Annotated in this window: 425 protein-coding genes, 6 tRNA genes and 2 pseudogenes (2 of these 433 only partly in view); 252 read left to right on the top strand and 181 right to left on the bottom strand. The window is 61.3% G+C overall.

Annotated elements, in window-relative coordinates:
• On the top strand, positions 1-1,587 hold the 3' portion of the coding sequence (locus AC1DVV_RS08675) for a 7TM diverse intracellular signaling domain-containing protein (protein WP_477702163.1). 1,173 nt of this gene lie to the left of the window's left edge; 1,587 of the gene's 2,760 nt are visible here — the last part of the coding sequence; its start codon lies off the left edge, out of view; it ends in the stop codon at positions 1,585-1,587.
• Between the two features lie 9 nt (positions 1,588-1,596).
• Positions 1,597-3,183, top strand: coding sequence for an alkaline phosphatase D family protein (locus AC1DVV_RS08670; RefSeq protein WP_477665836.1), 1,587 nt, complete (start codon positions 1,597-1,599; stop codon positions 3,181-3,183).
• Between the two features lie 171 nt (positions 3,184-3,354).
• On the opposite strand, the gene AC1DVV_RS08665 is transcribed toward AC1DVV_RS08670, so the two are convergent.
• The 3 genes from AC1DVV_RS08665 to mfd all read right to left on the bottom strand — a co-directional run bounded on the left by AC1DVV_RS08665 (position 3,355) and on the right by mfd (position 9,534).
• Positions 3,355-5,211 carry an ABC transporter ATP-binding protein gene (locus AC1DVV_RS08665; protein ID WP_477665837.1) on the bottom strand — a complete coding sequence of 619 codons (1,857 nt, stop codon included), beginning with the start codon at positions 5,209-5,211 and terminating at the stop codon, positions 3,355-3,357.
• 115 nt (positions 5,212-5,326) lie between these two features.
• Entirely contained in the window at positions 5,327-6,037 is a 711-nt protein-coding gene (serB, locus tag AC1DVV_RS08660) for a phosphoserine phosphatase SerB (RefSeq protein ID WP_457280535.1), read from the bottom strand.
• Complete coding sequence (mfd, locus tag AC1DVV_RS08655; RefSeq protein WP_477702162.1) at positions 6,034-9,534, bottom strand: transcription-repair coupling factor; 3,501 nt, start codon at positions 9,532-9,534, stop codon at positions 6,034-6,036. The genes serB and mfd overlap by 4 nt, the downstream gene beginning before the upstream one ends.
• Before the next feature lie 157 nt (positions 9,535-9,691).
• Here mfd and ispD point away from each other — a divergent pair, with 157 nt between their 5' ends.
• Together ispD and ispF are read left to right on the top strand one after the other, a co-directional pair.
• Complete coding sequence (gene ispD, locus AC1DVV_RS08650; protein ID WP_477665839.1) at positions 9,692-10,426, top strand: 2-C-methyl-D-erythritol 4-phosphate cytidylyltransferase; 735 nt, start codon at positions 9,692-9,694, stop codon at positions 10,424-10,426.
• A 49-nt stretch (positions 10,427-10,475) separates the two neighbouring features.
• Entirely contained in the window at positions 10,476-10,958 is a 483-nt protein-coding gene (gene ispF, locus AC1DVV_RS08645) for a 2-C-methyl-D-erythritol 2,4-cyclodiphosphate synthase (protein WP_477665840.1), read from the top strand.
• Positions 10,959-11,059: 101 nt separating this feature from the next.
• On the opposite strand, the gene AC1DVV_RS08640 is transcribed toward ispF, so the two are convergent.
• Positions 11,060-12,436: a sensor histidine kinase gene (locus tag AC1DVV_RS08640; protein WP_457280539.1), complete on the bottom strand. Its 1,377-nt coding sequence runs from the start codon at positions 12,434-12,436 to the stop codon at positions 11,060-11,062.
• 345 nt (positions 12,437-12,781) lie between these two features.
• Entirely contained in the window at positions 12,782-13,519 is a 738-nt protein-coding gene (ompR, locus tag AC1DVV_RS08635; RefSeq protein WP_007866319.1) for an osmolarity response regulator transcription factor OmpR, read from the bottom strand.
• 362 nt (positions 13,520-13,881) lie between these two features.
• On the opposite strand from ompR (AC1DVV_RS08635), the gene AC1DVV_RS08630 reads away from it, so the two are divergent.
• A complete protein-coding gene (locus AC1DVV_RS08630; protein WP_457280540.1) occupies positions 13,882-14,598 on the top strand; it encodes an SIMPL domain-containing protein in 717 nt (238 codons plus the stop codon).
• Here AC1DVV_RS08630 and AC1DVV_RS08625 read toward each other — a convergent pair.
• Positions 14,567-15,109: a multidrug/biocide efflux PACE transporter gene (locus AC1DVV_RS08625; protein ID WP_457280541.1), complete on the bottom strand. Its 543-nt coding sequence runs from the start codon at positions 15,107-15,109 to the stop codon at positions 14,567-14,569. The genes AC1DVV_RS08630 and AC1DVV_RS08625 overlap by 32 nt on opposite strands.
• 125 nt (positions 15,110-15,234) lie before the next feature.
• Here AC1DVV_RS08625 and AC1DVV_RS08620 point away from each other — a divergent pair, with 125 nt between their 5' ends.
• Positions 15,235-16,143 (top strand): LysR family transcriptional regulator, encoded by a 909-nt coding sequence (locus AC1DVV_RS08620; RefSeq protein WP_477702630.1) that lies wholly within the window; start codon positions 15,235-15,237, stop codon positions 16,141-16,143.
• Between the two features lie 143 nt (positions 16,144-16,286).
• Here AC1DVV_RS08620 and AC1DVV_RS08615 read toward each other — a convergent pair whose 3' ends face one another.
• Positions 16,287-16,910 carry an outer membrane beta-barrel protein gene (locus tag AC1DVV_RS08615; protein ID WP_457280543.1) on the bottom strand — a complete coding sequence of 208 codons (624 nt, stop codon included), beginning with the start codon at positions 16,908-16,910 and terminating at the stop codon, positions 16,287-16,289.
• 215 nt (positions 16,911-17,125) lie between these two features.
• Between AC1DVV_RS08615 and AC1DVV_RS08610 the strand changes: the two genes are divergently transcribed.
• The 3 genes from AC1DVV_RS08610 to AC1DVV_RS08600 all read left to right on the top strand — a co-directional run bounded on the left by AC1DVV_RS08610 (position 17,126) and on the right by AC1DVV_RS08600 (position 20,186).
• A complete protein-coding gene (locus tag AC1DVV_RS08610; protein ID WP_457280544.1) occupies positions 17,126-17,971 on the top strand; it encodes an N-formylglutamate amidohydrolase in 846 nt (281 codons plus the stop codon).
• Between the two features lie 72 nt (positions 17,972-18,043).
• Positions 18,044-19,090, top strand: coding sequence for a histone deacetylase family protein (locus AC1DVV_RS08605; RefSeq protein ID WP_477665845.1), 1,047 nt, complete (start codon positions 18,044-18,046; stop codon positions 19,088-19,090).
• A 1-nt stretch (position 19,091) separates the two neighbouring features.
• Positions 19,092-20,186 (top strand): NAD(P)/FAD-dependent oxidoreductase, encoded by a 1,095-nt coding sequence (locus tag AC1DVV_RS08600; protein WP_477702624.1) that lies wholly within the window; start codon positions 19,092-19,094, stop codon positions 20,184-20,186.
• Positions 20,187-20,192: 6 nt separating this feature from the next.
• Here AC1DVV_RS08600 and AC1DVV_RS08595 read toward each other — a convergent pair whose 3' ends face one another.
• Positions 20,193-20,975, bottom strand: a complete 783-nt coding sequence (locus AC1DVV_RS08595) for a 3-hydroxybutyrate dehydrogenase (RefSeq protein WP_477702625.1) — start codon at positions 20,973-20,975, stop codon at positions 20,193-20,195.
• Between the two features lie 118 nt (positions 20,976-21,093).
• On the opposite strand from AC1DVV_RS08595, the gene AC1DVV_RS08590 reads away from it, so the two are divergent.
• From AC1DVV_RS08590 to rimO, 5 genes are all read left to right on the top strand, one after another.
• Positions 21,094-22,005 (top strand): alpha/beta fold hydrolase, encoded by a 912-nt coding sequence (locus AC1DVV_RS08590; RefSeq protein WP_477665848.1) that lies wholly within the window; start codon positions 21,094-21,096, stop codon positions 22,003-22,005.
• Between the two features lie 82 nt (positions 22,006-22,087).
• The gene (locus AC1DVV_RS08585) at positions 22,088-24,349 is read left to right on the top strand and encodes a RelA/SpoT family protein (protein WP_457280549.1); all 2,262 of its coding nucleotides are present in this window, start codon (positions 22,088-22,090) and stop codon (positions 24,347-24,349) included.
• A gap of 90 nt (positions 24,350-24,439) precedes the next feature.
• Positions 24,440-24,516, top strand: a tRNA-Val gene (locus AC1DVV_RS08580).
• Positions 24,517-24,701: 185 nt separating this feature from the next.
• The gene (gene phaR / locus AC1DVV_RS08575) at positions 24,702-25,280 is read left to right on the top strand and encodes a polyhydroxyalkanoate synthesis repressor PhaR (protein ID WP_457280980.1); all 579 of its coding nucleotides are present in this window, start codon (positions 24,702-24,704) and stop codon (positions 25,278-25,280) included.
• Between the two features lie 65 nt (positions 25,281-25,345).
• On the top strand, positions 25,346-26,755 hold the full coding sequence (gene rimO, locus AC1DVV_RS08570) for a 30S ribosomal protein S12 methylthiotransferase RimO (protein WP_477702626.1): 1,410 nt from the start codon (positions 25,346-25,348) through the stop codon (positions 26,753-26,755).
• Positions 26,756-26,890: 135 nt separating this feature from the next.
• Here the strand turns inward: rimO and AC1DVV_RS08565 are convergent.
• A tRNA-Leu gene (locus AC1DVV_RS08565) sits at positions 26,891-26,975 on the bottom strand.
• Positions 26,976-27,142: 167 nt separating this feature from the next.
• On the opposite strand from AC1DVV_RS08565, the gene rnr reads away from it, so the two are divergent.
• Entirely contained in the window at positions 27,143-29,464 is a 2,322-nt protein-coding gene (rnr, locus tag AC1DVV_RS08560; protein WP_477665849.1) for a ribonuclease R, read from the top strand.
• A 75-nt stretch (positions 29,465-29,539) separates the two neighbouring features.
• Entirely contained in the window at positions 29,540-30,109 is a 570-nt protein-coding gene (locus tag AC1DVV_RS08555; RefSeq protein ID WP_457280552.1) for a YggT family protein, read from the top strand.
• 36 nt (positions 30,110-30,145) lie between these two features.
• On the opposite strand, the gene AC1DVV_RS08550 is transcribed toward AC1DVV_RS08555, so the two are convergent.
• The 3 genes from AC1DVV_RS08550 to AC1DVV_RS08540 all read right to left on the bottom strand — a co-directional run bounded on the left by AC1DVV_RS08550 (position 30,146) and on the right by AC1DVV_RS08540 (position 34,483).
• On the bottom strand, positions 30,146-31,687 hold the full coding sequence (locus AC1DVV_RS08550; RefSeq protein WP_477702627.1) for an NAD(P)H-hydrate dehydratase: 1,542 nt from the start codon (positions 31,685-31,687) through the stop codon (positions 30,146-30,148).
• 71 nt (positions 31,688-31,758) lie between these two features.
• A complete protein-coding gene (locus AC1DVV_RS08545; protein WP_457280554.1) occupies positions 31,759-33,018 on the bottom strand; it encodes a D-amino acid dehydrogenase in 1,260 nt (419 codons plus the stop codon).
• A gap of 121 nt (positions 33,019-33,139) precedes the next feature.
• On the bottom strand, positions 33,140-34,483 hold the full coding sequence (locus tag AC1DVV_RS08540; protein ID WP_457280555.1) for an amidase: 1,344 nt from the start codon (positions 34,481-34,483) through the stop codon (positions 33,140-33,142).
• 162 nt (positions 34,484-34,645) lie between these two features.
• Between AC1DVV_RS08540 and rpsB the strand changes: the two genes are divergently transcribed.
• The 20 genes from rpsB (at position 34,646) to AC1DVV_RS08440 (ending at position 55,901) form a co-directional block, all read left to right on the top strand.
• On the top strand, positions 34,646-35,398 hold the full coding sequence (gene rpsB, locus AC1DVV_RS08535) for a 30S ribosomal protein S2 (protein ID WP_457280556.1): 753 nt from the start codon (positions 34,646-34,648) through the stop codon (positions 35,396-35,398).
• A 126-nt stretch (positions 35,399-35,524) separates the two neighbouring features.
• Complete coding sequence (gene tsf / locus AC1DVV_RS08530) at positions 35,525-36,439, top strand: translation elongation factor Ts (RefSeq protein WP_457280557.1); 915 nt, start codon at positions 35,525-35,527, stop codon at positions 36,437-36,439.
• A 61-nt stretch (positions 36,440-36,500) separates the two neighbouring features.
• On the top strand, positions 36,501-37,211 hold the full coding sequence (gene pyrH, locus AC1DVV_RS08525) for a UMP kinase (RefSeq protein ID WP_036838012.1): 711 nt from the start codon (positions 36,501-36,503) through the stop codon (positions 37,209-37,211).
• Between the two features lie 52 nt (positions 37,212-37,263).
• Positions 37,264-37,824, top strand: coding sequence for a ribosome recycling factor (gene frr, locus AC1DVV_RS08520; RefSeq protein WP_457280558.1), 561 nt, complete (start codon positions 37,264-37,266; stop codon positions 37,822-37,824).
• Positions 37,825-37,850: 26 nt separating this feature from the next.
• The gene (gene uppS, locus AC1DVV_RS08515) at positions 37,851-38,591 is read left to right on the top strand and encodes a polyprenyl diphosphate synthase (RefSeq protein WP_457280559.1); all 741 of its coding nucleotides are present in this window, start codon (positions 37,851-37,853) and stop codon (positions 38,589-38,591) included.
• On the top strand, positions 38,591-39,451 hold the full coding sequence (locus AC1DVV_RS08510) for a phosphatidate cytidylyltransferase (RefSeq protein ID WP_457280560.1): 861 nt from the start codon (positions 38,591-38,593) through the stop codon (positions 39,449-39,451). Before uppS ends, AC1DVV_RS08510 begins: the two co-directional genes overlap by 1 nt.
• 13 nt (positions 39,452-39,464) lie before the next feature.
• The gene (ispC, locus tag AC1DVV_RS08505; RefSeq protein ID WP_457280561.1) at positions 39,465-40,652 is read left to right on the top strand and encodes a 1-deoxy-D-xylulose-5-phosphate reductoisomerase; all 1,188 of its coding nucleotides are present in this window, start codon (positions 39,465-39,467) and stop codon (positions 40,650-40,652) included.
• A 1-nt stretch (position 40,653) separates the two neighbouring features.
• Entirely contained in the window at positions 40,654-42,027 is a 1,374-nt protein-coding gene (gene rseP / locus AC1DVV_RS08500) for an RIP metalloprotease RseP (protein ID WP_457280562.1), read from the top strand.
• Positions 42,028-42,040: 13 nt separating this feature from the next.
• Positions 42,041-44,338, top strand: a complete 2,298-nt coding sequence (bamA, locus tag AC1DVV_RS08495; protein ID WP_457280563.1) for an outer membrane protein assembly factor BamA — start codon at positions 42,041-42,043, stop codon at positions 44,336-44,338.
• Positions 44,338-44,844, top strand: coding sequence for an OmpH/Skp family outer membrane protein (locus AC1DVV_RS08490; protein ID WP_457280564.1), 507 nt, complete (start codon positions 44,338-44,340; stop codon positions 44,842-44,844). Before bamA ends, AC1DVV_RS08490 begins: the two co-directional genes overlap by 1 nt.
• A 48-nt stretch (positions 44,845-44,892) precedes the next feature.
• Positions 44,893-45,957, top strand: a complete 1,065-nt coding sequence (gene lpxD / locus AC1DVV_RS08485; protein WP_457280565.1) for a UDP-3-O-(3-hydroxymyristoyl)glucosamine N-acyltransferase — start codon at positions 44,893-44,895, stop codon at positions 45,955-45,957.
• Entirely contained in the window at positions 45,954-46,394 is a 441-nt protein-coding gene (gene fabZ / locus AC1DVV_RS08480; protein WP_457280566.1) for a 3-hydroxyacyl-ACP dehydratase FabZ, read from the top strand. Before lpxD ends, fabZ begins: the two co-directional genes overlap by 4 nt.
• Positions 46,395-46,549: 155 nt before the next feature.
• Positions 46,550-47,344 carry an acyl-ACP--UDP-N-acetylglucosamine O-acyltransferase gene (lpxA, locus tag AC1DVV_RS08475; RefSeq protein WP_457280567.1) on the top strand — a complete coding sequence of 265 codons (795 nt, stop codon included), beginning with the start codon at positions 46,550-46,552 and terminating at the stop codon, positions 47,342-47,344.
• A gap of 14 nt (positions 47,345-47,358) precedes the next feature.
• The gene (lpxB, locus tag AC1DVV_RS08470) at positions 47,359-48,573 is read left to right on the top strand and encodes a lipid-A-disaccharide synthase (RefSeq protein WP_477707182.1); all 1,215 of its coding nucleotides are present in this window, start codon (positions 47,359-47,361) and stop codon (positions 48,571-48,573) included.
• Positions 48,545-49,162, top strand: a complete 618-nt coding sequence (gene rnhB / locus AC1DVV_RS08465) for a ribonuclease HII (protein ID WP_457280569.1) — start codon at positions 48,545-48,547, stop codon at positions 49,160-49,162. Before lpxB ends, rnhB begins: the two co-directional genes overlap by 29 nt.
• Positions 49,159-49,950 carry a TrmH family RNA methyltransferase gene (locus AC1DVV_RS08460; protein ID WP_457280570.1) on the top strand — a complete coding sequence of 264 codons (792 nt, stop codon included), beginning with the start codon at positions 49,159-49,161 and terminating at the stop codon, positions 49,948-49,950. The genes rnhB and AC1DVV_RS08460 overlap by 4 nt, the downstream gene beginning before the upstream one ends.
• Before the next feature lie 470 nt (positions 49,951-50,420).
• Positions 50,421-51,605, top strand: coding sequence for a glutamine-hydrolyzing carbamoyl-phosphate synthase small subunit (gene carA / locus AC1DVV_RS08455; protein WP_457280571.1), 1,185 nt, complete (start codon positions 50,421-50,423; stop codon positions 51,603-51,605).
• Positions 51,605-54,835 carry a carbamoyl-phosphate synthase large subunit gene (gene carB / locus AC1DVV_RS08450; protein ID WP_457280572.1) on the top strand — a complete coding sequence of 1,077 codons (3,231 nt, stop codon included), beginning with the start codon at positions 51,605-51,607 and terminating at the stop codon, positions 54,833-54,835. Before carA ends, carB begins: the two co-directional genes overlap by 1 nt.
• Before the next feature lie 134 nt (positions 54,836-54,969).
• Positions 54,970-55,446, top strand: a complete 477-nt coding sequence (gene greA / locus AC1DVV_RS08445; protein WP_457280573.1) for a transcription elongation factor GreA — start codon at positions 54,970-54,972, stop codon at positions 55,444-55,446.
• 17 nt (positions 55,447-55,463) lie between these two features.
• The gene (locus AC1DVV_RS08440; RefSeq protein WP_477702204.1) at positions 55,464-55,901 is read left to right on the top strand and encodes a DUF4149 domain-containing protein; all 438 of its coding nucleotides are present in this window, start codon (positions 55,464-55,466) and stop codon (positions 55,899-55,901) included.
• Positions 55,902-55,997: 96 nt separating this feature from the next.
• On the opposite strand, the gene folD is transcribed toward AC1DVV_RS08440, so the two are convergent.
• The 3 genes from folD to AC1DVV_RS08425 all read right to left on the bottom strand — a co-directional run bounded on the left by folD (position 55,998) and on the right by AC1DVV_RS08425 (position 60,192).
• Positions 55,998-56,864: a bifunctional methylenetetrahydrofolate dehydrogenase/methenyltetrahydrofolate cyclohydrolase FolD gene (gene folD / locus AC1DVV_RS08435; protein WP_477665858.1), complete on the bottom strand. Its 867-nt coding sequence runs from the start codon at positions 56,862-56,864 to the stop codon at positions 55,998-56,000.
• Positions 56,865-56,947: 83 nt separating this feature from the next.
• Positions 56,948-57,574: a response regulator transcription factor gene (locus AC1DVV_RS08430; protein ID WP_348047552.1), complete on the bottom strand. Its 627-nt coding sequence runs from the start codon at positions 57,572-57,574 to the stop codon at positions 56,948-56,950.
• 50 nt (positions 57,575-57,624) lie between these two features.
• On the bottom strand, positions 57,625-60,192 hold the full coding sequence (locus tag AC1DVV_RS08425; protein ID WP_457280576.1) for a PAS domain S-box protein: 2,568 nt from the start codon (positions 60,190-60,192) through the stop codon (positions 57,625-57,627).
• Positions 60,193-60,543: 351 nt separating this feature from the next.
• Here AC1DVV_RS08425 and aceE point away from each other — a divergent pair, with 351 nt between their 5' ends.
• The 5 genes from aceE (at position 60,544) to AC1DVV_RS08400 (ending at position 69,446) form a co-directional block, all read left to right on the top strand.
• Complete coding sequence (gene aceE / locus AC1DVV_RS08420; protein ID WP_457280577.1) at positions 60,544-63,279, top strand: pyruvate dehydrogenase (acetyl-transferring), homodimeric type; 2,736 nt, start codon at positions 60,544-60,546, stop codon at positions 63,277-63,279.
• 44 nt (positions 63,280-63,323) lie between these two features.
• Positions 63,324-64,991, top strand: a complete 1,668-nt coding sequence (gene aceF, locus AC1DVV_RS08415; RefSeq protein ID WP_477702203.1) for a dihydrolipoyllysine-residue acetyltransferase — start codon at positions 63,324-63,326, stop codon at positions 64,989-64,991.
• A gap of 13 nt (positions 64,992-65,004) precedes the next feature.
• Positions 65,005-65,595 (top strand): Ntn hydrolase family protein, encoded by a 591-nt coding sequence (locus AC1DVV_RS08410; protein WP_457280579.1) that lies wholly within the window; start codon positions 65,005-65,007, stop codon positions 65,593-65,595.
• The gene (gene lpdA / locus AC1DVV_RS08405; RefSeq protein ID WP_457280580.1) at positions 65,592-67,460 is read left to right on the top strand and encodes a dihydrolipoyl dehydrogenase; all 1,869 of its coding nucleotides are present in this window, start codon (positions 65,592-65,594) and stop codon (positions 67,458-67,460) included. Before AC1DVV_RS08410 ends, lpdA (AC1DVV_RS08405) begins: the two co-directional genes overlap by 4 nt.
• Before the next feature lie 582 nt (positions 67,461-68,042).
• Positions 68,043-69,446 (top strand): reverse transcriptase family protein, encoded by a 1,404-nt coding sequence (locus tag AC1DVV_RS08400; RefSeq protein WP_477707181.1) that lies wholly within the window; start codon positions 68,043-68,045, stop codon positions 69,444-69,446.
• 63 nt (positions 69,447-69,509) lie between these two features.
• On the opposite strand, the gene AC1DVV_RS08395 is transcribed toward AC1DVV_RS08400, so the two are convergent.
• From AC1DVV_RS08395 to AC1DVV_RS08340, 12 genes are all read right to left on the bottom strand, one after another.
• Entirely contained in the window at positions 69,510-70,304 is a 795-nt protein-coding gene (locus AC1DVV_RS08395; RefSeq protein WP_457280582.1) for a bestrophin-like domain, read from the bottom strand.
• A 358-nt stretch (positions 70,305-70,662) separates the two neighbouring features.
• Positions 70,663-71,574 carry a polysaccharide deacetylase family protein gene (locus AC1DVV_RS08390; RefSeq protein ID WP_457280583.1) on the bottom strand — a complete coding sequence of 304 codons (912 nt, stop codon included), beginning with the start codon at positions 71,572-71,574 and terminating at the stop codon, positions 70,663-70,665.
• Between the two features lie 7 nt (positions 71,575-71,581).
• Entirely contained in the window at positions 71,582-71,947 is a 366-nt protein-coding gene (locus tag AC1DVV_RS08385; protein WP_457280981.1) for a nuclear transport factor 2 family protein, read from the bottom strand.
• A gap of 110 nt (positions 71,948-72,057) precedes the next feature.
• Positions 72,058-73,038, bottom strand: coding sequence for a Bug family tripartite tricarboxylate transporter substrate binding protein (locus tag AC1DVV_RS08380; RefSeq protein ID WP_457280584.1), 981 nt, complete (start codon positions 73,036-73,038; stop codon positions 72,058-72,060).
• Between the two features lie 362 nt (positions 73,039-73,400).
• Entirely contained in the window at positions 73,401-74,174 is a 774-nt protein-coding gene (gene soxA, locus AC1DVV_RS08375; RefSeq protein ID WP_457280585.1) for a sulfur oxidation c-type cytochrome SoxA, read from the bottom strand.
• Positions 74,171-74,494, bottom strand: a complete 324-nt coding sequence (gene soxZ / locus AC1DVV_RS08370) for a thiosulfate oxidation carrier complex protein SoxZ (RefSeq protein WP_457280586.1) — start codon at positions 74,492-74,494, stop codon at positions 74,171-74,173. Before soxZ (AC1DVV_RS08370) ends, soxA (AC1DVV_RS08375) begins: the two co-directional genes overlap by 4 nt.
• Entirely contained in the window at positions 74,494-74,967 is a 474-nt protein-coding gene (locus tag AC1DVV_RS08365; protein WP_457280587.1) for a SoxY-related AACIE arm protein, read from the bottom strand. Before AC1DVV_RS08365 ends, soxZ (AC1DVV_RS08370) begins: the two co-directional genes overlap by 1 nt.
• A gap of 4 nt (positions 74,968-74,971) precedes the next feature.
• Positions 74,972-75,418: a sulfur oxidation c-type cytochrome SoxX gene (gene soxX, locus AC1DVV_RS08360; protein ID WP_457280588.1), complete on the bottom strand. Its 447-nt coding sequence runs from the start codon at positions 75,416-75,418 to the stop codon at positions 74,972-74,974.
• Positions 75,415-77,622, bottom strand: a complete 2,208-nt coding sequence (locus AC1DVV_RS08355) for a xanthine dehydrogenase family protein molybdopterin-binding subunit (RefSeq protein ID WP_457280589.1) — start codon at positions 77,620-77,622, stop codon at positions 75,415-75,417. Before AC1DVV_RS08355 ends, soxX (AC1DVV_RS08360) begins: the two co-directional genes overlap by 4 nt.
• Entirely contained in the window at positions 77,619-78,122 is a 504-nt protein-coding gene (locus AC1DVV_RS08350) for a (2Fe-2S)-binding protein (protein WP_457280590.1), read from the bottom strand. The genes AC1DVV_RS08355 and AC1DVV_RS08350 overlap by 4 nt, the downstream gene beginning before the upstream one ends.
• A gap of 166 nt (positions 78,123-78,288) precedes the next feature.
• Entirely contained in the window at positions 78,289-79,413 is a 1,125-nt protein-coding gene (locus tag AC1DVV_RS08345) for a winged helix DNA-binding domain-containing protein (protein ID WP_457280591.1), read from the bottom strand.
• A 2-nt stretch (positions 79,414-79,415) separates the two neighbouring features.
• Positions 79,416-80,327: a glycosyltransferase family protein gene (locus AC1DVV_RS08340; protein WP_457280592.1), complete on the bottom strand. Its 912-nt coding sequence runs from the start codon at positions 80,325-80,327 to the stop codon at positions 79,416-79,418.
• A 532-nt stretch (positions 80,328-80,859) separates the two neighbouring features.
• On the opposite strand from AC1DVV_RS08340, the gene AC1DVV_RS08335 reads away from it, so the two are divergent.
• Together AC1DVV_RS08335 and AC1DVV_RS08330 are read left to right on the top strand one after the other, a co-directional pair.
• Positions 80,860-82,563 (top strand): ShlB/FhaC/HecB family hemolysin secretion/activation protein, encoded by a 1,704-nt coding sequence (locus AC1DVV_RS08335; protein WP_457280593.1) that lies wholly within the window; start codon positions 80,860-80,862, stop codon positions 82,561-82,563.
• Between the two features lie 41 nt (positions 82,564-82,604).
• A complete protein-coding gene (locus AC1DVV_RS08330; protein ID WP_477665867.1) occupies positions 82,605-87,527 on the top strand; it encodes a beta strand repeat-containing protein in 4,923 nt (1,640 codons plus the stop codon).
• 91 nt (positions 87,528-87,618) lie between these two features.
• On the opposite strand, the gene AC1DVV_RS08325 is transcribed toward AC1DVV_RS08330, so the two are convergent.
• Positions 87,619-88,320 carry a C40 family peptidase gene (locus tag AC1DVV_RS08325; protein WP_457280982.1) on the bottom strand — a complete coding sequence of 234 codons (702 nt, stop codon included), beginning with the start codon at positions 88,318-88,320 and terminating at the stop codon, positions 87,619-87,621.
• 244 nt (positions 88,321-88,564) lie between these two features.
• On the opposite strand from AC1DVV_RS08325, the gene AC1DVV_RS08320 reads away from it, so the two are divergent.
• A complete protein-coding gene (locus AC1DVV_RS08320; RefSeq protein ID WP_457280595.1) occupies positions 88,565-89,725 on the top strand; it encodes a PQQ-dependent sugar dehydrogenase in 1,161 nt (386 codons plus the stop codon).
• A gap of 12 nt (positions 89,726-89,737) precedes the next feature.
• On the opposite strand, the gene AC1DVV_RS08315 is transcribed toward AC1DVV_RS08320, so the two are convergent.
• Genes AC1DVV_RS08315 through AC1DVV_RS08305 form a run of 3 tightly spaced genes read right to left on the bottom strand, consistent with a single transcriptional unit; the run spans position 89,738 to position 91,303 of the window.
• Entirely contained in the window at positions 89,738-90,214 is a 477-nt protein-coding gene (locus tag AC1DVV_RS08315) for a RidA family protein (RefSeq protein WP_477665869.1), read from the bottom strand.
• 49 nt (positions 90,215-90,263) lie between these two features.
• The gene (locus tag AC1DVV_RS08310) at positions 90,264-90,899 is read right to left on the bottom strand and encodes a LysE family translocator (RefSeq protein ID WP_457280597.1); all 636 of its coding nucleotides are present in this window, start codon (positions 90,897-90,899) and stop codon (positions 90,264-90,266) included.
• Positions 90,900-90,946: 47 nt separating this feature from the next.
• A complete protein-coding gene (locus AC1DVV_RS08305) occupies positions 90,947-91,303 on the bottom strand; it encodes a hypothetical protein (RefSeq protein ID WP_477665870.1) in 357 nt (118 codons plus the stop codon).
• 198 nt (positions 91,304-91,501) lie between these two features.
• Between AC1DVV_RS08305 and AC1DVV_RS08300 the strand changes: the two genes are divergently transcribed.
• A complete protein-coding gene (locus AC1DVV_RS08300) occupies positions 91,502-92,974 on the top strand; it encodes an aminotransferase-like domain-containing protein (RefSeq protein ID WP_477665871.1) in 1,473 nt (490 codons plus the stop codon).
• An 87-nt stretch (positions 92,975-93,061) separates the two neighbouring features.
• Here the strand turns inward: AC1DVV_RS08300 and AC1DVV_RS08295 are convergent, their stop codons facing one another.
• Positions 93,062-93,712, bottom strand: a complete 651-nt coding sequence (locus tag AC1DVV_RS08295) for a LysE family transporter (RefSeq protein WP_477665872.1) — start codon at positions 93,710-93,712, stop codon at positions 93,062-93,064.
• A 102-nt stretch (positions 93,713-93,814) separates the two neighbouring features.
• On the opposite strand from AC1DVV_RS08295, the gene AC1DVV_RS08290 reads away from it, so the two are divergent.
• The 4 genes from AC1DVV_RS08290 to AC1DVV_RS08275 are packed head-to-tail and all read left to right on the top strand — an operon-like array spanning position 93,815 to position 96,702.
• Positions 93,815-94,621: an MlaE family ABC transporter permease gene (locus AC1DVV_RS08290; protein WP_457280601.1), complete on the top strand. Its 807-nt coding sequence runs from the start codon at positions 93,815-93,817 to the stop codon at positions 94,619-94,621.
• 40 nt (positions 94,622-94,661) lie between these two features.
• The gene (locus tag AC1DVV_RS08285; RefSeq protein ID WP_457280602.1) at positions 94,662-95,687 is read left to right on the top strand and encodes an MlaD family protein; all 1,026 of its coding nucleotides are present in this window, start codon (positions 94,662-94,664) and stop codon (positions 95,685-95,687) included.
• A complete protein-coding gene (locus AC1DVV_RS08280; protein WP_477702201.1) occupies positions 95,684-96,364 on the top strand; it encodes a hypothetical protein in 681 nt (226 codons plus the stop codon). Before AC1DVV_RS08285 ends, AC1DVV_RS08280 begins: the two co-directional genes overlap by 4 nt.
• A gap of 32 nt (positions 96,365-96,396) precedes the next feature.
• On the top strand, positions 96,397-96,702 hold the full coding sequence (locus AC1DVV_RS08275) for a hypothetical protein (RefSeq protein WP_477665874.1): 306 nt from the start codon (positions 96,397-96,399) through the stop codon (positions 96,700-96,702).
• 21 nt (positions 96,703-96,723) lie between these two features.
• Here the strand turns inward: AC1DVV_RS08275 and AC1DVV_RS08270 are convergent, their stop codons facing one another.
• Both AC1DVV_RS08270 and AC1DVV_RS08265 read right to left on the bottom strand, forming a co-directional pair.
• Positions 96,724-96,963 carry a hypothetical protein gene (locus AC1DVV_RS08270; protein ID WP_477658292.1) on the bottom strand — a complete coding sequence of 80 codons (240 nt, stop codon included), beginning with the start codon at positions 96,961-96,963 and terminating at the stop codon, positions 96,724-96,726.
• 20 nt (positions 96,964-96,983) lie between these two features.
• Positions 96,984-97,178 carry a hypothetical protein gene (locus AC1DVV_RS08265; RefSeq protein WP_477665875.1) on the bottom strand — a complete coding sequence of 65 codons (195 nt, stop codon included), beginning with the start codon at positions 97,176-97,178 and terminating at the stop codon, positions 96,984-96,986.
• Between AC1DVV_RS08265 and AC1DVV_RS08260 the strand changes: the two genes are divergently transcribed.
• Positions 97,177-97,611, top strand: a complete 435-nt coding sequence (locus AC1DVV_RS08260) for a nuclear transport factor 2 family protein (protein ID WP_477665876.1) — start codon at positions 97,177-97,179, stop codon at positions 97,609-97,611. The genes AC1DVV_RS08265 and AC1DVV_RS08260 overlap by 2 nt on opposite strands.
• Positions 97,612-97,629: 18 nt before the next feature.
• Complete coding sequence (locus AC1DVV_RS08255; protein WP_477665877.1) at positions 97,630-98,088, top strand: MerR family transcriptional regulator; 459 nt, start codon at positions 97,630-97,632, stop codon at positions 98,086-98,088.
• Here AC1DVV_RS08255 and AC1DVV_RS08250 read toward each other — a convergent pair.
• Positions 98,085-98,663 (bottom strand): TetR/AcrR family transcriptional regulator, encoded by a 579-nt coding sequence (locus AC1DVV_RS08250; RefSeq protein ID WP_477665878.1) that lies wholly within the window; start codon positions 98,661-98,663, stop codon positions 98,085-98,087. The genes AC1DVV_RS08255 and AC1DVV_RS08250 overlap by 4 nt on opposite strands.
• A 118-nt stretch (positions 98,664-98,781) precedes the next feature.
• Between AC1DVV_RS08250 and AC1DVV_RS08245 the strand changes: the two genes are divergently transcribed.
• From AC1DVV_RS08245 to AC1DVV_RS08235, 3 genes are all read left to right on the top strand, one after another.
• A complete protein-coding gene (locus AC1DVV_RS08245) occupies positions 98,782-99,249 on the top strand; it encodes a nuclear transport factor 2 family protein (protein WP_477665879.1) in 468 nt (155 codons plus the stop codon).
• A 129-nt stretch (positions 99,250-99,378) separates the two neighbouring features.
• Positions 99,379-99,900, top strand: a complete 522-nt coding sequence (locus AC1DVV_RS08240; protein ID WP_477665880.1) for a hypothetical protein — start codon at positions 99,379-99,381, stop codon at positions 99,898-99,900.
• Positions 99,897-101,153: an Hsp70 family protein gene (locus tag AC1DVV_RS08235; RefSeq protein WP_477665881.1), complete on the top strand. Its 1,257-nt coding sequence runs from the start codon at positions 99,897-99,899 to the stop codon at positions 101,151-101,153. Before AC1DVV_RS08240 ends, AC1DVV_RS08235 begins: the two co-directional genes overlap by 4 nt.
• Before the next feature lie 18 nt (positions 101,154-101,171).
• Here the strand turns inward: AC1DVV_RS08235 and AC1DVV_RS08230 are convergent, their stop codons facing one another.
• On the bottom strand, positions 101,172-102,032 hold the full coding sequence (locus AC1DVV_RS08230) for a LysR substrate-binding domain-containing protein (protein ID WP_477665882.1): 861 nt from the start codon (positions 102,030-102,032) through the stop codon (positions 101,172-101,174).
• Between the two features lie 120 nt (positions 102,033-102,152).
• Here AC1DVV_RS08230 and AC1DVV_RS08225 point away from each other — a divergent pair, with 120 nt between their 5' ends.
• The 4 genes from AC1DVV_RS08225 to AC1DVV_RS08210 all read left to right on the top strand — a co-directional run bounded on the left by AC1DVV_RS08225 (position 102,153) and on the right by AC1DVV_RS08210 (position 106,337).
• The gene (locus tag AC1DVV_RS08225) at positions 102,153-103,502 is read left to right on the top strand and encodes a class-II fumarase/aspartase family protein (RefSeq protein WP_477665883.1); all 1,350 of its coding nucleotides are present in this window, start codon (positions 102,153-102,155) and stop codon (positions 103,500-103,502) included.
• 17 nt (positions 103,503-103,519) lie between these two features.
• A complete protein-coding gene (locus AC1DVV_RS08220) occupies positions 103,520-104,494 on the top strand; it encodes a tripartite tricarboxylate transporter substrate-binding protein (RefSeq protein WP_477665884.1) in 975 nt (324 codons plus the stop codon).
• A gap of 175 nt (positions 104,495-104,669) precedes the next feature.
• Positions 104,670-104,996 carry a helix-turn-helix domain-containing protein gene (locus tag AC1DVV_RS08215; RefSeq protein WP_477665885.1) on the top strand — a complete coding sequence of 109 codons (327 nt, stop codon included), beginning with the start codon at positions 104,670-104,672 and terminating at the stop codon, positions 104,994-104,996.
• A gap of 3 nt (positions 104,997-104,999) precedes the next feature.
• Positions 105,000-106,337 carry a type II toxin-antitoxin system HipA family toxin gene (locus AC1DVV_RS08210; RefSeq protein WP_477665886.1) on the top strand — a complete coding sequence of 446 codons (1,338 nt, stop codon included), beginning with the start codon at positions 105,000-105,002 and terminating at the stop codon, positions 106,335-106,337.
• Here the strand turns inward: AC1DVV_RS08210 and AC1DVV_RS08205 are convergent.
• Positions 106,334-107,101, bottom strand: a complete 768-nt coding sequence (locus AC1DVV_RS08205; RefSeq protein WP_477665887.1) for a glutathione peroxidase — start codon at positions 107,099-107,101, stop codon at positions 106,334-106,336. The genes AC1DVV_RS08210 and AC1DVV_RS08205 overlap by 4 nt on opposite strands.
• A gap of 244 nt (positions 107,102-107,345) precedes the next feature.
• Here AC1DVV_RS08205 and AC1DVV_RS08200 point away from each other — a divergent pair, with 244 nt between their 5' ends.
• Together AC1DVV_RS08200 and AC1DVV_RS08195 are read left to right on the top strand one after the other, a co-directional pair.
• Positions 107,346-107,798 (top strand): DUF2721 domain-containing protein, encoded by a 453-nt coding sequence (locus AC1DVV_RS08200; protein ID WP_457280618.1) that lies wholly within the window; start codon positions 107,346-107,348, stop codon positions 107,796-107,798.
• Between the two features lie 384 nt (positions 107,799-108,182).
• Positions 108,183-108,737 carry a hypothetical protein gene (locus tag AC1DVV_RS08195; RefSeq protein WP_457280619.1) on the top strand — a complete coding sequence of 185 codons (555 nt, stop codon included), beginning with the start codon at positions 108,183-108,185 and terminating at the stop codon, positions 108,735-108,737.
• Positions 108,738-108,758: 21 nt separating this feature from the next.
• Here the strand turns inward: AC1DVV_RS08195 and AC1DVV_RS08190 are convergent, their stop codons facing one another.
• Complete coding sequence (locus AC1DVV_RS08190) at positions 108,759-109,745, bottom strand: LysR family transcriptional regulator (RefSeq protein WP_457280620.1); 987 nt, start codon at positions 109,743-109,745, stop codon at positions 108,759-108,761.
• 91 nt (positions 109,746-109,836) lie between these two features.
• Here AC1DVV_RS08190 and AC1DVV_RS08185 point away from each other — a divergent pair, with 91 nt between their 5' ends.
• The 8 genes from AC1DVV_RS08185 (at position 109,837) to AC1DVV_RS08150 (ending at position 115,648) form a co-directional block, all read left to right on the top strand.
• Complete coding sequence (locus tag AC1DVV_RS08185) at positions 109,837-111,255, top strand: acyclic terpene utilization AtuA family protein (protein WP_457280621.1); 1,419 nt, start codon at positions 109,837-109,839, stop codon at positions 111,253-111,255.
• A complete protein-coding gene (locus tag AC1DVV_RS08180; protein ID WP_457280622.1) occupies positions 111,252-111,623 on the top strand; it encodes an AtuA-related protein in 372 nt (123 codons plus the stop codon). The genes AC1DVV_RS08185 and AC1DVV_RS08180 overlap by 4 nt, the downstream gene beginning before the upstream one ends.
• An 83-nt stretch (positions 111,624-111,706) precedes the next feature.
• A complete protein-coding gene (locus AC1DVV_RS08175; protein WP_457280623.1) occupies positions 111,707-112,714 on the top strand; it encodes a Bug family tripartite tricarboxylate transporter substrate binding protein in 1,008 nt (335 codons plus the stop codon).
• Between the two features lie 278 nt (positions 112,715-112,992).
• Positions 112,993-113,616 (top strand): TetR/AcrR family transcriptional regulator, encoded by a 624-nt coding sequence (locus AC1DVV_RS08170; protein ID WP_477702200.1) that lies wholly within the window; start codon positions 112,993-112,995, stop codon positions 113,614-113,616.
• A gap of 39 nt (positions 113,617-113,655) precedes the next feature.
• Positions 113,656-114,279 carry an isochorismatase family protein gene (locus AC1DVV_RS08165; RefSeq protein WP_457280625.1) on the top strand — a complete coding sequence of 208 codons (624 nt, stop codon included), beginning with the start codon at positions 113,656-113,658 and terminating at the stop codon, positions 114,277-114,279.
• Positions 114,280-114,382: 103 nt separating this feature from the next.
• Complete coding sequence (locus AC1DVV_RS08160; RefSeq protein WP_457280626.1) at positions 114,383-114,799, top strand: hypothetical protein; 417 nt, start codon at positions 114,383-114,385, stop codon at positions 114,797-114,799.
• Between the two features lie 63 nt (positions 114,800-114,862).
• Complete coding sequence (locus AC1DVV_RS08155) at positions 114,863-115,225, top strand: energy transducer TonB (protein WP_477690080.1); 363 nt, start codon at positions 114,863-114,865, stop codon at positions 115,223-115,225.
• Between the two features lie 48 nt (positions 115,226-115,273).
• Positions 115,274-115,648, top strand: a complete 375-nt coding sequence (locus tag AC1DVV_RS08150) for a lysozyme inhibitor LprI family protein (RefSeq protein WP_477665889.1) — start codon at positions 115,274-115,276, stop codon at positions 115,646-115,648.
• A gap of 70 nt (positions 115,649-115,718) precedes the next feature.
• On the opposite strand, the gene AC1DVV_RS08145 is transcribed toward AC1DVV_RS08150, so the two are convergent.
• Entirely contained in the window at positions 115,719-116,081 is a 363-nt protein-coding gene (locus AC1DVV_RS08145; protein ID WP_457280629.1) for a hypothetical protein, read from the bottom strand.
• 92 nt (positions 116,082-116,173) lie between these two features.
• Between AC1DVV_RS08145 and AC1DVV_RS08140 the strand changes: the two genes are divergently transcribed.
• The 7 genes from AC1DVV_RS08140 to AC1DVV_RS08110 all read left to right on the top strand — a co-directional run bounded on the left by AC1DVV_RS08140 (position 116,174) and on the right by AC1DVV_RS08110 (position 122,359).
• Positions 116,174-116,686 carry a DinB family protein gene (locus AC1DVV_RS08140; RefSeq protein WP_477665890.1) on the top strand — a complete coding sequence of 171 codons (513 nt, stop codon included), beginning with the start codon at positions 116,174-116,176 and terminating at the stop codon, positions 116,684-116,686.
• 92 nt (positions 116,687-116,778) lie between these two features.
• Positions 116,779-117,174 (top strand): NAD(+)--rifampin ADP-ribosyltransferase, encoded by a 396-nt coding sequence (arr, locus tag AC1DVV_RS08135; RefSeq protein ID WP_477665891.1) that lies wholly within the window; start codon positions 116,779-116,781, stop codon positions 117,172-117,174.
• A gap of 148 nt (positions 117,175-117,322) precedes the next feature.
• Complete coding sequence (locus AC1DVV_RS08130) at positions 117,323-117,556, top strand: Cif family virulence factor (RefSeq protein WP_457280632.1); 234 nt, start codon at positions 117,323-117,325, stop codon at positions 117,554-117,556.
• A gap of 368 nt (positions 117,557-117,924) precedes the next feature.
• Positions 117,925-118,443 carry a DUF2199 domain-containing protein gene (locus AC1DVV_RS08125; RefSeq protein WP_477702460.1) on the top strand — a complete coding sequence of 173 codons (519 nt, stop codon included), beginning with the start codon at positions 117,925-117,927 and terminating at the stop codon, positions 118,441-118,443.
• A gap of 87 nt (positions 118,444-118,530) precedes the next feature.
• Complete coding sequence (locus tag AC1DVV_RS08120) at positions 118,531-118,992, top strand: hypothetical protein (RefSeq protein WP_477702461.1); 462 nt, start codon at positions 118,531-118,533, stop codon at positions 118,990-118,992.
• A 444-nt stretch (positions 118,993-119,436) separates the two neighbouring features.
• Positions 119,437-120,414, top strand: a complete 978-nt coding sequence (gene acuI / locus AC1DVV_RS08115; RefSeq protein ID WP_457280635.1) for an acrylyl-CoA reductase (NADPH) — start codon at positions 119,437-119,439, stop codon at positions 120,412-120,414.
• 34 nt (positions 120,415-120,448) lie between these two features.
• A complete protein-coding gene (locus tag AC1DVV_RS08110; protein WP_477702462.1) occupies positions 120,449-122,359 on the top strand; it encodes a propionate--CoA ligase in 1,911 nt (636 codons plus the stop codon).
• A gap of 58 nt (positions 122,360-122,417) precedes the next feature.
• Here the strand turns inward: AC1DVV_RS08110 and AC1DVV_RS08105 are convergent, their stop codons facing one another.
• The 4 genes from AC1DVV_RS08105 to AC1DVV_RS08090 form a co-directional block, all read right to left on the bottom strand.
• Positions 122,418-122,894 (bottom strand): hypothetical protein, encoded by a 477-nt coding sequence (locus tag AC1DVV_RS08105; protein ID WP_477665894.1) that lies wholly within the window; start codon positions 122,892-122,894, stop codon positions 122,418-122,420.
• On the bottom strand, positions 122,878-123,291 hold the full coding sequence (locus AC1DVV_RS08100) for a hypothetical protein (RefSeq protein WP_457306619.1): 414 nt from the start codon (positions 123,289-123,291) through the stop codon (positions 122,878-122,880). The genes AC1DVV_RS08105 and AC1DVV_RS08100 overlap by 17 nt, the downstream gene beginning before the upstream one ends.
• A 289-nt stretch (positions 123,292-123,580) precedes the next feature.
• Entirely contained in the window at positions 123,581-124,267 is a 687-nt protein-coding gene (locus AC1DVV_RS08095) for a hypothetical protein (protein ID WP_457280638.1), read from the bottom strand.
• 34 nt (positions 124,268-124,301) lie between these two features.
• Entirely contained in the window at positions 124,302-125,177 is an 876-nt protein-coding gene (locus tag AC1DVV_RS08090) for a lysostaphin resistance A-like protein (protein WP_477665895.1), read from the bottom strand.
• Between the two features lie 220 nt (positions 125,178-125,397).
• Between AC1DVV_RS08090 and AC1DVV_RS08085 the strand changes: the two genes are divergently transcribed.
• The 3 genes from AC1DVV_RS08085 to AC1DVV_RS08075 all read left to right on the top strand — a co-directional run bounded on the left by AC1DVV_RS08085 (position 125,398) and on the right by AC1DVV_RS08075 (position 129,115).
• A complete protein-coding gene (locus AC1DVV_RS08085; RefSeq protein WP_457280640.1) occupies positions 125,398-125,862 on the top strand; it encodes a (2Fe-2S)-binding protein in 465 nt (154 codons plus the stop codon).
• 11 nt (positions 125,863-125,873) lie between these two features.
• Positions 125,874-128,024, top strand: coding sequence for a xanthine dehydrogenase family protein molybdopterin-binding subunit (locus tag AC1DVV_RS08080; protein WP_477665896.1), 2,151 nt, complete (start codon positions 125,874-125,876; stop codon positions 128,022-128,024).
• Positions 128,025-128,086: 62 nt separating this feature from the next.
• Positions 128,087-129,115 carry an XdhC family protein gene (locus AC1DVV_RS08075; protein ID WP_457280642.1) on the top strand — a complete coding sequence of 343 codons (1,029 nt, stop codon included), beginning with the start codon at positions 128,087-128,089 and terminating at the stop codon, positions 129,113-129,115.
• 117 nt (positions 129,116-129,232) lie between these two features.
• Here the strand turns inward: AC1DVV_RS08075 and AC1DVV_RS08070 are convergent, their stop codons facing one another.
• Positions 129,233-131,395, bottom strand: a complete 2,163-nt coding sequence (locus AC1DVV_RS08070; RefSeq protein WP_477707180.1) for an O-linked N-acetylglucosamine transferase family protein — start codon at positions 131,393-131,395, stop codon at positions 129,233-129,235.
• 86 nt (positions 131,396-131,481) lie between these two features.
• On the opposite strand from AC1DVV_RS08070, the gene AC1DVV_RS08065 reads away from it, so the two are divergent.
• Complete coding sequence (locus AC1DVV_RS08065) at positions 131,482-132,498, top strand: glycosyltransferase (RefSeq protein WP_477702467.1); 1,017 nt, start codon at positions 131,482-131,484, stop codon at positions 132,496-132,498.
• 19 nt (positions 132,499-132,517) lie between these two features.
• Here the strand turns inward: AC1DVV_RS08065 and AC1DVV_RS08060 are convergent, their stop codons facing one another.
• From AC1DVV_RS08060 to AC1DVV_RS08050, 3 genes are all read right to left on the bottom strand, one after another.
• Positions 132,518-133,837 carry a FecR family protein gene (locus AC1DVV_RS08060; RefSeq protein ID WP_457280645.1) on the bottom strand — a complete coding sequence of 440 codons (1,320 nt, stop codon included), beginning with the start codon at positions 133,835-133,837 and terminating at the stop codon, positions 132,518-132,520.
• A gap of 67 nt (positions 133,838-133,904) precedes the next feature.
• Positions 133,905-135,320 (bottom strand): FecR family protein, encoded by a 1,416-nt coding sequence (locus AC1DVV_RS08055; protein WP_477665899.1) that lies wholly within the window; start codon positions 135,318-135,320, stop codon positions 133,905-133,907.
• Positions 135,321-135,359: 39 nt separating this feature from the next.
• Positions 135,360-136,691: a surface lipoprotein assembly modifier gene (locus tag AC1DVV_RS08050; protein ID WP_457280647.1), complete on the bottom strand. Its 1,332-nt coding sequence runs from the start codon at positions 136,689-136,691 to the stop codon at positions 135,360-135,362.
• A gap of 254 nt (positions 136,692-136,945) precedes the next feature.
• On the opposite strand from AC1DVV_RS08050, the gene AC1DVV_RS08045 reads away from it, so the two are divergent.
• The 14 genes from AC1DVV_RS08045 (at position 136,946) to AC1DVV_RS07980 (ending at position 152,499) form a co-directional block, all read left to right on the top strand.
• Positions 136,946-137,329, top strand: a complete 384-nt coding sequence (locus tag AC1DVV_RS08045; protein ID WP_457280648.1) for an ArsR/SmtB family transcription factor — start codon at positions 136,946-136,948, stop codon at positions 137,327-137,329.
• A gap of 18 nt (positions 137,330-137,347) precedes the next feature.
• Entirely contained in the window at positions 137,348-138,682 is a 1,335-nt protein-coding gene (soxC, locus tag AC1DVV_RS08040) for a sulfite dehydrogenase (protein WP_477702469.1), read from the top strand.
• Complete coding sequence (locus tag AC1DVV_RS08035) at positions 138,669-139,856, top strand: c-type cytochrome (protein ID WP_477690092.1); 1,188 nt, start codon at positions 138,669-138,671, stop codon at positions 139,854-139,856. The genes soxC and AC1DVV_RS08035 overlap by 14 nt, the downstream gene beginning before the upstream one ends.
• 149 nt (positions 139,857-140,005) lie before the next feature.
• Positions 140,006-140,473, top strand: coding sequence for a thiosulfate oxidation carrier protein SoxY (soxY, locus tag AC1DVV_RS08030; protein WP_457280651.1), 468 nt, complete (start codon positions 140,006-140,008; stop codon positions 140,471-140,473).
• Positions 140,474-140,632: 159 nt separating this feature from the next.
• On the top strand, positions 140,633-140,944 hold the full coding sequence (gene soxZ / locus AC1DVV_RS08025; RefSeq protein WP_457280652.1) for a thiosulfate oxidation carrier complex protein SoxZ: 312 nt from the start codon (positions 140,633-140,635) through the stop codon (positions 140,942-140,944).
• Positions 140,945-141,007: 63 nt separating this feature from the next.
• Positions 141,008-141,814 carry a sulfur oxidation c-type cytochrome SoxA gene (gene soxA, locus AC1DVV_RS08020; RefSeq protein ID WP_477665902.1) on the top strand — a complete coding sequence of 269 codons (807 nt, stop codon included), beginning with the start codon at positions 141,008-141,010 and terminating at the stop codon, positions 141,812-141,814.
• A gap of 18 nt (positions 141,815-141,832) precedes the next feature.
• Entirely contained in the window at positions 141,833-142,492 is a 660-nt protein-coding gene (soxX, locus tag AC1DVV_RS08015; RefSeq protein WP_477702471.1) for a sulfur oxidation c-type cytochrome SoxX, read from the top strand.
• 106 nt (positions 142,493-142,598) lie between these two features.
• A complete protein-coding gene (gene soxB / locus AC1DVV_RS08010; protein ID WP_477702472.1) occupies positions 142,599-144,314 on the top strand; it encodes a thiosulfohydrolase SoxB in 1,716 nt (571 codons plus the stop codon).
• Between the two features lie 275 nt (positions 144,315-144,589).
• Positions 144,590-147,478 (top strand): 2-oxoglutarate dehydrogenase E1 component, encoded by a 2,889-nt coding sequence (locus AC1DVV_RS08005; RefSeq protein ID WP_477702473.1) that lies wholly within the window; start codon positions 144,590-144,592, stop codon positions 147,476-147,478.
• A gap of 57 nt (positions 147,479-147,535) precedes the next feature.
• On the top strand, positions 147,536-148,804 hold the full coding sequence (gene odhB / locus AC1DVV_RS08000; RefSeq protein ID WP_457280657.1) for a 2-oxoglutarate dehydrogenase complex dihydrolipoyllysine-residue succinyltransferase: 1,269 nt from the start codon (positions 147,536-147,538) through the stop codon (positions 148,802-148,804).
• An 8-nt stretch (positions 148,805-148,812) separates the two neighbouring features.
• Positions 148,813-149,286, top strand: a complete 474-nt coding sequence (locus AC1DVV_RS07995; RefSeq protein WP_457280658.1) for a hypothetical protein — start codon at positions 148,813-148,815, stop codon at positions 149,284-149,286.
• 6 nt (positions 149,287-149,292) lie between these two features.
• Positions 149,293-150,720: a dihydrolipoyl dehydrogenase gene (gene lpdA / locus AC1DVV_RS07990; RefSeq protein WP_457280659.1), complete on the top strand. Its 1,428-nt coding sequence runs from the start codon at positions 149,293-149,295 to the stop codon at positions 150,718-150,720.
• 19 nt (positions 150,721-150,739) lie between these two features.
• A complete protein-coding gene (gene zapE, locus AC1DVV_RS07985; RefSeq protein WP_457280660.1) occupies positions 150,740-151,843 on the top strand; it encodes a cell division protein ZapE in 1,104 nt (367 codons plus the stop codon).
• Positions 151,840-152,499, top strand: coding sequence for a hypothetical protein (locus AC1DVV_RS07980; RefSeq protein WP_457280661.1), 660 nt, complete (start codon positions 151,840-151,842; stop codon positions 152,497-152,499). The genes zapE and AC1DVV_RS07980 overlap by 4 nt, the downstream gene beginning before the upstream one ends.
• On the opposite strand, the gene AC1DVV_RS07975 is transcribed toward AC1DVV_RS07980, so the two are convergent.
• On the bottom strand, positions 152,488-153,273 hold the full coding sequence (locus AC1DVV_RS07975) for a PP2C family protein-serine/threonine phosphatase (protein WP_457280983.1): 786 nt from the start codon (positions 153,271-153,273) through the stop codon (positions 152,488-152,490). The genes AC1DVV_RS07980 and AC1DVV_RS07975 overlap by 12 nt on opposite strands.
• A gap of 82 nt (positions 153,274-153,355) precedes the next feature.
• On the opposite strand from AC1DVV_RS07975, the gene AC1DVV_RS07970 reads away from it, so the two are divergent.
• The gene (locus tag AC1DVV_RS07970) at positions 153,356-153,559 is read left to right on the top strand and encodes a DUF465 domain-containing protein (RefSeq protein WP_457280662.1); all 204 of its coding nucleotides are present in this window, start codon (positions 153,356-153,358) and stop codon (positions 153,557-153,559) included.
• Positions 153,559-155,565 carry an ATP-dependent DNA helicase gene (locus AC1DVV_RS07965; protein WP_477702474.1) on the top strand — a complete coding sequence of 669 codons (2,007 nt, stop codon included), beginning with the start codon at positions 153,559-153,561 and terminating at the stop codon, positions 155,563-155,565. Before AC1DVV_RS07970 ends, AC1DVV_RS07965 begins: the two co-directional genes overlap by 1 nt.
• Here the strand turns inward: AC1DVV_RS07965 and AC1DVV_RS07960 are convergent.
• A complete protein-coding gene (locus tag AC1DVV_RS07960) occupies positions 155,528-156,352 on the bottom strand; it encodes an outer membrane protein assembly factor BamD (protein WP_457280664.1) in 825 nt (274 codons plus the stop codon). The genes AC1DVV_RS07965 and AC1DVV_RS07960 overlap by 38 nt on opposite strands.
• Positions 156,353-156,369: 17 nt before the next feature.
• On the opposite strand from AC1DVV_RS07960, the gene AC1DVV_RS07955 reads away from it, so the two are divergent.
• From AC1DVV_RS07955 to AC1DVV_RS07845, 23 genes are all read left to right on the top strand, one after another.
• Positions 156,370-157,404: an RluA family pseudouridine synthase gene (locus AC1DVV_RS07955; RefSeq protein WP_457280665.1), complete on the top strand. Its 1,035-nt coding sequence runs from the start codon at positions 156,370-156,372 to the stop codon at positions 157,402-157,404.
• A gap of 124 nt (positions 157,405-157,528) precedes the next feature.
• A complete protein-coding gene (gene scpB, locus AC1DVV_RS07950) occupies positions 157,529-158,317 on the top strand; it encodes an SMC-Scp complex subunit ScpB (protein WP_477702475.1) in 789 nt (262 codons plus the stop codon).
• A 3-nt stretch (positions 158,318-158,320) separates the two neighbouring features.
• Complete coding sequence (locus AC1DVV_RS07945; RefSeq protein WP_477702476.1) at positions 158,321-159,931, top strand: pseudouridine synthase; 1,611 nt, start codon at positions 158,321-158,323, stop codon at positions 159,929-159,931.
• 125 nt (positions 159,932-160,056) lie between these two features.
• Positions 160,057-160,482 carry a nucleoside-diphosphate kinase gene (gene ndk, locus AC1DVV_RS07940; RefSeq protein WP_457280668.1) on the top strand — a complete coding sequence of 142 codons (426 nt, stop codon included), beginning with the start codon at positions 160,057-160,059 and terminating at the stop codon, positions 160,480-160,482.
• Positions 160,483-160,561: 79 nt separating this feature from the next.
• The gene (rlmN, locus tag AC1DVV_RS07935; protein WP_457280669.1) at positions 160,562-161,710 is read left to right on the top strand and encodes a dual-specificity RNA methyltransferase RlmN; all 1,149 of its coding nucleotides are present in this window, start codon (positions 160,562-160,564) and stop codon (positions 161,708-161,710) included.
• A complete protein-coding gene (gene pilW, locus AC1DVV_RS07930) occupies positions 161,707-162,516 on the top strand; it encodes a type IV pilus biogenesis/stability protein PilW (protein WP_457280670.1) in 810 nt (269 codons plus the stop codon). Before rlmN ends, pilW begins: the two co-directional genes overlap by 4 nt.
• Positions 162,509-163,519 (top strand): RodZ domain-containing protein, encoded by a 1,011-nt coding sequence (locus tag AC1DVV_RS07925; protein WP_477665911.1) that lies wholly within the window; start codon positions 162,509-162,511, stop codon positions 163,517-163,519. The genes pilW and AC1DVV_RS07925 overlap by 8 nt, the downstream gene beginning before the upstream one ends.
• A complete protein-coding gene (gene ispG / locus AC1DVV_RS07920; RefSeq protein ID WP_477690097.1) occupies positions 163,519-164,796 on the top strand; it encodes a flavodoxin-dependent (E)-4-hydroxy-3-methylbut-2-enyl-diphosphate synthase in 1,278 nt (425 codons plus the stop codon). Before AC1DVV_RS07925 ends, ispG begins: the two co-directional genes overlap by 1 nt.
• 5 nt (positions 164,797-164,801) lie before the next feature.
• Positions 164,802-166,151, top strand: a complete 1,350-nt coding sequence (gene hisS / locus AC1DVV_RS07915) for a histidine--tRNA ligase (RefSeq protein ID WP_477690098.1) — start codon at positions 164,802-164,804, stop codon at positions 166,149-166,151.
• Between the two features lie 92 nt (positions 166,152-166,243).
• Positions 166,244-166,936 (top strand): YfgM family protein, encoded by a 693-nt coding sequence (locus AC1DVV_RS07910; protein ID WP_457280984.1) that lies wholly within the window; start codon positions 166,244-166,246, stop codon positions 166,934-166,936.
• Positions 166,933-168,087 (top strand): outer membrane protein assembly factor BamB, encoded by a 1,155-nt coding sequence (bamB, locus tag AC1DVV_RS07905; protein ID WP_457280674.1) that lies wholly within the window; start codon positions 166,933-166,935, stop codon positions 168,085-168,087. The genes AC1DVV_RS07910 and bamB overlap by 4 nt, the downstream gene beginning before the upstream one ends.
• A gap of 29 nt (positions 168,088-168,116) precedes the next feature.
• Positions 168,117-169,460: a ribosome biogenesis GTPase Der gene (gene der, locus AC1DVV_RS07900; RefSeq protein ID WP_477690099.1), complete on the top strand. Its 1,344-nt coding sequence runs from the start codon at positions 168,117-168,119 to the stop codon at positions 169,458-169,460.
• Positions 169,461-169,511: 51 nt separating this feature from the next.
• Entirely contained in the window at positions 169,512-169,781 is a 270-nt protein-coding gene (gene hfq, locus AC1DVV_RS07895) for an RNA chaperone Hfq (protein WP_411883131.1), read from the top strand.
• Positions 169,782-169,798: 17 nt separating this feature from the next.
• A complete protein-coding gene (gene hflX / locus AC1DVV_RS07890) occupies positions 169,799-170,959 on the top strand; it encodes a GTPase HflX (RefSeq protein ID WP_457306705.1) in 1,161 nt (386 codons plus the stop codon).
• 57 nt (positions 170,960-171,016) lie between these two features.
• Positions 171,017-172,441: an FtsH protease activity modulator HflK gene (gene hflK, locus AC1DVV_RS07885; RefSeq protein WP_477690100.1), complete on the top strand. Its 1,425-nt coding sequence runs from the start codon at positions 171,017-171,019 to the stop codon at positions 172,439-172,441.
• Between the two features lie 11 nt (positions 172,442-172,452).
• Positions 172,453-173,355 carry a protease modulator HflC gene (gene hflC, locus AC1DVV_RS07880; RefSeq protein WP_457280677.1) on the top strand — a complete coding sequence of 301 codons (903 nt, stop codon included), beginning with the start codon at positions 172,453-172,455 and terminating at the stop codon, positions 173,353-173,355.
• Positions 173,356-173,361: 6 nt separating this feature from the next.
• On the top strand, positions 173,362-173,550 hold the full coding sequence (locus tag AC1DVV_RS07875; protein WP_457280678.1) for a DUF2065 domain-containing protein: 189 nt from the start codon (positions 173,362-173,364) through the stop codon (positions 173,548-173,550).
• 129 nt (positions 173,551-173,679) lie between these two features.
• Complete coding sequence (locus AC1DVV_RS07870; RefSeq protein WP_457280679.1) at positions 173,680-174,870, top strand: ATP phosphoribosyltransferase regulatory subunit; 1,191 nt, start codon at positions 173,680-173,682, stop codon at positions 174,868-174,870.
• A gap of 45 nt (positions 174,871-174,915) precedes the next feature.
• Positions 174,916-176,256, top strand: coding sequence for an adenylosuccinate synthase (locus AC1DVV_RS07865; RefSeq protein ID WP_457280680.1), 1,341 nt, complete (start codon positions 174,916-174,918; stop codon positions 176,254-176,256).
• A 73-nt stretch (positions 176,257-176,329) separates the two neighbouring features.
• A complete protein-coding gene (locus AC1DVV_RS07860) occupies positions 176,330-176,854 on the top strand; it encodes a phosphoribosyltransferase (protein WP_411877599.1) in 525 nt (174 codons plus the stop codon).
• A 53-nt stretch (positions 176,855-176,907) separates the two neighbouring features.
• Positions 176,908-177,693: a hypothetical protein gene (locus AC1DVV_RS07855; RefSeq protein ID WP_477690101.1), complete on the top strand. Its 786-nt coding sequence runs from the start codon at positions 176,908-176,910 to the stop codon at positions 177,691-177,693.
• 68 nt (positions 177,694-177,761) lie between these two features.
• Complete coding sequence (locus AC1DVV_RS07850) at positions 177,762-178,943, top strand: PLP-dependent transferase (RefSeq protein ID WP_477690102.1); 1,182 nt, start codon at positions 177,762-177,764, stop codon at positions 178,941-178,943.
• A gap of 67 nt (positions 178,944-179,010) precedes the next feature.
• Positions 179,011-179,196 (top strand): hypothetical protein, encoded by a 186-nt coding sequence (locus AC1DVV_RS07845; protein ID WP_457280683.1) that lies wholly within the window; start codon positions 179,011-179,013, stop codon positions 179,194-179,196.
• 154 nt (positions 179,197-179,350) lie between these two features.
• Here the strand turns inward: AC1DVV_RS07845 and mnmH are convergent, their stop codons facing one another.
• On the bottom strand, positions 179,351-180,418 hold the full coding sequence (mnmH, locus tag AC1DVV_RS07840) for a tRNA 2-selenouridine(34) synthase MnmH (RefSeq protein WP_457280684.1): 1,068 nt from the start codon (positions 180,416-180,418) through the stop codon (positions 179,351-179,353).
• Positions 180,415-181,020, bottom strand: coding sequence for an arylesterase (locus AC1DVV_RS07835; protein WP_477702614.1), 606 nt, complete (start codon positions 181,018-181,020; stop codon positions 180,415-180,417). Before AC1DVV_RS07835 ends, mnmH begins: the two co-directional genes overlap by 4 nt.
• Before the next feature lie 103 nt (positions 181,021-181,123).
• Between AC1DVV_RS07835 and AC1DVV_RS07830 the strand changes: the two genes are divergently transcribed.
• On the top strand, positions 181,124-181,870 hold the full coding sequence (locus AC1DVV_RS07830) for an ABC transporter ATP-binding protein (RefSeq protein ID WP_477665915.1): 747 nt from the start codon (positions 181,124-181,126) through the stop codon (positions 181,868-181,870).
• Between the two features lie 112 nt (positions 181,871-181,982).
• Here the strand turns inward: AC1DVV_RS07830 and AC1DVV_RS07825 are convergent, their stop codons facing one another.
• Both AC1DVV_RS07825 and AC1DVV_RS07820 read right to left on the bottom strand, forming a co-directional pair.
• Complete coding sequence (locus AC1DVV_RS07825) at positions 181,983-184,262, bottom strand: protein kinase domain-containing protein (protein WP_477702611.1); 2,280 nt, start codon at positions 184,260-184,262, stop codon at positions 181,983-181,985.
• A gap of 59 nt (positions 184,263-184,321) precedes the next feature.
• Entirely contained in the window at positions 184,322-185,200 is an 879-nt protein-coding gene (locus tag AC1DVV_RS07820) for a c-type heme family protein (protein WP_457280687.1), read from the bottom strand.
• A gap of 159 nt (positions 185,201-185,359) precedes the next feature.
• Between AC1DVV_RS07820 and rlmB the strand changes: the two genes are divergently transcribed.
• Both rlmB and AC1DVV_RS07810 read left to right on the top strand, forming a co-directional pair.
• A complete protein-coding gene (gene rlmB, locus AC1DVV_RS07815) occupies positions 185,360-186,112 on the top strand; it encodes a 23S rRNA (guanosine(2251)-2'-O)-methyltransferase RlmB (protein WP_477649216.1) in 753 nt (250 codons plus the stop codon).
• A complete protein-coding gene (locus AC1DVV_RS07810) occupies positions 186,109-187,260 on the top strand; it encodes an NAD(P)/FAD-dependent oxidoreductase (protein WP_457280689.1) in 1,152 nt (383 codons plus the stop codon). Before rlmB ends, AC1DVV_RS07810 begins: the two co-directional genes overlap by 4 nt.
• Before the next feature lie 18 nt (positions 187,261-187,278).
• On the opposite strand, the gene AC1DVV_RS07805 is transcribed toward AC1DVV_RS07810, so the two are convergent.
• From AC1DVV_RS07805 to AC1DVV_RS07790, 4 genes are all read right to left on the bottom strand, one after another.
• On the bottom strand, positions 187,279-187,863 hold the full coding sequence (locus tag AC1DVV_RS07805; protein ID WP_477649214.1) for a chromate transporter: 585 nt from the start codon (positions 187,861-187,863) through the stop codon (positions 187,279-187,281).
• Positions 187,860-188,435 carry a chromate transporter gene (locus AC1DVV_RS07800; RefSeq protein WP_457280691.1) on the bottom strand — a complete coding sequence of 192 codons (576 nt, stop codon included), beginning with the start codon at positions 188,433-188,435 and terminating at the stop codon, positions 187,860-187,862. The genes AC1DVV_RS07805 and AC1DVV_RS07800 overlap by 4 nt, the downstream gene beginning before the upstream one ends.
• 164 nt (positions 188,436-188,599) lie before the next feature.
• Positions 188,600-189,589 (bottom strand): bifunctional helix-turn-helix transcriptional regulator/GNAT family N-acetyltransferase, encoded by a 990-nt coding sequence (locus AC1DVV_RS07795; RefSeq protein ID WP_477707179.1) that lies wholly within the window; start codon positions 189,587-189,589, stop codon positions 188,600-188,602.
• Between the two features lie 67 nt (positions 189,590-189,656).
• Positions 189,657-190,013 carry a cupin domain-containing protein gene (locus tag AC1DVV_RS07790; RefSeq protein ID WP_457280693.1) on the bottom strand — a complete coding sequence of 119 codons (357 nt, stop codon included), beginning with the start codon at positions 190,011-190,013 and terminating at the stop codon, positions 189,657-189,659.
• A 98-nt stretch (positions 190,014-190,111) separates the two neighbouring features.
• Between AC1DVV_RS07790 and AC1DVV_RS07785 the strand changes: the two genes are divergently transcribed.
• A complete protein-coding gene (locus AC1DVV_RS07785; RefSeq protein WP_477665917.1) occupies positions 190,112-190,969 on the top strand; it encodes an AraC family transcriptional regulator in 858 nt (285 codons plus the stop codon).
• 2 nt (positions 190,970-190,971) lie between these two features.
• Here the strand turns inward: AC1DVV_RS07785 and AC1DVV_RS07780 are convergent, their stop codons facing one another.
• Entirely contained in the window at positions 190,972-191,322 is a 351-nt protein-coding gene (locus AC1DVV_RS07780; protein ID WP_477658772.1) for a hypothetical protein, read from the bottom strand.
• A 272-nt stretch (positions 191,323-191,594) separates the two neighbouring features.
• Between AC1DVV_RS07780 and AC1DVV_RS07775 the strand changes: the two genes are divergently transcribed.
• Positions 191,595-192,200, top strand: coding sequence for a hypothetical protein (locus AC1DVV_RS07775; RefSeq protein WP_477707178.1), 606 nt, complete (start codon positions 191,595-191,597; stop codon positions 192,198-192,200).
• A gap of 64 nt (positions 192,201-192,264) precedes the next feature.
• Here the strand turns inward: AC1DVV_RS07775 and fabG are convergent, their stop codons facing one another.
• The 4 genes from fabG to AC1DVV_RS07755 form a co-directional block, all read right to left on the bottom strand.
• Complete coding sequence (fabG, locus tag AC1DVV_RS07770) at positions 192,265-193,008, bottom strand: 3-oxoacyl-ACP reductase FabG (protein WP_457280697.1); 744 nt, start codon at positions 193,006-193,008, stop codon at positions 192,265-192,267.
• A gap of 65 nt (positions 193,009-193,073) precedes the next feature.
• The gene (locus AC1DVV_RS07765) at positions 193,074-195,221 is read right to left on the bottom strand and encodes a 3-hydroxyacyl-CoA dehydrogenase NAD-binding domain-containing protein (protein WP_477702288.1); all 2,148 of its coding nucleotides are present in this window, start codon (positions 195,219-195,221) and stop codon (positions 193,074-193,076) included.
• Between the two features lie 5 nt (positions 195,222-195,226).
• A complete protein-coding gene (locus AC1DVV_RS07760) occupies positions 195,227-196,435 on the bottom strand; it encodes an acetyl-CoA C-acetyltransferase (protein ID WP_477665920.1) in 1,209 nt (402 codons plus the stop codon).
• 196 nt (positions 196,436-196,631) lie between these two features.
• Complete coding sequence (locus tag AC1DVV_RS07755; RefSeq protein WP_457280700.1) at positions 196,632-197,036, bottom strand: GFA family protein; 405 nt, start codon at positions 197,034-197,036, stop codon at positions 196,632-196,634.
• A 62-nt stretch (positions 197,037-197,098) separates the two neighbouring features.
• On the opposite strand from AC1DVV_RS07755, the gene AC1DVV_RS07750 reads away from it, so the two are divergent.
• On the top strand, positions 197,099-197,614 hold the full coding sequence (locus AC1DVV_RS07750; protein ID WP_477702287.1) for a MarR family winged helix-turn-helix transcriptional regulator: 516 nt from the start codon (positions 197,099-197,101) through the stop codon (positions 197,612-197,614).
• A 35-nt stretch (positions 197,615-197,649) separates the two neighbouring features.
• Here AC1DVV_RS07750 and AC1DVV_RS07745 read toward each other — a convergent pair whose 3' ends face one another.
• The 7 genes from AC1DVV_RS07745 to AC1DVV_RS07715 all read right to left on the bottom strand — a co-directional run bounded on the left by AC1DVV_RS07745 (position 197,650) and on the right by AC1DVV_RS07715 (position 206,112).
• Positions 197,650-197,820, bottom strand: a complete 171-nt coding sequence (locus AC1DVV_RS07745) for a hypothetical protein (RefSeq protein ID WP_457280702.1) — start codon at positions 197,818-197,820, stop codon at positions 197,650-197,652.
• Between the two features lie 103 nt (positions 197,821-197,923).
• A complete protein-coding gene (locus AC1DVV_RS07740) occupies positions 197,924-199,102 on the bottom strand; it encodes an ROK family protein (protein WP_477702286.1) in 1,179 nt (392 codons plus the stop codon).
• 15 nt (positions 199,103-199,117) lie between these two features.
• Positions 199,118-199,897: an ATP-binding cassette domain-containing protein gene (locus AC1DVV_RS07735; protein ID WP_477690110.1), complete on the bottom strand. Its 780-nt coding sequence runs from the start codon at positions 199,895-199,897 to the stop codon at positions 199,118-199,120.
• Positions 199,898-200,202: 305 nt separating this feature from the next.
• Positions 200,203-201,333 (bottom strand): sugar ABC transporter permease, encoded by a 1,131-nt coding sequence (locus AC1DVV_RS07730; protein ID WP_457280987.1) that lies wholly within the window; start codon positions 201,331-201,333, stop codon positions 200,203-200,205.
• A 162-nt stretch (positions 201,334-201,495) separates the two neighbouring features.
• A complete protein-coding gene (gene xylF, locus AC1DVV_RS07725) occupies positions 201,496-202,512 on the bottom strand; it encodes a D-xylose ABC transporter substrate-binding protein (protein ID WP_457280705.1) in 1,017 nt (338 codons plus the stop codon).
• A 289-nt stretch (positions 202,513-202,801) separates the two neighbouring features.
• Positions 202,802-203,851: an Ldh family oxidoreductase gene (locus tag AC1DVV_RS07720; RefSeq protein WP_477665923.1), complete on the bottom strand. Its 1,050-nt coding sequence runs from the start codon at positions 203,849-203,851 to the stop codon at positions 202,802-202,804.
• A 305-nt stretch (positions 203,852-204,156) separates the two neighbouring features.
• On the bottom strand, positions 204,157-206,112 hold the full coding sequence (locus tag AC1DVV_RS07715; RefSeq protein ID WP_457280707.1) for a PhoX family protein: 1,956 nt from the start codon (positions 206,110-206,112) through the stop codon (positions 204,157-204,159).
• A gap of 269 nt (positions 206,113-206,381) precedes the next feature.
• Between AC1DVV_RS07715 and AC1DVV_RS07710 the strand changes: the two genes are divergently transcribed.
• Positions 206,382-207,050 (top strand): DsbA family oxidoreductase, encoded by a 669-nt coding sequence (locus tag AC1DVV_RS07710; RefSeq protein ID WP_457280708.1) that lies wholly within the window; start codon positions 206,382-206,384, stop codon positions 207,048-207,050.
• Here the strand turns inward: AC1DVV_RS07710 and AC1DVV_RS07705 are convergent.
• Positions 207,047-207,388, bottom strand: coding sequence for a MoaF N-terminal domain-containing protein (locus tag AC1DVV_RS07705; protein WP_457280709.1), 342 nt, complete (start codon positions 207,386-207,388; stop codon positions 207,047-207,049). The genes AC1DVV_RS07710 and AC1DVV_RS07705 overlap by 4 nt on opposite strands.
• Before the next feature lie 491 nt (positions 207,389-207,879).
• Here AC1DVV_RS07705 and AC1DVV_RS07700 point away from each other — a divergent pair, with 491 nt between their 5' ends.
• Complete coding sequence (locus AC1DVV_RS07700; RefSeq protein WP_477690112.1) at positions 207,880-208,440, top strand: ferritin-like domain-containing protein; 561 nt, start codon at positions 207,880-207,882, stop codon at positions 208,438-208,440.
• 121 nt (positions 208,441-208,561) lie between these two features.
• Here AC1DVV_RS07700 and AC1DVV_RS07695 read toward each other — a convergent pair whose 3' ends face one another.
• From AC1DVV_RS07695 to ku, 5 genes are all read right to left on the bottom strand, one after another.
• Entirely contained in the window at positions 208,562-208,882 is a 321-nt protein-coding gene (locus tag AC1DVV_RS07695) for a hypothetical protein (protein ID WP_477690113.1), read from the bottom strand.
• Complete coding sequence (locus AC1DVV_RS07690) at positions 208,879-209,052, bottom strand: hypothetical protein (protein ID WP_457280712.1); 174 nt, start codon at positions 209,050-209,052, stop codon at positions 208,879-208,881. The genes AC1DVV_RS07695 and AC1DVV_RS07690 overlap by 4 nt, the downstream gene beginning before the upstream one ends.
• A 93-nt stretch (positions 209,053-209,145) precedes the next feature.
• On the bottom strand, positions 209,146-209,406 hold the full coding sequence (locus tag AC1DVV_RS07685) for a hypothetical protein (RefSeq protein WP_457280713.1): 261 nt from the start codon (positions 209,404-209,406) through the stop codon (positions 209,146-209,148).
• Positions 209,407-209,560: 154 nt separating this feature from the next.
• Positions 209,561-212,236: a DNA ligase D gene (gene ligD / locus AC1DVV_RS07680; protein WP_477702284.1), complete on the bottom strand. Its 2,676-nt coding sequence runs from the start codon at positions 212,234-212,236 to the stop codon at positions 209,561-209,563.
• 27 nt (positions 212,237-212,263) lie between these two features.
• On the bottom strand, positions 212,264-213,205 hold the full coding sequence (gene ku, locus AC1DVV_RS07675) for a non-homologous end joining protein Ku (RefSeq protein WP_477690115.1): 942 nt from the start codon (positions 213,203-213,205) through the stop codon (positions 212,264-212,266).
• A gap of 221 nt (positions 213,206-213,426) precedes the next feature.
• Here ku and AC1DVV_RS07670 point away from each other — a divergent pair, with 221 nt between their 5' ends.
• The 6 genes from AC1DVV_RS07670 (at position 213,427) to AC1DVV_RS07645 (ending at position 218,877) form a co-directional block, all read left to right on the top strand.
• Positions 213,427-213,888, top strand: coding sequence for a CHRD domain-containing protein (locus AC1DVV_RS07670; RefSeq protein ID WP_477702283.1), 462 nt, complete (start codon positions 213,427-213,429; stop codon positions 213,886-213,888).
• 104 nt (positions 213,889-213,992) lie between these two features.
• Positions 213,993-214,451, top strand: coding sequence for a MarR family winged helix-turn-helix transcriptional regulator (locus AC1DVV_RS07665; RefSeq protein ID WP_457280717.1), 459 nt, complete (start codon positions 213,993-213,995; stop codon positions 214,449-214,451).
• Positions 214,452-214,501: 50 nt separating this feature from the next.
• A complete protein-coding gene (gene hmgA / locus AC1DVV_RS07660; protein ID WP_477702282.1) occupies positions 214,502-215,806 on the top strand; it encodes a homogentisate 1,2-dioxygenase in 1,305 nt (434 codons plus the stop codon).
• Positions 215,807-215,811: 5 nt separating this feature from the next.
• Complete coding sequence (gene fahA, locus AC1DVV_RS07655; protein ID WP_477702281.1) at positions 215,812-217,089, top strand: fumarylacetoacetase; 1,278 nt, start codon at positions 215,812-215,814, stop codon at positions 217,087-217,089.
• A gap of 259 nt (positions 217,090-217,348) precedes the next feature.
• Entirely contained in the window at positions 217,349-218,536 is a 1,188-nt protein-coding gene (locus AC1DVV_RS07650) for a cytochrome P450 (protein ID WP_477702280.1), read from the top strand.
• Positions 218,533-218,877, top strand: coding sequence for an antibiotic biosynthesis monooxygenase family protein (locus AC1DVV_RS07645; RefSeq protein WP_477665931.1), 345 nt, complete (start codon positions 218,533-218,535; stop codon positions 218,875-218,877). Before AC1DVV_RS07650 ends, AC1DVV_RS07645 begins: the two co-directional genes overlap by 4 nt.
• Here AC1DVV_RS07645 and AC1DVV_RS07640 read toward each other — a convergent pair.
• On the bottom strand, positions 218,874-219,290 hold the full coding sequence (locus tag AC1DVV_RS07640) for a DUF2784 domain-containing protein (protein ID WP_457280722.1): 417 nt from the start codon (positions 219,288-219,290) through the stop codon (positions 218,874-218,876). The two genes, AC1DVV_RS07645 and AC1DVV_RS07640, sit on opposite strands and share 4 nt — an antisense overlap.
• A 168-nt stretch (positions 219,291-219,458) precedes the next feature.
• Between AC1DVV_RS07640 and AC1DVV_RS07635 the strand changes: the two genes are divergently transcribed.
• The 4 genes from AC1DVV_RS07635 to AC1DVV_RS07620 all read left to right on the top strand — a co-directional run bounded on the left by AC1DVV_RS07635 (position 219,459) and on the right by AC1DVV_RS07620 (position 223,892).
• Complete coding sequence (locus AC1DVV_RS07635) at positions 219,459-221,858, top strand: YgiQ family radical SAM protein (protein WP_477665932.1); 2,400 nt, start codon at positions 219,459-219,461, stop codon at positions 221,856-221,858.
• Between the two features lie 277 nt (positions 221,859-222,135).
• Complete coding sequence (locus tag AC1DVV_RS07630; protein ID WP_477702279.1) at positions 222,136-222,351, top strand: YgaP family membrane protein; 216 nt, start codon at positions 222,136-222,138, stop codon at positions 222,349-222,351.
• Complete coding sequence (locus tag AC1DVV_RS07625; protein WP_477690119.1) at positions 222,351-222,896, top strand: RNA polymerase sigma factor; 546 nt, start codon at positions 222,351-222,353, stop codon at positions 222,894-222,896. The genes AC1DVV_RS07630 and AC1DVV_RS07625 overlap by 1 nt, the downstream gene beginning before the upstream one ends.
• A gap of 153 nt (positions 222,897-223,049) precedes the next feature.
• On the top strand, positions 223,050-223,892 hold the full coding sequence (locus tag AC1DVV_RS07620; RefSeq protein ID WP_457306986.1) for a hypothetical protein: 843 nt from the start codon (positions 223,050-223,052) through the stop codon (positions 223,890-223,892).
• Positions 223,893-224,004: 112 nt separating this feature from the next.
• On the opposite strand, the gene AC1DVV_RS07615 is transcribed toward AC1DVV_RS07620, so the two are convergent.
• The 3 genes and pseudogenes from AC1DVV_RS07615 to AC1DVV_RS07605 form a co-directional block, all read right to left on the bottom strand.
• Positions 224,005-224,364 (bottom strand): DUF1294 domain-containing protein, encoded by a 360-nt coding sequence (locus AC1DVV_RS07615; RefSeq protein ID WP_457280988.1) that lies wholly within the window; start codon positions 224,362-224,364, stop codon positions 224,005-224,007.
• Between the two features lie 138 nt (positions 224,365-224,502).
• A pseudogene (locus AC1DVV_RS07610) lies at positions 224,503-224,685 on the bottom strand (cold shock domain-containing protein); the annotation flags it as partial.
• Between the two features lie 25 nt (positions 224,686-224,710).
• Positions 224,711-225,664, bottom strand: a complete 954-nt coding sequence (locus AC1DVV_RS07605; RefSeq protein ID WP_477690120.1) for a CoA transferase — start codon at positions 225,662-225,664, stop codon at positions 224,711-224,713.
• Positions 225,665-225,878: 214 nt separating this feature from the next.
• Between AC1DVV_RS07605 and AC1DVV_RS07600 the strand changes: the two genes are divergently transcribed.
• From AC1DVV_RS07600 to AC1DVV_RS07585, 4 genes are read left to right on the top strand one after another with little or no spacing between them, the layout of a single operon-like run.
• Positions 225,879-226,448: a DUF2975 domain-containing protein gene (locus AC1DVV_RS07600; RefSeq protein WP_477665937.1), complete on the top strand. Its 570-nt coding sequence runs from the start codon at positions 225,879-225,881 to the stop codon at positions 226,446-226,448.
• 40 nt (positions 226,449-226,488) lie between these two features.
• Positions 226,489-226,704, top strand: a complete 216-nt coding sequence (locus AC1DVV_RS07595) for a helix-turn-helix domain-containing protein (RefSeq protein ID WP_092127875.1) — start codon at positions 226,489-226,491, stop codon at positions 226,702-226,704.
• Positions 226,705-226,726: 22 nt separating this feature from the next.
• On the top strand, positions 226,727-226,927 hold the full coding sequence (locus tag AC1DVV_RS07590) for a hypothetical protein (RefSeq protein WP_477665938.1): 201 nt from the start codon (positions 226,727-226,729) through the stop codon (positions 226,925-226,927).
• Between the two features lie 49 nt (positions 226,928-226,976).
• Positions 226,977-227,303: a TfoX/Sxy family protein gene (locus AC1DVV_RS07585; RefSeq protein ID WP_477690121.1), complete on the top strand. Its 327-nt coding sequence runs from the start codon at positions 226,977-226,979 to the stop codon at positions 227,301-227,303.
• 27 nt (positions 227,304-227,330) lie between these two features.
• Here AC1DVV_RS07585 and pobA read toward each other — a convergent pair whose 3' ends face one another.
• Positions 227,331-228,500 carry a 4-hydroxybenzoate 3-monooxygenase gene (pobA, locus tag AC1DVV_RS07580; RefSeq protein WP_457280731.1) on the bottom strand — a complete coding sequence of 390 codons (1,170 nt, stop codon included), beginning with the start codon at positions 228,498-228,500 and terminating at the stop codon, positions 227,331-227,333.
• 126 nt (positions 228,501-228,626) lie between these two features.
• Here pobA and AC1DVV_RS07575 point away from each other — a divergent pair, with 126 nt between their 5' ends.
• Positions 228,627-229,472, top strand: coding sequence for an IclR family transcriptional regulator domain-containing protein (locus AC1DVV_RS07575; RefSeq protein ID WP_457280732.1), 846 nt, complete (start codon positions 228,627-228,629; stop codon positions 229,470-229,472).
• 105 nt (positions 229,473-229,577) lie between these two features.
• Here AC1DVV_RS07575 and AC1DVV_RS07570 read toward each other — a convergent pair whose 3' ends face one another.
• The 8 genes from AC1DVV_RS07570 to AC1DVV_RS07535 all read right to left on the bottom strand — a co-directional run bounded on the left by AC1DVV_RS07570 (position 229,578) and on the right by AC1DVV_RS07535 (position 237,324).
• Positions 229,578-230,333: an ABC transporter ATP-binding protein gene (locus AC1DVV_RS07570; protein ID WP_477665940.1), complete on the bottom strand. Its 756-nt coding sequence runs from the start codon at positions 230,331-230,333 to the stop codon at positions 229,578-229,580.
• Positions 230,330-231,082, bottom strand: coding sequence for an ABC transporter ATP-binding protein (locus tag AC1DVV_RS07565; protein ID WP_457280734.1), 753 nt, complete (start codon positions 231,080-231,082; stop codon positions 230,330-230,332). Before AC1DVV_RS07565 ends, AC1DVV_RS07570 begins: the two co-directional genes overlap by 4 nt.
• Complete coding sequence (locus tag AC1DVV_RS07560; protein ID WP_477665941.1) at positions 231,075-232,097, bottom strand: branched-chain amino acid ABC transporter permease; 1,023 nt, start codon at positions 232,095-232,097, stop codon at positions 231,075-231,077. The genes AC1DVV_RS07565 and AC1DVV_RS07560 overlap by 8 nt, the downstream gene beginning before the upstream one ends.
• Positions 232,094-232,957, bottom strand: a complete 864-nt coding sequence (locus tag AC1DVV_RS07555) for a branched-chain amino acid ABC transporter permease (protein WP_457280736.1) — start codon at positions 232,955-232,957, stop codon at positions 232,094-232,096. The genes AC1DVV_RS07560 and AC1DVV_RS07555 overlap by 4 nt, the downstream gene beginning before the upstream one ends.
• A 9-nt stretch (positions 232,958-232,966) precedes the next feature.
• Positions 232,967-233,593, bottom strand: a complete 627-nt coding sequence (locus AC1DVV_RS07550; RefSeq protein ID WP_457280737.1) for a LysE family translocator — start codon at positions 233,591-233,593, stop codon at positions 232,967-232,969.
• A 182-nt stretch (positions 233,594-233,775) separates the two neighbouring features.
• The gene (locus AC1DVV_RS07545) at positions 233,776-234,963 is read right to left on the bottom strand and encodes an ABC transporter substrate-binding protein (RefSeq protein WP_457280738.1); all 1,188 of its coding nucleotides are present in this window, start codon (positions 234,961-234,963) and stop codon (positions 233,776-233,778) included.
• A gap of 195 nt (positions 234,964-235,158) precedes the next feature.
• A complete protein-coding gene (locus AC1DVV_RS07540; RefSeq protein ID WP_477702275.1) occupies positions 235,159-236,736 on the bottom strand; it encodes a benzoate-CoA ligase family protein in 1,578 nt (525 codons plus the stop codon).
• A 96-nt stretch (positions 236,737-236,832) separates the two neighbouring features.
• Positions 236,833-237,324, bottom strand: coding sequence for a flavodoxin domain-containing protein (locus AC1DVV_RS07535; protein ID WP_457280740.1), 492 nt, complete (start codon positions 237,322-237,324; stop codon positions 236,833-236,835).
• Positions 237,325-237,458: 134 nt separating this feature from the next.
• Here AC1DVV_RS07535 and AC1DVV_RS07530 point away from each other — a divergent pair, with 134 nt between their 5' ends.
• From AC1DVV_RS07530 to boxB, 3 genes are all read left to right on the top strand, one after another.
• Complete coding sequence (locus tag AC1DVV_RS07530) at positions 237,459-238,355, top strand: helix-turn-helix transcriptional regulator (protein WP_457280741.1); 897 nt, start codon at positions 237,459-237,461, stop codon at positions 238,353-238,355.
• Between the two features lie 22 nt (positions 238,356-238,377).
• Complete coding sequence (boxC, locus tag AC1DVV_RS07525; RefSeq protein WP_477707218.1) at positions 238,378-240,072, top strand: 2,3-epoxybenzoyl-CoA dihydrolase; 1,695 nt, start codon at positions 238,378-238,380, stop codon at positions 240,070-240,072.
• Between the two features lie 128 nt (positions 240,073-240,200).
• Positions 240,201-241,625: a benzoyl-CoA 2,3-epoxidase subunit BoxB gene (boxB, locus tag AC1DVV_RS07520; protein ID WP_457280743.1), complete on the top strand. Its 1,425-nt coding sequence runs from the start codon at positions 240,201-240,203 to the stop codon at positions 241,623-241,625.
• Positions 241,626-241,733: 108 nt separating this feature from the next.
• Here the strand turns inward: boxB and AC1DVV_RS07515 are convergent, their stop codons facing one another.
• Positions 241,734-242,120, bottom strand: a complete 387-nt coding sequence (locus tag AC1DVV_RS07515) for a DUF488 domain-containing protein (RefSeq protein ID WP_457280744.1) — start codon at positions 242,118-242,120, stop codon at positions 241,734-241,736.
• A 155-nt stretch (positions 242,121-242,275) separates the two neighbouring features.
• Between AC1DVV_RS07515 and AC1DVV_RS07510 the strand changes: the two genes are divergently transcribed.
• Positions 242,276-242,352: transfer RNA gene (locus tag AC1DVV_RS07510), tRNA-Pro, on the top strand.
• A gap of 114 nt (positions 242,353-242,466) precedes the next feature.
• Here the strand turns inward: AC1DVV_RS07510 and AC1DVV_RS07505 are convergent.
• On the bottom strand, positions 242,467-242,910 hold the full coding sequence (locus AC1DVV_RS07505; protein WP_477648732.1) for a response regulator: 444 nt from the start codon (positions 242,908-242,910) through the stop codon (positions 242,467-242,469).
• A gap of 239 nt (positions 242,911-243,149) precedes the next feature.
• Between AC1DVV_RS07505 and AC1DVV_RS07500 the strand changes: the two genes are divergently transcribed.
• Positions 243,150-243,226: transfer RNA gene (locus tag AC1DVV_RS07500), tRNA-Arg, on the top strand.
• Between the two features lie 358 nt (positions 243,227-243,584).
• Here the strand turns inward: AC1DVV_RS07500 and AC1DVV_RS07495 are convergent.
• Positions 243,585-244,289 carry a glutathione binding-like protein gene (locus AC1DVV_RS07495; RefSeq protein WP_477702274.1) on the bottom strand — a complete coding sequence of 235 codons (705 nt, stop codon included), beginning with the start codon at positions 244,287-244,289 and terminating at the stop codon, positions 243,585-243,587.
• 56 nt (positions 244,290-244,345) lie between these two features.
• Here AC1DVV_RS07495 and AC1DVV_RS07490 point away from each other — a divergent pair, with 56 nt between their 5' ends.
• Positions 244,346-245,032, top strand: a complete 687-nt coding sequence (locus tag AC1DVV_RS07490) for a hypothetical protein (protein WP_457280747.1) — start codon at positions 244,346-244,348, stop codon at positions 245,030-245,032.
• A 90-nt stretch (positions 245,033-245,122) separates the two neighbouring features.
• On the opposite strand, the gene AC1DVV_RS07485 is transcribed toward AC1DVV_RS07490, so the two are convergent.
• The 5 genes from AC1DVV_RS07485 to AC1DVV_RS07465 all read right to left on the bottom strand — a co-directional run bounded on the left by AC1DVV_RS07485 (position 245,123) and on the right by AC1DVV_RS07465 (position 250,869).
• Positions 245,123-246,382, bottom strand: a complete 1,260-nt coding sequence (locus tag AC1DVV_RS07485; protein ID WP_457280748.1) for an acyl-CoA dehydrogenase family protein — start codon at positions 246,380-246,382, stop codon at positions 245,123-245,125.
• A 49-nt stretch (positions 246,383-246,431) separates the two neighbouring features.
• The gene (locus AC1DVV_RS07480; protein WP_477702273.1) at positions 246,432-247,523 is read right to left on the bottom strand and encodes a phosphotransferase; all 1,092 of its coding nucleotides are present in this window, start codon (positions 247,521-247,523) and stop codon (positions 246,432-246,434) included.
• Between the two features lie 21 nt (positions 247,524-247,544).
• The gene (locus tag AC1DVV_RS07475) at positions 247,545-248,270 is read right to left on the bottom strand and encodes a Crp/Fnr family transcriptional regulator (protein WP_457280750.1); all 726 of its coding nucleotides are present in this window, start codon (positions 248,268-248,270) and stop codon (positions 247,545-247,547) included.
• Positions 248,271-248,409: 139 nt separating this feature from the next.
• On the bottom strand, positions 248,410-249,189 hold the full coding sequence (locus AC1DVV_RS07470) for an oxepin-CoA hydrolase, alternative type (protein WP_477702272.1): 780 nt from the start codon (positions 249,187-249,189) through the stop codon (positions 248,410-248,412).
• A gap of 159 nt (positions 249,190-249,348) precedes the next feature.
• Positions 249,349-250,869 (bottom strand): 3-hydroxyacyl-CoA dehydrogenase, encoded by a 1,521-nt coding sequence (locus tag AC1DVV_RS07465; RefSeq protein WP_457280752.1) that lies wholly within the window; start codon positions 250,867-250,869, stop codon positions 249,349-249,351.
• A 56-nt stretch (positions 250,870-250,925) separates the two neighbouring features.
• Here AC1DVV_RS07465 and AC1DVV_RS07460 point away from each other — a divergent pair, with 56 nt between their 5' ends.
• A complete protein-coding gene (locus AC1DVV_RS07460) occupies positions 250,926-253,061 on the top strand; it encodes a type IV pilus assembly protein FimV (protein ID WP_477702271.1) in 2,136 nt (711 codons plus the stop codon).
• Positions 253,062-253,130: 69 nt separating this feature from the next.
• Here the strand turns inward: AC1DVV_RS07460 and AC1DVV_RS07455 are convergent, their stop codons facing one another.
• From AC1DVV_RS07455 to lexA, 3 genes are all read right to left on the bottom strand, one after another.
• Positions 253,131-254,138: a D-2-hydroxyacid dehydrogenase family protein gene (locus AC1DVV_RS07455; RefSeq protein ID WP_457280754.1), complete on the bottom strand. Its 1,008-nt coding sequence runs from the start codon at positions 254,136-254,138 to the stop codon at positions 253,131-253,133.
• Between the two features lie 146 nt (positions 254,139-254,284).
• Positions 254,285-254,677 (bottom strand): hypothetical protein, encoded by a 393-nt coding sequence (locus tag AC1DVV_RS07450; protein ID WP_477702270.1) that lies wholly within the window; start codon positions 254,675-254,677, stop codon positions 254,285-254,287.
• A gap of 136 nt (positions 254,678-254,813) precedes the next feature.
• Positions 254,814-255,518, bottom strand: a complete 705-nt coding sequence (gene lexA / locus AC1DVV_RS07445) for a transcriptional repressor LexA (protein WP_457280989.1) — start codon at positions 255,516-255,518, stop codon at positions 254,814-254,816.
• Positions 255,519-255,671: 153 nt separating this feature from the next.
• On the opposite strand from lexA, the gene AC1DVV_RS07440 reads away from it, so the two are divergent.
• Positions 255,672-256,628 (top strand): asparaginase, encoded by a 957-nt coding sequence (locus AC1DVV_RS07440; protein WP_477702269.1) that lies wholly within the window; start codon positions 255,672-255,674, stop codon positions 256,626-256,628.
• A gap of 96 nt (positions 256,629-256,724) precedes the next feature.
• Here the strand turns inward: AC1DVV_RS07440 and adk are convergent, their stop codons facing one another.
• The 6 genes from adk to AC1DVV_RS07410 all read right to left on the bottom strand — a co-directional run bounded on the left by adk (position 256,725) and on the right by AC1DVV_RS07410 (position 260,683).
• Complete coding sequence (adk, locus tag AC1DVV_RS07435; RefSeq protein WP_477648743.1) at positions 256,725-257,381, bottom strand: adenylate kinase; 657 nt, start codon at positions 257,379-257,381, stop codon at positions 256,725-256,727.
• A gap of 186 nt (positions 257,382-257,567) precedes the next feature.
• Positions 257,568-258,326: a 3-deoxy-manno-octulosonate cytidylyltransferase gene (gene kdsB / locus AC1DVV_RS07430; protein WP_477665948.1), complete on the bottom strand. Its 759-nt coding sequence runs from the start codon at positions 258,324-258,326 to the stop codon at positions 257,568-257,570.
• Positions 258,327-258,363: 37 nt separating this feature from the next.
• On the bottom strand, positions 258,364-258,546 hold the full coding sequence (locus AC1DVV_RS07425; RefSeq protein WP_122956562.1) for a Trm112 family protein: 183 nt from the start codon (positions 258,544-258,546) through the stop codon (positions 258,364-258,366).
• On the bottom strand, positions 258,527-259,597 hold the full coding sequence (lpxK, locus tag AC1DVV_RS07420; RefSeq protein ID WP_477665949.1) for a tetraacyldisaccharide 4'-kinase: 1,071 nt from the start codon (positions 259,595-259,597) through the stop codon (positions 258,527-258,529). Before lpxK ends, AC1DVV_RS07425 begins: the two co-directional genes overlap by 20 nt.
• A 22-nt stretch (positions 259,598-259,619) precedes the next feature.
• On the bottom strand, positions 259,620-260,048 hold the full coding sequence (locus AC1DVV_RS07415) for an ExbD/TolR family protein (RefSeq protein WP_457280760.1): 429 nt from the start codon (positions 260,046-260,048) through the stop codon (positions 259,620-259,622).
• Positions 260,045-260,683, bottom strand: coding sequence for a MotA/TolQ/ExbB proton channel family protein (locus AC1DVV_RS07410; protein ID WP_457280990.1), 639 nt, complete (start codon positions 260,681-260,683; stop codon positions 260,045-260,047). The genes AC1DVV_RS07415 and AC1DVV_RS07410 overlap by 4 nt, the downstream gene beginning before the upstream one ends.
• Before the next feature lie 340 nt (positions 260,684-261,023).
• On the opposite strand from AC1DVV_RS07410, the gene xseA reads away from it, so the two are divergent.
• Together xseA and AC1DVV_RS07400 are read left to right on the top strand one after the other, a co-directional pair.
• Complete coding sequence (xseA, locus tag AC1DVV_RS07405) at positions 261,024-262,343, top strand: exodeoxyribonuclease VII large subunit (RefSeq protein WP_477702790.1); 1,320 nt, start codon at positions 261,024-261,026, stop codon at positions 262,341-262,343.
• A 54-nt stretch (positions 262,344-262,397) separates the two neighbouring features.
• A complete protein-coding gene (locus AC1DVV_RS07400) occupies positions 262,398-262,979 on the top strand; it encodes a Fe-Mn family superoxide dismutase (RefSeq protein WP_431096247.1) in 582 nt (193 codons plus the stop codon).
• 66 nt (positions 262,980-263,045) lie between these two features.
• Here the strand turns inward: AC1DVV_RS07400 and AC1DVV_RS07395 are convergent, their stop codons facing one another.
• Both AC1DVV_RS07395 and AC1DVV_RS07390 read right to left on the bottom strand, forming a co-directional pair.
• Entirely contained in the window at positions 263,046-263,483 is a 438-nt protein-coding gene (locus AC1DVV_RS07395) for a DUF192 domain-containing protein (protein WP_477666040.1), read from the bottom strand.
• 151 nt (positions 263,484-263,634) lie between these two features.
• Complete coding sequence (locus AC1DVV_RS07390; protein WP_457280763.1) at positions 263,635-263,940, bottom strand: hypothetical protein; 306 nt, start codon at positions 263,938-263,940, stop codon at positions 263,635-263,637.
• 199 nt (positions 263,941-264,139) lie between these two features.
• On the opposite strand from AC1DVV_RS07390, the gene icd reads away from it, so the two are divergent.
• The 5 genes from icd (at position 264,140) to sbcB (ending at position 271,414) form a co-directional block, all read left to right on the top strand.
• On the top strand, positions 264,140-265,399 hold the full coding sequence (gene icd, locus AC1DVV_RS07385) for an NADP-dependent isocitrate dehydrogenase (RefSeq protein ID WP_457280764.1): 1,260 nt from the start codon (positions 264,140-264,142) through the stop codon (positions 265,397-265,399).
• Between the two features lie 162 nt (positions 265,400-265,561).
• The gene (gene clpS / locus AC1DVV_RS07380; RefSeq protein WP_477702792.1) at positions 265,562-265,939 is read left to right on the top strand and encodes an ATP-dependent Clp protease adapter ClpS; all 378 of its coding nucleotides are present in this window, start codon (positions 265,562-265,564) and stop codon (positions 265,937-265,939) included.
• A gap of 69 nt (positions 265,940-266,008) precedes the next feature.
• A complete protein-coding gene (clpA, locus tag AC1DVV_RS07375) occupies positions 266,009-268,345 on the top strand; it encodes an ATP-dependent Clp protease ATP-binding subunit ClpA (RefSeq protein WP_457280766.1) in 2,337 nt (778 codons plus the stop codon).
• Between the two features lie 124 nt (positions 268,346-268,469).
• Positions 268,470-269,927, top strand: a complete 1,458-nt coding sequence (gene cls / locus AC1DVV_RS07370) for a cardiolipin synthase (RefSeq protein WP_477665951.1) — start codon at positions 268,470-268,472, stop codon at positions 269,925-269,927.
• Positions 269,928-269,947: 20 nt separating this feature from the next.
• The gene (gene sbcB / locus AC1DVV_RS07365; protein ID WP_477665952.1) at positions 269,948-271,414 is read left to right on the top strand and encodes an exodeoxyribonuclease I; all 1,467 of its coding nucleotides are present in this window, start codon (positions 269,948-269,950) and stop codon (positions 271,412-271,414) included.
• Positions 271,415-271,429: 15 nt separating this feature from the next.
• On the opposite strand, the gene AC1DVV_RS07360 is transcribed toward sbcB, so the two are convergent.
• Together AC1DVV_RS07360 and AC1DVV_RS07355 are read right to left on the bottom strand one after the other, a co-directional pair.
• Positions 271,430-271,825, bottom strand: a complete 396-nt coding sequence (locus tag AC1DVV_RS07360; protein WP_457280769.1) for a hypothetical protein — start codon at positions 271,823-271,825, stop codon at positions 271,430-271,432.
• 738 nt (positions 271,826-272,563) lie between these two features.
• Complete coding sequence (locus tag AC1DVV_RS07355) at positions 272,564-273,661, bottom strand: saccharopine dehydrogenase family protein (protein WP_477665953.1); 1,098 nt, start codon at positions 273,659-273,661, stop codon at positions 272,564-272,566.
• Between the two features lie 169 nt (positions 273,662-273,830).
• Here AC1DVV_RS07355 and AC1DVV_RS07350 point away from each other — a divergent pair, with 169 nt between their 5' ends.
• Positions 273,831-274,262, top strand: a complete 432-nt coding sequence (locus tag AC1DVV_RS07350) for an Lrp/AsnC family transcriptional regulator (protein WP_477665954.1) — start codon at positions 273,831-273,833, stop codon at positions 274,260-274,262.
• 262 nt (positions 274,263-274,524) lie between these two features.
• On the opposite strand, the gene AC1DVV_RS07345 is transcribed toward AC1DVV_RS07350, so the two are convergent.
• Both AC1DVV_RS07345 and trhO read right to left on the bottom strand, forming a co-directional pair.
• On the bottom strand, positions 274,525-275,178 hold the full coding sequence (locus AC1DVV_RS07345; RefSeq protein WP_477665955.1) for a glutathione S-transferase: 654 nt from the start codon (positions 275,176-275,178) through the stop codon (positions 274,525-274,527).
• A 20-nt stretch (positions 275,179-275,198) separates the two neighbouring features.
• Entirely contained in the window at positions 275,199-276,146 is a 948-nt protein-coding gene (gene trhO / locus AC1DVV_RS07340) for an oxygen-dependent tRNA uridine(34) hydroxylase TrhO (RefSeq protein WP_477665956.1), read from the bottom strand.
• A gap of 369 nt (positions 276,147-276,515) precedes the next feature.
• On the opposite strand from trhO, the gene AC1DVV_RS07335 reads away from it, so the two are divergent.
• A complete protein-coding gene (locus tag AC1DVV_RS07335; RefSeq protein ID WP_477702347.1) occupies positions 276,516-277,763 on the top strand; it encodes an extracellular catalytic domain type 1 short-chain-length polyhydroxyalkanoate depolymerase in 1,248 nt (415 codons plus the stop codon).
• An 80-nt stretch (positions 277,764-277,843) separates the two neighbouring features.
• Here the strand turns inward: AC1DVV_RS07335 and AC1DVV_RS07330 are convergent, their stop codons facing one another.
• From AC1DVV_RS07330 to AC1DVV_RS07320, 3 genes are all read right to left on the bottom strand, one after another.
• Positions 277,844-278,755 carry an alpha/beta hydrolase gene (locus AC1DVV_RS07330; protein WP_477702348.1) on the bottom strand — a complete coding sequence of 304 codons (912 nt, stop codon included), beginning with the start codon at positions 278,753-278,755 and terminating at the stop codon, positions 277,844-277,846.
• Positions 278,756-278,866: 111 nt separating this feature from the next.
• Entirely contained in the window at positions 278,867-279,172 is a 306-nt protein-coding gene (locus tag AC1DVV_RS07325; RefSeq protein ID WP_477702349.1) for an EF-hand domain-containing protein, read from the bottom strand.
• Positions 279,173-279,245: 73 nt separating this feature from the next.
• The gene (locus tag AC1DVV_RS07320) at positions 279,246-279,788 is read right to left on the bottom strand and encodes a hypothetical protein (RefSeq protein WP_477665959.1); all 543 of its coding nucleotides are present in this window, start codon (positions 279,786-279,788) and stop codon (positions 279,246-279,248) included.
• Positions 279,789-280,066: 278 nt separating this feature from the next.
• Between AC1DVV_RS07320 and ompR (AC1DVV_RS07315) the strand changes: the two genes are divergently transcribed.
• Complete coding sequence (gene ompR, locus AC1DVV_RS07315; RefSeq protein WP_477665960.1) at positions 280,067-280,816, top strand: osmolarity response regulator transcription factor OmpR; 750 nt, start codon at positions 280,067-280,069, stop codon at positions 280,814-280,816.
• Between the two features lie 10 nt (positions 280,817-280,826).
• Entirely contained in the window at positions 280,827-282,152 is a 1,326-nt protein-coding gene (locus tag AC1DVV_RS07310) for an ATP-binding protein (RefSeq protein ID WP_477702350.1), read from the top strand.
• 108 nt (positions 282,153-282,260) lie between these two features.
• Here the strand turns inward: AC1DVV_RS07310 and AC1DVV_RS07305 are convergent, their stop codons facing one another.
• Entirely contained in the window at positions 282,261-282,890 is a 630-nt protein-coding gene (locus tag AC1DVV_RS07305; RefSeq protein ID WP_477665962.1) for an NADPH-dependent F420 reductase, read from the bottom strand.
• A gap of 106 nt (positions 282,891-282,996) precedes the next feature.
• Here AC1DVV_RS07305 and AC1DVV_RS07300 point away from each other — a divergent pair, with 106 nt between their 5' ends.
• Positions 282,997-283,926 carry a LysR family transcriptional regulator gene (locus AC1DVV_RS07300; RefSeq protein ID WP_477665963.1) on the top strand — a complete coding sequence of 310 codons (930 nt, stop codon included), beginning with the start codon at positions 282,997-282,999 and terminating at the stop codon, positions 283,924-283,926.
• A 109-nt stretch (positions 283,927-284,035) separates the two neighbouring features.
• The gene (locus tag AC1DVV_RS07295) at positions 284,036-284,950 is read left to right on the top strand and encodes a ketopantoate reductase family protein (protein WP_477690138.1); all 915 of its coding nucleotides are present in this window, start codon (positions 284,036-284,038) and stop codon (positions 284,948-284,950) included.
• 12 nt (positions 284,951-284,962) lie between these two features.
• On the opposite strand, the gene AC1DVV_RS07290 is transcribed toward AC1DVV_RS07295, so the two are convergent.
• Positions 284,963-285,943, bottom strand: a complete 981-nt coding sequence (locus AC1DVV_RS07290; protein ID WP_477702352.1) for a GlxA family transcriptional regulator — start codon at positions 285,941-285,943, stop codon at positions 284,963-284,965.
• Between the two features lie 127 nt (positions 285,944-286,070).
• Between AC1DVV_RS07290 and AC1DVV_RS07285 the strand changes: the two genes are divergently transcribed.
• From AC1DVV_RS07285 to AC1DVV_RS07255, 7 genes are all read left to right on the top strand, one after another.
• Positions 286,071-286,889, top strand: coding sequence for a dienelactone hydrolase family protein (locus AC1DVV_RS07285; RefSeq protein WP_477665966.1), 819 nt, complete (start codon positions 286,071-286,073; stop codon positions 286,887-286,889).
• A gap of 334 nt (positions 286,890-287,223) precedes the next feature.
• Positions 287,224-288,036: a formate/nitrite transporter family protein gene (locus AC1DVV_RS07280; RefSeq protein ID WP_457280785.1), complete on the top strand. Its 813-nt coding sequence runs from the start codon at positions 287,224-287,226 to the stop codon at positions 288,034-288,036.
• 63 nt (positions 288,037-288,099) lie between these two features.
• On the top strand, positions 288,100-289,842 hold the full coding sequence (locus tag AC1DVV_RS07275) for a bifunctional protein-serine/threonine kinase/phosphatase (RefSeq protein ID WP_477702353.1): 1,743 nt from the start codon (positions 288,100-288,102) through the stop codon (positions 289,840-289,842).
• Between the two features lie 133 nt (positions 289,843-289,975).
• A complete protein-coding gene (locus tag AC1DVV_RS07270; RefSeq protein WP_457280787.1) occupies positions 289,976-290,374 on the top strand; it encodes an MAPEG family protein in 399 nt (132 codons plus the stop codon).
• The gene (locus tag AC1DVV_RS07265; RefSeq protein WP_457280788.1) at positions 290,371-291,018 is read left to right on the top strand and encodes an SDR family NAD(P)-dependent oxidoreductase; all 648 of its coding nucleotides are present in this window, start codon (positions 290,371-290,373) and stop codon (positions 291,016-291,018) included. Before AC1DVV_RS07270 ends, AC1DVV_RS07265 begins: the two co-directional genes overlap by 4 nt.
• Positions 290,973-291,722, top strand: a complete 750-nt coding sequence (locus AC1DVV_RS07260; protein ID WP_457306759.1) for a cupin domain-containing protein — start codon at positions 290,973-290,975, stop codon at positions 291,720-291,722. Before AC1DVV_RS07265 ends, AC1DVV_RS07260 begins: the two co-directional genes overlap by 46 nt.
• Positions 291,697-292,431 (top strand): Crp/Fnr family transcriptional regulator, encoded by a 735-nt coding sequence (locus AC1DVV_RS07255; RefSeq protein WP_457280790.1) that lies wholly within the window; start codon positions 291,697-291,699, stop codon positions 292,429-292,431. Before AC1DVV_RS07260 ends, AC1DVV_RS07255 begins: the two co-directional genes overlap by 26 nt.
• Positions 292,432-292,439: 8 nt before the next feature.
• Here AC1DVV_RS07255 and AC1DVV_RS07250 read toward each other — a convergent pair whose 3' ends face one another.
• Positions 292,440-292,898: an EVE domain-containing protein gene (locus tag AC1DVV_RS07250; RefSeq protein ID WP_457280791.1), complete on the bottom strand. Its 459-nt coding sequence runs from the start codon at positions 292,896-292,898 to the stop codon at positions 292,440-292,442.
• A gap of 153 nt (positions 292,899-293,051) precedes the next feature.
• Between AC1DVV_RS07250 and AC1DVV_RS07245 the strand changes: the two genes are divergently transcribed.
• A complete protein-coding gene (locus tag AC1DVV_RS07245) occupies positions 293,052-293,375 on the top strand; it encodes a metalloregulator ArsR/SmtB family transcription factor (protein WP_457280792.1) in 324 nt (107 codons plus the stop codon).
• Between the two features lie 16 nt (positions 293,376-293,391).
• Positions 293,392-294,813, top strand: a complete 1,422-nt coding sequence (locus AC1DVV_RS07240) for a DUF2867 domain-containing protein (RefSeq protein WP_457280793.1) — start codon at positions 293,392-293,394, stop codon at positions 294,811-294,813.
• A gap of 59 nt (positions 294,814-294,872) precedes the next feature.
• On the opposite strand, the gene AC1DVV_RS07235 is transcribed toward AC1DVV_RS07240, so the two are convergent.
• From AC1DVV_RS07235 to AC1DVV_RS07135, 21 genes are all read right to left on the bottom strand, one after another.
• Positions 294,873-296,501: a hypothetical protein gene (locus tag AC1DVV_RS07235; protein ID WP_457280794.1), complete on the bottom strand. Its 1,629-nt coding sequence runs from the start codon at positions 296,499-296,501 to the stop codon at positions 294,873-294,875.
• Positions 296,502-296,714: 213 nt separating this feature from the next.
• Positions 296,715-296,903 carry a hypothetical protein gene (locus AC1DVV_RS07230; protein WP_477665972.1) on the bottom strand — a complete coding sequence of 63 codons (189 nt, stop codon included), beginning with the start codon at positions 296,901-296,903 and terminating at the stop codon, positions 296,715-296,717.
• Between the two features lie 27 nt (positions 296,904-296,930).
• On the bottom strand, positions 296,931-297,653 hold the full coding sequence (locus AC1DVV_RS07225; RefSeq protein ID WP_477707177.1) for a M23 family metallopeptidase: 723 nt from the start codon (positions 297,651-297,653) through the stop codon (positions 296,931-296,933).
• Complete coding sequence (locus AC1DVV_RS07220; RefSeq protein WP_477702355.1) at positions 297,653-298,714, bottom strand: L,D-transpeptidase family protein; 1,062 nt, start codon at positions 298,712-298,714, stop codon at positions 297,653-297,655. Before AC1DVV_RS07220 ends, AC1DVV_RS07225 begins: the two co-directional genes overlap by 1 nt.
• Before the next feature lie 157 nt (positions 298,715-298,871).
• Positions 298,872-299,558, bottom strand: a complete 687-nt coding sequence (locus AC1DVV_RS07215; RefSeq protein WP_477702356.1) for an alpha/beta hydrolase family protein — start codon at positions 299,556-299,558, stop codon at positions 298,872-298,874.
• A 63-nt stretch (positions 299,559-299,621) separates the two neighbouring features.
• Positions 299,622-299,894: a YkvA family protein gene (locus AC1DVV_RS07210; RefSeq protein ID WP_477690145.1), complete on the bottom strand. Its 273-nt coding sequence runs from the start codon at positions 299,892-299,894 to the stop codon at positions 299,622-299,624.
• Between the two features lie 119 nt (positions 299,895-300,013).
• Entirely contained in the window at positions 300,014-300,253 is a 240-nt protein-coding gene (locus AC1DVV_RS07205; RefSeq protein WP_477702357.1) for a hypothetical protein, read from the bottom strand.
• A 41-nt stretch (positions 300,254-300,294) separates the two neighbouring features.
• Positions 300,295-300,504 (bottom strand): hypothetical protein, encoded by a 210-nt coding sequence (locus tag AC1DVV_RS07200; RefSeq protein WP_477702358.1) that lies wholly within the window; start codon positions 300,502-300,504, stop codon positions 300,295-300,297.
• 70 nt (positions 300,505-300,574) lie between these two features.
• The gene (locus tag AC1DVV_RS07195; RefSeq protein WP_477702359.1) at positions 300,575-302,206 is read right to left on the bottom strand and encodes a HEAT repeat domain-containing protein; all 1,632 of its coding nucleotides are present in this window, start codon (positions 302,204-302,206) and stop codon (positions 300,575-300,577) included.
• Positions 302,203-303,519, bottom strand: coding sequence for an amidohydrolase family protein (locus AC1DVV_RS07190; RefSeq protein ID WP_477702360.1), 1,317 nt, complete (start codon positions 303,517-303,519; stop codon positions 302,203-302,205). Before AC1DVV_RS07190 ends, AC1DVV_RS07195 begins: the two co-directional genes overlap by 4 nt.
• Positions 303,506-304,132, bottom strand: coding sequence for a hypothetical protein (locus AC1DVV_RS07185; protein WP_477702361.1), 627 nt, complete (start codon positions 304,130-304,132; stop codon positions 303,506-303,508). Before AC1DVV_RS07185 ends, AC1DVV_RS07190 begins: the two co-directional genes overlap by 14 nt.
• The gene (locus tag AC1DVV_RS07180; protein ID WP_477665980.1) at positions 304,132-305,073 is read right to left on the bottom strand and encodes an ABC transporter permease; all 942 of its coding nucleotides are present in this window, start codon (positions 305,071-305,073) and stop codon (positions 304,132-304,134) included. Before AC1DVV_RS07180 ends, AC1DVV_RS07185 begins: the two co-directional genes overlap by 1 nt.
• A gap of 171 nt (positions 305,074-305,244) precedes the next feature.
• Positions 305,245-306,324, bottom strand: a complete 1,080-nt coding sequence (locus AC1DVV_RS07175; RefSeq protein WP_477702362.1) for an ABC transporter permease — start codon at positions 306,322-306,324, stop codon at positions 305,245-305,247.
• Complete coding sequence (locus AC1DVV_RS07170; RefSeq protein ID WP_477702363.1) at positions 306,321-308,057, bottom strand: ABC transporter ATP-binding protein; 1,737 nt, start codon at positions 308,055-308,057, stop codon at positions 306,321-306,323. The genes AC1DVV_RS07175 and AC1DVV_RS07170 overlap by 4 nt, the downstream gene beginning before the upstream one ends.
• Positions 308,032-308,475 (bottom strand): VOC family protein, encoded by a 444-nt coding sequence (locus AC1DVV_RS07165; RefSeq protein ID WP_457280806.1) that lies wholly within the window; start codon positions 308,473-308,475, stop codon positions 308,032-308,034. The genes AC1DVV_RS07170 and AC1DVV_RS07165 overlap by 26 nt, the downstream gene beginning before the upstream one ends.
• A 1-nt stretch (position 308,476) precedes the next feature.
• Positions 308,477-309,484 carry a 5'-methylthioadenosine/S-adenosylhomocysteine nucleosidase gene (locus AC1DVV_RS07160; RefSeq protein WP_457280807.1) on the bottom strand — a complete coding sequence of 336 codons (1,008 nt, stop codon included), beginning with the start codon at positions 309,482-309,484 and terminating at the stop codon, positions 308,477-308,479.
• A gap of 34 nt (positions 309,485-309,518) precedes the next feature.
• On the bottom strand, positions 309,519-310,520 hold the full coding sequence (locus AC1DVV_RS07155) for a BMP family protein (RefSeq protein WP_457280808.1): 1,002 nt from the start codon (positions 310,518-310,520) through the stop codon (positions 309,519-309,521).
• A gap of 96 nt (positions 310,521-310,616) precedes the next feature.
• Positions 310,617-311,258, bottom strand: a complete 642-nt coding sequence (upp, locus tag AC1DVV_RS07150) for a uracil phosphoribosyltransferase (protein ID WP_457280809.1) — start codon at positions 311,256-311,258, stop codon at positions 310,617-310,619.
• A gap of 109 nt (positions 311,259-311,367) precedes the next feature.
• Complete coding sequence (locus tag AC1DVV_RS07145; protein WP_457280810.1) at positions 311,368-312,687, bottom strand: URC4/urg3 family protein; 1,320 nt, start codon at positions 312,685-312,687, stop codon at positions 311,368-311,370.
• Entirely contained in the window at positions 312,680-314,011 is a 1,332-nt protein-coding gene (locus AC1DVV_RS07140) for a GTP cyclohydrolase II (RefSeq protein WP_477702365.1), read from the bottom strand. Before AC1DVV_RS07140 ends, AC1DVV_RS07145 begins: the two co-directional genes overlap by 8 nt.
• Before the next feature lie 118 nt (positions 314,012-314,129).
• Positions 314,130-315,644, bottom strand: a complete 1,515-nt coding sequence (locus AC1DVV_RS07135) for a helicase HerA-like C-terminal domain-containing protein (protein ID WP_477665981.1) — start codon at positions 315,642-315,644, stop codon at positions 314,130-314,132.
• 75 nt (positions 315,645-315,719) lie between these two features.
• On the opposite strand from AC1DVV_RS07135, the gene AC1DVV_RS07130 reads away from it, so the two are divergent.
• From AC1DVV_RS07130 to AC1DVV_RS07085, 10 genes are all read left to right on the top strand, one after another.
• Positions 315,720-316,445 carry a YebC/PmpR family DNA-binding transcriptional regulator gene (locus AC1DVV_RS07130; protein ID WP_457280813.1) on the top strand — a complete coding sequence of 242 codons (726 nt, stop codon included), beginning with the start codon at positions 315,720-315,722 and terminating at the stop codon, positions 316,443-316,445.
• An 81-nt stretch (positions 316,446-316,526) separates the two neighbouring features.
• Positions 316,527-317,828: a phosphoribosylamine--glycine ligase gene (gene purD / locus AC1DVV_RS07125; protein WP_457280814.1), complete on the top strand. Its 1,302-nt coding sequence runs from the start codon at positions 316,527-316,529 to the stop codon at positions 317,826-317,828.
• A 51-nt stretch (positions 317,829-317,879) separates the two neighbouring features.
• Positions 317,880-318,797, top strand: coding sequence for an oxygen-dependent coproporphyrinogen oxidase (gene hemF / locus AC1DVV_RS07120; RefSeq protein WP_457280815.1), 918 nt, complete (start codon positions 317,880-317,882; stop codon positions 318,795-318,797).
• On the top strand, positions 318,797-319,426 hold the full coding sequence (gene nadD / locus AC1DVV_RS07115) for a nicotinate (nicotinamide) nucleotide adenylyltransferase (RefSeq protein ID WP_457280816.1): 630 nt from the start codon (positions 318,797-318,799) through the stop codon (positions 319,424-319,426). Before hemF ends, nadD begins: the two co-directional genes overlap by 1 nt.
• 29 nt (positions 319,427-319,455) lie before the next feature.
• Positions 319,456-320,268 (top strand): ribosome silencing factor, encoded by an 813-nt coding sequence (gene rsfS / locus AC1DVV_RS07110; RefSeq protein WP_477665982.1) that lies wholly within the window; start codon positions 319,456-319,458, stop codon positions 320,266-320,268.
• Complete coding sequence (gene rlmH, locus AC1DVV_RS07105) at positions 320,265-320,732, top strand: 23S rRNA (pseudouridine(1915)-N(3))-methyltransferase RlmH (protein ID WP_436154540.1); 468 nt, start codon at positions 320,265-320,267, stop codon at positions 320,730-320,732. Before rsfS ends, rlmH begins: the two co-directional genes overlap by 4 nt.
• Before the next feature lie 130 nt (positions 320,733-320,862).
• Positions 320,863-321,465, top strand: coding sequence for a Maf family protein (locus AC1DVV_RS07100; RefSeq protein WP_457280818.1), 603 nt, complete (start codon positions 320,863-320,865; stop codon positions 321,463-321,465).
• A gap of 32 nt (positions 321,466-321,497) precedes the next feature.
• A complete protein-coding gene (gene rng / locus AC1DVV_RS07095) occupies positions 321,498-322,997 on the top strand; it encodes a ribonuclease G (protein ID WP_457280819.1) in 1,500 nt (499 codons plus the stop codon).
• A 17-nt stretch (positions 322,998-323,014) separates the two neighbouring features.
• Positions 323,015-323,755: a polysaccharide deacetylase family protein gene (locus AC1DVV_RS07090; RefSeq protein ID WP_457280820.1), complete on the top strand. Its 741-nt coding sequence runs from the start codon at positions 323,015-323,017 to the stop codon at positions 323,753-323,755.
• Positions 323,752-324,933, top strand: coding sequence for a glycosyltransferase family 4 protein (locus AC1DVV_RS07085; protein ID WP_477665983.1), 1,182 nt, complete (start codon positions 323,752-323,754; stop codon positions 324,931-324,933). The genes AC1DVV_RS07090 and AC1DVV_RS07085 overlap by 4 nt, the downstream gene beginning before the upstream one ends.
• Positions 324,934-324,940: 7 nt before the next feature.
• Here AC1DVV_RS07085 and AC1DVV_RS07080 read toward each other — a convergent pair whose 3' ends face one another.
• Genes AC1DVV_RS07080 through AC1DVV_RS07070 form a run of 3 tightly spaced genes read right to left on the bottom strand, consistent with a single transcriptional unit; the run spans position 324,941 to position 328,811 of the window.
• A complete protein-coding gene (locus AC1DVV_RS07080) occupies positions 324,941-325,813 on the bottom strand; it encodes a glycosyltransferase family protein (protein WP_457280822.1) in 873 nt (290 codons plus the stop codon).
• A gap of 14 nt (positions 325,814-325,827) precedes the next feature.
• Positions 325,828-327,600 (bottom strand): lipid A export permease/ATP-binding protein MsbA, encoded by a 1,773-nt coding sequence (gene msbA / locus AC1DVV_RS07075; RefSeq protein WP_457280823.1) that lies wholly within the window; start codon positions 327,598-327,600, stop codon positions 325,828-325,830.
• On the bottom strand, positions 327,597-328,811 hold the full coding sequence (locus tag AC1DVV_RS07070) for an O-antigen ligase family protein (protein WP_477707176.1): 1,215 nt from the start codon (positions 328,809-328,811) through the stop codon (positions 327,597-327,599). The genes msbA and AC1DVV_RS07070 overlap by 4 nt, the downstream gene beginning before the upstream one ends.
• A gap of 228 nt (positions 328,812-329,039) precedes the next feature.
• Between AC1DVV_RS07070 and AC1DVV_RS07065 the strand changes: the two genes are divergently transcribed.
• The 9 genes from AC1DVV_RS07065 to AC1DVV_RS07025 all read left to right on the top strand — a co-directional run bounded on the left by AC1DVV_RS07065 (position 329,040) and on the right by AC1DVV_RS07025 (position 335,567).
• Positions 329,040-329,795 (top strand): glycosyltransferase family 2 protein, encoded by a 756-nt coding sequence (locus AC1DVV_RS07065; RefSeq protein WP_477665985.1) that lies wholly within the window; start codon positions 329,040-329,042, stop codon positions 329,793-329,795.
• Entirely contained in the window at positions 329,792-330,649 is an 858-nt protein-coding gene (locus tag AC1DVV_RS07060) for a glycosyltransferase family 2 protein (RefSeq protein WP_477665986.1), read from the top strand. The genes AC1DVV_RS07065 and AC1DVV_RS07060 overlap by 4 nt, the downstream gene beginning before the upstream one ends.
• Positions 330,650-330,662: 13 nt before the next feature.
• Positions 330,663-331,952 (top strand): Tol-Pal system beta propeller repeat protein TolB, encoded by a 1,290-nt coding sequence (tolB, locus tag AC1DVV_RS07055; RefSeq protein WP_477665987.1) that lies wholly within the window; start codon positions 330,663-330,665, stop codon positions 331,950-331,952.
• A 61-nt stretch (positions 331,953-332,013) separates the two neighbouring features.
• Entirely contained in the window at positions 332,014-332,547 is a 534-nt protein-coding gene (gene pal, locus AC1DVV_RS07050) for a peptidoglycan-associated lipoprotein Pal (protein ID WP_457280828.1), read from the top strand.
• Positions 332,548-332,567: 20 nt separating this feature from the next.
• Positions 332,568-333,323 carry a tol-pal system protein YbgF gene (gene ybgF / locus AC1DVV_RS07045; RefSeq protein WP_457280991.1) on the top strand — a complete coding sequence of 252 codons (756 nt, stop codon included), beginning with the start codon at positions 332,568-332,570 and terminating at the stop codon, positions 333,321-333,323.
• 66 nt (positions 333,324-333,389) lie between these two features.
• Positions 333,390-334,505 (top strand): YeeE/YedE family protein, encoded by a 1,116-nt coding sequence (locus tag AC1DVV_RS07040; RefSeq protein WP_457280829.1) that lies wholly within the window; start codon positions 333,390-333,392, stop codon positions 334,503-334,505.
• A gap of 29 nt (positions 334,506-334,534) precedes the next feature.
• Complete coding sequence (locus AC1DVV_RS07035) at positions 334,535-335,314, top strand: tRNA threonylcarbamoyladenosine dehydratase (RefSeq protein ID WP_457280830.1); 780 nt, start codon at positions 334,535-334,537, stop codon at positions 335,312-335,314.
• 93 nt (positions 335,315-335,407) lie between these two features.
• A tRNA-Lys gene (locus tag AC1DVV_RS07030) sits at positions 335,408-335,483 on the top strand.
• A gap of 8 nt (positions 335,484-335,491) precedes the next feature.
• Positions 335,492-335,567, top strand: a tRNA-Lys gene (locus AC1DVV_RS07025).
• An 81-nt stretch (positions 335,568-335,648) separates the two neighbouring features.
• Here the strand turns inward: AC1DVV_RS07025 and AC1DVV_RS07020 are convergent.
• From AC1DVV_RS07020 to dapC, 7 genes are all read right to left on the bottom strand, one after another.
• Positions 335,649-336,152 carry a hypothetical protein gene (locus AC1DVV_RS07020; RefSeq protein WP_457280831.1) on the bottom strand — a complete coding sequence of 168 codons (504 nt, stop codon included), beginning with the start codon at positions 336,150-336,152 and terminating at the stop codon, positions 335,649-335,651.
• 66 nt (positions 336,153-336,218) lie between these two features.
• Positions 336,219-338,231, bottom strand: a complete 2,013-nt coding sequence (locus tag AC1DVV_RS07015; RefSeq protein WP_457280832.1) for an ABC-F family ATP-binding cassette domain-containing protein — start codon at positions 338,229-338,231, stop codon at positions 336,219-336,221.
• 108 nt (positions 338,232-338,339) lie between these two features.
• Positions 338,340-339,254 (bottom strand): 50S ribosomal protein L3 N(5)-glutamine methyltransferase, encoded by a 915-nt coding sequence (gene prmB / locus AC1DVV_RS07010; RefSeq protein WP_457280833.1) that lies wholly within the window; start codon positions 339,252-339,254, stop codon positions 338,340-338,342.
• Entirely contained in the window at positions 339,251-340,477 is a 1,227-nt protein-coding gene (gene dapE, locus AC1DVV_RS07005) for a succinyl-diaminopimelate desuccinylase (protein WP_477665989.1), read from the bottom strand. Before dapE ends, prmB begins: the two co-directional genes overlap by 4 nt.
• A 50-nt stretch (positions 340,478-340,527) precedes the next feature.
• Positions 340,528-341,673: a PilT/PilU family type 4a pilus ATPase gene (locus AC1DVV_RS07000; RefSeq protein WP_431096336.1), complete on the bottom strand. Its 1,146-nt coding sequence runs from the start codon at positions 341,671-341,673 to the stop codon at positions 340,528-340,530.
• Between the two features lie 157 nt (positions 341,674-341,830).
• Positions 341,831-342,667 (bottom strand): 2,3,4,5-tetrahydropyridine-2,6-dicarboxylate N-succinyltransferase, encoded by an 837-nt coding sequence (gene dapD / locus AC1DVV_RS06995; protein WP_457280835.1) that lies wholly within the window; start codon positions 342,665-342,667, stop codon positions 341,831-341,833.
• 12 nt (positions 342,668-342,679) lie between these two features.
• Complete coding sequence (gene dapC, locus AC1DVV_RS06990; RefSeq protein WP_477702030.1) at positions 342,680-343,885, bottom strand: succinyldiaminopimelate transaminase; 1,206 nt, start codon at positions 343,883-343,885, stop codon at positions 342,680-342,682.
• Between the two features lie 403 nt (positions 343,886-344,288).
• On the opposite strand from dapC, the gene smc reads away from it, so the two are divergent.
• The 7 genes from smc (at position 344,289) to AC1DVV_RS06955 (ending at position 353,579) form a co-directional block, all read left to right on the top strand.
• Positions 344,289-347,825, top strand: coding sequence for a chromosome segregation protein SMC (smc, locus tag AC1DVV_RS06985; protein WP_477707175.1), 3,537 nt, complete (start codon positions 344,289-344,291; stop codon positions 347,823-347,825).
• A 112-nt stretch (positions 347,826-347,937) separates the two neighbouring features.
• A complete protein-coding gene (locus AC1DVV_RS06980) occupies positions 347,938-349,011 on the top strand; it encodes a cell division protein ZipA C-terminal FtsZ-binding domain-containing protein (RefSeq protein WP_477665991.1) in 1,074 nt (357 codons plus the stop codon).
• A 36-nt stretch (positions 349,012-349,047) separates the two neighbouring features.
• Positions 349,048-351,153 carry an NAD-dependent DNA ligase LigA gene (gene ligA, locus AC1DVV_RS06975; RefSeq protein WP_477702031.1) on the top strand — a complete coding sequence of 702 codons (2,106 nt, stop codon included), beginning with the start codon at positions 349,048-349,050 and terminating at the stop codon, positions 351,151-351,153.
• 28 nt (positions 351,154-351,181) lie between these two features.
• On the top strand, positions 351,182-351,898 hold the full coding sequence (locus tag AC1DVV_RS06970) for an MgtC/SapB family protein (RefSeq protein WP_457280840.1): 717 nt from the start codon (positions 351,182-351,184) through the stop codon (positions 351,896-351,898).
• A gap of 107 nt (positions 351,899-352,005) precedes the next feature.
• Positions 352,006-352,203, top strand: a complete 198-nt coding sequence (locus tag AC1DVV_RS06965; protein WP_477702032.1) for a hypothetical protein — start codon at positions 352,006-352,008, stop codon at positions 352,201-352,203.
• A gap of 39 nt (positions 352,204-352,242) precedes the next feature.
• Positions 352,243-352,782 (top strand): peptide deformylase, encoded by a 540-nt coding sequence (gene def / locus AC1DVV_RS06960; RefSeq protein WP_457280842.1) that lies wholly within the window; start codon positions 352,243-352,245, stop codon positions 352,780-352,782.
• 86 nt (positions 352,783-352,868) lie between these two features.
• Positions 352,869-353,579: a class I SAM-dependent methyltransferase gene (locus AC1DVV_RS06955; protein WP_477665994.1), complete on the top strand. Its 711-nt coding sequence runs from the start codon at positions 352,869-352,871 to the stop codon at positions 353,577-353,579.
• A gap of 4 nt (positions 353,580-353,583) precedes the next feature.
• On the opposite strand, the gene AC1DVV_RS06950 is transcribed toward AC1DVV_RS06955, so the two are convergent.
• Together AC1DVV_RS06950 and map are read right to left on the bottom strand one after the other, a co-directional pair.
• Positions 353,584-356,175: a [protein-PII] uridylyltransferase gene (locus tag AC1DVV_RS06950; RefSeq protein ID WP_477702033.1), complete on the bottom strand. Its 2,592-nt coding sequence runs from the start codon at positions 356,173-356,175 to the stop codon at positions 353,584-353,586.
• 51 nt (positions 356,176-356,226) lie between these two features.
• A complete protein-coding gene (map, locus tag AC1DVV_RS06945; protein ID WP_457280845.1) occupies positions 356,227-357,069 on the bottom strand; it encodes a type I methionyl aminopeptidase in 843 nt (280 codons plus the stop codon).
• A 225-nt stretch (positions 357,070-357,294) separates the two neighbouring features.
• On the opposite strand from map, the gene purL reads away from it, so the two are divergent.
• Together purL and AC1DVV_RS06935 are read left to right on the top strand one after the other, a co-directional pair.
• Positions 357,295-361,344: a phosphoribosylformylglycinamidine synthase gene (gene purL, locus AC1DVV_RS06940; RefSeq protein WP_477707174.1), complete on the top strand. Its 4,050-nt coding sequence runs from the start codon at positions 357,295-357,297 to the stop codon at positions 361,342-361,344.
• A gap of 3 nt (positions 361,345-361,347) precedes the next feature.
• Positions 361,348-361,740 (top strand): hypothetical protein, encoded by a 393-nt coding sequence (locus AC1DVV_RS06935; protein WP_477702035.1) that lies wholly within the window; start codon positions 361,348-361,350, stop codon positions 361,738-361,740.
• Between the two features lies 1 nt (position 361,741).
• Here AC1DVV_RS06935 and AC1DVV_RS06930 read toward each other — a convergent pair whose 3' ends face one another.
• The 7 genes and pseudogenes from AC1DVV_RS06930 to AC1DVV_RS06900 all read right to left on the bottom strand — a co-directional run bounded on the left by AC1DVV_RS06930 (position 361,742) and on the right by AC1DVV_RS06900 (position 367,032).
• Positions 361,742-362,488, bottom strand: a complete 747-nt coding sequence (locus AC1DVV_RS06930; RefSeq protein WP_477702050.1) for an ABC transporter substrate-binding protein — start codon at positions 362,486-362,488, stop codon at positions 361,742-361,744.
• Between the two features lie 120 nt (positions 362,489-362,608).
• A pseudogene (locus AC1DVV_RS06925) lies at positions 362,609-362,920 on the bottom strand (ribosomal protein L7/L12); the annotation flags it as partial.
• 214 nt (positions 362,921-363,134) lie between these two features.
• A complete protein-coding gene (locus tag AC1DVV_RS06920) occupies positions 363,135-363,920 on the bottom strand; it encodes a peptidylprolyl isomerase (RefSeq protein ID WP_457280848.1) in 786 nt (261 codons plus the stop codon).
• Between the two features lie 103 nt (positions 363,921-364,023).
• Entirely contained in the window at positions 364,024-364,317 is a 294-nt protein-coding gene (locus AC1DVV_RS06915; RefSeq protein ID WP_477702036.1) for a BolA family protein, read from the bottom strand.
• On the bottom strand, positions 364,314-364,940 hold the full coding sequence (locus tag AC1DVV_RS06910) for a septation protein A (RefSeq protein WP_457280850.1): 627 nt from the start codon (positions 364,938-364,940) through the stop codon (positions 364,314-364,316). The genes AC1DVV_RS06915 and AC1DVV_RS06910 overlap by 4 nt, the downstream gene beginning before the upstream one ends.
• A gap of 153 nt (positions 364,941-365,093) precedes the next feature.
• The gene (gene msrB / locus AC1DVV_RS06905; protein WP_457280851.1) at positions 365,094-365,507 is read right to left on the bottom strand and encodes a peptide-methionine (R)-S-oxide reductase MsrB; all 414 of its coding nucleotides are present in this window, start codon (positions 365,505-365,507) and stop codon (positions 365,094-365,096) included.
• A 31-nt stretch (positions 365,508-365,538) separates the two neighbouring features.
• Positions 365,539-367,032, bottom strand: coding sequence for a protein adenylyltransferase SelO (locus tag AC1DVV_RS06900; protein ID WP_477702037.1), 1,494 nt, complete (start codon positions 367,030-367,032; stop codon positions 365,539-365,541).
• Positions 367,033-367,155: 123 nt separating this feature from the next.
• Between AC1DVV_RS06900 and AC1DVV_RS06895 the strand changes: the two genes are divergently transcribed.
• The 19 genes from AC1DVV_RS06895 (at position 367,156) to AC1DVV_RS06805 (ending at position 388,419) form a co-directional block, all read left to right on the top strand.
• Positions 367,156-368,784, top strand: coding sequence for a 3-(methylthio)propionyl-CoA ligase (locus AC1DVV_RS06895; RefSeq protein WP_477702038.1), 1,629 nt, complete (start codon positions 367,156-367,158; stop codon positions 368,782-368,784).
• 311 nt (positions 368,785-369,095) lie between these two features.
• Positions 369,096-370,343 carry a branched-chain amino acid ABC transporter substrate-binding protein gene (locus AC1DVV_RS06890; protein ID WP_477666042.1) on the top strand — a complete coding sequence of 416 codons (1,248 nt, stop codon included), beginning with the start codon at positions 369,096-369,098 and terminating at the stop codon, positions 370,341-370,343.
• Positions 370,344-370,425: 82 nt separating this feature from the next.
• Positions 370,426-371,379: a branched-chain amino acid ABC transporter permease gene (locus AC1DVV_RS06885; RefSeq protein ID WP_477666002.1), complete on the top strand. Its 954-nt coding sequence runs from the start codon at positions 370,426-370,428 to the stop codon at positions 371,377-371,379.
• 8 nt (positions 371,380-371,387) lie between these two features.
• Positions 371,388-372,680: a branched-chain amino acid ABC transporter permease gene (locus tag AC1DVV_RS06880; protein WP_457280855.1), complete on the top strand. Its 1,293-nt coding sequence runs from the start codon at positions 371,388-371,390 to the stop codon at positions 372,678-372,680.
• Between the two features lie 117 nt (positions 372,681-372,797).
• Positions 372,798-373,574, top strand: a complete 777-nt coding sequence (locus AC1DVV_RS06875; protein ID WP_457280856.1) for an ABC transporter ATP-binding protein — start codon at positions 372,798-372,800, stop codon at positions 373,572-373,574.
• Positions 373,574-374,269 (top strand): ABC transporter ATP-binding protein, encoded by a 696-nt coding sequence (locus AC1DVV_RS06870; RefSeq protein WP_074574254.1) that lies wholly within the window; start codon positions 373,574-373,576, stop codon positions 374,267-374,269. Before AC1DVV_RS06875 ends, AC1DVV_RS06870 begins: the two co-directional genes overlap by 1 nt.
• Before the next feature lie 476 nt (positions 374,270-374,745).
• On the top strand, positions 374,746-376,854 hold the full coding sequence (locus AC1DVV_RS06865) for a 3-hydroxyacyl-CoA dehydrogenase NAD-binding domain-containing protein (RefSeq protein WP_477666003.1): 2,109 nt from the start codon (positions 374,746-374,748) through the stop codon (positions 376,852-376,854).
• A 46-nt stretch (positions 376,855-376,900) separates the two neighbouring features.
• Complete coding sequence (locus tag AC1DVV_RS06860) at positions 376,901-378,076, top strand: acetyl-CoA C-acyltransferase (RefSeq protein WP_457280858.1); 1,176 nt, start codon at positions 376,901-376,903, stop codon at positions 378,074-378,076.
• Positions 378,077-378,167: 91 nt separating this feature from the next.
• On the top strand, positions 378,168-380,030 hold the full coding sequence (locus AC1DVV_RS06855; protein WP_477666004.1) for an acyl-CoA dehydrogenase: 1,863 nt from the start codon (positions 378,168-378,170) through the stop codon (positions 380,028-380,030).
• The gene (locus AC1DVV_RS06850) at positions 380,030-380,260 is read left to right on the top strand and encodes a hypothetical protein (RefSeq protein ID WP_457280860.1); all 231 of its coding nucleotides are present in this window, start codon (positions 380,030-380,032) and stop codon (positions 380,258-380,260) included. The genes AC1DVV_RS06855 and AC1DVV_RS06850 overlap by 1 nt, the downstream gene beginning before the upstream one ends.
• 186 nt (positions 380,261-380,446) lie before the next feature.
• Positions 380,447-381,238, top strand: a complete 792-nt coding sequence (locus tag AC1DVV_RS06845) for an SDR family oxidoreductase (protein ID WP_477648415.1) — start codon at positions 380,447-380,449, stop codon at positions 381,236-381,238.
• A 25-nt stretch (positions 381,239-381,263) separates the two neighbouring features.
• Complete coding sequence (locus tag AC1DVV_RS06840) at positions 381,264-381,713, top strand: PaaI family thioesterase (RefSeq protein WP_457280862.1); 450 nt, start codon at positions 381,264-381,266, stop codon at positions 381,711-381,713.
• A gap of 108 nt (positions 381,714-381,821) precedes the next feature.
• Positions 381,822-382,838, top strand: a complete 1,017-nt coding sequence (locus AC1DVV_RS06835; RefSeq protein ID WP_457280863.1) for an NADP-dependent oxidoreductase — start codon at positions 381,822-381,824, stop codon at positions 382,836-382,838.
• A 26-nt stretch (positions 382,839-382,864) separates the two neighbouring features.
• The gene (locus AC1DVV_RS06830; protein WP_457280864.1) at positions 382,865-384,505 is read left to right on the top strand and encodes an isovaleryl-CoA dehydrogenase; all 1,641 of its coding nucleotides are present in this window, start codon (positions 382,865-382,867) and stop codon (positions 384,503-384,505) included.
• 33 nt (positions 384,506-384,538) lie between these two features.
• On the top strand, positions 384,539-385,477 hold the full coding sequence (locus AC1DVV_RS06825; protein ID WP_457280865.1) for a glutathione S-transferase family protein: 939 nt from the start codon (positions 384,539-384,541) through the stop codon (positions 385,475-385,477).
• Positions 385,474-385,935: a GNAT family N-acetyltransferase gene (locus AC1DVV_RS06820; protein ID WP_457280866.1), complete on the top strand. Its 462-nt coding sequence runs from the start codon at positions 385,474-385,476 to the stop codon at positions 385,933-385,935. Before AC1DVV_RS06825 ends, AC1DVV_RS06820 begins: the two co-directional genes overlap by 4 nt.
• 87 nt (positions 385,936-386,022) lie before the next feature.
• Positions 386,023-386,928: an SDR family oxidoreductase gene (locus AC1DVV_RS06815; RefSeq protein ID WP_477666007.1), complete on the top strand. Its 906-nt coding sequence runs from the start codon at positions 386,023-386,025 to the stop codon at positions 386,926-386,928.
• Positions 386,928-387,767 (top strand): alpha/beta hydrolase family protein, encoded by an 840-nt coding sequence (locus tag AC1DVV_RS06810; protein WP_477666008.1) that lies wholly within the window; start codon positions 386,928-386,930, stop codon positions 387,765-387,767. Before AC1DVV_RS06815 ends, AC1DVV_RS06810 begins: the two co-directional genes overlap by 1 nt.
• Before the next feature lie 43 nt (positions 387,768-387,810).
• A complete protein-coding gene (locus tag AC1DVV_RS06805) occupies positions 387,811-388,419 on the top strand; it encodes a thioredoxin fold domain-containing protein (protein ID WP_477666009.1) in 609 nt (202 codons plus the stop codon).
• Between the two features lie 99 nt (positions 388,420-388,518).
• Here the strand turns inward: AC1DVV_RS06805 and serA are convergent, their stop codons facing one another.
• The 8 genes from serA to AC1DVV_RS06765 form a co-directional block, all read right to left on the bottom strand.
• Positions 388,519-389,748: a phosphoglycerate dehydrogenase gene (gene serA / locus AC1DVV_RS06800; protein WP_457280870.1), complete on the bottom strand. Its 1,230-nt coding sequence runs from the start codon at positions 389,746-389,748 to the stop codon at positions 388,519-388,521.
• 147 nt (positions 389,749-389,895) lie between these two features.
• Positions 389,896-390,477: an MOSC domain-containing protein gene (locus AC1DVV_RS06795; RefSeq protein ID WP_477666010.1), complete on the bottom strand. Its 582-nt coding sequence runs from the start codon at positions 390,475-390,477 to the stop codon at positions 389,896-389,898.
• Positions 390,474-390,959, bottom strand: coding sequence for a rod shape-determining protein (locus AC1DVV_RS06790; RefSeq protein ID WP_457280872.1), 486 nt, complete (start codon positions 390,957-390,959; stop codon positions 390,474-390,476). Before AC1DVV_RS06790 ends, AC1DVV_RS06795 begins: the two co-directional genes overlap by 4 nt.
• A gap of 37 nt (positions 390,960-390,996) precedes the next feature.
• Entirely contained in the window at positions 390,997-391,509 is a 513-nt protein-coding gene (locus AC1DVV_RS06785; protein WP_477666011.1) for a hypothetical protein, read from the bottom strand.
• 11 nt (positions 391,510-391,520) lie between these two features.
• Positions 391,521-391,871 carry a GlpM family protein gene (locus AC1DVV_RS06780; RefSeq protein WP_457280874.1) on the bottom strand — a complete coding sequence of 117 codons (351 nt, stop codon included), beginning with the start codon at positions 391,869-391,871 and terminating at the stop codon, positions 391,521-391,523.
• 69 nt (positions 391,872-391,940) lie between these two features.
• Complete coding sequence (locus AC1DVV_RS06775) at positions 391,941-392,471, bottom strand: GNAT family N-acetyltransferase (protein WP_477666012.1); 531 nt, start codon at positions 392,469-392,471, stop codon at positions 391,941-391,943.
• A gap of 83 nt (positions 392,472-392,554) precedes the next feature.
• Positions 392,555-393,328 (bottom strand): DUF1223 domain-containing protein, encoded by a 774-nt coding sequence (locus AC1DVV_RS06770; RefSeq protein WP_477666013.1) that lies wholly within the window; start codon positions 393,326-393,328, stop codon positions 392,555-392,557.
• A gap of 107 nt (positions 393,329-393,435) precedes the next feature.
• Complete coding sequence (locus AC1DVV_RS06765) at positions 393,436-393,954, bottom strand: hypothetical protein (protein WP_457280877.1); 519 nt, start codon at positions 393,952-393,954, stop codon at positions 393,436-393,438.
• Between AC1DVV_RS06765 and AC1DVV_RS06760 the strand changes: the two genes are divergently transcribed.
• From AC1DVV_RS06760 to AC1DVV_RS06750, 3 genes are all read left to right on the top strand, one after another.
• Positions 393,920-394,219 carry a hypothetical protein gene (locus AC1DVV_RS06760; protein WP_457280878.1) on the top strand — a complete coding sequence of 100 codons (300 nt, stop codon included), beginning with the start codon at positions 393,920-393,922 and terminating at the stop codon, positions 394,217-394,219. The two genes, AC1DVV_RS06765 and AC1DVV_RS06760, sit on opposite strands and share 35 nt — an antisense overlap.
• Positions 394,182-396,545 (top strand): Tex family protein, encoded by a 2,364-nt coding sequence (locus AC1DVV_RS06755; protein ID WP_477702042.1) that lies wholly within the window; start codon positions 394,182-394,184, stop codon positions 396,543-396,545. The genes AC1DVV_RS06760 and AC1DVV_RS06755 overlap by 38 nt, the downstream gene beginning before the upstream one ends.
• A gap of 124 nt (positions 396,546-396,669) precedes the next feature.
• Complete coding sequence (locus tag AC1DVV_RS06750; protein ID WP_477666015.1) at positions 396,670-397,767, top strand: patatin-like phospholipase family protein; 1,098 nt, start codon at positions 396,670-396,672, stop codon at positions 397,765-397,767.
• 138 nt (positions 397,768-397,905) lie between these two features.
• Here the strand turns inward: AC1DVV_RS06750 and AC1DVV_RS06745 are convergent, their stop codons facing one another.
• The 5 genes from AC1DVV_RS06745 to AC1DVV_RS06725 form a co-directional block, all read right to left on the bottom strand.
• On the bottom strand, positions 397,906-399,012 hold the full coding sequence (locus AC1DVV_RS06745; RefSeq protein WP_457280881.1) for a porin: 1,107 nt from the start codon (positions 399,010-399,012) through the stop codon (positions 397,906-397,908).
• 463 nt (positions 399,013-399,475) lie between these two features.
• Positions 399,476-401,167 carry a hypothetical protein gene (locus tag AC1DVV_RS06740; RefSeq protein WP_477707173.1) on the bottom strand — a complete coding sequence of 564 codons (1,692 nt, stop codon included), beginning with the start codon at positions 401,165-401,167 and terminating at the stop codon, positions 399,476-399,478.
• On the bottom strand, positions 401,142-402,077 hold the full coding sequence (locus AC1DVV_RS06735) for a glycosyltransferase family 2 protein (protein WP_457280883.1): 936 nt from the start codon (positions 402,075-402,077) through the stop codon (positions 401,142-401,144). Before AC1DVV_RS06735 ends, AC1DVV_RS06740 begins: the two co-directional genes overlap by 26 nt.
• Positions 402,074-402,526 (bottom strand): GtrA family protein, encoded by a 453-nt coding sequence (locus tag AC1DVV_RS06730; protein WP_457280884.1) that lies wholly within the window; start codon positions 402,524-402,526, stop codon positions 402,074-402,076. The genes AC1DVV_RS06735 and AC1DVV_RS06730 overlap by 4 nt, the downstream gene beginning before the upstream one ends.
• Positions 402,492-403,628 carry an iron-containing alcohol dehydrogenase gene (locus tag AC1DVV_RS06725; protein WP_457280885.1) on the bottom strand — a complete coding sequence of 379 codons (1,137 nt, stop codon included), beginning with the start codon at positions 403,626-403,628 and terminating at the stop codon, positions 402,492-402,494. Before AC1DVV_RS06725 ends, AC1DVV_RS06730 begins: the two co-directional genes overlap by 35 nt.
• A gap of 113 nt (positions 403,629-403,741) precedes the next feature.
• Here AC1DVV_RS06725 and AC1DVV_RS06720 point away from each other — a divergent pair, with 113 nt between their 5' ends.
• The 4 genes from AC1DVV_RS06720 (at position 403,742) to AC1DVV_RS06705 (ending at position 408,737) form a co-directional block, all read left to right on the top strand.
• Positions 403,742-404,608 carry a 2-keto-4-pentenoate hydratase gene (locus AC1DVV_RS06720; protein WP_477666017.1) on the top strand — a complete coding sequence of 289 codons (867 nt, stop codon included), beginning with the start codon at positions 403,742-403,744 and terminating at the stop codon, positions 404,606-404,608.
• Positions 404,609-405,577: an alpha/beta hydrolase gene (locus tag AC1DVV_RS06715; RefSeq protein ID WP_457280887.1), complete on the top strand. Its 969-nt coding sequence runs from the start codon at positions 404,609-404,611 to the stop codon at positions 405,575-405,577. It begins immediately after the preceding gene.
• Entirely contained in the window at positions 405,574-406,431 is an 858-nt protein-coding gene (locus tag AC1DVV_RS06710) for a YbgC/FadM family acyl-CoA thioesterase (protein ID WP_477666018.1), read from the top strand. The genes AC1DVV_RS06715 and AC1DVV_RS06710 overlap by 4 nt, the downstream gene beginning before the upstream one ends.
• Before the next feature lie 71 nt (positions 406,432-406,502).
• Positions 406,503-408,737 (top strand): O-antigen ligase family protein, encoded by a 2,235-nt coding sequence (locus AC1DVV_RS06705; RefSeq protein WP_477666019.1) that lies wholly within the window; start codon positions 406,503-406,505, stop codon positions 408,735-408,737.
• On the opposite strand, the gene AC1DVV_RS06700 is transcribed toward AC1DVV_RS06705, so the two are convergent.
• Positions 408,719-409,621 (bottom strand): NRDE family protein, encoded by a 903-nt coding sequence (locus tag AC1DVV_RS06700; RefSeq protein WP_457280890.1) that lies wholly within the window; start codon positions 409,619-409,621, stop codon positions 408,719-408,721. The genes AC1DVV_RS06705 and AC1DVV_RS06700 overlap by 19 nt on opposite strands.
• Before the next feature lie 30 nt (positions 409,622-409,651).
• Entirely contained in the window at positions 409,652-410,602 is a 951-nt protein-coding gene (ygfZ, locus tag AC1DVV_RS06695; protein WP_457280891.1) for a CAF17-like 4Fe-4S cluster assembly/insertion protein YgfZ, read from the bottom strand.
• Positions 410,603-410,686: 84 nt separating this feature from the next.
• On the opposite strand from ygfZ, the gene mltG reads away from it, so the two are divergent.
• The 9 genes from mltG (at position 410,687) to AC1DVV_RS06650 (ending at position 418,456) form a co-directional block, all read left to right on the top strand.
• On the top strand, positions 410,687-411,694 hold the full coding sequence (gene mltG, locus AC1DVV_RS06690; protein WP_457280892.1) for an endolytic transglycosylase MltG: 1,008 nt from the start codon (positions 410,687-410,689) through the stop codon (positions 411,692-411,694).
• 147 nt (positions 411,695-411,841) lie between these two features.
• Positions 411,842-412,534, top strand: a complete 693-nt coding sequence (gene tmk, locus AC1DVV_RS06685) for a dTMP kinase (protein ID WP_457280893.1) — start codon at positions 411,842-411,844, stop codon at positions 412,532-412,534.
• Positions 412,531-413,649: a DNA polymerase III subunit delta' gene (locus tag AC1DVV_RS06680; protein ID WP_457280894.1), complete on the top strand. Its 1,119-nt coding sequence runs from the start codon at positions 412,531-412,533 to the stop codon at positions 413,647-413,649. Before tmk ends, AC1DVV_RS06680 begins: the two co-directional genes overlap by 4 nt.
• A 66-nt stretch (positions 413,650-413,715) precedes the next feature.
• Positions 413,716-414,090, top strand: coding sequence for a PilZ domain-containing protein (locus AC1DVV_RS06675; RefSeq protein ID WP_457280895.1), 375 nt, complete (start codon positions 413,716-413,718; stop codon positions 414,088-414,090).
• Between the two features lie 118 nt (positions 414,091-414,208).
• The gene (locus tag AC1DVV_RS06670; protein WP_457280896.1) at positions 414,209-415,006 is read left to right on the top strand and encodes a TatD family hydrolase; all 798 of its coding nucleotides are present in this window, start codon (positions 414,209-414,211) and stop codon (positions 415,004-415,006) included.
• On the top strand, positions 415,003-415,674 hold the full coding sequence (locus tag AC1DVV_RS06665) for an ankyrin repeat domain-containing protein (protein WP_457280897.1): 672 nt from the start codon (positions 415,003-415,005) through the stop codon (positions 415,672-415,674). The genes AC1DVV_RS06670 and AC1DVV_RS06665 overlap by 4 nt, the downstream gene beginning before the upstream one ends.
• A 146-nt stretch (positions 415,675-415,820) precedes the next feature.
• Positions 415,821-416,159, top strand: coding sequence for a hypothetical protein (locus AC1DVV_RS06660; RefSeq protein ID WP_457280898.1), 339 nt, complete (start codon positions 415,821-415,823; stop codon positions 416,157-416,159).
• A gap of 381 nt (positions 416,160-416,540) precedes the next feature.
• Positions 416,541-416,975, top strand: coding sequence for a hypothetical protein (locus tag AC1DVV_RS06655; RefSeq protein WP_457280899.1), 435 nt, complete (start codon positions 416,541-416,543; stop codon positions 416,973-416,975).
• Positions 416,976-417,532: 557 nt separating this feature from the next.
• Positions 417,533-418,456: a hypothetical protein gene (locus AC1DVV_RS06650; protein WP_477702048.1), complete on the top strand. Its 924-nt coding sequence runs from the start codon at positions 417,533-417,535 to the stop codon at positions 418,454-418,456.
• Positions 418,457-419,223: 767 nt separating this feature from the next.
• On the opposite strand, the gene AC1DVV_RS06645 is transcribed toward AC1DVV_RS06650, so the two are convergent.
• Together AC1DVV_RS06645 and AC1DVV_RS06640 are read right to left on the bottom strand one after the other, a co-directional pair.
• Positions 419,224-419,514 (bottom strand): hypothetical protein, encoded by a 291-nt coding sequence (locus AC1DVV_RS06645; RefSeq protein ID WP_477702049.1) that lies wholly within the window; start codon positions 419,512-419,514, stop codon positions 419,224-419,226.
• A gap of 147 nt (positions 419,515-419,661) precedes the next feature.
• Entirely contained in the window at positions 419,662-423,204 is a 3,543-nt protein-coding gene (locus tag AC1DVV_RS06640; RefSeq protein ID WP_477707172.1) for a CHAT domain-containing protein, read from the bottom strand.
• A 200-nt stretch (positions 423,205-423,404) separates the two neighbouring features.
• On the opposite strand from AC1DVV_RS06640, the gene AC1DVV_RS06635 reads away from it, so the two are divergent.
• The 3 genes from AC1DVV_RS06635 to AC1DVV_RS06625 all read left to right on the top strand — a co-directional run bounded on the left by AC1DVV_RS06635 (position 423,405) and on the right by AC1DVV_RS06625 (position 425,889).
• Entirely contained in the window at positions 423,405-424,793 is a 1,389-nt protein-coding gene (locus AC1DVV_RS06635; RefSeq protein ID WP_477702799.1) for a lipase/acyltransferase domain-containing protein, read from the top strand.
• A 168-nt stretch (positions 424,794-424,961) separates the two neighbouring features.
• Complete coding sequence (locus tag AC1DVV_RS06630; protein ID WP_477702798.1) at positions 424,962-425,279, top strand: hypothetical protein; 318 nt, start codon at positions 424,962-424,964, stop codon at positions 425,277-425,279.
• 106 nt (positions 425,280-425,385) lie between these two features.
• The gene (locus AC1DVV_RS06625; RefSeq protein ID WP_477702797.1) at positions 425,386-425,889 is read left to right on the top strand and encodes a helix-turn-helix transcriptional regulator; all 504 of its coding nucleotides are present in this window, start codon (positions 425,386-425,388) and stop codon (positions 425,887-425,889) included.
• Between the two features lie 213 nt (positions 425,890-426,102).
• On the opposite strand, the gene AC1DVV_RS06620 is transcribed toward AC1DVV_RS06625, so the two are convergent.
• Positions 426,103-426,408 (bottom strand): helix-turn-helix domain-containing protein, encoded by a 306-nt coding sequence (locus AC1DVV_RS06620; protein ID WP_477702796.1) that lies wholly within the window; start codon positions 426,406-426,408, stop codon positions 426,103-426,105.
• A 62-nt stretch (positions 426,409-426,470) separates the two neighbouring features.
• Here AC1DVV_RS06620 and AC1DVV_RS06615 point away from each other — a divergent pair, with 62 nt between their 5' ends.
• From AC1DVV_RS06615 to AC1DVV_RS06565, 11 genes are all read left to right on the top strand, one after another.
• Positions 426,471-426,929: a hypothetical protein gene (locus AC1DVV_RS06615; protein WP_477707171.1), complete on the top strand. Its 459-nt coding sequence runs from the start codon at positions 426,471-426,473 to the stop codon at positions 426,927-426,929.
• Between the two features lie 1,042 nt (positions 426,930-427,971).
• Complete coding sequence (locus tag AC1DVV_RS06610) at positions 427,972-428,565, top strand: hypothetical protein (RefSeq protein ID WP_477707170.1); 594 nt, start codon at positions 427,972-427,974, stop codon at positions 428,563-428,565.
• 25 nt (positions 428,566-428,590) lie between these two features.
• Entirely contained in the window at positions 428,591-428,965 is a 375-nt protein-coding gene (locus AC1DVV_RS06605; protein WP_477707169.1) for a DUF2384 domain-containing protein, read from the top strand.
• Positions 428,966-428,984: 19 nt separating this feature from the next.
• The gene (locus AC1DVV_RS06600; RefSeq protein ID WP_477702892.1) at positions 428,985-429,797 is read left to right on the top strand and encodes a hypothetical protein; all 813 of its coding nucleotides are present in this window, start codon (positions 428,985-428,987) and stop codon (positions 429,795-429,797) included.
• Between the two features lie 181 nt (positions 429,798-429,978).
• Positions 429,979-431,025 (top strand): hypothetical protein, encoded by a 1,047-nt coding sequence (locus AC1DVV_RS06595; RefSeq protein ID WP_477707168.1) that lies wholly within the window; start codon positions 429,979-429,981, stop codon positions 431,023-431,025.
• Between the two features lie 23 nt (positions 431,026-431,048).
• A complete protein-coding gene (locus AC1DVV_RS06590; RefSeq protein ID WP_477702771.1) occupies positions 431,049-433,064 on the top strand; it encodes a hypothetical protein in 2,016 nt (671 codons plus the stop codon).
• Positions 433,061-434,794 carry a hypothetical protein gene (locus AC1DVV_RS06585; RefSeq protein WP_477702770.1) on the top strand — a complete coding sequence of 578 codons (1,734 nt, stop codon included), beginning with the start codon at positions 433,061-433,063 and terminating at the stop codon, positions 434,792-434,794. The genes AC1DVV_RS06590 and AC1DVV_RS06585 overlap by 4 nt, the downstream gene beginning before the upstream one ends.
• Before the next feature lie 203 nt (positions 434,795-434,997).
• Positions 434,998-439,740 carry a sacsin N-terminal ATP-binding-like domain-containing protein gene (locus AC1DVV_RS06580; protein WP_477702769.1) on the top strand — a complete coding sequence of 1,581 codons (4,743 nt, stop codon included), beginning with the start codon at positions 434,998-435,000 and terminating at the stop codon, positions 439,738-439,740.
• A gap of 2 nt (positions 439,741-439,742) precedes the next feature.
• Positions 439,743-441,473 (top strand): AAA family ATPase, encoded by a 1,731-nt coding sequence (locus AC1DVV_RS06575; protein WP_477707167.1) that lies wholly within the window; start codon positions 439,743-439,745, stop codon positions 441,471-441,473.
• Between the two features lie 145 nt (positions 441,474-441,618).
• On the top strand, positions 441,619-442,719 hold the full coding sequence (locus tag AC1DVV_RS06570) for a hypothetical protein (RefSeq protein WP_477707166.1): 1,101 nt from the start codon (positions 441,619-441,621) through the stop codon (positions 442,717-442,719).
• 150 nt (positions 442,720-442,869) lie between these two features.
• Positions 442,870-443,595, top strand: a complete 726-nt coding sequence (locus tag AC1DVV_RS06565) for a hypothetical protein (RefSeq protein ID WP_477702766.1) — start codon at positions 442,870-442,872, stop codon at positions 443,593-443,595.
• A 31-nt stretch (positions 443,596-443,626) separates the two neighbouring features.
• Here AC1DVV_RS06565 and AC1DVV_RS06560 read toward each other — a convergent pair whose 3' ends face one another.
• The 3 genes from AC1DVV_RS06560 to AC1DVV_RS06550 all read right to left on the bottom strand — a co-directional run bounded on the left by AC1DVV_RS06560 (position 443,627) and on the right by AC1DVV_RS06550 (position 446,377).
• Positions 443,627-444,700 (bottom strand): helix-turn-helix domain-containing protein, encoded by a 1,074-nt coding sequence (locus tag AC1DVV_RS06560; protein ID WP_477707165.1) that lies wholly within the window; start codon positions 444,698-444,700, stop codon positions 443,627-443,629.
• A gap of 7 nt (positions 444,701-444,707) precedes the next feature.
• Positions 444,708-445,349: a hypothetical protein gene (locus AC1DVV_RS06555; protein ID WP_477707164.1), complete on the bottom strand. Its 642-nt coding sequence runs from the start codon at positions 445,347-445,349 to the stop codon at positions 444,708-444,710.
• 101 nt (positions 445,350-445,450) lie between these two features.
• Positions 445,451-446,377, bottom strand: coding sequence for a DNA-binding protein (locus AC1DVV_RS06550; RefSeq protein WP_477707163.1), 927 nt, complete (start codon positions 446,375-446,377; stop codon positions 445,451-445,453).
• A gap of 124 nt (positions 446,378-446,501) precedes the next feature.
• Between AC1DVV_RS06550 and AC1DVV_RS06545 the strand changes: the two genes are divergently transcribed.
• Positions 446,502-447,581: a site-specific integrase gene (locus AC1DVV_RS06545; protein ID WP_477702852.1), complete on the top strand. Its 1,080-nt coding sequence runs from the start codon at positions 446,502-446,504 to the stop codon at positions 447,579-447,581.
• Between the two features lie 127 nt (positions 447,582-447,708).
• Here AC1DVV_RS06545 and AC1DVV_RS06540 read toward each other — a convergent pair whose 3' ends face one another.
• Positions 447,709-448,476, bottom strand: coding sequence for an SDR family NAD(P)-dependent oxidoreductase (locus tag AC1DVV_RS06540; RefSeq protein ID WP_477707162.1), 768 nt, complete (start codon positions 448,474-448,476; stop codon positions 447,709-447,711).
• A gap of 42 nt (positions 448,477-448,518) precedes the next feature.
• Between AC1DVV_RS06540 and AC1DVV_RS06535 the strand changes: the two genes are divergently transcribed.
• From AC1DVV_RS06535 to AC1DVV_RS06525, 3 genes are all read left to right on the top strand, one after another.
• The gene (locus AC1DVV_RS06535; protein ID WP_477707161.1) at positions 448,519-449,055 is read left to right on the top strand and encodes an AAA family ATPase; all 537 of its coding nucleotides are present in this window, start codon (positions 448,519-448,521) and stop codon (positions 449,053-449,055) included.
• An 82-nt stretch (positions 449,056-449,137) separates the two neighbouring features.
• Positions 449,138-450,145 (top strand): hypothetical protein, encoded by a 1,008-nt coding sequence (locus AC1DVV_RS06530; protein ID WP_477707160.1) that lies wholly within the window; start codon positions 449,138-449,140, stop codon positions 450,143-450,145.
• Positions 450,123-450,866, top strand: a complete 744-nt coding sequence (locus AC1DVV_RS06525) for a 5'/3'-nucleotidase SurE (protein WP_477707159.1) — start codon at positions 450,123-450,125, stop codon at positions 450,864-450,866. Before AC1DVV_RS06530 ends, AC1DVV_RS06525 begins: the two co-directional genes overlap by 23 nt.
• A 43-nt stretch (positions 450,867-450,909) precedes the next feature.
• On the opposite strand, the gene AC1DVV_RS06520 is transcribed toward AC1DVV_RS06525, so the two are convergent.
• Both AC1DVV_RS06520 and AC1DVV_RS06515 read right to left on the bottom strand, forming a co-directional pair.
• Positions 450,910-452,148: a DegT/DnrJ/EryC1/StrS family aminotransferase gene (locus tag AC1DVV_RS06520; protein WP_477707158.1), complete on the bottom strand. Its 1,239-nt coding sequence runs from the start codon at positions 452,146-452,148 to the stop codon at positions 450,910-450,912.
• Positions 452,145-453,060 carry the 3' portion of a methionine adenosyltransferase gene (locus AC1DVV_RS06515; RefSeq protein WP_477707157.1) on the bottom strand. It continues 287 nt past the right edge of the window, so only the last 916 of its 1,203 coding nucleotides appear in the window; the start codon falls outside the window, past its right edge — the gene reads right to left on this strand; it ends in the stop codon at positions 452,145-452,147. Before AC1DVV_RS06515 ends, AC1DVV_RS06520 begins: the two co-directional genes overlap by 4 nt.

The following is a 453,060-nucleotide window of genomic DNA, read 5'->3' as shown; positions in this document are numbered from 1 at the left end:
GTGGTGCTGTCGTTTGCGCTGGCGGACCGCATCAACGTCACCCGGCAGGAAAAAGAGCAGGCCCAGGCCCGCATCATGGCTGAGCAATCCATGGTGGAGGCCTTGAGCGTTTCCCAGGAAAACTTTCGCACCCTGCTGAAAGAGCGCGAAATGATCCTGGAAAACTCCATTGTGGGCATTGCCTTCCTGACACCGGATGGCCGCTTTCGCTGGGCCAACCAGGCCATGCTCAAGGTATTCGGTGCAGGCAGCAATCCATTGACCTCGATGGAGCCGTTTTACCTGTCGCGTGAGCAGTACCTGACGGTGGGCGGTGAAGTGGCCGCCTGCGTGAGCCGCGGTGAAAACTACGAAGGTGAGATCCAGGTCCGGCAGTTTGACGGTACGCTGATCTGGGTGTCGCTGTCGGGCAAGTCCGTAGCCGGACGCGACCTTTCGCAGGGCACGGTCTGGGTGATCATCAACATCACGCAGCGCAAGGAACTGGAGGCCAAGCTGCTGCGCACATCTTCCGAGCGCGAAGCCATTCTTAATAGCGCGCTGGTGGGCATTGTGCTGTCGGTGAACCGGCGCCATGAGTGGGTCAACGAGAAATTCGCCCAGATGATCGGCGGCCCGCGCGAAGAACTGATGGGGCAGTCTTCCAGCTATATTCATCCCGACCTTGCCACCTGGGAGCAGTTCGGCAAGGAGGCGCGTGAGACGCTGATTGCCACCGGCAGTTATATCAATGAACGCCGGCTCAGAAGGCGGGACGGACAGCTCTTCTGGGTGCAGATGGCCGGCAGCTGTGTTCAGCCCCATGACCCTGATTCAGGCGTGATCTGGGCGTTCCTTGACATCACAGAACGCAAGAAATCGGAAGAAGACACACGCGAGGCCCTTGAGCAGCAAAAGGCGCTCAATGAACTGCGCACGCGCTTCGTGGCCATGACCAGCCATGAGTTCCGTACACCGCTGTCTGGCATTCTTTCCGCCGAGGAATTGCTCAGGCATTACGGCAGCCGCTTGCCTGAGTCGGAAAAACTGGAGATTCTGGACAGCATTGCCGCCGGCGTGAAACGCATGACGGGCATGTTGGACCGCGTGCTGCTGCTGGGCAAGGCCGATGCCCAGATGCTGGAGTTTGAACCGCATCCGCTGGACCTGCACAGGCTGTGCCAGCAATTGGTGGAAGAGGCGCGCACCCAGCAACCGGACAGCCTGTGCGAGTTGCAGCTGGATTATTCCGCCGGGGCGGGAGAAGGCCTGTACGACGAGAAGCTCCTGCGCCACATCTTCAGCAACCTGCTCTCCAATGCGGTCAAGTACTCGCCGCTGGGCGGTCTTGTGCGGTTCACCGTGAGCATCGATCAGGACATGACCGTCATGGAGGTGGCGGACGAGGGCATCGGTATTCCGGAGGACGAGTTGCCGCACCTGTTCGAATCTTTTCACCGCGCCAGTAACGTGGGCACCATCCAGGGCACCGGCCTGGGCCTGGCGATTGTGCGCAACGCGGTCGACATCCACGGCGGCACCATCGATGTGCACAGCAGCGCCGGCTCGGGAACCACCTTCATTGTGCGCCTGCCGGCCAGGCACTGAGCGATCCACATGACTCCCGTAATCCACAGGCGCCGGTTGCTTCAGTCGCTGGCGGCGGCGGGTGCTGGTTTTTACCTGCCAACCAGGGCATCGGCCCAGCAACGGCTGACCGGCAATCCTTTCACGCTGGGCGTGGCCAGCGGCTCCCCCACCCATGACTCGGTGGTGCTCTGGACGCGGCTGCTTCTGGACAATGATGCGGCCATGCGCTTGCAGCCGGCGCCGGTGGCCGTGCGATGGGAGATTGCGCACGACGATCATTTTTCGCGCATCGTGCAAGCCGGCCAGACCCATGCCGTACCCGGTCTGGCCCACTCGGTGCATGTGGAAGTGCAGGGCCTGGAAGCCGACCGCTGGTATTTCTACCGCTTTGCGGTGGGCGATGCGTTAAGCGCCACCGGCCGCACCCGCACCTTTCCGGCACCCGATGCCGCTGTGGGGCGGCTGCGGCTGGCCTATGCCTCTTGCCAACGCTGGGAACACGGCTACTACAGCGCCTACCGCCATATGCTTGCTGAAGAGCTTGATCTCGTGCTCTTCCTGGGCGACTACATCTACGAGTACCCCAACGCCGGCCAGCCGGTGCGTGTGCCCACGGGCGGTTGGGTGCTCACGCTGGACGACTACCGCCAGCGCTATGCCATGCACAAGGTTGACGCCGACCTGCAAGCGATGCATGCAGCCTGCCCCTGGCTGGTGACGTGGGATGACCACGAGGTGCAAAACGACTACGCGGGCGCCACACCCGGCAACAGCGGGCCGCCGGCGCCGGACTTTGCCGCCCGCCGCGCTGCCGCTTACCAGGCGTTTTATGAACACATGCCCGTGCGCGCTTCGGCGCTGACGCGGGCCGTGGGCGGCCTGGCAAGCGGCGCAGAAATGCGCATTTACCAGCGCGTTCCCTACGGCCGCCTGGCCTCGCTCTACATGCTGGACGCCCGCCAATACAAAGATGCGCAGGCCTGCACGCGTGACGGCAAAGCTGGCTCCGGCACACTGAACCCCGCCACTTGCGCTGCGTGGAAAGATCCGGCCCGCAGCATGCTGGGGGCGCAGCAAGAAAGCTGGCTGGATGCTGAATGGAGCCGGGCCGCCAGCAAGGAGAGCGGCTGGAATCTGGTCGGCCAGCAATCGCTTTTTGGCCAGCGGGACTTTCGCCGTGGGCCTGAGCAGGTCTTCTGGAACGACGGCTGGGACGGTTATGCCGCGGCGCGTATGCGGTTCACGGACTCCCTGCGCAAGCACGCCGTTGCGAACCCGGTCATCCTGGGCGGCGATGTGCATGAAAACTGGGTTGGCCACATCAAGGCCGACTACGCGGATACTTCCAGCCCGTCCGTGGGCACCGAATTCTGCGGCACCAGTATCACGTCCCGTTCAGCCGGTAACGCGAAAATTCCGGACTACCTCGCCGAAAATCCGCATTTCGTGTTTGCGGACTCAGAACGGAAGGGCTACGGCGTGGTGGAACTGACCCCGCGCAAGCTCACTACCACCTTGCGTGTGGTGAGCGACGTGACGCGCGCCGACAGCGGTGTGCGAACACTGGCGCAGTTTGCGGTGCAGGCGGGGCGCCCGGTGATCGAGAAAGCCTGAATCCGGCATGAGTGCAGCAGGCCCCGGGTTCAGGTATTTTGAGGCTTTTTCGTAAGAAAAATCGGGCTCTAGCCCTTTCAGTGCATGCGCGAGAAGCTATTAAAACAATAGCAAACGAGTGCCCGCCCCAGATGAGTACCTGAGGCGCGGCACCCGGCGCGGCCAGCAGCGTCAAGCCGCCAGCTCTTCTTCTTCCAGGTTGTCGCTGAGGAAGCCACCGCTTTGGTGCGCCCAGAGCCGTGCATACAGGCCGCCGTTGGCCAGCAGGCTGCGGTGGTCGCCTTCTTCGACGATGCGCCCTTGGTCCAGCACGATCAGCCTGTCCATGGCGGCGATGGTTGAGAGGCGGTGGGCGATGGCGATTACCGTCTTGCCCTGCATCAAAGTGTTGAGGCTGCTCTGAATGGCGACTTCCACTTCGGAGTCGAGCGCGCTGGTGGCTTCGTCCAGCAGCAGGATGGGCGCGTCCTTGAGCATCACGCGCGCAATCGCGATGCGCTGGCGCTGCCCGCCTGAAAGCTTCACGCCGCGTTCACCCACGTGGGCGTCGTAGCCGTGGCGGCCGTGCGGGTCGGTCAGGTCGGCGATGAAGGTGTCGGCCTCGGCACGCCGCGCGGCCAGGCGCATGTCGTCGTCCGTGGCGCCGGGGCGGCTGTAGGTGATGTTGTCGCGCACCGAGCGGTGCAGTAGCGAGGTGTCTTGCGTCACCATGCCGATGTGGCTGCGCAGGCTGTCCTGCGTCACGGTGGCGATGTCCTGGCCGTCGATCAGGATGCGCCCGCCGTCGAGGTCATAGAACCGCAGCAGCAGGTTGACCAGCGTCGATTTGCCGGCGCCCGAGCGTCCGATCAGGCCGATTTTTTCACCGGGCCTGACGGTCAGTGTCAGCTGGTCGATCACGGGTTTGTTCTTGCCGTAGCTGAAGTTCACGGCTTCAAAGCGCACCTCGCCGCGCGGCACGTCCAGCGCGGCCGCATCGGGCGCATCGACGATGGTGTGCGGCCGCGAAAGCGTGTTGATACCGTCCTGCACGGTGCCCACGCTTTCAAAGAGGCTGGTGGTCTCCCACATGATCCAGTGCGACATGCCTTGCAGGCGCAGTGCCATGGCAGTGGCCGCGGCCACCGCACCCGCGCCGACCTGGCCCAGGTGCCAGAGCCATAAGGACGTGCCGGCCATGCCGAGGATCAGGCCCATGCTGAGCGTGTGGTTGACGATCTCGAACGCGCTGACAAGGCGCATCTGGGTGTAGCCGGTCTTCATGAACTCGCTCATGGCGTCGCGCGCGAAGCCGGCCTCGCGCCGGGTGTGCGAGAACAGCTTGACGGTGGTGATGTTGGTGTAGGCGTCGGTGATGCGGCCGGTCATCAGCGACCGGGCGTCGGCCTGCTGCTTGCCAATGCGGCCCAGCCGCGGCACGAAGTAATAGAGGCTGGCGATATAGAGCGCCAGCCAGACCAGGAAGGGCGCCACCAGTTTCGTGTCGAACGCGGCGGCCAGCACCGTCATGGTGGCGATATAGACGCCCATGGCCACCAGCACGTCGGCCAGCACGAAGAGCGTGTCGCGCACCGCCAGTGCAGTCTGCATGACCTTGGTGGTCAGCCGGCCGGCGAATTCGTCCTGGTAGAAGGACATGCTTTGCCCCAGCATCAGGCGGTGAAAGTTCCAACGCAGCCGCATCGGGAAGTTGATGGCCAGCGTCTGGTGCTTCACGGTGGTCTGCAGCGCGACGGCGGCGATGCTGGCCACCACGATGAAGGCGAGCCAGCCCAGTGTGTTGCCGTGCTCGACCCACAGGTTGGCGGGCGCCGTCGCGCCCAGCCAGTCGACGATGCGGCCCAGCATGGCGAACAGCAAAGCCTCAAAAACCGCCATCACCGCCGAGAGCAGCGCCAGCTGCAGGATGTAGCCGCGCGCGCCTTCGGTGCAGGCCCACAGAAAAGCCATGAAACCCTTGGGCGGCAAGGAAGGGTCGGCGTCAGGGTAGGCGGGAAGCTGGCTTTCGAATCGTTTGAAAAAAACCATGGATGTCGTTTGTCTTTGGTTCAGGTGTCTGCTTATAAGGTGTTATGGCTGTGGGATCGTTGACTTATTTCGGAGTGATTGATGCGCCGGCTGTGATGCCGGCAACACCAGGGCTTCAGCTGAAGAGCTCCAGCATCCGGTCCAGGCCGCCTTCATTGATGGCCACCATGGCCTGCTCGCGTACGCGCGGCTTGGCGTGATAGGCCACCGAGAGGCCGGCCACGCCCATCATGGGCAGGTCGTTGGCGCCGTCGCCCATGGCGATCGCCTCAAGCGGGTTGATGCCCAGATTGCCGCAGGTCTCGAGCAGCATCTTGCGCTTCTCTTCGCCGTCGCAGATGTCGCCCCAGGGCTGGTCGACCATCTTCCCAGTGAGAAAGCCGTCTTTCACCTCCAGCACGTTGGAGCGCGTGTAGTCGATGCCGAGTTCGTCACGCACGCGGTCGGTAAAAAAGGTGAAGCCGCCGCTGACCAGCAGCACTTTCATGCCGGCTTTCTTGCAGGTCTGCACCAGTTCGGCCGCGCCGGGGTTGAGTTTCAGTCGCTCGCGGTAGACCTCGTCCATGCTGGCCACGCTCACGCCCTTGAGCAGGGCCACGCGCTGGCGCAGGCTCTCCTTGTAGTCGGTGATCTCGCCGCGCATGGCGGCTTCGGTGATGGCTGCCACCTCGGCCTTGCGGCCCGCAGCGTCGGCGATTTCGTCCACACACTCGATATTGATGAGCGTGGAATCCATGTCAAAGGCGATCAGCCTGAAATTGCTGAGCTTGAGGTCTGGCGTAGAGACGTTGACGACGAGGCCGGGGGAGATTTCAGCGGGGGTCATGCGGGCGTTGCTTCTGTGGTGGAGGGGGTTTTGGGTTGACCGAGAGAGCGCAGGATGTCGCGCACCATTTGCGCGCGGTCTTTGGGTTCGGGGAGCTCGCGCTCGATACGCAGCTTGTCGTTGCCGGCCAACTTGATGTGCCGGTTCTTCTGGATGAGGTGCATGATGGCCATCGAATCGATGGGCGGGTCTTTCTTGAAGGTGATGTTGATGCCGCCGGGCGCGGCATCGACCTTGACCACGCCATAAGGCCGGGCGATCACGCGCAGGCGGTGCACGTCGATGAGTGTCTGTGCCTGCGGCGGCAGCTTGCCGAAGCGGTCGACGATTTCCTCCAGCAGCGCGTCGATCTGGTCGGTGTTCTTCGCCGTGGCCAGTTTTTTGTAGAAAGACAGGCGCAGGTGCACGTCGCCGCAATAGTCGTTGGGCAGCAGGGCCGGGGCGTGCAGGTTGATTTCGGTCGTCACGCTGAGCGGCGACAGCAGGTCGGGCTCGCGCCCGGCCTTGAGTGAGGCCACGGCTTCGCTCAGCATCTCGTTGTAGAGCTGAAAGCCCACCTCGAGCATGTTGCCGCTCTGGTTTTCGCCCAGCACTTCGCCGGTGCCGCGGATTTCCAGGTCGTGCATTGCCAGGTAAAAGCCCGATCCGAGTTCCTCCATCTGCTGGATGGCTTCGAGCCGCTGGCCTGCCTGCTTGGTCAGGCCCTCGATGTCGGGAACCATCAAATAGGCATAGGCCTGGTGGTGGCTTCGGCCCACGCGACCGCGCAGCTGGTGCAGCTGTGCCAGGCCGAACTTGTCGGCGCGGCTCATCACGATGGTGTTGGCGGTCGGCACGTCGATGCCGGTTTCGATGATGGTCGAGCACAGCAGCAGGTTGTAGCGCTGGGCGATGAAGTCTTTCATCACGCGCTCCAGCTCGCGCTCGGGCATCTGGCCGTGCGCCACAGCAATGCGCGCTTCGGGCAATATCTCTTCGAGCTTTTCGCGCCGGTTCTGGATGGTCTCGACCTCGTTGTGCAGAAAGTAGACCTGACCGCCGCGTTTCAACTCGCGCAGCACGGCTTCGCGGATCACGCCGTTGTTTTCGCTGCGCACAAAGGTCTTGATGGCCAGGCGGCGCTGCGGCGCGGTGGCGATCACGCTCAGATCGCGCAGGCCTTCAAGCGCCATGCCCAGCGTGCGCGGGATCGGCGTGGCCGTCAGCGTCAGCACGTCAACCTCGGCGCGCATGGCCTTCATGGCTTCTTTGTGGCGCACGCCAAAGCGGTGCTCTTCATCGATGATCAGCAGGCCCAGGCGCTCGAACTTCACGTCCTGGCTCAGCAGCTTGTGCGTGCCGACAACGATGTCGACCGTGCCGTCGGCCAGGCCCTTGATGGCGGCGGTAATCTCTTTGCCCGAGCGGAAGCGGCTCATCTCGGCGATCTTGACCGGCCATTTGGCAAAGCGGTCCACCAGCGTCTGGTAGTGCTGCTCGGCCAGCAAGGTGGTGGGCGCCAGCAGGGCCACCTGCCGCCCGCCGGTCACGGCGATGAAGGCGGCACGCAGCGCGACCTCGGTCTTGCCGAAACCCACGTCGCCGCAGACCAGCCTGTCCATGGGCCGCGGGCTGATCATGTCCTGGATCACGGCGTGGATGGCGGCGCGCTGGTCGGCGGTCTCTTCAAAGCCGAAGTCGTTGGCGAAAGTTTCGTAGTCGCCGGGCGAATAGCGGAAAGCATGGCCTTCGCGCGCGGCGCGGCGGGCGTAGATGTTGAGCAGCTCGGCGGCCGAGTCGCGGATCTGCTCAGCGGCCTTGCGCTTGGCTTTTTCCCACTGGCCGCTGCCCAGCCTGTGCAGCGGGGCTTCTTCGGCGCTGACGCCGGTGTAGCGGCTGATCAGGTGCAGCTGGCTGACGGGCACATACAGTGTGGCGCTGTCGGCATACTCGAGGTGCAAAAACTCCTGCAGCAGCGGCGTGCCGTCGGCATTGGTGCCCTGGCCCAGGTCCATGTTGATGAGGCCGCGGTAGCGGCCAATGCCGTGGGCGCTGTGCACCACCGAATCGCCCACGTTGAGCTCCGACAGGTCCTTGATCAGTGCTTCAACGTCGCTGACCTGTTCCTGCTTTTTGTTGCGGCGGCGCACGGTGGCGCCCGCGGCAAACAGCTCGGTCTCGGTGATGAAGTCGATGCCTTCTTCCAGCCAGCTGAAACCGGTGTTCAGCGCCGCGGTGGCGATGCCGAGCTTTTCGTCGCTGGCCTGGAAGTCTTCGAGGGAATCAAACGCCGGCGGGCTGACGCTGCTCGCGCGCAGGAAGTCCAGCAGGCTTTCGCGCCGGCCCTCGCTTTCGGCCAGCACCAGCACCCGGTGGGCCGTGTTGCGTACGTGGCCCTTGAATTTGGCCAGCGGATCTTCGGCGCCACGCACCACGGCCATTTCGCCCAGCTTTTGAAACTGCGCGTTGTCGGCCACGTCTTCGACCGTGGCGCGTATGGCCAGTTGCGCGTAGTCGTTGGCGCGCGCGTAGAACTGCTCGGTGCCCAGGAAGAGCGACTCGGGCGGCAGCGCCGGGCGGTCGGGTGCATCACGCACCAGCCGGTATCGGTCCTTGGTGTCTTGCCAGAAACGCTGGAAGGCCGGCTCCAGGTCACCGTGCAGCACCACGGTGGCATTGCCGCCCAGGTAGTCAAACACGGTGGCGGTTTCTTCAAAGAAGAGCGGCAGGTAGTACTCGATGCCGGCGGTGGCTACGCCGTTGCCCATGTCTTTGTAGATGCGGCTCTTGGTTGGGTCCCCGTCGAGTAGTTCGCGCCAGCGGCTGCGGAACCGGGCACGCGCCTCGTCGTCCATCGGGAATTCGCGTCCAGGCAAGAGGCGCACCTCGGGCACGGGATAGAGGCTGCGCTGGCTGTCAGGGTCAAAGGTGCGGATGCTGTCGATCTCGTCGTCAAACAGATCGACGCGGTAAGGCACAGGGCTGCCCATGGGGAAGAGGTCAATCAAACCGCCGCGCACCGCGTATTCGCCGGGGCTGACTACTTGCGTCACGTGGCTGTAGCCCGCCAGCGTGAGCTGGGCCTTGAGCCGCGTTTCATCGAGCTTTTGTTTGACCTTGAACTGGAAGGTGTAGCCCGCCAGAAAGCTGGGCGGCGCCAGGCGATATAGCGCCGTAGTAGCGGGCACGATGACGACGTCGGCGCCAGTTTCCTTGTCGCGCTGCTGGATTCGCCACAGCGTGGCCAGGCGCTCGCTGATCAAATCCTGGTGCGGCGAGAAGGTGTCGTAGGGCAGGGTTTCCCAGTCCGGGAACAGCGCGCAGCGCAGGTCAGGTGCAAAAAACGTGATCTCGTCCATCAGGCGCTGGGCCGTGGTGGCGTCCGACGTGATGATGGCGGTGAGCTTGCCGGCGGCTTTTTCGCGGGTGCCCAGACGTGCCAGCAGCAGGGCATCGGCAGAACCGACGGGCTGGGGCAGGGTGTAGCGTTTGCCGGTGACGAGTGAGGGTAGGTGCATTGATCGGTGCGCTGGCGAGTGTGTCGTTTCAAACAATCAGGAAAGAGGAAGGCAGGAAAGGCCAAAATCCAAACGACAAAAGCCAGACACCCCAAACCATCCGGAGTGGGGTGCCTGCATGCGTTCAAGCATCGATTTTAGAATCTATGATGAAGTTATGACGACAAGCCCTGCCAATAACCGTTCCGAACCCCGTTTTTTTGTGCTGATTCCCTGTGCGGGGCAAGGTAGCCGGGCCGGAACCCCTCAAGCCAAGCAATACCAGATGATTGACGGCATCCCTATGGTCCGCCATACCGTAGAGGCTTTTCGGGCGCTTCCAGGCACTTTCACCGGTTTGTGGGTGGTCATTTCCCCGTCGGATGACGATTTTTTGAAGGTGTTTCCCGATTTCGGCAACGCGAACGAAACCCTGTCGGTTGGTGGCGGACTGACCCGTGCGGCCACGGTGCTGAACGGCCTCAAAGCGATGGTGGCGCGGAAACCCGGCGGCGCGGCCCTGACCGACTGGGTGCTGGTGCACGATGCGGCGCGCTGCCTGGTCACAGCCGGGCAGATCAAGGCCCTGATCCATGAATGCCGCAATGATTCCGTGGGCGGCCTGCTGGCTCAAAAGCTGCCGGACACGCTTAAAACCGAACGGGACGGCCGCGTGGCCGCCACTGTGGACCGTAGCGACAAATGGCTGGCGCAAACGCCGCAAATGTTTCGTATCGGCGCGCTGATCGATGCGCTGGAGCGCGCCGGAGACGCTGTCACGGATGAATCCAGTGCCATGGAGGCGGCAGGGCTTTCTCCCCGGCTGGTCAGTGGGAGTGCGCAGAACTTCAAAGTGACCTATCCGGAGGATTTCGCGCTAGCGGAAGCTATTCTCGAGCGGCGCAGAAAATAGCTCATGGCTGCTACTCAATCACGCAATTCCATTCACGCAAGGCCCGACGATGACCACCTTGAACTTTCGAATCGGTGAAGGCTGGGACACCCACGCGTTGGTGCCTGGGCGCAAGCTCATCATCGGTGGTGTGGACATTCCCCATACCGTCGGCTTGCTTGGCCATTCGGACGCCGATGTGCTGTTGCACGCAATCACCGATGCGTTGCTGGGCGCTGCCGGGCTGGGCGACATCGGCTCGCATTTTCCGGACACCGACGCGCGCTTCAAGGGCGCTGATTCGACCGTCTTGCTGGCAGAGGTCGGGCGCTTGCTGGCAGAGCGCGGCCACAAGATCGGCAACATCGACAGCACGGTCATTGCGCAGGCGCCCAAACTTGCGCCTTACATTGCGGCAATGCGGACACGCATCGCAGAAGTGCTGGCGCTGGAAGTGGGACAGGTGAACGTCAAGGCCAAGACCGCCGAAAAGCTCGGCCCGGTAGGACAGGGCCTGAGCATGGAAGCCCGGGCTGTTGTTCTGCTTTTCTAGTGCTATCGTTTTGATAGCTTCTCGCGCACGGCCTGCCTGGTCGGAGAGGTGATTTCCCTTTGAGGCCGGCTGCGGAGCCGGGCAACCGTCCGCAGGGGGAATCAGCTCCTGCGCAGCTTGATATGCGCGGCGAGCCCGCCGGAGCCTGTGTTGGCCAGGCCAAACACGCCGCCCATGCGGTGAATCGTCTTTTCGACAATCGCGAGACCCAGGCCCGCGCCGGTGGCGGCGGTGCGTGCGGCGTCTCCCCGGAAAAACGGGCGGGTGAGCTTGGACAAGGTTTCGGGCGCCACGCCCATGCCGTGATCCCGTACCTTGATCAGCACCCACTGGTCACGGCCTTTGGCCGCAATATCAACCAAGGCAATGCCGGTTTCGGGCGTCTTGCCGTAGCGCCTGGCATTTTCAAGCAGGTTTGAAATCACGCGCGACAGCTCGACCTCGTCGGCCAGCACGGCCATATCGTCCGGGATGGTGACGGTGACCCGCATGTCTTCATAGTCGGCGATGGCGTACACGGCGGCATCGACTACCGCATTGAGTGAAACCCGTTCCAGCCGCGGTGGCTCGGGCCGGGCATAGTCGAGGAATTTGTCGATGATGGCGTCCAGCTGGGTGATGTCTGCGGCCATGTGCTCGCGCGCATCCATGTCGGTGACGCTCATCTCGGTTTCCAGGCGCAGCCGGGCCAGCGGGGTGCGCAGGTCATGGGAAATCCCCGCCAGCATGATGACCCGGTCCTGCTCGATTTTGGACAGCTGCTCGGCCATGCGGTTAAAGCCGATGTTGACCTCACGGATTTCGCTGGTCGCCACTTTTTCATCGAGCAGGCTGGCATCGAAGTCGCCGTCCCGCATTCGGCTGGCCGCGAACGACAGCTGCTTGAGCGGCCGGTTGATCAGGCGTGCGATAAAGGCTGCCCCGGCCAGCGACAGCGCTGCAGCCGTGATGAGCCAGATGATCCAGGTGCTGTTGCGTGAGGGCCCGATCTTGGAGGGGTCAGTGAGCAGCCAGTACGCATCGCCGTCGATAGTAAAGCCCACCCACAGGCCCTTCTGGCCGTTGACGCTGCTGGCCACCACAGTGCCGGCACCCAGCCGTGTCTTCAGCTCTTCGGCCGTGCGTTCACCGAGTTCATCGCTTTCAAAAAGCTCGTACTTGTCCTTGGGCTCGCGCGGCGTGATGCGTACGCGCTCCTCGTCCGCCAGGGTCTTGATCAGCGATACGCGGGCGATGGAGTCGGAATAGCGGAGCGCGGCGCGGCTGAGGTTGACCAGCGAGGCCAGTTGCTGCGCACTCTGGATGGCCCGCGGCTCGGATTCGAGTGCCCGGAAGGTCTGCAGCCAGGCAACGATGGAGCCGAACAGCAGTAGCGCCAGGAAAAAGAAGGTCCGCCAGAACAGGCTGAAACCCCTGCGCGGGCGCATTTCCAGCGGGGCCGGGGCGGTTTCGAGGGGAACTGGGTTGGTAGCGTCCATAGGAGATCAGTGCATACCGCAAAGCGCGGGCCAAAAATGGACGTTAGCACGATACAGCTGGGCAGCGGCAGGCAAGCTGTTGCCGCCTGTTGCTGGCGCGCCATACAGGCCCCCACGCTCGCTCACTTCGTGTGGCTCCCTGCCCCCCGAGGGGGCCGCCCGCCTGCGGCCTGGCAAAGCCAGTTCCGCGGCTCATGCTGGGTTGAAAAATTCCAGCGGGCACAGTGGGAGCACATGTTTTTACCAGCATGAGCCGCAGGGCCGGCTTTGCCGGACTGCAGGCGGGCGGCCCCCTCGGGGGCAGCGCATTACACGAAGCCGAAGGCGCAGTGAAAAGCGTGGGGGCTAGTTCGTGCCGTCCGGCACAAACACGTAGCCAATACCCCAGACCGTCTGAATGTAGCGGGGCACCGCTGCGTCCACTTCGATCAGTTTGCGCAAACGCGATACCTGCACGTCCAGGCTGCGGTCAAAGGGCTCGAATTCGCGCCCGCGTGCCAGTTGTGCCAGTTTTTCGCGGGACAGCGGCTGCCGCGGGTGGCGCACCAGGGTTTTCAGCATGGCGAATTCGCCGGTGGTCAGCGGCAGCTCTTCGCCGTTCTTGTGCAGGGTGCGCAAGCCCATATCGAAGGAAAACGGCCCAAAGGTAATCACTTCCTGGTCGCTGGACGGCGCACCCGGCACTTCGGCCGTCGGCCGGCGGCGCAGCACGGCGTGGATGCGGGCGAGCAATTCACGGGGATTGAACGGTTTTGCCAGGTAATCGTCGGCGCCGACCTCCAGGCCGACAATGCGGTCCACGTCCTCACCTTTGGCGGTCAGCATGATGATGGGCGTACGGTCATTGGCGGCGCGCAGGCGGCGGCAGATGGAAAGGCCGTCTTCGCCGGGCATCATCAAATCCAGGACGATCAGGTCGACGGCGTCGCGCAGCATGATGCGGTTCAGCGCTTTGCTGTCTTCGGCGAGGATGACCTCAAAACCTTCCTGGGCCAGGTAGCGGCGCAGTAGATCGCGAATGCGGGCATCGTCATCAAGGATCAGGATTTTGTCGGCACGGGCGTTGGGTTGAGCTTGGGTCATAGTCATCTGGTAATTTGTAACAGAGCCATTTTGAAGGCTGAAAAGGCGGGATGTCGCATTTTTCAGTCGGTTTGACACACTGTTACAAAAGTTGCGGCCACATGCAAGTGTGCGTGTTGACTATGGCAATGCGCCTACATTCGATTGAAAAAACACATGTAAAAATAATCGGCCGCTCCCCGGGCACCGCGCTGGCGGGCCTTTGCAAGAGCAATACCGGGCGAATGCGCCTGGTTACTTGCGGTGAACAGGCTGCTTGATTTGCAGCGTTCCGGATGTTCACCGCGATTTTCCCCTCCATTTCACGCTTGTCTTTTTTAGCCAGAAGCGGCTGAAATTCACCACCCCGAAAGGTAATTCTGATGCGAGCTCCAAAATCGATCGCTTTGTGTGTCCTGTTGGCAGGCGCAGTGCTGGGTAGCCATGCCATGGCCCAGACCAACTTCCACGAATCCCTGCAGAACGTGGCCCAGTTATCGGTCAGCGGCTCGGTGGAGGTGCAGCAGGACCTGTTGTCGATTTCATTGACCACAACCCGTGACGGTGTTGACGCAGGCGTCGTGCAAAGCCAGCTCAGGCAGGCGCTTGAGACCGCGCTGACCCAGGCCAAGCAGGCGGCAGTGCCCGGACAGATGGACGTGCGCACCGGGAATTTCAGCCTGTATCCGCGCTATGGCAAAGACGGCAAGATCAATGGCTGGCAGGGCTCCACCGAACTGGTGCTGGAAGGCAAGGACTTCCCGCGCATCACCAGCACGGCGGGCAAGATCCAGACCCTGACCATGGGCAACGTCAGTTTTGCATTGAGCCGGGAGCAGCGCGCCAAAGTCGAGGGCGAGGCACAGGCGCTCGCGATTGAGCGTTTCAAGGCCAAAGCCAGCGAGGTGGCGCGCAGTTTTGGTTTTGCCGGCTACTCGCTGCGCGAAGTCTCGGTGAATGCCAACGACCAGGGCTCTCCACCGCGTCCCCGCATGATGGCAATGTCGGCCAAGGCCGAAATGGCCGATGCATCAGTGCCTGTGGAAGCCGGCAAGAGCACGGTATTGGTCATCGTGTCGGGCTCTGTGCAGATGAAGTAAGACACTTGCCGGCGGGCGCTGCACAAAGCAGCGCGGGCGCCGGCTGCTGCCCGCCGGCCGTACGGCTGGCCATCTGGGCTTTGCGCGCGTGGCGCGCCACCACCCGTGAGCGGACATGGTCGTAAGCCCAGTTAAAGCAGAAGGTATAGGGCAGGAAGAACAGCACGATCGCAATGTCCAGTACAAAGGCTTCCCACAGGCCGATGTCCAGCCACCAGGCCGCCAGCGGAACCACCGCGATGATCAGGCCGATTTCAAACAGCACGGCATGCACGGCACGCGCCGCCAGGGTGCGCTGAAAGCCCATGCGGCGCTGCGCCCGGTCAAACAGGACGTTGAACAGCATGTTCCAGCTCATCGCCATCAGCGAAACCATCAGGGTCAGCAGGCCCATGTGCGCCAGCGAATAACCGAGGAGCCAGGTGCCGAGCGGCGCGCAGATGGCAATGGCCAGAATTTCAAAGCCGAGGGCGTGGAAAAAACGTTCTTTCAGGGATTTTTGGAGGCTCATGACGCGCGTTCTAAATGATTTACCGACCGTTGAGGCGAGATGCCTTACTGTCATGACGGTATTTTCATCGTTATTTCGAATACATTAAAATCAATAATCATCGAAAAAATAGATAGAAGACCGCCATGCGCCATTCCCCGGAAGCCTTGACCGCTTTTGCCGAGGCTGCGACCCTAGGTTCGTTCTCGGCCGCGGCCCGCAAGCTGGGAAAAAGCCAGTCAACAGTGAGCAGTGCGATTGCCAATCTGGAAATCGACCTTGGCTTGAACCTGTTTGACCGGAGCAGCCGAAAGCCGGCATTGACGGAACACGGACGGGTCATGCTGGGCAAGGTGCAGGAAATCCTGGCGGCCAGCGACCGGCTTGACCGCACCGCCAGCCAGCTTGGGGGAGGCCTGGAGCCCAGGCTCAGCGTGGTCTGGTCAGATACCTACCAGTCTGACCGGTTTGAAGAAATGCTTTCGGCTTTTGAGAAAAGCTTTCCCGACCTGGAGTTTGAATGCCTGATTGCCGAACACGGCGACCTGGTGTCGTTGGTGCAAACAGGGCGGGCAAACATTGGCGTGGTAGCCGCCCAAGGCGCCTATCCGCCCGACATCGGTTCGGCCACGATTGCCGAGCAGTCTGAAATCACGCTGTTTGTGGCCACCGCCCACCCATTGGCCAGCATGAAAGACATCACGCCCGACGTTCTGGCCAATTTCAGGGAACTGCGGCTGGATACCTATATAGAGATGGAGCAGGGGGCCCAGGGAGGCCGGGGCTCGCATGGGGCGCGCCAGTCGCGCCGCGCGTGGTCTGCTCCCAGCTACCTCATGCTGCTGGAAATGGCGGTGTTGGGTTTTGGATGGGCGGCCATTCCACGCTGGATGGTGACGCGCTTTGCGACCGGCAAACTGGTTGAACTTCATGCACGCGGCTGGCCGCGCAGGGTGCCTGTGGACGCCGTGTGGTCACGCCAGCGCCCCCTGGGCCGTGCCGGAACCTGGCTGTTGCAGGAGATGCTGGCACCACATCTGCCCGCGGTTTTATAAGAAAAAAGTGCTTGAAAGCAAAGAAGAACGGGCGCAAGCAGCTATGAAATTGATAGTGAATGCATGAAGCGAAAATGTGAAAAAGCCCGCATGCCGTGAAAGGCATGCGGGCTTTGGGCTGGTGGCTACGCTGCCACAACGGTCTAGAAGCGGTAACGCAGGCCTATGCTGGTGGTACTGAGGCGTTCCTTGCCGCCACCGGGGTACTTCATGTCATGTTCGTCCCACTGCAGCACCGCCGACAAGGTAGGGGTGAATGCCCATTCGGCACCCAGGCCGTACGACACGCCCCAATTGCTTTCGCTGCCTGTGGCAATGCCGGACGCAGGTGCAGCGGACACGTGGCTGCGTCCATAGGTCGTCCCCAGCTTGCCCAGCAGGTTGAACGAGTTGCTCATTGGCAAACGGCCGACCAGGCTCAGGTTGATGCCTTCTGCATCGGTCTGCCCGCCGCCACGGTTGATCTTGCCGAAATCGGTATAGCCCAGTTCCAGTCCGAAGTTGTTGTTGAAATAGCTGCCGCCGTAGATGTTGTACGACGTGTCCCTGTTGTCGGAAGGAAAACCGCCGGCACCGCTTGGCAGGGAAAAGTCTGAGCTGCCCACGTTCAGGCCGAAATAGCGCGAGCCCGGTGCGTAAAACGAATAATTGCTGCTGGACGTGGTGTTGGACGATGTCGAACCGCTTTGGGCGTTGGCCCCTGCGGCCGCAGCCAGGGCAGCGGCGGCCAGCACGGTTGCGGAGAGTTTGCGGGTCAAGGATGGCATGGTGTTTCCTTCAATGGCTGAAATTTCGGAATGCACTTTTTCGTCTGGAAAAAGCGGCTTGATTGGCTTTCCGCTGTGAAATTTAAGGGTCGTACCCACACGCCGTTGTGAGGCTAAAAGTTAAAACGCTGTAGGACAAACGGAAGTTTGCGAAGGGGCTGAACCGCGGGGACGCTACCGCTGGTTTGCCAATGTGCTGCTGCTAAAGTCAGGGCATGCCCTCCATTACCTGCCTGCCCGGAAGCACTCCGCTGGTTCTTGATTCCCCGCACAGCGGGACGATGTATCCGGCTGATTTCAGGCATGCCTGCGAGCTCGCCGTGCTGCGCAGCGCCGAAGACACTCATGTTGAAAAACTGTATGACTTCGCGCCGGCGTTGGGTGCGCATTGGGTTGAGGCGCATTTCCCCCGAAGCTACCTGGACGCCAACCGCAACACCACCGAAATGGATGTGTCCCTGCTGGATGCGCCCTGGCCCGAACCGGTAGACGACGATCCCCGGGTCATGTCCAAGGTCCGCCTGGGCAAGGGGCTGATCTGGCGCACCACCGACGAAGGCGTGCCGCTGTATGACCGCAAACTGGGAGTGGCGGAAATCCAGGCGCGCATCGAGCAGTGCTGGAAGCCCTACCACGCCGCCGTGGCGCAGGCGATTGACGCCGCCTGGCGGCAGCACGGCTACAGCATCCACATCAACTGCCACTCCATGCCGGCAGTGGCTTCGGGCAGCGCCACCGATTTTCCGGGTGAGGCGCATGCGGACTTTGTGGTCGGCGACCGTGAAGGCACAACTGCCAGCAAGGCGTTGTCGACACTGGTGTGTGAGCACCTGCGCGCGCATGGTTACAGCGTGGCCTATAACCACCCCTATAAAGGCGTGGAACTGGTGCGCCGCTACAGCAACCCGGCCGGGCACCGGCACAGCATCCAGCTGGAGATCAACCGCAAGCTGTACATGGACGAAACCACGCTGGAGATGACACCGGGCGCCGGGCCGCTGAAGGCGACGTTGCGCTCATTGGTCGAGGTGTTGCTGAAGACCGACCCGCGCACACTTTGATGGCGGCGCGCTGCGCTGTTCGGGTGACCACCATCACCTCCTTTTCATGAACGAACCAAACCATTCGCCACCATGCTCACTTTTTTCAGCGACAGCCACCACGACCATGCCCCTGTGTTTGAGTTTTACCGCGGTGAGCGCGTGCCGTGCTTTGAAACCCCGGCGCGCGCCGAATACATCAAGGCCCGCCTGAGCGAGCGCGGCCACGAGCTGCGCACACCCCAGGCCGACAGCCGCGCGCTGTTGGCCAAAGTGCATAGCGCCCGCTACCTGGCGTTTCTCGAGCATGCCTGGCGCGACTGGGTGGCGCTTGAAGAGGGCAACGACCAGCGGCAGCCTTTTCCCTCTGTCTGGCCCGTGCGTACCTTGCGCAGCGATGTGGAGCCCCTCAATTTCACCGCACGGCTGGGGCTTTATTCGATGGACAACGGATCACCGCTTTCCGCGGGGACCTGGACGGCCGCCAAGGCCGGTGCAGATGCCGCCGCTGGGGCTGCCGCCTTGTTGGCGACTGGTCAGTCCGCCGCGCGCGGCGTGTTCTGTTGCAGCCGTCCGCCGGGCCACCATGCAGGGGCCGATTTCATGGGGGGCTACAGCTTCCTGAACAACGCTGCGGTCGCTGCCCAGGCGTTTCGGGACGGCGGCGCCGCGCGCGTGGCGGTGCTGGACGTGGACTACCACCACGGCAACGGGACACAAAGCATTTTTTATGACCGCGCTGACGTGCTTTTCGTGAGCCTGCATGGCGACCCCTTGACTGAATACCCGTTCTACCTGGGCCATGCCGATGAAACCGGAGCGGGCGAGGGCGAGGGCTTTAACCTGAACCTGCCGCTGGCCGCCGGCTGTACGGTGCTGCGCTGGTTTGAGGCGCTGGAAGCGGCATGCCTGCGCATCAAGCAGCACCGCGCCGACGCGCTGGTGGTGTCACTGGGGCTGGACACCTTTGCCGAAGACCCTATCTCCAAATTCGCGCTGCTGCCTGGCGACTTTATTCGCCTGGGCGAGCGCCTGGGCAAGCTGGGGTTGCCCACGGTATTTGTGCTCGAAGGCGGTTACGCTGCCGCGGCGCTGGGCACCAATGCCGTCAACGTCATTGAAGGTTTCGAGGGCGTCTGATATGGACCAGGTCGACTGTGTGGTGATTGGTGCGGGTGTGGTGGGCCTGGCGGTGGCGCGTGCGCTGGCCTTGCAGGGCAGGGAGGTGATTGTGCTGGAAGCCGCCGACGCGATAGGCACAGGCACCAGCTCGCGCAACAGCGAGGTGATTCACGCCGGCATTTACTACCCACAGGGTTCGCTCAAGGCGCAGCTGTGTGTGGAAGGCAAGGGCCTGCTGTACGACTACTGCGCGGAACGCGGCATAGGCCACAAGCGCTGCGGCAAGCTGATCGTAGCGACCAGCGAGGCTCAGGTGGCGCAGCTGCAGGCCATCCGTGAAAAGGCCGCCGCCAACGGCGTGAACGACCTGGTGCTGCTGACCCGCGAAGAAGCCCGGGCGATGGAGCCGCAACTCGAATGCGTGGCGGCGCTGCATTCGCCCAGCACCGGTATTGTCGACAGCCACGGCCTCATGCTGGCGCTGCAGGGCGATCTTGAGAATGCTGGCGGACTTGTGGTGCTCAATTCGCCCTTGACCCATGCGGAGTGTGCGCAAGCAGCTATTAATTTAATAGCAAAAGACGGTACGGAATTGCAGGCCAGGACTGTCGTCAACGCCGCCGGGCTGCAGGCCCAGCGCCTGGCCAGCCGCTTTGCAGGTTTTCCGGCGCAGCATGTGCCGCCCAGCCATTACGCCAAAGGCAACTACTTCACCTTGCCCGGCCGTTCGCCCTTCAGCCGCCTGATCTACCCCGTGCCCGAAGCAGCCGGCCTGGGCGTGCACCTGACCATCGACCTGGGCGGCCAGGCCAAGTTCGGCCCTGATGTGCAGTGGGTCGAGTCACCCGACGACCTGGTGGTGGACCCGAAGCGCGGCGATGCCTTTTACGCCGAAGTGCGCAAGTACTGGCCCGCATTGGCCGACGGTGCGCTCATGCCGGGTTACTCGGGCATGCGTCCCAAGATCCAGGCGCCTCATGAAGCCGCTAAAGATTTTCTGATCCAGGGGCCGCGTGATCACGGTGTCGCCGGCCTTGTGAACCTCTTCGGTATTGAGTCACCGGGGCTCACGAGCTCGCTCGCGATTGGCGACTACGTCAGCCGGCTGCTGTAAACACGTTTACTGCGCCGCCCAGCCGCCATCCATGTTCCAGGCCACGCCGCGCACATTGTTGCCGGCCGGTGAGCAGAAAAACACCGCCAGCGCGCCCAGCTCTTCGGGCGTGGTGAACTGCAGCGAAGGCTCTTTTTCGCCCAGCAGTTGCTGCTTGGCTGCCTCGTTGCTGATGTTGCCCGCCGCGGCTTTGGCATCCACCTGTTTTTGCACAAGGGGCGTCAGCACCCAACCGGGGCAGATGGCGTTGCAGGTGACACCGGTGGTGGCGTTTTCGAGGGCGGTGACTTTGGTCAGGCCCACAATGCCGTGCTTGGCGGCAACGTAGGCCGACTTTTCGGCGGAGCCTACAAGGCCGTGGACCGACGCCACATTGATGATGCGTCCCCAGCCCTTGCCTCCATTGGCGGCCAGCATGGCAGGCAATGCCAGGCGGCTGGCATGAAAGGCGCTGCTCAGGTTGATGGCGATCACGGCGTCCCATTTCTCGATGGGGAAGTTTTCGATGCGGGCCACGTGCTGGATGCCGGCGTTGTTGACGAGGATGTCGACCTGGCCGAATTGCGCGGCAGCAAACCGCATCATGTCCTCGATGTCGGAGACCTTGCTCATGTCGGCCCCATGGTAGGCCACGCGTACACCCAGCGCCTCGATCTCGGCCTTCGGACCGTCCACGTCGCCAAAGCCGTTAATGACGATGTTGGCGCCTTGGGCTGCCAGCGCCTTGGCGATGCCCAGGCCGATCCCGCTGGTCGAGCCGGTGACGAGGGCTGTTTTACCTTTGAGCATGATGTTTCTCCGGATGATTTACGATGGTTGAGCTGGGATTCTGAACAGCGCGCGGTGCAGGCTGCGCATCACCGATTTTTCAAGCAATTATCAAGCCTTTGAATTGAACTGCCGCACCATGACCCAACCTACGCTGAACTACGTAAATTGCCCGGACGCCGCAGGCGGGCATCGCATGGCGTACTGGCAATGGGGCCGGCCGGACAGCGCGCACGTCGTGGTGTGCGTGCACGGCCTGTCGCGGCAGGGGCGCGATTTTGATGTACTGGCGCGCACGCTGTGCGAGCAGGCGCCGGACGGCATTCGCGTGGTCTGCCCCGATGTGGTGGGCCGTGGGGAAAGCGACTGGCTCAAAGACCCCATGGGCTACCAGCTGCGGAGCTATGCCGCCGACATGCTGGCGCTGCTGGGCCAGCTGCACGTGCAGGCGCCCGTGGTTTCGCTGGACTGGGTGGGTACCAGCATGGGCGGCTTGATCGGCGTGGCGGTGTGTGGGACGCCTGGTCTGCCCTTGCCCACGGCAGTGCGCCGGCTGGTGCTCAATGACGTCGGGCCGGCCATCCAGTGGCAGGCAATCGTGCGAATCGGCACCTATCTGGGGCAGGCCGGTCACTTCGGGTCGGTGCAGGAGGCGGCCGATGCGATGTGGGCGATTTCCCAGAGTTTCGGCCCGCACACGCCCGAACAGTGGTTGGCGCTGTCGCGTCCCATGCTCAGGCGCGTCTCGGACGCCGCCGATACCAAGTGGCGCCTGCATTACGACCCGGCCATCGCCGTGCCTTTCAAGCAGGAGACCGAGGACTCCGCGCGCCAGGGTGAAGCCGTGCTCTGGCAGCTCTACGACAATATCAAGGCCGAAACGCTGGTGATTCGCGGCAAGCAGTCGGACTTGCTGAGCCCCCAGACGGCCCAGGCCATGACGGCCCGCGGCCCGCGCGCCCGCGTGGTGGAGTTTGACGGCGTAGGCCATGCACCCACGCTGGTGGCTGCGGACCAGGTGACCGCCGTGGCGGGTTTCCTGCTTGGGTAGCACCCTGGTATTGAATTGGGTAATGCTGGGTAAGTGCCGCAATGCTGCACTGCCAGCCTCGCAACTATTTGACTGAAGTTTCATGAAAAGCAATGTGGTCGGGCCCGGTAGCCCCGCAGCCTCCCAGGGGGTGAATGCCTCCATCGTGACCGCCACGGCCGACAGCCTGCCGGACCAGCCGCATGCGCTGGCCCGTGCCCGGGCGTTTGCCGAGCCCCTGATTGCCAGTGAAACGCACGACACAGGCGAAAACATCCTGGCGCACGCTGATGCGGTGGCGGCCATCCTCAAAACCATAGGCGGCTCGGAAGCCATGCAGGCGGCCACCTACCTGGTGTATGCCTGCCAGCACCTGACCAAGCCGCAGGAAGTGATCACCAAGGCCTTCGGCGCCAACTACGCGGCGCTGGCGATAGAGACCACCAAATTGGTGCAGGTGCAGCGCCAGGCGCGTTCGGCCAATGCCAAGGCGCAACTGCTGGACGACCCGGCTGCGCAAACCGAGAACGTTCGCAAGATGCTGCTGGCGTTTTCGCGCGACCTGCGGGTGGTGATGCTGCGCCTGGCCTCGCGCCTGCAGACGCTGCGCCACTACGCCTCGACCCGGCAGACCGCGCCCCTGTCGCTGGCCTACGAGTCGCTGCATGTGTTTGCACCGTTGGCCAACCGCCTGGGCATCTGGCAGATCAAATGGGAAATGGAAGACCTGGCCTTCCGTTTCCTGGAGCCCGATACCTACAAGCAGACGGCCCGCCTGCTGGATGAAAAACGCGTGGAGCGCGAAGGCTTCATGGAGGCCTTGCGTGCGCAGCTGGAGCGCGAACTGAACCAGAACGGCATTGCCGCGCTGGTGCAGGGCCGGCCCAAGCACATCTACAGCATCGTTAAAAAAATGCGCGGCAAGTCGCTCGACTTCGAGCAGGTGTTTGATATCCGTGCCTTGCGCGTGATTGCCGCCGACGTGAAGGGCTGCTATGCGGCGCTGGGCTTCGTGCATTCGCGCTTTACGCCGGTGGACGGCGAGTTTGACGACTACATCGCCAAACCCAAGACCAATGGCTACCAGTCGCTGCACACCGTGGTGCGCGATGACGCGGGCAGGGCGGTGGAGATCCAGGTGCGCACGCAGGCCATGCATGACCACGCAGAGCACGGCGTGGCCGCGCACTGGGCGTACAAGGAGGCGGGGGCCAAAGGCTACGCGGGCGTGTCGGCCAGCAGCGAGTACGACGCCAAGATTGCTGTTCTGCGGCAGTTGCTGGCCTGGGAGCGCGATCTCTCGGGGCCAGCTGCCCAGCGAGCGCGTGATGACAAGCAGGGGCTCTTTGAAGACCGCATCTATGTGCTGACGCCGGACGCGGCCATCGTGGAGCTGCCGCAGGGCGCGACCACGGTGGACTTCGCCTATAGCGTGCACACCAGCCTGGGGCATCGCTGCCGCGGCGCGCGCCTTGACGGCGTGATGGTACCGCTCAACACCCCGCTGCAAAACGGCCAGACGGTCGAGGTGATCACCGTCAAGGAGGGCGGGCCGTCGCGCGACTGGCTTAACCCGGAACTGGGCTTTTTGTGCAGTCACCGCGCGAAGTCAAAAGTGCGCGCTTGGTTCAACGCGCTGGCGATGGAGCAGACGGTTGCCAGGGGCCGCGAAGCGGTTGAAAAACTGCTGCAGCGAGAAGGCAAGACGTCCATGAAGCTGGACGACCTGGCGGTGCAGCTCGGATTCAAGACGGCGGATGATTTGTTCGAGGTGGTGGGCAAGGACGAGTTGTCCCTGCGCACGATCGAAAACATGCTCAGGCCGCCCGAGCCGGCCATGAGCCAGGACGACTACGTGCTGGCCAAAAAGGCGCGTGCGCCCAACCCGAATGCCAAAAAAGGCAATGGCGGTGTGCTGGTGGTGGGCATGGGTTCCTTGTTGACCCAGCTCGCCAAGTGCTGCAAGCCCGCCCCGCCCGATGAAATCCTCGGCTTCGTCACCAAGGGCAAGGGCGTCAGCATTCACCGCAGCGATTGCAGCAACTTCCGCAACATGGCGAGTGGCAGTCCTGACCGCGTGATTGAGGTTGAATGGAACTCGCCCAAAACCGCAGACGGTGCGGTGTATCCGGTGGATGTGGCGGTGGAAGCCGCCGACCGCCAGGGGCTGCTGCGCGATATCTCCGAAGTATTCGCCAAGGAAAAGATGAACGTCATCGGTGTGCAGACACAGTCGGTGAAAGACAACCGCGGCGGCACGGCCTGGATGACCTTCACGGTGGAAGTGGCGCAGTCAGGCCGACTGAACCAGGTGCTGGGCATCGTGGCCGAAGTGCCCGGCGTGCGGTCCGCGCGGAGACGTTGAACCCGGCTGCAGGACTTTTTTCGGCAAATTTTCGGGGCGAAGCAAGATAGCCGTTTTGCTTTGCTACAATACGAGCTTCGAACAGTCCTTAGGCGCGTAGCTCAGCTGGTTAGAGCACCACCTTGACATGGTGGGGGTCGTTGGTTCGAGTCCAATCGCGCCTACCAATTCCCTCGACGGTTCCTGATCCAGATCTGCATTCTTTGTAATGCGGACTGGCACACAGGGTAAACCAAGGGGATTGAGTACATCAGAATTCCTAGAATGTATTGAGTCCCGGCGTTTCGACGCCGGTCGTCATTCAGAGGAGAAATCAGTGCCAAAAAGCAAATCCACCAGCCCGTCATCCGGCATGCCGCCTTCACAGGGCGACGCCTCTGCCGACGGCACTTCCGGCGCCAAAAGCGGCCGGGCTGCCGGTAAGGCTGCGGCTTCACGTGTGATCAAGAAGTACCCGAATCGCCGGCTGTACGACACCGAGACATCGGCCTACATCACGCTCACGGAAGTCCGCCAGCTGGTGATGGACAGTGCCGATTTTGTGGTGCGCGATGCCAAGACCAATGAAGACTTGACGCGCAGCATCCTGCTGCAGATCATCCTTGAAGAAGAAACCGGCGGTGCGCCGATGTTTACCGAAGCCGTGCTGGCCAACATCATCCGTTTTTACGGCAATGCGATGCAGAGCTTCATGGGCGCTTACCTCGAGAAGAACGTGCAGAGTTTTATGGACCTGCAGGTCAAGATGGCCGAGCAGTCCAAAGGGCTGAGCCCCGAAATGTGGGCGCAGTTCATGAATGCGCAGTCACCCATGATGCAGGGCATGATGGGCAATTACGTGGAGCAATCCAAAACCGTTTTTACGCAAATGCAGGAGCAGATGCAAAAGCAGAGCGAGCAGATGCTGCAGGCTTTCGGCCTGAAACGTTGAGTTAAAAGCCAGGGGTTGAATCTCTGGTGGTCCCTGGAAATCAGGGACCTGAGACAATACACCCCATGAGCGAAGTTATTTCCCCACCTGTTTCCGTAAACACCAAGCCCGCGCCGCGCGTCGGCTTTGTCAGCCTGGGCTGCCCCAAGGCCTTGACCGATTCCGAGCTGATCCTCACGCAATTGAGCGCCGAGGGCTACCAGACCTCCAAGACCTTCGAAGGTGCGGACCTGGTCATCGTCAACACCTGTGGCTTCATCGACGACGCGGTCAAGGAAAGCCTGGACACCATCGGCGAGGCGCTGGCCGAAAACGGCAAGGTCATCGTCACGGGCTGCCTGGGCGCCAAGGCGGGCGAGGGCGGTGGCAACCTGGTGCGCCAGATGCACCCGAGCGTGCTGGCCGTGACGGGCCCGCACGCCACACAGGAGGTGATGGACGCGGTGCACCTGAACCTGCCCAAGCCGCATGATCCTTTCGTGGACCTGGTGCCGAATGCCTTTGGCATTGCCGGCATCAAGCTGACGCCCAAGCATTACGCCTACCTGAAGATCAGCGAAGGCTGCAATCACCGCTGCACCTTCTGCATCATCCCGTCCATGCGCGGCGACCTGGTGTCGCGGCCTATCGGAGACGTGCTCAACGAAGCGCGCGCCCTGTTTGAAGGCGGCGTGAAGGAATTGCTGGTGATCAGCCAGGACACCTCGGCCTACGGCGTCGATGTGAAATACCGCACCGGCTTCTGGGATGGTAAGCCTCTCAAGACGCGCATGCTGGAACTGGTGCAGGCACTGGGCGAGATCGCCGAGCCGTATGGCGCCTGGGTGCGCTTGCATTATGTGTATCCGTACCCAAGTGTGGACGAAGTGCTGCCGCTGATGGCCACCGGCAAGGTGCTGCCTTATCTGGATGTACCGTTGCAACACAGTCATCCGGATGTGCTCAAGCGCATGAAGCGGCCAGCCAGCGGCGAGAAGAACCTTGAGCGCATTGCGCGCTGGCGCGAAATCTGCCCTGAAATTGTGATTCGCAGCACCTTTATCGCCGGTTTTCCCGGCGAGACGGAAGCAGAGTTCGACCATCTGCTGGACTTCATGCGCGAGGCCAAAATCGACCGTGCAGGCTGCTTTGCCTACAGCGCGGTAGAAGGTGCGACGGCTAACGATATTCCCGGTATGCTGCCGCTGGCGTTGCGTGAAGAGCGGCGCGCCCGCTTCATGGCCGTGGCCGAAGCGGTGTCCAGCCAGAAACTGCAGCAGCGCATAGGTGCAACCATGCAGGTGCTGGTGGATTCGGCGCCGGCGCTAGGCCGAAAGGGTGGCACCGGGCGCTCTTATGCCGATGCGCCGGAGATCGACGGCATCGTCAAGCTGTTACCGCCCGAGAAAATCAGCAAGACGCTGAAAGTCGGCGAATTCACCCGGGCCCGCATTGTCGGAACCCAGGGCCATGACCTGGTTGCCGTGCCTGTTTGATTAACGATACTGCGGACGCTAAACCGGGCCTGAAGAAGAGGCCCGGCCACAAAAAAAGCCACTGGGTCACAGTGGCTTTAATCTTGCTTTACTCCAGAGTCAGTTTAAGAGTCTGGAGAAGCTGTTTGGTGTATCTGGTGCCCGGGAGAGAACTCGAATCTCCACATCTTGCGATACACGGACCTGAACCGTGCGCGTCTACCAATTCCGCCACCCGGGCACAGCTAGCAGTGTACCATTACTTCAATGCTTTCTCAGGCTCGGCCCCTCAAATTTTCCTGAAATATTTCGGCTGCATACTTAAACCCGGCAGCCTCCAACGAAAAGAGACTTTCTATCAAAACAACTCACTCCCATCCGGGCGGATCGTCCGCCCATTCATCCGGTTTGCTCGCTGAATTCGAGGGCACCGTTTCCGGCCACCGAGACGGCCATGGTTTCGTATTGCGCGATGACGGCGAAGCAGATATTTACCTGCCGCCCAACGAGATGCGTGCAGTCCTGCACAAGGATCGCGTCAAGGCCCGCATCGTGCGGCACGACCGCAAAAACCGGCCCGAGGGCCGCGTCACGGAAATCGTTGAACGATCCTCGAATCCCATCATCGGCCGCCTGCTGCAGGAAAGCGGCGTCTGGCTGGTTGCACCCGAAGACAAGCGCTACGGCCAGGACGTCCTGATCCCCAAGGGCGCTACCGGCACGGCCAAGGCCGGCCAGGTGGTGGTGGTGCAACTCACCGAGCCGCCGGCGCTGTTCGGCCAGCCTGTGGGCCGCGTCAAGGAAGTACTGGGCGAGATCGACGACCCCGGCATGGAAATCGAGATCGCGGTGCGCAAGTACGGCGTGCCGCATGAATTCAGCGACGAAGCGCTGGCCCTGGCCCGAACCCTGCCGGACGCCGTGCGGCCTGCCGACAAAAAGCACCGCGTTGACCTGACGGACGTGCCGCTGGTCACCATCGACGGCGAAGATGCCCGCGACTTTGACGACGCCGTGTATTGCGAGCCCGCCAAAGTGGGCCGCGGCAAAGGCTGGCGCCTGCTGGTGGCGATTGCCGACGTGAGCCACTATGTGGAAACCGGCAGCGCCATCGACATCGACGCTTACGACCGCGCTACCAGCGTGTATTTTCCGCGCCGCGTGATTCCCATGTTGCCGGAAAAATTGTCGAATGGCCTTTGCTCGCTCAACCCGAATGTCGAGCGCCTGTGCATGGTCTGCGACATGCTGGTCAATGCCAAGGGCGAGGTCCACGCCTACCAGTTCTACCCGGCGGTGATGTTCAGCCAGGCGCGCTTTACCTACACTGAGGTCGCCGCCATCCTGGCCAACACACGCGGCCCTGAAGCTGCGCAGCGCAAGGCGCTGGTGCCGCACCTGCTCGACCTGCACGACGTGTACCAGGCGCTGCTCAAGGAGCGTGGCGAACGCGGCGCGGTGGATTTTGAAACCACCGAGACCCAGATTGTTTGCGACGAAGCAGGCCGGATTGAAAAAATCGTCCCCCGCACCCGCAACGTGGCGCACCGGCTGATTGAAGAAGCCATGCTGGCGGCCAACGTCTGCTCGGCGGACTTCATCTCGCAAAGCAAGCACGTGGGCCTGTACCGTGTGCACGAAGGCCCAACGCCCGAGAAGAAGGAGATGCTGCGCAACTACCTGAAGGCGGCCGGCATCGGCATGACCATCACCGATGACCCGGCGCCCGGCGAATTCCAGAAGATCGCGCTGGCCACCAAGGACCGGCCTGACGCACAGCAAATCCACTCGATGCTGCTGCGCTCCATGCAGCAGGCAATCTATACGCCGATGAACAGCGGCCACTTCGGTTTGGCCTACGAGGCTTACACGCACTTCACCAGCCCGATCCGGCGCTACCCCGATTTGCTGGTGCACCGCGTCATCAAAGCTGTGCTGAACAAGGCCAAGTACCAGCTCCCGACCCTGCCCACGCCGGGCGAGGCTGAGGCCAAGCTGTCCAAACGCCTGGCCGCGCGCGTCAAGGAACCAACGCAAAAACCGAAAAAAGCCAGCGCCGACGAACTCGCCTGGCAGGCGGCCGGCCTGCACTGCAGCGCCAACGAACGCCGCGCCGACGAAGCCAGCCGCGACGTGGAAGCCTGGCTTAAGTGCAAGTACATGCGCGAGCATCTCGGTGAGGAATTCGGTGGCGTCGTCACCGCGGCCACGGGCTTCGGCATTTTTGTCACACTGGATGCGATGTACGTCGAAGGTCTGGTGCACATCACCGAGCTGGGTGGCGAATACTTCCGCTTCGACGAAGCTCGCCAGGAACTGCGCGGCGAGCGCACCGGCATCCGATATGCCATCGGCACGCGGGTGCGGGTGCAGGTCAGCCGGGTGGACCTGGACGGCCGCAAGATCGACTTCCGCCTGGTGAACGAGGGCCAGGACCTGGTCGGACGCGCCATGAAGGACAAGACAGGCGGCCATGCGGCGGAACTGCCTGTACAGGAACGCGGCGCCTCGCGCCATGCGGCGGAGCCCCGAAGCGGCAAGGCGGGCAGCAAAGGCGCTGGAAAACGCTCGGAGTCGCGCTCAGGCGGCCGCGGCGGCGGCACAGCCAGCCGCGGCGCCAGCAGCAGTGAAAGGGCGCCCAAATCGCCCATCCAGGCCCTCAAGGCGGCTGTCAAGAAGGCGGCAGGCAATCCGCCGGGCCGCAAGCAGGGCAAGAAGCCGCGCCGTTAGGCATCGGGACACCATGAGATTTCAGTTCAAACCCTTTTTCCCGACTGTGTTCCCTGCGCATAAGGCACGCCGCCCATGCTGATACGCGTATTGGCCTTCCTGCTTGAAACGCTGTTCTTCCTGTTGATTGCAGCGGCTTTGCTGCGAGCCTGGATGAACTGGGTCCGGGTCAACATGACGGCCCAGCCCGGCCGTTTTGTGATGGCCGTGACCGATTGGCTGGTCAAGCCCTTGCGCCGCGTGCTGCCCAGGCCGGTGATGCAGTCCCGGGTGGACTGGGCCAGCATTCTGGCGGCCGTGTTGCTGGCAGTGGCCTATGCGTTGCTGTGGGGCCTGTTGTTTGGCCTGCTGTTGGGGGGTACCGTGTGGACTGCCGGGGCTGCGCCTGTCGTATTGCTGACGCTGCTGTCCTTTGCGCTGAAGATGCTGATCCGGGTGGCGCTGCAAACCCTGTTCATCCTGGTGCTCGGTTTTGCCATCCTCTCGTGGGTGCAGCCGGGATCATCCGCGTATGGTTTGCTGGGGCGCCTGACCGAGCCCTTGCTGGCACCCCTGCGCCGCGTGGTCCCCACGGTGGGCGGCGTGGATTTGTCCGCGCTGGTGCTCATCGTCCTGATTCAAATCGCGCTGATGATCCTGGTGTAAGGCCTCATCGGCCTCATCTGCCATCTGCCGCGCAGGTCACTTGTGATGGCCTTGTGCACGGGCCAGTTCCGACGCCGTCAGGGCCATACCCGGGGCCTGGGCGGCCCAGTCATCGGCCAGGCGGCCATGTGCAAACACGGCGCTGCAGGCGGCGTCGAAAGCCTCCAGCCCGGCCGCCAGCCGTGCGCCCACCATGCCCGCCAGCACGTCGCCGGTGCCGGCCGTGGCCAGCAGGGCGTTGCCGGTGCTGTTGATGGCGCTGCTGCGGCCCGGCGCCGCGATCAGCGTTCCTGAGCCCTTGAGCACCACCACACACTGAAACCGTTCGGCAAGCTGCCGGGCCGAAGCCAGCCGGTCGGATTGAACCGCGGCCGCTGTGGTTCCGGCCAGCCGGGCGGCTTCCAGCGGGTGCGGTGTCAGCACCGTGCGGTAGCCGCGGCCGTGACGTGCAATGAGCTGCGCCTGGAACTGCGTGTCCCCTGCAATGGCATTGAGCGCATCGGCATCCAGCACCAGCCGCCTGGCTGTCGACAGCACCCTGGCCAGCATGGCCCTGACGGCCTCGCCGCCGCCGCAGCCGCACACCACCACCTGCTGTGCGAGGTCCAGCGCCTCGGGCGCGCGGAACATCAGCTCCGGTTGTTGCGGGTCGACTGCGATGGTTGGCTTGCCGAGCAGCGCCACAAATACCCGGCCGGTGCCGGCATGCAGGGCGGCCCGCGCCGCCAGCAGCGCGGCGCCCGCCATATGGCTGTGGGCGGCGGACTCTCCCCCGAGCACGGCCACGTCACCAAAGCTGCCCTTGTGGCTGGCATGCGCGTTGGCTGACCGGGGCGGCTGGCCGGCCCGGTCGGCGCCCAGCAACCAGGCGTCGGTCTGGCCTGGTGTTGCAGCCTGCGTCTCATGGACGCCGAGATCGTTAAACCAGACCTGGCCCGCCCAATCCCGGCCGCCGGCGGTGAACAGCCCCGGCTTCAAGGTTAAAAGGCTTAAGGTAAAAATGGCCGTAGCGTCCGGTGAATGGGCGCAAGCAGCTATCAAATGTGTAGCAGACCCGGTGTCCGCGTCCAGGCCGGTCGGCACGTCCACCGCCAGCCGCGGCGCACTGCCGGCTTGCATTCGCGCCAGCCACTCCAGGATTAAGGCCGTGCCTGGGCGCTCAGGGTCCAGCGCGCCGCCTATGCCCAACAGGGCGTCGATGCAGAAATCAAAATCATCGGGCGGTTGCGCCGCCATGGGCACGCCCGCGGCGATGGCGCGCTCGCGCGAGGCATGGGCGTCGCGCGGCAGGCTGGTTTTTCCGGCGGGCAGGCCGGTCCAGGTTACGACCACTGTTTTGCCCCATTGGTGCAGATGCATGGCGGCCTCAAAACCGTCGCCGCCGTTATTGCCTGGCCCGCAGGCGATCCAGATGCGCTGCGCATGCGGCGCCAGGGCCAGCGCCAGGCGCGCCACCGAGAGGCCGGCTCGCTGCATCAGCGTGTGGGGCGGCAGCCCGGCGGCGGCATGCCGTTCAAGTTCACGCGAGGCCGCCACACTGTGAAGTGGCTCGCTGCGGGCGCTGGAAATTTTTCGCATGGCCCGATTGTGCGGCCCCGCAAAGTAAAAAGCCCGGCAGGCCGGGCTTTGGGCGTAGCCGCGGGGTGGTTTCAGCCCAGGCGGGCGATGCCCAGGCCTTCCATGTCGATGTCCGCGCTTTTGCCGGCCATCAGGTCGACCAGCGCCCGCGCGCTGCCGCAGCTGAGGGCCCAGCCGCTGGAGCCATGCCCCAGGTTGAGCCAGAGGCCGGGAATGCCGCTGTCGCCGATGATGGGCGGACCGTCGGGGAGCATGGGCCGGGCGCCTTTCCATTCCTGCACGCTGGCGCCGGTGTTGGAGAGCTGGGCCGCACCCGGGAACCAGTCGTGCAGCACCTTGTACAGCGTCTGGATGGACGATGCCCGTTTGCTTTCAAGCGTGCCGCCGATTTCGGCGCTGCCCGCCACGCGCACGCGGTTGCCCAGGCGGGAAATTGCGACCTTGTAGCGCTCGTCCATCAGTGCGCTGCGTGGTGCGTTCAGCGGTTCGCGGATCGGCGCGCTGATGGAGTAACCATAAACCGCTGCCATGGGAATCTTCAGGCCCAGCGGCCTCAGGAGTTCCGCAGACGCCAGGCCGGCGCACATGACCACATGGTCGAAGCCGCGGGGGCTGGCTTCGCCCGATATCAAAATGCTAGCTGGTTGCGCCCGTTCCAATTGGGCTACAGCCGTATTGAATTCAAAATTAACGCCGATGCGCTGGGCTTCGTTCTTCAGCAGCAGGGCAAACTGGCGGCAATTGGCCACCTCGTCGTTCGGCAGGTGCACGGCGCCCAGGAAGTCGGTGTCGGGGCTCAGTGCCGGCTCGATCTTGCGCACCTCGTCGGGGCCGATTTCCTTGAATACCACGCCGGCATCGCGCAGCACGGCCAGGCCCGGCTGCACCAGCTTCGCGTCTTTTTCAGAGCGCAGCAGCACCATGTAGCCGGGGCTGCCGTCGTACTCGAGCTCCAGTTCGGCCGTCAGGTGGTGCAGCCTTTCGCGGCTGTAAAAAGCCAGGCGCTGCATGCGCGCGCGGTTGGCCAGATAGGTTTCGAGCTTGCAGGCGCGAAACCATTTCCACATCCAGGCCAGGTCGCGGGCCGACAGTGGCAGGCCGAGCTTGACCGGCGCGTGGCGGCTGAAAAGATGGCTGATGACCTTGCCCGGCATGCCGGGGGCAGCCCAGGGCGTGACGTAGCCGGGCGCTACCAGGCCGGCGTTGGCAAAGCTGGTTTCCTCGGCCGCCGCGCCGCGCCGTTCGAAGACGGTGACCTCGTGGCCGTCCAGGGCCAGCTCGTAAGCGGTGGTGATGCCGATGATGCCGGCGCCAATGACGGCAACCCTCATGCGATGCTCCCGCGGTCAGGTGGGGCAGGCACGGGGCGCGGGGTTGAGGTAATTTTTTTGTACATTTTTATAAGAAAAAGGCTTTGAGGCCAATGAGGATTAGCGCAAGCAGCTATCGTTTTTATAGCGGATTCGCCAGGGTGGCTTCCACCTGCAGGGCCAGGTCCAGCACCGCGTCGTCATGCAGCGCCGCATGCCAGAGCATCAGGCCCACGGGCAACTGGCCGGGCGTGTGGCAGGGCAGGGAAATGGCGCAACCGTCGAGCATGTTCACCACGGAGGTGTTGCGCAGCAGCAGGCCGTTGACCCGGAAAAATTCGGCATCGTCATCCAGCACACCGGCGATCGGCGGCGCGACGATGGGGACGGTGGGCGAGAGCACGGCGTCAAAGCCTTGCAGGCATGTTTCCATGTGGGCCACCCAGGCCTTGCGGGCGGCCAGCAGGTCGATGTAGTCGGCCGCACTCATGCCGGTGCCGCGCAGAATGCGCAAGGCCACGCGCGGGTCGTATTCGGCCTGGTGTCTGGCGATCAGCGTGCGGTGCCAGGCATAACTTTCCGCCGCCGAGAGGCCGCCGGTGGCATTGATGGCGGCCAGCTCGCCGATCTCTTCCAGGTCGATTTCTTCAATATGCGCGCCCGCCTGGCGAAGGATTCGCAGGCTGCGCCCAAACGCCTCGGCGACGGTGTTGTCCAGGTGGTCCTGCATCACGGTGCGGGCAACGGCCAGGCGACAGGAGGCGAGCGGTTTGCCGGCCAGTTGGACCTTGCGTGCCGCCAGGACTTCATGCACGGTGACTGCGTCGCGCACTGAACGGGTCAGGGCGCACACGGTGTCCAGGCTGGTGGACAAGGGTAGGGCGCCTTGCGTGGGCACCAGGCGCGCGGTGCTTTTGAAGCCGACGATGCCGCAAAGCGCCGCCGGGATACGGATCGATCCGCCGGTGTCGGAGCCGAGCCCGACCAGTGCCGCACCCGTGGCCACCGAGACTGCCGCACCGGAGGACGAGCCCCCGGGAATACGCGCCACCTTCGGGTCGGCCGGGTTGACGGGTGTGCCGTAGTGCGGGTTGATGCCGACGCCGGAGAAGGCGAACTCGACCATGTTGGTACGCCCCATGAACGTGGCGCCGGCAGCGCGCAGACGTGCCACGGCAGGGCAATCTTCTGCGGCAGGCGCGGCGCCTGCCAGTACGGTGGATCCGGCTGCGGTGGTGTGGCCTGCCACGTCGAACAGGTCCTTGACCGATACCGGGATACCGGCAAGCGGAAGGCCTGCAGCGTTCGAAACGGGGTTTTCCGCCGTTCCGGCGAGGTTTGGGCTCCCCGGCATGAAAACGTGGCGGCAGGCGTCACTTTGGGCCGTGGCCAGGGCCTGTTCGAAAACCCGCTGGGGGGAGGTCTGACCGGCGGTCATGGCCTGGCGAGTGGCATCGAGGTCGCCTGAGGGGGGTATCTGGCTCATGGGTCAGGAGGGTGTTATACTCGACAGGCTTTGCAAATGACGATTTTGTTGTTTGCAAGGCAAATCGCAAATCAGCCACTCAAGGTGTTGCCCCGGAAATCTCGAAAGAGGCCAACGGGACGATAAGCGCTGATTTTAGACACAACCTTTTGGAGTATTCCTATGTCGACCACTATGCGCGAAATGCTGGAAGCAGGCGTTCATTTCGGACACCAAACCCGCTTCTGGGACCCCAAGATGGCCCCTTACATCTTCGGCCATCGCAACCGTATTCACATCATCAACCTGGAAAAGTCGCTTCCGATGTACCAGGAAGCGATGAAGTTCGCGAAGCAGCTGTCTGCCAACCGCGGCACCATCCTGATGGTAGGCACCAAGCGCCAGGCTCGCGACATCGTCGCCACCGAAGCCAAGCGCGCCGGTGTTCCCTATGTTGACCAGCGCTGGCTGGGCGGCATGCTGACCAACTTCAAGACGGTCAAGACTTCCATCAAGCGCCTGAAGGAAATGAAGGCCCAGCAGGAAGCCGGCCTTGATTCCATCAGCAAAAAAGAACAGCTCACCTTCAAGCGCGAAATCGAAAAGCTTGAAAAAGACATCGGCGGCATTCAGGACATGAACGCCCTGCCGGACGCCATTTTCGTGATCGACGTGGGCTTCCACAAAATCGCGATCCTGGAAGCCAAGAAACTCGGCATTCCCCTGATCGGCGTGGTTGACTCCAACCACTCGCCTATCGGCATCGACTACGTGATCCCCGGCAATGACGACTCCTCCAAGGCTGTCGCCCTGTACGCCCGCGGTATCGCCGACGCGATCATCGAAGGCCGCGCCAATGCCGTGAACGACGTCGTCAAGGCGGTTTCGGCTGAGAGCTCGGATGAGTTCGTGGAAGTGGAAAACGCAGCCGCCTGATAGTTTTCGGCTCTGCGCCAGACGCGAAAAAGGGGCTCGCGTAGCCCCTTTTTCACAACCTAACGAAAAGCTGGGTGCGAATTGATCGCTTCCAGCGTGTCAAAAACGACAAACGGAGAAACAAAGATGGCAATTACTGCAAGCATGGTCGCTGAACTGCGCGCCAAGACCGACGCCCCCATGATGGAGTGCAAGAAAGCACTGACCGAAGCTGAAGGCAACTTCGAAAAAGCCGAAGAAATCCTGCGCGTCAAGCTCGGCAGCAAGGCCGGCAAGGCCGCTTCCCGCGTCACCGCCGAAGGCGTTGTGGCTGCGCACCGCGAAGGCGATGTGGGCGCGCTGGTGGAAATCAATTGCGAAACCGACTTCGTGACCAAGAACGACAGCTTCCTGGCCTTCACCAAGGCAGTGGTCGAAGGGATTGTCAAGAACAACCCGGCCGACGTGGAAGCTGTTGGCGCCATGCCTTTGTCGCTTGACGGCTTTGGCCCGACGGTCGAAGACGTGCGCAAGGGCCTGATCGGCAAGATCGGCGAAAACATGAGCGTGCGCCGCTTCAAGCGTTTCTCGGGCAGCAAGCTGGCCTCTTACCTGCACGGCACGCGTATCGGCGTAGTCGTGGAGTTTGAAGGCGACGAAGCCGCAGCCAAGGATGTCGCCATGCATGTGGCCGCGATGAAGCCCGTGTCCCTGTCCAGCGCTGAAGTTCCCGCCGAACTGGTCGCCAAGGAGCGCTCGGTTGCTGCAGCCAAGGCCGCTGAAGATGCCGCCAAGGCACAGGCTGAAGGCAAGGCCGTCCAGTCCGCTGAAATTGTTGCAAAGCGTATCGAAGGTGGCGTGCAGAAGTACCTGAAGGAAGTCAGCCTGTACAACCAGACTTTCGTCAAGAACGACAAGCAGACCGTCGAGCAAATGCTCAAGGAAAAAGCGACAACGATCAAGTCTTTCACGCTGTATGTCGTGGGTGAAGGCATTGAGAAAAAGGTGGACGATTTCGCTGCCGAAGTCGCCGCCCAGGTCGCCGCAGCCAAGGCTGCTTGAGCATTTCAGTCCAGCCGGAAGGCCGCTAAACTTCAGACAACCCAACAAAGAAAGCTCTCACATGCCAGCCTACAAGCGAATCTTGTTAAAACTGTCAGGTGAGGCCTTGATGGGGGATGATGCCTTTGGCATCAACCGCGCGACCATCGTGCGCATGGTGGAAGAGATTGCCGAAGTCACCCGCATGGGTGTCGAAGTGGCGGTCGTGATCGGCGGCGGCAACATTTTTCGCGGTGTGGCCGGCGGTTCCGTCGGCATGGACCGCGCCACCGCCGACTACATGGGCATGCTGGCCACCGTGATGAACGCGCTCGCCTTGGGCGACACGATGGACAAGGCCGGGCTGATCGCTCGCGTAATGTCGGCCATCGGCATTGAGCGCGTGGTCGAGCCTTATGTTCGTCCCAAAGCCCTGCAGTACCTCGAAGAAGGCAAGGTCGTCATCTTCGCGGCCGGCACCGGCAACCCGTTTTTCACCACCGATACGGCAGCCGCATTGCGCGGCGCTGAGATCGGCGCTGAGATCGTGCTGAAGGCCACCAAGGTCGACGGTGTGTACACTGCGGACCCCAAGAAAGACCCGAAAGCCACGCGCTACACCAACATCACGTTTGATGAAGCCATGGGCAAAAACCTCGAGGTCATGGATGCCACCGCTTTTGCGCTGTGCCGTGACCAGAAGCTGCCCATCAAGGTGTTCAGTATTTTCAAGCATGGTGCGCTCAAGCGCGTCGTGCAGGGCGAGGACGAGGGAACCCTGGTTCACGTCTGAGCCTCCTGTCCCAGCTTGTTCTTTTTCGCTATAAAAATCCGGAGATTCGACCATGAGCATTGTTGAAGTCAAGCAGCAGGCAGAGCAAAAGATGCAGCAGTCCATTGACTCGTTCAAAAATGGCCTGACCAAGATCCGCACTGGCCGCGCCAACCCCGGTTTGCTCGATACCGTGCATGTTGATTATTACGGCTCCATGGTGCCGATCAGCCAGGTGGCCAATGTGTCGCTGCTCGACGCCCGCACCATCAGCGTCTCGCCCTGGGAAAAAGGCATGGGCGCCAAGATCGAAAAGGCCATCCGTGATTCAGACCTGGGACTCAATCCGGCCGCGCAGGGTGACCTGATCCGCGTGCCCATGCCGGCCATGACCGAAGAGCGCCGTCGCGAACTTACCAAAGTCGTGCGCGCCGAAGGGGAGCACGCCAAAGTGGCTATTCGCAACCTGCGCCGCGATGCCAATGATGGCGTCAAGAAACTCGTCAAGGACAAGCTCGCTTCTGAAGACGACGAACGCCGTTCGCAGGACGATATCCAGAAGTTCACGGATCGTTTCATTGCCGAAGTCGACAAACTGGTCGCCGGCAAGGAACAAGACATCATGGCGGTTTGACGCCTCGTCGTCTGGCCTGATTCACCATGGCCACCGCCCATCCCATAGTCCCGCACCACGTTGCCATCGTTATGGATGGCAATGGTCGCTGGGCGACCAAACGGTTTTTACCCCGCATTGCGGGCCACAAGCAGGGCGTTGATTCGCTCAGCCGCTGCGTTCGCGCATGCCTGGACCGCGGCATCGGCGTCCTCACGGTTTTCGCTTTTTCTTCCGAGAACTGGAACCGGCCGGCTGAAGAGGTGTCCGGGCTGATGGAGTTGCTTGCCTATTCTCTTTCCAAGGAAGTCCCCAGCCTGAATGCCAACGGCGTGCAACTGCGTTTTGTCGGAGACCGCCTGCGGCTTTCCGAGAAAGTCCAGGCAGGGCTGGCGCAAGCTGAGCTCGACACCTCCACCAACCAACGGCTGGTTTTTAATGTGTGCTTCAACTACGGCGGCCGCTGGGATATTGCCCAGGCTGCCAACAGATTGGCCAGCCGCGGTGAAGCCATTACCGAGCTGTCGCTGGACAGGGAGATGGCACTGGCGCACGTGCCGGACCCGGATCTGCTGATTCGCACAGGCGGTGAATTGCGGATCAGTAATTTTTTGCTGTGGCAGGCAGCTTATTCAGAGCTGCATTTCTCCGACAAGTTGTGGCCTGAATTTGACGAGACGGCGCTGGACGAGGCGATAGCCGTCTTTCGGACTCGCGAACGACGCTTCGGCAAGACCTCCGCCCAGGTCAGCGGCCGCAGCACCAATGAAAATACAAAGGCTGCCTGATGCTTAAACAGCGCGTGATCACAGCGATTGTCCTTCTGGCTATTTTGCTGCCAGCCCTTTTCTACAAGACGCCAGAGCCCTTTTGTGCCGTCGCGCTGCTGTTGATTGCTGCGGGTGCCTGGGAGTGGGGCCGGCTGAATGCACTCGGGCAGGGAGCCTCTGTGGGGCTCGCCGCCGTTTGTGTCGGGCTGTGCGCGCTCGCGTGGTACTTTGGCCTGCTCGTAAAGCCGCTGCCGCTTCTTTGGGCTGCTGCAGGTGCTGCCTGGGTGCTTGCCGGTGGCTGGTTGCTGCGCAATGGCGTGGCGGGCTGGCCGCGCATACCCAAAGTAATTCGCCTTCCAGGGGGGCTGGCTGCGTTGTTGGTCGCCTGGCTGGCTGTGGCACAGGCCCGTGTGGCAGGCATTGACTTTTTGCTGTCCGTTCTGCTGCTGGTCTGGGTGGCCGATATCTTTGCCTACTTTGCGGGTCGCGCCCTGGGAGGCCGGTTCAGCAAGGGCAAGCTGGCTCCTTCAATCAGCCCGGGTAAAAGCTGGGAGGGCGTGTGGGGCGGCATGGCCGGTGTGGTGGCGCTGTCGCTGGCCTGGGTGTGGCTGGGCCGCGCGGGCATTGGCGGTGGCTTCTGGGCTGACGCCACGCTTTACAGCCGGCTGGCTGATCATCACGGCATGGTCGTCATGCTGCTGGCGGTTATTTTCCTGGCCGCCATGAGTGTGGTGGGCGATCTGGTCGAGTCCCTTATCAAGCGCAGTGCCGGGGTGAAAGACTCCAGCGGCCTGTTGCCGGGCCACGGCGGCGTGCTCGACCGGGTCGACGCGCTATTGCCCACACTGCCCCTGGCGATGATGCTGGTTACCCTTTAGGCTTTGCTCCCGTATGTCCTTTGAAAAGCAGCGTGTGACCGTTTTGGGCTCCACGGGGTCCATTGGTGTCAACACGCTTGATGTCATCGCCCGCCACCCTGAGCGCTTTGAGGTGTTTGCCCTCAGCGCGGCAACCCAAACGGACTTGATGCTGGCGCAGTGCGCCCAGTTCAAACCCCAATACGCGGTGATGGCCAGTGAGCCGCATGCCCGTTTGCTGGCGGAGAAGATCAAGGTAAATCAGCTTCCGGTGCAGGTTCTATGGGCGCAAGACGCTCTCGAAATGATAGCGTCACACGAGTTGGTGGATACCGTCATGGCCGCTATTGTGGGCGCTGCCGGGTTAGGCCCATGCGTGGCGGCCGCAAAGGCGGGCAAGCGCCTGCTGCTCGCCAACAAGGAGGCCCTTGTCGTCGGCGGCGAAGTGTTTATGCGGGCGGTTCGTGAAGGGGGTGCCCGGTTGCTACCGATTGACAGTGAGCATTCGGCCATTTTCCAGTCATTGCCCGAAGACCCGGCGGTGTGGCCCCGGCGCATCGAAAAAATCATGCTGACCTCGTCGGGCGGTCCTTTTCGCGCCCGTGATCCGGCAACTCTGCGCGACGTAACGCCCGAGCAGGCCTGCACGCACCCGAATTTTTCGATGGGCCGCAAGATTTCTGTGGATTCGGCCACGATGATGAACAAGGCTTTGGAGGTGATTGAAGCCAAGTACCTGTTTGGTGTCGTGCCGGAGCAGATCGAGGTGGTGATCCATCCGCAGCAAATCATCCATTCGATGGTGCAGTTCCATGACGCATCGGTGATGGCCCAGCTGGGTACGCCGGATATGCGGGTGCCGATTGCCTATGGCTTGTCCTGGCCGGAACGGATCGAAAGCGGCACGGCGCGCCTGGATTTTGCCCGTATGGCCGCCATGACATTCGAGGTCCCGGACTTTCAGCGCTTTCCCTGCCTGCCTTTGGCCTGGGAGAGTTTGCGTGCGCCGCCGGGCACTTGCGTGGTACTGAACGCAGCCAATGAGATTGCTGTTGCGGCCTTTTTGGACCGGCGCATCCGCTTCGACCACATTCATCATGTAAACCATGCAACTTTGGAGGCCGCGGCAGTCTCTCAGGTGGACGATATAGCGGGCTTGCTGGCGCTGGATGAGCAGGCCCGCCGCGTTGCCACTCAAATCACCCAAGGTCTGGAGTCCTGAGATGCTGACACTGGTTTCTTTCGTTGTGACTCTCGGTATCCTGATTGCCGTGCACGAATACGGCCATTACCGCGTCGCAGTGGCGTGTGGCATAAAGGTTCTGAAATTTTCCATCGGATTCGGCAAACCGATTTACACCTGGAAGCTCAAAAACAAGTCGACAGAGTTTTCCATCGGCATGCTGCCTCTGGGCGGCTACGTCAAGATGCTGGATGAGCGTGAGGCCCCGGTGGATCCATCCGAGCGCCATCTGGCTTTTAATACCCAGCCGCTGAAATCGCGGGTTGCCGTGGTGGCCGCAGGCCCGGCCGCCAATTTGCTGCTGGCCATAGTGCTGTATGCCGTGGTCAACTGGAGTGGCTTGCAGGAGCCCAAAGCCATTTTGGCCAGCCCGGTGGCAGGATCGCTTGCCGAAAAGGCTGGCCTGGATGGCGGAGAAACGGTTCAGCAGGCGGCTTTTGAAGGTGACGACCTGGAGGTCGTTCATTCTTTTGAAGACTTGCGCTGGAGGCTCACGCAAGGTGCACTGGATGGTCGCGACCTCACCTTGGTGCTTGGCAGCGATGGCGCAGCGTCAGGGCAGACTGTGCGGTTGCCGCTCAGTACGCTGGGTGCACCCGAAGCAGATGCCGACCTGTTCAGGAAAATTGGCATTCTCGGCCCCTGGACCCGTCCCGTAATTGGTAATGTGATGCCCGGGGGCGCCGCCGAAAAATCCGGACTGCGTGCCGACGATCTCGTGCTTCGCATCGGCGAGACGGCCATTGTGGATGGGCAACAGCTGCGCGAGGTGATACGTACCTCTGCCCGCTCGCCCGGCGCCGGGGCTTCCGTCGTCCCGCAGGCATGGCAAATCAGCCGTGCCGGCGCATCCGTAGTGCTGCAAGTGACGCCTGAGCTCAAGGCGGTGAACGGAGTGATGGTCCCTCGGATTGAAGCCTACGTGGGGTCTCCTCCCGAGTTTGTCACGGTGCGCTACGGCCCTGTCGATGGTTTGTGGCAAGGCGCCGTCCGCACCTGGCAGGTTTCGCTGCTCACACTCAAGATGATTGGGAAAATGGTCATCGGCGAGGCGTCGCTTAAAAACCTGAGTGGCCCGCTCACGATTGCGGACTATGCGGGGAAGTCAGCCAGCCTTGGGTGGAGCAGTTATCTGCTGTTTCTGGCCCTTATCAGCGTGAGCCTTGGCGTCCTGAATTTACTGCCGCTGCCGGTTCTGGATGGGGGGCACCTGATGTATTATCTTTGGGAGGGGATCACCGGCCGGGGCGTGTCCGACGCCTGGATGGACCGGTTGCAGCGCGGTGGCGTTGCTATCCTGCTGGGCATGATGTGCGTTGCCCTGTTTAACGATGTCACCCGGCTTTTGGGCTAATTCCTTACATTTCATGCAAAAACAAATAAATCGCTTCAAAGTTCGTGCAGTTTGCGCTATCGCCGCCGGTCTTTTTGCAGCCAGTTCGGCTTGGGCCGTTGACCCTTTCACGGTGCGTGATATCCGGGTTGAAGGCTTGCAGCGCGTTGAGCCCGGAACCATTTTTGCCTCCTTGCCCTTTCGGGTCGGCGAAACCTATAACGACGACAAGGGTTCCACCGCCATTCGTGCGCTGTTTGGGCTGGGTCTGTTCAAGGACGTGCGGCTTGAAGTCAGTGGCGACGTATTGGTGGTGATCGTTGAAGAGCGTCCCACCGTTGCTGACGTGGACTTTGTGGGTGCCAAGGAGTTCGACAAGGACGCGCTCAAGAAGGCACTCCGCGAGGCCGGTGTTGCGGATGGCCAGCCGTTCGACAAGGCGCTCGCCGACAAGGCGGAGCAGGAGCTCAAGCGCCAGTACATCAACAAGAGCCTGTACGGCGTTGAAATTGTCACCACAGTCACGCCGATCGAACGCAATCGGGTCAACCTGACTTTCAGTGTGACCGAAGGCGATGTCGCGAAGATCAAGGAAATCCACATTACAGGCAACAAGGCGTTCAGCGAGTCAACCCTCCTGAGCCTCTTTGACCTTGATACAGGGGGCTGGCTCAGCTGGTACACCAAGTCGGATCGCTACTCGCGCACCAAGCTCAACGCCGACATTGAAACGCTGCGCTCCTACTACCTTTCGCGGGGCTACCTCGAGTTCAAGATCGACTCTACCCAGGTTGCGATTTCCCCGGACAAACAAAGCATTGCCATCACCGTCAACGTGACCGAGGGCGAGCGTTTTGTGGTTTCGGGCGTCAAGCTTGAAGGCAACTACCTGAACAAGGAAGAAGAATTCAAGACTTTAGTGAAAATCACGCCTGGTGAGGCCTACAACGCGGACGAGGTCGCTGAAACGACCAAGGCGTTCAGCGACTATTTCGGTACTTTTGGCTACGCTTTTGCCCGCGTCGAAGCGGTGCCGGAAATTGACCGTGTCAATAACCGCGTGGCATTTGTGCTTCAGGCAGAACCATCCCGCCGTGCTTATGTGCGGCGCATCAACGTGGCCGGAAACAATCGCACGCGCGATGAAGTTGTGCGTCGCGAGTTCCGCCAGTTTGAGTCGTCCTGGTACGACGGCGACAAAATCCGGCTTTCCCGCGACCGTGTCGACCGTCTGGGTTTCTTTACCGATGTGAATGTAGAAACGCAGGAAGTGACCGGTACAAACGACCAGGTCGACATTACGGTGAACGTGGTTGAAAAACCAACCGGTAATTTGCAGCTTGGTGCGGGGTATTCCAGCGCGGACAGCCTCTCACTGGTATTCGGTATCAAGCAGGAAAACGTTTTTGGCTCCGGCAATTACCTGGGCGTTGAAGTCAACACCAGCAAGTCAAACCGCCAGATTGTGCTCAGCACCATTGACCCATATTTCACGGCCGACGGTATTTCGCGCACCATTGATGTCTATGACCGTACGTCGAAGCCGACCTCGGGCCAAGGTGGTGACTACAGCCTGAAAACGCGTGGTGCAAGCATTCGTTTCGGTGTTCCGTTTACCGAGAACGACACGGTTTATTTTGGTACTGGCTACGAGCAATTGACGATTGTGCCGGGTACCAATTTGCCGGTCAGTTATCTGAACTATGCGAACCAGTTTGGCTATAAAAGCAACTCGATTCCGTTGACCGTGGGCTGGTCGCGCGACAGCCGCGACAGCGCGCTGGTGCCTACCTCGGGCCTGTACCAGCGTGTGTACGGTGATTGGGGTGTTGCCGGCGATATTAAATTTGTGCGAGCCAATTACCAGGCTCAAAAATACATTCCACTCAACAAGCAGTTCACGATTGCGCTTAACGGCGAGTTTGGCTGGGGTAAAGGCCTGAGTGGCCAGCCCTATCCGCTCTTCAAGAACTACTATTCAGGCGGCCTGGGTTCCGTGCGCGGATTTGAGCAGGGCTCACTGGGCCCGCGCGATGCGTCTGATCTCGCTATCGGTGGTCCGAAGAAGCTCACGCTCAATGCCGAACTCATTGCGCCGTTTCCTGGTGCGGGCAATGACCGTACCTTGCGCCTTTATGGGTTTGTGGACGCAGGCAACGTTTTTGGTGAGAATGAACGTTTCCGTGTGAATGACCTGCGGGCCTCCACAGGTATTGGTATCAGCTGGATTTCCCCAGTGGGGCCCTTGCGCATCGCTATTGCGACGCCGCTGCGCAAAATGCCAGGCGATAGAATAGAGCGGTTGCAATTCCAAATTGGTACATCTTTCTAATGAAGCATTTTTCAATCAAAATTTTCCTGGGCGTTGCCATTGCACTGGCGGGTTTCTCCGCAAGTGCGCAGGAGTTCAAGGTCGGGATTGTCAACCTTGACCGGATTTTCCGGGAAGCCAATTCCGCGAAAGCCGCCCAAACCAAACTCGAGCAGGAATTCAGCAAGCGTGAAAAAGAGCTGAACGATCTGGCGACCCAGCTGAAAACACTCTCCGACAAGTTTGAGCGTGAAGCCCCAACGCTTGCCGAGAGTCAGCGCGTTTCACGGCAAAAGCAGCTTGTTGACCAGGATCGGGACTTCCAGCGCAAGCGCCGTGAGTTTCAGGAAGACCTGAACACCCGCAAAAATGAAGAGCTCCAGCAAGTCATCGAACGCGCCAACAAAGTTGTGAAGACGCTGGCTGAGACGGAAAAGTACGACCTGATTCTCCAGGAATCGGTCTATGTCAATCCCAAGCATGACATCACCGACAAGGTGATCAAGGCGTTGAACGCTTCCCGTTGATTGCGGGGTGTTCACCACGATCACCATCGTGAAAATGGCAGGCGCAGTGTGACACTCCGTCTTGCCGATATCGTTGAATCCCTGGCCGGTGCAGTACAGCTCGAACTGGTCGGCGACCCCGGCCTGCAGATAGAGCGGCTCTCCACTTTGGAGGCTGCCGGTCCCGCGGACCTGAGTTTTCTCAGCCACCCCAAATACCTGTCCAAGCTCGCGCAGTCCGAGGCTGTCTGCGTCATTGTGGCGCCCGCCGCGCGCGAGGCCGCAGTCAAGCGGGGCGCCTGCATCGTCACAGACGATCCTTACCACGCTTTTGCGTTGGTCACCCAACTCTGGAAGAGGCGGCATTCCCCGCAGGTGGTTCCGCACATTCACCCCAGTGCCTATGTCGATCCTTCTGCCACTGTGGCGTCCGGCGTTTCGATTGGTGCATTTGCCTGCATCGGCCAAGGCGCGGCGATTGGTGAAAATGCGCGGATTGCGGAGCATTGCGTCGTCGGGCCGCATGCGCAAATCGGCGCGAACACCCGATTGTCGGCGCGCGTGACTGTCGCCGACGGCTGCCGCGTCGGGGAGCGCTGCATCGTACATTCCGGCGCGGTGATCGGCGCCGACGGTTTTGGCTTTGCGTCGCACCAGGGGCAGTGGGTGAAGATCGAGCAACTCGGCGGTGTGCAGATCGGCAATGATGTCGAGATCGGTGCCAACACCTGTATTGACCGCGGTGCGCTGCAGGACACGGTGCTGGAAGATGGTGTGAAGCTCGACAATCTGGTTCAGATCGGCCACAACGTCCGGATTGGCAAACATACCGCCATGGCCGGCTGTGCCGGCGTCGCGGGCAGCGCCACGATTGGTGCGCATTGCACGGTGGGGGGCGGCGCCATTGTGCTGGGCCACCTGACGCTCGCCGATGGTGTGCATGTCTCGGCTGCATCGGTGGTAACCCGATCCATTTTGAAGCCCGGGCATTACACCGGGCTCTTTCCCATCGACGACAATGCTGTCTGGGAAAAAAATGCCGCTACGCTCAAGCAGCTTCATACGCTTCGTGAGCGTCTCAGGGAGGTCGAAAAAGCCATCCTGCACTCAGGACACACTCAAGAAAAATCATGATGGATATCCACCAAATTCTCAAACAGCTGCCGCATCGTTATCCCATCCTGCTGGTGGACCGTGTGCTGGAAATTGAAAAAGGCAAACGCATCAAGGCGCTCAAAAACGTCACGATCAACGAGCCCTTTTTCATGGGGCACTTTCCCCATCACCCGGTGATGCCGGGGGTATTGATACTGGAAGCTATGGCGCAGGCGGCCGCGCTGCTGGCTTTCGAGACGCTGGGCGTCACGCCCGACGACAAGACGGTCTATTACTTCGCCGGTATCGATGGCGCACGCTTCAAGCGCCCCGTTGAACCTGGCGACCAGCTGATCATGGACGTCACACTGGACCGCATGAAGGCCGGCATTTTTAAATTCAAAGGGGTCACCAGGGTAGGTGACACCATTGCCTGCGAAGCCGAATTGATGTGCACCATGCGCACGATCGCGTGAATGGCCCCCACGCTTTTCGCTTCGCGTAATTCGCTGCCCCCCGAGGGGGCTGCTGCGCCTGCGGTCTGGCGGAGCCAGTCCCGCGGCCCCGGTGTGAAGGGGGACTTGCCCATGCGGCTTTTGGCCGACCTATTCGCTGAACAGTTGATTTTGTCATGACGGCTATACATTCCACCGCACTTATTAGTCCGCAAGCCCAGCTCCATGAATCGGTGAGCGTCGGTCCTTATACGGTCATTGGTCCGCACGTGAAGATTGGTGCCGGCACCACCGTGGGCGCCCACTGCGTAATCGAAGGACACACCACCATAGGCCGTGACAACCGGATTTTCCAGTTCAATTCACTGGGTGCAATTCCGCAGGATAAAAAATACGCGGGTGAACCTTGTGAACTGGTGATCGGCGACCGCAACACCATTCGCGAGTTCTGCACCTTCAACATCGGCTCGCCGGGCGACACTGGCGTGACCCGTGTGGGGGATGACAACTGGCTCATGGCCTATGTGCATCTGGCGCACGACTGCGTGGTGGGAAACAACACCATTTTTGCCAACAACACCCAACTGGGTGGCCATGTGCATGTCGGCGACTGGGTGATTCTGGGCGGCTTCACCGTCGCGCACCAGTTCGTGAAAATCGGTGCCCACAGCTTCACCGCCATGTGCTCGCTGCTGTTTGCCGATTTACCGCCTTTTGTCATGGCGCAGGGACAACCGGCCGAGGCGCGCTCCATGAATTTTGAAGGGCTGCGGCGACGGGGCTTTTCACCGGAGCGAATTTCCGCTGTCAAGGCCATGCACAAAGCGCTGTACCGTGACGACCTGACCCTGGACGTATCGCGCGAGCGCATTGCCGCTCTGACGGAAAAGTACCCGGATGCTGCGCCTGACGTGCAGATGATGCTTTCATTTCTGGAGCAAACCTCGCCGCAGCGCGGCATTGTCCGGTAAGACCTATGTCGTTGATGGAGCCAAGCCCTCTGCCAGCCCGTAGAGAGGCAGGCCTCCCCGTTGCGGATTCCCTGAGAGCCCGTTCCCCCTGCGTGGCGATGGTCGCGGGCGAAACCTCTGGAGATTTGCTCGCCGGCCTGCTGCTCGATGGTTTCAAGGCCCGCTGGCCGGCACTGACGTCAAACGGTATCGGCGGCTCACAGATGGCGAGTCGCGGTTTTAACGCCTGGTGGCCCAGTGAAAAGCTCGCGGTACGCGGGTATGTCGAGGTATTGCGGCATTACCGCGAGATTGTCGGCATACGCGAACAACTGAAGCAACGCCTGCTGGATCAGCGCCCAGACCTTTTCCTTGGCATTGATGCACCCGACTTCAATCTTGACCTGGAGGCGGCGCTCAAGGTCCAAGGCATCAAGACCGTGCATTTTGTCAGCCCCTCCATCTGGGCCTGGCGTGCCGACCGTGTTGAAAAGATACGGCGCAGTGTGGACCACGTGCTGTGCATCTTTCCTTTTGAGCCTGCGCTGCTGGCCGCTCATGGTATTGCCGCGACCTATGTGGGGCACCCGCTGGCCAATGTCATACCCCTGCAGCCTGACCGCGCAGCGGCCCGGCGCAAACTGGGTTTGCAGGATGAAGACACCGTGGTGGCCATTCTTCCCGGCAGCCGGAAATCCGAAATAGAGTACCTCGCTCAACGATTCTTTAAGGCTGCAGCCCTTATTCAACGTGCGCAACCAGCTATCAAATTTATAGTTCCGGCCATTCCCGCGTTGAAGCACATGATTGAACGCCATGCCGACCTGGCAGGAATGAAACCCCATCTGCAGATCATCGAGGGCCAGTCCCACAGTGCACTGGCGGCATGCGATGTAACGCTGATCGCCAGCGGTACCGCCACGCTGGAGGCGGCGCTTTTCAAGCGGCCCATGGTGATCGCCTACAACATGAACTGGCTGTCATGGCAAATCATGCGGCGCAAAAAATTGCAGCCCTGGGTGGGCCTGCCCAATATCCTCTGCCGGGAGTTTGTCGTTCCGGAGCTGCTGCAGGACGCCGCTACGCCTGAGGCGCTGGCAGTGGGCGTGCTGAAATGGGTTGACGCAAAGTCTTCGGCACCTGACAAAATAGCGGCCGTAGAACAACGATTTACCGCGCTGCATGCGGAACTGCAGCGGGACACTTCAAAACTGGCGACAGATGCGATCCAGCAAATTCTTGAAAGCTGAGCAGACACCCTTGTCATGGGATACGCCTGGCCTTGTGGCTGGCGTGGACGAAGCTGGCCGGGGACCGTTGATGGGCCCGGTGGTCGCGGCCGCCGTCATTCTTGATGAGCTCAATCCCATTCAGGGGCTGGCCGACTCCAAGAAGCTCACGGCCTTGCGCCGCGAAAAACTCTATGACGAAATTCGCGCCAAAGCGTTGTGCTGCTCGATTGCGCTGGCAACCGCCGAGGAAATCGACAGCATCAACATCCTGCAGGCCACCATGCTGGCCATGCGGCGCGCGGTAGAGGGCCTGCGCCTCAAGCCCAACAAGGTGCTGGTCGATGGCAACCGGCTGCCGACACTGGTGATCCTGTCCGAGGCCATCGTGGGTGGTGACGCGCTGGTGCCTTCGATTTCCGCTGCGTCGATCCTGGCCAAGGTCTACCGCGACCGTTGGTGCGCGGAGTTCCATCTTGAGTATCCCCAGTACGGATTTGCCGACCATAAAGGCTACGGCACGGCCGAACATCTGGCTGCGTTGCGCGAACACGGCGCCTGTCCCCAGCATCGCAGGTCCTTTGCGCCGGTGGCTGAGGTCTTGCGGTGAGTTCCAGCTTCTCCGGGTCCTCCGGCTCCGCCACGTACATCACTTCGCGCGACAACCCCCTGATCAAAGAGCTGCGCAAACTGTCGCAAGACAGCACCGCGTACCGCAAGCAGGGCCGCGTCTGGCTGGAGGGGGATCATCTATGCCGTGCTGCACTGGCGCGCGGCCTGAAACCTGCCATCGCAGTTTTTTCTGAATCATTTTGGTCTGCAAGTCAGTCTGAATGGGCGCAAGCAGCTATCAAAAACATAGTGATTCCCGATGCAATGCTGCCGGAAATCAGCGGCCTGGAGTCACCCGCGCGCATGGGTTTTGTGATGGATTTGCCGGCGCCCGCCAGCCCGCAACCCCATGCATCCTCGGTCATTCTGGACCGGGTACAGGATGCCGGCAACGTGGGCTCCATCCTGCGCAGCGCGGCGGCCTTTGGGTTTGGCCAGGTTCTCGCCCTCAAGGGCACGGCGGCCCTCTGGTCGCCCAAGGTGCTGCGCGCCGGTATGGGCGCCCACTTTGCACTGCAGCTGGTGGAAGGCCTGGAGCCCGAGGCTCTGGCAGCATTGACCGTGCCCATCGTTGTCACCAGCTCGCACCAGGGCAGCTTTTTGCATCAGCAGAAGTTGCCTATGCCGTGTGCGTGGGCCATGGGCCACGAAGGGCAGGGCGTTAGCGACGACCTCATGAGCCGGGCGGCGCTCAAGGTCCGCATCGACCAGCCGGGGGGCGAGGAGTCTCTTAATGTGGCAGCCGCGGCCGCAATTTGCCTGTACGCAAGTTCGCTGAAGATATAGACCCACCCCCGTCCAGGCTCACTGCGTGTAGCCCGTTCCCCCTTGCAGGGGGCGGCGCCTGGGGCCGGCAAAGCCGGACCCGCGGCCCCCACTGGTGAAATACTCCCCTGCATTCGCCCTGAATCTTCAAGCCAGCATGAGCCGCGGAACCGGCTCTGCCCGGCCGCAGGCGCAGTCCCCTGCAAGGGGAAATGGGCTACACGTAGTGAGCCCGATAGGGGTGTGCCATTTTCGGCTTTGCCGGGCCGCAGGCGGGCGGCCCCCTCGGGGGCAGCGACTCACACGAAGCGGGGGAGCGTGGAGGCCACATCCCTAGGCTATAATCAAGGGCTTTTCAAAACACAGCTTCGCCCGAGCGCAGACAAAGCAAACACCCTCACAAAAGCAGCCAACTAAGGCAGCCAGCAAGAGTCTCCCAGAGACGTTTCTTGTGCACGCTTGGGCGAACCGTAACCAACCCGGAGAACCCAGTGCTTTTGTCTCTACAGGGATCACGCGAAAAATCCCCACACGCCATACTGGCGCTCGCAGACGGCACGGTCTTTATCGGCAATTCCATTGGAGCCGCAGGCTCCACAGTCGGCGAGGTGGTGTTCAACACCGCCATGACCGGCTACCAGGAAATCCTCACGGATCCGAGCTACTGCCAGCAGATCGTCACCCTCACGTACCCACACATCGGCAACTACGGCATCAATGCCGAAGACGTCGAGGCTGAAAAAGTCCACGCCGCCGGCCTGATCATCAAGGACCTGCCGCTGCTGGCCTCGAACTTCCGCATGACCATGACCTTGTCCGAATACCTGGTCAAGGAAAACACCGTCGCCATCGCCGGCATAGACACCCGCCAGCTCACACGCCACCTGCGTACCAAGGGCGCGCAAAACGGGTGCATCCTGGCTTTGCCCGCCGGCGAAGCGGTGAGCCAGCCAGCGATCGAAAAAGCCGTCGCTGCTGCCCGCGGCGCGCCCAGCATGGCCGGCCTGGACCTGGCCAAGGTCGTCTCGGTCAAGCAAACCTACGAATGGACGCAGACCGAGTGGAAACTCGGCGCGGGTTACGGCGTGCAGATCACGCCCAAATTCCATGTCGTGGCTTTCGACTTCGGCGTGAAGAAAAACATCCTGCGCATGATGGCCGAGCGCGGCGCGCGCATCACAGTGGTGCCGGCGCAAACGCCTGCAGCCGATGTGCTCAAGCTCAAACCCGATGGCATCTTCCTGGCCAACGGCCCGGGCGACCCTGAGCCATGTGACTACGCGATTAAGGCGGTGCGTGAACTGATCGAAACCGGCATTCCGACTTTCGGCATTTGCCTGGGACACCAGATCATGGCGCTGGCCAGTGGTGCCAAGACCTTCAAAATGAAGTTTGGCCACCACGGTGCCAACCACCCGGTGAAAGACCTGGACAACGGCCGCGTCAGCATCACCAGCCAGAACCACGGTTTTGCGGTCGATGAAAAAAGCCTGCCCGCCAACCTGCGGCCCACGCACATCAGCCTGTTTGACGGCACGCTGCAAGGCCTGGCCCGCACCGACAAGCCAGCGTTCTGCTTCCAGGGCCACCCGGAAGCTTCGCCCGGCCCGCACGATATTTCGTATCTGTTTGATCGTTTCACAGCCCTCATGGAACAGCATGGAGGGAACAAATAATGCCAAAACGTACAGACATCAAATCCGTCCTCATCATCGGCGCCGGCCCCATCATCATCGGCCAGGCTTGCGAGTTCGACTACTCCGGCGTGCAGGCCTGCAAGGCGCTGCGCGAAGAGGGCTACAAGGTCATCCTGATCAACAGCAACCCCGCCACGATCATGACCGACCCGGCCACCGCCGACGTCACCTATATCGAGCCCATCACCTGGCAGACAGTCGAAAAAATCATCGCCAAGGAGCGTCCCGACGCCATCCTGCCGACCATGGGTGGTCAGACTGCGCTCAACTGCGCGCTCGACCTCTGGCACAACGGCGTGCTCGACAAGTACAAGGTCGAGCTGATTGGCGCCAAACCTGAAGCCATCGACAAGGCCGAAGACCGCCTGAAATTCAAGGACGCGATGACCAAGATCGGTTTGGGCTCAGCCCGCTCCGGCATCGCGCACAGCATGGACGAAGCCTGGGCCGTACAGAAGACCGTCGGCTTCCCGACAGTGATCCGCCCCAGCTTCACGCTGGGCGGCACCGGCGGCGGCATTGCCTACAACTCCGAAGAATTCGAAGTGATCTGCAAACGCGGCCTCGAAGCCTCGCCCACCAACGAGCTGTTGATTGAAGAATCACTGCTCGGCTGGAAGGAGTACGAGATGGAAGTTGTGCGTGACACCGCCGACAACTGCATCATCGTCTGCTCGATTGAGAATCTGGATCCGATGGGCGTGCATACCGGTGACTCGATCACCGTGGCACCCGCCCAGACGCTGACCGACAAGGAATACCAGATCCTGCGCAATGCCTCGCTGGCCGTGCTGCGCGAGATCGGGGTGGACACCGGCGGCTCCAACGTGCAGTTCTCCATCAACCCGGTCGATGGCCGCATGGTCGTGATCGAGATGAACCCGCGTGTATCGCGCTCCTCGGCCCTGGCCTCCAAGGCCACGGGTTTCCCGATTGCCAAGGTCGCGGCCAAGTTGGCGGTGGGCTACACGCTCGACGAGCTGCGCAACGAAATCACGGGTGGCGCCACCCCGGCGAGTTTTGAGCCCAGCATCGACTACGTCGTGACCAAAATTCCACGTTTCGCGTTCGAGAAATTCCCGGCCGCCGATTCGCGCCTGACCACGCAGATGAAATCCGTGGGTGAGGTCATGGCCATGGGCCGTACCTTCCAGGAGTCCTTCCAGAAAGCGTTGCGCGGCCTGGAAGTCGGCGTCGACGGCATGAACGAGAAGACGCAAGACCGCGAAGTGCTCGAGAAAGAACTCGGCGCGCCAGGTCCTGACCGCATCTGGTACGTGGGCGATGCTTTCGCCCAGGGTATGAGCGTCGATGAAGTCTTTGCGCTGACCAAGATCGACCCCTGGTTCCTGGTGCAGATCGAGCAAATTGTCAAGATCGAGCTCGAGCTGGAAACCACCTCGCTCGACAAGATCGACGCCGTCACGCTGCGCGCGCTGAAGCAGAAAGGCTTTTCCGACCGTCGCCTGGCCAAGCAACTCAAGACCACCGACACGGCCATCCGCGAAAAGCGCCGTGCGCTGGGCGTGCGCCCGGTCTACAAACGTGTGGACACCTGCGCCGCCGAGTTTGCAACCAACACGGCGTATATGTATTCGACCTACGAGGCCGAAGGCAGCGAGTGCGAAGCTGCGCCGACCGACAAGAAGAAAATCATGGTGCTGGGCGGCGGGCCCAACCGCATCGGGCAGGGCATCGAGTTTGACTACTGCTGCGTACACGCGGCGTTGGCCATGCGTGAAGACGGCTACGAGACCATCATGGTCAACTGCAACCCTGAAACCGTCTCTACCGATTACGACACCTCGGACCGCCTCTACTTCGAGCCGCTGACGCTTGAAGATGTGCTCGAAATCGTCGACAAGGAAAAACCGCTGGGCGTGATCGTCCAGTACGGCGGCCAGACGCCTTTGAAGCTGGCGCTGGACCTCGAAGCCAACGGCGTGCCCATCATCGGCACCTCGCCTGACATGATCGACGCGGCAGAAGACCGCGAACGCTTCCAGAAGCTGCTGCACGAATTGAAGTTGCGCCAGCCGCCCAATGCCACGGCGCGCACTGAACCTGAAGCGCTTGAAAAAGCCGCTGCGCTGGGCTACCCCCTGGTCGTGCGCCCCAGCTATGTGCTGGGTGGCCGCGCCATGGAAATCGTTCACGAACAGCGCGACCTCGAGCGTTACATGCGCGAGGCCGTCAAGGTCAGCCACGATTCACCTGTGCTGCTTGATCGCTTCCTGAACGACGCCATCGAATGCGACGTCGACTGCCTGCGAGACCCCGAAGGCCGCACCTTCATCGGGGGCGTGATGGAGCACATCGAGCAGGCCGGCGTGCACAGCGGTGACTCCGCGTGCTCTTTGCCGCCATATTCCCTGAGCGCCGAAACCGTCACCGAAATCAAGCGCCAGACCGCCGCGATGGCCGAGGCACTGACGGTGGTGGGTCTCATGAACGTGCAGTTCGCGATCCAGAACATTGACGGCAAAGACGTCATCTACGTGCTGGAAGTCAACCCGCGTGCCTCGCGCACGGTACCCTTTGTCAGCAAGGCCACCGGAATACAGCTGGCCAAAGTGGCAGCACGTTGCATGGTGGGCCAGTCGCTGGCTTCGCAAGGCATCAAGGACGAAGTCACGCCGCCTTACTTCAGTGTCAAGGAAGCGGTGTTCCCCTTCGTCAAGTTCCCCGGTGTGGACACGATTCTCGGCCCCGAGATGAAATCCACGGGCGAAGTCATGGGCGTGGGCAAAACTTTCGGCGAAGCCTTCGTGAAGTCCCAGCTCGGCGCGGGCACCAAACTACCAACCTCCGGCAAGGTGTTCCTCACCGTCAAGAACAATGACAAACCGCGTGCCGTGGAAGTCGCGCGCAAGCTGGCGGCCCTGAAGTTTGAAATCGTGGCCACCAAAGGCACTGCGGCCGCCATCCAGGCCGCGGGTATCGCCTGCACCGTGGTCAACAAGGTCACCGAAGGCCGGCCGCACGTGGTGGACATGATCAAGAACAACGAAATCGCCCTGGTCATCAACACGGTGGAAGAGCGGCGCAACGCGATTACCGATTCGCGCCAGATCCGCACATCTGCGCTGCTGGCCCGTGTGACGACCTACACCACCATTGCCGGCGCCGAAGCGGCCGTGGAGGGCATGAAGTACCTGGACAACCTGCCGGTTTATTCCGTGCAGGAGTTGCATGCTCAGCTAGGCTGACAGCCTCACGACCCGGGTTTTTTCCGGATTTCCGCAGGTCCGATTTGCATTAAACTTGTTTGATTGAAATTTTGGATTCAAGCGCCGCCGCCAGGTGACTGGTGGCGGTTTCGCTTTTGAGAGGAGCAAAAAACATGGCAACCATTCCCATTACCAAGCGTGGCGCGGAAAGCCTCAAGGCCGAGCTGCACCAGCTGAAAACCGTCGACCGGCCCTGGGTCATCAATTCCATTTCCGAAGCGCGTGCCCAGGGTGACCTGAGCGAAAACGCCGAATACGACGCCGCCAAGGACCGTCAGGGCTTCATCGAGGGCCGTATTCAGGAAATCGAAGGCAAGCTCTCCGCCGCCCAAATCATCGACCCGTCCGAGCTGGACGCGGGCGGCAAGGTCGTGTTCGGTTCCACCATCGAACTGGAAGATGAAGATACCGGCGACAAGGTGACTTATCAGATCGTGGGTGAAGACGAGGCCGACATCAAGGCGGGCCGGGTCAACATCAGCTCGCCGATTGCACGTGCGCTGATCGGCAAGGACGAAGGCGATACGGCTGAAGTTCAGGCACCCGGTGGCCTCAAGCGCTATGAAATCATCTCGGTGATGTACATCTAAACATCCTGATTTCATTCATGAAGCAGCGCTTCAATGTGATGGTGGCAGCTCTCTGGTGGGGCAGCTTGACCAGTTTGGGATTCGTCATGGTCCCGATGCTGTTCGCCAATCTGGGAGCCCCCGCCGTGGCCGGTGCCATGGCCGCCAAACTCTTTACCGCGCAAACATGGCTGAGCACGGGCTGTGCGATGTTCCTGTTGCTGATTCTTAATAAAAAAGACGATCCAGCCCTGGCGTGGCAAGCGCAAGCAGCTATCAAATTCATAGTGGCCGGTTTGCTGCTGGCCCTGCTGGTGGAGTTCGGGGTTGCGCCGCGTATCATCAGCGCACGCGCCGAAGGCGGCAATCTCAAGCTCTGGCATGGCCTGGGCACCGCCTTCTATGTGGTGCAGTGGCTGTGCGCCGGCCTGGCGCTGTGGCGCCTGAGTCGCTCGACGGTAACCGAAATCACCTGAGTTTCGCCGGCAAGCAGGGGCCGCGGGACCGGCTCTGCCGGACCGCAGGCGCAGCGGCCCCCTCTCGTGATGAAAGGGGCAGGGAGATGCCGCAGGCTACACGGAGTGAGCGACCGTGGGGGCCATTTCCGCGGCTTCCAGCGTATTGACCAGCAGCATGGTGATGGTCATGGGGCCGACACCGCCGGGTACCGGTGTGATGTAGCCCGCTACTTCCTTTACGCCCGAAAAATCCACATCACCGCAGAGTTTGCCTTCGTCGTTGCGGTTCATGCCCACGTCGATCACGACGGCGCCCGGTTTGACCATGTCGGCCGTCAATACGTTTCGCTTGCCGACTGCCGCCACGATCACGTCGGCCTGCAGCGTCATGGCCTTGAGGTCTTTGGTTGCGCTGTGGCAGATGGTGACGGTGGCGTTCTTTTGCAGCAGCATCAGCGCCATCGGCTTGCCGACAATGTTGCTGCGGCCGATGACCACGGCATGCTTGCCTTTGAGGTCGTAGCCGATGCTTTCCAGCATCTTCATGCAGCCGTATGGCGTACAGGGCCAGAAGCCAGGCTGGCCGACCATGAGCGCGCCTGCGCTGGCGACGTGAAACCCGTCAACGTCTTTTGCGGGCGAGATCGATTCGATGACTTTTTGCGCATCGATATGCGCCGGTAGCGGCAATTGCACCAGGATGCCGTGGATGGCCGGGTCGTTGTTGAGCGCCTCTACCCGTGCCAGCAGGTCAGCTTCACTCAGGGTGGCAGGGTATTGCTCAAGCACCGAATGCAGGCCGTTGTCTTCGCAGGCCTTGACCTTGTTGCGCACGTAGACCTGGCTGGCCGGGTTTTCACCCACCAGCACCACGGCCAGGCCCGGTGTGATGCCGCGAGCGCGCAGGGCGGCGGCGCGTTGGGCGACTTCAGCGCGCAGTTGTTTGGAGAGGGCGTTTCCGTCGATCAGCTGGGCAGTCATTTTTATCGATTTTTCAAGTAAAAACGCCCGCAAATCCAATCATCACGGGCGCAAGCAGCTATCAAAAAGATAGCGAAAGGAGGTCAACCCTTGGGTGCGTTGGATCCGAGGGCTATTTTGAGCAGGTCGGCCACGGTATTGGCGTTGAGCTTTTCCATGATGTTGGCGCGGTGCGCTTCTACCGTCTTGATGCTGATGCCCAGGTCGTCGGCAATCTGCTTGTTGAGGCGGCCGGCCACGATGCGCTCGAGCACCTGCGCTTCGCGCGAGGTGAGCTTGGCGAGCAGGGCGTCGCGGCTGGCAGATTGCTGGTAGTCGCTGAAGGCTTCCTTGGCCTGCTCAAGCATGCGTTCGACCAGGTTGACCAGGGCTTCTTCCTGGAAAGGCTTCTGGATGAAATCCATGGCGCCTTTTTTCATGGTGTTGACCGCCATGGGTACGTCGCCGTGGCCGGTAATGAACACGATGGGGAGCGGTGACTTGCGTTCGACCAGGCGGTCCTGCAATTCGAGGCCCGTCATGCCGCCCATGCGGATGTCGACTATCAGGCAGGCGACTTCACGCGGGTCGTAGCGGGAGAGAAAGGTTTCGGCCGAGTCGTAGCAGCGGACCCGGTAGTCCTTGCCTTCGAGCAGCCACTGCAGGGAGTCGCGCACGCCCTCGTCATCATCAACGACGTAGACGGTACCTTTTTTGGGAATCAAGCTCATGCCAAACTTTCTTTCGTGAACTTCTCGAAAAGACGGTTCTTGAAGGGGTTTCAATGAACGCCGGTATCCTTGGTTGCTATGGTATCGCTAGCAGGCACCACCGGTGCCAGCAGGGGCGTCACGGGGATCCAGAAGGTAAACCGGCACCCCACCACTTCGTCCCCATTGTAGAGGTTCTGGGCCTCCATTCTTCCCTGGTGGGACTCGACAATACTGCGGCAGAGTTTGAGGCCTATGCCCATGCCTTCGGCCTTGGTCGAATAGAAGGCTTCATACAGCCGGCCCATGACTTCAGGCGACAGGCCGCGCCCCGTATCGAGCACCGAAAACTCCACCACGGCCTGGTCTTCAATCTGCTTGGGCACCACGCGCAATTCGACGCTGCGCCGCGCCGTCGGCAGGTGCGCCTGTTCAATCGACTCAGCCGCGTTTTTCATCAGGTTGATCAGCACCTGCTCGATCAGGATGGGGTCCACCATGATGTCGGGCAGGCGGGCGGCGATGTAGTGGCTGAGCCGCACGTGATGGCGCCGCAGCTCGATGTCGGCCAGCTCCATCGCATTGCTCACGATGGTCGCCACGTCGGCGGAGCTGCGGTTGGGCTCGCTGCGTTTGACGAAGGACCGTATGCGCTGGATGATCTGCCCGGCGCGGTGCGCCTGTTTGGCGGTTTTCTCCAACGCCACCAGCAGGTCTTCGTTGCTGATCTGCTGGCCCTTGATGCGCGACACCATGCCGTTGCAATAATTGTTGATGGCCGTCAGCGGCTGGTTGAGCTCGTGCGCCACGCTGGAGGCCATTTCCCCCATGGTAATCAGGCGGCTCGCAGTCTGGGCCCGCTCGTTCTGCTGGGCCGCCTGCTCTTCGGCATGGCGCCGCGGTGTGATGTCGGTGGCAATCACCATCTGGGCCAGGCGGCCGTCCACCCACGTGAGGTAACGCGAGCGAACCTCCAGCCACTTGCTGAGTTCGGGCACAAAAATTTCGGCGTTTTCCGTCTGCGCCGCTGTCAGCGTGTCGGTCGGCAGGCCCGCCAGGCCATCGACCGCATCCAGCGCATCTTCGGTGGGTACGGCTGAAGGCACGCCGGCTTGCGCGATCAGGTTCAGGTGGCCGGAAACTTCACCGCCAAACCACGAACGGTACAGCTTGTTGGCAAACAGCAGCTCTTCACTGCCCAGCGGCGCCACGGACACGGCCGCGTCCAGCCCCTCAAGTACCGTGGTGAAACGTTCGTAAGAAGCTGTGAGTTCTTCGCGAATGCGCTTGGGCTCGGTGATGTCCGTCATGGACGTCATCCAGCCGGTTTGCTGGCCGCGCGGATCAATCAGCGGCGAGACATACATGCGAGCGTCAAAAATCTGGCCGTTCTTGCGCTTGACGCGCACCTCGAAACCACCGGGCGGCGTGCGGCCGTGCAGTTCATCGTCCAGCCGCTGCATCAGGGTCTCGATCTCGCCTTCCGGCCAATGCGGGAAGGGCGGCGTACGGCCCACCAGGTCGCCTTCAGTGAGGCCCGTCATCTGGCAAAACGCCGGGTTCACATAGGTGATGCGGCCCTGCAGGTCCAGCGCGCGCATGCCGGTCAGCATGGAGTTCTCCATCGCGCGGCGAAAGTTGGTTTCGGAAATCAGCGCCTGCTGGGCCTGCACACGGCGGCGCGTATGGCGCCAGGTGCCCAGCAGCATCCACACCGTCAGTGCGCTCAGGGCGCTGACCAGCCAGAAAAAGCCGCTGCCCACCACGCCCAGTGAGGCCCGATAGCCTTCCGCGCGAATCAAGAGGCCGTTGCCCACCGGTGAAACCGGTATTTCATATTCGGCGGCGGCATCGGTCCAGGGCAAAAGCCGGGCTGCAGGGTTGCGGGGCGGCGGGAGGTTGCCTGCCAGCACCGTGTTTTTGTCGTCGATCAGCGTGACCGCGTATTTGGCCGTCACGTCCGTCGGCACACCAAAGCGCAGCAGCCCGTCGATGGAGTATTCGCCCATGATGACGCCGGCAAATTTCCCCTGGTCATCGAGCGGCACCTGCAACTGCAGGGTAGGGGTGTTGTAGCCGCTGGCTTCCTTGGTCACCAGCGGGCGCGAATACACGGGTTGCCGCAGGTCTCTTGCCAGGTCGTAGGTGCCGTCTGTTTCGCCGACCTTGAGTTGCTCGCCCGCGCCGCGCAGCTGGCTGGCGTTGGCGCTGGGTGACACATAAGCCACCTTGATCCGCCGCCGGCTGTCCACCCAGGTGACTGCCATGAGTTCGGGGTACTGGTTGACCAGGGATTCGGCCTGCGAGATGAATTCTTCCGTATCCACTTCCTTGTTGGAGACATCCCGCCCTATGCGCATGAGCTGTTCCTGGCGCTCCAGCAGGCGCAGGCGCAGGCGTTGCTGGGCGTATTCCACATCGCGCTTGACGGCCTGCTGTTCGCGGTCGATTTCTTCGATGCGCAGGTAACCGAAGGCTGCGATCACGGCTGCCAGAAACAGTACCACGGCCAGCAAAGGCCCCAGGGTGATGAAACGGTCCTGGCGCGACGGCGACTGCTTGCGCCACCAACGCCTCCACAGGGCAAAGGTGGCGGAGTTCGCCATCGTGTCGGGGGGGGCAGGGGCTTGCTGGGTCATAGGGATGGTGCAGTTTAAGTGAGATGCCCCTCTGTGGTCAGGGTTGACCCTGATCTTTTAAGGTGAGGCTACAGGCTGCGCTGTCGCATCGTCGGTTTCAGTAACGCAGCCAATATTTGCCAGAGGCATTTGCCATGGGTATCGATTTGCCCAAGGCGTATGAAATTTCTTAATGTGAAATCAATAAGCACTATTTGAAATTTAACAAATATTGTGAGAAACTAGACGCTTGAATCTAATTTGCGTTTAAAACACGCTTAGGCGCAATTGGACACAGGCTCCGCGCACAGCCCGACAAGAGGCTGTATTGCGGATTAACAAAGCTTTATCAGGCTACTCAGGAGACAAAAAATGGCTGCCATTCCGAACCAAGCGGGCGACAACTTGCGCGCTGCCGCCAACGACGCGCTGGACAAGGACACCCAGGAAACCCGCGAATGGATGGACGCCCTGTCCGCCGTCATCGAAAGTGAAGGTCCCGAGCGCGCCCACTTTCTGCTCGAGCAACTCCTTGAGCACGCCCGCCAGAAAAGCATCGACATGCCTTTTTCGGCCAATACGGGCTATGTCAACACCATTGAAACCGACCACGAAGAGCGTTCCCCCGGCAACCTCGAGATTGAAGAACGCCTTCGCGCCTACATGCGCTGGAACGCCATGGCCATGGTCGTCAAGGCCAACCGCCTGCACCCCGCTGATGGCGGCGACCTGGGTGGCCACATCGGCTCCTTCGCCTCGCTGGCCAGCCTGTTCGGCGCCGGCTTCAACCATTTCTGGCACGCCGAGAGCGCTGAACCGGGTAAAGAGCACGGCGGTGACTGCCTTTACATCCAGGGCCATGTATCGCCAGGTGTCTATGCCCGCGCTTACCTTGAAGGCCGCCTGACCGAAGAGCAGCTGCTCAACTTCCGTCAAGAGGTCGACGGCAAGGGCCTGTCCAGCTACCCGCATCCCAAGCTCATGCCCGAGTTCTGGCAGTTCCCCACCGTCTCCATGGGCCTCGGCCCACTGATGGCGATTTACCAGGCGCGTTTCCTCAAATACCTGCACGCCCGAGGCATTGCCAACACCGAAAACCGCAAGGTCTGGGTCTTCTGCGGCGACGGCGAGATGGATGAGGTCGAATCCATGGGCGCCATCGGCCTGGCTGCGCGCGAAAAGCTCGACAACCTCGTCTTTGTCATCAACTGCAACCTGCAGCGCCTCGACGGCCCTGTGCGCGGCAATGGCAAGATCATCCAGGAGCTCGAAGGTGAGTTCCGCGGTGCCGGCTGGAACGTCATCAAGCTCATCTGGGGCAGCAACTGGGATCCGCTGCTGGCCCGCGACAAGGATGGCGCGCTGCGCAAGGTCATGATGGACACGGTGGACGGCGACTACCAGGCCATGAAGGCCAACGACGGCGCCTTCGTCCGCAAGCATTTCTTCGGCAAGGACCCACGCACGCTCGAGATGGTCGCCAAGATGAGCGACGACGACATCTGGAACCTGCGCCGCGGCGGCCACGACTCGCAAAAGGTCTATGCGGCATTCCACGCGGCCGTCAAGCACGAGGGCCAACCCACCGTCCTGCTGATCAAGACGGTCAAGGGCTTCGGCATGGGCAAGATTGGTGAAGGCAAGAACAACGTCCACCAGACCAAAAAACTGGCCGACGAAGACATCAAGGCTTTCCGCGACCGCTTCAATATCCCGATTCCCGACAGCCAGCTCGCCGACATCCCGTTTTACAAGCCGGCCGACGACACGCCCGAGATGCGTTACCTGCACGAGCGCCGCAAGGCCCTTGGCGGCTACCTGCCGCATCGCCGCGTCAAGGCCGACGAGCAGTTCACCGTGCCGGCCCTGGAGACCTTCAAGTCGGTGATCGAACCCACGGCCGAAGGCCGCGAAATTTCGACCACGCAGGCTTATGTGCGTTTTCTCACGCAACTGCTGCGCGACCAGGCCCTGGGCCCGCGCGTCGTGCCCATCCTGGTAGATGAAGCCCGCACCTTCGGCATGGAAGGCCTGTTCCGCCAGATCGGTATCTACAACCCTGACGGCCAGCAATACACGCCGGTCGACAAAGACCAGGTGATGTACTACAAGGAAGACAAACAGGGCCAGATCCTGCAGGAAGGCATCAACGAAGCCGGTGGCATGAGCAGCTGGATCGCAGCCGCCACCTCGTACAGCACCAACAACCGGATCATGATCCCGTTCTATGTGTACTACTCGATGTTCGGCTTCCAGCGTGTCGGCGACCTGGCCTGGGCGGCCGGCGACATGCAGGCGCGCGGTTTCCTGCTGGGCGGCACCTCGGGCCGCACCACGCTGAATGGCGAAGGCCTGCAGCACGAAGACGGCCACAGCCACATCCTGGCCGGCACCATCCCCAACTGCATCAGCTACGACCCGACCTTTGCGCATGAAGTCGGCGTCATCCTGCACCATGGCCTCAAACGCATGGTGGAAAAGCAGGACAACGTCTATTTCTACCTGACGCTGCTCAATGAAAACTACGCGATGCCCGGCCTCAAGCCCGGCACCGAAGAGCAGATCATCAAGGGCATGTACCTCTGCAAAGAGGGCGCCAAGCTCACGCCGCGCGTGCAACTGCTCGGCTCCGGCACCATCCTGCGCGAGTCCATTGCCGCGCAAGAACTGCTTGAGAAAGAGTGGGGCGTTGCCGCCAACGTGTGGAGCTGCCCGAGCTTCAACGAACTGGCCCGCGACGGCCAGGACTGCGAACGCTGGAACCTGCTGCACCCGACCGACAAACAGCGTGTGCCGTTTGTCAGCCAGCAGCTCGAAAAGCACACCGGTCCGGTGGTTGCATCCACCGACTACATGAAGGCCTATGCCGAGCAGATTCGCTCCTTCGTACCCAAGGGCCGTACCTACAAGGTGCTGGGCACCGACGGGTTTGGCCGCAGCGACTTCCGCAGCAAGCTGCGTGAGCACTTCGAGATCAACCGCCACTACATCGTCGTGGCGGCGCTCAAGGCGCTCAGCGAAGAGGGCACTGTGCCGGCGGCCAAGGTCGCCGAGGCCATCAAAAAGTACGGCATCAACGCCGACAAGATCAATCCGCTTTACGCTTGAGTTAAAACCCTGACGTAGCACCTGTAGCAACCGGAGACAAGAATATGGCAGTGGTAGACATTCAAGTTCCTGATATCGGGGATTTCGACGAAGTGACGGTGATTGAGCTGATGGTCAAGCCCGGCGACACCGTGAAGGCGGAGCAGTCGCTGATCACCGTGGAGTCCGACAAGGCCTCCATGGAAATCCCCTCCAGCCACGCGGGTGTGGTGAAGGAGCTCAAGGTCAAGCTCGACGACAAGGTCAAGCAGGGCTCCGTGGTCCTGACGCTGGAAGTGTCCGGCGCCGAAGCCGCCCCGGCTTCAACAGAAAAACCGGCTGCAGCGCCCGCTGCGCCTGCGCAAGCAGCTAGCAAATCTGTAGCGGCGTCGGCACCTGCACCTGTAGCGGCCCCTGCTGCTTCCGGTCCGGTGGAAGTCCGTGTGCCCGATATCGGCGACTTCAAGGACGTGTCTGTCATTGAAGTCCTGGTCAAACCCGGCGACACCATCAAGGCCGAGCAGTCGCTGATCACGGTGGAATCCGACAAGGCCTCGATGGAAATCCCGTCGTCTGCCGCAGGTGTGCTGAAAGAACTCAAGGTCAAGATGGGCGACGTCGTCAACATCGGCGACCTGCTGGCCATCCTGGAAGGTTCTGCGGCTGTGAGCGCATCGCCTGCGCCCGCGCCAGCCCCCGCTGCAGCGCCTGCCGCAGCATCTGCTGTTGCCCCTGCACCGGCAACGTCATCTGCTCCAGCGAGCCAGCCGGCCCACAACCCCACCACCGCACCGCAGGGCAACCTGCCGCATGCCTCACCCTCGGTGCGCAAATTCGCACGCGAGCTCGGTGTGCCGCTGGCAGAGGTCAAAGGCAGCGGCCCCAAAGGCCGCATCACGCAAGACGACATCCAGGCCTTCACCAAGTCGGTGATGGACGGCAGCGTTCGCACCCAGGTGCAGGCCGCCAAAGCGCCCGCATCTTCGGGTGGCGGCGCAGGGCTCGATTTGCTGCCATGGCCCAAGGTTGACTTCACCAAGTTCGGCCCGGTCGAGCGCAAAGACATGTCGCGCATCAAGAAGATCAGCGGTGCCAACCTGTTGCGCAACTACGTGATGATCCCGCACGTCACCAACCATGACGATGCCGACATCACCGAACTGGAAGCCTTCCGCGTTTCGACCAACAAGGAAAACGAAAAGGCGGGCCTCAAAGTCACCATGCTGGCTTTCCTGATCAAGGCCAGCGTTGCTGCCCTGAAGAAATACCCCGAGTTCAATGCCTCGCTCGACGGCGACCAGATCGTCTACAAGCAGTATTACCACATCGGTTTTGCTGCCGACACGCCCAACGGGCTGGTCGTTCCCGTGCTGAAAGACGCCGACAAAAAAGGCGTGCTGCAGATCAGCCAGGAAATGGGCGAGCTGGCCAAGAAGGCGCGTGACGGTAAATTGACGCCAGCCGAAATGCAGGGCGCCAGCTTCACCATCTCTTCACTGGGCGGCATCGGCGGGCGTTACTTCACCCCCATCATCAACGCGCCGGAAGTCGCCATCCTCGGCGTGTCCAAGAGCCAGATGGAGCCGGTCTGGGACGGCAAGGCCTTCCAGCCGCGCCTGATGCTGCCGATGTCTTTGGCCTGGGATCACCGGGTGATCGACGGCGCAGGCGCTGCGCGCTTTAACGCTTACCTGGGCCAAATCCTCGCCGACTTCCGCCGCGTCCTCCTCTAAACGGGGCGGAACCATGACAACACTTGTAGTCGTCAAAAAGGCGGGGCAGGTTGCCATCGCTGCCGACACGCTGGTGACCTTCGGCGACACCAGCCTGGGCCACCGGTTTGAAGCCAACAGCAAGATCTTCAAGGTCGACACGCCTGCCGGCATGAGTTACGTGGGCATGGCCGGTACGGTGGCGCATTTTCCGGTGCTGCGCAAGGCCATGGCGGCCTTGCCCAAAGAGCAGCTCAAGTTGGGTTCGCGCGACGAGGTGTTCGACACCTTCGTCAAGCTGCATCCCATGCTGAAGGAAACGTTCTTCCTGCAGACCAAGGAAGACGACAACGATCCCTACGAGTCCAGCCAGTTCACCGTGGTCATTGCCAATGCCAGCGGCATTTACGGCCTCTACAGCTACCGTGAAGTCTTTGAGTTCAAGGAATTCTGGGGCATTGGCTCAGGCCGCAGCTTTGCGCTCGGCGCCATGCATGCCGCCTGGGACAAGGCCAAGACCGCGCGCGAAGTGGCCATGGCCGGCCTGAACGCGGGTTGCGAGTTCGACAAGAACTCCGCCGGGCCCGTCGACATATTCACCCTTAAATTGAAAGCCTCCAAATGAGTGCATCCCCTGTGATCGACATCAAGGTACCGGACATCGGCGACTTCGACGAAGTGTCCGTCATTGAAGTGCTGGTCAAGCCCGGCGACACCATCAAGGCCGAACAGAGCCTGATCACCGTTGAAAGCGACAAGGCCTCGATGGAAATCCCGTCTTCGTCGGCCGGCGTGGTCAAGGACATCAAGGTCAAGGTGGGCGACAAGGTCAAGCAAGGCTCCGTCGTGCTGACGCTGGAAAGCACCGGTGCTGCCGCTGCGACCGCCACAGATGCGGCACAAAAACAGGCTGCAGCGCCCGCAGCACCTGCGCAAGCAGCTCCTAAAACTGTAGCGAGCCCTGCCGCAGCACCAGCCCCGGTTGCCGCCAGCTTCACCGGCTCGGCCGACCTGGACTGCGACGTGCTGGTGCTGGGCGCCGGCCCTGGCGGCTACTCCGCCGCCTTCCGTGCCGCCGATCTGGGCCTGAAGGTTGTGCTGGTAGAGCGTTACGCCACGCTGGGTGGCGTCTGCCTGAATGTCGGCTGCATTCCTTCCAAGGCCTTGCTGCATGTGGCCGCCGTGATGGACGAGGTCAAGCATTTCGACAGCCTGGGCGTGAGTTTTGGCGAACCCAAGCTCGACATCAACAAATTACGCACCCACAAGGAAAAGGTCGTCGGCAAGCTCACTGGCGGGCTGACGGCCATGGCCAAGATGCGCAAGGTCACCGTCGTGCGTGGCCTGGGCCAGTTCGTCGGTGCCCATCACCTGCAGGTTGAAGAAACCAGCGGCGCCGAAGGCCAGGAGAAAACCGGCAAGAGCCAGACCATTGCGTTCAAGAACTGCATTATTGCCGCTGGTTCGCAAGCTGTACGCCTGCCTTTCATGCCAAACGATCCCCGCGTGGTGGACAGCACCGGCGCGCTGGCACTCAAAGAGGTGCCCAAGCGCATGCTGATCCTGGGCGGCGGCATCATCGGCCTCGAGATGGGCACGGTGTATTCCACACTGGGCGCACGCCTGGACGTGGTCGAAATGATGGACGGCCTGATGCAGGGTGCCGACCGCGACCTCGTCAAGGTCTGGCAAAAAATGAACGCGCCGCGTTTTGACAACATCATGCTCAAGACCAAAACGGTGGGCGCCAAGGCAACCAAGGCAGGCATCGAAGTCACGTTTGAGTCCGCGGAAGCTGGCGGCAGCGCCCCGGCCCCGCAGACCTATGACCTGGTGTTGCAAGCCGTGGGCCGGACACCCAATGGCAAGAAGCTGGCTGCCGAAAAAGCCGGAATCACAGTCTCCGACCGCGGCTTCATTCCGGTCGACATCCAGATGCGCACCAACGTGCCGCACATCTTCGCCATCGGCGACATCGTGGGCCAGCCCATGCTGGCGCACAAGGCCGTGCACGAAGCGCACGTGGCTGCCGAAGTCATTGCGGGTGAACTGCAAGGCAACAAGGAACTGGCCAGCGCCGCCTTTAACGCCCGCGTGATCCCCAGCGTGGCTTACACCGACCCCGAAGTGGCCTGGGTGGGTCTCACGGAAGACCAGGCCAAGGCCGAAGGTATCAAGGTCAAAAAGGGCCTGTTCCCCTGGACGGCTTCTGGACGCGCCATCGCCAATGGCCGCGACGAAGGCTTCACCAAGCTGCTGTTTGACGACAGCCCCGAAGCGCATGGCCACGGCAGGATCCTGGGCGGCGGCATTGTCGGCACGCATGCCGGCGACATGATCGGCGAGATCGCACTGGCCATCGAGATGGGTGCGGACGCCGTCGACATCGGCAAGACCATACACCCGCACCCAACGCTGGGCGAAAGTATCGGCATGGCGGCGGAAGTGGCGCACGGTAGTTGCACCGATTTGCCGCCAACGCGAAAGTAACGCTGAAAAGTTGCCAGAGGCGCTACTAAAGTCAGTAGCCGGCCGCGCAGACACCGCAAGGGTTGCGCGGTTTTTTTTATAGGTTGAGTTTGAACGCAGTCCTGAGAGAGCCTTGCCCAACCCAAGGCCGACGTGTAGCTGACGCCTTGCATGCGTTGGTGCGGCGTATCACCGATCTTCAAGGGAAAAGTGCCTCTAGCCCTTTCCAGATAAGCGCAAGCAGCTATTGAATTGATAGCGAAGTTCGCCCTCTTGGTGGACATTTTTTTTGACATGCGCGGGCCGTGTAGACGTATACCAAAAGCATTCCCTGTTGTTTTGGCGCCTTCACAGCGCTGGACAACAACTCGTTGTCAAGGGCAAACCATTAGAATTTCGACGACGCCAGCATTCCAAGTGTTGCGAGCGGGACGTGATTCGTTGCTGCCTGTCCGCACCATGGGGTACCCCCATGGTTGTTTTGTGCCTAGAGATTTCGGCGCGTGAGCGGACTGCGCATTCTGCGCACCCAGCTCACGCATGACCTGCTGGTTGGGATGCCGGCGTCAACCCAATTCCATGCGCGAAGCCAGCTTCCGACATTTGATTGCACGCGGCCTGGCTCGCGCACTGCTCGCCGACGCGGACAAGGCGGGCGGCACCACCTTGCGAGCTCTTCAGGCCAGGGCTGCCGCAGCCATCGGGCAACGCCCCGCGTGGCTTCGGGAACTGCTTGAACCGCTGTCTCTGTTGTCGGCCATCACCTGGCAAAAATTTGACGTCACTTCGCTGGCACGGCGGATGGAGGCATCGCATGCCTTTGATCTGGCCTTTCGGGAGGAGGGCGACGACGAAGACGAAGACGGGGAGCCCAATGACTCCAGGGAGCCGCAAGCCTCGCAACCGGATGATGACCGGGATGACCCCGAGCCGGAAAGGCCACCGCGCATTCGCCGGTTGATCCTGCGACCGGCGGTGATGCGCCCCCGGCCGTTGGGGCTGGAAGCTTGCGTCTTGCCCGACATCCCTACGGATGCCGATCTGGCGCGCTGGCTCCAGCTCTCCCGCGAGCAACTGCGCTGGCTGGCCCCGGCGACGCCGGCAGTTGTCGAGCATTACCGTTACGGCCTGCAGCCCAAGCAGACAGGTGGCCTGCGTTTGCTGGAGACGCCCAAGGCAGAACTCAAGCGTGTGCAACGTCACATCCTGCATACGCTGCTCAGTCAGGTGCCGGTGCATGAAGCCGCGCACGGCTTTACCGTCGGCCGCTCAGTCAAAACCCATGCGGCAGCTCACGTCGGGCAAGCCGTGGTCATCCGTTTTGACTTGCAGGATTTCTTTGGCAGCGTAGGGGCAGCCCAGGTCAATGCCGTCTGGCGCACGCTGGGTTACCCCGAAGGTGTGGCGCGAAGTCTCACCGCGCTCTGCACACACCGTACGGCGGGGATGGTGATCGAGCGTCTGCGCGACGATGGCGGGCTTGACTGGATGGGTGCCAAGCGCCTTGGTTCCGCGCATTTGCCGCAAGGCGCGCCCACCTCCCCGGCGCTGGCCAACCTCTGCGCTTTCAATCTCGATTTGCGGCTTGAGGGATTGGCCTGGGTGTTCGGCGCGAGCTATACGCGCTACGCCGATGACCTGGTATTTTCAGGCCCCGAGTCGCTGCGACGGCAGTTTCGCGCCTTGCACGCCTGGGTTGCAGAGATCGTTCGCGATGAAGGCTTTACCCTCCATCCGGACAAGACGCGTTGCCTGCCGCGGCATCAGCGGCAGCGCGTGAGCGGAGTTGTGGTCAACGTTCACCCGAACGTGCCGCGTGATGATTTCGATCGGCTTAAAGCGTGTTTGCATCAAAGCGTGTTGCACGGGCCGGCGTCGCAAAATAAAAACCGGCTTGCCGACTTTCGCTCGCACCTGCTGGGCCGGATCGGTTGGGTCGGGCAATTCAGCCTGGCGCGGCAGGCGAGACTCATGCGCCTGTTTGAGCAGATCAACTGGTCGACCTGACGGCTGCGAGGGCCGCGGAAGCGGCGCACCGCAGTTGTACGAATTTGCCGCCGGCGCGCGGCTCTAGCGCGGGGACGGCATGAGCCGTTCCTGAATCAGCTTCAGGGCGTCCGGCGAAACGCTCTCTTCGCCGCGGAAGGGGTTATCCATCGCGGCGATGAAAAACAGCATCAAGCCGACAAAAGTCGCCAGGATGCCCGACAGCACAAGGTGTAGCGCCAGCCGGTCCATGGAAAACAGCCACAGCAGCGAAAAGTTCAGCGCCGCACCCAGACATACCACCCACCACAGCACACCCGAGAGGGAGGTGCTGACGCTCTGCAGGCGCGCATACCGGGCCTCCAGAAAGCTGTTGAATTGCCGCAGTGTTTCGGCATGCAGGATTTCCTGGGTCCGGTTGGCAGGGGCAAATGACAGCAGCTTTTGATGAAGGTCTGAAACGCGCGTGGTGCCGCCAGCATGCAGCCGTCCTTGCCGCTGCTCGGGCCAGGCTTCGACGATCAGAAAGCGTACGTAGTCCCTCATCTGGCCCTCCAGGGTGGCGCGCGCAGGCTCCGGATAGTTCGACAGATCACGGTACAGCGCCGCAATGGCGGTGGCCTCCTTGCCCACGGCTTTTTCTGCATCCGCGAAGTTCTGGTAGGTGGCAACCGCGATCAGGCCCAGCATCAGCCCATAGAACACCCCATAAGCCGAAAGAAAGTAGCTGACAAATTCATTGGCGTCCGGCTGCGGGCCCACCCACTTGCGCACCAGCGGCCGCAGCAGAAGCAGGCCACCCCACGTGTAGGCCAGGCAGACGGCGCAAAAAAGCAGCGCCAGCATCCAGTTGGGTATGTCGTAAATCCAGTAGAACATGGCGCCTGCCCCTTTTTTTATGTCGAACCCCCACCCCGATGCGGATGATAACCACGGTTGCATGCCGGAAGCTTTCGGTCCGGCGGTCCCGGCAAATGCGGGGCAGTGCTGCGGCAGGGATTGAATACCCGAAATGTTGAAGGGAGAGTTGGGTGAAAGGCCTGTAAATAGTGCGCAAACTGCTATCAATTTAATAGCTAACTCGCTTTGCGTGAACCTCAGGCCGTACACCGGGCGACTCCAGCGCTGTGCCTTTCGCGCGGACATTCAGCTCAAGCTCCACCAGCTCCTGCGCGTAATAAGCAAAAGCCTCTGCCCGCGCTCCGGCATGCACACGAGCGCCTCTTTCAGGGGCCGCTCACGCGGCCATCTGTACGGCGTGCCGGAAGATATCGCCCGGCGTGCTCATCCAGACCTGGCCCCGGTCACGTGCGGAGGCGACATGCTGAAGCGCGCGCCGCAGGTGGCGCAGGCGGTAAGGCTGGCCGACGATGTAGGGGTGCAGTGCAATGCCCATCACCAGTGGTGCTGAACCGCTGGCCTGCGATTGCTCCAGCATCTCATCAAGCTGATCGATGATCAGCTGCGCAAAGTCTTTGCCGTCCATCTGACGCGCAATGATCATCGGGATGTCATTGAGTTCCTGCGGGTAAGGCACAGCCCACAAAGCCTTTCCGCTGCGGGTGCGCATTGGCAGCGGCTGGTCGTCGTGGCACCAGTTCAGGGTGTAGCCATAGCCGCTTTCAGCGAGCAGGTCAGGGGTATGCAGGCTTTCCGAAATCCACGGTGAAAGCCACCCGGCGGGGGACTGGCCGCTCTCCTGTTGCATGCGTGTGCGGCACTGCACCAGCAGGCTGCTTTCGTCCGCTTCACTCATGGCGGCCTGGCGTTCGGCGTTGGTGTGGCCATGGCCGACCAGTTCATCGCCGCGCGCTACGCAGGCAGCCACCAGCTCGGGGCAGTGGTCATACAGTGCGGTGTTGATCAGGGCGGCCGCCGGCAGGCCCAGGCTGTCAAACAGCTCGAGGCAGCGCCAGCTGCCCACGCGGTTTCCGTACTCGCGCCAGCTGTAGTTCAGGACATCCGGCTGCGGGCTGGCCGGGCCGATGGTGGCACCCATGCCCTCGCCGAAGGCAAAGTGCTCGATGTTGAAACCCAGGTAGACAGCCAGACCAGCACCGTTGGGCCAGCGATAAGGTTTGCGCTGGTTGATCGCCTGGTAGTCAAAGCGATTGTGCGTCGGCAGGGCGCCGCTGTAGCTTGCCGCCATCAGCTGATCACAGCACAGCCAGGCCTGCCCGCACCAGCAGCCATTCGGCGCTGTCGTTCCACACGTCCATGTGTGTGATCAGCCCGCTTTTGACGACATAGCGGTCCACATAGCGGTTGCCTTCGAAAGGCGTTCCGTCAGGCCATTCTCCGTACAGGGTTCCCAGGCTGTAGACCACCGCTTCGTCGGGCACGGCACCGTTTGAGCCAGCGGCAACCGTTTCGGTGCGCTCAATCCTTTTTTTCACCCATTTGTAGCGCGATGCATTAAATTTGGTGCACTCAGCGGGGGCGCTCATGGCCCGGCCTCCGGTGAAAAGAATCTTCATGCCGGGTGCGGTGAACCGGCTGGCGGCCACCGGGTCAGGAAGCATGATGAGCCGGAGGAACTCATTGACCACGTCGGCAGCGCTTGCCGTGTCGCTGGAAAAGGTGTGAGTGCTGCTCAATCAGGATGCTCCTGCGGCTGTCGTTGCCGGAAAAATCATGTTATCACCTCGACGTTGGCCAGCTTGGCCACGCTGCGCCAGGTGTCGATCTGCGAATTGATCAACTGAACGAACTCTGCGCCGACCACCGCATTCTTGCGCGGCAGGGTCTGGATTTCTTCCAGTCTGGCTGCGATGTCCGGTTTGGCGAGAATTTCAGGGATCAGTGCCGTCAGCCGCGCAAGAATGGGCCCAGGCAGGCCTTTGGGCGCTGACAGCCCCAGCCACTGGGAACCCGTCAGCCTGGGAAAGCCGAGCTCGGCAAAGGTCGGAATGTTGGGAAGCGCTGGCAGGCGGCTCGGGGTAGAGACAGCCAGCGCGCGCAGGGACCCCGCCTTGAGTTGGGCCACGTTGGTGGTGATGGGATCGAGCAGGCTGTCGATCTGCCCGCCCAGCAGGTCTTGCATGGCCGGCGCGCTGCCTTGGTAGGGGATGTGGTCGTGTTGGGGCGCCTTGCCTTCAATCTTGAGCATTTCGCCAAACAGGTGATTGGCAGAACCGATGCCCGATGAGCCATAACGCACAGGCCGGGTCCTGGCGGCCGTCAGGTATTGCTCCAGGGTCTGGAAGGGCGACTGTGCACGCACCAGCAGCACCATGGGCGCTTCGACCAGCATGCCCATGTGAGAAAAATCATTCACCGGGTCAAAGGGCATGACTTTGCGGGTGGCTGTGGCATAGATGTGCACCGACGCATGGCTGACCAGCAGGGTGTAGCCGTCGGCGGGCTGCTTGGACACGTAGTCGGTGCCGATCAAGCCACCCGCACCCGCGCGGTTTTCCACCAGGACGGTCTGGCCCAGCGCCTGCGACAGGTGTGGCGCCATCATGCGTGACACGGTATCAACCAGACCGCCTGGTGGGAATTGCGCGACCAGTCTGATCGGCCCACGCGAAGGCCAGGCGCTTTGGGCGCTTGTCCATGCTGGAGCGGTCAGGGCAGAGATGCCGGCGGCCAGGGCGTGACGACGTTTCATGGAATGCTCCTGAAGGGCTGAAGGCTGCATTGGCAACCATCAACACGATTGAAAGCGGGGAAGCGGGGAAGCGGGGAAGCGGGGAAGCGGCTGATGACATCTGGCGATCAGCAACTTGTGTGCCAATTCGACTGTTCAGGCATTCGCGCTTTGGAGCCGGGTTTTCTTTGTGCCCCGACGCTGGCACCAGGAGGTGCCTCCCGGCCCAGGTCGTGTGACGGGATAAGCCTCATGTGACGGAAAGCCGGCACTGACCCGAACGGGACGGTCCGGTTTTGAGATGGTAAAAAGCGCAGCAGCCCCTCGCCGGATTTGCTCAATACGCTATGTAATTGATAGCATCCGCAGTACTGCCGCTCAAATCACGGCCGCACGCCCGGCGTCTCCATTGCCATGCCTTTTGCACGGGCATTCAGGTAAAGCTCCAGTTCCACCAGCTCCTGCGCGCCATAGGCAAACGGCTCGGCACGCACCCCGCTCATGCAGCCGCGGATGCGGCGCTGCAGCGAACCCAGCGCCTGCCATTCGAGACGGTACACCGGGTAGCCCGTGGGATGTGCCTCGGGAATCAGGCTGCTGGCCAGACGCCTGCCGGCCAAACCGTCATGGCACTGCGCGCAGGACAGGTTGAGCTGGCCCATGCGCTGCGCGAAAAGCTGCTGCCCACGCTGGCGGAAAGGCTCCAGCCGGGCATCATCGGGCGGTAATATTGGCAGGCCGCGCGACTGCAGCGCCACATAGCTTTCCAGGCTCAGCAGATCCTGGCTCTCCGGACGAAGTGGCGCGGCCTGCTGGTGATGCTGGCGGCACTGGTTGATGCGCTGGCTCAAGGTGATGGGCCGGCCGAGTTGAATGTCAAACGCCGGGTATCGCGCCGACACGCCGCGCATGCTGTCCGGCGTTGTGTGGCAGCTGATGCACGCCTTTCCGTTGGCACCTGTTGGCTGTTTCCACAGCGCTTCGCCGTCCTTGACCCACAACATGCCGGGATTCAGCGCATCGTCTTTCTGCATGGCCTGGGTGGATGCGCTCATGTCCTCAAAGCCTGAACGGCGAAGGTCTTTTGGCGGCGCGGTCTGTGCGCCGGCATGGCATGCCAGCAGGAAAGACAAAAGGCCCGCGGGGATGCGCGTCATCCCGTGACGGCCAGGTTGATGCTTTCAGTCTGCGCAAAACCGTTGTCGCCTTCCCAGCGAAGCACCAGCGTACCGCTCTCGGTGGCCACGGTATGGAAGGCGAGGTAGGGATTGGCCGAGACGGCCGAAAACAGCTCGGCGCTGAAGACCAGTTCGCCGTTGTAGCGGCAGCTGAAGGTCTTGATGATGTTGCGCGGCAGGATCTTGCCGTCCTCGCCGGCGCGAAAGCCGGTTTCCATCGGGTGGCCTATGGTCGCGCGTATCTCGATGACTTCACCGCGTCTGGCGGTAGTTGGGGCATTGATGAGTGTGCGTGCCATCAGGGATCGCCTTCAATACAAGCCGCCAGGGTCACGATGACATTGACGGTGTGCGACCAGTAGCTGCCGTCGCTCATCAGCGCCACTGCCACAAGCTGCTGCGAAGTGGCGAGCCGGATGCGCGTGGTCACGCTGGCCTTGCCGGAGCGAGGCCCTAGCGTGAAGCGGGCCACATCGCGCTGGGGGTTTTTCTCGTTGAAGACGGCAATGCTTTTCACGTGGTCGGCCGCCGTCATGGGGCTGTCCACCGTGACGGTGATGGGCACCACATTGCCGTTGTCGACCAACTCGGCTATGTCAAGCTTGACTTTGCCCGCTCGTACCGGAGCGCTTTGGGCATAGGCCGCCACCGCTGCCGCCAGCTCACCGGCCTGCGCCGCTGCGGGACGCAAAACGACGCCCAGGCCCATGCTGGCCGCGCCCGCCAGAATCTGGCGCCGATTAAAAGAAATAAAACGGCCTGCTGTGGTCATGAGTTCACTTCAGTGTGAGCAGAAAGGCCACCACGTCTTCAATTTGCTGGGCGTTCATGATGGGCTTGCCCTGCCAGGCCGTACCCACGCGCACGAGGCCGTCGTTGCGGTAGTAGGCGGGCATGATGCTGGCCGGGTTCAGGCGTTGCGCGTCGGCAATGCGCAGGCGCAGCTGCCCTTCGTTCCAACGTGCGCCCGCGCCCGCCAGGTCGGGCGCCAGGTTGCCCTGGAAGCGCTCTTCGGGAATGGGCCCGGTGTGGCAGAGCAGGCACAGGCCGTGTTGGCGGCTCGCGACGATGGCGCGGCCGCGTGCCGGGTCGCCGGGCGTGACCGTCAGTGCCTGGGGTATCGCGTCGCCAACAACCTGCAGCGCCGGGACGGATTGTTGCGCGAAGCTGGTCCAGGGCGCCAGCATCATCACCCCGCCGGCGATGGCGCCATGCCAGTTCATGCCTTCTTGAGATCGTGGTTCTTCAGCGGCAGGTCGCGTATGCGTTTACCCGTCGCCGCGAACACGGCGTTGAGCACTGCAGGCGCGGCGACCGCGATCGTCGGTTCACCGACGCCGCCCCAGAAGCCGCCCGAGGCGACAATGATGGTTTCCACCGCCGGCATGTGCTGCATCTGTACGACGGGGTAGGTGCTGAAGTTGTCCTGCTCCATGCGTCCGTCTTTTTGTGTGCATTCGCCGAACAGCGCTGCTGACAGGCCGTAAGCAAAGGAGCCTTCGACCTGCGCCTCGATCTGCTGCGGATTGACCGCATAGCCCGGGTCGGTGGCGGCCACGATGCGGTGGACCTTGAGCACGCCGTCGCTGCTCACCGATACCTCGGCGCAGGCCGCCACGTAGCTGCCGAAACCCATGGTTTGTGCCAGGCCCCGGTAGACCTTCTGGCCGCCGACGTCGGGCGGGGGCACGTTCCACTTGACGCGTTCGGCCACGGCATTGAGCACGGCCAGGTGCTTGGGGTGGTTCGTCATCAGCTTGCGCCGCAAGGCCAGCGGGTCCTGCCTGGTGGCAACCGCGATTTCGTCGATGAACGATTCGAGGTAAATCGTGTTCTGGTTCAGGTTCACGCCGCGCCAGAAGCCGGGCGGCACACTGGGGTTGCGCATTGCATGGTCGATCAGCAGGTTGGGGAAGCTGTAGCCAATGGAGGCTTCAGGCCCCGGTGCGTTGAGGCCCTGAAACTGCACCGGGTCGAGTCCGTTGCGCACGTTTTGCGGCGCCACGCCGGCCAGGATGGACTGGCCTGAAATGCGCATGTGCAACGCGGTGACGTTGCCCTGCGCGTCCAGCCCGGCCTGCAGCTTGCACTGCGTAACCGGGTGGTAGCGCCCATGCAGCATGTCTTCCTCGCGCGACCACAGCAGCTTGACCGGCACACCCGGCATTTGTTTGGCAATGTCCACCGCCTGGCGTACCCAGTCGTGCACCGCGCCGCGCCGCCCGAAGCCGCCGCCCAGGTGAATCTTGTAGACCTCGCATTTGCCGGCCGGCAGGCCTGCCGCTTCGGAGGTGGCCGCCAGAGCCGCTTCACCGTTCTGGGTAGGCGTCCAGACTTCGCAGCGCTCGGGCGTCCAGCGTGCGGTCGCATTCATGGGCTCCATGGTCGCGTGGTTCTGGTGCGGGTAGGAATACACCGCTTCGATGCGTCTGGCCGCTGAGGCCAGCGCTGCTTTGGCGTCGCCGTTCTGGTTGCCGACGGCTGCGTCGGGCGCGTCCAGCCCGGCCTTGAGCATCTGGGCAACGCTGGCGCTGGAGTTGGCGGCATTGGGGCCGTTGTCCCATTCGATGGGCAGCGCGTCGAGTGCGGTCTTGGCGCGCCACCAGGTGTCGGCCACGACGGCCACCGCACTGTCTCCGACTGCCAGCACCTTCTTCACGCCGGGGCGTTTCTCAACTGCGGCGGCATTGAAGCTTTTGACCTTGCCGCCGAACACCGGGCAGTCCTTGATGGCCGCGTTGAGCATGCCGGGCAGTTTCAGGTCTGCGCCGTACACCTGCTTGCCGGTGACTTTGTCCATTGTGTCCAGGCGCGCCAGTCGCTTGCCCACGAGCTTCCAGTCTTTCGGGTCCTTCAGCTTGACCTCGGCGGGCGGCGCCACTTTGGCTGCCGCAATCGCCACTTTGCCGTAGGTGGTTTTGCGGCCCGATGGCGTGTGGGTGATCACGCTGCTGGCCGCGGTGCATTCGGCCGCCGGCACCTTCCATTCATCGGCTGCGGCCTGCACCAGCATCATGCGGGCGGTGGCTCCGCCTTTGCGCACATAGTCGTGCGATTCGCGGATGCCGCGGCTGCCGCCGGTAGAGAAGTTGCCCCAGGCCCGGTTACGCGCCAGGTTCTGGCCGGGTGTCGGGTATTCGGTGGTGACTTTGGCCCAGTTGCATTCCAGCTCTTCGGCTACAAGTTGCGCGAGCCCGGTCAGGCTGCCCTGGCCCATTTCAGAGCGCGCGATGCGGATGACCACCGTGTCGTCGGGGCGCACCACAACCCAGGCGTTGATCTCCGGCGAGGCTGCGCCCTGGGCAGCCGCCGTGCCGGCGAACGGAATGTGGAAACCTACGATGAGGCCGGCCGAGGCACCCGAGGCCAGGAAGCGGCGGCGCGAGAGACGCAGAGAGTTTGCGGAGGGCAGGGGGGTGGCGCTCATGTCGTGCTCCCGTCGGTGTGTTGAATGGCGAGCGCCGCGCTTTTGGTGTTACCGCCCGCGGCAACAACCTTGATGGCGGCGCGGATGCGGTTGTAGGTGCCGCAGCGGCAGATGTTGGTCATCGCCTCGTTGATGTCGGCATCGGTCGGGTTCGGCTTGGCCTTGAGCAGCGCTGCTGCCGTCATCACCATGCCGCACTGGCAATAGCCGCACTGCGGAACGTCCAGCGCAACCCAGGCCTTTTGTATGGGGTGCGAGCCGTCGGGTGAGAGACCTTCGATGGTCACGATTTTTTCGGTCGCACTCACCGTCGAGACGGGCCGCACGCAACTGCGTGTAGGCACGCCATCGATGTGCACGGTGCAGGCGCCGCAGGCCGCGATGCCGCAGCCGTATTTTGTGCCGGTGAGCCCAAGCTGTTCGCGGATGACCCACAGCAGCGGTGTGTCGTCCTCCACTTCAAACTCACGCACGGTACCGTTGACGTTCAGTTTTGCCATGGATGCGCTCCTCAATATTTGAAGGAAGGATGGGCCGGATGACTGGGGGATAGTAGCGCTGGTGCATGTCAAATGCACCCGGCAATGCTATACCTGAGTAATGTGCTGACTTGCGCTTGGCAATAAAGTTCGGCCGGGTAAACCCTTGTGAGACCGGCGCTTTTCGTCAGCGAGCTTCTGCCAGCGGCAGGCCGGTGAAAGCCGCGTAGCGTTGAGCGGCAAGCCGCAGTGCGCCGGCGCTGCCGCGCGGCAGTGGCGCGAAGGGCGCTGTGCTGATGCTGAGCGCGCCTTTTTTTACCTGCGCCTGCCAGGTGCCGGCCACGCGCCCGCCGACCAGCAGCGCCGGGCGGAACAGGCCATTGGGCGTCATGAGCTTGCCGGCGTGTTCGCTGTCGATGATGGCTTTGCGATCCGTATAGCCCAGCACGTATTCGTCGAAGCCGGCGAGTAATTGAAGCGCGGGCTTGCCGGCTGGCGGTAAAGGCGTGCGTTTGGACCACCACACGGTGTTCCCCTCAAACAGTGCCCGTGCCAGGCCGGTTTCGGCCATCTCCAGCGCCGCCCTGGCTTCGCCGGCGGCCAGCCCTGACCACCAGGAAAAATCGGCCAGCGTAGCGGGGCCATGGCTGGCGAAGTAGCGCTGCGCCAGTTGTTTGAGTGCGTCCTCGCGAAGCAGCTCCTTGCTGGCTTCGAGTCCGGGAGGCAGCCATTCATCGAGCAGTGTGTAGGTGGCCTGCTTGCCGCGCGGGTTGCCCAGGCAAATCAGCCCGACCTGGGCCGCGCGGTACAGGATGCGCCCCCCGCGATGGCCTTCAGTGTTGATACGGTGCTGCGCGAGTGCAGCAAAAAGTTCCAGGCGCGTGAGCTGCTGGCCGCCTTCCAGGCACTGCCGGATGGCCGGGAGGATTTTGCGGAAGGCTGCCTCATCCAGCTGGACCTCACGGTAGGCTGCCGCGGTGCGGGTCAGCAAAGCCGGTGCGGTCAGTGCCAGCAGCCAGCGCAGGTCGGCGGCCGCCACCAGGTGCAGCGTGCCGCGCAGGACCCAGCTGCGGACCACCTTGCGTTGAGCCAGTGCCTGTTCAATCGACGCGTCGGTGATGGCCGCAGCGGTTGTGAAGCGCGAGCCAACTGCCCATCGGGCGTGGGCATATTCCTGTGCCTGCACGGCGCCAAACCACTGCACGGCCTGATCGGTTCGTTTGAAATTTGAGGCCCCAGGCGGGGCGGTTGCAACAAGGCGCTGGCTGGCCTGCCGCAGCGCGAGCAGTTCCTGCCGCGAGATCTCCGCCATGCTCAGGCAACGTTTTCAAGCATGGCGAGCATGCGGCTTTGCCAGGCTGCGGAAGAAAACCGTTCACGCAGCAGTTGCTGCGACGCCTGCACCATGGCCTGGCGGCGGGGTACGTCTGCCAGCAGGTCGGCGCATGCCAGGGGCATGTCCTTGAGGTCTGCCATGACCAGATGAACGCCTGGCTCGATGCCGAAATCTTCAGCGCCTTCAAAGATGTCGGAAACGACGGCCGTGCCGGCCGCCCAGCTTTCGAATGTCCGGAACTGGTCGAAGTACGTGTGTTCCGGATCGGCATGGATGTTCAGGTTGATGCGCGCACCGGCGCGGCAGGCGTCGCGCGCGGCGCCCCACAGGCCGCTCCAGACGAATTCGGCCTTCAGGGTGGGCGCCGTGCCGGCGAAGTATTGCTCGGCATCCCGCCGCCGGGGCGTGTCGCCGCCCAGCATGATGATGTCGCGGGTTCTCTGCGCTTCAGGAAGGGGCGTTCGCACATGTTTGCCGGCCACCATATAGGGCAGCTGGCAAGTGGCAAGTGCCGGGAAATGCTGTGCGAGGTAGCGTGCTATGGAGGAATCCATCGCCAGCACAGCGTGCAAGCCGGGTGCGATGGCGTCGAAAAGATCGGTCTTGTACCGATGTACGGTAGCCAGTGCATTCTTTGTCAATGGATCAAACATCCACAGCACGTGCTTGCCGTTGCGCGGCAGGCCCTGCACGGAAAAACGGGGCAGTGCATAAATTCCGGCAATCAGCAGGTTGACGTCGCAGTGGCCGACATCGGGCAACGGCGCGTCGGTGCTGGTGCCCAGGTCAATGAACTCCACGTCATGGCCTGCCTTCACCAAAACGTCCATCCACAAGCGCGAAGCGTTGCCAAACAAGGTGTCGATGTCGGTGTAGATGTGGATTTTCAACGCGTCTTCCTGCGGCTTCTTTGTGTTGCTCTTCAGCTTATAGCGCAAGGCGCCAAGGTGGCCAGGGCCAAGCAGGCGTTGGCGATCCGCAAATAGACCCAGGAGTCATTGCCGCTGTGATCTGTTGTCATCGCCGTTCGACGGTCCGAATGGCGGCGCTTGTCGTTCCGGCAATGCCATCCGTGCGCGGTATCGGGGACCTGCGGCAAAACTTTACACAACGCACCTGGATTTCCTGGGGAATTCTTCACCGGCAAGAAAGATTTTCAGTAAGTCAAAGGTAACTGAATGTATGTCTTTCTGGCTCTAAATGTAACCAATAGGGCCGCGTAATGTGTGCAGAAAAGCCCTTTTTGAAAAAATTGGGGCGAAATCATTACATAAGACTGTTGGTAATTAATCACTTTTTCTCCCTTGTATCAGGTTTCACAATTGGTTACCGTGAATTAGTTCACAAAAAATACAGCCCGCAAGTGTCGAATCACAACACCTGCAGGCACTTCGGAAACCTTGATTTTCAACGGGGCTGGCGATGAAGCGTATCGATCATGTGGGCGTGCACAGGATGTGGACTGGTGCTTTTTCTGTGCTCATGGTCATTGCGACAACTGCGCTGGCGCAGCAGGCGCCATCCACCATTGACCCCGGCCGGGTTCGCGAGCGTTTTGATTTCCAGCCTGAGCCCGGCGCCTCAGCGGCACCTCCGGAAATCAGGACCGAGCCAACAGGGCCTTTGCCTGAATCACTCAGGGCCATTAAGGTCACGCTCAGGCGCATTGATATTGAAAGCAGTACCGTGCTGCCCGGTGGCATTCTTCAGGCGAATGCGGACAGCTATACCGGACGGGAGATTACCGGCAGCGAGATTCTGCAACTCGCGTCTTCGCTCACCGCGATGTACCGTAACGCAGGCTACATCCTGTCATTGGTGGTGGTGCCGCCGCAGTCTCTCGCCGACGGTACGCTCACCCTGCGTGTGGTTGAGGGCTACATCGACAAGGTGAACATTCAGGCAGGGGACGATGTCAGTGCCCATGTGAAGGAGCAGCTCGCAGCCATCGGCGAGAAGATCAGGGCGTCGCGGCCCATTCAGGGCCCCGTGCTTGAGCGCTACCTCCTGATCGCCAATGATTTTCCGGGTGTCGAGTTGCGCAGCGTGCTGGCCCCTGCGCATGCGCCGGGTGCGGCTGACCTCACACTGATCGCCAGCGTGAAGAAAGTCGAGGGCTTCGCTGCCGCCGACAACTATGGGTCGAAATACCTCGGCCCCGCCGAGATCGGCGTGGAAGTGAACATCAACCAGTTGCTGGGCGTCAACGACCAGTGGCGCTTTCGGGGCATGAGCAGCGGCAACTCCGAGCTGGCCTATGCACAAATTTCCTATAGCCAGGTAGTCACGACAGAGGGTCTCAAACTGTCCGCTGCCGTGTCCAGGGCTCGCACACGTCCAGGCGACATCCTGACGCCGTTTGATATGCGTGGCAACGCGGACACGATGACGGTCTCTGCTGCGTATCCGCTGCTTCGAACCCGCAATGAGAGCGTGACTGCACGGGCAACGTATGAGCACACCGACGTGCAAACCGACGTGCTGGGCACCCGGGTGATTGAAGACCATCTCCGTGTGCTGCGCCTGGGGCTTGGGTGGCGGGTGCTTGACCGCCTGGGCGGGCAGAACTCGCTGGATGTGGATTTCAGCCAGGGACTGGGTGGCACCCGGGAATCCGATCCGCTCAAAAGCCGGGCAGGGGCCAAAGGGGTGTTCAACAAACTTACCTTCGATTACGAGCGTACCCAGCCCCTTGCTTCGAACCTTGCACTTACGCTGGGCCTGAGCGGGCAGTGGGCCAACACCCCCCTGCTTTCGTCCGAGCAGTATGCGGTGGGCGGCCGGCGGTTTGGGCGGGCCTACGAGCCTGCTGAACTGGTGGGCGAGCGCGGGCTGGCGTTTCGCGCCGAACCTCGTTATTCCGGTTCCTCGGACTTCGCGGGCTTCAGGTCATGGCAGCTCTTTGCCTTTTATGACATCGGCAAGGTCTGGACGGTGGGCTGTACTTGTGTGGGCATGCCCAACAGCCAGAGCCTGGCATCGGCAGGGCTGGGGACTCGCCTCTTCCTTCCAAGGAACGTGGTGGCTGCGGTCGAGATCGCCTGGCCCCTGACCAAACCCATCGCGAGTTATCAGCCCCACGGAAAAGACCCCCGGCTACTGGGCACGCTGCTGGTGCGCTTTTGATGATTTGTTCAATGACTTTTCTTTGCCTCAAGAGGTGATCCATGAACGCTAAGCTGAACCCCCCGCGTATTTTTCCTGCCGTCCGGCGCCGGCGATCTTTTGCGCTGAAAGCCCTTCCGGCGGCGGTCGCCATGCTGTTCTCGCCGCCAGGCTGGCCGGTTGACATCGCCGGTGGCGCAGGCCTTCCCCAGAACGGCACGGTGTTTTCCGGCACGGCCTCAGGCTCGGTGTCGGGCAACCAGCTCACCATCAACCAGGGAACCGACCGCGCCGTGGTTAACTGGGGCTCGTTCGACATCAACCCCGGAAAGATGGTGCAGATCAACCAGCCCAACGCAAGCTCGGCCATGCTGAACCGCGTGACAGGCGACGCCAGCCCTTCCCAAATACTGGGCAGCCTTTCGGCCAACGGAACAGTGATGCTGATGAACCCCAATGGTGTGATGTTCGGGCAAAACGCCGTGATCAATGTGGGCTCGCTCATTGCCACCACGGGCAACATTGACGTCAACAACTTCATCAACACCGGCGGCGCACAGATCACCGGGGCCGTCGGCAGTATCACCAACCATGGCAGCATCACCGCGCAAAATGCCGGCCTGGTGGCTTTGGTCGCGCCGTCGGTCACCAACCACGGCAGCATCACCGCCACCGGCGGCACGATTGCCCTGGCCGGATCGACCGCCGCCACGGTCACCACGGTGTCGCTCAACAGCGGGCTGTATGAGTTCGCCATACCGGGCGGTGCAACGGGTTTGAGCGTGTCCAATATGAACCATGCCAGCCTGAACGGCGCGACCCTCTTGCTGGGCGTGGGCGATGCCGCCAATCTGCTGTCCGGCGTCATCAACCTGGAGGGCATTCAGCAAGCCAGCAATGCCATCGTTGTCAACGGCCATACGGTGGTGCTGAAGTCGGCACTGGACGCAACCCAGGTCAGCGGCAATGCAGGCCAGGTCGATGTGTACAGCGGGGCACGTATCCAGGACGCCGTCAACATTTCAAAGACCGGCACACCAGGAGCGGGGGGCTCTGTAGATGTTCACGGAGGCGCTTATGCCGAGCAGGTCACCCTGAACAAGGCCAACCTGACACTGACAGGCCTGGATGGCGCAAAAATCGTGGTGCCCGATGCCGGGCAGGTCAACGGCATCAGCATTACCGCCAACAATGTGACGGTGACCGGGATGGAGATCGCCGGGCCGGTTAACCAGCCCTACACAAGTTATGCGTGGGGTTCCAACATCAGCCGCGGCATTGCCGTGGCCAATGGCGTCACCGGTTTCACGATCAGCAACAACAACATCCATGATGTGCGCAACGGCATCCTGATCGACGGGCGCAACACGGGCAGTGTGACAGGCAACCGGATTGAAAATACCAAGAGCGCCATCTCTGTGCAGTACACCGACGGCAGCGGCATTGGCATGGCCGGCAACAGCCAGGGCCCGGTGGGCAACGAGTGGGGCCTGAACCTGCACCTGAACGGGCACATGGTTGGATCGAATCCCAACCCTGTCTCCAACAGCACGCCCATCGCTGCCGCTCCTACCCTGTCACAGCAGCAATCTCTGCTGGACCTGAGCGCGGCCAATGGCGGCTGGTCCGTGCAGGACCAGGCGTACACCTCGTCCAACCGCACGCACGTGACGGTGGCTACCACGGGCTCTTCGGGCGCACAGGGCAGCGTACTCACCCCGCTGGGAAGCATCCAGGGCGGCGTGGATGCCGTGGTCACGGGCGGCACGGTGAACGTGGCGGCCGGTAGCTACAGCGGCAGCGTCAGCATCACCAAGTCGCTGACGCTGGACGGCGCGGGGGTGGGGCAGACGGTGCTGCAGTCCGCCTCGGCTGGCACCGGCGACGCGGTCACTATCAACAATGCTTCCAACGTGACGCTCTCCGACCTGTCGATTGCCGACTACCTGTACGGCTTGCGCATCAACGGTACATCCAACGACGTGACCGTCAATCGCGTGGCTTTCAACAACAACACCTTCGGCATGCGCAACGGCACCACGACCCGGGCCGACAACTTCCGCATGCTCAACAGCACCATCACCGGCGGACAGATCGGTGTGCAGACCTACAACGGTTACCAGATGGTCGGTGGCGCTCCGGTGGCCACGGGCTCTTTTGAGAATGCATTGTTTGAGAACGTCACGGTGGACGGCCCCAGCTTCAAGGGCTTTTATCTTGAAACCGCGAACAACCTGACTCTCAGGAACGTCACCGTCTTGAATGCCGGCAACTATGGGGCGCCTGCATCTTCATCGCTGCATAAACGTTATGGCGCCGGCATCGACATCAACCTGAAATACGACAACTTCAATGCGATCAATTTTGACAACGTGACGGTCAAAAATTCTGGCGCGAGTTCGGGTGATCCGACGGCTGCGGCGGTGGTCATCAAAACACGCGGCATCGCCGGTGACAGCGCCGACTACATGGCCGCACCGGCCAGCTTGCAAAGCGTCAACATCTCCGGCGGCAGCATCGAGGGTTCCAGCCGGACAGGCATACGCTTTGAAACCATGAGCAATGGCCATGGCGGCCAGCCCACGGTCGCCATCGGCGGCGGCACCCAGTTCAAGAACAACGGGCAGGACATCTCGGTGGACGCTGTTGCGGTTGATGCTCGCGGCGCCGTCTTCGACGGTGCGGCCGACGGTTTTGCCATCGAAGACCGCGTGACCCATGCACTCGATACCACCGGGCGAGGCCTGGTGACCTGGACGGACGGCAATGTCTACGTCACGCAGGCCAGCGGCAGCATCCAGAGAGGCGTCAATGCCGTGGTTGCCGGCGGCACGGTCAATGTGGGCGGCGGCACTTATGTGCAGCCCTCCACGCTGGTGGTCGACCGTAGCGTCACGCTGGCCGGTTCGGGCCAGGGATCGACCGTGATTGACGCACACGACGTCAGTGGTTACGGCATCAACGTGACCGCCGACAACGTGTCACTCAAGGACTTCACGCTCTACGGCCCGAGTGCCAACGTAGCCGGGTCCTACGGCATCAAGGTAGCGCCCGTCGGAGACGCATCAGCGCGGCTGCGCAACTTCTCCATCAGCAATGTCACCAGCCGCGGCGCGGGCCGGGCCGAGCTGGACCTCAATGGCGTTGACGGCGCGCTGATAGACCGTGTGACGGCCGACGGTGCGCCGGTGGGCAACAACACCGGCACGACGCAGGGCGCCGGCATACAGCTGACCGACAGCGCCAACGTCACCGTCAGCAATTCGACCACCCGCAACAACGCCTGGGGCGGCCTGGCGCTTTACCAGGCCAACCGTCATTACAACCAGCAGGTGAACAACATCACGGTGGCGAACAGCAACAGTTTTACCGAACGCAATCCGGTGTACATGCAGGATGAATCAGCGAGCCGCAACTTTGGCGCACTCAGCATCGCGGGCTTTGACTTTGCCGTACGCAATGCCGGTACAGCAGACAACAGCTACCAGTACACCTGGCTGCAGGCCTCGCAGCAAAACGCCCTGGACTATGCCGTCAATCTGGGTAACGCGGGCTCCAGCTACGTTCAGGGCTGGAACGGCGCGCAGGCCACACAGGACTTCCAGGTGGGCATCGGCAATCTGCTGGGCGGCGGGACACAGGCGCTATCCATCGGGACGGCCATGGGCAATGCGGCAACCGGTGCCAATATCCGCGTAGGCGCCGGTACCTACGCCGAGGACGTGGTGGTAAACAACCCCTACAACCTGTACTTCGGCGGCTCGACCCTGCACGGCCTGACGCTCAATGCCGGCGCGGGCGGCTCCGGCATCAGTGGCAACGTCACGGTTGACGGTGCGGGTGGCATCCTGTTCAATGCCCCGGTGAACCTGCTGGGCGACACAACGCTGGCAACCCTGGGCGCCAACATTACGCTCAACGGCGATGTGCAAAACGCCGGCAGCGCAGCCCGCGCGCTGCGGCTCGTCGCAGGCTCGGGCAGCACCCGCGGCAATGTGCACATGGTGACGGGCGGCACGGAAACCAACGCGCTCGGCCGGTTTGAGGTTGTGGCCAGTGACTTCAGCCTGGACAGCACCTTGTGGGTGAAAGGCTACGGCATTGACGCACTCGGCAATGTTGCCCTGAGCAACCACACGCTGCGCGGGCAGGACGCTGCACAGTCCAACACCCTGAACGCCGGCGGCGACGTGAGCGGCTCCACCATCAGCCTGGGTGCCGTCCAGGTCACCAGCGGCGGCGACGTTTCGGCCAACGTCACCGCCAGCGAAGTGGCGGTGGCCGCCGTAGGCGACGTAAGCGGCACCACCACCAGCCAGGGCAATGTGCAGATCAGCAGCAGTACCGGCGACATCAGCGGCAACATCACCGGCAACAACGTGGTGGTGCAGGCTCAGGGCGACGTAAGCGGCACCACCACCAGCCAGGGCAATGTGCAGATCAGCAGCAGCACCGGCAACGTCAGCGGCAACATCTCCGGTAACAATGTGGTGGTGCAGGCGCAGGGCGACGTGAATGTCGTGGTCACTGCCAGCAACTCGGCATCGCTGGCTGGCGACACCGTGGTGGCCAACGTGGTCGCGCCCATCATGGCCGTGGAGGCCGTCACCGAGGTGCAAATTTCCGGCACATCCGCCCAGGTGAGCATTGATTCGCCAAAAGGCAGCGTTAGCGGCAGCTTCGGGCAGGTGACCAATTCGGGCAGCGGCCTCGTTAATGTCAACGGCAAGCCGCAGGGCAACCAGCAACTTTCATCCAATGCGGAAAATAACCGCGTGATTCCGGCCGGCAATAACGTGGCTGACAACGCCGGGGCCGGGGCTGACAGTGCAGGGGCAGCTACGCCGACGCTTCAACTGGCGCTGGCCGGTGAAGGTACGACTTCTCTGGTTTCGAGCACCCCTGCCAAAGCAGGCGATGCCATCGACAACGGCCAGGCCGTGGAGCTGGACATGTCACCAGGCAATGGAAAAGAGAAGGAATGAGGATTGGCCGGTGAATTGCCGGGCTGGGTGCAGGGCCTGAGCTTGACCCGAAGATTGGCGCCGATGCGACGCCTGCACCCTTGATTTCGATTTAATTCCGGTATTGGTCCTGCTGCATCAGCAGCTCAGCCTGCCGCGCAGCCGACACCTGCGGGGCTGCCGCCTGAACGGATGGCTTGTCCGGCGCGGTGGCTTGCGGCTGCTGCGGGCGGGCGGGCAATACGGCCGCGCGGGGTGTGGCCTCTTGTGCCACCCCATTGGACGGCTGCACGCGGCGGGCGCCGTCAAAGCGGCGCTGCCAGTAGCTCACGCCCATGCTTTCGACGCGCACTTCAGCGCCGGGCTTGGGCGAGTGGATGAACTTGCCGTCGCCGACATAAATGCCGACATGGCTGAAAGCGCGCTTCATGGTGTTGAAAAACACCAGGTCGCCAGGTTGCAATTCGGTTTTGTCGATGCGCTGGGTGGCGGCGGCTTGTTGCTCGGCGCGGCGGGGCAGCAGCAGCCCGACGCTTTGTTCGTAAATGGCGCGTACAAAACCGCTGCAGTCAAACCCGGTTTCAACGGTGTTGCCGCCGCGCTTGTAGGGCACGCCCAGGAAGCCCATGGCGTTGACGACCAGCTCGGACGCCTTGTTGGTGACACTGTGGCGGACGTTGTCAATCTGGGTCAGCAGGCCCTTGTCGGCGAGCAGTTTGTCCATGTCGTTGTCGCCGCCTGAATTGCCGGGTGCCGCATGTGCGCCGGCTGCCAGCAGGGCGGCAGAGGCTATGACGAGGGCAGGGGCAATCATTCGCATGGCGCCAAGCATACTTGACGGATTAGTCCTACGTCAACTCATGTTGTTTCTTGATAACGTTGACAAGCCATTGATTTGTAACGAATTTGTAGGGGATTACCCGATTTATTACCCCTGTATGCCATGTTTTACACCGCCTTGGCCCCCGCTTGGACATGATCAAAAGGCGGTTTTCCCGGTCAAATGGGCGTGAATGGGCCGATCAATGTGCTTTCGGGGGCTTTTTTTAGGGTGAAATATGGCTTTAAACCAATACCAACGGGCGCAAGCTGCTATATCTTTAATAGCGGCCAGCACGCTGTTTCAACCCGCCCAGGCTCAGAGTGTTCGTCCTGAAACCGTGGCGGCGGGCCTGGAGAACCCCTGGGGCGTGGCTTTTTTGCCGGGCGAGCGTTTTCTGGTCACGGAGCGCCCCGGCCGCCTGCGAGTCGTTGGGCCGGGCGGCAAGCTGGGCGCGCCGGTGGCGGGCCTGCCAGAGATTGCCGCCGGCGGGCAGGGTGGCTTGCTGGACGTGCTGGTCGACAGCGACTTTGCCCGTAATCGAACGCTGTATTTCTGCTTTTCCGAGCCGGCTGCCACCGGTAACGGCAACAGCACGGCGCTGGCACGCGCCAGCTTGAGTGCTGACGACACCCGGCTGGAGAACGTCAAGATCATCTTCAGCCAGAAGCCCAAGGTGGCCAGCACGGCGCATTTCGGCTGCCGCATCGTGGAAAGCCGCGCAGCATCGAACGGCGCGCCCGATGGCAAGCTCTTTCTCACGCTGGGTGAGCGCTTCAGCCGCAAGGACGACGCCCAGAAGCTGGACAACCACCACGGCAAGATTGTCCGCATCAACAAGGACGGCTCGGTTCCCCAAGACAACCCTTTTGTCGGCAAAGCGGGGGCCTTGCCTGAAATCTGGAGCTACGGCCACCGCAACGCCCAGGGCGCGACGCTGGGGCCCGACGGCACCTTCTGGATGCATGAGCATGGGCCGCAGGGCGGCGACGAAATCAACCTTCCCAGGGCCGGGGCCAACTACGGCTGGCCCGTCATTACCTACGGCGAAAACTACGGCGGCGGAAAAATCGGCGAAGGCCTGACCGAAAAGGCCGGCATGCAACAGCCGCTGCATTACTGGGTGCCGTCCATCGCGCCTTCCGGCATGGCGTTCCTGACCAGTGAGCGTTACGGCAAGTCCTGGCGCGGCAACCTGTTTGTGGGTTCGCTCAAGTTCGGCTACCTGGACCGGATCGAACTGGCGTCGCCGTTCTCCGGCAAGGTGGTGCGCGAAAGCAAGCTGCTGTCTGAAGCCGGTGATCGCATTCGCGATGTGCGCCAGGGGCCGGACGGGCTGCTTTACGTGCTGACCGACAGCAACAACGGCAAGCTCATACGCCTGCTGCCCGGTGGCTGAACGCAGGCAGGCCTAGCCGGCCACCGCAATGAGATCGATCTCGACCGACGCACTCTTGGGCAGCTGAACAACGCCCACCGACGTACGGGTGTGGGCCCCGGCAGGGCCCAGCACGGCATACAGCACTTCAGATGCGGCATCGGCGACTTCGCTTTGCTGGGTGAAATCCTGCGCCGACTGCACAAACACCGTGATGCGCAGAATGTGCTTCACGCGGTCCAGGCTGCCGAGGCTTTGCCGCAGCAGCGCCAGCGCGCGCATGGCGCAGATTTTTGCCGCCAGCTGGGCCTGCAGAACAGACGTTTCCGAGCCTACGCGGCCGGTCACGACCACGGTATTGCCAACGCGCGGAATCTGCCCGCTGACAAAGACCTGGTCGCCGTGCTGCACGACAGGCACGTAATTGCCGCCTATCTTGATCTCACCGTCAAAGCTGTAGCCGAGTTCGGCCTGCACTGCGGCGAACCGGGTGTCGCGTGAATCTTCCATGGGCAGGAATTCCTCTTTATGTAGTTGGATGGAGCGTAATGCGGGTGTTTCAGGCAGGGCTCTTGAGCCGTAGCAGGCTCAGACCCAGCAGGCCAAACGCACCGCCACAGAGACGGTTGAAAATGCGGGCCCGGCGGGGCGTGCCAAACCATTGGTGGGTGTGTTTGGCCAACAGCACATAGGTGAAGTGGGAGACCAGCACGCACGCAGCGAAGGCGCTGGTCAGTGCGAAAAATTGCGGCAGCATCGGCGCCTCCGGATGAATGAACTGGGGGAACAGCGCGGTGAAGAACAGGATGCTTTTGGGGTTGGTCACCGCCACCAGCAGGCCTTGCCGGAACAGTGCGGCATTGCTCTTTCCGGAGGATGTCCCGGCCGGCAAGGGCGTGTCGAACATGGAGGTCTTGCTGGTCCACTGCCGCCAGCCCAGGTACATGAGGTAGACGGCGCCCACGGCCTTGAGCACAGCGAACAGCCAGGCCGAGGTGTGCAGCAAGGTGCCCAGGCCCGCCATGGCCGCGGTAGAAACGGCGAACACGCCGAGCACATTGCCGGTTGAACTCCACAGCGTCTTGCGCGGCCCCCAGGCCACGGCGTTGGAAACCGCCAGCAAAATGCCCGGCCCGGGGCTGAGCGCGGTGACAAGTGAGATGGTGATGAAGAGCAGCCAGGCGGAAGTGGTCATGGTGAGATCAATTAAAAAATGATGAGGCGATTTATTTCCGGCGGCGGCTATGCCGCCTCGGCGCCATGCAACCAGCTGCGCACGGCCTTCACGACTCCTGAAAAGTACCTTAAAAGCACGCTTCCCGTCTGGCCCGGGGCTTTTGCCGGGGCTTGGTTCAGCACGCATGCCGCGCCCCCGTGCTGGGCGGTCACCGTGATCCATCCAGTCTGGGTGACGGTATGCGACTGTCCCGCCTCCAGCGGCATGCTGTCGCGAAAGACCTGCTCGGCAAGCCAGCGCGGGGTGGCGGTCACCAGCAGCGTGCCCGAGGTGCTGATCAGGGCACTGCCCGCTTGGGTGTGAAAAAACAGGGACTCACCGGCGTCCAGGTGAAGGTGGCGAGGGGCGAATTGCTCTTTCATGGCGGCTCCATTCATGGGTGGGTGAACTGGAAAAACGGGGGAAGGAGACACCAAGGTTAAAGAGACCGACACTATCCCGACAGAGCCAAACAAGTCCTTTCTGTATCGGTACAGATGGCTATTTATTCATCTGTTATGGTCTGATTTCGCCCCATCTGTGGCTGTGTCCCCGCTTCCCCTTCACGGATCATTCGGTTTATGGACATGCAACCCTCGCCATCCCTGTCGCAACCGCTCTATCTACAGCTCTCCAGCCATTACCGCCAGGCGATCCAGTCCGGCGTTTTGTCGCCCGGGCAGCGTATGCCGTCCGTCAGGGCGTTGACGCGGCTGCACCAGGTCAGCCTGTCGACGGCGGTGGAGGCCTGCCACACGCTGGAAGACGAAGGCCTGCTGGAGGCGCGGCCGCGTTCGGGCTACTTTGTGCTCAAGCGTCGCCGGATGGATATCCAGCCGCCCAGCGAGCCGGAATGCGGCCACAGGCTGGACCCGGCACAGTACGTCGGCATCCACGACCGGGTGTCCGATTTCGTCGCCAAATGCGATGTTTACCCGCTGGTCACCAACCTGGCAGGCACCTATGGTTCGCCCGAGATGTACCCCGCCGAGGCCCTGAAAAACGCCGCCACGCGTGCGTTGCGCAAGCACCCGCAGCTGCTGGTGAACCCGCCCGACTTTCTCAACGATTCACCGCTCAATGCCGTGCTGGCCAAGCGGGCGCTGGAGGCCGGCATGCGGCTGTCAGCGGAAGACATCCTGGTCACGCACGGCTGCATTGAATCGCTGAACGTGGCCCTGCGCGCGGTGGCGCGGCCGGGCGACACCGTCGCCGTCGAGTCGCCCACCTACCACGGCCTGCTGCAGATCCTCGAAAGCCTGGGCCTGCGCGCGCTGGAGATTCCCACCAGCCCGAAGCTGGGGATTTCCGTGGAGGCACTGGATTTGGCCTTCCAGACACACGACCGCATACGCGCCGTGGTGGTGATCCCTAATTTCCACAATCCGCTCGGCAGCGTCATGCCTGACAGCGAAAAGGAAAAGCTGGTCGCGCTGTGCGAGCGCCAGCAGGTGGCATTGATTGAAGACGACACCTACGGCGCATTGGGGCCTGACGACATTCCGCTGAAGGCAGCCAAGGCCTGGGACCGCAGCGGCTCGGTGATTTACTGCGCGTCGCTGCGCAAGACCCTGTCGCCGGGGCTGCGCCTGGGCTGGGTGGCCGGCGGGCGTTGGCAGGCGCGCATCAAGATGCTCAAGTATGCGCAAAGCCGCGCCAACGACATGCTGGGCCAGCTGGCCGTGGCCGAGTTCATGGCCTCCAGCGCCTACGACCGCCACCTGGCCCGGCTGCGCCGCATGCTCAACGTGCAGCGCGAGCAGATGGCCGAAGCGATTGCCGCGCACTTTCCCGCCGGAACCCGGCTGCAAGTGCCCCATGGCAGCATGATGCTGTGGGTGGAGCTGCCGGCAGGCACGTCCGCGCAGGCGGTGTTTGACACCGCCATCCGGCAGGGCATACGGGTGGCGCCCGGTTCCATGTTTTCCAACTCGAACCGCTTTGACCACTTCCTGCGCATCAGTTGCGGTTCACCGTTTTCCAGCGAGACCGACAGCGCCCTGCGCAAGCTGGCAGGTATTGTGTCGGCGCAAGCTGGGCCCCGGCCGACTTGAGGGCATGCGCTGCTATTTTGAGGATTTTAGGGCTCCAGCCCTTTAGGGATATGCGCGAGCAGCTATCTTTTTGATAGCGTCATGCGCTTAATGCACCGCAGCGTGGCTGCGTTTCACGAAAAACAGGCCCGCACCTACTGCCATCAGCATGCCGCCGAACAGCCGGTTTTGCAGCCGCACCGCACGTGCATTCCTGAAGAGCTTTTGCAAGCGGCTCGCGGCAAACGCGTAGCCGTGCATCACCACAGTGTCGACTGCCACAGTCGTGAGCGCCATCACTAGCAGTTGCGGCCACAGTGGCCGGGCGGGGCTGATGAACTGCGGCAGCACAGCCACCATGAAGAGGATGCCTTTGGGGTTGGTGACGTTGGTCAGCAGCCCGGTGAGAAAGCGCCTGCGCGCTGAAATGCCGTTCGCATCAGCTGCCGGGCCGGCATCTTCCGCCGCGATGCCGTTTGATGACCGCCATTGCGACCAGCCGATATAGATGAGGTAGAGCGCGCCCAGCACTTTCACGACGCTGAAGGCCAGCTCGGACGCCACCAGCAACGAGCCCACGCCCGCCCCGGCCACCAGCAAAATCACCACCAGCCCGATCTGCAGGCCCGCGATGGTGGCACGCGTGCGCTGCATGCCGTAGCTCAGGCCATGGCTCATGGCCAGCACCGCGCCCGAGCCGGGTGAGAGCGCGATCAGAATTGAGGCGAGGAAGTAAGCGGTCCAGGTGTCGATGGCCATGATGAAGCGGTGGTGAAAAGGGAGAGAGGAGAGGGCGCCCGCACCGGGCGAAAGCCTGCCATCCTACATGGACAGGCAATAGCCCGCGGGTATCATGGCCCAATGGCTTCAACAGCATCATCCTGGCAAGGCCGCCTCTCGCAAACACGCCGCACCGCCCAGCACTGGCTGATCGAATGGTGGCGTCTGGTGAAATTGGGCGCGATCATCCTGGTGTTGACCCTCTCGCCTTCCAGCTACAGCCCGCAAAGCCGCACGGTGCTGTCCCGCCACATCTACATCAACACGGCGCCCATCCTTCTGGGCTTTACCTTGCTGTGCGCGCTGGTCACCGTGGTGCTCACGCGTATCGTGCTGGTGACTGCGCTGAGCTACGGCTTGTCGCAGTACGCGTTGCAGGTGGTCATCCGTGTGCTGGTGCTTGAACTTATTCCGCTGACGGCGGCGCTTTTTGTGGCGCTGCGCTGCACCATCCCTGATGGCGCCGAACTCACGGCCATGCAGGCCAGCGGTGAGCTTGACGAGATGCGCGAGCGCGGCATCGAGCCGGTGCGGCGCGAGGTGCTGCCGCGCGTGGTGGCGGGCATGTTCTCCGGCATCACGCTGGCTGCGCTCAGCTGTGTGGTCGCGCTGGTGGTGGCCTATATGGCGACCTACGGCTTTGCCTTGTCGGGCCTGGCGGCCTACACCCGGCTCTTCGGCCAGGTCTTCAGCCCTTCCGTCACGCTGATCTTTGTGCTCAAAACCCTGTTCTTCTGCCTGGCCGTGTCGTTGATCCCCATGGCCTCGGCGCTTTACGGCATGGGCGAAGCCAGCGTGCGCACCAGTGCCGAGATGCGCGGCCTCGTGCGCATGTTCGCCGTGATTTTGCTGATTGAAGTGGCTTCGCTGGTCGGCAACTACTATTGACCTGCTTAAAAAAATACCAAAAACAACACCAAAACAAACCATGAGTTCACCCCACGACCCTTCATCCCCGGAGCACGGCCGGCCGGATCCGCTCCAGCCGGCGCGCGAGGCAGAGTCTTCGCCGGCGGAGATCGCCAGCCTGGAGTTCAAGGCCCGGCTGCTGCTGCTCTTCATGCTGCTGTTGGTGGTGGGCTCGGCCCTTTATGTGATGTATGCGCGCGGGGCGTTTGAGTCCACGCAAAGCCTGGTACTCATTGCGGAGGATTCCGAAGGCGTGGTGGTTGGCATGGACCTGACTTTCTCGGGTTTCCCGATAGGCCGCGTCAAGCGCATCGAATTGGCCAGCGACGGCAAGGCCCGCATATTGGTGGATGTCGCCTCCAAGGATGCCCACTGGCTGCGCACCACCAGCGTCTTCACACTGGTGCGCGGCCTGGTAGGCGGCACCAACATCCGTGCCTACACCGGCCTGCTGAACGACCCGCCGCTGCCCGACGGCGCGGAACGTACCGTGCTGCTGGGCGATGCGGCCGGCGAAGTGCCCAAAGTGATCGCTGCCGCCAAGGACCTGATTGAAAACCTCAACACCCTCACGGGAAGCGGCGGTGCGGTGGGCACCAGCCTGGCCAACCTGCAGACGTTGACGGAGCGGTTGAACGGGCCGGGCGGCGCCTTGACGGTATTGCTGGGCAGCGAGGCAGAGGCCAAAAAGTTTGCTGCCACGCTGGAGCGCACCAACTCGCTACTCACCAAACTCGACGGGCTGGCCGCCAAGACCGACACCCAGGTGTTCGGCGACAAGGGACTGATGCCAGAAACCCGGGCCACCGTGGTTCAGCTCAACGCCATGCTGGGCGAGGCCCGCACCAGCCTCAAGAAAGTGGATGCATTGCTGCAGGACGCCCAGGCCGTCACCCGCAACGCCAAAGATGCCACTGACGACCTGGGCGCGCTGCGCGCCGACGTGGAAGCCAGCCTGCGCAAGGTTGAGGGGTTGATCAACGAAATCAGCCGCAAATGGCCCTTCGCCAAAGACGCCCGCGATGCGGAAATGAAGTTGCCATGAAGAACACCTTTACGCATACCGCCACGCTGACTTCGGCCTTGCTGCTGGCCGCCTGTGCCGGCGGCCCGCAACCGCCCGATTGGCAACTTGAGGCCAAAGGTTCGATGGACCGCTCTGTGGCCGCCTACATGGAAGGCAACAGCCGTGTCGAGATGGCCGAACTCGGGCGTGCCCGCACCCAGCTGACACGCTCCGGCCGGGCCGAGCTGTTAGCCACTGCCGAGCTGCTGCACTGCGCCACCCGGGTTGCCAGCCTGGTGCTTGATGAGCCGTGCACCGGCTTTGAGAAGCTGCGTGAAGACGCCACCGATGCCCAGCGCGCCTACGCTGATTACCTCAAGGGTCAGGTACAGCCGCAGGGCATCGCGCTGTTGCCTGAAGCGCAGCGCCGTGCCGCGGCCGGCGACGCCGGCGCTGTGGCGGCCATTGCCGACCCTTTGTCGAAACTGGTGGCTGCCGGCGTGCTGCTGCAGGCCGGTAAAGCCAGTCCTGCGGTGATCACCCAGGCGATTGATACGGCGTCTGTGCAAGGCTGGCGCCGGCCGCTGCTGGCCTGGCTGGGCGTTCAGCTGCGCCGGGCAGAGCAGGGTGGCGACACCCAGGAAGCGGCAAAGCTGCGGCGCCGCATCGAGCTGACGCAGGGCATGCCTGCACCGGTGAAACCGCAAACACCCTGATCCTTGTCCGTTTTGCCTTGAGAGAAACAACCGTGAGCTACCGCCTCAGGCTTTACGCCTATGAAGACGCCTCCGCAGAAGAACTGCAGGCCGCCGAGCAACGCTTCAGGACGGCGCTGGAAACCGAGCTGGGAGACGAAAGCCTGGTCTGGCCGGTGTATGCGGCCTACATGAAACTGGTGGCGACGTATGGCGAAGCGCCGGCCGAAGATGTCCTGTCAGGCGACGAAATGGAAATCTTCAACCAATGGCAGGCAGCCGAGCTGGCCGCCGTGACGGCGGCGCTGGGCCCCAACCGCTACATGGGCGACGCGCAGTTTGAAATTCGTCCGGCCTGAAAGGGAGCGGACCTGAAGCGTTCAGGGAGAGCGGCTCAGCCGCGGTGAGGCCAGCGCCTGGAGCTGGTCGGCAATCGCAATGTCGACAGGCTTGAGCTGTTTGAGCAGCTGCGCTTTTTCCAGCGCGGCGTGCAATTGCTGCAAGTCCTTGCTGCTGGTGGTCGCCTTGATCTGGGCCAGCGCTGCCGGGGTGTTGCCGGTTTTCAGTACAGCCAGCATCTTGCCGACCCATTCACTCGTTGCAGGCTTTTTGGGGTTCATGCGCCATTGTAGGTTTGCTATTAAAAGAATAGCTGTTTGCGCTTTCCCACATTGCGCCGGCGGCCGATTTTATGGTGAATTTTCCGGCACCCGGCCCCGGGGGCTTGACCTTGAGTGCACTCAAGGTATTCCAATCCTTTCAGGGCCCCGGCAATGTTGCCGGCCTCCATCCACTTCGCATTCCGTGCGAAGAAGCCTTCAAGGAGTTTCATCATGAGTGCAGCATCCACCAACAACATCACAGCCGCCAACCGCCAGCGCATGCAGGAGGTCATGGCTGAACTGGACAAAGGCAACGGCCAGGCATTTGTCGACGCCATGGCAGATGATTTTTGCTGGACCCTTGAGGGCAGCACGCCCTGGTCGCGCACCTACCGCGGCAAGCAGGCGGTCGTCACCGAGCTGCTGCGGCCGCTGTTTGCCCAGTTCGCCACGCCCTATGTCAGCACCACAGGGCGCGTGATGGCCGACGGCGACATGGTCGTCATCGAGTTCCGCGGGCAAGTTACCACCCATGCCGGCAAGGCCTACAACAACCGCTATTGCTATGTTTGCCGCATGGAAGGCGGGCAGATGAAAGAATTGACGGAGTACTTCGACACCGCCCTGGTGAGCGCTGTGCTGGAGGCGCCCGCGCTGGCCGCCTGAGCCGTTATACAGTCGGGCATGGCTGAAAGTTTTCTGATCGGGCAGCTTGCCGCACGCACCGGCCGCAGCGTGCACACCATACGCTGGTATGAGGCGCAGGGCCTGATCCCCGGCGTGACGCGCGACGCCGGCGGCCGACGCGTCTATGGCGACCTGCACATCAGCTGGCTGGACCTGATGGACCGGCTGCGGCGCACCGGCATGTCGATTGCCGAAATGCGGGAGTACACCGCGCTGGTCAAGCAGGGCAGCAGCACACTCAGGCAGCGGCAGGCGCTGCTGGCCGCGCACCGCGCGCAGGTCAAGGACATGATTGCCGAATGGCAGCTGGCGCTCAAGCTGCTGGACAGCAAGATCGACTTTTACGGCGAGTGGGTGGCGTCGGGCAAACGCCCGGCCGTGAAGGTGGTTGAGCGTGCGGGCGTCGCGCTCGCATCGCGGCCCAAAGAAAAATCGCGCCGGCCTGGAAAAACCTAGCGGCTACCCGTTTTTCCGGCCGGGCTGTCCAGCCCGCCCAGCAATAGGCGCAGGCCTGCCAGCGCCGCATCGGCGCCGTCCATCTGCGCCCGCACGATGGCGCCGTCCACTGCCAGCGCGGCGGCCCGCGCCGCCTCGGTTTGGCCCGCGCCGTGTGGCAGTAAATCGGCAATGACTTGCTGCATGTCCTGCTTGTGCCGGCGCGCAATGTCTGCCACGCCCGGCAGGGTGCCACCCACTTCCGCCACGGCGTTGATGAAAGCGCAACCGCGAAACGCCGGGTCGGCGAACCACTCGGCCATGGCCTGCACCAGCGGCGCCAGCCCACCGCCGGGTTGCGCGCCATGGCGGCCCAGCGCGTCGACAAACCAGCCCATCCAGCGTTCATGCCGGTAGTCCAGGAAGGTGCGGATCAATTCGTCCTTACTGGGAAAGTGTCGGTAGAAGGTGAGCTTGGCCACGCCCGACTCGGCAATGATGCGGTCGATGCCGGTGGCGCGCAGGCCGTCACGGTAGAAAAGTTCGTGTGCCGTGACGAGGATGCGCTCGCGTGCGGGGAGGGTGGAAACATCCATGGCGCCATTGTAGACGTCATGTAGACAGGTTTGTCTACATGTGCCAGAATTTCGTCATGGTAGACAAAGCTGTCTACATCTGGTTTTTGCCCATTTTGTTCAACCCCAGGAGATCCCCATGGAATCACGGCCGCCGCTTCCCCCTTTTACCTTTGAAACCGCCGTGCAGAAAGTCCGCGCTGCTGAAGACGGCTGGAACACGCGTGAGCCGCAGCGCGTGGCTATGGCCTACACGCCGCAAAGCAAATGGCGCAACCGCGCCGAGTTCGTCACGGGGCGTGAAGAAATCGCAGGGCTGCTGTCACGCAAGTGGGTGCGTGAACTGGACTACCGCCTCATCAAGGAACTCTGGGCCTTTGGCGGCAACCGCATTGCCGTGCGTTTTGCGTACGAATGGCATGACGATGCGGGCAACTGGTTTCGCTCTTACGGCAACGAGAACTGGGAGTTCGACGAAAACGGCCTGATGGCCGTGCGCCACGCCAGCATCAACGACCTGCCCATCAAGGCCGCCGATCGCAAGTTCCATTGGCCGCTCGGGCGCCGGCCCGATGACCATCCGGGCCTCAGCGATCTTGGGTTGTGAGGGGTTTGGGGAGGGCTGTAAAATCCGCTCCCCCTGCGCACCGTGTTGTTTGATGTTGTTTGAAGGCGGTGCGTGACCTGAATTTGCCCCCGGCTCATTGCCGGGGCGCTCCACCCGAGTGACCGCGTTTTGACTGACTCCCACACCCCGCCGGCCGGCTTGGCCGATGAATCCCCCAACGACACCCAGCCCATCCAGGAACCCAGGCTTTGGTGCGGCGACGGCTGGACGGCCAAGGTCATCAAGAATGAAGACGACGACGGCTGGGCTGTCGCCATGATCAAGGACGGCGAGCCCGAGCCCGCGCTGGTGGGGCCGTGGACCATGGGGCGCGACAAGAAGAACCCCAAGCCGCTGGATGGCCCGGCCTTCAGCACGCTGGTCAAAACCGCTTCCGAATTTGTGCGCCGGCATGAGCAGCAGCTGCATGCCACGCTGCACCAGAGCATCACCGTGACGGCCAATGCGGCGCGCATCACTGTTTCGCTCGACATCATTCCGGACGAAGACAACCCGCACGGCCTGCTCAGCGCCGCCGACGAAGCGGGCGAGCAGCTCGCGCAGGTGCGCGTGGCGCCGTCCTTCAAGCTCACCCGCGCCAGCGCCGTGGCGTGGGCCGAAAGCGGCTTCGCCAAGCCGGCCGGGCGGTGAGCACGCCCCGCGCCTGCGGGATCGACTTCGGCACCTCCAACTCGACGGCAGGCTGGAGCCGGCCCGGGCTTCCCGCGCTGCTGGCGCTGGAAGGCGGCAAACCCACGCTTCCCTCGGTGGTGTTCTTTCATGCCGAGGACGCGCATGTGAGCTATGGCCGAGCGGCGCTGGCCGACTACCTGGCCGGCTATGAAGGCCGCCTGATGCGTTCGCTCAAAAGCCTGCTCGGCACGTCGATGATCGACGACCACACCGAAGTCGCCGGCCGCGCGCTGCCGTTTCGTGTGCTGTTGGCGCAGTTCATCGGTGAGCTCAAGCACCGCGCTGAAAAAGCCGCCGACCAGCCTTTCACGCAGGCCGTGCTGGGTCGCCCGGTGTTTTTTGTCGACGACGATGCTGCCGCAGACAAGAAAGCCGAAAACACATTGGCCGAGATCGCCCATGCAGTGGGCCTCAAAGACATCGCCTTCCAGTACGAACCGATTGCGGCGGCGTTTGACTATGAGTCGCAAATCCGGCGCGAAGAGCTTGTGCTGGTGGTCGACATCGGCGGCGGTACGTCGGACTTTGCGCTGGTGCGCCTGTCGCCCGAGCGGGCCCGCAAGGCCGACAGGCGCGACGATATTCTGGCCAGCGGCGGTGTGCACATAGGCGGCACGGACTTCGATAAATACCTGAGCCTGGCCAGCGTCATGCCCACGCTGGGCCTGGGCAGCCTGCTTCACAGCGGGTTGCAGGTGCCGTCGGCCCAGTACTTCAATCTGGCGACCTGGCACACCATCAACCAGGCCTACAGCAAGAAGTCGTGGACGCAGATCAGCGATATCCGGCGTGGCGCAATCGAGAAAGACAAGCTGGACCGCCTGCAGAACCTGGTGCGCGAACGGGCAGGGCACTGGCTGGCCATGCAGGTCGAGGCGGCCAAGATTGCGCTGTCCGATGCACCCGAAACCGTCATGGACCTGGGGCGCATTGCGCCGGGCGAGACGCTCACCTTGCACCGGCCCGATTTCGACGCGGCCATCAATGAGCTGGTCGGCACTGTGGCGCGTACCGTGATGGGACTGGTCAAGGACGCGGTTGTCAACGCCGACGACATTGACACCGTGTTTTTCACCGGTGGCTCCAGCGGGGTGCCTTTGCTGCGCGAGCAAATTTCAGCATTGCTGCCGCAGGCACGCAGTGTGGAGGGTGACCGTTTCGGCAGCATCGGTGCCGGGCTGGCGCTGGATGCAGCGCGCAAGTTCGGCTAGGGCCTGCCAGGCCGCGGCTTACAGCAAGGCCATGAATTGCTGCAAGGCTTGGCCGGGATGCTCGTCGCGCCGGCGGATAAAAAGTGTTTTGACGGCGTATTTCTTGCCCGTCGATGGATGGCAGCGTAAGGCGGACCTGTTGGCAGCGTTTTCGACAATGGACCGTGGAAGCAGCGAGATGCCGACCTCCGCGGCTACACAGCCCAGGATGCCTTCCAGTGTGCCCATTTCAAGCCGGGTGTACCTGGGCCAGCCGCGCTCGCTCAGAAGCTGTTCGAACCGCTGGCGATAAGAGCAGCCGGTCTTGAACATGATCGCCGCCGCGCCGTTTTCCAGGCGCCTGCCGAGCTCACTGGAGCGCACCCAGCTGGCAGACGAGACGAGCACCAGTTCTTCTTCGAACGCGACCAGGCTGAGCAGCGCATGGTTGTTGAGCGGGCCGGCGATGAACGCACCATCCAGGCGCCGCGTGAGCACGGCCTCGATCAGTGTCGCGGTCGGGCCGGTTTCCAGCGTGATGGCCACCTGCGGAAGCACGCGGCGGTATGCGGCGAGCAGCGAGGGCAGCCGGACCGCAGCGGTGGTCTCCATCGAGCCGATTGTCAGGACGGCGGGAGCGTCTTCCTCCCCTTTGGCCGCGGCCTGCGCTTCATCCATCAGCGCCACGATGCGGTTGGCATAGGGCAGCAGCCGCTGGCCCGCACGCGTCAGTTCCATGCCGCGGCTGTGGCGCTTGAAAAGTGCCAGGCCCAGCTCCGATTCCAGCACCCGGATGCGCTGGGTGATATTGGATTGCACGGTGTGCAGCGTTTGCGCGGCAGAGGTAATGCCGCCCTGGCTGGCGACGGCGGCAAACGTTTTCAGGCCCAGAACATTCATGGTCAACCCATCGCTAAAAGAGAACGGAGGGATCACAACAAATCGTTTTTACAGAGACATCATATTAGATACAGTTTGTTTCACCTAGCAACATCTGTGGCAACGCAAAGGGCCTGACGAATGAACCAGCTCTTCAGTGATTTGCATGACGGCGGGGCCATCGCTGGCATCTTTTCGGAGCGGAATTTTGTCGACCGCTGCCTTCGTTTCGAGCGTGAACTCGCTGTCGTGCAGGCTGAACTGGGTGTGATTCCTCAGGATGCGGCGGATGAAATCTGTCGCGTTGCCCACGTCGAAAACATCGATTTTGCGCAACTCAAGCAGAAGACACGCCTTGTCGGCCTGCCCATGGTGGGGCTGGTGAACCAGGTGGTCAACCTGTGCCGCGGCGATCTGGGCCAGTATGTCCACTATGGCGCAACGACCCAGGACGTGATGGATTGCGCACTGGCGCTTCAGATGCAGGAGGCATTCGCACTGATCGGCGATTCGCTGGCGCAATTTTCGGGGGCGCTGGGCTCATTGGCCACGACCCACCAGCGCACCATTCAGGCCGGCCGGACCAATCAGCAGCATGCGTTGCCCGTCACCTTCGGCTTCAAGGCTGCGGTCTGGAATTCCGGCGTGCTGCGGCAGATGGACCGGCTTGCACAGGCTGTGCCGCGCGTGGCCACCGGGCAACTGGGTGGCGCTGTGGGCACGCTTGCTTCATTCTCCGGCGCGGGGCATGAAACACGCCGGCGCCTGATGCAGAAGCTGGGGTTGAACGAACCGGATATTGCGTGGCATTGCATGCGTGACGGCCCGGCCGAGGCGGTGCTTCTTTTGTCGCAGATCGCTGCGACGCTCGGAAAGATCGGCCGGGACCTGCTGATGCTTTCCAGCACGGAAGTCGGTGAAGTGGCTTTTGCCGCCGACAGGGGCGCCAGCAGCACCATGCCGCAGAAAAACAATCCGGTCGCGGCGTCGTCCGTCGTCGCTCTTTCGAGAATGCTGTTCCACACGGCCCCGATGATGCTGGACGCGGCGATCGTGGAGAACGAAAGGTCGCTGGACGCCTGGTATGTCGAGCTGCATGCAGTGCCGCTGTGCTTCTCCCTGATGGGAGCCCTTCTGGTGCAGGCCACGACCATGCTGGACGAGCTGGTGGTGGACTCCGCAAGGATGGCGCGCAACGTCGCCCTCACAGACGGGGCGATCGTCACCGAGACCGTGCAGATGGCGCTGGCCAGACGCATCGGCCTGAACCGCGCGCATGAACTGGTTGCCCGTGCCTGCCAGGAGTCCAGGGTGGAGGGCGTATCGATAGCGGCTGCCCTGGTGGGCTTGCAGTGCGGGCTGGACGAAGCCGCAGTGAATGCGCTGCTTGATGTGAACGAACACCTGTCTTTTGGTGCGCGCGAGGTGGACGCATCGCGCAGGCCGCCGCCTGCCGCCGGGGGCCTGGCAACGCAATCCGTATCCGTTTAACCAACCCGAGGGGATTTATGACCAGAGCCATCTGCATTGCCTTCATGCTCGCCTTCTGCGCTGCGTCTGCGTGCGCTCAGGAGGCCTATCCCACCAAACCGGTCACCCTCATCGTGCCCTTTGCGGCCGGGGGGCCCATGGACAAACTGGCCAGGGAGCTTGCCGTGCCGATGCAGGCCCAGCTGCGCCAGCCTGTGGTTGTTCAGAATCTGTCCGGCGCCGGCGGCAACCTCGGCACGGTCATCGCCATGCGGGCTCCGGCCGATGGCCACACGCTGCTGATGGGGCACATCGGCATGGCGACTTCGCCGGCGCTCTACCGGAACCTGGGCTTCAAGCCGGATGTGGATTTCGCGCCGCTGGGGGTGGTGGTCGATACGCCCCTGGTGCTGGTTGCACGGCCGCAGGTGCCTGCGGACTCCTTGGTGAGCCTGATCCGGTGGATGGCCCGGCAGCCGCAGGTCAGGCTCGCGCACGCCGGTGTGGGCTCGTCATCGCACCTGTGCGGCTTGCTGCTCCAGTCTTCATTGAAAGTCAGCATTACGACCGTGCCCTACCGTGGCAGCGCGCCCGCAGTGGCAGACCTGCTTGGCGGGCATGTGGACATGATCTGTGACCCCACCCCTACGACGGTCGGCCATATCCAGGCCGGCAAGCTCAAGGCAATTGCCGTGACCTCCGCCAAACCCCTGACCGGCACGTCGCTCGCCGCCGTTCCGACCATGGCACGGTTCGGCATTTCGGGTGTCGAACTGAGCATCTGGTTTGCCCTTTATGCGCCGAAGGACACGCCGCCGCACATCCAGCAGCGGCTCAATGATGTGCTGCGGGTGGCCATGAAAACACCTGCCTTCAGGCAGGCGCAAATTGCCTCAGGCATACAGGTTGTGGAAGATGACCGTGCCACACTGGCCGGGCACCGCAGCTTTCTGGGCAACGAAATTGCCCGGTGGGGGCCCATCATCAAGGCGGCCGGTGTTTATGCCGACTAGCTGTGGATGCTGTCCCATGTATGTGGCAGCGCTACAGGAATTAAAAGAAGAAGTCAGTCCTTGATAGACGATATTTAACTATTGTTTTTGTATAAAACGCTAGTTTAGTATTGATTGATCTGACTTAATTAGATAAAATACTATCGTTTTAACAAGAAACGATATTTTTCTATCTATGAAAACATTGTCTGAAGTTGCTGCCAGCCTGGAAAGCCAGCGCCAACGCCTGGGACTGGATTACCAGGCCGTTGCCGAAAGCACAGGGCTGACGCCTTTGTCGGTGCGCAGCGTCCTTCAGGGCAAGACGGCGCCGCGCGTGACCACGCTGATGGCCATTGCCGACCAGCTCGGGCTGGAGGTGCTGCTCCTGCCCAAGCGGGTGGCTGCAGGGCTGCAGCCGCAAGCCGCCGAAGGGCCGGCGCCGGCCTTGTCGCGGGTGGACCGCATCGTGGCCGAAACTTCCCAGCTCGCTGCGGCAAACATCAAGAACGTCAGGCCCTGATCCATGAACGTTCTGGCGCTCGATATTTATATCGGCACCTTGCGTGCCGGCCTGCTGTTCCAGTACGGCACGGGCAGCAGCGCGCTCACACGTTTCATTCCAGACGAGGTTTTTTGGTCCAACCCCGATTCGCCGGTGTTCTCCTGGGCCGCTACCGACGACGACCCGCAGCGCCGGGAGATTTTCTGGCGCAGTTATGTGAACACGCCGTTCTTCAATGCCGAAGGCGGGCGCCTGCCGGCCTTCTTCCAGAACCTGCTGCCCGAAGGGCCGCTGCGCCGCCACCTGGAGCAGTTGCGCGGTTGCGGACCCAACGACCATTTCGACATGCTGGCCGCCTGCGGCACAGACTTGCCGGGCAATGTGTATGCCTACCCTGCGCACCTTGATGCCGACGCGCTGGCAGGGGTGGTGACGCAGCACAACGATGCGCTCGAAATGTCCGTCACGGCCGATCCCTTGCCCGACGCGACATCGCTGTCGGGCGTGCAGCCCAAGCTGGCATTGGTGCAGCAGCCGGGCCGCTACGTGGCGCGCACCCGCGACGCGCAAGGCACCCACATCATCGCCAAGCTGCCCACGGCCGAATTTGCCCTGTTGCCCGAAGTGGAAGAGCTTTCCCTGCGGCTTGCGCGGGCAGCCGGCGTGAACGTCTGTGAGGCCTGGCTGGCGCCCATGGACGAGATCGTCGCCGAGCAACCCTTTGTGCTTGGCGAAAGCCGGCATTTCCTGGCCGTCAAGCGCTTTGACCGCGGGCCTGAAGGGCACATTCATTGCGAAGACTTTGCGCAGATCCTGCGCATCCAGCCGGAAGAAAAATACACGCATCCCGCCGCAACCTACGCCGCCATGGCCCGGACTTTGCGCGAAGGCATGAGCCTGGATGCGCACGTGGGCGAGGGCGCTGCAGAGGAACTGATCCGCCGCGTGATGGTCAATGAAATGCTCGGAAACTATGACGCTCACGTCAAAAACTTCGGTGTGGTGTACCCGGGTGGCCGCACACCCGAGTTGTCTCCGGCCTACGACGTGGTGGCCTACGCGGCCTACCTGGGCGGCAGGGGCCACGCGCTGCGCTTTGTGCCCGGCGGAGAAAAACAGGCCAGGCTGACCGCCAAGACCTTGCGCAGTTTTTGCAACGCCACGGGCATGTTTGAAACGCGCGTGCGCGGCGTGCTCAATGAAGCAGTGGGAAAAGCGTGTGAGTCATGGCCGCAGATGATTGCCGCCAGTTCGCTGCTCGAACGGCAAAAGCAGAACCTGCTCAAGCACTTTGACGCCTGCGAGGCGGTGGTCAGCTGGCGCGCCCGGCGCAGGGCGAAAAGCGCCGCAGCCGGCTAGCTGAGAAACTGGCGCGGTTCCGGCTGTGGCCGGGACTCTTTCAACCAGGCTTGCAGGTCCTCCGACCCGCCGATTTTTTTCCCGCCTGCGAATACTTGTGGCGCCGTTCCCGCGCCTGCAACCGCTTGCAGCGTACTGGTGGTGATGCCCTGGCCCAGGATGATCTCCTCATAGCTAAGACCTGCTTCGTCCAGCATGGCCCGGGCTTTCGCGCAAAACGGGCAGCCCGGCTTGCTGAAGAGGGTGATGGGCTCGGGCGCCACGGCTTGCGGTGCAAGGTACTTGAGCATGGTGTCGGCGTCCGAAACCTCGAAGGGGTCGCCTTCCTTTTCAGGTTCAATGAACATCTTCTCGACCACGCCGTCCCGCACCAGCATGGAATAACGCCAGGAGCGCTTGCCGAAGCCGAGATCACTCTTGTCAACCAGCATGCCCATAGCCCGCGTGAAGTCGCCGTTGCCGTCCGGGATCAGGGTGATATTGCCGGCCTCCTGCGCCTTGCCCCATTCGTTCATCACAAAGGCGTCGTTGACCGAGACGCAGACCACGTCATCAATGCCATGGGCCTTGAAGGTGTTGGCCAGCGCATTAAAGCGCGGCAAGTGGGTGGAAGAGCAGGTGGGCGTGTAGGCGCCGGGCAGCGAAAAAACCACGACGTTTTTGCCGGCAAACAGGTCAGTGCTTTTCACGTCAACCCACTGGTCGTTCTGGCGAGTTTTGAAGGTGACGTCGGGGACGCGCTGTCCCTCGTTGTTGGGGAGCATGGGAAATCCTTTGGCTGGTATGTGTGCGGGGGAGCGGTGTGGCATGGCTCTTGATCTAAAAATCAGGGCGCCGATGTCGGTCGCAACCTTGCCGTCTGATTCATTGTGGAGAGCGTCAACGGCAGGACATGTCGGACAGCGACGACATCTGTGTAGGGCATCGTCAGCAAGGCAGGCGACCGGCAGGCCTGATGGCCTGATGTTTGCATGACAATACCCATTTCATGAACCCCCGGAGCTCCGCATGAACTTTGCGCCCGACCTTGCGACGGTCACCCACGGTATTCAACTGGCAGTGGCGCCGGTGTTTTTGCTCACCGCGGTGTCGGGCATGATCGCCGCCGTCGCCGGGCGGCTGGCACGCATCATCGACCGCGCGCGTTTCCTGGAGAACCGGCTGGAGACCGGCGGCGTGGAAGAGGCCCGCGCGCACCGCATGTATGCCGAACTGCGCGAGTTGCGCCAGCGCGGCTGGCTGGTCAACATCTGCATCGCCTTTCTGACCTTTTGCGCCATGCTGATCGGCACTACCATCATCCTGCTGTTTTTGGGTGAGACGAGTGAGTTGCCGACCCTGCGCATTGCCACTGTCTGTTTTTTGTCGGGCGTGGTGTGCTTTCTTCTCGCGCTGGTCTGTTTCCTGGCTGAAACGCTGCTGGCCACACGCCTGCTCAAGTTTGCCGAGCCGAAAAAATAGCGCGGTGGTTTGAGGTTTGATTGTTTTGCAGGTCTTAAATGCCTGCAGGCCAATTGGAACAAGCGCGAGCAGCTATAAAAAATATAGCAATAAGGTTTTTCTCCTGTCGTAATAGTGGCCGGCAGAAAACGCCAGACCTTCAGATACGTGACAACGTATGACTGTGAAACAGCTTGTTTCCTTACATCCCCATGCTGTGTTTCTCCGCCAGAATTGTGCAGCTCTGCGTGTAGCGGCACGCCCGTGCGGACGTGCCCGCAGCGTGCAGCGCGGCAGGTGAATGCCCTGTCAACGGCAACCGCAGGCCGCCGTTGAAAAAGGGACGCTGTGCACTTGTTGCCTGTGTCCGGCGAGCCCTGTACTGAAAACCACTGGAGAACCACGATGACAACAACACACACACCGACAACAGGTTTGCGCCTGACCAGCCGCAGCCTGGCACTTTTGATGGCAGGCGCGCTGATGTGCTCCGCGAGCTTTGCCGAGAAACCCGAATGGGCCGGCGGCGGCAAGAACAAGGACAAGGGCGGCAAGCACAGCCAGGTGGAGCAGTCAGACCAGGACGATCACGGCGGTAAAAAAGACAAGAAGTCCAAAGGCAAGAAACACGAAGACGTCAGGGTAGGCGGCTATTTTGTTCCCGAGCAACGTGTGGTGCTGCAGGACTACTACGGCAAGCAATTCAAGTCTGGCCATTGCCCTCCGGGCCTTGCCAAGAAAAACAACGGCTGCATGCCCCCCGGCCAGGCCAAAAAGTATGCCATCGGGCAACCGCTGCCTGCCGGCGTGGTGTATTACCCGGTGCCTGCATCGGTGGTGGTGCGTCTGGGCCCTCCGCCCTCGGGCCATAAATATGTGCGTGTCGCGACCGACATTTTGCTGATTGCGCTGGGCACCAGCATGGTGGTGGATGCCGTGCAGGATCTGGGCTCGCTCTAAGCCCTAAAAAGTCCTGAAGCCCTAAGGCTTTCCGGGTTTGCGATGTTTGAGCTGCTGCAGCCCGGGCTGCCACGCTTTCATGCGCTCCATGACCAGGTCGTGCAGCGCCTGTGCCGCCACCGAAAGGCTGCCTTCCTGCCGGCGCACGGCATAAATTTTTCGTGACAGGCCAGGCGTGGCCAGCGGCCGCGTCAGCAGGTTCTTTCGCTCAAAGTGAAAGAGCGTGAGCGCCGGCACCACGCTGATGCCGATGCCAGCCTCGACCATGCCGGTCACCGTCGCCAGCTGGTCTACTTCCAGCACCGTATGGGTCTGCAACGGGTGCAGCGCTGCGTCCAGCGCCTGTCGCACGCTGCTGTTGCGCGACATGTGGATAAACGGGAAGGCCGCCAGTTTCTTCAGCGTCAATACTTTTTCTGCGGCCAGGGGATGGTCCGTGCGGCAGACCAGGTGAAAACGGTCGGTGCAAAGCAGCTGCGTGGTCAGGCCCGCGTGCGTGGCGCCTGTCGAGGCGAGCGCGAAGTCGGCTTTGCCGCTGCGCACCAGCTCAATGCAAGCGTCAGACAGCAGGTCGCTGAGGTTGAGGTCAATACCGGGCCAGGCCAGCCTGAATTCCGCAAAGATGGAGGGCAGCCAGCCTGCCGCGAGGGAGGGCAGGGCCGCAACATGCACGCGTCCCTTGCGGCGCTCGACGTGATCGCTCAGTTCACCCACCGCGGCGCTGAAGTCACCCAGCAATTGCCGCGCCGGCGCTTCAAACAATCTTCCCTCCGCTGTCAGCTGCACGCTGCGCGTGTCGCGGTCAAACAGCCGGGTATTCAGCTCTGCTTCCAGTGTCTGGATCAGGGCGCTGAACGCAGGCTGCGACAGGTGGCAGGCGGCCGCGGCCCGGGTAAAGCTGCTCAGCTCCACCAGCGCCAGGAAAGCCCGCAGCTGGCGCGTCGACAGGTTGGGGCTGCGTGCAGGCGGGCGGGCCGCATTTTTCGGGGTGGTAGTGGACGCAGCCATTAATCTGATTTTCAAGTCAATCAATAGGAATTTTGCATTTTACAAATAAAAGGTTGGGGCTTAAATTCGTGGCATTCAACGCTTGGCCATGATGACCTCTACCACCGCCGCTGCAGCCGCCCGTACCGCCACACCGCCCGCCAGCCTGCTGATCGGTTGCGCGGCCGGCTTTTCGGGTGACCGTGTGGACGCGGCCGGCCCAGTGGTAGACACCCTGATCGCGCGGGGCGGGCCGGCCTTCCTGATTTTCGAGACGCTGGCCGAACGCACGCTGGCCCTGGCGCAACTGCGCCGCCGCGCCGACCCCGGCGCCGGCTTCGAGCCGCTGCTGGACGACATGCTGCGCCCCGTGCTGGCGCGCTGCCTGCAGCACAACATCCGCATCGTCAGCAACTTCGGCGCGGCCAACCCGATGGGCGCGGCGCGGCATATTCAGGCCATGGCCCGGGAGCTGGGTTTGGCTGCACCGCGTATTGCGGTGGTCGAAGGTGACGACCTCTCGGAAGAGCGGCACCGCCAGCTGCTGCGCACCCAGCTGGGCAGCGCGATGGACGGCATCCGCATGGTCAGTGCCAACGCCTACATTGGCGCTGAAGCGATTGCCGCTGCGCTGGACGCCGGCGCGCAAATTGTGGTGGCCGGCCGCGTGGCCGATCCGTCGCTGGCCGTCGGGCCTGCCATGTCGCACTTTGGCTGGCGTGCCGATGATTGGGACCTGCTGGCACGCGCCACCATGGCCGGCCATTTGCTGGAATGCGGGGCGCAGGTTTGCGGCGGCTATTTTGCAGACCCCGGCTACAAGGACGTTCCCGATTTGCACGCCGTCGGCTACCCGATTGCCGAAATCAGCGCCGACGGCAACTGCATCATCGGCAAGGCTGCCAACACAGGCGGGCTGGTGAACCTTGCCAGCGTCAAGGAGCAGTTGTTGTATGAAGTGCATGACCCGGCTGCCTACCTCACGCCCGACGTTGTGGCGGACATCACCACGGCGCAGATTGAACAAGCCGGCCCCAACCGCGTGGCGCTGAGCGGTGTGCGCGGCCATGCCCGGCCTCCCAGCCTGAAGGTCAACCTCTGCCATGAGGGCGGCTGGCTGGCCGAAGGTGAAATCTCTTACGCCGGCCCGCGCGCCGAGGCCCGCGCCCGTCTGGCGGCCGATGTGCTGCGCCGGCGCCTGCCGGCCCTGGCGCTGCGGGTGGACCTGGTCGGCGCACTCAGCGTCATGGGTGACGATGCCGGCAACCTGCTCGCCGCAACGCCGCCCGGTGACGCGCGCGACATACGCCTACGCGTGGCTGCCACACACACTGACCGCCTTGAGGCCGAGCGGCTGACGCGGGAAGTCACCGCCCTGTACTGCTGCGGCCCAGCCGGCGGCGGCGGCGTGCGCACGACACTGACACCAAGGCTCAACACCTTGCCCTGCCTGGTGCCCCGAGACGCTGTGAAGGTGTCGTTCAGGATGCTCGATACCGCAGCGCTGGCTACCGCAGGGGAGGCCGCATGAGCCAGGCCATGATCACGGTCCCGCTGTACCGCGCCGCGCACGGGCGAACCGGCGACAAAGGCAACCGTTCCAACATCAGCGTGATTGCCTGGCACGCTGAGCTTTATCCCGTTCTTTTGCAGCAACTGAGCGAAGCCGCAGTGGCGCGCCACTTTGCCCACCGCAAGCCCAGCTGTGTGCAGCGGTTTGAACTGCCCTTGCTGGGCGCGCTGAATTTTGTGCTTGACGACGTGCTGGATGGTGGCGTGAATGACGCGCTCAACCTCGACACGCACGGCAAGTCGCTTTCATTCTGGCTGCTGGATCTACCCATCGAGGTTCCCGCGGCGCTCGCAGGCCTGTTGGCCGGAGGAGACCACGCTTTTTAACGGAGCCGATTCACCAGGACACCAGGACACCAAGACGAGATCAACAACGTCAGATACGCCTCATCACAACATCAGGAGACAACATGAAAACCGCCACTCAAAAATTCGTCCACAGCCGCATCCGCCCCGCCATGCTCGGCATCGCCGCGCTATGGGCCATCGCGCCTCTCGCCGTGCCCATGGCGGCACAGGCGCAGGGCTTTCCCGAAAAGCCGATCACCTTTGTCGTGCCGTTTGCGGCCGGCAGCGCGACCGACCAGCTGGCACGCGCCATCGGCCAGGCCGTGACCAACGACACCAAGGTCAGCGTGGTGGTCGACAACAAGCCCGGCGCCAACAGCTTCATCGGCGCCCAGGCAGCCGCCAAGGCGAAGCCCGACGGCTACACCGTGTTCATCACCACCAACACCACGCAGTCGGCCAATGAGCACCTGTTCAAAAAGCTGCCTTACGACCCGGTCAAGGACTTCGCACCGCTGACCGCGCTGGGCCGCGGCGGCCAGATCATGGTGGTCAACCCGGCACTGCCGGTCAACAGCGTGGCGGAGTTCATTGCGCTGGCCAAATCGAAACCCGGCAAGCTGTCTTTTGGCAGCGGCAGCTCGTCCAGCCGCGTGGCGGGCGAGCAGTTCAAGCAGATGACGGGCACCTACATCCTGAACATTCCGTACAAGAGCAATCCGCCCGCGGTGACGGACCTGCTGGGCGGCCAGATCGACATGATGATCACCGACATGGCGACCGGCCTGCCGCAGGTCAAGGGCGGCAAGCTCAAGGCGCTGGGTGTTTCCACCCGGCAGCGTTCACCGTTGGCGCCCGAGGTGCCGACCATCGCCGAGGCCGGCGTCAAGGGGTATGAAATGACCTACTGGTTTGCCGCCTACGCGCCCGCCGGCACGCCCGCGGACGTGGTGGCGAAGCTGAGCGACATGCTGGTCAAGGCGGCCCGCAGCCCTTCGGCCGCACCGTTTTACCAGGCCAGCGGCACTGAAATCTTCACCAGCAACCCGGAAGAGCTCCGCAAGTTCCAGGCGGCAGAAACGCTGAAGTGGGGAAAGATCATCAAGGCTGCGGGAATCGAGCCTGAATAACGGTGTGGGGCTGGATCTGAATTAAATGGGCCTCCAGCCCTTTGTGGGCGAGCGCAAGAAGCTATCAAATTAATAGCTAATGGGGCCGGCTGGCCTGGCCTGCCCGGCGGTGGGGCAGGCCAATACCGCGATGACCGGCTGGTCATCCGCCTGCAGGGCATCAGTGCTTCCTGTGCGTCATTCTTTAAATTTAAACAATGTTCAATTTTTAGAACAAGCGTTAATTTTTACCAAAAATGGCGCCATGGGCGGGTGGTCTTTCCGCCTATATTCAATTGATGCAAGCCCGAATAGACCGCCAGCAAGCCCAAAGTGATTTACGCCGAACCCTGATGCTGGACGCCGCCCGGTCCGTCTTCGAACGCCTGGGCATCGACGGCGCCAGCATCCGCGAGATCGCCAAGGAGGCGGGCTACACCGCTGGGGCCATCTATTCCTATTTTGAAAACAAGGAAGCCATTTACGGAGCCTTGCTGGCCGAGTGCCTGGAGCGCCTCAATGGCGTGGTGGCGTCTGCGGGTGAGGCGCGGGGCGGCCCGGCTGAGGTGCTGGAAGCCAAGGCCAGCGCCTGGTTTGGTTTTTTTGCGGCCAACCCGCGCGACCTGGACCTGGGTTTTTACCTCATGCAGGGCATGCGCCCGCGCGGCCTGGGCACCGAGCTGAACCAGCAGCTCAACGACCGCCTTCACGACGCCTTGCGGCCCTGCGAAACGGCCTTGAAGGCCATGGGTTTGAATGCTGAGGACGCATTGCGCGAAAATACAGCCTTGTTCGCGCATGGCATGGGCTTGCTGCTCCTCAAACATACCGGTCGCATCCGCATGTTCGGGCAGGACGCCACGCTGCTGTTCGATGCTTATGTGATCGGCCTGGTGGAGCGCCTGCAGCGCAGTCCGGCCTGATCTTTCCGAGAACTCCTCCAGAATTTCCCAGGACCCCCGATGCTGCTTGACGCCGACGACTCCCAACTTGTGCTGGTCGACTACCAGACCCTTTTGATGCCCGCCATTTTTGAAGGCGGCCTGGTCATGGCCAACGCCGTGAAGCTGGCCCGCATGGCCAAATTGCTGGATGTACCGGTGTGGGGTACGGAAGAAAACCCCGAAAGCCTGGGCGCCACCGTGCCCGAAGTGCAGGCTGCCATTCAAGCCGCTGGCGGCAAGATCATGGACAAGATGTTCTTCAGCGCCGTGGCCGACGGCCTGGGCGACATGCTGCGCCCACCCGTGCGCAAGGCGCCGACAGGCGGCAACGCCCGCAGCCTGCCCAAACACCTGCAAAAGCCGGCGCCCGAACCGGAAGAGGGCAGAAGCACCATCGTCATCGCCGGCTGCGAAGCCCACGTCTGCCTGATGCAGACCGCGCTGGACCTGCTCGAAGAAGAGTTCGAGGTCTGGGTGGTCACCGACGCCTGCAGCTCACGCACCGAGCGCAACCGCGATGCGGCGTTTGACCGCCTCGCCGGCAACGGCGCCGAGCTGGTGACGACCGAGATGGTGGCGTTTGAGTGGCTGCGCACCGCTGAGCATGAGGTGTTCAGGGATGTGCTGGGGTTGGTGAAGTAGGGTGCGGACCAAACACACCTGATACAGATAAGCCCGCCCGGTCTGCCGTTGGTTCGCTCAAAATGTCGAACGTTCAGGTCAAGGGTGGATAACCAGCCACTGAGTGCCGACCACCTTCAGCGCCACCTCCATCCCAACTCAGGCCTCAATGAGAAATTACGCATTACCGGTAGCCATTCGGCTCCTGGCATTTATAGCGCCACTACTCTTTTTGCAACTGTATTCACAAAGAGCGTTCGAGTACGCACGCACACAAGAGCGTCACGGAGATACTGGCCTGGGGATCGCCATTCTTCTTGGTTTCATGACCTTCATCATGCTGGGCGCGTTCCTGATCGATCTCATCATCCAGATCCGAAAGAGACGGCCTTTCGCCTATTTGACTGACGCTTTCATCTTGCTGATGCTGCTCATGCCGTTTGGCTGGTTTGCGTGCAGTTGGTTTGGGTTGCACAACAGTCTTGCTTGCAGGATTCCCATGGTATTTTTCAGCCAGGTCCTAAGCTGGCTTGATCTGTGAGGCTTTTTGGCTGCCTGGCAGGCGTTTGAGTTTTGTCCAGTTGCAACCCGTACCTTGTTCCGAATGAAATACCTATCTCGCGTCTTCCGCGTCTTTTTTATCTCCCTGGTGCCGATGGTGCTGACAGCCTGTGCGTTTGGCACGGGTGAAATTGTGCAGCCTGCTAGCCAGGTCGATTCACCAAGGCTTGCGTATCCGGCGCATGCCAGGCGCCTTGAAGAGCAGGGCGTTGTCAGGTTGCGGGTGCAGGTCCTTGCGAGTGGCAGCGCGGGCGAGGTGCGGCTCCGTCAAAGCTCGGGTTCTGCCACGCTGGATGCGGCCGCAGTCGAGGGCGCGAAAAAGTTCAAGTTCAACCCAGCCAGAACAAAGTGGGGCCGTGCCGTGGACTCCTGGGTGGATCTGCCGATCAAGTACGCTCTTGAGTAGCTGGCCGGGCGGTCCTTGTTGCTCTTTACTTCCAACGTTAGTCCCACAATGAAATACTTTCTTGCATCAGTGGCGATGTTCATTTCGTTTGCGGCCTCTGCCGGCGATTGTCCAGGTGGTTCCCCCTCGACTGACGGCTGTCAGAAGCTTCTCGAGCCGCTCGAGAGGCAACTGGCTGCAGCAGAGAAAGCTGCAGAGTTCAAACTCTCAGCGGCCCTGCGTGAAAATGGCCCGGAGTACGTGACTGAAGCGGTGAAGGCGTTGCGCGAAAGCAGTCAGGCCTGGCGAAAATTGAGAGATTCGGAATGCTGGTATCTGGCGCTCAAGGATGGAATGAGCATGTCGCCGGACTATGCAAGCCCAGTTGCGGCCGCCTGTAGGGTGGACCGCACGCGGGACCGCGTCTCGTGGATGGCCAAATGATGACTACGTGGTTCTTCGACGGGGACGCGCTGTTGCGTCCGTGCGCTTTTGGCTTATGCGCCGGTCAACGTTAGGCGCTTTGATAATGAAACCCAGCCCGAAGCACGCCGCGGTCGCGCTCGTCACGTTCGGGGTGTTGTTTGGTGTTGCTGCGGCACTCTGGCCAAAAGCCGAGGTTCAACAGTCCGTCGAGTGCGTTGAAAAAAGTGCCTGTCTGCCGAGCTACAGGAATACGGCTGTATGCGAGACGCTCCTTGTCGGAGTATCGGAAAGAGAGCTCATCGTTCGTCTCGGGCAACCGGTCCAGGTGAAAGGTTTGTTGCTGTACTTTGAAGCTGGCGCGGACGAGCGAGGTCCGATTGAAGTAGAACTCGGTGAGAATCGGAATGCAATTCGTCTGTCTTGTCGGCCAAGCGTCTAACGCCTCCTGCAAGCGGACGCCTTGCTGCGTCGCTTAGGCCCAACGCTGGGCCCAATCGGCTTCGCAGCGTGCGAATACCAAACTTAAAAGGAACGCCACCTGCCATGAACACCATTCTCGTTTCACTGTTCGAGTACAAGGCATGGGCGAACACCGAGCTCCATGCCGTCCTCGAAAAGTTTGATGCGCAGCAGCATCCCGGTGAGTTTCGCGCCATGCTTCACACGCTTGATCACGCCAACGTTGTGGATCGAATTTTTCAAGGCCATCTGACCGGCGTCGCCACGCAGCTCTTCAAGGCAACGCACTCCGAACCTACTCCGAGCTTGCCGGAGTTGCGGGAGATCGTGAAATCCACAGACGAGTGGTACCTGCAGTTCGTACGCGGTGTCAGCGCCGAGCGTTTGAAACATCGGGTGCGTTTCACATTCACTGACGGTGACAGCGGCGAGATGTCTTGTGAAGAGATGCTGCTCCACGTCATTACGCACAGCGGCTATCACCGCGGGAGCATTGGCCAGATGCTTGAAGACTTGGGAACCGACTCTCCGCCAGACTCCCTGACAAAGTTTTTGCACAGGCATGAACCGGAGCGTCGACTCGGAGCGAAGGGTTAGCGAGACGGGCGCACGGCAACGCATGCAGTGACGGCGTCTAACCCCTCATCCAACTCTCCCTTGGCACCAACCCCGTTTGCATTTAACAACTCATGGCAGCTTTGGACACAGGCCCTTTTTTTCACGGCACGAAAGCCGAATTGCAGACAGGCGATCTGCTGACGTCAGGCTTTAAATCAAATTACGACGACAGCGTTGTGATGAATCACATCTATTTCACAGCCATTCCCAAAGGCGCCGGGCTTGCCGCAGAAATAGCCAAAGGCAGCGGCAGGCCGCGGGTCTATATCGTTGAACCGACGGGAGAATTTGAGAACGATCCCAACGTCACAGACAAGAAGTTCCCGGGCAACCCGACTCGGTCCTATCGAAGCAGGCTGCCTGTAAAAGTTGTTGGCGAACTCGAAAGCTGGGAACCCTATGACTCACAGTTCATTCAACAACTGAGAGACCGCATAGAGAATGGCATGGGCAAAATCATCAATTGATATGAGACTCCCCCTATGAAACGAGTATTCAGTCGCGGCGATAGGGCGCCTAACCCCTCGCTCAAGCGCCGACCCGTTTTGGCCGGCACCGTCGGCTTCGCTCTAACGTCAGGCGCCATAGCAATCTGGGAGACGTAGGACTAAACCCATGACCAAGATGAAAAAGCCTGAAGATGCGCCCGGTGCATTTCAAGCCGCCTGGAATGGCCACGACATGGCTGCTCTCGGTGTGCTGTTCGACCAGGACGCAACGTTCGTGAATCGCTTCGGGCACCATGTCCGGGGCGTTGCAGAGATCGTGGCACTCCACGTTCCGATTCAAAGTTGCCAATCGGTTCTAACATATGCCGAAATTTCCCATCCCCATAGATTCGATGCATAACATGTCGTGGTGGCTCTGGTTCACCGCGGCCTGCTTGGCGGTTCTAAACTTTGGCGTCTGCGTTGCCGTGTCACGGAGCGGTAACTACACTCGAGCGCAGGTACTCCTTCAATCTGCGCTTGTATGGATGTTGCCGGTTCTCGGAGCAATATTTGTCGCGCTTGTTCTTCATGCGGATGCAACGCCGCGCACGAGGGCTGGGCCGTTCATCCCGCCCACCGATGACCCTGGCGGCGCCAGCGGGGACCTTGGCGGAGGTGGTGGCCATGCCCCATAAAATATCAATCGACGCGGACCCACAACAGCAGGGAGAGGCTGTGCCGCAAGTGTTGATGGTCCGGTCGTCTTTACTTTAGGCCTCCAATTCCATGGCAGCGATCTTTGCATTCAAATGTTCATGCTGCGGTGAGCTGCATGAGGGCTCGCCGAGTTTTGCATTTCAGGCGCCAGATCCATACACCTGGCTAACAGATGAACAGAAACAAGACATCGGGCAGCTGTCCGATGACCTTTGCGTTATCCGCCATGTCGAAAGAACCGACCATTTCGTCAGGGCTGTTCTGGAAATTCCAATACATGGCGTAAGTGAGCCCTTTGTTTGGGGTGTGTGGGTTTCTGCAAGTCAACAGAGCTTTGAGCGCTATGTTCAAACCTTTGACACCCCGGTGGAAGGTGACGGCTTCTTTGGCTGGCTCTGCAACCAGATCGACCTGTATCCAACCGAGCAATCCAGGTCCGCAGATGTGTACATACAGCTGGGAGGTCTTCGGCCCAAAGTTGTCTTGCATTCCACAGTCAATGAGACTGATCAACTGGCAGTTGACCAGCTTTCGGGTATTACAGTTGAACGTGCCCAGTACCTGGCAGAGAGGGCTATGCACCAATGAGAAGGCGGCCTATGGTCATGTTCGGTTTGGCCCACATCCATTCCTACTGGACCTCTTCTTCGATAGGAGCAGCGGGCTGCCGTTGTGGTGCAGGTCCAGCAGAAATCCGCGCTGCGGCCGCACAGGATTAACAGCGAAGCCATTTCCAGCGAAGTCCCGGCGCGCCGGTATCATGGCGAGGCCCTAACCCCTGAAAACCGCATGACCATCCTGCTACTCCCCCTCGTCCTCTTTGCTCTCATCACCCTGATGCCTGTGAAATGGGCTGCCGGGTTTGTCGACGCTGGCAACACCAGCTATGGAGCCGCTGCCATTGCGGCGATCACCGCGCCCGTTGTGAGCCTGGTGGTCTTCAAGCTGTCCGGCGGGTTCATGGGCTTCGTGTTTGCCTTTATGGCCGGCATTGCGATTTACGCCGCGATTTTCCGCGTGCCGGGCCGCTCCCTCATCGGCTTTTCCATCATGGTCGTCGCTTTGCAGGCTGCTGTGCTGTTTGCCTTTGTCTCATTTGGATTCAAGACAGGGCAGGGGCTGGTTCTGACCCTCTGATGCGTCTGGCGCATGAACGGCTTCTTGCAGGCCTGGTTTGCGGGTACATGGATTGAGCCGAGGAGTCCCCATGCTGCACCACCTCAGCAGGCGAGGGGAGCTGATCAATTGTTTGTTCGCTATAAAAAGAATAGCTGCTTGGGCAGGCAGCTATTGGGCTGTCGGCCGATTTCATTCCTGAAAATCGCAAAAACAGCGATTCAGCCTGTTCCGGGAGTCTCAAAACGGGCCCGGGGGAGCCAAAATTTCCCAATTTAACAGCGAAAATAGGCTCTAGCCCAATAAGAGCATACCGGCTATGCTATCAAAATAGTAGCAAAATTCGGCATCCCCAGTGTACCGTCAGCCTCCTGAAAGCCCGTTATCCATAATTAAGAATTCAGTTTTGCTGATTTTCCAACGTTTCTGGCCGCTTGAGACAACAACCCCTCTGGAGACAACGCCGTGTTCAAGTCACTTCTGCTCACCAAGTCCGACGCCGGCTTTTCAGCGGCCATCACCGACACCGACGAGGCCCAGCTCCCCGCCGGTGACGTGCTGGCGCAGGTCGAATATTCCACCCTCAATTACAAGGACGGCCTGGCCATTACCAACAAGGGGCCGGTGGTGCGCAGCTGGCCCATGGTGGCGGGCATTGACGGCGCGGGCACGGTGCTCGAGTCGACTCACGCCGGCTGGAAGACCGGCGACCGCTTTGTGCACAACGGCTGGGGCTTGGGTGAAACGCGCTGGGGGCTGATGGCCGAACGCGCGCGCTTGCAGGGCGATTGGTTGGTGAAGCTGCCGGCAGCCTTCACCACCCGCCAGGCCATGGCGATTGGAACGGCGGGCTACACCGCCATGCTGAGCGTGCTGGCGCTGGAGCGGCATGGCGTGAAGCCCGGCGACGGCGAGGTGTTGGTGACCGGCGCAACCGGCGGCGTGGGCAGCGTGGCCGTCGCCTTGCTGGGCAAGCTGGGTTACACCGTGGTGGCGGCCACCGGCAAGGCCAGCGAGGAAGCCTATTTGAAACAGCTGGGTGCCACCAGCGTGATCGACCGGGCCGAACTGTCTGCACCCGGCAAGCCGCTGCAAAAAGAACGCTGGGCGGGCGTGGTGGACGCCGTTGGCTCGCACACGCTGGCCAATGCCTGCGCGCAGACGCGCTATGGCGGCGTGGTCACGGCCTGCGGGCTCGCGCAGGGCGCGGATTTCCCGGCGACGGTGATGCCGTTTATCTTGCGCGGCGTGACCCTGGCGGGCATCGACAGCGTGATGGCGCCGCTGGCCAAACGCCAGCAGGCCTGGGACCGGTTGGTAAAAGACCTGGACACTGCCAGGCTCGAGGCCATGGTGGAGGAGATTCCGATGGTGAAAGCGGCAGAAAAAGCGGCCGACTTGATGTCGGGCAAGGTGCGTGGCCGTATCGTCGTCAAAATCTGAGCATGAATTCAAAAAGCAAAAACGGAGACGAGACATGACGAGCTACGCAGACTTTTACCGCCAGTCCATCGACCAGCCCGACACCTTCTGGACCGAGCAGGCCCAACTGATCGACTGGCACAAGCCCTTCACCCGCGTCTGCAATGACGACAATCCGCCGTTTGCCCAGTGGTTCGAAGGCGGACAAACCAACCTCTGCCACAACGCGGTAGACCGGCACCTGAAAGACCGGCCAGACCAGCCCGCGCTGATCTACGTCTCCAGCGAAACCGGCGTTGAAAAAACCTACACATTCGCCGAGCTGCACGCCGAAGTGCAGCGCATGGCCGCCAGCCTGCTGGCCATGGGTGTCGTAAAGGGTGACCGCGTGCTGATCTACATGCCCATGATTGCCGAGGCCGCCTTTGCCATGCTGGCCTGCGCGCGCATAGGCGCCATCCACTGCGTGGTGTTCGGCGGCTTTGCCAGCGGCTCGCTCGCCTCGCGCATTGACGACGCCACGCCGCGCGTCATCATCAGCGCCGACGCCGGCTCGCGCGGCGGCAAGGTGGTGGCGTACAAGCCGCTGCTCGACGAAGCCATCCGCCTGTCAAAACACCAGCCCGAAGCCGTGCTGCTGGTTGACCGGGGCCTCGCGCCCATGCCTATCGTGGCCGGGCGCGACCTGCACTGGGAGACCCTGCGCGCCAAGTACATGCACGCGCTGGTGCACTGCGTGTGGCTGGACTCCGCCGCCATCAGCTACACCATCTACACCAGCGGCACCACCGGCAAGCCCAAGGGCGTGCAGCGCGACACAGGCGGTTATGCCGTGGCGCTGGCCGCCAGCATGAAGCACATCTTTGACGGCCGCGCAGGGGAAACCTATTTTTCGACCAGCGACATCGGCTGGGTGGTGGGCCACAGCTACATCGTCTACGGCCCGCTGATCGCCGGCATGGCCACCATCATGTATGAAGGCCTGCCCACGCAGGGCATGGACAAGCAGCCCAATGGCGCGATCTGGTGGAGCCTGGTCGAAAAATACAAGGTCACCGGCATGTTCAGCGCGCCCACCGCGGTGCGCGTGCTGAAAAAGCAGGACCCGGCCCTGCTCAAAAAACGCGACCTCTCCAGCCTGCGCGCGTTCTTCCTGGCGGGTGAGCCGCTGGATGAACCCACAGCCCGCTGGATCAGCGAAGGCCTGAACGTGCCCATCATCGACAACTACTGGCAGACCGAATCGGGCTGGCCCATCATCACGATTGCCAACGGCGTCGAAAAGAAGGCCAGCAAGTTCGGCAGCCCCGGCGTGCCCATGTACGGCTACAAGGTGAAAATCCTGCACGAGTCCACCGGCGAAGAGCTGACGGAGCCCAATGAAAAAGGCGTGGTCGTCATTGAAGGCCCGACGCCGCCCGGCTTCATGCAAACCATCTGGAAGGACGACGCGCGCTTCGTCAACACCTACTGGAAGAGCGTGCCCGGCAAGATGGTTTATTCAACCTTCGACTGGGGCATACGCGACGAAGACGGTTACTACTTCATCCTGGGCCGCACCGACGACGTGATCAACGTCGCCGGCCATCGCCTGGGCACGCGCGAGATCGAAGAAAGCATTTCAGGCCATGCCGGTGTCGCCGAGGTGGCGGTGATCGGCGTGGCCGATCAGCTCAAGGGCCAGGTGGCGATGGCTTTTGCTGTGCCCAAAGATTCGAGCGTGCTGGCCGACAAGGCAGCGGCGATGAAGCTTGAAGGCGAGGTCATGAAACGCGTGGATGGTGACTTGGGTGCAGTCGCCCGACCATCGCGTGTGCACTTTGTGTCGGCCCTGCCCAAGACCCGCAGCGGCAAGATGCTGCGCCGCGCGATTCAGGCCGTGTGCGAGGGCAGGGACCCAGGAGATTTGACTACGATGGATGACCCGGCGGCGCTGCAGCAGATTCGGGATCGGGTGGCTGGGTAGGTCGCCCCCACGAAGGACCGTGCGTCACAAAATCATCGGATACGCTTATGCAGGCGCTTCACAATTTCGTATCCCGCAGGGTGAATATCGCTTCGAAGTGAAGGTCTTTGCAGCGCCCGGCCAGTTGCGACAACACGGCTTTACCCAGGGCCGAGCGCGCCCTGGGATGCGTGATCAGTATGCGAATCCCCAGATCAGTCCTTGCGTGAGGAAAAGCTTTGCCTAGCTCTGCGCTATGCACCCATTCCGAATAGGCATTGAGTTTGCGGATGGCGCGTGGTTTGGTCAGGCCGTCTTCCAGTGGCCGGTCAATGACCAGAAGCAGCGTAATGGTGCCTGATTTGTCATCTACCTGAATGCCGTCCAGCTGGTGTATGTCGTTGACTCCCAGGCCAGCCGCAGGCGCGAATTTTGCGCAAAGAAGCAGCAGACTGATGAAAGAAATACGCCAAAGCAGAGATCGCATAAGAGGTTGGTAATTCGCAGTTTTAACTTTGGCGGAGACGTGAAGGGCGTTGCTAGTCCGGTAAGGCAAGCGCCATGCCTTCCATCATGCCTTTCGCTTCTGGTTCCGGGGACTCTGTCCAGACGCGGTTCCCGTTGGTAGCGGTGGGGCGGTTAGCGGCCTCCTGGATAAGAGCACCGACTAAACCAAAAAACTGACCAAAGCCACCACTTGGCTGTGAAAACGTCGCGAGTAGATAGAAAAAACGCCGTTCGTCTGATTGCACGCTGATCTCGGTAACGCGTTCCTGGCCCGCAGGGGTGGCGGCTGTGAGCCGCCGGGCGCCGGGCGCGACGCCGATGGCTGTATAGCTATTCGGTGGCATGGTGGCTACTTTGACGCCATCCACCAGCACGGTCACTGTCTCCATATCTCCGGAAATTCTCACCAGATACAGCAGCGCTTGCCCCGGCATGGGGTCTTGCAACTGTATTTCTTTTGGCTGCGGTGTGGCCGTAGCTGCGGGGGGATTGGCCCAGGCGCAGACGCTCGCAAGCAAAAGTATTCCTGATAGTGCGTGCCGGATCATCTTGGCCTTCAAGTTCGGGTGAATCGAGCCGTAGCGGCTGCTTGGCGTTGCTGATTCTAGAGGGCCGGGCGAACAAAAATGCCTTTGAGGGACCCGGGAGATTTTGACCACGATGGATGACCCGGCGGCGTTGCAGCAGATTCGGGGTCGGGTGGTGAGATAAGGGTTTTTTCAGGGCTACGCATGCTCACTTTGTACCTGCCGCCACGGTGGCCAGCAATAGTTCTGTTGCCTGCTGGATAACCGGGCCTGCCAAGGGTTCGCGTTGCATCACGGACATGGGGCCTTCGCCGAAGTACAAGCCGTCTGACACCAGAAAGCTCAAGCGCACATTGCCCGGCTTGGGCGGACCAAGGCGTGGCTTGTCCCAGGGGCCGATGCGTGAAACGATGCGCTCAGATGCAACGAACAGGCGCTGGACCATGGGAAGGAAGCTATCAATCCCTTCAATGATGACGAGCTTTCCGGATTGATTGACGTAGCGAACTCCACCTTCCGAAAAGGCGGCCAGCACGTCAAGGCCGCCGGCGAGGGGAACTTCGATGATGACGCCGAGAAGGACTTTGGGCGGGACCGCTTTGCCGGCCTGCCTGAGCTTTGAGAAGGCCAGGTATCGTACCCGTCCTTCCTGCGAGGTGTCGCAAGCCAATGTCTGCAGTTGAGGCGCGTCGGCGGGCACCGAGAAGAGTGTGGCCTGCCAAGGTGTTTGCTTCTGCCCCGGGGATGCATTGAAAGCGGCGGCGTCGTCGCAAAACAGCAGGTTGTAGATGGCATTGGCGGCATCGCCGGCATATGGTGTGTACGGAGGATTGGCTGTCGCCGCACTGGCGGGCGCACTGCTCACGCCGACGGAGGCGAGGAATTTTTTAAACATGAATGGGCCTCTATGGTGAAGTTCGATGCTGACACTAAGACAACAAGGTTCTGTCACGAAGCATGAACTGGAGCACGGATGCGCCTACAAAAGCCAGAAAAAAAGCGCCAATCCAGATCGAGAGCGGCAAGTCACTGAAAAAGGCTATGTTGCCGGATTTGTCACTGAAGTTTTGACAGAAGAATGAAATCGTCGAGTTGTACATGCAGTGAAGCGCAATGCATGGCCATAAGGACCTGCTTCGTTCATAAAGCCAGGCAAGGACAGATCCGGCAATCAATCCCACCATGAACTGGTAAATATTCAGATGAGCGGCACCAAATAACGCCGCTGAGGCAAAAATAGCGAACTTCCTGGGATATTGCGCCAGAAAACTGCGCACGATAATGCCGCGAAAAAGCATTTCCTCCAGAACGGGAGCCAGGATGCAAACCGTGATGACAGACATGGGATCGTTCGTCATCATTCTCTGGAACATCATTTCCTGTGATCTTGACAAAGGGAATGCCGAGACCATCACTGCATCCACTGACAACATGGCTAACACCAGTGCAGGAATCAGCATGGCGATAGGAAGCATCAACAGCATGATGGTGACGCTTGCCGAATTTCGGGACGCATGAAACAAGGCCCGGTAGCTCAGCTGCTTGTGATGCAGCACAAGGCTGAACACGCCGGCATAGCCAAGAACTGTTGCGATGCCCCAGACGCCGTTGAGTGCATCTCCGCGCAACCCGAGCATATCGGCTAGCGCCACCCATGCGACGTATTCAAACAGGAATAACGCAAGAACGATCAGCGCAGCCTGGCCCAGGGTTGGGAAGCTTGCGTACTTTTCTGTGGCCCTATTCATGCCGCCAACCTCGGCTGGCTTCCGGTCGCGAAACTGCGGGGCGATGTGGTGCGCCATCCATTTTGTGGTCCTCCCAAACTCTTGTAAGGCATGAGTTATATCAGTTGTCTCATCTTGAGAAAAAGTGTTGAGACTTTGTTTCAGCCAAGGGTTTCTACCCGGATACCTCCCGATGCCCGGTCGTAGCATGAGTCCCGCAAGGCCTTCGGGTAGTAGCTGACTTTTGGGGGCCTGCCCGATCCTGTGATGACAGCGATTCAACAAAAGGGGACCCCACATGACAACAAAACTCAACGTGAACGGCAAGGCCGTTTCCGTCAACGCTGAACCTGACACGCCCCTCTTGTGGGTGATACGCGATGAGCTGGGCATGACCGGCACCAAGTTCGGCTGCGGCGCGGCGCTATGCGGCGCATGCACCGTGCACCTCAACGGCAAGCCGGTGCGGTCGTGTCAGACACCGCTGTCTGCAGCTGCCGGCCAGAAAGTGGCCACGATTGAAAGCCTTTCACGCAACAACACACATCCGCTGCAGGTAGCGTGGATCAAGCATGATGTGCCGCAGTGCGGCTACTGCCAGTCGGGGCAGTTGATGAGCGCGGCGGCCCTGCTCACGAGCAACAAGAACCCGAGCGACGCGGACATTGACGCGGCGATGAGCGGCAACATTTGCCGCTGCGGCACCTACCCGCGCATCAAGGCGGCGATCAAGGATGCTGCTTCCACCCTGCGCAAAGCCTGAGGAGAATGATCATGACTGACAACACACTGGTCTCCCTCGATCGCCCTGATCGTCGTACCTTCCTCAAAGCCTCATCTGCCGTCACGGGCGGGCTGATGATGGGCGTCACGCTGGGCTTGCCGCTGGCAACCCAGGCCGCGGGCACGCTCTACACGCCCAACGCCTGGGTGCACATTGCCGATGACAACACCATCACGCTGTTGTCGGCCCGCTCCGAGATGGGGCAGGGCGTGTACACCTCCATGCCGATGTTGATTGCTGAAGAGCTGAACGTGGATTTGCGCAAGATCAAGGTGGCGATTGCGCCTCCGGGCAAGGTCTACACCAACGCCTTGCTGGGCGCGCAGATTACCGGCGGCTCGACCTCGGTGCGTGACGGCTGGGAAAAGCTGCGCATTGCGGGCGCGCAGGTGCGCATGATGCTGGTGTCGGCGGCGGCTGCCAAATGGAATGTCGATGCCTCGACGCTCAAGGCCGAGAACGGCATGGTGATTGGCCCCAATGGCAAGAAGGCGACCTATGGTTCGCTGGCCGAGGCCGCATCGAAGCTGCCGGTGCCGGAGAAGGTCGCGCTGAAAGACCCGAAAGACTTCACCGTGATCGGCAAACCCACCAAGCGGCTGGACACGCCGATGAAGGTCAACGGCACGGCCGAATTCGGCATTGACGTGAAGCTGCCCGGCATGGTCTACGCCAGCCTGCAGCAATGCCCGGTGATCGGTGGCAAGGTCACCAGCTTTGACGCCGCCAAGGCCAAGGCCATGCCAGGCGTGATCGACGTGGTGCAGATTCCCGATGGCGTGGCCGTGGTGGCCGACAGCTACTGGCATGCCTACAAGGCGCGCCAGGCGCTGACAGTGCAGTGGGACGAAGGCCCGGTCGCGGCCATCAGCAATGCCAGCATGCTGGAGGGCATACGCAAGGCGGCCGACAGCGGCAAGGTGATACCCATCATCGCGCCCAAGGGTGATACGGCGGGCGCCATGAAGGGCGCGGCCAAGACCTTGAAGGCCGAGTACGTTTCGCCGCTGCTGGCACACGCCACGCTGGAGCCGATGAATTTCACGGCCGACTACAAGAACGGCAAGATCCTGCTGATCGGCCCCACGCAATTCCAGCAGGGTGCTGAGGGCAGTGTGGCGGCGGCGCTGGGCATCAAGCCCGAAGACATCACGCTGAAGACGACCTTTCTGGGCGGCGGCTTTGGCCGGCGGCTGGAGCTGGACTTCATCGTGCAGGCGGCGCAAATCTCCAAGGCGGTCGGCAAGCCCGTCAAGCTGCTGTGGAGCCGCGAGGACGACACCACGCACGACTTCTACCGGCCCATGGCGGTGAACCAGCTCTCGGCCGGGCTGGGGGCCGACGGCAAGCCGGTGGCGCTGAATTTCAAGGTGACCTCGCAGTCCATTACGCAGCGCGCCTTTGGCCTGCCCAAGGACACGCTGGACCCTTTCATGGCCGAAGCCGGCGTGATGCCGTATGACATTCCGAACACGCAATACGACCTGGTGATCCACGACAGCGGGCTGCGTGTGGGCTACTGGCGCTCGGTGAGCCACGCGCTCAATGCCTTTGCCAATGAGAGTTTTGTCGACGAAATGGCGCTGGCGGCGGGCAAAGACCCGTATGCCTACCGCATGTCTCTGCTGGAAAAGCAGCCGCGCTTTGCCAATGTGTTGAAGATGGCTGCCGACAAGTCCGGCTGGGGCACACCGCCGCCGGCAGGGCGTAGCCGCGGCATCGCGCTGATGGAGGGGTACGACACCTACATGGCGCAGGTGGCGGAGGTGTCGGTGAAGGACAACCAGATCACGGTGCACAAGGTGACGGTGGTGGCCGACCTGGGCCGCATGGTCAACCCCGACACGGTGCAGGCGCAGATCCAGTCGAGCATCGTGTTTGGCCTGTCAGCCGCGCTGAACAACCAGATCACGTTGGACAAGGGCCGGGTGCAGCAAACCAATTTTGGCGACTACCCGGTGCTGCGCATGCATGAATCGCCGGTGATGGACATCACCCTGGTGCCCAGCACCGAGAAGCCGGGCGGCATTGGCGAGCCGGCCACGGCGCTGGTGGCGCCCGCGGTGGCCAACGCGGTGTTTGCCGCCACCGGCAAGCGGGTGCGCACGCTGCCGCTCAATGACAACCTGGCGAAGGCTTGAGGCCGCAGGGCTTTGAGGCCGGGCCGAGGCAGAAAAAACTGCGGGCTGCTAGCATTTGACGCATGGATAACATTGACCTCGAAGTTCTGAAGACCTCATCGCAGTGGCTGGCCGCAGGCCTGCGCTGCGAACTGGTGACTGTGCTTAAAACCTGGGGCTCCAGCCCGCGGCCTGAAGGCTCCATGCTGGCCATCTGTGAAGACGGCCGGGTGGTGGGTTCGGTGTCGGGCGGCTGTATTGAAGACGACATGATTGACCGGGCCCGCCGCGAGGGCCTCAGCCAGACGCAACCGGCCATCGTCACTTATGGCGTTTCAGCCGACGAGGCGCGCCGCTTTGGCCTGCCTTGCGGCGGCACCATTGAGCTGGCCATAGAACCTTTGTCAAAAGCCAGCCGCATTGACGAGCTGCTGCAGCGCTTGCAGGCCGGTGAGCTGGTGGCGCGCCGCCTTGATTTGCAGACGGGCGCCGTCACGCTGAGCACGGCGCAGCCCAGCCAGGGCATGCAGGTGTCTGAAGCGGCGCTGGTGACCTTGCACGGCCCGCGCTGGCGACTGCTGATCATCGGTGCCGGACAACTCTCCCGCTTTGTGGCGCAAATTGCGCAGGGCATGGACTACGCCGTGACGGTGTGCGACCCACGCGAGGAATACCGTGACAGTTGGCAGGTAGAAGGTGTGGAACTGGCCACCGGCATGCCCGACGACGTGGTGCAGGCCATGAAGCTGGACGCCCGCTGCGCGGTGATTGCGCTGACGCACGACCCCAAGCTGGACGACCTGGCGCTGATGGAGGCGCTGCGCTCCGACGCGTTCTACGTCGGCGCCATCGGCTCCCGGCTGAACAACCAGCGCCGCCGCGAAAGGCTGGCCGAACACTTTGACATGACGGCCGAAGAGCTAGGCAAGCTGCACGGCCCGATCGGCCTTTACATCGGCAGCAAGACGCCGCCCGAGATTGCGATTTCCATCCTGGCGGAGCTGACGGCAGTCAAGAATGGTGTGACGTCGGGACAGATGGCCAATGTCGCCGCTGCCAAGAGCCAGCTTGGTTTGCCGCCGACCGGCGAAGTCTGCGCCATCACGCAGTAGGCACGGCCGCCGCAAGTACGGCCGCAGTTTGGCGGGTCAAGCCGCAAATTCAGAAGAAAAAACGCCTGCAGGCCAATAGGGGTTTGCGCAAGCAGCTATTGTATTGATAGCAACTGATCAGGTGTCGACGGCCTGTGCGGCGCTCACGTCGAATGCCACCGGTGGCAAGCCTGCGCGTGAGCGTTCCGCCATGTGGGCCCAGGCTGCTTCCCGGTCCTTGACGCGCGCAGCCGCATCAAACAGGGGCGGGGGCGGTGTTTTGTTCCGCGCTGCGTGCAGCCTGGCCTTTAGCTGCTGCAACGCTTCTGGGTTGCGGCCTAGCCGCACAGCCTCCGCAACATAAGCCTGCGGGCTTTCCAGAATGCATTCAGGCAGGCCGGCAGCCTGCAGAATGCTTGCGCCCATGCGCGCGGCCATGCTGCTGCCGGGGCAGGTGATCGCAGGAACGCCCTGGCGCAGGGCTTCTTCCAGTCCGGGCGCGGCATTGAGGCGCAACGTGTCCAGGAACAGGTCGGCACAGCCCAGGTGGGCGGGTATCTCGGGCCAGGCGGCAAGGGCTGAAAAGATGAGCCGCTGTGCGCCCACGCCCGCAGCCTGTGCTTCGCGCACGAGGTTGGCTGCGGCCCGGCTGCAAAAAGGCAGCCACAGCACCGCGTCGGGCAGCGACCGCAGGATTTTCATCCAGCCGGCGAAGGTGGCCGCATCCAGCAGGGGCGGCAACAGGCATGAACACAGCACCAGGGTGTCCGCGGGCAACCCGGCTTTTTCGCGGGAAGGGGTCGTGGGCTCGGCATCCATGCCAAAGCTTCCCGGCCAGCAAGTTTGCGGCAGGCGGACGATGGGGCCGGCCTGGTCCTCCACCTGCGGGTGGATGAAGTGATCGGAAAGGGTGTAGTCCCATGCGCCCGGTACATGATGGCTGTAAAGGCCGGGCTCGCGCAGCTGCACGGGCGCGACTCGCATCAAGGCGATTTCCTGCCGCGTCCAGGCCGGGTTCAGGGCCTGTTCAACGTAAATATCAAGCCTGTCCAGCCGGATGCGCCCCACCGCTTCGAGGTCAGTCATGTGCCCCAGTTCATTCACACTGGCCGCATGGCGGCGCAAAACCTCCAGGTGCTCCGGCTGCGGACGTCCTGTGAAGGCGTAGACATGAATGGCAAAACGGTTGCTGTCGTGCAGCGCGAGTTGCTGCTCGAGCGCCCGCATCTGCCGGGTGTCGGCCAGGCTTTGCACGGCGAGGCCGATGTGGATGCGGCTGTCGCTCTGGAGGCGGCGTGTGCGCGAATCCGGCTTGAACGGCGGGCAGGGTTTGAGCCGGCTTTTTACAGCATCCAGGGTTTGCCGGCGCATCTGCTGCAGCGCGTCTTCGTCCATGGCGAGCGCCAAACCGTGGAAAGGCGAATCGCCCCAGTCGCGGGGCTTTTGGGTGGCAAGGGATTCAGCCAGGGCTTTCTGCAGGATATCCGTGAGCTTGTGGTGATGCCGCCAATCGCCGATGGCGATATTGCGGAAGGCTTGCCGGGTGTGGATATGCAGCGCGTCGTCCGCCACGTGGTCGGCGGCCTTGCCCTGGATGGTGCCCTCCAGTGCAGCACCTTCGGCGGTTTCCAGTTTCAGCAGGAACTCACCCAGCAGGTTGCGGGTGTTGCCATCGAGGTCTTTCAGGGCCGCGTCGGCTTTTTCGAGCTCACCGGTGAAAGCCAGAAGCGCGAGGTGCCGAAGTTTCAGTTCGACGTGTTCCGGAAATTGCGCCAGGGCAAGCCGCGTAGCCTCCACGGCCTCTGCGTAGCGCCGCGCGCCTGAGAGGTATTCGGCGAGGTTGGCGTGGTAAGGCGGGTGGCCGGGCTGAAGATCAAGGCACTTGCGGGCCAGGTGAATGGCCAGGTCCCACTGCGATGAGCTCGCCGCCAGGATGGCGACGTTGTTCAGGGAGCGCAGGTGGTCGGGGTTGAGTTCCAGGGCCCGTGCGTAGGCCGCCTGGGCCTTTTCAAGATCGCCGCAACCCTCTGCTGCAATCGCCAGGTTGGCTGCGCCGTCGGCGTCCTGCAGCAGCGATGCTTCAACGCCCAGCAGGGTGCGGTAGGCGGCCTGCGGGCGATCCAGCACGCTGAGCAGGGTGGCACAGGCGGACGCCGAATTGACATTCGTCGGCGAGAGGGCATGCGCCTTTTCAAAAGCCGCGAGCGCCAGTTCGGGCTGGCCGGTGCTGTCCAGCTGGCTGCCTTGCGACATCCAGGCCTCGTGATCCGCCTCACCGATACCGGGGCGGGTTTTATCCATCGCAACTGTGTCGCCGTCGTGCATGCAGGAATTATGTGGCACGGTGGGTTCGGGGATTCAGGCGGGCGCGGAGATAATCGCGGCTAATGACCCAAGGCCTCACTTCCACCGACCCCGGCGCGCTGCACCTGCTAGGCCGGTTCGGCGAGTTGTACACGGGCGCGGAGCGGGAACTGCTGGACCTCGCGCGGCTTCTGGCCGGCAGGCGCGCGGTCAAGCTGTGGTCCGATGTGCCGGTGCACCCGGCGTACGCCCCCGAGGGCATTACCGCCGTGCAGCCCTTTGCGCACCAGTTTCCCAGGGACGGCACGCTGCTGATAGGCGGCGTGCATCTGCAGCCGGGAATATGGCTGAAATACACGCGGTTTCAACGAATCATTCTTTTCCACAACATTTCACACCAGGGGCAGCTGTTTGCCATTGTCGAAGGCGTGCGGGAATACACCGGCCTCGACCCTGAGATTGTTTTTGTGTCCGACTGGCTGCGCCGCACTGCGGCATTGACCGGGCGCGTCATTCCCAGCCTGCTCGACCTCACGCCCTTTTCAGCGGCTGCCGTTGAACGTTTTGCCCGATGGCCGCATGGTGGAGCCCAACCGCGGCCTTTCACGGTCGGGCGTGCCAGCCGTGATCTGCTGGAAAAGCACAACCCGCAGGACCTTTCGCTTTACCGCATGCTGGCCAGCCGCGGCATACGGGTTCGCGTCATGGGCGGAACCTGCCTGGCGCCGGGTTTGGCCGGAACCGAGGGCATTGAGTTGCTGCCTGCGGGTGCGGAGTCCGTGCCGGATTTTTACCGTTCACTGGATGCGATGTTCTACCGCACCGGAAACTTTTTCGAGGCGTATGGACGGGTGGTGCTGGAGGCCATGGGTGCCGGTTTGCCGGTAGTGGCCCACGTGAACGGTGGCTACGCCGAAGTGATCGAGCAGGGCGTCTCGGGGTTTTTGATCCGCTCGCAGGAGCAGGCTCTCGACGCCCTGATGTCGCTCAATGATTCGGTGGATTTAAGGCTTCAGCTGGGCATGGCAGCGCAAGAGCGGGCCAGCCAGGTGCACGGCCCCGACGCAACGGAGCGCGACCTGGCGTTCTATCTCAAGTGAACGGTGACCGGCCGCCCCATCAGGGCGCGGCAAATGCTGCTGCGCCTGAATAGCGAATGTTTCCGTTGGTGCCGGTGTAAACCATGCCGGCGCGGCTTGCATTCACCCCGGTGAAGAAACCGTCCACGGTGAAAACCGGTCCACCGTTGGAGTAGCTGAACTGCCCGCCTGCAACACTGATATTGGATGCCGCAAAACCGCCAAGTGTCGTGACCACACCCATACTCAGCTTGGCCGTGCCGAAGTTGACGCTGAACGTTGCGGATGTCAGGGTTCCGGAGGCCACTGCCGCCTGTACGGACGTGTCGTAACCCGTGACTGGCGTCTGGCCGATCAGGTTGTAGCTGAGGGTGCCCGTTGTGGGCATCACCAGGGTAGGCTGGCCGATGATGTAGTGGAGATCATTGATGTTCGTGGTGCTCGGGTTGCGTGTGCCCGTGGTCCACGAACCCCAACCGATAAAGTCGCCCGCGTCGGTAGAGCCCGCCGAGCCTGCAAAGGCGTTGATGGTGGGGGTGAAATCCTTGCCATTGGCGCTGAGCGCGGTCAGTTTGCCGGTGTCAATGGTTGCGGAAGTGCCCGTGGCAACAGGCGAAATGGTGGAAGGTCCGAAATTGCCCTGCGAGTGGTAGGTTGCGGTTGACTTGAAATTTGTGAACGTGCCTGTGTTGACTGGCTTGACATCGGTCACAACCGCTTTATTGATGATGATGGGCTCTATTGGAGGTTCGGGCGTGGGTATGGGCGGGCGTACATTCGTTCGTTTCGGCGTGTCTGTGTTGTTGACCACCCGGACAGACTCACCTGCCGTCAGCCCGACACATCCCCCCGAATTGCAGACCTCAATCGCATCCAGCTCGGTTGTCACGCTCAGCGAGCCGTCCGGGTTGTACCCTGCATTGAAGCCAGAGCCGCGGATACCGATGGTGGCCGTCGTGGTGGTGACACGATAGTTTTCACGGTTGCGTTTGCCGATCAATCCGGTGATGGCCCGCATGCTGCCGCGCAGCAGGTCTACCAGGAAGCGGTCTTCCTTCGGGTCGGCCTTGTCCACATAGTTGGCGACCTTGAACTCTGTTCCCGGCTGCAGCGAAACGACACCGCCATCGGAGAACTTCACCTGGGCGCGGCCATCGAGGCCGGTGATGATGGCCTGGCCACTTTCGATGTCCTTGCCTTTGACCAGCGCGTCGGTCTTGCCGTCCGTGCGCCGCAAACTGACTTCGCCGGTGGTGAACTGGGCCACGCCCGCGGAAGGCGCTGCCAGGGCCTGCAGTGGGTAAATGGCGGCCAGCGCAATAACCAGGGCGGTGTGTTGGAGCTTGATGTGCGGGGTCATGGTGGTTCTCCGGGTATTCAATTAATGCGGACTGGGCGGCGCGCGGCGTTAAAAGGGGTGGCCTTGGTCACTGGGGTGGTCTCAGGACCAGGGTGGTCTGCTGGAAAACGGCCGCACCGGAAACCTGGCCCGCGTTGGGGCCCGCGCCGGTAACCGACGAGGCGCTATAAACCAATGCGGCGCGGCTGGCCTCGTTGCCGGTGAAGAAGCCAGTGACATTCGCTCCTGAGGAGTTCGTGATCTTGGCGTTGTTGATGTCGATGCTGCTGCTGACGCCATAGTCATTTCCGCCAAAGCGCGTGGTGAGGTCCACGCTGCCATAGCCTTGTCCGACGCCAAAATTGGCGACCAGCGAACCGCTGACAAGCTGACCCGCGCCCAGCAGGCTGGAGAACGCAGTGCCACCGGCGAACTGGTAAGTGCCCTGCATGTTGTCGGCCGGCATCTGGGCCGTCGGCGTGGGCCGGCCCATCACAAAGTGAACGGATTCAATCGCGCTGGGCGAGCCCCCCACGAACTTTTGCCCCGTCACCCAGCTGCCCCAGCCAACGAAGTCGGGATCGGACGGCGCACCCAGCGCGCCTTTTTCCATCGTGGTGAGGCCGGGCGTGCTGCGGAACTGGGTCAGGACGTTGCGGCTGTCGAGGCTGTCGACATCGATGGGTTTGCCGCTGAGGAAGCTGGTCAGCACAGCGGTGCCGGCCTCGGGGTAGTAGCTTTCGACCACCGGGTTGGCCGCGCTGTCGGTGAACGCAATCGCGGCGGCCAGGTCGGTGAACACCTGTTTGACGGGTGTGGTGGGGACAATGGCGGGCTTGCCGTCGGACGTGGTCTGGTTGCCCGCAACGACCACCTCCTGGACGGGCGGCGGCGTCGGCACGTTGGCCCGCGTATTGGTGCGAACTGGCGCCTCGGAGCTGGTAATGACCCGCACCGACTCGCCGGCCGTCAGGCCGACGCAGCCACCGGCGTTGCAGACCTCGATGGCGTCCAGTTCCGTCGTGATGCCCAGTGATCCGTCCGGGTTGTAGCCCACGCTGAAGCCGGAACCGCGTATGCCTATGGTGGCCGTGGTGGTCGTGACCTTGTAGTTCTCGCGGTTGCGCTTGCCGATCAGGCCGGTGATGGCCCGCATGCTGCCGCGCAACAGGTCGACCAGGAAACGGTCCTGCTTTGGGTCAGCCTCGTTGACATAGTTGGCGATTTTGAACTCGGTATTGGGCTGCAGTGACACCAGGCCGCCATCCGAAAACCGGACCTGGGCGCGGCCCGCGGCACTCGTCAGTATGGATTCGCCGCTTTCAAGCGGTTTACCCTTGGCCAGTGCCTCGGTTTTGCCGTTCGCGCGCAGCACGTTGACGTCGCCGGCGATGAACTGGGCCACGCCGGCTGATTCGGCGGCGAACGATTGCACGGGGAAGGCCGCCGCAATCACGACCGACAGCACGGCGTGTTTGAGAGAGCGTTCCCGGATGGTTTTCATGGGGTGTCTGGCGGGGCGTGTTCAGTCGGCACGGCAGGTTTAGAAGTCGCGGCGCACGGTCACGGAGAAAAGGCTGCGGTTGTAGTCGGAAATGGCAATGTTCGACTTGACGGAGGTCAGTGACAACTGCGGCGTCACGCGCCAGAGTTTGGCGGGCACCCAGTTGAGTCCAAGGTTCAGATTGAGCTGCCTGTCGCTGCGGGTGACCAGGAACAGCGGATCGGTGCCGCCGTATTTGCGGTCTTCATAACTGATATTGCCAAAAAAGGCGAGGTCGTCCCTGATGGATTTCTGTGTACCCAACCGGATGCCGAACAGGTGGTGGCCCATGTGCGGAACGCCGCTGGCTTTTTCCTTCTCGGCACCCACATAAATGCCCCCGAAGACCAGCAAACCGTCGCGGAATGCATGGGCGTAGGACGTACCCAGCACGGTTCGGTCCGCATCACGAAGCGATTGACCCGGATAGCTCAACTCGCCCCATTGCAGGTAAGTGCTCCACTGGCGGAAGCCGTCGATGCGGTAGGTCCATTCGCCGACCAGGCCTTGCTGGTCGCGCGCGCGGGATCCGGCGACGGTATAGCTGCCGGCCTGCACGACACCGGTGAATTCGTGCTTTTCGTAGCGGTAGCTGGCACCGGCGTTGACATCAACCTGGCCGGTGTTGAAGTCGTTGTACTTGGCATTGATGCGCGAATTCCCGCTTGCGTTCGCGATCAACGACCAGCGCGGGTCGACGACGTAACGGGCTGACAGCCCGCCGCCCAGGGTCATGAAGGCATCTTTGGTCTCAACACCCGAAGCATTGAGGGTGAAAATTGCGCCGCCAAAAAGCGGAACCGCGACATTGGGATTGCCGGGGCCGCTGTTGACATTGGTGTCGTAGCCAACGCTGGCTTCCAGGTACGGTTTGACAGACGAACGGGCAGCTTCTTCCGTACGGTCGATGGCCTGCAGGAATTGGTCGATGGTGGCGGCGGCCTCCGCCGGGATGTTGTCTTGTTTGGCTTCCATTAACACCTTGCGTGAGCCGGCGTTGTCCCCGACGGCAAAAAGTGCCCGTCCAAGCTCCGCGCGCGCACGGGAGTTGGCCGGCTGCACCGCCAGCACGCGTTCGAGCGCGAATATGGCGCGGGTGAATTGCCCTGTGTCGTTGGCGGCGATGCCCAGCACCGTGTCGAAGTCGGGGTCGCCTGCGCGTGCGGTTTCCTGGGGCTCAAGCAGATCGAAGGCTTTTTGTGCCTGGCTCTGGTCGAGCAGCGTACGCGCCTGACTGACCAGTGCATCGACTTCCGCATGCGCTGCAGCGGCCATCATGACGGCGAGAAGGATGCCGGTACTTTTGAAGATGAAGGTTTTTTTTGAAGACATAAGTATTGGGTTTTACCGGTCCCGGGTAACAACTCGTAAGTAACAAAAGTTTTATATCACGACGAGGGGTCTTTCAACGCTTTTTTACACCCCAGCCACCCCGCTCAAGTGCATGGAGGCAACACCTTTTGAGCGTTTGGCGGGTTGGTTGGTGATATTTACGTGTTCGCCTTGCGTGCCTAGGGTATTTACGGGTTTTTTGAGGCGGCTTCAGGCTTAATATTAGCAATTACTTATATTAAGAATAAATCGCTATGAACGAGATGATCCAAACCAGTGCGCAAGTCGAGAGGGGCCGTGTGTTTGAACTGGCGGCCGAGTTGTTCGCCGTGCTCGCAACGCCGATGCGCCTTCGCGTCTTGAGCGCCCTGTGCGAGCGTGAAAAGTCCGTGAACGAGTTGCTGGCGGAGATCGACACCACCCAGCCCAATCTTTCCCAGCACCTGGCCGTGCTGTACCGCACCGGTGTACTGGCCAAGCGCAAGGAAGGCACCCAGGTGATTTACCGCGTTCAGAGCGAAAAAGCCGTGGCGCTGTGCCGCAGCGTCTGCACCCAGATCGCCATTGAGCTGGATGAGCCGGGCGGATTGTCGCCGGCCGAAAGCTTGTCGCCGCGATCCGCCTCCCACGACGCCTGAACCGAAAGAACGCCTTTTATGCTGAGCCGTTTCATACAGCGCGCACCGGAGAATTTCCTCTCAGGAGCGCAAATAGCGGACGTGCGCGCCGGGCGCCGCGGTTTTCTGGCCGGGGCGTTTGCGGCTGCGTCAGCCGGGGTGGCGGCGGTGGGCCAGGCACGGGCAGCGACTCCGGAAGGCGATACCAATATCCTGAACCTTCCCGCCCACAGCAAGGGACTGGGCCAGCCCGTGGCGGCCCGTGGTTACGGCCTGCCCAGCGAATGGGAAAAAAACCTGCAGCGCCGCGAAAGCCCGGGCCTTACCCGCATCGGCCAGGCCAGCGTGAGCTTTTGCCCTTTGCAGGGTCTCTTCGGCATCATCACGCCCAGCGGCCTGCACTTTGAGCGCCACCACCAGGGCTGGTGGGACATCGACCCTTCGAAACACCGGCTGATGGTGAACGGCTCCGATGACGCCATGCTCAAACGCCCCATGGTCTTCAGCATGGATGAGCTGATGCGCCTGCCGAACGTCAGCCGCATGCACTTCATCGAATGCGGCGCCAACACCGGCATGGAGTGGGGCAATGCGGCGGTGCCAACGGTGCAGTACACCCACGGCATGCTGAGCTGCAGCGAATTCACCGGCGTCCCTTTGCGGACCCTGCTGGAGCTGTGCGGCGCCGACCTCAAGCGCGCGAAGTTTATCCTGGCTGAGGGAGCCGATGGCTCAGGCATGACCCGCACCATTCCCATGAGCCTGGTGATGAGCGGCGAAGTGCTGGTGGCCTATGGGCAAAACGGTGAAATGCTGCGTCCTGAGAACGGCTACCCGCTTCGGCTCGTAGTGCCTGGCGTGCAGGGGGTTAGCTGGATCAAATACCTGCGGCGCATCGAGGTGGGCGACATGCCTTATGGCGCCAAGGATGAGACGATCCATTACGTTGACTTGCAGCCCAGCGGCCTGCACCGGCAATACACCAGCATCCAGGAAGTCAAAAGCGTGGTGACCTCGCCCAGCGGCGGGCAGGTGCTGCTGCAAAAGGGCTTTCACAACGTCACGGGCCTGGCCTGGAGCGGCCGGGGCAAGATCAAACGTGTGGACGTTTCCGTGGACGGTGGGCGCAACTGGGCGCCGGCGCGCCTGGAGGGGCCGGTGCTGGCCAAATGCCTCACGCGTTTTAATGCCGATTTTGTATGGGACGGCAAACCCGCCATTTTCCAGAGCCGCGCTGTTGACGAGACCGGCCAGATCCAGCCGACGTACAACGAACTGCGCAAAGTGCGAGCGTCCCGCAGCATTTATCACAACAACGCCATCCAGTCGTGGTCGCTGGAAGAAAACGGCGAGGTGAAAAATGTCCAGATCTAAGGCTTTGTCCGTTTCTCATGGCGTTCGCGTTGCGATGGGCTCACTGCTGCTGGCGGGTGTCACCCAATGGGCTGCGGCTGCTGACAAACCGGCGGTTCTCTCCGGCATCGGGCGCACGGCGACACCAGCGGAAGTCAAGGCCTGGGACATCGATGTGCGGCCCGACTTCAAGGGCCTGCCCAAAGGGCAGGGCTCCGTGCGGCAAGGTGAAGTGATCTGGGAGGCGCAATGCGCGTCCTGCCACGGCAGTTTTGCCGAGTCGTCCGAAGTGTTCACGCCGATTGCCGGCGGCATCACGGCCGACGACATCAAGAATGGCCGTGTGGACGGCTTGATGCCTGGCTCCAACCAGCCGAACCGCACCACGTTGATGAAAGTCTCCACGCTGTCGACGCTCTGGGACTACATTAACCGCGCCATGCCCTGGAACGCCCCGAAAACATTGACGGCCGACGAGGTTTATGCCGTCACTGCCTACATCCTGAACCTGGGCAATATCCTGCCCGACAACTTCACCTTGTCGGACGCGAACATCCGCGACGTACAGGCCCGTTTGCCGAACCGCAACGGCATGACGACGTCGCACGCGATGTGGCCGGGCAAGGAGCTGGGCGGCACGGCGCGCCCCGATGTCCAGGGCTCGGCCTGCATGAAAAATTGCGCCGGCGAGGTGGTGGTCAAAAGCTTTTTGCCTGACTACGCGCGCAACGCCCATGGCAACCTGGCCGAGCAGTCGCGGATGGTGGGCGCCAGCCGGGGTGTGGACACCACCCGGCCGCCAATGGCCGCAATAGTTGAATCAAATACGGCCCTAAACCAGACAGGACGTGCGCAAGCAGCTCCTGAAAAGATAGCAAACTCCACGCCGGTTGCTGCTGTGCAGCCGCCAGCTGTCGTTAAAACCGCCGCGCCCGGCGTTGCGTCCGTCATGCCGTTGCTGCAAAAAAATACCTGCACCGCCTGCCATGGCATGGACAGCAAGCTGGTGGGGCCATCCTTCAAGGATATAGCCAACAAATATAAAGACCGCGCCGATGCGACGGTTTACCTCTCGGGCAAAATCAAGGCCGGAGGGCAGGGTGTCTGGGGGGCAATCCCCATGCCGCCGCAGGCACTGAGTGCGGCGGAGTCGGCGCAGATTTCCCAATGGCTGGCTCAGGGCGCGTCAAAATGAGGTGCATGGAAATTGACGATGTCGAGACAGCCGGCTTCAATTTTTTTGACAGCATGCTCGGGATAAGTACCGTTCCGCGGCTTGACGTTTTTGTGTCCAATCGTTGTTAGTTTTTCAGACATTCAAGTTATATAAAAAAGGAGTTCACCATGGAACGTCGTGATTTTCTGGCCAGCAGTTCTGGCGCCACTGCGCTGGTGCTGGTAGCGGCCACCGGGCTGAACCCGGCCCACGCGCAAAACGCGCCAGGCTGGAACAAGGCCGCTTTTGACAGCAAGTCCCTGGCCGATGCCGCCAAGGCCATGGGCGCGACCAGCGCTCCGGTTGAAAGCAAGGACCTGCTGCTGCAGGCGCCTGAAATTGCCGAGAACGGCAATGTGGTGCGTGTCGGCGCGCAAAGCAACATTGCCAACACCACCCAAATTGCGCTCGTTGTCGAAAAGAACCCCAGCGCGCTGGCTGCCATGTTTGAGATTCCCGCCGGCACCGACGCCAACGTCTCGACCAACATCAAGATGGGCCAGTCCTCCAATGTTTACGCGCTGGCGAAGGCCGGTGACAAGTACTTTTATGCAGTGAAGGAAGTGAAGGTCACTTTGGGCGGTTGCGGCGGTTAACCGGCTACTGCGCGGCTGTGATCCGTCGTTGCGGGGCCCGTCCGGAAATCCTCACGACCCTCAAGGTCGCTCCGGTTTCCAGCCACCCGCGCCTAGGCTGACAGCCGCTCGCTACGCCGGCAACGTTGCTAAGAGAATTTAAGGATTGAAGGAGAAAAAATGTCAGAACCGATGCGAATCCGGGCGCAGGCCCAAGGCGATAAAACCACCGTGCGCGTGCTGGTGAGCCACGAAATGGAAAGCGGCCAGCGCAAGGACGCGGCCGGCAAGACCGTCCCGGCCTGGTTTATCCAGAACATCAGCGCCACCTGGAACGGCAAGACCGTGATGAGCGCGCAGTGGGGCACGGCCGTGTCCAAGAACCCTTTTGTGCAGTTCAGCTTCAAGGGCGGCAAGGCCGGCGACAAGATCGCGGTCAGCTGGGTCGACAACCACGGCGACAAGCGCACCGACGAAGCCGTCATTGCCTGAATCCCGGCCGTTTTCCCGCAGCGGCACATTGGCTGCCCCACAATGATATTTGAGGAGTCCACGATGAAGTTGAGCCTGTTTGGGCTGGCGGCCCTGGCCGCCATGGCCACCTTGTCATTGCCTGCGGCGGCGCAAAAGAGCACCGCTGAAGGTATTGCCGAATACCGCGCCATGCTGGCTGACGGCAACCCGGCCGAGCTGTACGAAGCCCGTGGCGAGGCACTCTGGAAACAGGCGCGCGGCCCCAAAAATGCCTCGCTTGAAAAATGCGACCTGGGCAAGGGCCCGGGCGTGGTGAAAGGTGCTTTCGTCGAGCTGCCGCGTTTCTTTGCCGATACCCAGCGGGTGCAGGACATGGAGTCGCGCCTGCTGACCTGCATGGAGCAGCTGCAGGGTTTTAATGCCGCCGAGATCGCCAAAACCCCTTTCGGCGTGGGTGAGCAGAAATCCATCGAGTCGCTGGTGGCCTATATCTCGGGTGAATCGCGCGACATGACCTTCAAGGTGCCGCAGTCGCACGCCAAGGAAAAGCTGATGTACGAAGTCGGTAAAAAAGTGTTTTACCTGCGCGGTGGGCCCTACGACTTTTCCTGCGCATCGTGTCATGGCGAGGACAACAAGCGTGTCCGCCTGCAGGATTTGCCCAACCTCACCAAACAGCCCGGCGCCGGCAACGGTTTCGGCGCCTGGCCGGCCTACCGTGTCTCCAGCGGTGACCTGTGGAGCATGCAGCGCCGCCTGAATGACTGCTATCGCCAGCAGCGTTTCCCTTTCCCGGGCTACGCCTCTGATGCCACCATCGCCCTGGGGGTGTACATGGGCGTCAACAGCAAGGGCGGTGCTTCCATTGCGCCGGCCCTCAAACGCTAATCAGGCAGGAGAGAACTGATGAACACGATTTACACCAAAGCCGCACTGTCCACCGCCTGTCTGGCATCGACGGCCTTTTTCCTGTCCAGCTGCGCCATTGCGCCCACGGCGCAGGAGGTAGACGAAGCCACCCAGCAGGTGCTGAAAAGTTCCTTCCGTGAGCAGGGCATCGCGAAGATGGACCGCCTGACGCTGGACGCTTCCAACCAGGCCTGCTCGGAAGCCGCCGGCAAGCCGCTGGAGGAAAAAGCAGCCAAAGCCATTGAAGAAGCCAACCTCAAAACCGTGAAACTGCCTTCCGATGGCAAGTACCTCGGCAGCTGGAGCGAAGGCGAAAAAATTGCGCAGAACGGCCGCGGCCTGACCTGGAGCGACAAGCCCGGCGAAGCCAATGGCGGCAGCTGCTACAACTGCCACCAGATCAGCAAGGCTGAACTGTCTTTCGGCTCCATCGGCCCCAGCCTTTACAACTACGGCAAGCTGCGCGGCGTAAGCAATCCGGCGTCGCCCGAGAGCAAACCCATCGTGGAGTACACCTGGGGCAAGCTGTGGAACGCCAAGGCTTACAACGCGTGTTCCGACATGCCGAGGTTTGGCCATGCTGCCATCCTGAACGAGCAGCAGATCCGTGACGTGATGGCGCTGCTGCTGGATCCGAACTCGCCCATCAACAACTAATCTGAGTTCTTTATGCCGCCAGGCCAATAGTGGCGGGCGCAAGCAGCTCCTGAATTGATAGCAACTTGATACTTTGCCTGGGTAGCCGGGCAGGATGACCAACGCCATGAACCTGTCCCGCCGAGAGTTTGCAAGTGTCATGGCCGCTGCGCTGGCTGCCGGTTTTCCTTTGCGTGAGGCCGGCGCCGTCCAGGCCGCCAGCTTGTACGAACTGCCCCGTACTGGCAATGTGCACTTGCTGCACATGACCGATTGCCATGCCCAGCTGCTGCCGATCTACTTTCGAGAACCTTCCGTCAACCTGGGCGTGGGTGCGATGCGCGGGCAGGCGCCGCACCTGGTGGGCGAACATTTGCTGAAGGCTGCCAGCCTGAAGTCGGGTACGCCCGAGGCGCATGCGTTGACCTTCCTGAACTTCGAGCGGGCCGCGCGCCAGTACGGCAAGGTGGGCGGTTTCGCACACCTTGCGACGCTGGTGAAGCAGCTGAAGGCTGGCCGCCCCGGCGCCTTGCTGCTGGATGGCGGCGATACCTGGCAGGGTAGCGCTACGGCGCTCTGGACGCAGGGCCAGGACATGGTGGATGCAGCCAGGCTGTTGGGCGTGGATGTGATGACGGGCCATTGGGACTTCACCTATGGCGAAGAGCGCATCAAAAAAATCGTCGAGCAGGACTTTGCCGGCAAGGTCGACTTTATTGCGCAAAACGTCAAAACCAGCGACTTTGGCGACCCGGTGTTCAAGCCCTACGTCATCAAGGAAATGAATGGCGTGCCCGTCGCCATCGTCGGCCAGGCTTTTCCCTACACGCCGATTGCCAACCCTGGCTGGCTCACGCCGAACTGGACTTTCGGAATTCGCGAAAGCGAAATGCAGGAAACCGTGAACGAGGCACGCGCCAAGGGTGCGCAGGCCGTGGTGCTGCTCAGCCACAATGGCATGGATGTGGACCTCAAGATGGCCTCGCGCGTCACGGGGATCGACGCAATTCTGGGCGGCCACACCCACGACGGCGTGCCGGTGCCTGTCATCGTCAAAAACCCGGGCGGGCAGACCATCGTGACCAACGCCGGCAGCAATGGCAAGTTCCTGGGCGTGCTGGACCTCGACGTCAAGGACGGCAAGGTCGCCGGCTTTAAATACCGCTTGCTGCCGGTGTTTGCCAACTTTTTGCCCGCGGACGCAGCCATGAATGCGCTGATCGACAAGGTGAGGGCGCCTTACACCGCCAAACTGGGTGAAAAACTGGCGGTGACGGAAGGCACGCTGTACCGCCGGGGTAATTTCAACGGCAGTTTTGACCAGTTGATTCTGGATGCTCTGATGGATGTGCGCGGCGCCGAGATCGCCTTTTCGCCCGGATTCCGCTGGGGAACTTCGTTGCTGCCCGGCCAGGCCATCACGCGCGAGCATGTGATGGACCAGACCGCGATCACGTATCCCTGGACCACGCTGACGGACATGCGCGGCGACATGATCAAGACCATCCTGGAGGACGTGGGCGACAACCTGTTCAACCCCGACCCGTATTACCAGCAGGGCGGCGACATGGTGCGTGTGGGCGGTTTGACCTACACCTGCGAGCCCGGCGCCAAAATGGGTGAACGCATCCAGGACATGCGTCTGGGCGGCAAGCCCATCGAAGCCGGCAAGACCTACAAGGTGGCTGGCTGGGCGCCGGTGGCGGAGGCTAGCAAAAATGCCGGCCCTCCGGTCTGGGAGGTGGTGGAAAGCTACCTGAAGGCCAAAAAGGTCATTCAACCTGTCAAACCCAACACTCCGCGGCTTGTGGGTGTGACCGGAAATCCGGGCCTTGCCGTCTGACTTTCAGCCCCCAAATACAGCAGTAACTTCAACGCATGTGAGAGCATGTAAGAGGTATGTGAGAGCGTTGGGGTGCGCAGAAACCATGGCCTTTTCAGGTATGGTCATGAGCACCGTCTTTCCGCTGTCACAGTTCGGTGGCACAATCTGGGTTGTTTCTGAAGGCCCTTCCTGCCACAGTCGCATCCGCTAATCGGTCCAGCCGTGTTGCGGAAGGTTAATTAACAAGCTTTAACCAGCTAATGTTTCCCAAAGGGAAACGGAGGTCAGCGGATATGAGTTCCAACCCGGCAGCGTCGTCTGTCTATTCTGCCTATCAAGGCAACACTTATCTCTTCGGCGGCAACGCGCCCTATGTCGAAGAGATGTACGAAAACTACCTTGCCAACCCCGGCAGCGTGCCCGACAACTGGCGCGAGTATTTCGACGCACTCCAGCACGTCCCCGCCGTAGACGGCAGCAATGCCAAGGACGTTCCACACCTGCCGGTCGTCAACGCCTTTGCCGAGCGCGCCAAGCAGGGCCAGACCAAAGTTGTGGTCGCCAGCGGCGCCGACTCCGAAATGGGCCGCAAGCGCACGGCCGTCCAGCAGTTGATCGCCGCCTACCGCAACGTCGGCGCACGCTGGGCCGACCTGGACCCGCTCAAGCGTGCCGAACGCGACAAAATTCCCGAACTGGAGCCGTCTTTCTACGGTTTCAGCGACGCCGACCAGGAAACCGTGTTCAACACCAGCAACACGTTCTTCGGCAAAGACACCATGAGCCTGCGCGAGCTCATGAACGCGCTGCGCGAAACCTACTGCGGCACCATCGGCGCCGAATACATGTATGCGACCGACCAGAACCACAAGCGCTGGTGGCAGCAAAAGCTCGAATCGATTCGCAGCAAAGCCAATTTCACCAAGGAAAAGAAACTCCACATCCTGGACCGCTTGACTGCAGCCGAAGGCCTGGAGCGTTTCCTGCACACCAAGTACGTCGGCCAGAAGCGCTTCTCGCTCGAAGGCGGCGAGAGCTTCATCGCCTGTATGGATGAGCTGATCCAGCAGGGCGGTATCAAGGGCGTGCAGGAAATAGTGATCGGCATGGCCCACCGCGGCCGCCTGAATGTGCTGGTCAATTCCCTGGGCAAAGTCCCCGCCGACCTGTTCGCCGAATTCGACCACACCGCACCTGAAGACCTGCCCAGCGGCGACGTCAAGTACCACCAGGGCTTCAGCTCCGACGTGACCACCCCTGGCGGCCCGGTCCACCTGACTTTGGCTTTCAATCCCTCTCACCTGGAAATCGTCAACCCCGTGGTTGAAGGCTCGGTGCGCGCCCGCATGGATCGCCGTGCCGACCCCAAAGGCCTGCAGGTGCTGCCGGTGCTGGTGCACGGTGATGCCGCTTTTGCAGGGCAGGGCGTTGTGATGGAAACGCTGGCGCTGGCCGAAACCCGCGGTTATTTCACCGGCGGCACGGTGCACATCGTGATCAACAACCAGATCGGTTTCACCACCAGCGACCCGCGCGACAGTCGCTCGACGCTGTACTGCTCCGACGTCGTCAAGATGATTGAAGCGCCGGTGCTGCACGTCAATGGCGATGACCCGGAAGCCGTGGTGCTGGCTACCCAGCTGGCCCTCGAGTTCCGCATGGAGTTCCAGAAGGATGTCGTGGTCGACATCATCTGCTTCCGCAAGCTGGGCCACAACGAACAGGACACGCCTGCGCTGACCCAGCCGCTGATGTACAAGAAAATTGCACAGCACCCCGGCACCCGCCGCCTGTACGCCGACAAACTGACGGCGCAGGGCATGGGCGACACCCTGGGCGACGACATGGTCAAGGCCACGCGCGCCGCGCTGGATGCCGGCAAGAGCACGTTTGATCCGGTTCTCACCAACTTCAAGAGCAAGTATGCGGTTGACTGGGTGCCTTACCTGGGCAAGAAGTGGACCGATGCCGGCGACACCGCCATCCCGATGGCCGAGTGGAAGCGCCTTGCCGACAAGATCACGGCCATCCCCGCGACCGTGACGCCGCATCAGCTGGTCAAGAAGGTGTATGACGACCGCGCAGCCATGGGCCGCGGCGACGTCCCTGTGGACTGGGGCATGGGCGAGCACATGGCGTTTGCCTCACTGGTGGCAAGTGGCTACCCGGTGCGCCTGTCGGGCGAAGATTGCGGACGCGGCACGTTCACGCACCGCCATGCCGTCATTCACGACCAGAATCGCGAAAAGTTCGACACCGGTACCTATGTGCCGCTGCAGAACGTGGCCGACAACCAGGCTCCGTTCGTTGTCATCGACTCCATCCTGTCTGAAGAGGCGGTGCTGGCGTTTGAATACGGCTATGCATCGAACGACCCGAACACGCTGGTGATCTGGGAAGCCCAGTTCGGCGACTTCGCCAACGGCGCGCAGGTCGTGATCGACCAGTTCATCGCCTCGGGCGAAGTCAAGTGGGGCCGCGTCAATGGCATCACCCTGATGCTGCCGCACGGCTATGAAGGCCAGGGCCCGGAGCACAGCTCGGCACGCCTGGAGCGTTTCATGCAGCTGTCGGCGGATACCAACATGCAGGTGGTGCAACCGACGACCGCCAGCCAGATCTTCCACGTGCTGCGCCGCCAGATGGTGCGCAACCTGCGCAAGCCGCTGGTCATCATGACGCCCAAGTCGCTGCTGCGTAACAAGGACGCCACCTCGCCGCTGTCCGAATTCACCAAGGGTGGGTTCCAGACCATCATCCCCGAGACCAAGGATGACATCAACAAGAAGGCAGACAAGGTCAAGCGTATCATCGCGTGCTCGGGCAAGGTGTATTACGACCTGGCCAAGAAGCGTGAAGAAAAGGGCATTGACGATACGGCCATTATTCGTGTTGAGCAGCTTTATCCGTTCCCGCACAAGGCTTTTGCGGCCGAGCTGAAAAAGTACCCGAACGCCACCGACATCGTGTGGTGCCAGGACGAGCCACAAAATCAGGGTGCCTGGTTCTTTGTGCAGCACTACATCCACGAGAACATGTTCGAAGGTCAAAAACTGGGCTATTCCGGCCGTGCTGCTTCGGCATCACCGGCTGTGGGTTATTCGCACCTGCACCAGGAGCAGCAAAAGGCGCTGGTGGACGGCGCGTTTGCCAAGCTCAAGGGCTTTGTGCTGACCAAGTAAGGTCGCCCCTTCCCGAACCAAGAACACGAATACAAGAACGAACCCGAAAGAATCAACATGGCTATCGTAGAAGTCAAAGTCCCCCAGTTGTCCGAGTCCGTGGCCGAGGCCACCATGCTGCAGTGGAAGAAAAAAGTCGGTGATGCAATCGCGGTGGATGAAATCCTGATTGAGATCGAAACCGACAAGGTGGTGCTGGAAGTGCCGGCGCCTTCCGCCGGCGTGCTGACCGAGCTGGTCGTCGCGGACGGCGGCACGGTGGTGTCAGATCAGGTGATTGCCCGGATCGACACCGAAGGCAAAGCGGGTGCCGCTGCTCCTGCAGCCGCTCCGGCGGCGGCCGCTGCAGCACCTGCCGCTGCTGTTGTCTCCGCGCCTGCACCCGCAGCCGGTGGCTCCATGGCTGGCGTTCCCATGCCGGCTGCAGCCAAGCTGATGGCCGACAACAACCTTGCCGCTGGTTCGGTGCCTGGAACCGGCAAGGATGGCCGCGTTACCAAGGGCGACGTCCTCGGTGCGGCTGCTGGCGGTGCCAAGCCGGCCGCTGCTGTTGCCATTCCCACAGGCGTGCCTACTGCGGCCTTGCCGCAGGTTGCTGCTTCCGCCAAACCTTCCGATCTGGGTGACCGTCCCGAGCAGCGCGTGCCCATGAGCCGCCTGCGCGCGCGTATCGCCGAGCGCCTGCTGCAATCGCAGGCCACCAACGCCATCCTGACCACGTTCAATGAAGTGAACATGGCGCCGGTGATGGAAATGCGCAAGCGCTTCCAGGAGAAGTTTGAAAAAGAACACGGTGTGAAGATCGGCTTCATGAGCTTCTTCGTCAAGGCCGCTGTGCATGCGTTGAAGAAGTATCCCGTGCTCAACGCATCGGTTGACGGCAATGACATCGTTTACCACGGCTACTTCGACATCGGCATCGCCGTCGGTTCCCCGCGCGGCCTGGTGGTGCCCATTCTGCGCAATGCAGACCAGATGAGCTTTGCCGACATCGAGAAGAAGATTGCCGAATACGGTGCCAAGGCACGCGACGGCAAGCTGGGCATTGAAGAAATGTCCGGCGGTACTTTCTCGATCTCCAATGGCGGTGTTTTCGGCTCCATGTTGTCCACGCCCATCATCAACCCGCCGCAGTCGGCGATCCTGGGCGTGCATGCGACCAAGGACCGTGCCGTGGTCGAAAACGGCCAGATCGTGGTCCGTCCGATGAACTACCTGGCAATGAGCTATGACCACCGCATCGTCGACGGTCGTGAAGCTGTGCTGGGCCTGGTGGCGATGAAAGAAGCGCTGGAAGATCCTGCACGCCTGTTGTTCGACATCTAAGGCTGTCGATGCGCCGCCTCGTCGCCTGCCTGGCCTGCACGTTGAGCGTGGGTCTGGCTGCGGCTGCTGCGCCGGCTGGCGACAACTGGAGCGGTTACTACGGGCTGCAATGGGTCAGTGTTTCGCAGGCGGAGTCCCGGCTGGTATTGGCGAAGGCGCCGGATGCTGACCCGGGGAAGCTGGTTGAAACATACCAGTCGGACCTGGCGCGATGGACCATTGCCGATGTGCGGACCCCTACGGAAACCGTATTCCTGCGCCGCTTTCTCGCGGAGGAGTACGAGGGCTTTGGCTGGGCCGCGCTGCATGCCGCCGGCGGGATTGAATGCCTCGATGCCAGACATTTGTTTGTCTGCAAGACCACGCCCGGAACGACCGTGAAAATTGGCCGCGATGGTCCCCAGCAGGAAAGCCTGCAGGCGCGCACCGGTGTATTTGGAATCGTCCTCCATGCGGGGGCGTTTGAACTCAAGAAGGAATAAAGAAACATGTCTAAACAATTCGACGTCATCGTCATCGGTGGCGGCCCCGGCGGTTACATTGCCGCGATTCGCGCCGCCCAACTGGGTTTCAACGTCGCCTGTATCGACGAATGGAAGAACGCCAAAGGTGGCCCGGCCCTGGGTGGCACCTGCACCAACGTGGGCTGCATTCCGTCCAAGGCGCTGCTGCAATCGTCCGAACATTTCGACCACGCCAGCCACCACTTTGCCGATCATGGCATCGAGGTCAAAGGCCTCGGCCTGGATGTCACGAAGATGCTTGCCCGCAAGGACACGGTCGTCAAGCAGAACAACGACGGCATCGTCTACCTGTTCAAGAAGAACAAGGTCACCTTTTTTCACGGCCGCGGCTCCTTTGTCGCTGCAAAAGACGGCCTCTATGACGTCAAGGTCGCCGGTGCCGCTGAGGAAACCATCTCCGGCAAGCACATCATCGTGGCCACGGGTTCCAACGCCCGCGCTCTCCCGGGGGCACCATTTGACGAGGAAAACATCCTGTCGAATGACGGCGCACTGCGCATCGGCGCCGTGCCCAAGAAGCTGGGCCTGATCGGCTCCGGCGTGATCGGCCTGGAAATGGGCTCGGTCTGGCGCCGCCTGGGTGCAGACGTGACGGTACTGGAAGGCCTGCCGACGTTCCTGGGCGCAGTCGATCAGCAGATCGCCAAGGAAGCAAAGAAAGCATTCGACAAGCAGGGTCTGAAAATCGCGCTCGGCGTGAAGGTCGGCGAGATCAAGAGCGGCAAGAAAGGTGTGAGTGTTGCCTATACCGATGCCAAGGGCGAAGCCCAGACCCTGGAAGTGGACAAGCTCATCATCTCCATTGGCCGGGTAGCCAACACCCAGGGCCTGAACCCTGAAGCCGTTGGCCTGAAGCTCGACGAGCGCGGCGCCGTGGTGGTGGATGAGGAATGCAAAACCAGCCTGCCCAATGTCTGGGCTATCGGCGACGTGGTACGCGGCCCCATGCTGGCGCACAAGGCCGAGGAAGAGGGCGTTGCGGTTGCCGAGCGCATTGCTGGGCAGCATGGTCACGTCAACTTCAACACGATTCCCTGGGTGATCTACACCAACCCTGAAATCGCCTGGGTGGGCCAGACCGAAGAGCAGCTCAAGGCTGCCGGCCGGGCATACAAGGCAGGGACTTTCCCGTTCATGGCCAATGGCCGCGCACGCGCGCTGGGTGACACGACTGGCATGGTGAAGATGCTGGCCGATGCCGCGACGGATGAAATTCTCGGCGTGCACATCGTCGGTCCGATGGCCAGCGAACTGATCGCCGAATGTGTGGTGGCCATGGAATTCCGGGCCAGCAGTGAAGACATTGCCCGCATCTGCCATGCCCATCCGTCCCTGAGCGAAGCGACCAAGGAAGCCGCGCTGGCAGTCGACAAGCGCACCTTGAACTTCTGAGCACGCAGGCAAGAAGTCGGTGAATCAACCGGTGCGCTCGGCGTACGACGCCGAACTTGCGGCGCGGGGCTATCAAAGCGATCCTGCCCAGTTGCGGGCAGTCGAAGCGCTTGAGCGTTGCGCCTCTGAGTGGGCGGCGTTCAAGGAGCAGCGCTCCAATGCCATCAAGAAGCTGATAAACCGGCCTGATATCCCTCGTGGCGTGTACATGCACGGAGGCGTTGGCAGGGGAAAAAGTTTCTTGATGGACTGCTTTTTCGGGGCTGTCCCGCTCAGGCGCAAGGTACGGCTGCACTTTCACGAGTTCATGCGCGAGGTGCACCGGGAGTTGCAGGACCTTCAGGGTACGGCGAATCCGCTGGATGAGCTGGGCCGGCGCATTGCGAAGCGATACCGGCTCATCTGTTTTGACGAGTTTCATGTGGCGGACATCACCGACGCGATGATTCTTCATCGTCTGTTGTCGGCGCTGTTTGACAATGGAGTCGGCTTTGTCACAACTTCCAACTTTCTGCCGGACGAGCTGTATCCGAATGGCATGCATCGCGACCGTGTTCTCCCGGCCATTGAACTCCTGAAGGCCAAGCTGGAGGTCATCAGTGTTGACAACGGGACGGACTACCGCGGGCGCACGTTAGCCCAGGCGAAGCTCTATCACACCCCGCTAGGCCTTCAGGCCGATGCTGAAATGACTGAAACTTTTAATGCGCTGGCAGAGTCTCAGGATGAGAACCCGGTATTGCAGATTGAGTCCAGGCAAATCCAGGCCAGGCGCAAGGCGGGGGGGGTCGTCTGGTTTGACTTCAAGACGCTGTGCGGTGGTCCGCGTTCGCAAAACGATTACCTGGAAATAGCCACGCAGTTTCATACCGTGCTGCTAAGCGATGTACCGCATATGCCGGTGCGTATGGCGTCGGAGGCACGGCGGTTTACCTGGCTGGTGGATGTGCTGTATGACCGCCGGGTCAAGTTGATCATGTCGGCAGAAGTCGCTCCTGAGGCGTTGTACACCGAGGGGCCGCTGGTACACGAATTCCCCCGTACGGTTTCCCGGCTCAACGAAATGCAGTCAAAGGAATTCCTGGCGCTTGAACGCAGAAACGTGGATACAACACTCACATGAAGCATCTGGTTACCGCCTGTTTTCTCATCGCTTTAAGCGTGCTCGCGAATGCGCAGTCCACGGTCGAGACGGCTGCACCCGCTGACCAGATGCGAAGCATTGATGCCGAGCGGACGAGAATCAGCGCCGAACGCAACAGGCTGGAAGCAGGATTTTTGGCTGAGGATGCAGCCTGCTACGACCGGTTTGCCGTCAACAGCTGCCTGGGAAAAGTCAATGACCGGCGGCGCGAAGCCATGGCAGACCTTCGCCGGCAAGAGCTGTCGCTCAATGACGAGGAACGCCGCATCAAGGGTGCGGAGCAGATCCGTAAAACGGAAGAAAAATCGTCACCGGAGAAACAGCAGGAAGCCGCGGATCGTCGGGCGAAGGCTCTGGAAGACTCCCAGTCTCGTCTTGAGCGGGAAAAAAAGAAAACCGAAGACCGTGCGGCGGCCAAGGCAGGTGAGCAAGGTAGTAGTGACGCGAACGCTGCCAGATTAAAAAGCGGTCAGGAAAAATCCCAGTCCAGAAGCGAAAAGCAGGCTGTTGCAGCGGAAGAGGCTAAAAAATTCAACGACCGCCAAAAGGAGGCGCTGGAGCGCAAAGCCCAGCATGAAAGAGATCGTCTGAAGCAGACCAAGCCGCCAGCGAAGTCCTTACCCTTACCCGACTAAGCGGGCCGGTGGCTCAGCGGCCAAAGGCTCGAGTTTGACAATCACCAGCGAGAGATTGTCACCGCCGCCTCGCGCGCGGGAACGTGCTTTCTGAATCAGGAATTCAGTGGCTTCACGGGGTGACAGCATGGACAGGGCTGAGCCCATTTCACTGGTGCTGAAATAGTGCCAGACCCCATCGCTGCAAGCCAGCAGGACGTCTTCAGGCCGGAGTTGCGGGATGAAATGGTGGGTAATAGGTGGCGCATCTTCCGTACCCAGGCAACCCATCAGGATGTTTGACTGCGGATGAACATTGGCTTCTTCCTCAGTAATCTCGCCTTTGTCCACCAGAGTCTGCACATACGAATGGTCCACCGTCCTGTGTACCAGCTTGCTGCCCTGGTAATGGTAGATCCTGGAGTCTCCGGTATGTACCCAGTGACAGTCCCCACCCGGGTTGATCAGAAATGCCGCCAGCGTGCTGTGCGGTTCCTGCTCAGCCGAGATCGCAGTCAATTTGATGACGATATGGGCCTCTTCAATGACCTGCTTGAGCATCGCAGGCGCATCGTCCGTTTCCGGGGCATAACGTTCAAAAAGCTGCTTGGCCGTCAACATGACCTGATCGGAGGCTTTGCGCCCCCCGCTACGGCCTCCCATACCGTCCGCCACGATACCCAGCATGCAGCCGGGAATGCGTGAGTGACTGAACAGGTTGACCTGATCCTGCTGGTAGTCCCGATCGCCTTTATGGATACCGGTGGACGCTGTGATTCGATAACCTTTGGACATTGTGTGGTCGTTCAAGCGCGAGCTCGATTTATGGTCGCAATCGACGTATTATCAAGCGAAGCAGCGTGTACGGATAAAAACCTTGGACTTAAATCTACATTCCCCGGAACGCCAGCTGATCGAACTCAAAATGGAGCACGCCGATCTCAATGCGCTGGTGGACCTGACCGCGCACGCCTTTCCCATTGACGAGTTGTTGCTCAGGCGCCTCAAAAAGCGGCGTTTGCAGCTTCGTGACCAGATTGCACAGCTTGAGCTGTCGCTGGATCCCCCAGAGCCTGCTTGATGACCCTTGCGATTGAAGTCGAAGAGGCCTTCGCGCCGGGAGGCGTCCTGTCGCGTGCCGCTGAGCATTTTGTGCCTCGCAGCGGCCAGACCGAAATGGCCCTGGCCGTGGCGCGTGCCATTGAGGGTGCATACCCCTTGGTGGTCGAGGCCAGCACCGGCGTCGGTAAAACTTTTTCCTACCTGGTCCCCGCTTTGCTGAGCGGCGAGCGTGTGTTGTTGTCGACGGCGACCAAGGCCTTGCAAGACCAGCTTTTCGGTCGTGATTTGCCGCGCCTGGTGGAGGCGCTGGGTCTTCCGGTCAGCACGGCGCTTCTCAAGGGGCGGGCCAGCTACCTGTGTCTGCACCGCATGGAAATGGCGCGTCAGGAGGCTTATTTGCCCGACGGCGTTTCCGTGCGCGCCCTGGCCAAAATTGAAGAATGGTCCAAGCTCACGCGCACCGGCGACCTGGCCGAACTCCCGGGGCTGGACGAACGTTCGCCGATGATTCCTCTGGTGACCTCCACGCGTGAAAACTGCCTGGGCGCCACCTGTCCGCGTTTTCGGGCCTGTCATGTGAACCTGGCCCGCAGGGAGGCCATGGCTGCCGACGTGGTGGTGATCAACCACCACCTGTTCTTTGCCGATCTGGCGGTGCGCGAATCCGGCGTCGCTGAGTTGCTGCCTTCCGTGCGCATCGCCATCTTCGATGAAGCGCACCAGCTCAACGAGACCGGTGTGCAATTTCTGGGAACAAACCTGACCACGGGCCAGCTTCTTGATTTTGCAAGGGACATGCTGGCAACTGGCCTGCAGCTGGCCCGCGGGCTGGTGGACTGGCAGGAGGTGGTGTCGACCGTCGAGCACGCTGCGCGCGAGCTGCGTCTGTGTGCCGGGAAACAGTACCCAGGCACCAAACTGCGATGGGTGGGTGAGTCTCCGGAGGGGTTGAATGCGGCTGAGTGGACCAGTGCGTTGCAAGTCATTCACACGTCTTGCGAGCAGGCTTCTGCCGCCCTGGATACGGTCAGTGAAATCGCGCCTGATTTCGTTCGCCTCCATGAGCGTGCCGAGGAGCTGGCGGAACGCGCCCAGCGCTTCGTTCAGGCATGCGAGGCGGGCTGCGTGCGCTGGGCTGACGTGGGAACCCAGCTCCGGCTGGTCGAATCGCCGCTGGATATTTCGAAGGCGGTGAAAAGCAAAGTGCTGGGCGCTTCCGCCGGCTCGGCAAAGTCATGGATATTCACTTCTGCCACACTGGGAGATGACGACAAGCTCAGCTGGTTTACCAAGCCTTGCGGGCTGGAGGATGCCGAGGTCTTGCGGGTAGGAAGTCCTTTTGATTACGAGAGGCAGGCGGCGTTATATGTGCCTGGGGTGTTCCCCAAACCGGGAGACCCCGCGCACACCATGAAAGTCGCCGAAGCTGCAGCCAGATGGTCGAGACGTCTCGGGGGGCGCACTATGGTTTTGACGACCACACTGCGGGCTTTGCGCACCATTGGTGATGCACTCAGAGAGGTTTTTCTGAATTCGCCGGACATGGAGGTGCTGGTTCAGGGGGCCATGCCCAAGCGTGTGCTGATTGAACGCTTCCGAGAAGGCAATGCCAAAGGCGGCAAAGGCTGCGTGCTGGTGGCTTCGGCGTCATTTTGGGAGGGCATTGACGTGCCTGGCGACGCGCTTCAACTGGTTGTCATTGACAAGCTGCCTTTTCCTCCTCCGAACGACCCGCTGGCAGAGGCGCGCTCAAAGCTCCTCGAATCACAAGGACGCAGTGCTTTTAACGACTATTTTCTGCCCGAGGCGGCGGTGGCTCTCAAGCAGGGTGCCGGGCGTCTGATACGCCGAGAAAGTGACCAGGGGGTGTTGGTGGTGTGCGACAGCCGCCTGGCAACCATGGGTTATGGGCGGCGTTTGCTGAGAGCTCTTCCGCCGATGCGGCGGTTGGCATCCGAGGAGGAGCTGTTCGACCGGCTGGAAGCTCTTACCAGAACTTGTACCAAGGATTGTCTCCCGACTTGAATCCCTTGCTTAAGTATTCGCTTTGCGGGTAGCTCTTTTCGAGGATACGGCGGGTATCGTCACGCAATTCAACCATACCCAGCGCTTCGTAGGACTTATAAAGAATGAAGGTAGCCTCTTCCAATGCGGGTACATCGCGGTAGTCGGCGATTGCACTCTGCGCACGGTTGATTGCCGCCACGTAGGCACCCCTTGAGTAATAGTACCGCGCGACATGCACTTCGGATTGGGCCAGCGAGTTCACGATATAGCTCATCCGCAGACGGGCATCCGGCGAGTATTTTGACTCTGGAAAGCGAGTCACAAGATCCCTGAATGACTCAAAGGATTCCTTGGCTGCTTTTTGGTCCCTTTCGGACAAGTCCTGACGGGAGATAAACCCGAAAATGCCGAGATTGTCATTGAAGTTCACCAGGCCTTTGAGGTACAGCGCATAGTCCAGGGCCGGGCTGGCCGGATGCAGTCTCATAAACCGGTCCAATGTCGCGATGGCCTGGGCTTGTTCTCCTCCCTTGTACTGGGCATAAGCTTTCTCAAGCTGCGCTTGCTGGGCGAGGGGGGTACCTGCAGCACGGCCTTCCAGTTTTTCGTACAACGGGATCGCCTTGTCATAGGCCCCGCCGCTGGCCTCATCCTTTGCTTCGGCGTAAATCTTGTTGGGGCTCCATGTGGCCGTCTTGTCGGGCGCAGGGGTGCTCGAGCATCCGGCAATCACAAAAGATAAAGCGCAAACGGCTGCAAAAAGCGGCATTGCATTGGGAACAACCGATAATTTGGTGGAAAACATTGCAATCGACCTTCTTGATGACTGATTCAGAACAAAGCAAATTGATTATATCGGGCGCTACTGCGCCTGAGGAGGTTCCCGATGAGGCGCTGGAGGAGGGCGATACGGCTGTCGAGGTGGAGTTGCGGCAGGTAGCTGTCCCGGTCGAAAGCCATGGCAGCCGTCTCGACCGCGCGTTGGCCGCCATTGTGCCCGAGTTCTCGCGCACGTATCTTCAGCAGTTGATCGACTCAGGCATGGTGAAACTCGGGGGCTCTACAGTCACCAAGACATCCACGAAGGTCAAGGCTGGTGATGAACTCGCCATTGAGTTGCGTCCAACGCCGCAAAGCCAGGCATTCAGGCCTGAAGCGATGGCACTGGACATCGTGTTCGAGGACGCTTACCTGATGGTGATCAACAAACCTGCCGGGCTGGTTGTGCATCCGGCGCCCGGCAACTGGAGCGGGACCTTGTTGAACGGCTTGCTCGCGCATGATCCGCAGGCCGTCTTCCTGCCACGCGCCGGCATTGTTCACCGCCTTGATAAAGACACCAGCGGTTTGATGGTGGTCGCCCGGCAGCGGACGGTGATGGACCAGTTGGTCGGCCTGATCGCCGCCCGCGACGTGAGCCGGGAATATGTCGCACTGGCCCACGGTGCCTGGCTGGGCGGGAAAACCCGGCAGGTAGAAGCTGCCATTGGGCGGGATCCACGCAACCGTTTGCGGATGGCCGTGGTGGACTTGGAAAAGAATGCCGGGAAGTCGGCATCCACTATGGTGTCGCTGCTTCAAAGTGCCGGTGAGCACTGCCTGGTCAAATGCAAGCTGCACACCGGTCGCACGCACCAAATCCGGGTCCATATGGCCTTCATTGGCCATCCCCTGGTATCCGACGAGTTGTACGGGGGGGCTCCTGCTCCTGGGCTTGGCCGTCAGGCGCTGCATGCGTGCCGGCTGGCATTCGAGCATCCGGTGACTGGCAAAGTGATGGAATTCCGGTCGGACCCTCCGGCCGACCTTCAGGCCGCTATTTCCGGTTTGGGCCTGATATACAATCAAATCCAGTAGTTTTCAGCTACCTGCACCATGGCATCCTGATCAGGAGATTGCGTATTGGGTGCCCTGCGCGCCAAGCGCCGAACCCACGTTTTCCCGGCCTTTTTTTCCGCTTTTTTTCGGAACGACCACAATCATGAATACGACGGATGCAAAACGCGTCCTCGAAACAGCACTTATTTGCGCGCAGCAACCATTGCCCCTGCGCGAAATGGGAGTTCTGTTTAACGGGGTATTGACTGCGGACAGCCTCAAGCTGGTGCTTGAGGAGTTGCAAAGCGATTGGTCTGGTCGTGGCGTGGAACTTGTTCACGTGGCGACGGGATGGCGCTTTCAAAGCAGGCCGCAGATGCGTGAATATCTGGACCGGCTGCACCCCGAAAAACCCCCGCGTTATAGCCGTGCCACACTGGAAACCTTGGCCATCATTGCGTATCGTCAGCCGGTGACGCGCGGTGACATGGAGGACATCCGGGGAGTCACGATCAACAGCATGATCCTCAAGCAGCTCGAAGACCGCGGGTGGGTGGAGGTGATCGGCCATCGGGAAACTGTCGGCCGGCCGGCACTTTATGCCACCACCCGGCAGTTTCTTGACGACCTTGGGGTCGAGTCGCTGGACCAGCTTCCCGTGATGGACGACAGCCCGAATCAGCTTCCGATGCTCGAGCAGATTGAGTTTGGCATCTCTGAACTTGCGGGCAAGCCGGAGGCGGACGCGGATGGTACAGATGTTGAGCGGCTTGAGCCTGCTGTGCTGGAGCCTGCTGTGCTGGAGCCCGTGTCAGGCACGGTTGAAGAGTTTGAGATTGGTGAGATCGCCGAGGCGCCAACTCTGTACACGCAATCAGAGGTCGCTGGCGACAGTGATACCGAGCCTCTTGAGAGCAATGAGACCGGTGGCGATGAGCCCACCCGAATGTAAATCATGACCCAACAAGACCCTCCTGCTTCCGAATCTGCGGACACACCTCGTGAGCCGCAGGACAAGGTGCTCATAGAGGAGCAAGCCTTGCAAGATTTGCCGGAAGCAATAGCACGCTCCGAGTCCGGCCCCGCGCAAGCCATCCGTGCTCCAGCGCCGCGGCCTTCAGCCGGCCGCAACGCCCCAGCCCCGGGTGCCATCCGGTTTGAGGATGTCGTGACGGGGCAATTCGATGCTGATGAGGAAGACGTTGCCTTGGCATTGCCCAAGCGAGTGCTCGCGCCCCAGCCCGAAACCCCCAAGTTGCACAAAGTGCTTGCCCAGGCGGGGCTGGGTTCACGGCTGGAGATGGAGCAACTGATTCTGGAGGGGCGAATCTCGGTCAACGCTGAGCCTGCCCATATAGGACAACGCATCCAGTTTGGCGATACGGTCAAAGTCAATGGCAAGCCAATCCGGGTGCGTATCGACCCGCCGCCGCCGAGGGTGATTGCCTATCACAAGCCCACCGGAGAGGTGGTCTCGCATGATGACCCGCAAAACCGTCCGACCGTTTTTCGCCGTTTACCCAAGCTGTTCCAGGGAAAGTGGCAATCGGTCGGTCGCCTCGACTTGAATACGGAGGGCCTTCTGCTGCTGACCAGTTCGGGTGAATTGGCCAACAAGCTGATGCATCCGCGTTTCGGCCTGGAGCGTGAGTACGCTGTCCGTGTGCTCGGTGCGCTCAGTAACGAAGAGAAAAAACGTCTGCTCGAAGGTGTGAACCTGGATGACGGCATGGCCCAGTTCAGCTCCATTGAAGCCGGAGGGGGGGAAGGCGCTAACTGCTGGTACAAGGTCACCATTTCCGAGGGGCGTAACCGCGAGGTCAGACGGATGTTTGAGGCAGTGGGGCACGCTGTCAGCCGCCTTATTCGCATCCGCTATGGGGCCATGGTTCTCCCGCGCGGCCTTAAGCGTGGCGCGTTTGTCGAGCTTGATGAGCGCGATATTTGGGCCCTGACAAACGCTTTGACCCGTTCTGAATCTCGCGCAGTGCTTGAGGGGGCGCAGGGAGCCGGCATTCATGGGGAGGGGGGTGAGCCACCGAGACGGGGACCGCGCCGAAACGAACGGCAGCGCGGGGACCGCGGACGGCCGTCAGCGCCAAACAGCGAAGCATCTCAAGCGCCGGTACAAGGCGGATCGGGGGACGATCAGGAGATTCATGATCCACATGAGTTGCAACCGCCGCTGAATCTTAACGATTCTGCATCCCGTGGAAACCGGCGCCGCGGTGGCAAGGGGCGCAACCAGGGCGGCAATCCGGGTGGTGGTTTCCGGACCGGCCAGCCGCAAGGCAACGGCAATGGAGTACAGGGACAAAAACGGCGGGATGACCGTGGTGACAAAGCTGCCGGAGGAGCGCAGCCCGATCCGATGAAAACCTCATTTGGTTATATCGGTGCGGACACTTTTACCCGGCAGCGACAGGGGCAAGGCCAGGGTCAGCAGCGTCGCGGGGGCGGTGGTACGGGCGGAAACGGTACCGGTGGACCGCGCCGCGGCGGTGCCGGTGGTGGAAACCGGGGGGGCGGCAATCGCGGCGGTGGGAGCCGTGGCGGAAATCGATGACCCCGCAGAGGCACCTCAAACCGCAAGGTTGATTTGAGCCAATACGCCTACAGGTTAAAATCATGGGCTTTATTCAAATTTTTGAATAATTTACGACTCCAAAAAATTTAAGTTAAGGAAATCTCATGGCAATCGAGCGCACTCTCTCCATCATCAAACCCGACGCCGTGGCGAAAAACGTCATTGGGCAAATCTATGCGCGTTTTGAAGCTGCTGGCTTGAAGATTGTGGCCGCCAGGATGGCTCACTTGTCGCAAGGCGAGGCTGAGGCTTTTTATGCGGTGCACAAAGAGCGCCCATTCTTCAAGGACCTGGTTTCCTTCATGATTTCCGGTCCCGTCATGATCCAGGCGCTGGAAGGTGAGGGCGCCATCCTGAAAAACCGTGATCTGATGGGAGCTACCGATCCGAAGAAGGCTGCCGCCGGCACCATTCGTGCGGATTTCGCAGACAGCATTGATGCCAATGCCGTCCATGGTTCGGATGCCGCTGAAACGGCCAAGGTGGAAATTGCTTTCTTCTTTCCCGGCATGAACGTTTACTCGCGTTAACTATGTCTCGCCCCATGCTTTGCTACACCCAGCCAGGGCCGTCGCTTGCTTGGGGCAGTTCAGTCGGTTCTCTACTGCGATGACTGCCAACCTTCTTGACTACGATCTGGATGGTTTGGCGGCCTTTTGTGGGCAGCTTGGTGAAAAGCGTTTTCGCGCCACACAGCTTTTCCGCTGGATCCACCAAAAAGGGGTTGCGGATTTCGGGCAAATGACGGATTTGGCAAAATCCCTGCGCGACAAGCTGGCAGGATCAGCTCAGGTCGTAAGCCCCACGGTGGTTTCCCGGCACGATTCCGCCGATGGCACTATCAAATGGTTATTTGATGTCGGTGCAGGCGATATCATTGAAACTGTTTTTATTCCCGAAACCGACCGAGGAACATTGTGCATTTCCTCGCAGGCCGGTTGTGCTGTTGGTTGCCGGTTCTGCTCCACGGGTCATCAGGGTTTCAGCCGTAACCTGACCACGGGAGAGATCGTTTCCCAGCTATGGTTTGCCGAGCATTTCCTGCGGCAACATCTAGGCAGGGATGAACGGGTGATTTCCAACGTCGTCATGATGGGCATGGGTGAGCCCCTGCAGAACTACTCGCAGCTCCTGCCAGCCCTGAAGGTCATGCTTGACGACCATGGTTATGGCCTATCACGCCGACGGGTGACGGTATCGACATCGGGCGTTGTGCCCATGATTGATCGGTTGGCCGGGGACTGCCCGGTAGCCTTGGCTGTATCGCTGCATGCACCGGAAGATGGACTGCGCGACAACCTTGTGCCTTTGAATAAAAAATACCCCATAGCCGAACTGCTTGCGGCTTGTACCCGCTATCAGTCATCGGCACCCCGGGACTTCATCACGTTTGAGTATTGCATGCTCGATGGTGTGAACGACCAGCCAGAGCATGCGCGTCAGCTCGTATCGCTGGTTCGGGCCCAGGCAGCGCAAGGGCTCTCCTGCAAATTCAACCTGATTCCCTTTAATCCATTTCCGGCTTCGGGGTTGAAGCGTTCTGACATGCCGCAGGTGATGGCATTTGCGAAAATCCTGATGGATGCGGGTATTGTGACAACCGTCAGAAAAACCCGGGGGGACGATATCGATGCAGCTTGCGGGCAACTGGCTGGCGATGTACAGGACCGCACAGGTGTGGATCAGCGCATGGCGGCGCAGCGGCAAGGTATGCTCGGGGGAATCAAGGTCGTAGTGGCCAAAGGGATGGGTACATGAGATTTCGCGCCAATATGATCTGGGTTCCAGCCTGCTGGCTGGCAGTATTGCTCGCAGGATGCGCCAATCACGCAGGCGCTCCAGGGTCTCCGGGCAACCGCACTGACATTATTACGGAATCAGACGAGCCTGATCAGCGCAGGCGTGCGCGTCTTCGGCTTGAATTGGCTTCGGGCTACTTCGAACAGGGGCAAACCAATGTGGCTCTCGACGAAATCAAGCAGTCGCTGACCACGGATCCAACTTTTGCGGAGGCCTACAACCTGCGCGGACTGGTGTACATGCGTCTTAACGATATTCCTCTGGCTGAGGATAGTTTTCGCAGGGCTCTTGCATTGAATCCCCGCGATGCGGATGTTGCGCATAACTATGGATGGTTGATGTGCCAGCAAGGACGCTATAACGAGTCTTCTCGGTTCTTTGCCCAGGCCGTGGCGAACCCAACATACGCAGGCAAGGCCAAAACGCTGATGGCGCAGGGGGTTTGTCAGGTTCGTGCTGGACAGCATGCAGAAGCCGAGCAAAGCCTCCTGCAGTCTTATGAATTGGATGCAGGAAATCCTGTTACTGGTTACAACCTGGCTAGTCTTTTGAACGATCGTGGCGATCTAACTCGGGCGCAGTTTTACATACGACGACTGAACAACAGTGATCTTGCAAATGCTGAAACCCTGTGGCTAGGCATCAAAATCGAGCGTAAATTAAACAACCGGGATACGGTACGGCAGCTCGGTGATCAGCTAAAAAAGCGTTTTGCGCAGTCCCGGGAGGCTGCTGCTTATGACAAAGGGGCGTTCAATGAGTGACGCTGACGTTGTTGCATCGGCTGGGGAGGCCATATCTGGAATGGCTGCGTCTGGCGTTGACCGGGGTACTGACTTCGAGCCCACGGCAGGCACACTGCTTCGTGAGGCAAGAGAGGCTGCAGGCATACATATCGCGGCCCTCGCAGTATCTTTGAAGGTTCCGGTAAAAAAACTCGAAGCGCTGGAGCTGGATCGCTTTGACTTGCTGCCGGATGCTGTTTTTGTTCGGGCCCTGGCTTCCAGCGTGTGCCGTAGCCTGAAACTGGATGCGGCCCCTGTGCTTGAACGCTTGCCTCAAACCAGCGCCCCCAAGCTGATATACCAAGGTGCTGGCATCAATGCACCGTTTCGCTCGCCAGGGGAAGGCCCCCGGCCTGCTGTGTGGACCCAGGTTTCGAAGCCTGCAGTGCTGGCTGGCCTGGCGTTGTTGCTTGGTGCTCTGGTATTGATTTTCCTGCCAGTCATCAAGCCGGATGCCACGAAGGGTCAGAGTGATAGCGAGATGCAAGCTGGCGGTGCCGAGGCCGCCAAACCGCTGCCCGCAGCTGTGGCGATGACGGGCGGAGGATTGGTAAACGACGCCAAGCCTGTTTTTCCCACAGAGCAGAGTCATGAGACTTTTTCAGGCACCGGTGCTGCCACGGTTGCCGGCTCTTCTGCCGGCCCTGTTGTGACGACAACTACCTCTCTACCTGGTCCGGCCGTTCAGCCTGCTCCGGTGCCAGTGGCAAGTGGTGTTGCTGCACCTGTATCGCCAGCGGCACCGGCGGGTATCGTGACTTTTCGCGCCAGAGGCGAGTCCTGGGTGGAGGTGACGGATGCCAAGGGAACGGTTGTGCTGCGCCGTACTCTGACCGCCGGAGAGGTCGCTGGGGCGTCCGGGGCGTTGCCACTGGCCGCCGTGGTGGGTAAGGCAGATGTGACGCAAGTGCAGGTGCGCGGTCAGGCTTTTGATCTGAGCAGCGTGGCCAGGGACAATGTTGCCCGATTTGAGGTGAAATAATGACGAAGGGTTGCCTCCCGATCGAGTCCGCTTTTCCCAAAGCGCGGCGCTCTCTCCAGTCACAGGTGTCATGGGGCGGCCGTATTTTGACTGTCGGCGGTGATGCGCCGGTGCGCGTCCAGTCCATGACCAATACCGACACGGTGGATGCCATTGGTACCGCGATTCAAGTCAAGGAACTGGCGTTGGCGGGTTCCGAGATGGTTCGCATCACCGTCAACACGCCGGAAGCGGCGCAGGCTGTTCCGCATGTGCGTGAGCAACTCGATCGGATGGGGATCGACGTTCCACTGATAGGGGACTTTCATTACAACGGCCATAGGTTGTTGACGGATTACCCCGCTTGCGCGGAGGCGTTGTCCAAATACCGCATCAATCCTGGAAATGTTGGCAAGGGCGACAAACGTGACCGGCAGTTTGGCCAAATGATAGAGGTTGCCATGCGCTGGAAAAAACCAGTGCGTATCGGTGTGAACTGGGGCAGCCTTGATCAGGAACTGCTGGCCAGCTTGATGGATGAGAACAGTGCACGTGCAGTCCCTTGGGATGCCAGGCAAGTCATGTATGAAGCATTGATTACGTCCGCGATCGATTCCGCCCGGCGCGCTGAAGAAATGGGAATGCCTCGTCACCAGATCATCCTTTCCTGCAAGGTAAGCGGTGTTCAGGACCTGATTTCGGTCTATCGAGAATTGGCCCGGCGCACAGATCACGTGCTTCACCTGGGGCTGACGGAAGCAGGTATGGCCACCAAGGGCACGGTGGCTTCTGCCACGGCGTTATCGATCCTGCTGCAAGAAGGCATTGGCGATACCATTCGCGTTTCCCTAACACCCCAGCCGGGTGAGGCCCGCACCCAGGAGGTGGTTATTGCGTCAGAGATTCTCCAGGCGCTTGGTTTGCGGACCTTTGTGCCCAGTGTGACGGCATGCCCAGGTTGCGGACGTACCACCAGTACGACCTTCCAGGAGCTGGCCAAGCAAATTGACGATTTTCTGCGTGCTCAGATGCCTGTCTGGCGCGAACAATATCCCGGCGTCGAAGGGCTCAAGGTCGCCGTCATGGGCTGTATCGTCAATGGACCGGGTGAAAGCAAACATGCCGATATCGGCATCAGCCTGCCCGGCTCCGGCGAGGCGCCGGCCGCACCGGTGTTTATTGATGGTGAAAAAAGACTGACCTTGCGTGGCGACAACATTGCGCAGGAATTCCAGGTCATTGTTGAAAACTACATTGAAAAACGCTTTGGCACGCACATCGTCGCTGAAGCTGCGTAACACCCATGGTTGAAAAAGCAGCTACCGGCCCGGTAGAAAAATCCGCCGTGGCCAAAGTGGAAAAACTGACAGGCGTCAAGGGGATGAACGACATCCTGCCCCAGGAGTCGGCTCGTTGGGAGTGGTTCGAAGCCAAGGTGCGCGCGTTGATGGCTCGCTATGCCTACGCCAATGTACGCACGCCGATCGTCGAGCCGACCGCGCTGTTTGTGCGTGGTCTTGGCGAGGTGACCGATATCGTCGAAAAGGAGATGTATTCCTTTGTCGATTCGATGAATGGCGACCGGCTCACATTGCGCCCTGAGGCTACTGCCGGTATTGTGCGCGCGATGATCGAACACAACGCGCTGTACAACGGGCCGATACGGGTCTGGTCGGCGGTGCCGCTGTTTCGTCATGAGCGGCCACAGAAGGGGCGTTATCGCCAATTTCACCAAATCGACGTTGAAGCTCTGGGCTTTGCCGGACCCGATGTGGATGCCGAGCAAATTCTCATGTGCCGAGCGCTGCTGCACGACCTGGGCATTCCGATGGAGCACGTGCGGCTCGAACTGAACAGCCTGGGCCAGCCCAGCGAGCGAATGGCGCACCGTGCCGCGCTGATCACGCACTTTGAGGCGCATGCCGGCGTGCTTGACGAAGATGCAAAACGCCGGCTGCACAGCAACCCGTTGCGCATCCTCGATACCAAAAATCCTGCCATGCAATCCGTCGTGGAAGCCGCTCCGCAGCTCATGGACTTCCTTGGCGAGGCCTCGCTGGCGCACCTGAACGCGGTGCGCGCGGTGCTCGACGCGGCAGGGCTGGCCTATCGCATTAATCCGCGCCTGGTGCGTGGCATGGATTACTACAACCTCACGGTGTTCGAATGGGTCACCGACAAGCTTGGCTCACAGGGTACGGTTTGCGGCGGTGGCCGTTACGACGGCCTGTTCGAGCAGCTTGGCGGCAAGCCAACGCCTGCGGTAGGGTGGGGCCTGGGTGTGGAACGAATGCTGCTTCTGCTTGAGGCGGTGGGCGTGTTGCCGCCGGTGAGCGGCCCCGACGTCTACGTGATCGTTCCGTCTGCCGAGATGATGCCAACCGTGATGGCAACCTGCGAAGCCTTGCGCGCTGCTGGCATCAACGTGCAGATGCACGCCGGCACAGGCGATGGCATGGGCAGCATGAAGTCCCAGTTCAAGAAGGCTGACGGTAGCGGTGCGCGCTACGCCCTGATTTTTGGCGAAACCGAGTTCGCTCAAGGCTGTGTTGCCGTCAAACACCTGCGGGGCGAAAAAGACCAAGCCTTGCAGGCCCAGGCACTCCAGCCCTTGGGGGATGTCATGGCCTGGGCTCACAGCCTGCGCGGCTGAGCCGCCACGGCCGGCCATTTGGAGTGCTGGCCGGGCCTCTACAATCACCCCAACTCAATCCGCACCATTTCCGGGGCAGAACAAAGACTTTTATGGCAAAACATCTCGATTTGGAAGAACAGGAACAGCTTGACGAGCTCAAGCACTTCTGGAAGCAGTACGGTGACATGATCACCTGGGCCCTGATTGTGGTGCTTGGCGCCTTTGCCGCATGGAACGGATACCAGTACTGGCAGCGTAACCAGGCAGCCCAGGCTTCGGTCATGTATGACGAAGTCGAGCGCGCTGTGCAGTCCGGTGACGTGGCAAAAATTGACCGCTCATTGGCCGACATGAAGGATCGTTTTGGCCGGACAACGTACGCGCAACAGGCGGGACTGCTTGCCGCCAAGGCTTATTACGACAAAGGCAATGTCGACGCATCGCGTGCTGCCCTGAATTGGGTCGCTGAAAAAGCCTCTGATGAGGGCTATCAGGCCATTGCCCGGTTGCGCCTGGCGGGGCTGCTGATTGAGAAGAAGTCTTACGACGAGGCCCTGCAGCAGGTTTCGGGCCCATTTCCGAAGGACTTCACGGCATTGGTCGCCGACCGGCGTGGCGATATTCTGGCAGCGCAGGGAAAGAAGTCAGAGGCGAAAAGTGAATACGAAAAGGCTTACAAGGGGCTTGACGAGCGCTCCGAGTACCGGCGTCTGGTTGAGGTCAAGCTCAACGCGCTGGGGGTTGATCCCAGCGCAGGGACAACCAAGGCCGATGCGCCATCAAATAAAGAGGTGAAGAAATGATTTATCAATCTTTTAGGCCTCTGGTCCAAGCGGTGCGTGCGCCGGCAGCTATTGTTTTGATAGCGATTCTGAGTGGCTGTTCCTTTTTCGGTGGCGGTCCTGCAAAACCGCAACCCGCGGAACTTCAGCCGGTCACTGGATTGGTGTCTGCGCGCCAGATATGGACCACCCGCGTGGGGCAGGTGAACTTCCCGCTTGAGATGGGGGTTTCGGGCAACACCGTGGCAGTGGCCAGTGGTGACGGCACAGTGGCTTTGCTGGATGCCCAAACTGGCCGCGATTTCTGGCGCCTTGCGCTGAATACACCCTTGGCCGCCGGTGCTGGAAACGACAGCAAGGTCGTTGCCGTGGTAACCAAGGCCAATGAAGTCATCGCGTTGCAGGATGGCAAGGAACTCTGGCGCCAAAAGCTCGGCGCCCAGGCATTTTCCGCTCCCTTCGTGGCTGGCTTGAGGGTATTTGTCCTGGCCGCAGACCGTTCGGTCACGGCCTTTGACGGGCTGACGGGTCGCAAGCTTTGGGCGCAGCAGCGGCCCAACGAGCCCCTGGTGCTTCGTCAGTCCGGCGTCATGCTGGCGGTGGGCGATACGCTGGTCGTCGGTTTGGCCGGACGCCTCGTGGGTCTTAACCCGTCCAACGGTAGCATCCGTTGGGAGGCGCCGATTGCCACGCCTCGCGGCGTCAATGACGTGGAGCGGCTCGTCGACCTGGTGGGACGTGTCAGCCGGCAGGGCGATATCGTTTGCGCGCGGGCGTTCCAGGCGAGCGTTGGATGCGTCAACGCTGTGCGCGGCAACCTGTTGTGGGCCAAGCCGGCCAATGGTGTACAGGGCATTGATGGAGACGATCGCCTGCTGTTCGGCACGGAAGCTGATGGCACTGTGAACGCCTGGCGCCGCACCGATGGTGAGCGTGCGTGGTCCACCGACCGCCTGCGCTACCGCAGCCTCACGGCGCCGGTGGTCGTCGGGCGCTCTATCGCCATGGGCGATTTTTCCGGCTACATCCACCTGCTTTCCCGCGAAGACGGCTCACTGCTCAATCGCCTGCCTACCGATGGCTCAGCCATTGCGGCAACGCCCGTGCTTGCTGGCAATACGCTGATCGCCGTGACGCAAAACGGTGGTGTTTACGGCTTCCAGCCTCAATAAGGGCCTACGGTCCTGCCAGAAACTGATTGATGAAACCTGTCATAGCGCTAGTCGGCCGTCCGAATGTGGGCAAGTCGACGCTTTTCAACCGGCTGACCAAGACGCGGGATGCGATCGTGGCCGACTTTGCCGGCCTGACGCGGGATCGTCATTACGGTAACGGGAAGCTGGGACCCCACGAATACATCGTGATCGACACCGGCGGATTTGAACCCGATGCGGCGTCCGGTATTTACAAGGAAATGGCCAAGCAGACCCGGCAGGCGGTCGCGGAGGCCGATGTGGTCATCTTTGTGGTCGACGCCCGCGCCGGCATCAGTGCGCAGGACCACGATATTGCCAAATACCTGCGAAAGCTGGGCAAACCCACCATCCTGACTGCCAACAAGGCCGAGGGCATGACTGAAGGCGTGCAGCTGTCCGAGTTCTTTGAATTGGGCCTGGGCGAGATGCTGGCGGTTTCCGCCTCACACGGCCAAGGCATGCGCACGCTGATTGACATGGCCTTGGCGCCGCTCAATTTGCCGGATCCGGACGAAGAGGCTGAGCCTCAAGATCCTTCTGTGATTCGTCTGGCCGTGGCAGGACGCCCCAACGTGGGGAAGTCCACATTGATCAACACCTGGCTGGGCGAAGAACGCCTGGTGGCCTTTGATTTGCCCGGGACAACCCGCGACGCCATTTCTGTGCCTTTTGAGCGTGCCGGGCAGAAGTTTGAGCTGATTGACACGGCAGGACTGCGCCGCAAAGGCAAGGTTTTTGAGGCCATCGAGAAGTTTTCCGTGGTCAAGACCCTGCAGGCCATCGAAAACGCCAATGTAGTGCTGCTGCTGCTCGACGCCACCCAAGGTGTGACCGATCAGGACGCCCATATTGCCGGCTACATCCTCGAAAGCGGCCGTTCGGTAGTACTGGCCATCAACAAGTCGGACGCTGTGGACTCCTACCAGCGTGAGCTGCTCGAGCGCTCCATCGAGACCCGGTTGGGTTTCCTCAAATTTGCCGCCATCCATCCAATCTCAGCCATCAAACGGCAGGGCCTGGGGCCGGTCTGGAAGTCGATTGTTCAGGCCCATGCATCGGCCAACCGCAAGATGTCCACACCGGTGCTCACCCGGCTGCTGCTGGAAGCCGTGCAGTTCCAGCAACCCCAGCGCTCGGGTGTTTTCCGCCCCAAGCTGCGTTATGCCCATCAGGGCGGCATGAACCCACCCATCATCATCATCCACGGCAATTCGCTCGAGCATGTCACCGAGTCGTACAAACGCTATCTGGAAGGACGTTTCCGCAAGGAATTTGACCTGGTCGGCACGCCGCTGCGTATCCAGATGAAGAGCTCCCACAACCCCTTTAAAGACAAGGAATCGGCCTAGGACTACATGACCCGGGCCACGCCCTGTGGTAAGGTCAAGTTCTATTAACTTTTGAACACGGAAAATATCGTGAGCAATAACAAAGGCCAGCTCTTGCAGGACCCATTTCTCAACACCTTGCGTCGCGAGCATGTTCCTGTTTCCATTTATCTCGTCAACGGGATCAAATTGCAGGGCCAGATCGAATCCTTCGATCAATATGTGGTTCTGCTTCGCAACACTGTGACCCAAATGGTCTACAAACATGCGATTTCCACCATCGTTCCAGGTCGCGCCGTAAATTTCGCGACCAACGAGTCTGAAGAAAGCCCCGCCAGCTGAGTTCGTACGATGCTCCGGTGAGCCCGAAACCCCTGGTCCTTCTTGTAGGGGTCGATCTGGGGTTGCCAAACTTTGATGCTGATCTGCAGGAACTGGGTTTGCTCGCGCAAACAGCAGGCCTGCAGCCGGTTGCGCGCGTCACCTGCAGGCGCAAGGCGCCCGACGCCGCGCTCTTCATCGGCAGCGGAAAAGCCGACGAAATCAAGCTGATGGCGCTGGATACCGGCGCCACGGAAATTCTGTTCGACCAGTCTCTCAGCCCGGCGCAGCAGCGCAACCTGGAGCGGCACCTGGACATGCCGGTCAACGACCGGACCCTGCTGATTCTTGAAATCTTTGCCCAGCGCGCGCGTAGCCACGAAGGCAAGCTGCAGGTTGAGCTGGCCCGGCTGCAATACATGTCTACGCGACTGGTGCGGCGCTGGTCCCACCTGGAGCGGCAAACCGGCGGCGCCGGCGTGCGCGGCGGCCCGGGTGAGAAGCAGATCGAGCTCGACAAACGCATGATCGGTGACGCGATCAAGCGCACCAAAGAACGCTTGCTCAAGGTCAAGAAGCAGCGGCAAACGCAGCGAAAGCAGCGCGAGCGCCGCAATTCCTTCACGATTTCCCTGGTGGGTTACACCAACGCGGGAAAATCCACGCTCTTCAATGCGCTGGTCAAGGCGCGTGCCTACGCGGCCGACCAGCTGTTCGCCACGCTCGACACCACCACAAGGCAGCTTTATTTGGGTGACGCCGCGCGTTCCGTGTCGCTGTCGGACACGGTGGGGTTCATCCGCGACCTGCCGCACGGCTTGATTGATGCCTTTGCCGCAACGCTGCAGGAAGCAGCGGATGCCGACTTGCTGCTGCACGTGGTGGACGGCGCCAATCCCGACTACCTCGAGCAGATCGAGCAGGTCCAGCGTGTGCTTTCGGAGATTGGCGCGGCCGATGTGCCGCAAATACTGGTGTTCAACAAGCTGGACGCTATTGAAAAGGACAGCTTGCCCCTGCACCTGCAAGACATGTTCGAACTGAGGGACGCGTTTGAAGGCTCAAGCCGCAGCGTTGAACGGGTGTTCGTGAGTGCGCAGACAGGTGAAGGCCTGCCGCTTTTGCGGGCGCTGCTGGCTGGCTATGCGGTCAACCCGCCCGCCGACGAAATCCCCCAAACTGCCGAGGACCTTGCCTGATATGGCGGTTTCATTAGGCACAATGTCGGTGTAACGAAAAAAAGTGAGTTTGATCCCATGAATCTGAACCCCGTGCTGCAGACCTTGACGAGCTTGCCAGGCCGGCTCAAGCAACGCGCCCAAGGCATGTTCAATCTCAATGATCCGCGCTGGGGTCGGGATGACGACAAACCGTCCTCCGACGACACCAAGCCCGAAGCTCCGCGGGAGGACAAGCAACCGACCCGGCCCGCCAACCGCCCACAGGGGCAGGGACCTAACCAGGGCCCACCCGACCTGGACGAACTCTGGCGCGACTTCAACCGCAAGCTGGGCGGCCTTTTTGGCGGCGGCAAGAACAACCCCAACCGTGGTGGATTTGGCCGCGGTAATGGCGGTGGAAACAACGGCGGCAGCGGCGGCGGCTTTCAGCCCGACATGAAAAGTGCCGGCATTGGTGTCGGACTGATTGCCAGCGTCGCGGTGCTGATCTGGCTTGGCACCGGGTTTTTCATCGTCCAGGAAGGTCAGCAGGCCGTCATCACCCAGTTCGGAAAATACCACTCCACCGTGGGCGCGGGCTTCAACTGGCGGCTTCCGTATCCTGTGCAGCGCCACGAAATCGTTGTGGTCACGCAGATCCGTTCAGTGGATGTCGGCCGTGACGTCATCATCAAGGCGACAGGCCTGCGCGACTCGGCCATGCTGACTGAAGACGAAAACATCGTTGAAATCAAGTTTGCCGTGCAGTACCGCCTGAACGATGCGCGCGCCTATCTGTTTGAAAGCAAGGACCCTGCAGCGGCGGTGGTTCAAGCTGCCGAAACAGCCGTCCGTGAAGTGGTCGGGAAAATGAAGATGGACCTGGCCCTGGCGGAAGAGCGTGACCAGATCGGGCCACGCGTGCGCGCCCTGATGCAGACCATCCTCGATCGTTACAAGGTCGGCGTTGAAGTTGTCGGCATCAACCTTCAGCAGAGCGGTGTGCGCCCCCCCGAGCAGGTGCAGGCAGCGTTTGACGATGTGCTCAAGGCCGGCCAGGAGCGCGAACGCGCCAAGAACGAAGCCCAGGCATACGCCAACAATGTGATCCCGCGTGCCGTGGGTTCCGCGTCCCGCCTCAAGGAAGAGTCTGAAGCCTACAAAGCCAAAATCGTGGCCCAGGCACAGGGTGATGCCCAGCGCTTTCGTTCGGTGCTGACCGAATACCAGAAGGCGCCCCAGGTGACCCGTGACCGTATGTACACCGACGCCATGCAGCAGGTTTATTCCAGTGTGACCAAGGTGATGGTCGAGTCCCGTCAGGGCTCCAACCTGCTGTACCTGCCGCTGGACAAAATCATGCAGATGACGACGCAGGGTGATGCCGGCAGTACCGCAGAGCCCGCACTGGTTCCCGGCGCAGCGTCTTCGCCAACGGTGCCTGCCGCGCCTGTTTCCAGCTTGCCCCTTGATGCCCGATCCCGCGATGCTTCCCGCACGCGCGATCGTGAAACACGCTAAGGAAGACGATCGTGAATAGAGTTGGATTTATCATTTCTTCGTTGCTGGTGATCCTGGCATTGCTCAGCTCCACGCTTTTTGTGGTGGACCAGCGGCAGTTCGGCGTGGTTTATGCGTTGGGGCAGATCAAGGATGTGGTCACTGAGCCGGGCCTGCATTTCAAGATGCCGCCGCCGTTCCAGAACGTCTCCTACATCGACAAGCGCCTGCTGGTGCTCGACAGCGTCGACGCCGAACCCATGCTGACGGCAGAAAAGCAGCGTGTCGTGATCGACTGGTACGTGCGCTGGCGCATCATCCAGCCCACCGACTACATCCGCAACGTCGGCCTGGACGAAAAAACCGGCGCCAACCAGCTCAACCGCGTGGTGCGCAATGCCTTTCAGGAAGAGATCAACAAACGCACCGTCAAGGACCTGCTTTCGCTCAAGCGCGAAGCCCTGATGGCCGACGTCAAGCGGGAAGTGCTTCAAGCCGTGCAGGGTGCGCAGCCCTGGGGCGTTGACGTGGTCGACGTGCGTATCACGCGCGTGGACTATGTGGAAGCCATCACCGATTCCGTCTACAAGCGCATGGTTGCGGAGCGCCAACGTGTGGCCAATGAACTGCGTTCTACCGGTTTGGCAGAAGGCGAAAAAATCCGCGCCGACGCCGACCGCCAGCGAGAAGTCACCATCGCCAACGCCTACCGCGATGCGCAAAAGGTCAAAGGCGAGGGCGATGCCGAAGCCGCTCGCACCTACGCAGAATCGTTCGGCCGCGACCCGCAGTTCGCTCAGTTCTACCGCAGCCTCGATGCCTACAAAGCCAGCTTCAACAAGAAGAGCGACGTGATGGTTCTGGACCCTTCATCCGACTTTTTCAAGGCGATGCGCGGCCCAGGCTCCGGCAACGCCGCACCCGCCAAAAAATAAGCCGGCGTGGACGGCAACACCTTCTGGATGGCGCTGGCCCTGATGCTGGTCATCGAGGGCCTGTTGCCTTTCATCTCTCCCGGCGGCTGGCGCCGCATGTTCGAGCAGATTCTCACTCTGGGCAACGGTCAGATCCGCTTCTTCGGCTTGTGCAGCATTGCGGCGGGCCTGATCCTGCTGGCTGTGCTGGCCTGATTTCGCCTCCCTCGGCAAGCCGGCCACTGGCAGGTATTTCCGCCAGAGTGCGTCATTGGGTCCTCAGTGGGCCGAAAACCCGCTTCAAGCCCGGTAAAATGCTGTTTTTAACAGCCCACGAAAATCACAATGCCCGCCTGGTCGTCATCATGGCAATTGCCCGATCAAATTGCCGATGTCCTGCCCTCCGAGGCGCGCCACATCGAAGAGCTGCGCCGTCTGTTCCTCGACACCGCCCGCAGCTATGGCTATGAACTTGTCATGCCGCCGCTGCTCGAGCACCTCGAGTCGCTCCTGACCGGTACCGGCGAGGCCCTAGATCTGCAGACTTTCAAGCTGGTGGACCAACTCTCCGGCCGCACCCTGGGCCTGCGTGCCGACACCACGCCCCAGGTAGCCCGCATTGATGCGCATTTGCTCAACCGCAGCGGTGTTGCCCGCCTGTGCTATTGCGGCCCGGTGCTGCACACCCGTGCCGACCGCCCTCATGCCACCCGTGAACCGCTGCAGTTTGGCGCGGAAATCTACGGCCATGCCGGACTGGAAGCAGACCTGGAAGCCCAGCAGCTGGCGCTGGAAGGCCTCAAGGCGGCCGGTGTCACTGAACTGAGCGTGGACATGGCGGACGTCCGCATCGTCAACAGCCTGCTGGCTGGCGCCACCGTCAACGGCAAAACACTGGCGCTCATCCATGCCGCGCTGGCGGCCAAGGACGCGAGCGAACTCGGCAGCCTGATCGCCAGCCTCAAGGACGGCATTTCGGCTGTGGCGCGAGACGGTCTCAAGGCGTTGCTGCAGCTTTATGGTGACGAGAAAGTGCTGGCCGAAGCGGAAAAAATCCTGCCGCCCTCAACAGGCCTTAAGGCGGCGCTGCAAAACCTGAAATGGCTGGCCGCGCACACCAGGGGTGAAAAAGGCGATGTCAAGGTCAGTTTTGACCTGGCCGACCTGCGCGGCTACGCCTATTACAGCGGCACCCGCTTTGCCATTTACGGCCAGGGCGCCGAACTGGTGCGCGGCGGCCGCTATGACGAAGTCGGTGCCGTGTTCGGCCGCAACCGGCCTGCAGCAGGCTTCAGCCTTGACCTCAAAGAGCTGGTCAGTGTGCTGCCACCCCGGGCCCTCAAGGCCGCCATCCGTGCGCCATGGGGGGAAGATACCGGCTTGCGTGCCGCCATCGCCCGCCTGCGTGCGGGCGGCGAAACCGTGGCCTGCGTGCTGCCCGGCCACGAACATGAAGTCAATGAGTTTGATTGCGACCGCGAACTGGCAAACGCTGCCGGTCAATGGGTGGTCCAGCCCCTTAAAAAAGCCGCTTGAGGGCCTGCGCCCGGCTTTATCCCGAAACCTTAACGAGAATTGAAGATGACAAACAAACAAACCGCAGCCGCGGGCCGTAATGTCGTGGTCGTGGGCACCCAGTGGGGCGACGAAGGCAAGGGCAAGCTGGTCGACTGGCTGACCGAGATGTCGCAAGGCGTGGTGCGCTTTCAGGGCGGCCACAATGCCGGCCACACGCTGGTCATCAATGGCGTGAAAACGGCGCTGCACCTGATTCCCAGCGGCATCATGCGCCCCGGCGTGAAGTGCTATATCGGCAACGGCGTGGTGCTGTCGGCCGCCAAATTGTTCGAAGAAATTGAGGGGCTGGAAAAAGCCGGCGTTGAGGTGCGTTCGCGCCTGCGCGTCAGCGAAGCCTGCCCGTTGATCCTGCCTTTTCACGTCGCGCTGGATGTCGCGCGCGAGGCTTACCGCGAGAAGGGCGGCACGACCAAGATCGGCACCACCGGCCGCGGCATCGGCCCCGCGTATGAAGACAAAATTGCCCGCCGCGCGCTGCGCGTGCAGGATCTCAAGTACCCAGACCGTTTTGCCGCCAAGCTGCGTGAACTGCTGGACCTGCACAATTTCGTGCTGACCGGCTACCTGCATGCGCCGGCAGTCGACTTCGACACCGTCTACGCCGAAGCCATGCGCCACGCCGAGTTGCTCAAGCCCATGATGGCCGACGTTTCGCGCGAACTCAACGATGCCAACGAGGCCGGTGCCAACCTGCTGTTTGAAGGCGCGCAAGGCACCTTGCTCGACGTCGATCACGGCACCTATCCCTATGTCACTTCCAGCAACTGTGTGGCCGGCAATGCCGCCGCGGGCGCGGGCGTGGGCCCGGGCATGCTGCATTACATCCTTGGTATCACCAAGGCTTACTGCACCCGCGTGGGCGGCGGGCCTTTTCCGACCGAACTCGACTGGGAAAAGCCCGGCACGGTGGGCTACCACCTCAGTACCGTGGGCGCCGAAAAAGGCGTGACCACGGGACGTAGCCGCCGCTGTGGCTGGTTTGACGCCGCGCTGCTCAAGCGCTCGGCCCAGGTCAACGGCCTCTCGGGTTTGTGCATCACCAAACTCGACGTGCTGGACGGCATCGACGAGCTCAAGCTGTGCACCGGCTACGAGCTTGACGGCCACATCACCGACATCCTGCCGATGGGTGCTGAAGAGATCGAGCGCTGCAAACCCATTTACGAGACCTTGCCGGGCTGGAGCCAGAGCACCGTGGGCGTCACGCAATACGACAAGCTGCCGGCTGCCGCGCAGAAATACCTGCACCGCATCGAGGAAGTGACTGGCGTGCCGATCCACATGATTTCGACCAGCCCGGACCGTGACCACACCATCCTGCTGCGCAATCCGTACGCCGCCTAATCAGAAAATTGAGAAAAAATGCGTCTAACCCAATAGGGACGGGCGCAAGCAGCTATCAAATCAGGAGCATTTCATGTTGACAGAAGACGGCAAGCATCTCTATGTGAGCTATGACGAGTACCACAACCTGATTGAAAAACTGGCCATCAAGATCCACCAGTCCGGCTGGCAGTTCGATACCATCCTGTGCCTGGCCCGCGGCGGCATGCGTCCCGGCGACATCCTTTCGCGCATTTTCGACAAGCCGCTGGCCATCATGTCCACCAGCTCGTATCGTGCCGACGCCGGCATGACGCAGGGCAACCTCGACATCGCCAGATTCATCACCACGCCCAAGGGCGAGATCGCCGGCAAGGTGCTGCTGGTCGACGACCTGGCCGATTCGGGCCACACGCTCAACGCAGTCATCCACCAGCTGAAGAACAACTACAAACCCATCACCGAGCTGCGCAGCGCCGTGATCTGGACCAAGGGCGTCTCTACTTTCCAGCCTGACTACTCGGTCGAGCTGCTGCCCACCAATCCGTGGATCCACCAGCCGTTTGAAGGTTATGACTCTCTTTCCCCGGCCCAGTTGATGGCCAAATGGAAAATTTGAACTGGCGGATGCCCTTGGCAGGGTGCGCGGTGACGGCCTAGATGTCGCCTAGGTTGATATCTCGCCTGGGCTATGCCGCGTTGTTTGTGGCGGTTGCGGGCACCCTGTTGCTGGCGCTGGCAAATCGCGAGCAATCGCTCCAGACAAATTCGCTCCCCGAGTCCGCCTCAGCGCAACTGCAATGGCGCCACGCAGGAAATTCATCGTGGAAAGAGATTCGCTACGAAGCGAACAAGACATATACAGCGCCCGATGGACGAGCGGTGGACTCCAGGGTCGAGTCGCGATTGGAAAACCTGGGCAATGGGCTAGTCCGCAGGTCTGACAACTGGTATCCCAAGCTTGCTGGTAACGCGCTTGTCTATGAAGAGCGTTATCTCCTGTATGCAAATCTCTTCGGGCTTACTGCCCGATACAGGGAGCCCGCACCGGTTTTCCACGCCATTTTTGAAAATACCGGCTGGTTCGAAAACAAACTGGTAGAACTCGAATTCCGGCCACCCGACTTGAACGTATTTAGCTCACAGTGGCTGCTCGAAGCCAGACTTACACAGCTCCAGGATCGTTTTCCAGCCACCGTGGATGGCAAAACGGCTGAACTGGTTACCAAGGACATCCGGTGTCTTCCGGTTTTGCCTGACGCAAGCGGCAAGCGGACTACCGTGTCTTGCCAGATAAAAAGCCAGGATGGCACAACGCGAAATTCCATCTATACCTTCGTGCATGAAGTTGGAATTTTTATTTTGAGCGAGTACCGGCAAGTCAAAGACGGTGAGTCCGAGTCAGTTCGCGGCGTTATACGCAAGGTTCGGGTTGATGGAATCGAACTGCAGCTCTAAACGGCCGCCAGGGCGGTTCAATTAACCAACAGAATCTGAAATGCGCGACAAGTTGCTACCATTTCCGGATGACAGACAAATCCACCACCCTGATCCATCACCCCTACAAGCCACCCGCCGGGTTTGACGCCATCCCGCCCGGGGTCTACAAGGCTTCCACCATTGCATTCCCGACCGTCGCCGCGCTGCGCACCCGCGACTGGAAGCACAAGACCGGCTACACCTACGGCCTGCACGGAACCCCCACCACCTTCACGCTGGAAGAGCGCATCGCCACCCTGGAAGGAGGCAAGTACTGCACCCTGGTGCCCAGCGGCCTGGCGGCAGTGGTGCTGGTTGGCATGGCGCTGCTCAAGGCCGGCGACGAGCTGCTGATTCCCGACAACGCCTACGGGCCCAACAAGAGCTTCGCGCAGGGCGAACTGGCCGCCTGGGGCATCACCCACCGCTTCTACGACGCGATGAACCCCGCAGACCTCGCCGCCAAGCTGGGCCCCAAAACCCGGCTGGTATGGATCGAAGCGCCGGGCTCCATCACGCTGGAGTTTCCCGACATGCCGGCGCTGGTCGCCGCGGTCAAGGCGCACCAGAATGCGCATCCCGCCGGCATCGTGACCGCACTCGACAACACCTGGGGCGCCGGCCTGGCTTTCAATGCGTTTGACCTGGGGCTCGATATTTCGGTCCAGGCCCTGACCAAATACCCCAGCGGTGGTGCCGATGTACTGATGGGCTCCGTCGTCACGCGCGACGAGGCGCTGCACCACCTGGTCCATTTTTGCCACATGCGCGTGGGTTATGGCGTGGGCGGCAACGATGCCGAACTGGTGTTGCGCGGCCTTAACAGCATGGCCTTGCGTTATGCCGCCCAGGATGCTGCGACGCGGGAGCTGGCCGGCTGGCTGCAAACCCGGCCGCAAATCGCAGCCATGCTGCATCCAGCGTTGCCCGGCTCGCCTGGCCATGAAACCTGGAAACGCGACAGCAGGGGCGCCGCCTGCCTGATGAGTGCCGTTTTCAAGCCGGAGTTCACGCAGGACCGGGTGGACCGCTTTTGTGACAGTCTCAAGCTCTTCAAACTGGGCTACAGCTGGGCGGGCCCCATGAGCCTGTGCGCGCCGTACGACATACCGGCCCTGCGCACCACCACGCCATGGCCATACAAGGGGGGCCTGGTGCGCTTTTCGGTGGGCCTGGAGGCCGTTGCAGACCTGCAGGCGGACATTGCCCAGGCGCTGGAAAAAGCCTGACCAAAGGCTTGGCATACCGTGACGGCAATGCAGTACAGTAAGGGTTACCTATTCACGAAAGCACGCAGTGGCAACTCCCAATTACTCTTACGAAAAGCGCCAGAAAGAGCTTGCGAAAAAACGCAAAAAAGAAGAAAAGCTCAAGCGCAAGGCAGAGGGCAAGCCGGACGATGCCGCTGACGACGGGACCGATACGCCCGATGTCGACGGTGAGGCGCCCGGTGGCCTTCCACCTGTAGACCCGGCCCCCTGAGCCTCCCCGATTCTTGATGAAAAAAGGCTGTAGCCCTTGATGGACAAGCGCAAGCAGCTATTGATCTGATAGCAACAAAACGCAAAAAAGCCAAAAAAACGGCAGGCAATCAAAAACCCGGCAACACCTGTGAAGGTCAGCCGGGTTTGTCGTTTCAGGGGGCGGAATTTTCAGCCTGTAGGGCTTGCGCCAGCGCGGTCATGGCTGCGGTGCTGTGATCCTGCGGCGAGAGCACTCGGGCCGTGGCGTGCCCGGAAAAGTTGCGCTGCATCGACTGCAGGTAACCCGGGTCGTAGTGCTTGACCAGCAGCTCACGCACCACCGAAGCCACGTCGCCGCTGCGGGCGCGGGCCTGCCAGTCCTGCACTGTGGCCTTGCCGCGTGCTTCCGTCAGCGCACCCAGGCGCTCGCAGAAGAAAGCGATGTCTTTCACGAAAAAGTCATAGTCTTCCAGCAGCAGCGCTACGCGTTCATCCTCCGGCAGGTCCAGCTGCAGGCAAGGGCTGGCCCGCATGGCGGTGATCAGGCCTTCCGGCACGGCCACATTGCCGACTTTCTTGCTTTCACTTTCAATATAGACCGGTTGAGCCGGATCAAAACGTTTCAGCGCAGCCCAGATGCTGCTGTCAAACGCCTTCTGGCTGGGCTGCTGCACGCCGGGGATGGCGCCCAGCACCGAGCTGCGGTGGTTGGCCAGCGCTTCCAGGTCCAACACCTGCGCGCCTTCGGCCGCCAGGGCCTGCAGCAGCCGGGTCTTGCCCGAACCTGTGGGGCCGCACACCACCCGGTAGTTAAAGCGGCCGGCCAGCTGCGGCAAATCCGCCACCAGCGCGGCGCGAAATGCCTTGTAACCGCCGTCCACCAGCGTCACCTTGAAGCCGATCTGGTCCAGCACCAGCGCCAGCGAGCCGCTGCGCTTGCCGCCGCGCCAGCAGTACAGCAGCGGTTGCCATTCGCGGGGTTTGTCCAGTACATCACGCTGGATGTGCTCGGCAATGTTTTTGGCCACCAGCGCCGCGCCCAGTTTTTTCGCTTCGAACTGGCTGATCTGCTTGTATTTGGTGCCGACGATTTTGCGTTCCTCGTCGTGCAGGCTGGGCCAGTTCACCGCGCCCGGGAGGTGGTCTTCGGCGTATTCGCCTTCGCTGCGGGCGTCAATCACCCCGGAATAACGTCCGAGCGTTTCGAGCGCTTCTTCGGCGGAAATGCGGTCCAGGCTCACTTGACCAGTTTCTTCAGCTCGGGCCACACATTGGCAAGCATCTTCGCCTGCGACTGCTCGTTCGGGTGGATCCGGTCAGCCTGGAAGTTGGCCACCGGGTCGGCCGCGTCGGCAATGCCCTTGAGAAAGAAGGGCACCAGGGCCACTTTTTCTGCCTTGGCAACCTTGCCGAACAGCCCTGAAAACGTGGCCGCGTAGGCGCTGCCATAGTTGGGCGGTACCTGCATGCCCACCAGCAGCACCCGGGCCCCTGTTTTTTTGGACGCCTGCGTCATCGTGACAAGATTCTTTTCGGTCATGTCCAGCGGCAATCCCCGCAGGGCATCGTTGCCGCCCAGCTCAATGACCACCACGGCAGGCTTGTGCTGTGCCAGCAGCGCCGGCAGGCGGGAACTGCCGCCCGAAGTGGTGTCACCGCTGATGCTGGCGTTGACGACTTTGGCAGTCTTTTTTTCGCTGGCAAGCTGTTTTTCAAGCAGCGGCACCCAGCCGGTTCCGCGTTTCAGGCCGTATTCGGCGCTGAGTGAATCACCGACCACCAGAATGGTTTCCCCTTTGGGCGCCGGCGTTTGCGCCATTGCCGCCGGAGCGCCGCCACCCATCACGGCGGCCACAAGCAGCGCCCCGAAAGGTTTTAGCAAACGCTTTGCCGCCACAAGGGCAAGCTTGGTAAAGTCTGAATTCATATTTCCTGACAAGGCCGACATGTTTGAACCCGTGGTGAGTGGCGTGAATGATGGTTCCAGGGCTGCGGCTTCCGCTGTGCCCGCACCGTCCCCGACGTCTTCAATTATTTCCGTTGAGCATGTTTTCAAGTCGGTCACCGACTCCACCGGCACATTGGCCATTTTGCGCGATATTGACTTCGCCCTGGCTCCCCGGGAAACCGCTGCCATTGTCGGTGCGTCGGGTTCCGGCAAAAGCACCTTGCTGTCCATCATCGCAGGGCTGGACACGCCCACGCAGGGCACGGTCAGGCTGGCGGGGCAGGACATCTTTGCAATCAGCGAAGACGACCGGGCCGCCCTGCGTGCGCAGAAGGTCGGGTTTGTCTTCCAGAGCTTTCAGCTCATGGGCAATTTGACGGCGCTTGAGAACGTCATGCTGCCGCTGGAGCTGTCGGGCGCCAAAAACGCACGCTCGCTGGCCACCGACATGCTCAAGCGTGTCGGCCTGGGGGAGCGGCTGGGCCACTACCCGAAAGTGTTGTCGGGTGGCGAACAGCAGCGTGTGGCGCTGGCCCGTGCTTTTGTGGTGCAGCCGGCGGTGCTGCTGGCCGATGAGCCGACAGGCAGCCTGGACTTTGCCACCGGCGAGACGGTGATGTCGCTGATGTTTGAGCTCAACCGCGAACTCGGCACGACCCTGGTACTGGTGACGCATGACCAGGCCATCGCGTCGCGCTGTGAGCGTCGCATCACCATTGATGCGGGGCGTGTCAGCCCGGCGTGATGCCGAGAGTTCCCCAGCGGAAAAGCGTAAGGGGAAATGGCCTGAAGGCCTTTGTCATCGGGCGCAAGCAGCTATCAAAAGCATAGCGTATTGCGGGGCGTAAAAGCCGCCCTCAGCGCCCGCCGTGCATTTTCTGCGCGATGGCCAGAAATTTCGCGCGATCATCAGGCCGGTCAATCTGCAGCGCCAAAGCGTGGATCAGTGCCAGAAAGGTAAGCTGCCGGGCTGCTTCCTTGCGCACCAGGGTTTTGGCGAGCGGGCCGATATGCTGGCTGAGCGCGCGTTCCAGCTGCGCCTGCAGCTCCGCATTGAAATTCTGCACATTGATTGATGTGGAGGATGCCGAGGTCGTTCCGGATGTCGTTGCCGACGTGGACAGGGGCCGGCTCATGTCGCTGCGCAAGGGGCGGGAAAACGTCGAGGAAATGGGCCGGCTGTAGCTGCTGCTGCCGCCGGTAGACCGCAATGGGCCACTGGCGCCATGCAGCCCCGAATTCACCGTCGCGCTGGCGTGGCGCGGCTTCAGGAAGGCTTCGCGGGCCGTCGCATCGGGAATGGAAATGGCCAGCAGGTCGCGCAGCCCCTGGGCGCTGACCGTGCGCGGAATGGCTTTCTTGACCAGCACCTTGGCCAGCGGCCCGATGGCCTTGGCCAGCTCGTTTTCAATTTCCAGCGCGATTTCCGGGGTGAGCGACGCCAGCGCGGCAAAAGAGGCGGTGTGTTCGAACTCCATGTTGCGGGACATCGGCGCGGCCGGTGCGGCGTTCGGGTCCAGCACCGCATAGATCTCGTGCGAGCGCAGATGCTTGTCCATGTGCGGGCCGAGGTAGTCGAAGAGGCTGGCGGCGCTGTCGGTGATGCGTGAAATCACGTCGTAATAGGCACGCGAGACCACGATCTGGTTGGGCCTGGAAAAGTCCATGATGCGCTGAGCCACATTGATGCCGTCGCCCACCACATTGACGCGGTTGTTGATGTCAAACACCATGCGGATTGGCCCCAGGTGCAGGCCCACCCTCAGGGACAGCTTGCGGCCGTACTTTTGTACCAGCAGGTCGCGCAGCAGCAGGGCCGACTGCAGGGCCTCTTCGGGGTCGCCCAGAAAGCAGATCGCCGCGCCGTCGCCGGTGTCGATCATGATGCGCGACGACTCCTTCACGCCGCCGATGGCCTTGGTGATGAGTTCGTTGAACAGGGTCTTCAGTGCCACCTGTTGGTCAACCGAATAGGTGGAGTAGGACACCAGGTCCAGGAACATGATCGTGCCCAGTACGTTCTTGCGCAGGTTTTCGGCACTGTTGAGCGGAATGGACTGGGAATTGGCCGCGTAGGCGAGCACGGCGCTTTCGGACAGCAGCTTGCTTGTCTTTGTGGTTGACGTATCGGTCTGCGGCGCTACCGTCGCTACCGGGGCAATGGCGGCTGTGTTGGACGACGGGTTGGCGGCGCGGATGGTCTGCGTCTTGAGAAAGTCCGAGCTGATCAGGGCCTGGCGCAGGGCTCCGACGTCCTGCGGGCGCTGTGTTTCGTTGGGCATCATGGCCCAGTCGATGGCGCGCAGCAGGGGCGCACCGAAGACCACCGCGCTGGCCGTGTCGGCCGCCTTGGGCATGGTGTCCTCGCGCACCCGCGAGGCCGACTCCATGGGCTTGTGGCCCGTCGTCATCCAGTACATCACCGCACCCAGCGAATAGACGTCCGTCCAAGGCCCCTGGTGGCCCTTGCTGTGGTACTGCTCAAACGGTGCGAAGCCCGGGCTCACGATGTTGGTCATGTCGTGGTTGCCGGTCACGCGCCGGGCGGCACCGAAGTCGAGCAGCACCGGCGTGCCGTCGGCGCGGATGTAGATGTTGTCCGGCTTGATGTCGCGGTGCAGGAAATTCACCTTGTGCACCGCTTCCAGCCCGTCCATCAACGGGTAGATGATCTTCAGCAGGCCCTGCTGGTCCAGCGCCGGCTGCCTGGCCAGCCAGCGCTTGAGCGGGTCGCCGGACTCGTATTCCATGACGATGTAGGCGGTCCCGTTTTGCTTGAAGTAACGCAGCACCCGCACGATGTTTGGGTGGCGAAAGGACGCCAGCGCCCGCGCTTCGTCGAGGAAACGCTCCAGCCCCCAATTGAACTGGCCGTTGTTCGCGCTTGAGCGCACGTGCACTGACAGGTCTTCCGAACGCACGGCCAGGTCGCCGGGAAAGTACTCCTTGATGGCTACCGGCAGCTGCAGGTTGATGTCCTGCGCCAGATAGGTGATGCCGAAGCCGCCACCGCCCAGCATCTTGTCGATGCGATATTCAAAAACGGTTTGCCCCGGCAGAAGCGCAGCCGCGTCCTTGCCTTCGCCGCCTGTGGGACGCACGGGCAGGGCTTGCGTTGTTTCTTCCGGTTCTTCCATTCGTGGGATCGATTCGTGGGGGCTGAGGGTGCCTGTGAATTATTGAGCCCGGCCGGACATCAGGCGCCGTGGTCGATCATCTGCATGGCTTTTTCGAGGCTGCGCCGCATGCGGTTGAACGCGCCGCCGAGCACGGACACTTCGTCTTTTCCGCCGTCAGCGAATTCCGGTACATCAAAGTCACCGGTGCTCACCTTGTCGGCGGCCTGGGACATGCGGCGGATAGGCCGCACGATGAGCCAGCTCAGCATCAGGTTAAGTACGACAAAAACCACGGCGAAGACAGTTGCCAGCGAGACCATGAAGGTCTTGAAGGTGCGGTCTGCGTTGCGGATGGGAATGTCCATGGGAACGGTGACAACCTGCGCGCCGATGATTTCGTTGTGTTTCCAGCCGAAGCCGTTGGCCTCGCCGTAGATCTTGATCATGCTGGCGGGCGCATTGGCCGGCACGCTGTGGCACTGCAGGCACGCCGCGTTGGTGATCTGAATGGGCTTGGCTATATAAAGCAGGCGGCCGGTGGCGGCGGCACGCTCGGAAATCAGTTCTTTCGATTCGGCGTTCTGGCGGAATTGCTGGACGATGTCCGCTTCCCAGTCGGTGGCGCGGTCGCGCGGGTTGGTCGGGTTCAGCGTGGCTTCCTTGTAGCCGTAGTCACGGTACTTTTTCTGGATGTGGCCCAGCGTTTCGGTGGCGGCGTAGGCCGGAACGGTCTGGGGCAGGAACACTTCCTCGAGTTGTTTGTCCAGGTGCGGCTTGATCTGCTCGACGGTGTAGGCCCGTACGGAAAGCGCGGTGTCCATCATGAGGCGGGCGTTGCGCAGAACCTCTTCGCGCGCATTGTCCTGCAGCAGCTGGCGCGAGATGTAGCCGGCCGCGGCAAAGCCGGCCAAAAAAACCACGACCAGCACCAAATTGAATTTCAGTCTCAAGCCCATAGCGCCTCCAGGTGCCCTGCAGTCAGCAGAGCGGGATTATTCAACAGGTTCAACAAATTGTTACTATTTTAGTCCTGCCCGGAGGTCATTGTGCCCCGCTCGTCGCACCCGATACACCGGTAGTAATGCCAATTACGGCCAACAGTGATAATCGCTGCCATGTCTTCTTCTCCCAAAGTGCTTTTTGGCTTCCATGCCGTCGGCGTTCGTATCAAAACAGCGCCCCAATCCGTCCTGGAAGTGTTTTTCGATGTGTCCCGCCGCGATGCGCGCATGCGCCAGTTCACGGACCGGGCCCGGGAGGCGGGTGTGCGATTGATCGAATCCGACGGTTTGCGCCTGGCAAAGATGTGCGGCAGCCACGGCCACCAGGGCGTTGTGGCCCGGGTCGACGCACTGGCGCAGGTCAAATCGCTCGACGAATTGCTGGAGCAACTCGAAGAAGCCGGTGTGGCCCAGCCGCTGCTGCTGGTGCTCGACGGCGTGACCGACCCGCACAACCTCGGCGCCTGCCTGCGTGTGGCCGATGGCGCCGGCGCCCATGCTGTCATCGCGCCCAAGGACCACGCGGCCGGCATCAACGCGACCGTCGCCAAGGTCGCCAGTGGCGCCGCCGAAACCATGCCTTATTTCATGGTGACCAACCTGGCCCGCACCCTCGGCGAGCTCAAGGAACGCAACATCTGGTGCATAGGCACCAGCGACGATGCGGAAAAAACAATTTACGACGTGGACCTGAAAGGCCCCGTGGCGCTGGTGCTCGGCGCTGAAGGTGAGGGCATGCGCCAGCTCACGCGCAAGACTTGCGATGAACTGGTCAGCATCCCGATGCATGGCGCGGTGGAAAGCCTGAATGTGTCCGTAGCCAGCGGTGTGTGCCTGTACGAAGCCCTGCGCCAGCGCAGGGCATGACGACGCCGCAGCACTTCGACCTGGTCGTCATAGGCGCCAGTTTTGCCGGGCTGGCCTGCGCGCGCGCCGCGGCCAGGGCGGGCCTGCAGGTCGCCATTGTCGAAAAGAAGACTTCTTCCGGCGACAAGCTGCACACCACCGGCATCATCGTGAAAGATGCCATAGACACCATCCCGTGGTTGCGGCAAGTGCCCGCGGCGCTGGTGCGGCAGGTGGACGGTGTGAGGCTTTATTCGCCCAATCTTCGCCATGTCGATCTGCACGCGCCCGGGTATTACTTCTGGGCAACCGACACGCCGGCCCTGCTGGACTGGATGTGTGCGTCCGTCGTGGCGGACGGTGTCACCTTGCTGGCCGGCACGCTGTTCGAGCAGGCTGCGCGAGACAGCGGCGGTTGGGCCGTGTCGGTCAAGTCGGTCACCTCGCAGGAGCCGATGGTGCTGCAGGCCCGCTACCTGGTCGGCGCCGACGGCCCCCATTCACGTGTGGCCAAGGCTTTGGGCCTGTCGCTCAATACCCAGTTTCTCTTTGGCATCGAGCATGAATACGGCCAGGCCCGGCTGGATGCCAACCTGCTGCACTGCTTCATAGACCGTCAGCTCGCGCCCGGCTACATCGGCTGGGCCGTTGCGGGTGCCGGCATTCACCAGATCGGGCTGGCCAGGCGGATGTCGCCTTCAGGCGCGTCCGTGCCTGCCAAACAGGCATGGATGGGTGCTTTCATGGAAAAAATCGCGCCGCATGTGGATGTCGGCAACGCAAGTCCGCTGGCGACGCGCGCCGGCATGATTCCTTGCGGCGGGGTGCTGAAGCGGGTGTCCGATGCACGCGTCATGCTGGTCGGTGACGCTGCCGGCATGGTGTCGCCCGTGACGGCCGGTGGCATCCATACGGCCCTGCAGCATGGCGATGCGGTGGGCAGCGCGGTAGCCGCCTTTTTGCAGGAGGGCGCGGTCGACGGCAGCGACCCGGCCGATCCGGCGCAAGGGCTGGTGCGGCACTATCCGAAGTTCCGCGCCAAGCGCACCTTACGCTGGCTGTTTGACCGCTTTCAGGCAGACTGGATCTTCAATATGGCCCTGGACACCGAACCCATGCGGCAGGCTGCGCGCATGGTGTACTTTCACCGGCGCGGCAAACCAGAGTAGCCGCCCCGGAACGGGCCTCTAGACCAGCCCATACCAGCCCAGCAATGCGCCGGCGCCCAGCAGCCACAGCAGATGGATCTTGCTGCGCCAGACAATCACGGCGGTGGTGGCTGCCAGCAACCACACCGGCCAGTCTTTCAGCGAACTGCCGTTGGCGGTGGCCAATATCCAGCTTGTCGCGATCAGCAAGGCCACCACGATGGGCCCCATGCCCTGCTTGAAAGCCCGCACCGCGCGCAGCTCGCGGTTGCGGTGCCCCCACTGCGCGGCCAGGTAGGTGAGGGTGGTGCTCGGAATCAGGATGCCCAGCATCGCCAGGAAAACGCCCAGCAGCCCGGTCAGCATGCCCCCTGCGTTCAGCCCCACATTCCAGCCCAGCAAAGCGATGAACAGCACATTCGGCCCGGGGGCTGATTGCGCAATGGCAATGGACGCGTTGAACTGCGCGTCGGTCAACCAGTGCTGTTTGTCGACCAGGAAACGGTGCATGTCGGGAGCGGTGGTGATGGCCCCGCCTATCGACAGCAGCGACAGCGAGAGGTAATGCAGGAAGAGGTCAAACCACTCCCGCGCGCCGAAGACGAGGTGCAGCGATTCGGTCATGGTGCCAGCCTGCGGTAAGCGAGCACACAGGCCACGCCGCCCAGCCCCAGCAGCACATAGGCCAGGGGAAAGCGCAGCAGGGCGATGGCCACGAAACATGCCACACCGAACGCGGCGCACAGCTGCAGGCCCAGCACGTTTTTCTTGAGCGCGCCGAACAGTTTCAGGCCGGTCGCGCCGATCAGCCCGGCTGCCACGGCGCCCATGCCGCGCAGCGCGCCAGCCACGCCGGGATGCCCGGCAAACTGGGCATAGACCACCGCCAGCAGCAGCACGAGCACCAGCGGCACGGTCAGCATGCCGGCCAGCGCGGCCAGGGCGCCCTTGAGGCCGAAGTAGCGGCCACCTATCATCAGTGAGATGTTGACTACATTGGGCCCGGGCATGATTTGCGCGACGGCCCAGTCTTCAATGAATTCCTCGCGCGTCATCCAGCGCTTTTTTTCGACCAGCTCGCGTTGCACGACAGCCAGTACACCGCCAAAGCCCTGAAGCGCCAGCAAGGTGAATGAGATGAAAAGATCGGAGAGGGATCGGGGTTTCGGGTGGTCTTCGGCGGGAGGGGTGCTCATGCACCAATTATCGCCGCTTCATTGATGCACCACAGCCCGTACACAGGAGACCAAGGGCCGCCGTTTGCTATTAATAAGATAGCTTCTTGCGCTCGTTGGATATGGGCTGGAGGCCAAAATGGCGTAAATTTTTGAGCCAGCGCCCGACATGCCCTGCATGGCGGCTACAGCCACAGCTCCCAGGTTTCGCCCACCAGGTTTTCTTTCCCAAAGCCATGGTAGGGCTCGCTCCTGGTCAGCTTGAAACCACGCCTGGCGTAAATGGCGCGCGCTGCGTCCAGGCAGCTGTTGGTCCAGAGCACCATTTTTTTGTAGCTCTTGCTGCGCGCAAATGTGATGCACTCGTCGGCCAGGCGCCCGCCCAAGCCAAGTCCGCGCGCCTGCGGCGTGAGGATCAACATGCGCAGCTGGGCCACGGTGGCTGATTTACGCGCCACAAACACCGCGCCCGCCCGCTCACCGTCGACTTCGGCTACCCAGCACTTCTCCCACTCCGGCTGGTGGTTCTTGAGGTACTTGCCGGCAATATCGGCCACCAAGGCCTCGAATTCGCTGTTCCAGCCGTATTCACGCGCGTAAATTTCACCGTGTTGCTGCACCACCCAGCCGATGTCGCCGGGCCCGGGGTCGCGCAACAGCACGGTTCGTGTCGCGGCAGGTTCCGTGCTGCTGGCCAAAAGCCGCTGCACCGTGGTCATGGCCGTCACCACCTTTTGCTGGTGGTCCGGCGCCAGCGCGGCCAGCAGGGCGGCGGCTTCGTCACGGGAGCGCTGCTGCAGCGGCGCAAATGTAGCGTGGCCGGCCTTGGTCAGCTTCAGCAGGCTTTGCCGCGCGTCCGCTGGCGAAGGCGCGCGCGCCAGCCAGCCCTGGCTTTCGAAGCGGCGCAGGATGCGGCTCAGGTAACCCGCGTCCAGCGCCAGGTCGCGCCCCAGCTCAGTGGCCGTGGGCTGGTCGCGGTGGGCCAGTTCATACAACACCCGCACCTCCGTCAGCGAAAACTCGCTGTCCAGATAAGGGTCCAGCACGCCGATGCGCTGGGTGTAGAAGCGGTTAAAGCTTCGCACGGCCTTGACGTGGGCTGTAGAAGCGGAGGGCGCTCCAGTCTGGGGGGGGGCAGGCGTGCTTGAGGCGGTGGTATTAATTGACGAGGCCATGGCTGATATCGTCAATCAATTAGTTGACAAAGTCAAGTATCTGGCATTTGCCCGGTCTCAACCGGCCTCAGATCACCCGGCGCGGCGCCGCTGTGGCCGCATCGCCGCTGTTGGGCGCGCCGGTCGGCTCAATCAGCAGCAGGTGCGCCTCTTGCGGTGCCCGCGGACGATGACGCACCCCGCGAGGCACCACGTACAGCTGGCCGGGCTTGAGCGTAACGGTGGGCTGGCCGTCGATGTCGATGTGCAGCTCGCCCTTGAGCACCAGGAAGAAATCGTCGCTCTCCGGGTGCGAATGCCAGCTGAATTCCCCCTGGACCTTGACGACCATCACGTCGTGCCCGTTGAATTCGCTCACGGTGCGCGGTTGCCAGTGGCCTTCAAAGGTCGCGAGCTTGGTCTGCAGGTCTACGGCTTCTTTCATGTGAACTCCTCTTTCATGGCGGTTGAATGCGGTTGAAGGGGAGTCTCCTTGTCCAGGGCTACCGCGTCTTGTACGATTGTTTCCTTTACGATTGTTTCATGCACGACGCCCAGGCCCCCACGCCCAAAGACTGGGCCCGCTTTCGTCCCGGCGCACTGGCCGGTGTGACGCAGATGAACGCCCACTTCACTGAGCACACCTTCGAGCGCCACAGCCACGAAACCTATTCCATCGGCGTCACCGCCTCCGGCGTGCAGACCTTTCACTGCGGCGGCACGCTGCACGCCAGCCTGCGCGGCGATGTGATTCTTTTTAATCCCGACGAGCCGCATGACGGCCAGCGCGGCACGCAGGAAGGCTTTGGCTACAGCATGCTGTATGTGTCGCAGCAGGTGGTGAACGAATGCCGCGACAAGGAAGCTGGCCTCGACATGGCGGCCTACTTTTGCCAACCTGTGGTGCGCGACGCCGCCATGGGTCGTGCGCTGGCGCGTGCCATAGGCGCCGGCGGACAGGCGCAAGAGTCGCTGCGCGCTGAAGAGCTCACGCGCAATGTGCTGGTGCGCTTGCTGCAGCGCTATGGAGAGCGGCGCTCAGGCGATGATGTGAAGCCGGCTGGCGTTGCACGCATGGCCCGCATTCGCGACTACCTGCGCAGCCACTTCGACCAGGACATCACCGTCGATGCCCTCGCAGGCGAGGCCGGCTTGTCGCGTGTTCACCTGACCCGCGCCTTCGCCCGGCAGTTTGGCGTACCACCGCATATCTACCTCAACGCCGTTCGCATCGAACGCGCCCAGTCAGCCATGCTGGCCGGGCAGGGCCTGGCCGAGGTGGCCGCCGCCTGCGGTTTTGCCGACCAGAGCCATTTCAGCCGGCGCTTCAAGGGCAGTGTGGGTTTGTCGCCTGGCGCTTGGCTGCGGCAGATGAAACCTTCCGCGGCCACAATCGGGTGAATCTATTGCAGGTCGGCAAATAAGGATTCCCCGCGGTCAAGCGGGTCCACAACCACGTTATAGATCTCGTTGATGCGCCAGATCGGGGTTTCATAGGCGGCCTGGCCCTGTACCTTCACCAGGAACGCGCTTTTCCTCTCGTGAGCGGCAAGGGTCAGCTCACAGGAGAACTCGATTTGCCCAGTGTCCGTCGAAATGGCGCTCACGAGTTCATGGCCGGCAAGGGAGAGGCGCTCGGCGCTTTCGTGAGGCAAGAGTTGGTCAACCTCATAGGTCCGCAGCACGATCGCAGTGATGCGATCGATGAGGTCGTCAACTACCGAGTTCGGATTTGTGACCATCTGTGGATGCATTTTGGGGATTCTCCTGCATCTCCCAAAGAACTAAAAAGCTATATCGATATTGCAGATTGTCATGAGTGGCATGTTGAATCGTGGAAGCCGTGAATAGGCAACAGGATTGGCTATTTGCCCGCACCAGCCTGTTTTTGAAGAATACAGCTCGCAAGTTGCACGCATAGAATCACCAGCAAGCATGGGCGCGTCTTGTTTGCTTCAAGGTCGGCCCCCCGAGAGCACGGAACGGGCGTCACCATGTTGAGTCATCAATCATTCCAGAGGATCCCTTGAAAAAAGTATTGCTACTTCTCGCCATTGCTCTTCTTTCAGCTTGCGCGACTACATCTTTTCGCTCGAACGCGCCTGAATTCGCGGGAGAGAATCGTGTATGTTCGGTTTACGTCTACTCATTTCTTGACTTGCGTGAAGGAGCTCTGGGAAGGAAATTCCTGGCAGAAGTAAAGCGTCAGCTAAATGATTCATTGAGCAAGGAAAATATCTCGTCCAAGCAACTTTGGTTTAACGATTCCCCATTTGCCACCCAGTTCTCCCTGGAAGAAAAAGGCCCAAACCCTTCCAACACCAGTACACGTGTTCCAGTTGAAGAGGTAATCAAGGCCACACAGGACGAAGAAAGACTTTTTGGCGCTTCGCATCGTTTGATTGTGTTTCCTGCCTCGGTCATGCAATCTAATACCGGAGCAAGTTTTAGTATCCGATGGTCTTTGGTCGATCTAAAGACCAATCAAACTGTCTGGGCCACTACTTCAGTGAGCAACCACGCGAAATGGTTTCTTGGTGATGAGAACCCGGAAGCACGAGCTACCACTTTTGTTGAAGAGTTGATGAGCGAGCTTAGAAAATCAAAAGCTATCCGTGAGCGCAGGGCCTGATTGTTCGGTCAAGCATGGTTCCCGACAGCAGGAAGTCATTTTCGCGATACCACCCGATACCACCCTAGACCGACATCCCACCAGAAACCTCAATCACTGCCCCATTGATATAACTCGCCTCATCGCTCGCGAGGAAGGCATAGACATTGGCAATCTCCTCGGGCCGTCCGAGGCGCCTGAGCGGCACATGGGCCTCCATCTCCTTCAGTACCTTGTCGGGGATAGTGCTGAGGATGGGCGTTGAAATAAAACCGGGGGCCACGGCATTCACGCGCACGCCCTTGGGGCCTAGCTCGCGGCTCCAGGTTTTGGTGAAACCGATTACACCGAACTTGCTGGCGGCGTAATTCGTCTGGCCGAAGTTGCCGTAGATGCCGACGACTGAACTCGCATTGAGGATCACGCCGCTGCCTTGCGTTGTCATGGTGTCGGCCACGGCTTGTGCGCAGTGAAAGACGCCGCGCAGGTTCACGTCGATTACCTTGTCGAACTGTTCGAGCGTCATTTTCTGCAGGCGTGCGTCCTGGGTGATGCCGGCGTTGTTGACCAGCACGTCGACGCGGCCGAACTGGTCTTTGACCTTGCCGACCACCGCATCCACCATGGCGCGCTGGGTCACATCCATCACATAACCGACGGCCTGCGCGCCCAGGGCCTGGCACTGCTTGACGGCATCATCCACCCCGGCTTGTTTCACGTCGCAGACGATGACGGTGGCGCCTTCCTGGGCAAACTTGAGTGCAGTGGCGAGGCCTATGCCCTGGGCGGCGCCGGTGATGATGCTGATCTTGTTTTGGAGTCTTGGCATGAAGTGGATATTTGGATATGGATCGATGAGATGAATGGGAGGATGGGTGAGTTAAACGAAGCAGCTCAGTAAACCGGCTGATGCTGGCGGATCGCATCTTTGACCGCACCCGTGAGCGTAAAGCCGGGCCCGAATTTTTTGGCCAGTTCGCCGCAGCGAGAGACAAAGGCGTCAATCCCCATGCCGTAGATAAACTGCATCGCGCCGCCGGTCCAGGCCGGAAAGCCTATGCCGAAGATGGAGCCGATGTTGGCGTCGTGCACGGTGGTCAGCACGCCTTCGCTGAGGCAGCGGGCGGTTTCCACCGCCTGGCGGTAAAGCAGCCGGTCTTTGAGTTCGTTGATGTCCCAGGCGGCGCCGGGTTTTTCAAACAGGGGCTTGAGTTCGGGCCACAGGTGCTTTTTCGCGCCGGGCCCGGTGGGGTAGTCGTAAAAGCCGCCGCCGGCCGCGCGGCCGGGGCGCTTCAACTCTTTTACCATGCGTTCGACCAGCAGTTCACCGGGCGTGGCGGTGTAGGTCTTGCCTTCTGCGGTGAGGTCGGTGCGTGTCTGGTCCAGCACATGCACGCTTAATGACAACGCGGTTTCGTCGAGCACGGCCAACGGGCCGACGGGCATGCCTGCCTGAATGCCGGCGTTTTCAATCGCGGCGGCGGGAATGCCTTCGCCCAGCATGGCCGCGCCTTCCATCACAAAGGTGCCGAAGGTGCGGCTGGTGTAAAAACCGCGCGCGTCGTTTACCACGATGGGGATCTTGCCCAGGGCCTGCACATAGTCAAAAGCGCTGGCCACGGTTTCATCGTCGCTCTGCCGGCCGCGAATGATCTCGACCAGCTTCATCTTGTCGACCGGGCTGAAGAAGTGGATACCGATGAATTTTTCGGGCCTGTCGCTTGCCGTGGCCAGGCTGCTGATGGGCAGGGTCGAGGTATTGGATGCGAAGAAACCGCCGGACGCCAGCAAAGGCTCGGCCTCCTGCGTCACTTTGGCCTTGAGGTCGCGCCGCTCGAAGACGGCCTCGATGATGAGGTCGCAGCCGGCCAGTTCCGTCACCTGGTCGGTCGCGGTGATGCGTGAGAGCAGGGCGCTTTGCTCGGCGGCCGTCATACGGCCTTTCTCCACACGCGGCGCGGTGATCTTGCTGCTGTAAGCCTTGCCGGCTTCGGCCTTGTCCTGGCTCACGTCCTTGAGCACGGTGGCAATGCCTTTGCTGGCCTGTGCGTAAGCGATGCCCGCACCCATCATGCCGGCGCCCAGCAGGCCGACCTTGGCAGGCCTGAAACGCCCTACGCCTTTGGGCCGCGACTGCCCGCTCTTGATAGCGTTCATGTCGAAGAAAAAGGTGTTGATCATGGCCTTGGCATTGGTGCCCGTCATGAGTTTGGCGAGGTAGCGGCTTTCGATGCGAAAGGCGGTTTCCAGGTCCACCTGTGTGCCTTCCACCATGCAGGCCAGGATGGCTTCAGGCGCGGGGTAGAGGCCGCGCGTCTGCTTTTTGAGCATGGCGGGCGCGGCGCTGAGCGCCGCGGCGATCTTCGGGTTGGCCGGCGTGCCGCCCGGGATTTTGTAGTCCCGGGCTTCCCAGGGGTGCTGGGCCGTGGGGTTGGTGGCTATCCAGGCAAGTGCTTTGCCGCGCAGCTCATCGGCATCGGCCACCAGCTCGTGCACCAGTCCCAGCTCAAGCGCCTCACGTGGGTTAAAGGTTTTACCTTCGACCAGATAGGGTTGCGCGCCCATCAAGCCAAGGTGGCGCGTCATCTTGCTCACGCCGCTGGCGCCCGGCAGCAGGCCCAGCGTGACCTCGGGCAGGCCAAACTGTGTTTTGCGGTCGTCCACCGCCACGCGGTAATGGCCGACCAATGCGACTTCCCAGCCTCCGCCCAATGCCGTCCCGTTAAGGCAACTAGCCACGGGGATGCCCAGCGTTTCGAGGGTACGGAAGTTTTTCTTGACGCGTTCGATCTCTGCGTAGGCCTTGGGCGCGTCGGCCGGTGTGAGGCGCATCACGGCCTTCAAGTCAGCGCCGGCAAAAAAAGTGCTTTTGGCGGAGGCGAGGATGATGCCTTTGAGGACGTCTTTGTCTTTCACCACCTGCGCGGTGACTTCAGTGAGATCGTCCTGCCACTGCAGGCACATGGTGTTGACGGGGGAGTCTGGTTCGTCAAACGTGATGGTGGCAATGCCGCCCTCGATTTGGTACTGGATGGTCTTCATGGCATTCAGACTCTTTCAACAATCGTTGCGATGCCCATGCCACCGCCCACGCACAGCGTGGCCAGGCCGTAGCGCAACTTGCGCCTGTGCAGCTCGTCGACCAGTGTGCCGAGGATCATCGCGCCGGTGGCGCCCAGCGGGTGGCCCATGGCAATGGCGCCGCCGTTCACGTTGACCTTGTCGTGCGGCACCTTCATCTCTTTCATGAAGCGCATCACCACGGCGGCAAAGGCCTCGTTGACTTCGAACAGGTCGATCTGCTCCACCGTCATGCCGGCCCTGGCAAGTGCCTTGCGCGTGGCGGGCATGGGGCCGGTCAGCATGATGGTCGGGTCGGCGCCGCTCAGTGCGGCGGCCACGATGCGGGCGCGCGGCTTGAGGCCATGGATTTTTCCGGCGGCCTCCGAGCCCACCAGTACGGCGGCCGCGCCGTCCACGATGCCCGACGAATTGCCGGCGTGGTGCACGTGGTGGATGCGCTCGACCTGCGGATAGCGCTGCAGCGCCACCGCATCAAAGCCCATGCTGCCCAGCTGGTCGAAGGCAGGCTTGAGTGAGGCGAGGCCTTCCAGCGTGGTGTGCGGTTTGATGAATTCGTCTTCGGCCAGAATCGTCTGGCCGAGAAAATCCATGACTGGTACAACGGAGTTGGCGAAGTGGCCGGCGGCGCGGGCTTGGGCAGCGCGCTGCTGGCTTTCGAGCGCAAAGGCGTCCACGTCGGCGCGGCTGAAACCTTCCATCGTGGCGATCAGGTCGGCGCCTATACCTTGCGGCACAAACAGGGTGGCGCTGTTGGTTTCCGGGTCTTGCGCCCAGGCGCCGCCGTCGGCGCCAATCGGTACACGGCTCATGCTCTCGACGCCACCGGCCACCACCAGGTCTTCCCAGCCGGAGCGCACTTTTTGCGCGGCCATGTTCACGGCTTCCAGGCCCGAGGCGCAAAAGCGGTTGACTTGCACGCCCGAGGCGCGGAAATCCCAGCCTGCCTTGAGCGCGGCCACCTTGGCAATCACCGCACCCTGTTCACCCACCGGTGAAACCACGCCCATCACTACGTCGTCGATGGCCGCAGTGTCGAAGCCGCTGCGCCGTTGCAGGTCGGTCAGCACGCCGGCCAGCAGGTTGACGGGCTTGACCTCATGCAGGCTGCCGTCTTTTTTGCCTTTGCCGCGCGGCGTGCGGATGGCGTCGTAGATAAAGGCTTCGATGCTCATGATGGCTTTCCTCGGGAAGGCGGGAACGCAGGGCTGGCGGGGAGGGGCCGTTGAAGTATATGCATTTCGCCAAGCAGTCGCTTTGCATAAATAGACGAACGGAAAGCCGCGTTGCGTTGTAGTGGGCTGAGGCCGGACCTGACCTTCCTTAATTCCTGACCGACATCGTTCAGGGGAGGTGGATGCCCGCGATGAATCAGAGGTGCCGTGTCTCGGCAGGGGTGTTCCACCAGGCGTTGTTGCGCCCGTCCGCGTAGTTGACCGGCGCGCTGATCAGTTCAGCCGGTTCGGCGTTGTCCAGCGCGGCGATGTTGATGGATACATAGTCGCCGCCTATCTGCTCCACGTAACCCCGACCGAAAGGCCGCACGCCGCAGTGCCTGCAAAACAAGTGGTGGCCGCTTTTGGTGCCGAACTGGTAGTCGTTCAGTTCGTTCTCGCCGGCCAGCAGCCGAAATGCGTCGGGTTTGATGATGGCGCCCCAGTTGCGGGTTTTGGTGCAGATGGAGCAATTGCAGCGGCCCGTGCCTTTGCTGAGGTCGATGTCGGCTTCAAAGCGGACGGCGCCGCAGTGGCAGCTTCCGGTATAGGTCTTTTGCATGGGGGCGAACTCCTTGATGGTTGCAGGTTGTTGGGAGTATCCGAATATGACAGAATGTTGTCATGTCTGAAAGTATAGTTAAACGACAGTATGCTGTCAAATTGGGAATCGCCAACGAAGAGGTCAAGCGCACGCCGGCCGCCAATTCCCTGAGTTGGTTGGTGGTGCAGGTGATGCAGCTCAACGGCTTGTTGACGGCGGCCGGCGATGCGCTGGCGGCGCCGGCCGGGCAGACTTCGGCGCGCTGGCAGGTGCTGGCTGCTGTGGAAGACGCGCCGCTGTCGGTGGCACAGATCGCACGCGCCATGAACCTGACGCGGCAAAGCGTGCAGCGGGTGGCGGATTTACTGGTGGAAGAGGGGCTCAGCGTCTATGAAAGCAATCCGGCTCATGCACGCGCCAAGCTGCTGCGGCTCACTGCCAAAGGTCGCAAGGCCTTGCAAACCATACAGGCAGGGCAAAAAGTATGGGCCAATGCGTTGGCTGATGGGATGAATGAGGCCCAGCTACGCGCCGCGAGCACCGTGCTGGCGCAGTTGCAGCAGGCCTTGATGGCGCAGGAAGCGCCGCAGGAATAGTGGGAGATTGGTGTGAGATTGCCGGCGCGTGCCGCTTAAGACGGGTCTTTGCTGCGCGTGCGGCTCACGGCGCTGAAGATTCCTATCCCCAGGAAGATCAGCGCACCTATGCCGATGTACAGATGCGGCACGCCGGCCACCACGGCACCCCAGATGACACCGGCCAGGAAAATCACGAAACCGATCATGTAAAGCGCAAAAGACATTTTCTTCTCCACGAAATGTTGTGGCACCACTATGCGTGCCTTGGTGCCGGCGCTTTATCGGGTAGATGCGCTGATGGGTGTCAGCGAGGGCCTACGAATGGTTTCAGGAGGCTGCGGCCAATTCCGTCACCCGGGGCTTGAAGCCCTCCGGGAGGCCATTGCTCACGAGGCGGCCGCGGGGATGCATGGGACGCAGATATTGGTGCAGCACCAGGGCGGCAGCACCTACCGCTGAAGCCAGCAGACCGTAACGCGCCACGCGCACCATGGGAGCTGTTACGCCGGCATGGGTGGCGTAGTTTTGCAGCGTTTCCCTGGCAACCTCCACCAATTCCGGAAAATGCTGACAGGATGCGCCGCCCACCACCAGCACGCTGGGATCGAAGGTGGTCCACAGGTTCTGCAGCAGCACACCCAGGTAGTGTCCTGACCGGCGAGTGTCCGCCAGCTGGCCCAGAGCACCCGAACCGATGAAGGCCTCCGCGCACCCACGCCGTCCGCAGGAGCACGCGGGTCCGTCGAGCTCCAGAATGCTGTGGCCGATCTCGCCGGCCATGCCCCGCATGCCGGTGAACAGCCGGTCGTTGAGCACGATGCCCGCGCCCACGCCGACATCGCAGGTCACAAAAATCAGCGAGTCCTTGCCGTCGTTCTCCGAGAATTCGTATTCGCTCAGCGCGGCCGTGTCGGCTTCGTTTTGCACGTGTACCGGTACCGGGGGCAGGCCTGCATGAATCAGTGCCTGGGTGATCTGCGGCAAGAAGTCCACGTTGCGCCAACCAAGGTTGGGGGCAAATCGGACCACACCGGTGGTTTCGTCAAATGCGCCGGGCAGGCCGATGCCCACACCTGAAAGTTGCGCGCCGCGCAATACCAGCTGCGCCTGGGCCAGCACTGTCAGATCGGCAATCTGGCTGCAGACGTCTTGCGGCCGTGTGCCGCGCAAAGGTTCTTGCGTTGACCACAGCACTTGCCCCAACAGGGACACGCTCACCACACGCAAGGTGTCGACTGCCACTTCCACACCAATCAGGCCGCGCGACCGGCAGTCGATTTGCAGGGGCGTGGAGGGCCGCCCCACACCGTTGGCGGCGGCCATGCTGATTTCACTGAGCCAGCCTTCATCAATGAGTTCTCGCACCAGCAGGCTGACTGTCGACTTGGTCAACCCGCTATGGTTGGCCAGCTGCGCGCGCGAGCGCCCAGGCTGGTTGCGCAGCAAGCGCATCAGCACACTGCGGTTGATGCGTTTGACGAGTTGCTGGTCACCTGTGGTTTTCATGGCCGATGGCATGGTTCAGGCAATGCGGTGCGGCGCCTGTGTTTTCCCTTCCGGCTGCTTGCCGGCGATGATCATGCCGAGAATCTGGTCTTCGTTCAGGTCGGCCGTGCGGTAGGTGCCGATCAGGCGGCCGTTTTTCATCACCGACAGGCGGTCGCTGAGCGAAAAAACATCCTGCATGTCATGCGTGATCAGGAAAATGCCCACGCCTTCGGCCTTGAGCTGCAGAACCAGGTTGGCCACCATGGCGGACTCCTCCGGGCCCAAGGCGGCGCAGGGTTCGTCCATGATCAGGATGCGGGCATTGAAGTAGATGGCGCGCGAGATGGCCACCACCTGGCGCTGCCCGCCCGAGAGGCGCCGCACCGGGGTGTGGATGTTGGTGAAGTTTTTATTCAGGCGCCCAAATACCTTGCGTGCCTGCGCCTCCATGAAGTAGTCGTCCAGCGTATTCCAGGTCGTCATTTTTTCACGGCCCAGAAAAAGGTTGGCCACGGCGTCCAGGTTGTCGGCGAGCGCCAGCGTCTGGTAGATGGTCTCGATGCCCTGGTGCTGTGCATCGGCCGGGGTCCGGAGATTCACTTTCTGCCCCATCACATGGATCTCGCCCGAATCGATAGGGAAAGCGCCGGCCAGCATTTTCATGAGGGTTGATTTGCCCGCGCCGTTGTGGCCCAAGACGGCGACAACTTCGCCTGGGTACAGGTTCAGGTTCACGCCGTCCACGGCATGAACGCCGCCAAAGGCCTTGCGGATGTCCTTGAATTCGACCAGGGGTTCGGTAGTGATTTGCATTTCAGTGATCCATTGCGCTGCGCGCCACCCGCGACACATGAAACCGCACGGCAAAGGCCAGGGACACCGCGGAACCGGCTTCGCCGGGCCGCTGGTGTGCCTTGCAGGCCGCGTGGCTGCCGGAGGCMGCCACCGCTCGACCCGTCCAGACCGACGCAGGTCGGTCTGGAGCCGCGGGTCTCGCCCCCCTTGAGGGGCTGAGAGCCGCGGCTCCAAGCCTGCCTGCGCAGGCTTGGACGGCTTCGAAGGGCCTCCGCCTCTGGCGGAGGTGCCGGGCGCCGAAGGCGCTTCGGGGGTGTTTCATCCTAGTTTTCCTGCGCCCACTTGCGGTAGAGCACGTCAAATACCACCGCCACAATCAGCACCTGCCCGATGATGATCATGCGTTTTCCGATGGAGACGTCCAGCAGCAGCATGCCGCTGTCCAGCGACTGCATGATGAGGGCGCCTAACACCGAGCCGATGATGGTGCCACTGCCTCCGGCCAGTGCAGTACCGCCGATCACCGCGGCGGCAATCACGAACAACTCCATGCCGGTGCCCAGCGAGTTGGTGCCTGCGTTCAGGCGGGCCACCGACACGATCGCCGCGATGGTGATGAGCACGGCGAGCAGGGCAAACAACATGAGCGTCACCCGCTTGACCGGTATGCCGACCAGTACAGCAGCGTCGGGGTTGCCGCCCATGGCGTAAACATAGCGGCCAAAACGGGTGCGCTGGGAGATGAAGGACATCACCACCGCCACGGCCGCCCAGATGAGCACCGGGATCGGGATGCCCTGGGGAGCGTCCTTGTTGGTGACCAGATAGCTGTTCATGGTGGCAGCGAACGCGGCCAGCAGGGCCACCGGTGCCGCCACCAGCAGTACATCCACCCACACGGGCTGGTTGGGCATCTCATGGCGCGTAGAGGCACGGCGGCGCAACAGCATGCGAATCACCAGAACCAGGCTCACACAGACGGTCAGGACCCAGGTGGCGGTCACGCCGATGCCACCGTCATAGCCGCCACCGAGTTGCAGAAAAGTCTCGTCGCTGACGGGCTGGGTCTTGCCGTCGGCCACCAGAAAAGCCGCGCCGCGCAAGGACATCAGCCCTCCCAGCGTGACCACAAAAGACGGGACGCCGAGCATGGCGGTCAGCCATCCCTGGTATACCGACACCACCAGCGCCGCAGCCAGCCCGGCGAGTGAGGCCGCCGGCCAGGACCATCCCAGGGTGTATTGAAGATAGGCGATGAGCACGCCGACAAAACCGATCACCGAACCGACCGACAGGTCAATATGCCGGGCCACAATGATCAGCACCATGACAGTGGACACGATGCCCACCACCGCTGTTTGCTGGGCAATGTTGTAGAGGTTCTCAGGCGACAGGAAAATGCCGCCCGACAGGACCTGGAATACGCCCGCCAGGACGGCGAGCACGCCCCCCATGAACACCAGCCGCCAGTCGACAGCAGCGTTGCGCAGGAATCGAACGGGAAATTGCATGGTTTTGAGGATGCAGCACTCCCCAAGGCAACCTACAGGCCGGTTGCCTTGCCTGCTTGCGCAGAACGGGGAGCAGGTGGTTGAACGCCTGTATTAAAGCCTGTATTACTTGCAGGCCGCGACGTTGCCCGTGACACCCTTGCAGAGTTCGTCTTTCTTGATCCAGCCGGCTTTCACCACCACATCGAGGTTGTCGCGGGTAATAGGCACGGGCTTGAGGAACTGGGCCTGCAGGGCGATCTTTTTCTCGCCACCATTCCAGGAGGTCGCGCCGTCGACTTTTTTGCCGGCACCCAGATTGACAGCTGCGCTGGCCGCCTGTTTACCGAGGTCGCGCGCATCTTTCCACACCGACACGGTCTGGGTGCCCATGGCCACGCGGTTCAGGGCGGCAAAGTCACCGTCCTGGCCGGACACCGGTACGCCCTTGAGGCCTTTGGAACTCAGCGCCGCCACGACACCGCCAGCGGTGCCGTCATTGGAGGCCACCACAGCATCGACCTTGCCGCCGTTCTTGGTCAGGATCTGTTCCATGTTTTTCTGCGCGACTTCAGGCTTCCAGCCCTCGGTGTATTCCTCGCCCACGATCTTGATGTCGCCTTTCTTGACGGCGGCGTCAATGATTTCCTGCTGGCCTTCGCGCAGGAAGTTGGCATTCGGATCGGTGGGAGAGCCCTTGATCATCACGTAGTTGCCCTTGGGCTTGGCCTGGAACACCGCACGGGCCTGCATGCGGCCGACTTCCTTGTTGTCGAAGGTGATGTAGAACACGCCGGGTGCCTCGATCAGGCGGTCGTAGGCAATAACCGGCACTTTTTGTTTGGTGGCCTTGTTCACGGCGGGCAGGATGGCGTCCTTGTCCATGGCCAGCACGATCAGGACCTTGGCGCCCTTGGCCATCAGGCCGTCAATGTCCGCCAGTTGTTTTTCGGGGGAGCCCGCGGCGTCTGCGCTGATGTACTTGGCGCCCAGCTTTTCAAGCTGCGTCTTGATGGCTGCCTCATCGGTTTTCCAGCGTTCCTCCTGGAAGTTGGACCAGCTGACGCCGACAGTGACCTGCGCAAATGCGCCGGCAGCGGCCAGGCTGAGTGCCATTGCGGTGAGGGAATTTTTTAGTTTCATGAATGTCTCCGATAGTTCTGCCCAGTCGGGCGTGTAGTTTTGAAAACCCAGCTGAATCCCGGTAATCGTTCCGCTGCAAACGCAGCACTTCAGAATTAGTTTGAACGACGCACTAATTATGTGGACCTGAAAAATTCCCCGCCTAGGGACAAACCCCGGGTGTGCGGGGGTCGCTTTAAATTTTTGATGGTTTCTGTAATACCAAAGGCTGAGCAGCAGGCGCTGCAAGCAGAAAACCCGTCAGCGGCAACGGCTGGCTGGATCGGTTTTCCCCTGGAAAGGCTGCGCTTCAGTGGGCGGCAGACGGCTCTGTCACCCCAAGCTTGATGGCCCAGCTTGACAGTGCGGGCAGGATGGAGGGGTAGAGCTCCACGCCCGATTCCATTTGCCTGGCTGCCAGCGCAATGCCTTTTTCCCCCGGGGTGCGCACGGCAGACCCTGCTCGCGCGGGTCGTGATGCGCGGCAGGCATCGGCGACATGGCCAGTCTGGCGTATGAAGGCATCCAGGCCGGCAAAAGTGCGCGGGTCAATCACCTGCAGGAACACCGTCGCGCCCCATCCCTCTTTCGGATCGGCGCGGCCGTGGCCTGCGAGGCCTCCGGTTAATGCCTCTACCAGCAAGGTGAGGCCATAACCCTTGTGGCCCGAGTCCATGCCACCCAGCGGCAGGATGGTGCCCTTGGGTTCGTCGAACAGCACCGAAGGGTTGTCGCTGGCCACGCCGTGGCCGTCCATCACCCAGGCAGCAGGCAGCCGCTGGCCTTCCTTGTGCAGCCGGTTGGTCATGCCGTTCGTCGTGGCCGAGGTGGACACATCCATCAGCACCGGAACGCCGTTGGTGGGAATGCCGGCAGAAACCGGGTTGGGTGTGAACACCGGGTCCAGCCCGCCAAAGGGGGCAACGCTGGCCGTGTTCGGGTCCGAGCAGGTCAGCAACATCATCAGGCCCTGATCGGTGGCGCGCTTGAGATAGGCGGCCAGGCAGGCGATGTGGTGGCTGCGGCGAATCACCACGGTGCAGGTGCCCTGGGCTGCGGCACGCTCAGTGGCCAATGCCATCGCTTGCAGAACCAGCCAGGGGCCGGGCAAGCGGCGGCCGTCCCAGGTCACGGCGGCCGGATGGTCGGCCAGCACCGTTGGGGTGCCGAGTTTTTCCATCGCGCCAGATTCCAGCTCAGCCAGGTAGCCCGGCAGCAGGGCGAGCCCGTGGGTGTTGTGGCCCATCAGGTCGCCCTGGACCAGGATGTCGGCCACGGCAGCGGCTTTGTCGTGCTCCAGCCCGGCGGTGGTCAGCAGGGTTTGGGCGTAGTTGATCAGATCGGTCTGGGCGTATCGCATGGATTTGTCTCGGGGTTGTCTCAATGTTGTCGCTGTAGATGCTCTGTTTTTGATAGCTGCTTGCGCTCGTCCTGTATGGGTTAGAGGGCGTTTTGATGCGTATCTTCCAGCGCAGCAGGTCACGTCAGGCCGGCCATCGTTATTTTGAACATTCTAGGGACGAGCGGGTAGGGGCGCACACCGCACAATCCATCGCGGCATTTAATCCGGTGCCATAAAAAAAGCGGAAAGCAGGCCATGAGCCCGCTTTCCGCCTGAGGCACCGAAGGCGGTGCAGGCGAACATGTTTATGGTTACGTCGCCAATCAGCCCAGCTTGATGCTGCTGGGGTCCGCGGTGAGGTAGCCGACAGCCGCGCCGAAGCGGTCCTTGTAGTTCGCGCGCACCAGCGGATCCAGCGTGGCTTGCACCTTGCCATGCAGCGAGTTCCAGTCTCCCGCATGCTGGAAGTTGCTCATGATGTAGGTCCAGCCGTTGAGGTCGTCCACCACATGCAGGCCGGTGGCTTCGGCGCCCGCGGGCATGGACATCAGGCGCGACAGCTGTCGGGTGTCGACGTTGTAGGCCCAGATGAAGTTGTTGATGTGCGAGCCGCTGTCCTCACCAATGAAGAGGGTGCGCATTTTTTCCGAGAACTTCAGGTTGTCGGGGTTGGCGATCTGGTTGGGGTCGGCCTTGTTGCCCAGCGCGTCGGCGGCAATGTCTTCGCCGACCAGCAGGGCCCTGGTGTGCACCGGCATCCATTCGCTGTCGATGGCGTTGCCACCCAGGTCTTTCTGGCCGCCGTCCAGCTTGTGCGCCATCACGCCGCCGGCGATCAGGGCCTTGTCGAGCGCGATGCCGCTGGCCGCGTTCCAGCCCTTGCCGGTCTTGACCATGGAGTCCTGGATATTCTGCAGCGCCGAGTAGGCGACCTTGTCCTTGATGTTGACGGTGGTGCCTTCCATTTTGGAAAATCCCATGCTCCCGCCCATAAGGTAGGCATAGCGGTGGGTTTCCAGGAAGGCTGCGGCTTTTTCCATGCCGGGCTTGATCTTGATCCAGTTGGCGTTGCCGCCATAAAACACCTTGGTGAAGCTCGCATCACCGGGGTCTGTTTTCGATACCGCCATGATGTCGGCGGGCTTGAGCGTGTCGGCCATCTTTTCGATCTCGGCGCTGGTGGCGTGGCCCAGCTTGATCCAGGAGATCTTCGCGCCCTGGTCGGCAGGGTTGACCGAGAAGCCGGTGCCCAGCTTGCCCACATACAGCGTGCCGGAAGACAGGTCTTTTTCACGGTCCGCCACAAAGACGAAGAGGCCGCTGTTGGTGGCGTCGTCGCCCATCAGCACGGTGCGGTTGTCCGGCATGACCTGCACCAGCTCATGCGAGATGCGGCCCATGTTGTAGTGTTTCTTGACCGTGCCGGTGCCGTCGGGATGCACGGTGACTTCCGGCAGGTGGCCGTAGTGATAAGGGTTCGCTTTGGTTTCGTCGCCATAGACGTTCTTGCTGAACTTCTTGAATTGCGCGCTTTCCGCGGCGAAGGGGGCATCGGGCTCGTACTCTTCGCTGGACAAGTGGGTGTTCCAGGGCGAGAGGCTGGCGCCACAGGTGATCCACAGGCCATGCGCTTTGGACATGTCCACGTTGTGGTATTTCACGAGGCTGAGCTTGCCGGTGGCCTGGTCCTGGTCCAGCGTCAGCACGGCGATGGGTGAGGGCAGGTTGCCGTAAGCGTCGGCGCCAGCCAGGTCTCGCGTGGTGTATTCAAACTGAACTACGGCAAAAACTGCTTTGCCTTTGACTCCGGGTACGTTGGCATTGGGCAGGCCGAGCAGCGAGGTGCCGTCAGGTCCGTCCGAGAATATCTGGCGTTCCTTGCCGGGCACCGAGCGGTCAATGATGGGCCGGTTGCTGATGTCCACATAGCCGCCGGCGAGGATGGTGCCGCCCTTGCCGTCCGGCACCATGTCGCCGGTCACGAAGAAGGGCTGGTAGGCGAGCTTGTAGCTCTGCGTGCTGTTGTCTTTGAGGCGCACCTGGAGGCTGGAGCCCACGGTGGTGGTGGCCATGGCGGCCGCGTTGGCAAGCGTTGGGGCGGCCATGGAGGTGAAGCTGGAAGACAAGTAATTGCCCGCAGCGGCGGGGCCGCTGCCGGTGGCGCAGCCCGACAGCAGGGTGCTGGAGGCCAGGGCCCCCAGCGGCAGCATGGGCGCAGTCGCCAGGAATTTCAGGGCCGTGCGGCGGGAGGGAAGGGAAGGGGTGGCCAGGTCGGACATTGTTATGGTTTCCAGTGTTTCAGGTGGGTGATCGCGAAGCCGCAGCCCTGGCCGCGCACTCCGGCGGGGCAAGTCGGGCTGCGCTGCGGGAATCTTAGGAAGCTTGTGTGACAGTTTCTTGAAAAGGGCTGCCACAGACGGCCCCAGGCAGGGGTGGCTCCCGCTGATTAACCTCGCGCCGGGTACTTGAATATCCCCGGGGGAACCGCAAGCTGGTTTGCTGCGGGCCAAAATCGGTCTGCCAGAACAGCAACCCTCAAGGCCCCCCCATGACCACCCAACTCAAAATCGATTTCGTGTCCGACGTTTCCTGCCCCTGGTGCGTGATTGGCCTGAAGTCGCTGGACCAGGCGCTGGAGCGCGTGCACGGCGACATCCAGGCCGAACTGCACTTTCAGCCCTTTGAGCTCAACCCGAAGATGTCGCCCGAAGGCCAGGAAATCACCGAGCACATCACCGAGAAATACGGCATCACGCCCGCGCAGGCCCAGGCCAACCGTGAGAACATCCGCGCGCGCGGCGCGCAGGTCGGCTTCAAGTTCAGCATGGCCGACGAGCCCGGCGGCGGGCGCAGCCGCATCTACAACACTTTTGATGCGCACCGCCTGCTGCACTGGGCCGAACTGGAAGGTGTGGACAAGCAAAAGGCGCTGAAGGAACTGCTCTTCAAGCGCTACTTCACCGACGGCCAGAGCCCGGCTTCACACGAGGTGCTGGCGAAAGCGGCTGCCGAAGTGGGGCTGGATGAAGCCCGGGCGCGGGAGGTGCTGGCGTCAGGCGAATACGCGGCAGAGGTGCGCGAACGCGAACAGTTCTACCTGACCCAGGGCATCCACTCGGTGCCGGCCGTCATCATTAACGACCGCCATCTGATCTCTGGTGGGCAACCCGCTGAAGTGTTTGAGCAGGCCTTGCGGCAGATTGCCGCCGCAGGCTAACGGCTCGCGCCCAGCACTTCAAAAGTGCCCGACTGCTGGACCCAGTCCTTGCCGTTGGATGCAAACCCTGTGGCTGTGCCGGTCTTGAGATTGAGCGCTACCGTGATCGTGTAGCCGCTTTCGGCTGAAAGATAAGACACCACATGCACGTCGTCCGAAATTTTCACGGCGGCGCTGGCGCTTTCGTGGTGGTCTTTTGAACCCGGACCGGTGCTGCGCCAGGTCACCCCTCCGTCGGCCGAAAAAATATGCTCAAAGCTAAGGCCCTTCGTCGGGCCGTCCTTGAAGCTCCAGCGCAGGGTCTTGCCGTGCAGGGATTCGTTGAGGGCGGCTGTCATGGGAGCTCCAAAAGTAAAAAGTAACGTCAGCGCGACTGAATGAAGGCGGATGCGCTTGCCGACAGTTTCAACTTAGCTCCCGCACAGGAACATGTTTGTGGGAGGCGTGTTAATCGGATGTAGGACAAGCGGACGCGCTGGCATTTGCTGTGGATTCAGCCGTGGATTCAGGGCCGGGTTTTCAATGGCAGTGCTGCTGCCATCGTCTGGGTACTCCAAAGCCCAAATTCTCTTTCTTGTCGTTGCTCCTGTTTTGATAGCTGCTTGCGCTGGCCCTGAAAGGCCTGGTGGCCGAAATCGCGTAAATTTTTGACGCGGCAGTTTGCCTGGGCGTGCGCGGCGTTCTCCTACAAAAGTGGCTGTGCTTGCCTGACCGTGCGGTACTCCCCTGGGTTGCACCATCGATTCAGATGTCTGGAAATCACCACGTTGCCCTATAGGCGGCGTCTGGGCAGCTTTTCACAAAGCGACAAGAGACAAAGGAGCACACCATGGCAAAGGAACAACACGACCAGAATCCTGATCCCCGCGCGGCCTGGGCCAGGGGGGAGAACCGGTACCCAGGTGCATTGAAGACCGCCGTCGCAACGGGCGATGACGCAGTGGCCGACGATGACGCCATCATCGAAAGCCTGAATGACCTGCTCGAGTCTTGCCGTGACGGTGAGTATGGTTTCCGCGAATGCGCCGGGCACACCAAGGCGCAGGACATCAAGACACTGCTGCTTCGCCATGCCGATGAATGCCGGGCTGCGGGCCTGGAGCTGCAAACCCTGATTCGCCAGCTCGGCGGGAAGCCCGACGAAGGCGGCTCGGTCAGCGGTGCATTGCATCGCGGATGGGTTTCCGTGCGGGCCACGCTGAGCGCGTTGAGCGACCAGGCGATGCTCAATGAATGCGAGCGCGGCGAAGACGCTGCAGTGGCACGCTACCGCAAAGCCCTGAAGCGTAATTTCCCCGCCGGTATCAGGGCCGTGGTGGAACGCCAGGCCCAGGGCGCACAGCGCAATCATGACCAGGTGAAAGCCCTGCGCGACGCGCTGAAGGCCTGATAAGGGTCGGCCTTCGCACACAAGGAATCGGTAAGATTTTTGTCGGCACTCGAGGCTCGGCAAACCAAGGGGCGGCGTTTGTCGCCCCTTTTTTTATTCCTCCATGTCGGGAGTGCCCCCGTTAGTTCTTCAGGCTGCTTGCGCAATCCACCTGGGCGTCGAGCTGTACGCCGTTGCGTGAATAGTCAGCATCGGTGACCTTGCAGCCGGAGCGCAGTTCAATCGCCTGCAGCAATGCTGCGCGGCCCGAAGGGGTCGATATGACGCTGCCGCCTTTTGACCCTGGAGCAATGGCTGTCCAGGTGCCGGCTGTCAGCTGGCTGATGAGATAGGTCTGCCCGTCGACGCTAACGGGGTGCGGGGGCGGCTCTGCTGTTGTGCCGGCACATCCGGCCAGGCAGATGGCCGCAAACATGCCGGATGGCCATCCACGGTTTTTCATGAAAGGGGGCCGGACAGGCTGCTTTTGATTGCAACCATGAAAGGTATCGGCGTGGCGACAGTTTCGGCTTTGGGCTCGGGCGCCTTGGGTGGCGCTTTGGGAACCTTGTTGTCGGGGCAGCCGGACAGGAAAAACAAGGTCGCCAGTACAAAGGGCAGGTAGGGTTTCATGGGTGTCTCCAGGTGCGTTCTATGGCGCTGTCTGAATAATAGGACGCAGCCGGCAACAGGGCCAGCCCTTGGGCCGCAAGTCGCGGCGAATGCCTACACCCGGCGCGAAGGTGAGCCCGTCACACCCATGCGCTGCAAGGCCTCGCTCAGGCTGCGTGCCGGGGCCGGGGTCGCGCATTGCTGTTGAGCGGGCCCGTGGGCACTGGGGTGCCGAGCCGCGGGCGGACAGGAGTCAGGCGGTGTGGGCGACTGGTTTTCTGCGTCCGGCAGTGTCTTGCCTCGGAGCTCTGCGGCCATTCGCCGACCTTCAGTCTGCAGGTAAAGCGTCAAATCCATTTCATCGAGCTGCTTCATGGTGAGCATTTCTGGTTCATCCCTTGAATAAGGCCGGGCAAACAGAACTCCTTATCCAGGCGAATCTAGGCTCAAGCCCTTCACCCGCGTGTCAGGCCGTAGGCCTTGGGTCTGTAGGAGTGCAACGACAACCCAGGCAGGGCCGCCGTGAGGGCTATTTCGCGGCCGGTGGCGCCTTGAAGCCCACTTGTTTCATGGCGGCGGTGAGCCCGTTGCGTGACGCCTCGTAAGTCTCCCAGGGCTGGTTGCCGATGGCCAGGCGCCCGCCCAGGGTTTGCGCCGTCCAGTGTGCGCCGCCGGTCAGCGAGGCCAGTTCATCCCAATCGACAGGGACGGACACGCCGAGGCCCGGCCGGGCACGCATGGACCACGCCGCGACGGTGGTGGCGCCAAATCCATTGCGCAGGTAGTCCGGAAAAATCTTGCCGATGCGGTTTTTAGGGCCGCTCTTGGCGGCAAAGCGCTGGGGGATCACGGTGGCCAGGTGCATCACGATGGCATGCGAAAAATCCTTCACGGTGTCGAAATCGTATTGCCGCTTGAGCGGCACCACCACGTGCAGGCCTTTGCCGCCGCTGGTTTTCAGGAAATTCACGAGCTTCAGTTCGTCAAGGAAAGCGCGCACCAGTTGCGCAGCTTCCTGAACCTGCGGCCAGGCAACGCCTTCACCCGGGTCCAGGTCGAACGTCATGCGGTCGGGCTTGTGGATGGCGCGCGTGGTGGCGTTCCAGGTATGGAACTCGATCACGTTGATCTGCGCGGCCGCCAGCAGGGCGGCTGTGGAGGGAATCTCCAGCAGCGGACCATGGCCGGGGTCCAGCGCGGGGTCCAGCAATTTGATGCCGGGAATTGACGTAGCTTCGGCATGCTTCTGGAAGAACAGCTCACCACCTATGCCCGAAGGCGCGCGCACCAGCGCGGTGGGCCGGGCCTTGAGGTGCGGCAGCATCAGCGCCGCGACCTGTGCGTAGTGCTCGACCACGTTTTGCTTGGTGAAGCCGGTGCTGCTGTCGATCACCCGGTCAGCATGCGTGACACGCAGGGACTTCAGCGCTGCAGGGGCGGACTTCGCGGTCTTTTTTTCAGGGACGTTCAGGCCACCCTTCGCGGTAGGTTTTTCGGTGGAGGTTTTTTGGGCGGGGTTCACGGTAGTGCCTTTCTTGCCGCGCTCCAGGACGGCGGGTTTTTCACGGAGGATGTTTGTTGCGGGTTTGTCGGTGCGCAGGCCCTGGAATACGGAGTGGCGGATATGGCCGCCATGGGTCCATTCACCAAAGGCCACTTCGGCCAGCAAACGCGGCTTGACCCATTGGCCCTTGACCCCGGCGGGCACCCTGGTAAAAGGACTGCGGTCGGCGTGGATCTTTTGCAGCCTCGCCTTGAGGTCCTTGAGCGTTGCGTCGTTAAAGCCGGTACCGACGTTGCCGGCGTACAGGAGCGCGCCTTCGCCGTCGTGCACGCCCAGCATCAGTGCACCCAGGCCGGCGCGCGAACCCTTGGGTTCGGTGTAACCGCCGATGACGAATTCCTGGCGCAGCTGGGTCTTGAGCTTGATCCAGTCCGGCGAGCGGCGTGACACGTAAGCCGAGTCCACGCGTTTGCCGATCACGCCTTCCAGCCCGACACGCCGGGCCGACTCAAGCAGATCCTGCGGTGCTTCATCAAACGCATCGCTGAAACGGATGGTGTCCTGCGGATTGCGGGTGACCAGCGCGCAGAGGATTTCACGGCGCTGCGCCAGTGGCAGTTGCCGCAGGTCCAGCCCGTCAAAGTAGGGAAGGTCGAACACGTAAAAAATGATGCGGGCCGTGCTGGCATGGTCAAACGCGTTTTGCAGCGCGCCGAAGTCGGGCACGCCGTGTTCGTTCATCACGACGATTTCGCCGTCTACCCAGCCAGACGAAATTTCCAGCGCGCCCACGGCCTTCGCCAGCTTGGGCAGCTTGTTTGTCCAGTCGTTGCCTTTGCGCGTGATGAGGCGAACCGACGACCCGTCGATGCGGGCCAGCAGGCGGTAGCCGTCGTACTTGATCTCGTAGGCCCAGCCTTGCGGGTCGGCTGGAGGACGTGCGACCAGGGTGGCCAGTTGCGGAGCCAGTGTCTGTGGCAGCTTTGCCGCGACGGCGCCTTCGGGGGTGCCAGTAGCGGGTGTGTTTCTGCGTCCCTGTTTGGCAATCTTCCTGGCGGTCTTTCGGGTAGCGGCTGTCTTCCCGATACCAGCGCTGGCCGAAGCGCCCGCCTTGCCGGGGTTTTCCGCGGTGTCGCGTGGCAGTGGCTTGCCCGAGAGCACGCTGTTGGGCAGGGCCTCGCGCACGTCAAACTCCGTTTCCGGGCGGGCGTAGCCGTCGTGTTCCTTGATCAGCAGCCAGGGCTCCTGCTTCTCATTGCCGCGGCCGTGCATGCGCACCAGCGTCCAGCCGCCCTTGAGTTTTTCGCCGTGCAGCTCGAATTTGAGTTTCCCGTCTTTCAGCCCTTTGACCGGGTCTCCATGCGGCGTCCACAGGCCGCGGTCCCAGACAATCACGTCGCCCGCGCCGTATTGCTTTGGTGGAATGCTGCCTTCGAAACCTGCATAGGAAATGGGATGGTCTTCCACATGCATGCCCATGCGCTTGACGGACGGATCCAGGCTGGGCCCTTTGGGAATTGCCCAGCTCTTGAGCGTGCCCTGAAGCTCCAGGCGGAAGTCGTAATGCAGGTTGCGCGCGTCGTGTTTCTGGATCACGAAACTCAGCGCCTTGTGCGTGCGAGTGCCGCCTTGTGCAGGCTCAGGCGTGCGGGAGAAGTCGCGCTTGGCGCGGTAAGGCTTTAGCAGGTCGCGGGCGCCCATAAGGTCTATCGGCGAGCAGGTGGCGGGTTAGGCGGCGCGCCGTTTGGCGGGAGCATGCGCGCGCGCCCTGGCGGCGGGTTTTTTGCGCGCCGGGCTTTTGGCTGCAGCCTTGCTGGTTTTCGCTGTGGTTTTGTCGGCTGCCCTGGTTTTGGAGGCATTGCCGCCGCCTTTGCGCAGGCTGCGCTGCAGCAACTCCGTCAGGTCAATGATCTTGGCGCCGGAGCGGGCTTCGGGTTCGCCGGATTCTTCCGGCTGCACCACGCTTTCCAGTTTGCCTTCCTTCGCCTTGCGTTTGACCAGCGCCATGATGTCGTCCCTGAAGGAGTCGGAGAACTGCTCCGGGTCCCATTTGCCGGTCATGTCGTCCACCAGCTGTCTGGCCATCGCCAGTTCCTTGTCGGACAGGCCCGCGGCCTTGGCGCCGACAGGCGGCAGATCCAGCTCCTCGAGCGAGCGGATGTCGGCGCCCCAGCGCAGCAGGTTCAATATCAGCGCCGGGCCTGAAGGCACCAGCACGGCCAGGTGCTGCTTGGTCTGGATGATGACGCGGGCGATGCCCACGCGCTGCGTCTTCAGCAGGGTGTCGCGCAGCAGTGCGTAGACTTTTTGCCCTTTGTTGATGGGGGCGATGTAGTAGGGCCGCTCCAGGTAAACGAAAGGAATCTCCGTGTTGGGCACAAAGCTTTCGATTTCAATGGTCTGGGTGGTCTTGGGGTAGGCGGACTTGATCTCTTCTTCCGACAGCACGATGTACTGGCCGTCTTCGTATTCGACGCCCTTGACGATGTTTTCCCGGGTGATCTCTTTGCCCGTGCGCTTGTTGACGCGCTTGTAACCCACAGGGTCCATGCTGCGCTTGTCCAGCCAGTCGAAGTCAATGCCGCTTTCCGAGGTGGCCGAATGCAGCGCTACGGGGATGTGAACCAGGCCGAAACTGATGGCCCCTTTCCATAAAACGCGCGATGCCATGGTGTGAGTCTTTCTGCTGATGATTGCGGGCTGGCCTGGGGGAGTGGGGAGTGCAGGCCACAACTATCAGTCCAGTCTCCGGCCCGCGTGCACGCAGGCGTGTCGGTGTGCGATGGGGTACGGGCGTCGTCCGGAACCGACTGTTCGCATGGGGTTTGTCCTACGGGTTTGATCTGCGTGCAGCGCGCACAATCGGCTGCAACTTTTCAAGGAGCTGACCCATGCTTTCACGCCGCGCCGCCACCCGAGTTTCCCTTGCCGCGATGGCCGTAGCCGCTGCCGCCACCACGGGCTGCGGCGTGATGAACAAGCAATCCAGCCTGGTCGCATTCACCACGCAGCTTCGCGGCGCCAATGAGGTGCCCGCCAATGCCAGCACCGGTAGCGGCTCGGTCGATGCCGTTTTCGATACCAGTACCAACCTGCTGCGCTGGAAGGTCAACTACACCCGTCTGACCGGCCCGGCGACTGCGGGACACTTCCATGGTCCGGCCGTCATCGGCGCCAACGCCGGTGTTGCTTTGGGATGGGCCAGCCCCGTCCGCAGCCCCATGGACGGCAGCGCCACGCTGACGGCCGCCCAGGCCGCCGACCTGATGGCGGGCCGCTGGTATGCCAACATCCACACAGCTGCTTATCCCGCAGGGGAAGTGCGCGGCCAGATGACGATGGTGCGTAACTAGGGCCTCCCGAAGAGGCCCCTCGGGCCCGTCTTGATAAATGGTTGCGGGCGCAACCGGATCGGTTTATAGTTGCGGACGCAACCATAAACTTACCCGGTCGCTACATGATCAAGCTCGACAGAACCCTGACCTACCGCCTGCACCTTCTGCACAAGCTGACGGACATTGAAAGCCAGCGTGCTTATGTGGCGGACGCGCGCCTGTCGATGAGTGATGCCCGTTGCCTCACGGCCGTGGGCACCTTCGCGCCGCTGTCGGTGAACGACCTCGCGCAAAAAGCCAATCTGAACAAAGGCCAGGCCAGCCGTGCGGCCCAGTCGCTGGTCGATCAGGGCCTGGTCGTCAAGGCCGCAAGCCCGACGGATGGGCGCGGCGTGGTGCTGACACTCACCCCCAAAGGCAAAAAGGCATGGCAGCGCACCATGGAAGTGGTGGGGCAGCGCAACCAGGACATTTTTGGCGTGCTGAGCGCGGCCGAGCGCACGCAGCTCAGTGATTTTTTCGACAGGCTGATCGAGAAGGCCAAGGCCGGCGGTGGTGAGCCCGGCGATGCTGAAGAATGATGGCGTCGATTCGTTGAACTGAACATTGCAGATTCCCGGGGGAAACATCCATGAGCACCAACACCTTGCATTACCAGTCCGGCTTCGGCAATGAATTTGCCAGCGAGGCCGTTGCCGGCGCGCTGCCGCAAGGGCGCAACAGCCCGCAGCGCGCGCCGCACGATTTGTACACCGAGCTGATTTCCGGCACCGCTTTCACCGCGCCGCGCGCCGAGAACCGCCGCACCTGGATGTACCGCCGCCAGCCTTCTGTGATGACAGGTGGCTACAAGCCGTATGAACAGCCGCAGTGGACGACCGGCGCGGCGGGTGGCTGCGCCGTGCCGCCCGATCCCTTGCGCTGGAATCCATTCGCCATTCCCCCCGAGCCGCTGGATTTTGTGGACGGCATTCGCACTGTGGCCGCCAACGGCGACGCCGAAGCGCAGACGGGCATGGCCGCGCAGGTGTATGTCGCCAATCGTTCCATGTTGCAACGCGCGCTGGTCAATGCCGACGGCGAGATGCTGCTGGTGCCGCAGCAGGGCCGGCTGGTGGTCACGACCGAGCTCGGCATCCTGGATGTCACTCCCGGGGAAATCGCCGTGGTGCCGCGTGGAATGGCCTTCAGCGTGGGCCTGCCCGACGGCGCATCGCGCGGCTACGTCTGCGAAAACTACGGCGCGCACTTTCGCCTGCCGGAACTCGGCCCGATCGGCTCCAACGGCCTGGCCAATGCGCGTGACTTCCTGGCACCTACGGCGGCGTTCGACAGCGCGCCTGCGCCCAAGGGCGGCTTTGAGATCGTCAAGAAATTCGGCGGCCGCCTGTGGTCGGCCAGGCAAGCGGCCAGCCCCTTCAATGTGGTGGCCTGGCACGGCAACCTGGTGCCTTACAAGTACGACACGGCCCATTTCATGACCATCGGCTCCATCAGCTATGACCATCCGGACCCATCCATCTTCACCGTGCTGACCTCGCCCTCGGACACAGTGGGCACGGCCAACTCCGACTTCGTGATCTTTCCGCCACGCTGGCTGGTGGCCGAGAACACCTTCCGCCCGCCCTGGTACCACCGCAACCTCATGAGCGAATTCATGGGCCTGGTCTATGGCCAGTACGACGCCAAGCCCGAAGGCTTCAAGCCCGGCGGCGCGTCGCTGCACAACTGCATGGTGCCGCACGGCCCGGACACCGAAGCCTTCGAGAAAGCCAGCACGGCCGCACTGGCGCCGCACAAGCTGGACAACACGCTGGCCTTCATGTTTGAAAGCCGCTACCGCTTCATCCCGACGGCCTATGCGCTGGAGGGTGGGGCGCTGGATGCCGGCTACAGCAGTTGCTGGGCCGGGCTCAAAGACCAGTTCAAGGGCTGACGCGCATGAACCAGTCACTCAACGCCACCCACGACCTTGGGCTGCGCAGCTGGGTCGCATCTGCGAATGACGCGGGAACAGACTTTCCCATCCAGAATCTGCCGTTTGGCACCTACAGCCAGGGGCCGCAGGGCGCGCGCAAGATCGGCGTGGCCATTGGCGACCAGGTGCTGGATGTTCGGGCGGCCGGGCTGCTCGATACCGGTGATATGAACGGGTTGATGGCACAAAGCCTGGCGACAACGAGCGCGCTGAGAGCGGCGATCTCGCGAGGCCTCGCAGAGGGCAGCTCAAAGCAGGCTGAGTGGAAGAACTTTTTGTCCCCCCAGGATTCGGTGACCCTGCACCTGCCTTGCCGCATCGGCGACTACACCGACTTTTACACCGGCATCCACCACGCCACCACCGTCGGCAAGCTGTTTCGGCCCGATGCGCCGCTGCTGCCCAATTACAAGTGGGTTCCCATCGGCTACCACGGCCGCGCGTCGTCCATCGGCGTGAGCGGCCAGGCCTTTCCCCGCCCGCTGGGCCAGACCAAAGGCCCGGACGACGCGGCGCCCGCGTTGCGTCCCACCCAGCGACTCGACTACGAACTGGAACTCGGCGTACTGGTGGGGCAGGGCAACGCGCTGGGCGAGCCCATCGCCATGGCTCAGGCTGAAGCACATGCCTTTGGCATGGTGCTGCTTAACGACTGGTCGGCGCGTGATGTGCAGGCCTGGGAATACCAGCCGCTCGGCCCGTTCCTGTCCAAAAACTTCGCCAGCACCCTCTCGCCGTGGGTCGTCACGATGGAGGCACTGGCGCCGTTTCGCGCACCGTTCGTACGGCCCGAAGGCGACCCGCAGCCCTTGCCGTACCTGGACTCGGAAGGCAACCGCCGCCTGGGCGGTATGGATGTGGCGCTGGAAGTGTGGATAGAGACCGAGGCCATGCGGGAAGCCGGCCGGGGCCCCGAGCGCCTGTCGCAGTCGAACTTTCGCGACGCCTACTGGACGGTGGCACAGCTGCTCACGCACCATACCGTCAACGGCTGCAACCTGCAGCCCGGTGATTTGCTGGGCTCGGGCACGCTGTCAGGCCCGGCGCCGGAACAGGCCGGCTCGTTGCTGGAGCTGAGCATGGGCGGCAAGAATGCGTTGACCCTGGCCAATGGCGAAAAGCGCATCTTCCTGCAGGACGGCGACGCCGTCATCCTGCGTGCAAGCTGCGTGCGCGAAGGCTTCCGGCGGATTGGTTTTGGCGAATGCCGTGGGCAGGTGCTGCCGGCCAGGGGTCTGTAAAGCATCTTGTGTTGCAGATGTATTTTGCTATCAAGTTGATAGCTGCTCGCGCTTGTTAAATAAGGGCGGGCGACACTTTTCATGCTAAAAAAGCTGGTTTTTAGCATTTCTGGGCCGGTGAGCCCTTGAGCAGCTGTTTCGAAGCTCTTTAACCCTGCCGGCTGGCTGCGTCCATGTCCCCGCAGGAGGACCCGGGGCAACTGCCAACACTTCGCCCCGCGACGAAGCATCCGGTCAGCCCTTGCGCAAGAATGGCAGCATGCATCCCGAACACATCCTCGCGGCACCCAGCCACCCTAACCCCTATCCTTATTACGCCGCGCTGGTGGCCGGCCCACCGCTGGTGTTTGACGCACCACGCAAGCTCTGGGTCGCGACCAGTGCGGCCGCGGTCAATGCCGTGCTGGGCAACCCGGCATGCCGTGTGAGGCCGGCGGCTGAGCCCGTGCCGCAGGCCATCGTCGGGTCGGCGGCGGGTGAGGTGTTCGGCCACCTGGTTCGCATGAACGACGGCCTCCGGCACGACGCACCCAAACTGGCCTTGCAGCGTTTCCTGGCCGCGCTGGATCTGGACCGTGTTGGCGAGCGCACTGGCTTGATTGGGGCGAAAGCCATGGGTGGCGAACCCCTGCGCGGAGCGGCGTTGTCGCAGTGGGTTTTTGATGTGCCGGTGATGGCAGTCGCTGATGCCCTGGGTTTTGCGCAGGCCGAACTGCCGCTTGTTGCAGGCTGGACGCGCGACTTTGTGGCGTGCCTGTCTCCGCTCAGCACGCCGGAGCAGTTAGCTGCGGCGGGTGATGCTGCAGCGGCCTTGCTGGCAAGGTTCTCGGCGCTGGTGCAGGCGGACGCAAGCCCGGAGAGCGCCGTCGCCCGTGTCCGGCTGGAAGCGCAGAAGGTGGGTTGGAATGACGCCGCAGCGTTGCTCGCCAACCTGGTCGGCCTGCTGTCGCAGACCTGCGAGGCGACTGCCGGACTTGTCGGGAACAGCCTGGTGGCACTGGCCACGCAGCCGGGCCTGGCCGAAACCGTGGGGCAGGATCCGGGCAAGCTGCTTCAGATGGTGAACGAGGTCAGCCGCCACGACCCGTCCATCCACAACACGCGCCGTTTTGTGGCAGAGGCAACGGAGGTGGCGGGGGTTTCCCTGAAGGCGGGCGATGCCATCCTGGTGGTTCTGGCGGCCGCCGGCCGTGACCCTTTGTGCAACCCGGAGCCCGACCGGTTTTTGCTGGACCGCGCGAGCCGTGAGGTGCCCGGCTTCGGCAGGGGCGCGCACCAGTGCCCCGGTCAGTCGCTGGCCTGCACCGTCGCAGCCGCAGCCATCCAGTCCTTGCTGGATTCAGGCAAGCTGCAGCTATCGACACTGGGCAGCTGGCACTACCGGCCTTCCATGAACGCCCGCATCCCGTTTTTTCTGATGGATACCGCGACTGAAAGCTCCACATGATCGCCATCATTTTTGAAGTGCAGCCCGCTGAAGGCAACATGCAGACCTATCTCAATATTGCTGCTGCGCTCAAGCCGCAGCTCGAGCAAATAGACGGCTTTATTTCCGTCGAACGTTTTCAAAGCCTGAGCAACCCGGGCAAGCTGCTATCGCTCTCATTCTTCAGGGACGAAGCCGCCGTGATGGAATGGCGCCGTCTGGAATCCCACCGCAAGGCGCAAAGCCGCGGGCGCGGTGGCGTGTTTGAAAACTACCGCCTGCGTGTGGCCCATGTGCTGCGTGACTACGGGCTGAACGAACGGGACGAGGCGCCGGCGGACAGCCGCGAGCAGCACGGCTAGGCGCTGCGGGGCCTGGCGCGCTTCCAGCGGGGCGGCCACCACCACCAGCTCAGCAACACCAGCAGGCCGAATCCGGTATAAGCCACCATGAACACCCACGCCGGCGCGTTGAAGAAGATCAGCCGCGACAGCCAGTGCTCAATGAAGGAGCCGCCATAACTGGCTTGCCCGGCCAGCTGCCTCAGGGCCTGTTCCCAAATGGTGAGCGGGCAGATCTCGCCCAGCCAGCTTTGCGCCACCACAAAGCCGATCAGCGCCAGATGCGTGAGCCTGACCCACGGCGCGCGAACCCAGACCCAACCGCACCAGCCGCCGGCCATGAACAGTAGTTGGCCGAGCACGGCAAAGGCGACGATAGCGACGTGCAACACCAGGATCGAGTCTGCTAGCAGGGCAGCGGTGAAAGGGCTCATGGGTGTGTGAGGAGTCAGTAAAGCGTGTTTATTCGCGGCCGTTCGTGGCCACGCGGCCACTTTAAACGTGCCAATCGTGCATTGAGAGGTGTTTGTAGGGCTTAAATGCCGAATAAAGAGGCAAAACTCAGGGTAAACCTTACAATGGAGGGTTACCCCAAACCCTCCATGAACGCCCCCGTCGACGTCTCCTTCTTTGCGCGCGCCGCCAAGCCGCTCACCAGTTACCGCAAGTACTGGGCGGCCCGCTTTGGCACGGCCAAATTTTTGCCCACCAGCCGGGCCGAAATGGACGCGCTCGGCTGGGACAGCTGCGACATCATCATCGTCACGGGCGACGCCTATGTAGACCACCCGAGCTTCGGTATGGCCGTCATTGGCCGCATGCTGGAGGCGCAAGGCTTTCGCGTCGGCATCATCGCCCAGCCCGACTGGCAAAGCGCCGAACCCTTCCGCGTGCTGGGCAAGCCCAACCTGTTCTTCGGCGTGACCGCCGGCAACATGGACTCGATGATCAATCGTTACACGGCGGACCACAAGATCCGCAGTGATGACGCCTACACCCCCGGCGACATCGGCGGCAAACGCCCCGACCGCGCGGCGCTGGTGTATTCACAGCGCTGCCGCGAAGCCTACAAAGACGTGCCTATCATCCTGGGCGGCATTGAAGGTTCGCTGCGCCGCATCGCGCATTACGACTACTGGTCCGACAAAGTTCGCCGCAGCGTGGTGGTCGATGCGAAATGCGACCTGTTGCTGTACGGCAATGCCGAACGCGCGATAGTCGAGATCGCCCATCGCCTGGCGGCTAAAGAGCCGGTGGGCAGCATCACCGACGTTCGCGGCACCGCCTTTATCCGCCGCACTGGCGACGAAACCGCCAACGGCTGGTTTGAAATCGATTCCACCAGCGTGGATGCACCGGGCCGGGTCGAAGCGCATGTCAACCCATATCTGATGATTTCCGACCAGGCGCGGGAACAGGGCGCGACTTGCGCGCGGGAAGATGAAGCCGCTGAAGTGGCGGTTGAGGCGGAAGCAAAAGGCTCGCCTGTGCTCGCCAAGGCCGTCAAGCCCGCCGCCGCGGCCAACCCGGCCATCAAGCCGCTGACTTTCGTCGCCAACCCGAATCTGCCGTCCACAGTGCACACTGCGCAGGGCAAGATCAAGGTTCCCCCGCGCGACCGATCCGTGATCCGCCTGCCGTCTTACGAGCAGGTCAAGAGCGATGCGGTGCTGTATGCCCACGCCAACCGCGTGCTGCACCTTGAGACGAACCCCGGCAACGCACGCGCCCTGGTTCAGGCCCACGGCGAGGGTGCCACCGCGCGCGACGTGTGGATCACGCCACCGCCCATCCCGCTGACCACGGCCGAGATGGACTACGTCTTCGACCTGCCTTACGCGCGCTCACCGCACCCGCGCTATGCCGACGAAAACGGCAGCCATGACGGCGCCACCAAGATCCCGGCGTGGGAGATGATCCGCTTTAGCGTCAACATCATGCGCGGCTGCTTTGGCGGCTGCACTTTCTGCTCCATCACCGAGCATGAAGGCCGCATCATCCAGAGCCGCTCCGAAGACTCTGTCATCCGCGAGATCGAGGCGATCCGCGACACCGTCAAGGGTTTTACCGGCGCGATCTCCGACCTGGGTGGGCCAACCGCCAACATGTACCGTATCGGCTGCAAGTCGCCCGAGATCGAGGCCGCCTGCCGCAAGCCGAGCTGCGTGTACCCGGGCATCTGCTCGAACCTCAACACCGACCACAACCCGCTGATCAAGATGTACCGCCGCGCGCGGGCCTTGAAGGGCGTGAAGAAGATTCTCATCAGCTCCGGCCTGCGCTACGACCTGGCCGTGCAAAGCCCCGAGTACGTGAAAGAGCTTGTCAGCCATCACGTGGGTGGCTACCTCAAGATCGCGCCCGAGCACACCGAGCAGGGCCCGCTCACCAAGATGATGAAGCCCGGCATCGGCAGCTATGACAAGTTCAAGCAGATGTTCGACAAGTATTCGCTGGAAGCCGGCAAGAAGCAGTTCCTGATTCCGTACTTCATCGCCGCCCACCCGGGCACCAGCGACGAAGACATGATGAACCTGGCGATCTGGCTCAAGAAAAACGGCTTCAGGGCCGACCAGGTGCAGACGTTTTACCCGAGTCCGATGGCCACGGCCACGACGATGTACCACACCAACAAGAACCCGCTGCGCAAGATCACGCGCGACAGCGAGACGGTGGACATCGTGCGCGGCGAGCGCCGCCGCCGGCTGCACAAGGCCTTTTTGCGCTACCACGACCCCAACAACTGGCCGGTGCTGCGCGAAGCGCTCAAGGCCATGGGCCGGGCGGATTTGATCGGCAACGGCAAGCACCACCTGATTCCGACCTTCCAGCCGATGACCGACGGCAGCTACACCAGCGCGCGGCGCAAGAACTCGACCGGCACGGCCACCACAGTCAAGGCTTCGCCGGTGGTAAAGGGCCGATTGCTGACCCGTCACACCGGCCTGCCGCCGCTGGCGCAGGGCGCCGGTGGCAAGCCCGGTGGCCGCAAGGGCCGCTAGGCGCTGCCAGCGCAGGTATTTCGATGTAAAAAGGCTCCGATGGAGCCTTTTTTATGAATGAAATTGGCTTTGAGCCCAATGGGAACGTGCGCAAGCAGCTATTGAATTGATAGCAACTACGTGCACGTACCGGCAGCTTCGGTGTGCCCGGCTAAGCTTGACGGGTGCTCCATCTCAAAAATATCCCAACAATATTTCCCCCAACGTGAATCCTTTTGCCCGCATGACCCCTCCTTGCAGCGATGCCGCATTTTTGACGGCAGCCAAAGGAGATTTCATGTTCTATCGCAAAAATGTGGGGCCCAAAGAGCGTTGGGCGCGTGGTGTGTCCGGCGCCTTGATGGCCGTTTGCGGCCTGCTGGTGCTGGGTGTAACGCCGCCTGGTTTGCTCGCGGCCTGCGCCGGTGTGGTCACAGCGCTGACAGGGCTGTTGGGCTTTTGCCCGGCTTGCGCCATGGTGGGCCGCAAGCTGGAAAAGCCGGGCCCTTGGTGATGGCCATTGAAATAGCCCTTTTTGCCGCAGCGCAGGCCGGTGACCCGGCCGCGCTGGCTTCGCTGCTGCGGCAGCTGCAGCCCGATGCCCGCCGTTACGCCCGCTACCAGTGCCACCGCGGCTCCGCCATCGAAGACGTGGTGCAGGAGGCGCTCATCATCATCTACCGCCGCGTCGGCACCGTGCGTGACGCCGCAGCCCTGGGCGGCTGGATGTTCAAGATCATCGCGCGGCTGTGCATGATGCCGGCGCTTGCGCTGATGCGCGGCACCCAGGCGCTTACCGACTACGACAAGGACCAGTACTTCGCGCAGATGCCGCAGGACGAATTGCGTATCGACCTGGTCCGTGCACTGGAGTCCTTGCCGCTGATGTACCGTGAGGTGGTGCTGTTGCGCGACATGGAGCAGCTCACTATCACCGAAATCGCGCAGCGCCTTCAGCTTACCCGCGAAGCCACCAAAAGCCGCATTCACCGGGCACGCGCCATGGTGCGTGAATACTTGCGGCCTGATGGAGCTACGCGCGAGAAGACCGGCGCATGACGCGGTTTTACGTCATGGACTTCTTGCAGTCAGCAGGAGAGGGTAGTTACGGCCGCATGTGATGGGGTTCTCTGGCAAGATAAGTAGAGGCAAGCGGCCGGGCCTCAGATCTTCTACCGGCCCCGGCCGTCATTCACACCTTCTGGAGACACCATGGACATTGCCCGCAAAGCACTTGCTGCTTTCACCATGGCCGCTGTGCTGGCCTGTGCATGGCTGGCGCCGCTGGATGCGCCCGCCATGCGGCAGGTGGATGCCGGCCTGAAAAGGGCGCTGTTGAGTTTTGCCACGGCCAGGCTGCTCAACGGCGTGATTTCGGTGGCGCAGGGGACCGAAGCGTCTGTGCAGCCTTTTGGCGTGGGTGTCACGTTTGCGCCGGGGCAAATCCTGGATCCCGTCAACGACCTGGTGGAGCAGTTTTCGCATTTGATGCTGGCGGCCAGTGTTGCGTTCGGCGTTCAGAAAGCCTTGATCAGCATTGGCAGCTACTGGCCGGTATCGCTGGCGCTGAGTGCCACGGTGCTGGGCTGGTGGTGGTGTTACCTGCGCAGGCCGCAGGTGCCTTTGTGGCTGTCCAGGTTGCTGGTGATCCTGCTGATGCTGCGCTTTGCAGTTCCGGTGGTCACGCTGGGCACCGACATGCTGTGGCAAAAATTCCTGGCGGCCGACTACGCCGCCAGCCAGCAATTGATCGACAGCGCCACCGGCAAGGCCGGCCAGCTCAATTCGCCGGCCGCCGCAGCCCCCGACAACCGCGGCCTGGTGGACAGCCTGAAAGACTGGCTGGCAAAGAACGGTGACGTGACAAAACACTTCGAGAGCCTCAAGCGGGCGGCCGAGCAGGCCACCGAACACATCGTCCGGCTCATCGTGATCTTTGTGCTGCAGACGCTGGTGATCCCCTTGTTGCTTTTGTGGGCCCTGTACGGCTTCGTCAGGCAGGTGTTGCTGGGGCAGCGCTGGCAAAGGCTGCCGGCAGCCTCCATCCTGTATTGATGCGCGAAGGTGCCGGCGCATCTGGTTCGTGCATAAAATCGGCCGTTTGCCCAATAAAGACGAGCGCAAGCAGCTCCTGATTTGATAGCGAATGCAGTCTGATAGCCTGAAACTACAGCCAGACAGTCAGCGACTTTCTCAGCGGCGGCCAAAACAGCCAGGCCCAAACAAGCAGCGCGTGCAAGAAGACCATCAGCCAGTAGATATCCCGAAACGATTGCTTGCTCGACTTGTGCCGCAAGACCTGCTGTGCCAGCCATGCGCCGGGCCAGCCGCCCGCCAGCGCCAGGAGTTGCAACGTGTTTTCCGGTGTGCGCCACTGACCGGTCTGCGCCGCGCGTTTGTCCGCCCAGTACACCCAGAACGTCAGCAGGTTGAGCACAAACGACGCCGGCAATGTCCACCAGGGCAGCAGCGAGCGCCAGACAGCCCAAAGCATCAACCCGCCATAGGCCATGCTGATGAGCAGCATGAGCCCGAAACCGGGTCCTGCAGCCGAAGCGGCGGCTTGCTTTTGTGGGCGCCGCTGAGGGGTGTCCCTCTTTTCAGTGCGAGAGCGAGCCGGGCTGGAGGTGAGACCCCGTTCGGCACTCATTGCTTCGATCGCCATCGCACGTGGGCCTTTACCGCCGACGTGAATTTCTTCAAAGGTGACAACCGTCCCTTGGCGCGGCTGCATGCCGCCACGTACATCTCGCAGATGGAAAAAGACGTCTGCACCTGAGGTTTCGCCGCGGATGAATCCGAATCCGCGTGCCGCGTCCCAGCGTGCAATCGTTCCTTGCTTCCTCATGAATATATGGTTCGGTGCAAGTGAATTACCGTTCCAGCGTGTGTAGCGGAATATCTTTTTCCACGGCCAGCTTGTCCAGCTCCTTGCGCGTCTTGCCCAGAAGCCAGGCCTCAATGGCCGCGTGCGTGGCAGGCGCAAACATGGCCTTCATGCTGGAGGCCGTCACGCCGGCCGCTGCGCACAGGCTCGCGGCAAAGTGCGGCTCCAGCGCGGCGAGTGCTACGCGTCCGTCCTTGCAGCGGTACACGCGGTAGCCCGCATGCCCGCCGCCCACCGCAGCACCGGGCTGGGTCAGCCCCCAGGCGCGGGGCAGGGCCAGGTAAGCCGCCGCGCCGGAAAGGGCCACTTCAAGAAAGACACCTTTGCCTTTTGCCCGCTGGTGCATCACCGCCTGCAGTACGGCTGCGCTGGCCATCAGTGAGCCGCCCATGTCGGCGTACAGCGTGGCGGGCAGGTCCACACCGGTGATCAGGTCGTTCTGCGCGAGGTAGGTGAGATCATGGCCCGGCTCGTCAGCCCGTTCCCCCGGACTGCCGACGATGGCGACCTGGCTCAGGTGCGGATGCTGTTTGTGCAGCGCTTTCCATGTCAGTCCCAGCTTGGCCAGCGCCGCCGGCCTGAACGACGTGAGCAGCACGTCGGTTTTGGCCAGTTCGCGGTGCAGCAGTGTCTGGCCGCGTTCGGTTTTCAGGTCGGCTGTGGCGATGCGCACATCCGCATGCAGGGTTGCATAGGCGGTGGGGTTGTAGAGCTTCATCGGGTCACCCGATGCGCCGGCTGGCGCGCCTTCGTGCGGCGGTGGTTCCAGCTTCACGCAGCGGGCGCCCATTTCGCGGCAGCGCATCAGGGCGGCCGGGCCCGGCAGGTTGAGCGCCAGGCTCAGCACGCGCACGGCCTTGAGTGACTGCATCGGCTGGACCGCCTTGGCAGTGGAGGCTGTTTTGCGGATGGGGGCGGGTTTGGAGGGTGAGGGCGGCATGGAGGTCACTGTGAACGGGCAGGGGCCGCAAAGCGGCGGGCACCGGGCGGTTGTGGGGTCAATTTACCTCAAACCCCTGAGCGGCGGCTTCACAGGTGTCACTGCCGGATGGTTGGATGAGAAGAAAATTTCTGTTTAATGGCTATTAATTATTGTTTTACAGTAATTATTCTGAGACACTGGAAGCCTTTAAACACCGCAAAGAGGTGCTCCCTTGAAAAATACGGCAACTCCCATGGCCCCCGCCGGGCCGGATGTCCAGGGTATTAGCAGCGTGCTGGCCTGGGCTTGTGCCTTGCTCGCGGTGGCATTGCCGCTGGCGGTGGCTTACCACCTGCTCAGTACGCCCGTTGAAAGCCTGCTGTTGCGCGCCGGGGTTGTGTTGTCGGCATCGCAAGCCGCTGCGCTTGACGTCACGCTGGCCCAGAAAAGCTTTGCCGCCTTGCTGGGCGTGCTGCCGGTGTGCTGCGCGTCGTACGGGCTGGTGTGCGCCATGCGCTGCTTCTCCGGCTTTTCGCAGGCCGAATATTTCAGTGTGCGCACTGTCAAATATCTTCGCGGTTTTGCCGCCGGCATTTTTGCGTCGGTGGTGGCCAGCGTGGTGTCGTCAACGCTGATCACCCTGGTGCTGACATCCGGCGCGCCGGCCGGCCAGCGTGCGCTGTCCCTGGGCATGGGCAGCAATGAATTGCTCACGCTGCTGTTTGCCGGCATGGTCTGGCAAATCGCCGCCGTGATGGCGCGGGCAGTGGCACTGGCCGAAGAGAACGCACAGTTCGTCTGACTCTTTCGCCGCCTACCGCTCACCGCTCACCGCTCACCGCATGCCCATCGTTGTCAAACTCGATGTGATGCTGTCTGAACGCAAGGCCAGATCGAAAGACCTGGCCGCGTATGTCGGCATCACCGAAGCCAACCTGTCCTTGCTCAAACAGGGCAAGGTCAAGGGCGTGCGCTTTGACACGCTGATGCGCATTTGCGAATTTCTCGATTGCCAGCCGGGGGACCTGCTGGTTTCGCGGCCAGACGACACCACCTGATTCACTGTTCCGGAGCTTCCTCATGAAACGTCTAGCCATCGCCGCGGCCCTGGTCGCCCTGCTCAGCGCCTGCGCTGATATCAACTGGGAACAAACCGCCAAGGAGTCCGTTAAATCGGCTTGCCGGGGTGCGGGCAATTGCAGCATTCCCTGTGACCGCGCCAATCCGGCCACCTTCAATGACCCGCAATGCCTGACGGGCGGCAGGCGTCCATCGCCATAATGGCTGTCATGAAATTCAAGCAAAAAATCTCTGCAGCGGGGCAGGCAGCATGAGCGCCAGCGCCGAATTCGTCCGCTATGTGCGTGAACTGCTGGCGCCATTGGGAGACATCCGTGATGGAACGTTCTTTGGCGGCCATGCGATGAAGCACGGCGGAAAGCAGTTCGCCATGGTCATGGGCAACACCCTGTACTTCCGGGTGGACGACACCTCGCGGCTGGCGTATGAGAAGAAGGGCTCCAGGCCCTTCAGCTACTCAACAAAGAACGGTGTGGTGCAGGTGCGCAAGTACTATGCCGCGCCCGCGGAGCTGCTCGATGACCCGGCGCAGTTGCTGGTGTGGGCCCGGCAGGCGATCAGTGCAGCGGGTGCCTGATTTACGCCACTCCGAAAAAGTTCAGGCTTAAAGCGGCAAGCCCACGTAGTTTTCGGCCAGCGCCGTTGACGCTGCCTGCGAATGGATCAAGTAATCCAGCTCGGCCTCCTGGAGCTTCTGCCCGAAGCCACCTGCATCGGGAAACTTGTGCATGAGCGAGGTGAACCACCAGGAGAAACGCACAGCCTTCCAGACGCGGCGAAGGCAGGTGTCTGAATAGCTGTTGATGCCGGCTTCGCTGCCCGCATAAAACTCTGCCAGTGCGCGAGCCAGGTACCGGACATCGCTGGCCGCCAGGTTCAAACCCTTGGCGCCCGTGGGCGGCACGATGTGGGCCGCGTCGCCCGCCAGGAAGAGGCGGCCGAAGCGCATGGGCTCGGCAACAAAACTGCGCAGCGGCGCAATGCTTTTTTCAATCGAGGGGCCGGTGACCAGGCTTTCCGCCAGCTCGGGCGCCAGGCGGCGGCGCAGCTCGTCCCAGAAGGCGTCGTCGCTCCAGTTCTCCACCTTGTCGTCCAGCGGGCATTGCACGTAATAGCGGCTGCGGGTGTGGCTGCGCATGCTGCACAAGGCAAAACCACGCGCATGGTTGCTGTAGACGAGTTCGTGGGAAACCGGCGGTGTCTCCGACAGCACGCCCAGCCAGCCGAAAGGATAGACGCGCTCAAAGGTCTGCAGCGCATTGGCCGGCACGCTGGCGCGGCTCACGCCGTGAAAGCCGTCACAGCCGGCGATGAAGTCGCATTCCACTTCGTGCGCCACGCCGTGCTGCACATAACGCACTTTGGGGTGTGGCCCGTCAAAGTCATGAAGGCTCACGTTTTCGGCTTCATAGGCGGTTGCCAGGCCTGCTGCAGCGCGCGCGTCCATCAGGTCGCGTGTGACTTCCGTCTGGCCGTAGACCATCACCTGTTTGCCGCCGGTCAGTTGCTGCATGTCAATGCGGTGATGGGCGCCGCCAAAGCCCAGGGCAAAGCCGCCGTGCACCAGGCCTTCCTTGTGCATGCGGCCGCCTACGCCGACCTCGTCCAGCAGGTCGGTCGTGCCTTGCTCCAGCACGCCTGCGCGTATGCGTCCCAGCACGTATTCCTTGCTGCGCTGCTCAATCACGATGGCATGGATGCCTGCCTTATAAAGCAGCTGGCCCAGCAAATGCCCGGCGGGGCCGCCGCCCACGATGGCTACCTGTACGCGCATGGTGTCTCCGTTTAATTTGTCGGGCAATGTGCCCCATGCGAGAAGGTTATGCGGCTGCGTGCGCCGTGCCCAGCGCGTGGCTGCGGCTTTGCACGATGTCCGGCTCACTTGTGCGATGATCGCGCAATGGTCACTTCAAAAACCGTTTCGAAAACCGGCACTTTCCCGATCGCCAAGCCCGACATGATTGAAGGCATGGCCAAAGGCATGGCCGTGCTCGAGAGTTTTGACACGCAGCGCCAGCGCCTGAACGCCACGCTGGCAGCGGAACGCGCGGGCATCACGCGGGCGGCCGCGCGCCGCCACCTGCTCACGCTCACGCACCTGGGTTACCTCGAAACCGACGGCAGCTATTTCTGGCTGGCTGCCAAGGTGCTGCGCTTTTCAGGCAGCTACCTGGCCACCGCACGCCTGCCGCGCGCTGTTCAGCCTGCGCTGAACCGGCTGGCCGCGCAAACGCAGGAGTCGTTTTCCGTCGCGGTGCTGGACGGCGACGAGATTGTCATCATCGGCCGCAGCGGTTTTGAGTGGAAGTCACCGGCAGACAGCGGCAGGGCGGCGCCGGCGCGCGTACTGGCTTACGGCTTGCACCTCGGTGCGCGCCTGCCGGCGCATGCGACTTCCACCGGGCGCGTGCTGCTGGCTGCCAAAACAAAAAGCGATTTCAATGCCTGGCTGAAGGCCAGGACCGACACAGGCAACCTGGCCCGGCTGACTCTGCACACGACGACCGACCCGCGCAAACTTCGCGCGCTTGTTGACCAGGTGCGGCTGGACGATTACTGCGTGGCCAGCGAAGAGCATGAGCTGGGCGTGCATGCGCTGGCCGTGCCGCTGCGCGACATGCAGGGGCATACGGTGGCCGCGCTCAATGTGGTGTCGTCGCCGCAGCGGCTGCGTGCAGACCTGCTGCAAAAAGAACTGCTGCCGCTGTTGCTGGATGCAGCGCGCGAGTTGCGGTCACTGCTGTAGGGTGCCCGGTTTTAATAAGAAATCAGGCTCGAAGGCAATAGGGACGGGCGCAGCAAGCTATTAAAATGATAGCCATTGCCGGCATGGCGCAGGCGCGCCGGTAGCCTAAACGCCCAGGTACTGGGCAAGCAATTCCGGCCTGGCATGCAGCTCGGCCGAGCTGCCTTCAAACACGACCTGGCCTTTGACCAGGATCACATTGCGGTCGGTGATCTGGGTGACGTGCTTCCAGTTCTTGTCGACGATCACGCTGCTGATGCCGGTCTCTCGGATCAGGCCGCAGATGCGCCAGATGTCCCGCGCAATCAGCGGCGCCAGGCCTTCGGTGGCTTCGTCGAGGATCAGCACGTCAGGGTTGGTCATCAGCGCGCGGCCGATCGTCAGCATTTGCTGCTCGCCGCCCGAAAGCTGCTGCCCGCCGTGGTTCAGGCGTTCTTTCAGGCGCGGAAAGGTCTCCAGCACACGTTCGTAGGTCCAGTCGTTTCTGCGGCCCACGCCGTCTGCGGCGCTTCCTGGCCTGCCGGCGCGCGCAGCCATCTTGAGGTTCTCGGTCACGCTGAGGTTGCCGAAGATGCCGCGGCCTTCGGGCACATAGGCGATGCCGAGGCGGGCGATTTCGTAGGGTGGGGCGCCCGTCATGGGCCTGCCGTTGATTGCGACCGAGCCCGAGCGCGGTTTGACGAGGCCCATGATGCTTTTGAGCAGCGTGCTCTTGCCCATGCCGTTGCGGCCCATGAGGCCTATGGTCTCGCCGCGTGCGACGTGAAAGTCTATGCCGCGCAGTACGTGGCTGGCGCCGTAGTAGGTGTTGATGTCCTGGGCGGCGATCAGGATGTCAATTTGTTTTTCTGGCGTGTTCATGAATGCTCCTCGCCAAGGTACGCGGCTTGCACACCGGCATCCGCACGGATCTGCGCCGGCGTGCCGCTGGCGATCACCTGGCCGTTGACCATCACGGTGAGCTTGTCGGCCAGCGTGAACACCGCGTCCATGTCGTGCTCGACCAGCAGGATGCCGTGGTTTTTCTTGATGGCCAGCAGCAGGGCGACCATGCGCTCGGCCTCGGCCACGCCCATGCCGGCCAGCGGCTCGTCGAGCAGCAGCACCTGCGGCTCGGTGGCCAGCGTCATGGCGATTTCGAGTTGACGCTGCTCACCGTGGCTGATAGTGCCGGCGATGCTGTGCTTGCGGTGTTGCAGGCCGGCCAGTTCCAGCGCTTCTTCTGCGCGGGTGTTGACTGCCGCGAAGTTCGTGGCGCGCTTGAGCCAGTGCGCGGCATGCGGCGCACGCGACTGCGAGGCCAGCCGCACGTTTTCCCAGACGCTGAAGGGCAGGAAGATATTGGTCTTCTGGTAGCTGCGCCCCAGTCCCTTGCCCGAGATTTTTTCGGGTGTCCAGCCAGTGATGTCGTGCCCACCCAAAGTGACCGTACCCGAGGTCGGCGGCAAGTCGCCCGAGAGCAGGTTGGTCAGCGTGGATTTGCCGGCACCGTTGGGGCCGATCACCGCGTGAATGTGGTTGCGCCAGAGATCGACCGATACGTCGTTGACGGCAGCCAACCCGCCGAAGCGTTTTGTCAGGTTCTTTGCACTGAGGAGGACTTCACTCATGGCCGGCCTCCGCCTTATTCTTGCGCTGGGTGAATTTTTCGACCAAGCCCAGGATGCCGCGCGGCGCAAACGTGACCAGCAGCACGATAAAGAGGCCCATCCACAGCTGCCAGTGCTTGCCCAGGTTGACGCTGCCGATTTGCGGCAGGTCCTTGAAGACGTGCAGCAGATATTCAAACGCGAAGGCGCCGACGATGGCGCCCGCGAAGTTACCCATGCCGCCCAAAATGACCATCATGATCGCGTGCGCGCTCATGTGAAAGCCCATGAGCTCGGGGTTGATGTAGCCCGTTTGCGCACCCCACAGGTAACCGGCCAGGCCCGCCAGCGCGCCAGCCAGCGTGAAGGCCGAGAGCTTGTAGCCGAAGGTACCGAAGCCCATGGCGCGCATGCGGTGCTCGTTGACGCGTATGCCTGCCAGCGTACGGCCGAAGGGGCTCCAGAGCAGGCGCCGCAAGAAGGCGTAGACCAGCAGCACGGCCGCGAGCGTGAAGTAGTAAAGCGTGATTTTCTTGTCGAGGTCGAAAGGCACCCAGCCGAAGATGGCCGCGCTCGGCTTGAAGTTGATGTACAGCCCGTCGGAGCCGCCCAGCACCTTGTTGTCGAAGAAGAGGTAGAACACCATCTGCGCAAACGCCATGGTGACCATGATGAAGTAGATGCCGTGCGTGCGCACCACAAAGAAACCGATGATGAGTGCGGCCAGGCCCGAGGCCGCCACGGCCACAGGCAAAGTCCACCACAGGCTGACAGGTTCGCCGGCAGGTGTCAAAAAGGCCAGCGCATAACCTGCCAGGCCAAAGTAGGCTGCGTGGCCCAGCGAGACCAGACCGGTGACACCTTGCAGCAGGTCCAGGCTCATGGCAAAAATCGCCATGATCATCATGCGCGTGACCATCTGGGTGTAGAAGTCAGTGCCGACGAAAGGGAAGGCGATCAGCGCGATCAGGCCGAGACCCAATGCCACCTGAACGCCGCGCGGCAGGATTTCGAGATTTGCTTTTGCTGAGCTCATTGCTTGAATAGACCTTCGGGCTTCCAGAGCAGCACAGCCGCCATCAACATATACACCAGCATGCCCGCCATCGAAGGCAGCAACACCTTGCCAATGGTGTCGACCAGGCCGACCAGCAGGGCCGAGATCAGCGCACCGCGCACCGAGCCGATACCGCCAATGACCACCACCACAAAACACATGATGAGGACTTGCGAACCCATGTTGGGGTAGACGCTGGCCACGGGTGCGGCGATCATGCCGGCCACTGCGGCCAGGCCCACGCCCAGCGCGAACACCACGGCGTGAATCAGCTTGATGTTGATGCCCAGCGATTCGGCCATGTCGCGGTTAAAGGCGCCGGCGCGTATCTTCATGCCCAGGCGGGTTTTGGAGATCATGAAATAAAGGCCCAGTGCCAGCGCGATGCAAACACCCGACATAAAGAGGCGGTAGACGGGGTAGGAGAGGTTGTCGGTAAGCGGAATCGAGGCGCCCAGCAAGTCGGGAATCGTCACGCCATGGACATCGTCGCCCCAGAGGATGGAGCGCACTTCTTCAAAGATATAGATCAGGCCGAAGGTCAGCAGCACTTGGTCCAGGTGGTCGCGCTGGTAGAAGTGCCTGAACAGCAGCCACTCCAGCGCCAGGCCGAAGGCGACCGACAGCACCGCGCCCAGCACGATGGCCAGCGTGAGGCTGCCCGTCAGCGTACTGAGCGACCAGGCCAGGTAGGCGCCCAGCATGTAGAAACTGCCGTGGGCCAGGTTGACCACACCCATGATGCCGAAGATCAGCGTCAAGCCGGCGGCCAGCATGAACAGCAGCAGGCCGTACTGGACGCTGTTGAGCAGCTGGATAAGGAAGTTGGCTAGATCCATAGATCAGGTTTATGTGTGGCGACGCGTAAACAACAAGAGACTGCCCATCAGGGTGAATAAACCGCCGGAGACGCGGTTAAACCAGCGCACGGCCCGGCTGGATCTCAGCAGCGGTGCGATGCGCGCCACGCCCAAGGCGCAGCCGGTCAGCACGGTGAACTCAAACGCCATGAAGGTGAGGGCGAGGATGGCGAACTGCGGCACAAAGGGCGCGGCCGGATTCAAAAATTGCGGGAAGAACGCGGCAAAGAACAGGACCGCTTTGGGGTTGCTGGCGCCGACCAGGAAGCCGCGCAGGAAAAACGAACGGCGCTGGGCTGGTGCTTCACCTGCGGCAGGATCAAAGACAGCCGCTTCACTGCGGAAGGTCTTGATCCCCAACCAGATCAGATATGCAGCGCCAATCACCTTGGCTACGGTAAAGGCGGTTTCAGACGCCGCCAGCAACGCGCCTAGTCCCATGGCCGACAGCAGCATCACACACAGCACCGCGCTGACGCTTCCAGCCACCGAAGTCATGGCCTTGCGCGGACCATGGTTGAGCGCATTCGTCATGCACATCAGCATGGTCGGGCCGGGTGTGAGGATCAGCAGGGCGACTGCTGCGACGTAGAGGAGGTAGGTAGTGAGCGTCATGGTGAGGATGCTACAAGACAGAAAGCACACCTCATACCAGTTTTACCTAAGAATGAGGCGGGGCGGCCCATGTGACTTCATACCAGCATGAGCCGCGGGACTGGCTTTGCCAGACCGCAGGCGGGCGGCCCCCTCGGGGGGCAGGGAGCTACACGAAGTGAGCGACCGTGGGGGCCACGTCTTCAGGCCATCTTGCAACCGGCGCCTGAGTCGGCCAGCGCCTTGGCTGCCACACCAATCACCTTGTTTTCCTTGTTCTCGACCACGCGCAGGTACATGTCCTGCACCGGGTTGTGCGACGGGCTCATGGTCCATTTGCCGCGCGGGCTGTCGATGACGGCGCCTTCCAGGGCCTTGTAGAGCGCCGGCTTGCTGCTCAGGTCACCCTTCACCGCGTTGGCGCCCTGAATCAGCAGCAGGCCGGTGTCGTAGCCCTGCACGGCGTAAACGTCGGGCTGTAGCCGGAAGGTCTTGGCGTAGCTCAGGCGGAACTGGCCATTGCGCTGCGTTGGCAGCGAGTCGCTGTAGTGCATGGTCGTGATGATGCCGTTGGCAGCGGGGCCGGCGGCCTCGAGCACGCCTTCGGTCAGGAAGCCGGAGCCGTACAGGGGAATCTTTTCCTTCAGGCCCGAGGCGGCGTAATCCTTGATGAATTTGGCTGCGCCGCCGCCGGCGAAGAAGCAGGCCACGGCGTCAGGCTTGAGCGCGGCGATCTCGGTCAGCAAGGCCTGGAATTCGACTTGCGGGAAGGGCAGGCCGAGCTCCTTGACGATGGTGCCGCCCGCGGCGGTATAGCTTTCCTTGAAGCCTTCAAAGGCCTCGTCGCCTGCGGCGTATTTCCAGGTGATCCACACAGCTTTTTTGTGGCCGCGGTCGACCATGGCCTTGCCCAGCGCGCGCGTGGGTTGCGAGTTGGTGAAAGACGTGCGGAACACATTGGGCGCGCACAGGCTGCGCGTGGCGGCATGCACGCCGGCGTTGGGGATCAGGCTCAGCACGCCGGAGTCGCGGGCGACTTTCTGGATGCCCATCTGCACGCCTGAATGCACCGTGCCGACGAGTACGTCGACCTTGTCGCGCTGCACCAGTTTGTTGGCGTTCTCAATGCCTTTGGATGGCTCGGACTCGTCGTCGACCTTGAAGTATTCGATTTCGCGGCCGCCGAGTTTGCCACCCTGTTCGTTGATGGCCATGCGAAAGCCGTTTTCAATGGCGACGCCGAGCTGGGCGAAGGTGCCGGTATAGGGCAGCATGAAACCCACACGCACCTTGGCGGACTGCGCACGCACGATTTCGGGCAGCAAGAGGCCGGTGGAAGCGGCACCGATAACGGCAGCACTGCGGGTCAATACAAGTCGGCGTGAAGTCATGGAATAGCTCCTGGTTGAGACTGAAGACAGTGAGACGAATAGTAAGCGTGCGTTGTGTATGCAGCCCTAGTGTAAAACCCGAGATTGAAGATTAAATTGTTTATGCCTAAAGCAATACCCGTGCCCGATTCGCGCATTTTCTGACCCTCCGGCGCAGGGTATTTTCCGGATGCCTGCTTCCCGGGGTTTTCCATGTCAGTGCGGCTGGCGCAGCTTGAAGCGCTGGATCTTGCCGGTGGCCGTCTTGGGCAGCTCGTTCACAAATTCAATCCAGCGCGGGTATTTGTAAGGTGCAAGCTGCAGCTTCACATGGGCCTTCAGTTCGTCCACGGTGGCGGCCTGCCCGGCCTTGAGCACCACATAGGCCTTGGGCTTGACGAGTTCGTCGGCGTCGGCCACGCCTATCACCGCCACTTCCAGTACGGCGGGGTGCGTCATCAGGCAGGCTTCGACTTCAAACGGCGAGACGTAAATGCCGCCGACCTTGAGCATGTCGTCGCTGCGTCCGCCGTAGGTGTAGTAGCCATCAGCGTCGCGGGTGTACTTGTCTCCGCTCTTGGTCCATTCGCCGGCAAAGGTGGCTTTGGTTTTGGCGCGGTTGTTCCAGTACATGATGGCCGCGCTGGGCCCGCTGATCTGCAGCTCTCCGATTTCCCCGTCGGCGCATTCACGCCCGTCGTCGCCGATGATGCGCAGCCCGTAACCCGGCACGGCCTGGCCGGTTGTGCCGTAGCGCACCTGGCCGGGACGGTTGCTTAAAAAGATGTGCAACATCTCGGTGGAGCCGATGCCATCCAGGATTTCGCAGTCGTATTGCGCAGTCCATTTTTTCCCGATTTCAGCGGGCAGGGCTTCCCCGGCGCTGGTGCACACGCGCAGGCGCAACTCGGACTTCGCCGGCCGGGCCGGATCGGCCAGCAGGGCCGCATACAAAGTGGGCACGCCATAAAAAATCGTGGGCTGGTATTTTTTGAGCAACGCAAACACGTCAGCGGGCGTGGGCCGCGCGGGCAGCAACACCGTGGTGGCACCCACACTCATGGGGAAAGTCAGCGCGTTGCCCAGGCCGTAGGCAAAAAAGAGCTTGGCGGCGGAATACACCACGTCGTCTTCCCGGATGCCCAGCACGCCGCGGCCATACAGCTCGGCCGTCTGGATCAGGTGGCTGTGCAGGTGTACGGTGCCTTTGGGTGCACCCGTCGAGCCGCTGGAATAAAGCCAGAAGCAGACGCCGTCGGCGCAGGTGTCTGCTATGGTTTTGGTAGCTGGTTGCGCACGCAGGACGCCGGCCAGCGTTGGATATGACGGGGACTCTTCAATGCCGGCGACGATCACGGTTTTCAGCGTGTCCATTTTCTCGAGCAGCGGCTCAAAGGCCGGGAGCAGGGCATTGGAGGCGACAAGGCCTTGCGCCCGCGAGTCGCGCAGCATGAACTCGAAGTCGGCAGGGGTGAGCAGGGTGTTGGCCGCCACGGGCACCACGCCCGCAAGAATGCAGCCAAGGAAAGCGACGGGCCATTGCGGCGTGTCCAGCATGGCCAGCAACACGCGGCTTTCAGGGGCAACTCCCTGGGCACGCAAGGCGTTGGCAAAACGGTGGGCCTGGTCGGTGAGTTCGCCGTAAGTCAGCGCCTCGCCGGTGGTGGCATCGATGAAGGCGGCCTTGCCCGCACGGCCGGCATTGCGCTGCAGCAGGTCGTGCGCGGCGTTGTAATTGCGCGGAATGGTTACCCGTGGTGGGCTTGCCGAATGGTCTGCGGTGCTTGCTTGCATGCTTGTCTCCAGATGTCTCTTGCTATTATTTTGGTAGCTGCTTGCGCACGCACATCAAGCGCTACGGGCCGATTTCTTATAAATTCATGATGCAGATCAAGCGGTGGCCGGGCTGGCACCCAGCGTCTGCAGTGCGCCGGTGAGCCACTGGCGGCACCACTCGGTACCTTCTGTCTCGGGCATGGTGCCGCTGCTGGCGTCGTGGCACCAGATATCGCCGATGCGCTGGGCGCCCAGGTCGGTCAGGCGTTCGTCGAACTTCTTGCCGCCGAAGCAGAAGGTCTGCATATAGGTGCGGTCGCCGAGCGCGATAACGCCGTAGCGCACATGCCCCAGGAATTGCGGGTTGGCGCTCAATGATTCGTAGAGGGCACGGGCGTTGTCGGGCACATCGCCGGAGCCGTAGGTGGAACTGCAGATGAGATAAAGTGCATCTTCCGCCTTCGAAGCATCAAAGACGCTGATGTCCAGGTTGTCCATCAGTTCGACCTCAATGTCGCTGACCAGGTCGGCACAATCCATTTGAATGGCCTGTGCAACATAGTCGGCGGTACTGGTCATGGTACCTACAAGGATTTTGAGTTTCATCAAGAAGTCTCCAAATAAAAGATGCAATAAACTGCTTGACATCGATTTAACCTGAAGTATACTGCAATTTAAACGAAATGCAACTGACAAAGCCCTGAAAGGGCGACTTTTTACACAGGTGCTTCTTGGAAATCATGTCCGAACAGGAATCGAAAGCCACGCTCAGTGAACTGGGCGCCCGTGTTCGTGCCTGGCGCGCGCGCCGGGGCATGACGCGCAAACAGCTGGCGTCGGACTCTGGCCTGAGCGAACGCTTTCTGGCCGATGTGGAAACCGGCAAGGGCAACGTTTCGATCAATTCCCTGGAAGCTGCGGCCCGGGCGCTGAACATTTCCATTCTTGAGCTGCTGCAAGACGCGCCGCGGCCGGCTTTGGCCCGTGTGCAAGGCCTGTTGACACGGCTGGACGACTCCCAGCTCGACCAGGCCTACAGTCTGCTTGGCAGCACCTTCGGCCTCAGCGACTCACTGGGCCGCGAGCAGCGGGTAGCGCTGATCGGCCTGCGTGGCGCCGGCAAGTCCACCTTGGGCAGCCAGCTGGCGGCCGAGCGTGGCGTGCCTTTTATCGAGCTGGACCGCGAGATTGAACGCGAAGCCGGCACCAGCATGAACGAAATTTTGCTGCTGCACGGGCAGGCCGGCTACCGGCGCTATGAGCGCCGCGCGCTGTTCCGCATCGCCGAAGACCACCCGAATGGCGTTGTCATGACCACGGGCGGCAGCATCGTGAGCGAGCGCGAAACCTTCGATTTGCTGCAAAGCCGTTTTTACTGCGTCTGGCTCAAAGCCAGCCCCGAAGAACACATGGCCCGCGTGGTGGCCCAGGGCGACATGCGGCCTTTCGACACGACCCGCGGCGCGACCGACGAGGCGATGGAAGACATCCGCCGCATCCTTTCGAGCCGCGAAGCGCTCTATGCCCGCGCCGACGCCGTGGTTGATACCGCTGCGCGCACACTGAAACAAAGCCTCAAAGACCTGGAACGCGCCGTTCCCAAAACAACCGTCCGCGACACCGTCGAACGGGCATAACCGGAGACACCCCATGAACGCCATGACAGAACCGCTTTTATTCAAACAGGTCATCGAAGGCCAGGAGCGCGAGCTCGTGAGTTTCTCCACCCACCCCAGCAAATACCAGCACTGGACGCTGAGCGTGGAGGGTGACGTCGCGCGTCTGAGGCTGGACATCAACGAAGACGGCGGCATCAAGCCCGGCTACAAGCTCAAGCTCAACAGCTACGACCTCGGCGTGGACATCGAACTGCACGACGCGATCAACCGTGTGCGCTTTGAGCACCCGGCCGTCAAGGTGGTGGTGTTCGAGTCGGGCAAGGAAAAGATCTGGTGCTCGGGCGCCAACATCTACATGCTGGGCCTGTCGACGCACGGCTGGAAGGTCAACTTCTGCAAATTCACCAACGAAACCCGCAACGGCCTGGAAGACTCCTCGCGCCATGACGGCCTCAAGGCGATTGCCTCGGTGACCGGCGCCTGTGCCGGCGGCGGCTACGAGCTGGCCCTGGCCTGCGACCGCATCATCATGGTGGACGACCGCTCTTCCACCGTCAGCCTGCCTGAAGTGCCCTTGTTGGGCGTGTTGCCCGGCACTGGCGGCCTGACCCGCGTGACCGACAAGCGCAAGGTGCGCCGCGATCTGGCCGATATCTTCTGCACGACCAGTGAAGGCGTGCGCGCCGACCGCGCCAAGGACTGGAAACTGATCGACGCCCACGCCAAGCCGCAGCAGTTTGGCGATCTGCTTGCTACAGAAATTGAAGCACTTCGCGCACAGTCCACAAGGGCTGCAGCCTCAAAAGGCATTGAGCTCACACCGCTGAAAGCAGTTATTGATGACGCCGGCTATCACTACAGCCTGGTTAACGCGCAGGTCGACCGTGAAAAGCGCATTGCCACCATCACGGTAAAAGCGCCAGCCGCAGCCATTGAGTCCACGCCCGATGCCATCGAAGCCGCAGGCGCCAACTGGTACCCGCTGAAATTGCAGCGCGAACTGGACGACGCCATCCTCAACCTGCGCACCAACGAACTGGAAGTCGGCACCTGGGTCATCAAGACCACCGGCGATGCCGGCCAGGTGATCCGCATGGACGAAACGCTGGCCAAACTGAAGGACCACTGGCTGGTCAAGGAAACCACGGGCGCGCTGCGCCGCACCCTGGCCCGGCTGGACGTCACCAGCCGTTCGCTGATTGCGCTGGTCGATGCGGGTTCGTGCTTTGCCGGCACTTTCTACGAGCTGGCCCTGGCCTGCGACCGCATCTACATGCTGGACTTGCCCGATTCACCAGATGCCGCGCCTGCACTGCAACTGAGCCCGGCCAACTTCGGCTGGTTCCCCGCCGTCAATGGCCTGACACGCCTGCAAACCCGATTCTGCGAAGACGATGCCACCATTGCACAGTTGCAAAAACTCGGCGACAGCCCGCTGCGTGCCGACCAGGCGCTGGCGCTGGGCCTTGTGACTTTGACGCCCGATGACATCGACTGGGAAGACGAGATCCGCATCATGCTGGAAGAGCGCGCCTCGCTCTCACCCGACGCCATGACCGGCATGGAAGCCTCGTTGCGCTTCCCGGGGAAAGAGACGATGGAGACGCGCGTGTTTGGGCGGCTCTCGGCCTGGCAGAACTGGATTTTCATTCGTCCGAATGCGGTGGGTGAGGACGGTGCCTTGAAACTTTTCGGCACGGGCAAGAAAGCCAAGTTCGACTGGAAGAGGGTGTAACCCCCCGAAGCGCCTGCGGCGCCTCCCCCCAAGGGGCGCCACCTGCGGCCCGGCAAAGCCGGTTCCGCGCTGGCACTGGTACTGACATTGCTGCTGCCGCCTCGCAACTTATTTGATGGAAGAACGCCATGAGCTCAATAGATCTGCAAGCCCTCATCCCCAACAACGTCCACCTCGGCGAAAACCGCCAGCTCCAGCGCGCGCTCGAGCACTGGCAGCCCGCCTTTCTCAACTGGTGGGACGAGATGGGCCCCAGTGACTTCAAGGCCAAGGAAGTCTATTTGCGCACCGCCGTCGGCGTGGATGCATCAGGCTGGGCCAGCTACGGCTATACGCCCATGCCCGACTACCGCTGGGGCATCTTTTTGGCTGACAAAGAAGAGGGTCGCAAGATCGGCTTTGGCGACCATATGGGTGAAGAGGTCTGGCAGGACGTGCCCGGCGAATACCGCTCGACCTTCCGCCGCCTGATCGTGACGCAGGGCGACACAGAGCCGGCCTCGGTCGAGCAGCAGCGCCTGCTGGGCCACACTGCGCCTTCGCTGTATGACCTGCGCAACCTGTTTCAGGTCAACGTTGAGGAAGGCCGCCACCTTTGGGCCATGGTGTATCTGCTGCACGCGCACTTTGGCCGCGACGGCCGTGAAGAAGCAGAAGAGCTGTTGATGCGCCACAGCGGAGACGCCGACAAGCCGCGCATCCTGGGCACCTTCAATGAGCCCATGGACAACTGGTTGTCCTTCTTCATGTTCACCTACTTCACCGACCGTGACGGCAAGTTCCAGCTCAAGTCATTCGCTGAATCCGCTTTCGACCCGCTGGCCCGCACCACACGCTTCATGCTGACGGAAGAAGCCCACCACATGTTTGTGGGTGAAACCGGCGTGGGCCGTGTCATCAAGCGCACGCTGGAGGTGATGAAAGAGCTGGATACCGACGATGTCGCCACGCTGCGCAAAGCCGGCGTGATTGACCTGCCCACGGTGCAAAAATTCATGAACTTCTGGTTCACCTCTTCGCTGGACCTGTTCGGCTCGGAAGCGTCGTCCAACGCCGCCAACTACTTCAGCAATGGCATCAAGGGCCGGCCGGACGAAGCCAAGTTCGCCGACCACGTGGAGCTCGAAACCGAGATGAGCATCGTTGTGCCGAACGGGCAGGGCGGTACTAAAAACGAGACGATTTCAACCCGCAACGGCATGAATGAAATCACGCGGCTCGAATACGTCAAGGACTGCAATGTCGGCGTGACGCGCTGGAACATGGGCATCAAGCGCGCGGGTGTAGACTTTGAGCTGACCCTGCCCTCGACGCGTTTCCGTCGCGAAGTCGGCGCTTGGGCCGGCAACTTCACCGATCCGCTGGGCAATCCGATCAGCGCCGCCGATTTCGAGGCGAAAAAAGACCAGTGGCTACCCACGCCGGCCGACACGGCGTTTGTGAAAAGCCTGATGAACCGCGTGACCGAGCCCGGCAAGATGGCGGCCTGGATCGCGCCGCCTGATCGCGGCATTAACGCGAATCCACTTGAGTATGAATACGTCAAACTCTAAGGGTGTGGTTTAAGCCAAGTCGGGGCCGCGGGACTGGCTTTGCCAGACCGCAGGCGCAGCGGCCCCCTCGGGGGGCAGGACGCTACACGCAGTGAGCAACCGTGGGGGCTAACCAATCCTGCCGCCGCGCTCCTTGAGGAGGTCCCGCAGTAGCGAGCGGTGGCAACGCGCCTCGTTCTCGCAGTAGCAACCCATCGCGAAATTCGTCTGGTGCGACAGCGCCGCGAGCAAGTCCAGGTTGCGGCTGGCATCTGGTTCGTTCATTTCAGCCCGGTATTTCTTGCTGAAGGCTGCCCAGTCCTTGTCGGAGTTAACCGACTGGCCCAGTTTCATGGTTTCCACGCTGGGCGCCAAATTGGGGTACCACACGTCATACCAGTTACCGGATGCAAACTCCGTTTTGGGTATACCGCGCGGTGGCCGGCGCACCGTGCCTATGCGCAGTCCCTCGCCAGCGGTGCGTGTCGTACCCAGCCTCACGATCTTGATGGCCATGGCAGTCTCCTTTGGGGTGCGATTTTGGCAGGCTTTGTTTGGAAGCGCCCGCGGGTACTGCCAGCCTTATGGAACGTGCTGGCCCCCGTAGCGTGGAGAAAAGTTGGGGCCGTGCGTGAAAGTGAGTCAAGTTCGGGCTATAATCTTGGACTTGTCGGAGTGTGGCGCAGTCTGGTAGCGCACCTGGTTTGGGACCAGGGGGTCCAAGGTTCGAATCCTTGTACTCCGACCAAAAATTCCCAGCAAAAAGCCCACTTATGTGGGCTTTTTCACGCCTGTCTGTTGGGGCGCCTCGCCAGTTCGGCCCTGGCAGCCTCAGGCCTCAGTCCTGCCAACGGCGGCGTTTTCAGGGCTTGAGCAAGGACCCAAAGTTGGATGTGCGCCAGTATTCGCGCACCTGTTCCAGTTTTTCCTGAAAATCCCGAAAGTGCAGCGGCTTGCGAACGTAGCTGTTGAGCCCGCCCTGGAGCTCTTTCACCACCGGGGAATATTTGGATTCGGACGTCAGGAGGATGACGGGTACAAAGAAGGTGCGGGGGTCGGCCCGCATGCGCTGCATGACTTCCAGCCCGCTGAGGCCGGGCAAATTCAGGTCCAGCATGACGAGTTCGGGCGGATGGTCGTTGGGCCGGTTGCTGTAAGCACCTTCGCAGAAAAGGTATTCCAGGGCTTCCGTGCCGTCGCGGGCAACGATGATTTCATGGTCCGCACCGTTTTCCTGCAATGTCACCGTGGTGAGCTCGACATGGGCAGGGTTGTCTTCCACCAGCAGCAGGATTGGTCGGGTCATGTGCGTGCCTTTGCGTATCGTTCGTGTAGACAATATACCCCTGACAGGGAACTGGCCATAGGTGAGTCATTGCGGTGTGTGAGAACCACAACAAACCACTGAGTCCGAATCACTGCGCGCCGGACACATTCGACCCTGTTGCCTGGGGCGTCCGGCAGGCGTTTGAAGGTATGATTCGCGACGAACTGAATCCTGCAGTTCGCACGTTTGCGGCTCCGCCGCGCTGACACACATACAGACTGCCCGTAGCTCAGTTGGATAGAGCATCAGCCTTCTAAGCTGAGGGTCGGGGGTTCGATCCCCTCCGGGCAGGCCAATCGACCGCTTCAAGCTACTGCGGACCCGTGATCAAAGCCAATACGTTCCTCGCGATCCTCACGTACCCGGAGGTACGTTCCGGTCGCTGCGGTACGGTTTGGCTTTGCTGACGGGCCCTCGCTACGCTTGCTATCGGCCGATTTTCTTGTCTGGGCTTCAGCCCGATGCGCTTTTATCCTCACGTACCTGAAGTACGTTCCGGTTCTTCCGGTGCGGCTCGGACTTGCTGGCGCGTTCTCGCTACGCGATCTGATCCCAAATCGGGAACAACGCTGCGGTTCCCCTCGCCACGCTTGCTATCGGCCGGTCCCAAAGCGGGGCAGTGCACTGGCAAGGCGCCGGCTACGAGCCTGAGCTCAACGCTTTTCGTACTGCGTCTTGCCAAACAGGATTTCCCGCGCCTTGTCGTCGGTGATGGGTCTGCGCAGATCGGCCAGCACTTTGACGCCGCGTTGCACGGCGGGGCGGTCGCTGATCAGGTCAAACCATTTTTTAAGGTGCGGGTAATCGGCCCAGTCGATGCCGTGGTTTTGCCAATTGCGCAGCCAGGGGAAGATGGCGATGTCGGCGATGGTGTATTCATCGCAGGCGATGAACTTGTGGGTGGAAAGCTGCTTGTCCATCACGCCGTAAAGCCGCTTCGTTTCATTCGTGTAGCGGTTGATGGCGTAGTCGATTTTCTCCGGCGCGTACTGCCGGAAATGGTGGGTTTGCCCGATCATGGGACCGACGCCGCCCATCTGGAACATCAGCCACTGCAGCACCTGGAATTTGAGGCGGTCGTTTTTTGGCAAAAACTGGCCGGTTTTTGCGGCAAGGTACAGCAGGATGGCGCCGGATTCAAACACCGGGATCGGCTTGCCGTCGGGGCCGACCGGGTCAACGAGCGCAGGAATCTTGTTATTCGGGCTGATGGCCAGAAATTCGGGCTTGAACTGGTCGCCGGTGCCGATATTGACTGGAATCGCCCGCCAGTCCCGGTCCAGCTGCAGTCCGCATTCTTCCAGCATGATGTGGACCTTGTGGCCGTTCGGTGTGGGCCAGGAGTAAACATTGATCATTGGCGCTTCCTTGGACTAACATGAGGTTGCTGCACTTTAAGAGAAAAGCCAAAACCATGTTTGAGCGGTTGAAGAAAGTCTTTGTCGGGGGTAAGGGGGATGCGGGCGACGCCGGCGCCTCCGACGATGCCGTGTCCGAGTGGGCAGGTACCCGCGGCTTTTCTTATACCGGCCTGGGGGAAGGCAAGGGTTTCGCCCTGAAAGGTTCCGTGAGTGGCAAACCCTGGAAGATGGAGCGTGGCCGGGCCTCGCGCGACTACATCCGCGGCGAAGAACTCCGCGCCCGCGGTGAGATCAAGGTCAACGACGACGTCACGGTGCTGGTCATGAACCGGGCACTGAAGGATTCACTTGAAAAACGTGCTTACCAGGCCTATACCGACACCCTGCAGACCACCGCAGACCTGAGCATGCCGGAAGAGGTGCGCTGGCTGGCCATGTATTCGGAAGTAGGTTGGGAAAGCCTGCCCAAGCCGTTCTGGCAGCGCTACGCAGTCATGGCAGACCAGCGTGTGCATGCGCAGGCCTGGCTGGACACCCACCTGGTCGACTTGCTGATGAACTGGCCGGAGCCATCACCAGATGCGCAAGTGCCTTTTATCCTGATGATTCTGCGCGGCAAGGCTTACCTGCGCATGCAATACACCCCCGCCGACATGCCGACGCTGGAACATGCGGCCCAGATCTTCACGAGCGCCTGCGAATCGGCCATTGCAGGCCTGTCCAACGACATCACGCTCTGATCGCATTGCCATTTTCAGGGTGAAATTGGCACTTTAGCCCTATGGGGTGAGCGCGAGTAGCTATTGATTTAATAGCAAAATTTGGGCGTATCAGCCGCCACGCGTGATGGGCATCTCGACTTCGCCGGGCATCAGCAAGTGCTTGGCCAGCTCAAGCTTGGCCAGAGAAGCTCGATGCACCTCGTCCGGGCCGTCGGCCAGGCGCAGGGTGCGCTGGCTGGCGTAGGCATAGGCCAGCGGGAAGTCGTCCGACACACCGCCGCCGCCGTGGGCCTGGATGGCCCAGTCGATGATCTGGCAGGCCATGTTGGGCGCCACCACCTTGATCATCGCGATCTCGGCCTTTGCAACCTTGTTCCCAACGGTGTCCATCATGTAGGCGGCTTTGAGCGTCAGCAGGCGGGCCTGCTCGATCATGCAGCGGGCCTCGGCGATGCGTTCGTGCCAGACCGACTGGCTGGCGATGGGCTTGCCGAAGGCGACGCGGGTATTGAGGCGTTTGCACATCAACTCCAGCGCACGCTCGGCGATGCCGATGCTGCGCATGCAGTGGTGGATGCGTCCGGGGCCAAGGCGCCCCTGGGCAATTTCGAAACCACGGCCTTCGCCCAGCATCAAATTGGCGGCGGGCACGCGCACATTGGTCAGTCGCACTTCCATGTGGCCGTGCGGGGCGTCGTCATAGCCGAATACCGACAGAGGGCGGATGACCTCGATGCCGGGCGTGTTGGCGGGCACCAGGATCATGGACTGCTGTTCGTGGCGGCCGGCGTCGGGGTTGGTTTTGCCCATGACGATGTAGATGGCACAGCGCGGATCGCCCGCGCCGGATGACCACCACTTGAGGCCGTTGAGGACGTAGTTGTCGCCGTCGCGTTCGATACGGCACTGGATGTTGGTCGCATCAGACGAGGCGACCTCGGGCTCGGTCATCAGGAAGGCAGAACGGATCTCGCCCTTGAGCAGCGGATCCAGCCACTGGTCCTTGTTGGCTTCGGAGCCGTAGCGGGCGATGGTTTCCATGTTGCCGGTGTCGGGCGCCGAGCAATTGAACACCTCGGCCGCGAAAGGCACGCGGCCCATGATTTCGCACAGCGGCGCGTATTCGAGGTTGGACAAACCTTCAGGCGCGCGCGGCGAGTGCGGCAAGAACAGGTTCCACAGGCCGGCGGCACGCGCCTTGGGTTTGAGCTCCTCGACCAGCCTGGTCGGGATCCAGGCATTGCCCTTGGCACGGTTCTCGGCGATTTCGCGGAAAAAGCGGGCCTCATTGGGGTAAACATGCTCGTCCATGAACTTGAGCAGGCGCGCCCGCAGTTCCTGTACTTTTGGGGTGTAGTTGAAGTCCATGAAATCTCCAGAAAGATGTGAGGCGATGTTGTGGTGAGGCAGCGGTCGTTCAGCCCTGGCTTTTCAGGGCAAAGCCCCATGCCATCTTCGCCAGCAGCGGCGCGCCGGCGGCCGAGCTGACGGCCTGGGCGCTGGAGGCCGTGCCGGCCTCGACGCGCTTGGCAATGCCTTGCAGAATGGCCGCGATGCGAAACAGGTTGTAGGCCATGTAGAAGTTCCAGTCGGCCTTGAGCGCCTCGGGCGTGGCCAGCCCGGTGCGCTCGCAGTAAAGGCGTATGTAGTCGGATTCGGTGGGAATGCCCAGGCTGACGACATCGAGCCCACCAATGCCGCGGAAAGCGCCCGGCGGGATGTGCCAGGCCATGCAGTGGTAGCTGAAGTCGGCCAGTGGATGGCCCAGGGTGGAGAGCTCCCAGTCAAGCACCGCCAGCACGCGTGGCTCGGTGGGGTGAAAGAGCAGGTTGTCCAGCCGGAAGTCGCCATGCACGACGGACACCATGCTGTCGTCGCGCGCACTGGCCGGGATGTTGGCCGGCAGCCACTGCATCAGGCTGTCCATCTCGGCGATAGGCTGGGTGATGGATGCGGCGTACTGCTTGCTCCAGCGGCCGATCTGGCGTTCAAAGTAGTTGCCGGGCTTGCCGTAGTCGGCCAGGCCTCGCTCGGCAAACTTCACCTTGTGCAGTGCGGCGACCACGCGGTTCATCTCGTTGTAGATCTCGCCGCGCTGGGCGTTGGTCATGCCGGGAAGTGACTGGTCCCACAGCACGCGGCCCCCGACGAATTCCATCACATAGAAAGCGCGGCCGATCACGGATTCGTCTTCGCAGAGGCAATACATCCTGGGCACCGGCACGTCGGTACCCTGCAGCCCCTGCATGACCTTGAATTCGCGTTCCACCGCATGGGCCGACGGCAGCAATTTGGCCACCGGTCCCGGCTTGGCGCGCATCACATAAGAAGCGGTGGGCGTGATCAGCTTGTAGGTCGGATTGGACTGGCCGCCTTTGAAGATTTCCGCGGTCAGCGGGCCCTGGAAGCCAGGCAGGTGCTTGTCGAGATAAGCGGCAAGGGCTTCGAGATCAAAAGCGTGCCCACCCGAAACAGCCCGTGTACCGACAAAGTGATCGAAATTGCTCATGCTCAAACGTGTTGTCTCTGTTTATTTGTCAATTTCAGCTTCAGAGATGCGCATCAGGGTTGCGCGGTTGCGCACCACCAAGCCTCCCGGCTCGATCCGGATGGCTTCTTCGCGCTCCATGGATTTGAGCTCCTGGTTGACGCGCTGGCGCGAGGCGCCCAGCAGTTGTGCCAATTCCTCCTGCGCCAGCTGCAGGCCGATTCGCACCTCGCCGCTGTCCGCCAGGCTGGGCACACCGTAGCTGCGCACCAGGTGCAGCAGCTGCTTGGCCAGCCTTGCCCGCAAGGGCAGGGTGTTGAGGTCTTCCACCAGGCCGAAGAGCTGCCGTATGCGCCGCGCATGCAGGCGCAGCAGGGCTTCGTACAGCTCGACATGCTGGCTCAGAATCTTGCGCAGGTCGGCGCGCGAGACGCACAGCAGCGTGGTTTCGCCATGGGCATAGGAGTCGTGGGTGCGCCGCTCGCCGTCGAAGATCGCCACATCGCCGACCCAGAGGCCCGGCTCCACATAGGTCAGCGTGACCTGCTTGCCCGAAATCGAGGTCGAACTGACACGGATGGCACCCCGCGCGCAGGAGATCCATTCTTCCGGCACATCGCCGCGGGCGCTGATGAGTTCGCCGTCTTTGTAGCGTTTGACGTAGGCGCATCGAAGTATGTCGTGCCTCAGTGATGGGGACAGGGATGAAAACCAGCGGCCGTTGTTGATGGCCTCTCGTTCCTCTATCGTAAGAATGGGATCGTCCATGGGCTGTCTTTTGAGTGACTAACAAGACGTCCATTGTCGCTTGAGGGACCCGCCCGGCGCCAGCGGGCTGTCGCATGGGTGTCGCCCGGCCGTAGGCCTGGATTGTCGGTTGGGCAGCCCGCGACCGGCTGCCTGCCGCCTAGCGGTAGTGCGGCGTGCGCTTGTTCAGGAAGGCGTCTATGCCTTCACCCGCGTTGGCGTCGTGCAGGTTGCGCACGAAGTGATCACGTTCGCGGGTGAGCTGCTCGGTCAGCGTGCTGCCGGCTGCGTCGTTGATGAGTTCCTTGATGCTGGCCAGCGCGTTGGGTGCGCGTGCATTCAGATTGTCGGCCAGTTCAAGCGCTTGGGCCAAGGCCTCGCCCGGGGCCGTAACGCGGTTCACCAAGCCAAAATCATGGAGCCGGCGCGCGCCTATGCGTTCGCCGGCCATCAGCAATTCGCTGGCCAGCGCACGCGGCAAGGCACGCGCCAGGACCCAGCTGCCGCCGCCGTCGGGCGAGAGTGCCACGGTGCTGTAAGACATCACGAACACAGCGTTGTCCGCTGCAACGACGAAATCGCAGGCCAGCACCAGTGAAAAACCTGCACCGGCGGCAGCACCTTCCACGGCGGCGATCACCGGCTTGGGATAAGTCCGGATCGAGTCGATCCAGTTGTGCAGGCCTTCAATGCTCTGGGCTTGCACCTCCGGCGCCTCGCGGCGGTTGGCCTCCAGGCGCTGCAGGTTGCCCCCGGCGCAAAACATGGCACCTTCGCCGGTGATCACCACGCTGCGGATGTCGGGGTTGTTTTCAGCGGCATTCAGTGCCTCAATGCCCGCGGCGTAAATGTCGGGGCCGAGCGCGTTCTTGAACTCGGGGTTGCTGATCGTCAGGATAAGGGTCTGACCCTCGCTCGTACCTTTGATTGCGCCTGCCATGCTAGTTTTCCAATGCATCGAAATAAGAAATAGGCAGGGACCAAGTCCCCGTACAGATCCCCTTGCCAGTGGGGGCCGCGGAACTGGCTTCGCCAGGCCGCAGGCGCCGCCCCCTCGAGGGGGGAAGGTGCTACACGAAGTGAGCATCCGAAGGGGGTGCTATTCCTCCTGGTGTAACAGGCTAAGGCCGATGGCGCCGCGCCGCCGCAGCCAGGGGGAAGGGCGGTAACGTTGGTCGCCATACACGGTTTGCATATTGAACAGGACTTCCAGCACATTGGTGGGGCCATAGCGATCGCCCATGGCCAGCGGCCCCAACGGATAACCCAGGCCCAGCGTGACGGCGGTTTCCAGGTCCTTCGGGCTGCAAATGCCTTGCTGGCAGATGTCGCTGGCGATGTTGACGATGGTGGCCACGACGCGCTGGGTGACAAAACCGCCACTGTCGCGGATCACGCTGACGGCCTTGCCGTCGCGGGCGAAGAGGGCGTGCGCGGCGTCGCGCATGTCGGTGCGGGTGGCCGGGTTGGTCGCCAGCACGCGCCGCTTGGTGGCTGCGTCGTCGATCAGCATGTCGATACCCACAGTGCGGGCCGGGTCCAGCCGTTCGACAACGGCGACGGTGGTGATGTCAAAGCCCAAAGGGGCCACCAGCATCAGGGCCTGTGGTGATGCGGAGGCGCCGGTTTCGATTTTGGCGCCCAGGTTTTTGAGCAGTTGCAACAGCTCCGAGCGGCGTGCAGCACGCGGCGACACCCACACCGGCGGGAGTTCGGTCACATCAGGGACGGCAGGCTCGGGCGGCACCTGCATGGCGCCGTCGGTGTAGCGATAAAAGCCTTCTCCGGTCTTGCGGCCCAGCACGCCGCCGGCCAGGCGCTGCGCCGTGATCACATTGGGACGGTAGCGGGCTTCTTCGTAGTACTGGTGGTAGATCGACTCCATCACGGGATGGGAGACGTCGAGCCCGGTGAGGTCCATCAGCTCGAAAGGGCCCAGCTTGAAGCCGGCCTGGTCGCGCAGGATGCGGTCTATGGTGGCGAAATCGGCGATGCCTTCGCTGACGATGCGCAGCGCTTCGGTGCCGTAGCCCCGGCCGGCGTGGTTGACGATGAAGCCGGGCGTATCTTGCGCCTGCACGGGTGTGTGGCCCATTTGCCGGGCGTATTGGCTCAAGCCTTCGCATACAGAGGGGATGGTCTTCAGGCCGGCGATGATCTCCACCACTTTCATCAGCGGAACGGGGTTGAAGAAATGGTAACCGGCCAGGCGGTCGGGGTGCTTCAGGTCTGCGGCGATGGCCGTTACAGACAGCGAGGAGGTATTGCTGGCCAGAACGGTGTGCACAGGTACCAGTGTCTCGAGTTCGGCGAACAGGGCTTTCTTGACCTCCAGCCGCTCCACGATGGCTTCGATGATGAGGTCGCAGGCCGCCAGGTCAGTGAGGGTGGAGGCCAGCACAAGCCGGTCTTTGTGCCCGGCTGCCGCGGCTGCGTCGATGCGGCCTTTTTCAACGAGCTTGTCCCATTGGGCGCAGATGGCTTCGCGCGCTTTTTCCGCGGCGCCTGCCTGCGCGTCCATCAGCCTGACGATGCTGCCGGCCTGCACGGCGATCTGCGCAATGCCGCGCCCCATGGCGCCGGTGCCAACTATTCCCACATTCGCGTAATTTACTTCCATGCCTGAATTATGGCTGACCGTATTTGGCAGGGTACCGTGTCAAAATTGCCCACCCCATGAAACTTGCCAAGAAGCCTGTCAAATATCTCCTTGGCGTTCTGCTGATGGGCGTTGCCGTCCACAGCATGGCCTTGTCGCTGGGGCGCATGCGCGGCGCCACCCTTGTCGGACGCCCCCTTGATGTCACTCTGTCGGCGCACCTGGACGGCACGGAAGGGCTGTCTGCAGTCTGTGTGGCGGCAGATGTGTTTTTTGGCGACAGCCAGGTTGCCCAGGACAAGGTACGCGTTGTCACGTCGCAAGGCGCTTCCGGTGAGGCACTGATCCGCATCCGCACAAGCTCAGGCGTCGACGAGCCGGTGGTGACACTCTATGTGCGTGAAGGATGCTTGCAGAAAAACACGCGCAAGTACGTGCTGCTGGCGGAAGTGGCCGGAGAAAACACCAGCCCGATTCCCGTTGTCGGCGGAGAAGCCGTGGCGACTGCCCCTCTGGTGGCGCAGATGCCTGGTGTTGTTGGCGCCGGCGGCAACGCCACAAAGGCACAGGCAGGCTCCGCGCCCTCCAGCCCGGGAAAAGCCCCAAGAGCGAGGTCCGGAAAAGTCCCGCCTGCCGGAGGCAGTGAATTGCGATCGGCTACCTCAGTTGGGTTGCTGCAGGCAACGCCTGCTGTTCGCGGGGCTGGCAAGTCCGCATCCGAGCCGGCGGGCAAGCTCCGTTCTCGCCTGAAACTTGACCCCATTGACCTGGCGGCCGAGCGCGACCCTGTGCTCCGGTCTTCGCCGGAGCTGCTGACGGAGCCCTCAACAGACGCCCAGCAGCGCGCTGCTGCCGCCGCACTGTGGCAGGCGCTTAATGCACAGCCGCAAGACATGGTGCGCGACAGCCAGCGCCTGAAATCCCTGGAAGCCGATGTTGCCGGCATGCTCGCGCGAAGCCAGAAAACCGAAAAAGCCGTGATGGAAATGCGCGGCCAGCTTGAGCAGGCGCGCGGTGAACGCTATAACAACTGGCTCGTATACGCCCTTTACGCCTTGCTGGTCGCCTCCCTTCTTGCGATCCTGGCACTATGGATACGTAGCCGACAGCAAAGCCGTGTCAGCCGGGGATCATGGTGGGGCAAAGGGTTTGCCGAAGACAGCGCGCCTTATGTGACTGAAGGTACGGGTAACACCGGGAAAGCCTTTTTGCGCGGGGCCTCAGAAGCTGAATCGGTGAGCGCCGGGCCTATGCCCGATTCGCTGGTTGATTTCGATCCCAGCGAACCATTTTTCGAGGCGCCGAAAAATACGCCGGCTTCAAGCGCCGTGGCGCGCCCAAGGGTTGCCGAATCCAGATTCCCCTCGGAATTTCTGCCTAGCCTGAGCGGTATCAGCAGCATGCCGCGGATTGTGAATGCCGAAGAGCTGTTTGATGTGCAGCAACAGGCTGATTTTTTCCTGTCGCTCGGCCGGCCCGACAAGGCGGTAGATGTTCTGCGCCACCACATCATGGACAACGTGGAAACAAGCGCGCTCGTCTATCTCGACCTGTTTGACCTCTATCACAGCTTGGGACGCCGGGAGGATTACGACGCGTTGCGCACAGACTTCAACAAGATGTTCAATGCCAAGGTGCCGCCATTCGACGAATACGCGGCGAATACGCACGATCTTGAGTATTACACGGAGGCCCTCTCGCGGATTGAGGCCCTCTGGCCAACGCCCAAGGTACTCGACGTACTTGAAGAGTCCATATTCCGCAAACCGGATTCGCGGGGAGAGGTCTTCAGCCTGGCCGCCTACCGCGAGCTGTTGCTCCTCCACTCGATCGCAAAAAGGATTGTTAGCCGGCCGCCCGGCGACGCCGAAGCACCGGTAAAACCATCGGACGCACCGTCGATTCCGACCATGCCGGATACGCTCCCAAGCGTTGCAGGCTTTGGACCCACCAGCATCCAGCCACTGTCAGCCCGGTTCCAGATCGTGGCGCCTTTGCCGTCTCCTGCCGTGGCAGGTGCAACCGACCCGACGCAGCCTCCCGCTTCCCCCCGGCTTGGCCTTGATATTGATTTGAGTGCAGGTGAGGGCGGGGACCTGGTCCCGTTTCCATCGATCGACGCTGGTGCGCGGCCGCCGCAAGCCGCTGCCAACAATCTCATCGAGTTTGACCTCGACTTTCCGGATTCTTCGGGGCCGACGCAGAAAACTTGAGCGAAGTTTGAGCCTGGCTCGCCGGGAATCCCGGGTTTACGCGCACTTGATCAGGCTGGGCGTGTCACATCAGCGCCGTACTTGCAAGGCCCCCGGGTTGACGATATTGGTGGGCGTGCCCTTGATGAAGTTGACGACGTTGTCAAACGCCGCGCCAAAGTACAGCTCATAGCTGTCCTGTTCAACATAGCCAATATGCGGCGTGCAAATGCAGTTTTCCAGGCGGAGCAGCGCATGGCCTTGCAGGATGGGCTCCGACTCAAAAACATCGATGGCCGCCAGGCCGGGCCGCCCGCGATTGAGGGAGGCGATCAATGCTTCCGGCTCGATCAGCTCCGCCCTTGATGTATTCACCAGCAGGGACGTGGTTTTCATGCGCGACAGGTCTTCCAGCGTGACGATACCGCGTGTCTCTGCGTTGAGTCGCAGGTGAAGGCTCAGTACATCGCTTTGCTCAAAGAATTCGGCTTTGCTGGCCGCGACTTCAAAGCCATCGGCCTGTGCCCGCTCCAGTGATGCGTCGCGGCCCCAAATGACGACACGCATACCGAAGGCCCTGCCGTAGCCAGCCACAATTTGCCCGATCTTCCCGTAGCTCCATACCCCCAATGTCTTGCCCTTGAGGACGGAGCCAATGCCGAAGTTGGGTGGCATCGAAGCTGACTTGAGCCCTGCCTGCTGCCAGGCGCCATGCTTCAAGTGGGCTACATAGTGCGGAATGCGGCGCATGGCGGTCATCACCAGTGCCCAGGTCAGCTCCGCGGGTGCCGTAGGAGACCCAATGCCCTCGGCAACCGCGATGCCGCGTTCTGTGCAAGCCGCGACATCTATATGGCTTCCGACACGGCCTGTCTGGGCAATCAGCTTGAGTTTGGGCAGCTTTTCAATAACTTGCCGGTTGAGCTGGGTTCTCTCCCGGATCAGGACGATGACATCGGCATCCTTGAGGCGGACGGACAGCTGGCCGATGCCTTTAACGGTGTTGGTATAGACCTTGGCGGGGTAGGCCTCCAGCTTGGCTGCGCAGTTCAGTTTCCGCACCGCGTCCTGATAGTCGTCGAGGATCACAATATTCATGCCGATATTGTGCCTGCAAGATTTTTCTTCCTTGCCGCCGGGGTCACTTCCGACTGGGGATTTTGTATCTCAAGGAAACGCACCAGACGGCGCCGCAAAGCGCATAGGCCCGGGCTGAACTTCTGGTGGGAAGCTTGCCGTACCAGTTATCTCAAAGAGGTTTCTCGCTGGCTCATGCGCTCAAGTTCCGCGCAGACGTCGGCCATGCGGCCGGATATCACCATGCGGCCAGCGCACGCTGGGCCGACATTGGAGTCAAACTCACGGACAACTCGCAGCCGGCTGGGTCGGGACGCATTGACAGAGCGTTGGACGGCAAGAGTACCAGTGGCGCGGGCAGACGGGCCGCGCATTGCCGCGAAATCGCCGGAAGCAAAGGGTAGCGCAAGCTGGTGAGATCTGGGCTGCGCGCCGGCTGGCGCGGAAAAACGGCTTGCCCCAGCCATACCCTGCGCCGGCAAAAACAATGACACCAATGCCTGCACGGGTGCCAGCAGGACTGACGACATTGGTGTATGTGAAAAACTGATGATTCCCATGATGAACTCCTGTATGAGAGAGGTTTACACAGGCAGGATTGCAGACTGGCAAATTGCCAGGAAGGCCCCGGCACCAGGGTGTTGGCCATCACAACGGCCAAACGCCCGCCACCTGGTGCGTGGCCAGGTGAACTGCCTACATCAGCATCGTGTTGCGAATGAGGCCGACGGCCAGGCCTTCCAGTTCGAAAGGTTCGCCGGGCTCGACCACAATGGTTTTAAAGTCCGGGTTTTCGGGCAGAAGTTCGATCAGGTGCTTGTTGCGGCGAAAGCGCTTGACGGTCACTTCATCACCCAGCCGGGCCACGACAATTTGACCATTCTTGGCTTCCTTTGATTGCTTGACGGCCAGCAGGTCGCCATCCATGATGCCTGCGTCCCGCATGCTCATGCCGCGAACCTTGAGCAGGTAGTCGGGCTGGCGCTGAAACAGGCTGCTTTCAAAATAATAGGTTTGCTCGACATGTTCCTGCGCGAGAATCGGGCTGCCAGCAGCAACCCGCCCCACCAGAGGTAGGGCGAGTTGGGCCAGGCTTTGCAACGGCAGGGAAAACTGTTTGATTCTGGATTCGTTCAGGCTGCGAAGGGCGTCATTGCGCAAACGTATGCCGCGTGAAGTCCCGCTGACCAGCTCGATGACGCCTTTGCGGGCCAGTGCCTGCAAGTGCTCCTCGGCGGCGTTGGCAGAGCGAAAGCCAAGCTCAGCGGCGATTTCAGCACGGGTGGGCGGGGCGCCCGTGCGCGCGATGGCGCTCTGGATCAATTCCAGAATTTGCTGCTGGCGCGCAGTGAGCTTGGGAGCCTCAGAGGGAAAATGCGGAAAGTTATCGAGTGTGCTCATCACTGTTGCTCCTTGAATCACAACTTCAGCCCGCTTGCGTATTGCCTGTTGCCTGTTGCCTGTTGGCTTTGGGTACGCACGTTGCTGTAGCTGTTTTAATATCCAGTAACTGTATTTTCATCCAGTTTTTAAAAGATTGCAAGTTTACGTTTTATGTATCCTCAAAATATTGTGATTCTGGGCACTGGCGGCACGATTGCCGGGCAGGCTGCGAGTGCGTCGGACAACATCGGCTATACCGCCGCCCAGGTGGGCGTTGAGCAGCTGGTCGTGGCGGTCCCGTCCTTGGCAAGGTACGGCCCCTTGATGACCGAGCAGGTCGCGCAGGTCGACAGTAAGGACATGAGCTTCGAGGTATGGATGCAGCTGGCCAGTCGGGTCAATTACTTTCTGGCCCAGCCGGACGTGCAGGGCATTGTTATCACGCACGGAACGGACACGCTGGAAGAGACGGCATATTTCCTTCATGCGGTGTGCCGCCCCGATAAACCTGTGGTGCTGACCTGCGCCATGCGGCCCGCGACGGCGCTGGTGCCTGACGGCCCCCAGAACATGCTGGATGCCATGGCGGCGGCGCGTCATGCGGGGGCGAGGGGTGTGGTTGCGGTGTGCGCCGGAACCATCCACAGCGCGCTGGACGTGCAGAAAGTGCATACCTACAAGGTTGACGCCTTTGACTCTGGTGATGCGGGGCCGATTGGCTATGTGGAGGAAGGATTCCTCAGGTTAATGCGAAATTGGCCTGAAACCCATGTAGAACGAGCGCAAGCAGCTATTAAAATAATAGCGAACTCCGTGGTTCCGGTCCAGTGGCCGCACGTTGAGATCGTCATGAACCATGCCGGCGCCAGTGGTGCGGTCGTGGACGCGTTGCTGGCGCAGGGTGTTCAGGGGCTTGTAGTTGCCGCCACGGGTAATGGCACCTTGCACCATGCGCTGGAGGCGGCCTTGCTTCGCGCGCGGTCCGCGGGGGTGCGGGTCGTCCGGTCGACAAGGTGCCTCAATGGTCGTATCTTGCCCACACCCGGGGATCTGTTTTCTGATTCGCAGGGGCTGAGCCCCGTGAAGGCGAGAATAGCGATGATGCTCGAGCTGTTGGCGCAAAGCTGAACCCTGCCTTCCGATTTCAGTCTGCCGGGAACTGGAATGAAAAAAGCCGTCAGACTGACGGCTTTGGGGTGCAGATGGACTCGCTGGAGGCTCGATTCAGCCCGCCAGCGCTTTGAACGCGCGGGCGGTGATCTCGTCAACACCGCCCATGCCGCTGATGGCACGGTATTTTGGGGCCAGTTCAGGCTCTGACTTTGCCCAGCTGGAGTAGTACTCAACCAGCGGACGGGTCTGCGCGCTGTAAACCTCCAGGCGCTTGCGGACGGTTTCTTCCTTGTCGTCATCGCGCTGGATCAGCGGCTCGCCGGTCACATCGTCTTTGCCTTCGACCTTGGGCGGATTGAACTTGACGTGATAGGTGCGGCCTGAGGCGGGGTGCGAACGGCGTCCGCTCATGCGCTCGATGATGGCGTCGAATGGTACGTCGATTTCAAGAACGTAATCCAGCTTGACGCCGGCAGACTTCATGGCGTCGGCCTGCGGAATGGTGCGCGGAAAGCCGTCAAACAGAAAGCCCTTGGCGCAGTCGGGCTGGGCAATGCGCTCTTTGACTAAATTGATGATCAGGTCGTCGCTGACCAGTGCACCCGAGTCCATGATTTTTTTGGCTTCAATGCCCAGCTGCGTGCCGGCTTTGACGGCCGCACGAAGCATGTCGCCGGTGGAAATCTGGGGAATGCCGTACTTCTGGCAGATGAAGGTCGCTTGCGTCCCTTTGCCCGCGCCAGGCGCGCCCAACAAAATCAGTCTCATGGATGTCCTCGGATTTTATGAATTCTTGAAGTCAGCCCGAACCGCCGGCCGGTTTCCGCAGGGGCTGCTTGACAGGTATGGAGGGCTGCCGGCACGCCCTGCAGGCCTCACACTTGTGTTTTTCCCAAGGATAGCATGCACCCCTGACAGCAACTTACGAGCCCGCGTCATGCCGGGGAGGGCAGGTCAGGAAAACAGCTTGCGGGCGAGGTCCAGGTCTTCCGGCGTGTCAACGCCCGGCCCAGGCACGTCGCTGGTGATGTGCACGGCGATGCGATGGCCGTGCCACAGCGCCCGGAGTTGCTCAAGGCACTCCAGTTGCTCGAGTGGCGACTGGGGAAGGCGCGGGAACTCCCGCAGAAATCCCACCCGATAGCCGTAAATGCCTACGTGCCGGAGTGGCCGGGGCAGGCTGCTGCCGGCCTCCCACCACGCCTTGCCGGTAAAGTCGCGCGCGGCCGGAATGGGTGAGCGGCTGAAGTAAAGGGCCGTATGGCGCGCATCAAGCACAACCTTGACCACATTGGGGTTGTTCAGGTCGGCCAGCTGCTGGATGGCATGCGCCGCCGTGCTCATGGCGCAGTCCGGGCGCTCGATGAGCAGGCGTGCGACCGCGTCGATCAAGGCCGGGTCAATCAGCGGCTCGTCACCTTGCACGTTCACCACAATGTCGTCGTCCGCGAGTCCCAGCACGCTGCAGGCTTCCGCGAGCCGGTCGCTGCCGCTGGGATGGTCTTCCCGGGTGAGCACGGCGGCGATGCCGAAAGACGCGCATTTTTCGATGATTTCGTTGCTGTCGGTTGCGACGACGGTGCGCAGGGCAGTGCTCTGCATCGCGCGCTGCGCCACACGCACGACCATGGGTGCGCCGCCGATGTCGGCGAGCGGCTTGTTGGGCAGGCGTGTAGAGGCCAGCCTGGCCGGAATGAGGACGGTGAAGCTCATGCTTTCGGGGTCTTGCCTGTGTTTTTCAAGGACCCGTTCACAGGCCGAGCTCTTCGTCGGTCAAGGTCCGCGCTTCGCTTTCCAGCAGCACGGGAAGCCCGTCGCGCACCGGGTACGCGAGGCGGGCGCTGCGGGAAACAAGTTCCTGTTTTTCCCGGTCGTAGTCGAGCGGGCCTTTGGTCACAGGGCAGACCAGCAGTTCAAGCAGTTTGGTGTCCATGGCCTGATGGTAAGGGAGAAATCAAAGGGGCCAGCCGGGCATCGAGTGCGGCAAAGAACGCTGGTTCGGGCGTAAACACCAAAGGCACGGCCAGAACCTCCCTTTGTGACGTGCCCTGCAGGGCAAAAAGCTTGACAGCGTCTTTTTCAGTGCACAGCACCACACGCCCTTTGAGCGCCTCCGCCTCCAGGTCTTGATCGGTGAAGTCATGGTGGTCGGGCAGGGCAGTTGTGGCCTGCAGCGTCAGGCCGGTTTCCCTCAGCATTCCGAAAAATGCTTCAGGGTTGGCTATGCCCGCAAGTGCCGCCAGAGGCCGGCCCCGCAGGCTCGTTAGCGCGACCGGTTCGCCCCGGCCGGAATAAGCTTCGTTGCCCAGTTTGCGACTGGAAACAAACCCTTCAAATGCCGGTTTTTGCCCGGTGTGCAGCACAAAATTCAAGCCAACCCGTTCGCGTGCGGGCCAGGGCTCACGCAACGGGCCTGCCGGTAGCAGCCAACCGTTCCCCACACCTCGGTCGTCGAACACGGCAATCTCGATATCGCGTTGCAGGGCGTAGTGTTGCAGCCCGTCGTCACACACGACTACAGCCGTGCCCGGATATGCGGCAAGCAATGCACGCACGGCGTCTACACGCTTGCCGGCAACAAAAACAGGCGCACCCGTTGCACGCTTGATAAGGGCCGGCTCGTCGCCTGAGAGATGAGGGGATGCGCCGGGGATCACCTCCAGGCAGTCGGTGCCGTGCCTTCCGTAACCGCGGGACACCACCCCTACCAGTACCTGTTGCGCCTGCAGATGTTTCACCAGGGCAATCACCAGCGGTGTTTTTCCGGCGCCGCCGGCGATGACGTTTCCGACCACGACCACCGGAACGCCAAAATGTTCGGACCGGAGAATGTGACGGCGATACAGCACCCACCGCAGCCGCACGACCAGGCCATAGACCTGGGCAAGCGGCCAGAGCAGGCATGCCAGCCAACCCCGTCTGTGCCAGGCATTCTGCAAAATCTGTTTCACGTGATGACTGCCATTTCGCCGCGAAGGCTGCATGGAATGGGCAACCGGCCCCGGCCTATCTGGCCCCGGCCGTTGCGGCGCTTTGCGTTGCAAATGTGATTTGCGTCAGCCCCTGGCGGCGTGCGGCCTCCATGACGGTGATGACGGCTTGATGTGTGGCGTTGGCATCGGCGCTGATGATGATGACGCTTTCCTTGCCGGCTTTCGCTGCTTCGGCAAGCGCGGCTCCCAGCACTTCGATGCCACGGCCTTCCACCAAAGTCTTGTTGACCATGTAGCGACCGTCGCTGCTCACGGCGACGATGACTTCCTTGGGATAGTCGCGCTGTTGTTCGGCGTTGGCGATCGGCAGCTTGACCTGAAGTTCGGTGAACTTGCTATAGGTGGTGGACAGCATCAGGAAGATCAGCACCACGAGCAGCACATCGATGAAGGGGATCAGGTTGATCTCCGGCTCGTCATGAGGATGGGGGCGAAAGTTCATTTTCTGAGGGTATTGAGGTGGCGTACAAAACGCTCGGCCGCCAGCTCCATCGTCAGCAGATATCCGTCCACTCGCGCCCGGAAATAGCGCCAGAAAATCAGCGAGGGAATGGCCACCATCAGGCCGAAAGCCGTGTTGTAGAGCGCAATCGAGATGCCTTGCGCCAACTGGGCAGGGTTGCCGCCGGCGGCATTGCTCACACCTCCGCCACCTGCCTGCGAGCCGAAAATCTCGATCATGCCGATGACGGTACCCAGCAGACCGAGTAAGGGCGCGGCAGAGGCGATGGTTGCCAGGGCTGCCAGGTAGCGCTCCAGCTTGTGGGCCGCCTTGCGTCCCGCGCCTTCCAGCGTGGAACGCAGGTCATCTTCGCTGATCCGTGGATTGGTGTTCAGCGCACGAAAACCGCTGGCAAGCACTTCGCCGAGCAGCGAATTCTGTTCAAGTTGCGCCACCACATCGGGGGAGGGGACGGAGGCGCGGGAGACGGTGATGGCTTCGTCAAGCAGCTTGGCGGGGGCGATTTTTCGGATTTTTAGGCTGGTAAAACGCTCGATAACCAGAGCAAGGGCCAAGACAGAGCAGGCAACCAGGGGCCAAATCGGCCAACCTGCGGCTTGTATGATCGAAAACAATGCACATCTCCAGGCAGTAAGTTGTGGTGGATTATGGCTTACAGAAACTGCCATCTCGTTGCAGCCGAGCCTGATCTGTTAAATGTTCGCAACGTCATCGCGTGTCGGACGTAGCCCACAGAAGCTGTGGATAACTTTGTTAGCAAGTGGAGGCACAGCGGCCTCCAAGCCGCGCCAAATCGTGCATGTGACAGAACGATGAAATTTTGAGCAGAATTAAGTTATTCAAAATCAATGAGTTACACGAATTTATCTCGATATCCGCGGGAAACCAGGGGGTTGAGCCTTGAAGGGCGGCTCTCTGTGGAGTATTACACCCGGATTGCCAAGGGGTTTAGGCGTGTTTGATGCATCGACTCCTTCGGGGAAGCCGCAAGCGGGAGCGCGCGACGCGGGCATTCGGGTATGGCCCGTCGGGTCTTTGCTGAGGGCTATTTCAGACAGCCTTGAAGCCCGGTTTAACCCCGTCGCGGTGCAGGGTGAGATCAGCGGTTTTTCGCGTGCGGCCAGCGGCCACTGCTATTTTTCACTCAAGGATGAACAGGGGCAGGTTCGCTGCGCCATGTTTCGCCGCGCTGCCACGATGCTCGATTTTTCCCCGCGCGACGGCCAATTGGTGGAGTTGCGGGGACGGCTGGGTGTTTATGAGCCGCGCGGTGAGTTGCAACTGGTGGTGGAGTCCATGCGCCAGGCGGGCCAGGGCAACCTTTTTGAACAGTTCCTGCTGCTCAAGGCCAGACTTGAAGCTGAGGGTCTTTTCGACCCAGGCCGTAAAAGGCCTTTGCCTTTGCTGCCCCGCGCCATTGGTGTGGTGACTTCGTTGGGTGCCGCCGCCTTGCACGATGTCATGAGTGCTTTGCAGCGCCGTGTGCCACATATTCCCGTGGTTATCTATCCTGCCAGCGTACAGGGCAGCCAGGCAGCCGGCGAATTGCGCGCCGCTTTGCTCAAAGCCTATCAGCGGCGATCCCAGGACCGCGTGGATGTCTTGCTGTTGGTACGCGGCGGCGGTGCTATGGAAGACCTGTGGGCTTTTAATGATGAGCAACTCGCCCGAACTCTGGTGGAATCGCCCATGCCAGTGATCAGCGGGGTGGGACATGAAACCGACTTCACGATCGCTGATTTTTGCGCTGACGTGCGTGCGCCCACGCCGACCGCCGCGGCAGAACTCTGCGCGCAGCCCCAGGCTGTCTGGCTGGGTGCGCTGGACCTGGCTCTGTCGCGGCTGCAAAACGGTGTAGACCGCCAGCTGGAGTCGCACAACCAGCGCCTGGACTGGGCGGCTTCGCGAATCACCCGGCCGTCGCATCTGGTTACCAGGCAGCATGCCCGTCTGGCCGGGCTCGGCCAGAGCCTGAGCCATGCGGCGCGTTCGGCACTGCAGCACGAACGGCGCAGGCTGCAGGTCTTGGGCAGCGATTTTCCGCACGAAGTGCAAGGCAGCCTGCAACGAGGTCGGCAGCGCGTCGAGCGCGCACAGTTGCGGCTTGAATTACTGGATCCCAAACTGGTCCTGAAGCGCGGTTATGCCTGGCTTGCCGACCTTCATGGGCAGCCCATTACCAGCCAGGAAAATACACACATAGGGCAACCCGTACGCGCTACCCTTGCCGACGGCGAGGTCGATTTGACGGTTTCTGCGCGCAGGCTGATTTAGTTTTTACAATGACATCGTTAAAAGCAGTTTATTCATCACCACGAGGAAAAAATCATGGAACACAAACTCCCCCCGCTACCGTACCCGATCGACGCCCTGGCGCCGCATTACAGCCAGGAAGCCTTTGAATACCACCATGGTAAGCACCACAATGCTTACGTGGTGAACCTCAACAACCTGCAAAAAGGCACTGAGTTTGAAGCCATGACGCTCGAAGAGATCGTCAAGAAATCCAGTGGCGGTGTGTACAACAATGCGGCCCAGATCTGGAACCACACCTTCTTCTGGAGCTGCATGAAACCGGCCGGCGGCGGCGAACCTGGCGGCGCGCTGGCTGCAGCCATCAACGCCAAGTTTGGCTCTTATGCTGCGTTCAAAGAGGCTTTCGTCAAGTCAGCCGTTGGCAATTTCGGTTCCGGCTGGACGTGGCTTGTCAAAAAAGCCGACGGTACGGTTGATATTGTCAACACCGGCCCGGCAGGTACCCCTCTCACCACCGCCGACAAGGCCCTGCTGACGGTGGATGTCTGGGAGCATGCCTACTACATCGACTACCGCAACCTGCGTCCGAAATTTGTCGAAACCTTCCTCTCCAATCTGGTGAACTGGAGTTTTGCCGAGGCCAACTTCGCCTGAGGCGAGAAGCCTTCGCCCACGAAAAAGCCGACATGAGTCGGCTTTTTTTGTTTTAAAAGCGAGAAATCAGCGCTTCGCCTCGAAAATCGGGCCGCCCAGTTTGCTGCCGGCCTTGATGCGTTTTCGCGCAAACCAGCCCTTGTTCATTTCCAGGACAAAGCGCACGGGTTGGGCAGAGCAGTGTGGGTCTGTGGTTTGAGGTTTCATGTCGGCGAGGTTCACGATGGTGCCGTCATCCGCCACAAAGGCGGCGGTCAGTGGCAGCAAGGTGTTTTTCATCCAGAAGCACTGCTGGGCTGGCTGCTCGAAGATAAAAATCATGCCTTCCTGTTGCGGCATTTCCTTGCGGAACATCAGGCCGATTTGCCGCTGTTCCGGCGTGAGGGCCACCTGTGCCTCAATCAGGTGCATGCCGGCCGACAGCTTGACGCGCTGTAAATTCATCTGGGGGCCGTCCTGCGCCGAAGCACCCAGGGGCACGAACAAGGCGGCAACAGCCAGCATCTGGGTGAGGCCCTTGAACGCCCCACGAAAAAAGACAGTACCGGGTTCGAAAAACATAGAGTCACCACGCATGAAGTTGATCGGCCAGCATAAACGACGCGCATAAAAAATGCCCGCACGCGGCGGGCATTTTGACCGAAGTCACCAGGAATTACTTCTTGGCTTCAGCTTTTGCTTTTTTGGCGGCAGCAGCTTCGGCTTTCTTGGCTGCAGCGGCTTCAGCTTTTGCTTTCTTGTCAGCAGCAGCTTTTTCTTTCTTTGCGGCCTTGGCAGCAGCTTTTTCTTCTTTGGTCATTTTGGCTGGCTTTGCTTCAGCTTTGGCTTCTGCTTTTGCAGCAGGAGCGGCTGGCGTTGCGGCAACAGCTGGCTTGGCTGGGGTAGCCGCAGGAGCGGAAGCTTGTGCGAAAGCACCAGCAGCGAAGAGGCCAGCGATCAAAGCAGCGAGGATTTTGTTCATTTGGAATTTCCTTTGATAACGTTATTGGAAAAAATACCCCGAACTTCTCGGAGGCCCTACCGTAACGAGGCCGGTTCCAAAGCCGTTGACACGATGCCCCCAAATTCTTTTGCTGTACGGTTTTACGGCTAGAATTTAGGGGTTTTTACCTAACTGTTGCGTGGCGTGCCCTTGGACGCCTTGCGCTTACCGGAGACTTTTGTTCATGTATCAGCACATCAAGGTGCCTTCCCAAGGCCAAAAAATCACTGTCAATGCCGACAACTCGTTGAACGTACCTGACGAACCCATCATTCCGTTCATTGAAGGCGACGGCACCGGCGCAGACATTACGCCGGTGATGCTGAAAGTGGTTGATGCTGCTGTTGCCAAAGCCTACGGCGGCAAGAAAAAGATCCACTGGATGGAAGTGTTTGCCGGTGAAAAGTCCACCAAGGTCTATGGCCCGGACGTCTGGCTGCCAGAAGAAACCCTGCACGCTGTTCGTGACTACGTCGTGTCGATCAAGGGTCCGCTGACGACCCCTGTGGGCGGCGGCATCCGCAGCCTGAACGTGGCGTTGCGCCAGGAGCTGGATCTTTACGTCTGCCTGCGCCCCATCCAGTATTTCAAGGGCGTTCCTTCGCCCGTCAAAGAGCCTGAAAAGACCCACATGGTCATCTTCCGCGAAAACTCGGAAGACATCTACGCCGGTATCGAGTTCGAGTCCGGCAGCGACAAGGCCAAAAAACTCATCAAGTTCCTGCAGGACGAGATGGGCGTCAAGAAGATTCGCTTCCCGAACACCTCCGGCATCGGCATCAAGCCGGTTTCCAGCGAAGGCACCGAGCGCCTGGTGCGCAAGGCCATCCAGTACGCCATCGACAACGACAAGCCCAGCGTGACCATCGTGCACAAGGGCAACATCATGAAGTTCACCGAAGGCGGCTTCCGTGACTGGGCTTATGCCCTGGCCAAGAAGGAATTCGGCGCCGTGGAAATTGACGGCGGCCCATGGATGAAGTTCAAGAACCCCAAGACCGGCAAGGAAATCACCGTCAAGGACAGCATCGCCGATGCTTTCCTGCAGCAGATCCTGCTGCGTCCCGCTGAATACAGCGTGATCGCCACCCTGAACCTGAACGGCGACTACGTGTCCGACGCGCTGGCTGCCCAGGTCGGCGGCATCGGCATCGCCCCCGGCGCCAACCTGAGCGACACCGTCGCCATGTTTGAAGCCACCCACGGTACTGCGCCCAAGTATGCTGGCAAAGACTACGTGAACCCCGGCTCCGAGATCCTCTCGGCCGAAATGATGCTGCGCCACATGGGTTGGACCAAGGCTGCCGACCTGATCATCAGCTCGATGGAAAAATCCATCGACTCCAAGAAGGTCACTTATGACTTCGCCCGCCTCATGGAAGGCGCAACCCAGGTCAGCTGCTCCGGCTTTGGCCAGGTCATGATCGACCACATGTAAAGCTGGCTCAGCCGGTTTTTCCGAGAACCGCCCGGGAGCAATCCCGCGGCGGTTTTTTTCTTGGCCACGGAAAAGGAAAAAAATCACGCTTGAATGTCGCGTTCCCGCCACCAATTTCCCTATCAGGCGCACTGGACTACATCGGTGGCTAGAATGAATTCCATGGCAACCAAGTCTCCCAAATCCCCCAACTCTCCGGTGCAGCCCCCAGCACCGGCTATCAAGCCTGATAACGGCAATGGGGGAGAGTCGGTCGTATTGGAGCGCCGGCCGCAAAAGACCAAGCCCCCGCAGATGTACCAGGTGGTCCTGCTCAACGACGACTACACCCCCATGGAGTTCGTGGTGGTGGTGATCCAGGAGTTTTTCAACAAGGACCATGACACCGCCACGCAGATCATGCTGAAGATCCATCTGGACGGCAAAGGTGTCTGTGGCGTGTTTTCCAGGGACGTAGCGGCGACCAAGGTGGACCAGGTCACCGAAGCTGCCCGGAAAAACGGCCATCCGCTGCAGTGTGTCAGTGAGCCCATTGAATAATCGTAAATCCGGCCAATATTCCCTTCATAAGTCAGTAGAGTTAACCCAAGCAAGCCGAAAGGAAGATCAATGATTGCCCAGGAACTAGAAGTCAGCTTGCACATGGCGTTTGTCGAGGCGCGTCAGCAGCGCCACGAGTTCATCACCGTTGAGCATCTCTTGCTTGCCTTGCTGGACAACCCCAGTGCAGCCGAGGTATTGCGCGCCTGCTCAGCCAATGTGGACGACTTGCGCAAGTCGTTGGCCAATTTCATCAAGGACAACACCCCGCAGGTCGCCGGCACCGACGATGTCGACACGCAGCCCACGCTGGGCTTCCAGCGCGTGATCCAGCGCGCCATCATGCACGTGCAGTCCACCGGCAATGGCAAGAAGGAAGTCACCGGCGCCAATGTGCTGGTCGCCATTTTTGGTGAAAAAGACTCCCACGCCGTGTATTACCTCCACCAGCAGGGCGTAACCCGCCTGGACGTGGTGAATTTCATCGCGCACGGCATCAAGAAGAGCGATCCACCCGAGCCAGCCAAGGCCGGCGAGAGCGCCGCCGAGAACGAAGAGGGCGGCGAGAAGAACGAAAAAGCCTCACCGCTTGAACAATTCACCGTCAACCTGAACCAGCTCGCCAAGGACGGCAAGATCGATCCGCTGATCGGCCGCCAGTATGAAGTCGAGCGCGTCATTCAGATTCTCTGCCGCCGCCGCAAGAACAACCCGCTGCTGGTCGGTGAGGCCGGTGTGGGTAAAACCGCGATTGCCGAGGGCCTGGCCTGGCGCATCACGCAAAAAGACGTACCCGAGATCCTGGCCGAAGCCAATGTGTACTCGCTCGATATGGGCGCATTGCTGGCCGGCACCAAGTACCGCGGTGACTTCGAACAACGCCTGAAGGGCGTGCTCAAGGCATTGAAGGACAAGCCCAACGGCATCCTGTTCATCGACGAAATCCACACCCTGATCGGTGCCGGTGCGGCCTCGGGCGGGACGCTGGATGCGTCCAACCTGCTCAAGCCGGCGCTGTCCAGCGGCCAGCTCAAGTGCATCGGCGCGACCACCTTCACCGAATACCGCGGTATCTTCGAAAAAGATGCGGCCCTGTCGCGCCGCTTCCAGAAGGTCGATGTGGTCGAGCCGACCGTGCAGGAAACGGTCGACATCCTCAAGGGCCTGAAGTCGCGCTTTGAAGAGCACCACAGCGTCAAGTACGCCGTGGCTGCCCTGCAGGCTGCCGCCGAGCTCAGCGCCAAGTACATCAACGATCGCCATCTGCCCGACAAAGCCATTGACGTGATCGATGAAGCCGGCGCTGCCCAGCGCATCCTGCCCGCGTCCAAACGCAAGAAGATCATCACCAAGGCCGAGGTCGAAGAGATCGTGGCCAAGATCGCCCGCATCCCGCCCGCCAATGTCTCCAACGACGACCGCGGCAAGCTGCAGACGCTCGAGCGGGACCTGAAAAGCGTGGTCTTCGGCCAGGACAAGGCCCTTGAAGTGCTGGCCTCTGCCGTCAAGATGGCGCGCTCCGGCCTGGGCAAGGACGACAAGCCGATCGGCTCCTTCCTGTTCTCCGGCCCCACTGGCGTCGGCAAGACGGAAGCTGCCAAGCAACTGGCCTACATCATGGGCATCGAGTTGATCCGCTTCGACATGTCCGAGTACATGGAACGCCATGCCGTGAGCCGCCTGATTGGCGCGCCTCCGGGTTACGTCGGTTTTGACCAGGGTGGCTTGCTGACTGAGGCCATCACGAAGAAGCCGCACGCCGTGCTGCTGCTTGACGAGATCGAAAAGGCGCACCCGGACATCTTCAACGTGTTGCTGCAGGTCATGGACCACGGCACGCTGACGGACAACAACGGGCGCAAGGCCGATTTCCGCAACGTCATCATCGTCATGACCACCAACGCCGGTGCCGAGACGATGAACAAGGCGACCATTGGCTTTACCAACCCGCGCGAGTCCGGCGACGAGATGGCCGACATCAAGCGCCTGTTTACGCCCGAGTTCCGCAACCGCCTGGACGCGACTGTCAGCTTCAAGGCGCTGGACGAAACCGTCATCCTGCGCGTGGTCGACAAATTCCTGCTGCAGCTCGAAACGCAACTGGCCGAGAAGAAGGTGGAAGTCACCTTCACCGATACGCTGCGCAAGTACCTCGGCAAGAAGGGCTTTGATCCGCTGATGGGCGCCCGCCCGATGCAGCGCCTGATCCAGGACACGATCCGCCGTGCGCTGGCCGACGAGCTGCTATTTGGCCGGCTGACCGACGGTGGCCGCCTGACGGTGGACATGAAGGTCACGACGGACGAGAAGGGAGTTGAGACCGGAGAAGTCCAGCTCGACATCCAGCCGCTGCCGAAGAAGGAAGGTAAAGCCAAGCCGGAAGCCGAAGCGGCAGAAACCAACTGACCATTCGCTGATCGAGCCGATCCAGCGGCGCGGATAGTTTCCGCGCACCCAAAAAAGGCCGCTAGCATCACGCTATCGGCCTTTTTTCATTTCGCCCGCGCCCCAACCCCAGAGACACCCCGCTTTGACCCTTCCCGAACTCAGCTCAGAATGGAAAACCGGCCTCTCCCTGGTCTGGAGTGCCTACATTGCAGTGCTGTCGGTCTGGATCGTGATGCAAAAGCGCGCGCCGGTCTCCACCATGAGCTGGATCCTGTCGCTGGCCCTGCTGCCGTTTGCCGGCTTCGTGATTTACTACTTCCTCGGTCCCCAGCGCCTCAAAAAGCAGCGCCTCAAGCGGCTGCGCAGCCGCGCCGGTGCGCGTGGCGATGCCGATCTGGCCCAGTTGCAGGGCGTGGCCGAAAGAGCACCTCCGGCGCTGCGGCAGATGACCGCCCTGGGAACCGCCGCCTGCGGCCTTCCGGTGTCCAGTGCCACAGGCGTCCAGCTGCTTTCAGGCGGGGCGCATACCTTCGACAGCATCTTCCAGGCGATCCGCGACGCCCGCCATCATGTGCACCTCGAGTACTATATTTTTGAACCCGACCGCATCGGCACTGCCCTGCGCGACTTGCTGGCCGAAAGGGCCGAGCAGGGCGTCAAGGTGCGGCTGCTGGTCGATGCGCTCGGCTCCAAGCGGCTTGGGAGCCGGTTTCTGGCACCGCTGGAGACCGCGGGCGTCGAGGTTGCATTCTTTCACGATACCCGCATAGGCCGCCGCCTGCGCCCGGTGACCAACTACCGCACCCACCGCAAGATTGTCGTCTGCGACGGCCGTGTCGGCTTCACGGGCGGCGTCAACATCACCGATGAAGAAGACCGGCGCACCCGCGCCGATGCCTACCATGATGTGCACCTGCGCATTGAAGGCAGCGCGGTGCGATGGCTGCAGACCACCTTCCTGGAAGACTGGACCTATGCCACCGGCGAATCGATAGCCGACACGGACGGGACCCTTCCGCACCTGCTGCCCCTCCTGGTGCCTGACGAAGAAGCCGGCGACATTCCGGTGCAGTTTGTGACCAGCGGGCCCGACAACATGCTGGAGCCGATTCACCGCATGCACCTGGCCGCCATCAATGCCTCCACCCAGCGCGCCTGGTTGACCACGCCTTACTTTGTGCCGGGAGAACCCGCGCTGATGGCGCTGACCAGCGCTGCGCTGCGCGGCGTCGACGTGCGCCTGCTGGTGCCGCGCCGCAGCGACAGCTTTGTCGTCAGCGCCGCGGCGCGCTCCTACTTCGACGAACTGATCGCCGCTGGCGTCAAGGTCTGGGAGTACAAGGCCCGCATGCTGCACTCCAAAACACTGGTCGTCGACGACAGCTGTGCCATGGTCGGCACCGCCAATTTCGACAACCGCAGCTTTCGCCTCAACTTCGAAGTGATGGCCGTGGTCTACGGCCCCGCGCTGGCAGGGCCGCTCGCTGCGCAGTTTGAAACCGACCTGCTCAGCGCCGCGCCCGTGCGCGCACATCGCCCCCAGAACTTTTTGATGCGCCTGCTCGACGCCACGGCGCGGCTGTTTTCACCCTTGCTCTAATTACCTACTTCGAGTTCTTCATGCCCCACACCTTCCTCTGGCACGACTACGAAACCTTCGGCATCAACCCGCGCCGCGACCGGCCCGCGCAGTTCGCCGGCATTCGCACCGACGCCGAGCTCAACGAAATCGGCGAGCCGCTGATGATTTATTGCAAGCCGGCCAACGACTACCTGCCCAATCCAGAGTCCTGCCTGCTCACCGGCATTACCCCCCAGTTGTGCATGGAGCGTGGCGTGGCCGAGCACGAATTCGCCGCGCAGATCGAAGCCGTTCTGGCCGAGCCGGGCACGATCGGCGTGGGCTACAACACCATCCGCTTCGACGACGAAGTCACGCGCTACATGTTCTGGCGCAACCTCATTGACCCGTATGCGCGCGAATGGCAAAACGACTGCGGCCGCTGGGATCTGCTCGATGTCGTGCGCATGGCCTATGCGCTGCGGCCCGAAGGCATCGCCTGGCCGCTCAAGCCCGACGAACGCAGACCGGACGACGCCAGCGCCGTTCGCCCCAGCTTCAAGCTCGAAGACCTGGCGCGTGCCAACGGCCTGATGCACGAGTCGGCGCACGACGCCCTGTCTGACGTGCGCGCCACCATCGCGCTGGCCCGCCTGATCCGCAAGGCGCAACCCAAGCTTTTCGACTTTTGCCTGGGCCTGCACAAGAAGGACCGCGTGGCCGCGGAGCTCGGCCTGCCCACCAGCCCGCAAACGGCCCAGCCGTTTTTGCATGTCTCGGGCATGTTCCCGCCAGAGCGCGGCTGCCTGGCCGTCATGTGGCCGCTGGCAACGCATCCGACGAACAAGAACGAGCTGCTGGCCTGGGACCTGTCGCAAGACCCAAGTGAGCTGCCTTTGCTCGACGTTGCCACGCTGCGGCAACGCCTCTTCAGTAAATCAGCCGAGCTGCCCGAAGGCGTGCTGCGCCTGCCCATCAAATCGGTTCACCTGAACAAGTCACCCATGGTCGTGCGCAAGCTCGCCACGCTGTCGCCGGAGATGGCGGCCAAATGGAATGTAGATATCCCCGCTGCGCTGGCCAACGCCAAAAAAGCCGCCGGCCTGCCCGACATGAGCGCCCTCTGGCCCGAAGTCTTCCAGCGGCCCAAAGAGCCCACGCCGGATGTCGATGAAGACCTGTACGGTGGTTTCATCAACAACATCGACCGGCGCAGGCTCAACCAGCTGCGCGCCTTGTCCCCTGCCGAGTTGGCCCATGCCCGCATCGGCTTCGACGATGAACGCCTCGGGGAACTGGTGTTTCGCTACCGGGCGCGCAACTTTGCCGAAACCCTGTCGCCCGAAGACGCCGAACGCTGGGAAGCGCATCGCGCTGCGCGCCTGCTGGAGGGTGAGGGCGGGGCACGCAATGTGGATGCGCTGTTTGCCGAGATTGATGTGTTGGCGGAGACGGCAGATGAGAAGGGGCAGGCGGTGCTTGAGGCGCTTTATGAGTATGCGGAGATGATTGCGCCTGAGGACTGAGGCGCACAACCGGGCTCAAGGCGCGTCTTTTCTCCAGCCGGGATAGGGAAAAGGTGGCAATACCTGTTGTGAAGTCTTCTTGCCAGTATCGCGGTACACAAACTCGATTCTGACAACTCGCCATTTTTGCTGGATGAGTTTGAGATAAACCGTATAGGCATTGGGATCTCGCCCGAAATCTCCGACCTCACCGACGACCGCCACAGCATTTTCGGTATCGACCGGGCTTACGCTGGTGACAAAGTGGCCAGCGCCGGTGCCGAGGTAATAGGACTTGGCGAACAGTTCCACATTGGCTTCAAGGTTTTTTTGAGAAACCTCAGACAGCATTGACTGGGCATAGCACCCTGCAGACAAAGCCGTTATTGCTGCCGAAAAGAAAATCCGGCAGACGGTGTGTGAAATATTCATGGCGTGTGGAATTGATGTTCAACCACGGTGGCGTGTTTCACGCAGATCATAGATGCTGAGGGCGGCTGGCCGGGGGTTGCCCGGCGGCAAGTAACTTTCTTTTGCTTCGCCAAAAGAAAGTCACCAAAGAAAAGGCGACCCTGCTGTCTGCGACCCCTTCGCTTCGCTACGGGGCAACCTGCGGTGCTCGGTTCAGGCGGGGTCTCGCTCGAACTCGCTTCGCTCAGACAATCGCGATCCCTGATCCGCCTGAACCTGCGCTCCTCGGCGCAGACAGAAGGGAAGGGGCAATCGGGTGCGGGAACCGAAGACAAATGCCAGCTCCAATACCGACAAGGACTCGCCATGGCGAGTCCTTGTTTCTTCCGGTATTCGGCTGTTAGGTATTCCTTCCCCAACCCCTTGTGGATGCGCCGAGGAGCACAGGGCCAGACGGATCAGGGCAAAAACTTGTTTGAGCGAAGCGAGTTGTTTTTGACCCCGGCTGGACCGAGCACCGCAGGTTGCCCGCAGCGAAGCGAAGGGACGCAGGAACCAGGGTCGCCTTTTCTTTGCTTACTTTCTTTTGGCGATGCAAAAGAAAGTGAGTTGCATGCCGGGCAACCCCCGGCCAACCGCCCTCAGCAAAGACCGCCCCCATCAAACCAACAACAACCCAAAAAGAAGCCGCTATCAATTCAATAGCTGCTACCGCTCGCCCCCATTAACCGCAACGCCTGGTTTTCAAAAAATCAACCCTCAAGCCGCAGCCCGCTCCACCAAAGGCGCATAAGCCCCACCAAACCGGTTCCCCAGAAAATCCCCCAAAGCAATATCCTCCTGCCGCACAAACCCCTGCGCAGGCAAACGCCCGTTAGCCAGCAAATCCAGCACCGTGCAAATACCAGCCGCCGTGGTGATCTGGATCGCACTGCGCAGCACGCCCCCGACCACGTGGCTGTATACCTTGTGGGCGTAGGTCTCCTGCATCAGCCGGCCTTCGCGCTGGCCGCTCACGGTGACGAACACGATGACCACGTCCTGCATCGTTGTGGGCAGGGCGTTTTCCAGTATGTCTTTCAGTACACCGCGGCGGTCGCGCAGGCGCAGGTCGTTGAGCAGTGCCTTCATGATCGCCGCGTGGCCGGGATAGCGGATGGTCTTGTAGTTGAGGTTGGTGACCTTGCCCTGCAGCGTCTCGCACAGGGTGCCCAGGCCGCCTGAGGTATTGAAGGCCTCGTACGTCACGCCGTCGAGCGAAAACTCCTCATGCTCAGCCAGCGGCGGCACCTGGCGCAGCACGCCTTCCACAATGGCTTCGCAGGGTTCGCAGTACTCGTTGATGACGCCGTCGGTGCTCCAGGTCAGGTTGTAGTTCAGCGCGTTCGACGGGAACTGGGGCAGGGCGCCTACGCGCATGCGCACGCTGTGCAGGCTGTCAAAACGCCGGCACAGGTCGGCCGCCACGATAGACACAAAACCCGGCGCCAAGCCGCATTGCGGGATCAGCGCTGAGCGCGCGGTGCCGGCCAGCTCCCGCACGCGCCGCGTGCTGGCCACGTCTTCGGTCAGGTCCAGGTAGTGCACACCGGCTGCCACGGCAGCTTCGGCAATCGATGTGGTGAGGTGGAACGGCGCCGCGCTGAGCACCGCAAACTGCCCTTCAAGCGCTGCGCGCAGGGCGACAGGGTCGGTGACGTCCAGCACCTTCAATTGAACCCCGGCGCCGGCCTTGATACCTGCAAGTGCGGCCTGCGATGCGTCCACCACCGTCACCGCGTAGTCCTGGCTGGAGCCCAGCAGGGCGGCAATGGTTGAGCCGATTTTGCCTGCGCCTACGACCATGATCTTTTTCATATCCGCTCCTTGATGGGCCCCTCCAGGTGAAGGGCGTTGACTGATTGTGGAGCGCAGCACCGGCGGTTGGTAGTATCAATTTATACAAATAGAAGTCATAATTTAGTGAAATAGAAGGCATCTACCATCTATTTGCCTACCCTGCTTTAACCATAGTCACGCCCGGCACATGAATCTCGACGCCATAGACCAGATACTGCTCAGCGAATTGCGTGAAAACGCCCGTTGCCCGGTGGCTTTGCTCGCCCGCAAGGTGGGTTTGTCGCGCACGGCAGTGCAGGCCCGCATCGAGCGGCTGGAGCGCGACAAGGTCATCACCGGCTACGGCGTGCGCACCGGCGACGCGTATGAGCAGTCGCAGGTAGCCGCCCACGTGATGCTCACCGTCGGCCCCAAGCTGTCGGGCCCCGTGGAGGCGGCGCTACGCAAGATTCCCGAGGTCCGCTCACTGCTCTCCGTCAGCGGCACCTTCGACATGATCGCCATCGTGCAGGCCGGCTCGATTGAGCGGCTCGATGCGCTGATCGACGGCATCGGCCTGCTTGATGGGGTCGAGCGCACCAATACCTCGGTGGTGCTGTCTACGCGCATTCAGCGCTGACATCTTGCTGCTGGCGCCCCTTGAACGTGGCGCTCCTGCCGCCAGCCGATTGCTATACATTTAATAGCGGCTCGCGCCCGTTGTAATTGGTGAAAGGCCATTTTTCTTCCAAAAAAATGATGCTTCCGGACTCAAAAATGGCTTCCTGTCGGCCAAAAAGCACGTCCAAAACGGCTTTTCAGACCGATTTCAGGCATCAAATTGGCTTCCAGTCCAATCAGGATCTGCGCGAGCAGCTATTGATTTGATAGCGAATACGGCCTTACACAGCACCCGCCGGCCAAGGCGCATGCTTGCCCATCACGCCTTCATACAGCGCGCTGGTTTCAAAGCGCGCCAGCCAGGCCTGCACCTGCGGCCAGGGTTGCGCGGCAAACCAGGCCGCATCGGTATGTGCAAACTGCCGCACAAACGGCAGCAACGCCATGTCGGCCAGGCTGGCATGCGTGCCGAAGAGCCAGCCGCCAGCCAGCACGGTTTCCAGCTGGCCCAGCCAACTTGCGCATGCAGCCTGGTGTGACAAGGCAAAGCCCGCGTTGTCGCCTGCGGCTTCTTCGGGGTAGCGATTCGGGTATTTGTAGCGGTCCAGGCTGCGCTTGAAGGCACCGTCGTTGCCGGCAACCAGCGCGAGCATGTCATCAAGAGAGCCCTGCGGTGATGTGAGCCAACCCTCGGGATCATTGCGCCGCAGCGCCCACAGCATCACGTCCAGGCTTTCATCAATGACTTCGCCACCGGGCAGCACCAGCACCGGCACGGTGCCTTTGGGCGAAGCGTCCAGCATTTGTGCGGGCTTGTTCTTCAACACGACTTCACGCAGCTCATAGGGCTCGCCGCTCACGGCCAGCGCCAGGCGGGCGCGCATGGCATACGGGCAGCGGCGAAAGGAATAGAGGACGGGCAGGGCGCTGTTCATGGCCTGAAACACCAGGTGCATCAAGTGCCGGATTGCCGCACGCCGATGTGCGCGGCATTGCGCGCTTCGGCCAGCTCAACCTGGCGCTGGCGCTCGCGGTAGCCGGCTTTCTGTTCTTCCGTCGTCTTTGCATGGCAGTGCGCGCAGCTCACGCCCAACTCGTACAGCGGCGACTGGCGGTCTTCCTCGCTCAGCGGATCGCGGCACGAGCGGCACAGCGTGAAGGCGCCGGGCTTGAGGCCGTGGCCGACGGACACACGCTCATCAAACACAAAACATTCGCCTTCCCAGGTGCTTTGCGCCTCGGGCACGGTTTCCAGGTACTTGAGGATGCCGCCCTCGAGGTGGTAGACCTCCTCGAAGCCTTTGGAGCGCAGCAGCGCGGTGGATTTCTCGCAGCGAATGCCCCCGGTGCAGAACATGGCTACCTTCGGCTTTTTGCCGTCATGCGCCGCCAGCTTGCCGCCTTCAGCCATTTCGCGCTCTACCCAGCCGGGCAGCTCTGAAAAGCTGCTGGTGTGCGGGTTGATGGCGCCGTGGAAGGTGCCGATGGACACCTCGTAATCGTTGCGTGTATCGACCAGCACCACGCCCGGTTCGTTGATCAGCTGATTCCATTCCTGCGGCTTGACGTATTCGCCGGCCATCAGCGCGGGGTGGACTTCCGGCACACCCATGGTGACTATCTCGCGCTTGAGGCGCACCTTCATCCGGTAAAACGGCATGGACTCAGCCCACGCTTCCTTGTGCTCCAGCGTCGCCAGGCGCGGGTCACTGCGCAGATAGGCCAGCACGGCGCGCACACCTTCTTCAGGCCCGGCAATCGTGCCGTTGATGCCTTCTGCCGCAAGCAGCAGCGTGCCCTTGACACCATGGGCCTCACACTGCGCCAGCAGCGGCGCCTGCAGCTCGGCGAAATCGGGCAGCTCAACGAACTGGTAAAGGGCGGCGGTCAGGAATTCGGGCATGAGAAAACAGGCGAAAAGCGAAAAGAAATGTGCGGTCGTTCAAAAGAGGGCAAACAGGGCAAAGGCCGGAAAGCACGAAAAGACTCTAAACGGTGCGTGTACGCGCTGAAATGGCGCTGATAACGCGCCGAAATGGCACAAGCGCTCCCAGGCTCCATCGTAGCGGCTCGGGTTTTAGCATTTTGTAACCCCGATTTTGTGACGGAAAGCGCCGAATTCAATGTTTTATGGCCATGCTGGTAGACATTTTGTTGCAATGCAGCAAAATGACCGTGTACTTATTGATCTGGCGCAAATACCTTCCTGGAAATCAAAGTAGACGCAGACCTCGAACCGACCCCAGATGGCCCCACCACTTTTTGTCAAACCATGTCCAGAAGCATAAGCAGTCTTTGGCTTAAAAGCATGCGCCGCATGGGCAAGGCCCAGCAGGCGCAGGGCTTGCGGCTGTTTGAAAGCCTGCTTCCCAAGGTCACGCCGACGTTGCCTGCCACCACAACGCCGCGCCGGCGCAGGCCCGGGGTCAAGCTGTTGAAACCGGTGGTTGTCCGGCCCGCCAAAAAGGCCCGGCGGCCCACGGCCGCGCAGGCCCGCGCTGCCGCCGGTTTGCCCGGCACCTGGCGCAAGGCCTGGTTTACATTGCCCGGGGACGGCTTGCTCACGGATTCCCGGCGCATGCTGTACTGGCTGTATCTACCCGCCGCGGCCGCTACGGCCGCTACGGCCGTTACTGCCGGGGTTCCCGATGCCCCTGCGACACCGCGCCCGCTGGTGGTCATGCTGCACGGCTGCCAGCAGACGGCGGCTGACTTTGCAGCGGGCAGCCGCATGAACGAACTGGCCGAGCGCAAGGGTTTTGCGGTGCTCTACCCCCAGCAATCCAGTGCGGCCGACGCCCACCGCTGCTGGCACTGGTACAAGCGGGCCACACAAAACGGGGAGGGCGATGTGGGCGTGATCGCCGCCATGATTTCCCAGGTGCAGCAAAAACACGGGCTTGACGCTTCACGAACTTACGTGGCGGGCCTGTCGGCCGGCGCCGCGCTGGCGGCCATCGTGGCACTGCGCCACCCGGAGTTGATCGCGGCCGTGGGCATGCATTCCGCACCCGTGTTCGGCACCACCCACTCGCCCTTCAGCGCCTACCGGGCCATGCAACACGGCTCGGGCTCGTCTTACGATGCGGTGGCGCGCTTGTTTGCCAGCGACCAGCCGGCGTTCCCGGGCATGCCGGCCATCCTGATCCATGGCGACAACGATGCCGTGGTGCGGCGGGTGAACGCCGAGCAACTGGCCGAGCAGTTCGAAATCATCAACAACCCGGTCATTACCCAAAATGCGGCCCGCCTCGAGCCGGTGGTTCGCCGTTACCCCGAGCGCCGCAGCGGCAGGCGGCCACGCCATGCCTACCAGACCACGACCTGGTACGCCGGCCGCAAGCCGCAGCTGGTGAAGTGCGACGTAGACGCCCTGGGCCACGCCTGGAGCGGCGGAGACGCCAGCATGGAATACAGCGAGCCTGAAGGCCCCGACGCCACGCTGATGATGTGGACGTTTTTCACCTACCACCGCCGCAATGCCGCTCCGGCCGCGGCAGGGCCTGGTGCGGCGAAGTAGCTGAGCCTGAATCTGCTATTAAATCAATAGCTGCTTGCGCTTATTCCTTGCGGGCTGCAGCCTGTTTTTTCTTAAAACCGTCAGCGCGGCAGCAGCCCCGCCATAAAACTGTCAACCGCATCGGTATACCCGCCGGGCAGGCCCAGCGTGGTGTTGACCTGTTCGTGCGTCAGGTCTTGCGGCAGCACGCTGGCCCGCACGCCTTTGGCCGTCACTTTCGCAGCAAAGTCACGCGACTGTGCGCAGGGGTCATCCGCCCGTTGTGTCGAGCAGACCAGCAGCATCGGCGTGGCGTCAGCCGCCAGCACGCTGGTGGGCGACACAGTGCGCCAGTAGGCCGGGTCAGTGCCAAATACGCGGTCATAAAACCGCATGTGCCGCGCTTTCATGATGCGCTCAAGGTCCAGCGCGGCGCTGTCAAGTGCCACAGTGCCTAGCCACGGCCTGGCGCCTGACGTATAGGCCAATGCCGGCGAGGCACCCAGCAGTGCCACCAGGTGTGCGCCCGCCGAATGCCCCATAAGAATGACCTTGGCCGGATCGCCACCCCACGAGGCGGCCATGGCCTGCGTCTTGGCCAGGGCACTGGCCACATCGCGCGCCTGCACCAGCGGGTCAACCTGCGGCGACAGGCGATAACCCACCGACACCAGGATGTAGCCCTTCTGCTTGACCCACCAAGCCACCTTGTTGTCGGTCACGTTGGCCATCGCCTTGTTGCCCACCATCCAGGCACCGCCGTGCACCATGACGATGACCGGTGCGTTGGCTGCCGGCTGCTGCGGCAGGTAGGCATCCATGCGCTGGCGCGGGTCTGTGCCGTAGGCGATGTCGGGGATTTGGCGCACACCGGCCGGTACGGTGGACCTGGCGGTTTTTCTCGCCAGGCGGCCGCTGTCCTGCTGGGCAGGTGCCGGCCCGGCGTAGAGAACCGCGGTGAGCACCAGCGCAAGCGTCGGCCAGTGCGTGAGGAGGCGAGGGGCAAGGGACATGTCATGGCTCCAGTGGTATTGCGGCGGGCAGGCCGGACAGCATATCCGGCCAGCCTCTGACCTTGTGCGTCAACGATGGGTCAGGCATTCGGGCTGCGCGATGCGTAGTCGTCAGCCGGCCGGTTTGCGCGAGCCTTTTTTCGATGCCACAAAGGTCTCGATGTCGGTCAGCGAGATAGTGCCTGCATGGCTGGCGTCGATGGCGTCGAAGTTTTTGTACACCTTGGGCATTTTTGCCTGCGCCTCCTCGCGGGTCAGCTTGCCGTCCTTGTTGGTGTCGGCCGCCTCAAAGCGCTTTTGCAGTTCGGTGCGGGCTTTTTCCAGGCGGGCGGCATTGGGTGCCTGGGCATGGGCTGCGGTACCTAGTGCCAGCAGACCAATGATTGAAAGTGCGCGGAGATTGAACGAGGGGGTCATGAGAGCGCTCCAAAAAAATGAAAGTGAAGGTTGAAATTTTGAAAACCGGATTTGATGAAAGGCCCAGGCGCGCTCAACGCGACGGGCAGCTCATCGCCGCACCGGCGGCGTCGTAGCAAGTTGTGCTGCGGGTAACGCCGGTGGCCTGGTTGTAGGACGCCGTGCTTTGCACGCTGTTGCCGGTGGCAGCGCTGGTGGCCGTGGTGTTGCGGCTGGCGTTGACGGCGCCGTCAGCGGTTTTGCTGCTGCTGCCGCTGCTTTCCACGCTGCCTTTGGCCCCGGTGGCGGCAAAATTGCCACTGCGCTGTGCCGAACCGTCCGCGCTGCGGCTGGCCTGGCCGGTGCGCACGGCGGTGGCGCCGTTGGGGCCTGTGGTGGAGGCGCTGCCCGCTGTGCTGGCATTGCCCTGCCCGTCGGCGGTGGTGCTGCGGTTGCGCACCCGTGTGCCGCCTTGCGGGCCCTGGCGGGTGACTGCCCTGGTGGCGGTGGCGCTGCCATCGGCATGGGTCCGCACCACGTGGCGGCTGGCCGCTTCGGCGGGGGTGGCAAAACCTGCGGCCAGCAGGGTGCATGTCAGGGCGGTGGTCAGGGCAGTGGCGGAAAGCATGGTTTTCATGGTGAACTCCTTGAAGGTTGACGTTGAACGGTGAAGGGTCTTGAGATTCCGGCCGCATTGCAGCGCCGTGATGTCACTGTGGCCGCCAGATGTGAGCCAGGCATGGCTGCAGGCGGCCTCTTGATGACAAGGCATGAATAAATCCCGGCTTTGTCATCGTTTGTCATGATTTGCCGGGCGGGCGGCCAGACGCGGGCCGCTACCATGGGGCATCTTTCTTGCGACGGGTGTTTTCTTATGGTTGTTTCCAGCGCTCTTTTGCAGACAGGCCTTTCACGATGAGCGAGCCACTGGCCCGGGTCCTGGTGGTCGACGATGAGGCCGACCTGCGCAGCCTGCTGCAGCGTTACCTGAGCGATCAGGGTTACGCCGTGCGCACACTGGAAGACGCCAAAACCCTGGACACCCTGCTGGCGCGTGAGCGCTTCGACGTGCTGGTGCTCGACGTCATGATGCCGGGCGAAGACGGCCTGGCGGTGTGCCGCCGCCTGCGCGCGCAGGGTGAAACCATTCCCATCGTCATGCTGACCGCCCGCGGCGACCCGGTGGACCGCATCGTCGGGCTGGAAATGGGCGCTGACGACTACCTGCCCAAGCCCTTCAATCCCCGCGAGCTGCTGGCCCGCATCCAGGCGCTGGTGCGCCGGCAGCGCATGCTGGGCGCGCACAGCGGCCCGCTGCCCGGCCAGGGCACGGTGCAGTTTGGCGCCTTCACCTTGAAGCTGGAAGCACGCCGGCTGGAAAAAAACGGTGAAGACGTGCCGCTCACCACCGGTGAGTTCAGCCTGCTGCAGGCGTTGGCCCTGCACCCCAACCGGCCGCTGGGCCGCGACAGGCTGATCGAGCTGGCCTACGGCCGCGACCACGAAGCCACCGACCGCAGCATCGACGTGCAGGTCATGCGCCTGCGCAAGCTGATTGAGTCGGACCCTTCCCAGCCGGTGCACATCCAGACCGTGTGGGGCGTGGGGTATGTGTTTGTGCCGGAAGGCGGTGCGGCAAAAAACGGCAAGGCGGGCAAGCCGTGAGGCTATTTCCATGAAGCTGTTTCCACGCAGCCTGTTCGGCCGCAATGTGCTGCTGATCGTGGTGCTCATTGTGGTCGGCCAGCTGGCCAGCGCGCTGCTGGTGCGCCAGCTGATCATCAAGCCGCGGCTGGCGCAGCTTTCGGTGGCGGTGGCGCGCAATGTCAGCTCCATCCGTGCCGGCCTGGCCGCCATGCCGCCCGCGCAGCGCGAGGCCTTTGTGGCGCAGTTCAACCGCCGTGCCATGCAGGGCATTGCCGATGACGACGAGGTTGACGGCCGCGGCGAACGCCGGCTGCTGAGCCGGCTTGAGCGGCGCTTCGTCAATGAGGCCTCGCGCGGCATTGCGCTGGAAGGCGAGGGCTCCGAAATCATCTGGCGGCGCGAAGCCGGTGGCAGCCTGGCGGTGCGGCTTCGCCTGGACGGCGCCGACCATTGGGTCAACTTGCCCGGCGTGCTGCCGGCGCGTGAATTCACCGGCGCCTGGGTCGTGACATCATTCGCCAGTGCCTTGCTGGCCTTGCTGGGCGCGCTGTTGATTCACCGTTACCTGAACCAGCCCTTGCGCCGCGTGATGGCTTCGGCGCACACACTGGCGGGCGGCACCAGCCCGCAGCCGCTGCCCGAAGACGGCCCGACGGAAATCGCCGACCTGAGCCGCAGCTTTAACCAGATGGTGCGCAGCCTGGCCCAGGCCGACGACGAGCGCACGCTGATGCTGGCCGGGGTGTCGCACGACCTGCGCACACCCCTGACCAAACTTCGCCTGGGCATCGAGATCCTGCGCGACAAAAGTGATCAAGGCGACGATGAGCTGATGGCCCGCATGACGCGCGGCGTGGAAGAAATGGACGCCATCATCAGCCAGTTCCTGGACTTTGCCCGCAGCACCGAAAGCGAAGCGCCGGCGCCGGTGGCGCTGGATGTGCTGGCGGCTGAGGTGGCGGCCGCCTCGGCTGGCCACGGCATGCCGGTGGCGCTGCAGGGCGGCAACCCGCCGCCCGTGCCCTTGCGCCCGCGTGCGATGCGCCGCGTGCTCACCAACCTGGTCGAAAACGCCTGGCGCCATGGCCTGCCGCCGGTCACGATGGTCACCGGCGTACAAGGCGACTCGGTCTGGATAGCGGTGACAGACCACGGCGCCGGCATCGACGCGGCGCAGGCCGAGGCTTTGAAACAACCGTTTCGCCGCGCTGAAAGTACGCGTACCGGCCCGCCCGGCGCAGGGCTGGGCCTGGCCATCGTGGACCGCATCGTGCGCACGCATGACGGCAAGTTTGAACTGCTGCCTGCCGACGGTGGGGGCCTCTGCGCCCGGATCACGCTGCCGCGGGCCTGAAAATACCCAAAAAAAGGCCTCAAAAGGCCTTTTCAAGCATCAAAACGGGCTGCAGGCCAATAGAGACGAGCGCAAGCAGCTATTGATTTGATAGCGATTGCTGCGGCTTCAGCCGAACTGCACCAGGTTGAGAATGGGCAGCGGGCCGCCGGGGAACTGCGCCAGGCGTCCACCCACGGCCAAAGCGCCGAGGTCGATTCCCGAGAACCCGAGCTGGCTGATCAGTGCCGCCACGGTCGCCTTTGCCTTGGCGTCGTCGCCTGAGAAAAACAGCACGCGTTTGCCGCCCTGGTCGGCGGGGTCAGTGGCCAGCAGCCGGGCGACCAGGTGGTTAAAGGCCTTTACCACGCGCGCGCCGGGCACCAGCTCGGCAAACACTTCGCTGGAGGCGCGGCCGTTCAGCTCAACGGGCCGGAGAGGAGGGCCTTCGACAGCGTTGTTGGCGTCAATAACGACACGGCCGCCAAAGTTGGGCAAACCGGCCAGCGCCTCAGGCAGGCGCCCCCAGTTGACGGCCACCAGCACGATGTCTTTTGTGGCGGCCTCCTTGACGGTGCCGGCGTGGATGGTGGGGCCCAGTTCGCGCACGATGTCTTTGAGCGAGTCCGGGCCGCGGCTGTTGGACAGCGTGGCATGGATGCCCTGGCGGGCCAGGGTTTTGGCAAATGCCGTGCCGATGGCGCCGGCGCCGATGATCCCGATGCTGGGGGTGCTGGATGGGGTTGAGGGGGTAGACATAAATTCACTCCTTGGTTGTTGATGGGTGAATGATGGGTTTTTGATTGCCTTTTGATAAGCCGGTAATTGATTGAATTATTTTCAATCATTACTTTAAAATGGCGAAGTGGAAACCCTGGCCAACCTCGAATCGTTTATTCGCAGCGCCGAAGGCCGCAGCTTTTCGGAAGCGGCGCGGCGCCTGGCGCTGACGCCAGCTGCCGTCAGCCGCAATGTGGCCATGCTGGAGCGAAACCTGGGCGTGCGGCTGTTTCAGCGCTCAACCCGCAAACTCACGCTGACCGAAGCCGGTGAACGCTTCCTGGGATCGATCGGCGGCAACCTCGACGCGCTGCAGTCCGCCATCGCGGCCGTTTCCAGCGACAGCGGCACTCCCGCGGGCCCGCTCAAGGTCAGCATGTCACCCACCTTCGGCACCGAGTACATCGTGCCTTTGCTGCCGGCCTTCCTGGACCGTTATCCGCTCATACGTCCTGACTGGTACTTTGAAAACCGACCGGTCGACCTGATTGCCGAGGGGTATGACGCGGCCATCGGCGGCGGCTTTGAGCTGTCACCGGGCGTGGTGTCTCGCGCGCTGGCCCCGATTCACCTGGTCGCCGTGGCGTCGCCCGCCTATATGGCAGGCCAGCAGGCTCCAGCCAACCCCACGGGTCTGGCCGGGCTCAAAGGTATCGCTCTGCGTTCCAGCGGAACGGGCCGGGTTCGCCAGTGGGTCATGCGCGACGCGGCCGGTGCTGAGGTTCCGGCAGTTTTTATGGAGTCAATGGTCATGAACGATCCGACGGCCATGCGCGCCGCGGCGCTGCTGGGTCTGGGGGTAGCGCTCGTGGCTTTGCCCGATGTGCTGCCTTTGCTGGAGCGCGGCGAGCTCGTCAGGGTGCTGCCGCAGTGGTATGTCGATGCCGGCGCGATCTCGATTTACTACGCCACGCGCAGCCAGATGCCCGCCAAGACGCGGGTGTTTATCGACTTCGTCGTCGAGGCCTTCGAGCGCGACCAGCTGGCCCGGCGCTTTGCCGGCGGCCCCGTGTAGACCGCGAATAGGTTTCCAAGAGGCCCGGCCGCCTGCAGGGGCGGCAGACTTCACCCACAATTCCTTTTTCCGTTTCCGTATCTGCATCTCACCGAAGGCAAAGACCCCCATGACCCAATCCCTCAAAGTCGCCGTGATGGGCGCAGGCGCCGTTGGTTGTTATTACGGCGGTATGCTGGCCCGTGCCGGGCTTGACGTGGTGCTGATCGCCCGGCCCCGGCATGCTGACGCCATCCAGAGTGACGGCCTGCACATGGAAACCCGCACTTTCGACGAACACGTGCGCCTGGCCGCCAGCAGCGAACCCACCGCCGTGCAGGGCGCCGACCTGGTGCTGTTCTGCGTGAAATCCACCGACACCGAAGCGGCCGGTGCATTGATCCGGCCGCACCTGGCACCGGATGCGCTGGTGCTGTGCCTGCAAAACGGCGTGGACAACGCCGACCGCCTGCGCACCGTGCTGCCGCAGCACGCCGTGGCGGCCGCCGTGGTGTACGTGGCCACCGAAATGGCCGGCCCCGGCCACGTCAGGCACCACGGCCGCGGCGAGCTGGTGATTGAGCCGGCCAGCCGGAGCGAGGCCGTGGCCCAGGCCTTCATCGCAGCCGGTGTGCCGGTTGAAATCTCCAGCAACGTGCGCGGCGCGTTGTGGGCCAAGCTCATCCTCAACTGCGCCTACAACGCCGTCTCGGCCATCGCGCAGCTGCCGTACGGCAAAACCGTGCAAGGCGAGGGCGTGAAAGACGTCATGCGCGACGTGGTGGCCGAATGCCTGGCCGTGGCAGAGGCCGAAGGCGTGCAGGTGCAGGGCGACATGCACCTGGCCGTGGACAAACTGGCCGGCAGCATGCCCAACCAGTTGTCATCCACCGCACAAGACCTGGCGCGCGGCAAACCCACTGAGATCGACTACCTCAACGGGCTGGTCGTCAGGCGCGGTGAAGCGCTGGGTGTGGCCACGCCGGCGAACCGGGTGCTGTGGGCTCTGGTGAAGTTGATGGAGTCCAGGCAGGCCCTCACCTGAATCGCCGGGCTCTCAAGCTCTTAACCCCGCCGCCCGGTATCGGCTCGGGTTGGCGCCCGCCGCCTTGTGCATCATGCGCCGGAGCGCCGTGGCATCTTCGTAGCCCACTTGCTCGGCCACGCGTTCGATGGTCATCCGGCTGGACTCAATCAGCATCCGCGCGCGATTGAGCCGAACGCTTTGCACCAGCGCCATCGTGCTCTTGCCCGTGGCTTCACGCACATGGCGTGACAGCGTTCGCTGCGACATCGCGAATTCGTTTGCCAGTGCCTCCACGCTCGGTGGGCTGGGCAGGGCGGATTCGATGCGCGCCACCAGGCGGGCCACCAGTGCGTTGCCGCTGGAGAGCATGGCCGGCACCACAAAAGGCGCTTGCGCCTGCCGCCCGTCGATCAAGAGGATGCGTCCTACAGCCTCGGCCAGGGCTACCCCGAACTGCTCGCGTAGCAAATGCAGCATCAGGTCGGTTTGCGCAAAGGCGGCACCTGCGGTGCTCACCGGGCCGTCGGCGCACACCATCCGGTCGGCATTGACGGTACAGGCCGGCTCCCGCCTTCGAAGCTCCTGCGCCAGCCACCAGGAGGTGGTGACCCGGCGCCCGGCCAGCACACCGGCCGCCTGAAGCAAAAAAACCGCCGAGCACGACGCCGCAACACGGCCACCGTGCGCAGCATGCGCGGCGACGGCCTGAATCACGCGTTGCGCGTCTGCGGTGGCCAAGCCGGTGTTGAGGGCCTGCGGGTTGTCCAGGCCCAGGCCCGGCGCGATCCAGGTGGCAGCATCGGGCCGGTAGCGCCGGGGCAGGGCCGCGGTGTCTATGTGAAGGCCCGAGCTCAGCGGCACCGGGCCGCCGGTGGCTGACAACACGCGCCAGGTGGGGCGCGCCAGCTTCATGCGCGGCGCGAGGGCAGACGCGGCCTGCAGGATATCGAGCGTGGCCGCCACGCCGGTGGCAAAGGTGCCCGGCAGCAGCAGGAGGGTGAAATCTCGCATTGGCTGAAAAGGCCTTAAACATGTCGAAATAGACACTGGGAGTTTACGCGCGTGCGGTGCCAAATTCATCTGTTCCATGAATTCCACGGACGCCATTGCTCCCACCGTTCGCAAAGCAAGGACACCGATGACAACGCGCAAGCTGACCGAAGACGACTCCCTCGAGGATTTCACCCAGCGCGAGATCACGCTCGACGGCATCACCAGGAAGGTCTACCTCATGGGTACAGGCCCGGCCGTGATCGTCATGACCGAGATGCCCGGCATCAGCCCGCACGTGGCGCGCTTCAGCCGTTGGGTGCGCGACGCAGGTTTTACCGTCTACATGCCGTCGCTCTTTGGCCGCGACGGCGCCGTGCCGCGTGCCGATGAAGGCGCGGCCATCTTTCAGCGCGCCTGTGTCAGCGCCGAGTTCCGCGCGTTCGCGTCCAACCAGGCCAGCCCGGCCACGCAGTGGCTGCGGGCACTGGCAAGGCTGGCGCATGACGAGTGCGGCGGCCCCGGCGTGGGCGCCATCGGCATGTGCTGGACGGGTAATTTCGCCCTCACGATGATGCTGGAGCCTGCCATGCTGGCGCCGGTGCTGTGCCAGCCGTCGCTGCCGCTCAATGATCCGGCCGGCATCGAAATTTCGCCTGCGGACATCAAGGCCGTCCGCCAGCGGCTGGACCGCGAGAACCTCACGGTGCTGGCCTATCGGTTTGAAGGCGACAGCTTTTGCAGGGCCCAGCGCTTTGCGGCCTATGCCGAGGCGCTGGGCGACCGCTTTGTGGGCCGCGTGCTGCCCGACAGCGCCGCCAACCCCGACGTGCCGCCGTTCTTTGCGGCGCACGTGAAGACACCGCACAGCGTGGTCACCGCCCACCTGATCGACGAGGCGGGCCAGCCCACACTGGCGGCGCGTGACGAGATCCTGGCGTTCTTTGCGCAGCGGCTTGCGCCTTAGCGCCTGTATCCGGCAGTGGCCCAGCTGGCACCAAAATATTTAAAGATGGACACCTCGATGCACAAATTTGGGGCAGTCACTCCCTTCGCAGTGCCAAAACGACGGGTAAAAGCGTCGCTAAAGCGTCGGCAAGCCCGGATTCGCGGTGTTTTGTTAGCGGCACGGTATGTGCTTGCATCCATCAGGTCAGGCTAACGAAGGCCTGCGCAGGGTACGGCAAGCTTCGCAGTGCCCATCGATCTGAATGGATAACGTCGTCCACTTCGGTCTTCAAATCTTTTTGAAGATCTCGAAGTGGATTTTTTTTTGGCAAAACAGGACTTAGAGGGATCGTATGGCTTATTTAGTGCCTTCGGAATTTGTGACCAAGATGGTGGATGCGGGTGAATCCAAAATCTTCATGTCCACCCGCGACACCGTTATCCGGGCCTACATGGCCGGCGCCATCCTGGCTCTGGCAGCCTGGTTCGCCGTCACCATCAACGTGCAGACCGGCCAGCCCCTGCTGGGCGCCGTGCTGTTCCCGGTGGGTTTTGTCATGCTGTACCTGTTCGGCTTCGACTTGCTGACCGGCGTGTTTGTGTTGTGCCCGCTGGCGCTGATCGACAAGCGCCCGGGCGTCACGCTCAAGGGTGTGCTGCGTAACTGGGGCCTGGTGTTCGTCGGCAACTTCGCGGGCGCCTTCACGGTGGCGGTGATGATGGCCATCTACGTCACCAACGGCTTCTCGACCGAGCCCAGCGCCGTGGGCAAGGCTATCGGCATCGTGGGCGAGAGCCGCACGCTGGGCTACCAGAAATACGGTGCGAACGGCATGCTCACGCTCTTCGTGCGCGGCATGTTGTGCAACTGGATGGTGTCGGCCGGCGTGGTGGGTGCGATGATCTCCACCCAGGTCAGCGGCAAGGTGATCGCGATGTGGATGCCCATCATGCTGTTCTTCTACATGGTGTTTGAGCACTCCATCGTGAACATGTTCCTGTTCCCATCCGGCCTGCTGCTGGGCGCGCATTTCACCATCATGGACTACCTGATCTGGAACGAAATTCCGACGGTGCTGGGCAACCTGGTGGGCGGCCTGGCCTTCACCGGCTTGACGCTGTATGCCACACACATTAAAACCGGACCGACACGTTCTTTCAAATAATCCGCCTCCAAAACAAAGGCCCTCGCGCATCTTGCATGCGCGGGGGCTTTGCCGGTACCCCACATGTCCAGTGAACTGAAGATATCGGCAGGTCAGTATTCGGACAAGGGCCGCAAGGAAACCAACCAGGATTTCCACGGTATCTATGTACCTAAAGAGCCGCAACTGAGCGCCAAGGGCATCGCCGTTGCGCTGGCCGACGGCATCAGCAGCAGCGCCGTCAGCGACGTGGCCAGCCAGTACGCCGTCACTGGTTTTCTTGAAGACTATTACTGCACCTCGGAGGCCTGGTCGGTCAAGACATCGGCCGAGCGGATCTTGAGCGCCACCAACTCCTGGCTGCATGCCCAGACGCAGAAAAGCCAATACCGCTACGACAAGGATAAAGGTTATGTGTGCACGCTGAGCGCCATGGTCATCAAGTCGACCACCGCGCATATTTTTCATGTCGGTGACTCGCGCATTTACCGCCTGCGCGGCAAGGCACTGGAACAACTGACCAGCGACCACCGTGTATGGATTTCCCAGGGCCAAAGCTATCTGGGCCGCGCGCTGGGCTTCAAGCCGCAGCTTGAGATTGACTACCAGACCCAGCAGGTGGAGCAGGGCGACATCTTTCTTCTGGCCACCGACGGCGTGTACGAACACGTCAGCGAATACGACATGGCCGGCCTCATCCACATCTGTGCCGACGAGCCTGGCGGGCTGGATATGGCCGCCAAATCCATCGTTGAAAAAGCCCTGGAGCGAGGCAGTGGCGACAACCTCACGGCGCAGATTGTCCGCGTCGATGAGCTGCCCAACAGGCAGGCCGGCGAGCTGCTCCAGCAGCTGTCGGGCTTGCCGCTTCCGCCCATCCTGGAGGCCAGGACGCAGTTTGACGGCTACACCATCGTCCGCGAAGTGCACGGCAGCAGCCGCAGCCACATCTACCTGGCCACAGACAATGACACGGGCGCGCTTGTCATCCTGAAAACTCCGTCGATAGATTTGGGTGGCGACCCGGCCTACCTTGAAAGGTTTTTGACGGAAGAGTGGATCGCCAGGCGCATCAACAGCGCGCATGTGCTGAAGCCTTATGTGCCGACCCGAAAGCGCCATTACGTGTACGTGGCCACCGAATACATAGACGGGCAAACACTGAGCCAGTGGATGATTGACAACCCCAGGCCCGGCCTGGAAGCCGTGCGCGGGCTGGTGGAGCAAATCGCCAAGGGCCTGCGCGCGTTTCACCGGCTGGAGATGTTGCATCAAGACCTGCGGCCCGAGAACGTCATGATCGACAAGACCGGCACGGCCAAAATCATTGACTTTGGTTCAACCCGCGTGGCCAGCCTCATGGAAGCAGACGCGCCCGGCGGGCACAACGACATCCTGGGCACGGCCCAGTATTCGGCGCCGGAGTATTTTGTGGGCGAGGGCGGTACCACGCGCTCAGACCTTTTCTCGCTCGGTGTCATTACCTACCAGATGCTGACCGGCAAGCTGCCCTACGGCGCCGAAGTGGCCAAATGCCGGACCCGGGCCGCACAAAGCAAACTGCGCTATGACTCGGTGCTGTACGAAGATCGTGACATACCCGCATGGATGGACGGCGTGCTCCGCAAGGCCGTTCACCCCGATCCCGCCAAACGCTATGGTGAGCTGTCGGAGTTTTTATACGACCTGCGCCACCCCAATCAGTCATTTCTGGACAAGACCCGGCCGGCTTTGCTGGAGCGCAACCCGGTGGCGTTCTGGAAGGGCCTGTCGCTGCTGCTGGCCGCCTGCCTGTTCATTTGCCTGGTGATCATCGGCAGACATTGAGCCAGGGCGCCGGCGCTGCCTTCTCGCCATCTTTGTGACTCTGTAGCAAAAGCTACAGAACGCTTTTCCCGGCGCGGCTATCTTCGCGTTCGTGCCCGCATTGCGGCATGTCACGAAGAAGGAAAAACCCATCATGTCCAAGGAAATCTACTGGCTGGCATTGACCCTGGCCGCTGCGGCGTTGTTCGCCTTGCCTTACGTTCTCAACCGCATTGCCGTGCGTGGCCTGGGCGGCACGCTGGCCAACCCGTCAGCCACAGAAAAACCCCTTGCCGAGTGGGCCCAGCGCGCACAGCGGGCCCAGGCCAATGCCACCGAAAATCTGGTGATTTTTGCGCCAGCTGTGCTGGCGGTGCAGGCTAGCGGCCGAGCCGATTCGGTGACGGCCGCCGCCTGCGCCGTCTACTTTTTTGCGCGGCTCATTCACTACGTGGTTTACACGCTCGGTGTTCCCGGCGCACGCACGCTTGCCTGGGCAGCGGGCTGGGCGGCCACGCTGGTGCTGATCGGGCGCCTGCTGGGGGTGCTGTGAGCCGGCCCTTCGCACTCATCGCGGGTAGCGGTGGTGTGCTCGGCGAATGGCTTGCGCGGCAGTTCAACGAGGCGGGGTACGAAGTGGCGGGCCTGCGGCGTGCAGATTGCGATCTGGTCGACGGTGAGGCAGTGACGCAGGCCATCGCGGCCCTGATCGAGCGCCACGGCCCCGTCGACACGCTGCTGTACAACGCGGGTCATCTGGCAATTGCTCCTTTTCTTGAACTGGAGGCGAGTGCGCTGCGCAAGTGCCTTGAAGCCGGCCCTGTCGGGGCAGCGCACTGCGCCCGGGCCGTGCTGCCGGGCATGCTGGCCGTGGGGCGCGGCAACCTGCTTTTCACCGGCGCCACGGCTTCGCTGCGCGGGTCGGCCCGTTTCGCGGCCATGGCCGCGGGCAAATTTGCCCTTCGCGGGCTTGTGCAGTCACTGGCAAGAGAGTTCCAGCCGCAGGGCATCCACGTGGCCCACGTCGTGCTGGACGGCTTGCTTCGCGGCTCCGCTGCCGCATCTCGCCACGCGGCAGCAGAAGCCTCGGTGATGGCGCCCGACGGCGTGGCTGCCAATTTCCTGTGGCTTGCGCAACAGGCGCGCACCGCATGGACACAGGAGCTGGACCTGCGGACCGCGTCGGAGAAGTTCTGATGGAGCTGATGCACGTGAACGTCGACCGCACGGCGCCGGTCCTGGTACGGGCCGGGTCGCTGCCGTGGCTGCCGTCGCCGCAGCCCGGGGTTGAGCGGCGCATGCTCGAGCGTACCGGTGCAGAGGTGGCCGTGGCAACGTCGCTCGTGCGTTATGCAGCTGGCAGCCGGTTTGACGCGCATTCGCATGCGCTGGGCGAAGAATTCCTTGTGCTCTGCGGCGTGTTTGCCGACGAGCACGGCTCGTACGGCCCGGGTACCTATGTGCGCAATCCGCCGGGCTCCAGCCACAGGCCCTTCAGCGACGAGGGCTGCACCCTCTTCGTCAAACTGCGGCAGATGGACCTGCTCGAACAGCGCCGCGTTGTCATCAGTGCTGCAGACAGGCCCTGGGTGGATGCCGGAATCGCCCGGCATAGGCGCGCATTGCTGTACGAGGGCCCCAGGGAAACCGTATTCCTCGTACGGCTGGAACCGGGGTGTACCATGGCCGCGCAGTACGTGCGTGGCGGCCAGGAAATGCTGGTCGTCGAGGGTTCGGTCCGTGTCGAAGCCGGCGACGACGCGAGCGCGCGCGCTGCGGGTGCGCAAGACCTCGGCCCTCTGTGCTGGCTGCGAAATCCACACACCAGGCAGCCCGCCCTGGCCAGTTCTGAAGGTGCCTTGTTGTGGATCAAGCGTGGCCACGTGGCACCGCTGGTTTGACGGTGCGGCAGGTCGCCGCGAATGGAGCAATATGCAGGTCTTACGTGAACTTGCCCTTTTCGAGCCTTTCAGCCGCCTGAGTGCGGACGGCCGTAACCTGTTGACCCAGGGTGCTGTTCCGATGAGTGCGCTGGCAGGAACCGGCATCATTCACAAGGGCCAGCCTGCCTCTGGCGCCTATGTCGTGCTGTCGGGCCGGCTGCGCGTCTACACCATCACGCCTGCGGGCACCGAGGCCACGCTGTATCTGGTGGAGCCCGGGGAGACCTGCGTACTCTCGCTCAACTGCCTGTTCAACGATCTTCTTTATCCTGCCTGGGTTCAGGCCGACAAGGCGACGCGTGTCGCTGTCATCCCCGGTCCGTTGTACCGGCAGCTCTTCAAGCAGGAAACGTGCATCCAGGACCTGACGCTGCACGCGCTCTCGACACTTGTTTTCAGGTTGATGGCAGAACTCGATGCCGTTCATTCCTTCAACCACCGGCAGCGCCTTGTGCATTTTGTGTTGCTGCACGCCTCGTCCGATGGAGTATTGAAAACGACGCAGCAGCAGCTGGCCGGGCATCTGGGCACGTCGCGTGAAGTGGTGGCGCGGCTGATGCAGGGGCTGGTCGCCGAAGGTTTCCTGAAAAGCCAGCGCGGCCAGATCATCATCAAGGACCTGTTCGGGTTGCGCCGCCTGCAAAGCCTGCCGCAGTCCGGCGCCTGACAGGCCTTTCACTTTTTGCCGGTGATGGCTTTCCAGTGCTGCGGCTCGACGGGCGTGATGGAAAGGCGGTTGCCCTTGCGCAGCACCTGCAGGTCTGCCAGTTCTGGCCGTGCACGCAAGGCGGGCAGGGTGACGTTGGGTATTTTGCGCAACACCTGCACATCCACCAGCATCCATCGCGGTTCTTCAGGTTTTGACTTGGGGTCGTAGTAGGGCGACTTCGGATCAAACTGCGTGGGATCAGGGTAGGCCGTAGACGCCACCCGGCCGATGCCGACAATGCCCGGCTCGGCACAGCTCGAGTGGTAGAACAGCACGCCATCGCCGACTTGCATCCCGTCACGCATGAAGTTGCGCGCCTGGTAGTTGCGTACGCCGACCCAGGGGACTGTCGAATTTTCGGCTGCTAGCGCGTCGTCGACCGAGCATTCTTCGGGTTCGGATTTCATGAGCCAGTAGCTTGTCATGGGAGAGGCCTTGATGCCTGAGGTTGGGACGGAGCAAAGCTTAGCGGATCGACGGGGCAAAGAAAAGCGCCGACCTCAAACCAGAAGCCCAGAAGCCGCTTGACAGTACGGAATATCTTGAATAAAGTTATTAACAAATAAGTTAATACATCAATGCCTGCATCCCTTGACAAAATATTTGAAGCGCTCGCCTCGGGGCCCAGGCGCCAAATTCTGGCCTACCTCACCGAGAAAGAACTCAGCACCACCGAGCTGGCCGAGCGCTTTGCCATGAGCACGCCGGCCATTTCTCGCCACCTGTCGGTGCTTGAAAACGCCGGCCTGGTGACCAGCGAGCGCAGCGGCCAGTTTGTGCTCTACAAGCTCAACGGTGACAGCCTCGTCAACAGCCTCACGGGTTATGCATTCGAACTATGCCCGGTGGCGCGTCCCCTGAAGCGGGAACGTGCCCCGGCCAGAACACAAAAAGCAAGGTAGAAAGAAGGAGGGACTCATGCTGAATCTCACACAAGTGATTGAAACGTTTCCATCGGTTCGTATTCCATCCGAATCGGGCGGCCTAGCCGTCGAGGTTTCCTTGATTGCCCAGATCGGCCATGGCGCCGGCAATCATCTGTTTGCCAGCGTGGCATCCAGGCAGCGGCAGCACGGCGCGTTTGTCGATGAGCTGGACGAGCCATCAGCCAAACTGGGCGGGACCAATTTTGCCAAAGGTGACGCTACCTCGCTGTATTCATTTGTCGTGGGGCCGAAGGGCCATCCGTTTCACCGCCATGCAGGGCACCGCATCTTCACGGCGGTGTCGGGCAGCGGTGGAGCCCAGTTGCGCTTTTCCAGCGCGTCGGAACAACAAATCCAGGAAGACCCGCAGAACTTCATCCGCGCCCTGCGTTTTGTGAACATACCGCCTGACTGCATGTTCACTGTGCGTTTTGGCGGTGAAACCTGGCACCAGTTTTCTCCGCTCTCGCGCAATTCTTTGCACCCTGTATTTTTTGCGTTGTCTTGCCATACCAATGAACTGGGCGGCAATTTGTCGGAGTCCTTGAAACAGGAGGTGCTGACCAATAAGGCGAGCATCCCATCATTGACGGAGTTGCTGCCGGACGAGGTGAAGGCGTTGCTTCAGGCCAAGGACTTCAAGGCTGATACCGTGCCGACCACGACTTTGTCGCTGGATGCTCCGCCCGGAACATTCCACCGGGTGGTATGCAACACTGTGCGTAGCGGCGCAGGTGTGATGCGAGGTTTGTGGGGTTCGTGGAAAGGGGCGTCGGGCTTTCTGTCACATGGCGGATCTGCCCGAAGCGTGAAGGAGCTCAGCAGCCCGCCACTGGATTCGCTGCTGCTTCAGCAACTGACCGAACTGCGCGTCCATCATGAAGACACTTTTCGCTTGCGCGTGACCGGTACCAACTTTGGGCACACCAGCGCCACAAATCTGCTCGCCACGGTCCTGGAGGGCTTTTTGCTTAACGCGCCCAGCGGTGTGTCCAATCTGATGGCGCTGCGCAATGTTCTGGTTAAACCCCTGGGCCTGCGTACATCGCCATTGGGCTGCCCGGTGTCTTCGCTGTTGTCGCCGGACACCAGCAACCTGTTTGCCAACCGTTACCCGGTGCTTGACCAAAGCATTAATGCAACCGATACCAAGGCACAGGTCATTCTGGGCGCCAATGACAAACATCTGCTGTTCAGGTCCTGTGTCAGCGTGGAAATCGTCGACAAGCATCATGTGGATGTGATGCTGGGTACGCGGGTTCATTGCAAGAATGCCTTTGGCCGCTTTTACATGGCGGCCATTGACTATGTGCATCGCCACTACGTCACACCCACGATGCTGCGGCTGGCTGTGGAATATGCGGTGGTTCAGGAAAAAGAGTCGGTTGTACCCGCCAAACTGGTAACGGCCTGAGAGATCAAGTCAGGAACGTTGTTTTGGCCGTCGCAACTTTGTCACCACCTCGCAGCAACTCACGCCAGCATAAGCAACAGCAGGCATATCAGCATCACCCCCATCTCGAGCCATTCCTGACTCGTCATGCTGAGCATGCGGCGGACCGTCAGCGTCACCACGGGAACCAGCAAGACGAGGCCTATCCAGCGGTCTAGCGGCATGAGGCAGACGCGCGCCAGCGCCCAAAGCCAGGCAGCATGCGCCAGGAAACCCCAGAACTCAGCCCGGCTTGTTTTTGCGGTGACATTCAGCGTAAGGCGCCAGCCGGTGGCCACGGCCTGCCACCATTCCATCTCCTCGTCGTCCAGCACCTTGTGCAGGGCATGCAGGGCCACCACGCCCAGCACCACCGGCCCGACGAAGCCCGCCCCCAAGGCAAGGCCGAGATACAGGGGATGGTCGTAACCCGTGCCGCCACCGCCCAGTTTCACAGTGGCCAGCACCCACGCGCCGCCTACCAGCAGCACCGAGACAACGGCAACCACGCCCTCCGGCACGCCCGCGCTACGCGCCGCGCGGCCGCCGGCAAACAGGCCGAGCGCCAACACGGTGGCGCCGAGGAAGGTCGCCAGCAATGTGGCGGTCGCCTTCCATCCGTGATGCGGCGCAGCCGTCAAACTGCCCGACTCGGGTGGCTCCAGTGCGGTTTTGGCAGGAGACCACTGGCGGTACTTCTCATGCCGGGCCTTCATCAGGCGCTGGCTCCAGCTGACAGCTTGCGGCGCCGCATGCGAGAACGCCAATTCCATGTGGTACAGCCGCTGGTTGCTGTCCAGCTCGTGCGGAACGACCACGGTTTGCAGACCCGCCTTGCCGTTGGCGGCTAGCAGCGCGGGCACCTGCTCGCGCCAATACCCGGGCACTGGAGGTGCTTCGCACGCCAGGGGATCTGATTCGGCGCCGGGCTGCAACAGGGTTACCTCATTGGCCTGCATTTCGCTCTGCCTTATCCGCGTCCTGTCCCAGTTACAGGTAAAGCGCAGCGTGCCTTGCAGGACGATGTCGGGGCGGTACAGGGGCAGTGTCACCGAACTGGTGTTGGCCAGACGCAGCGACAGCATCAGGCGCACCTGACCCTCGGCAGAGGGTGCAGCCCAGATGCCGGGCGCGATAGGCTGCATGTCGCGCAGCTCCAGCGTGAAAACCGGCGCGCCTGAGGTGCCGGGTCCCCAACGCGGGGTCATCGCCTGGTTGATTGCCGTCTGCCAGGTGGCGCGGAACGCGGGGCTCATCACGTCGCCGTGCTGCCGGCCGCGCGCGATGACTGCGGCCACATTGTCTGTTGGCGGTTTCGCCCGGCCCGGCAACCGCCGCATGAGTGACTCCCAAAGGCCTGGCGCGGGTTTGGGCGCGGCGGTCGGTGGCGCTGCGCTGGTCATCTGGGCTACATAGCCATGCAGCAGTTCGGCGCGGAAGGCTTCAAGGTCCGCCTTGGGAGCTTCAGCCCGGCGCAATACGTTCACCAGGAAGTAGGCCTGCGCGGGATTGCTGCCCACACTCGTTTCGTAAAGCGCGGTGGTGTAGGCGGTCGGGACGGACGAAGGATTGGCTGCGAAGGCCCAGCTCTGGAACAGCAGCACGCCGCAGAGAATTTGGCGCAGGGTTCGTGCCATGGTTTTATGCTGCCGCGCGGTACGAGTGAACATGGTTCTCGTCGGCAGCAAGGCCAGGGCACAAAAAACCAGAACCCACCCGTCTGGTTTTTAAGGCCACGCTCTCTTTTGCGTGGGTATTTGCTGTTTTCACGTATCGGTCTCCCTCCGATGAAAGGTGGCTTGCGCAGCAAGCTTGTTTTTTGGTGATCACGCCGATCTTATATTCAAGCCAACTATCGGCAGAAATAGGTGGCAATGCAGGATTTATACCCGCGAAATCCTGACGCACTCGGCCTCGATAACAACAAACATCTGTTGCTCAGGTCTTGCGTGGGTGTTGAGATCGTGAAGGAGCTGCCTGCCCTGCGGCGGTTTGCGGTTAGGTGCGCGACTGTTCAGGAAGGCAGGGGTGAAGGCGCTTGCCAGGCTGGCAAGTGCATAGCGCGTCAGCATGAGCCGGCACGTCATCGGCCGGGTTGCTCACGGCCTGGCGTCGCGCCAGACAAGATAAGGATTCAGCGGGGCGCCGCGCCACCACTGGCGCTCCGGCCCCAGCTTGAAGATCGCGAAGTGCAGGTGCGGTGCGTCGGGTGATGCATTGCCGGTGCTGCCGACATAGCCGATGACCTGGCCTTTGCGCAGGCTGGCGCCTTCGGTGAGGCCTTCGGCATAGCGGTCCAGGTGGGCGTAGTAGTACGCGTACTGGCCGGCCGGGTCGAACTGGTAAATCGTGATGCCACCGGGTTTGCTCAGGAACAGCTTGGCCACTTTGCCGTCCTCGACGGCGAGCACTGGCGTGCCGCGTGCGCTCATGATGTCTATGGCTTCATGCGGGGCGCCTGCTGCGCGCGCCTGGGTGTAGGTGTCGCTGAGCTGGGCGGGCATGACGCCTTGCACCGGAAGTGTCAGGACGCGTAGTCGTAACTGCGAAATGTCCGGGTCATCGGCGACAGATGCGGGTGGGGGCGGCAGGGCCGGTGAGGGCGCGGCTGCCTCTATGGTCTGAACCACAAGGGGTGGCTTGTCGGCCTCTCTTGCCGGGACGGCGGGCGCCAGCGCCTGGCTGGCTGGCGGCGTGGTGGGCTGTATGACTTGTGTAACTGCCTCTTCCTTGCGCGTGCCCAGCATCACGCCTGCCGCCACGGCCAGCAGCGCGCAGATTGCAAACGCCGTTCTCTTGAGGCGGGCGGGTGTGGATGCCATCAAGCCTTGACGCTCACTTTGAAGCCGGCTTTCGCCAGGGTCGAGAGGCGCTCTGCGTCCCAGTTGGTCATGTGAATGCAGCCATTGGTTTCGGAATGGCCCACATTGGAAGGGTTGGGTGTGCCGTGAATGCCCCAGTGCGGTTTGGTCAGGCCCAGCCAGATGGTGCCGACGGGGTTGTTGGGACCGGCTGCGATGTCGACCTTTTGCGCATCCTTGGGTGCGTTTTTCAGCAACGCAGGGTTGTAGGTGAAGCCGGGATTTTTGACCTCGTTCTTGATGGCCATCATGCCCAGCGGCAGCGGGTCGTTCTTTTCATTGCCTATGCTGATGGGAAAACCCGCCACCAGGCGCTTGGCGGTGTCCAGCACGTAGAGCACACGCTCGGACTTGTCGATTTCGATGGAAGCCGCGTTGACCGGCGTGGCGCTGACCGCGATATATGGTACGGTGATCTGCTTGCCGGCCTCGATGTTGATGCCGCCGTTGAGCTGCTTGAGGTAGCCGGTGCTGGTGTGGAATTTTTCCGCCAGCGCTTCTTCCACCGATTCATACACCAGCGCTTTCATCTTCGCGCGCTCGTCCATCGCCACAGGCGTCTTTTCAAAAGGGCCGGCGGCGTCCTTCTCTGTCACGGTATAGCTTGTCAGCAGCGGAGCGCCGTCCTTGCGCAGCGAAACCCAGGTTTCCGCAGTGACGGTACCCGTGGGTTTGAGGTCGTGTGCGCTCTGGTAGGCCTTGACCATGCGCTGCATGTTGGTGGCAAAGCGCCCATCGATCTCCCCGCAGGAGAACCAGGCCCGGTCCAGCATGATCTGTGCGCGCGCTACCGCTGCGCCTTTGCTGCCACTGCGCAGCAAGGGACTGTCGGTGGCGGTGTTGAAGGCTTCTGTATCAAGGGGCTGGTTGCCCGCCGCCGTGTTTTTGGGCTTGGCCGCCCATGCGCCGTTGCCGGTCAGACCCAGCCCGGGCAGGCACAAGGCGAGGACGAGGGTGCGACGGGAGAACTGGGAGAGGGGGGGAGTTACAAGGCGAAGAGATGATTGGGCATCGAGCGGCATGACGGGCTTTCGTAGTCAGGCCAGTCTGGGGGGCGTCAGGCGCATCACCTGTCAGCAGCCATGCCTAGCGGTGGTCAGGTTTAAGCGGGTATTTGTCCTGGCTCACACGCCATACAGAGTGCCAAGCGGCTCTCCTGGTACATCAGGGAACTGACGATCACGCTGCACGCTGGTGCTTCGTCATCCACGCGGCCATGGTGTCCAGCAATTCCTCGCGCACCTGCGCATCGGTGCGGCCTGAACGCACCAGCACGTGAAAGGCGTGGTCGGCGCCATCCACGATGTGCAGGCTTGCCTTTTTACCGAGGCCCGCCGTGGTCTGGGTGATCAAGTCCAGATCAGCAAGGCCATCGCGCGTGCCTTGCAGAAAAAGCATGGGCAGCTTGACGTCTGCCAGGTGCGCGGCTCGATCAGTTGAGGGCTTGCCGGCCGGGTGCAGCGGAAAGCCCACCAGCGCAATGCCTTTCAGCCCGGGCAATGGCTCAGCCACCTGCGCTTGCGTGGTCATGCGCCCACCATATGACTTGCCACCGGCAAACAGCGGAACCCCAGGCATTTGCCGCGCCGCTTCAGCAACCGCCGCCCGGATCGCCGCGTGCGCAACGGCTGGGGAGTCTGGTCGTTTCGAGCCTTGTTGCATGAACGGAAAATTGAAGCGCAAGCTGGCAATGTCGCGTTCCGCGAGACCTTGGGCAATCGCCTCCATGAAGGTGTGGTTCATGCCCGCGCCCGCGCCGTGGGCGAACACATAACACGCCTTGGCGCTGGCAGGTTTTTGCAGCAGGCCGGAGATGGTACCGCCCGAAGGGAGCGGAACGGTCAGTGAAACGGGGCGTGTGGGCATCAATAGAAGGGCGAGCTGAAATGGCGAACTGGCTTGGGATGCCCATTACAGCATCGCCGGTGCTCAGGCCGAACGCTTCGGCGCAGGATCGGCGATCCCGGGCGGCAGGCGGTTGAGGAGCCACCGGATCGCCAGCGGAACCAGCACCAGATCGTCAGCAATCCCGATGACGGGCAGGAAGTCGGGGATGAAATCAATGGGGGAGAGCAGGTAGAGGGCAATTGCTGCGGTGCCCCATTTCAGCCAGGCGGGCGCTTCCGGGTGGCGCAGTGCTGTCCACAGCCGCCGGGCATCGCCGCGTATCACAACCCAAAGCAGGGTCAGACGTTTGAACATGAAAGCTCCTTGGGTGAAGGTGCAAGCCCCGGTGGGCCGCTGGCATCCAGATGGTGCTGTTCGCCCGGCCTGCAAGGACACTAACGGGGTTTTACATTCGCGGCGAACCGGTTCTCCGGTCAGTGCCCCAGGTTGGCCACCAGCTTGTCCGCCGCCCGGACAGCCTCATCGCGCGTGGGCCAGGTTCTGTCGTCGTTGTCATGCAAGGGCGGCAGTGATTCAACATGTACGACATCGATGTACCAGGGACCATCGGGGAGGTGGCACAGCCGGACCATGTAGTTGCGGCCATTTGCGACGCCGGGGACATATTCCTCGATCGGTTCGGGTTCTTCGGCTTCTTCGGGTTCCGTGTTCATCGCGTTTCTTTCCAAAACCAGATTATCCGCAAAGGGTGCCGCTAATTCTTGAGATTGATGTTGAGCGCGGCGAGCTTTTTGGCGCACGCATCCCTGCGTTTGGCTGCTTTTTCCGCGGTCTCGACGGCCATCTGGATCGCCTTGGGTCCTTTGGCTGCAACGGTTTTGATCAATCCGAATTTGTAGGCAGCCTCTGCCTCCGCCTTCCGGTAAGTGGCGATGAGCTCGGCATGGGCAATGGATGAATTCACGGGATACTTCTTGGGGTTTAGTAGGAAATCATAAATCCAGTCGCGACCGACAGCACGCAACACGGCTGGATCAGTGGGCCTTTGCCTTGATGGCGTCAAGCGCTTCCTGTGCTGCGGCACGGCAATCGGGATCGTCATCGCTCAACAAAATTTCCAGGGCCGGCATAGCCGTGATGGCAAGAGGCCCGAGCCCGCCGAGTGCGTTTGCTGCCGCGGAGCGGGGATACCTGGGGTCCGCACTTTCGATGATGCGCACCAGATGTGGGACGGTCCGTGGGTCAGCCGCTATTCGCGCCAAGGCGATCGCGCATGCGGTCGACAGCACGTCGCCAACTGGTTCCACACCTTTGAGCAATTGCGGCGCGGCGGAAATGGCCGTAGGCCCCATTTCTCCTAATGAAAAAGCAGCCCACGCCGCACGCGAGTCGCCTTGCGCTTGCACAAGCGCGAGGAGCTGTGGAATCGCAGCTACACCCACACGCGCCAGTGCCCGGCTCGCGGCAGACCGGACAATCGGGCTCTGATGGCCAAGGGTTGTCAGCAAAGCTGCCATGACCGGGGGATCCGCCGAGGCCATAGATCCCAATGCGTCCGTTGCAGCCCATTGGAGGTCCCAGTTGTCTTCTTCCAGCATGGCTTCGATGAGCTTGGGAAGAAGGGGGGCGGCCGCTGGCCCTAGTTCGCAGATGACATCGCAAACAGACTCGTCGTATTCGTCAAAGACCCGTGCAAGCGCGGGCAGCGACTCACTGACACGCTGGTCAATTTTCCACAAGGCCTTCGAAGCGGGCACAACGCATTCGTCAATATTCAGTGCAGCCACAAGGGCGCCGATGGCATCCAGTGGAGCGGGGCGGATCAAACCCAGAATGTCGCAAACCTGTGATGCTGAAGTGCTGTTGTGGCTCAGCCATCGACAGAGGCCTGTCGCGTGGGAAGAAAGGTCTATCTGGGGGGTCAGCAGCTTCAACTGCGCCAGGACTGCGTGCAACACCCTTTCGCCGGGATCTTGTTCCAATATCCCGAGCAGGACTTCTGCATGCTCTGACGCTGGGAGGCCCAGGGATTCGATGAGGTAAAGCGCTGACCAGCGCGTATCCTCATCGGCATCACTCAGTGCAGAGAAGATGAGCGGACGATGGGCGTGCAGGCGCGAGGGCTCATCCATGTATTTCCCTATATTTCCAAGGGCATGGAGTGCGGACCGGCGATCCGAGGTGATGCCGAACTCAGCCAGTTGAAAGAGAGATTCGACGGTTCGGTTATCACAATCGTGGACGAGGCCTAAAGCCCAGGCTGCGCGTGAGCGGACGTTCTCTGAGGGGTCTTGCAGCAGCCGCCGAAGTGAATCGCTTGCCGAGCGAGCTTCGTCGCCGATGTTGCCGATCGCCCATGCGGCGCGTTCCCGCATCAGTGGGTCAATATCAAGAAGGCTGTCAATCAGTGGCTCGATGCTCTGAGGCTTGCAATAACCAAGAGCCCAGAGCGCGCTTTCCGCCGTTTTGGAATCGGCATCACTCAGTCGTTCGATTAATACCGGAACAGCCGCGGCAGCTTTGCGGCCCACCCTGAATGCCAGGTCATAGAGGGCCTCAACCGCTTCCCGCTTGTCATTCACGCTACTGCTCCGCGCCCTGATGACAAGTTTGCCAACCATTGCGGGCAGCTCTTCGTCATCTGGCGGTGGGTCGTTCCAGTTCATAGACCTCCTGCTGGATAAGGTTCGTGGCCTGGACCTGCTTGCCGGAAATCCGTGCTTGAAGGCCGCTGAGGCAATTGCAGTCCGGTTTTTACTTCCATGGTCTCCGCCAGCAGTTTCCCCTTCTTCCAGACCTTCAAGCGGTTCGCCCGCAATCGGATCGCCTCGACCGGGTCCCGGGCCTGCAACAACACAAAGCTTGCATCACACCCCACCTCCAGCCCATAACCTTTGAGGTGCATCACCTTCGCAGCATTGACCGTCACCGCATCAAAGCACTGGTGTATGCCTTTCTGGCTGGTCATCTGCGCCACGTGCAGGCCCATGTGAGCGACTTCCAGCATGTCGCCGCTGCCCATGCCGTACCAGGGGTCCATCACGCAGTCGTGGCCGAAGGCGACAGTCACACCAGCGGCCATCAGTTCGGGCACGCGGGTCATGCCGCGGCGCTTGGGGTAGGTGTCGTGGCGGCCTTGCAGGGTGATGTTGATGAGGGGGTTGGCGATGACGCTGACGCCGCTTTCGGCGATCAGGGGTAGCAGCTTGCTGACATAGTAGTTGTCCATGCTGTGCATGGAGGTGCAGTGGCTGCCGTTGACGCGGCCCTGCAGGCCCAGGCGTTGAGTTTCATCGGCCAGGGTTTCGATGTGGCGTGAGAGTGGGTCGTCGGACTCGTCGCAGTGCATGTCGACCAGCAGGCCGCGTTCGGCGGCGATTTCGCAGAGCAGTTTTACGCTGGCGGCTCCATCGGCCATGGTGCGTTCAAAGTGGGGGATGCCGCCGACCACGTCCACGCCCTTGTCGAGTGCGCGCTCCAGGTTGTTGATGCCGCCCTTGGTTCGCAGCACGCCGTCTTGCGGGAAGGCGACCAGCTGCAGGTCGATGTAGGGGGCGACCTGCTTTTTGACTTCAAGCAATGCGTCTACTGCCAGCAGGCTCGGGTCACTGGTGTCGACATGGCTGCGAATGGCCAGCAGGCCTTTGGCGACGGCCCAGTCGCAATAGGTGAGGGCGCGTTCGATAAGCGCTTCGGCTGTGAGTAGCGGCTTCAGCTCGCCCCAAAGCGCGATGCCTTCGAGCAGCGTGCCGCTTTCATTGACGCGCGGCAGGCCGTAGCTGAGCGTGGCGTCCATGTGGAAGTGCGGGTCGACGAAAGGCGGGCTCAGCAGGTAGCCGTTACAGTCCACCTCCTCGGCGCCGACGCTCTGCAGATTGGAGTCGACAGCGATGATGCGACCGTCTGCTACGGCAATGTCTTGATTGGTTCGGCCGTCGGGAAAATTGGCATGGCGAAGGATGAGGTCAGGACTTGGCATCGCATTGCTCCACTTGGTTTGGTTCGCCATTGCTCAGAATGTTCGCAAACTCTGCTTGCATGGCTGTGCCCATTGCCTCTCTTGCCGCGATCAAGTCGAGAGCCCATTCCCTCAGGGTGGTGTGAGCGATATCCACAGTTTGACGGCATTTCTCCAGATGAGCCAGCGCAGTCTGGCATCCCTCTACGCTGAAAATGTCAAACTGCTCTATGAGGTGATGGACTAGGTCGTTTCTCAGGGTGACCAACTTTTTCATGTCTTCCTCCAGAGTGACGGCGTTGTCATCAGTCAACTCCAGGGCCCAGCGCGAACGAAAAACAATCTTGCTGGGGTGGGAAGGAAGGTCAGCATCGTCTGGAAGAGACCCGGTCCGTAGGAACGTAGCCTTTGCTTCCTTAACCAGGGTGCCCAAGGTCATGGCTCTGTATTTTTCCACGCGGGCTTTCTTTAAAGCGGGCATGGAGTCAAGGGTGCCTGTTATCTCGGACTCCACCAGGAGTGTTTTGAGTAATTTTTCGTACTGCTGGATCTGAATCAGCAGTCGTCCCATTCTTCGCTGAACCTTGGGCTGAATATATTTCACCGCGGGGTTCGGCTCAAGCGGCGCAATCATCAGCGTTCTCCCTTTCGATAAGGTTTCATCAACGCCTGAGGATACGCCGCCTTGCGCGCCACCAGCACCAGCGCGAGGACGGAGAGGGCGTAGGGCAGCATCAAGTACACCTGATAGGGCACATTCACGATGCCCGAGGTTTGCAGGCGCAGCTGCAGTGCGTCGAAAAAGGCAAACAGCAGCGCGCCCAGCAGTGCCTTGCCGGGCCGCCACGAGGCAAACACCACCAGTGCCACGCACACCCAGCCGCGGCCATTGACCATGCTGAAGAAAAAAGCGTTAAACGCCGACAGCGTGAGGAAGGAGCCTGCCACGCCCATGAGTGCCGAGCCGGCCACGATGGCGGCGGTGCGGGTAGCGGCGACGGAGACACCCTGGCCTTCGGCGGCCTGGGGGTTCTCGCCGACCATGCGGATGGCCAGGCCGGCCGGTGTGCGGTAGAGCAGCCAGGCGATCAACGGCACCAGCAGCAGCGCCAGCAGCGTGAGCGAGGTTTGCGCGGCCAGCACGTTCAGCCCGCCGCCGGGAAAGCCGTCTAGCCAATGCATGGGAGCAAAGGGTGTGATGGTGGGTGGCGTGTCGACTTTGGGAAAGCTGACGCGGTAGCCGTAGTAACTGAGCGAGGTGGCCAGCAGGGTGATGCCAAGCCCGGACACGTGCTGCGACAGCGCCAGGCCGACGGTGAGAAAGGCGTGCAGCAAGCCGAACATCGCACCGGTAAGCGCCGCCACACCCACGCCAACCCACAGCGGCGCGCCGCCATACACGGCCAGCCAGCCGCTGAAGGCGCCGGCAACCATGATGCCTTCGATGCCCAGGTTAAGCACGCCGGCACGCTCACACAGCAACACGCCCAGCGTGCCCAGGATGAGCGGCGTGGCGATGCGCAGCACGGCAATCCAGAAAGGAGCCGCGGCAAGGATGTCGAGCATTTCAGCCATACAGGACGCCTTTTCCCGTTGGCTTGCAGGTTGCTGTCGCTATTGATTTGATAGCTGGTTGCGCTCGTCTGTATTGGGTTGTGGCTATTATTTGCTTAAGAACTGTGCGTGCAGCTTCAGCCCGGGTGGCAGTGGCTGCATGGGTTGGCAAGGCGCGGGTGCTGAAGAATTTCATGCGGCCCGGCCTTTTTCTTTAACTACCACCCGGTATTGCGTCATCAACGTCGCGACCAGCACCGAGATCAGCGACGCCGCCACGATGACGTCGGCGATATAGGTCGGCACGCCCACGGCACGGCTCATGGTGTCGGCGCCGACCAGCACGCCCGCCACAAACACGGCTGCCGCCAGAACGCCCATGGGGTTAAGTGCGGCCAGCATGGCGATCACGATGCCGGTGTAGCCGTAGCCGGGCGACATGTCGAGCGTGACGTAGCTGGTGCGGCCGGCGACTTCAATGGCGCCTGCCAGCCCGGCCAGCGCGCCCGAGAGCAGGGCAACCAGCACCACCGTGCGGGTGACGGGCACGCCGGCGAACGCCGCGGCTTTGGCGTTGGCGCCCACAGCGCGTATGTCAAAGCCCAGCACGGTGTACTTCAGCAAGGCCCACAGCGCCACAGCCAGCGCAGCGGCCCACAGCAGGCCGGTGTGGATGCGTGTCTGCGCGACGAGCCTGGAAAGCTCCAGATCGCCCTGCAGCGCCACGCTTTGCGGCCAGCCCATGGCGGTGGGGTCTTTCATGGGGCCGTCGAGCATGGCCGACACAAACAGCAGCATGATGAAGTTGAGCAGCAGGGTGGTGACGACTTCATCGACGCCCAGCCGGGCCTTCAGCAGGGCCGGGCCCAGCAACAGCAGCGCACCGGCAACGGCGGCGGCCAGCATCATCAGCCCGAACAGCAGCCAGGTGGGGAGCTCAAAACCGGTACCCCCATGCATGCCGCCCACAGCCACGGCGGCCAGCGCGCCGGCATAAAGCTGGCCTTCGGCGCCAATGTTGAAAAGCCTCGCCTTGAAGGCCACCGTGGCGGCCAGGCCGGTCAGGATGAGGGGCACTGCACGGGTGAAGGTTTCGCTGAGGGCAAAGACGGAACCAAAGCCGCCCTTGAACAGCAGCACATAGGTTTGGCCCAGCGGCGCGCCGGCCCATAGCACCAGCAGTGCGCTGATCAGCAAGGTGAAGACGATGGCGCCTATGGGCGCGAGCACCAGGGCCAGCTTTGAGGTTTGTGTTCTTTTCTCCAGCCTCATAACTGGTTGGCCCCCACGCTTTTCACTTCGTGTAATGCGCTGCCCCCCGAGGGGCCCCTCGCTCCTTGGGGCGGCCCGGCGGCGCTCGAGTCACCCCCATTGGCTCCAGCCATGGCCAGCCCAATGGCCTCGCGTGTCCAGGCTTCGGCGGGCAGAGCCTCCGTCAGCTGGCCCGCGTGCATCACCGCCACGCGGTCGCCGAGCGCCACCACTTCGTCCAGGTCATCAGAAATGACCAGCACGGCCGCGCCGGCGTCTCGTGCTGCGATCAGTTGCTGCTGCACATAGGCAACGGCGCCGATGTCCAGGCCCCAGGTGGGCTGGTGGGCGATGATCAGTTTGGCCGGCTGGGGTGCGGTTTCGGAAGAGGGGAAACATTTTTCCGACGGGCCGCCCCTAGGAAAAATAGCCCCCTCGGGGGGCAGCGCAGTACGCGAAGCGACAAGCGTGGGGGCCACGAGCGCCCGCCCGAGGATGAGCTTTTGCATATTGCCGCCCGACAGCGAGCGCGCCGCGGTGTCCGGTCCGCCGCCGCGCACGTCAAACTCGCGCATGATGCGGGCTGCATGGGCCTGCGCGGCCTTGCGCTTGACCCACAGCACTTTGGAAAACACCGGGCTGCGCAAGCGCTCTGACACGGCGTTTTCCCAGACGCTGAGGTCGCCAACCACGCCCACGCCATGCCGGTCTTCGGGGATGCGCGCCACGCCCTGGGTGACCAGCCAGGCTGGCGAGGCCTTCATGGGTTGGCCCAGAAATGTCACGGAGCCCTGGCTGGCGGCGCGGGTGCCACACAGCAGGTCGGCCAGGGCGAGCTGGCCGTTGCCTGAGACACCCGCAATGGCGACGATTTCACCGGCCTTGAGCTGAAGCGAAACGCCATCCAGGCGGTCTTGCCCCGCATCGGCCGTGCTGACGCCTTCCAGCGTGCAGACCGGCAGGCCGGTTGACGGCGCGGGGCGGCGTTGTGTGGTGGTGACGGCGTGGCCGACCATCCATTGCGCCAACTGCGCCTGGCTGGTACCGGCGGCAGGTGCTTCGGCCACCAGCTTGCCACCGCGCAGCACAGCCACCCGGTTCGACACGCGCAGCACCTCGCCGAGCTTGTGGCTGATGAAAATGATGGACAGGCCTTGCGCCACCATCTGGCCCAGCGTATCGAAAAGCGCCTCGCTTTCCTGCGGCGTCAGCACGGCGGTGGGTTCGTCCAGGATCAGGATGCGTGCACCGCGGTACAGCGCTTTCAGGATCTCGACACGCTGGCGTTCACCGACCGAGAGGCTGCCCACCCTGGCATCGGGCGCCACGGGCAGGCCAAAGCGCCGGGCCACGTCCAGCAGCCTGGCACGGGCTGCTCTGCGACGTGAAAACAGTTGCCACAGCGGCTCGCTGCCCAGCATCACGTTGTCGAGCACACTGAGGTTGTCGGCCAGCGTGAAATGCTGGTGCACCATGCCGACACCCGCCGCCAGCGCGGCCTTGGGGTTACCCGGTGGCAGCGACTGGCCAAAGATTTCGATGTGGCCTTCGTCGGCGGTGTAGTGGCCAAAGAGGATGGACACCAGCGTGGACTTGCCGGCGCCGTTTTCACCCAACAGCGCGAGGATTTCACCGCTGTGCAGTTGAAGCGAAATCGCGTCGTTGGCAACCAGCGGGCCGAAGCGTTTGGTGATGCCGTTCAGCCGCAGCGCCGGCGGTTGTGCGTTCTCAGCCGAGGGATGCCCAGTGGTCATGCCGGTCGCGCCGCTCCTGGCGGTAGTTGGTGATCTCCAGACGAAGGCCGTCGGGGTCGGTGAAAAAAGTGGCCCAGTAGTCGGGTGCGTATTCGCCGTGGTTGTGCGGCTCGCTGGCGTTGATGCCGGAGGCCTGCAGCAGCCGTGCGCATTCGGCCACGTCTTCGATGGTGTCTACGCGCAGGCAGAAGTGATGAAGGCCGGGCGAGTATGAGTCGTGCGCGGCTTGCGAGCGGGCTGGCCGCAGCACATAACCAAAGTGGCGGTTGTAGTACTGGATGTGCGGGTCGCCGCCGATGGTGAAGGTGTTTTTGCGGCAGCTGAGTGCCTTGAGCATGAGCTTGTCGTAGAACGCTTCCGACTCGGCCATGTTGCTCACGGCAATGTAGATGTGGTCGATGCCGGTGAGCTCGGGCATGTTATTTCCAGGCCGCGAGAAACGCCAATAGAACCTTGGCCGAGTTGTCGGCAGCGATGTTCATGAAAGTGACCATTTCATTGGCGGCTTCACCGCCGCCGGCCAGGTCGCTGAGCGACCGGAAGGCGATGTAAGGCACGCTGTTGCTGTAGGCCACCATGCCCACGGCGGCGGTTTCCATGTCGAGTACGTTGGCCTGGAAGGTCTTGAAGGCGTATTCGCGGAAGGCAGCATTGTCGACAAAGGCCTGGCCCGACACGCCGTTGCCGCCCACCATCAGCTGCGGTTTGTGCGTGAGGCATACCCCCGCGTTGCAGGCGCCGAGTTCGATGTTGCCCATGCCCCTGGCAACCGCGAGCATCCGGGGGTCGACTTCAAACCAAAACTTGCGTACGGGCGCCGGGTTGGCGGCGGTGCGCGTTTCAACCGGGCGCGGGTGCAGCATGCCGAAGGGCGCCAGGGTCTGCGCCTCCATGCGCGGCGGGATAGTGAAGCGGCCCGGCGAAGTTTCGCGTGCCATCAGCACTTCAAGGTATTGGCTCCATTGGGTGGGTACGCTGACGTCGCCGATGTGCAGGGCCGGGTTGACGCCACCGGCGATGCCGCTAAAGACGATGTGGGTGATGTTGAAACGGTCCAGCACCAGCTGCGTGTTCATGGACGCATTGACCATGCTGATGCCGGAAAGGAACAGCACAACCGGCTTGCCCTGCAGGGTGCCGGTGGTGAAATCGACGCCGTTGATGCGGTGCCTGGCGGGGCCTTGCAAGCGGTTGAGCAACAGGGTCAGTTCGGGCTGAAAAGCCGACATCACCGCGATGCGGGGCGTGGCGTCAAGCCGGACAGGAATGCCCGCAGCTGCGCCTGATGGATTGGATGGGACAGACGCCGGACCCGCACATCCCAACAGGCCAAATGACAGAAAGGCCAGGAAGGCCAGCGGCGCCGCGGCCCGCCAGGCAACAGGCTGACTGAAAAGAAAACGCCGCAAGCAAAACAGGGAATGCATACGGCGCTTTCAGGTGGGGCGGTGAAACGCCGGCTTATTTGGCGGTGGACTTGGGCTGGCCGTCGTCGACCTTGACGGTGAACTTGCCGGCCAGGATGTCGGCTTCTTTGGCCTTGACCTTGGCAACGATGTCGGCGGGCACCTTTTTCTCGAAGGTGCCCAGCGGGGCGAGTTCGGAGCCCTTGTACTTCATCATGGAATACGGGCCGTAGTCTTCGGCCTTGAATTTGCCTTCCTTGACGGCCTTGATCGCGCGGTCGATGCTGGGCTCCATGTTCCACAGGGCCGACGCCACCACGGTGTCGGGGTATTTGTCTTGCGTGTTGATGACGTTGCCGATGGCCAGCTTGCCCTTTTCCTTGGCGGCGTCGCTCACACCGAAGCGCTCGGCGTACATCACGTCGGCGCCCTTGTCGATCATGGCGAAGGCGGCTTCCTTGGCTTTGGGCGGGTCAAACCAGCTGTTGATGAAACTCACGCTGAACTCGACCTTGGGGTTGGTTTCTTTGGCGCCTGCCATGAAGGCGTTCATCAGGCGGTTGACTTCGGGAATCGGAAAACCGCCGACCATGCCGATCTTGTTGCTCTTGGTCACGCCGCCGGCGATCATGCCGCTTAGGTAGGCCGGCTCCTGAATGTAGTTGTCGAACACCGAGAAGTTGGGCTCCTGCACCTTGCCGGACGAGCCCATGAGGAAGGACACTTTCGGGAAGTCCTTGGCGACCTTGCGGGCCGCGGCCTCCACCGCAAAAGCTTCGCCGACGATGAGCGCGTTGCCGGCCGTGGCGTATTCGCGCATGACACGTTCGTAGTCGGCATTGGAGACGTTTTCAGTGGCCTTGTATTCGATCTCCCCGCGCGCTTCGGCGGCTTTGAGCGCCTTGTGCAGGCGGCTGACCCATTGCTGCTCAAACGGCACGGTGTAGATGGCCGCAACCTTGGTTTTGGCTGCCTGGGCAAGGGCCAGGCCGGGCAGGGCGGTTGCGAGGGCGGTTGCCAATAGAACGAGCTGGCGGCGCTTGAAAATCTGAGGCATGGGACTCTCCGGTTGGGTTTTCAGGTGGGTTGGCGGTGTCTGGAAACTGCTATCAATTCAGGAGCTGCTTGCGCACGTCCATAAAGGGCGGAGGCCTTATTTGGTTCCGAAGATCCGGTCGCCCGCGTCGCCCAGGCCCGGCAGGATGTAGCCATGGCTGTTGAGTTCGCGGTCAATGGCGGCGGTGTAGATGGGCACGTCCGGGTGGGCGGTCTGCAGGGCCTTGATGCCTTCGGGGCAGGTCAGCAGGCAGACGAACTTGATGGACTTGGGGTTGAGCTCCTTGAGCCGCTCGACCGCCGCGATGGCCGAGTTGCCGGTGGCGAGCATTGGGTCGACCACGACAATGTCGCGCTCTTCCATGTCGTGCGGCATCTTGAAGTAGTACTCGACCGCCGTCAGGGTTTTCGGGTCGCGGTACAGGCCGACGTGGCCGACGCGGGCGCCGGGCACCACGCTGAGCATGCCTTCAAGAATGCCGTTGCCGGCGCGCAGGATAGAGACAAACACCAGCTTCTTGCCGTCGATGACTTTGGAGGTGGTGATTTCGAGCGGGGTCTCGATCTCGATGTCCTGCATCGGCATGTCACGCGTGACCTCGTAGGCCATCAGCATGCTGAGCTCGTTGAGCAGGGTGCGGAAGGTGTTGGTGGAGGCGTCCTTACGGCGCATCAGGGTGAGCTTGTGCTGTACCAGCGGGTGGTCGATCAGGTGGACTTTGTTGCTCTGGATGGTCATTTTCTTGTGTGCCTCTGTGTTCTGTCTTTGTTTTGTTCGGTTGTTATTTTTATTCTGCTTTTACCTGTGCCTGTGCCCGTCGGGTCCGCGCATCTTTCGGGATCGATGTTCAGAATACGGTGCCGTCGCTTTCGATGTTCAGGGGCGGCAAACCTTGATGCAATTGCTGTGCCAGTGCACGCCCTGCGGCCCAGGTGCCGCCTTCGAGCACGCAGGCCAGCGGCATCTGCTCGGCGGTCAATCCCAGCTGCTCACGCACCAGTGGCGCGAGCTCGTCGAGAAGGGCCACGGTAAGCGCGCGCCACTCCACGATGAGTTCGTCGCCGGCGGCATGCAGGCGCCCAGCCTGGGCCGGGTCTTTCAGCACCAGCACACCGGCGTCGAGGAACAGGCCGCCGTTGCGGTATTCGGGCAGGCCGGTCAGCGCGTCTAGCCCTTTGACCTGCACACCGGCCCACTCGAAAGGCTCCAGCAGTGAATAGGTGAGCCACTGCGACAGCTTGTGGAAAGGCATCCAGCCATGGCTGGGCCCAGCTTTTTCGGATTCATCGTCGCCTGCCGCGCTGTGCTGCCAGCAGTCGCCCAGGGGAATGTTGCCCATGACATTTTGGGCTGGCCAAATAGACGAGAGGCTGGTGAGCAGCACCGACAGCAGCTCGTGCGCCTCGATAGCACTTTGCCCGGGTTGCGCCAGCGCTTCAAACAAATGGCCGGGACGGCCGCGCTGGCCAAAGAGCGCAGGCTGGTCCTGAAGTGCCTGGCCGAGGCGCCGCAGCAGCGCGGCGCGGCCTTCGAGGCCGATCAGCGGGTTTTCGGGCGTGACCTGAAAAGCCAGGGCAAGCTGGTCTGCGGTAATGGTTTTGAGCTTGAGGGCATCGGCCTGCAGCGGTTGCTGTGGATCGCTGGAAAAGAGCCCAGCCATGAAGGCGTGAAAACTTGCCACCCCCAGGCCTTCGGAACGGCTGTATTCGCTGCAGGGATGCTCTCCCTGGGCGGCTTCGAGGTAGTGCCACTGGGCGCCGGCACCGGCGTCCAGCAGCACGCTGATGAGCGCGAGGTCAATCTGCGCGCGGGCGCGCCCGGCAGGCGTGGCGGATGCCAGTGCTGCATTGAGTAAACCCAGGCGGTCAATGCCGCCAGCTTCAAAATGTCGCCAGCGGCTGTGGTACGGAATGTCCAGGTCCGGGTAGCGGGCGCGGGTGATTTCAGCAACCAGCGCAGCGGCGGTGGTCATGGCGCCGTCGTTGACGGTAAACCAGGCGGATTCGCCGCGGCGTGCGCGCTCAAGCAGGGCAGAGGCGCGGGCGCGTATGGTTCTGGTGGAACGCAATTCTGCGGCGGCGCTGATCCCGCGCAGGTTTCCGGCGATGGTATAGGTGGCGTTGGCGGGGTTGCTGGGACTGTCAGGAGCGGGTGTGGTTTCAGACATCCAGCCCCCGGCCCTTGGCTTTTTTCAGTTCTTCGGCGTCGGGCACCGCGCCGGGGGTGAAATAGCCTGCGGCCATCTTGGCGTCCATTTCGACCTGGGCGTCGGCCGGGATCATGTGCTCGGGAATATTGATGCGCTGAACTACCTCGATGCCCGAGCGGGTGATGGCGTCGTACTTCATGTTGCTCATGGAAACGAGCCGGTGGATCTTGCGGATGCCCAGCCAGTTGAGCACGTCTGGCATGAGTTCCTGGAAGCGCATGTCCTGTACGCCGGCCACGCATTCCGTGCGGTTGAAGTACTGGTCGGCGGTGTCGCCGCCCACCTGGCGCTTGCGGGCGTTGTAGACCAGGAATTTGGTGACTTCGCCGAGCGCCCGGCCCTCCTTGCGGAAATAGGACACAAGGCCCACGCCGCCGCGCTGGGCACCCTGGATGCACTCTTCAATGGCGTGTGTGAGGTAGGGGCGGCAGGTGCAGATGTCTGAGCCGAAGACGTCGGAGCCGTTGCATTCGTCATGCACGCGGGCTGTGAGCTCGATGTCGGGGTTGGCGAGGTCGCGCGGGCGGCCAAAGATGTAGGCCGTGAGGCCGCCGATGGGCGGCAGGAAGACTTCCAGGTCGCTGCGGGTGACGAGCTCGGGGTACATGCCGCCGGTTTCTTCAAACAGCACGCGGCGCAAATCGGTTTCGCTGCAGCCAAAGCGCCGGGCAATTTCGGGCAGGTACCAGACCGGTTCAACGGCGACCTTGGTCACCATGGCCGCGCCGCCGGCTGTCAAAAACTTGCCGTCGGCCTTGAGCCTGCCGGACTGCAGGGCTTCGATCACCTCGGGCAGGATCACGTGGGCCTGGGTTACGGCGATGGTTGGCCGGATGTCGTAACCCGCTGCCAGCTCACTGGAAAAAACGTCGGCCACCATCGCGCCCCATGGGTCCACGGCGACGATACGGCCAGGCTCGCTCCATTGCGGGTAGGGGCCGATCACGTCGGTCGGCGAGGTGTTGGTGAGGTCGGCCTTGTGGCTGGCCTTGAGCGCGCCGGAAGCAACGGCGAGCGCGCGGTAGACGCTGTACGAGCCGCTATGCGTGCCGATGACGTTGCGGTGGCTGCGTTTGGTGGTGGTGCCCACCACCGGGCCGCGTTCGGTGGCAGTGGCGGCGGCCCAGCGGATGGGCAAGGCGCCATAACCTCCTGCGTGAGAGGTCAATCGGATGTGGGAGACCGCAGGGCTGGCTGGAGCTGTGGAGGAGGCAGGCGCAGAAACAGGCGAGGGGGAGGCCGGCCTTGGATCGGGTGATTTGGCGGCAACTTCAGCAGGCATTGCGGATCCTTAAAAAATCCAATGTAGCGATGCGTGCCGGGATTGACAAGCCCGGCAGTTTTGCCGGGTCGTTAATTTGCGACAGGCCCGGCCGAACGCACCGGGTCTGTGCGCAGGCTCAGCGTTTTTTGCCGCCGAAGATGCTGCCGAGGACGCCGCGGATGATTTCCCGGCCCACGGCCGAGCCCATGGTACGCACGGCGGACTTGGCCATGCTTTGCGCCAGGCCGTCGTGTTTGCCGCCGCGCGGGCCCGTGGTGCCGAACAGGACGTCGTTGAGCCCGCCCATGATGCCGCCCGAATCGGTTTGGCCGGCCGCGCCGCCCTGGGGAGCTTTGGCCGCTTCCGTGGCCGCGACTTCCGCGCGGCCTTTGATGGCTTCGTAGGCCGATTCGCGGTCTACGGTCTTTTCGTAGGCACCGGCCACCAGTGAGTTTTGCAGCAGCAGCTGGCGTTGTGGCGGTGTGATGGGACCGATCTGGCTGCCGGGCGGCAGCACGTAAACGCGTTCCGTCACGCTGGGACGGCCCTTGCTGTCGAGAAAGCTCACCAGGGCCTCGCCAACGGCCAGTTCGGTGATCGCGGTTTCGATGTCGAGGCCGGGCTTTTGCCGCATGGTCTGGGCGGTGGCCTTGACGGCTTTCTGGTCGCGCGGAGTGAAGGCGCGCAGGGCGTGCTGCACCCGGTTACCAAGCTGGGCCAGCACCGAATCGGGAATGTCCAATGGGTTTTGCGTCACAAAATACACGCCGACGCCCTTGGAGCGCACCAGGCGCACCACCAGCTCGATGCGCTCGACCAGCACCTTGGGCGCTTCGTTGAAGAGCAGGTGGGCTTCGTCAAAGAAGAAGACGAGCTTGGGCTGGTCCGGGTCGCCAATTTCAGGCAGTTGTTCGAACAGCTCGGACAGCATCCACAGCAGGAAGGTGGCGTAGAGGCGCGGCGAGTTCATGAGCTTGTCGGCGGCCAGTATGTTGATCACCCCTTTGCCATCAACGGTTTGCATGAAGTCGCTGATGTTGAGCATGGGCTCGCCGAAGAACTTGTCGCCGCCCTGGCTTTCGACCTGCAGCAGCCCGCGCTGGATGGCGCCCACACTGGCGGCGCTGACGTTGCCGTACTTGGTGGTGAACTCGCTGGCGTTGTCGCCGACGTACTGCAGCATGGCGCGCAGGTCTTTGAGGTCGAGCAGCAGCATGCCGTTGTCGTCGGCAATCTTGAACACCAGGTTGAGCACGCCGGCCTGGGTTTCGTTGAGGTTGAGCATGCGGCCCAGCAGCAGCGGGCCCATGTCGGAAATGGTAGCGCGCACGGGGTGACCCTGTTCGCCGAAGACGTCCCACAGCGTGGCGGGGCAGGCCAGCGATTCGGGAAGGTCGATGCCGCGTTCCTTGAGGATGCCGGCCATTTTGTCGCCGATGGTGCCGGCCTGGCTGATGCCGGTCAGGTCCCCTTTGACGTCGGCCATGAAGACCGGGACACCGATTTTCGAGAAGTTTTCGGCCAGTGTTTGCAGCGTGACGGTCTTGCCGGTACCCGTGGCGCCGGTGATCAGCCCATGGCGGTTGGCCAGCGCGGGAAGGATCTCGCAGTGGATGGAATCGTGCTTGGCAATCAGTAACGGCTCGGCCATGGGGTGTCCTGGAGTGAAAAAGTAAAATGCGGGTTGTAGATTAAATCAATTAATCAGTCTGAAAAGGGATTCTTCGTGGCCGGTCACAGTAAATGGGCGAATATTCAACACCGCAAGGGGCGCCAGGATGAAAAGCGCCAGCGCATCTGGACCCGTGTGATGCGTGAAATCATGGTGGCGGCCCGCATGGGCGGCGGCGACCTGGGCACGAATCCGCGTCTGCGTCTGGCAGTGGACAAGGCCAAGGCGGCCAACATGCCCAATGAGAACGTCAAATACGGCATTGCCAAGGCCACGGGCAGCCTGGAAGGCGTGCATTACGAGGAAGTCCGCTACGAAGGCTACGGCATCGGCGGCGCGGCCATCATCGTGGACTGCATGACCGATAACAAGGTGCGTACCGTGGCTGAAGTGCGGCACGCTTTTTCCAAACATGGCGGCAACATGGGCACCGAAGGCTCGGTGGCTTTCCAGTTCAAGCACTGCGGCCAGCTGATTTTTGCGCCCGGCACCAGCGAAGACAAGATCATGGAAGTCGCGCTGGAGTCCGGCGCCGACGACGTCATCACGCATGAAGACGGTGCCATTGAGGTGTTGACGCCTTACACGGGCTTTGAAGCCGTGAGGAACGCGCTGGAAGCCGCCGGCCTCAAGCCCGAGATTGCCGAAGTCACCATGCGCGCCGACAACACCATAGAACTTGCCGGCGAGGATGCCCGCAAGATGCAAAAACTGCTGGACGTGCTGGAAGACCTGGACGATACCCAGGATGTGTTCCATAACGCCGAGTTGTCTGAATAAGAAAACCAAACACGCAGCCACAATGAAGCAACAACACCACAACAGCAAAAGCAAAGCCAGGCACACAATGAAAGCAGCAGCATGAAAGTTTTAGTGGTGGGCGGCGGTGGCCGTGAGCACGCCCTGGCCTGGAAACTGGCGCAGTCTCCCAAGGTTCAGGCGGTGTATGTCGCCCCAGGCAATGGCGGCACTGCGCTGGATGCGCGCCTTGAAAATATTGACATCACCGACGTGAAGGCGCTGCGCGAATGGGCGCTGACCGAAAAGATCGCGCTGACAGTGGTGGGCCCCGAGCAGCCGCTTGCGGCCGGTATCGTTGACGAGTTCCGTGCGCACGGCTTGCGGGTCTTCGGCCCGACCAAGGCGGCGGCGCAGCTGGAAAGCTCCAAGGCGTTCTCCAAGGCCTTTATGAAGCGCCACGGTATTCCGACGGCTGAATATGAAACCTTCACCGACGCTGCGGCGGCCCACGCCTACGTGGACGAAAAAGGCGCCCCGATAGTCGTCAAGGCCGACGGCCTGGCGGCCGGCAAGGGCGTGGTGGTGGCCATGACGCTGCACGAGGCGCACGAGGCCATCGAATTCATGCTGGCGCCAAATCCCGACTTCAACCCGCTTGGCGTGGCACACAACGAGGGTGGCGCTCGGGTGGTGATTGAAGAATTTTTGCAGGGTGAAGAAGCCAGTTTCATCGTGATGTGCGACGGCAAGAATGTGGCCGCCATGGCGACCAGCCAGGACCACAAGCGCCTGCTGGACGGCGATGAAGGCCCGAATACCGGCGGAATGGGAGCCTATTCACCGGCCCCGGTCGTTACCCCCGAAGTGCACGGCCGCGCCATGCGCGAGATCATCCTGCCGACCATCAAGGGCATGGAAAAAGACGGCATTCCGTTCACCGGCTTTTTGTATGCCGGCCTGATGATTGATGCGGAAGGCAAACCGAAAACACTGGAATTCAACTGCCGCATGGGCGACCCGGAGACGCAGCCGATCATGATGCGCCTCAAAACCGACCTGTATGAGGTGATGATGGCCGCCACCTCGGGTGCGCTGGACCAGATCGAGCTGGACTGGGACCGCCGGCCAGCCCTGGGGGTGGTGATGGCTGCGCACGGTTATCCACTGAGCCCGCGCAAGGGCGACGTGATTCATGGGCTGCAAAAAGGCGCCGATGCGGCCGAAGACGCGATGGTGTTTCATGCCGGAACACGAAAACAGGGCGATTCGACGGTAACGGCTGGCGGCCGGGTCCTGTGCGTGACGGCACTCGGCAGCACGGTGAAGGCCGCGCAGCAACGTGCCTACGAAGTTGCCCAGGACATTGGATTTGATGGTGCGCAGTACCGCAAAGACATCGGCTGGCGCGCGGTCAAGTCTTGATCGCCAAATGAGCGCTGGTTTTTCCCTCCGCCCTTCGGGTAACACTGCAGCATGACCGATATTTCAAGCGTTCGAGACTTTCTGTTGGCGCTGCAGCAGCGCATCACCGGCGCGGTTTCCGGGATCGACGGCCAGTCCTTCACGGCGGACCATTGGCAGAAAGCGCCCGGCGAGACGCTGCAGGGCAATGGCATCACCATGATCCTGGAGCAGGGCCAGGTGTTTGAGCGTGCCGGCTGCGGGTTCTCGCATGTGCGGGGCCCCAAGCTGCCGCCTTCGGCGACGCAGCACCGTCCGGAATTGACAGGCGCACCGTTTGAGGCCCTGGGGGTTTCGCTGGTGTTTCACCCGCGTAATCCCTACGTGCCGACAGTCCATATGAATGTGCGCATGCTGGCCGCGACCCCGGTGGCAGGCTCGGGCGAGGCCGTCTGCTGGTTTGGTGGAGGCATGGACCTGACGCCTTATTACGGGTTTGAAGAGGACGCGGTGCATTTCCACCAGACCTGCAAGGACGCGCTGGCACCGTTTGGCGACGACAAGTACCCCCGGTTCAAACAATGGTGTGATGAGTACTTTCACCTGAAGCACCGGCAGGAGCAGCGTGGAATTGGCGGCGTTTTCTTTGACGACTTCCAGGAGCTGGGGCCGGACCGGAGTTTTGCCCTGATGCAAAGTGTGGCTGACTCTTTCTTGCAGGCCTATTTGCCAATTGTTGAGCGGCGCAAGGACACGCCATATGGTGAGCGGGAGCGCGAATTCCAGCTTTACCGGCGCGGCCGATATGTGGAGTTCAACCTTGTGTGGGACCGCGGCACGCACTTTGGTTTGCAATCCGGGGGGCGCACGGAGTCGATCCTGATGTCCATGCCGCCGCTGGCGAGCTGGTCTTATCAGCGGGGCGTAGAGACTGGCAGCCCTGAAGAGCGCCTGTATACGGAGTTTTTGCCGAGACGGGACTGGGTTTGATGGCAACGCCGTCACCTGCGCAAAAGCGCATCGGCATGTTTGGTGGTGCGTTTGATCCGCCGCACAGCGCACACGTTGCACTGGTTCAAGAGGCGATCAGGCAGTTTGGCCTTGATACCTTGTATGTCGTTCCGACCGGCCACGCCTGGCACAAATCCCGCGCCTTGAGCGCGCCGGCTCACCGGCTGGCCATGGCCAGGCTGGCTTTTGGCGATATTTCCGGCGTTCGGGTGGATGAGCGCGAGGTGCAACGCACCGGGCCGACTTTCACCATTGACACGCTTTTGGCGCTCCAGGAGGAGAATCCGGGCGCCCAGCTTTACCTGTTCATTGGCGCAGACCAGTTTGCCGTCTTCAGGCAATGGCACCGGTGGCAGGACATTCTTGACCTCGCTATAATTTGTATAGCTGATCGCGCACAATCCACGCTGGCTGGAGCTCAATTTGAGTCCTACGAAAGCCGCAGCAACCGTTTTGTCCTGCTCAATCTTCCCCTGATGCCTGTCAGCGCCACCCAGATTCGCCAGTTAATGGCCTCCGGAGCCGCGGTGACAGGGGGAATTACCCAGTTGGTCCCTGAAGCCGTTGCGCGTTATATTTCACTTCACCAGCTGTACGGTTCCCATTAATTTCCCACTTTATCGAAGCAAAACACTGCATGACATCCACCACCGTCAAAACCTCCGCCGCCGCCGACAAAAAGGACGTGCAGAAACTGCAGCGTGCCATCATTGACGGTCTGGAAGACGTCAAGGCGCAGGACATCCAGGTGTTTGACACGGAGCACATCACGTCATTGTTCGAGCGCGTGATCATCGCCTCCGGCAGCTCCAACCGCCAGACCAAGGCATTGGCCGCCAGCGTGCGGGATGCCGTGCGGGACGCCGGTTTTGCCAAGCCGCGCATTGAAGGCGAAGACAACGGTGAATGGATCATTGTTGATTGCGGCGCCGCTGTGGCGCACATCATGCAGCCGACCATTCGCCAGTACTACCATCTGGAAGAACTCTGGGGCGACAAGCCCATCAAACTCAAGCTGGGCGCGCCCGCGCCACTGGTGAAGGCGTCCAAATCCGAGGCCGAGCTGGAGGCCAAACCCAAGACTTCCCGCGCTGGCGCGAAAACTTCCGCGAAACCAGGCGCAAAGACCACCGCGAAGTCGGCGGCCAAAGCACCTGCAAAGGCGCCGACGGCCCCCGATTCAAGCTATGTGGGCCGGGTCGGCAAGACCAACGACTGGACCGCCAAGCGCAATGCCGCCACGCCTGCGACCGAACCAGCCGCCAAGCCGGCCCGGGCAGGCGCCAAAGCGGCTCCTGCCAGGTCATCGGCAAAACCTGCGGTTAAGACACCAATTGTCAAAGTGCCCGTAGCCAAAAAGGTGGCGGCGAAGAAAACTGCGGCCAAAACCGCCGCTAAAACAGCAGCCCGCAAACCCGCCGCCAGGAAAACTCCGTCCCGGAGCAAATGAGGCTCACGATCGTAGCGGTCGGCCAGAAAGTGCCCGACTGGGCGCAAACGGCCTATGACGACTACGCCAAGCGCTTCCCGCCAGAGCTGAAAGTCGAGCTCAAAGCCGTCAAGACCGAGCCTCGCGCCTCCAAGACCCTGGAAAACCTGCTGTCGGCCGAGCGCGGGCGCATAGAGGCGAGCATCGCCCGCGGCACCCGCGTCGTGGCGCTCGATGAACGCGGCACGGCCGTCACTACCGTGGCACTGGCTGAACGACTCAAAGCCTGGCAACTCTCCGGTGACGACGTCGCCATCGTGATCGGCGGGCCTGACGGGCTGGACGCCGGCTTCAAGCAGGCCGCGCACGAGCGCCTGCGCCTCTCGGACCTGACCTTGCCGCATGCCATGGTGCGTGTGCTGCTGATTGAGCAGCTTTACCGCGCCTGGAGCATCACGATCAACCATCCTTACCACAGAGAGTGATGAAGCCCCCACGGTCGCTCCCTTCGTGTAGCTTCCTGCCCCCGAGGGGGCCGCTGCGCCTGCGGCCCGGCAAAGCCAGTTCCGCGGCTCCTGCTGGTTTGAATATCCAAATACCTGAATAACCTGCTGTATGCCTGAATTTATCTACCTGGCCTCGCAAAGCCCACGGCGGCGACAACTGCTGGAGCAACTCGGCGTGCGTCACGAACTGCTGCTGCCGGACGCCGATGAGGACGCCGAATCGCTGGAGGCGGTGTTCAAGAATGAAGCGCCTGCCACCTACGTCCAGCGCGTCACTGGCCTGAAGCTGGATGCCGCGGTCACCCGCATGAAGCGGCGCAAACTGCCGCCGGCGCCCATCCTTTGTTCGGACACTACGGTGGCCATGGGGCGGGTGATTTACGGCAAGCCGGAGGACGCGAAAGACGCGGCCCGCATGCTGCGCGAGCTTTCGGACGGTACGCACAGGGTGCTGACCGCCGTGGCGGTGCAGTCCGGGCGCCGTCGTTTCGAGGCGCTGAGCATTTCGCGTGTCAGTTTTGACGCGCTGACGACCGCGCAGATCCGCAGCTATGTGGCCAGTGGCGAGCCTATGGGCAAGGCCGGCGCATATGCCGTGCAGGGCAGGGTGGCGATGCACATCAGCCGCATCGATGGCTCCTACAGTGGCATCATGGGGCTCCCGCTGAGGGAAACCGCCCAGCTGCTGCAGGCCGCGGGTATCCGCCTCTAGCGCCCCCAAGCCAACTCAATCTCCCAAAAGACATGCAACAAGACATCCTGATCAACTGGTCTCCCCAGGAAACCCGGGTGGCGGTGGTCGAACACGGCGCAGTGCAGGAGCTTCACGTTGAACGCACCCTGGAACGCGGCCTGGTCGGCAATGTGTACCTGGGCAAGGTCGCCCGCGTGCTGCCCGGCATGCAGTCGGCCTTTATCGACATCGGACTGGACCGAGCAGCCTTTCTGCACGTGGCCGATCTCATGAGCAGCATCAACAGCCGCCATGCCGACACGGATGCCCAGGCGGCTGGCGGCTTGACGTCACCGGCCATGGCGTCGTTACAGCCGATTGAAAAGCAGCTGTTCGAAGGGCAGGCCGTCATGGTGCAGGTCCTCAAAGACCCGATAGGCACCAAGGGCGCGCGGCTGACCGCGCAAATCAGCATTGCCGGCCGGTTGCTGGTGTTTTTGCCGCAGGACAACCATATCGGTGTGTCGCAAAAAATACCACCCAGGCAACGCGAAGAGCTTCGTCAACGGGTTCAGGCCCTGACTGCGGACATGGGTGGCGGATTCATACTGAGAACCAACGGCGAGGATGCGACAGACGCTGAACTGGCAGAGGACATCACCTACCTGCGCAAGACCTGGGGACGGATCAAGGATGCGTCTGTGCGTTTACCCCCCGCTTCCGTGCTGCACCAGGACCTTAATCTGCTGCAACGCGTGCTGCGCGACCTGGTGGTAGAGGAAACGCAGACCATCCGCATTGATTCACGTGAGCAGTTTGAAAAGCTGAAGGCATTTGCTGTGGAGTTCATGCCGGCAACCGAGCCGAAGCTGCAGCACTACGGTGGCGAACGTCCTATTTTTGACTTGTTCAACATTGACGAGGAAATTGCCAAAGCACTGGGCCGGCGGGTCGATCTCAAATCAGGCGGTTACCTGATCATCGACCAAACGGAAGCGCTGACAACCGTCGATGTCAATACCGGTGGATTTGTCGGTGCCCGCAACTTCGACGACACGATTTTCAAAACGAACCTGGAGGCATCGCAGGCGATTGCCCGGCAGCTGCGCCTGCGCAACCTTGGCGGCATTGTGATTGTCGATTTCATTGACATGGTCAAGGAAAACCACCGCGATGCGGTGCTGAGCGAATTTCAGAAGCAGCTCTCACGAGACCGCATCAAGACCAGTGTCAACGGGTTTTCCGCACTGGGCCTGCTGGAGATGACACGCAAGCGCACCCGCGAATCCCTGGCCCACCAGCTTTGCGAGCCCTGCGCAGCCTGCATGGGCAAAGGCGTGGTTAAAACGGCGCGGAGCGTGACCTACGACATCCTGCGCGAAATCCTGCGCGAAGCGCGGCAGTTCAACCCGCGCGAATTCAGGGTGGTGGCTTCACCCAAGGTGATCGAACTTTTCCTCGATGAAGAGAGCCAGCACCTGGCCAGCCTGAGCGACTTCATCGGTAAACCCATTTCCCTGCAGGCGGAAGCGGCGATGGCTCAGGAACAATACGACATCGTGCTGCTGTGACCTTCATGCCCCTTTCAATGTTCAGCCAGAACCGCCAGCCCATTCCCATCCTGGTCTATCACCAGATCGCCGAGGCGCCGCCAAAGGGCAGCCCTTTTCGCGGCCTGTACGTGGCACCTGCGGCCTTTGCGCGGCAAATGGCCTGGCTCAAACTACTCGGTTACACCGGCCTGTCCATGAGCGCCTTGCAACCTTACCTGCAGGGCGAGCGCAGCGGCAGGGTGATTGGCATCACTTTTGACGACGGCTACCGGAACAACCTCACGCATGCTCTGCCGGCGTTGGTGAAGCATGGCTTTTCGTCTACCTGCTACGCGGTCAGCGGGTTGTTGGGCAAAACCAATATCTGGGACGAGAACATCGGCATTCCGCAGACACCGCTGATGGACGAGGCCGAGATCCGCCAATGGGTGGCGGGCGGGCAGGAGATTGGCTCGCATACGCACCGGCACGTCAATCTGCTGGAAACCGACGAGTCTGGTTGTCGCCAGGAGATGGTGCTCGGAAAAACCGGGCTGGAGGCCGTCATAGCCCGGCCGGTCGAGCATTTCTGCTATCCCTACGGCCATTACGAGGCCAGGCACGTCGAGTTGGTCCGGGAACTGGGTTTTGCTACCGCCACCACCACACAGCGCAGTCGCTGCCATAGCGGCGCTGATCTGCTGCAGTTGCCGCGGGTGCCCGTACTGCGCTCAACCACCTTGCCGGTGTTCTGGCTCAAGATCGCCACGGCCTACGAGGACCGCCGGAAAAAATGAGCCCGCCCGATTCCCCATCCCAGAAACTGCGCGTTGCCGTCTTCAACCGCACTTTTTCGCCGACCGGCGGCGGCGCTGAGCGCTATTCCATCGCCCTGGTTGAACAACTCTCGGCCCGGCACGAAGTGCATGTGTTCGCGCAGGAAATTGATCACCAGTGGCCCGGCGTGACTTATCACAAGGTATCGGCCCCGATACGCAAGCCGCGCTGGATCAACCAGCTGTGGTTTGCCACAGCAACCTGGTGGGCGACGCGCCGCGGCTTCGACGTGGTGCACTCGCATGAAAACACCTGGCACGGCGAGGTGCAGACGGTGCACGTGATGCCGGTCAAACACAGCCTGTTCCAGGGTCGCGGTGGGCTGCGCCGCTTCCTGCGCTGGATCAAGGTTGTCACCAGCCCGCGTCTGCTGGCTTACCTGGCACTGGAGCGCGCGCGCTATACGCCGCACCCAGGCCGGCAGGTGGTGGTGACCTCCGAAAGTCTGCGGCCCATCATGGAGGCCGCCTATCCGGCGTGCCGCGCGGCCGTTTCGGTCGTGACCCCGGGCATCACGCTGCCCAACTTGCCGGTGACGGCGGATCAAAAACGCGAGGCGAGGGCTCGGCTGGGCTTGCCGGCAGAGGGCCGTTGCCTGCTGTTTGTGGGCAACGATTACCGCAAGAAGGGCCTGGAGGCTTTGCTGCAGGCTCTGATGCAACTGCCGGCCGAGGTTGTGCTGGCGGTGGTGGGCAACCCGGCCCATATTGCAGAATTCCGCGCGCTGGCCGAGACGCTCAAACTCGGTGCGCGGGTGTTCTTCCTGGGTGCGCTCAAAGACGTCAGCCCAGCCTACGAAGCCGCCGATATCCTGGTGCACCCCACCTTCGAGGACACCTTTGCGATGGTGGTGCTGGAGGCCATGGCCCACGGCCTGCCGGTGGTGGTCAGCGGGCCGAAGTATTGCGGCATCGCCGGGCTGCTGGTGCAGGGTGCCAATGCGATGCTGCTGGACGATCCCCGGGATGCGGGCGAACTGGCGCGGGTGCTGGGGGATTTGCTGGGCCAGGCCGCGCTGCGGGAAACGCTGTCAGAGGGCGCGGCGGCCTTTGCCGCGCATTACCAGTGGCGGGAAATCGCACTGCAGCAGGAGGCGCTGTACTTTTCGGCGATGGCGGTGAAGGGCGCGGATTCCTGAAAACGCCTCAGGCCACCAGCTTGAAATGCTTGCGGCTGAAGTCCAGACCGGTCAGTGTCTCCACCTGCCGCATGAAATGGTATTTGTTTTCCTTGGGCGTGGGCTTGTAGGCCGGGTCGAGGTTCAGGACCGGTTCAGCCTCGGTGGCCAGCCATTGCCGCACGGCCTCGGGGTGCGTGCCGGTAAATGGGGCGAGGGCGCGGCGGTCGAACTGGCTGTAGGTGATCTGCGCCGCCAGGGCTTCGCCCCAGTACTTGCTGACCTGGTCCAGCTTCTTCTGCATTTCCTCGTTGCGGCGTATCCAGCCGTAGTGGTAGATATGCGCGTTGGCCAGTGCGGCCTGCGGGTTGCGCCCGCGCTTGTGTCGGGTGGTCACCAGCCAGTACTGGCCATCGGGTGCATAGCTGCGTATGGTGTTGCGGATCAAACGGCATTCGCGGCGGTACCAGCCGGGGCTGATGGAGATCCAGTCGGGCGAGCCGTAAAAATGCAGGTAATCGAAGACCAGCGCCTCGACGGCCGGGTTGTTGTGGTGGCGCTCGACGCTGGCGCGTATGGCGGCCAGTTCGCCCTCATGCACGACTTCATCGCCTTCAAGGTAGAAAGCCCAGTCGCCGGTGCACGAATACTGCGCGATCATTTTCTGCTGGGCATACACAAAGCCGCGGTCGGCCATGCGCTCGTTCCACAGGGTTTCGATGATGCGGATTTTCGGGTCGCCTATGGCCTTGACGCGCTCCAGCGTGTCGTCCTCGCCCTTGCCCACTGCCACGACGAATTCATCGACCAGGGGCAACAGGGAGCGGATGGAGGCCTCAAAGGGAAAGCCCAGGCCCACGCCGTTGCGAATAAAGGTAAAGCCGCTGATGGAGACTGGCATCGGAAAATGACTTTCTAGGCTGCGCCCTGGAAGCCCAGGCGGTAAAGGTGGGCATAAGCGCCGTTGTTCTGGAGCAGCTGAGCATGGCTGCCCTGCTCGACGATGCGGCCGGCGTTCATCATGATGATGCGGTCGGCATGCTGGATGGTGGACAGCCGGTGGGCGATGATCAGCGAGGTGCGGCCCGCGGCCAGCCGCTGTATGGCTTCCTGCACGGCTTTTTCCGACTCCGTGTCCAGTGCCGAGGTGGCTTCGTCGAGGATGAGCACGGGCGCATCCTTGTACAGCGCCCGGGCAATCGCCAGCCGCTGGCGCTGGCCGCCGGACAACTGCATGGCGTTGTGGCCGAGCACGGTGTCTATACCCTGCGGCAGTTCATCGAGCAGCTGGCCCAGGTTGGCGGCGGTCAGGCAGCGCATGACCTTGTCCCTGTCGAAAGACTGACCCAGCGCGACGTTGAAGGCCATGCTGTTGTTGAACATGACGACGTGCTGGCTTACGAAGGCGAACTGCGAGCGCAGCGAAGCCAGGTCCCAGTCCCGTAGTTCCGTGCCGTCCAGCAGTATGCTGCCGGCGCTGTAGTCGACAAAGCGCGGAAGCAGGCTGGCCAGCGTGGTCTTGCCAGAACCGGACGAGCCGACCAGCGCCACGGTCTCGCCGGCGCGTATCGCCAGGCTGATGCCGTCCAACGCCGACGGCGTATCCGGCTTGTAGACAACGCTGACGCCTGAAAATTCAATGTCGCCGGCGACCCTGGCCGTGCTGAAGCTGCCGCTGCTTTCGTCCTCGATGAGGTCGACCAGGTCCAGCCCGCGCTCGATCGCTGCCAGCCCTCGCGTGATGGGCGTGGCGCCGTCGGACAAGCTTTTTATGGGGGCGATCAGCAGCAGCATGGCCGTCACGAAGGCCACGAAGCCGCCCACAGTGGTGGTGTTTTCCGAGCCCTGGAGCAGGGCGATGGAGATGACGGCCGATAGCGCCATTGCGGCCAGCACCTGGGTGATGGCGCTCATGCCTGCGTAGGCGACGGTGGATTTGATGGACAGCCGCCGCAGCGTGTTGCTCAGCGCCTCGAAGCGCGAAGCCTGACCGGCCTGCGCGCCATGCAGCCGCACGTCGCGGTGAGCCAGCACGTTTTCTTCGACGACATAGGCCAGGTTGTCCGTGGCCACCTGGCTTTCACGGGTCAACCGGTAAAGGCGGCGCGTCAGTAGCTGAATCACCAGCGCGACGGCCGGGAACAGCAAGGAGACGATCAGCATCAGCTTCCAGTTCAGGAAGAGCAAGTAAGCCACCAAGGCCACCAGCGTGAGAACGTCGCGCGCCAGCTTCATGACCGCATTGATCATCATCGACGAGCCGTTGAACACCTCGTAGACAACGGTGTTGGCGATGGCGCTGGAGGACTGGTCCGCGAACAGCGACAGGCGCGAGCTCAGCAGTTTGCCGAACATCGCCCGGCGCAGCGACTGGAGGCCCTCGTTGGTGACCTTGGCCAGGGCGTACTGCGCCAGAAACCCGGAGAGTCCTCGCAGGGTGAAAAGCAGCATCAACGTCAGTGGAACCAGCCAGAGATTGAATGAGTCCCGCTGAAATCCCCGGTCCAGGAGTGGCTTGAGTAATGCCGGTACAAACGGCTCGGTTGCCGAAGCCACGATAGTGGCGCCAATGGCCAATGCCCATCCGCCGCGTGAGCTGCTGAAATAAGGCCAGACTCTCGCAATCCTGTGCTGCAGGGACGGCTTTGATGGTGAATCCAAGGAGCCTGTTTCAGTGCTGCTGCTCATGCTATTGCTTCGTTTTTAGATCGACCAGCAGATTCTTGCGTCGGGCTGCGAAGCCCTAAAACCAGCAACAAACCGAGCAATACACAGAAAAAATCCCCGATCAGCGCGTCATAAATGGATGCATTGAAAAAGCACGAAGCAGCCAGTGCCAGCAAAGTGGACTGCACCGCCCGGGCACATGCTTTGTTCATCCCGGCGGTATCTTTGAAGATCGAAAACATCAACCCGCAAAGTAGAGCAATTCCGGGAATGCCCAGCTGAACTCCCCACAGCAGGTATTCCTGATGCGGATTTCCGTTTTGTACAGGCTTGTAATCCTGCTTTTCCCGTTGCTCAAGCCGGTTGTATTCGCTTGCCCAGCTCCCGGCCCCGGCGCCCAGAACCGGGTTGTCGCCAATCGACTGCACCGCCCTGTGCCAAAAATGGAGCCGAATGCCTGAAGAGCTTGATACTGCGCCGTAACCGGTTGCGATATCGGCACCTTTTTTAAAGGAAAAAGACTTTATTTCAGCCTGAGCTTCCACAATTCGCTGGTGCATTTTGGATGAACCAAATGAGAGAGCTACAAGAAAGATAAAAGGCAGAAGTACAGTGACTATTCGATAGCGCTTGGGTAGTTCCCACATGATGGCGCTCGACAGCAAAAGGATTGCCACCACGTGCCCGGTACGGCCACTCAGCACAAAAAAAACATTGCACAGCGCCAGGATCGCTGCCAATACAGCGAAATGTGGGCCAAAGCGCCCGGGGAAGAGGGCGCGTAAATGCCAGCAGACCGCCGCGAACACTCCGCTCATGATGCTCTGGTCCAGGTAGCTGGAGAATACGGCGTAGTTTGTCAGCGCCATATTGGAAGTGGCCCAGGGTACCGGTAGATGGAAAAAAAGCATCCAGGAACCGGCCAGCAAAAATACCTGTGCAGCAACAAATGTGGCAAACGCACACATCGCCTCGCGCGCATCGCGAACAAGAAATACGATCAGGATGATCTCAAGCAGCTTGCCATATTTTCCAACCGAGCTCAATGCATCGGTCAGTGGCGCAACGGTCCATATCAGGCTAAGCGTGAACGCGAACAGTATGACCAGCACGGCGATTGGTACGCGCAACCCTGCAAGCGGATTCTTGTATTGCCCGGTTTGTCGCATGGCCAGCAGGGTAGCGAGCCCGCAAAGCACCAGCAAAAGCTTGGCAATACTGATTATTGCCATAGACAATCCAATAGAGGCCGTGGCTATGCAAATAATGGCGAGCCGAAAATTGAGCGTCTTTTTTAACAAAATGGTCGCAGTGAGTACCTGATGAGCAGCCCGCATTATCGGTGATTCCACACTTGGCGACGAGGGGAAAGCGTACGGGTCCTCTGCTATGCTGTCAGGGGATGAAGCAACGCAACTTCACTGGTAATTCCCCCTTGTGATCTTCTGAGTAGGCATTCGTTGGCAAGCTTGTCCGTCACCATCATCACCAAGAATGAGGCCCATAACATGGAGGCCTGTTTACGCTCGGTAGCTTTCGCTGATGAGGTCGTGGTTCTCGATTCAGGCAGCAGTGATGGAACTGTGGCCATTGCCCGGTCCATGGGAGCTCGCGTCAGCATCGATCATGACTGGCCCGGGTTTGGTGCCCAGAAAAATCGCGCATTGGCCCTGGCGAGTTCCCAATGGGTTCTTTCTCTGGACGCGGACGAAAGAGTTACCCCCGAGCTTCAGCGTGAAATCATCAAAGCGCTTCAGGCGCCGGCGTTTGACGTCTATTCTTTCCCTCGTCTTTCCAGCTATTGCGGGCAATATATGCGGCATTCCGGCTGGTATCCCGATCGTGTGACGCGACTGTTTCGGCGCGAGAGTGCCCGTTTTTCGGATGATCTTGTCCATGAAAAAATTCTTACGTCGAACCCGGTGGGGCAGTTGAACTCCTCCCTGCTCCACGAAAGTTTCACAAACTTTGAGTCGGTTCTCGACAAGGCCAACCGCTATTCCAGTGCCGGTGCCCAAGTGCTGCGCAGCAAGGGTAAAAAATCGTCGATCAGCAAAGCGCTCGGCCATGGTTTTTGGGCATTCTTTCGAACCTATTTTTTGCGCTTGGGTTTCATGGACGGGCGCATGGGGCTCGTGCTTGCCATTTCAAATGCCGAAGGTACCTATTACCGCTACCTGAAGCTTTGGTTGCTGCAACGGAATTCCGGCAAGTGAACGAGCACACCGTGAAGGTCAGCTTTATTGTGCTGACCTACAACCGGACCAATGCATTGCTGGTTGTTTTGAAGTCACTCGCAAATCAATGCGGGTCGGCGCATGAGGTCATCATTGCCGATGATGGATCTCGCGCGGATGAAGTGGAGATGCTCCATAAGCAATGTCCGGACTTCAAATGCTCCGTCCGCCACGTTTGGCACCCTGACGTGGGCTTTACCGCTGCGCAGGCTCGCAACCTCGGAGCCAGTCTGGCTACGGCCGACTATCTGGTTTTTCTCGACGGAGACTGCGTTCCCGGGCCGCGCTTTGTGGCGGAGCACGCCCGCCTCGCCGAACCAGGATGTTTTGTCAATGGAAGCAGGGTGCTCATCAGCCCGCGTCTTACAGAACGTGTAGTCAATGGCGCTATTGATTTACCCAGCCGTCCTGTATCGTTCTGGATTCGCGCCCGGCTGCAGGGTGATAGCAACAAATTATTGCACCTCCTGTCCTGGCCATGGCGTTTATTCAGGGTACAACAAGGTTTTCAGTGGCAAGGCATTCGCAGCTGCAATCTGGGTGTCTGGCGGCGGGATTTTTTTAACGTCAACGGATTTGACGAAACTTTTCAGGGGTGGGGTCATGAAGATGCCGACCTGGTGTTGAGGCTCAGCCATATGGGAATTCGGCGCAAAAATGGTTTTATGGGTACGGAAGTATTTCATCTTTGGCACCGAGAGAACACGCGCGACCAGGAATCCATCAATAAAAACAGGGTGCTCCAGCGCATGAAAACTGCTGTCACGCAGGCGGAGAAAGGGCTGGGCCAGATTGCCCCCCAAACACCCATCAAAATAACGCATTTGCATTGACCTCAAAAAAACCATGAGCATCACACCCCTTATTCGCCGTCGCACCATTGCTGGAATGCTGGTTGCTGCCACGCTCCCGGCAGTGCCGGCTCTGGCGCAATTTCGCGTTGAGGTTTCCGGAGTTGGCCTGACCCAACTGCCCATTGCCATCGCCACGTTTCGGGGAGAAGCGCAGGCGCCGCAAAAGATCGGTGCCATCGTCCGGGCAGACCTTGAACGTAGTGGCATGTTTCGGCCGATCGATACCGCAGGGATCGTCGCAGATGAGAATACCCGCCCGGATCTGGCCGCCTGGAAGCAAAAAGGCGCCGATTCGATGGTGACCGGCAGCATTTCTCCGTTGGCAGACGGTCGTTTCGACGTTCGTCTTCGCCTCTGGGATATCGTGCGCGGACAGGATTTGGGAGGCCAGAGTTACACGGTAGGACCTGCTGACTTGCGGCTGTCTGCACACCGCATTTCCGATTTTGTCTATGAAAAACTCACTGGCGAAAAAGGCATTTTCTCGACGCGTATCGCTTACGTGACCAAGGCGGCCCAGAAATATAACCTCTGGGTGGCCGACTCCGATGGTGAGGGCGCGCAGTCGGCCTTGACCAGCCCCGAACCCATTATTTCGCCCGCATGGTCACCCAACGGCTCGCAACTGGCCTATGTGTCGTTTGAGTCGCGCAAGCCGGTGATCTACGCGCACGATGTGGCTTCCGGCAAGCGACGCCTGCTGGCCAACTTTCGAGGCTCCAACAGCGCGCCGGCGTGGTCACCGGACGGCAAACAGTTGGTGGCGACACTGAGCCGCGACGGCGGTTCACAGCTCTATGCGATCGGCCTCAATGGGGGCGAGCCCAAACGGCTGACCCAGTCTTCCAGCATAGACACCGAGCCTGCCTTCTCGCCCGACGGACGCTACATCTATTTCGTGAGCGACCGCGGCGGCGCGCCGCAAATCTACCGCATGAGCCCCAATGGTGGCAATGCAGAGCGGGTCACCTTTACCGGGACCTACAACATATCCCCTGCGATCAGCCCCGACGGTCGATGGCTGGCCTATGTTTCCCGGGTGGGCGGCGCCTTCAAGCTGCACGTTATGGAACTTGCCAGCGGCACGGTCACTCCAATCACCGAAACCACGGCCGATGAGAGTCCGAGCTTTGCACCCAACAGCCGGTTGATTGTGTATGCCACCCAGCAGCAGGGCAGGGAAGCCCTGATGACCACAACGCTGGACGGCAAGATCAAGGCAAGACTGTCCGGGGCAAGCGGTGACATCCGGGAGCCCGATTGGGGCCCTTTCCAGCGGTGACCGGCAACACCCGGCATTATTTTTGTTTTCCATACGGCCTATTTTTTTGTAGAGGTACCTCATGAAACGCACCGTTTTTTCAATCATCTCCTCCCTTGTCCTGGCGGCCACGCTGACAGCTTGCGGCTCTGGCGTCAAGTTGAACGACGTGCCGGTCGAGGATCGCACCGGCACGACCCAGCAAGGCGGTACACCAGGCGCGACCGGCCGTGCTGTTGCGCCGGTACAGGTTGAAGGTGCCGATGCCTCGCTGGCAGGGCCGGCCAATACCACCAAGGTCATCTACTTTGACTTCGACAGCTATGTGGTCAAGCCCGAGTTCCAGGGAGCCATCGAGGCCCATGCCAAATATCTGACGGCCAACAAGGGCCGCAAGATGGCTATTGAAGGCCATACTGACGAGCGCGGCGGCCGCGAGTACAACCTGGCTCTGGGCCAAAGGCGCGCCGAGGCAGTTCGCCGCGCGCTGGGCTTGCTGGGCGTGGCAGATGCGCAAGTCGAGGCCGTTAGCTTCGGCAAGGAAAAGCCGGCAGCTACGGGCTCTGATGAGGAATCCATGGCGAAGAATCGCCGCGCTGAACTCAACTACCGTTAAACGGAGCCCGAACCGTGAACATGTTTCGGTATGCCGCGGTAGCCGCGGCCTGCGTGCTGGCGTTCAATGCAAACGCCGGCCTGTTTGAAGACGATGAGGCCCGCCGGGCGATCCTCGATTTGCGGCAAAAGGTCGATGCGTCGCAGCTGCGCATGGCCGATGACGTGCGGAAAAACACGGAAGACAATGCCCAGTTGCGCCGCAGCGTACTCGACCTGTCCAACCAGATTGAGGCACTGCGCAGCGAAGTCGCCAACCTGCGTGGGCAGAACGAAAACCTGACGCGCAGCGTGGCCGAGATGCAGCGCACCCAGAAAGACCTGACGACAGGCGTGGACGAGCGTCTGCGCAAGTTCGAACCCGGCAAAGTCAATGTGGACGGCAAGGAATTTGTGGCCGAGCCCGCTGAAAAACAGGAGTTCGAAACCGCACTGGCTACGCTTCGCAAGGGCGACTTCGCAGCAGCGCAGACGAGCTTCCTGGGCTTCCTGAAGCGTTATCCGCAAACCGGCTACCGGACATCGTCCCTGTTCTGGCTGGGCAATGCGCAGTACGCCCTGCGCAACTACCGCGATGCGGTGACCAATTTCCGCTCGCTCGTGACGGCTGAACCCGATCATATGCGTGCGCCGGAGGCCATGCTTTCGCTGGCCAACTGCCAGGTGGAACTCAAGGACACCAAGTCGGCCCGCAAGACGCTGGAGGACCTGGTCAAGACCTATCCCCAGGCCGAGGCGGCTTCCGTCGCCAAGGAACGGCTGGCCAAGCTGAAGTAAGCCGCACCTCGGGCAGGCTATCCGGCCGGCCCGGGGGCAAAGATCATTCGCCCCTAAAATCGGGCGATGGACATCTCCGCACTCAACAGTCTCACGGCCCAGGTTCTCTGGGCCGGTTTCATTCTCGCCATGGTTTTTGGCGCGATTGCCCAGCGAACGCACTTCTGCACCATGGGCGCCGTCAGCGACATCGTGAACATGGGTGACTGGACCCGTATGCGCATGTGGGGAATGGCGATCGGCGTCGCCATGATCGGTTTTTTCACCCTGGCCGCTGCCGGTGTGATTGACCCCGCCAAGACCTTGTACGCCTCCAACCGGTTTATCTGGCTCTCTGCGCTGGTGGGCGGCACGATGTTCGGTTTTGGCATGGTGCTGGCCTCGGGCTGCGGGAGCAAGACGCTGGTGCGTATCGGAGGAGGCAGCCTCAAATCCGTCGTGGTGTTCGCCGTGATGGGCATCGCGGCTTTCGCCACACTCAAGGGCATCACCGCCGTGGTTCGGGTGGCCACGGTCGACAAGGTGGCCGTTGAGTTCGCGGTCAATGCGACCCTGCCGAACTGGGTGGCGGGCGCCATCGGCATAACGCCCGCTGCCGCCGGCATAGGCCTGGCCATCCTCATCGGACTGGGCCTCATCGTCTGGGCCTTGTTCGGCAAAGAGTTCCGGCGCTTCGACAACCTGCTCGCGGGCTTGGGCATAGGCGGCGTCATTGCGGCCATGTGGTGGGTCAGCGGGCATCTCGGTTATGTGGCCGAGCATCCGGAGACGCTGCAGGAGGCCTTCCTGGCCACCAACTCGGGCCGGGCCGAGGCACTGAGCTTTGTCTCGCCGGTGGCCTATACCGTAGACTGGTTGATGTTCTTCAGCGACAAGAGCAAGGTGCTCACCCTGGGCATCGTGTCTGTGTTCGGGGTGGTGGCCGGCTCGGCCGTCTATGCCCTGCTGTCGCGCAGTTTCCGCTGGGAAGGCTTTCGCGACGCGGAAGACACCGCCAACCACCTGGTGGGCGCAACGTTGATGGGCGTGGGCGGCGTCTGCGCCATGGGCTGCACTGTAGGGCAGGGCCTGTCGGGCATCTCGACCCTGAGCGCCACCAGCTTTGTGGCGCTGGCGGCCATTCTCGCGGGCTGCGTGGCGGGATTGAAGTACCAGATCTGGCGGCTGGAACGTTCTGCCTGAGCACGTCCCGGCAACGATCCGCATTTCCAATGACATCCCTCATCGAAGAACTTCCCGCCGACTTGGAGCGCCGGTTCGGCGGCCTGGCGCGCCTTTACGGCGCGGCGGGGGCGCAGCGCATACGCCAGGCGCACGTTGTGGTTGTGGGTCTGGGCGGCGTGGGTTCCTGGGCGGCCGAGGCCGCGGCCCGCAGCGGCGTGGCCCGCCTGACCTTGATCGACCTCGACCACATCGCCGAATCGAACATCAACCGCCAGGTCCATGCGCTGGACAGCACGCTGGGGCAGGCCAAGGTGCAGGCCATGCGCGAACGCATCGCGCAGATTCACCCGGGCTGCCGCGTGGACGGCATCGAGGAATTTGTCGACACCGCCAACTGGCCGGGCATCCTGGGCCTCGAAGAGGGCTTTGACCGCAAGCAGCTGGCCGTCATCGACGCCTGCGACCAGGTGAAAGCCAAAACCGCCATGGCAGCTTGGGCGATTGCCAACAAGGTGAATCTGGTCAGTGTAGGCGCCGCGGGCGGCAAGCGGCTGGCGCACCGCGTGGACATCGACGACCTGTCGCTGGTCACGCACGACCCTTTGCTGGCGCAGCTGCGTTACCGCCTGCGCAAGGAGCACGGCGCGGCGCGCAAAGGCAAGATAGGCGTGGCCTGCGTGTTCAGCCGCGAAGCCGTGCTGCAGCCCGATGCGGCCGCTCAGAGCGACGGTAGCCTGAACTGCCACGGTTATGGATCGGTCGTGAGCGTGACCTCGACCTTCGGGTTGTGCGCGGCCGGCTGGGCACTCGACAAAATTGCGGCCTGAGTTTTTGCGGAGGCTTAAAAAATCACGCTATAATTCAAGGCTTTGCTGCCCTCGAAGCAGCAAATACCGGGATGTCTCGCAAGATACGTTCTTGGGACCATAGCTCAGTTGGTAGAGCAGCGGACTTTTAATCCGTTTGTCGTGGGTTCGACCCCCGCTGGTCCCACCAGAATTTCCGGGTTCTTAGCTCAGTTGGTAGAGCAGCGGACTCTTAATCCGTAGGTCGACAGTTCGAATCTGTCAGAACCCACCAAGTACATCAAGGACCTGGCCGCAAGGCCAGGTCCTTTTTTGTTGTTCTGCTGACAAACTCCCGAAGGCGGGCTTTGCGGGCTCAAGCCGAGTAGCCCAGCAAGGGCAGCTCCATCTCCGCCTGCTTCGCCACCCGGATACAGTCTTTCATGTGCTCTTCGCCCAGGTAGCGTATCGCCGCATAGCCGACTGCGGCCGACACGATCTGGCCAGCCAGTGGCACATACTTGGCAACCTGTTTGGTGGTCAGGCGAACGCCGATCTTGGTGGCAGCCTTGATGACAAGGTCACGGCTGATAAATTTTCCGATGAGCACCGAACCTACCAGCGTGACGGCTTTTTGCACCTGGTCGCGCTTTCTGGGCTCCAGCCTGTCAAGCTGTTGGGGCGTGAGACCGAACTCCCTGTTGATTTCCGGGATGAGCCGGGACAGCATCGCAGCGTCCACCGCCCAGTCCAGCCCGGGCACCGGCACGGCGCTGGCTGCGGCCGCCACCATGGCACGCTTGTTCAGCAGCTTGCGGCTGCGTTTGACGGCGGCTTCAAGTGCCGCGTCGTCCGCGGCCATATGCAAGGCTGAAGGCATCAATCGGGCCCTTTCAAAATGGGGTGACCTCGGCGGCGTGGTGCCGTCAAGGATCCTTTCGCCACTTTACACCGCAGCCGTCTCGATCTGTTCGGTCAGCTCAAGCCACCGTTCTTCCAGCATGTCTATTTCGCCCTCGATGGCCTTGAGGCGCTTGCCGGTCTGGGCGATCTCTGCGGGCGCAGTGGTGGTGGTCAGCAAGCCCTGCAGGCTGTCGCGTTCTGCGGCCAGCGCTTTCATGCGAAGGTCGATTTTCTCGATTTCCTTGCGAAGCGGTTTGGTGGCTTCGGCCTGTTGCTGACGGCGCTGCGCATCAAGCTTGCGCTGTTCGGGCGTCTCGCGGGGCACGGGTTTCTTTTCTTCGGCCGCCGCAGGGGGTGTAACCGACTTGGCAGTGGCAACCGGGGCCGCGCTGCCGGCTTTCTTGGCTTCCTCGCGCTGACGTTTGGCATGGTCGAGCAAGTATTTCTGGTAGTCGTCCAGGTCGCCGTCAAAGGGGGCGACGCCGCCTTGGGACACCATCCAGAATTCATCGCAGACGGCGCGCAGCAGTGCGCGGTCGTGGCTCACCAGCATGACGGTGCCTTCAAACTCATTGAGTGCCATCGACAAGGCTTCACGCGTGGCCAAGTCCAGGTGGTTGGTCGGCTCATCAAGCAGCAGCAGGTTGGGGCGCTGCCAGACGATCATGCACAGCACCAAGCGTGCTTTTTCACCGCCACTCATGCTGCCCACGGCCTGTTTGACCATGTCGCCGCCAAAATTGAAATTACCCAGGAAGCTGCGCAAATCCTGCTCACGCGTAGGCTGGTTGCCCATCTTGCCGGCGGCGGTGACTTCCTTGACAAGGCGGATCATGTGCTCCAGCGGGTTGTCGGCCGGGCGCAGCACGTCCAGCTCCTGCTGGGCGAAGTAGCCGATGTTCAGTCCCTTGCCCTCAATCATCTCGCCGCTGATGGGCACGAGTGCCCGGGCCACGGTCTTCACGAGCGTGGACTTGCCCTGGCCGTTGGCGCCCAGGATGCCAATGCGCTGGCCGGCCAGCACTGACTTGCTGACGTTCTGCACGATGACTGTGGGCGGCGTACCTTCCGGGGAATCTTCAAGCGGTGGGTAACCGAAGTAGGCGTTCTGCATCGACAGCATGGGGTTGGGCAGGTTGGCCGGCTCCTTGAACTCGAAGGTGAAGTCGGCCTCGGCCAACAGCGGCGCGATTTTCTCCATGCGGTCCAGTGCCTTGACGCGGCTTTGCGCCTGCTTGGCCTTGCTGGCTTTGGCTTTGAAGCGGGCGATGAACTTCTGCAGGTGGGCGATCTTGTCCTGCTGCTTGGAAAACGCAGTCTGTTGCAGCGCCATTTGCTCGGAACGCAAATCTTCGAACTTGCTGTAATTGCCGCCGTAACGAGTGAGTTTTGCGCTTTCGATATGCACCGTCACGTCGGTCACGGCGTCGAGAAATTCGCGGTCATGGCTGATGACCAGCATGGTGCCCTGGTAGCGCTTGAGCCAGGCTTCCAGCCAGACCAGCGCGTCCAGGTCCAAATGGTTGGTGGGCTCGTCCAGCAGCAACAGGTCAGACGGGCACATCAGCGCGCGCGCCAGCTGCAGTCGCATGCGCCAGCCGCCGGAAAAGCTGTTGACCGGGTTGTCCAGTTCGCTGACCTTGAAGCCCAGGCCCAGGATCAGCGCTTGGGCGCGCGCCTGCGAGTCGTGCGCGCCGGAGTCGTACAGCTCCATGTAGGCGTGCGCCATGCGGTCGCCGTCACCGCTTTCTTCGGCGGCCGCCACCTCGGCTTGTGCGGCCATCAGCACCACGTCGCCTTCGATCACGTAGTCGGTGGCGCTTTGCTCGGTTTCGGGCATGTCCTGCGCAACCTGCGCCATGCGCCACTGCGTAGGAATCGAAAATTCGCCGCCGTCTTCATGCAGCGTTCCGTTGAGCATCGCGAACAAAGAGGATTTGCCCGCGCCGTTACGCCCCACCAGGCCAACGTTTTCGCCGGGGTTGAGGGTGACGGACGCGCCATCCAGAATCACTTTGGCGCCGCGGCGCAGCACGACGTTTTTAAGGGTAATCATTTAATTAAAGCTTCAGGAAAAGTATTCGGGGTGGCGGGGCGTCGCACACGCTTGCCAAGCAAGCGCTGCGCCAGTCATTCAGGCCGGGGCTGAGCGCCAGCCTGGCCTTCAGGCCAGTTGTTCGCGCGTCAGCAGCAAGACCTGGTCGGCGCCCGAGCTGGTTTCGAACCACAGCGGTTCAAGCGTCGGGAAAGCGCGCTCAAAATTCTCGCGCTCATTGCCGATTTCCAGCACCAGCACAGCATTTTCGCTCATATGGCGTGCGGCGCTTTGAAAAAGGTCTCGAATGAAGTCCATGCCATCGGTGCCGCCGTGCCGGTTACCGTCCAGTGCCAGGCCGGGTTCAGCCCGGAACTCGGCCGGAAGGGCTGCCATGCTGGCAGCGTTCACATAGGGCGGGTTGCACAAAACCAGGTCATACAGGCCCGCGCAGGCAGCCATGCCGTCAGATTCGATCAGCGTGATGCGGCCGTCCAGGTGATGACGGTCCACATTGATACGGGCCACCTCCAGGGCGTCCAGGCTGATGTCGGCGGCGTCCACCAACACATCAGGGTAGGTCATGGCCGCCAGCACCGCGAGGCTGCCGTTACCGGTGCAGAGGTCAAGCACGCGGTGGGTGTGCTCGCCCAGCCAGGGGTCTATGCTGGCGTCGGCCAGCAGCTCGGCAATGAGGGAGCGTGGAATGATCACACGCTCATCGACATAAAAGGGCACGCCCATCAGCCAGGCTTCGTTCGTCAGGTAAGCCGCCGGCTTGCGGGTGCTGATGCGTGCTTCCAAAAGCATAGCTGCTTGCGCATGTTCCTCTTGTGTTACCGGCCGATTCTCTACAGAATCCAGGTCGTCCAGTGGCAACCCAAGCTTCCACAGCACCAGCCACGCGGCCTCGTCGAAGGCGTTGGTCGTGCCTTGCCCGAATCCGTCTGAAAAGTGCAGGCCTGCCGCTTCCAGCCTGGCGGCCATTTGCTCGACCAGCGCCAGCACCGTCAGCGGTGCAGCAGGAGTTGCCGGGCTCGTCATGCTGCCGCCAGCCGTTCCAGAACACCTTTGTAGATGTTTTTGAGCGGATCGAGTGAGCTCACCAGAACATGCTCGTTGATCTTGTGGATCGAAGCGTTGAGGGGACCGAATTCAATGACCTGCGGGCAGATTTTGGCGATAAAGCGGCCGTCACTCGTACCTCCCGTGGTGGATAGTTCGGTTTTCAGGCCGGTTTCAGCCTGGATCGCTCCACGCACCGCATCCACCAGTGTGCCTGGAGTGGTCAGAAAGGGGAGACCGCCCAGGGTCCATTTCAGGTCATATTCCAGCTGGTGCCGGCTGAGCACGGCCTGCAGGCGTTGCTGCAGGCTCTCCGGCGTGGATTCGGTGCAGAAGCGGAAATTGAAGTCCACCACCAGTTCGCCCGGAATGACGTTGGACGCGCCGGTGCCACCGTGGATGTTGGAGACTTGCCAGCTCGTGGCCGGGAAGAAGGCATTGCCTTTGTCCCACTCGGTGGCCACCAGTTCGGCCAGCGCAGGTGCAAACAGGTGGATGGGGTTTTTGGCCAGGTGCGGGTAGGCAATATGGCCCTGCACGCCCTTGACAGTGAGCTTGCCGCTCATGGTGCCACGGCGGCCGTTCTTGATCATGTCGCCCAGGCGCTCGACCGAGGTGGGTTCGCCCACGATGCAATAGTCCAGCGTTTCGCCGCGCGCTTTCAGCTGCTCGCAGACCATGACCGTGCCGTCCACGGCGGGGCCTTCCTCGTCGCTGGTGATCAGGAAGGCGATCGACAAGGCCGGATCCGGGTGGGCGGCCAGGAATTCCTCGACCGCAACCACCATGGCCGCAATCGACGTTTTCATGTCGGCGGCGCCACGGCCATACATTTGTCCATCACGATGGCTGGGGGTGAACGGGTGGCTGTGCCACTGGTCGAGGGGGCCGGTGGGCACCACGTCGGTGTGGCCGGCGAATACCAGTGTTTTGGCAGGCGTGGTTTCAGCGCCATTTGCTATCAATTCAGGAGCTGCTTGCGCTCGTCCTGACTGGTCTGCAGGCCTAAAGTCCTTCAATTTCCCTTCGCGTTTAGCCCACAGGTTGGTGACGCGGAAGTCGGCGGGGCCACTGACGATGGTTTCACATTGAAAACCCAGCGGCGCCAGCCGGGCGATCAGCATGGCCTGGCAGTCGGCGTCGTCAGGCGTGACGGAGGGGCGGGAAATCAGCTGTTCGGCCAGATGCAGGGTTCGGGACATGTCGTTTAGGGCCTGTTAACACCGGCCCGAAAACGAGCGCGGCCGTGTTTTTAGTGTTTCACGTCCAGCGTGATTTCCGTAAAGGACGGTTCGTCATCCGGGTCCTCTTCAGGCTCCAGTGTCTTGGCCTTGATGGCAAAGTCATTTTCCAGCCGCCACATCAGGTTGGTCGGCGAGTCGGCGTAGAGAACACCTTCCTTGCGTGTGACGGTGCCGGCCACGATCAGCTTGGCGATGTCCTGCTCGAAGGTCTGTGAGCCTTCGGCCATGGATTTTTCCATCGCTTCCTTGACGCCTGAAAAATCGCCTTTTTCGATCAACTCGGAGATCAGCTTGGTGTTGAGCATGACTTCCACCGCCGGCGTTCGGCCGCCGTCCTGGGTGCGCAGCAGGCGCTGCGACACGATGGCCTTGAGCGCGGCACCCAGATCACCCAGCATGGTGCTGCGCACTTCCACCGGGTAAAAGCTCAGGATCCGGTTCAGCGCTTGGTAGCTGTTGTTGGCGTGCATGGTCGCCAGGCACAAATGGCCCGACTGCGCATAGGCAATGGCCGCCGACATGGTTTCGCGGTCGCGGATTTCACCGATCAGGATGACGTCAGGCGCCTGGCGCAACGCATTTTTCAGCGCTACTTGCAGCGATTGTGTATCGCTGCCGACCTCCCGCTGATTCACGACAGACTTCTTGTTGGTGAACAAAAATTCGACCGGGTCTTCGATGGTGAGGATGTGACCCAGCGTTGTCTCGTTGCGCAGATCGATCATGGAGGCCAGCGTGGTGCTTTTGCCGGCGCCGGTGGAACCCACCATCAGCAGCAGGCCGCGCTTTTCCATGATCAGGTCGGCCAGGATGGGCGGCACGTTCAGGCTTTCCAGTGGCGGGATTTCGCTGGGGATGTAGCGGATCACGGCGGCGTAGGTGCTGCGCTGCTTGAATCCGCTGATACGGAAGTTGCCCAGGCCGGCAATCGGCAACGCCATGTTGAGCTCACCCATTTCCTCCATCTCTTCGATGCGCTCGGGCGGCAATACCTCGGCCAGCAGGTTGCGCGGTGCCTCCGGCGGCAGGATCTGCGCATTGATCGGGATGGCCTGGCCATTGATCTTGATCAGGGCGGGCGAATGGGCCGACAGGTAGACGTCAGACGCCTTCTTGTCCACCATCAAACGCAGGATTCTTTCCATCGTGCTCATAGTCCACCCTCTTGATTGAAATGAAATACAACGTTGGCCACCCGACTTACGGTTCCTCGCCAGCAGGGGCCGCGGAACCGGCTTTGCCGGGCCGCAGGCGCAGCGGCCCCCTCGGGGGGCAGCGCACTACGCGAAGCGAGAAGCGTGGGGGCCATGTCTAGTCGCGGAGTAAATCGTTCAGGCTGGTGGTGGAACGGGTTTTTGCGTCCACGCGCTTGACGATCACCGCGCAGTACATGCTGTACTTGCCGCCGGCCTTTGGCAGGTTACCCGACACCACGACGGAGCCTGCAGGAATACGGCCGTAGGTGACGGTGTCGGCTTCGCGGTCGTAAATCGGCGTGCTCTGGCCGATGTAGACACCCATAGAAATCACCGAATTTTCTTCGACGATCACGCCTTCGACCACTTCAGAGCGTGCGCCGATAAAGCAGTTGTCTTCAATGATGGTGGGGTTGGCCTGCAAAGGCTCCAGCACGCCGCCCAGGCCGACGCCGCCGGAAAGATGCACGTTGTTGCCGACCTGTGCGCAGCTGCCCACGGTGGCCCAGGTGTCGACCATGGTGCCTTCGCCAACCCATGCGCCGATGTTGACGTAGCTGGGCATCAGGATCGCGCCCTTGGCGATGAAGCTGCCGCGGCGGGCCACGGCGGGGGGCACCACGCGCACACCGGTTTCGCGCATTTCGGCTTCGCTCAGGTGCGCAAATTTGGTTTTGACCTTGTCGAAAAAGCCGAGGTCACCGGCGCGCATCAGTTCGTTGTCTTTCAGGCGAAAGCTCAGCAGCACGGCTTTCTTGATCCACTGGTGCGTCGTCCATACGCCCACGCTTTCGCGGGTGGCCACGCGCAGCGAGCCATTGTTCAGCTGGGAAATCGTTTGCTCCACTGCCTCCAGGATGTCCTTGGGCGCCGACTTGGGCGACAGGTTGGCGCGGTCTTCCCAGGCGGCGTCAATGGTTTGCTGGAGCGCTTGCAGGTTGGCTTGAGTCATGAGAATGGTTTTTCAGTGAACTTTGGATTGGATGAACTGGACGATGCGCTCTGCGGCCTCCACGCATTCGGCCGTTTCTGCCACCAGCGCCATGCGGATTCTGCCGGCGCCGGGGTTGTAGCCCTGCGCATCGCGTGCCAGGTAACTGCCCGGCAACACCACGACATTGTAAAGAGCGAGCAGCTCGCGCGAAAACGCGGTGTCCGAACCCCTGAATGCCTCGGGGATTCCGGCCCACAGGTAAAAGCCTGCATCGGGCAGGGCGACGTCCATCACCGCCGACAGCAGGGGCGTGACTTTGGTGAATTTTTCGCGGTACATGGCGCGGTTGTCCACCACGTGCTGCTCGTCGTTCCATGCGGCGATGCTGGCCGCCTGCACGATGGGACTCATGGCGCTGCCGTGGTAGGTACGGTAGAGCAAAAACGGCTTGATCAGCGCCGCATCGCCCGCCACAAAGCCGCTGCGCAGGCCCGGCACGTTGCTGCGTTTGGAGAGGCTGGTAAGGGAAATCAGGTTTTTGAAGTCATGCCGGCCCAGCTGGGAAGCCGCCTGCAACCCCCCCAAGGGTGCCTCGTCACGGAAGTAAATCTCGCTGTAGCACTCGTCGGAAGCAATCACAAAGCCGTAGCGATCACTGAGCTCAAACAGCAGCTTCCATTCAGGCAGCGACATCACCGAACCGGTGGGGTTGCCGGGCGAACAGACGAACACCAACTGGGTTTTGGCCCATACCTCAGTCGGCACGGCCGCCCAGTCGATGCCGAAGTTGCGCGCCGGGTCGCTGGGCGCAAACCAGGTCTGGGCGCCCGCCAGCAGGGCTGCGCCTTCATAAATTTGATAGAACGGATTCGGGCAGACCACGGTGGCACCCGGTTTGCTGGCGTCCAGCACGGTTTGCGCCAGTGAAAACAGCGCCTCGCGCGAGCCGTTGACCGGCAGGACTTGTGTGGCCGGGTCCAGTTTCAGGCCATAGCGGCGGGCCAGCCAGTCGGTCATGGCCTGGCGCAGCTTCGGCTCCCCCAGCGTACCGGGGTAACTGGCCAGGCCGCCCAGGCTGGCTGTCAGCGCATCCTTGATGAGCTGGGGCGTGGCATGGCGCGGTTCGCCTATGCCAAGGCTGATGGGTTTATAGGCCGGATTGGGGGTGACATCGGCGTGCAACTGGCGCAGCCGTTCAAACGGATAGGGCTGGAGGCGTGAAAGCAGGGGATTCATGCCCTGATTATCCAGCCTCGCCTTGCAGACCCGCCGCCGGTCTGGGTTGCGGCTTGTCACGCCCCGATCTGATTGCTATCAAATTAATAGCTTCTCGCGCCTGTTCTTATTGGGCTCCAGGCCAATTCAATCTAAATTTCCCCGCTAGCCAGCCATTTTCAGGCAGCGAAGGGCCTGGCGTCACCCTGACAGACCGCCGCCGTGCGAAGCAAAGTGTTTCACGCCGGGCCCGTCAAGGGCCTTTTTCCCGGCAAAATCTGCGTCCCGCTCGGGTAACATGGCGGACCGTGCGCTACTGAAAGTGGTACACGGCGTGTGTCAGCGTTTTTCCGTAAAACGCCATAAAAATCAATGAGTTAGGGCTGTAATTCCCTACCTCAGGCTCAAAAAAACAGGGACAGCCGTGCGTCTCAATTCGATCAAGCTATCTGGTTTCAAATCATTCGCAGAGCCCACCAATTTCGTACTGCCGGGCCAACTGGTCGGCGTGGTGGGCCCTAACGGTTGCGGCAAGTCCAACATCATGGACGCAGTGCGCTGGGTGCTGGGCGAAAGCAAGGCCTCCGAGCTGCGCGGCGAGTCCATGCAGGACGTCATCTTCAACGGCACCACCACACGCAAGCCCGCCAGCCGCTCCAGTGTGGAACTGGTGTTTGACAACGCCGACCACCGCGCCGGCGGCCAGTGGGGCCAGTTTGTCGAGATCGCCGTCAAGCGCGTGCTGACGCGCGACGGCACCTCCAGCTACTACATCAACAACCAGCCGGTGCGCCGCCGCGACGTGCAGGACGTGTTTCTGGGCACCGGCCTGGGCCCGCGCGCCTACGCCATCATCGGCCAGGGCACCATCAGCCGAATCATCGAGTCCAAACCCGAAGAGCTGCGTCTTTTCCTCGAAGAAGCCGCCGGTGTCTCCAAGTACAAAGAGCGCCGCCGCGAGACCGCAAACCGCCTGTCGGACACCCGCGAAAACCTGACCCGCGTCGAAGACATCCTGCGCGAGCTGAACGCCAATCTGGACCGGCTTGAAAAGCAGGCCGAGGTGGCCATGCGTTACAACGCGCTGAATGCCGATGCGAGCCTGAAGCAGCACCAGCTGTGGTTCCTCAAACGCGCCGAAAGCGAAGCCGACCAGTCCAAGGTCAAGGCCGACGCCGAAAAGGCCGTGAACGACCTGGAAAGCCGCGTGGCCGACCTGCGCCACATCGAGGCCGACCTGGAAACCATTCGTCAGGCGCATTACTCGGCCGGCGACCAGGTCAACCAGGCCCAGGGCAAGCTGTATGAGGCCAGCGCTGAAGTCGGCCGCCTGGAGGCCGAGATCCGCTTCGTGGTCGACGGCCGCCAGCGCGTCGAGCAACGCCTGGCCCAGTTGAAAGAACAAACCGCCCAATGGGCCACGCGCAAGGAAGACGCCGCCGTTGAGACGGAAAACCTGGCTGCGCAAGCCATTGAAGCCGAGGAAAAAGCCGAGCTGCTGGCTGCGCAAACAGAAGAGCATCAGACCCAGCTGCCCGCCCTCGAAGACGCCCTGCGTCAGGCACAAGCCAAGGCCAATGAGCAGCGCGCCAGCGTCGGACAGGTGCAGCAGCAAATCCAGGTGTTGGCCGCCGACCAGCGCAACATCGAAGAGCAGTCGCGCAGCCTGGGGTTGCGGCTGGAAAAGCTCACGGCAGACCGCAACGCGCTGAACGCACCCGACGAAGCGCGCCTGGCCAACCTGAACACACAGTTCACCGCCGCGCAAGAAGCCCAAGCTGAAGCCGAGGCCCGCCTGCACGAGCTGACCGACAGCGTGCCGCAGCTCGACGAAGAGCGCCGCACGCTGCAGCACACCGTCAACACCGAATCCGCCAAGCGGGCCGACCTGTCGGCACGCATGGAAGCGCTCAAGGCCTTGCAGGAAAAGGTCAAGACTGACGGCAAGCTCAAGCCCTGGCTGGCCAAGCACGGCCTCGATGGCCTGCAAGGCCTGTGGAGCCGCATCCACATCGAACAAGGCTGGGAAAACGCGCTTGAAGCTGCACTGCGTGAGCGCCTGGGCGCACTCGAAGTCAGCCGGCTCGACATGGTGCGCGGTTTTGCCGGCACCGATGGCCGCGACACGCCGCCGGCCAAGCTCTCGTTTTATTCGCCGCCCAGCGCCGCCGCGCCCGCACGCACCAACGCTGCGATCAACCTCAAACCACTGACCGAACTGCTGCGCCTCAATGATGCCGGCCAGTCGGCATTGCTGGGTGACTGGCTGCAGGGCTGCTATACGGCCCAAGGCCTGGACGACGCCCTGGCCGCGCGCGACAAGCTGCAGGCCGGCGAAGTGATTTATGTGCAAAGCGGCCATGCCGTCACGCACCACAGCGTGAGCTTTTACGCCCAGGATTCCGAACAGGCCGGCTTGCTGGCCCGCGCCCAGGAGATCGAAAACCTCGACAAGCAGCTCAAGGCCCAGGCGCTGATCAGCGAAGAGGCCCGCTCCGCGCTGATACGCGCCGAAGCCGCCTATGCCGACGCCGCCCAGCGCCTGGCCACGGCACGCCGCGAAACCGCCGAAGGCCAGAGCCGTACCCATGAGCTGCAGGTCGAAGTGCTGCGCCTGACGCAACTGGCCGAGCAGACCCGGGCGCGCAGCGAGCAGATCCAGGCCGACATGGCCGAAATCGAAGCGCAGCTCGGCGAACTGCAGGAGCGCAAGGTTACCGCCGAAGGCCGCTTTGAAGAGCTGGACATGCAACTGGCCGACAGCCAGGAACGCCATGCGCAGCTGGACGACCGCGTGATCGAAACCGAGCGCAAGCTGGGCGAATCACGTGAGCAGCAGCGCACGCTGGAACGCCAGGCGCAGGAAGCCACGTTTGCATTGCGCAGCCTGGCGTCCCGCCGCGAAGAACTGACCCGCTCCATTGACATTGCCGCTCAGCAGGCCAGCTCCATCGCGAGCGAGGAAGCGCAAGCCCGCGAAGAGCTCACGCGCCTGACAGACGCCGCCGCGCAGGCCGGCCTGCAAAGCGCACTGAGCGTGAAGCTTGAGCGTGAAGCCGACCTGGGTGCCAAGCGCAGCCAGTACGACGACCTGACCAGCAAGCTGCGCGCCAGCGATGAGCGGCGCCTGCAACTGGAGCGCGAGCTTGACCCGCTGCGCCAGCGCATCACCGAGTTCCAGCTGAAAGAGCAGGCCGCGCGTCTGGGCTTTGAGCAATACGCGCAGTTGCTGGCCGACGCGCAGGCCGACCTGGCTGCGGTGGAGCAATCCATCCAGTCCGGCAATGTGCGCCTGACCGGCCTGCAAGGCGAAATTGACCGCATCAACCGCGAAATCCAGTCGCTGGGTGCCGTCAACCTGGCCGCGCTGGACGAGCTGAGCACCGCGCGCGAACGCAAGCAATTCCTTGACGCGCAGTCTGCCGACCTGAATGAAGCCATGACCACGCTGGAAGATGCGATCAAGAAGATCGATATCGAAACGCGCGACCTGCTCTCGAGCACCTTCGAGACGGTCAACGGCCATTTCGGCCGCATGTTCCCCGAACTCTTTGGCGGCGGCAACGCCAAGCTCATGATGACAGGCGAGGAAATCCTCGATGCCGGGGTACAGGTGATCGCCCAGCCGCCCGGCAAAAAGAACCAGACCATTCACCTGCTGTCAGGCGGAGAAAAGGCGCTCACAGCCATCGCCCTGGTGTTTGCGATCTTCCAGCTCAACCCCGCGCCTTTCTGTTTGCTCGATGAGGTCKACGCGCCGCTGGACGACGCCAACACCGAGCGCTACGCCAAGCTGGTGCGCTCCATGAGCAAGGAAACGCAGTTCCTCTTCATCAGCCACAACAAGATCGCCATGGAAATGGCCGAACAGTTGATTGGCGTGACCATGCAGGAGCAGGGCGTTTCGCGCATCGTGGCGGTGGACATGGAAGCTGCCATCGGTTTCGCTGAGGCAGCATGAACACCGGGGTTTTATGCCAGCAGGGGCCGCGGAACCGGCTTTGCCGGGCCGCAGGCGCAGCGGCCCCCTCGGGGGGCAGCGTACTACGCGAAGCGAGAAGCGTGGGGGCTGAATGAGCACTTTGCAGATCAGTCTGGCGGTGGTGGGCGGGCTGGTGCTGGCCGGTGTGGTGGCACACAGCGCCTGGTCGTCGCGCAGGAACCTGCCCAAGCAGGCCACACCGGAAGCCCCCGCACCCGAGCAAGAGCTTGCACCCGCACAAAGTGGCGAAGGTGCCGCTGCTGAACGGCTGGAACCCAGCTTTGACGTGGATTCTGGCCTGGCATCGCTGGCCTCGCTCGCCACGATGAATGCATCCGACAGAAAGCCAGGTCTTGACGTGCTGATTGATGCCGTTGCGCCCGTGGTGATTGAGGGCATGGTGTCGGGCGAAGCCGCGCTTGCCGCCATGCCCAGCACGCGCCGGGCCGGCAGCAAGCCTTTCGGCGTTGAAGGCCTGAGCATCATTACCGGCGAATGGGAATTTCCCACAGCAGGGCATCGTTACAGCGCCTTTCAGTGCGGCGTGCAGCTGGCCAACCGCACCGGTGCGCTCAACCAGATTGAATACTCTGAATTCGTGATGAAGGCGCAGGCGTTTGCCGATGCGGTGGGCGGTGAGCCGGAATTTCCGGAAATGCTGGACGAGGTGGCGCGAGCCCGCGAACTCGACCAGTTTGCCAGCGGCCATGACGCACAGCTGAGCTTTACCCTGCGCGCCGTCAACACCGCCTGGAGCCCGGGTTATGTCCACCAAAGTGCGGCGCGGCTGGGCTTCGTTCCCGGCTCCATTCCCGGGCGCATGGTATTGCCAGCGAACCAGCAGGGGCAGGCCCCCATCCTGGGGCTGGCCTTCGACACACAGGCCGCCATGGCAGAAGACCCGGAGCAGACGGCGCTGCGTGAACTGACGCTGTCGCTCGACGTTCCACAGGTTTCCCGCTCCGAGCAGCCCTTTGCTCGCATGTGCGAAGCCGCGCTGTCCCTGGCTGCCAACATGGACGGTGTGATCATCGACGACAACGGCAATCTGATCCGGCCCGAGGCAATGGAAGTCATCCACGCCGACCTGGAACAGCTTTATGACACGCTGGACAGCCGCGATCTGTCGGCGGGCTCGGTGCTAGGGCGCCGGCTTTTCTCTTGATTTTCCCGGGCTTTTCGCCCGTTTCCGATCTTTTTCATGGCCACCAAAGACCTGTTTGCGCAGCCCGAACCCTCGCCGCAACCGGCTTCTGTTGCGGGGCGTGCTGCCGCCTTGCGCGCCGAGTTGCATGCCCATGCACATCGCTATTACGTGCTTGATGAGCCCACGATTCCTGACAGCGAGTACGACAAGCTGTTCAAGGAGTTGCAGGCGATTGAGGCGGCTCATCCGGAACTGCTGACACCCGATTCACCGACCCAGCGGGTAGGCGGCAAGCCGCTGGATCAGTTTGCCAGCGTGCGCCACAAGGTGCCCATGCTCAGCATTCGCACCGAAACCGACACGGAAGCCACAGGCGCCCAGAATTTCGACACCCGCGTGCGCAAGGAATTGGGCCTGGCGGAATCCGACCCGCCTGTCGAATATGTCGCCGAACTCAAGTTCGACGGCCTGGCCATGAGCCTGCGTTATGAAAACGGTGTGCTGGTGCAGGCCGCCACGCGCGGTGACGGTGAAGTTGGTGAAGACGTGACGCAGAACATCCGGACCATCAACCAGATCCCGCTTCGTTTGCCTGCCGACGCCCCGCCGGTCATGGAAGTGCGCGGCGAGGTTTACATGCGCCGCGCCGACTTCGAAGCGCTCAACGAGAAGCAGCGCGAGAAGATCGCGCAAGGCGCCAAGGGTGAAAAAACCTTCGTCAATCCGCGCAACGCCGCAGCTGGCGGCGTGCGCCAGCTGGATCCAGCGTTGGCCGCGCGGCGGCGCTTGAGTTTTTTTGCTTACGGTTTGGGGGATATCTCTCCGCCGGAAGAGGGCGGTCCGGCGTTCGAAACCCATTTTCAGCTCCTGCTAACACTCAAATCATGGGGTTTTCCGGTCGCAGCCCAAACGCAGCTTGCGCAAGGCGCTCCTGAATTAATAGCATTCCACCAGACCATGGGCAAGCAGCGCGACAGCCTGCCTTACGACATTGACGGTGTGGTCTACAAGGTCAACAGCCTGGCGCTGCAGAAAAAAATGGGCTTTGTCACGCGCGAGCCGCGCTGGGCCGTGGCTCACAAATACCCGGCGCAGGAGCAGCTCACCACCGTGCTGGCCATTGAGGTGCAGGTGGGCCGCACAGGCAAGCTGACGCCGGTTGCCAAGCTGGCACCGGTATTTGTGGGCGGTGTCACCGTGACCAACGCCACGCTGCACAACGAAGATGAAGCGCGCCGCAAGGACGTGCGCGTGGGCGATACCGTGATCGTGCGCCGCGCGGGTGACGTGATACCCGAAGTCGTCAGCGTGCTGCTCGACAAGCGGGTGCAGGATGCGCCGCAATTCACCATGCCGCACAAATGCCCGGTTTGCGGCTCCGACGCCGTGCGAGAAGAAGGTGAAGCCGATTACCGCTGCACCGGCGGACTTTTCTGCGGTGCCCAGCGCAAGGAAGCCATCCTGCATTACGCACACCGGCGCGCCGTCGAAGTCGAAGGCCTGGGCGACAAGCTGGTCGAGCAGCTGGTTGATGCCAACGTGATCCGTACCTTGCCCGATCTCTACAAACTGGGCCTGACGGCGCTCGCCAGCCTGGACCGCATGGCGGAGAAGTCTGCCAACAACTTGCTGGAAGCGCTTGAAAAGTCCAAGCAGACAACTTTGCCTCGCTTTTTGTTCGGCCTGGGCATACGGCACGTCGGCGAGGCGACGGCCAAGGAGCTGGCGCGCCATTTCGGCAAGCTGGACGCCATCATGGATGCCACCGAAGAGCAACTGCTGGAAGTCAGCGATGTGGGGCCGATCGTGGCGCAGAGTATTCGCACCTTCTTTGAGCAGGCGCACAACCGCGAAGTGGTCGAGCAACTGCGCGCCTGTGGCGTGGCCTGGGAGGAGGGCGAACCAGCTGCCCGGGCGCCCCAGCCGTTGTCGGGCAAGACTTTTGTCATCACCGGCACATTACCCACCTTGAGCCGCGACGAGGCCAAGGACAGGGTGGAGGCCGCAGGCGGCAAGGTGGCTGGCTCTGTCAGTAAAAAAACCGACTACGTGGTGGCCGGCGAAGAGGCTGGCAGCAAGCTGGTCAAGGCCCAAACACTGGGTGTTCCGGTCATCGACGAAGCGGCGTTGCTGGCCCTGCTGGCTGGCCCACCCGGATAGTTTCAGGCTCACGGGAGGCAACACACCCATGCAGGCATTCGAAAACCTCAATTCGGCGGACCTCCTGGACTCGCTCCTGAGCCTGTCTTCGGCGTTCGTCTTTGGCGCCTTGATCGGTTTTGAGCGCCAGTACCGGCAACGCACCGCAGGACTTCGCACCAACGTATTGGTGGCCGTAGGCGCCGCGATTTTTGTCGACATGGCGAATCGGCTGACCGGCGCGCAGGGCGCAGTGCATGTGGTGGCCTATGTGGTTTCGGGCATCGGCTTTCTGGGTGCCGGCGTGATCATGCGCGAGGAAGGCAATGTGCGCGGGCTCAACACGGCCGCTACCTTGTGGTGCTCGGGTGCTGTGGGCGCCTGCGCGGGGGCTGATCTGGTAGTGCAGGCAGGCATTGCCACGCTGTTCGTGCTGGCGGCCAATACCTTGCTGAGGCCCATCGTCAACCAGATCAATCGCTTGCCACTGGACGTGCAGTCGGCCGAGGTAACCAACTCAGTCTATGTGGTCACCAGCGGGGGGCATCAAAAAGAGGTGCTGGGTGCCCTGGAGAAATCGCTGGAGGAGCTGCACTATCCGACCAACGACCTCAAAGTGTCCGCCTTCGGCGAGGAAAGCGTGAAAATCCAGGCGACGCTGGTCGCCATTGCGGTGGACGGCCCCGCGATGGACCGCCTTGTCCGGCAGCTCGGTGAGTTGCCTGCGGTCAGCCAGGCTTACTGGAGCGCCAGCACCACGGAGTAGTGCATCACCGACGCGCCTTACATGGCGTTACCGGGGTTTGCACGCCGGACGTCACGCCAGGCGGCTACGCCAGACGTTGAAAAGATCTCTACACACAGGAGCTTTTCATGAATTACAAACGTTTCTCTGCCCTGGCAGGGGCCGCCGGCCTGGTTGTTTTGCTGTCTGGCTGCGTGGTGGCGCCGATTGCCCCACGTCCGGTGGCTGTTTACCCGGCCCGCCCTGTCTACGTGGAGCCGGCCCCCGTGGTGGTGGTTCCCGCGCCCGGCTATTACCGGGGTTGGGGCTATCGGCATTGGCGCTAAAACTTCCCCGATAAGGCCCTGCGCCACGATAATTGGCGCATGACCATTCGCGAAATCCTCAAAATGGGCGACCCGCGGCTGCTGCGCGTGGCTCAGCCCGTGACCGCCTTCGACACCGACGAGCTGCACCTGCTCATTGCTGACATGTTCGATACCATGCGCGCTGTCAACGGTGCCGGCCTGGCAGCCCCACAGATTGGGGTCGACCTGCAACTGGTAATTTTCGGGACTGACACGGTCAACCCACGCTATCCCGATGCACCGGTAGTGCCCCGCACCGTCTTGCTGAACCCCTTGATCACGCCCCTGGGGCCTGAAGAAGAGGGCGGCTGGGAAGGCTGCCTTTCCGTACCCGGTTTGCGCGGCCTGGTCCCGCGCCTTTCGCGAATTCGTTACAGCGGCTTTGACCAGTACGGTGATGCGATTGAGCGTTCGGTAGACGGTTTTCACGCGCGAGTAGTGCAGCATGAGTGTGATCACCTGATTGGCAAGCTTTATCCCATGCGCATCCGCGACTTCAGCCAGTTTGGCTTTACCGAGGTGCTTTTCCCCGGACTGGACGCGTCGGACGACGACTGACCGCGGGAACGTCGAAGGGTACACTGAAGCTGATCGAGGGCTATTTCGCCCCGCCAGAGCGTGTTGTACGCAAGGAAAGCTTCCGGATGTCGCACGCTCCCGTCTCGGGAGCAGTTTCCATCACCGGAGCTGCTTCGCCACCTCCCTACCAGCTGAAATTTGAAACCGTGAGCGGCAGCGGCGACGACCTGCAACTGCGTTCCTTGCTGGACCGCCAGCAATTCCATGATCCCCTCGGCGAGGCTGAACGCGAAGGCATTTCCTCGTCGGCTTGGCCTATATTCGGTTTGCTCTGGCCCTCGGGCCGTGTGCTGGCCCATGCCATGCTGACCTTTGAACTGGAAGGCAAGCGCATTCTGGAGCTCGGTTGCGGCCTGGCGCTAGCCAGCCTTGTTGTGCATCGCCGCGGTGGCGACATCACGGCGAGCGACTGTCATCCGCTGGCGGCGCAATTTCTGCTGGAAAACCTCAAACTCAACCACTTGCCTGCAATGAAATATCAGACGGGCAACTGGTCGCGCGCCAATCCGCTGCTGGAACGCTTTGACCTGATCATCGGCAGCGATGTGCTGTATGACCGTGGCCAGCCGGAGGTGTTGTCGCAGTTCATCGAGCTGCATGCGCTGCCGCACACCGAAGTGCTGATTGTCGATCCGGACCGCGGCAACCGGGCCAGCTTCAATCGAAAAATGGATGCACTGGGCTATTCGCGCACTGAGACGCGCGTGACCAAATTGCCTGCCGGCGGCAGTTACAAGGGGCGTCTGTTGCAATACCTGCGGAAACCAGTCGCTTGAAGCTTCAGGTATTGAGCGCTTCCAGGAGCTCCGTCTCGATCGCGATCTGTGCCTTGTTGTGCTGCAGCTCCGGTCCATCGATCAAAAATGTATCTTCCACGCGCTCGCCCAGGGTGCTGACCTTGGCGAGCTGCAGGTTGATGCGGTGACGGGCCAGCACCCGTGCGATGCGGTAGAGCAGCCCGACCCGGTCGCTGGCCGATACGCTGAGCAGCCAGCGCTGGGCTTTTTCATCGGGTCGCAGGTCCACGCGCGGAGCGATCGGGAAACTCTTGACCCGGCGTGACACACGGCCTTTACTCGGAGGCGGCAGAGGCCCGGGGTTCTCGATGGTGCGATCCAGTTCGGCCTCCACCATGGCCGCCAGTTCGCGGTAGTGGTCGGCCAGCGTGGGGCTGACCACCTGGAAGGTGTCCAGCGCATAACCGTTTTTCGCCGTGTGGATCTTGGCGTCCAGGATGCTGAAGCCGGCTTCGTCAAAGTAGCCGCAGATGCGCGCAAACAGATCGGGCGCGTCGGGCGTGTAAACCAGCACCTGCATGCCTTCACCCGCCGACGAGCGGCGCGCGCGAACAATCGCCTTGGCCTTGCCCACATGCCGTGACAGCTGGCGTGCATGCCAGGCGATGTCGGAGGCCTCATGGCGCATGAAATAGCTGACATCCAGCGTATCCCACAGTGCCTTGTGCGCCTCGAAAGGTTCAGCGTGCAGGGCCAGCGTGGTCAGGGCTTCGCGCTTGCGGGCCTCCACTTCGGCATCCGCGTCGGGTGCGCGGCCACCCAGCACGCGCAGCGTGTAGCGGTACAGGTCTTCCAGCAGCTTGCCTTTCCAGGCGTTCCAGACCTTGGGGCTGGTGCCGCGGATGTCGGCCACCGTCAGCAGGTAGAGCGCTGTCAGATAGCGCTCGTTGCCCACGCGTTTGGCAAACGCGGCAATTACTTCGGGGTTGCTCAGGTCTTCCTTCTGGGCGATGCGGCTCATGCTCAGATGTTCGCCCACCAGGAATTCGATGAGTTTGGAGTCTTCGGCGCCAATACCATGCTGGCGGCAAAAAACGCGCACGTCCTTGCAACCCAGCTCGGAGTGGTCGCCGCCGCGGCCCTTGGCGATGTCGTGGAACAGCGCAGCGATGTAAAGAATCCAGGGCTTGTCCCAGCCGGCCGCGAGCTGCGAGCACATCGGGTATTCGTGCGAGTGCTCGGCCATGAAGAAACGCCGCACGTTGCGCAGAACCATCAGGATGTGCTGGTCCACCGTGTAGACGTGGAACAGGTCGTGCTGCATCTGCCCGACGATCTTGCGGAAGATCCAGAGGTAGCGGCCCAGCACCGAGGTCTGGTTCATCAGCCGCATGGCATGCGTGATGCCCTCGGGCTGCTGAAGGATGCGCCGGAAGGTGTCGCGGTTGACCGGATCGCTGCGAAACTTGCTGTTCATCAGTCCGCGGGCGTTGTAGAGAGCGCGCAGCGTGCGCGCCGACAGGCCCTTGATGCCCACGGTTGTCTCGAATACCAAAAAGGTTTCCAGAATGGCGTGCGGTTCACGCGCATACAGGTCGTCGCTGACCACCTCCAGCATGCCGGCCTTGTCGAAAAACCGTTCGTTGATAGGCCGCAGCGGGTAGGTGTTGGGGTTGAGCCGCTCTTCGATATTGAGCAGCAGGATCTGGTTGAGCTGGGTGACCGCTTTGGCCGCCCAGTAGTAGCGTTTCATCACGGCCTCGCTGGCGCGGCGCGGCACTTTGCTGCCGTCGTCGGCCTCCGCAGAATAGCCAAAGGACTCGGCCACAGCGGTTTGCAGGTCAAACACCAGCCGGTCTTCGCGCCGCCCGGCGATCAGGTGCAGGCGGGCGCGTATCAGGCTCAGCAGCGCTTCGTTGGCCTTGATCTGCCGCACCTCGAAAGGCGTAGCCAGGCCGTTGCGGGCCAGGTCGTCCCAGGATTTGCCCAGGCCGGCGGCGCGCGCCACCCACAAAATCACCTGCAGGTCGCGCAGTCCACCCGGGGATTCCTTGCAGTTGGGCTCGAGCGAGTAGGGCGTATTTTCGAATTTGTTGTGGCGCTGCCGCAGCTCCAGCGTCTTGGCCACGTAAAAGGCCTGCGGATCCAGCACGACGGCTAGCCGGTTTTGCAGCTGCAGGAAGTTCTTTTTGGACCCGGCGACCAGGCGGGCTTCAAGCAGCGAGGTCTGCACCGTAACGTCCTTGGCCGCTTCTTCGACACAACCGGAAATCGTCCGCACGCTGGAGCCAATTTCCAGGCCTACATCCCAGCAGGCGCCGATGAAGCTCTCTACCTTGGCCTTGAGGGCCGGGTCGCCGTCGATGTTGGCGCTGTCCGACAACAGCAGCAGCACGTCTACATCCGAATGGGGAAACAGCTCGCCACGGCCAAAGCCTCCTGCGGCCACCAGGCAGGCGGAAACCGGAAAGCCGGCCCGCTGCCAGAGCAGCTGCAGGGTCGCGTCGGCATGGCGGGCGAATTTTTGCAGCAGGCTGTGGATGCCGCGGGACGAGGCGCCGCTGGCGGCCAGCGTGGCGAGGAGGGCGGCTTTCCCCGCTTTGTATTGCTCGCGGACCGGGGCCAGCTCGATCATCGCGGAGCTCGCAGGGTCAGAAAGTGCGCGGGGCGCCACTGTGCGCCTGGCTCAGGCACTGACAGCGGCTTGGGCAGGGCTGCTTTGCGGGACAAACGCCGGGATCGGCGGGCTGCCGGCGGACAGGGTCAGTACCTCATAGCCGGTTTCGGTCACCAAAATGGTGTGTTCCCACTGAGCGGACAGGGAGTGGTCGCGCGTCACGATGCTCCAGCCGTCTTTCTCGGGGCCATCCTTGATGTCTCGCTTGCCGGCATTGATCATGGGTTCGATGGTGAAGGTCATGCCCGGCGTCAGCTCTTCGAGCGTGCCAGGTCGGCCGTAATGCAGCACCTGCGGTTCTTCATGGAATTTTTGGCCAATTCCATGGCCGCAAAACTCGCGAACCACCGAAAACCCCTGTTTTTCGGCAAAAGTCTGGATCGCAAAGCCGATATCGCCCAGCCTGACCCCGGGCTTGACGCGCATGATGCCCTGCCACATGGCTTCATAGGTCACATGGCAGAGCCGCTTGGCCGCAATGGAAGCTTCGCCAACCAGGTACATGCGGCTGTTGTCGCCGTGCCAGCCGTCCTTGGTGATGACGGTCACGTCAATATTGACAATGTCGCCTTTTTTCAACGGTTTGTCGTTGGGAATGCCATGGCAGACCTGGTGGTTGATGGAAGTGCACAGCGACTTGGGATAAGGCACATAACCGGGAGGGCCATAGCCCAGCGTGGCCGGAATGGTGCCTTGAACCTGGGTCATGTAGTCATGGGCCAGCCGGTCTATTTCATTGGTGGTGACACCCGGTTTCACGAAAGGGGTGAGGTAGTCCAGCACCTCGGAAGCAAGCCTTCCCGCCAGGCGCATGCCTTCAATTCCTGCGGCATCTTTGTAAGTAATACTCATGGCCCCGATTATCCCACCGCTCCCGGGCACATGCATTTTCAGCATGGGACCAAGGGGCTTTGGCTTTGGCCCGAATGTGGCCCGAATGGATCGCAAAAGTGCCCGGGCGCACCGGCAGCAAACCGGGGAAGGCCTTCAGTCGCTGATAAAATTACGGGTTAACGCTAGCCCGTTAAACCCAACAGCCATGCGCTGCCCACCTCCCATTACAAGGCCACCGCTACCGTGACCCTGCACCTGACGACTTTTGAGGGCGAACCCCACGGGATCAGCGCCCTCAGCGATTTCCGCGTCCAGCAACTCCTTCCCCGCCTGCAAGCCATCCACGACAAGATCGTGGGCATCAGCGCCCGGTTTGTGCATCTGGTTGCCACGGAGGCACCGCCTTCAGACATCGTCAAGGGCCAGCTCTCAGCATTGCTTACCTATGGTGATCCTTGCACTGCAGGCGCCGGCAAAACCGATGATGCACTAACCTTTATTGTTTCGCCGCGCTTTGGCACCGTCTCCCCCTGGGCGTCAAAGGCCACGGACATCGCCCACAACTGCGGCCTGGCCGTCAAGCGCATCGAGCGCATCACCGAGTACCGCATTGCCTTGAAAAGCGGCTTTTTCAGCAAAACGGCCCTGACGGATGCCCAGCGCGAGCAGGTCGCCGGCCTGCTGCACGACCGCATGACTGAAAGCGTGATGTTGGATCGCGCGCAGGCTGCCGGCCTCTTCACCGAATTGCAAGGCGCGCCCCTGCAGACCATCGACGTGCTGGCGGGCGGCAAGGCCGCGCTGGAAAAGGCCAACGCTGAGTTCGGCCTGGCGCTGGCGGCCGACGAGATCGACTACCTGGTCAATGCCTTCACCCAGCTCAAACGCAACCCCACCGACGTTGAGCTCATGATGTTCGCCCAGGCCAACAGCGAGCACTGCCGCCACAAGATCTTCAACGCCGACTTCACGATTGACGGCGTTGCGCAGGAGAAAAGCCTGTTCGGCATGATCCGCAACACCGAAAAACTGCATCCCCAGCACACCGTAGTGGCTTATTCGGACAACGCCTCGGTCATGGAGGGCTATAAAACCCAGCGGTTTTACGCCAAAAAAAGTGATAAATTGGCCTCTAGCCCAACAGGAGAAAGCGCGAGCAGCTATCAAACTTATAGCGCCACGGATGACGTGTTGATGCATGTGCTGATGAAAGTCGAGACGCACAACCATCCCACGGCCATCTCACCGTTTCCGGGCGCTTCTACCGGCGCGGGCGGCGAGATTCGCGACGAGGGCGCGACCGGCCGCGGCTCCAAACCCAAGGCGGGCCTGACGGGTTTTACGGTGTCCAGGCTGTTTGACGACGTCGCAGACTCTTACGGCAAGCCAGAACACATCGCCAGTCCGCTGCAGATCATGACGGAAGGTCCGCTGGGCGGCGCGGCCTTCAACAACGAGTTCGGCCGGCCCAACCTCAACGGCTACTTCCGCGAATACGAGCAAACCGTAGGCGGCCAGCGCTGGGGTTACCACAAGCCCATCATGATTGCGGGTGGCGTCGGCACGATCGACGCGGCACTGACCAAAAAGATTTTGTTCCCGGCCGGCACCCTGCTCATCCAGCTGGGTGGCCCCGGCATGCGCATCGGCATGGGCGGCAGCGCGGCCAGTTCCATGGCCTCGGGGGCCAACGCGGCCCAGCTTGACTTTGACTCGGTGCAGCGCGGTAACCCTGAAATCGAACGCCGCGCCCAGGAAGTCATCAACCAGTGTGCCCAGTTGGGCGGGGCCAACCCCATCCTGGCGATCCACGACGTGGGCGCCGGCGGTTTGTCCAATGCCTTTCCTGAGCTGGTGAATGACGCCGGGCGAGGTGCGAAGTTTGATTTGCGTGCCGTGCCACTGGAAGAAAGCGGCCTTTCGCCCAAGGAAATCTGGAGCAATGAAAGCCAGGAGCGTTATGTGATGGCGGTTGCGCCCGAATCGTTGCCGCAGTTCCAGGCTTTTTGCGAACGCGAGCGTTGCCCGTTTGCTGTGATCGGTGTGGCTACCGAAGAGAAGCAACTGGTGCTGTCAGACAAGGAGGCCGCACCTCCCGTGGATATGCCCATGAATGTCCTCTTGGGCAAGCCGCCCAAGATGCACCGTGACGTGAAATCCGTCAAGCACATCGTCAAGCCTATAGACCTGACCGGTGTGGACCTGCAGAAAAGCGCGATTGCGGTGCTTAGCCACCCGACCGTCGCCTCCAAGCGCTTCCTGATCACCATCGGCGACCGCACCGTGAGCGGCCTCACGCACCGCGACCAGATGGTTGGCCCCTGGCAGGTGCCGGTGGCCGATTGCGCCGTTACGCTGGCCGACTACAGCGGTTTTGCCGGCGAGGCCATGAGCATGGGCGAACGCACGCCGCTGGCCACCGTCAACGCCGCCGCCTCCGGCCGCATGGCGGTCGCCGAGGCCATTACCAACCTGCTGGCGGCACCGATTGAGCTGCCGCGCGTCAAGCTGTCGGCCAACTGGATGGCCGCATGCGGCGAACCCGGCCAGGACGCAGCGCTGTACGAAACCGTCAAAGCCGTGGGCATGGAGCTTTGCCCGGCGCTGGGCGTGTCGATTCCCGTTGGCAAGGATTCCTTGTCCATGCGCACCGTGTGGAGCGACGGCGCTGACAGCAAGAAGGTGACCTCGCCTGTGTCGCTGATCGTCAGCGCATTCGCTACGCTGCCCGATGTGCGCGGCACACTCACGCCGCAACTGAACCGTGATGAAGCCGACAGCACCCTGATCCTGATCGACCTGGGCAAAGGCCAGAATCGCATGGGCGGCTCCATCCTCGCGCAGACGCTGGACAAGGAAGAGGGCGAGGTGCCCGATCTCGACGACCCGAAAGACCTGGTCAACCTTGTCAACGCCATCAATGCGCTGCGCAAAGAGGGCAAGCTGATGGCTTACCACGACCGCAGCGACGGCGGCCTGTTCGCCGCGGTCTGCGAGATGGGTTTTGCCGGCAACGTCGGCGTGTCGCTCAACATCGACATGCTGCTGGTCGAAGGCGACGGCATTTCCGACAGCCGCATGGACACCGGCGACAGCAAGAACTGGGCAAGCCAGGTCGGTGCGCGTCGCGAAGAGCTCACGCTCAAGGCTTTGTTCAACGAAGAGCTGGGCACTGTCATCCAGGTGGCGACGTCCGCGCGCAACGAGGTCATGCAGACCCTGCGCGAACATGGCCTTTCCAAATTCAGCCATTTCATCGGCAAGACCCGCCCACAGCATGCCTCGCTCGAAGTCGGCAAAGGTGAGATCCAGGTCTGGCGCGACACCAAGGCCGTGTTCTCGGCCAGGCTGCAGGACCTGCATCAGGTCTGGGATGCCGTCAGCTGGAAGATCTGCCAGCAGCGCGACAACCCCGACTGTGCCAATACTGAACACGCGGCCGCCGGCAACCCCGTCGATCCGGGCCTGCATGTGCAACTAACGTTTGATCCAGTCAAAGTGCTGTCGGCGCCCGCGCTCAACCTGTCGGCGCGGCCACGCGTGGCGGTGCTGCGCGAGCAGGGCGTCAATTCGCATGTGGAAATGGCTTACGTCTTCACCGAAGCCGGCTTTGAAGCCTGCGATGTGCACATGACCGACCTTCAAACCGGCCGCGCCAGACTGGCCGACTTCAAGGGCATCGTGGCTTGTGGCGGTTTCAGCTACGGCGACACCCTGGGCGCCGGCATCGGCTGGGCGCGTTCCGTGACCTTCAACCCGGTGCTATCCGACGAGTTCAAGGCGTTCTTTGCGCGCCAGGACACCTTTGGTTTGGGCGTGTGCAACGGCTGCCAGATGTTTGCCGAGCTGGCCGACATCATCCCGGGCGCCGAGGCCTGGCCGCGCTTTACCACCAACCGCAGCGAGCGCTTTGAAGCACGCCTGAGCATGGTCGAGGTGCTGGAGTCCCCCAGCATCTTCCTGCAGGGCATGGCCGGCAGCCGCCTGCCGATCGCCGTCGCGCATGGCGAGGGCTATGCCAATTTCGCCTTCCGGGGCGATGCCTCCAAAGCGATTGCCGCGATGCGTTTTACCGACAACGATGGCAAGCCGACCGAAGCTTATCCGGCCAACCCCAACGGCAGCGCCGGCGGCCTCACCGCCGTGACCACGGCTGACGGCCGCTTCACGGCCATGATGCCGCACCCCGAGCGCGTGTTCCGCAACATCCAGAAGAGCTGGACTTCAGGCAATAGCAGCGAGCACAGCCCGTGGATGAGCCTCTGGCACAACGCGCGCAAGTGGGTGGGTTGATCCTTGGGTGTTGACGCGGTACGGCGCATCTCCTACGTCGTTCCCTATGCGCTGGTTGCGCTGCTCGCCTGGCTGGGTAACCTGTCCTGGTGGGCTGTGGCAATGCTGGCTGGTGGCGGCATTTTTGCGTGGGACTGGCTTTGGGGCGACAGAAACCTGCTTGAGGCCGGTCACGGCCTGGTTTTGACCGCGGTGGGCATGCTGTGCCTGACGGCGTCTTTCTTTCTGGCACGCGGCTTGAATCTGTCGCTTGCGGAATTCCAGGAGCTTGCACGCGGCTTGCCGCGCAGGCACAACCTGCCTTATCTCTTGCCTGTCATTGGTGTTGGACTCACCCTTTATGGGCTTCTTGGCTGGAGCCGCGCCTGGCTTTTGCAGAGAGAAGAGCGCTGGTGACTTACCGGTGTGGCGGCGCCACCGCAGCGCCTTCAATGCCATGGCGCGCCAGCGCTGCCGCCACAAAGCCGGAAGCTTTCATCTCCTCGACGAACGCACCCAGGTAACGCGCACCGGCATCACGCCCTTTAGGCAGGCCCATGGCCTGGTTGATCACCATAAAGCGTCCCGGCAGCAAGCGCACGCCCGACACGCGTTTGGCGTCGGCCTCCAGTTGCTGCTTGACTCCCGCCGCCACTTCCACGTTTTGCGCGATCATCACATCGGTCACGGCGGGTGAGGTGGGAGCCTTGACCAGCTTCGCCGCCTTCAGCTCACGGGTCAGGTAGAGGTCATAGGCACTGCCGTTGCCGACCACAATGCGATTGGCCGCCTGGTCCACCTCTTCATTGCGCCGGATGGGGGAGTCGTTTTTCACCAGGTAAGCACCTTCGATGATGACGTAGGGCGGCGTCTGCAGCATGTCGGCACCGCGCACCGGGTCAATGGCTACAAAAGCAATGTCCACCTGCGCATCCCTGACCGCTTCGACCACCTTGCCAGCAGAATTGAAGGTGACGAGTTCCACCGGTACACCGAGACGCCTGCCCAATTCGCGCGACAGATCCACCGAGACGCCCCGCGGCTCGCCGGTGGCGGGATCTTTCACCGCGAGGATGGGGTTGCCGAAGTTGATGGCTGCCTTGAGCTTGCCCGAAGGCGCTAATTCGGCCGCGGGAGCCGGCGGCGCAGAGACGCAACCCAGCAGCGCAAAAGCAGCCAGCGCCAGCACGGCCAGCGCAACAAGCCACCACCATGTGCCATTGGAGCTGCGCACCTGACCCGGGGACTGTCCCTCGCTCGCGTGCGGTCCGGCGCCCGCGGCATCTACCGCATCCTTGGCCTCCTTGAGACCCAAGCCAGTCAGGTCCCGCAAGCGCCGTATCGCCTCTATCTTGTTGCCCTGGTCCAGCGCTTCCTGCACCTGCGCGGGCAGAGGTGCGTCGGCGGCGAATGCCTTTGGCGCAAATCCCGCGGCAGGCGGTTCGCCACACATCGAGGCTTCCACCGCATCCTTGGCTTCCTGAAGGCCCAAACCTGTGAGACTGCGCAGCCGCTTAACCGCCTCTACTTTGTTGCCTTGGTCCAGTGCTTCTTGCACCTGTGCGGGCAGGGCGGAAGGAGAATCGGGGTTGCTCATGCGGCGCTCGACTGTGCGGCGGAAGATTGAGGGAAAACAATGCGCTTGGACATGGGACCTCCAGAAGAGTGTGAGCCATTGGAGCGGTGCCGGCTGCTCCCGTCAATCGGGAAACACGCCTCTTTTAAGGCGGGGTCACCGGTCGCACTTGCCCAGCACAGAAATAAAAACGCGGCCACATGGGCCGCGTTTGCGAAGGCCGCTTCCCTGCGGCTTATTCCACCTTGGCTTTTTTGCGCAGCTCTTCCTGGAACGCCGCCAGCTTCTGCTGCTGCATTTGCTGGGCGATCTGCGGCTTCACTTCCTCGAAGGAGGGGAGCTGGGCCGTGCGGATGTCGTCCACACGAATGACGTGGTAACCGAACTGGGTTTTCACCGGGGTATCGGTGGTCTGGCCCTTATTGAGCTTGACCAGCGCCTCGGTGAACTCAGGCACGTAACTGGAGGGGTTGGCCCAGTCCAGGTCGCCGCCCTTGGCACCGGATCCGGGATCCTTGGACTTCTTCTTGGCGATGTCATCGAACTTGCCGCCTTTTTTCAGGCTGGCAATGATCTCTTTGGCCTCGGCTTCCTTTTCGACCAGGATGTGGCGGGCCTTGTACTCCTTGCCGCCATTGGCTTCGGCAAATTTGTCGTATTCGGCCTTCAGCTCGACATCTGTCACCGGATTCTTCTTCTGGAAGTCAGAAAACAGCTCGCGGATCAGGATGGTCTGGCGTGCCAGTTCCATTTGCACCTTGACGTCATCGCTGGAAGCCAGGCCCCGCTTTTCCGCTTCCTGCATGAACACTTCGCGCGCAATCACTTCTTCACGAAGCTGGCCTTCCATCTCAGGCGTTACTGGCCGGCCGGACTTGGCGACCTGTTGCGCCAGTGAGTCCAGGCGCGATTTTGGAACGGCCTTGCCATTGACGATGGCCACGTTCTGCGCCATGGCGCCCTGTGCGCCCAGTGCCAGCAGTGCCGCTACGGCGGTGCCGAGTAAAAGATGTTTCTTCATGATGTTTTTGTAGTCCTTTTGGTAATGCTTGAAAGCGTTTGGCAATGTGTGCTGACGTTGCCGTGGCTCTATGCCGAAATCCCCGGGGCAAATCGGCGCAGATTCAGGGTGACTCGATGACTTCAATTGCCAGGGCGTGGAGGCCCTGATCAATGAAATTTTGCATTGCATCATACACAAGCCGGTGGCGCTCCACCCGGCTCTTGCCGGTAAAGAGCGGGCTGGCAATGCGGATGCGAAAGTGGGTACCGTAGCCTTCTGCGTTGGCGCCCGAATGCCCGGCATGGGAAGCGCTCTCGTCCAGCACTTCCAGCCAGGTGGGCTGAAGCCGCGCCCTGAGCTGCTGCTCGATCTCGTGGGTGCGCACGGGCAGGGCGCTGGAAACGCCGGCGTTCATGGTGTGGCACCTGGTTTGATGTGCTTGTTCAGGTACACCGCCTGCGCCAGCACAAACACCACCATCAGACCGAGGCCACCAAACAGCTTGAAGTTGACCCAGGTGCTGGTGGAAAACGTGAAAGCCACCCACAGATTGAGCAAGCCCATCACGGCGAAAAAACCCACCCAGCTGAAATTGACCACGCGCCAGATCGGGTCAGGCAAGTTCATTTGCGCGCCCATCAGCGATTTGATGCCATTTTTCTTCCACACCAGCTGACCCAGCAGCAGTGCACCGCCCATCACCCAATACAGCACGGTAGGCTTCCATTTGATGAAGCTCTCGCTGTGGAAGTAGATGGTGGCGCCGCCAAGCACCGTCACCAGCCCCAGGCTGATCCACAGCATGGTGTCGACTTTCTTGCCGCTTACCTTGAGCCAGAGGATCTGGGCCAGGGTGGCAACGATCACAACCACGGTGGCCAACAGCACGGGCGCCTCAGCCGCGCCGACCACCCCCCCGGAAACCATAAAACCCAGCCACTCGGTGGCTGTGGCGGCAGCCCAGTCCTTGTTGCCTTCGGCGTACTTGAACATGCCGAAGAAAAGGGCAATCGGCAAAAAGTCGAAAAGAATTTTCATAAACAGATTATCGCGGGGTAAAAGAAGCGAAAGAGCTCACTGGCGTTGGGTCCCGAATTAGCAAGCATGAGCCGCGGAACCGGCTTTGCCGGGCCGCAGGCGGGCGGCCCCCTCGGGGGGCAGGGAGCTACGCGAAGCGAGCGACCGTGGGGGCTATTCCTTCTTCTTGAAATCGAGAGAAGCGGAGTTCATGCAGTAGCGCAGGCCTGTGGGAGACGGCCCATCAGGAAACACATGGCCCAGGTGCGCGCCGCAGCTGGCGCACACGGTTTCGGTGCGCACCATGCCGTGCTTGCGGTCCACAATTTCCTCAATCGCACCCGGCACGGCTTCCTCTGAGAAGCTGGGCCAGCCGCAGCCGGCATCAAATTTGGTTTCCGATTCGAACAGCTTGGCACCGCAGCAGATGCAGTGATAGCTGCCGTCTGCCCAAACAGCCTCATATTTTCCGGTGTAGGGGCGCTCGGTGGCGGCGTGGCGCGTGACTTCAAAGGCCGCAGGCTCAGCGCCTTTTTCTGCCAGCAGGGCCTTCCACTCGGCGTCGGTTTTCTGGATCTTGGTGCTCATGTTCTGTTCCTGGCGTGAGTTGGCGGAGGTGTTACGAACTGCAACTGATTTCAATGGACGAGGCCCAGTCTGGGGGGAAATCCGCAAAGCTCTCGTGCCCCGGGTGCTCATCAGATGGGGCCTGCAGCAAGGCAAGCAAGGTGTCGACCCCGGAAAAGTCTTTTAGTTTCGCGGCGCGTATGGCTTCTTCACCCAAATGGTTGCGCAGAACGAATTTTGGGTTGTTTCTGAGCATCAAATCGGCCCGCAGCCCTTGATCCACCTGCGCGAGGCGCTCTGAATACTGTAGCGCCCAGGCGTTGAAGGATTCCCGGTCAAAGAACAGGTCACGCAGGGGTTCATGGCCGCTTTGTGCCGTGAAACCATTCAGGCGCCGCCAGAAGATGGTGTAGTCCACCTTGTTGGCGGCCAACAGTTTGAAGGTGTTGTCCACCAGGGCCTTGTCCTCGGGTTGCTCGTCCGCCAGGCCAAGTTTGCTGCGCATTCGGGCCTGCAATGCCTCAGGGAACACGGTTTTGTAGGGTTCCAGGGCTGCAAGCGCCTGCTCCTGGTCTTCAATCAGCGGCAGCAATGCCTGCCCCAGGCAGAACAGGTTCCAGTAGGCCATGTTGGGCTGCTTGTTGTAGGCATAGCGGCCCTGGGTGTCTGAATGGTTGCAGATGTGGCCGGGATCAAACGCATCGAGAAACTGGAACGGACCGTAGTCGATCGTCAAACCCAGGATGCTCATGTTGTCGGTGTTCATGACGCCATGGCAAAAACCCACCGCTTGCCAGGCGGCCATCAGGTGCGCGGTTTTTTCGCTGACGGCCTCCAGCAGCGCCGCATAAGGTTGCTTTGCCTCGCGGCAGGCGGGGTAAAACCGGTCGATGACGTAGTCGGCCAGCACCTTGAGCTGCGCATGCTGGTCGTTGTAACTGAAATGCTCGAAGTGGCCGAAGCGAATGAAGCTTGGCGCGGTGCGGGTCACCACGGCGGCGGTCTCGATTTCCTCGCGCCGTACGGCCGCGTCGGAGCCGGTAACGCACAGCGCCCGCGTGGTCGGAATGCCCAGGCCATGCATCGCTTCGGAGCACAAAAATTCGCGAATCGAGCTGCGCAGTACAGCCCGGCCATCGCCCATGCGGGAGTAGGGCGTTTTGCCGGCGCCTTTGAGCTGAATTTCCTGCGGCCCTTGCGGGGTACTGATTTCGCCCAGCAACAATGCGCGGCCATCGCCGAGTTGCCCTGCCCAGACACCAAACTGGTGACCGCTGTAGACACTGGCCAACGGCTCGGAGCCAGGCAGGACGCTATTGCCGGTCAAGGCTTCCAGGGCTGCCTGTGATTCAAGCCACTCCGTGCCCAGCCCCAGTTCGCGCGCCATGCTGCGGCTGCGGCCGACCCAATAGGGATCTGGCAGGGGTTGCGGTTGCAAGCGGGTGTAGAAGTCGCCACCCAGTTGGGCGAAGCTGTTGCTCCAGGTCAGCGAGGTGCCGACAGAGGAGCCTGCATCGTCGGGCGCCGGAAGGTTTGCAGAGGTCATCTGCAAATTGTCCCCTACCTGACATGAACCCGTGATTTCACGGGCAATCCCGCATGACCGTCATGGTGCGCTGCGGCATGATGCCCACTTGCTGAACACTATTTAACCAATGGAGACTTCCCGATGCTTGGGTTAATGCAAAGCCAGCCGCTGCTGATTTCCGGCCTGATCGAATTTGCGGAGCGCCATCATGGCGACGCCGAAATCGTCTCGCGCCGCGTGGAGGGCGACCTGCATCGCTACACCTACAAGGATGTCGCCCATCGGGCGCGCCGGGTTGCCAATGCGCTGGACGGCCTGAAGCTCGCATTCAGCGACCGCGTTGCCACGCTGGCCTGGACCGGCTACCGGCACCTGGAGCTTTATTACGGCGTGAGCGGATCTGGCCGGGTGCTGCATACCATCAACCCGCGCCTGCATCCGGATCAGATCGCCTGGATCGCCAACCACGCCGAAGACCAGGTGCTGTGCTTTGACCTGAGCTTTCTGCCACTGGTGCAAGCCGTGCACGCCCGCTGCCCGACCATCAAGCACTACATCGCGCTGTGCGACGCCGACAAGCTGCCGGCGGATTCCGGCGTGCCCAACCTGCAAAGCTACGAAAGCTGGATAGGCGCCCAGACTGCCGACTACGCCTGGCCCAGTTTTGACGAAAACACCGCCTCCAGCATGTGCTACACCAGCGGCACCACGGGCAATCCCAAAGCCGCGCTCTACAGCCACCGCTCCAGCACGCTGCACGCCTATGCGGCTGCGCTGCCCGATGTCATGAGCATCTCCGCACGCGACGCCATCCTGCCCGTCGTACCCATGTTCCACGTCAATGCCTGGGGCATTCCGTACTCGGCCGCGCTCACCGGCGCCAAGCTGGTGTTCCCCGGACCGGCCCTGGACGGCAAATCGATTTACGAGCTGATTGAGGCCGAGAAGGTCACTTACGCCGCCGGCGTGCCCACCGTTTGGCAGATGCTGCTGACCCACATGAAGCCTGCCGGGCTGAAATTTTCAAGCCTGCGTCGCACCGTCATTGGCGGCTCTGCTTGTCCCCCCGCCATGATCAATGCCTTCCGCGAAGACTACGGTGTGGAAGTGCTGCACGCCTGGGGCATGACCGAGATGAGCCCGTTGGGCACGCTGTGCTCGCTCAAGAACAAGCACGACGCACTGCCGGAAGCAGAAAGAATGAAGATACGCCTCAAGCAGGGGCGCGCCATCTACGGCGTCGACATGAAGATCGTCAATGCCGACGGCAAGGAACTGCCCTGGGACGGCAAGGTCTTTGGCGACCTTTACGTCAAGGGGCCGTGGATTGTGCGCGAATACTTCAAGGGTGAGGGCGGTGACCCGCTGGTGGACGGCTGGTTCCCGACGGGCGACGTCGGCACCATAGACGCCGACGGTTATCTGCAAATTACAGACCGCAGCAAGGACGTGATCAAGTCCGGCGGCGAATGGATCAGCTCCATCGAGATCGAGAACATCGCCGTGGCGCACCCAGCCGTCGCCATGGCTGCCTGCATAGGCGTGGCCCATCCCAAGTGGGATGAACGCCCCATCATCGCGGTCGTGAAAAAGCCCGGCATGGACGTCACGCGCGACGAGCTGCTGCGCTTCTACGACGGCAAGACCGCCAAATGGCAAATCCCCGACGACGTCGTCTTCGTCGACGCCATCCCCCTGGGCGCCACCGGCAAGATGCTCAAGACCAAGCTGCGCGAACTTCTTAAAGATTACAAATTGCCACAGCCATAAAACAAAAGGGCGGTGACCTCCCTTACCAGTCGGGGCCGCGGGACTGGCTTTGCCAGACCGCAGGCGCAGCGGCCCCCTCGGGGGGCAGCGCATTACACGAAGTGAAAAGCGTGGGGGTCACGTGGGTGACATCGGCTAGGGCATTCCCTGACGCAGTGCAACATCATTTGACCTAACCTTTGCCGGTTCCCTCTGCGGATTCACCGCGCATTCATACAATTTTCAGGAGACAAGGGATGACAACCCAGAACCGATTTTTCGCACGGCATGCAGGCATCGCCCTGGCGGTGTCTTCCATGCTTTACAGCGGCATGGCGCTGGCCCAGGCGCCCGCCAAGGCCGCAGCGCCCGCCAAAGCTGCAGTTGCAGCACCGGCCACCGGTGCCGTCAACCTGAACCAGACTGTCAAGATCGCCTGGCTTGATCCACTGTCCGGCCTGATGGCGGCCGTGGGCACCAACCAGCTCAAGGGCTTCCAGTTCCTGGCCGAGCAGTTCAGCAAGAAGAACAAGGCCGGCGTGAAGTTCGAGATCATCGGCATCGACAACAAGCTCAGCCCGCAGGAAACCACCAATGCGCTGAAGTCCGCCATCGACCAGGGCGCGCGCTACGTGGTGCAGGGCAACGGTTCCGGCCCGGCGCTCGCCATCATGGATGCACTGTCCAAATACAACGAACGCAACCCCGGGAAGGAAGTCGTCTATCTCAACTACGCCGCGGTGGACCCGGACCTGACCAACAGCAAGTGCGACTACTGGCACTTCCGGCTCGATGCCGACACTTCCATGAAGATGGAGGCCCTGACGGCCTTCATGAAGGACCAGCCCGACATCAAGAAGGTCTACCTGATCAACCAGAACTACTCGCACGGCCAGCAGGTTGCCAAATTCGCCAAGGCCAACCTGGCCTCCAAGCGCCCCGACGTCCAGATCGTCGGCGAGGACCTGCATCCGCTGGCGCAGGTGCGCGACTTCGCGCCCTACATCGCCAAGATCAAACAGTCGGGTGCCGACACCGTGATCACCGGCAACTGGGGTTCCGACCTCTCGCTGCTGGTGAAGGCCGCCAACGAGGCGGGCCTGAACAACGTCAAGTTCTACACGTATTACGCCGGCGTCACCGGCACGCCGACCGCGCTGGGCGCAGCTTCGGCCGGGCGGGTCTACATGGTGTCTTACAACCACCTCAACATGGGCGGCGAGATCCAGCAGGTCCAGGCCGACTACAAGAAGAAGTTCAACGACGACTTCTACACCGGCGCGATCTTCCATGCCTTCACCATCCTGACCGAAGCCATGGCGCAGACAAAATCGACCGAGCCGGCCGTCGTGGCCAAGGCCATGGAAGGCCTGCGCTTCAAGAGCTTCAACGGCGATGTGGAGATGCGAAAGACCGACCACCAGCTGCAGCAGGGCCTCTACATCGACAAATGGGAAAAAGCCGGCGGCAAATACCCTTACGATGCCGAGAACACCGGCTACACCTTTGTGCCGGTCAAATACTATGAGCCCTATGTGGCCAGCACGCCTACCTCGTGCCAGATGAAGCGCCCGGGGTGATTCCCGCGTCCCGCTGACGGACACAGGCCCGATCCGAGTTCGGGCCTTTTTTCATCCGGCTTTTTGCAACAGGCGCTTATCGATGAATCTGGAATCCTTCACCATCGCGATGCTCAACGGCCTCAGCTACGGCTTGCTGCTGTTCATGCTCAGTTCCGGCCTGACGCTGATCTTCAGCATGATGGGCGTGCTTAATTTCGCGCACGCGTCCTTCTACATGGTCGGCGCCTATATCGCCTACAGCACCTCGCAGGTCATAGGCTTCTGGTGGTCGCTGCTGGTGGCGCCGCTGCTGGTGTTTGTGATGGGTGCGGCTTTCGAGCGCTTTTGCCTGCGCAAGGTGCACAAGTTCGGCCACGTGCCCGAGTTGCTGGTCACCTTCGGGCTGTCTTACCTGCTGCTGGAACTTGTGCAACTGGTCTGGGGCCGATCGGCCGTCAACTACGTGCTGCCCGAAGGCTTGCAGGGGCCGCTGTTCACGGTGTTCGGTACCAACTTCCCGAAATCGCGCGCCTTCATCATGTTCATTTCGCTGGCCATGCTGGCCGGCATCTGGCTACTGCTCACGCGTACGCGCATAGGCCTGGTCATCCAGGCCGCGCTCACGCATCCTGAAACCGTGGAGGCACTGGGCCACAACGTGCCGCGCGTCTTCATGCTGGTTTTCGGCGGCGGCGCGGCGCTCGCGGGCCTGGCCGGCGTCATAGGCGGCAACACCTTCATCACAGAGCCAGCCATGGCCGGCTCGGTCGGCGCCATCATCTTCGTCGTCGTGGTGGTGGGCGGCATGGGTTCGCTGAGCGGCGCCTTCCTGGCGTCCCTGCTGATAGGCCTGATACAGACCTTCGCGATCCAGATGGACCAGTCGTTGATGACACTGCTGGTGAAATTCAGCTACACCGTGACGCCCGAGACCTTTGGCTATCCGCTGCTCAAGCTCACGATTTCGCAGGTGGCGCCCATCCTGCCGTTCCTCTTTTTGGTGCTGATCCTTATCTTCCGGCCCAAGGGCTTGCTTGGTACACGGGAAGGATGAATCGCCACATGTCTACCGCTTACCACCAATTCAAACCCTACAACGTCGGCCGCTGGCTGCTGTGGTCGCTGTACGCGCTGCTGCTCATTGCCGCGCCCATGATGTTCAAGAGCAGCCTGGCGCTCACCATGCTGTCACAGGCCGGCTACCTGGTCATCATCTGCCTGAGCTACAACATCCTGCTGGGGCAGGGCGGCATGCTCAGTTTCGGCCATGCGGTCTATGCCGGGCTGGGTTCCTTCCTGGCCGTGCACGCGATGAATCTGGCCGCCAAAGGCAGCTTTTACATCCCGCTGCCGCTGATCCCGCTGGTGGGTGGCCTGTCGGGCCTGTTCTTTGCCGTGCTGTTCGGCTACGTCACCACCAAGAAGGCCGGCACCACCTTTGCCATGATCACGCTGGGCGTGGGCGAACTGGTGTTCGCCATGTCGCTGATGTTCCCCGAGTTTTTCGGCGGGGAGGGCGGCATCACTACCAACCGCGCTTACGGCAAGCCGGTGTTCGGCATCAGCTTCGGCCCGCAGATCCAGGTTTATTACCTGATCGCGTTTTATTGCTTCATCTGCACGGCGGCCATGTTCGCCTTCACGCGCACGCCGCTGGGCCGGATTTTGAACGCTGTGCGCGACAACCCCGAGCGCGTGGAGTTCATCGGCTACAACACGCAGCGCGTGCGCTACTACGCCTTCATCATTGCCGGTTTCTTCGCCGGCATAGGTGGCGGTCTGGCGGCCATCAATTCGGAAATCGTCACGGCGGAAGTGGTGAGCGGTGTGCGCTCAGGCAGCCTGCTGCTGTTCACCTTCCTGGGCGGCGCCACCTTCTTCTTCGGCCCCATCATCGGCGCCGGCCTGCTGGTGCTGGCGCTGATCCTGTTGTCGGAACTGTCCATGGCCTGGCTGCTCTATGTGGGCCTGGTCTTCCTGTTCATGGTGATGTATGCGCCCGGCGGCATCGCCAGCCTGATCATGATGAATTTGCGCATAGCCTCCTTCGGCAAGCTCAGGGAGCTGTGGGTGGGCTACCTGGGCCTGGCCGTAACGGCCTTCACAGCGCTCGCCGGCGCGGCCGCCATGGTGGAGATGGTCTACCACCTGCAGCTCAACGCGGCCCTGGGCCCCGAGCTTGGCTTTATGGGCGTGCGCCTCAACGCCACCAACCTCAACAGCTGGCTGGGCGCCGGCTTTGTGCTTGTCACCGGCCTGGGGCTGTTCGAGCTCACGCGCCGGCAATTCCTCACGCAATGGGGCCAGATACAAAATGACATCGAGAAAGAAATCAAGCGAAGGGAATTACTGTGAGCCCCCACGCTCGTCACTTCGAGCCTGCGGCTCGATGCCCCTTTCATGGTGGTTGGGGCGCTGCGCCTGCGGCCCGGCAAAGCCGGTTCCGCGGCCCTGGCTGGTGGGGAGGTTGATATGAACTATTCGCTTGAGCTCAAAGACCTGCGCAAGAGCTTCGGCAAGACCGAAATCATCCGCGGCGCCAACCTCCAGGTACAGGCCGGCGAGCGCGTCGCCATCATCGGCCCCAACGGTGCCGGCAAGTCGACCTTGTTCAATCTCATCAGCGGGCGCTTTGAGCCCACCAGCGGCGAAGTGCTGCTCAATAGCCAGCGCATCGACGGCAAAAAGCCGTTTGAAATCAACCGGCTGGGTCTGTCGCGCAGCTTCCAGATCACCAATATCTTCCCCAAGCTCAGTGTGTTTGAAAACCTGCGCTGCGGCGTGCTGTGGAGCCTGGGCTACAAGTACACCTTCTTCCGCTTCCTGGCCGACCTGGATGACGCCAACGAGCGCGCAGACGAGTTGATGGCCATGATCAAGCTCGACAAAAAGCGTGATGTGCTGGCCACCAACCTGACCTACGCTGAGCAGCGCGCGCTGGAAATCGGCATCACGATTGCCGGCGGCGCGAACGTGATCCTGCTGGATGAACCCACAGCCGGCATGAGCCGCTCGGAGACCAGCCGCTTCATCAATCTGATCAAGGAAGTCACCGTGGGCAAAACCCTGCTGACGGTGGAGCACGACATGGGCGTGGTGTTCGGTCTGGCCGACAAGATCGCGGTGGTGGTCTATGGCGAGATCATCGCCTACGACACGCCGGAAGCCGTGCGCGCAGACCAGCGTGTGCAAGAGGCCTATCTCGGCTCTTCTGTTGCGGACGCCCAAGCGCATGGAGGAGGCCACTGATGCTGCATATCCAGAACCTCCACGCCTTCTACGGCAAAAGCCACGTGCTGCATGGCGTGCATTTCGACGTGCAACCCGGCCAGATTGTTGCGCTGTTGGGCCGCAACGGCTCGGGGCGCTCCACTACGGCCAAGGCCATCATGGGCCTGGTCGACTGCCAGGGCTCCATCCTCTGGAAAAAGCAGGAAATTGTCGGCAAGAAGGCCTACCAGATCGCTCACCTTGGCATAGGCTATGTGCCGGAAAACCGCGACATCTTCCCCAAGCTCACGGTGCACCAGAACCTGTTGCTGGGCCAGAAAGGTTCAGGCAAGGGCTCGCGCTGGTCGTTTGAAGACATGTACCAGATGTTCCCACGCTTGCGCGAACGCCAGCACACCGAGGCCGGCGTGCTCTCGGGCGGCGAGCAGCAGATGCTCACGCTGTGCCGCACGCTGATGGGCGATCCCGACCTCATCATCATCGACGAGCCCACTGAAGGCCTTGCGCCCAAAATCGTTGAGCTGGTGGGGCAGTATTTGCAAACGCTGAAGGCCAAGGGCATCTCGGTACTGCTGATCGAGCAGAAACTGACGATTGCCATGGCAATTTCCGATCGCGCGCTGGTCATGGGCCACGGCAGCATCGTGTTTGACGGCACACCCGACAGCCTGCGGGCCGATGCCTACATCCGCAAAGAGTGGCTGGAAGTGTGAGAACCTGTTTACAGCCTAAACGGGGCCGCGCAAGCCCCTTCTCGGGATGGGATGCAAGGCGCGGTGCGACGCCCATAGCCCAGCTATGGGCTAGCGCCGCAACGCCGCGGACCGCCCGAGAAGGCGCTTGCCCTCCGGGTTGGGGTGAAATCGGGCGATTGAGCCACCCAGGCTCTTGCATGGGCATTAGCCCATGCGGCGTGCCCGAGCGGCCCACTCATCCCGATTGCACCCCAACGCGGCCCCGTTTAGGCTGTAAACAGGTTCTACAAACGGTTTGGATTGTCCCGGGCATGTCGCCGCTGGGACAAAAATAGACTGAACAGTCCATCCGGAGACTTGTGCCGTCACAAACGCCCCCTACAATGGAAAAAGAACGGTCGTACTTTTTTGTGCGCCCGACCAGCGCGTGCCGGGCCGCAGCGCCAGCCGAGACAACCGAAAACTGAAACTCCATCAAGGAAAGAAGCAACGCAATGACCACCCTTTACGAAGTTCACGGCCCCGTCGCGCTCATCACACTGAGCAACCCACCCGTCAACGGCCTGGGTCACGCCACACGCCTGAGCCTGACCGACAACATCCAGAAGGCCAACGCCGACGCCGCCATCAAGTCCATCGTGATCACCGGTGCAGGCAAAGCCTTTTCGGGCGGCGCCGACATCAAGGAGTTCGGCACGCCCAAGGCGCTGATCGAACCCAATCTGCTGAGCGTGATCCGTGCGGTCGAGAATTCCGGCAAGCCCATCGTCGCCGCGATCCATTCCGTCTGCATGGGCGGTGGCCTGGAACTGGCCCTGGGCTGCCACTACCGCATCGCCGCGCCTGGCACCAACGTGGCCTTGCCTGAAGTCAAGCTCGGCCTGTTGCCTGGCGCCGGCGGCACGCAGCGCCTGCCGCGCGTGCTCGGCGTGGAACCGGCCCTGAACATGATCGTGAGCGGCGAACCCGTCAAGAGCGAGCTGCTCGCGCAAATCCCCGGTCAGAAACTGTTCGACAAGCTTGCTGCCTCGCCCGAATCGCTGGCCCAGGAAGCCCTGGCCTTTGCCCAATCGATTTCCGACACCCGGCCGCTTCCGCTGGTGCGTGACCTGCGCGCCAAGCACCCCAATGGCGACGCTTACTTCCAGTTCGCCCGCAACATGGTGAAGGGGATGGCGAAAAACTTCCCCGCGCCGCTGAAGTGCGTGGATGCGGTCGAAGCCGCAACCAAGAAGAAATTCGAAGACGGCATGACTTTTGAGCGCGAGTGCTTCATCAACCTGATGTGGACACCCGAAAGCCGCGCGCTGCGCCATATCTTCATGGCTGAGCGTGCGGCCTCCAAGATCCCCGACGTGCCGGAAGACACGCCCAAGCGCGAGATCAATTCGGTGGCTGTGATCGGCGCAGGCACCATGGGCGGCGGCATTGCCATGAATTTCCTGAACGCCGGCATCCCGGTCAAGATTCTCGAGATGAAGCAGGAGGCCCTGGACAAAGGCCTCGGCATCATCAGCAAGAACTACGAAGCCCAGGTCAAGAAGGGCAAGCTCAAGCAGGACAAATATGACCAGCGCATGGGACTGCTGAGCACCACGCTCAGCTACGACGACCTCAAAGACGCCGACCTGGTGATCGAGGCCGTGTTTGAAGAGATGGGTGTCAAGGAAAAGGTCTTCAAGGAACTGGACCGCGTGATGAAACCGGGCGCCATTCTGGCCTCCAACACCTCCACGCTGGACGTCGACAAGATCGCCGCCTTCACCAAGCGTCCGCAAGACGTGGTCGGCCTGCATTTCTTCAGCCCGGCCAATGTGATGAAGCTGCTGGAAGTGGTGCGCGGCGCCAAGACCGGCAAGGACGTGTTGGCCACCGTGATGACGATGGGCAAAAAGATCAAGAAGACGGCCGTGATCTCTGGCGTCTGCGACGGCTTTATCGGCAACCGCATGATCGAGCAGTACGGCCGCCAGGGCGGTTTCCTGCTCGACGAAGGCTGCACGCCCGAACAGGTCGACAAGGCGATTGAAAAATTCGGCTTTGCCATGGGCCCGTTCCGCATGGGCGACCTGGCCGGCAACGACATCGGCTGGGCGATCCGCAAGCGCCGCTACACCGAAAAACCAGACATGAAGTACAGCAAGACCGCTGACCTTCTTTGCGAAAAAGGCCGCTTCGGCCAGAAAACCGGCGCCGGCTGGTACGACTACGTGCCCGGCAAGCGCGATGCGATCCCGAACGCCGAAGTCGTCAAGATGATTGAAGACCACCGCACCAGCCTGGGCATCACACCGCGCAAGATCTCTGACGAGGAAATCGTACAGCGCCTGGTGTATTCGCTGGTCAACGAGGCCGCGCACATCCTGGAAGAGGGCATTGCCTCCAAGGCCAGCGACATCGACATGGTCTACATCATGGGCTATGGCTTCCCGGTCTACCGCGGCGGCCCCATGCTGTACGCCGACCAGGTCGGTCTCTTCAATGTGGTGCAAAGCATGAACCGCTTCGCGCAGAACCCGCTGGACGACGCCAAATTCTGGAAGCCCGCGCCCCTGCTGGCCAAGCTTGCGGCTGAAGGCAAGACCTTCAACCTGTCCACCTAAGCCCAGCAGACCGCACAGATCAACGTCCCAGAATCCGGAGAATTCCATGACTTCAGCAGTAATCGTTTCCACCGCACGCACCCCCCTGGCCAAGAGCTGGAAGGGCTCCTTCAACATGACACACGGCGCCACCCTGGGCGGTCATGCCGTCGAGCACGCGCTCAAACGCGCCGGCATCGAGGCCGCCGAAGTCGATGATGTGATCATCGGCTGCGCCACGCCCGAAGGCGCCACGGGCGCCAACATCGCACGCCAGATCGCCCTGCGCGCTGGCTGCCCGGTGACGGTATCGGGAATGACAGTCAACCGTTTCTGCTCGTCCGGCCTGCAGACCATCGCCCTGGCGGCCCAGCGCGTGATCGCTGGCGAAGCCGACATCTACGTGGCCGGCGGCGTCGAAAGCATTTCCTGCGTGCAGCAGGAAATGAACACCCACATGCTGCAGGAAACCTGGCTTGCCAAGAACAAGCCCGAGATTTACTGGAACATGCTCCAGACCGCTGAGCAGGTCGCCAAACGCTACAACATCTCGCGCGACCGCATGGACGAGTACGGCGCACTGAGCCAGCAAAAAGCAACCGCAGCTCTCGCTGCAGGCCTCTTTGAAGCCGAGATCGCACCGATCACCGTGACAGCCGGCGTGGCCGACAAGGTCATGGGCCTCTCCACCAAACAAGTTACTGTGAGCAAAGACGAAGGCATCCGCGAAGGCACGACCAAGGAAGGCATCAGCGGCATCAAGCCGGCCATTCCTGGCGGCGTGATCGCGGCCGGCAATGCCAGCCAGTTCTCCGACGGCGGCGGCGCCGTAGTTGTGATGAACGAAACTCTGGCCGAAAAGAAAGGCCTCAAGCCCCTGGGCCGCTTCCTTGGCTTCGCAGTTGCCGGTTGCGAGCCTGACGAGATGGGCATTGGCCCGGTCTTCGCGATCCCCAAGGTACTGGCCAAGCTGGGCCTGAAGATCAGCGACATCGATTTGTGGGAGCTGAATGAAGCCTTTGCCGTGCAAGTGCTGTACTGCGCCGACAAGCTGGGTATTCCCATGGACAAGCTCAACGTCAACGGCGGCGCCATCGCCGTCGGTCACCCTTATGGCGTGACCGGCCAGCGCCTGACGGGCCACGCCCTGATCGAAGGCAAGCGCCGCGGCGCCAAGCGCGTCTGCGTGACGATGTGCATTGGCGGCGGCATGGGCGCAGCCGGCATTTACGAAGTTCTCTAAACCGGGCAGCCACCATGAATGAAACCCTGCTCCTTCAGAAAGGGCAGGTGTTTCCTGCCTTGCCGCCCGCTCTTGTACCGGGGAGCCCGTCATGAGCCTTCGGCCCACGCTGGACTTTCTGCTTTACCGATGGCTGGGCGCCGAGTCGCTGAACCAGCGCGCGCGTTTCGCCGACCATTCGCGCGAGACTTTCGACGCGGTGTTCGACACCTGCGAGCGCATCGCGCGCGAAAAATACGCGCCTTTCAACCGCATAGTGGACACACAGGAGCCGCATTTCGACGGCGAAAAAGTCATCCTGCCGCAGGCCACACACGACGCGCAGAAGGCCTATGCCGCCTCCGGCATGCTCAGCGCCGCGCAAGACTACGAAGTCGGCGGCATGCAGCTTCCCTATACCGTGGAAGCGGCGGCCAATGCCTTCTTCGCCATGGCCTCAGTCAGCATCGGCTCAGGCCTGCTCACTACCGGCAATGCCAACCTGCTGATGGTGCATGGCACCGACATGCAGAAGGAAGTCTTCGCCAGGAACGAGTTCTCCGGCCGCTTCTCGGGCACCATGTGTTTGTCCGAACCGCAGGCCGGTTCCTCGCTCAGCGACGTGACCACGCGTGCGGTCCCGGATGGCGACGGCTTTGAGGCTGACCCGCTGGGCCCACGTTATCGCCTGAAGGGCAACAAGATGTGGATCTCGGCCGGCGAGCACGAGCTGACCGACAACATCATCCACCTGGTGCTGGCCAAGATTCCGGGGCCTGACGGCAAGCTGATCGCCGGCACGCGCGGCATTTCGCTCTTCATCGTGCCCAAGAAAATGGTCGATACCCAAGGCGAACTCACCGGCGTGCGCAACGACGTGGCGCTCGCGGGCCTGAACCACAAGCTGGGCTGGCGCGGCACCACCAACACGCTGCTCAATTTCGGCGAAGGCAAATACCCTGTGGATGGCCAGGCCGGCGCGGTCGGCTACCTGGTCGGCAAGCCTCATGAAGGCCTGCGCTGCATGTTCCACATGATGAACGAGGCACGCATCGGTGTGGGCACGGCCGCCACCATGCTGGGCATGGCGGGTTATTACGCCAGCCTCGATTACGCCAAAAACCGGCCGCAGGGCCGGCCCGTCGGCGGAGGTTCTAAAAACGGCACCGGTGCCGTGGGCAAAGACGCCTCCCAGCCGCAGATCCGCATCATCGAACATGCCGACGTCAAGCGCATGCTGCTGGCGCAAAAAGCGTATTGCGAGGGCGCGCTGGCGCTGGAGCTGTATTGCGCCCGCCTGGTTGACGAACACCACACCGCCGAGGCGCAGGCTGCCGACGACGCGCGCCTGCTGCTCGAGGTGCTGACGCCGATTGCCAAGAGCTGGCCCAGCGAGTGGTGCCTGGAGGCCAACTCGCTCGCCATACAGGTGCATGGCGGCTACGGCTACACACGCGACTTTCCGGTCGAGCAGTACTGGCGCGACAACCGCCTGAACATGATCCACGAAGGCACGCACGGCATCCAGGCCATGGATTTGCTGGGCCGCAAAGTGCTGATGGAAGGGGGCAGGGGATTGCAATTGCTGGCAGCGCGTATCAACGCCACGGTTGAAAAGGCGATTCAGGTGCCTGAACTCGCCGCCCATGCCAACGCACTGGCCAAGGCATTGCAGCATGTGGGCAGCGCCACCAAGGCGGCCTGGGCCACGGGCGAACCCGGCCAGGCGCTGGCCAATGCGGTACCCTACATGCAGGCCTTCGGCCACACCGTATTGGCGTGGATCTGGCTGGACGTGGCGCTGGCCAGCCTGGCATTGCAGCAGCCTGCTACTAATTCGATAGCGGATCACGCAGGACGGATGGGCGCTACACGCTATTTTTATCATTACGAATTACCCAAAATCGGCGCCTGGCTCAAGGTCGTTGAAACCCGCGACCTGACCTGTGCCGATTTACCCGAGGAGGCGTTTTAATGGCTTTTTTCAAACCGTCCGCTGACCCTGTTTCCAACAAGGCCGTGGCTCGCTTGCAGACCCTGATCTGGGTCCTGATTTACGGCGGGCTGCTCACGTTGGTATTGGGTCTGTCGGTCCAGCGGCTGGACGATGCCATCGGCTGGTCCATGGTGGTGCTGGGTGGCATTGTGGCGGCGGTTGGCGCGGTGCTGGTTTACGTGCGCTCCCGCATCAACGTCGGCTCGTAGCGGCCTGAAGTCGCCACGACGACAGCGCAGCCTGCAAGGCCCCTGATGTTGTGCCAATATGGCAGACCGTCGCGCCCGGCATTGAAGCCACGGCCAAAACTGACAGATTATTCGCAAACCCATCCTTGCCGGAGTCCCGATGCGGCACCCGGCAAGCCCGATGACATCCAACAGGAGACAACTTTCATGACCCGTACCATCCAGCAGCTGTTCGACCTCAAAGGCAAAACCGCACTCGTGACCGGCGGCTCGCGCGGCCTGGGACTGCAACTGGCCCAGGCGCTGGGCGAAGCCGGCGCCAAAGTCATTTTGAGTTCGCGCAAGGCCGAAGACCTGATCGAGTCCGCTGCCGAGTTGAAAGCTGCCGGTATCGACGTCGACTGGATCGCCGCCGACTGCTCGAAAGAAGAAGACATCCGGGCGCTGGCCGACGAGGCCATCAAGCGCCTGGGCCATGTCGACATCCTGGTCAACAATGCCGGCGCCGCCTGGGGCGCACCCGCGGAAGACCACCCGGTCGAAGCCTGGGACAAGGTCATGAACCTCAACATCCGCGGCTATTTCATCCTGAGCCAGCACATCGCCAAGCACAGCATGATCGCCCGCAAGTCCGGCCGCATCATCAACGTAGCCTCCATCGCCGGCCTGGGCGGCAACCCGCGCGAGATGACCACGGTGGCTTACAACACCTCCAAGGGTGCCGTCATCAACTTCACGCGCGCACTGGGCTGCGAATGGGGCAAGTACAACATCACCGTCAACGCCATCTGCCCGGGTTTTTTCCCGAGCCGGATGACCGTGGGCACGCTGAAAGCGCTGGGCGAGGAAAAACTCGCCTCGCATGCGCCGCTCGGCCGCCTGGGCGATGACGAAGATCTGAAGGGCCTGTGCGTGCTCTATGCGTCCGACGCCGGCAAGCACATCACTGGCCAGTGGTTGGCGGTGGACGGCGGTGTATCAGTGGTAACAGGCGGCTAATCAAGTGAAGGGTTGGGAAGAGCTAATGAATTTCGGCGCCGACATCCCTTTTGTCAACCACCTTGGATTCGAACTCGAACTGTTCGAAGGCGGCGCCTCGGCCATAGGCTATGCGCCCAGGCCCGAGCACCTCAACTCATTTGCCGTGACGCACGGCGGCGCCATCATGACGCTGCTGGACGTGACCATGGCGACGGCCGCTCGCAGCGTACAGAAAGACATGGGCGTGGTCACCATCGAGATGAAGACCAGCTTCATGCGGCCGGCACCCGGTGACGGCAGCCGGCTTACAGCCAAGGGGCGGCTCATGCATCGCAGCACCACCATGGCGTTTACCGAAGCCACGCTGTATGACGCGGAAGGCCGCGCCTGTGCACACTCCACGGGCACCTTCAAGTACGTGCGGCGGGTTGCCACCGCCGCCCAAAACACCGGCGCACCGGATCTATCCGGCGGCGGCATATCAACCGATTGAACCGAGTTATTGGTTAAATCACAGCCCAGCCCAATAAAAACCGGCGCAAGCAGCTATCAAATCAATAGCAAATCATCTGCCTTTCCCGACAACACACAGGAGACTTCCATGCCCATCAACCAGCAAATCCTGCTCGACAACCGTCCCACCGGCGAAGCCGTCGCCAGTAACTTCATGCTGGTGTCCAGCGACACGCCGCCGCTGCAGGATGGCCAGGTGCTGGTGCGCCACCATTACCTGAGCCTGGACCCTTACATGCGTGGCCGCATGAGCGATGCCAAGAGCTATGCCGCGCCGCATCCGCTGGGCCAGGTCATGCTGGGCGGCACGGCAGGCGAGGTGGTGGAAAGCCGCTCGCCCAAATTCCAGCCTGGCGACAAGGTGGTCGGCATGGGCGGCTGGCAGGAATACAGCGTGGTCAATGCCGACCAGCCCGGCGCGCTGCGCAAGGTGGACACCACGCACGTGCCGCTGTCGCACTACCTGGGCGCGGTCGGTATGCCCGGTGTCACCGCCTGGTACGGCCTGGTGAAAATCATTGAGCCCAAAGCCGGCCAGACCATGGTGGTCAGCGCCGCTACCGGCGCAGTGGGGAGCGCGTTCGGCGCACTCGCCAAGGCACGCGGCTGCCGCGCCGTCGGCATTGCCGGTGGCCCCGATAAATGCAAATATGCCGTCGATGAACTCGGCTTTGACGCCTGCATTGATTACAAAGTGCACGCCGATGCCGCTTCGCTGACCAAGGCTCTCAAGGACGCCTGCCCGGATGGCATTGATGGCTACTTTGAAAACGTGGGCGGCATGGTGCTGGACGCCGTGCTGCCGCGCATGAACGCTTTCGGCCGCATCGCGCTGTGCGGCATGATCGCCGGCTACGACGGCCGGCCCATGCCGTTGGCCTACCCGGCGCTGATTTTGACCAGCCGCCTCAAGCTGCAGGGCTTTATCGTGGCCGAGCACATGGAAGTCTGGCCCGAAGCGCTCAAGGAACTCGGCACGCTGGTGGGCACCGGCAAGCTGCGCCCGCGTGAAAGCGTGGCGCAGGGGATTGAATCGGCGCCCGAAGCATTCCTCGGGTTGCTCAAAGGCAAAAACTTCGGCAAGCAGTTGGTCAAGCTGATCTGACCCGACCACGGCGCGGTCAAAAGGAGGTGGACATGACGCATGAAGTCTTCAACCAGCCCGCAGCGCTGTCGGACTACAACCTGTTTGACACCAATCGCCCGCTGCGCGACGCGCTGAAATTTAATGCGCCAGCGCTGGACACGCACGAGCTGAGGCAGCTCGGTGCGAAGCTGGGCAGCACGGCCATGCAGACCCACGCGCGCCTGGCCAATGTGCATGGGCCGGCGCTGCACAGCCATGATCGTTTTGGCCGTCGTGTGGACCAGGTGGAGTTTCACCCGAGTTATCACGAGCTCATGAAACTCGCGACGGGCTCGGGCCTGCATGGCTCTCCGTGGTCTGAAGAAAACCCGTCACCCCATGTCCAGCGCGCAGCAGGCTTCATGCTCTTCACCGAGCTCGAGCCCTCCATCCTGTGCCCCATCTCCATGAGCTACGCGGCCACGCCCGCGTTGCGCGGCAACACAGCCATCTACGCCGACTGGGGCCCCAAGCTGGCGAGCCGCGCCTATGACCCCGAACTCAAGCTGTGGCAAGCCAAGGCCGGCCTCACCATGGGCATGGGCATGACGGAAAAGCAGGGCGGCTCCGACGTGCGGGCCAACACCACGCGCGCTGAGCCCGCAGGCCGCGACGGCTGGGGCGAGCGCTATGCCATCACCGGCCATAAATGGTTTTTCTCGGCGCCCATGTGCGACGCCTTCCTGGTGCTGGCCCAAACCCCAAGCGGCCTTTCCTGCTTTTTCCTGCCACGCGTGCTGCCCGATGGCGGCCTCAACGCCATCCGCATCCAGCGCCTCAAAGACAAGCTGGGCAACAAGGCCAACGCAAGTTCTGAAGTGGAATTTGAAAACGCCCAGGCCTGGCTGGTCGGAGGCGAAGGCCGCGGCATTCCACAAATCCTCGAAATGGGCACCATGACCCGGCTGGACTGCGCGCTGGGCACCAGCGGGTTGATGCGGCAGGCGCTGGCCCTGGCGCTGAACCACACCTCGCAGCGAAAAGCTTTTGGCAAGCTGCTCATCGACCAGCCGTTGATGCGCAACGTGCTGGCCGACCTCGCGCTTGAATCCGAAGCCGCGACCGCGCTGGCAATGCGCCTGGCCCGGGCTTTCGACCACACGGGCGATGCCCACGAAGCCGCCATGGCACGCCTGTTGACGCCTGTCGCCAAGTTCTGGATCTGCAAGCGCGGCAGCCACTTCGCCCAGGAGGCGATGGAATGCCTGGGCGGCAACGGTTATGTGGAGGAGGGCGGCGAGGGCGTCATGGCCCGCGTTTACCGCGAAATGCCGCTCAATTCGATTTGGGAAGGCGCGGGCAACATCATGGCGCTGGACCTTTTGCGCGCGCTGCGCAAAGCCGACGCCGTAGCGGCCCTGAACCAGGAGCTTGCCGCCGCACAAGGCGCGCATCCGGCGCTGGACCGGCTGGCCGCTGCCTTGCCCACACGTGTGGAAGAAATGGCGACTGAAGTGGAGGCACGGCGGCTCGCGCAGGACGTGGCGTTGGCGGTGCAGGCCGCCTTGCTCTACCAAACCGCGCCCGCTGCCGTCTTCAGCGCTTTTTGCGACTCGCGTATTGCGGGCAACTGGGGCCATGCCTTTGGCACGCTCGGTGCCGGGACCGATTTCGACACCCTCATCGCGCGGGCCATGCCCCGCTGAATTTCCAGACACCCAGAACACCCCGGAGACACCATGAGCGAGCTGATTCTTCACCACTACCCCACATCGCCATTTGCCGAAAAAACCCGCCTGATGCTGGGTTACAAAAACCTGCCCTGGAAGTCCGTCATCATCCCGATGATCATGCCCAAGCCCGACGTGGTGGCGCTGACCGGCGGCTACCGCAAGACACCCATCCTGCAAATCGGCGCCGACATTTACTGCGACACCGCCCTGATCAGCGACGTGCTGGAGCATTTGCAGCCCGAGCCTTCGGTGTACCCGGAACCCAGCAAGGGCCTGGCGCGCACGCTGGCGCACTGGGCCGACAACACGCTGTTCTGGACCTCCATGGCCTACAACACGCAGCCCAAGGGGATTGCCCAGATGTTCGACAAGGCGCCGCCCGAAGCCGCCCGGGCTTTCGGCGAAGACCGCAAGGCCATGAGCATCGGCATGCCGCGCCTGCGCTCCAGCGACGCCGCCGCAGCCTATAAATCCTATTTGCGCCGCATTTCCGACATGCTCGACGACCGGCCTTTTCTGCTGGGCGATGTGCCCTGCATCGCCGATTTCGCGATGTACCACCCACTGTGGTTCACGCGCACCCGCACCCCGGTGCTTGCGGGCATCCTGAACCTCACACCCGCCGTGCTGGAGTGGATGGACCGCATGGCCGCCATCGGCCATGGCGGCATTGAAAAATTCAGCTCTGCCGAGGCTGTGGCGCTGGCCGCCGCGTCCACCCCTGCGCCGCTGCCGGGCGATCTGTTCCAGGACGAACACGGCATTCCCTTGGGCAGCCAGGTGCTGGTCAGCGGCGAGAGTTTTGGACCGGAGCCCACCGAGGGCGAGCTGATCGCCGCTACCCGCATGCATTACACGCTGCGCCGTACCGATGCGCGTGCCGGCACCGTGCATGTGCATTTCCCCCGCATCGGCTACACCCTGAAAGCGGCAACTCCGGCATGAGCAGCAACACCGGTATTTCCTGGCGTTTTCTTCCCTTTGGCGCGCTGACCACACGTGAGCTTTACGAGATCTTGCAGCTTCGCAGCGAGGTGTTTGTGGTCGAGCAGGCCTGCAGCTTCCAGGACATGGACGGCGCCGACATGGAGGCCATGCATTTGCTGGGCACAAGCGAAGGGCGGCTGGTGGCCTATGCGCGCTGCTTTGCCGCGGGCGTGAAGTTTGCGGAGGCCAGCATAGGCCGCGTGGTCACGCATGCCTCGGCACGCGGCGGCGGCGTTGGCCATGTGCTGATGAAAGAGGCCGTTGGCCGTTTACAGCAGCACTGGGGCCCGCAACCCATTCGCATAGGCGCACAGGCACGGCTTGAGCAGTTCTACCTGCAGCACGGTTTTTCCAATACCGGCCAGCCCTACATCGAGGACGGCATACCGCACATCGAGATGTTGCGGATTGCCTGAACAGTTGCCTCAAGTTCCCAGAGTGACAGCTGAGACGCCTTGCCTCACGGACAATTTTCCCATTCCAGCCATCAAGGACTCCCCAAAATGATCACGGACTTCAAAGGTAAAACCGCAGTGCTGACCGGCGCGGGCTCGGGCTTCGGCCTGGAATGCGCGCGCCTGGGCGCCAAACTGGGCATGAACCTGGTGCTGGTCGACGTGCAGCAGGACGCGTTGGACAAGGCCACCGAGGAGATGAAGGCCGCCGGCGCCCAGGTGCTGTCCTTCAAACTTGACGTCTCCAGCGCCGCGCAGATGGAGGCCATGGGCAAGGCCGTGTTCGAGCGCTTCGGCGCGCCGCATTTCGTCTTCAACAACGCCGGCGTCGGATCCGGCGGCCTGATCTGGGAAAACAGCGTCAAAGACTGGGAATGGGTGCTGGGCGTCAACGTCATGGGCGTGGTCCACGGCGTACGCATCTTCACGCCGATGATGCTGGAAGCAGCCGCCAAAGACCCATCCTGGCAAGGCCACATCGTCAACACCGCCAGCATGGCCGGGCTGCTGAACCCGCCGAACATGGGCGTCTACAACGTGAGCAAACATGCCGTGGTGGCGCTCAGCGAAACCCTGTACCAGGACCTGGGCCTTGTGACCGATCAGGTTGGCGCCTCGGTGCTGTGCCCGTTTTTTGTGGCCACCGGCATCGGCATGAGCCACCGCAACCGGCCGGCTGAACTCGGCGCGGAAAAGCCCACCAGGAGCCAGATGATCCAGCAGGCCATGACAGGCAAGGCGGTCGGCTCCGGCAAGGTGAGCGCCGCCGATGTGGCGAAACTGGTGTTTGACGCCATTGCAGCCAACCGGTTCTATATCTACAGCCACCCCAAAGCCATCAACTCCGTGCAGACACGGCTTGAAGACGTGCTGCAGGCACGCAACCCGACGGATCCGTTTGCCGACAAGCCCGAAATTGGCCAGCAACTGAAAGCCGCGTTGCGCGGAGCCTGATGCGCCGCGGCTGCCTTGCTTGGGCCGGCCTGCTGCTTGGGCTGGCGGGGGCAGGCGCGTTGGCACAACCGGTGAAGTGCCCCGACGGAAAACTTGCCGACGGCATTGAACGGGCAGGGGACGCCCGGCAATGCCTTGTCATCCGCAAGCTGGCGCCTGGCCAGACGTCCCGCATCACGCCCAAGGTACTGGTCGTCTTTCTGCACGGCGACAATGGCGGGCGCACGGAGTTGAAAGCGGACAGCGGCACAGCAGCCTTGCTTGCCGAAAAGCTCCAGGCCGTCACCGTGGCGATGCAGCGGCCCGGCTACCGCAGCGATCTGGGCGTATCGGACGGCGAGTCCGGCCCCGGGGACGACGACTACACACCCCGCAACGCCGAAATCATTGCTGCCGCGCTGGGCAGCCTGCGCAGCCTCAACCCCGGCAAAAAAATCCTCTTGGTCGGCCATTCGGGCGGCGCGGCCATGGCGGCCTTGCTGGCCAGCCGTTTTCCGGGCAGCGCTGATGCCTATTTGCTGGCCGCCTGCCCCTGCGATGTGCCGGCATGGCGGCAATGGCGCAACAGCTCTGCGGGCAAGTCCGGTGCCTGGAGCCGCAGCCTTTCACCGCTGGCCGAAGCGGAAAAAATCAACCCGGATACGCAGATCAGCGTGGTGGCGGGCAACAAGGACGAGAACACCTTGCCCCAGTTCAGCGAGGCCTATGTCAGGGCGCTACAGGCGCGCGGCGTCAAAACCCGGGTCACGTATGCGATGAACGCCACCCACGTGTCGGTGCAGCGCGCGCCGGAGTTCTTCATGCTGGCCGGGGAATTGGCCGACAGGCTGTCGAAATAGCGCCGCTGCGCTATCCTTGCCGCTCCTTCATTCAACGCTTTTGATGATGTCCAAATTCCTGAACCGCCTTTCCCTGGCTGCCGTTGTCGCGGCTGGCTTGCTGCTTGCCGGCTGTAACGATGCGCCGGGCACCGCGCCCGGCAGCCCGTCGGCAAAGGCTGCCGCCGAACCGGTATCCGTGGCTGCCATCGAAGCCGGCGCCAAAGGCTTTTCGGCCGGCGCTTTAATGAGCAAGCGCACGGTGTATGTGTTTTTTGATGCGCAATGCCCGCACTGCGGCGCCCTGTGGGAAGCGGCAAAACCGCTGAAGTCCCAGGCCAGGTTTGTCTGGATCCCGGTTGGCATGCTCAACGCCGCCAGTACGGCCCAGGGGGCAACCCTGCTGGCGGCCGGCGACCCGGTGGCTGCCATGGACGCGCATGAAACGTCGCTGCAGGCCCGGCGCGGCGGCATCAGTGCGGCCAGCAATATCGACGCGCAAAAAGAAGCCGTCGCCAAAAACACCGAGCTGATGACCAGACTGGGTTTCGCTTCGATCCCCACCATCGTCGGAACCCACGCGCAGACCGGCGCCACGGTGTCACATGAAGGTTCATTGCCAACGGCGGCTCTGGCCACCTTGCTGGGTTTACAGCCGCCGGCAGCGCAGTAATCTGGTCTTTTCCTCGAAAAAAGTGGCTGAAACGCAATAGAGACGGGCGCAACCAGCTATATATTTGATAGCGGTTGCGCGCCGTGGCTCAGGCCCGGTTCAAAACAGAACCCGGCTGCGGATGGTTCCCGGCACCTCTGCCAGCTTGGCCAGCGCGATATCGGAGTGCGCTGCGTCGATGTCGATCACCACGTAACCCACTGCCTCGTTGGTCTGCAGGTACTGCGACGCGATGTTGATGCCGTTGGCCGCAAACACCTTGTTGATTTCCGACAGCACGCCCGGCACGTTGCGGTGAATGTGCAGCAGGCGGTGCTTGCCTGGGTGGGCCGGCAGCGCCACTTCAGGAAAGTTGACGGAAGACGTCGAGGTGCCGTTGTCGCTGTACTTCACCAGCTTTTCGGCCACCTCGATGCCGATGTTTTCCTGCGCTTCCATGGTCGAGCCGCCCACGTGCGGCGTCAAGATCACGTTGTCGAGGCCGCGCAGGGGTGATTCAAAAATGTCCTTGTTGCTGCGCGGCTCCACCGGAAACACGTCGATCGCCGCACCCAGCAGCTTTTTCTGCTTCAGCGCCTCGGCCAGCGGTTCGATCTCCACCACCGTGCCGCGTGAGGCATTGATCAGCACGCTGCCGGGCTTCATCGCGGCAATCTCGGCCGCGCCCATCATCCATTGCGTGGCCTGGGTTTCGGGCACGTGCAGGCTCACCACGTCGGACTGGGCCAACAGATCCTTGAGTTGAGCCACCTGCCGGGCGTTACCCAGCGGCAGCTTGGTCACCACGTCAAAAAACACGACCTGCATGCCCAGCGCTTCGGCCAGCACTGACAGCTGCGTTCCGATGGAGCCGTAGCCCACGATGCCCAGCGTTTTGCCGCGGATTTCGTAAGCGTTTTCGGCCGACTTGAGCCAGCCGCCGCGGTGCGCCACGGCGCTTTTCTCGGGCACGCCGCGCAGCAGCAAAATGGCCTCGGCCAGTACCAGCTCAGCCACGGAGCGGGTGTTGGAAAAAGGCGCGTTGAACACCGCAATGCCGCGTTCGCGGGCGGCGTTCAGGTCGACCTGGTTGGTGCCGATGCAAAAGCAGCCGACCGCCGCCAGCTTGCCGGCCTGGGCAAACACATCGGCAGTGAGCTGGGTGCGGGAACGGATGCCGACAAAATGCGCGTCGGCGATTTTTGCCTTGAGTTCGTCATCGGGCAGCGCGCCGGCCAGGCTTTCGATCTGCGAGTAGCCTGCCGCCTTGAGAACTTCCACTGCGGAGGGGTGAATGCCCTCGAGCAACAGGAATTTGATTTTTTGCTTGTCGACCGAAGTTTTGTTCATGGAAAGCCGCTGCGCCAAGAAGTGGATGAGGAGCAAGTATGAGGGAAGCGAAATACCCGTGCTGGTGCGCGGTTGGGCGGCGGGATTCGAGGCCTCGAATAATGCCAAAAATGCCCGCAGACCTTACTGGACGTGCGCAAGCAGCTATTAAATCAATAGCGGCTGGGTCTGGGGCTCCTGATCGGGTTCGGCGGGTTCACAGGCAACAGCATCCCCCACGCGCAGTAAACCGCCCTGCAACACACGCGCCGTCAGCCCGCCGTGGCCGCGCATGGCGTTGTAGCCGCCCGGGCCCAGCACTTCCTCCATGCGCGAACAGGGTTCGCACGGGCCGGTGATTTCCAGCACCACATCGCCGATGCGCAGCGCCATGGGTTGGTCCCTGAAGAGCGATTTCGCAGCCAGCAGGTTCAGGCCCGACACCACCAGGTTGCGCCTAAGGCTCGCGGTATCCACCGTGCCAAGCCGCATCAGCGCCGCCAGCACAGGCAGGTGCTCGGCCTGGATCAGGGTGACCTGGCGCTTGCTGCTTTCCGGGCGAATGGCGGGCGCCGCAGCGCTCCGGTCGCCTTCCAGCCCACGGCCGGCCAGCGCCGTCACAGTTGCCACGCGGAGCACCGGGCTGCGGCGGGCGGGCCTCAGCAAAATCTGCTCAAGCCGCCCTTGGTGGGGGAATTGCCGGGTGAGCGTGCGCAGGTCACTGATGCCCGTGCCGGCGGTGGCTGTCATTCCAGTACCTGTCCCGCGGAAGGGTAGCTGCGCGACAGCACCTGCTCGTCTGTCAATTCCGGGCCCTGCCACATGGTGACTTCTGAAGCGCCGGCCCCCAGGGCCATCTCATGGAGGGCCCGTATTTCCACCTGGGTGAAACCACCCGCGGGCTCCCCTAGAGGATGGAACACCATGCGGGGCGCGGGAGCCAGCACGTGGCTGGCCTGAAGTTTCCGGACGAATGCCTTCAGTACCTGCTCACCGTGGGTGAAGTCGGACACCATGGAGCGCGGGTGGCTGAAAGGATTGATGACCTGTGCCGACTTGCTCGATTTATGCAGGGCAGCGTCATTGCCCGCACCCAGCACTTTGGGCTTGGGGCTGCGGGAAATCGCAATTTCGGGCACTTCGGAAATGAAAGCGCCCGTTTTCACATTGCGCACCGTCAGCCGGTAAGGCGACAGGCGAATGTACAAAGGTGGCTTGATGAAGTCGAACATGGTCAAGGGCGGCGGTTGAATTCAGTGAGCCTGGTGCTCATGACAATACGGCTTTCAGCGCGGCCAGGAGCCGCGCAGCTGCCAGCTTGACCCGCATCTTGAAACGACGGGCCATGCGCCATGGCAACGACGCCCTGGCCTGGGCCATGATTTTGTCCTTCCAGGCTTTCCAGGGGGTGTAGAGCCGCGCGAACCACGGCATTTGCATGAGTGCAGGCTGGGTCAGCTGAAAGAGGCGTGCGGCCAGCGCGGTTCCGGTGAGTTTGGCCGCCAGTATCAGCGCCAGGCCGACAGTCACATGCCCCAGGCCGAACAGGTAAAGCGCCAGCAGCTTCACCGGTATCAGCGCCAGCACCGGCACGCTGAAGGCGAGCAGGGCAGCCCAGGGCGGCAAGCGGATGATCCAGCGCTCCAGCCGCCCCCACCAGGGCAGGCGCCCCAGTGCTGCAAAGCCGGCGGCCAGCGGCTCCCAGCCCCATTCTTCAAACAGCAAAAACAGCGCGACAGGCGCAAGCAAAACGACCCGCAGCACTTTTTTGAATTTGCCCATATCTGTTTTCCTTAAAGCGCCGAAGGGTAGGCACGGCTCCAGCCGAGCAGCAGCACACCCGCTGCAAGCACCCAGGCCAGTGTGGCGCAGGCGAGCGTGACGGGCAGTGTCGCGCGCACGCTGAGCCAATACACCACCAGCAGATAAACCGCATAGGGGATGAGCGACCACAGGCCAAACAGTGCCGTGGTACGAAGGTCAGCCGCGGAGCGTTCGCTGCCCACGATGTAGTGCGCAATCAATGCAAAGGTGGGAAACAGCGGCACCAGCCCGGCGATGAAAAAGCTGCGCGACCGGGAAAGAAGGGCAATAACCAGCACGGCAAGCGCACCCAGCAGGCATTTAAGAAAAAGTGAAAGCATCGATCGAAAAGAAAAAAGAATGCAGGGACGTGGCCGCAACAGCACGGACCCACAGTTTATCGAAGGGCACTATGGACGCCCCTCGGCCTGTATCGCCTGCATGCCGTTCAGCGCTTCCCTGCGCATGGAAAAAATGCTGTCGTTCGAAAGCTCAGGCACCACTGCAAAGCCGAGGCCTTCGTAGACGGTCAGCGCAGGGTGGTTGTCACGGTACACGCGTAGTGTGAAAGCTGTGGCACCGGTGTTACGAGCCGCTTGGGCCATTAGCAGCCTGCACAACATTGAACCCAGGCCCTGGCCGCGCGCGTGGGGCGCCAGGATGATGCGGGCCAGATGGGCAACACCTGCCTCACGCACCCAGAACTGCCCAAAGCCCAGCGCCTCTGCCGGCCCCCGGCTTATGACAAAGCTGAAGGCGCCGGGTTCAGCCAGCAGTACCGGGAGTCGCTCGGGCTCAAACGGAAACTTCAGCTTGGGGCCGGCCCAGCGCAGACAGGTGCTGGCGTCCTGGACCCAGGTGGCCAGCGCCGCATAGTCGGCGGCCCCGGGCGGCCGCAAGGCCAGCGAAGGAGCGCAGGGCGGTGATTGCGGGGAATCCATGGCGCCATTGTGCGGCAAGCCCGAGGCCTCGCGTTGCCCCGCCTATACGGTGCGCCAGGCGGTAGTCCTTCAGTGGCCGTGCTTTACGCGGCACATTGAAGGCTGACGGCCTGCAGGGTCTTGCCGGTTTGAGGGTCGAACACCACGAGATTCACCTGGCGCTCATGGCCCTGGGTCGCGGCTATGCTGCGAAAGGCCAGTTTTTGCGGCCCGGTTCCACTGCTTTTGTATTCCCCTGCCTGGGTGTACTGGCGCACCACGAAGTCGTGTTGGAGAACTTCGCCGGCGTTTTCGCCGGCTTTCACCCTGGAATTGTGCCCATGCTCGGTGACGGTCCAGTAGGCTGACCAGGACGGTGACACCTGCGGTGCGGGCACCGGGGTGACACTGGCTTCAAACTGGCCCGGCCCGAGTTGCCTGAGTACGATGCTGGCGCGCGCGGGTTCCTTGCTGTCGGCAGGCCTGCCACCCCAGCGAGGCCAGTCTTTGCCGTTGAGTACGGCCTGCGGTGTATAGATGCTGCGCAGATTGCTCCTGGACGCTATTTCGCGTTGCCGGCTGGTGTAGGCGGGCGCGGCAAAACGGTCAACCCAGCCGATGTAGTCCCAGTAGCCGACATGAAAGGCTTGCACCACGGCCCCACTGCCTTTCAGCGACGATGCCCATTTGTCAGCGGGCGGGCAGGAGCTGCAGCCCTCAGAGGTATACAGCTCAACAACCGGCGTGATGGTCGGCCCTGAGCTGATGGCACAAGCGTTTTGTGCGGACAACGCGCTGGACGTCGATGCCATCAGGACGATTGCGATGATCAGCGGGGTGTTGCGGCGGGAAGGCCGTGGGGGCGCGGTGTGCAGCATGAGGGTCTCCGTGGATTTGCAGACCCCCATTGGTCGATGGACTTCGCCGGTTCTTACACCTGCCGGGCTTGGTTAACAAAGACGCGGCACAACCGGTATTCAGGCACTTAAACCAGCGGCATGGTCTCCGAGTCTTTTTCCAGGTGCGGAATGCCGCCATGCCGCTCAAGCCTGTCCTGGAGCTGGCCCATGTGGGCGGCCATGGTGTTGTCCGACTGCTCCAGCCGCGCCAGCAATGCCTGTTGCTGCTGCGAGAAGCGTTCGGCCAGCACAGTGGCGGCGGCGGCTTCCCGGTGCTGTGCGGCCAGGGCCTGCACCTCCAGGTAGCTCCGCAGTTCGGTAAAACGCGAGGCCTCGGCCTTGTCAGCCAGCTCACGCTGCGTGTTCAGCTCGCGTGCGTAGCGCCGGGTTTCCAGCAAGTTGGTGCTTTGCATGTAGAGCGTGGAGGCCAGAAACACCACCGTGGCAACCACCAGCAAGAGCAGCATCACGAAGCCCAGCGACACCTCCACGGTGGTAAAGCCCAGGCTGAGCATGCTCACACGGCTGAATTCATCGACATTGAGGGCCACAAAGCCCGCCAGCAGCAGCATGGCCACCACCAAAAAAATCGTGCGAGTCCGCATGTGTGTCTCCCCTGAAAATGTAAGAAATTGCTTTAAGCCAAGGGCCATTATCAGAAGCAAAACAGCGCTGGTGCTGTGGGACAATGCCGACCCTTGGCGTCAGTTTGTACTCGGCGCACCGATAACGGCTCTCTGCCAGGGCAGGCTGCATCGCCGGGCGGGCATTTGCCCCTTTATCGACCTTCTTTTGCTTCTTTTTCCGAGCTTTTTCGAACATCTCTTTCAATATGCAGAAAATCATCCGCCAGATCGCGGCAGAAATTAAAGTCCAGGAACACCAGATCAAGGCAGCCGTCGAGCTGCTTGACGGCGGCGCCACGGTTCCCTTCATCGCGCGCTACCGCAAGGAAGCCACCGGCGGGCTGGACGACATCCAGTTGCGCGAGCTGGAATACCGGCTGGGGTACCTGCGCGAGCTGGAAGAGCGACGCGAAGCCGTGCTCAAAAGCATTGAAGAGCAGGGCAAGCTCACGCCCGAGTTGCGTGCAGCCATAGAGTTTGCCGCCACCAAGCAGGACCTCGAAGATCTTTACCTGCCCTTCAAGCCCAGGCGCCGCACCAAGGGTCAGATTGCGCGTGAAGCCGGCATCGAGCCGCTGGCCGACAAGCTGTTTGCCGACCCGTCGCTGGTACCTGCCGACGAAGCCGCGGCCTTTGTGAAGGCCGAAAAGAACGAAAGCGGTGACGACTTCACCACCGTGCAAGCCGTGCTCGACGGCGTGCGCGACATCCTCAGCGAACGCTGGGCCGAAGATGCCGGCCTGGTGCAGTCGCTGCGCAACTGGCTCTGGAGCGAGGGGCTGTTCAGCTCCAAGCTGGTGACCGGCAAAGACGAGAACAACGCCGACAACAGCAAATTCCGAGACTACTTCGACTACGGCGAGCCGATTGGCCGCGTGCCTTCGCACCGTGCGCTGGCAGTCTTTCGCGGCCGCGGGCTTGAGATCCTGGATGCCAAGCTGGTACTGCCTGAGCAGGCCGAGCCCGGCAAGCCCAGCATTGCCGAAGGCAAGATCGCGCTGCACCTGGGCTGGAGCCACAAGGCGCGACCAGCGGATGATTTGATCCGCAAGGCCGTGGCCTGGACCTGGCGCGTCAAGCTCAGCCTCTCGCTCGAGCGCGACCTCTTTACCCGTTTGCGCGAAGAGGCCGAGAAGGTCGCCATCAAGGTCTTTGCCGACAACCTGCGCGACCTGCTGCTGGCAGCGCCCGCCGGCCCGCGTGTGGTGATGGGCCTGGACCCGGGTATTCGCACCGGCGTGAAGGTGGCCGTGGTCGATGCCACCGGCAAGCTGGTGGAGACCTCTACCGTCTATCCGCATGAACCGCGCAAGGACTGGGATGGCTCCCTGCACACGCTGGCCAGGCTCTGCGAAAAGCATGGCGTCAACCTGATCGCCATCGGCAACGGCACCGCCAGCCGCGAAACCGACAAACTCGCCGCCGACCTGATCAAGGGAATGGCCAAGGTGGAACAGGCCATTGAAAAAGTCGTGGTCAGTGAGGCGGGTGCCTCCATCTACTCCGCCAGTGAATTCGCCAGCCAGGAAATGCCCGACGTGGATGTGAGCCTGCGCGGCGCGGCCAGTATTGCGCGACGCCTGCAAGACCCGTTGGCCGAGCTGGTCAAGATCGACCCGAAATCGATCGGCGTTGGCCAGTACCAGCACGACGTGAACCAGAGCGACCTGGCGCGCAGCCTCGACACCGTGGTCGAAGACTGCGTGAACAGCGTGGGCGTGGACCTGAACACCGCCAGCGTGCCGCTGCTGGCGCGCGTGTCGGGCCTGTCGCAAACGGTGGCCAAGTCGGTCGTGCGCTGGCGTGATGCCAACGGTGCCTTCGCCTCGCGCGCCGACTTGCTCAAGGTGACCGGCCTGGGCGCCAAGACTTTTGAGCAGAGCGCGGGTTTCCTGCGCCTGCGCAGCAGCAGCAACCCGCTGGACATGACAGGGGTGCACCCCGAAACCTACCCGGTGGTTGAAAAGATCATGGCCCACACCGGCAAGCCGGTGGCCGAGCTGATGGGCCGGGCCGAGATGCTCAAGACCCTGAAGCCCGAGCTGTTTGCGAATGAACAGTTCGGCGTGATCACCGTCAAGGACATCATTGCCGAACTGGAAAAACCCGGCCGCGACCCGCGCCCCGACTTCAAGGTGGCCCGCTTCAACGACGGCGTGGAAGACATCAAGGATTTGAAGGAAGGCATGACGCTGGAAGGTACGGTCAGCAACGTGGCCGCCTTCGGCGCCTTCATTGACATCGGTGTACACCAGGACGGCCTGGTCCACGTGAGCCAGCTTTCCAACAAGTTCGTGAACGACGCGCGTGAGGTCGTAAAAACCGGCGACATCGTCAAAGTACGCGTGACCGAGGTCGATGTGGCGCGCAAGCGCATTGGCCTCACCATGAAACTCGACGCCGCACCGGCCCGCCGCGACGGCCCGCGTGACAACCGCTTTGAAAGCGCGCGCCCGCCGGGCGGGCAAAACCGCGGCGGCAACTATGGAAGCCGCCCAGGCGCGCCACAACCGGCCGCCGCGACCGCCATGGAGTCGGCCTTCAGCAAGCTGGCGGCACTGAAGAAATAACAATGCGCACGCCGCCAGGTCGCCAGAAAGACATGAATTGACCCGTTTTTAAGGTTAAATCAGGCCCTGGCGCTTGACTGGCGGGCGCAACCAGCTATCAAAATAATAGCAACCATCTACCCCCATGCAAGCCCTCCGCATTTACGCCGGTCCCAAGGCACGCCGGCATATCGAGCAAAACGGCCTCAGGCCAGCAGACATTGCCGTCGTACCCGGGGCGGCGGGCGGGCCCAAGGGCTTGATCCTTGGCGCACTGGACCGCTTTATCTTTGGTGACTGGCTGGCGCAAAGCAGCCATCCGGTGGACCTGGTCGGCGCGTCCATAGGCGCATGGCGCATGGCCACGGCCTGCCTGGACAACCCTGAGGCCGCATTCCAGCGCCTCGAAACCGATTACATCCACCAGCATTACGAACTCAAGCCCGGGCAGAAGCGCCCGACCGCCGACGCCGTCAGTGAGCAGTTCGGCCAGAGCCTGAAGGTTTTCTACGGGGGCAGGGTGAAGGAAGTGATTGGCCATCCCCGCTATCGGCTGCACATCGTCACCTCGCGTGGCCGCCACATGCTGGGCCGTGAGCACAAGGTGGCCACGCCGCTGGGCTACTTTGGCGCGTTCCTCACCAACAGCCTGCACCGCAAGGCCATGGGCGCATGGCTGGAGCGCGTCGTGTTTTCCACGCAGAACGCCTCCCTGCCGTTTTCAACTGCCGACTACCGGACCCGCCAGGTGCCGATGGACGAAGCCAATTTTCAGCCGGCACTTCAGGCCAGCTGCTCCATCCCTTTTGTGCTGCGCTCCGTGCACAACATCCCCGGCGCGCCGCCCGGCGCCTACTGGGACGGCGGCATCACCGACTACCACCTGCACCTGAACTATCACCGCGGGGGCACGGCAGGGGAGGCGGGGTCATCGCCGGGATTGGTGCTGTACCCGCATTTCCAGAGGGCCGTGGTGCCTGGCTGGCTCGACAAGGGCCTGAAGTGGCGGCACGGAGCCACACATTTTCTGGACAACATGGTGTTGCTCGCCCCCAACCCGGAGTGGATCAAAACCTTGCCCGGCGGCAAGCTTCCGGACCGCGCGGACTTCATGCGCTACGGCCCCGATATCCACGCACGCATACGCGCATGGTCGCAGGCCACATCGAAAGCCGGGCAGCTTGCGGAGGAATATGCCCGGTGGCTGGAACATCCGGACATGAAGCTGGTTCATCATTTATGAACCGGCCATGAACCGGCCGGAATGCGCGCCTCGATGCGGTGTTTCCCCGGCGAGGCGCTCATAAAAAAGCCGCATGACGTGGCACGTCATACGGCGATTCCAGATCGCTGCCAGGCACCTCAGCCTGGAGCGGAAGCCTCAAAACACGTGTGCAATACCCGCGTACAGCGACTTCGGGCTTTGGCCGACCGCCGAGAGCGCCAGGCCAGCCGAACTGCCACCGCCGCCGCTGATGGTGTAGCCTGCGTTGGCCTGGTTGCTGATCCTGGTCGCGCCGCCGTAGATCGTGGTTCGCTTGGACAGCGGATAGTCGTAGCGCAGGCCTATGGCCTTGGAATCCGAATTCGCCGTGGTCTTGTTTTTGAGCTGGCCGTAGGTGGCGATCAGCTTGCCTACGCCGACAGGTGCCGAGGCGCCGATCTGGTAAGCGTCGAGCGCGGGCGCACCAGTCGTGTCGCCGCGACGACGTACAAAGATGGCAGACGGCTTGATGAACCCGAAATCGTAGGAGACGGCGACATCAGTGTATTTATCGGTATTGCCGACTATGTAGATGGTTTTTTCCGTCAGGTAGCTGACTTGCGCCGCAAGCGTGCTGCTGCTGTAGCCGGCTGCGATGTTGAGCACGTTGCCGGTGGACTTGGGTTGGCCGCCCGCGCCGGTCGATTCGCCGAAAGCATAAAACACATTGGCCTTGAAACCGCTCCAGGTCGGCGTTGTGTACTGGATGGAGTTGTCCCGGCGGGTGGTGGCGTCAGAGAGCGAGCCACCGTTGATGCCTACGCCCGGCCCCGCGTAATAGTTCAGGGCGCCGGACATCGTGAATCCGGCGGGGTCAAAAGCCGCCATGGTTCCAAAATGCGGCGTGTACTGGCGGCCGATGTTGACGGCGCCGAAGTCACCACTCAAGCCCACGGTCGCCAGGCGCTGAAACATGTAACTAGCCCCAGTCGGCACAGTGCTGGTGGGGATGGTCGCAGTACCTGTGCCAGTGCCTGTGTCTGTTAAAAAGCCGGCCTCCAGCACGAAATTCGCCTTCAGGCCGCCGCCGAGGTCTTCCGTACCGCGAAACCCGAAACGTGAACCCATGGCACCCCCGCTGGAGACGCGTGTCACATTGCCGTTGCCGGCAGACGCGACTTCCAAATAGGTATCAACCACGCCATACAGCGTGACGGAGCTTTGGGCCTGAGCGGCGCAACTGGCAGCGGACAGCACGGAAAGTGCAAATAGTTTGGTCTTCATCAGGTCTCCTAATGTTGTTGATATAAGCGTGCTTATCGATTCGACGCAGCCCTACAGGTCCCATGCACTGTTGTTTGCGGACAGCAAACACCGCGTGAAATCGCTAATCACTGCATGAGGTTAATGGGGTTTTAGTTATAAAAAATAAGTAAATAGTCTCTTGTCAACAATGACATTTATGGTTATAAAAAGTAATTAAATGATTTTGCGACTGATTCTTCGGCCAGAACGCAGCCTGGCTGCTAGCTACTGATCTGGCCCGAATTGCGAGTGATGCTGCGCGAAGGCAACTTCAGCCCGGCGTCCACCGCATTCCCGGCGCTACGAGAGCGGTGGGACCTCATCATTGCCCGCACTTCGCGATGCTTCTGAACTGATGGGGTGGCGCATACATCGGGTGGGTCCGATTTGGCAGATAGAGACATGGTGGGCGGGTGCGACCTGGCGCACCCCCAGCGGGAGCTCAGCGCCAGGCGGAGCCGGCGTCCGGGCAGTCGCTCGACACGGCTCTGACGGTCGCTGCCGGCAATGTCGCACGCTGGTGTTCGGCTCGCCACAACACATCCCAGACACCAAGATCAGCCAACTGAAGCCGCACCGTGCTGCGGCAATGCCGATTCCAGTCGTAGCCGACCATGAGATTGAGCCGGTCGCTTGCGGCTCGCGAGGCTGGCGCTTGTTCGGCCAGCTCGCGGCGTGTTTTTTCGCTCCAGGCTTGTATGGCCGGAACCTCGGGCAGCAGGTGTGCCGACCAGCGTGTTTCGCCGTAGGCTCGCAACAGCAGGTCGTTCGCCTCATAGACCCGGCCGAGGTAACCGGCATGCGCATCGACAATCAGGTCAACCTCACCGCCGGGCGGCKCCGGCCGCGCCGCCAATGCTTTGACGATGCCGTGCTCCTGCGCGATTCGTTCAAGTTTTTTCCAGTGGCCAGCCATGCCGATCAGGAGGTTCACCGCGATCATCAGTACCAGGGCGCCGCGCAGTGTCGCGCCCGGCACCGTCGCGCGTTGGACCAGTGCGACGCAGCAGCCCGCAAACAGCGCAATGACAACCATCGGTAGCAATAGATGCCGCGCACCCCATTCGCCGTACCAAAAGCTCAACGGCGCCTGGCTTGAGGCCGTCGCGAGCACCGCGGAGACGGAAGTCGGCGACGGCAAATGAACGACAAACAACGGGGAGCCGAGCCCGACCACCACATAGGGGGCCATGGCCGCCAGCGCGAGCAATCCCAGTAGCGCCATCGGCCGCCAACCGGCTCGCAGCGCGGTACCGAACGACTTCTCGCCGGCAGCCCGGCGATGCCAGCTCGCCACGAGGCCGGGCAACAAGGGCAGTAGCAGCAGGAACCAGGTTGCGAACAATGCCAGATATTTGAGGTAACTCAGCATGCTGCTCAATGCGAGGGGATCGAGAAACTGGTTGTAAGCGATGTACGCGCCGACTGGCCGCCAGATCACCCGCGTAGCGGCAAACGCGGCAATCGCAGCGAACACCAGAATCACCGAGCGGACATAGTTCCAGCGGGATCTGTCACGGGCAAACAGCCAGCGACCGGATTCCAGCGCGATCAAAAAAGCACAGTTCGATGCGAGCTGGAACGACAGCAGCACCAGCAGCAGCCCGAGACTGGCTTGCATGCGTCCGGGCGCGTGGAACAAACGGTAGCCCGCCAATGCCAGAAACACGCAGGCGATATGGCCGAGCATTGGCGTGTAGCTGAAGAAAACATACCAGAGCGGGAAGCTCAATACGACGGCAGGCAACCATGCGGCAACCGCCGGTTCAATGTTAAAGACGTCCTCCCCAAGGCGGCGTACTTCCCAGGCGATACCGAGCGCCATCAAGATGATCCAGAGCTTGAAAAATATCCAGGGTGGCAGCAATGGCTGAAGCGCATCGGCGAGGTAAAAGAGGCCGTAGGTCAGGTACCAGTTGCTGTCGAGCAGCCAGCTTCTGAGCGTGGCCCAGTCGTGATTGGCCAGAGCGTGGGCGCCGATGACACCATCCCACATTTCAGTCGACGACAGCCAGATTGGTGCAGGTCCGAGCAGCAGCGCGAACACGGTCCAGAAAATTACGCTACCGAATGGGGTTGTCGGTCCGGCGCGGCCAGCCTCGGCCGCCTTAATCATCGAAATTAATGCGTTCACGTTCGACGACGAGCGGACGTTTCATGACATGGGTCAGGATCGCGCCGACATATTCTCCGAGCAAGCCTATAAAAAACAGCTGTACCGATGCGAAAAAGAACACGCCTATCAGTACCGGTGCCGTGCCCATCGAAAACTGGTTCCAGAACAGCAGTTTAAGTAACAGATAGACGAGGGAGACCAGCAAGCTCAAGCCCGACAGAGCAAAACCGATCATCGTTGCGAGCCGTAACGGCACGCGCGAGTGAGAGGTGATGCCGAGCATCGCAATATCGTAGAGCGTATAGAAGTTGTTTTTGGTAATGCCCCGCAGGCGCCGCGGCTGGTTATAGGGGATTTGCACCGCCTCGTAACCAACCTCGGAAACAAGGCCGCGCAAATAAGGATATGGATCGTCGATGCGTCGCAGGACCTCCAGTACCTTGTGGTCGTACAGGCCGAAGCCCGTGAAATTCTGGATCAGCTTGACGTCGGCGATCTTTGTGACGGTACGGTAATAAAGGCGGCGCAGCGAGAACATCAGCGAGGACTCTTCGGAGCTTGGTTTCACGCCGACAACGATTTTTTCGCCGTCAAGCCAGTGCGCGACAAAATCTTTCATAAGTGCCGGCGGATCTTGCAGGTCTGCCACCAGCAGGATCGCAGCGTCGCCAGTCGCCTGCAGCAGTCCATAGTAGGGTGAGCGGATATGGCCGAAATTACGCGCGTTCAGGATGACCTTGACCTTCGGGTCGGCGGCTGCCAGTTTGCGTAGCAGCGCTTCGGTACGATCAGTCGAACAGTTATCGATAAACAGGTGTTCGTAACTGACGCCCTCGATTTCACCAAATACCGCGCGAGTTTGCGCATAGACCTCTTCGACGTTGTCCTCTTCGTTATAGCAAGGGGTGACTACTGTGATTTTTTTCATGGCATGGCGAAGACGAATTTCTGTTGCATCTTATAGGCGATCAATGCAAGCGGGAGCAGGACTATCGCGTTGGCGGCATAAAGATTGAGACCTGCCGCCAGCAAAAGTGCAACCCCGCCCACATTAAGCCCGTAAATCAGGACATAAACCGCGACAAAACGCATGAGCCTGCTGCGGGGTGCGCCGTCGAATACGAGCCGACCGGTGGTCTGAAAGTTAAACGCGATCCCGGCAACGGTCGCCAGTCCGATCGCTACGGGATATGGCATGCCAAGCAAGCTCAGAATTGCGAACAGTCCGTAACCGAAACCGGTATTGAGCAGGCCGACTGTCAAAAAACGCAGAAATTTTGAAATTGGCAATTCAAGCAAACCTTGGAAGCTGGGCAGAACGTATTTTCCCCCCAACCCTGCGCTACATCGATTTTTCGAGCATGAGGCGGTAATCATTCATGTCGGCGATGCGTGGATTGGTCTTATGGCAATGGTCAGCCAGCGCGCCGTCGATGATCCTGCCGAAACTTTGCGGCTGCACGCCCATTGCTGCGAGGCCGTCAGGCAACCCCAGCCGTGCGTTCATCTCGCGGATGGCATCCGGAATGTCGGTGCCCGAAGCAAAGCCCATGGCACGCGCCATGCGGTCGAGGCGCCGGTCCTTCTGCACCGATTCGGCGGCCGCATTGAAGTCGACGACCACAGGCAGAAACATGGCATTCAGCGTGCCGTGGTGCAGGCGCGGGTCGACTCCGCCCAGGCTGTGGCTCAGCGAATGCACGCAGCCCAGTCCTTTCTGGAACGCCATGGCCCCTTGCATGGAGGCGCTCATCAGGTTGAAGCGGGCGTCCCGGTCACTGCCATCGCGCGTGGCCCGTTCGATATGGGCCCAGCCGCGTTCCAGGCCGTCCAGCGCGATGCCGTCGGCTGGCGGGTTGAAGGCGGCTGACATGAAGGTCTCCATGCAATGCGCAATCGCGTCCATGCCGGTGGCCGCTGTCAGTTTGGCCGGCAGGCCCAATGTGAGCTCCGGATCGCAAATCGCCGTTTTCGGCACCAGATGCCAGGAATGAAACCCAAGCTTGCGGTGGTCATCCACAATAATGATGGCCCCGCGGGCGACTTCGCTGCCGGTGCCGCTGGTGGTGGGCACGGCAATCAGCGGGGCCGCGCGGTCCGTGATTTTCAGTGAACCGCCTTCAATGGTGGCGTAGGTCGTGAGCGGGCCTTCATGGGTTGCGGCAATCGCCACGCCTTTGGCGCAATCAATGGCTGAGCCACCACCGACCGCGATCAGACCGTCGCAGCCGGCGGACTTGTACAGCGCGGCGGCTGCGCGAACGGCTGCCTCGGTGGGATTCGAAGGGGTTTGGTCAAACACCGTCACCTGCACACCGGGCAGCGCGTCAATCGCTTTTTGCAAAATACCTGCAGCCTTGACACCGGGGTCGGTGACGATGAGCGGACGGGTGATGCCGACACGCTCACATTCCTGCTTGAGCAATTTGATCGCGCCGAATTCAAACTGGATCTGGGTGACGTAATAGATAAAGGCCATGGTTTTGCTGTCTTTCGCGTTGTACGATGCTGGGCGGTTTTCCCGTGCCGCCCATCTTGCCCCAATCGGTTGCCCCAATCGGCTTGCCCTTACTTTAATAGCTGGAGATGCCCATGAATTGCAAGCAAACCCTGATGCTGGTCACCTGGGCGATAGCGGCTCTTCAGGCCAGGGCCGAATGTCTGAGCGATGCGCAAGTCGGCGACCTGGCCGAAAAGATCGCCGCCAGACAGCCTGCGGCAAACCCGGAAGGTCTCAACGAAGCCGATGGCGCTTGTACCCGCGCCAAACTCAATGCGCTGCTGGAAAAACGCCACGGCAAAGTGGTCGGCTACAAGGCAGGCCTTACCAACCCGGCGGTACAAAAACGCTTCAACTACGACCAACCCGTGTGGGGCAAGCTGTATGAGGGCATGGTGCTGCCCGGCGGGTTCGTGGTCGATGCGGCCTTTGGCGCGCGTCCGCTTTTTGAGGCCGACATGCTGGTGCGTGTCAAAAGTGCAGCCATCAACCGGGCCCGGACATCCCTGGACGTGCTTGAAGCCGTTGACCAGATCATTCCCTTTATCGAATTGCCCGACCTGGTCGTGCAGGCGCCACCCCGGCTCAATGGCCCGGCGGTCAGTGCCATCAATGTCGGTGCCCGGTTCGGTGTGGCCGGTACGCCCTTGGCCGTGCCCGTGACGAGGGCAGAGCGCTACGCCATGCTGGGCATGCTGGAAAACATGACCGTCGTGCTTGCAGACGGCAGCGGTGCAGAACTGGGAAGAGGCAAGGGCAGCGACATCCTCGGTCATCCCCTCAACGCAGTCGTCTGGTTAGCCGGCGCCCTGGCCAAGGAAGGTCTTGCCATGAAGCCAGGCGATTTGATCAGCCTGGGCTCGTTTTCACCCCTGCTACCCCCCAAGGCAGGGTTGACCGCCACAGCGACTTACCAGGGACTGGCCGGAGCGCAGCCTGTGTCGGTAACATTCAAATAAATGCGCCGCACCTCCCCTGAAGACTTGCTGACTCCCGCGATGCGGAATGTACTCAGCCGCATGGCACGGGCCAGGCGCCCACCGTTTCATACGCTCACCCCCGCAGGGGCCAAAGCGGCATACGAGGCAGGTGCCGGCGTGCTGGAAATTCCCAAGCCGGCCTTGACGCGAGTCGAAGACCTGCTCATTCCCGCCAGGGATGGCTACAGCCTGCCTGCGCGCCTCTACGCCTCCTCAACTGACCGCCTGCCGGTGCTGCTTTACTTTCATGGCGGCGGCTTCACCATCGGAAGTGTGGCAACGCATGACGTGCTGTGCCGGCAGCTCAGCCACCTGTCAGGTTGCGCGGTGATTTCCGTGGACTACCGGCTGGCACCGGAGTACAAATTTCCTGTAGCTGCCCATGATGCCTGGGATGCCCTGCAGTGGCTGACGGTACGGTCAACCAGCCTCGGTCTTGACGAAACCCGTGTGGCGGTCGGCGGCGACAGCGCGGGCGGCACGTTGGCAACCATGTGCGCCATCCTGGCCCGCGATGCCGGTTTGCCGCTGGCGCTGCAGCTGCTGTTTTACCCCGGTTGCGCCGCCCGCCAGGACACACCGTCGCACCGGCTTTTTGCCGGTGGTTTTGTGCTCGAGGAAGCTGATATCACCTGGTTTTTCAACCACTATGTGCGAAGCCCTGCCGACCGCGAGGACTGGCGCTTCGCGCCGCTCAATGCGCCGGATGTGGACGATGTGGCCCCTGCCTGGCTGGGCCTGGCAGAGTGCGATCCCCTGATCGACGAAGGGGTGATGTATGCCGACAAGCTGCGCGCGGCCGGCGTGCCGGTCGACCTGGAAATCTACCGCGGGGTCACGCACGAGTTCATCAAGATGGGGCGCATCATTCCCGAAGCGCGGCAAGCCCATGCGGACGCGGCCCGGGCGCTGCGCCTGGCATTCAATCTTTCGGACAATAAACCATGAAACGACAGGAATTCCGATTTTTTCACCCGCTGCGGGTTCGCTGGGCCGAAGTGGACATGCAAAAAATCGTGTTCAACGCGCATTACCTGATGTACTTCGACACTGCCATCACCGACTACTGGCGCGCGCTGGCACTGCCGTACGAGGAAACCATGCACAAGATGGGCGGTGACCTGTACGTGAAAAAGGCCGCACTGGAATACCACGGCTCGGCACGCTTTGATGACCGGCTCGATGTTGCGCTCAAGTGCGCACGCATCGGCAATTCGTCCATGACATTCATAGGTGCGGTGTTCAGGGCCGATGAACTGCTCATTACCTGCGAACTCATCTATGTGTTTGCCGATCCCCTGACCCAGACGTCCCGGCCCGTGCCGGATGCGCTGCGCAATCTGCTCGTGGGCTTTGAGGCCGGTGAGGCCATGGTGAACATCAGGACGGGTGATTGGGCCACCCTGGGCGCCGACGCGGCCAGGGTCCGCACGGCCGTGTTTGTGCAGGAGCAGGGCATTCCGATGGAGATGGCGTGCGACGAAGCGGACAACCCGGCCGTGCACGCCGTTGCCTATAACGGGTTGGGAGAGGGCATTGCGACCGGGCGGCTGGTGCGGCAAGCCGATGGCACGGCGAAGATCGGGCGCATGGCGGTGCACAAGGCGCTGCGCGGAGCTCACCTTGGCCAAAATCTTTTGAACGCGTTGATGGACGCCGCCCGGGATCGCGGAGACCACGAGGTCATGCTGCATGCGCAGCGCAGTGCGGAGGGCTTTTACCGGCGCCTTGGCTTTGAGGCCCGGGGTGAGCCTTTCGAAGAAGCCGGCATCTCCCATGTTGAGATGGTCCGGGCACCGTAACGGCGTTGTTGGTGCATGCCGTCGCCTGTGCGTGCGGCCTGTTTCAAACACTCAGAAAGCTGATCGATCTCATGACCCCCAAAAAAACCGGCCCCGATGCGCAGGGGCATCCCACCGTCGCAGGTACGGTAGCCAAGCTGGACCCTGCTGACTCACCCGGCGCGGACTCCATGGCGGCCCTGCCTGCAGAGGTGGCGCAGGGCGGCTGGATCACCGTGCTTCTTGCTTTCATGATGTTTGTGACGCCGGCAATTGGCGTGCCTCATGAAGAAATGCTGCAGGACACGCTGAAATCCATGATGGTGTCGTTTTCGGCGATCAGTGCCGGCCTGATTTTCTTCTGGCAGCAGCGCCACCGGCAGGAGCCCCTGCGTTGGCATGCCCTCATGTGGTTACCCCTGTCGCTCATGTTTTACGCCCTGGCAAGCATGCTGTGGTCACACGCCTATCTCGGTGGCGTGGAGGCCATCCGGTGGTTCGTCTTCAGCCTGCTGCTGTGGCTGGGGCTCAATACCCTGTCAAGGGACCGGTTGCCTCATTTGGCCCTGGGGATTCATGCGGGCGCCCTCGTGGCTTCGCTCTGGACCGCACTTCAGTTCTGGTTTGATTTCACTTATTTTCCGCAAGGCCCGAATCCAGCGTCCACTTTTGTCAACCGTAACTTTTTTGCCGAATTTGCGGTCTGCACCATTCCTTTCTCCTTCTATCTACTGATGCGGGCACGGAACTCGCTGCAAATATCCCTGCTGTCCTTGACCAACGGCTTTGTCGTCGTGGCGCTCATGATGACAGGGACGCGTGGGGCCTTGATGGCGTTATGGCTGCTGCTGATCTTCGTACTGCCGCTCATCGCCATGCGCTACCGCCGGCAACTGGCGATTTCTTCGTGGCACCTCGGCCAGAAATTGTTGGCATGCGGGCTTCTGGCGGCCACCGTCCTCGCTTTGGGTTTGATCCAGACCGGTAATCCGAAACTGACAGCAGAGGCCCGGGGCAACACGGCTTTCGAGCGGGCCTTCAAGCGTACGGCAACAATTTCCGTCGATGACAATTCCTTGGGCGTGCGCTTTGTGATGTGGAAAGCGACATCGCGGATCATCCAGGCTCATCCGCTAAGAGGCGTTGGCGCCGGCGCCTGGGAAGTGGATGTTCCGCTGTACCAGGCCGATGGCACGCAACTTGAAACCGACTATTACGTCCACAACGAGATCCTTCAGTTGCTGGCCGAATACGGCCTGGTGGGCTGGATGTTCCTGCTGGCCCTTCTTGGCTATCTCAGCATCGCCGCGTGGAAAACGCTCAGAAACCGGGGATTCGGGTGGTTGCAGGAGGCCCCGGAACGTGCGCTTGTCCTGTCCAGCTTGCTGGCGCTTTTGATCGTCAGCAATATCGGTTTTCCCTGGCGCATGGCCACTACCGACGCAATCTTTGCACTGGCGCTGGGGTTCCTGACCGCTTCCGACGCCCGCCTGGGCGTTCAAGGCAAGTTTGCCGCCCAACAACTTTCCTGGAAGCCTGTGTACTCGAAGTTGCTGGGCATCACTTTAATGTTTTGCCTCGCGCTGGCGATCTATATATCGCAACAGGCCGCCATGGCGGAAAGCAGGATCGTCAGGTCCGTCAGACTGGCACTAACCATCACGCAGTCCGGGGATGTCAACAACCCGCGCTGGAACGCCACCAAGCTGGAAATATTGGAGCTGGTCAAAGAAGGCACCCGCATCAATCCCCACTACCGCAAGCTGACGCCGATGGTGGCTGACGAATTGGCGCGCTGGGGCGACTGGCCAAACGCCGTCTGGATCTGGGAGTCTGTGGTGTCTTCGCGTCCGTACGTGGTGGCCCTGCTGACGAATATTGCCCGTGGGTATGCCCAGATGGGAGCCATGGACAAGGCTTTCGAATACCTGGAGCGCAGCAAGAACCTCCAGCCGAAAGCGGCTTCAGTCCGATCGCTGGAAGTCGTCCTGCTGAGCCGGTCGGGGAGAACGGCAGAGGCCCAAAAGCTGGCCAAACAATACCTGGCAGAAGGTATTTATGACTATGACCTCCTGGATGCCGGGTGGGTACTGGGTGTGAAAAACGGCGACTTGGATCTGGCCATCCAGAGCATGGAACTGCGTAACAAAAGCTTTCCTGACCAGCAGGTCGACGGGCTGGTCAAACTGGGCTACCTCTATGCCATCCGGAAAAAAGATGACGCGAAGGCGTTGATGTTCTACAAGGCGGCCATGGCCGCATCACCCGAAAAAGACAAGGAAGCCACGCGTCAGCGTATTCCCCCCGACTACCGGTCCAGGCTCTGAGAAGCGGGTGCGGCTTTCTGCCATTGAACAGTGAACCGGTGCGAAACGGGATACGCCGGCTGATGGTGATGGCTGGACTCTTCAGCTGACGGGCTCACGTACGTATGCTCCTCGACCTGGACATCCCATCGCGTTGACAGATCGGCTGGATCTGCTGCTGCCAGCAGCACGGTGCTGCTCCGTGTGCCGTACGCATGGTCCGGAAAATCCACAAAGGCACTGGACAGAGCTTCTTCCAGCGCCAACGGCACACCGGTGGCTGGAAGGTCTTCGCGCGGCGCGCGCTGGCGATTACCCAGAGCTGACCACAGCGATGCCTGAAGCTCCGTTGCTTCCAGGCCTGAGCTCGCCATCAGCGCGGCGTGGAGGGAGCGTTTGAGTTCCAGGGTTTTGGGCCACGGCGTATCCAGTGCCGCATTGGACAACCCATAGAGACCTGGTGGCAGAGCCTGAAGATGCAGGCTTGAAGCGCCAGACACCACGGCCGGCTTGTTCGTCACCCAGGCCCAGACGTTCCGCTGAAAATCGCCAACCACCAGGTTAAAGCCTGCGTAGTCCGCGCCTTCTTCTTCGAGGGCTGAAGCAAAACCTGCCGCATCATCGCGGCTTTCCAGCCAACGTGTTACCAGTTCCCCCCGTGAGCGAGCTCCGGTATCCGCACGGGCTCCGCGCACATTGGTGAGAAAAGCGATCCTGCCGCCCGGAGTCATGCCCATCCAGGTGCCGCCGGCACGCAAGTCGCGGCCTGAGAGGACTTCTTGCCCCGAAGCGGTTTGCCAGCGGGCCAGCGGCAGCGTCGGCCGGTCCAGGAATTCATCGCGGTTGGCCGCAATCAGGAGCGGCCAACGCTCCGACACGCCAATGGCAAACGCGATCAGGCACATGTCATGAGCCCCACGCCCCAGTGCCGCGCATCAGATGTCTTCGAGCAGCGCGTAGGGCAGGGGAAGCAGGCTCAGGGACTCGCCCGTGGCGCTTCCCAGTGTCAACCGGCCATCTCCGGCATCGGCGGCGGCAGAGGTTTGCATCGATACGATGGCGTCAAAGCCGCCAGCAGGATTGGCAGCTGCCGCGGCGACCAGCCCGCAAGGCTGTCCTGCGTCCGAGGCGTGAAACACCTCCTGGCCCACGGTTGGTGTTCCGGCGGTATGGACAAGGTATGCGCGCCGTTTGAGCGTGCCGCGGAACTGGCTGCGCGCAACGATTTCCTGGCCCGGGTAGCAACCCTTTTTGAAGTTCACCCCTCCGACGGATTCGTAATTCAGCATTTGCGGCACAAAGGCCTCAAAGATGGGCTGCGTGATCATCGCGATACCGGACTGCACGTCCAGCCAATGCCACAAGGCGCTGTCGATGCGTGGGCCTTCGGGAGCGGGTGAAGCGGCAGGTGCGCACCAGATCGCACGCGGCTGGCCCGCGCCGGGCTGCAAAAACACCATATTTGCATCACAAAAATCGGCTTTTGACCATACAGGACGAGCGCCACCAGCTATCGAATCCATAGCAGATCCGGTGACGCCGTAGAGCGCAAATTCGGCGCTGGCATCGGTCAGTCTGGCCTTGGCACGCAGCACAAACATCGACAGGCGCTTGAGTGTGGCGGGCAGGATGTCGCGGCTGCACAGCAGCAGCGCGTCCTGGCCGGCATCGCTGCTGCGCTTGAACACCACAAAACTGGCCTGCATCCGGCCCTTGGCATTGCAGAAAGCCGCCAGGCGCGCTTCGCCGGCCCCCATCTGGGCCACGTCCTGGGTCAGCTGGCCCTGCAAAAACGTGACGGCATCTTCACCGGAGGCACGGATGACACCCAGGTGCGCAAGTTCGGTGATGCCGGAAATCAGGTGAGCGGCAGGAGGCAGGGTCATGGGGCGTTCACATTCGATGAGGAGATGGGCTGAATTATCATAGGCTCGAGGTTTTGTGTTCTGTACAGAAAAGGTAGCTGGGTTGTGCGTCGTGTCTTTACAAGTCTGTTGATACTGGTATTTGCCGGCACCCTGCTGTTGTTTGGCGCGGGTTTGTGGTGGCTGCACGAGCCGATTCCCCTGCGGCTGGCCCCCGGCAGCCAGGTCGTAGACCTTGAAATCGAGCCCGGCACGCCCGCCAGCGGCGTGGCCGAGGTCATCGTGGCCAGCGGCGCCGATGTCCCGGCCCTGTTGCTCCATGCCTGGTTTCGCTTTTCGGGCCAGGCCCGGCTCATCAAGGCCGGCAGCTACGAGCTGGTGCCCGGCACCACGCCGCAAAAGCTGCTCGCCATGCTGGTGCGCGGCGATCAAGCCCTCAAAAGCGTCACGCTGGTGGAAGGCTGGACCTTCAATCAGGTGCGCGCTGCGCTACAAAAAGCAGAGCAGCTTGCGCCCGACACGCTTGGCCTGGCGCCCGAAGTCATCATGCAAAAGCTGGGAAGGCCGGGTGTGCACCCCGAGGGCCGTTTTTTCCCCGACACCTACACCTACGCCAAGGGTTCCAGCGACCTGGCCGTGCTCAAGCGCGCGTCACGGGCCATGGACAAGCGGCTGGACGCTGCCTGGGCGCTGCGAAACCCCGACACACCGCTGAAAACCCCTGACGAGGCCCTGATCCTGGCCAGCATCGTCGAAAAGGAAACCGGCAAGCCGTCGGACCGCTCCCAGATCGGCGGCGTTTTCACCAACCGGCTGCGCCTGGGCATGCTGCTGCAGACCGACCCCACCGTGATTTACGGGCTCGGCGACAAGTTCGACGGCAACCTGCGAAAACGCGACCTGCTGACTGACACGCCCTACAACACCTACACCCGCGCCGGTCTGCCGCCCACCCCCATCGCCATGCCGGGCAAAGCTGCCTTGCTGGCCGCCGTGCAGCCGGCACCGACCAAGGCCATTTATTTTGTGGCGCGCGGCGACGGCACCAGCCATTTCAGCAGCAGCCTGGATGAGCACAACCGTGCGGTGAACAAATATATAAGAGGCCAGTAATAACTATGGCCCCACGCTTGTCGCTTCGCGTACTGCGCTGCCCCCCGAGGGGGCGCTGCGCCTGCGGCCCGGCAAAGCCGGTTCCGCGGCCCTGGCTTGCGTGTCACTTTCGCTCAGTTGGCGGCTTGGCGTTACGCGAATGACATCATGAGTAATAGACCTCTGAGCGGCCTTTTCATCAGCTTCGAAGGCATAGACGGTGCCGGCAAGTCCACGCACATTGCCGGGCTGGCCGATGCCTTCAAGGCCGAGGGCAGGGCGGTGACGCTGACACGAGAACCCGGGGGTACGCCGCTGGCCGAAAAACTGCGCGCCATGGTCCTCAATGACGCCATGGACCCGCTGACCGAAGCCTTGCTGATTTTTGCCGCACGGCGCGACCACCTGGTGAACGTGATTGCACCGGCGCTGCTGCGCGGTGACGTGGTGCTGTGCGACCGTTTCACCGACGCCACTTTTGCCTACCAGGGGGCAGGGCGCGGTTTTGACCTGAAGCTGCTCTCAACGCTGGAGCGTTGGGTTCAATCCGACGAAGGGCTGCTGGGCGACCCCGCCGGCAATTCACCCATGAAGCCCGAGGTGGAAACCGTGATCGAGCCGCATTTGACGGTATGGTTTGACCTGGCGCCTGAAGAAGCGGCCCGGCGGCTGACGGGCGCGCGACTGCCCGACAAATTCGAGGCGCAGCCGGTGGCATTTTTCCGCCGCGTGGCGCAAGGCTACGCGGACCGGCAGAAAAATCATCCGGAACGTTTCGCCCGCATTGACGCATCAAAAAGCCGCGATGAAGTCTGGCAGGCCGTGAAGCAGGTGTTTATTGCCAAAGGCTGGTTGTCATGAGCGTTCTGGATACTTTGCCGGCGACAGCCGGATCCAGCAACCCGCGCCTGGCGCCGTGGCTCCAGGCGCAACTTGAAAGCCTGCTGGCCCAGCGCGGCCATGCGTGGCTCCTGAGCGGACCTTCGGGTTTGGGGCAGTTTGAACTGGCGCTGGCACTGGCGCGGGCCTGGCTTTGCGAAGAAGCCACGCCGCAGGGGGCCTGCGGGCACTGCGGCAGTTGCCACGCGGTAGATGTACACACGCATGCGGACCTTTGCATGCTGATGCCCGAAACCCTGTCGCTGGCGCTCGGCTGGCCGCTCGACGAAAAGACGCAGGACGACCTGGACAGCAAGAAACGCAAGCCCAGCAAGGAAATCAAGGTCGATGCGGCGCGCGAAGCCGTGTCTTTCACCCAGTTCACACGGTCACGCGGCACCACCAAGGTGGTGCTGGTGTTCCCGGCCGAGCGCATGAACAACGTCACGGCCAATACCCTGCTAAAGACACTGGAAGAGCCTCCAGGCGCCGTCAAGTTCATCCTGGCCACCGAGGCCGCGCACCAGTTGCTGCCCACCATCCGGAGCCGGTGCCTGGGCCACACCATGGTCTGGCCGGACTTTGACCAGGCTCTGGGCTGGCTCCAGCAGGAAATCACGCTGGCAGGTGACAGCGCCGGTAGCACCAAAAAAGCCGTGGCAGCGCCAAAAGCCGCCGAATTGCAAACCTTGCTGGTGGCCGCGGGCGGACGACCCGCCGACGCGCTGAGCTGGGCGCAGAACAACCCGCCCGCGGAAGCTGCCCAACATTGGCAGGCCCTGCCCAAAGCCATGGCGCGCGGCGACGTGAGCGCGCTGTCGGACTGGGCGCCAGCGCAGGCTGTGGATGCATTGCAAAAGCTTTGCCACGATGTGCTGGCTGTGCGCATGGGTGCGGCGCCGCGGTTTTTTCACGCGGGCGACCTGCCAGCAGCCCTTCCCGCTGCGGCCGGCAAGACGGGTGGCGGGCTTTACGCCCTTGCAAGCTGGTCCAAAGAGCTGGCGGCCATTGCCCGCACGGTGGAACACCCCTACAACCCGGGCCTGATGCTTGAATCGCTGGTAAGCCGGGCCCGCACAGCGCTGAATGCGAAATAAACCCAAACCGTTTCTTTTATGCTGCAATTGCAGACGCCTTCGCAGGCAAACCGATAAACTAGCGCCATGAGCACACCACCGCCCGCCAGTTCGGCCGCCACCGCCCGCCCCAGCGTTGTCCAGCTGGCCATCAAGGAAAAAGCAGCGCTTTATGCCGCCTACATTCCCTTGTTCACGGAAGGCGGCGTTTTCATTCCGACTGCACGCGACTACAAGCTGGGCGACGACGTCTACGTCCTGCTGACGCTTCCCGAAGATACGCAGCGCTATCCGGTGGCCGGCAAAGTGGCCTGGGTCACACCCGCAAGGGCGGCCGGCAACCGCACGCAAGGCGTCGGCGTCCGGTTCCCGTCGGACGATAAATCCCGTCTCCTGAAGATCAAGATTGAAGAAATCCTCGGCGCCCACCTGGCGTCCGACCGCCCCACACAGACCATTTAGGCCCTGCTGGCCACGGCCGGCCACATCGGCAAGCGCCGTGGTTGCTATGGTATTTATAGCTGCTTGCGCAAGACCAATAAGGCTTGCAGCCTTTTTTGATACCTAACTTTGTACCGCGATGTTCACTGACTCCCATTGCCATTTGAGCTTTCCGGAGCTTCAGGCCCAATTGCCGCAAATCCGCCAGGCCATGCAGGCCGCCCAGGTTGACCGGGCGCTGTGCATCTGCACCACCCTGGAAGAGTTCGAAACTGTTCATGGATTGGCCACGGCCTACGACAATTTCTGGGCAACCGTCGGCGTGCATCCCGACAACGAAGATGTCCGAGAGCCCAGCCTGGACGACCTGCTGACACGCGCCAGCCTGCCCAAAGTGGTCGGCATTGGCGAGACCGGGCTCGACTATTACCGGCTGGGTGACCGGACCGTAGCGGACATGGAATGGCAGCGGGAGCGGTTTCGCGTGCACATCCGGGCAGCTCGCCAGACCGGCAAGCCCCTGGTGATTCATACCCGCAGTGCTTCCGACGACACCATCGCCTTGTTGAAGGAGGAGGGCGGTAGCGCTGGAGAAGCGGGCCGCGCCACTGGAGTTTTTCACTGCTTTACCGAAACCCAGGCGGTGGCTCGCGCTGCGCTTGACCTCGGGTTTTACATCTCTTTTTCCGGCATCCTGACCTTCAAGAATGCGGCGGATTTGCGGGAGGTGGCCCGATTTGTCCCCCTGGACCGCATGCTGATTGAGACCGACAGCCCCTACCTCGCGCCCATGCCGTACCGCGGGAAAACCAATAATCCTTCGTATGTTCCCCTGGTGGCCAAGCAGATCGCGGAGCTCACCCAACAACCCATCCAGGCCATTGCAGAGGCCACCAGCCGCAATTTCGAGCAGCTTTTCAGCGGGGTTAAAGCATGAAAAATAACCTCATAAATTACTTTAAGAAAGCAATTATTGCCGTTGTTTTTTATGGGATTTCTTCGGCAAATGCAGGGTCGTACGATGATTTTTTCATCGCCGTCAAGCGCGATGATCCCCGCACTATTCAGGCACTGCTGCAGCGGGGGTTTGATCCCAACACACCTGACCCAAAAGGCGAGCGTGGGCTCTTTCTCGCGCTGAAGGAGCCATCGCTCAGAGTAGCGCAGGTATTGGTTGACTGGCCCAAGACCGACGTCAACACCCTCAACGACAAGGGCGAAAGCGCGCTCATGCTGGCTGCCCTCAAGAACCATCAGGGCCTGGCTGAGAAGCTGGTCAAACAGGGCGCCGACGTCAACAAGACCGGCTGGACGCCGCTGCATTACGCCGCCAGCGGCGGGCACCTGGGCATCATCAGCCTGCTGCTGGAAAATAGCGCCTATATTGATGCCGAGTCTCCCAACGGCACCACGCCGCTGATGATGGCCGCCATGTATGGCACCACGGAAGCAGTGCGTCTTCTCCTGGAGGAGGGCGCCGACCCGCAACTCAAAAACCAGCTGGGTTTGACAGCCTTGCAGTTTGCCGAGCAAGGCAACCGGCCTGACGCCGCAGCAGCGATCGTTGCAGCCATTCGCGCAAAAAGGCCTGCCGGAACCTGGTGAGTCGACCTGCCTGACACCAGATTTGATCTCAAGAGAGGTAGGGGAAAGTTGTGGTCCGATGTGGCGGCGCCGTCCGACTTGACGCAACCCACATAAGACATATGCTTTAAGCCACGTCTCTGATCCGGAGCGTGCAGGAGAAACTCATGACCTCTTTGAAATGCGCAATGGCGCTGTCCTTAACGGCCTTGGCCGCGCCAGCCATGGCGTGCTACACCGTTTATAACCCCAGCAACCAGATCCTTTATTCCGGTGAGGCGCCGCCCATAGACATGAGCTACCAGATCCACGAAAAGCTGCCCGCCGTCTTTCCCAGTGGCCATCTGATTTTTGACACGAGCAACAATTGCCCATCGATAGACGTACGCCGTGCCGTACCGCAACTCACTAATGTCGCGCTTGTATCGGCCGCACCCGCTCCCAGGCAAGCACGTCAGATGACGCGCGCCCAGCGCGAACGCGCGCTCGATTCCCAGACGAAATGAGCACGAGCAGTACGCCGCTTTAGTTTGAAGCTGGCTACGCAGCGAACTGCTGAAAAACATCACCCATTGAGGCGTGCGGTGCGCTTCACTTCACAGGCCTCATGTGATCGGCGAGGCAAAGATACCTTTGCGGCACCTGCAATGTTCTACGATGTATAAAACGAGCCCGTTATGAAAACTCTGTCTCATAATCGCTGTTGAAATCACACCACGATCTTTGTGATGTTAAGCAAACCCTCCCCTAATTGGAGGGTTTTTTTATGCCCGAGCGATTCAGCCGATGAATAGTAATTCGAGGGAAGGCAGAAGAATCAAGTCTAATAGCTAAACAGCCGCCTATCGGCCCGATGCCGACATCGAAACTAGTCGTATTAATTATCAATGAAGCCCCTCAATTTCATCGCCTTTTGCCTCATGGCCTCGACGTTTAGTGTAGTTCTTGCCGCACCGTTCGACGGTACATGGACGATTGATCTGCGTTCTCCGGCAGAGAAGAGTTCGAAGGCTGAGTGCGGCATCGCGATGTTTGTGTTGAAGCAAGACGGAACACGCGTGACCGGCGACCATCAGATGGCTACCGTCGGCTGCGGCAGGCTGAATGAGGGCGGCGAGGATACTGTTGAAGGCACGGCACGCGGTAACAGCGCCGAACTCACCGTGACGAGTGGTAGAAACGGACAGATCGTGCGCGGTAGGGCAACCCGCATTGGAAACTCTCTGCGATGGAAAGTCACGGAAGAAGTGAAGCCTGGTGAACCTGAAGGCGATTCCGGGCTGATCTTGTGGCGAGGTACTCTTAAGCGAAACCGGCACTAACGCCTATTGGCCAGAAGCGGATATAGGACTAAAGATGAGGATCGGCCCCAGGCTCATGCATCGAATTGAGCCGCACCATGACGCGACGGACATCGAGACCCTGCGAAAGTTGCTACAGGGCGCCCCGGGCGTTGTACGAGTCCTATCGATGCAACCGCATCACAAGGGAGGCTTCAGCACGTCAATCGACTTAGATGAAAGCCTTCTCGATCAATTCATAACCCATGTAGATGAAGCGGGTTGGATGAGTGTGCTCTAACGGCATTGGCGTCCGCTTTGGGCCCGAGGCTGCCATCCGGCGACTCGCAAGAATTCCACGATATGTAAACCGAGCTCGTTATGAAAACTCTGTCTCATAATCGCTGTTGAAATCACACCACGATCTTTGTGATGTTAAGCAAACCCTCCCCTAATTGGAGGGTTTTTTTACGCCCGAATGAAGTGTCTCTCCGGGAAAAGAGGAAAAGGTCCGATCAAAGTTTAAGCTATTGTCAACCGGTCTAGTCATGACTGTGGCGTGTCACGATACATACAAACAAAACTTCACGGGAGGACGCATGCGCGATTACTGGTTAACCAAAGAACTGCTGCAAGTGGTCAGCATAGGATTTTGGTTGATAGCTTTGATTGGTGTTGGGTTAGCCCTGTCCTTGCCAAAGCAATGGTGGGGAAAGCTGCTGGCGGTGGCGTTTGTGGGCTGCTTGATTTCGATACCGCTGTACAAATCAAGGCAGGAGGGCCAACAGCAACAGGAGTTAGTAGATCTCCGCAAAGAGCGGCTTATTGCGGCAAAAGATTTGTTCGAAGAGCACTGCAGGACAGTTGGCGAGAAGGTCTACAAGACAGTCGAGAAAGTAGACGGTGTCGTATGGATGAAGTGGCGAACTGAGGCCATGCATCAGGGCCAATTTTCACTCAGCGATCCGTATGGAGCAGATTGCAGCATGGAGGGATGCATCCTGCGACTACTTCGAGGAGACAGGGTCGGGCAAGAATGGAACTCTAAAACGCTGCCTGATCTTTCATACAAATTCGTCGAAACAATTGACCCCGCGGACGGAATTCGTTACCGGTACACAGGGCAACTGAAAGCGATAGCGGATGTCCCCAAAGAGCAATGGGAACACCACGTCAAAAGTACTGGCTATGGCGCAGACTCGGCCGGTCGTTTTTTTGCGCTACAACGTCAACCCATCGATCAGTTCAGCGCTCGTTTTGGAATATCTTGGGACGATGTTTCGACTCCAGAGGACCGTGAATATTGGATTGCCGGCGGCGCTTTAACGGTCATGGATCTGAAGACCAATGAAGTGATTGCTAAACGCCTTGGATATTTGATTGATTTTCCGGGGCTTGGGGATACCGGCGGATTCAGGGACCCATGGGGATGGGCACAATCCAATGCACCGAAATGCCCTCAGCGAATTTCAACAGTAGACTTCGCCACGCGCGTTTTGATACCAACGCCAAGGCCTCTGTGACGTTTGGCTTCCACGGCCTGAGAGCGATCCTTCACAAAGATTCCACGATATGTATTATGTTAAATGATAAATACAGCCAATCAGAGTGGTATGGCTGACTGCTGAGAATCTGACCATCTTTAGCGCTGTAACGCTAGCCCGGAGCGCCTTAAAACTGCTCTCCGAGCAAATCTGGGTCAACCAGCCATCCATTTCAGCAACTCCTGGTCATCGTTGCCACCCCAACTTTGGGTGGTCAGAGCTACAGCCGCTTCCGCAACAACTGGCCAACATCACATACCGATGTTCAACAGCTGGCCAGAGTGCCTACCGAATTAAGGCCCCTTAAACGACAAAACCGGCTAGTCACCAGCCGGTTAGTCTTAGGTTGCCTCCACTGCTTACGTGGGCCGCGGTAGCTCTGGCCGACTGTAGTGAGTTTGACCATGCCCGGCGAAGCAACGTTAGCCACCTAGCGTTTTAAAACAACCTTCGACCGACTTATGGTCAACCGCTCTTCAGATTCGTCGAGTCCTGGTCACCGCTGCTTCTCAAATTGCAGATGGCCAATGTCACTGCCGCAACTTCAACGCATGGTCACCGCTACATGCCGATGTCCGACAGATGGTTAAGATCGCTGCCGAATCCGCAGTTGCTGCGCAAATTTTCGATGGCCAACGATCGTTCACTCACCATCACTACCAAATCTGCTCCCAAAAATGACAGAGCCGGCTTGTTACAGCCGGCTTTTTAAGCGGTGTCAAGTTATTGGCTGACGCTTATGAGATTTAGGGGATACGACCATGTCGAGCGATTTCCCTGGCCCCAGTTTCGGAGAAGCCGGAATTCACCAACTCAATCACTAGCTGGTCAGCCGTGGCGCCCTCAATAACTATTTCATCACCTTCGGAAATCACAGACGGAAATATTGTGGACCCTGGTTCATATGAGCCCCTGGTTGTTTCGGTTTTGTGTTGAGTAGTCTTTACCTTCAGTTCCTGAGAGTCTTCATACTGAAATAACTCAACAAAACGGCCATCAATGGGGCCTTTAAATCGGGGGGTCCAACCTTCAATCATCGCTGTCTCCTACTTGTAAATCTCTCTCTCAATCTAGGCAATACTGCCTCAGCCGGTTCGATATTGTCATCCTCCAAATAGAGGGTAAGTCGATGGCCTGGATGAATGATCTAGGGGCACTCAGCGTCGCGGAACTACGCGTATAGACTACTCGATGTTCAACGGTGCATCGGCCCCGGAAACTACATAGCCCGCCCAGTGTTCAGGGGCGCCGAACTCCGCGGAGGTACGCATTTTCCCCTGCGCAAAAGCCAGCGCCTGCGAAGGCGGTGTCCGGCGCGCAAGTGCGGAGTAGAAATGCCGCATGAACTCTATGCTGGCGACGTCGGAGACGCGCCAAAGCGAGGACACGACCGTCCTTGCCCCTGCCTGGTGCGCCGCAAGCGAAAGCCCTGTATTGAGGTATCCGAGTGCGCTGCCTGCCTGCCCTGCATCGCAGGCCGAGAACACCACCAGCTGCGTGTTCCGCAGGTTCAGCGACGAGAAGGTCAGGACGGACAGAACGCCCGTGGACCAGAAACCCGGCGAGTTATCGTTGGCGCCAGCCAGAGCGAGACGGGGCCCAGTGAGCGCCATGGCCAATCGCCCTATCCCGCCGGTCCTGCCGGCCACCAGGGACAATCGCTCGTCGATGAATGCATGCGTGGCCAGGTGGAGTACGGCGGGCTGCTGAACCGACAGCAGTGCGGCAACAGTGGCATTCGGCCCGTCGTAAAGTTGGAAATCACCGCCCAATGCGTCTCGGATGTGAGCAGCCTCCTTCTCACCGCCGGACAGAGGGCCGAGACTGGGGCGCTGCCCCACCCGGGGCATTCCGTAGTCCGGATTGGCGAACACCGATACCGTGCGTGCGGGCGTGTTCGTCGTCGCGGCGGCAGGAAGCCCCGCAGGCAGCATTCGGACCGCAGCTCGGTTGCCTGCGGCCCAGAACAGGTACGAGAAGGGCACGTTGGACACGCTGGTATCTGCGCGGATCGCGACCACGGGCATGTTACTCAGTCTCTGAAGGTGCATACCGAAAAGCCTCGAGTGCAGCTGTACGGCAAGTTCCGTCGACTTATTAGCTTCACCGGCCAAAATCGCGCGCCTGAGCGAACGTTCATCCGCGACCAGGGCATCCAACGGAGCGCCGAGGGTGGCTTCCTGCAGCTCACCGCCGCTCACGACAAATACTGACACTTGGCTCGCACGGTCATTCTGGGGCAGGCACCGCCCGGCCGCATCCTCGCTGGCCGCGAAAGCAACCAGTTCGACGAATGATGAACCAGGGATGGGCATCACATCAATCACGCTGCTCGCCGCAGTCCGCGGCGGTTGCATAGATGCCGTCAATGACAGGACCACGTCGGCCGCTTCCTTGGCGGTTCTGGCACTCATCAGGGCGCGCTCCTGCTGAAGTGCCGCCATCATGTCGATCAACGGTTCATTTGACGAACCGGCGCGCGCCCGTGATGCACGCGGCAAGGCCGTGAGCGACTGTGCCTGCTGCTGCATGAACGACCGATAGGCCAGGCGGGCGACGGCCATGTTAGAGGCTCGGGCTGCGGCGACCACAAGATCGGCAAGCAGGTCCGAGCCCCAGAGTAGTTCCCCCAAGCCCACCAGCCTTTCACCAACGGAGAAACCTTGGCCAATGCGCACCGGCAATTCGTCGGGCAGCATTGCTTGGGCATTGAACAGTGAAAGGCGCAAGGCATGGTCGCGATCACAACTCCCGTCCAAGGACAGGAAGGCCTCTCTCGCCAAGATCTTCACAACCGCCCGTTCTGGCGCGGCAAATGACTTCATCGCCGTGACTACCGGCCAGGACGGCAGCGGACCTATGGATGTTTGTGGCCCGACGTCCCCGGCGTAGTCGCGTAGGCTTTCAAGAAGGAGCTTTTTTGCCCCTTCCTTGTCCCCGGTCCGCGCCAGGATGTGTGCGGACGCAGCGGCAACCGCGAGCTGGCGGGTGACTCGCAGGGCCGGGGTCACCCGGACTCGCTGCAACTCGGCGACGGAGAGCCGCGCCGCTGAGTACGCGCCGGCGGCTGACTGAGAGGTTGCTAGCCAGTGCAGAACTGCCATTGTGTCGTGTGGCTCGCCGATCCGCGCGGTTTTCCACGTGGCAAGGGTCGCTTGGTACTTTGCAGCTGCTTCAGCGTGGTTCTCGTGGACAGTTTGCAGCCGACCCTGCTGGTACTGCAACAGGCCAAGCAGGCGACCTTCCTCGCCGGATATTGGGCGAAGTCGCACCTCGGCAGCTCTCAGGGTGGCATCGGCAAGGTCAAGGTTGAGCAAATGACGGTGCACCTCGGCCAAAGCCAGGGCGACGCGGCCGGTTCGGACCGGCTGCCCCCGGACCGATTCATGCTGCAGGAGCACATCGTAGACCAGCAACCTCTGCATTGGCATAAACGATTCGGCTCGCTTCAACACCTCCTCGAATACCGCCGGTGCCAGCGACTTCGCCCGGATTCTCCGGAGCAGCGGATCGGTGAACACGTCGCGTTGAGGCGAACTCTTCATTTCTGCCAATGCGACGATCGCCTTGGACTCCCGCAACCAACGCTCCTGCGACGCACGCTCATCGCCGTCTTGCACGGCCAGGCCTTCCATTCCACGAATGCCGCGCTTGGCTTCATCGATATGGCCGGACAGGACTTCTGAAGCGACCAGATCACGCAGCACTTCGCCCATCTCGTGCGCCGGCAAGCTGGTGGTTGGGCCCCAGGCCGCCAGGGTCCTAAGCAGAGGGAGAGCTTCAGGACGCTTGCCTAGCGCGGAAAGTTGACGCGCCGTGGCGCGCACGTTCTCGGCTACCTCGACGGCATCCTCTTGCGGTAGTTTTACCGCCATGGCGCGTGCGGCTGCTCTTGACGCCAACTTGAGAGCTTGCGCCGCCCCGTCTTTCAAGTGCTGCATCGATGAGACGTCTGCCACATCGTTGGGAATCGATATCGAGTAACCGAGGCCCTGCGTCTTGCCGGTCGCGACAAGCTCCTCAAACAACTTGTCGACACGCTCGAGCTCCGCGTGAGCGCCAACGTCCGGGCTGAGCACGAGTGACAGCCCACCTCGTGCAGTTGCATGTTGCAAGGACACATTCCCGAATTCATCGACCGCTGCGTCAATATGGCGCCGAGCCAAGGTGGGCAGCAGCACAGCGAGCTTCGCCCGCCGCGCGACATAATTCGCCGCGCGATATACCCGGTCGGTAGCCTCTCCATAGAGAGAGGCCGCTTGGCGCACTGTGGCGCCTGAAAATGCGGAGAACTTCGTCACGAGTGGTGCTCCGAATTCGGATGCCGCACCTTCGTCTCGACGCAGAACCAACAAAGTCTCGACCAACACAGCGGCCTCGAGCGCATCGCCCGCCCTCTTGGATTCCAAAATTGCTGCATCGAGGTATGCCGCATGCGCGCGCTGCAGCTCCGGATTCAGTCTCCGCTGCGCTTTGGACAAGCGGAGGTACAGGTAAATGCGGAGTGGCGCGGGCTGCAGCCGCACTACCTGGTCGATATCGATCCTTGCGAGCAGCTCGCGTAGCTTGTTTCCCCGCACCTTTTCGGCGGCATCCAGTGCGCCGAGAAGCGACCCGGCCTCAGGCGTTAAGCGAATGGGTTCTCCGGCCGCATGCACTGGCTCAACGAGCCCGCACGAGCAAAGGATAAGCGCACATGCCAGTGCAAAGACGCCTTTGAACACCATACCTGCCTCCAGCAAGAACAGCTGCAATGTAGCACCGCCCGTACTGAGGCAACCGGATCTTTCCTGATTAAGGGCGGGCCGCGGCGGCCGATCTCCCCCAATTGAAGGAGACCGGCCGGGGTTCAGCACGCGCCCCGGAGTTCTGCTTGACAGCCCAGCAGCCCGTGCGGTGAAATCTATCAAACTTTCGACGGGATACCATGGGGACACTAACTCGAAGGCGCCTGCTCCTCGGCGCCGGGGCGGCGGTCGCAGCGGCCTCCCCTTTGATCTATGCTCAAGCCAATAAGCCGGCTACCGACGTCCTGGTGGTCGTGCCTGGCATCATGGGCAGCATCCTGTCGCGCGATGACCGTGTCGTGTGGGGTCTTGAACTCTCGGCGTTCATCGAAGTGCTCAGGCAGGGCAACCTCGACCTCGCACATTTGAGACCAGACGCTGGACCGCTGTCGGCCACCGGTCTGTTCGAGTCGGTGTCCATCATCCCCGGCTTCTGGAAGATCGACGGGTATACCGAACTGCGCAATGCGCTCGTGAGCCGCCTTGCCTTGCGGCCCCAGCAAAACTACTTCGAGTTTCCCTACGACTGGCGGCAGGACAACCGCCAAGCCGCAAACCAGCTACGAACCTCGGCGCTCAAGTGGCTCGGTGAATGGCGGGAGTCCAGCAAGAATGCCGGTGCACGCCTGGTGTTCGTGGCCCATTCGATGGGCGGCCTTGTGGTGCGCTACGCGGCCGAGGTGCTCGGTCTGTGGTCCGAGACGCGTGCTGTGTTCACGGTTGGCACACCCTACAACGGCTCCATGAAAGCGCTGGATGGCGTGGCAAACGGTCTTCTCACGGAGGGGTTAACCAAGACGGTCGCTTCCTTCGATTCTGTCTACCAGCTGATGCCAACCTACGACTGCATCGAGGACGGTTCACAGATGATGAGCATCGCCAGCCGCAGGGCACAGCTTGCGCCACTGTTCAACCACGACAGGTATATGGGGGTCGGCAAATCGTTCCACGACGAATGCGACTCCGCCGCAAAAGCCAGAAAGTCGACCGATCCAGGAGACCGCCTCCTGCTGGTCACCCAGTCGAACACGCACCGGACGCTCAGCGCCGCAAGGCTCGATGGCGGGCGCCTCAAGTCCCAGGAGCTTCTGCGCGGCGACGACTTCCTGGGCGACGGCACCGTATCCGGCTTCAACCTATCCCAGCCTATGAGTTCCTCCGTTCCCGTGTCCCGGCACTACTCGAACCAGCTGCATGGTGCCATGCAGAACGGCACCGACGTGGCAGAACAAGTCGTCAACTCCGTGCTGTTCAAGCCCTTCGGCCAGCGAAACGTCGTCGATGTGTCCATGAAGGCCCTGGAGGTGGTGAGATCCGGCGCGCCGCTGGCCGTGCATTTGCGACTGGCGCAATACACGAATGAACCGCTTCGTGTCATCAACGCATCCACGGGAACAGTGGTCGCTGAGACGAGGGTCGATCGCAACAAGCTCGACCTCTCGTACGACTTCATGGTGCGCGACGTGGGTGTATACCGGATCGAGTTCGGGAGTCCTGTCATATGCAGCGACTTGGTTTGCGTGGTATAGCGTGTCCACTCTCGTCATCTCGCAGGGAGTCTTGCATGCATAGAGCGAGCTCCGTCGCAGATTGACACCGCATACAGGCGCCAGATTGCAAATGAAATTGGGTGGGTATCCATCTAGTTGTATTTCATTCGTTGGTGCTGCAGACGAACGAGACTTGGAGGTATCCAAATGAACATCGCCTCGACGAGAAGTACGGGCGAAAACCCCGAAAAGTATGTGCTGCTATTGGGCACTTCGGCCGCGCTCTCCGCTGCCGGATTTGATATGGGAATGGTGGACGCTGTGCCCTGCCCGCCGCCCTCCCCTGGCGATTCGCCCAAACTCATGGTTGGGCGGGTGAGAACGGATATGGAGACTGATGACGATGTACGGTCGCAGCTTTTGCATCTTGAGGTGGCCATGCAGGCTCTTAGTCAAATGACTGAGGAGGAATTGAGCGCCATCGAAAGCCGTCTAAGGAACGCGGGCGCTGAAGATGAAAAGTGATTTGCGCATGAATACGACGCACTCACAGGGAAGGAGATGGAGGGATGACACCGGCCTCCTTATCTCCCTGATTCGACGTTTTTCTCAAGACCGGGTAAATTGAACCATGGCCATCTTGAGTGAACTTTCAAGCATCGTGAAGCGCCGGCGGTCCGAAATGGGCCTGAGCCAGAAACGCCTCGCTGAATTGGCTGAACTGTCACGCGCCACGGTCAGCAATCTCGAAGCGGGCAAGCTCCCCGACCTAAGCATCATCCTCGCCGAGCGCCTAGTGAACGTCCTGGGTTTGGGGCTGGGCATGACTGGTACCCGCCAGGCAAAATCCGACAGTGACATAACCGATGCATTGGACACAGCAGCCCGTTCTGGCAGCATCAGCTATCGCGACACGATTCCGGTGGAAACGCTGCGTCACACGTTGGTTACTGGGGAGGTCCCGTCTGCCTACATCCCACAGCTGCGGGCCTTGCTTGATGAGTCACCCTTGATCGTGCTCTCCGCGGCTGTGGCACAAATAGAAATCGAGAACGACGTACCGCGCGAAGCAACGTGGCAAAGGATGCGTCAACTCGCCACGGCCTTGGCATGTACGCGGGGCATTTGGTTGTGACCTACCGCACCGGGGGAGAACGTCAAACGCTTAGGAACTTCATGAGCGAACTTGTCATTCTGCGCACTTCGCAGAAGACTTGCTGGCTTTAGCCCTACGGAAATGATGCTCGGCGCTTATGCGGCGCTCGCGCCCGAAGAATGGGCCACAGCCTTTATCGATGTGGTGGCCGAAGAGCTGTCGCGCGTCAAAAGATAAGTAAGACGCTCACCTTCAAGTCTCTTCCTGCGCCAACAAAGCATGGAGTTCCTTCAAAACTCCGCCAAGAAGGGCATCTGCGCTCCTAGGATGTTTGTTGCCAACATACGCAAGTGCTAGCAGCGTTAGAGGATGAACTTCCAAAACCTCGGCCAGGGCATCCACTTTCAGTAAAGTGGGACTTTTCAACCCTCGCTCCAGGCTGCTTACGTAGGTCCTGCTGGAAACCAGGCTGAAAGCTTCCTGAGATAGCCCACGAGCGACACGCGTCTTCCTTAGTGCTTTCGAAAAATTGTTCTGGTGTTCTACTTTACGGGCCATCCCGCTATTAGTGATTTTTGAGATCTATAGAGCTACAATCTATAGGATTCATTTCCACTAGCATGTTCGTCACCTACGAAGATTACAAAGCGCCATTCCCGAGTTTTTTTGGGGAGGAGCTGACATATTGGAAGGCTGCGGAGCTTGGCCTGCACCGGCTCTGGTTTCTTGTTTCTATCACCGAACCTGATTCTGATGACGGCGATTCTTTCCCTGCGAGCCGGACGCTGTTGATTTCCAATATTGCAGACGTGGAGCAATTTGCGACGCCGCAGGTGGCAAGCCAGTTGCAGCTCGACGCGGTTTATATAGTCACGCCCGGTCACGTTAATGGGTCCCACCAGTGGAAGATGGAAGCATTGCGGGCGGTTTGGCGGGCCGAGGAGCCGTCGGCACCGGGTCAATTGGCCGCTATCTACGAAACGGCCGAGGGCAAGACCTACGTGGACTCCATGCTTGGGACTTCGACAAGGCACTTGCGCAAAAAGGTGCTCCATCACACCTTTCCCCTGCAGCAATAGGCCGCTTCGCCAGCTTGGGATAAGGGAACCCAACGGCAGCCCAAACGCCGGGCGGCATTAAATGTCGTCGACTCCACCCATGCTGACTTGTCGGACTTCGCTCACCGATGGCTAAACAGGTACGCAAATAAAGTTAGAACATTACGAAATCTCTGTCTACGGATCTCATCTACCAGAAAGTGATTGCCATGGAAAAGCTGACGCCTTGGTTCGATGCCAAGTTGCATTCTCCATCCCGCGAGGGATGGTACGACTGCAAAGAGTGCAACGTCAGGCACTATTTCAAGGATGGGTTTTGGTACAGAGACAAAAAATCAATCCGTGACGGGAGCATGACGATCCGGAAGATGCATTGGAGAGGTCTAAGACGGGAATCATTGGCAAGCCTATTGTCCCGATTCGATCCGAATGCACCGAAATCTTCTGAGGAGCAAGCGCGGGAGGCCGTGGTTCCAGTCGGAATGGAGTTTGGTAGCCCTGACTTTGAGAGGCTCATGCGCAAATCCATGAAAGATTTGAAGAATGGGAAGGTGGGGTAACAAAGCTGGCCATGTTTGCTGTACAGCTAATAAGCGCGTTTGACCTAATCAAAGATGCTGACTTAGACCGCCAGCCCGTCCCGCATAAGCCGGCAGGCGGCGGCGATAACCCACTTTAGCTCTTGCACTTTCCAATATGCTGTATGAAAATACAGTTAAGGTGTCGAGGCCTCTAGGCGCCTTCCTTGAATCATGGGGCCAGGAGTTCAGCATGAGCAAGAACAGCAAGCAAACCTCGCCCCACGTTGCCTCCGTCGCCGGCAAGGCGCTAGGCAGCTCTTCATCCAGCGCAGTCCAAAGGTCGCTAGCCGGCTCCGCGTTGCGACAGGCTGGCAGTTCAGCCCAGACCGGAGCCCAAACTGAGAGTCGCGCATCCCGGGCTCTAGACAATCCCAGTTCGGCACCGGTGACCAAAACTTTGGCCGGTAGCGTCATATCGCAGTCCAACCGGCGGCGGTAGTCCCGCGACAAGCTGCGGATAGCGCCAAACTTTCCGTGACTCTATGACCACCGAACTTGTCATTCCTATCGCGGAAGAGCTGAGTGCAGGCGACCTGGAACAAGTGCGAGCCACGCTCTCCCACTTAGCTCCTGTCCTGGTGGACCGCCTTAAGACTCACAAAGCGGAACAGGTGCAAAACCTGGTGCGTATCTTCGTCGGCGCCGCAGTGCCCAAAGCCATGGACCTTCGAGGTGCCCGGCTGAATGTCGAGGCAATCAAGGCCATCTATCGAGGCACGGATTGGCTCACTGCGGCCGAGATCGGCGTATCCCTCGGACAGTTCGCTGGAAGTACTTCAGTCAATCAGGTCGCAACCGTAAACCGCTGGCGGCGCCGTGGCGAGATTTTCGCCATCAGGTATGAAGGGAAGAATCGCTACCCAAGATATGCCTTTGGCGCTGACTGGCGGCCGGTGCCGGCAATCCGGATGATGCTTCAGCTGTTCCCCAGAATCGATCCGTGGCGACTGGCCGCTTGGTTTGAGAGCTCTTCATCCTACCTAGGGGGTAAAAGGCCTCGCGAGATCATCCAAAAGGGCGGAGATCAGGAAGTGATTGCCGCCGCGCAAGACCATCACGTTCAAATGCTTCGTTGACCGCCGCCCTTCCCCGGAAACTGCCATGCCGCTAACGCTTTCAAACTTCATCGAAGACCTGCAAGATCCGGAGCTTGCTCCGATGCTTTCGCCCACCCGCTACATTAGCTTGCTCGGAATGGACGTCGAAACGCTGGCTCGGAATGCACGGGTATCCACGAGCTCAATCACTAAAACCCCGGGCGCTGCCGCCATCCAAAGCCATCTGAGGGCCAATCTTCGCGTCATCAAAGCCGCTTATGACACATCCGGTGGTGACCTAGCGAAATCACTGCGCTGGTTTCGAGCGGAGTCACTTCCAGCATTCGGCCAACGGACCGCGGAGCAAGCGGTTTCAGTAGGCCGGGCCGATGACGTTATCCGCCTGATTGATTCTCTACGTGGCGGCGCTGCAGGCTAGCCCGTCTGAAATAAATATCGTGCCCAACACACTCACTGAGCGAGTCGGCCTCAGCATCGGGAGACATTTCGTCTCCCTTTCATGCATGCAGTTCGTCCCCGACAAACCGGAAAAACTTCATGTGTTCTCGGGATTCGTGATGGCAATTGCCGACGAATGGTTTTACGTGACAGCCGGGCACATTTTGCGCGCAGTGCGCGCCGCTCTTACGAGCGGTTCAACCTTCGACATCTGGCGCTTGGGCGACCAGACGGCGGCTCGCGGTAAGTTCAATCACACCGCTATCCCTTTCGACTTCAACCTAGAGAATTGGCTGGTGATCGAGGACGAGACGCTGGGCATCGACTATGCCGCAGTCCACCTTGGCACGCTCTACCGGTTGCAGCTTGAGGCGGGAAGCGTCGAAGCATTTGAAAAGGACGCCTGGAGCGATCACATGGTGGCGTCCGATCACTGGGCGCTAGTTGGGATTCCTTCCGAGTCGGTATCGTATGACGGCAAGACCAATATCGGTGCCCGGTTCGTGTTGGCGCCGTTGATCAAGGCAGACGCTCCGGAGCAAGCTGGGAAACGCGCTGAGAACCAGTTTTATGCTCGACTCGCCGAAGATTATGAAGACGTTGTTAAGGACATTGACGGCATGAGTGGAGGGCCCGTTGTCAACCTTAAATATGGAAACGAAGCCGGGTGGCGGTATGGGCTAATTGGGGTCCAAAGCGCGTGGTACCCCGCGATCCGAACGTTAGCGATCTGCCCTTTCTCTTCGTTCGCTGTCGCACTTGAGCAAGCAGTATTGCCAGCCTTGGCTCGGTCACATACTCCGGTTGAATAGAAAGTACGCCTTAGAAATCCTTCGCCCTCACTCGCCCCCAAATGGCTATGCTCGTATGTCTCTGGGAATTTGAGCAATGACTGAGCCTTGTCCACCCTCCTCCGCTGAAGATGCCGCAGGCATTCGTGAAGAAGTGAATGCGTCGGTGTTTGGCACGCCTCGTTTCTTGTGAAGGCTATAGATGAGCAGTAATGAATACGATGAGATGCTTGTCCAACACCAGAAACGGATGCGGGAAATGGAGGCGGAGGAATTGCGCAGTGCGTCCGTCCAGATCGAGGCATTCAAAGAATGCGCCAAGGCCAGAGGGGTACTGCTTACGGACTCTTCATTTCACTACTCACCTCCTTTGGGAGTAACTGCGTCGGCACCCGGTCTACTGCGAGCGCTCATGGATATCAAAGCCGATGGTCGCGACGGGCTGTTCAGTTGGGCCGACCTCACCCGAGTGCTCCAACCCAGCATATTCAATGGCGGATGCTTTCAAGGAACTAATTTCGTTGCCATGGCACATCCCTGTTTTAGAAGGCAAATGCACGCATGGAACAATTGGGCGCCAAGATTCATTGACCTTTTCTGGGCATTGGAGAACACCGGACTGGAAAAGTCGATCGCTCTTGACGAAGACAGGGTTCGTATCGACGTAGGCGGTCCCATGTACGCGGAGGCTGACACCTGGTACGGGCCGCCGTTCAGCAAGGAAATCTCGCAGATCGCGCCAGGCAACGTGAAGCTCAGACCGCCCACGGAATTGTCCAACATACGCCTGCAGATGTTCTTCTCGAGCGCCTACTGCGTTGACGTTAAGTGGTCGGGATCAGGCGGCATCAAGACTTTCCAGGCGTTGGAGCTCAAGACTGAAGACGTGCAAATCGCATTGGATGACGGTCAGTACCATCCCGCCCGTTACCTGCATGCGGAGTTCGACACCCAGAGTCGCACCTTCCGCCACTTCGATGGCGCCGTGCAGTATCTCACCGAGGCAGAATATCAAGCGCGAAGAGACAGCGACTTCAGCATGACCTACAAGACCACGCAGCACATAAAGCCAAAGTCCAAAAAGGTCTTCAAGTTGAATGGCTCGATCGAAGTAGACGACTGGGTTGAGCTTTCGTCACACTTCTTTGCTGCCAATCCATTGATGTTCGAGTATTTCAATGGTGCTTATCCAAACCATATTCTGAATATTTTGGAAAAGCTTCGCGCACTACCTGAGAACCGCCGCTAGACCTCATATTGAGTAAGGAACCAATGCAATCCGACATCAGATCCGACGAGGGCGACGGCGGGACCGAGAAAGCCTCAGCTGCAGGAGGCTCCGTCCCGGTGAGCCTGGCTGTGCTGGCGCAGCGGTTACATGAAACGGACAGTCAGAAGCTGGAAATAGCAGTGCCGGCCGGAGTTGTGCTGGACCTCACCAGCGTACAAGGTGCGGCCCTTATCGACGGCATGCTGCATTTCGCTGCCCTGACCGACCGCAACCGGATAGTGGCGGCCTCCACGCTCTCAGCACTAGGTGAGCAGGCACTAGATCCTGCTGCCCTGTTCAAGACGGCGGCAAACTTGTGGCGCCACGAGATCGGCCACGAAGATATGGCCTGCGCGCGCCTGCTGGCGCTGGTGCATCCTCGGAGCGACGTCTTGGCCATGGCCGCCACGCAGATCGCCGCCACGTCCGACGTATTCGGGCTGCTGCACATGCTCGAGAAGCTGCTGCCACTCCTGGACAGCCTAGACTGGGGGCCTTTAATCGCCTTGTCAGAAGCGCAGTACCGCCGTACGCTGGGCGACGGCGCAGCTGGCGCGTTCTTTGAACATGTACGGCAATGGCTGGTGGGACATTCCGGTTCGGGTGCGCAGCTCACTGCCTTGTTGCTACGCGATGCCAGTGGGCCTCTGACCAACCTTTTGAAGGCGGCCTGGCTTGCCTGGGGAGCCGAGGCGCCGGCGGCCGCGGCCGCGCGGGTGGTTGAACTGGCTGCGCGGGCCGCGCCCCCCTTTCCCACAGTGACAGCCCAAGTGGCCGAGCACATGCTGCTGGATACCAGCCTGCCTCCGGACGCCGTGGCGCCGCTGGAGGCATTGGTTCACCAATGGCTCGCCGACACCACTCCTGACGCGCGTCGCAGCGGCATTGCTGCCGCGACAGAGGTGTTGCATCTGCGGCGCAGCTTCGATACAGAGCTGCGCGCCCTGGCCCAGACCGGTGATCCTGATACGCTGGGCTATTTGGCGTTTTCCTTGAGTCGCCATTCCAAGACCTACTTGGAAGCGGGTTCCTTCTTCGACTGGCTGGCGCTCTGCGCGGCCCTGCCGATCAGCCATCTGGGCGCGGTGCGGTTTTTGGACTCGACACTCGCGCGCCATCTCGGCTCGCAGTCTCCGCACCGCGAGGCCATACTGAGCTTCTTGCAAGCCTGGATTACAGCCCAACCTACGCAGGGGCGGGTCGGCCGAGAGTTCGCCAAACTGTTTGGCAGTTGCGCCGGTCGCATCGTGCAGGACCAGGCGCTGCTGGCGCGCGTGCTAACCGCCTGGTTCCTAGCCGATGCGTGGGCCATGCCAGAGGCTGCAGCCGGCTTGATCGTCAGCCTGAGTTCGGCGGCGCGTATGCACCGCGACGACCTCGGAGCCGTCCCCGTGAGCTTCGATCCAGCGCTGCTGGACGATGCGACCGCTGCTGACCTCATGTTCCTGGCTCGGCGTCTGATCGGCTACGTGATCAGCGCCGATCTGCTGCTGGCGCTTGCCCTGTCGCTGCTGCAGGTGCGAGACGCCAAAGTGCGCGTACACCCCCTTATGGCCTCACTGCTGGGTGATGAAATTGGCTACGACTACCCTGTCACGACCGTGGAAAAACTGGGTATGGCGATCAACACTGAGTCTGATCCAGACACCCGGGTGCTGCTGGAGCGCATCCGCGCGGACCTGCAGCGCTATCTGGAGCAGCTGGACGCGCTGCCTCGGTTGCGCGAGTTCGCGGTACCGCTCACCCTGCAGCGAGCCTTTCGCAAGGCGAGGGCCACGCAAATGGAGATCGGGATGCGCGAAGCCAGGAAGGGGTCTGTATTCGCGCAATTCGTGAATCAGGTTCATCTCAAGGCGGGACTCAGCTCCTTTCAGTACCTGCACGAGGACTTCACTGAGCCCATGGTCCTAAAGTCAATATCCTACTCGTTTGAGATGCCGCGACGCGAGTCTTTGGACCCGGTGGGCAATGCCTACCGCCTGCACATGAACCGGCACGCCAAGAGGGAGCCGACATGAAGCCCGTGCTATCTGAGTATCTACGCACCTTGCGGGAACGCGATGAGTTCGACCGCTTGTTGCCCGAACTGGTGACAGAAATGGGGTACGTGCCCCTAGTTAGGCCCAAGGCGGGCATCCGCCAATATGGGGTGGACTTCCCGGCAGTGGGTAAGTCGCCGCAGGACGGTGTCGACGAACTTCTGCTGTTCGTGATCAAGCAGGGCAACATCACCCGGGGCGTGTGGAGCGGCGGCAACGACAAGGTGCTCGAGAGCATGCAGGAGGTGCTGTACACCTATTTGGACAGCCATGTCCCTCCGGAGTATCGAAGCTTTCGCAAGGTTATCGTGTTGGCCACGACCGGCGACCTCTCGCAGGACGTGCAGTTTAACTGGGCGAGCTTCGCGGAAAAGCATCCCCAAGCCGTGTTCCGGTTCTGGGGCGCGGACCAGGTCGCTGAGTTGCTAGAAAGGCATCTACTGAATGAGCAACTGTTCGATTCTCAGGACCGCTCGGACCTGCGCAAGTCGCTGGCCCTGGCCGCTGACGGCGAGTATCGATTTCAGGATTTCTGTCGCCTCATGCTGCGGCAGTTGGGCCTAGCAGCCGATGGTGCCCTGTCTGAGGCGGGTCTGGCACAGGACCGCAAGGCGCTGGTCAAAGCGTTGCGCCGGGTCCATTTGGCAGCGATGGTGTGCGCCTATTGGGCGGACGCTGAGGGGGAACGGCGCCAGGCGCTGTGGGTCATGGAACGCACCATGCTGTGGGCATTTCATCGCGCGCAACTGCAACAGCTGGAGCAAAAAGACGACGTGCTGAACGCTCTGGCTGACATCTGGCACTCCTACTATGAGGTCGGCAATCGTTACTACGAGCGGATTCTGGAGCACATCCACGTCAAGGATGGCCTGTCGGGCTACGCTAAGGAGGGAGCCGAGTATTCTGTGACTCTGTTCGAGCAGGTCGGTCTGCTCGCCACGCTAGGCATCAGCCAGATCGCCGTCGAGCCCGAGGATGCGGTCAAGGCGCAGATGACCGAGAATGCGCTGACCGTGGCGCAGGCGCTCGCCGCCTTTCTTGTCAACCATCCGGCCACCGGGTCCCCGCGTCTCGATCATCACGTGATCGACGTTTGTCTAGGCCTCGTGCTGCTCCGATTGACTGGTCAGGAAACGGCGGCTCGTGAGTGGCTAAGCCATCTGGCCGGCCGTTTGAATTTTGTGTTCATGACGGGCCGGATGTTTCCCGTTGGAACCGACTCACTGGACGATCTGGTGGAACTGGACGGTGGCGCTGCTGATGACGAATTCAAAGCTGTTCTCAAGCAGACTTCCTGGCTGCTGGCCACCATTGCATCGTGGTGCGCCGTGCTCGACCTTGACGACGTGTACCGCAACCTCGCGGACGGGCACAACGAGCACTACCCAGAAGTCGGCGCGCAGATTTGGCATCCCGCAGATGACTGGCGGACGACCTGGTACTTCGGACCTGCACATGTCAATGCCGGTGCCACCGAGGCGCCCTACCCCCTCCCCGCGCAAGCCGGTGACCTGCGCGCACGCATCGCGAAATTCAACGCGAGTGGCCGCCTGAAATGGGAGCAGAACTCGCCGGCGCGCGCGGTGGGCATGTGGGCCATCGATTTTCTAGCATGCCGCCACTTCCGCACACCAGTGCCGGCGTCCATGTGGTACCAGATAAAAACGCTTTCCCCGCCCGTCCTGTCGGATTCATCGGCGGGCAAGTGAGGTCACATGGCCAGAGAACTGAACCCGACCTACATCACGATTATTTTCATCTGAACCGGCACCCATGGTGCGCGTAAACGTGCTGCGACCGCGTTGATTCGACCTCCGCAGGACATACCGTGCTGATTTTTAAAAGTGAGGGGGTTTAGGAGCGGCCGAACGCCACCCTGCTACGTTACAGTAACTGGCAAAAGGGAGGGCATATGCAGGTTAAAGTAGCAGCCCGAAGCAACGACGAAGGCCGTACCTTCATCGAGAAGTTGCGGCGTTCGAAATTCATGATCGGCATGGCTCTATCCCAAGAGGCCGAGGAAGCTGCTGAGGGTTTGCGGCAGGATCTGAGCAGTGCCCTTCGGCTGCTTTCGGAGGATCTCTACTCGACCAAGACCCATTTCGTCCTGGAGTTGATACAGAATGCCGACGACAACGCGTATTCCGATGGCATAGAGCCGCAGATCCGGATTACGCTGGCACCCCATGCACTCACTGTTTGGAACAATGAACAGGGTTTTCAACCTGAAAATGTGCAGGCCTTGTGCAGCGTGGGACGCAGCACCAAAGCAAAGAAGGCCGGTTTCATCGGCGAAAAAGGCATCGGATTTAAGTCGGTGTTTCAGGTCTCAAATACGCCTGAAATTCATTCGAACGGGTTTCACTTCCGTTTTGACATGTCCGATCCCGAACAGCATTTGGGATACATCGTCCCCAACTGGATTTCGCCTGATCCGTCACTTGCCGCAGATGGCACCACCATTGTCCTGCCCGCCAAGAAGGGGGAAGAATTTTCTGCTTCGGTCTTAAGTGAGCTTGACCCGCGGCTGCTGCTGTTCCTGCGCAAGCTCAGGCAGATCAACTTGCGAATGCCTGATGAGGAAATATCGATGCGATGCGTCGACGACGATGGGCTGGTGGTCCTGGAGGCAACCCGCCTGGTAGCGGGGGCGCCACAGATGGACCAGCGTGGACGGTTCCTACGTGTCGCCACCGCAGTCGCCATGGATAGCGTACCCGATGACAAGCGCCCACTCGTTAATGAGAGCGAACTGATCCTGGCCTTCCCCATCAGCGATGCGGGCAAGGCGCTGGCAGCTCCGGACTGTGCAACTTTCGCGTTTTTACCCATCCGCAACTTCGGGTTTCGTTTTTGTATCCAGGCCGATTTTCTTCTGAGTTCGGCACGCGAGGACATTCAGGCCGCGCGTCCCTGGAATGGCGCCTTACGCGATGGGATCGCGACGGCCTTTGTGGCGAGCCTGGAACAGTTCAGGAGACGGCCAGCACTGGCAAAAACGTTCCTGCACTATCTGCCCCGTGAGAACGAAATCACCCATCCTTTCTTTCTCCCGGTCATTCAACAAACATTCGATGCACTGGCGCAGACATCTTGCATCCTTTGTGCCAGCGGCCAGTGGCGCAAGCCTTCAGAGATTCTCACTGCCTCAGAGGACTTTCAGCGCTTAGTGCCCGCGCAGGCCGCGTGGGTACTTTTTGGCAAGGACTACCCCGCCAACGATCTGGACATCGATGCAGCAACGCTGAAGAAGCTCGGCTGCAAACCGCTGTTGTTCACCGACATCGTGCACCTCTTTGCTGAACAAGGTGACTGGGTTCGCCAGCAGGGGATGGAGTGGCTGGCCAGGTTTTATCGCTACCTCGCCGGCCTCAAGCGCGAATCTTTACTTGATGCACATCTGCGCGATGCCCCTTGCGTTCCCGTGAGCGACGGTAGTCTCCACATACCCAGCAAGCAAGCTGTGTTCTTTCCACTGGCCCGGGGCAAGAAGTTCGGATTCGAGAAAAAACTTCTGATCCTCGACGAGACCTTCATGGACGCTCTCCGTGCCAATGACGACATCGACAGTGCTGCGGCAGTCCGTGCCCTGCTGCACGACCTCGATGTACGCACACCCGAACCCTATTCGCTCATTGTCAACGACATCCTGCCCGTACACCGCGGCGACCGATGGCGAGAGGTAGGATTTGAAGCCCTGACGGGCCATGTTCGCTACGTTAAGGAGAAGCTCGGTGACTACCTCTCCGCAGCAACTGAGCGTGGCGTGTCGGAGACGTCGGCTTTGGAAACTCTGGGAAAAGGGCTGCGTTTAAAGACCAAGAAACACGAGGGCGATACCTGGTGGTTCCAGCATGCGGATGACCTGTACCTTGGGCACGAGTACCTGCCCGAATTCGACATTGAAACCCTGCTCTCGCCGGCACTGGACCCCTTGCGTGTGGTGTCGCCTGACTACTTGCCTGAAAGTCTGCAGAAACGGGCTGCGCAAGATAACGCTCAGCTGGCCGATTGGCGAACATTCTTCCTGCGCCTGGGGGTCAACGCCTCCCCACGCCTGTCTGGTGACACCCCACCGGCCTGCAGTGCCGAACTGGCTGCCCTGCTCGCGTCCGAAAACGCGGCGATTCGCCGCCAGACGTTGGAGTGCCTGGACCGCCATTGGGATCGTTATAGCATCCACACAATCTATTCGTCCGGTTGGCCGGCAACGCGCCAATTTACGACCTTCGCTAATACGCTGCGCACCTCTCTCGCCCCAACACGGCAACGTCGCCAAATCGCCTTGCATGACACCTACTACGCAACAGCCATGGTCCGAGAAGTCTTCGGCAGTTCCCCTGCATACATTGATGCAGAACTGAAAAGCGAAGGATTTCTTGATACCTGCGGCATCGTGCACCGGGTGGACGTCGACGCCTGCATTAAGCGACTTAAGCAAATCAAGGTGTCCAGCAAGCCGTCTGCAGCACAGGTGCGCCCGCTGTACCGTCACCTCGATCAACTGGCCGAGCGCAATGCCGCTAGCGGGCTGCGGGAGGCCTTCGCGGAGCATGGATTGGTCCTGACACGACAGACAGATTCGCCTTGGCGGCGTCCAGACCAAGTGGTTTGGTCGTCTCCCGGCGAGTTTCTCGCCATGCACTACCCGGCGCTCAATGTGCAGTATGGAGAATTCCATGGGTTCTTCGTGCGCAAATTAGGAGTAGCCCAAGAGGTATCGGTTGCCGCTGCCGTTCGTGTATTGCCGCTGCTGGTTGACGCGAATCTAAGCGCCGAATTACGTTCTGCCGAGGCGCTGCGAATCTACCAACGAGCAAACCGGGAACTTTCCATCCACACTGACAGCGTAGAGCCTGGGTGGCTCCAGGATTTAAGGGAGCAGCCAGCCTTCCTGAACCACCGCGGCGAGATGGTGGAACTGGATGAAACACTTTTTGCGGACGATCAACCCGCAACTGGCGCACTCTTTGCCAACCATGAGGGCATCTCGTTCCTCGCAGTGCCGTCGGCACGGCTGCCACAGATCCACGCACTACTGGAAGCGGTGGGTATTCCGTTGCTATCTGCCAGTCTGGAGATCACCCTGGAGAATCCGGGAAATGGGCGGCTCAATGATACGTTCACCGCTCGGGTGCGTGAGCGGTTTCGGCACATTGCGAGACTCGTGTACAGCCAGTCGAATACGGTGTTTGAGCGCGCAAAAGAAGCGGGCCAGTGGCGCCGTTTGTCCGTGCTCACGGTTATCGACGTCGAGGAGCTGACTATCTTAAACACGCTATCTGGCTGCACCGTCTCGACCCAAGGCGAGGTAGTGATGGCCGACGACGCGGCCTATGTTCGAGTGGGCGCCCGAGGCATCGCAGACCGCCTGGCGCGCGAGATCTGCCTGATGCTTAAAGCACCGACCCAAGTCGACGGCGTAAGCCGGATTCTGCGAGAAGAGCTGATTGCAGATGTGGAAGAGTACTTGGACGTACGAGAGCTGGCCTCCCTCCCCGAGGACGAATTTTCGCAACTGACCATCGATCAGGTGCTGACCCAGACAGAAACCGACACTGGGGGCACTGATTCGGGAGAGCCAGACGACGAGGACACGGCTGGCCTCGACCCGGTTCCGCTGTCATGGTCCCAGGTATTGGCACAGGGGTCCATCCCACCTTCTGCTCCGCTCGCTCCCGCAGCTGGGTCTGAACCGAAAAGGACTTCGCCCGCCTCCCCTGCGCCAGCCGTTCCATCCCACGTCGCGGGATCGGTAGGGCACCCGCTAAGCCCGGCAGCACCGCTAGCAACGGGGCAGTCAGGAGGCAGCCCGCCGTCCCGGACCGGACCGACTACCGTGGCGAACGCAAGGGCCCCTAGTCCTCCAGGCACGGCGCCTCGATCAGTTCAGCCGCCTACGCCGCCCAGTACCGCCCCTCCAAAGAGATGGACTGGAACCCGTCGTGGACGCAAAACTTGGCGGCGTAACGCTCGCCGCAGTCGTCGCGATGATACGGGACACCGTCTGTTGAGCTACGTCGAGCCGGATAAAGCGCCAGCATCCTCAGACGACACCGCCCACAGCTCCGACGCCGCGAATGATAACGCCGCACGAGCGCTCGAGCGCGATGCGACAGCCCAGGCAGCTGTGCAGTACGTCCTGCAGAGCCAGCGCGAAAAATGGGCCTCTCTGGAAGAGATGCCTCCCAATAACAAAGGCTTCGACATCCGCGCCATTGCGCACGACGGCAGTGAGCACGTCATGGAGGTCAAGGGCCAGTCGGCTGCATGGACGGCAGCAGGTATTTCGATGACACCGTCCGAATTGCTGTGCGCGGCGGAGCGGCGTGAGCGTTATTGGTTGTGCATCGTTGAACACGCCATTCATCCCGAGCAGCAAGTCCTGCATTTGGTAAACAATCCATTTGGTAAGGCCGACCAGTTTCGGTTCGATTCAGGCTGGAAAGCCGTGGCGGACAGCGAGAGCGGGGTATCCCCACTGCTGCCGGCGGCAGGCCTGAGCATCGACATTCCTGGTCTTGGAATGGGAACCATCGCAAGCGTAAAAAAAGGCAGCAGCATGTTCTACAAAATTCACGTATACCTCGCCGATGGACGACAGGTTTTCAGGATATTCGATCCAGCCCGTATGCGCTTGTCTAAGGAGAGTTGACGATGGCGATCATGCGTCCCGTTTTGAGCGAAGATCAACTACGGTCTCTCCCGTCGCAAGCTGAAGCACGCTTTTATCGTGCCTGTCGCGACCAGCTGCCCAACGACGTGTTGGTTATCCATTCGGCATCCTGGGTCTATCGGGACAAGCTACACCAGTTGCGCGAAGGGGAAGCGGACTTCACCCTGGCGTTCCCGGCAGCCGGGCTGTTGACCGTGGAGGTCAAAGGCGGAGGCATAACCTTGGACGCAAGGAGTGGCGCGTGGTCATCTATCGATCGCTTTGGCGCTACACACGCAATCAAGGATCCGTTCCGTCAGGCCCAGTCTGAAAAGTACGCCATCCTGGATCAGATCAAGGGTCACCCCAAATGGCGACGCTGGCAGGGCCAACGCGTGATCAGCGGCTATGCGGTCTTCTTCCCGGATCTTCACGACGTCGCCCCGCTGGTGCAACCCGGCCGAGTACGCCAGTTAATCGGAGGTCAGATCGACTTGATCCAACTCCAGGCATGGGCAACACAGGCCTGCGCATTTTGGCGCACTGGTCAGGAGCAGGATCTCGGAGCACGCGGTGTAGAGCTCGTGGAGGAAATCCTTTGTGGACCGGTGGAGGTGCGTGCACTTCTACGCGCTGAGCTAGCCTACACGGAAGCGGAACTCATTCGACTGACCGAGCGACAGGCGCGCGTGCTGAGAATACTCGGGCAACGCAAGCGCGCAGTCATCGCCGGTGGCGCGGGAACCGGCAAAACGCTCATTGCCGTTGAGAAAGCTCGCCAGTTGGCCGCAGCAGGTCAAACTGTCTTCCTACTTTGCTACAACCGTCCGCTAGCGGATGTGCTTGCGCAAGGGCTTCTTAACACCCCAAGTCTCACTGTGATGAGTTACCACCAGTTGTGCGATCAGCGCATCGAACTCGCGCGTAAACAGACAGGTCGAGACGTCTTGACGGAAGCCGCCGACGCGTATCCGGGGCTAGGTGATCAACAAAAGTTCGAAGTGCAGATGCCATTTGCATTGGCCCTTGCCAACGAAGTGCTGACCGAAAACCTATTCGACGGCGTCATAGTTGACGAGGCACAGGACTTCAGCGACGAGTATTGGTTTGGCGTAGAAACGCTTTTGAAAGAGCCCGCCGACGGCACGTTCTATCTTTTCACTGACCGCAATCAAGCCATCTATCGGCGGGATGCGAAACTCCCAATCGACGACGACCCATTCCATCTGACAGAGAATTGCCGAAATACGGCACCCATTCACACCTTGGCCTACGGTTTCTATTCCGGAACTCCGGTGGACGCTTCGGAACTGGTTGGTCCTGAGGTGGAGACGGTATGCCTGGAAACAGATGAAGAACAGGCCGCCGAGATTGAGCGCCGCGTGCGACGCTTGCTCACAGCTGAGAAGCTACCGTCCTCAGACATTGTGGTGCTATTGGCCAAACGTCCCAAGCAAGTACTCTACGACATGCTTGCTCGCCACCGGCTTCCGGGAAATAACTCCTGGTCTTTTGAGCGCCGCGTGCCCGGAACCGTTCTGGTGGACACGGTAGCGCGGTTCAAGGGATTGGAATCGCCCGTGGTGATGCTGTGGATCGGCGAAGAAGTTTCGGCTGCAAAAGAGGACGAGACGGTTTATGTCGGAACCTCGCGTGCGAAATACCTGATGCACGTTGTAGGCAGCTCCAAGGCCTGTGCTGCACTGCTATCCAAACGGGTGACGGCGACGTGAATTTCGATCAAAGCACTGACTACTCGACCGAAACCTAGCTGCTGCGATAGACCTCAATGCGCCGACATCAGGCTTGAGATCGAAAAATGACTAACTAGGAGGGTGAGAATCCGTTCAATCAAAATTTTGTCTGGCCTTTTAAACTATGGACGAAACCGAAAAGCTTACGGCGCAGATTGCGCAGCTAACAGATCAACAAAATCAGCACGAACACGACTGTAGCCTGTCTCTCTCTCTTCGCCTGCGAACGGTGGAAGGCGGCGGCCGCAGCGTCGTTCGGCAGTGCACCGTATGCGGCCGACAGCGCGGCGGCGCGCTCAAAAGAGCGGATGCGCCGGCTGATACTCCTGCGTTCGACGCTGACCTAGAATCCGCTTTCAACGCGCAGCGGCTCGCGATCTATAAAGAGTTGCACGCAGCCGAAGCTGCCCTAACAGCACTGATCGATCCGGAACTTGCAAAACAGAACGCCGAGTACAGGGCATTGCTGCAGGCGGACCGAAATGCCTCTGCCTTACAGCTGACGCAGGCACGTCAGGCGCTGGATGCGGCCATACCCGCCGTTCTCACGCTGAACTGGCGCGAGCGGCTGCCGTTCGTCATCAAGCACCTCCAGCAGCACCATTCTGCCTCCCTCGTGGATCCGCAACCAGTTCCATTCGTGCCGTTCGGGACCGAAGTCGAGCTTCGCTCCTGGCTCGATCCAGTGATTGAACGAGATTTCGAGGTGGCGCGCGAAGTACGAGGACGCCATCTGGCTGAGCAGGTCCGCGTGCAGATCGACTATGTCCTCATTCCCCGCCCTCACCTGGTCGCTCAAGGATTCAAACCCTGCCCTATGGGTCTGGAAGTCAAGTACCTGCCGCTGGATCATGGGTTTTCACCGAGAGCGTCGCGCTTCATCTGGCAAGCTATCAGCTACACGGATTGCGAGTTCGAGCTGCGCGGTCAAACTACCCGGTTGTCGCACGTTCTGCTGTTCAGCAACCTCTCTTTCGACGACGAGCAACGTCAACTTCGCGGCATTACTGATTCGCCGGTGGCCAATGACCGGGCGAAGTGGAACGCCTTGTTGGAATTGGCCAACCACGCTAACGTGGGGAGCTTGCAAATGTCTGGTTCTCGCGCCAGAAATGACGGATGGAAGATCACGTTCGCGACCGGCGTGTACTTCAGCCTGTATCGACAGAACCCAAGACTGCGTAACCGGCACTTGATTGAAAAAGTACGAATCGGAAATTTTTAGACGCTCTCGGCTAGTAAGCTGTCAACAGCATACTTTTCCAATTGGGAGACACGCGCCTTAATAGGCTCGATGCAAACGTTGGCCACTTGGTGTCAAAAGTGCGGTGAATGCTTGGAAGCGACTCTGCCTCGAAAGAATGACTACACGATCATGACACCCTTCCGCTGGAAAAACTGCTTCGCTGACGTCCAGGCATCCAAGCATGACCTGACGATCAAATCCTTCCTGGACAATGTCGTCCAGCCTTCCATCCAATTCCTCGAAGATAAGATTGCTGAATTAGGTGAAAGCGAGGATGAGACCGCCATCTTTGAGAAATCGGACATGCAGGATGTCCTTCGCGAAACAAAGTTGGCATTCTGCTTGTCTGTCCAGTCAATTTGGGAGCGGCAATTTCGCAGCTACCTGCGCGGCTGTGCGCAGGTGCTGCGAAAAGATAGCGGTCTGGCCGAAAAAGTAGATAAAGCAACTTGGGAAAAGCTGTGTTTGCTCTTTCAAGAACTGCGTGGCATACGGCTCAGTGAGTTTCCGAGCCACAGTGAACTTGAGACACTGCATTTGCTCGGCAATGCTTGCCGACACGGCGACGGCACTTCTGCGATTCAACTTTTGGAGCGAGCACCGGAACTATGGCCTACGTTCCCAGCAATGCCGCCTGAGTTCCAAACTCACCCGCCCAGCCTGCCGTCTGTTGCGATGATGGATATCCCTGCTGCCAGGATTCACTCCTTCGTGGATGCCATTGTGATTTTTTGGCTTGATGTTGGATATATCTACAAAGAGAGCATCGAGCGAAAGCACCCCAGTTTGGAAGCTCATCTCATCCTCGAGCGAGCAGAACGAACATGGCGACCGCAAACATCAACGGAGAGTTGACGAGGTGGCTTTGCCATCCAGTTTTCACGAGCTATACAGCTCTCAGAGTCAGTTTTTCTCCTGGAGCTAATGGCAATGGAGGGCCATCCTCAACTAACTCTCCGACTAGAGATCGAATTTCGTCGACGGGTAAATTCAACTCCTTCGCAACGCTATCTTTCGTCACGCCATCGCGCCATAGCTCCTCGAAGATCTTTTTCCAGAGCACAGATTTCTCGCGCCCTATACCCATGGGTTCTTCGGTCCTGTATCCCAGAATACTTATCTGCTTGCACAGCTCCCGATAATGCCAGTCAGAAATTAGCCTCGCTTCATACACATTCCTGGCCAACGCAGCCACCGACACGCCCCAGCGCTCTTTGGCCTTTACAAGCTGTGTCAGAGAAGTAACCCTCGGCAAATTACTCACCAAATCACCCCGGTGAATTAGAAACGATGCGGCAAACGCATCCGCTTCTCTTTCAACATCCCGATTTTTTGAGGCCCCATGGATATGCAATACGAGATGGCCTAATTCGTGGGCAGCGTCAAAGCGACTTCTTTCCGAAGATTTAAAGGTATTGAGAAATATGTAGGGTACGTTGTCTTTCCAACAGGAATAAGCATCAACGTTTTTGTGCTGCTCTGAAAGAGCAAAGACACGCACCCCCTTTGCTTCGAGAAGCTTGACCATGGACTGAACGGGTTTTGAGCCTATGCCCCAGTGACCTCGCAGAGCCTCTGCAGCTGCAGCAGGATCCTCATCGCGCAGATCAATCAAGTCGGGTTTTGGTACCTCGAATCGATCAGTTACCCACTCGTCAAAAAGAAATGCAATAGTTCCTGCGGCCAATGCAGCATCACGCTGGCGAGCGGACAACGACGAAAGGCTCCGAAAACTCACCGCCTCGGTTTCCAGCTCCTCACAGTCGTCCAAGTAAAAGAATTCGAAAGGAAAATTAAGAGCACGAGCAAGCGCTCTCACAGTCTCCTCTACTGGTTCAGATGTGTCTCCGCTTTCTAATCTCGTCAGGGTAAGGGCCGTAATTCCAGCCTTTTCGGCCAAGTCTTTCTTCGTCAATTGGCGGCGCTTGCGCGCCACGGCAAGCCTACTAGCGTTGAACATAAATCATCTATTTCTTGGTAACCCGTACTTCATAGTCGGCGTTGTCATCATCATCACGTTTTTTGCCCGTATCGGGATCCGGCCCGAATGACTCGTCCATCACAAAAATTCGCTTACTAAAACCCTCAAATTGTTCGCCTTCAAAAATTTCCGGGCAAGAAACTTCGGCCTGCACTTTCTTTGAGTCAGAACTGACGCAGATCACCCAGACTGTGGGCGTTGAACCAAATGTCTTCGCACTGGCGGTTTTGGGTTTTGGGAAAAGTTCAGCCTGATGCCCATCGAGAATTAGTTTTCTCGAACCGGATCCCTTTCCCGAGATAGCCTCTGGGTCACGAGCGCCGCAGGCTCGATCGACATTCTGAAAGCACAGTTGGATTCCCAGCTCATCATTAACGGTAGACTCAACATTTCCTGCGCGGCTTACCCTCCAACCCTTGGGAAGTAGCTCCAAGCGAATGCTCCGAACACCATAGATGTATGCCAAGGTGCCCGGCGCACTGCAAGGGTCGACCGCCAACGAATCCGCACGGGCCGCGGCTGCCGCTTTGGCAACGTTTTTAACCAACTCGGCGGTCAGACCAAGGGATTCGAGCGCAGATTTAACCTCTGATGGCGTGGAGAAAACCTCGTGCTTGGCATTGGTCATAATTTCCTCGATGTTGATTTTTCCTGCCTACATTGTAGCTAAAGAAAATCAACATGGCTATCTTTTAATCGTAAATACTGGCTATGGCTACCGATGCATGGTTACGGCACTCGTTTTGCCGGGCCAGTGACACGCCGGCCCCTTGTGGATGATTTGGCAGGAGCGGCGCGCTGCGGCTCTCGGGCCACTGCAAGCGCGCTCTCTAGTCCTTTTGCACGTTCTTCGGCTGCTTGCAGTCGCTCCCTCAGCGTGGCAAGCTCGATTTGCCCCTCATGCATTCGGCTTTCCAGTAAAACGGTCGTGCGCTCAAGTGCCTGCTTCTGGGTGGCATGCTTAAGGTCGGCATCTTCGAGCGCTCGAGATGACTGCTTCGCCTCCTGGCGAGCGCGGTCCACTTCTTCCAGAAGACGACGTTCGTTGGCGGTTGCCCGCTGCTCGAGACGCTCCCTCTCCTGGGTGAGCACGCCAAGCTGCTCGTCAAATTGGCGTCTGCCTGCGTCGCGCTCCTGAACCAGATTAGCGAGGCTATTGCGAGCCTGTTCGAGGTCGCGGCCGGCCTTTTCAAGCTGGGCTGCCTGGTCCCGCAGCTGGGCTCTGAGCAACTCCAGGGCATGCTCAAAGGTGGCACCTCGTTGGGCCAGCACCGATTCCCGTTCTAAGAGCATCTGTCGTTGGGAGTCCAGCTCCTTGTCCAACTGTGCCAGCTTGTCGCGCTCCGTCGCGAGCGCGGCTTCGGCCTTATCCCGCGCGGCCGTAACTGCGTTTGCCCAAATGGCGTCCAGTGCCTGGCGCAAGGCTTGGGGTGCACTGTCCTCTACGGGCTGTGCACCGCCCGAAGCTGCCACCCCGAGCCGTGGCGCGAGCGTGGCAAACCAAGCCTCTAGCATGGGACTGACGGTATTCGGTGAGCCGCGCCCGATCTTGAGGCGCACCCGCTCGATGGTCGGCCGCTCGCCGGCGGCGATCAGGGCATCCGCTGCGGCCCACACCTCTTCCTGCTGAACGCCCCTCGTACTTTTCGATTGCATGGCCCGGCTCCTGTGGCTATATTTACCAACGATAAGAGATTGTTATCGTGATCTATTCAATATTCATGTAATGCATCATACATAGCATGTATGTTTTTAATCAAAAACTCGCCCTGAGCCAACCATGCGCCTACCAGTCCTCCAGAAAATCCCCGCCCTGCAGCCGACCGAGCTCAGCGATGTCACTCGGCGCGCGGTCGAGGATCTGCTGCGCGAAGGCGAATCCAAAAACACCAGGGCCAGCTATAAAAGCGCCCTGCGCTATTGGGCCGCCTGGTACGGTATCCGTTATGGCGCCCAGATCCAGCTGCCTGTGCCCTCCCCTTGCGTGCTGCAGTTCATCGTGGACCATGCCGAGCGCACCACGGACAAGGGTTTGGTGTCCGAGCTGCCGGTCGTGATCGACCAGACGCTGGTCCAGGCCGGCTACAAAGGCAAGCTGGGCGCACTGGCCCACAACACCCTGGTCCACCGGATTGCCGTCCTGTCCAAGGCGCACCAGGTGCGCGAACTCAAAAATCCCTGCCAGGATCCCACGGTGCGCGAGCTGCTGTCACGCACGCGCAAGGCCTACGCCAAGCGCGGCGCCCTGCCCCAGAAGAAAGAGGCGCTGACCAAGGATCCCCTGCAGGCCATCCTGGCCACCTGCGACGACTCGCTGCGCGGCAAACGGGACCGCGCGCTACTGCTGTTTGCCTGGGCCAGCGGGGGGCGCCGGCGCTCTGAGGTCACGGGGGCGGACATGCAATTCCTGAAGCCGATTCCGGACGGTTTTGTCTACAACCTGGCGTACTCCAAGACCAACCAGGCGGGCGTGGATCTGCCCGAGAACAACAAGCCCCTGCTGGGATCGGCCGCTGTGGCATTGACTGCCTGGCTGCAGGCTAGTGGGATTTTGGAGGGGCCGATTTTTCGGAGCGTCCGTAAAGGCGGACACTTGGGCGATCCGCTTTCCCCGGCCGCAGTTAGAGCAATCGTGAAAGAGCGCTGTGCCCTGGCCGGGATTGAGGGAGACTTCTCGGCGCACTCGCTACGTTCGGGGTTTGTGACTGAAGCTGGTCGGCAGCAAGTGCCGCTGGCCGACACTATGGCTATGACGGGGCATCACAGCGTCGCGACTGTGATGGGATACTTTTGCGCTGATACCTCGGTTTTCGGCGTCGCAGCGAAACTTTTTTCGAAGCCTGACATGCACAGCAAGTAGCGGGATGAGTGACCACGCAAGAGTCGCCATCGAAGTCAGCGACCATACCCTGAGTTTTCATCCTCTCAACAAACACACCGGAGCGCTTTCGCGGCTTCCTCACCTCAGTCCCCGGCAAACGCAAAACTCATTTCACAAGAAAACCACCATCAACAACTAGGTCCGTCCCAGTAATAAAGCTTGCCGCATCAGATAGAAGAAATACGATGGGTTCAGCAACTTCTCGAGGATCTCCGCAACGTCGAAGTAGATGATGCCCACCAAAATCCGGAGATCTATCCGCTCCTTCACGATCCAGGCCGTGACTCCTGCCAATATGAAATGCGTTGTTAGGCGTCCAGATTGTGCCAGGGCACACCGTATTTACGCGAATCCCTAGGGGCGCGAGATCTTGAGCCATGCATCGAGTAAGTGCACTAACCGCAGCCTTAGACGCAGCATATGTGCCGTAACCTGGTTGTCCGATGAATGCCGACACTGATGACATATTCACTATTGACGCACCCGGACTACGCAGCAATGGCAATAACTTTGTCACCATAACGGAGTATGCCGCGACCGAGCCTTGCATAATCCGAAGCCACGGTTCAAAAGATGTGGACAGTGTTTCGAAGGCAACTTCGGCGGCTACGTTTACAAGCCCATCCAATTGACCGACTGAGCGCCCTACGTGACTCACAAATCCGTCAATAGCGTCGATATCCATAAGATCCCCAATGTATGGGGAAAGACAGCCTAGTGGGATATCGGTGCCCGCTTCGATTTTCAGAGAAATATCGTCCTTATCAAATACCAAGACTCGCGCCCCTTGCCTAACCAACACCTCAACTGTGGCACGTCCAATCCCATTGAGACCACCAACAACTGCAAAAGCTTTTCCAGTAAGATTGTTCATAATTCGAATCCACTATTACGCAATTAAAAACGGAAGATTAACGTGGAAAAATTCCCGTTTAATTCAATTAAGGAAGTTGAATCTCATCTTACTTCCAAGGCATTTAATAAGCTGTGGATAGTGGGATGCCCTGGATCGGGGAAAACAACAACCGCTGAGGCATTAAGCCGCTCGCTTAGGCTTCGACACGTTCCTTTGGACGATCTCTGCTGGAATCCTGGATGGATCAAGCGTCCCGCACCGGAATTTCAGCTTGATATTTCTACTCAAACGGAAGGCGAGCGTTGGATCGTCGATGGAAACTATTTAGATGCCGTGCCCTTGCTTTTTTCTCGAGCGGATCTATTAATTTGGATTCAATCGAGTTTTATTGAATGTTTGTACCGTACGCTTCTTCGTACATCTCGACGCATCCTCTCAAAGGAATATGTTTGCAATGGAAACCGAGAAACACTCTCGTCTTTTCTGAAACCAGATGGAATGCTTGGGTATATAACGCTCTCCTATCGTCAGAATTTTGAACGATGCAAGCGCTTTTATGATGAATTTCCAGGCGATTCAGTTATTTTAAGAGAGTGATAAATTATGGTTTTAGACCTACTTAAAAATAGCTTTCCACTATCCTGAAATAAAAACAGCTTGCAATCCATATAAATCAAGAATGCTTGATCAATTTGCCGATACTATTTTTGATATTACCTCGTCGGATCGTTCGGAATACCGAACGCTTCTCCCTTATAGAGAAGGAAAAAACGAAGAAATATTGTCCAATGATTTTTTACTATTGGTCAAACCCGAATGTTTTCGCGGCAACAGTTTCAAGAACATTTTTCGCCTTCTCGGTGACGTAGATAAATGTTTAGGTAAATTCAATGTTCTGATAAATGGGGTCTATGCATTTAATTGGCACTTGAGCGTCGCAACGAATTTCGTCGAACAACACTATTTTGTACTTAATCGAGCCGCCAATAGGGATGCCGACGGAATACCAGATGAGATGCGTGACAAGTATGCACAAGGAGATCAGGTCATTGGTGCATTTAGATTTTTGCAAATCCATCCCCATATTACCTCCACCGACATTGAGCAGCTAGCACATAGGCAGGGTACGACAAAACTTTCCAACGGTATATATGGCTCGCGCATTCAAGTTTTAGAAAAGCGCTTTTTTGTTATTAATGCATTTCACCCTGAACAAGTTGCGCGTCTAAACTCACCAAAGGGTGTTTTTCTGGCATTAATCTGTCGCTCACAACAGTCTTACCGTGTATTAACGGGGAAGATGGTTGGCAATTTTGTGCCAGCCAATGCAACAGCTGGATCACTCCGGAATATGCTGTACAAACAAGCAACTAGCTACGGGATTAATCGCGTCGATGTTCTCTTCAATGGATTTCACATATCGCCAAGTCCCCTAGAGGCAATTTTCTCCATCGAACGATTATTGCGAATATTTGGTGATGCACAGTTTCAACCTAGCCAATCGAACATTGGCAACACCTTAGGCTGGAGCAACGCAAACTCGGCCGAGTGGCGATGTCTAGGAAAGAATCCGTTGGTCGACACTGACATTGGCAAGTGCTTTCTTTTTGATTTGATCGAAGATCTCGATAGCGCTCAAATCGTGACCGTCCTGGAGAAGCTACGTGGACATCCTATTATTAAATGATGACGGTCCAAGCTTGGGGCATGACGCCCTTCTAGAGTACGTTCTCGCTCAAGGGCACTCGGCTAGTTCGTTTATACCAACACGTGAAAGGTCGGGATCCGGGAGTTCAGCAAGCTTTGGGCTTCCAGTTAGCGTGCGACGCATTGATGACATGCGTTACGTCGTCGGCGGAACACCAATAGACTGCGCTATTCTTGGATTAAATCGGTATAAATCTAAGCATGGGAAAAATCCTGATTTTTGCATCGTTGGTATTAACCCGGGACTAAACTACGGCCCATGTGCCCGCTATAGCGGAACTGTTTCTACAGGCGCACTGGTGGCTTACCATGGCATTCCTACCATTGCCATTTCTACGGCCGTTGATTGGATGTCCTCAGTTGAGGTGCTGAATGCTGTTTTTCTGGAATACCTCAGCCGGAAGCCTGAGGCCGACCTCTGCCTCAACATCAATATTGCATCACCTCGGCCGTCGAAATATCATCTCGACGTAGTATCGGATCAACTCGTGGTGCCACATGTCACTGGGATTGACACGGAGTCTCCAACCATTAGTCCTTGCGCGCCGACCGAAAGTCAAGAGTTTCAACTTCTATTGGGTTTTATCTCTTGGACTAACTGGCATTGTGGTGCTGAAAGTGATCGTAAGCATCTTGACCTACTGGGCGCTGGCGTTATCAATCGCCTTGGCGGTAGATTCATGGACTATCAGCCGCAATGAATGGCGCTTTTCCCCGGTGGGTTTAGGCTATCAAAAGCACGCTCTAACCCTCTATACCTAGAGGCGTTAGGTAATCCCCGACTTTGTCAAACGCAGTTTTTATCTGTTCACTCTGAGTTGATGTTATGGCCGATAGAGCAGGAAGCCGTATCGCCCTCTCAGAAAAGTATCTTGCGTTAGGGTAAGGGTCCGTGTGGAATTCATTTTGTAAAGGAGAAGATGGGACCATATGCCCAACAAATGCTGCACATGTATGCAATGGTTGCGTTTCCGACTGGACAACCGGGACACCTTCGGCGGCTAGAAGACGCACGTACTCTGCTGGATCAATGTCATCACGCACCAATAATTTGATGCTGTATTCACCAAGGCGTTCGGGCACGGTCGGAGGTGACGGCCAAAACAACTCCTTTCGATTACCTAATATAGATTTCAACGTAAGGCGTGCTGCAGCGCGAGCCTCCAACACCGCGTCAACTCGCTTGAACTGCTGACTAGCGAGCGCTGCAGCGAACGGGTGCATGCGGAGATTTAACCCCAGTCCCGTGTAGCAAAATTCTCTCAAGACAGGGTCCCGAACCTCCTCATAAGCACGTTTCTGAAGATAGCTGACCAATATCGCCCGTTCGTACAAGCGCCGGTCAGTCATTACCAACATGCCGCCTTCACCGCCGACTGCAACCTTCTTCTCTGTGAAAGAGAATGCGGCCAAATCACCGACCTGCCCCACTTCCCGCCCTTTCGAAACAGCGCCGAGCGATTGCGCGCAGTCTTCAATTACGAGAATACCTCTGGCATGTGCGAAACACACTATTTCATCCATAGCAGCCGGAAAACCATCCATATGCGAAACGACAATTGCTTTTGTGCGTGACGTAACACGCGATGCAATATGTGATAAATCGGGCACCGGACTGTGGGGTGCAGTGTCGTAGAAAACTATGGATGTATTGAAATGCAACAAAGGTGCTACCGTCGCCGGGAAGGTATAGGTTGGCACAAGTACTTCATCACCAAGGCGAAGATCAAGACAAAAAAAGGCGACAAAAAGCGCAGAAGTACCCGAATTTAGCGCGAGTGCAAATGGCCGATTCAGACGCGCACAGATTTGGCGCTCAAGCGAACCAATTTCCTCCGACGATGAATAATAGGACCAATGCTTACGGAAAAGTGCCTCGATTACCGCCTCGGCATCTTCGGTCTCAATGATGGGCCAAGCTCGGTGGAGTTCATCTTGTAGAGCCTTCTCTCCACCATATGCAGCCAACAGGCTTGAGTTCACCACAGCACTACACCAGGCGACACAAAGGACCAGACCAATTCACGCGTACGATCAAGATGTGACCGCACAACTTGTTCAGCTAAGTGTGGCGCGTCTTGCTCAATCGAGTCGCAAAGAACTACTATTTCATCGGGCTCACTCAACAAAGTCTCTTTAGCCGTAAATATGTAGACCTCTACAGGGCTTCCCAAGGCGCGATGCAAATCTACTGCGAGGTCAAGAGCAAGCTTCGCATAGATCTTCCCTGTATGGTCGGTAGGATTCTTACCCGCTGGCGCCTCGATGCTCATCGGTCGCATGGGTGTAATCAGCCCGTTGGCTCGATTTCCACGTCCGACTAATCCGACATCACCAGTATCAGCCGCACTGCCAAGCGCTGTGAGATATGGATGCCCGTAGCGGTCCTGCGGGTTCATTACAAACTCTAGCGAATTGAATGGATGACCGGCAACACGGCTTCTCAGCTCAATAAGAAGGGATTCCTTATGGTGTTCATACTCTTGCGGCGAAGAAGTTCTATCAGCCAGGAATGGAACATTTACCGTAACAGTGGCGGAATCTCTGTCTCGCACGGCAAACACTTTGACATCTGTACCGACAAACGGGAATCGATTACGCGAGGCACCAGATGTTATAGCGTCCTCAATATTGAGAACCATCTGTTCAATAGCAGTTAAGGGAGCAAATGCCGAAACCATATTGCAGTCATTCGACCGAAAGTTGGAAACATTGGAAAGATCCGCTAGTTGAGCTTCATTCGATGGGCGGTAGCGGGTATTTAGTCTTCCCGCACCTTGATAGTCAACAAGACGATCTTCTAGGCGAAGGTGTTTCTCTCTTTTAAATCCTACTAGCCCGGCATCAAGTACATCGCACGTTGCGCTATGCAAGATATCTAAAACAGGAATCTTA

The sequence above is a fragment of the Polaromonas sp. P3_B4 genome, from assembly GCF_056402835.1.
This window is presented reverse-complemented; position numbering and strand designations above follow the sequence as displayed.

Coding starts and splice junctions, on each gene's coding strand:
- AC1DVV_RS07975 (WP_457280983.1), bottom strand. CDS start 153,273: ATGTCCAAAGGTTATCGAATCACAGCGTCCACCGGTATCCATAAAGGC.
- AC1DVV_RS07820 (WP_457280687.1), bottom strand. CDS start 185,200: ATGGGCTTGAGACTGAAATTCAATTTGGTGCTGGTCGTGGTTTTTTTG.
- ligD (WP_477702284.1), bottom strand. CDS start 212,236: ATGGGCGCCCGCGACCTGCTAAAGCCTTACCGCGCCAAGCGCGACTTC.
- AC1DVV_RS08005 (WP_477702473.1), top strand. CDS start 144,590: ATGAGTTCCAACCCGGCAGCGTCGTCTGTCTATTCTGCCTATCAAGGC.
- boxC (WP_477707218.1), top strand. CDS start 238,378: ATGACAGAACCGCTTTTATTCAAACAGGTCATCGAAGGCCAGGAGCGC.
- AC1DVV_RS08555 (WP_457280552.1), top strand. CDS start 29,540: ATGCTGATACGCGTATTGGCCTTCCTGCTTGAAACGCTGTTCTTCCTG.
- AC1DVV_RS06860 (WP_457280858.1), top strand. CDS start 376,901: ATGACTTCAGCAGTAATCGTTTCCACCGCACGCACCCCCCTGGCCAAG.
- AC1DVV_RS07590 (WP_477665938.1), top strand. CDS start 226,727: ATGAAACGTCTAGCCATCGCCGCGGCCCTGGTCGCCCTGCTCAGCGCC.
- uppS (WP_457280559.1), top strand. CDS start 37,851: ATGGCCACCGCCCATCCCATAGTCCCGCACCACGTTGCCATCGTTATG.
- AC1DVV_RS07195 (WP_477702359.1), bottom strand. CDS start 302,206: ATGAACTGGAACGACCCACCGCCAGATGACGAAGAGCTGCCCGCAATG.
- AC1DVV_RS06870 (WP_074574254.1), top strand. CDS start 373,574: ATGCTGCATATCCAGAACCTCCACGCCTTCTACGGCAAAAGCCACGTG.
- AC1DVV_RS07470 (WP_477702272.1), bottom strand. CDS start 249,189: ATGGCAGGCGCAATCAAAGGTACGAGCGAGGGTCAGACCCTTATCCTG.
- AC1DVV_RS06920 (WP_457280848.1), bottom strand. CDS start 363,920: ATGAAGAAACATCTTTTACTCGGCACCGCCGTAGCGGCACTGCTGGCA.
- AC1DVV_RS08290 (WP_457280601.1), top strand. CDS start 93,815: ATGGCTTCAACAGCATCATCCTGGCAAGGCCGCCTCTCGCAAACACGC.
- AC1DVV_RS07535 (WP_457280740.1), bottom strand. CDS start 237,324: ATGAAACTCAAAATCCTTGTAGGTACCATGACCAGTACCGCCGACTAT.
- AC1DVV_RS07395 (WP_477666040.1), bottom strand. CDS start 263,483: ATGCTGGCTGTTGCCGCCTTGTTCGTGCCCCTGGGTGCTTCGGCGCAG.
- AC1DVV_RS06580 (WP_477702769.1), top strand. CDS start 434,998: ATGCAGGTTAAAGTAGCAGCCCGAAGCAACGACGAAGGCCGTACCTTC.
- rng (WP_457280819.1), top strand. CDS start 321,498: ATGCAACAAGACATCCTGATCAACTGGTCTCCCCAGGAAACCCGGGTG.
- AC1DVV_RS06650 (WP_477702048.1), top strand. CDS start 417,533: ATGCGCGATTACTGGTTAACCAAAGAACTGCTGCAAGTGGTCAGCATA.
- AC1DVV_RS07705 (WP_457280709.1), bottom strand. CDS start 207,388: ATGACAGCCGCCCTCAACGAATCCCTGCACGGCAAGACCCTGCGCTGG.
- AC1DVV_RS07635 (WP_477665932.1), top strand. CDS start 219,459: ATGAACGCCCCCGTCGACGTCTCCTTCTTTGCGCGCGCCGCCAAGCCG.
- AC1DVV_RS07695 (WP_477690113.1), bottom strand. CDS start 208,882: ATGAAAAACCGTGGATGGCCATCCGGCATGTTTGCGGCCATCTGCCTG.
- AC1DVV_RS06950 (WP_477702033.1), bottom strand. CDS start 356,175: ATGATCGAGCTGGCCCCGGTCCGCGAGCAATACAAAGCGGGGAAAGCC.
- ispG (WP_477690097.1), top strand. CDS start 163,519: ATGACGAAGGGTTGCCTCCCGATCGAGTCCGCTTTTCCCAAAGCGCGG.
- AC1DVV_RS07570 (WP_477665940.1), bottom strand. CDS start 230,333: ATGAACACGCCAGAAAAACAAATTGACATCCTGATCGCCGCCCAGGAC.
- purD (WP_457280814.1), top strand. CDS start 316,527: ATGAAAGTTTTAGTGGTGGGCGGCGGTGGCCGTGAGCACGCCCTGGCC.
- AC1DVV_RS06970 (WP_457280840.1), top strand. CDS start 351,182: ATGCAGGCATTCGAAAACCTCAATTCGGCGGACCTCCTGGACTCGCTC.
- AC1DVV_RS06645 (WP_477702049.1), bottom strand. CDS start 419,514: ATGATTGAAGGTTGGACCCCCCGATTTAAAGGCCCCATTGATGGCCGT.
- AC1DVV_RS07785 (WP_477665917.1), top strand. CDS start 190,112: ATGCACGACGCCCAGGCCCCCACGCCCAAAGACTGGGCCCGCTTTCGT.
- AC1DVV_RS06850 (WP_457280860.1), top strand. CDS start 380,030: ATGGCTTTTTTCAAACCGTCCGCTGACCCTGTTTCCAACAAGGCCGTG.
- soxX (WP_477702471.1), top strand. CDS start 141,833: ATGAACACGATTTACACCAAAGCCGCACTGTCCACCGCCTGTCTGGCA.
- AC1DVV_RS06675 (WP_457280895.1), top strand. CDS start 413,716: ATGAGCACACCACCGCCCGCCAGTTCGGCCGCCACCGCCCGCCCCAGC.
- msrB (WP_457280851.1), bottom strand. CDS start 365,507: ATGAGCACCAAGATCCAGAAAACCGACGCCGAGTGGAAGGCCCTGCTG.
- AC1DVV_RS07400 (WP_431096247.1), top strand. CDS start 262,398: ATGGAACACAAACTCCCCCCGCTACCGTACCCGATCGACGCCCTGGCG.
- scpB (WP_477702475.1), top strand. CDS start 157,529: ATGAATACGACGGATGCAAAACGCGTCCTCGAAACAGCACTTATTTGC.
- AC1DVV_RS07480 (WP_477702273.1), bottom strand. CDS start 247,523: ATGAGCAATTTCGATCACTTTGTCGGTACACGGGCTGTTTCGGGTGGG.
- AC1DVV_RS07100 (WP_457280818.1), top strand. CDS start 320,863: ATGCCTGAATTTATCTACCTGGCCTCGCAAAGCCCACGGCGGCGACAA.
- ompR (WP_477665960.1), top strand. CDS start 280,067: ATGAGCGAGCCACTGGCCCGGGTCCTGGTGGTCGACGATGAGGCCGAC.
- AC1DVV_RS08180 (WP_457280622.1), top strand. CDS start 111,252: ATGAGCCAGGCCATGATCACGGTCCCGCTGTACCGCGCCGCGCACGGG.
- AC1DVV_RS06555 (WP_477707164.1), bottom strand. CDS start 445,349: ATGACCAATGCCAAGCACGAGGTTTTCTCCACGCCATCAGAGGTTAAA.
- hisS (WP_477690098.1), top strand. CDS start 164,802: ATGGTTGAAAAAGCAGCTACCGGCCCGGTAGAAAAATCCGCCGTGGCC.
- AC1DVV_RS07645 (WP_477665931.1), top strand. CDS start 218,533: ATGATCGCCATCATTTTTGAAGTGCAGCCCGCTGAAGGCAACATGCAG.
- xylF (WP_457280705.1), bottom strand. CDS start 202,512: ATGAAACTAAAAAATTCCCTCACCGCAATGGCACTCAGCCTGGCCGCT.
- AC1DVV_RS06750 (WP_477666015.1), top strand. CDS start 396,670: ATGCAAGCCCTCCGCATTTACGCCGGTCCCAAGGCACGCCGGCATATC.
- ispC (WP_457280561.1), top strand. CDS start 39,465: ATGTCCTTTGAAAAGCAGCGTGTGACCGTTTTGGGCTCCACGGGGTCC.
- boxB (WP_457280743.1), top strand. CDS start 240,201: ATGAGCTCAATAGATCTGCAAGCCCTCATCCCCAACAACGTCCACCTC.
- ndk (WP_457280668.1), top strand. CDS start 160,057: ATGGCAATCGAGCGCACTCTCTCCATCATCAAACCCGACGCCGTGGCG.
- AC1DVV_RS08110 (WP_477702462.1), top strand. CDS start 120,449: ATGACGAGCTACGCAGACTTTTACCGCCAGTCCATCGACCAGCCCGAC.
- AC1DVV_RS08605 (WP_477665845.1), top strand. CDS start 18,044: ATGCTCACTTTTTTCAGCGACAGCCACCACGACCATGCCCCTGTGTTT.
- AC1DVV_RS08130 (WP_457280632.1), top strand. CDS start 117,323: ATGACCAAGATGAAAAAGCCTGAAGATGCGCCCGGTGCATTTCAAGCC.
- AC1DVV_RS07825 (WP_477702611.1), bottom strand. CDS start 184,262: ATGGAAGAACCGGAAGAAACAACGCAAGCCCTGCCCGTGCGTCCCACA.
- AC1DVV_RS08095 (WP_457280638.1), bottom strand. CDS start 124,267: ATGTTTAAAAAATTCCTCGCCTCCGTCGGCGTGAGCAGTGCGCCCGCC.
- ku (WP_477690115.1), bottom strand. CDS start 213,205: ATGGCATCGCGCGTTTTATGGAAAGGGGCCATCAGTTTCGGCCTGGTT.
- AC1DVV_RS08620 (WP_477702630.1), top strand. CDS start 15,235: ATGCGCCATTCCCCGGAAGCCTTGACCGCTTTTGCCGAGGCTGCGACC.
- rseP (WP_457280562.1), top strand. CDS start 40,654: ATGCTGACACTGGTTTCTTTCGTTGTGACTCTCGGTATCCTGATTGCC.
- AC1DVV_RS06725 (WP_457280885.1), bottom strand. CDS start 403,628: ATGGCCTTTATCTATTACGTCACCCAGATCCAGTTTGAATTCGGCGCG.
- AC1DVV_RS07080 (WP_457280822.1), bottom strand. CDS start 325,813: ATGCCAGTCTCCATCAGCGGCTTTACCTTTATTCGCAACGGCGTGGGC.
- AC1DVV_RS07275 (WP_477702353.1), top strand. CDS start 288,100: ATGTCCAGTGAACTGAAGATATCGGCAGGTCAGTATTCGGACAAGGGC.
- serA (WP_457280870.1), bottom strand. CDS start 389,748: ATGAACAAAACTTCGGTCGACAAGCAAAAAATCAAATTCCTGTTGCTC.
- AC1DVV_RS06785 (WP_477666011.1), bottom strand. CDS start 391,509: ATGGGCAAATTCAAAAAAGTGCTGCGGGTCGTTTTGCTTGCGCCTGTC.
- AC1DVV_RS08285 (WP_457280602.1), top strand. CDS start 94,662: ATGAGTTCACCCCACGACCCTTCATCCCCGGAGCACGGCCGGCCGGAT.
- AC1DVV_RS07350 (WP_477665954.1), top strand. CDS start 273,831: ATGAATCTCGACGCCATAGACCAGATACTGCTCAGCGAATTGCGTGAA.
- AC1DVV_RS06890 (WP_477666042.1), top strand. CDS start 369,096: ATGGCGCTGGCCCAGGCGCCCGCCAAGGCCGCAGCGCCCGCCAAAGCT.
- AC1DVV_RS08250 (WP_477665878.1), bottom strand. CDS start 98,663: ATGGATGTTTCCACCCTCCCCGCACGCGAGCGCATCCTCGTCACGGCA.
- AC1DVV_RS08395 (WP_457280582.1), bottom strand. CDS start 70,304: ATGTTCTACTGGATTTACGACATACCCAACTGGATGCTGGCGCTGCTT.
- soxC (WP_477702469.1), top strand. CDS start 137,348: ATGCTGAGCCGTTTCATACAGCGCGCACCGGAGAATTTCCTCTCAGGA.
- AC1DVV_RS07165 (WP_457280806.1), bottom strand. CDS start 308,475: ATGCCCGAGCTCACCGGCATCGACCACATCTACATTGCCGTGAGCAAC.
- AC1DVV_RS07585 (WP_477690121.1), top strand. CDS start 226,977: ATGAGCGCCAGCGCCGAATTCGTCCGCTATGTGCGTGAACTGCTGGCG.
- AC1DVV_RS07980 (WP_457280661.1), top strand. CDS start 151,840: ATGAAGCATCTGGTTACCGCCTGTTTTCTCATCGCTTTAAGCGTGCTC.
- sbcB (WP_477665952.1), top strand. CDS start 269,948: ATGCCCCACACCTTCCTCTGGCACGACTACGAAACCTTCGGCATCAAC.
- AC1DVV_RS07320 (WP_477665959.1), bottom strand. CDS start 279,788: ATGAAAACCATGCTTTCCGCCACTGCCCTGACCACCGCCCTGACATGC.
- bamA (WP_457280563.1), top strand. CDS start 42,041: ATGCAAAAACAAATAAATCGCTTCAAAGTTCGTGCAGTTTGCGCTATC.
- AC1DVV_RS07190 (WP_477702360.1), bottom strand. CDS start 303,519: ATGCCAAGTCCTGACCTCATCCTTCGCCATGCCAATTTTCCCGACGGC.
- AC1DVV_RS07235 (WP_457280794.1), bottom strand. CDS start 296,501: ATGTTCACTCGTACCGCGCGGCAGCATAAAACCATGGCACGAACCCTG.
- AC1DVV_RS07310 (WP_477702350.1), top strand. CDS start 280,827: ATGAAGCTGTTTCCACGCAGCCTGTTCGGCCGCAATGTGCTGCTGATC.
- AC1DVV_RS06815 (WP_477666007.1), top strand. CDS start 386,023: ATGATCACGGACTTCAAAGGTAAAACCGCAGTGCTGACCGGCGCGGGC.
- AC1DVV_RS07135 (WP_477665981.1), bottom strand. CDS start 315,644: ATGGCCGAGCCGTTACTGATTGCCAAGCACGATTCCATCCACTGCGAG.
- AC1DVV_RS06835 (WP_457280863.1), top strand. CDS start 381,822: ATGCCCATCAACCAGCAAATCCTGCTCGACAACCGTCCCACCGGCGAA.
- AC1DVV_RS07620 (WP_457306986.1), top strand. CDS start 223,050: ATGGACATTGCCCGCAAAGCACTTGCTGCTTTCACCATGGCCGCTGTG.
- AC1DVV_RS07755 (WP_457280700.1), bottom strand. CDS start 197,036: ATGCAAAAGACCTATACCGGAAGCTGCCACTGCGGCGCCGTCCGCTTT.
- AC1DVV_RS07390 (WP_457280763.1), bottom strand. CDS start 263,940: ATGAACAAAATCCTCGCTGCTTTGATCGCTGGCCTCTTCGCTGCTGGT.
- AC1DVV_RS07170 (WP_477702363.1), bottom strand. CDS start 308,057: ATGACCACTGGGCATCCCTCGGCTGAGAACGCACAACCGCCGGCGCTG.
- AC1DVV_RS06790 (WP_457280872.1), bottom strand. CDS start 390,959: ATGTTCGACTTCATCAAGCCACCTTTGTACATTCGCCTGTCGCCTTAC.
- AC1DVV_RS07750 (WP_477702287.1), top strand. CDS start 197,099: ATGTCTGAAAGTATAGTTAAACGACAGTATGCTGTCAAATTGGGAATC.
- AC1DVV_RS08065 (WP_477702467.1), top strand. CDS start 131,482: ATGACCCAAGGCCTCACTTCCACCGACCCCGGCGCGCTGCACCTGCTA.
- rlmN (WP_457280669.1), top strand. CDS start 160,562: ATGACTGCCAACCTTCTTGACTACGATCTGGATGGTTTGGCGGCCTTT.
- AC1DVV_RS07180 (WP_477665980.1), bottom strand. CDS start 305,073: ATGGCTGAAATGCTCGACATCCTTGCCGCGGCTCCTTTCTGGATTGCC.
- AC1DVV_RS07625 (WP_477690119.1), top strand. CDS start 222,351: ATGGCCATTGAAATAGCCCTTTTTGCCGCAGCGCAGGCCGGTGACCCG.
- AC1DVV_RS06855 (WP_477666004.1), top strand. CDS start 378,168: ATGAGCCTTCGGCCCACGCTGGACTTTCTGCTTTACCGATGGCTGGGC.
- pyrH (WP_036838012.1), top strand. CDS start 36,501: ATGCCAGCCTACAAGCGAATCTTGTTAAAACTGTCAGGTGAGGCCTTG.
- AC1DVV_RS08165 (WP_457280625.1), top strand. CDS start 113,656: ATGCTGCTTGACGCCGACGACTCCCAACTTGTGCTGGTCGACTACCAG.
- AC1DVV_RS06765 (WP_457280877.1), bottom strand. CDS start 393,954: ATGCGGACTCGCACGATTTTTTTGGTGGTGGCCATGCTGCTGCTGGCG.
- AC1DVV_RS08315 (WP_477665869.1), bottom strand. CDS start 90,214: ATGGAAGATTCACGCGACACCCGGTTCGCCGCAGTGCAGGCCGAACTC.
- AC1DVV_RS07455 (WP_457280754.1), bottom strand. CDS start 254,138: ATGAATATTGTGATCCTCGACGACTATCAGGACGCGGTGCGGAAACTG.
- AC1DVV_RS07690 (WP_457280712.1), bottom strand. CDS start 209,052: ATGAAACCCTACCTGCCCTTTGTACTGGCGACCTTGTTTTTCCTGTCC.
- AC1DVV_RS08140 (WP_477665890.1), top strand. CDS start 116,174: ATGAACACCATTCTCGTTTCACTGTTCGAGTACAAGGCATGGGCGAAC.
- ompR (WP_007866319.1), bottom strand. CDS start 13,519: ATGACCCAAGCTCAACCCAACGCCCGTGCCGACAAAATCCTGATCCTT.
- fahA (WP_477702281.1), top strand. CDS start 215,812: ATGAACCAGTCACTCAACGCCACCCACGACCTTGGGCTGCGCAGCTGG.
- AC1DVV_RS08150 (WP_477665889.1), top strand. CDS start 115,274: ATGAAATACTTTCTTGCATCAGTGGCGATGTTCATTTCGTTTGCGGCC.
- AC1DVV_RS06545 (WP_477702852.1), top strand. CDS start 446,502: ATGCGCCTACCAGTCCTCCAGAAAATCCCCGCCCTGCAGCCGACCGAG.
- AC1DVV_RS08550 (WP_477702627.1), bottom strand. CDS start 31,687: ATGCGAAAAATTTCCAGCGCCCGCAGCGAGCCACTTCACAGTGTGGCG.
- AC1DVV_RS08255 (WP_477665877.1), top strand. CDS start 97,630: ATGGCTGAAAGTTTTCTGATCGGGCAGCTTGCCGCACGCACCGGCCGC.
- AC1DVV_RS07505 (WP_477648732.1), bottom strand. CDS start 242,910: ATGACCCGACCAATCCTGCTGCTGGTGGAAGACAACCCTGCCCATGTC.
- AC1DVV_RS07000 (WP_431096336.1), bottom strand. CDS start 341,673: ATGAGCACGATGGAAAGAATCCTGCGTTTGATGGTGGACAAGAAGGCG.
- AC1DVV_RS08300 (WP_477665871.1), top strand. CDS start 91,502: ATGGACATGCAACCCTCGCCATCCCTGTCGCAACCGCTCTATCTACAG.
- rsfS (WP_477665982.1), top strand. CDS start 319,456: ATGACATCCACCACCGTCAAAACCTCCGCCGCCGCCGACAAAAAGGAC.
- AC1DVV_RS07325 (WP_477702349.1), bottom strand. CDS start 279,172: ATGACCCCCTCGTTCAATCTCCGCGCACTTTCAATCATTGGTCTGCTG.
- AC1DVV_RS08125 (WP_477702460.1), top strand. CDS start 117,925: ATGGCAGCGATCTTTGCATTCAAATGTTCATGCTGCGGTGAGCTGCAT.
- rlmH (WP_436154540.1), top strand. CDS start 320,265: ATGAGGCTCACGATCGTAGCGGTCGGCCAGAAAGTGCCCGACTGGGCG.
- AC1DVV_RS07805 (WP_477649214.1), bottom strand. CDS start 187,863: ATGACCGAATCGCTGCACCTCGTCTTCGGCGCGCGGGAGTGGTTTGAC.
- folD (WP_477665858.1), bottom strand. CDS start 56,864: ATGACTGCCCAGCTGATCGACGGAAACGCCCTCTCCAAACAACTGCGC.
- AC1DVV_RS08640 (WP_457280539.1), bottom strand. CDS start 12,436: ATGGACGCTACCAACCCAGTTCCCCTCGAAACCGCCCCGGCCCCGCTG.
- AC1DVV_RS06615 (WP_477707171.1), top strand. CDS start 426,471: ATGTTCGTCACCTACGAAGATTACAAAGCGCCATTCCCGAGTTTTTTT.
- AC1DVV_RS08035 (WP_477690092.1), top strand. CDS start 138,669: ATGTCCAGATCTAAGGCTTTGTCCGTTTCTCATGGCGTTCGCGTTGCG.
- AC1DVV_RS08055 (WP_477665899.1), bottom strand. CDS start 135,320: ATGAAAACCATCCGGGAACGCTCTCTCAAACACGCCGTGCTGTCGGTC.
- AC1DVV_RS07800 (WP_457280691.1), bottom strand. CDS start 188,435: ATGAGCACCCCTCCCGCCGAAGACCACCCGAAACCCCGATCCCTCTCC.
- clpA (WP_457280766.1), top strand. CDS start 266,009: ATGATTGCCCAGGAACTAGAAGTCAGCTTGCACATGGCGTTTGTCGAG.
- AC1DVV_RS07560 (WP_477665941.1), bottom strand. CDS start 232,097: ATGAGCTCAGCAAAAGCAAATCTCGAAATCCTGCCGCGCGGCGTTCAG.
- AC1DVV_RS08630 (WP_457280540.1), top strand. CDS start 13,882: ATGCGAGCTCCAAAATCGATCGCTTTGTGTGTCCTGTTGGCAGGCGCA.
- AC1DVV_RS07760 (WP_477665920.1), bottom strand. CDS start 196,435: ATGAGCATCGAAGCCTTTATCTACGACGCCATCCGCACGCCGCGCGGC.
- AC1DVV_RS07745 (WP_457280702.1), bottom strand. CDS start 197,820: ATGTCTTTTGCGCTTTACATGATCGGTTTCGTGATTTTCCTGGCCGGT.
- AC1DVV_RS06530 (WP_477707160.1), top strand. CDS start 449,138: ATGCTTGATCAATTTGCCGATACTATTTTTGATATTACCTCGTCGGAT.
- AC1DVV_RS07925 (WP_477665911.1), top strand. CDS start 162,509: ATGAGTGACGCTGACGTTGTTGCATCGGCTGGGGAGGCCATATCTGGA.
- AC1DVV_RS07425 (WP_122956562.1), bottom strand. CDS start 258,546: ATGGACACCAAACTGCTTGAACTGCTGGTCTGCCCTGTGACCAAAGGC.
- AC1DVV_RS07280 (WP_457280785.1), top strand. CDS start 287,224: ATGGCTTATTTAGTGCCTTCGGAATTTGTGACCAAGATGGTGGATGCG.
- AC1DVV_RS06715 (WP_457280887.1), top strand. CDS start 404,609: ATGCGCCGCACCTCCCCTGAAGACTTGCTGACTCCCGCGATGCGGAAT.
- AC1DVV_RS08355 (WP_457280589.1), bottom strand. CDS start 77,622: ATGAGCGCCACCCCCCTGCCCTCCGCAAACTCTCTGCGTCTCTCGCGC.
- AC1DVV_RS06880 (WP_457280855.1), top strand. CDS start 371,388: ATGTCTACCGCTTACCACCAATTCAAACCCTACAACGTCGGCCGCTGG.
- lpxB (WP_477707182.1), top strand. CDS start 47,359: ATGGAGCCAAGCCCTCTGCCAGCCCGTAGAGAGGCAGGCCTCCCCGTT.
- AC1DVV_RS06915 (WP_477702036.1), bottom strand. CDS start 364,317: ATGAACGCCGGCGTTTCCAGCGCCCTGCCCGTGCGCACCCACGAGATC.
- AC1DVV_RS07345 (WP_477665955.1), bottom strand. CDS start 275,178: ATGAACAGCGCCCTGCCCGTCCTCTATTCCTTTCGCCGCTGCCCGTAT.
- pilW (WP_457280670.1), top strand. CDS start 161,707: ATGAGATTTCGCGCCAATATGATCTGGGTTCCAGCCTGCTGGCTGGCA.
- AC1DVV_RS07530 (WP_457280741.1), top strand. CDS start 237,459: ATGTCCGAACAGGAATCGAAAGCCACGCTCAGTGAACTGGGCGCCCGT.
- AC1DVV_RS07230 (WP_477665972.1), bottom strand. CDS start 296,903: ATGCTGACGCGCTATGCACTTGCCAGCCTGGCAAGCGCCTTCACCCCT.
- AC1DVV_RS07175 (WP_477702362.1), bottom strand. CDS start 306,324: ATGAGGCTGGAGAAAAGAACACAAACCTCAAAGCTGGCCCTGGTGCTC.
- AC1DVV_RS08220 (WP_477665884.1), top strand. CDS start 103,520: ATGACCAGAGCCATCTGCATTGCCTTCATGCTCGCCTTCTGCGCTGCG.
- AC1DVV_RS07155 (WP_457280808.1), bottom strand. CDS start 310,520: ATGCCTCAGATTTTCAAGCGCCGCCAGCTCGTTCTATTGGCAACCGCC.
- AC1DVV_RS06735 (WP_457280883.1), bottom strand. CDS start 402,077: ATGAAAAAAATCACAGTAGTCACCCCTTGCTATAACGAAGAGGACAAC.
- AC1DVV_RS07040 (WP_457280829.1), top strand. CDS start 333,390: ATGGACATCTCCGCACTCAACAGTCTCACGGCCCAGGTTCTCTGGGCC.
- AC1DVV_RS07715 (WP_457280707.1), bottom strand. CDS start 206,112: ATGTCCGACCTGGCCACCCCTTCCCTTCCCTCCCGCCGCACGGCCCTG.
- AC1DVV_RS08510 (WP_457280560.1), top strand. CDS start 38,591: ATGCTTAAACAGCGCGTGATCACAGCGATTGTCCTTCTGGCTATTTTG.
- AC1DVV_RS08195 (WP_457280619.1), top strand. CDS start 108,183: ATGACAACAACACACACACCGACAACAGGTTTGCGCCTGACCAGCCGC.
- dapE (WP_477665989.1), bottom strand. CDS start 340,477: ATGTCCCGAACCCTGCATCTGGCCGAACAGCTGATTTCCCGCCCCTCC.
- AC1DVV_RS06655 (WP_457280899.1), top strand. CDS start 416,541: ATGAAGCCCCTCAATTTCATCGCCTTTTGCCTCATGGCCTCGACGTTT.
- lexA (WP_457280989.1), bottom strand. CDS start 255,518: ATGAGCACACTCGATAACTTTCCGCATTTTCCCTCTGAGGCTCCCAAG.
- AC1DVV_RS07360 (WP_457280769.1), bottom strand. CDS start 271,825: ATGAATATTTCACACACCGTCTGCCGGATTTTCTTTTCGGCAGCAATA.
- AC1DVV_RS08080 (WP_477665896.1), top strand. CDS start 125,874: ATGACTGACAACACACTGGTCTCCCTCGATCGCCCTGATCGTCGTACC.
- AC1DVV_RS06595 (WP_477707168.1), top strand. CDS start 429,979: ATGAGCAGTAATGAATACGATGAGATGCTTGTCCAACACCAGAAACGG.
- AC1DVV_RS07240 (WP_457280793.1), top strand. CDS start 293,392: ATGCTGAATCTCACACAAGTGATTGAAACGTTTCCATCGGTTCGTATT.
- AC1DVV_RS06875 (WP_457280856.1), top strand. CDS start 372,798: ATGAACTATTCGCTTGAGCTCAAAGACCTGCGCAAGAGCTTCGGCAAG.
- AC1DVV_RS08665 (WP_477665837.1), bottom strand. CDS start 5,211: ATGGTTTTTTTCAAACGATTCGAAAGCCAGCTTCCCGCCTACCCTGAC.
- hflK (WP_477690100.1), top strand. CDS start 171,017: ATGAATCTGAACCCCGTGCTGCAGACCTTGACGAGCTTGCCAGGCCGG.
- hmgA (WP_477702282.1), top strand. CDS start 214,502: ATGAGCACCAACACCTTGCATTACCAGTCCGGCTTCGGCAATGAATTT.
- AC1DVV_RS08440 (WP_477702204.1), top strand. CDS start 55,464: ATGAAGCAGCGCTTCAATGTGATGGTGGCAGCTCTCTGGTGGGGCAGC.
- trhO (WP_477665956.1), bottom strand. CDS start 276,146: ATGCCCGAATTCCTGACCGCCGCCCTTTACCAGTTCGTTGAGCTGCCC.
- soxX (WP_457280588.1), bottom strand. CDS start 75,418: ATGAACTGGCATGGCGCCATCGCCGGCGGGGTGATGATGCTGGCGCCC.
- AC1DVV_RS08175 (WP_457280623.1), top strand. CDS start 111,707: ATGAAAACCGCCACTCAAAAATTCGTCCACAGCCGCATCCGCCCCGCC.
- AC1DVV_RS06780 (WP_457280874.1), bottom strand. CDS start 391,871: ATGCTTTCACTTTTTCTTAAATGCCTGCTGGGTGCGCTTGCCGTGCTG.
- hemF (WP_457280815.1), top strand. CDS start 317,880: ATGACCGATATTTCAAGCGTTCGAGACTTTCTGTTGGCGCTGCAGCAG.
- AC1DVV_RS08365 (WP_457280587.1), bottom strand. CDS start 74,967: ATGACCACAGCAGGCCGTTTTATTTCTTTTAATCGGCGCCAGATTCTG.
- AC1DVV_RS07850 (WP_477690102.1), top strand. CDS start 177,762: ATGACAGACAAATCCACCACCCTGATCCATCACCCCTACAAGCCACCC.
- AC1DVV_RS08270 (WP_477658292.1), bottom strand. CDS start 96,963: ATGAACCCCAAAAAGCCTGCAACGAGTGAATGGGTCGGCAAGATGCTG.
- AC1DVV_RS07710 (WP_457280708.1), top strand. CDS start 206,382: ATGACCACCCAACTCAAAATCGATTTCGTGTCCGACGTTTCCTGCCCC.
- AC1DVV_RS06660 (WP_457280898.1), top strand. CDS start 415,821: ATGACCTCTTTGAAATGCGCAATGGCGCTGTCCTTAACGGCCTTGGCC.
- AC1DVV_RS08190 (WP_457280620.1), bottom strand. CDS start 109,745: ATGGCTGCGTCCACTACCACCCCGAAAAATGCGGCCCGCCCGCCTGCA.
- AC1DVV_RS08610 (WP_457280544.1), top strand. CDS start 17,126: ATGCCCTCCATTACCTGCCTGCCCGGAAGCACTCCGCTGGTTCTTGAT.
- AC1DVV_RS07550 (WP_457280737.1), bottom strand. CDS start 233,593: ATGACGCTCACTACCTACCTCCTCTACGTCGCAGCAGTCGCCCTGCTG.
- AC1DVV_RS07640 (WP_457280722.1), bottom strand. CDS start 219,290: ATGAGCCCTTTCACCGCTGCCCTGCTAGCAGACTCGATCCTGGTGTTG.
- AC1DVV_RS08390 (WP_457280583.1), bottom strand. CDS start 71,574: ATGGCGGCAAGCTACAGCGGCGCCCTGCCGACGCACAATCGCTTTGAC.
- AC1DVV_RS08585 (WP_457280549.1), top strand. CDS start 22,088: ATGAAAAGCAATGTGGTCGGGCCCGGTAGCCCCGCAGCCTCCCAGGGG.
- AC1DVV_RS07910 (WP_457280984.1), top strand. CDS start 166,244: ATGGCAAAACATCTCGATTTGGAAGAACAGGAACAGCTTGACGAGCTC.
- tolB (WP_477665987.1), top strand. CDS start 330,663: ATGAGCATCACACCCCTTATTCGCCGTCGCACCATTGCTGGAATGCTG.
- AC1DVV_RS07860 (WP_411877599.1), top strand. CDS start 176,330: ATGTTGACAGAAGACGGCAAGCATCTCTATGTGAGCTATGACGAGTAC.
- AC1DVV_RS07780 (WP_477658772.1), bottom strand. CDS start 191,322: ATGCATCCACAGATGGTCACAAATCCGAACTCGGTAGTTGACGACCTC.
- AC1DVV_RS07160 (WP_457280807.1), bottom strand. CDS start 309,484: ATGCATTCCCTGTTTTGCTTGCGGCGTTTTCTTTTCAGTCAGCCTGTT.
- AC1DVV_RS07670 (WP_477702283.1), top strand. CDS start 213,427: ATGCTTTCACGCCGCGCCGCCACCCGAGTTTCCCTTGCCGCGATGGCC.
- AC1DVV_RS08225 (WP_477665883.1), top strand. CDS start 102,153: ATGAACCAGCTCTTCAGTGATTTGCATGACGGCGGGGCCATCGCTGGC.
- AC1DVV_RS07495 (WP_477702274.1), bottom strand. CDS start 244,289: ATGATCAATGTTTACTCCTGGCCCACACCGAACGGCCACAAGGTCCAC.
- AC1DVV_RS07205 (WP_477702357.1), bottom strand. CDS start 300,253: ATGAACACGGAACCCGAAGAAGCCGAAGAACCCGAACCGATCGAGGAA.
- AC1DVV_RS08185 (WP_457280621.1), top strand. CDS start 109,837: ATGACCTCTACCACCGCCGCTGCAGCCGCCCGTACCGCCACACCGCCC.
- AC1DVV_RS08050 (WP_457280647.1), bottom strand. CDS start 136,691: ATGTCTTCAAAAAAAACCTTCATCTTCAAAAGTACCGGCATCCTTCTC.
- serB (WP_457280535.1), bottom strand. CDS start 6,037: ATGACCCCCGCTGAAATCTCCCCCGGCCTCGTCGTCAACGTCTCTACG.
- dapD (WP_457280835.1), bottom strand. CDS start 342,667: ATGACTCAAGCCAACCTGCAAGCGCTCCAGCAAACCATTGACGCCGCC.
- AC1DVV_RS07995 (WP_457280658.1), top strand. CDS start 148,813: ATGCGCCGCCTCGTCGCCTGCCTGGCCTGCACGTTGAGCGTGGGTCTG.
- AC1DVV_RS07140 (WP_477702365.1), bottom strand. CDS start 314,011: ATGCCTGCTGAAGTTGCCGCCAAATCACCCGATCCAAGGCCGGCCTCC.
- AC1DVV_RS08260 (WP_477665876.1), top strand. CDS start 97,177: ATGAGTGCAGCATCCACCAACAACATCACAGCCGCCAACCGCCAGCGC.
- AC1DVV_RS08205 (WP_477665887.1), bottom strand. CDS start 107,101: ATGCTCCCCAACAACGAGGGACAGCGCGTCCCCGACGTCACCTTCAAA.
- AC1DVV_RS08345 (WP_457280591.1), bottom strand. CDS start 79,413: ATGGCGGAGATCTCGCGGCAGGAACTGCTCGCGCTGCGGCAGGCCAGC.
- AC1DVV_RS07485 (WP_457280748.1), bottom strand. CDS start 246,382: ATGGACTTCAACTACACCCCAAAAGTACAGGAACTGCGGGCGCGCCTG.
- AC1DVV_RS08385 (WP_457280981.1), bottom strand. CDS start 71,947: ATGCTTCCTGACCCGGTGGCCGCCAGCCGGTTCACCGCACCCGGCATG.
- AC1DVV_RS06885 (WP_477666002.1), top strand. CDS start 370,426: ATGAATCTGGAATCCTTCACCATCGCGATGCTCAACGGCCTCAGCTAC.
- AC1DVV_RS07475 (WP_457280750.1), bottom strand. CDS start 248,270: ATGGACGATCCCATTCTTACGATAGAGGAACGAGAGGCCATCAACAAC.
- AC1DVV_RS07830 (WP_477665915.1), top strand. CDS start 181,124: ATGTTTGAACCCGTGGTGAGTGGCGTGAATGATGGTTCCAGGGCTGCG.
- AC1DVV_RS07955 (WP_457280665.1), top strand. CDS start 156,370: ATGACTGATTCAGAACAAAGCAAATTGATTATATCGGGCGCTACTGCG.
- AC1DVV_RS08320 (WP_457280595.1), top strand. CDS start 88,565: ATGGCTTTAAACCAATACCAACGGGCGCAAGCTGCTATATCTTTAATA.
- AC1DVV_RS07490 (WP_457280747.1), top strand. CDS start 244,346: ATGTTTGAGCGGTTGAAGAAAGTCTTTGTCGGGGGTAAGGGGGATGCG.
- AC1DVV_RS07810 (WP_457280689.1), top strand. CDS start 186,109: ATGACGACGCCGCAGCACTTCGACCTGGTCGTCATAGGCGCCAGTTTT.
- AC1DVV_RS06625 (WP_477702797.1), top strand. CDS start 425,386: ATGGCCATCTTGAGTGAACTTTCAAGCATCGTGAAGCGCCGGCGGTCC.
- AC1DVV_RS08330 (WP_477665867.1), top strand. CDS start 82,605: ATGAACGCTAAGCTGAACCCCCCGCGTATTTTTCCTGCCGTCCGGCGC.
- AC1DVV_RS06825 (WP_457280865.1), top strand. CDS start 384,539: ATGAGCGAGCTGATTCTTCACCACTACCCCACATCGCCATTTGCCGAA.
- mfd (WP_477702162.1), bottom strand. CDS start 9,534: ATGCACCTACCCTCACTCGTCACCGGCAAACGCTACACCCTGCCCCAG.
- carB (WP_457280572.1), top strand. CDS start 51,605: ATGCCAAAACGTACAGACATCAAATCCGTCCTCATCATCGGCGCCGGC.
- AC1DVV_RS07260 (WP_457306759.1), top strand. CDS start 290,973: ATGGACACAGGAGCTGGACCTGCGGACCGCGTCGGAGAAGTTCTGATG.
- AC1DVV_RS08215 (WP_477665885.1), top strand. CDS start 104,670: ATGAAAACATTGTCTGAAGTTGCTGCCAGCCTGGAAAGCCAGCGCCAA.
- AC1DVV_RS07795 (WP_477707179.1), bottom strand. CDS start 189,589: ATGGCCTCGTCAATTAATACCACCGCCTCAAGCACGCCTGCCCCCCCC.
- dapC (WP_477702030.1), bottom strand. CDS start 343,885: ATGAATCCCCTGCTTTCACGCCTCCAGCCCTATCCGTTTGAACGGCTG.
- tmk (WP_457280893.1), top strand. CDS start 411,842: ATGAGTAATAGACCTCTGAGCGGCCTTTTCATCAGCTTCGAAGGCATA.
- AC1DVV_RS08060 (WP_457280645.1), bottom strand. CDS start 133,837: ATGACCCCGCACATCAAGCTCCAACACACCGCCCTGGTTATTGCGCTG.
- AC1DVV_RS08625 (WP_457280541.1), bottom strand. CDS start 15,109: ATGAGCCTCCAAAAATCCCTGAAAGAACGTTTTTTCCACGCCCTCGGC.
- AC1DVV_RS07185 (WP_477702361.1), bottom strand. CDS start 304,132: ATGATTGCGCCGCTTGAGCCGAACCCCGCGGTGAAATATATTCAGCCC.
- AC1DVV_RS07285 (WP_477665966.1), top strand. CDS start 286,071: ATGACAACGCGCAAGCTGACCGAAGACGACTCCCTCGAGGATTTCACC.
- prmB (WP_457280833.1), bottom strand. CDS start 339,254: ATGACGAGCCCGGCAACTCCTGCTGCACCGCTGACGGTGCTGGCGCTG.
- AC1DVV_RS08155 (WP_477690080.1), top strand. CDS start 114,863: ATGAAATACCTATCTCGCGTCTTCCGCGTCTTTTTTATCTCCCTGGTG.
- AC1DVV_RS08265 (WP_477665875.1), bottom strand. CDS start 97,178: ATGATGAAACTCCTTGAAGGCTTCTTCGCACGGAATGCGAAGTGGATG.
- lpxA (WP_457280567.1), top strand. CDS start 46,550: ATGACGGCTATACATTCCACCGCACTTATTAGTCCGCAAGCCCAGCTC.
- AC1DVV_RS07355 (WP_477665953.1), bottom strand. CDS start 273,661: ATGAAAAAGATCATGGTCGTAGGCGCAGGCAAAATCGGCTCAACCATT.
- AC1DVV_RS07650 (WP_477702280.1), top strand. CDS start 217,349: ATGCATCCCGAACACATCCTCGCGGCACCCAGCCACCCTAACCCCTAT.
- soxZ (WP_457280652.1), top strand. CDS start 140,633: ATGTCAGAACCGATGCGAATCCGGGCGCAGGCCCAAGGCGATAAAACC.
- AC1DVV_RS06670 (WP_457280896.1), top strand. CDS start 414,209: ATGTTCACTGACTCCCATTGCCATTTGAGCTTTCCGGAGCTTCAGGCC.
- aceF (WP_477702203.1), top strand. CDS start 63,324: ATGGCAGTGGTAGACATTCAAGTTCCTGATATCGGGGATTTCGACGAA.
- AC1DVV_RS08540 (WP_457280555.1), bottom strand. CDS start 34,483: ATGAGCCAGATACCCCCCTCAGGCGACCTCGATGCCACTCGCCAGGCC.
- AC1DVV_RS07630 (WP_477702279.1), top strand. CDS start 222,136: ATGTTCTATCGCAAAAATGTGGGGCCCAAAGAGCGTTGGGCGCGTGGT.
- AC1DVV_RS06775 (WP_477666012.1), bottom strand. CDS start 392,471: ATGGATTCCCCGCAATCACCGCCCTGCGCTCCTTCGCTGGCCTTGCGG.
- AC1DVV_RS07305 (WP_477665962.1), bottom strand. CDS start 282,890: ATGTCTACCCCCTCAACCCCATCCAGCACCCCCAGCATCGGGATCATC.
- AC1DVV_RS08615 (WP_457280543.1), bottom strand. CDS start 16,910: ATGCCATCCTTGACCCGCAAACTCTCCGCAACCGTGCTGGCCGCCGCT.
- AC1DVV_RS07835 (WP_477702614.1), bottom strand. CDS start 181,020: ATGGGTGGCGGCGCTCCGGCGGCAATGGCGCAAACGCCGGCGCCCAAA.
- AC1DVV_RS06700 (WP_457280890.1), bottom strand. CDS start 409,621: ATGTGCCTGATCGCGTTTGCCATTGGCGTGTCGGAGCGTTGGCCGCTC.
- AC1DVV_RS06865 (WP_477666003.1), top strand. CDS start 374,746: ATGACCACCCTTTACGAAGTTCACGGCCCCGTCGCGCTCATCACACTG.
- AC1DVV_RS08325 (WP_457280982.1), bottom strand. CDS start 88,320: ATGATTGCCCCTGCCCTCGTCATAGCCTCTGCCGCCCTGCTGGCAGCC.
- AC1DVV_RS08245 (WP_477665879.1), top strand. CDS start 98,782: ATGGAATCACGGCCGCCGCTTCCCCCTTTTACCTTTGAAACCGCCGTG.
- AC1DVV_RS08210 (WP_477665886.1), top strand. CDS start 105,000: ATGAACGTTCTGGCGCTCGATATTTATATCGGCACCTTGCGTGCCGGC.
- AC1DVV_RS07595 (WP_092127875.1), top strand. CDS start 226,489: ATGCCCATCGTTGTCAAACTCGATGTGATGCTGTCTGAACGCAAGGCC.
- AC1DVV_RS08600 (WP_477702624.1), top strand. CDS start 19,092: ATGGACCAGGTCGACTGTGTGGTGATTGGTGCGGGTGTGGTGGGCCTG.
- AC1DVV_RS06620 (WP_477702796.1), bottom strand. CDS start 426,408: ATGGCCCGTAAAGTAGAACACCAGAACAATTTTTCGAAAGCACTAAGG.
- adk (WP_477648743.1), bottom strand. CDS start 257,381: ATGAGACTGATTTTGTTGGGCGCGCCTGGCGCGGGCAAAGGGACGCAA.
- bamB (WP_457280674.1), top strand. CDS start 166,933: ATGATTTATCAATCTTTTAGGCCTCTGGTCCAAGCGGTGCGTGCGCCG.
- AC1DVV_RS07085 (WP_477665983.1), top strand. CDS start 323,752: ATGAGCCCGCCCGATTCCCCATCCCAGAAACTGCGCGTTGCCGTCTTC.
- AC1DVV_RS08310 (WP_457280597.1), bottom strand. CDS start 90,899: ATGACCACTTCCGCCTGGCTGCTCTTCATCACCATCTCACTTGTCACC.
- AC1DVV_RS06720 (WP_477666017.1), top strand. CDS start 403,742: ATGAATTGCAAGCAAACCCTGATGCTGGTCACCTGGGCGATAGCGGCT.
- tsf (WP_457280557.1), top strand. CDS start 35,525: ATGGCAATTACTGCAAGCATGGTCGCTGAACTGCGCGCCAAGACCGAC.
- AC1DVV_RS07965 (WP_477702474.1), top strand. CDS start 153,559: ATGACCCTTGCGATTGAAGTCGAAGAGGCCTTCGCGCCGGGAGGCGTC.
- AC1DVV_RS06635 (WP_477702799.1), top strand. CDS start 423,405: ATGGGGACACTAACTCGAAGGCGCCTGCTCCTCGGCGCCGGGGCGGCG.
- fabG (WP_457280697.1), bottom strand. CDS start 193,008: ATGCCAAGACTCCAAAACAAGATCAGCATCATCACCGGCGCCGCCCAG.
- AC1DVV_RS06730 (WP_457280884.1), bottom strand. CDS start 402,526: ATGATTACCGCCTCATGCTCGAAAAATCGATGTAGCGCAGGGTTGGGG.
- AC1DVV_RS08200 (WP_457280618.1), top strand. CDS start 107,346: ATGAACTTTGCGCCCGACCTTGCGACGGTCACCCACGGTATTCAACTG.
- upp (WP_457280809.1), bottom strand. CDS start 311,258: ATGACCATCCAGAGCAACAAAGTCCACCTGATCGACCACCCGCTGGTA.
- AC1DVV_RS06795 (WP_477666010.1), bottom strand. CDS start 390,477: ATGACAGCCACCGCCGGCACGGGCATCAGTGACCTGCGCACGCTCACC.
- AC1DVV_RS06805 (WP_477666009.1), top strand. CDS start 387,811: ATGATGTCCAAATTCCTGAACCGCCTTTCCCTGGCTGCCGTTGTCGCG.
- lpdA (WP_457280659.1), top strand. CDS start 149,293: ATGTCTAAACAATTCGACGTCATCGTCATCGGTGGCGGCCCCGGCGGT.
- AC1DVV_RS07870 (WP_457280679.1), top strand. CDS start 173,680: ATGCCCGCCTGGTCGTCATCATGGCAATTGCCCGATCAAATTGCCGAT.
- AC1DVV_RS07145 (WP_457280810.1), bottom strand. CDS start 312,687: ATGTCTGAAACCACACCCGCTCCTGACAGTCCCAGCAACCCCGCCAAC.
- msbA (WP_457280823.1), bottom strand. CDS start 327,600: ATGAGCAGCAGCACTGAAACAGGCTCCTTGGATTCACCATCAAAGCCG.
- AC1DVV_RS06570 (WP_477707166.1), top strand. CDS start 441,619: ATGGACGAAACCGAAAAGCTTACGGCGCAGATTGCGCAGCTAACAGAT.
- AC1DVV_RS07450 (WP_477702270.1), bottom strand. CDS start 254,677: ATGGGAATCATCAGTTTTTCACATACACCAATGTCGTCAGTCCTGCTG.
- AC1DVV_RS08670 (WP_477665836.1), top strand. CDS start 1,597: ATGACTCCCGTAATCCACAGGCGCCGGTTGCTTCAGTCGCTGGCGGCG.
- AC1DVV_RS07540 (WP_477702275.1), bottom strand. CDS start 236,736: ATGCAAGCAAGCACCGCAGACCATTCGGCAAGCCCACCACGGGTAACC.
- pobA (WP_457280731.1), bottom strand. CDS start 228,500: ATGCGCGTACAGGTAGCCATCGTGGGCGGCGGCCCCGCCGGGCATTTG.
- AC1DVV_RS06980 (WP_477665991.1), top strand. CDS start 347,938: ATGAGCACTTTGCAGATCAGTCTGGCGGTGGTGGGCGGGCTGGTGCTG.
- AC1DVV_RS08070 (WP_477707180.1), bottom strand. CDS start 131,395: ATGGATAAAACCCGCCCCGGTATCGGTGAGGCGGATCACGAGGCCTGG.
- AC1DVV_RS06610 (WP_477707170.1), top strand. CDS start 427,972: ATGACCACCGAACTTGTCATTCCTATCGCGGAAGAGCTGAGTGCAGGC.
- AC1DVV_RS07440 (WP_477702269.1), top strand. CDS start 255,672: ATGTATCCTCAAAATATTGTGATTCTGGGCACTGGCGGCACGATTGCC.
- AC1DVV_RS06760 (WP_457280878.1), top strand. CDS start 393,920: ATGGCCACCACCAAAAAAATCGTGCGAGTCCGCATGTGTGTCTCCCCT.
- AC1DVV_RS08090 (WP_477665895.1), bottom strand. CDS start 125,177: ATGGCGCACCACATCGCCCCGCAGTTTCGCGACCGGAAGCCAGCCGAG.
- AC1DVV_RS07020 (WP_457280831.1), bottom strand. CDS start 336,152: ATGCCTTCAGCCTTGCATATGGCCGCGGACGACGCGGCACTTGAAGCC.
- AC1DVV_RS06640 (WP_477707172.1), bottom strand. CDS start 423,204: ATGGTGTTCAAAGGCGTCTTTGCACTGGCATGTGCGCTTATCCTTTGC.
- AC1DVV_RS07945 (WP_477702476.1), top strand. CDS start 158,321: ATGACCCAACAAGACCCTCCTGCTTCCGAATCTGCGGACACACCTCGT.
- frr (WP_457280558.1), top strand. CDS start 37,264: ATGAGCATTGTTGAAGTCAAGCAGCAGGCAGAGCAAAAGATGCAGCAG.
- AC1DVV_RS07565 (WP_457280734.1), bottom strand. CDS start 231,082: ATGAGTGAAGTCCTCCTCAGTGCAAAGAACCTGACAAAACGCTTCGGC.
- AC1DVV_RS08335 (WP_457280593.1), top strand. CDS start 80,860: ATGAAGCGTATCGATCATGTGGGCGTGCACAGGATGTGGACTGGTGCT.
- AC1DVV_RS06745 (WP_457280881.1), bottom strand. CDS start 399,012: ATGAAGACCAAACTATTTGCACTTTCCGTGCTGTCCGCTGCCAGTTGC.
- AC1DVV_RS07090 (WP_457280820.1), top strand. CDS start 323,015: ATGTTCAGCCAGAACCGCCAGCCCATTCCCATCCTGGTCTATCACCAG.
- AC1DVV_RS07015 (WP_457280832.1), bottom strand. CDS start 338,231: ATGATTACCCTTAAAAACGTCGTGCTGCGCCGCGGCGCCAAAGTGATT.
- lpdA (WP_457280580.1), top strand. CDS start 65,592: ATGAGTGCATCCCCTGTGATCGACATCAAGGTACCGGACATCGGCGAC.
- AC1DVV_RS07730 (WP_457280987.1), bottom strand. CDS start 201,333: ATGGGGGGCGTGCTCGCCGTCCTGGCGGGCGTATTCCAGGTCCTGTCG.
- AC1DVV_RS07555 (WP_457280736.1), bottom strand. CDS start 232,957: ATGGATCTAGCCAACTTCCTTATCCAGCTGCTCAACAGCGTCCAGTAC.
- ligA (WP_477702031.1), top strand. CDS start 349,048: ATGGCCACCAAAGACCTGTTTGCGCAGCCCGAACCCTCGCCGCAACCG.
- AC1DVV_RS08230 (WP_477665882.1), bottom strand. CDS start 102,032: ATGAATGTTCTGGGCCTGAAAACGTTTGCCGCCGTCGCCAGCCAGGGC.
- AC1DVV_RS06565 (WP_477702766.1), top strand. CDS start 442,870: ATGACACCCTTCCGCTGGAAAAACTGCTTCGCTGACGTCCAGGCATCC.
- AC1DVV_RS07735 (WP_477690110.1), bottom strand. CDS start 199,897: ATGCAAATCACTACCGAACCCCTGGTCGAATTCAAGGACATCCGCAAG.
- AC1DVV_RS06550 (WP_477707163.1), bottom strand. CDS start 446,377: ATGCAATCGAAAAGTACGAGGGGCGTTCAGCAGGAAGAGGTGTGGGCC.
- AC1DVV_RS08075 (WP_457280642.1), top strand. CDS start 128,087: ATGGATAACATTGACCTCGAAGTTCTGAAGACCTCATCGCAGTGGCTG.
- AC1DVV_RS07960 (WP_457280664.1), bottom strand. CDS start 156,352: ATGTTTTCCACCAAATTATCGGTTGTTCCCAATGCAATGCCGCTTTTT.
- AC1DVV_RS08085 (WP_457280640.1), top strand. CDS start 125,398: ATGACAACAAAACTCAACGTGAACGGCAAGGCCGTTTCCGTCAACGCT.
- soxA (WP_457280585.1), bottom strand. CDS start 74,174: ATGACGCGCATCCCCGCGGGCCTTTTGTCTTTCCTGCTGGCATGCCAT.
- AC1DVV_RS06680 (WP_457280894.1), top strand. CDS start 412,531: ATGAGCGTTCTGGATACTTTGCCGGCGACAGCCGGATCCAGCAACCCG.
- AC1DVV_RS07250 (WP_457280791.1), bottom strand. CDS start 292,898: ATGACAAGCTACTGGCTCATGAAATCCGAACCCGAAGAATGCTCGGTC.
- AC1DVV_RS06705 (WP_477666019.1), top strand. CDS start 406,503: ATGACCCCCAAAAAAACCGGCCCCGATGCGCAGGGGCATCCCACCGTC.
- AC1DVV_RS08595 (WP_477702625.1), bottom strand. CDS start 20,975: ATGCTCAAAGGTAAAACAGCCCTCGTCACCGGCTCGACCAGCGGGATC.
- ispF (WP_477665840.1), top strand. CDS start 10,476: ATGACCACCTTGAACTTTCGAATCGGTGAAGGCTGGGACACCCACGCG.
- def (WP_457280842.1), top strand. CDS start 352,243: ATGACCATTCGCGAAATCCTCAAAATGGGCGACCCGCGGCTGCTGCGC.
- AC1DVV_RS07225 (WP_477707177.1), bottom strand. CDS start 297,653: ATGGCATCCACACCCGCCCGCCTCAAGAGAACGGCGTTTGCAATCTGC.
- rimO (WP_477702626.1), top strand. CDS start 25,346: ATGAGCGAAGTTATTTCCCCACCTGTTTCCGTAAACACCAAGCCCGCG.
- AC1DVV_RS06560 (WP_477707165.1), bottom strand. CDS start 444,700: ATGTTCAACGCTAGTAGGCTTGCCGTGGCGCGCAAGCGCCGCCAATTG.
- AC1DVV_RS06585 (WP_477702770.1), top strand. CDS start 433,061: ATGAAGCCCGTGCTATCTGAGTATCTACGCACCTTGCGGGAACGCGAT.
- AC1DVV_RS06755 (WP_477702042.1), top strand. CDS start 394,182: ATGCAGAAAATCATCCGCCAGATCGCGGCAGAAATTAAAGTCCAGGAA.
- ispD (WP_477665839.1), top strand. CDS start 9,692: ATGACGACAAGCCCTGCCAATAACCGTTCCGAACCCCGTTTTTTTGTG.
- AC1DVV_RS07330 (WP_477702348.1), bottom strand. CDS start 278,755: ATGTCCCTTGCCCCTCGCCTCCTCACGCACTGGCCGACGCTTGCGCTG.
- kdsB (WP_477665948.1), bottom strand. CDS start 258,326: ATGAGCTTCACCGTCCTCATTCCGGCCAGGCTGGCCTCTACACGCCTG.
- aceE (WP_457280577.1), top strand. CDS start 60,544: ATGGCTGCCATTCCGAACCAAGCGGGCGACAACTTGCGCGCTGCCGCC.
- AC1DVV_RS06810 (WP_477666008.1), top strand. CDS start 386,928: ATGCGCCGCGGCTGCCTTGCTTGGGCCGGCCTGCTGCTTGGGCTGGCG.
- AC1DVV_RS06965 (WP_477702032.1), top strand. CDS start 352,006: ATGAATTACAAACGTTTCTCTGCCCTGGCAGGGGCCGCCGGCCTGGTT.
- soxA (WP_477665902.1), top strand. CDS start 141,008: ATGAAGTTGAGCCTGTTTGGGCTGGCGGCCCTGGCCGCCATGGCCACC.
- AC1DVV_RS07545 (WP_457280738.1), bottom strand. CDS start 234,963: ATGACTTCACGCCGACTTGTATTGACCCGCAGTGCTGCCGTTATCGGT.
- AC1DVV_RS07070 (WP_477707176.1), bottom strand. CDS start 328,811: ATGGCAATAATCAGTATTGCCAAGCTTTTGCTGGTGCTTTGCGGGCTC.
- AC1DVV_RS06955 (WP_477665994.1), top strand. CDS start 352,869: ATGTCGCACGCTCCCGTCTCGGGAGCAGTTTCCATCACCGGAGCTGCT.
- AC1DVV_RS07460 (WP_477702271.1), top strand. CDS start 250,926: ATGAAACTTGCCAAGAAGCCTGTCAAATATCTCCTTGGCGTTCTGCTG.
- AC1DVV_RS06895 (WP_477702038.1), top strand. CDS start 367,156: ATGCTTGGGTTAATGCAAAGCCAGCCGCTGCTGATTTCCGGCCTGATC.
- AC1DVV_RS06630 (WP_477702798.1), top strand. CDS start 424,962: ATGAACATCGCCTCGACGAGAAGTACGGGCGAAAACCCCGAAAAGTAT.
- arr (WP_477665891.1), top strand. CDS start 116,779: ATGGCAGCTTTGGACACAGGCCCTTTTTTTCACGGCACGAAAGCCGAA.
- map (WP_457280845.1), bottom strand. CDS start 357,069: ATGAGTATTACTTACAAAGATGCCGCAGGAATTGAAGGCATGCGCCTG.
- AC1DVV_RS07865 (WP_457280680.1), top strand. CDS start 174,916: ATGACAAACAAACAAACCGCAGCCGCGGGCCGTAATGTCGTGGTCGTG.
- AC1DVV_RS08430 (WP_348047552.1), bottom strand. CDS start 57,574: ATGAGCTTGATTCCCAAAAAAGGTACCGTCTACGTCGTTGATGATGAC.
- AC1DVV_RS06575 (WP_477707167.1), top strand. CDS start 439,743: ATGGCGATCATGCGTCCCGTTTTGAGCGAAGATCAACTACGGTCTCTC.
- AC1DVV_RS07215 (WP_477702356.1), bottom strand. CDS start 299,558: ATGCCCACACGCCCCGTTTCACTGACCGTTCCGCTCCCTTCGGGCGGT.
- phaR (WP_457280980.1), top strand. CDS start 24,702: ATGCCGCCTTCACAGGGCGACGCCTCTGCCGACGGCACTTCCGGCGCC.
- rnhB (WP_457280569.1), top strand. CDS start 48,545: ATGCGATCCAGCAAATTCTTGAAAGCTGAGCAGACACCCTTGTCATGG.
- AC1DVV_RS07210 (WP_477690145.1), bottom strand. CDS start 299,894: ATGTTCAAACGTCTGACCCTGCTTTGGGTTGTGATACGCGGCGATGCC.
- AC1DVV_RS07665 (WP_457280717.1), top strand. CDS start 213,993: ATGATCAAGCTCGACAGAACCCTGACCTACCGCCTGCACCTTCTGCAC.
- AC1DVV_RS07515 (WP_457280744.1), bottom strand. CDS start 242,120: ATGGCCATCAAGATCGTGAGGCTGGGTACGACACGCACCGCTGGCGAG.
- soxY (WP_457280651.1), top strand. CDS start 140,006: ATGGAACGTCGTGATTTTCTGGCCAGCAGTTCTGGCGCCACTGCGCTG.
- AC1DVV_RS06605 (WP_477707169.1), top strand. CDS start 428,591: ATGCCGCTAACGCTTTCAAACTTCATCGAAGACCTGCAAGATCCGGAG.
- AC1DVV_RS07765 (WP_477702288.1), bottom strand. CDS start 195,221: ATGAAGACCATCCAGTACCAAATCGAGGGCGGCATTGCCACCATCACG.
- AC1DVV_RS06540 (WP_477707162.1), bottom strand. CDS start 448,476: ATGAACAATCTTACTGGAAAAGCTTTTGCAGTTGTTGGTGGTCTCAAT.
- clpS (WP_477702792.1), top strand. CDS start 265,562: ATGGCAACCAAGTCTCCCAAATCCCCCAACTCTCCGGTGCAGCCCCCA.
- AC1DVV_RS07415 (WP_457280760.1), bottom strand. CDS start 260,048: ATGAACTTTCGCCCCCATCCTCATGACGAGCCGGAGATCAACCTGATC.
- lpxK (WP_477665949.1), bottom strand. CDS start 259,597: ATGCAGCCTTCGCGGCGAAATGGCAGTCATCACGTGAAACAGATTTTG.
- AC1DVV_RS08490 (WP_457280564.1), top strand. CDS start 44,338: ATGAAGCATTTTTCAATCAAAATTTTCCTGGGCGTTGCCATTGCACTG.
- AC1DVV_RS08045 (WP_457280648.1), top strand. CDS start 136,946: ATGAACGAGATGATCCAAACCAGTGCGCAAGTCGAGAGGGGCCGTGTG.
- AC1DVV_RS08410 (WP_457280579.1), top strand. CDS start 65,005: ATGACAACACTTGTAGTCGTCAAAAAGGCGGGGCAGGTTGCCATCGCT.
- fabZ (WP_457280566.1), top strand. CDS start 45,954: ATGATGGATATCCACCAAATTCTCAAACAGCTGCCGCATCGTTATCCC.
- der (WP_477690099.1), top strand. CDS start 168,117: ATGAAACCTGTCATAGCGCTAGTCGGCCGTCCGAATGTGGGCAAGTCG.
- AC1DVV_RS07720 (WP_477665923.1), bottom strand. CDS start 203,851: ATGCGATACGCCCAGACCGATCTGATCAACTACGCCCAAACCCTGCTG.
- AC1DVV_RS07335 (WP_477702347.1), top strand. CDS start 276,516: ATGTCCAGAAGCATAAGCAGTCTTTGGCTTAAAAGCATGCGCCGCATG.
- AC1DVV_RS07575 (WP_457280732.1), top strand. CDS start 228,627: ATGGTCACTTCAAAAACCGTTTCGAAAACCGGCACTTTCCCGATCGCC.
- AC1DVV_RS07790 (WP_457280693.1), bottom strand. CDS start 190,013: ATGAAAGAAGCCGTAGACCTGCAGACCAAGCTCGCGACCTTTGAAGGC.
- AC1DVV_RS07035 (WP_457280830.1), top strand. CDS start 334,535: ATGACATCCCTCATCGAAGAACTTCCCGCCGACTTGGAGCGCCGGTTC.
- ybgF (WP_457280991.1), top strand. CDS start 332,568: ATGTTTCGGTATGCCGCGGTAGCCGCGGCCTGCGTGCTGGCGTTCAAT.
- AC1DVV_RS07270 (WP_457280787.1), top strand. CDS start 289,976: ATGTCCAAGGAAATCTACTGGCTGGCATTGACCCTGGCCGCTGCGGCG.
- AC1DVV_RS06770 (WP_477666013.1), bottom strand. CDS start 393,328: ATGCTGCACACCGCGCCCCCACGGCCTTCCCGCCGCAACACCCCGCTG.
- AC1DVV_RS06840 (WP_457280862.1), top strand. CDS start 381,264: ATGAATTTCGGCGCCGACATCCCTTTTGTCAACCACCTTGGATTCGAA.
- AC1DVV_RS06900 (WP_477702037.1), bottom strand. CDS start 367,032: ATGACCTCTGCAAACCTTCCGGCGCCCGACGATGCAGGCTCCTCTGTC.
- AC1DVV_RS07615 (WP_457280988.1), bottom strand. CDS start 224,364: ATGCTGCTCATCAGCATGGCCTATGGCGGGTTGATGCTTTGGGCTGTC.
- AC1DVV_RS08425 (WP_457280576.1), bottom strand. CDS start 60,192: ATGACCCAGCAAGCCCCTGCCCCCCCCGACACGATGGCGAACTCCGCC.
- AC1DVV_RS08380 (WP_457280584.1), bottom strand. CDS start 73,038: ATGAAACGTCGTCACGCCCTGGCCGCCGGCATCTCTGCCCTGACCGCT.
- rlmB (WP_477649216.1), top strand. CDS start 185,360: ATGTCTTCTTCTCCCAAAGTGCTTTTTGGCTTCCATGCCGTCGGCGTT.
- AC1DVV_RS06665 (WP_457280897.1), top strand. CDS start 415,003: ATGAAAAATAACCTCATAAATTACTTTAAGAAAGCAATTATTGCCGTT.
- AC1DVV_RS06820 (WP_457280866.1), top strand. CDS start 385,474: ATGAGCAGCAACACCGGTATTTCCTGGCGTTTTCTTCCCTTTGGCGCG.
- AC1DVV_RS07740 (WP_477702286.1), bottom strand. CDS start 199,102: ATGAAAACCACAGGTGACCAGCAACTCGTCAAACGCATCAACCGCAGT.
- AC1DVV_RS07290 (WP_477702352.1), bottom strand. CDS start 285,943: ATGCGAGATTTCACCCTCCTGCTGCTGCCGGGCACCTTTGCCACCGGC.
- AC1DVV_RS08545 (WP_457280554.1), bottom strand. CDS start 33,018: ATGAGGGTTGCCGTCATTGGCGCCGGCATCATCGGCATCACCACCGCT.
- AC1DVV_RS08350 (WP_457280590.1), bottom strand. CDS start 78,122: ATGGCAAAACTGAACGTCAACGGTACCGTGCGTGAGTTTGAAGTGGAG.
- AC1DVV_RS06845 (WP_477648415.1), top strand. CDS start 380,447: ATGACCCGTACCATCCAGCAGCTGTTCGACCTCAAAGGCAAAACCGCA.
- AC1DVV_RS07700 (WP_477690112.1), top strand. CDS start 207,880: ATGGCAAAGGAACAACACGACCAGAATCCTGATCCCCGCGCGGCCTGG.
- nadD (WP_457280816.1), top strand. CDS start 318,797: ATGGCAACGCCGTCACCTGCGCAAAAGCGCATCGGCATGTTTGGTGGT.
- pal (WP_457280828.1), top strand. CDS start 332,014: ATGAAACGCACCGTTTTTTCAATCATCTCCTCCCTTGTCCTGGCGGCC.
- ygfZ (WP_457280891.1), bottom strand. CDS start 410,602: ATGACCCTGCCTCCTGCCGCTCACCTGATTTCCGGCATCACCGAACTT.
- AC1DVV_RS06910 (WP_457280850.1), bottom strand. CDS start 364,940: ATGAAAATTCTTTTCGACTTTTTGCCGATTGCCCTTTTCTTCGGCATG.
- AC1DVV_RS08305 (WP_477665870.1), bottom strand. CDS start 91,303: ATGAAAGAGCAATTCGCCCCTCGCCACCTTCACCTGGACGCCGGTGAG.
- rpsB (WP_457280556.1), top strand. CDS start 34,646: ATGTCGACCACTATGCGCGAAATGCTGGAAGCAGGCGTTCATTTCGGA.
- soxB (WP_477702472.1), top strand. CDS start 142,599: ATGAACCTGTCCCGCCGAGAGTTTGCAAGTGTCATGGCCGCTGCGCTG.
- AC1DVV_RS07605 (WP_477690120.1), bottom strand. CDS start 225,664: ATGCCGCCCTCACCCTCCAAACCCGCCCCCATCCGCAAAACAGCCTCC.
- AC1DVV_RS07465 (WP_457280752.1), bottom strand. CDS start 250,869: ATGGAAGTAAATTACGCGAATGTGGGAATAGTTGGCACCGGCGCCATG.
- AC1DVV_RS08280 (WP_477702201.1), top strand. CDS start 95,684: ATGAAGAACACCTTTACGCATACCGCCACGCTGACTTCGGCCTTGCTG.
- AC1DVV_RS08590 (WP_477665848.1), top strand. CDS start 21,094: ATGACCCAACCTACGCTGAACTACGTAAATTGCCCGGACGCCGCAGGC.
- soxZ (WP_457280586.1), bottom strand. CDS start 74,494: ATGGCACGCACACTCATCAATGCCCCAACTACCGCCAGACGCGGTGAA.
- AC1DVV_RS07685 (WP_457280713.1), bottom strand. CDS start 209,406: ATGAAGCAGCTCGATGAAATGGATTTGACGCTTTACCTGCAGACTGAA.
- AC1DVV_RS07245 (WP_457280792.1), top strand. CDS start 293,052: ATGCCTGCATCCCTTGACAAAATATTTGAAGCGCTCGCCTCGGGGCCC.
- AC1DVV_RS07295 (WP_477690138.1), top strand. CDS start 284,036: ATGACCCAATCCCTCAAAGTCGCCGTGATGGGCGCAGGCGCCGTTGGT.
- AC1DVV_RS08295 (WP_477665872.1), bottom strand. CDS start 93,712: ATGGCCATCGACACCTGGACCGCTTACTTCCTCGCCTCAATTCTGATC.
- AC1DVV_RS07220 (WP_477702355.1), bottom strand. CDS start 298,714: ATGCCGCTCGATGCCCAATCATCTCTTCGCCTTGTAACTCCCCCCCTC.
- AC1DVV_RS06590 (WP_477702771.1), top strand. CDS start 431,049: ATGCAATCCGACATCAGATCCGACGAGGGCGACGGCGGGACCGAGAAA.
- AC1DVV_RS08170 (WP_477702200.1), top strand. CDS start 112,993: ATGCAAGCCCGAATAGACCGCCAGCAAGCCCAAAGTGATTTACGCCGA.
- AC1DVV_RS06710 (WP_477666018.1), top strand. CDS start 405,574: ATGAAACGACAGGAATTCCGATTTTTTCACCCGCTGCGGGTTCGCTGG.
- greA (WP_457280573.1), top strand. CDS start 54,970: ATGGCAACCATTCCCATTACCAAGCGTGGCGCGGAAAGCCTCAAGGCC.
- odhB (WP_457280657.1), top strand. CDS start 147,536: ATGGCTATCGTAGAAGTCAAAGTCCCCCAGTTGTCCGAGTCCGTGGCC.